This window comes from Micromonospora sp. WMMC241, assembly GCF_027460165.1.
Classification (GTDB): domain Bacteria; phylum Actinomycetota; class Actinomycetes; order Mycobacteriales; family Micromonosporaceae; genus Micromonospora; species Micromonospora humi.
The window spans coordinates 1757824-2219196 of the sequence record NZ_JAPZBF010000001.1 but is presented as its reverse complement, the minus strand read 5'-3'; the positions used below and the strand labels follow the sequence as shown (position 1 = coordinate 2219196).

The window sequence follows — 461373 nt, the reverse complement described above, 5'->3', positions numbered from 1 at the left end:
CGCGGTGCCGGCCGCCTCGCCGTGGCGGGACAGCGCCAGCGCCGGGGCGTTCGGCATCGCCAGGCCCGCCGCCGCCAGCACCACCCACAACGACACCAGCAGGGCGGGCAGGCCACCGACGTTCGTCGCGGCGAACGCCACCAGGGCCAGCCCGGCGAACGTCCCCACGACCAGCGAGACGACGAGGATCCGCTGCGGCGGGTAGCGGCGCAGCAGCCGCACGTTGTACTGCGTCGCCCCGATCAGGCCCACCGCGCCGGCCCCGAACGCCAGCCCGAACTCCTGCTCGTCGAGACCGTAGGTCTGCTGGAGCACGAACGACGAACCGGCCACGTAGGCGAACAACGCCGCCATGGCCAGACCGGCGACCAGGACCAGCCCCACGAACACGCGGTCGCGCAGCAGCGATCCGTAGAGCGAGATCGTCGCGACCACGCCGCCGCGCCGGCGGCGGTGGGGCGCGAGCGTCTCGGGCAGGCCGATCGACGCGACCACGACGAGCAGCACGCCGAACGCGGCCAGGGCGACGAAGACTCCGCGCCAGTCCGTCCAGCGCAGCACGCCCCCGCCCAGGGTCGGGGCGAGGATCGGCGCGGCGCCCATCACCAGCAGCAGCCGGGAGAGCAGGGTGGCGAACGCCGCGCCGCTGAACAGGTCGCGCACCACGGCCATCGCGACCACCGCGGTGGCGGCGACGCCAAGGCCCTGCACCACCCGCAACGCGCCGAGCACCGCAATGTTCGGCGCGACGACGCAGAGCGACGACGCCACGACGTGCAGCACGAGCCCGGCGATCAGCGGGCGTCGCCGCCCGACGGCGTCCGACAGCGGCCCGATCAGCAACTGGCCGACGGCGAGCCCGGCGAGCGTGCCGGTGAGGGTCAGCTGGACCGCCGCCGAGGTGGTCGCGAAGTCCGCGACGATCGCGGGCAACGCGGGCAGGTACATGTCGATGGTGAGGGGGCCCACCGCGATCAGCGAACCGAGGACCAGGACGAGCCGCAGTCGCTGCCCGCGGCTCATCAGGTCACCCGGCGTCGAGGTGGATTTCGGCGTAACAGTCACACCTGGGTTCAGGCCCACACCCACCGGGCTGATTCCCGGATCCCCGAGAGGTAACCCGGCTCACACCCCTCCGGCCGACTCGCTGCCGACGTCCATCGACTTGATGCCCCTGCTCAGCGTCGCGGTGACCGCCGAGACTCCGACCAGGCCGGCGAAGACCAGCATCGTCACGGCGGCCGGGAACCGGACCAGCAGCAACCCGGCCAGACCGGGTGCGAGCGCGGCGGCCGAGGTGGCGGCCAGGTAGATGACGCTCACCACCCGCCCCTGGAGCCGGTCCGGGGTGATCGCCGCCTGGTAGCCGAAGAGCACCGCGTTCGCGGTCGGAGCGAGGAAGACCGCCGCCGCCAGCGGTACCGCGGCCAGCAGGTTGGACGACACCAGGGCGCTGGTCGCCATCAGCGCGGTGGTGGCCCAGCACAGCACGACCACCAGGGTCGGCAGTCGCAACCAGCGCTGGACCGCCGGGGCGGCGAGCGCTCCGAGGAAGCCGCCGAGGCCGAAGATCGTGCTGGCCAGGCCGACCAGGACCGACGGGGTGCCGGTCCGTTGCAGGGAGACGATGATCGCGAAGATCATCCCGGTGAAGGCCATGTTCAGCGGCGCCGCGATCACCAACAGCGCCCGCAGGAACGGGTTGGCCAGGACGAACCGGACACCCTCGGCCGCCGCGGCGCCACCGGACTGCCGGGTCCCCTCGGTGCGGGCCTCCTCCATCGGCCGGCGGATGAGCACCACGGCCAGCAGGGACAGCGCGTACGACAGCGCGTTGCCGACGAAGGGCAGTGACCGGCCCAGCCCGTAGAGCAGGCCGCCGAGCGGCGGCCCGGCGAGCTGGGTGCCGTAGGAGCGGGCCTCGTTGCGGGCGACCGCGGTGGCGAGCTGCTCGGACGGGACCAGGTTGCGCACCGCCGCGTGCTCCGCGGTGCCGAAGACCGCGTTGGCGGCGGCGCCGACGACGGTCACCACGAGGACCATCGGCAGGTTGGCCACCCCGGCGAGCACGGCGGCGGACAACCCCAGGTAGGCCACCAGCCGGACCACGTCACAGGCCACCAGCAGCGTACGGCGGGAGAAGCGGTCGGCCACCACGCCGGCCGGCAGGCGGCAGGCGAGCGTGGTGACCAGCCCGGCGCTGCCGACCAGGCCGGCCTGCGCCGCGGAGCCGGTGAGGAAGAGCACGAGCAGCGGCATCGCCAGGTTGGACATGGTGGCGCCGAGGTCGGAGAAGCACTGGCTGACCCAGAGCAGGTTGAAGTCGCGGTTGCGCCAGAGGCTGACCCGGCGCTCGGCTCCCGCCCTCGGCGGTTCGGTGACGGTAGGCATCGGTCCCTCGTCGGAGGCGGTCAGGGTGGGCTCGGTGGCGGCGCTCATGCCGGCCACCACGAGCCGGCGGCGGGACGCAGGTCGTCGAACCACTCGGCGGTCGGGTCGTGCCGGGCGAAGAACTGCCGGCCCACCTGCGACGCGTCGCGGGCCTGGAGCATGCGCAGGCTGAACAGCTCGCTGCCGCCGAGTCGCACCACCCCGTCGACCAGTACCTTGCCGGGGGCCGCCGACATGACGGGGCCGCGCGCGGTGCGGGCGAGGCCGGAGACCGACCGGACGGCGTCGGCGTAGACCTGCCAGGCCCGGGTGAGCGGCACGCTGAAGTAGCTGCGGGCGCCGGTGTCGCGCTCCACGAACATGTAGTACGGCACCACACCCAGCTCGACCAGCCGCTGCCACATGGTGGCCCAGTCCTCGGCCCGGTCGTTCACGTGCGCGATCAGCGGCGCCTGGGCCCGGATCACCGCGCCGGTGGCCCGGATCCGGGCGATGGCCCGGCGGACCTCGTCGGTGGCCAGCTCGCGGGGGTGGGAGAAGTGGGCCATCACGGCGACGTGCCGGCCGCCGGCCACGATCCGCTCGAAGAGGCGCAGCAGGTCGTCGGCGTCCGGGTCGGCGGTGAAGCGGGCCGGCCAGTACGACAGCGCCTTGGTGCCGAACCGGACGGTGCGGATCCGCTCCAGCGCCGGGTCCAGCAGGGGCGACACCCACTTCTCCAGCACCGCCGTACTCATGATCATCGGGTCGCCGCCGGTGAACAGGACGTCGGTGACCCCCGGGCTCCCGGCGAGGTACGCCACCACGTCCGCGACGTCCGAGGAGGCCTGCCGGATCTCGGCGTTGCCGACGAACTGGGCCCAGCGGAAGCAGTAGCCGCAGTAGGAGTGGCAGGTCTGCCCCTGCGAGGGGAAGACCAGCACCGTCTCGGCGTACTTGTGTTGCAGGCCGAGCAGCCGGCGGCCCCGGTGGAGCGGCACGTTCGCCTCGAGCTGGTCGCCCGGGTTCGGGTTGAGCCGGGCGTGCGCGTCCCGGGCAGCCTTGCGGATCACCCCCGGCTCGGCCGCGGACAGCCGCAACCCGGACAGGTGGTCGTAGATGTCCGGCGGCAGCATGTCCCGGTGCGGGAAGGTGAGCCGGAAGATGGGGTCGTCCGGGACGGCGGACCAGTCGATGAGCTCATCCACGACGTACTGGTTGACCTTGAACGGCAGCACCGAGGAGACGACCCGCAGGTCGTGCAGGTACTCCTCGGGCATGCCACGCTCGCCGGCGAGCCGCGCCAGACGTTCGTGGGAATAGACCTTCATCACCGTCGCCTCGTTGTCAGCGGGATGGGACAGGGGTGGCCGTCGGCGGACGGCCCGGGCCGGGGTGGTCCGTCGCGGACCACCCCCGACCCCGGGACGGGTCAGCCCCGCGCGGCGGCCATCCGCTCGCGCAGGCTGCGGGGACGCATGTCGGTCCACACCTCGTCGATGTGGGCGAGACAGTCCGCGCGGGCGCCCTCGAAACCGGTGGCGGTCCAGCCCGCCGGCAGCTCACGGTCGGCGAACCAGATCGAGTACTGCTCCTCGTGGTTCACCACGACGCGGTAGGTGCGGTCATCGTCGTCGACGGCCATCGCCGTTCTCCTTCTCGTTCGGTGCGTTCTCGGACGGATCCCGGTCGGGCGGCCGGGAGGTGTGCGGCGCGGGCGGCCCGGGTGGCCGCCCGCGCGGATCAGAGGCGGACCGGAAGCGCCCGGAGGCTGCGGTTGAGCAGCGAGGGTTGCCAGCGCACGCCGGCCGTGGCCAGCGCCAACCCGGGCGCGGCGGCCAGCAGGTCGGTCAGCGCCGCCCCGGCCACCAGCCGGGCCAGCGGGGCACCCAGGCAGAAGTGGCCGCCCTGCCCGAACCCCAGGTGCGGATTCGGGTGCCGGCGCAGGTCCAGCTCGTCGGGGCGGTCGAAGCGCGACGGGTCCCGGTTCGCCCCGGCGGTGACCACGTAGAGCCGCTGCCCCGCGCGCAACCGGCGGCCGTCCAGCTCGAAGTCGTCCCGGACGTGCCGGATGGACATCTTGGACGGCCCGTCGAAGCGCAGCAGTTCCTCCACGGCCACCGGCGCCAGCTCCGGCTCGGCCCGCAGCAGAGCGAGCTGGTCCGGATGGCGCAACAGGTTCCAGGTGCCCACGGCGATCAGGTTGCTGGTGGTCTCGCCCCCGGCGAACGCCACGTGGGTGAGCATGGCGACGAACTCGTCCTCGCCGACCGACTCCCCCACCAGGCCGCTGGCCAGCGCCGCACTGATCAGGTCCTCGCGGGGCGCGGCCCGGCGGGCCCGGACCAGCGCCCGCAAATAGTCGAAGAGATCCAGCAGCGCCTGCTGGGAGCGCTCGTTCTCCTCGGGCGACTGCACCGCGCCCAGCGCCAGATCGCCGACCTGGATGGCCAGCCGCTGGAACATCGCGGTGTCCTCGACCGGCACGCCCATCCAGGCCGCCGCGACGGTCGCCGGCAACGGCCTGGCGAACTCGGCGACCAGGTCGATGACCTCGCCGCCGGCGCCCGCCCGGGCGGCCAGGCGGGCCACCGCCTCCTGCACCATCGGCCGGTTGCGCCGCACCTGGCGGGCCCCGAAGGCGCCGCGGAAGACGCTGCGCAGCCGCCGATGCTCGGGCGGGTCGACGAAGACCATCCACCCCGCCATGATCGAGAAGGCGCGGGCGGCCTCCGGGCTGAGCAGGTCCGGCGGGGTCTGGGCCAGCATCGGGCCGATCCGGTCCGCGGAGATCGCCGGCTCGGTGTAGCAGGCCAGCGCCGGCTCGTAGCCGGTGACCAGCCACGCCCGGTGCACCGGGCTCCAGTGCACCGGCTCGACGGCCCGCAGCTCCGCCAGGTACGGGTACGGGTCGGCGACCAGGTCGTCGTCCAGCAGGTAACGGTCGGTCAGGATCGCGGTGGTCATGCCGGACTGGCCGGGCATGCGCTCACGGCCCTCGCTTCGCTCGGTGCGTTCGCTCATGCCGGACTGGCCGGGCATGCGCTCACGGCCCTCGCTTCGCTCGGTGCGTTCGCTCATGCCGTGCCCTCCAGCAGCTCGGCGGCGAGGTCGGCGACGGCCGCCACGCCCGGTTCGGTGACCATGCTCCGGTGGGTGCCGGGCAGGTGGTGCACGGTGAGCGCGCCGGGGAACATCTCCCGGCAGCGCCGCTCGTAGGCGGGCCCGTCCTCGCCGGCGACCACCGACGGGCGGTCCGGGCCGGCGGTGGCCGCCTCGGCGGTGACCAGCAGGTGCGCCGGCCCCCGGTAGGGCAGCGGACGGTAGCCGGCGGCGGCGCGCAGCAACGCCGTCCACATCGTCACCGGCCAGTCGGCGCCCAGTTCCGCCTCGGCCTCGTTGACGCCGGCCGCCACCAGCGTGGCGACCAGCTCGCGTTCCTGGCTGAGCCGGGCCGGGGTGCCCGGGGTCAGCTCGCGGATCGCCGCGCGCATCGCCACCGCCCGGTCCAGCAGGTCCAGCGCCTCGGTGACCGCGAACGCCCCGGCCTCGTCGGGCACTGCCGGTTCGAGCAGCAGCAGGACGTCCACCCGCTCACCGGCCCCGGTCAGTCGGATCGCCATCTCCTGGGCGATGTTCGCCCCCATCGACCAGCCCAGCAGCGCGTACGGGCCGTGCGGCTGGCGGGCCCGCAGCTCGCGCAGGTAGTCCTCGGCGAGTCCGGTCATGGTGTCCGCGTCGACGCCGCCGTCGATGCCCCTGGCCTGCAGGCCGCGCACCGGCCGACCGGCGGGCAGGGCGTGGGCCAGCGGCAGGTACCAGGCGACGCTGCCGCCACTGGGATGCACGCACCAGAGCGGGCGGCGGCCGGCGTCGCCGTCGCGGAGGCTCACCACCACGCCGGCGTCGTGGCGTACCGCCGTGCCGGCCGGGACGGGCTGCCGCTCGGCGATCGCGGCGGCCAACTCCCCCACGGTGGGGTGCTCGACCAGGTCGGCCACCCCGACCGGCAGGCCCAGGTCGCAGGCGCGGGCGGCGAGCCGCACGATGGCCAGCGAGTGCCCGCCGAGGTCGAAGAAGTCGTCGTGCACGCCGACCCGGTCCAGCCGCAGCGTCTCCGCCCACAGCTTCGCCAGGGTCGCCTCGACCTCGGTACGCGGCTCCAGGTAGGGGCGCTCCGGCTCGCTGTCCGCCGTCGGGGCCGGCAGCGCCGCCCGGTCGAGCTTGCCGTTGCCGGTCAACGGGAGCGCGTCCAGCGGAACGAACGCGGCGGGCACCAGGTAGGCCGGCAGCCGCTCCCGCAGCCAGCGGCGCAGTTCGGCCACGTCGGGCCGGCCCAGCCCGGCCGCCGGCACCAGGTAGGCGACGAGCCGGGCGTCCCCGGGACGGTCGACGTGCGCCGCCACCGCGGCCATCGCCACGTCGGGACGGGTGGTGAGCACCGCCTCGATCTCGCCGAGTTCGATGCGCCGGCCGCGGATCTTGACCTGCCCGTCGATCCGGCCGCCGAACTCCAGGCTGCCGTCGGCACGCCACCGCCCCCGGTCACCGGTGCGGTACAGCCGGCGGCCGCCACCGGCCGGATCGGGCACGAACCGGTCCGCGGTCAGCCCGGGCTGACCGAGGTAGCCCCGGGCCAGGGCGTCGCCGCCCAGGTAGATCTCGCCGGCCACGCCGACGGGCGCCGGGCGCAGCGCCTCGTCGAGCACCAGCACCGTGGTCCGCGCCAGCGGCCGGCCGATCGGCACGCTGACCGCGTCCGCCGGCAGGTCGCAGACCTGGTGCGCGGTGACCAGGAAGATCGCCTCGACCGGGCCGTACCCGTTGACCAGCCGCAGGTGCGGCCAGCGGGCGGCCAGGTCCCGGCAGTGCGGCGCGGACGCCGCCTCCCCGCCGAACACGAGCTGCCGCAGCTCGCCCAGCTCCGTCGGCACCTCCTCGACGGCCAGGTTGAACAGCGTCGTGGTGAGGAAGGCGGTGGTCACGCCGTGGCGGCGGATCGCCGCGACGATGCCGGCGGGGGTGATCGCCCCGGCCGGGTAGAGCGCGCAGGTGCCGCCGTGCAGCAGCGGGCCGAAGATCTCGAAGATCGCGGCGTCCCAGTTGACGCTGCTCAGGTGCAGCACCGTCTCGTCCGCGCCGAGGTGGACGAAGTCCTGCCGCAGCAGCGAGTCGACGATCGACCGGTGGGTCACCGCGATGCCCTTGGGCCGCCCGGTGGAACCCGAGGTGTAGAGCACGCAGGCCAGGTCGTCGGCGTCCGGCCCGGGTGCCGGCGGGTCGGCCGGTTCGGCGGCGAACGTCTCCTCGGCGAGCGTGAGCACCGTGCCGATCCGCGTCGGCACCTGGTGCCGCCAGGCCGGCTGTACCAGCACCAGCTCGACGCCGGCGTCCGCGGCGAGCAGGTCGAGCCGGCGGCTCGGATCCCGCGGGTCCATCGGCAGGTACGCCGCGCCGGCCCTGAGGATGCCGAGCATGCCGACGACCAGGTCGACGGAGCGCTCGGCGCAGAGCCCGACGACGCGGTCCGGGCCGGCGCCGTGGCAGCGCAGGTGGTGGGCGACCCGGTTGGCCCGCGCGTCCAGCTCGGCATAACTGAGCGGGCCGTCCGGGCCGGCCAACGCCACCCGGTCCGGCTGGGCGGCGACCTGGGCGGCCAGGACGTCGACCAGACTGCGCGGGTCGTGCGCGGCGCCCGCCGCCCTGGTCCGGGCCTCGTCGACCGAGGAGGGCACGCCGGGCGCCGCGTCGGGGTCGGCGACCATCCGCGCCAGCAGCTCCCCGTACGCGTCGGCCAGCCGCTCCACCTCACCCGGGGACATCCGGCCGGCGTCGGCCTCGAACGAGACACCCTCCGGGCCGGTGGTGACCATCAGCCCGAAGTTGGTCCGGGCGATCTCCTCGATCTCCTGCTTGTGCTCGCTGTCCAGCCCGTGGAAGTGCACGTAGTTGAACGCGGTGTCGACCAGCACCTCGCCGGCCCACCGGCCCCGTTGCAGCTCGGCCAGCGGGAAACGCCGGTGCGCGAGGACGTCCTGCTCAGCGGCGAAGACGTCGCGCAGCAGCCCCACCCAGCTCGTCGCCGCCGACGCCACCCCGAACGGCACCACGTTGAGGAACAGCCCGCGCATGCTCTCCGCGCCGGCCCGCTCCGGGCGCCCGTTGGTGGCGAACCCGGTGGCGTACGCCTCACCGTCGGCGAGCTGCCCCATCAGGTGGTGGTAGGCGGTGAACAGGACCGTCTTGCGGGGCACGCCGGCGCGGGCGGCCAACGCGTCGACGCCGGCCCGCAGGTGCCGGTGGTCGCGCACCACCTCGCAGGTGGACTTGTCGGCCGGTTCCGCGCCGACCGACCGCGGCACCCGCACCGGGGGGAACCGCTCCACCATGGTGTCCCAGAACGCCCGGGCGGCCGGGTCGGCCACCGCGGCCCGCTCAAGCGCGACGTACTCCGCGAAGCGGGGCACCGGACCAGCCGGCGGCGCGTGCCCCGCCCCGGTGACCGACCGGCGGTGCCTGTCGACCAACTCGGCGATCAGCGAGGTGAGACTCCACCCGTCCAGCACGGCGTGGCAGTCGGTGATGGTGAGCCGGTACTCGGCCTCGTTGAGCACGTGCACGTGCAACCGGATCAGCGGCGGCTCGGACAGCTCGAACCACCGCACCGACTCGGCGTGCAGGTGGTCGGAGACCCGCTGGGCCTGGGCCGGCTCGGGCAGACCGCGCAGGTCGTCCACGCCGACCGGCAGGACGGCCCGCTCGCGCACCAGTTGCAGCGGCTCCTCGTAGGAACTCCAGTCGAACCCGGTACGGAGGATCTCGTACCGGTCCACCACGGCGTCGGCGGCGGCCTGCATGGCGGCGGCGTCGAACCCGGCCGGCTCCTGCACCCGGAAGCTCGTCACGTTGTGGTAGGCGCCCTTGCCGGCGTCGGCCAGCAACTCGTAGAGCATGCCCTGCTGCATCCGGGTCAGCGGGTAGGCGTCCGCGAGGCCGGCGGGCAGCCGGTCCCGGTCCGCCGGGGCGACCATGGCGAACCGCTCGACCGGCGCCACCCCGGCGGGGTCGTCGGCCCGCCGGTCCGTGGCCGTGTCCACGGCCCGGGCCAGCTCACCGAGCGCCTGGTGGGCGAAGACGTCGCGCAGCGCCACGGTGACGCCGCGCCGCTCGGCCAGCCCGACCACGCGCAGCGCGAGGATCGAGTCGCCGCCCAGGTCGAAGAAACGGTCGGTGACGCCGACCCGGTCCACACCCAGCGCGGCGCACCACACCTCGGCCAGCAGCCGCTCGGTGGGGGTGGCCGGCGGGACGTGGTCGCGCGCGGTGTCCAGCACCGCCCCGTCGACGTCCGGCAACGCGCGCCTGTCGACCTTGCCGTTGGCGGTCAGCGGCAACGCCGGAAGCACGGTGAACGTCGCCGGCACCATCGCCTCGGGCAGCCGGTCGCGCAGCCACCGCCGCAACCGCTCGCCGGTCAGCTCGCCGTCGACGACGAGGTAGGCGTGCAGCCGGTGCTCACCGCTGCGGTCGCCGCGGGCCACCACCGCGGCCTGGCCGACCGCCTCGTGCCGCAGCAGCGCGGCCTCCACCTCCCCCAGCTCGATCCGGTGGCCGCGGACCTTCACCTGGTCGTCGGCGCGGCCCCGGTACTCCAGCTCCCCGTCGGCCAGGTATCGGGCCCGGTCGCCGGTGCGGTAGAGCCGGGCGCCGGGGACGGTGGCGAACGGATCCGGCACGAACCGCTCCGCGGTCAGCCCCGGCCGGCCCAGGTAGCCGCGGGCCAGGCCGGCGCCGCCCACGTACATCTCGCCGGTGGCTCCGACCGGGACGGGCCGCAGGTGCCGGTCGAGCACGTGCACGGTCAGGTCGCCGAGCGGACGGCCGATCGGCGAGACCGCGTCGCCGGCCAGGTCGGCGGCGGTGATCAGGCGGTGTGTGACGTGCACGGTGGTCTCGGTGATGCCGTACATGTTGACCACCCGGATCCCGGCGCCGGGCCCGTCGAGCCAGCCCTCCAGCTCGGGTACGTCGAGCTTCTCGCCGCCGAGCACCACGTGTCGCACGCCGAGGTCGGCAAGTGGCCGGTCGCCGAGGGCGGCCCGCAGGTTGCGGAACGCGCCGGGGGTCTGGCTGAGCATGGTCACCCGCTCGGTGGCCAGCAGCGCGGCGAAGCGCTGCGGGTCGCGGGCGGTGGCCCGGTCGACGAGCACGACCGTGCCGCCGCGGGTCAGCGCGCCCCACAGCTCCCAGACCGAGAAGTCGAACGCGTACGAGTGGAACAGGCTCCACACCCCGCCGGGCGGCAGGTCCAGCGCATCCACGCAGGAGTCGAGCAGGCGTACCACCTGCCGATGCGCGACGCCGACCCCCTTCGGCCGACCGGTGGAGCCGGAGGTGTAGATGACGTAGGCGAGGTGGTCGGCGTCGGTGACCGACGGCGGGTCGTCGGTGGACGCGGCGGCGATCGCCGGGTCGTCCAGGCGCAGCAGCCCGGCCGGGTCCACCGGCACCCGGTCGGCGAACTCCGGCGACACCACGGCCAGCCGGACCCCGGCGTCGCCGACGACGTAGTCCAGCCGCTCGCGCGGGTGCTCCGGGTCCAGCGGCACGTACGTCCCGCCGGCCTTGAGGATGCCGAGGATGCCGACGGCCAGGTCGAGGTCGCGGCGCACGCAGAGCGCCACCGGCGTCTCCGGCCCGACCCCGGCCGCGCGCAGCCGGTGGGCGAGCTGGTTGGCCCGCGCGTTCAGCGTGGCGTAGTCGACCCGCCGCGCGCCCGCCACGACGGCGACGGTGGTCGGGTCGGCGGCGACGTGCCGGGCGAACCGCTCGTGCAGCAGGTCCGGCGAATGGAAGTCGCGGGCCGGGACGCCCCAGCCGGCGAGTTGCCGCCGCTCCTGCTCGGGCAACAGGTCCAGGTCGGCCAGCGGCGTGTCCGGGTGGGCGACGGCCTGCTCCAGCAGCCGCCGGAACTGCGCGGCCCACCGCCGCACGGTCGACGGTCGCCACAGGTCCGACCGGTGGAAGAACGCGGCGGCCAGTCCGTCCGCCCGGCGGGCGGTCTGCAGGATCAGGTCGAACTTGACCGCGTCGAGGTCCAGCTCGAACCGGGCGCCGGTCACGGTGCCGAGCCGCACCGGCCGGTCGTCCGGGTCGTCGTCGAGGCTGAACATGACCTGGAACAGCGGGTTGCGGTCCAGGCTGCGGTCGGCGCCGATCCGGTCGACCACCCGCTCGAACGGCGTCTCCTGGTGGTCGTACGCGCCGAGCGCGTCGGCGCGGACCCGGTCGAGCAGGTGGGTGAAGGACGGGTTCCCGCCGAGGTCGGCGCGCAGCACCACGGTGTTCACGAAGAAGCCGACGACATGCTCCACCTCGGGCCGGTCGCGGCCGGCGACCGGGGTGCCGACGCCGAAGTCGACCTGGCCGGCGAGCCGGCCCAGCATCGCCTCGAACGCCGCGAGCAGGACCATGTGCAGCGTGGCGCCGCGCTCCCGGGCGAACCGCTCCAGAGCGGTGACCAGCTCGGCCGGGAGCGTGAAGTCGCAGCTCGCGCCGGCGGTGGACCGCGCGGCCGGACGGTCGCCGTCGGTCGGCAGCTCCAGCGGCGGCAGCCCGGCCAGCCGGTCCCGCCAGTACGTCAGGTCCCGCTCCCGGCCGTGCGCGGCGTCCGCGCCGCGCTGCCAGGCCGCGTAGTCGGCGTAGCGCGCCGGCGGCTCCGGCGAGGCCGTCCCGGCGTACGACGCCTCCAGGTCACGCACCAGCACGCCGATCGACGCGCCGTCGGCGACGATGTGGTGCAGGGTCAACAGGACCACGTGGTCGGTCGGCGTGAGCCGCCATCCGGTGACCCGGAACAGCGGCCCGGTCGCCAGGTCGAACGGCTCGGCCGCGACCTGGCGGGCCGCCTCGGCGACCTCGGCGGCGTCACCGGCGTCCCGCCAGTCGACGCCCGGCCAGCCGGCCACGATCTCCTGCCGGACCACGCCGTCGACGACGGTGAACCGGGTGCGCAGCGCCTCGTGCCGCTCGACGAGGGCGGCGAACGCGGCGTCCAGCCGGTCGCGGTCCAGCGGCCCGGTGAGCCGCCACGCCACCGGGATGGTGTACGCCGCGCCGGCGCCGTCGAGCCGGTCGAGGAAGACCAGCCGTTCCTGCCCGAAGGAGACCGGCAGGTCGCGGGTGCCGCTGCCCCGGGTGATCCCGGCCGGTGCGGCACGCCCGGCGTCTCCGGCGAGCCGCCTGCGGAGCAGTTCCTGCTGGGCGGCGGTGAGGGCGGTCATCGGGTTTCCTCCAGTTTCCGGGCGAGGCGGGCGATGGTGCGGGCCTCGAAGAAGACGCGCAGGGTGACCGGGGTGGCGAGCCGCTCGCGCAGCCGGGAGATGACCCGCAGCGCGGTCAGCGAGTGGCCGCCGAGGGCGAAGAAGTCGTCCTCGATCCCGATGTCGGGCCGGTGCAGCAGGTCGGCCCAGATCTCGGCGACGACCCGCTCGACGTCGGTGCGCGGGGCCACCCGGGTCACCGCCGGCAACTCGGCCCGGATCTCGGGCAGCGCCGCCCGGTCCACCTTGCCGTTGCCCAGCAGCGGCAGGGCGTCGAGGACCAGCAGCTCGGCCGGGATCATCGCGGACGGCAGGCGGGTCTCCAGGTGCCGGCGCAGGTCCGCCTCGTCGACCCGGCCGGCCGGGGTCCTCTGGGCGTAGCCGGCGAGCCGCCAGCCGTTCGGCCCGTCCGGGCGGGCCACCACGGCCGCGGCGCCGACGTCGGGGTGCTCGGCCAGGGCGGCCTCCACCTCGGCCGGTTCCACCCGGACACCGCGCACCTTCACCTGCCGGTCCAGCCGGCCCCGGAACTCCAACGTCCCGTCGGCGAGCCGGCGTGCCGCGTCGCCGGTGCGGTACATCCGCGCCCCGGGCGGTCCGGCCGGGTCCGGCAGGTAGGCCGCGGCCGTGAGGCCGGGCCGGTCGTGGTAACCGCGGCTGACCCCGGTCCCGCCGATGTGCACCTCGCCGAAGACGCCGACCGGCACCGGGCGCAACGCCGCGTCGAGCACGTGCACGGTGGTCCCCGGCATCGCGACGCCGATCCCGACCGACAGGTACGGCCGGCTCGGGTCGAGGTCGGCGACGGTGGTGGTGACCGTCGCCTCGGTGGGGCCGTACTGGTTGACGACCCGGCGCAGCCCGGGCAGCGCGTCGTGCACCCGGGCCAGCAGCGCGGGGGTGCACGGTTCGCCGCTGAGCACGAGCAGCCGCAGCGCGGGCAGGGTGGCTGCGCCGACGTCACCGGCGTCGAGCAACTGGTGCAGCAGGGACGGCACCATGCTCAGCAGCACGGTGGGCGCGGGCCGGCCGGGCAGGTCGGCGGCCAGCGTGGACAGGTCGGACCGTTCGGCCACCAGCACGGTCGCGCCGACGGTGAGCGGGCCGACGGCGTCGCGCAGGAACGCGTCGAAGCTGGGCGAGGCGCGTTGCAGCACGACGTCGTCGGCGTCCAGCCGGTAGTGCGCGCCGATGGTGTCGAGGTAGGCGGTGATGCCGCCGTGCTCGACCAGCACCCCCTTGGGCGCGCCTGTGGAGCCGGACGTGTGGACCAGGTAGGCGAGCTGGTCGGGGCGGGTGTCGACGTCCGGCCGGGTGGCCGGGTGCGCGGCCGACGCCGGTTCGGCGACGTCGTCCGGATCGAGCACGAGCCGCACCCCGGCGCCCTCGGCGAGCCGCGCCAGGCGCTGCGGCGGCAGCTCCGGGTCGAGTCCGACGAACGCGCCGCCGGCCTTCCAGACGGCGAGCACGGCGACGACCGTGTCGACGCCCCGGGGCAGCCGCAGTCCCACCCGGTCCTCCGGGCCGATCCCCCGCGAGCGCAGGTGGTGGGCGAGCCGGTTGGACCGTCGGTCCAGATCCGCGTAGGTCAGCTCGCCACCGGGCCCGGTCAGGGCGGTGGCGTCCGGAGTGGCCCGGACGTGCTCGGCGATCCGGTCGAGCAACGAGCGGAACGGCGCGGCCGGTCGGGCCGCCGCCGGGGCCGCCTCCGTCGCGGCCAGTGGCAGGTCGGCGATCCGCGCCGCCGGCTCGGCCGCCACCGCCCGCAGCAGCCGGACGTAGGCCTGCGCCATCCGCGCGATCGTGGCGGCGTCGAAGATGTCGGTGGTGTAGTCGAACGAGCCGGCCAGCCCGTCCGGGCCGTGCACCAGTTCCAGGGTCAGGTCGAGCTTGGCCGCGCCCCGGTCCACCGGCTGCGCGACGCCCTCGGCGGAACCCAGCCGCAGCGTGTCGAGAGTCCAGTCGTTGTAGCTGAACAACGCCTGGAACAGCGGGGAACGGCCGAGGTCGCGCTCCGGGCTCAGCTCCTCGACCAGCCGGCCGAACGGCAGCTCCTGGTGCTCGTACGCGGCGAGCGCGTCGTCGCGTACCCGGTCGAGCAGGTCGGCGAAGCGCGGCCCGCCGGACAGGTCGGCGCGCAGCACCAGCGTGTTCAGGAAGAACCCGATGACGTCGCGGACCTCCGGCCGGTCCCGCCCGGCGACCGGGGTGCCGACGGCGAAGTCGGTCTGGCCGCTCCACCGGCCCAGCAGCACCTGGTAGGTGGCGAGCAGCGTCATGAACACTGTCGCGCCGTGCGCCCGGCCGAGTCGTTCCAGCGCGGCGACCAGCTCCGGTTCGACGGTGAACCCGACGCTCGCCCCGGCGCCGTCGCGCGCCGACGGTCGCGGCCGGTCGGTGGGCAGCTCCAGGTCGGGCAGGTCGGCCAGCCGCCGGCGCCAGTGGTCCAGGTCCCCGGCCAGCCGGTCGCCGGCGAGCCGGTGCCGCTGCCAGGCGGCGAAGTCGGCGTAGCGCACCGGCGGGCGCGGCACGTCGGCGCCGTCGTAGCCGGCCTCCAGCTCCCGGATCAGCACCGCCGCCGACCAGCCGTCGGAGACGGCGTGGTGCATGGCGAGCAGCAGCAGGTGGGTGTCGCCGGCCTGCCACAGCACGGCCCGGAACAGCGGCCCGGTGGTCAGCTCGAACGGCCGGATGGCCTCCCGGGCCAGGTCGGCCTCCGCGTCGGCCACCGAGGCCACGACGCGCCGGTCCAGGCCGGCCCAGCCGGGCGTGACGTCCTGGCGGACCACGCCGTCGGCCAGGGAGAACCGGGTACGCAGCGATTCGTGCCGCTCGACCAGCGCGTCCAGCGCCGCGGCCAGCCGGTCGGCATGCACCGGCCCGGTCAGCCGCCACGCCAGCGGGACGGTGTACGCCGCCCCGGCGCCCTCCAGCCGGTCGAGGAAGACCATCCGTTCCTGGCCGAAGGAGACGGGCAGTCCGGTGGTGCCGTCGCCCCGGGTGATCGGCGCGACGAGCGTGTCGGACTCGGCGAGCAGACGGGCCAGCCCGGCCACGCTGCGGGCGGTGAACAGGTCCCGGAAGGTGATCTCCCGCCCGGTGCGGGCGGCCACCGCGCCGACGACCTTGATGGCCAGCAGCGAGTGCCCGCCGAGGGCGAAGAAGTCGTCGTCCATGCCCGCGTCGGTGACGCCGAGCACCTCGCGGAAGATGTCGACGAGCTGCCGTTCCAGCGCGGTCGCCGGCTCCCGGCGGCCGGTGCCGGCGGCGTACGTCGGCTCGGGCAGGGCGGCCCGGTCGACCTTGCCGTTGCCGGTCAGCGGCAGCTCGTCGAGGACCACCACGGCGGCCGGCACCAGATACGCCGGCAGTTCCCGGCCGAGCCACGCCCGCAGGTCGCCCAGCTCAGCCGGATCGCCGGCCACGTACGCGACGAGGTTGAGCACGCCGGTGTGGTCGGGTCGGGCGAGCACCACCGCGTCGCGGACCGCCGGGTGCCGGCGTGCCGCCGTCTCGACCTCGCCCGGCTCGACCCGGAACCCGCGGACCTTCACCTGCCCGTCGGCGCGGCCGACGAACTCCAGCACGCCGTCGCCGGCCCACCGGACCAGGTCGCCGGTCCGGTAGACCCGGCCGCCGGGCGCGCCGAACGGGTCCGGCAGGAAGCGCTCGGCGGTCATGGCCGGCGCCGTGTATCCCCGGGCCAGCCCGGCGCCGCCGAGCAGCAGCTCGCCGACCACCCCGTGCGGAACGGGCCGCAGCAGGCGGTCGACCACGTAGGCGGTGGTGTGGTGGGTGGGCCGGCCGATCGGGACGCGGCAGGCGTCGCCGGTCGGCGCGGTGACCGGGTGCCAGGTGCTGAACGTGGTCGACTCGGCCGGACCGTACATGTGCAGCAGCCGGTCCGGGCCGCCGTGCGCGAGCAGCGCGTCCACCGTGGCCGGGTCGGACGTCTCCCCGCCGAAGAGCACGTGTCGCAGCCCGCGCAGCGCGTCCGGACGTTCCCGGGCGACCTGGTGGAACAGGGCGGTGGTGAGGAACAGCGTGGTGACCCGGTGCCGTGCGAGATGATCGGCCAGGGCGGCGGTGGAGAGCGCCACGTCGGGCGGGGTGACCACCACGGTGGCCCCGGCGGCCAGGGTGGCCCACACCTCGAAGGCGGCCGCGTCGAAGAGCGGGTTGGCCGCGAACGCCACCCGGTCGTCCGGCGCCAGGTCCAGGTAGCCGCCCTGGTGGACGGTGCGGACCAGGTTCCGGTGGGTGATCCCGATGCCCTTGGGGCGGCCGGTCGAGCCGGAGGTGTGCACGACATAGGCGAGCTGCTCCGGGTCGACAGCCACCGCCGGGTCGGTCGCCGGCCGCCGGTCCAGCTCGGCGGCGTCGCGGACCAGGTCGACGACGTGGCAGCCCAGCCCGGCGCCGTCGTGGTGCCCGGCGGCGGTGACCAGCAGAGTGGCGCCCGCGCCGGCAACCATGTGCCGGCTCCGGTCGGTCGGCTGGTCGGCGTCCAGCGGCAGGTAGGCGCCGCCGGCCCGAAGCACGGCGAGTTGCGCGCGGACCAGCTCGGCGCCGCGCGGAAGGCTGACCGCCACCACGGTCTCCGGGCCCACGCCGAGGTCGATCAGGTGGTGGGCCAACCGGTTCGCGCGCCGGTCCAGCTCGGCGTACGTCCAGACGGTCGCGCCGTCGACCACGGCGGGCCGGTCGGGGCCGGCGGCGACGCGGTCGGCGACGAGGTGGTGCAACGCTCGCGCGGGCAGGTCGGGCGTCGCTGCGGTACCCGCCGCCAGCAGGGCGTCACGCTGCGCGGAATCGAGCACCGGCCAGTCGCCGAACCGGGCGCCGGCGTCGTCGGCCAGGGCGCCGAGCAGCCGAACGTACGCGTCGGCCAGGCGGCCGACGGTGGCCGGGTCGAACAGGTCGGTGGCGTACTCGAACAGGCCGGTCCGGGTCCCGTCGGGCGCCTCGTCGACGAAGAGGGTGAGGTCGAACTTGGCGGTCCGCCAGCCGAGCGCGAGTTCGGTGACGACCCGGCCGGGCAGCCGCAGCGTGGTGGCCACGGTGTCGCGCAGCGCGAACATGGTCTGGTAGATCGGGGTGCGGCTGAGGTCCCGTTCCGGGCGCAGCTCCGCGACCACCTGTTCGAACGGCACGTCCTGGTGCTGGTAGGCGCGCAGGGTGGCCTCGCGGACCCGCCCGACGAGTTCGGTCACCGTCGGGTCGCCGCCGAGGTCGGCGCGGACGGCGACGGTGTTGACGAAGAAGCCGACGACGTTCTCCACCTCGGCGCGGGACCGGCCGGCCACCGGCGTGCCGACCGCGAAGTCGCGCTGCCCGCTCCACCGGCCGAGCAGCGCCTGGAACGCCGCCAGCAGCACCGTGTGCAGGGTGGTCTGCTGGTCCTGGGCGAACGCGGCGAGCCGGCGCAGGGCGTCGGCGGGCAATGCGAAGCGGTGGGTGGCGCCGTCCGCGCCGAGCACCGCCGGCCGGGGCCGGTCGGTGGGCAGCTCCAACGCGGGTACGCCGGCGAGGGCGTCGCGCCACCCGTCGAGCTGCGCGGCGAGCCGGGCCGGATCGAGGTCGGCGCGCTGCCAGCGGGCGAAGTCGACGTAGCGCACCGCCGGCGCGGGCGGGGCCACGCCGGCGTACAGCTCGCCCAGCTCACGGGCGATCACGCCGAGCGACCACCCGTCGGCGACCACGTGGTGCAGCACCAGCAGCAGCACGTCGTGCTCCGGCAGGCGCACCAGCGTGGCTCGCCACAGCGGTCCGGTCACCAGGTCGAACGGCCGGCGGATCCGCTCGGCCGCCAACTCCTCGTGCCAGGCGTCGGCGTCGACCCGCTCCAGCGCCACCGCCGGCTCCGGCTCGACCACCGGGGTGTCGCCGGCGAACCGGGTCCGCAGCGCGTCGTGGCGGGCGGCGAGCCGGCGCAGCGCCCGGCGCAGGGTCTCCTCGTCCAGGTGCCCGTCGATCCGCCAGGCGACCGGGATGACGTAGTTGGGGCTGTCCGGGTGGATCCGCTCTAGGAACAGCAGTCGCTCCTGGCCGAACGAGGCGACCGCGGGCGCGTCGTCGCCGCCGGCCACCAGCGCCGGGGCGTCCCCGGCGGGCGTCGCGGTGACCGCCTCGGCCAGGCCGGCGACGGTCGTCCCCTCGAACAGGTCCCGGATGGAGACCTCGACGCCGAACTCCTCGCGCATCCGGGCGATCAGCCGCACAGCCAGCAGCGAGTGCCCGCCGAGGGCGAAGAAGGTGTCGTCGACGCCGACCCGGGCGACCCCGAAGACGTCGGTCCAGACCTTGGCGACGCGTTCCTGCGCCGGGTTCTCCGGGGCCCGGTACGCGACGGCCAGGTCGGGCCGGTCCGGGGCGGGCAGCGCCTTGCGGTCCAGTTTCCCGCTCGGGGTCAGCGGCAGCTCGGCCAGCGGCACGAACGTCGACGGCACCATGTAGCCGGGCAGCCGCTCGGTCAGCCGGTCGCGCAGCCCGGCGAGGTCCGGGTGGTCTCCGACCACGTAGGCGACGAGGCGTTTCTCGGCGGCGTCGCCGGTGGCCACCACCACCGAGGCGCGCACTCCCGGCTGGTCGTCGAGCACGGCCTGGATCTCGCCCAGCTCCACCCGGTTGCCGGCGAGCTTGACCTGCTCGTCGACCCGGCCGAGGTACTCGACCACGCCGGGGCGATGCCAGCCGGCGAGGTCGCCGCTGCGGTACATCCGGCCACCCGGCTCGCCGTACGGGTCGGGCAGGAACCGCTCGGCGGTCAGGCCCGGCTGGCCGAGGTAGCCACGCGCGAGTTGCACCCCCGCGAGGTACAGCTCACCCGGTCCGTCGCCGTCGGCCGGCCGCAGCTCGGCGTCGAGGATGTGCAGTTGGGTGTTGTCCACCGCCGCGCCGATCGGCACGCTCGCGCCGGACCACTCCGGCCGGCAGGCCCACGCGCTCACCTCGATGGATGCCTCGGTGGGGCCGTAGAGGTTGTGCAGCTCGACGTCGGGCAGGGCACGCAGCACCCGGTTCTGCAGGTCGGTGGGGAGCGCCTCGCCGCTGGCCAGGATCCGGCGCAGGCTGTGGCAGTCGGCGACACCCGGTTCGCCGACGAACAGGGCCAGCATGGTCGGGATGAAGTGCACGCTGGTGATCTCGCGGCGCTGGATGGTCTCCACCAGGTAGCGGGTGTCCCGGTGCCCGCCCGGCCGGGCGATGACCAGGCGGGCGCCCACCATGAGCGGCCAGAAGAGTTCGTGCACCGACACGTCGAAGGCGTACGGCGTCTTCTGCAGCACCCGCTCGTCGGAGGTCATGCCGTACTCGTGCTGGCCCCAGCGCAGCCGGTTGACCACGCCCCGGTGCTCGACCACCACGCCCTTGGGCCGGCCGGTCGAACCGGAGGTGTACATGACGTAGCAGGCGTTGCGCCCGTCCACCGCGACGTCGACCGGCTCGTCGGGGTCGCCGTCGGTGTCGGCCAGGGTCAGCTCGGGCAGGCCGGGCAGGCCCAGGTCGACGTGCATGCCGGGCCCGCGGACCAGGGCCACCGCGCCGCCCTGGTCGGCCATGTAGGTCAGCCGGTCGGTCGGCAGTTCCAGGTCCAGCGGCAGGTAGGCCGCGCCGCTCTTGAGGACGCCGAGCAGCGTGACCAGCAGGTCCAGCGACCGCTGGGCGCCCACGGCGACCACCGTCTCGGGTCCGGCGCCGCTCCGGCGCAGGGCGTGGGCGAGCCGGTTCGCCCGCCGGTCCAGCTCCCGATAGGTCAGCTCCGCGCCCTCGAACTCCAGCGCGACGACGTCCGGGGTACGCCGGACCTGTGCCTCGATCAGGCCGTGGATGGTGCTCACTGGTTCTGCTCCTTCAGTGCCTGCTCGACGTCCTCGCTGCTCATCGCCGCGATCTCGGCCATCAGCCGCTCCTCGACGGCGGCGGCGAGCCGGGCCACCGTGGGCTGTTCGAAGAGGGTGCGGACGGCCACCTCGCAGCCGAACGCCGCGCGCAGCCGGATGGCGACCCGGGTGGCGAGCAGGGAGTGGCCGCCCAGGTGGAAGAAGTTGTCGTGGACTCCGATCCGGTCGACCTGGAGAACCTGCCGCCAGACGTCGGCGATCGCCTCCTCGGTCGGGGTACGTGGCGGTTCCGCGTCCGTGTCGGACGCCGGTCGGTGACCGGCGGGATCGGGCAGCCGGTCCCGGTCGACCTTGCCGCCGACGGTGCGCGGCAGCTCGTCCAGGACGATCAGCACCGCCGGCACCATGAACCCGGGCAGACGCTCGGCCAGCCGGTCCCGCAGCTCGTCGACCGCCACCCCGTCGCCGGCCAGGTAGGCCACCAGCCGGTCCCGCCAGGCGAGCACCACGGCGTCGCGGACCCCCGGGTGCTCCCGCAGCCGGGCCTCGACCTCGCCGACCTCGACCCGGAAGCCGCGCACCTTGACCTGGCCGTCGGTCCGGCCGTGGAACTCCACCTGCCCGTCGGAGCGCCAGCGGACCAGGTCCCCGGTCCGGTACAGCCGCCCGCCGGGTTCCCGCCCGTACGGGTCCGGCACGAACCGTTCGGCGGTCAGGCCCGGCCGGCCCAGGTAGCCGCGGGCCAGTTGCGAGCCTCCGACGAACAGCTCGCCGACCGCGCCCACCGGGGCCTCGGCGAGGTGGCCGTCGAGCACGTACAGCGGTCGATCGCCCACCGCGCGGCCGATCGGCACGATGCCGTCCACCTCGGCCGGCAGGTCGTAGACGGTGGCGCTGATCGTGGTCTCGGTCGGGCCGTAGGTGTTCACCACCGCCACGTCGGGGAGGTGCCGGCGCCACCACGCCAGGTCGGCGGGGCGGACCGCGTCGCCGCCGAGCACCAGCAGCCGCAGCCGGGCCGGGCTCCAGGTGGGCGCGGTGGCGCCGTCGGCGGTGACCTCGGCGATCAGCTCGGTGAGGTAGCCGGGGACCACCTCCATCACGGTCACCCGGTGGCGCTCCACGTCGGCGACGAGTTGGGCCGGCGCGACGAGGCCGTGCTCCGGGAGCACCAGCGCCGCGCCGCAGGACAACGCCGGGAAGATCTGCTCGATCGAGGCGTCGAAGGCCAACGCGGCGAACTGGAGCACCCGGTCGTCCGGACCCAGGCCGAAGCGCCGCCGCATCCGCGACACGTGCGCCCCCATCGCCGCCCGCGACACCCCGACACCCTTGGGCCGGCCGGTCGAACCCGACGTGTAGATCACGTACGCCAACTGCGCCGGATCCACCGCCACACCCGGATCGTCGTCACGCCCACCGTCGGGCAGCGGACCGTCGAGCGTCATGGGCGCGCCGAGGTCGGCGGCGACGAGGTCGACCCGTTCGCTGGGCCACGCCGGGTCGACGGGCACGTACGCGCCGCCGGCCTTGAGCACGCCGAGCACCGCGGCGAGCATGTCCACGCCGCGCGGCAGCCGCACCACGACGGGCGTCTCCGGGCGTACACCCCGCTCGCGCAGCCACCAGGCCACCCGGTTGGCGCGCGCGTTCAGCTCCGCGTACGACAGGACGCCGTCGGCGCCGACGGCGGCGAGCGCGCCCGGGTCGCGGCGGACCCGTGTCTCGAACGCGGCGATCGGATCGGGCGCCCGGCCGGGCTGCTCGGCGGCCCCGAACCGGCGCAGCAGGGCCGTCTCGGGGTCCGGCAGCGCGAGGGTGCCCAGGGGCACGTCCGGCGCGGCGACCACCGCGGCGAGCAGGTCCTGGCACCGCCGCACCAGCCGGTCGACGGTGGCCGCGTCGAACAGGTCCGTGCGGTACTGCACGAAGCCACCGGCCGAGCCGGGGTCGGTGGTGAAGGTGACCATCAGGTCGAACTTGGTGACGTCGAACGGGATCTCGGCGGGGCGCAGCCGCGCGGTGCCGAGCCGGGGCGCGGCGATCGAGCGGACCTCCAGGTCGAACATGGCCTGGAACAGCGGGGAGCGGCCCGGGTCCCGGTCGGGGCGCAGCTCCTCCACCACCCGCTCGAACGGCAGTTCCTGGTACTGGTAGGCGTCCAGGGCCCGCTCGCGCACCCGGCCGAGCAGCTCGGTGAAGGTCGGATCACCGCTGGTGTCGGCGCGCATGACCACTGTGTTCACGAAGAAGCCGAGGACGTTCTCCACCTCGGCGCGGGTCCGCCCGGCCACCGGCACCCCGACGCCGAAGTCGTGTTGCCCGGTCCAGCGCGACAGCAGCGCCTGGAACGCGGCCAGCAGCGTCATGTAGAGGGTGGCGCCGTGCCGGCGACCGAACCGCTCCAACGCGGCCACCAGCTCGGGGTCCAGTGTGAATTCGCGGGTCGCGCCGGCCCAGGAGGAGCGGGGCGGCCGGGGCCGGTCGGTGGGCAGTTCCAGCGTGGGCAGGCCGGCCAGCCGCTCGCGCCAGTGCGCGAGTTCGCCGTCGAGGCGGTCGCCGGTGAGTTCCCGGCGCTGCCAGCCGGCGTAGTCGGCGTACTGCACCGGCAGCTCCGGCAGCGGTTCCCCGGCGTAGGCGGCGCCCAGCTCGCGCACCAGCACGCCCATCGACCAGCCGTCGGAGACGATGTGGTGCATGGCCAGCACGAGCAGGTGGTCCGTCGGGCCGAGCTGCCAGACCAGGGCCCGGAACAGCGGGCCGGCGGCCAGGTCGAAGGGGCGGTGCAGCTCCGCGCCGGCCCGCTCCACCGCGACGGCGTACGGGTCGTCGGCCGAGCGCACGTCGTGCCAGTCGGCGGTCACCTCGCCGGCCGCGGCGACCCGCTGCACCGGTTCCGTGCCGACCACCGGGAACGTGGTGCGCAGCGCCTCGTGCCGGTCGACGAGCTGCCGCAGCGCCCGGTCGAGCCGACCCCGGTCGAGCGGCCCGTCCACCCGCCAGGCCAGCGCGGCCATGTAGTCGGGCGCGTCGGGCTCCAGCCGGTTGAGGAACCACATCCGTTCCTGGGCGAAGGAGAGCGGGAAGTCGCCGCTGCGGCGCAGCCGGGTGATGGCGGACGCGGGTTCGGCGGCCGCCGCCGGCAGGGCGGCGGCGAACTCCGCGATGGTCGGGTGGGCGAAGAAGGTCCGCACGTCGACCGGCCGGTCCAGGGTCTTCACCAGCCGGGCCACCGCGAGCGTGGCCAGCAGCGAGTGGCCGCCCAGGTCGAAGAAGTTGTCGTGGACGCCGATCCGGTCGACCCGCAGGACCTGCCGCCACACCTCGGCGACCGCCTCTTCGGTCGGGGTGCGGGGCTCCTCGAAACCGTCGGTCACCTCGGGGCGGTGTCCGTCCGGGTCGGGCAACCGGTCCCGGTCGACCTTGCCGCCCACCGTGCGCGGCAACTCGTCCAGCACGACCACCACGGCCGGCACCAGGTACTCCGGCAACCGCTCGGCCAACCGGTCGCGTACCGCCACGCCGGTGATCCCGTCGCCGGCCAGGTACGCCACCAGCCGGTCCTGCCCGGCGACGACCACCGCGTCCCGGACGCCCGGGTGCTCCCGCAGCCGCGCCTCGACCTCGCCGACCTCCACCCGGAAGCCGCGTACCTTCACCTGCCCGTCGGCCCGGCCGTGCCACTCCAGCCGGCCGTCCGGCCGCCATCGCACCAGGTCCCCGGTCCGGTACAGCCGACCGCCCGGCTCCCGTCCGTACGGGTCCGGCACGAAGCGTTCGGCGGTCGACCCCGGCCGGCCCAGGTAGCCCCGGGCCAACTGGGACCCGCCCACGTGCAGCTCGCCCACCGCACCCACCGGCACGTCCCGCAACCCGGCGTCGAGCACGTACAGGTCGCGGTCGGCGAGGGACCTGCCGATCGGCGCCACGCCGGTGAGCCCGCTCGGCACCTCGGCGAGGGTCGCGGTGACCGTGGTCTCGGTCGGCCCGTACGCGTTGAGCACCGTCACGTCGGGGCAGCACGTGGCGAAGCGGTCCACGTCGGCGGGCCGGACCACGTCGCCGCCGAGCACCATGGACCGCAGCGCGCGCGGCACGGTCCCGTCCCGCTCGGCCAGCTCGGCGACGAGTTGGCCGAAGTACGCCGGCGGCAGGTTGGCGAGCGTGACGTCGTGCCGGTCCAGCAGTGGCAGCAACGTGGCGGGGGCGACCAGGCCGTGTTCCGGGAGCACCAGCGCCGCGCCGCAGGACAGCGCCGGGAAGATCTGGTCGATCGAGGCGTCGAACGCGAGCGCGGCGAACTGGAGCACCCGGTCGTCCGGGCCGAGGCCGAAGCGCCGGCGCATCCGCGACACGTGCGCCGCCATCGCCCCCCGCGACACCCCGACGCCCTTGGGCCGGCCGGTCGAACCCGACGTGTAGATCACGTACGCCAACTGCGCCGGATCCACCGCCACCTCCGGGTCGTCGTCGCGACCACCGTCGGGCAGCGGCCCGTCGAGCAGGACGTCGAGGCCGGCGTCCGCGCGGACGAAGTCGACGCGTTCGGCCGGCCACGCCGGGTCCAGCGGCAGGTACGCCCCGCCGGCCTTGAGCACACCCAGGACGGCGGCGAGCATGTCGACGCCGCGGGGCAGCCGGATCCCGACCAGGCTCTCCGCGCGCACACCCCGCTCGCGCAGCCACCATGCCACCCGGTTGGCCCGCGCGTTCAGCTCGGCGTAGTCGACAGTCGAGTCGCCGGCCAGGGCGGCGCTGGCGGCGCCGTCGCGGCGCACCCGGTCGGTGAACGCGGCGATCGGGTCGACGGTTCGGCCGGTCACCTCGGCCGCGCCGAAGCGGCGCAGCACCGACGTCTCCGAGGCGGGCAGCGACAACTCGCCGACCCGGGTCTCCGGATCCGCCACCACGGCCGCCAGCACCTCGCGCCACCGCCGCACCAGCCGGTCGATGGTGGCCGGGTCGAACAGGTCCGCGCGGTAGACCACGGTCATCGCCAGTTCGTCCCCGCGCGGCTGGGCGAACAGGGACACCGAGAACAGCGCCCTGGGTCGGTCGGTCTCGAAGTCGGTGAAGCGCAGCGGACCGGCCGACGGGCCCTCACTCGGCACGTTCTGCATGGCGAACCAGGCGTCGATCAGGGAGTCCGTGTCCGGCCGCTCGGGCCGCAGTTCCCGGACCACCCGCTCGTACGGGACCTCCTGGTGGTCGAGGGCGTCGAGCGCGTCGTCGCGGACCCGGCCGAGGAGTTCGACGAAGGTCGGGTCGCCGGCCAGCCGGGCCCGCACGACCACGGTGTTGACGAACAGCCCGATGAGGTTCTCCACCTCCGGCCGGTTCCGGCCGGCGACCGGCGACCCGACGCCGAAGTCACTCTGCCCGCTCCACCGCCCCAGCAGGACCTGGAAGGCGGCGAGCAGCGTCATGTAGAGGGTGGCGCCGTGTTCGCGGCCGAGTCGGTGCAGCCCTGCCACCAGGTCCGGGCCGACGACGAACTCGCTGGTGGCCGCCGCGTGGCCGGACTGCTCCGGGCGCGGCCGGTCGGTGGGCAGGGTCAGCGCGGGCAGGCCGGCGAGCTGCCCGCGCCAGTACGCCAGGTCGTCGCCGAGCCGGTCGCCGTCGAGTTCCCGGCGCTGCCGCTCGGCGTGGTCGACGTAGCGAACGGGGAGGTCGGGCAGCGGCTCACCGGCGTGGGCGGTGGCCAGCTCGCGGGCCAGCAGGCCGACCGACCAGGCATCGGAGACGATGTGGTGCATGGCGGCCAGCAGCACGTGCTCGGTGTCGGTGAGCCGCCAGACGACGACCCGCAGCAGCGGTCCGGCGGCGAGGTCGAACGGCCGGTCGGCCTCGGCGGCGGCCTGCCCGACGATCTCCTCGCTCGAGGTGGCGGCGCGCCAGTCGATGGTGACGTCGGCCGACCGGGCCAGGGTGACCCGCGGCGTGCCGTCGCGTTCCTCGAAGACGGCGCGCAGCGCGTCGTGCCGGGCGACGACCGTGTCCAGCGCCGCCTGCAGTCGTGCCCGGTCGAGCGGACCGTGCACCCGCCACATGGGGGTGGTGACGTACGCGGTGCCGCGGCCCCCGTCCAGTCGGTCCAGGAACCACATGCGGTGCTGGGAGAATGACAGCGCGTAATCGTCCTGCGCGCTATTCACTGGCTGACGCAATTCAAATTCCCCTCGACTGGAAACAGGCAGGCGACAGGCGTTCCGGACGCACGGAGAGGCACACTGCTCCCATTCAGGCGAGCAGCACAAATGCCGACTACGTCCGTTTTGTTTCAGGCGGAATGCATGGCGGGCCGGAACGGCCGCACGGGCGGCTCATTCCACTCAACCAAGTCAGCTACGAAGGGCCTGGCCAGGCGCCATACCGCGTTCCACTGTCGGGTTCTATCCCGTTACGGCCACAACCCAGAGATCATCACGCACTCCCCCAAGACCTTTACGATCATTAAGTTCGTCGACCGCAGTGGATCCCCCGACATCTGCGGACCGACTCATTCTGCAACGGTCGACAGCCGGTTCGCAAACGCTCCGGCGCCTAAAGGTTGATGATCAAGGGAGCATTCAGAGTGACGCACCGTCAATGACGCGCGCCTATCCGGAGCCGATCTTCCAACGTTGTAGCAGTTGAGCGGCGGGGTCCGGGACGGCGCCCGGCGCGCCCGTGGAGGGGGCGCCCGAGGCCCTACGGTCGCCAGAAAATTTCTTCGTGTTCGGCGTGTCGGGCACCGCTCGCGCCCCCGCGCCGAACCTCGACGAGCCACCGTGGACAGTGTCTACGGCCGGGTGTTAGACACTGTCTATGCCGCAGCCGGACAGCAGTCTCCGCTCCCGTCTGGTGCGCGCCGGCGTCGAACTGCTGGAGCGCGAGGGTCCCGACGCCCTGACGCTGCGGGAAATCGCCCGCCGCGCCGGTGTGTCGCACGGCGCGCCACGTCGTCACTTCCCGACCCACCTCGCCCTGCTGGCGGCCATCGCGCGCGAGGGCTACCAACAGCTCGCGCGCGAGGTCGCGGAGACCATCGACCACGCCGACCCGGAGCCGCACCACCAGTTGCTCGCCCTCGGCCGCCTCTACCTGCGCTTCGCACGCACCCACCACGGCATGTTCGCGCTGATGTTCCGGCACGACCTGCTGCGGGGCAACGGCATCGGGCTGCGCGACGCCAGCGACCAACTCTTCGGCGTCCTCGTCGACCTGGTCTCCCGGGCCCGACCCGACCTGGCCGGCACGTCCACCGCACGGGTCGTGGCCGGCGCGCTCTGGGCCAACCTGCACGGCATCGCCGCGCTCTGGCAGTGGGGCAGCCTCCAGACCATGGTGCGCCAGGACGACGTCGAACCGCTGCTGCGCGCCGCGCTGGCGGCCCACCTCGATCGGAGGATCACGTGCTGATGCAGACGGGCACCCGACTGGTGCTGGCGCCGCTGAGCCGGCTCGCCTTCCGGCCGGTGGTCGAGGGGCGGGACAACGTCCCGCGGCACGGCCCGGTGATCCTCGCCGCCAACCACCTCTCGTTCCTCGACAGCGTGGTGATCCCGCTGGTGGCGCCCCGCCCGGTCGCCTTCCTGGCCAAGGACGAATACTTCCGGCAACCGGGCGTCAAGGGGTGGCTGACCCGCACCTGCCTCACCGGGATCGACGCCATCGCGGTGGAGCGCGGCGGTCACCGGTCGGCCCAGGCGTCGCTGCGGGTGGCGCTCGACGTGCTCGCCGCCGGGCGCGCGTTCGGCATCCACCCGGAGGGCAGCCGGTCCCGCGACGGGCGGCTCTACCGCGGCCGTACCGGGGTCGCCTGGCTCGCGCTCGCCTCCGGCGCGCCGGTGGTCCCGGTCGCCCTGCTCGGCACCGACCGCATCCAGCCCGTCGGCGCCCGACTGCCCCGGCCGGGGCGGATCACCGTGCGGTTCGGCACGCCACTGCACTTCACCCCGCAGCCCGCCGGCAGCGGCGGACAGGCCCGGCGGGCGGTCACCGACGAGATCATGACGGCCATCCAGAAGCTGTCCGGCCAGGAGGTCGCCGACCGGTACAACGACCCGCACTCCCCGAGCTGACCGGAGCCGGGCCCGGGTGGCCGCCGGGGTCGTCGGCGCGTTCTGCCCCTGACCACCTGCCGGCCTGTCGGTGCCGTCCTGTCTAATGACTGAGCCACCCCACCATCGGGGGCGACGCCGGAGAGGACGCGCGTGAGCAGCCTGGAGTCGCTGCGGCAGTTGCTGCAGCAGTCGCACCACGCCCGCCCGGACGATCTTCCGGAGATGGCGATGCGGGCCGCGCCCCTGCTGGACGCCCGGGTCCTGGTGATCTACCTGGTGGATCACCAGCAGCGGCTGCTGCTGCCGCTGCTCGGTGGCAGCGCCCCGGCCCGCGAACCGATCGACGTCGACGGGACCCTCGCCGGGCGGGCCTTCAGCACGGCGTCGACCTGCGTCGGCAGCGGCGACGACGACGGCGTACGGGTCTGGGTGCCGGTGGTCGACGGCAACGAACGCATGGGTGTCCTGGAGGTCGTCGCGGACTCCGCGCTCGACGACGACGGTCTGGACGACTGCGGCGCGGTCGCGACGCTGCTCGCCGAGCTGATCACCACGCGCAGCCTCTACAGCGACAAGATCGAGCTGATCCGCCGGCGGCAGCCCATGCAGCTGGCGGCGGAGATGCTGCGGGCGCAGCTGCCGCCGCTGACCTTCTCCACCGGGCACCTGATCATCAGCGGCATTCTCGAACCGTGCTACGACGTCGGCGGTGACGCCTTCGACTACGCGGTCAACGGCGACATCGCGCACCTGGCGCTGTTCGACGCCGCCGGGCACGGCTCCAGCGGCGGGATGCGCGCGGTGGTGCTGGTCTCCATCGCGCTGGCCGCCTACCGCAACGCCCGCCGCACCGGCCTCGACCTGACCGACACCTACCACCACATCGACGCCACGGTCCGGGCCCACGACCGCTACGGGATGATCACCGCGGTGCTGGCCGAGCTCGACCAGCGCAGCGGTGTCCTGCGGGTCATCTCGGCGGGCCACCCGAGCGGGATCGTGCTGCGCGACGGCAGGGTCGCCAAGGTCCTGCCCACCCCGACCGCCCTGCCGGTCACCCTCGGCGACCGGCGCCCCCCGGTGGTCGTCGAGGAGTCCCTCGAACCCGGCGACCACGTGCTGCTCTACACCGACGGCATCATCGAGGCGCGCACCCGCGACGGCGAGGCCTTCGGGATGGACCGGCTGGTGGATTTCACCACCCGGGCCTTCGCCGACCGGCTTCCCCTGCCCGAGACCGCCCGCCGGCTGGTGCACGCCATCCTCGCGCACCAGGACGACTGCCTGCAGGACGACGCGACGGTGCTGCTCGCCGAGTGGCGCAGCCCCGCGCCCGACCGCTCGGACCTGGAGGCGATCAGCGCGGCGGCGCGTCACCCGTTGCTGACGGAGCCGTGACCGGCGCGGCGGTGCTGCGGCGCAGCGTGAGCGTGGTGGCCAGTTCGATGCCGGTACCCGGCGTCCGGTCGCCACGCCCGAGAGCGAGCGCCAGCTCGGTCGCGGCCACCGCCATCTGGGCCAGCGGCTGGTGGACGGTGGTCAGTGGCGGGTCGATCAGCGCCGCGATGGGCAGGTCGTCGAAGCCCACCACGCTCAGCTCGGCCGGGATCCGCAGCCCGAGTTCACGCGCGGCGTGGTAGACCCCGACCGCCTGCAGGTCGTTGCTGGCGAAGATCGCGGTCGGGCGGTCGGCGCGCCCGAGCAGGCGCACCGCGGCGGCCCGGCCACCCTCGGCGGTCAGGTCGGCCCGCTCCACCAGGTCGGCACCGACCGGCAGCTCGGCCGCCTCCATCGCGGAGCGGTAGCCGTCGAGTCGCGCGCGGCAGCACAGGATCCGATCCCGGCCGACGATCATTGCGATCCGGCGGTGCCCCAACCGGATCAGGTGGCGGGTGGCGGACCGGCCGCCCGCCCAGTTGGTCGCCCCGACGAAGGGAACCCCGTCGGGCAGCTCGCCGGTGGGGTCGAAGACCACGAAGGGGATGCCCCGGGCGCGCAACTGGTCGCGCTGCTCGCCCGTCAACTGCGCCACCGAGATGACGCAGTCCGGACGGCGGGCGAGCGTGTCATCGATCCAGTAACGGACCGCGCTGCGTTCCGGACCGAACTCGGTCAGCACGACGCCCACCCGGTTGTCCCGGGCGGCCTGCTCCACGCCGCGGATTACCTCGACGCCCCACATGTGTTCCAGCTGGTCGAAGACGAGTTCCACCAGGTTGCTGCGGGTGGACGACGAGGGCCTGCGGTAGCCGAACCGGTTGATGAGCGCCTCGACGCGGGCCCGCGTCTCCGAGGCCACGCCGGAGCGGCCGTTGATGACCTTCGAGACGGTCGGGATCGACACTCCGGCGGTCTCCGCGATGTAGGAGATCGTTACCGGGCGGCCCGGGGCGCCGGCCGGGTCGCTCCGCTCGGCGAGAGCCTCGTCCGACTCGGCGTGTGACAACCTGACTCCTTCCCACGCCGGTCCCGGGCGGTCCGCGCCGTCAGGATATCCGCATCGACGCCCATGGTCGCTCCCGGCTGAGAAACTTTCCCATCGGTCATCGATCATTTCGGTACCGTCTCGGCCGCCGTCCAGCGTGATGCCGAGGGCGAGTCCTCGGTCAACCGGCATTACATTGACGCACGTCGAAAGCAGGCGTAGCGTCCGGCTTCGAAACTTTCCATTCGAGACGGGAAAGTTTTCATTGCTGTGGGAGCCGTGCAGCAACCGGCGGAGGCAGAGGGCAGCGTCCGCGAGAAAGTCACCCCGGCGCGACCGCCGGGGTGCCCGCACGGGCCCGACCACAGGAGAGCGCGATGAGTCTGCAGAACATGCGAAGAGCCCGCCTACGTCTCGGCATGCTCGCCGGCAGCGTGGCGGCGCTGCTGGTGGCGTCGATGACCGTGGCCGTGGGCGCCCAGGCCGCCGCCGGCTGCCGCGTGGCGTACGCGGTGCCGTCGCAGTGGCCGGGCGGGTTCACCGCCGCGGTGGACGTGACCAACCTCGGCGACCCGGTCGACGGCTGGCGGCTGGCGTGGACGTTTCCGTCCGGGCAGCGGGTCAGCCAGGCGTGGAACGCCACGGTTGCCTCGTCAGGCAACCAGGTCACCGCGACGAACGTCAGCTACAACGCCGCCATCGGCACGAACGCCACCGTGTCGTTCGGGTTCAACGGGTCGTGGTCGGGCGCCAACACCGCGCCGGCCGGCTTCACCCTCAACGGAGTCGCCTGCACCAGCAGCCCCGGCGGCACGCCGTCGCCGACGACGAGCCCGTCGTCGACGCCCTCCCCCACGGCGACGCCCACGTCGTCACCGTCGACACCACCCACCACCCCACCCCCGGCCGGCAACCCGACGGCCACGGTGGCCGCCATGCAACCCGGCTGGAACCTCGGCAACACGCTCGACGCCATCCCGGACGAGACCGCCTGGGGCAACCCGCTCACCACCCAGGCGCTGCTGCGGCACGTCCGGTCACAGGGCTACCGGAGCATCCGGCTCCCGATCACATGGAGCAACCACCACGGCCCGGCACCCGACTACACCATCGACGTGGCGTGGCTGAACCGCGTGCGCCAGATCGTCGACTGGGCGCTCGCCGAGGACCTCTATGTGATGATCAACCTGCATCACGACTCCTGGCAGTGGCTCAACGCCTATCCCACCGACCGGGCCGGTGTGACGAACCGGTACCGGGCCCTGTGGACGCAGATCGCCACCACGTTCCGGGGCCATTCCCCGAAGCTGGTCTTCGAGAGCATCAACGAGCCGCAGTTCGCCGACACCACCGACGAGCAGGGCGATACCACGACGCGGGAACTCAACGCCGAGTTCGTCCGCCTCGTGCGCGCGACCGGCGGTAGCAACACCACCCGCCTGCTGGTCCTGCCCACCCTGCACACCAGCGGAGAACAGGTCCGCCTGGACGCGCTGGTCGCCGGGTTCGAGCAACTGCACGACCCCAACCTCGCCGCGACCGTGCACTTCTACGGGTGGTGGCCGTTCAGCGTGAACATCGCCGGCGGCACCCGCTACGACACCAACGTGGAACAGGACCTGGTCGGCACGTTCGACCGCCTGCGCGACACCCTGGTCGCCCGCGGCATTCCCGTCATCATCGGTGAGTGGGCGCTCCTCTCCTGGGACCACACCCGGCCCGGCATCATCGAACGGGGCGAGTTCCTGAAGTTCCTCGAAGCGGTCGGCTACCACGCCCGCACGCGGAATCTCACCACGATGCTGTGGGACGCCGGGCAGTTCCTGAACCGCACCGAGCTGCGCTGGCGCGACCAGGGCGTGTACGACATGCTCAAGGCGAGCTGGACCACCCGCTCCGGCACCGCCTCCACCGACCAGGTGTACGTGCCGCGCACCGGCACGATCACCGCCAAGGCGCTCACGCTCAACCTCAACGGCCTGACGTTCCGGGGCCTCTGGCAGGGCGGCACCCAGCTCACCAGCGGCACCGACTACACCGTCGCCGGCACCACCCTCACGCTCACCCCGGCGGCACTGACCCGCCTGGTCGGCAACCGGACCTACGGCGTCAACTCCACCATCGAGGCCCGCTTCTCCCAGGGCGTGCCCTGGCGGATCGACGTCATCAGCTCCGAACCGCCCACCCAGTCGGCCGCGACCGGTACGACCAGCAGCTTCGCCATCCCCACCCAGTTCCGCGGCGACCAACTCGCCACCATGGAGGCCACCTACGCCGACGGCAGCCCCGCCGGCCCGGCCAACTGGACGCCGTACAAGGAGTTCTGGGGACACTTCCAACCCGACTACGCCGCCGGCACCGTCATCCTGAAACCGGAGTTCTTCGCCGAGGTGAAGGACGGCACCGTCACCCTCACCTTCCACTTCTGGAGCGGCACGAAGATCACGTACCGCATCACCCGGGCCGGCACCTCGATCACCGGGGCCCCGGCCTGACGAAGCACGGACGTCGCGGCCGTCCCTGGCCGCGGCGTCCGCTCGGTCCACCACCGCGCCGCAGGTTTCGGCACAGCCGCGACGGGTGACTGTCGGCGCATGTCATCGCTGTCCTCGCGGGCCCGCGGCGTGGTCTCCCGCGCCGCCGACAACCCGGGCCTGGAGCGCCTCACCCGCGCCGGCTTCATCGGGTACGGGATCCTGCACCTGCTCTTCGCCTGGGTGATCGTCCGGGTGGCCTCGGGCGGGCCGGCCGCCGACGGCGACCAGTCGGGCGCCATGCAGCAGATCGCCGACGAGCCGTTCGGCCTGGTCCTCGTCGTGGCGATCGTCGTCGGGCTGGTGGCCATGGCGGTCTGGCAGGTGCTGGAGATGCTCCGGGAGCGCCGGCTCGGCGAGCGGATCGCGTCGGCCGGCCGGGCCGCGTTCTACCTCTACCTCGCGTTCAGCGGGGTGAAGGTGCTGCGCGGCAAGAAGTCGTCCAGCGCCGACACCCAGCAGGACACCGCCGAGGGTCTGCTCGCGTCGAGCGGAGGGCGGGTCGCCGTCATGGTGGCCGGCCTGGTCCTGGCCGGGCTCGGCGGATGGCTGGCGTTCGTCGGATCCACCGGGCGTTTCGAGAAGCACCTGCGGGTCGGCGACATGGCCGCGGCGACGCGCCGGCTCGTGCGCCGGCTCGGCGTGGCGGGATTCGTCGCCAAGGGCCTGGCGTACGGAATCGCCGGCGTGCTGTTCGTCGTGGCGGCGTGGCGGTACGACCCGGACAAGGCGCGCGGGCTCGACGCGGCGCTGCGCACGCTGGCGGGCGAAACCTACGGCACCGGGCTGCTGCTCGTGGTCGCGGCCGGTTTCGCGGCGTACGGGCTGTTCGCGGTGACCGAGGCGCGCTACCGCAAGGTCTGACCCGGCTCACTCCCCCACCAGGTGCGGCCATCGGACACCGGGTCGGCTTCGCGACGCTCTCCGCGCCGATTCGCGACGGCGCGAGGGGCCGGGCGGCCCATACGATCCGGTCGGCGGCTGTGGGGCGCCCGGTCGCGTCGGGCGCCGGGCACAGAGCAGGAGGCGCTCCGGTGGAAGACGTCGATGACGCCCGTGAACTGGTCGAGCAGCGGATGCGTGCCGCGGGCATGGAGGAGTCGATCTTCGATCGGATCATCGATCTGCTCGAGCGGTTCGACACCGACCGGGAGAAGCTGTTCGAGGAGATGCTCGACAAGCTCGAGGCATCCGGCTACGACGGCCTTCGCGACCGGTGGTCGACCAACTGCGAGCAGGCCGAGGCGCTGCTGGAGCGCCTCGAGGAGAACATGGTCGACATCCTGGAGGACAGCCAGGCCGACGCCAGGTCGGCGACGGAGCGGATGGCCGCGGTGGGGCCGGTCGACTTCCTCGCCGGTGAGCGCAGGATCTGGGCGCAGGTCGCCAAGGGCGACGTCCCCGACGCGGCCACGCTGATGGCCAAGGTGTTGGAGGCCGACCTCGCGGTGATCAAGAAGTGCGAGGAGGACCTCAAGAAGGTGCGCGACGACGACAAGGTCGTCGAGGCCCTCATCGTGAAGAACTTCGGCTCCATCAGCGCCACGGCAATCGGAGCGACCTTCCGGCGCTGCCGGTCGACACGGCGTTCGCCCAGCCGGCCGTCGATCGCCTGGCCCTGCTGCAGGCTGCCCTGCCGACCGATCTCCTGCGCGCCGCCGCGACCGGCCTCGGCGTCTCGTACCGGCCCGGTCCGGACGCGACGGCCGTCGAGGCCACGCCGGCGTCCCCGCCCGCCGGGGAGTCCTCGGTCTCGGACCTGCTCGCCGGGCTGAGCCGGGCACGAGCGGACTTCGAGGCGGAGGACGCGGGCGCCACGGAGACGCCGGCCGTCGTCTACTGCCCGATCTACCCGGCGGCCGCCGCACTGGTCCTGGCCCTCGACGCCCCCGCCGGTCGGCCCGGCGCCCGCGCGCTGCCCGTCACGGACCGCTGAAGCGAGCACCGTGTGGGGCCACCGCCGACCCGTCGCATCGGGATCCCTGTATGCTTCGCTCGGCCGACCGAACAGCCGTGGCAGAGAATCAGTGAGCGGACCAGCAGCGAGCAAACCGCAGGCGAGCAGCAAGTCAGTCGTTCTCGACGCGATCCGGGCGGCCGGCACGATCAGCCGGGTCGGCCTGATCAAGACCACCGGTTTCACCGCGCCCACGATCTCCACCCTCGTCCGCAAGCTCATCAACGAGGGCCTGGTGGTCGAGACCGGTCACGCGAAGTCGACCGGAGGCAAGCGGCGGGTCCTGCTCCAGCTCGACCATTCCTCCCGCTACGCCGTCGGCGTGCACCTGGACCACGGATTCGTCACGTACGCCCTGACCAACCTCGGCGGCACGGTGGTGGCCCGGATCTCCCGCCCCGGCGCCGGAGTCGACGAGCCGGCCGTCGTGGTCGCTCGGATCGCCGCCGAGATCGCCGCGCTGATCGACGGCGTCGGGGTGGAGCGGGGCCGGATCCTCGGCGTCGGCCTGGTGTTCCCCGGCCCGGTCGGGTCCGCCAGGGGCGTCGGCGGCCCCCCGGACGTGGGTTTCGCCCCCGCGATGCGGCAGTTGACAGGCTTCCCGTTGGGCTCCGCGCTGGAGCGGGTGACGGCGCTGCCGGTGGTGCTGGACAACGACTCGACGGCGGCGGCGCTGGGTGAGCACTGGACGGGCGGCTTCGGCGCCGCGACCTCGGCCGCCGCCCTCTACATGGGCACCGGCATCGGCGCCGGCCTGGTCATCGGCGGCGTCACCTACCGGGGCCCGAGCGGCAACGTCGGCGAGCTGGGGCACGTGTGCGTGTCCGCCGACGGCCCACGGTGCTGGTGCGGCGCCCGCGGATGCGTGGAGGCGCTGGCCGGGCCGGCCGCGGTGGTGGCCGCCGCCCGGTCGGACCCGGCGACGGCCCGGGCGGTGGGGCTCACCCTGGGCGCCGGGCGACCGTCGGTGGTAGCCGACTTCGCCGCGCTCAGCCGCGCCGCCCGCCGGGGCGAGCCGCACGCGCTGGCTCTGCTGGAGCGTTCGGCCCGGCAGGTCGGCGCCGCCGCCCGTACGCTGGCGAACCTCATGGACCTCGAGGTGCTCGTGCTGACCGGGCCGAGCCTGGCCGCCGCCGGCTCGCTCTACCTGCCGATCGTCCGGCAGGAACTGCGCGCGTCCTTCTCCCGGGGCACGCACACCGTCGACGTGCGGCTCTCCCGCTCCGCCGCCACCGCGTCGGCCGTCGGCGCCGCCGCCCTGGTCCTCGAAGCCGAACTCGTCCCGCTGAGCGCTCCACGACCACCCGAGCGGGCCGGGCTCAGCGAGTCGGCCGGCTGACGAACCCGGGAGGCACACGCGATGGACGAACCGTGGCGGACGAGCGCGGTGGGGTTGGTGCTCGCCCGGCCGCCCCGCCTGCTCGGCACCGAGCCGTTCTTCATGGAGTTCATCGCGGGCATCGAGGAACGGCTCGCCGCACAGGGCCGTTCGGTGCTGCTGCACGTCGTGGCCCACCACACCGCCGAGATCGACGCGTACCGCCGCTGGGCGCGGCAGCGGCTGGTCGACGCGGTCGTGCTGGTCAACCCGTCGGTCGACGACGCCCGCCCGGCGGTGCTGCGGGAGCTGCGCCTGCCCGTCGTGGTGGCGGGTGAGCCGGCCGAGGGGACCCCGGCGGTACGCCGTGACGACGTCGGATCGATGCGGGCGGCCCTCGCGCACCTGGTCGGCCTCGGGCATCGCCGGATAGCCCGGATCAGCGGGCCGGGCGCGCTCGTGCACACCCGGACCCGCACGGCCGCGATGCTGACGGCCGCGGCCGACGCCGCCGTCGAGGCCGTGGTCGTGGAGGGCGACTACTCGGAGGAGGCCGGGGCCAGGCTGACCGCCCAGCTGATGACCGGCTCGGAGCCACCCACCGCGATCGTCTACGACAACGACCTGATGGCGGTCGCGGGCCTGCACGCGGTCAAGGAGTCGGGCCGCCGGGTACCCGGTGACGTCAGCCTGATCGCCTGGGACGACTCCAGCCTCTGCCGCCTGGCGTCGCCCGCGCTGACCACCATGAGCCTGGACGTGCACACGTTCGGCGAGCTGGTCGGCGAGTCCGTGCTAAGGCTGGTCGACGGCGGGGCGGCGCCGGTGCGGTGGTGCGCGACCGAGACCGTGGTGGTGCGGGGCACGACCGCTCCGCCACCCGCACCACATCGATCAGCTTGACTTAATGAGGTTAATAAACAAAGCTCCGAGGCGCGCTCCCATCGACGCTCCCCTCTATCGTTCAGGAGAGCATCAATGAAACGTCGTCATGCCCTGCTGGCGTCGGCGGCAGCCGGCACCCTGATGGCCACCAGCCTGCTGGCGGTCACGCTGCCCGCTTCGGCCGCGAGCACCGGATGCGCGGTCAGCTACACCGTGCAGAGCCAGTGGACCGGCGGGTTCAGCGGCAACGTCGCGATCACCAACCTCGGCTCCGCGCTCACGAGCTGGACGCTGACGTTCGACTTCCCCAATGCCGGCCAACGGGTCACCCAGGGCTGGAGCGCCACCTGGTCCCAGTCCGGCGCACGGGTGTCGGCGGCCAGCCTGAGCTGGAACGGCTCGCTGGGCACCGGCGCGTCGACCACGATCGGCTTCAACGGATCGTGGAGTGGCGCGAACCCCGTGCCCACCTCCTTCGCGCTCAACGGCACGACCTGCACCGGCGCGGTCACCACGCCCTCCCCCACGACGCCCACCGGCCCGCCGACCACCAGCCCGACCGCCACCCCGCCGCCGACGACCACGCCGCCGCCGGGTGGCGTCGCGCCCAGCCTGCGGGTTTCCGGCAATCGGCTGGTCACGGCCGGCGGGGCGACCTACCGCCTGCTCGGCGTCAACCGGGCCAGCGGGGAGTTCGCCTGCGTGCAGGGCAAGGGCATGTGGGACAGCGGCCCGGTCGACCAGGCCTCGGTCGACGCGATGAAGGCGTGGAACATCCGCGCGGTGCGGATCCCGCTCAACGAGGACTGCTGGCTGGGCCTGTCCGGTTCGCCCAGCGGGGCCACCTACCAGCAGGCCGTCAAGGACTACGCGAACCTGCTGGTCGCCAACGGCATCAACCCGATCCTGGACCTGCACTGGACCCACGGCCAGTACACCGGCAACATCTCGGCCTGCTCCGACGTGAACGCCACCTGCCAGAAGCCGATGCCCAGCAGGCAGTACACGCCACAGTTCTGGACCGGGGTGGCCAACGCGTTCAAGGGCAACGACGCGGTGCTGTTCGACCTGTTCAACGAGCCCTACCCGGACGCCGCCAACAACTGGTCGGACATGACGGCCGCCTGGAAGTGCCTACGCGACGGCGGCACCTGCACCGGCATCGACTACCAGGTGGCCGGCATGCAGAACCTGGTCGACGCGGTGCGTGCCACCGGCGCCACCAACGTGCTGCTGGTGCCGGGCCTGACCTGGACCAACGACCTGACCCAGTGGCTGACCTACAAGCCGACCGACCCGCGCAACAACATCGTCGCCTCGTGGCACTCGTACAATTTCAACGCCTGCGTCACCGAGGCCTGCTGGGACACCCAGATCGCGCCGGTGGCCGCGCAGGTGCCGGTGCACGCCGGCGAGATCGGCCAGGACACCTGCGCCCACGACTACATCGACCGGCTGATGACCTGGCTGGACCGCAACCGGCTGGGCTACACCGCGTGGACCTGGAACCCGTGGGGGTGCAGCGGCGGCAACGTGCTGATCGAGGACTACAACGGCACCCCGACCCGCAGCTACGGCGAGGGCTACCGGGCCCACCTGCTCACCGTGACGCCGTAGGGAACGCGAGATGACCCGAAAATCCCTTCGGTACGCGGTGCTCGCCGCGATCACCACGGCCCTGGCCCTCACGGTGGCGTTCCCCGGCTCCCCCGTACGGTCGGCGCCCCACCGCTCGGCGGTGGCCGCGCCGACCAGGATCATGCCGCTCGGTGACTCGATCACCGCGGGCCCCGGCTGCTGGCGTGCCCTGCTGTGGAACCAGTTGCGGTCCGCCGGCTACTCGGCCATCGACTTCGTCGGCAGCGCCTCGGACGGCGGAAGCTGCAACTACGGCTTCTCCTACGACGGCGACCACGAGGGCCACGGCGGCTACTCCGCCGTGGGCATCGCCGACAACAACCAGCTCCCGCCGTGGTTGAGCGCGGCGCGGCCGGACGTCGTCGTGATGCACCTCGGCACGAACGACCTCTGGGGCGGCTGGCAGTCCATGGACACGATCCTCGCCGCGTTCACCAAGCTGGTCGGGCAGATGCGGGCGAACAACCCCTCGATGCGAATCCTCGTGTCGCAGATCATCCCGCACCACGGCTGCGCCACCTGCCCCGCCGACACCGTGACGCTCAACAACCGGATCCCCGGCTGGGCCGCCGGTCTGAGCACCGCGCAGTCGCCGATCGTGGTCGTGGACCAGTGGACCGGCTTCGACGCGGCCACGGACACCGGCGACGGGGTGCACCCGAACGACTCGGGCTTCCGGAAGATGGCCGACCGCTTCCATCCCGCGCTCGCGCGGGTGCTCGGCGGCACCGTCCCATCCACCCCGACCCCCTCGGCCACCCCGTCACCGTCGCCGTCGACACCCCCGCCCGGCAACGGGCGGTGCACGGCGACGTACCGGACGGTCTCCCAGTGGTCCGGAGGGTTCCAGGGCGAGGTGAGCGTCCGCAACGACACCACGGCGGCCACGACGGCGTGGACCGCCACGGTGAGCCTCGGCGGCGGCCAACAGGTCTCGCAGGCCTGGAACGCCACGACGACGCAGGCCGGCACGACGGTCACCGCACGGAACGTGGGTTGGAACGGCGGCCTGGCACCGGGCGGCTCGACCAGCTTCGGCTTCCTGGCGTCCGCGACCGGCGGCAACCCGGCGCCGACGGTCAGCTGCACGGTCAGCTGACCACCGGTGGGTGTGGGCCCGGCGCGCGAGGCCGCGCCCACACCCGCCGAGGCCGCCCGGATGCTGGCGGTGGTGGCGTGCTCTGCCCGACACTTGGCGGGTGGAGGCGAACAGCTTTGCCGACGCCGTGGACAGTGCCCGACGGCAGGCCTTCGTCGGCCGTCGGGCCGAGATCGCCGGTTACCTGGCCGCCCTCGCCGGGCGCTCGGCACGCCGGGTGCTGTTCGTGCACGGACCGGGCGGCATCGGCAAGTCCACGCTGCTGCTGGAGATGCGCGCCCGGGGCAGGAGCGCCGGCCGGGTCACCCTGCTGCTCGACGGGCGGGAGCTGGAACCGTCGCCCGAGGCGCTGACGGCGGCGCTGCCGACCGGGGACGCCCGCGACGGAGCCGTCCTGCTGATCGACGGGTACGAGCAGCTCGCGCCGATCGACGGTTGGCTGCGCCGGGAGTTGGTGCCGTCCCTGCCGGCCCGGGCCGTGGTGGTGCTCGCCGGGCGTGACCCGCCCGCGCCGGCCTGGCGTACCGACCCGGGCTGGCGACCGGTCGTGGCCGTGCACCCGCTGGGCCACCTCGACGACGCCGACAGCGCCGAGTTGCTGGCCCGCGCCGGGGTGGCGCCGGCCGACCGGGAGCGGTTGGCACGGCTCGGGCGGGGCCACCCCCTCGCCCTGGCGCTGCTCGCCGACGTGGCCCGGACCGGTACGGTGCCGGAGACCCTGGCCGAGGTGCCGGATCTGATCAACGTGCTGCTGGAGTCGCTGTCGCGGGACGCGCCGTCGGACGCGCACACGGTCGGCCTGGCCACGTGCGCGATGGCCTGGCTGACCACGGAGGACCTGCTGCGGGAGACGGTCGGCGACGCGGCGCCGGACGTCTGGGAGTGGCTGTGCCGGCGGCCCTTCGTCGTCAGCCGGCCGACCGGGCTGAGCCCGCACGACCTCACCCGGGACGTGCTCGACGCGGAGTTCGAACGGCGTTTCCCGGCCCGCTACCGGTCACTGCACCGGACCATCCACGATCACGTGCTCGCCGGTATCCGGGCGACCGGCGGCATGGACCGCCAACTGCTCGCCCAGCACCTGGCGTACCTGCACCGGCGCAGCCCGTTGACGGCCGCGTACCACCTCCTGCGCGCGTCGGGGTCGGCCGCGGTCACGCCGGCCCGCCCCGACGAGCACGGCCAACTGGTGGCCATGGTGGAGCGCGCCTTCGGCGCCACCGACGCCGGGCTCGCCGCCCGGTGGTTCGCCGAGGTGCCCGAGCACCTCAACGTGACCCGCACCGAGGACGGCGCCGTCGCCCTCGTCTACCACGTGCTCTGCCCGAGCGGCTCGACGCTGGAGCAGCAGGACCCGGTGGTGCGCGCAGTGCTCGACCACGTGGCGCGCACCGCGCCGACCCGACCCGGCGAACGCGTGGAGATCGCCCGCTTCCTGGCCGGGCTCCACGAGCGGCAGCGCGACCCGCACGCAGTGCTCGCCGGCTCGGTCACCTCGATCATCAACTGGTCGACCGAGGCGCTGGCCTGGTCGTTCCTGACGGTCAGCGACACCGGATACTGGGCGCCGTTCTTCGACTACCTCGGGTTCCGGCCGCTGGTCACGGTGGAGGTCGACGGGCAGCGACACGTCGGGTACGGGCACGACTGGCGGCGCTTCCCGGCCGACCGGTGGTGGGAACTGATGGCCGAACGGGAGCACTCGGGCGGAACCGGCCCACCACCGGACTCGGCGCTGCTGCCGCCGCCGTTGGACCGGGCCGCGTTCGCCGCCGCGGTGCGCGCCGCCCTGCCGCGACTGGGCCGCCCGGAACGGCTGGCCGGCAGTCCGCTGCTCGGCACCGCGCTGGGCGGCGACCCGGCCGCGTTGCGGGCGAGTCTGCTGGCGGCGGTGGACCGGCTGGGAGCCGAGCCCAGGGGGGAGCGGCTGCGCGCGGTGCTCACCCGCACCTTCGTCCGCCCCGCCCCGAGCCAGGAGGCCGCGGCCGAGTTGCTCGGGCTGCCGTTCAGCACGTACCGCCGCCACCTGGCCCGGGGCATCGACGCGGTGACGGAGCTGCTGTGGGCGGTGGAGATCGGGACGATCCGCGACCCGCGGACGGGCGCGGACTGAGCAGAGAATGGCCTGGAGAGTGAGCACCACCAGCGCCGATCCTTCCCGGCATGGCCCACATTCTCGTACTCGGCGCCGGCCTCGCCGGCCTCACCACGGCGATGCTGCTCGCCGACGACGGGCACCGGGTGACGGTGCTCGAACGCGATCCGGCGCAACCGCCGCCGGTCGCACACGCCGCTGCCGCGTGGGACGACTGGCGGCGGCACGGCGTCAGCCAGTTCCGCCTGCCGCACTTCATGCTCCCGCGCTGGTGGTCGCTGATCCGCACGCACCTGCCCGACGTCGCCGGCCCTCTGCTGAGCGCCGGGGCACTGCCGGTCAATCTCCTGGGCGCGCTGCCCGAGGCGCGCCGCGGCGCGCTGTGCGCCGACGACTCGCGCTTCGACACTGTCACCGCCCGCCGTCCCGTGCTGGAGGCGGTGCTCGCCGGTGCGGCCGAGGCGGTCGGCGTGACGCTCCGGCGCGGCGTCGCCGTCACCGGCCTCGCCACCGACCGGCAACCGTGCGCTCCGCACGTCACCGGCGTGCGGACCACCGGCGGCGGGACCGTCCCCGCCGACCTCGTCGTGGACTGCGGCGGGCGGCGCTCGGCGCTCGGGGCGTGGCTCTCCGCGGCCGGCGCGCACCCGCCGATCGAGCAGCGCGAGGACTCCGGCTTCCGGTACTACGCCCGGCACTTCCGGTCGCGTTCCGGTGGACTGCCCGCCGTGCTGACGAACCTCCTGCACCACTACGACTCGCTGTCGGTCCTGACACTGCCCGGTGACAACGACACCTGGAGCGTGGTGTTGACGACCAGCGGCCGGGACCGGGCGTTGCGCCCGCTCCGGGATCCGGACCGTTGGCACGCCGCGCTCGCCCGTTACCCGCTCGCGGCGCACTGGGCGGACGGCGAGCCGATCTCCGGCGTCGACGTCATGGCCGGCATCGAGGACCGGTACCGCCGGCTCGTCGTCGACGGCCGGCCGGTCGCCACCGGCGTGGTGCCGGTCGGGGACGCCTGCGCCTGCACCAACCCGTCGCTGGGGCGCGGGGCGTCGATGGCGCTCATCCAGGCGGCCCTGCTGCGGGATCTCCTGCGCGAGACGGATCCGCGGGACCACCACACGTTCGCCCGCCGGTTCGACGAGGCCACCACCCAGACGATCGAGCCGCTCTACCGCGCGACGCTGTGGTACGACCGGCACCGTCTGGCCGAGCTGGACGCCGACGCGGCGGGACGCCCGTACCGCCCGGCCGACCCCCGCTGGCGGGCCGGTGCGGCGCTGTTCGCGGCGAGCCTCGCCGACCCGGAGCTGACCCGGGCGCACACCGCCCTCGCCTCGTTCATCGCCACACCCGACGAGGTGTTCGCCGTGCCCGGCGTGCTCGACCGGGCCCTGGCGCTCGGCGGCGACGCCGCCCGGTACCCGCTGCCGGGCCCGTCCCGCGCCGAGCTCCTCGGGACGCTGGGATGAGGCCGGGCGGACGACGCCGGTTGGCCCGGTCGCCTAGCATCGACCTGCGTGACCCGGTTCGCGTTGGTGACCACGCAGCCCGCCGGCGACCCACCGGCGCTGCTGACGCTCGGCGTGTGGTCCACGCTCGTGATGGCCACTGTCTTCGTCGGCACCCTGCTGTCCTACCTGCTACGACACCGGCTCGAACGCGCCAACGCCGCGATCCAGGGCATCCGCGAGCACGAGTACGTCAGGAGCGTGCAACAGCCGGTCGCCGGTGTCCTGGTCGGCGCGGTGGGCGGCTACGGCATCAACGTCGCGACGCAGGGCGCCGGATGGCCGGGCTACCTGGGATGGCTGCTCGGCATGCCGGTCCCGGTCGCCATGGTCACCTGGGCCGCCGTCCGCAGCGTGCGGCGACGCCGGTTCGACGAGCAGTGGCCGCCGGACGAGGTGCCCGCCGACGATCCGGTCAGGGTCCGGGGCACCCTCCGCCGCGTCGTACGCGAGGGCGCCGACCCGGCGCCGGCCGATCCGGCCGCGCTGGACCGGACCCTGCGGCTGCTGCTGGACGAGGTCCTGCCCGCGCTGCGGACCCGCCGGGACCGTGGCCCGCGCCGGTGGCTTCGAGACCACCGGGCGACCACCGTTCTCGTGCTCGGCTGGGCGGCGCTGACGCTGGGTGCCGTGGCGGCCGTGGCGATCCCGCACCTGGCCGGCGGGCGACCGGGCGCGTGGGCGGTGCTCGGCGGGGCCACGCTGGTGATCCCGGCGCTCGCCGGCGGCCAGTTGGTCGTGCTCTACCGGCACAGCCGCTTCCGGTCGGGTGCGCTGGCGGGTGAGGTGGAACGGTCCGCCGGGGCGGTCCGCCGTCGGATCACCGAGCGCCGGCTCGGCATCGCGGCCGAGTCCGGCGGCGAGCCGCGTCGGCGCCGACGGCCGGCACTCCCCGCCGACTGAGCCGCGCGGAACGCCGTCCGGCCCGCATCCCTGCTCTCCGTCGGAGCGGTCCCGGCCTGGCGTTACGGCTTCCGGTACCGTCCTACAGGTCCATCGCATAGACCCGGACCTGACGGCCGGTGTCCGGCTGCACGGTCTCGCGCTCCAGCGACATGCCCAGCTTGACCATCACCCGCGCGGACGCCTCGTTGCCGACGACGTGGATGCTGACCAGCCGCCGCAGGCCGAGTCGGGCACGGGTGTGGGCGACCACGGCCCGGGCCGCCTCGGTGGCCAGGCCTCGGCCCCAGTGGGCACGGCCGAGCCGCCAGCCGATCTCCACCGCCGGCATGATCTCGGGTAGGAAGGCCGGCACCGCCAGTCCGGTGAAACCCGCCAGCTCGCCGGTCTCCTTGAGTTCCACCGCGTAGAGGCCGAAGCCGTGCTCGTCCCAGTGCCGCTGATAGGTGGCCAGGCGCTCCGCGGTTTCGGCCCGGTCGAGAGTGCGGCCGTCATGGATGTAGCGCATCACCTCGAGCTGCGCGTTGACCGCGGCGAGCGCGTCCAGATCCGCGCGGTGCCAGCGCCGCAACAGCAGCCGGGGGGTGTGCAGGGACGTGGCGTCGTCGGGGGTGGTCGGGGCAGGCACACACCGTTCCTAGCAGCTCCGCGCCCAGAAGGCGATGGACCGGTCCGTCTCCCCCGGTGTACGGTCGAGTTGAACGTGTTCAAGTTAGCCCACGAGGCGGAGGATCATGAAGATCGTCATTCCCGGTGGCACCGGGCAGGTCGGCACGATCCTGGACCGGGCGTTCACCTCGGCGGGCCACGACGTCGTGCTGCTGACGCGCTCCCCGGAGGGCGGGCGTCAGGTTCGTTGGGACGGCCGCACGCTCGGCCACTGGGTCGAGCAGATCAGCGGCAGCGACGTGGTCGTCAATCTGGCCGGGCGCAGTGTGAGCTGTCGGTACACCGCGTCGAACCTCGAAGCCATGATGAACTCGCGGGTGGAGTCGACGCGGGTCGTCGGTGAGGCCATCGCCCGGGCGGCCCGGCCGCCCAAGGTGTGGATGCAGATGAGCACCGCGACGATCTACGCGCACCGCTTCGACGAGGCCAACGACGAGCACGACGGCCTGACCGGCGGCGACGAGCCGGGCGTGCCCGGATACTGGGCCTACAGCGTCGAGATCGCCCGGAACTGGGAGGCCGCACAGCAGCAGGCGGCGACTCCGCACACACGTAAGGTCGCCCTGCGCGCGGCGATGGTGATGAGCCCCGACCACGGTGGCGTGTTCGACGTGCTGAGCCGGCTCGCGCGGCTCGGGCTCGGCGGACCGGTCGCCGGTGGCCGGCAGTACGTCTCGTGGATCCACGACCAGGACTTCGTCCGCGCGGTCCGGTTCCTGATCGACCGCGACGACCTCACCGGTCCCGTGAACCTCGCCGCGCCGGGCCCGCTGCCACAGCGGGAATTCATGCGCGAGCTGCGGTCGGCCTGGCGAGTGCCGGTCGGCCTGCCGGCCACCAGATGGATGGCGGAGGTCGGCGCCTTCGCGATCCGGTCCGACACCGAACTGCTGTTGAAGAGCCGGCGAGTCGTCCCTGGGCGGCTCTCCGACGCCGGATTCACGTTCACCCATCCGCACTGGCGGGCCGCGGCGACGGACCTGGCGTCACGGCGTCGCCGCAACCGGCGGCCTCGCGCGGGCGTTCCCCACCGTGGCCGGACGTCCGACACCCCCCGAACCGGCGACATCGACGGTCGCGTCCGTGATGATGGCCGACATGGACGTGAATGAGGTCGAGGTCGTCGTCGCCCACAGCGAGCGCGCGACCCTGCGCGTCGGTGACGTGTTCGTGAAGGTCGACGCCGATCAGAACCGCATCGACGTCGAGGTCGAGGCGATGACGACGGCACCGGTCCCGACGCCGCGGATCCTGTGGCGCGAGCCGCCCGCGCTCGCGCTCGCCGCCCTGCCGGGCACGGCACTCGGCCGCCTCGGCGAGCCGTCCACCGCGTCGCCGGCCGCGTGGGCCGCGGCGGGCGCCGCCGTCCGGACACTGCACGACGCGCCGCTGCCGCCGTGGCCCGGGCGCAGTCGCGACGAGTTCGCATCCCGCCTGGCGGACGAGTGCGAGTGGCTCGTCGCCAACGACGTCCTTCCCGCCGAGGTGGTAAACCGCAACCGCCGGCTCGCCGAGGCCGTGCTGCGGCCGTGGAGACCGGTGTTCATCCACGGCGACCTGCAGGTCGACCACGTCTTCGTCGCCGGCGACGAGGTCACCGGCATCGTCGACTGGTCCGAGGCGTCCCGGGGCGACGCGCACTTCGACCTCGCCGTCCTCACCCTGGGACACCCGGAGCACCTCGGCGACGTCGTCGCCGGCTACGGCGCCGACGTCGACGTCGACCTCGTCCGCGCCTGGTGGTCGTTGCGGTGCCTGACCAACGTCCGCTGGCTCGCCGAACACGGCTACGGCTCGCCGGACGAGTTCCCCGAGGTCGCCGTGCTGCGATCCCAGCCGTGAGGCGGCCCGTCGACGGCGGCCGGGCCGCGGGTGGCCGGGCCGCCTCCGAGCCACCCCGGGGAACCCCAGGTCAGCAGCCGAGCCGTGTGCGCGAGAGAGCGATGTCGTCGATCCAGAGGTCGAACTCGCCCGGCGTCGTGCCGCCCTGGTAGAGCTGCCAACCGATCTTCACCGTGTCCACCGTCGGCAGGACGAAGGGAACATCGTTGCCCCCGTGCTCGGCCGTGGAGGCGGTCAGCTCCGGGTTCGCCACGCCGTCGAACCACACGGCGACGCGGTTGTCCGTCGCGTCGATCTGCCACTCGACGCACTGCCAGGTGTCCTCGGTGACCGGGGCGGACTCCCGCCAGTTGGTCCAGTCGCCGGTCGGGCCGCCGTCGGCGCCGACGCCCCAGAAGGTTCCGGGGACCGTGGGCGCGTACTGGCCGCCGACCGGACGCACGACCTCCGCGCTGCCGGCGCCGGTCGCCTCCACCAGCGTGAAGTGCGCCCAGTCGGGTGCGGTGGGGAAGGCGTCGACGCGCAGACGCATCCGGCCGTAGAAGCGGTTGCCCGGCGCGGCGAAGTCGTCGACACGCAGGAAGGCGCGTCCGTTGTCGACCGTGTGCACGTGCAGCACCTGGTTGCCACGACGGGCACGCTCGACGGTCAGCGTGCCGTGGCGGGTGTCGACGCCCCAGTTCACCGTGCTGGCCCCACCGGCCGGCATGCGCTCGAAGTCCTCACAGAAGAGCAGGCCACGGGTGCACGAGCGCGGGGAGGCACCCACCGCGCCGGCCGGCACGCTGCCGGCCGCGGTGCCGAGGAGCAGGGCGGCGGTGATCACCGCGAGGAAACTACGCATGGTCATCCTCCACGACGGCCGACCAGCCGCGCGGCCCGTTGCGCCGCCGCACGGTTGCACGCGTGCTGCGGCGATCCGGGCCGCGCCGGCACGACCGCCTCGATCTCTAGACATTGATGTTCATCATTGCATATGGCGACCACGGCCATGCCGGGTCCGCAGCCGCCGGCTGCGGACCCGGCCGCGGCCGGACAGCGCTGGTACGGCCCCGGTCAGGGGCTGGTGCAGGAGAGGCTGCCGGGTGCCGCGTTGCTGCTGCCGTTGACCAGGAAGCCGAAGGTGGTCGAGGCGTTCGCGCCGAGGGACCCGTTGTAGTCGGCGTTGCGCACGCTGACCGTCCCGCTGGTGCCGGTGTTGATGCCGTTCCACACGTTGGCGATGGTCTGCCCGCCGGCCAGCGTCAGCCGCACGGTCCAGCCGCTCAGCGCGGTGGAGCCGTTGTTGGCCACGGTGACCTCACCCTGGAAGCCGCCGCCCCAACTGCTGACCGTGCGGTACGTCGCGGTGCAGCCACCCGGCTGCACGGTGCTCGGCGGCGTGGTCGGTGGAGTGGTGGTCGGCGGCACGGTCGTCGGTGGAGTGGTGGTCGGCGGCACGGTCGTCGGCGGGGTGCTCGTGCCCGGCACCGTGGTGGACGCGGCGTTGAGCGCGTTGAGCACGGCGGTGTACGCCGCCTTGGGGTTGCTGTTGCGGTCGAACAGCAGGGGGTTCTCGTTGCCGCGCCAGGAGTCACTGTCGCGGATGCCCCACGTCGTGATGCCCACGCAGCGCGGGACGCTCGCGCAGGCCTGGGTCAGACCCTGGTACTGGCTGGTCGAGGCGTTGGTGACGTCGGCCTCGGTCAGCGCCACGTCCACGTCGAGGGCGGCGAAGCTCGACAGCGTGGTCTGGAAGTTGCCCGGCAGCGAGCTGCCGCCGGTGAAGTGGGTCTGCAGACCGACGCAGTCGACCGGGACGCCGCGGGACTTGAAGTCCTTGATCATGTTGTAGACGCCCTGCGTCTTGGCGTACGTCCAGTTCTCGATGTTGTAGTCGTTGTAGCACAGCTTCACGCTCGGGTCCGCGGCCCGCGCGGTCCGGAACGCCACCTCGATCCAGTCGTTGCCGGTGGACTGCAGGTTCGACGACCGCCGGCTGCCGTTCTCGGCGAAGGCCTCGTTCACCACGTCCCAGTAGGCGAGTTTGCCCTTGTAGTGGGCCATCACGCCGTTGATGTGGTCGATCATGGCAGTGCGCAGGGCGCTGCCGCTGAGGCTCCCCCAGAACCTCGGCTGCTGAGCGTGCCAGGCCAGGGTGTGCCCACGGACCCGCATGCCGTGCTGGGTGGCCCAGTTGTAGATCGCGTCGCCGGCGCGGAAGTCGAACTGACCTCGGTTGGGCTCGGTCGCGTCGGGCTTCATCTCGTTGACGGCCGTCATCATGTCGAACTCACGGTTCGCGATGGTCAGGAAGCCCGAGTCGTTGAGACGGTCGCCCCCCATGGCGGCGCCGAAGTATCGGCCGCTGCGCTCGGCGGCGGCCTTCAGCGTGCTCCCGGGCGGTCCGCTGAGGTCGGCACGCGCGAAGGTCGCCACGGCCATCGAGGACACCGCCACCGCCAGGGCGCAGGCACCGCCGAGCAACAGCCGGGCGGCACCCCTGCTGCGACGCCTCGGTCGAGCGGGTACGTCGTTCATCTCTGCCTTCTCCTCGGTGTTTCGGTCTGGCCCGTTGCCGCGCGAGGCACGGAACCGGCCGATCGCCGTACGGTCGACGACCGGAGCACCGCGCTCGGTGGACCAGCACGCGCAGACGGCGCCGAGCCGGCGTCGAGCCGGTCGCGCCCGAATGGGTGATCACCGACCGGCGGCCCGGTCCGCCGGTGGATGGCGTGCGCTCCGCGCCGTACGCCGGCGCGGGATGAAGCTGCCCTGACGTGATGCTATATCGAACCGGTTCGATCCGCGACGTCGACATCCCGGTCTGTCCGACGGGGTTCGTCCCGCACCGCCCTCGAACCGGTCAACCGGACGGGTCACCGTCTGCGCTCCCCCGGCAGGGGGACCACGGCCCCCTGCCACCGGGAGGACCGAGCCCCCGGTCGTCGGCGAAAGTTGGTCCTTGACCGTCGAGCGACGTCCTCTCTCAGACGTGGGGAGAACCTCGCCGGGACGCCCTGAAGGGGGTTGGCATGTCATGGTCTTCGGCTCCCCGTCGCGGGTCAGGTGCCGTGCCTCGGCTCCGGTGGTGGGCGCTGGCCTGTGCCGTGTTCGTCGTCGCCGAACTGGCGTTGCGGGCGTACTGGATCGCGGGCGGTCGGTGGGGATACACCGCCTGCGACCGAACGGATCTGATCGACCCGGCCAGCGGGTGCGGCGCCGACCAGGTCGAGACGCTGCCGCTGCGGGCGGGGTGGGTGACGGTGGGCGTCGGAGTCGTCCTCGCCGTGCTGGTCGGGTGCGCGGTCCGGTTCCCCGGCCGCCTCCCGGCCGCCGGCAGTTGGGCGGCTTCCGCGCTGCTCCTGGTCCTCGCGTTCCCGCTGCACCTGCTCTTCGAGATCCCCGCGGCACTGGCGGGACGCCCCTCGGACTGGCGCGACCTCGGCACCCGGCTCGCACTGGCGGCGGGCGGTCTCCTGTTCGCCGGGCTCGCCGACGCCTGCGCTCCGCAGAGCGGGGAGCGGGCGTCCGGATACCAGCCGGTGCCGCGATGGACACGCCGCTGGGCGTACGTGGCGGCCGCTCTGCCGGTGGTCGGCTGGGCCGTACCGCACGGGCTGTGGGTGCTCGGCGTCCCGTTCGGCATCCCGCGGCGGCAGCTGGCGGACATCCGCCAGGACATGTCGACCTGGACCGGTCTGGCGATCACCGTGGTCCCGCCGCTCGCCGGCCTGCTCGTCCTCGGGCTGGCACAACGCTGGGGGCAGCGGTTCCCACTCTGGGTGCCGGGCCTGCGCGGCCGATCGGTCCCCCGGCTCCTGGCCGTCATTCCCGCCGGCGTGGTGACCCTCACGCTTGTCGCATACGGCGTCCTGAGCGTTGCGGTGCTGGCGGGAGACCTCATCGCCGGCCACACGTCCTGGTCGGGCTTACGGCAGGAGTGGGCGGTGGCGGCAACCCCGCTGGTGTTCCTCGGGTGGGGAGTGGCACTGGGCGTCACCACCAGCGGCTACGTCATTGCCACCGGCGGGTCCGACGTGGCGCACGAATCCGACGCCGGACGAGTTCCTCATTCTTTGCCGGAGCGCGCCACAGTTGCCCGACCGAGCATCCGGCGTGGGTGACGCTTTCCGTGCTGGAGGAGCCCGAGCAACTCCCAGGCTCTCCTGCGGCGCCCCGGATCTCCTGACCAGAGATAAATGGAGCCGAACAGGATCGTCGGCGCGGTCAGGAGAACGGCGGCAAAGACCAAGAGGTACACGGTTCCACTCCATCCCCTGCGCTAGTTGCCTTCACTATGCGGGTGGCCGAGTCCGTGACGCCAGCGGCCTGACAGACCTTGACGTACGTGGCCAACTCTTTCCACCTGGCAGACCTCAGGGGCGGTCGGCACCGTGGCATGCTCATTCGTCATGACGACGGACTCGGCATCGGAGGCTCTCGAGCAGTTGCGGACGCGCCTGAACCAGTTGCACCGGGAGGGCGGGGAGCCGAGCAGCCGGGAGGTCTCGCAACGGACCCGACGGGCGATCAGCCACACCACCGTGAACCAGGTCCTTCGATGCGCCAGAGCGCCTCGTTGGAACAACCTCGAAGTGGTGGTGGAGGCGCTCGGTGGCAGCATCGCGGAGTTCCGCGCGCTCTGGGTCGCGGTCCGCAACGGCGAAAGTCCGGGTCCCGCGTCGGCCGGCCGGCAGCAGGAAATTTTTGCGAGCATGGCTCGACGCAGCCAGACGTTGATCGACCAGTTCGCCGAGCAACTCTCGTACATGCGACGGGGGGAGCTGGCTCCGCGCCTGCATGCCGACGCACTGGCACTGGAACGGATCGTGAAGAGAATGCAACGCCACAATGAGAACCTGCTCCTGCTTGCCAATGTCGACCTCGGCGGCCCCCCGAAGGATCCCGTTCCCCTGATCGACGTGATACGCGCCGCGCAGGCCGAACTCGGGGTGAACCGACGGGTCGAGGTCAACTCGCCTCATCGAGAGGCCGGCATCATGCCTTCGACAGCCCGACCCGTCATCAGAATCGTGGCGGAATTGCTTGACAATGCGTTCGCGTTCTCCTCCCCCGACGGACCGCCAGTCATGATCAAGGTAACCGCCACGGATTCCGGAGTCGTCGTTCGCATCGAAGACCACGGACTCGGAATTCCAGCCGTCACCGTTGCCGACTTCGAGCAGTGGCTCAGGAACGCGGACAGCGTCGGAACGGTTCCATCCCGCACGATAGGCCTGGTCATCGTCGCTCGGCTCGCTGTGCGCCACGCGATCGGGGTCGAGTTGCGACGCAGGACGCCGCTGGGATCCGTGGCGGTGGTCACTGTTCCCGTCTCCTCGATGACGCGCATGACGCAGCCGTTGCCGACACCGCACGCTCCCTTCCCCGACCGGGGCTACCGGGCGATATTCGCCGGCATGCCACCGGGCGATCGGGCCAAACTCGTGGATCTCCTTCCGCACGAACAGGTCCGCCTGGTGCTGGCGGGGCTCGCAGCCGACCGCGCACAGTCCACCCTCGACCGGACGCGTCCACCGGACTGGCCGGCCGCGCAGGAGCCACCGGCACGTCGCGACAGGCCCGGGCTGCCGGCGAGTCGACCGGCTCCGCACTGAGCCACGGCGGCCGGGTCCCGACAGCCGGTCATCATATTGACGAACTTCGCTACCGCAGTGATAGTGGCCGCATCCCGTTCCGCCGGCGCGCGTGGGAGAACCACGTCGGTCGAGGCGCGAGCGGCCAACCGCCACCGGCCACCACCGGCAGCGCCGTGGCGCACATCCACGGGAGGACGCATGAGACGGACGTCGACGATCTGGGCGGGGCTGGCGGCCCTCGTCCTTCCGGTCACCTCCGTGGTGATGGCGCTCGGCGGGACACCGGCCGACGCCGCGGTCGGCGGCTCCGGCCCCTATCCCGCCGACTACGAGACCTCGGCCACCCTGGCCAACCACACCATCTTCCGGCCCCAGACACTCCCGTCCGAGTGCCTCCCCGTCGTCGTGTGGGGCAACGGCGGCTGTTCGGCCAACGGGCTCTCCCAGGGCAACTTCCTCCGCGAGATCGCCTCCCACGGCTTCCTCGCCATCGCCAACGGCGCGCCGAACGGGTCCGGCTCCACCACCTCGCAGATGCTCACCCAGTCCATCGACTGGGCCGTCGCGGAGAACTCCCGGGCCGGCAGCAAGTACTACAACCGGCTCGATACGTCCAGGATCGCGGTCGCGGGCTTCTCCTGTGGCGGGCTGGAGGCGTACGCCGTCTCCGCCGACCCGCGGGTCACCACGACCGGCATCTTCAGCAGCGGCCTGCTGAACGATGCCGACGACTACCAGCTCCGGCGGTTGACCAAGCCGATCGCCTACTTCATGGGCGGGCCCGGCGACATCGCCTACCCGAACGGCATGGACGACTGGGGCAAGCTGCCGGCCGGGCTGCCCGCGTTCATGGGCAACCTCAACGTCGGGCACGGCGGCACCTACGACCAGCCCAACGGCGGCGAGTTCGGCCGGGTGGCCGTGCTCTACCTCAAGTGGCGCCTCAAGGGCGATGCCACCGCCGGGCGCACCTTCGTCGGCGCCGACTGCGGCCTGTGCCACAGCCAGTGGACCGTCCAACAGAAGAACCTGACGCTCGACGACGGCCCGCCACCCACCACCCCGCCGCCCACCAGCCCGCCGCCCACCACTCCCCCGCCCAGCGGTGGGAGCTGCACCGCGGTCTACGCCGTCCAGGACCAGTGGAACGGCGGATTCGTCGCCAACGTCACCGTCACCGCCGGCGCCGCCGCGCTCAACGGCTGGCGGGTGACGCTCACTCTGGCCGGCGGAGCGTCGATCACCTCGGTGTGGAACGGCGTCGCCAGCGGCACCAGCGGGACGGTCAGCGTCACGAACCAGAGCTACAACGGACGACTGGCCGCCGGCCAGTCCACAAGCTTCGGGTTCCAGGGCACCGGAACAGGCGGCGGAGCCACCGCCACCTGCGTCGAAAGCTGACGCCCGACGACACCGACCACCTGACGCCGTACCGGCCCGGACGAACGCCCGGGCCGGTACGAACCCGTCACGGCAGGGTCACGCGGAGTTGCGCCACTTGCGGCCGTGCCGGCCGATGAGCCGGTCGGCATCGGTCGGGCCCCAGGAGGCGGCCTCGTAGGTGGGGATCGGCGAGTTGTCCTTCTCCCAGTACTCGATGATCGGGTCGACGATCCGCCAGCACTGCTGCACCTCGTCGCTGCGGATGAAGAGCGACGCGTCACCGATCAGCGCGTCCAGGAGCAGACGTTCGTACGCCTCCGGGGACTCCTCGACGAACGTCTGGTCGTAGGAGAACTCCATGGTGGCCGTGCGGACCCGGAAGGAGTGACCCGGCACCTTGGCACCGAAGCGCAGCGAGATGCCCTCGTTCGGCTGGATCCGCAGGATCAGCGCGTCGGCTTCCAGGCCGGTGAGCTGGTCGGTCGGGATCGGCAGGTGCGGCGGCCGCTGGAACTGCAGCGCCACCTCGGTGAGCCGGGCCGGCAGGCGCTTGCCGGTGCGCACGTAGAACGGCACCCCGGCCCACCGCCAGTTGTCCACGTTGAGCCGCATCGCGGCGTAGGTCTCGGTCCGCGACAGCGGATCGACGCCGGCCTCCTCCCGGTAGCCGGCCATCAGCTCCTCGCGGGTGCCGCCGCGGGTGTACTGCCCACGGACCGCGGCCTCGGCGATGTCCCGGTCCGTCGGGAGCCGGATCGCCTGCAGCAACTTCACCTTCTCGTTGCGCAGGCCCTCGGCCTCGAACGACGCCGGCGGCTCCATCAGTGCCAGCGCGAGGACCTGGAGCACGTGGTTCTGCACGATGTCCCGCATCGCGCCGGCGTCCTCGTAGAAACCGCCGCGCGAACCGACGCCCAGGGTCTCCGCGACGGTGATCTGCACGTGGTCGACCCAGGAGCGGTCCCAGATGGGCTGGAAGATCGAGTTCGCGAAGCGCAGCGCCAGCACGTTCTGGACGGTGTCCTTGCCCAGATAGTGGTCGATGCGAAAGACCTGGCGCTCGTCGAACGCGCTGTGCACGACCCCGTCGAGCTCGCGGGCCGTGACCAGGTCGCGACCGTACGGCTTCTCGATGACCAGACGGGAGAAGGACCCCTCACGCGGCTGGTTGAGCCCGACCCCGGCCAGCCCGTTGATCACCGGCTCGAAGGCCCCGGCCGGGGTCGACAGGTAGAAGAGCCGGTTACCTGACGTCCCCCGCTGCGCGTCCAACTCGTCGAGGGTCGCCACGAGCCGCTTGTAGGTCTCCGGGTCGTCGTAGCCGCCGGCCACGTACCGCACGCCGCCCCGGAGCTGGCGCTTGCTGGCGAGCGTGCGCCCACCGAGCGCGCTCTCGGCGAACTGCTCGTCCGTCATCGGCGTACGCGCCACGCCGACCAGCGCGAACTGGTCCGGCAGCCGCTCGTGCCGAGCGAGGCTCTCGACCGCCGGCAGCAGCTTGCGCCGGGTCAGATCACCGGAGGCGCCGAAGATCACCAGCGTGGCAGGCGGGGCACTCCGCTCCTGGATGAGCTGAGTTGCGTGGTCCATGGTCTGCGTTCCTCCGGGCATCAGGGGTGTCGGGTCGGGTGGCGCGGGGCTGTCATGCCGGGACTCGTGCGGCTGTTGCGGTCGTGTCCGGAACCACGCTACCGACCCCTCGGTCGCAGGGCTCGAGCGTCGCACGACGGCCCGACGGGTGGGCGGCTCGGCGGCGGTCCGGTCCGCCCGGTAGCGACAGCCGCAGCCGGCACCGACAGCACGACTCCGCGCCCGACCGCCGACTCAGGTTCGGCGCAGGGAGCGGGTGAGACCTGCCGCGATCGTCGTCGCCAGGATCACGCCGGCGACGATGAAGGCGTACGACGCCCACTGGTAGGCGCCCGTCGGCAGAAAGGCGCTCTGCTGACCGAAATCCAGTACCGGCAACAGCAGGTCGAGCGTGTAGACCAGCGGGTTGAACGACGGCGCCTTCGCCGGCTCGGCCGGCGCCGGTGGGTGGACACCGAAAAGAACCGCACCCAGCACCAGAAGCGCCGCGAAGATGACGGCGGCGCGCTGCGGTCGGTATCCGTAGCCGACCGTGGTGTCCTGGAGATAACCCCAGAGCCGGGATCCCGGGCGGGCACGGCGGGTGTCGCGCCGCTGCCGGGCGAGCAGAATCCGCCGGGCGTCCTCGCCGCGGCCCTGGCCCCGCAGCACGGTCGCCAGTTGCTCGTACGGCTGCCTGTGGTGTCCGTCGGGGTCGCGCGAGAGCCAGCCGATGCGCTCGGCCACGCCGGGGCGGGGTTCGAGGATGTCGTAGGTCAGACCGTCGAGCAGCAGCACGTCGGGCCAGGTGGCGGGGTCGTCGCGCAGCACACCGACGTGGGCGTACCGCAGGTCGACCGAGCCGCCCGGCGTGGTCGACCACCGCATCGCGATCTCACTTGCCTGCAGGCGCCAGCAACCCACTGCCCGGCCGCCGTCGGCGAGTGTCGCGTCGTCGAAGCACAGCCGGGTGCCGACCTGCGCCCCGGTCAACCGAATGCTTCCGGTGGCGGTGAAGCCGTCGCAGCAGTTGAGCAGGGAGCCGGCCCGCAGCCCGTTGGCGGCGAGCGCGTCGCCGCCACGGTTGTCGAGTGTGGCGCCCTCGAGGCGGATCGGGCCGCTCACCACGGCGTCCTCGAGGCGAAGCGCACCGCGTACCCGCAGGCCCCGATGCCCGTCGATGGTGCCCTCGACAGTCACCGCGTCGAACCGCAGGGCCACCTCGTCCGGATGCTCGAAGACGCCGGCCACCAGGCTCAGCGTCCGGCCGATGTGCGCGCTGATCGCCCGTACCTCGCCGACCGTGGTGGCCCCGTCGCCGAGCCACAGGCCACCGCCCAGCGTCGCGCGGTCGAGGCGCAGCGCGACGGCCCCCGGGTTGCGCAGCGTGGATCCGGTGAAGGTGAGCGCGTCACCGATCTTGGCGTGGCGCATCCGCACCTCGCCGTCGAAGACACATCCGCGCGCGAAGAAGCCCCCGTCGATGCCGACGCTCTCCGCCGTGAGGGCCCACCCGCCCGGTGTGTGGAACACCGCCTCGTCGACGTCGATCCCCGTACACCGGATCTGGTACATCCGCACGGAGCCGTCGAAGCGCGCGGCCCGGGCCGACAGATGGCCCCCCAGGACGGCGTTGTCCGCCACGACCGCCTCGCCGCCGGACCCGCTCACCCGAAGCGCGTCGAACACCAGGTCACCGGCGACTCGAACAGCCCTGAGGTCCAGGGTGCCGGTCACCCTGCTGTCGGTCAGGGAGAGATCACCCTCGACCACCGCATTCCGTGCGGTCAGTCCAGGAAGACGGCACCTGGTGAAGCTGACGTACCGCAGCCTCGCCCAACTCAGGTCGGGGGCCTCGTCGAACTCACACTCCTCGAACCGGATCGGTGCGCCGATCTCGGCAAAACCCAGGTCGAGACGGCCGGTCACCCGTCCGCCGACGACCCACACCACGCTCGACCGGTCCGAGGCGCCCAACTCGCGCAGGATCCCGGTCAGCACCGACGCACGCAGGACCGGTCGCCGAGCCTCGTCGTCTCGCAGGTCGGCACGGCTGCCGGCGCGGACGGCATCCGCCCAGCGACTCTCGGCATCGAAGGCGGCGTCGGTCATCCGCCGATTCTGCCCCCACGACGCTCACCGTCGGATCGGCACCGGAGACCGCGACCGGCCACCCGCACCGGGTGCCACCCGCCACCCCGGCGATTGAGCAGGTCACGGGCGGGGTAGTGGCCCTTCTCGCGGAAGATCAATCGGCGGCCGGTCCCGGCCCGCCCGGCAAGAGGGGTACCACCGGTGCGAAGCTGGGGGCGCGACGCCGTCGCGCGGTTGCGGGGCGACGGGATGACCGTGGTCGAGCTGACCGCCGCGGCCGCGGTCGCCTGGATAGTGGCGGCGGTGGTGATCCGTCACCCGGACCCGTTCTACGCCCCGACCGCCGCGCTCGTCGTGCTCGGCGAGTCCCGCGGGCGACGACTGCGGCAGACCGTCGAGATCCTGCTCGCCGTGGCCGCCGCCGTGCTCGTCGCGGAACTGCTGGTGTACGCGCTGGGCCCGGGCACCGGCACGGTCCTGCTGGTGCTGGTGCTGACCACCACCACCCTCGTGGTGATCGGTGCCCGCCGCGCCCTGGTCGTGCAGGCCACCGTCTCGGCCATGTACCTGGTCGTGGTCGCCGCGCCGCACGGGACGCTGATGCCGTTCCGCTTCGTCGACGCGCTCATCGGCGGCGCGGTGGCGCTGGCCGCCAGCCAGCTGATGGCCGCCCGGGACCCGCTGGCGCCGCTGGTGGCGCAGGCTCGGCGCAGCTACACCGACCTGGCCGACCTGCTCGAGGAGGTGAGTGCGGCCCTGCGGAGCTGTGACGAGGATGCCGCCCGCGCCGCGCTGGAGCAGGCCCGGCAGGTCGACAACTGCGTCGCCGAGATGCAGGCCGCCGTGCTCGCCACCGGTGAGACGCTGCGACTGGGACTGCGCCGCCGGCACCTGGGCAAGCTCGTCGAGGTGGAGGCGACGCTGCGGCAGCTCGACTACGCCGCCCGCAACATCCGGGTGCTGGCCCGCGCCGGTGTGACGCTGACCCGCCGGCACACCGCCACGCCGCCCGAGCTGGCCGCCGCGATCGGTGCGCTGACCACCGCCGTACGGTCGGCCGGTGAGGCCCTGGCCCGCGACCTCGGCGGCGCCGACGCCGACCGGCACGCGCACCGGGCCGACGCCGCGGCCCTGGAGGCGGTCCGGATCGCCGCGGGCCTGCTGCGGACCGACCCGCCGCTCCCGGTCACCATGATCGTCGGGCAGATCCGGGCCACCGCGATCGACCTGCTGCGCGGCGTCGGTCACGACGACGTGAACGTGCTGGACCGGGTGGACGAGGCGCTCGGGTTGAGCCGGGCGTGACGCCGGGCCGGGCGCGCGACCCGGAGCGCGGCGACGTGACCGTCGGTAACGATCGGAGGCAATGAGGCGCAGCTCGTACCCTATGTTGTATTTCTTCTATGGGCCGTCTACGGTGGTCGCATGAGCGAGCAGGTCACCGTCACCGTGCCGGTCGCGAAGGTGCTCGCGGCCATGGTGGACGACCCGCACGGCGACCACTACGGCCTGGCCCTGATCAAGGCCACCGGGCTGCCCAGCGGCACGTTGTATCCGATCCTGCTGCGCCTGGAGAACGCCGGTTGGTTGCGGTCGCACTGGGAGGACGTCGACCCGGTGCAGGCACGGCGGCCGGCACGCCGTTACTACCGACTCACCACCGACGGCGCCGCCCGTGCCCGCGCTGCCCTGACCCGGCTGGGCGAGCAGACCCGCCCCGCCCCGACTCCGAGGTGGGCCTGAATGCCGGCGGCCGACACCATCCCCCGACTCGCCGTGCTGCTGCTGGCCCACGCCGCCCGACGCTGGCCGGCCGACCTCCGCGAACAGTCCCACCGGGCATGGCTGGCGGAACTGCACGCGCTCGCCGCCGACCCCGACACCGGCCGATGGGCCCGCACCTGGCAGGCGCTGCGGTTCAGCCTCAGCCTGGCGGTCCGCCGACCGGCCCCGTCCTCGACGCCCCTGCCACCGGTGGTGACCGCACCCCGGCCGGCCCGGGAACTGTTCGTGGCCGCGATCGGTGTGGCGATCTTCGGTACGCCGATCGCGATGCTGCTGGTCCACCTGCCGGCTGCGGTGGCCGACCGGCTGCCCGATCCCGACAGCACCGACGCCGTGCACCGACTGCCCCTGTTGGCTCTCGTGCCGGCCCTGACCGCGGTCGGCCTGCTGGCCGGCCGGCGGCTGGCTCGCCGGGACACCTCGGGCGGGGTGACCCGCACCGTGGCGATCATCATCGTCGGCTGGTGCTGCGCGCGCCTGCTGCCGATGTTCGGCGGGATCCTGACCGCCCTGCCCGGGTTGGCGCTGTGGGCCCTCGGCCTGTGGGCCGCCGCGCAGGCGATCATCCGCCTCCCCCGGGGCCCACGCCGACCGCTGGTATGGCTGGCCCTCGCGGCGGGCATGCTGATCATGGCTGACCTGGCGGTGATCTCGACCGTCTGGCTCGGCGTCGACGCCGGCGACGCGCCTCGCGCATACGCGCTGTCGTGGTTTCCCGGCGCCCTGCTGGACCCGGCCGTCGCGGTACCCATGGGGGCCGGGACGGCCGGGGATCCAGCCACCAACACCGTTCTCGACGCGGTCGAGTTCCTCCCCCACGGGCTGATCATCACCAGCGCGTTCGCCCTGGCCTACGTGCACGCCTCGCGGCGAGCCTCGGACCGGTACGCGGGTCACGCCTAGTTCCAGGCGTGGACCCGCGCATGGAACCGTCGCTCGCCTCCGGCGGCCTACGGTTTGCGGGCGAGGAGCCCGACGAAGGTGTGATAGGTGTCGGTCTGCTGCGGCGCGGCCGTGCCCGGATCCGGACGCCACTCGGCCAGCGGCACCAACCCCGGCTCCAGCAGCGTCAGCCCGTCGGCGAAGGAGAGGATCTCCTCATCGGTACGCCAGCGGCCGGTGCCCAGCGACTCGTTGAAGACCCGCTCGACCTCGCGTGCCTTCCGGGACCCTTCCGGGTCCCGCTCGCCCGGGTCACGGAAGTGCGAGATCGCCACATAGCTGCCCGACGGCAACGCGTCGATCAACTCCGCCGACACCGCTCGCGGCTCCTCGTCGTCGCCGAGGTGGTGCAGGATCGCGAAGAGCAACAGCCCGATCGGCCGGTCGAAGTCGAGGAACCGGCGGACGTCCGGGTCGTCCAGGATCTCCTGGGGTCGCCGGATGTCGGCCTGGATCACCGTCGCGGTGCCCTCCGCGGCGAGCAGGGCCCGCCCGTGCGTCAGGACGATCGGGTCGTTGTCCACATAGACCACCCTGGCGCTCGGGTTGTGCTCGGTGGCGACCTCGTGCACGTTGCCCTGCGTGGGTAGACCGGAACCGATGTCGAGGAACTGGTCGATGCCGGCCTCGGTGACGAGGAAGCGGATCACCCGGCGCAGGAAGGCCCGGTTCGCCTGGCCGGCCGCCGGCCCGTCCGGGGTGATCCGCAGGGCGTGCTCGGCGACCTTCCGGTCGACCTCGAAGTTGTCCTTGCCGCCCAGGAAGTAGTCGTAGACCCGGGCCACGCTGGGAACGGTGAGGTCGATTCCGGGGGGTGCGGCCTTGTCGCGGGTCACTGGCATCTCCATCCGATTCTGATCAGCGCACCGGGCCTGTGGGCGGTTCCGGACTTCGTCCCGGAGTCTAGCGACCGGACGGTGTGGACCGTCGCCCCGTTGGTACCGCTCCCAGCGGATCGGCCCCGCGACCAGGAAGCACGCCGAATGGCGGTGACGGCGTGTCGGCCACCGTCACCCCGGCGGCCTGCGCGGAGGGGCCGGGGCGGTCGAAGCCACCCCGGCCCGGCGACGTCAGACCACGGCCACGCAGGCCGAGAATTCGGATGTCGCGTCGGCGGCCGCCCCGGCGGTCAGCAGGGTGGCGGTCGCGACCACCAGTTGACCGACGGCGGCCGGCACCGCGGTCGGAGTGTTGCCGCTGATGTTTCCGGCCGCGTTCGTGGTGACGACGGTGTCGCCGAGGAAGACCCGTCCCTCGCCGTGTCCGGAGCCGTCACACGCGCCGCTGGCGAAGAGCTCGATACGGAACTGGCTGGACACCTGGCTGTTGAGACTCCAGCTGACGGTCGTGACGCCGGCGACCGTGGTGGCCGAGGTGACCCTGGGGTAGTTCTGCAGACCGTTGGCGCCGAGGTCGACGTCCAGGGCGTCGTTCGCGGTCACGCCGTTCGGGTTCAGGTCGATGCCCAGCCCGGTGTTGGCGTAGATGGAGTTGCGCGCCAACGCGTTCGAGGAGAAGCCCGCGGGGACCTGGACGGTGACGCCGTCGCCGTTGTTGTACGCGATGACGTTCGGCGGCGCGTTCGGGTCGGTGGAGCCGATGGTGTTTCCGCTGCCGTTGGCGAGCACGCCGCTGGCCCCGTTGCCACGGTTGACGGCCAGCAGGGCGTCGGTGCCGATGGTGTTGCCCAGCACCTTGATCTCGTCGGCGTCGGTCTCCAGGAACACACCGGCGCCTCTGTTTGCCGAGATGACGTTGCCGGATCCCTCGGTGAGGCCGCCGATCACGTGGGCGTCGCCGTGCACCAGGACGCCGTGGCCGGCGTTGCCGAGCGCGGTGAAGCCGTCCACGCCGAGGCCGATGTAGTTACCTTCGACGCGGTGGCCGTTGCTGTCCAGCCGGACGCCGTCGCCGCCGTTGGCCGAGATGACGTTGCGGGCATCGGTGGTGGAACCGCCCACCCTGTTGTCGCTGCCGCTGTCGATGTCGACGCCGTCGTCGCCGTTGCCGATCGGCACCAGGCCGTTGAGGGCGACGCCGATCAGGTTGCCCTCCAGGACGTTGGTGCTGCCCAGGCGGTCCACCTCCACGCCGTCGAAGACGTTGCCGGAGATGACGTTGGCGGCGATCGTGTTGCCGTCACCGGTGATCTCCACGCCGGTGTCGTTACCCAGCGCAGCCAGGCCGGCCGCGTTGAGACCGATCACGTTTCCCTGGACGAGGTTGTGCCCGCCGCTGATGGCGATGCCGCTGTCCCGGTTGGCGGAGATGACGTTGCGGTCCTCGGGGGCGGGCCCGCCGATGGTGTTCCCGTCGCCCTCGACCTCGATGCCGCCGCCGTTGTTGCCGAGCGGGTTCATCCCGGCGTAGCCCACGCCGATGTAGTTGCCCCGGATCACATTGTCGGCACCGGCCACGCAGAGCCCGTCGTTGGCGCAGGACGCGCCCGCGACGGGACCGGCCGCACCGCGGATGACGAGGCCGGCGATCAGGCTGTCGTCGGCCCGCAGGTCGAGGCCGAAGGCGACGTTGCTCGCGTCGAGCACGATCCTGAGCGCGGCCGGCGTTCCGGGACCCGCCTGCGCCGCGCCGGGCTGGGTGTACCCCCGGATCTTCACGGAGTCGGTGATCGACGGCAGGTTGGCGGCCAGCGTGATCACCTGCACCCCGCCGCCCGGGATTCTGAACTCGATGGTGTCGGGACCCGGGTTCGCGTTCGCCTGGACGATCGCGTCGCGGAGGGAGCCGGCACCGGCGTCCGCGGCGGTCACCACGACGAAGGGCAGTACCACGAGAGCCGACGCGGGCACCGCCGCGGCCGAGACGACGAGCGTCGAGGCCAGCGCGGCGGTGAGCATGACGGTGAGCATCCGTTTCACGGTGTTCTCCTCTGGATTGCGGTCGATGCCCCGAGGATCGGCCGCATCGGTGCTCACCCTCCAGGTCAGACGGTGGTCAATCACTGCCCAACCGCGGGCCCGGGCCCACCGGACCGTTGACATCGATGCGGTCCGCTGACACAGTCCGGGCCGGTGACTACTCAGGGGGAGATCGCGGTGCCGTTCCGATCCGTGCCCCCGGAGCACGCCCTCGCGATCGCCTCGGCCGAGATCGACCGGCTCGGCCTCACGGCGCGAGCGGTGGTCCTCGGCCCGGCCGCATCGCCGACCATGCGCGTCGCGTTGTTCCGGGACGGGGCACGGGTCGCCGTGGGTGCGGGGAAGGGAGCGGGCCCGCAGGGTGCGGCGAGCGCGTACTTCGAGGCCCTGGAGCGCCATCTCATGTCGGCTCGGGACAACCGCCGATGGAGTACGGACGTCACCGGACTCCTGCCGGCGAGCGTCGTGGCCGGGCAGTCCGCCCTGGAGCCCGATCTGGTCGTGCGGCGGTGGGCGACGGAGTTTCCGGACTCCGTCGCGGCATGTGCCTCGTACGGCGAGGTCCGTTATCCCACCTTCCTCACGGACCCGCGCTACTACCGGTGGCCGGTGCCGGGTGACGACGTCCGGCCGTACCGCGGTCTGCTGCGGTACTCGTCGAGTCTGGGCACCGCGGCCGGCGTCGACCTGGCGGAGGCCGTCTATCACGGCCTCTGCGAGCTGATCGAACACGACGGGCTCGGCCAGGCGCTGCTCCGTTGGTACGTCGCCGGAGTGCCGGACGTCGACCTCGTGCCGGTCGAGGGCCTGCCGGACGGGTTGCGGGCACTGCACGCGCAGGCCGTACGGGCAGCCGGCGCACCCGTACACCTGCTCGACGTCACGACCGACCTGGAGGTGCCGGTGTACCTGGCGGTCAGCCCGGCGGCCGGCGGCGAACCGACCCGGCTCGGGGCCGGCGCGTCGCTCTGGGCCACCGACGCCGCGTCGCGTGCCCTCGGCGAGCTGATCCAGGTCTGCGCGCTCTCCTCCTCCGCCACCGTCCTGCCCGCGGTCCAGCGTCTGGCGAACTGGCCGGCCCTGCGACGCTGCGCCCTGATGCCACTCGAGGAACTCCTCTCCGGCCCGGTTCGGGCGGTGCCGCTGCGCGCGGACGTGGCCGGCGACGGCAGCCCGGCCTGGGGGCTGGAGCACGTCCAGCAGGCTCTGGCCCGTCGCGGCGTCGACCACCACGTGTGTGAGGTCGCGCCGGTCGGCTCGTCGATCGCGGTGGCCACCACGATCGCCCCGGGGCTGGAGCGCTTCAGCCTGGTGCGGCACGGGGTGCCCGTCATCCCGACCGGACGAGGTTGGCACTTGTGGCCCTCGCCGGAGGGGGCGACGATCGACCGACCATGTCCGGTCCGAACACGATGAGGAGAAAACATGTCTGCTGACGACCACCACTTCGCGCGTGGTGACAGGGACGACGAACCGATGGCCGGGCCCGGCGGGCCCGGCGGGAACCTGTGCTTCCTCCCCGGCGACGACGGCGAGGGGTCGACGGCCCGGCTCGGTGGACCTGGCGGCGGTGGGGGCCAGGCGTGCTTCCACCCCGGGGACGAGGAGGGCGCGCCGACGAATCGCCTCGCCGACGACCTGGCGGCGGACCTGCACCTCGCGCTGACCGGCATCGACGACCGGCAACTCGCCCTGCTGGCCTGACGCAGGGCGTGACGCGGCTCGTCGAGACAGCCGGCGTCGACGGACGCCGGCTGTTCCACCGTGACTTCTCCCTCTGGTACCTCGCCCGATCGATCTCGGTGGCCGGGACCGCGGCCAGCGCCGTCGCCCTGCCGCTGCTCGTCTACCGGACGAGTGCGTCCCCGACGCTGACCGCGGCGGTGGTCGGGCTCGAAGCCCTGCCGTACCTGCTGTTCGGGCTCTTCGCCGGCGCCGCCGCCGACCGCCTGCGGCGCCGGCGCATGATGATCGTCGCGGACGTGTGCTGCGCTGTCCTGCTCGCCACCGTGCCGGTCGCCGCGTCGCTCGACGGGCTGGCCTCCTGGCACCTGCTCCTCGTGGCGTTCGGGGTGGGTTGCGGGTTCTGCTGGTTCGACGCCGCGGCGTGGGGCGCCTTCGTCCGCATCGTCGGCAGGGCGGGGGTGACCCGGGCGAACAGCCTCATCTGGTCCACCGAGATCGTGCTGGAGATCGCCGCGCCCGCCGCCGCCGGACTGCTGGCCGCGATCGCCGACCCCACCCTGGTGCTGGCCGTCGACGCCGTCACCTACCTGGTGTCCGCCGCGCTGCTCGCCCAGATCCGCGCCGGGTTGGACGCGGGACCGACGGCGGCCCACCGGCTCCGGGCCGAGATCGCCGAAGGGGTACGCCACCTGTGGCGGACGCCGGTCCTGCGGACGCTGACCGCTGCCGGTTTCGGCCTCAACGTCGCCGCCGGCGGCGTGCTGGGCCTGCTCGTGGTCCACGCCGACCAGGCGCTCGGCCTGAGCCCGGAGGACCGGCGCCTCGGCCTGCTCTACGCCGCCGCCGCAGGCGGCTCGCTGGTCGCCGCCGTCGTCCTGCCCAGAGCCACCCGTTGGGCCGGCCAGGGGACGGTGTCCATCGGAGGGCTCGTCCTCTTCGTCGCGGCCCTCGTCGGCCTGGCCGGCACGTCGGTGTTCACCCTGGCGGTGGCGTGGTGGGCGGTCTGGGCGGTGGCGCGCCTGACCGTGAACGCGAACGGCATCACCGTGCGCCAGCTGCTCACACCCGATGCGCTGCAGGGCCGCGTCAACACCACCGGGCGCATGCTGGCCTGGGGCGGTACGCCGTTCGGCGCGCTGATCGGCGGGGTGGTCGCGGACACGCACGGGGCCCGGGTCGCGTACCTGGTGCTGGCGGTTCCCGTCGTGCTCAGCCTCGCCCTGGTCCTTGCCTCGCCGGTGCGCGGTCTCCGCGTCACGGTCGGCTGACGTGATGGTGAACCCTGCGGCGGGTCAGTGCGGGAGTTCGGCGGCGCAGCAGCTCTCGCCGTCGGCGGAGAGCAGGCCCTCGAAGTCCGCACAACTGATGCGGCCGGCACAGTCGTCTGCCGACTGCCGGCACGGAATCAGAGGACGCGCGTCCGGCGCGCCCCGGATCGAAGGCCCGCGAGCGGGCCGACGGCACCGTCTCGCCCGGGTTGCCGGGGTGCGCCCGACAGGTCGACGTCCATCACGGCGGGGCTGCCGTCCACCTCCTCGAACTCCGCGTCGGCGCAGCGGACCCGGCCCAGGTCCCGGCCGTTGATCGCATCCACACGGGCCTCGTCGAACGCCGCGGGGAGATCGGTGACGAGCCAGACCCCGTCGTCCTCGTCGACGACTGTCGCCGTCGCGGCGCCCAGGATCCGCGCCTCACGCTCACCGTCGAACGGCCGGGCGCCCGCGGCGTAGGCGTTCGCGCGGGCGTACACCGGTTGTTTCACCTCGAGGAACTTCTGCTGGTCGCTGGGCGGCTGGTCGTCGAGGCGGGCCAGGTACTCCTCGAACGACGCGGGATGGCCGTCGTATCCGGCGGTGCCGGCCAGCGGCGGCCCCTCGCCCTCCGCGCCCGTCGCGTAGGCCGCGCCCGGGTCGCCGCCCAGGAAGAGGTTGCCCATCCACCTGTCGTCGCCGCCGTAGATCACCGCGTAGCCGGCGACCTGGGTGCTGTGCGGCCGGTGGTACGGCGTGGCACGGTCCAGCACCGGTTCCAGCCGCAACGTGCCACAGATCAGGTTGTAGACGAAGGCCCCTCCCTGGCTGAACAGCTCCAGCGCGGCGGGTGAGCCGAAGATGTTGTGCTCGACCAGGTAGGGACCGTGGCTGACCTCGACGAAGAGGTCCCGGCAGTTGTCGTGGTAGACGTTGCGGGAGAGCCGGGTGCCCTGCGCCTGCCAGTCCAGCCAGGTGCCGAGCGAGCAGCCGTGGATCCGGTTGCGCCGGATCACCACGTCGATGGCCGCGTGCAGCTTGATGCCGGCGATCTCGTACCCGTAGAACTCGCGTTTCACGCCGATGCGGTGGATGTGGTTGTCCTCGATGGTGGAGAACGCGCATCCGAGGTGGCCCACTATCGCGTTCTGGCCGCAGTCGTAGATCGTGTTGCGTCGGATCACGTGCGAGCCGACGTGCTCCCGGTCCCACCCGATCTGGCGGGCCGCGAAGACGGACTCCAGCTGGTACTGGTAGCCCGGCTTGTCACCGCGGAGAGCCGAGTGGTTCTGCCCGGTCGACCCCTCCTTCCCGATCGAGATCGCCGCGCACTTGGCGTCGTGGATCACGTTGTCCTCGATGACCCACCCCTTCGCCCAGTGGGGCCCGATCAGGCCCGGCTGGTCGGCGGTCGGCGGCGCCCACGGACTGGCCGCGTGCGCCAGCTCGAAGCCGCGGACGGTGATGTAGTCCAGGTGCGGCTGGTCCGGGTAGAAGACGCTGCGGCGTACGTTGATCTCCACCAGTTCCGTGTTCGGGTCGGCGCCCCGGAAGTTGGCCCAGATCGTCGTCCGCGCTCCGACCTCGGCGTACCAGACCAGCTGGGTCCGGTCCGGATCGCCGACCGGATGGGTCACCCCGGTCCAGTGGTCGACGACAGCGGTGCGGCGGGGTGGATCGTCGACCTCCGCCCGGCTCGCCACCTCGAAGAAGCTCAGGCCGTTCAGGTAGACGTCGCCGAGGTGCCGGCGTGGCGCACCCTTGCCGTACACGATCCAGTCGCCGGTCACCTCCTCGGCGAACGGGTTGAACGAGCCGAACAGCGCGTTGTCGACGACCGCCCGCCACACCGTCCCGCCGAGCGGTTCCCAGCCCGTGACGCGTTCCGATCCCTTGATCACCACGTGCTCGCCGGGCGCCGGCTCGTAGGTGATGCGGCGGGAGTCGCTGAGACCGCCACGGCGTGGCTTCACCCACTCGCGGTACTCCCCCGCGTGCACCACCACCGTGTCACCAGGCTGCGCGACGCCGGCCGCCCGGTTGATCGTCCGGAACGGTCGCTCCGCGCCGCCGTCGGCGCGATCCGAACCGGTGGTCGCGACATGGAATACGGATGCCATCCGGGAAGCCCTCCTGGTCGAGTGGTTCACGCAGCTGTCGACACGTTCGCGGCCGGTCCACCCCACACCGGCAGGTCGAGCCGGGACGGGTGGGCGCCGGCGTGGGAGATCTCCTGCCGCGCCCGTACCGTGGTGGTCGCCGTGGCGGCCGGTTCGCCGCCACCGGGATTGCGGGCGTAGCGCGGATGCGCTCCGGAGCTGACCTGCACGGCGACGCGGTGGCCGGCGGCGAAGCGGTGGAACGCCGGCCACAGCGGCACCTCCAGCTCGACGAAACCGTCCTCGTCGGGCAGCGGGTCGCTACCCGCGGTACCGACGCCGCCGATGCGGCGGATGCCGTCGCACACGCCCATGGACCGGCCGTCGGGGTGCACGTCGCAGATCCGGATGAACACGTCCGCGCTGGCCGCTGTCGAGCGGAACCGGACCCGGGCGATCGGCTCGCCGGCGAGGACGACAGCGTGGTCCAGCGGTGGACCGCGGAAGACGACCACGTCCGCCCGGCGTTCGTGGGCGCCGTTGTCGACCGGGCCCGGGCCGGGACCACCGACTGCGGGTGTCGGCTGGTCGGGATCGTAGGTGTAGCGGGTGCTGCCCCCGTCGGGGACGGCCGCGTCGAGCAGCCCGCACGGATGCAGGTACCACCGCTGCGCGGCGGTGCCCGGCGGCGGCCACGCGGGTAGGTCGTGCCACTGTTCCGCGCCGGTGAGGAAGGCGCGCACGGGCGCCGGCCGGGCCGCGGGCGCGCCGGCGAAGTGCTCCTTGAGGAACGCGATCGACTCGGCGAGGAACGGGCTCTGATCGCTGCCGTGGCCCCACGGGCCGATGGTGAGCCGCGGCGGGCGACCGGCCGCGGCGAGTTGGGCGTAGTTGCGCAACTGCCAGGGAAGGAAGATGTCGTACCAGCCGGTGGCCATGTAGACGGGCGCGGTGACGTCGGGCACCGACGCGGTGTGCGACTGCCGGGTCCAGTAGTCGTCGGAGAGCTTCTCGTGGGCCAGCCAGTCCTGGTACCAGCCGATCGGGCGGCCCGCGACCGCGGTGTCGCCGCGGGACAGCGGCAGCACGTCGAAGGCTTCGGCCAGCTTCCGGTCCGGCCGACGCGCGAGCCGCGCCCTGACCAGGGCGCCGCGCACGCCCCGCAGGACCATCCGGCGCGACCAGCCGAGTGAGCCGCCCAGCGCGAAGGCCCCGTTGTTCCAGGTGACCGCGCCGAAGTCGGCCATCGTGACGTTCAGGCACAGGGCGTCCGGGGCGTTCCCGGGATCGTCACGGCACATCCGTCCCGCCACGGCCCACTGGGTGTAGCCGAGGTAGCTCTCCCCGTGCGTCGCGACCGCGCCGGTGAACCAGGGCTGCCGGCGTACCCACCGGTGGGTGGCCATGCCGTCCCGCTGCTCGTCGAGCTGCGGCCGGAAGATGCCACCGGAGCCGCCCGTGCCGCGGCAGCTCTGCACCAGAACCGGGAATCCCTCGCCGGCCAGCGCCGGCGCGTGGGTGAGTGAGCCGTGCCGGCCGTACGGCGAGCGGACGACGACAGTGGGCAACGGCGGTTCCACCGGGCCGACCGGCAGGTAGAGGTCGGCGACCAGGTCGACGCCGTCGTCCATCGGCACGCGCAGCCTGCGCCGCACGGAGAACGCGTACGAGGGCTCGGGGGACGCGTGGCGACGGACGCGCCGGAGTCGGCCGGACAGTCGGTGGCGGAGGCTCGTCATCACCGGCACGGGATCTCACCCCTTGAACGCGCCTTCCATGATTCCCTGCACCAGACGGCGCCCGACGAAGACGAACAGCACCAGCAGCGGAATGGTGGCCAGGAAGGAGCCGGACATGGCCAGTCCCAGATCGATGTCCCGGTTCTGCTGCAGCGCCTTGATGGCGATCTGGACGGTGTAGTTCTCCGGCGACTTCAGGACGATGAACGGCCACAGGAAGTCGTTCCACGCGTAGACGAACGTGAACAGCCCCAGGACGTACGCCGCCGGGCGGACGATCGGGAAGGCGATCCGCCAGAAGATCTGCCAGGTGGTCGCGCCGTCCACACGCGCCGCCTGCATCAGCTCGTCGCTGATGGTGCTGCCGATGTGTTGACGCATCCAGAAGATGCCGAACGCGCTGACCATTCCGGGAACGATCACCGCCTGCAGGCTGTCGACCCAGTTCAGTTGCGAGATGATCAGATACTGCGGCACCACGGCCAACTGCGCCGGCACCGTCATGGTCAGCACGACGACGAGGAACAGCGTGTTGCGGCCGGGAAAGGACAGCTTGGCGAAGGCGAAGCCGGCCAACGCGCAGAGCACCGCCTGGCCCACGGCGATCGTGGTGGCGACGACGAGGCTGTTCAGCAGGGACTGCACGAACGGCACGATGGTGAAGACCAGCTCCGCCAGGTGCAGGAAGTTGCCGCCGGGGGTGAGCGTCGGGGGGAGCGTCGTCGCGGTGGCGGAGTCCGTCGTCGCCACCACGAACATCCAGTAGAGCGGAAAGACGCTGACGAGCGCCATGAGGGTGAGCACCGCGTACACCGGGACCGGGACGCGGTTGGCCTGGCGCCGCCTGGCCCGCCCGGGCGCGGCGGTCGGGGGTACGGGCTTCATGGGCGCTCCGAACGGATTCGGGTGGTCAGCAGGTAGTTGAGTCCGGAGAAGGCCACCACGATGACGAAGAGCGCGACGCCGACCGCCGCGCCGTAGCCGAAGTGGAACTGCCCGAAGGACTGTTCGTAGAGGTAGAGGGTGACGGTCTGGCACTGCCGGGCCGCCCCGCACGTGAGGCCGCCCACCGGGTTGGCGAGCAGCGGCTCGGTGAACACCTGCAGCCCGCCGATGGTCGACGTCACGACGGTGAACGCGATGATCGGCCGCAACGAGGGGATGCTGATGTGCAGGAACTGTCTCCAGCCGCTCGCGCCGTCGGCGGCGGCGGCCTCGTACAGTTCCCGGGGAACCGCCTGCAGCGCGGCGAGGTACAGCAGTGTGTTGTATCCGGTCCAACGCCAGGCGATCATCGTCGCGATCATGATGTGGCTGCCCCACAGCGACGCCGTGAAGTCGATGTGGTCGAAGCCCAGCAGGCCGAGGAACCAGTTGATCATGCCGTAGTCGCGGTCGAACATCTGGGCGAAGACGATGGTCGTGGCCGCCACCGAGGTGACGTAGGGAACGAGCACCGACATCCGGAACAACGCGGCCAGCCGCAGCCGCGCGTGGTTGAGCAGGTGTGCCAGGCCGAGCGCCAGGAGCAACTGCGGCACCGTGGACAGCACCCAGATGCTGAACGTGTTCCGCAGCGCCCCCCAGAAGCGCGGGTCGTGCAGGAGTTCGGAGAAGTTGTCCAACCCCACGAAGCGGTGCTCGCCGATCGGATCCCAGTCGAACAGGGAGATGTAGAAGGTGAACAGCAACGGGAAGAGGCCGAAGATCAGGAAGAGCACGAAGAACGGCGAGATGTACGCGTACGGCGCCAGGAACTCCCGTACCCCCTGCCGGATCCGCCGCTTGCGACCGGGCCCCGGGGACTCCGGTGCGGCCGTGGCCGGGGTGAGCATGGTGGTCAAGGCGTCACCGTCATTCGCGTACGGCGTTCTTGACATTTGTCAGCGCGGTGTTCCACGCGTCGGCCGGTTTCACCTTGCCCTGCTCGACGCTGGTGAGCGTGTTGAGGAACTCGGTGCCGACGGGGCCGTCCTGCGGACCGAAGTAGAAGGGCTTGATCCCTACCACCGACTGGGTGTAGATCTTGCCGATCGGCGCGTTGCTGAAGAACGGGTCGGTCTTTCCGACCAGCTGCGGGTCCGTGTAGACCGACGGCGTGGTGGGCAGCGATCCCTGCATGAGGAAGTGGTCCAGCTGGCCCTTCGGCGACTGCATCTCGGAGATGTAGTTCCAGGCCGCCTTCGCGTTCTTGGCGCGCTTGGGGATGGCGAGGAAGCTGCCACCCCAGTTCCCCGAGCCCCCGGGAATGGTGGCGATGTCCCACTTGCCGTTCGTCTCGGGAGCGTTCGTCTTCATCTGGCTGAGCATCCAGGACGGTGAGCACACCACCGCGTAGTCGCCCTTCTTCATGGCCGCGGTCCAGCCGGACGAGAACGAACCCTGTTTGGCGGAGATGCCCGCGTCGAAGGCCTTCAGCGTCACGTCGAACGCCGCCTTGACCTGATCGTTGTCGTAGTCCAGCTTGCGGTCGGCGCTGTAGTAGCGCTGGCTGCCCTGGTTGACCGCCTGGAAGAAGACGCTTGTCGGCGTGTTGTCCACGAACGGTTTCCCGGTCTGCTGGACGTACTTCCGGCCGACGTCGATGAACTCGTCCCACGTCGGCCAGAGCTTGGCGACCTCGTCCCGGTCGGTGGGCAGGCCGGCCGCCTTGAACAGGTCGGTGCGGTACGCGACCGCCAGGCCGCCGACGTCGGTCGGCACGCCGATGATCTTTTTGTCCTCGGTCGTCGACTGCGCCATCACCCAGTCGAGGTAGTTGCCCTTGATGTCGTTCGCGCCCAGGGTGGTCAGGTCGACGAAGTTGTCCGGTGACTGCATGAACTTCGGCAGGTCGTCGGCCTGGATCAGCACCAGGTCGGGCACCTTGCCGCCGGCCAGCGCGGCGGTGAGCGCCTGCGCCGTCTCGGTCGTGCTGCCCACCTCGGTGAGCTTGACGCGCACGTCGGGGTGCGCCTTCGTGTAGACGTCGACGTCGGCCTTCTGGTTGATGTTGGCAAACGACCAGAACTCGAAGGTCTTCGAGTCGGACTTGCCATCCGATCCCCCACAGCCGGCAAGGAGGAGCGCGGCGGTGGCGAAGACGGCTGCGGTGGTCCGGACGCGTTTCAACGGCCCTCCATCGGTGATCGTGAGCGGTGGTGGTCGGAGATCGTCGCCTCCGAAACTTATCGAGAAATTTACATGTGATGATTTGGTGCGCTGAGGCTACTCACTGCGCCCGTCATCCGTCAACGACCTCGCTGCCAGCGAGAGCGCCGGACGGCAACGCGGCTTCCGACCCGGACGGCGCCGAAAGTTTCGGAGGAAGTGGCGCGACTTCCGGGCCACGTCAGCGGCCCGCGCCACAACGCCGCTCCGCCGGCGGGCGGGATGCGCGGAAACGTGGACCGGCCCCGAGCGCTGGTTACAGCCAGTCGTGTTCGCGGGCGTACCGCGCCGCTTCGTGGCGGGTCCGGGTCTGGGTCTTGCGCATGGCGTTGGACAGGTAGTTGCGTACCGTGCCCGGCGCGAGGTGCAGCCGGGCGGCGATGTCGACGACCGAGTAGCCCTCACCCGTGACCCGGAGCACGTCGACCTCGCGGTCGGTCAGCGGGCAGTCCTCGGTCACGGCGAGCACGGACACGTCCGGGTCGATCCAGCGTTTCCCCGCGTGCAGGGTGGCGATCACGGAGGTGATGTGGGCCGGCTCGGCGGACTTGCTGACGAAGCCCTGGACCCCGAGCCGCAGGGCCTTGCGCAGCACGCCGGGGCGGGCGTGCCGAGTCAGCATGAGGATCACCTGCTCCGGGTGCGCGCGACGGATCTCGGCGACCGCGCCGAGCCCGTCCACGCCCGGCATCTCCAGGTCGATGACCAGCACGTCGGGCCGGTGCCGCAGGGTGGCGGCGATCGCCGTCTCACCGTCGGGCGCCTCGGCGAGGACGGTGATCTCCCCCTCCATCGGCAGCAGCGCGGCCAGGGCCGAACGCAGCAGGACCTCGTCGTCGGCAAGGACGATGGTGATCACCGGCCGTCCTCCCCCGATGCCGTCGAAGCCGCGTCGATCCGAGCGGGTGGGAAGACGGCGACGGTCAGGAACCGCTCGGCGGTCTGGTGCACGGTCAGCTCGCCTCCGTCGTCCGCCACCCGTTGCCGCAGCGCGGAGAGCCCCCTGAGCTTCGGCGGGGAGTCGCCGCTCACCCCGTCGTTGACGATGGTGATGCCCGAGCCGGTGAGGGTGATCTGCACCTGGGTGGCCTGCGCGTGCCGCAGGATGTTCGTGGTCGTCTCACGCAGCACCTGGCCGAGCAGCTCGCCGGTGCGGGCGTCGACCGCGGCCTCCCGGGTCACCCGGACCCGGATGCCGGCGGCCTCGAACAGGTTCTTGGCGTTCTCGATCTCCGCGGTGAGGTTGAGCCGCCGTTGGCCGTTGGCGAGTTCCTTGGTCTGCGCGATGGTGTCGCTGACCAGGGCGTACGTCTCTGCCAACTCCTTGGCCACCCGGGCGGTGTCCCGGTCGAGCAGCTTCTGCGCCAGGGCGATCTTCAGTTTCACCACGTGCAGGGTGTGGCCCTGGATGTCGTGCAGGTCGCTGGCGAACCGGACGCGTTCCCGGACCACGGCCAGTTCCGCCTCGCGCTCACGGGTCTGCTCCAGCTCCCGGATCAGGTCGTAGAACCGCTCCCCGAGGACCGTCAGGAGGGCCACCACGACGGTGAGGACGGTCGGAACAAGGACGAAACGGACCAGCACCTCGCCGACGTCGTCGCGCTGCACCAGCAGCCGCGCCGCCCCGACGCCGGCAACGTAGGCGAACAGGCCGGCCATCACCCGGGCCCGCTGCCGCCGTACCTGGCGCAGGGCGAGCGAACCGACCGCGCAGATGCCCCAGTACGCGTTGGGACTGCCGGTGACCAGCACTCCCAGTGGCCACACCGCTCCGGCGACGACCGCGCAGGGCAGCACGAACCGGTCGAGGTCGTTGGCCGCCCACCGCTCGAAGGCCACCAGGGCCGCCACGGCCCCCGGCACCAGGACGACGACGTGCCACCAGGAACGCGCGTCCAGGTAGACCAGGACCACGGCGGCGATCACCACAGGCGGCAGTGCGGTGACGAGGTTGAGCCGGCGCAGCCTTCTCTGCGTCGAAGCGGTGAAGCGCGGTGCGGGAGCGGTCACCCTTCCAGTATCCGGCGGGCACCGGCCCCGACCAGTGACACCACGTCACATCCGGTCGTGACACCGCGCCACTGACGCCCCGGCCGCATCCGCGCTGTCATGGGTGCATGTCCACCACACCCGTCATCGAAGTCGGCCGGCTGAACCTGACCTACGGCGACTTCCACGCCGTCAGGGACCTCTCCTTCGAGGTGCGCCCCGGGGAGCTCTACGCCCTGCTGGGCACCAACGGGGCCGGGAAGACCTCGACCCTCGAGGTCGTCGAGGGACACCGCGCGCCGACCTCCGGCACCGTACGCGTCTTCGGCCACGGCCCGCGGGACCGACGCTCGGTCCGTCCCCGAATGGGCGTCATGCTCCAGGAGAGCGGTTTCTCCCCGGACCTCACGGTCCGCGAGTCCGTCGGCCTGATCGGCCGACTCAGCGGACGCAGCGACGACGTCGACCGGGTGCTCGACCTGGTCGACCTCACCGACCGGGCCGGCCGGCGGGTGTCCCAACTGTCCGGCGGGGAGAAGCGGCGGTTGGACTTCGCCACCGCCGTCTACGGCACCCCGGAACTGATCGTCCTGGACGAGCCGACCACCGGCCTGGACATCCAGACCCGCGACGCCGTCTGGGCGACGGTGGACCGGTTACGCGAGAACGGCGCCACCATCGTGCTCACCACCCACTACCTGGAGGAGGCGCAGCAGCGCGCCGACCGGATCGGGCTCATGCACCAGGGCGCCCTGTACCGCGAGGGCACCGTCTCCGAGTTGACCCGCAGCCTGCCGGCCGTCATCCGGTTCTCCCTCGCGGAACCGGTGCCGGTCCCGCCCGGCCATGGGGAGGTCGACGCCGACGGAAAGGTCGTGATCGAGACCTTCGACCTGCAGAAGGACCTGCACGCCCTGCTCGGGTGGGCGCAGGACCACGCGGTGGAGCTGCGGGACCTGCAGGCCGGACCGACCCGGCTCGACGACGTCTTCCGCGCCATCACCCGCTGAACCCCGTCCGCACAGGAGTGTCACATGTTGCCCATCGCGTCCAGTGAGCTGATCCAGATCTTCCGCAACCGGCTGGTGCTGGTCACCAGCCTCATCATTCCGTTCGCCGTCTCCGCCCTCTTCGTCCGCCAGCACGAGGTCTTCGCCGACATCGGCAGTCTCGGCTACATCGCGGCGATCGTGATGTTCACCGTGGCCGCGTTCGGGCTCTACGCCACCGCCGTAACCACCCTGGCCTCACGACGCCAGAATCTCTTCCTGAAACGACTGCGCTCCACCGCTGTCGCCGACTCCACCATTCTCGCCGGCCTGCTGCTGCCACCGACCACGATCGCGGTGGTGCAGGTGGCCGCGATCCTCACCGCGCTGGCCGTCGTGGCCGGCGGCCCGGCCAACGTCCCCCTGCTCGTGCTGGCGGTCATCGCGACCCTGGCCATGATGATCGCCCTGGCCCTGGCCACCGCCGGACTGACCAACTCCCCCGAGCACGCCCAGGTCACCACCCTGCCCGTCACCCTCGGCGTGATCGCCGTGGCCACCTGGGTGGGCATCGCCGGCACCGAGAACCTCGCCTGGCTCAAGCGGCTGCTGCCCGGCGGCGCGGCCACCGAACTGGCCAGGAACGCCTGGAACGGCGGTGTCGCCGTGACCGACTCCCTGTTCCTGCTCGCACCCACCCTGGGCTGGGTGGCCGTCGCCGTCGCCCTGGCCACCCGACTCTTCCGCTGGGAGCCCCGCCGATGACCGCCGACGACCGGACGCATTCGACTCCCCCGACCCTGGCCGAAGATCTCCTGCTCCTGCTGTTCCAACCCGGTTCCGGCACCATCGCGGGTGAGAACACCCTGTTCTACGTCCTCGGCGGAGCCGTCCTCGCCGACCTCGCCCTCGGCGACCACCTGACCACGGTGGATCGAGGCCGGATCCGGAGCGTGCCGGATCACCCGCCATCGAACCGCCTCCTACGCCCGGCGTGGGACTATCTCGCCGAGAAGCCGAGAGGGGTGCAGACGGCACTCGCGGCGATCGGCCCGGCGCTGCGTGAGCCGGTGTTGCAGCGGCTCGTCGCACGGGGGGACATCGACCAGGAGTCGCGCCGGGTTCTCGGCCTGTTCACGTCCACCGCCCTACGGGAAGGACGGACCGAACGCCGGACCCGTCTCCTCGCCGACGTCCGGCAGGCGCTCGTCGACGGCGTGCAGCCGGCGGCCCGGGTCGCCGCGCTCGGGGCCCTGCTCTCCGCGAGCGGAACACTCCCGCAGTTCCACCGGGAGATCCCCTGGAACTCGTCGGTGATCATGCGGGCCAAGGAACTCGAACGCGGCGACTGGGGCGCTGACGCCACGGCGCAGGCAGTGACCCGCACCGTGACGGCCACGGTCGTCAACAGCACCGTCGTGGCCGTCACCCTGCTTGCGCCACGCTAGTGCGGCCGGCCGAACAGGGTGGCCAACTCGGCGTCCGACGTGGCCAGGGCGGCCCGGTCGAAGGTACTGCCGGCGGCGACGAGTTCCGCGGCCCCGGTGCGGTCGAGCAGCTCGGCGAGCTCCCGCTCCACCTGCGCCGGCGGGCCGGCGATCGCCCTCGCGGCGGCCTGCTCGAGATGCTGTTGCTGGCGTGCGGTGCGGTGCGCGGACCGGCCTGCCTCCACCGGCTCCAGCGGCGGGAAGATCCCGGTGGCCCGGCTCTGCGCCATCGCCCAGGCCTCCGGCAACAGCAGGTCGGCGGCCTCCGCGGCGGTGTCGGCGATCAGCACGTCGAGGCTGACCGCCACCCACGGCCGGGACTGCTGTGGCGAGGGTCGGAAGGCGCGCCGGTACTCGGCCAGTGCCGCCAACCCGGGAGACGGATCGCCGCCGACTCCCAGCAGCGGGCCACCCACGATCACCGGCAGGCCCAGCTCGGCCGCGATCGACAGACCGCTTCCGGTGGCCAGCACGTACAGCGGCACTGGACCCTGCGGCTGCGGATGCAGGCTGATCTCCGCCGTCGCGGTGAGGAACCGGCGCAGCTCGGCGAGGTCCGCGGCGAAGTCGCCGTCGGTCTGCCGCAGCGCGCGGCGTACGGGCGCGGTGAACCCCGGCGAGCGGCCCAGTCCCAGGTCGACCCGGCCCGCGGCAAAGGCGGAGAGCGTCGCGAACTGCTCGGCGACCACGAGCGGTTGGTGGTGCGGCAGCATCACCCCGGCCGAACCGATCCGGATGGCGGCCGTGGCACCGGCGACGGCGGCCAGCAGCACCGCCGGAGCCGCGCCCGCGACACCGGGGACGCCGTGATGTTCCGCGACCCAGAAGCGGTCGTACCCCAGCCGCTCGGCATGCGCCGCCCGCGCCACCGTGCCCCGCAGCGCCTCGGAGTCGGCCTCGCCGACGCGGGTCCGGGACCGGTCCAGCAGTGACAGGCGCAGGCCGTTGTCCATCACCACAGATCCAGCATCGCCGGACCCCGGGCTTGTTCCCGGACCGACACACCCGGTTGTTCAGGGTTCAACCGGGCGACCCCGCGCGGGCGGACAGCGGGTGCCGCGTGGTCGAGAGCCGTCACGTCACGGCCGGCGCCCGCGGCTGCGACGGCGGGGACACCACCGCGGCCGCGGGCACCGGTCCGACCGGTCCGGTCTTCGACGGACGCTAGAAGCCGGCGGAGATCCGGCTGAACTCCCAGTCGCTCTGGGCGATGCCGCTACAGGTGGAGACCACGCCGCCGCCGGCGCAGCCGCGATCCCGGTTCACCGCCCAGAAGGTGAAGCGGGCGAGCCCGCTGCTCCTGGCGTAGTCACGGATCCGCGTCCAGGTAGCCGGCGTGGTCACCTCCTGCTGGTCGGACAGGCCGTTCATACCGGAGATGCCCATGTGGGCGTACGCCGTCTGGTCGTTCCAACCGAACGTCGACTTCAGTTGGTTCTTCAGGCCTTCCGCGGCGTTGCGCGTGCTGGTGTACATGTCGCTGCCGCCGCCGAAGTCGAACGGCATGATGGTGAAGACGTCCACGTTGGCGTTCAGTGCCCGGGCCTGGTTGATCAGCCGCACGCCGTGCACGTTGGGGCCGCTCGTGGTCGTACCGAAGGTCAGGATCGTGGTGACGCCCGGGTTGTTGCGCTTGATGATGCCCAGGGCGCTGACGATGCGGTCGGCGACCGTGTAGTTCTCGAACTCGTCGTAGTTCTCGATGTCGATGTCGATGGCCTTGAGGCCGAAGGTGTTGATGACCTTCTGGTACGCGCCGGCGAGGGCCTCCGGGGTGGAGCAGTTCGGGCCGAGCTTGTTGCCCTGCCAGCCGCCGATCGACGGGACGATGGTCGCGCCGGCCGCCTTGGCCTGGTTGATCCAGGACTCGTGCACGCCGCCGGTCAGGCCGCCCTCACCGTCCCAGACCGGGTTGCAGCCGTTCGCCAGCACGAACGCGACGGTGAACGCGCGCACGCCCTGACCGGTGATCGTCGAGGGCGCCGGCGGGTTGCCCCAGCCGGGATAGACGTACGGCGCCGCCGCCATCCGGCCGGCCGGCGGCGGGTTGGTCGGGCCGCTGGGCGGAGGGGTGGTCGGGGTGGTGCCGCCGCAGGTGCCCTGGTTCGCCCAGACGTCCCACTGGCCGCTGTGCGTGGCCGGGTTCTCGTTCTGGGTCCACCACTTGGCCTGGTAGTTGACGCCCTGGTAGGAGGCCTGGCCGCCGCCGACGTAGACGGCGGACGACGACCACGTGGGGTAGCAGGCCGCGGCCGCGTTCGACGTGGACATCGGGAGGATCGCGATCGCGGTGGCGGTGACCGTGACGGCGGCCAGGGCCAGGATCTTCTGCCTGAGTTTCATGACACTCTCCGGTGGGGGTTCAGGGAAGGGTGAGGAGATGGGGACGGACGGTGTCGGCGAAACCGTTGCCGTTGGTGACGTCCCAGTTGACCGACCACGTCATGGCGCCACGGATCCCGGGGTAGGTGCGCGGCGGCCGGAAGGAGCCGCAGTTGGTGCCCTTGCCGAGGCAGTCGAGTGCCTGGTTGACCACCGAGGGGTCGACGTAGCCGCCGCCGGCGGCGCTCGGTGCGGCCGGCAGTCCGAGGGACACCTGATCCGGCCGGAGCCCGTTCTCCAGCTGGATGCAGGCGAGCGCCACGAGGAAGTTGACCGACCCCTGGGCGTACGCGGCGCTGTTGTCGCAGCCGAGCATCGATCCGGAGTTGTAGAACTGCGTGTGGACGACGGTCAGGATGTCCTTGATGCTCAGCGCCAACTGGAAGTACTGGCTGCCGACGCTCTGCATGTCGATGGTCTGCGGCGCCATCGTGATGATCAGGTCGGGGTTCGTCCGGTTGCGGATGTCGCGCAGCGCCTGACCCAGGTACGTCGCGTCGACGCCGTTCTCCAGGTCGATGTCGACGCCGTCGAACCCGTAGGCGCCGATGAGGCTGACGATGGAGTTGGCGAAGTTCGTGGCGGCGCCGGAACTGGCGACCGAGATGGTGCCGCGCTCGCCGCCGACCGAGATGACGACCTTCTTGCCACGCGAGTGCAGGACGGCGAGGTCGTTGGTGAAGTCGGCGTCGGTGTAGCCGCCGAGTGAGGCGCTCAGGCCGGCGTCGATGCTGAACGAGACCGCGCCGGGCGTGCTCGTCGCATCGGCGAACGCGACCGCGATCAGGTCGTAGCTGGCCGGTACGTCACGGAGCCGGATCTCCTGGGCCGGGTTGTCGAAGTTCTGCCAGTAGCCGGTGAGGAAGTGCTTCGGCAGCTGACCGTTGCCGGTGGGCGGGGGTGTGGTGGGCGGCGGGGTGGGCGGGGGCGGGGGTGTGGTCGGGGGTCGCGTGGTGGGCGGCGGCGTCGTGGTCGGAGGTGGCGTGGTCGGCGGGGTGGTGCCGCCGCAGGCGCCCTGGTTCGCCCAGACGTCCCACTGGCCGCTGTGCGTGGCCGGGTTCTCGTTCTGGGTCCACCACTTGGCCTGGTAGTTGACGCCCTGGTAGGACACCTGGCCGCCGCCGACGTAGACGGCGGACGACGACCAGGTGGGGTAGCAGGCGGCGGCCGCGGAGGCGGACGTCGCCAGGTAGGCGGTGGTGACACCGGCGGCCAGCACGGCGGCCAGGGCGAGGATGGCGGGGCGGCGCATGGAGTGGGCCTTCCGGATCGGATCGGGACCGGGGCCCTATTATTAGGACTGTTAACAGTAAAGGTCCAGAGTTAGACCGACTTGAATTTTTCCCGGAACGGCCGGTGATCCCTGGCGCGCCCCTCCCGGCCGACTCGGCGTGCGGGGTGGCGACGAGGTCGAGGCCACCCGGCTCGCGGGCGGCGTCGCCGGCCCGGGTCACCCTGGCGCCGCAGCCCGCAGGACGGGCGCCGACGACCCAGGACCCGCATCGGATTGTGGAGGAGGGGCCGTCGACGACGCTGCTCACAGCGATGGACGGCAATGCCGCACGGCACGACTGCGGCACTCTCGCATCGACGCACTTGCGCGGCCGGTCCATGCTGTCCGTAGCGGTGGCCGCACGCGGAACTGTCGGAGAGTGGCATGTCGAGTTCTCAGACCAGGGCGTCATGGCGCCGGAAGACGCTGATCTCACTGGCCGCGATCGCGGCGATGGGCCTGGTCGCCCTCTCTCCCGTGGCAATGACCTGGATGACGGACCTCTCGGCCCAGTGGGGTGACCTCTCCAACATTGGTCAGGCGTACGGTGGCACGTCAGCCATACTTTCCGGCCTCGCCCTCATTGGCGTGTCAATATCCCTGCTGATCCAGAACAACTTGAACAGGATCAGTCAGGTCCACCTCATTCGCCAGAGACAGTTCGACATCGTGAAGCTGGCTCTCGAAAATCCGCAATTCCTTTATGTTGATGGATCAGCTGCTACCAGTGATCCCGATGCGGCACTGAAGGTGTACGCGAATCTGTTCGTGGGCCACTGGGCAATGGTGTGGGACCTCGGCGAAATGAAGGAGGACACGCTGCACGTCGTAGCGAGGCGCCTCTTCGAGTCGGGGACCGCTCGCGAGTGGTGGGACACCAACGGGGGGTCATATCTCAGTTCGCGACGACGTCGGCGTTTCTGGGCAATCCTGTCCGAGGAATCCGAGAAGGCCGCCCAAGTCGCCGCAGAGGCATCCAGGAGCCGAGCTGCCCAGCTCACCGGTTCGGGTTCAGGGCGACAGCCCCCGCCCGGCTCCCGCCAGACCTTTATTGTCGGCATAGCGGCAGGGGTCGCGATTGGTATCCTGCTACAGCCGACAGGGCGGCGTTTTCTCGACAAATTCTGACACCACCGCGGAGACACCCTGCGTAGGCCCTATTCGAGGTCGGACTTCCCCGTGGCGTGCGCTGCCTCGGCAAAGTCGCTGCCGACGTTGAGGATGAACATCCTCCAGGCTGAATTACAGAAGGTGAGAACCAGGCCGTCAGGATCTTTTGAGTCCCTCACCAAGGCCTGATGCCGATTTCTTGCCACTTCGATGCACTCCTGGGTCAATGTGCTGCGACTGCTCTTGACCCAGACCAGTGGCCGATTGTCGCGATACTCGGACATCAATTGAAAGCTCCTTACCAACGACCCCGCCGATTCAACTCCTCTTCCAGAGAGCGTCAGAGCGTAAAATATCTGGACTGCGACGATCTCGTCGCACACGGTGTGCGACGAGCGACCACGACATCGTGGAAGTTGGAGCGATACCGTCGCCGTTTTCTCACCAGCCCTTGTCACTCCTCTCCAACATGTGGCCGGGTCTTCGAGGGTGAACGGGCGGATCTCGGCACCGAAGGACGCGACCCGGCTCGGGTCAGACCGCGAGGGCCGCGCGCACCTCGCGCTCCGCCGTGACTCCCCCGTCGCCGTGCGAGGTGACCCGGCCGGATTCGAGGACGTGGTAGCTCGGGCCTACCCCTCCCCCGGTCGCCGGCGCAGGTGGCCGATGCCGTGCTGGTCGAGCCAGGTGACCGTGCGCAGCACGAACGTCGGCGCCGACGAGCCGGCGCCGACGTCGGTGGCGACCAGCGGCACCTGGGCGGCGACCGGGAGCAGGGTGGACCGCCAGCAGGCCGGCGTGGCGCAGGCCGATCGGTCGTCGACGCGCCAGGCGGCAGCCACGCTGCGGCCGTCCGGGTCGGCCGGGCGGTATTCCAGCCACCGACTCAGGTCGTTGCCGCCGTCGATCCCGGCGGCGAGGACCAGGTTGAACGAGCCTCGGACGCGAAGCAGGCGGATCTGCTCCTGCACGCCGAAGTTCGGCAGGCCGGTGCCCAGGCACGCGGGACCGCCGTCACGCCAGCAGGTCCAGACCGCCGCGGCATCGGTGCCGCCGGCCGCCGGGAAGGTGTCGGGCGAGATGTCGAAGACCACCGCGTTGTCGTCCCCGAACACCTCCGCCGCCGCGCTCCAGAACGAGCGGGCGGCGAGATCGTCGCTCTGGCGCAGCGACACGATGGGTGTGATGCCGGCCCGGACGAGCCGGTCGACGTACCGGGCCGCCTCGTCGAGGTAGCCGACGCGGTTCCGTCTGTCGGTAGGGCTTCCGGTGTAGACGTAGCAGGCGTCGCTCAGCACGACCCGTACCGCGTCGACGCCGCGGGCCCGCAGCGCGCCCACGGAGACGTCGTCGACCGGACCGTCCCAGCGGATCGGTCCCCACGCGCACTCGGCGGACACGGCCGACCGGATGATTCCGCGTGGCCGGTAGGGCCTCGGGTCGGCGGTGACCGTGCGGATGCGGTTACCGAATGCCTTGAGCGCGGGTGCGGCACCGGGTGCCGGCGGTGGGAGCACCCGGACGCCGCGGACCTCGGCGGTGGCCTGGGCGCCGCTGCTGTCGTAGGCGGTGGCGGTGACGCGGGTGCCGCTGTTCGGCGGCACGCCGCGCCAGTCGAACGCGTACGGCTCGGTGGTGTCCACGGCGAGCAACGTGCCGCGCTCCCGGAACTCGACCCGCTCGATCCGCCGGCCGGCCGCCGCCGTGGCCTGCGCCCGGATCGGGACGACGCCTGGCGCGGCGAAGAAGTCGTTGGGTAGGGGCGAGGTGAGCGCCACCGACGGCCCGCCCGGCAGTGGGCTGGGGCTGGGCTGCGGGCTGCCCGAGGCCGGCGGCGGCGAGTGGGTCGGACCGGCGACGTCCACGTCGCACGGCTGGCCGCTCAACACCCAGTCGGTCGGCTCGGGGTCCGCGACCCGGTGGTTGCCGCCGAACCGCACCGTCACCGAGGCGCCCGCCGGCAGCGTGGACCCCGGCGGTGGGCGGAGCGTGGTGACCGGGTACAACTCACCGCTGCCAAGCGTGTATCCGTCCGGCAGCCGGTCGAGGCCCATGGTGATCGTTTGATCCCTGGCCTGTCGGAACCGCAGCCACCAGTCGGTGACGGGAGCGCCCAGGTTGGTGACGGTGAGCTCGGCCCAGAAGCCGTTGGACCACTCACGGGTGATCGTGTAGTCCACGGTGCACACGGTCGCGGCGTAGGCCGGCCGCAGCACCATCGTCATGGCCCCGCCGACGACGACCGCAGCGGCCGTGGCCAGCGCGAAGATCCTGCGTCGCATCATGCCCCCGCATACATTGATGAAAGTCGCTCGATAAAGCCTCGACGGCCGGGACAGGTCTGTCAATACCGCAGCGGCCCGGGCGGGACCGTCGCCCACACCGAACCGGTCGGTGACGTGTGGACCGGACCGTGCGGCCGTCCATGAAGGAGGGCGTGGGGCGTGGCATCATGAGGCAGAGCCGAGTTCCGGGCACAGGGCAACCACAGGGCACCGCCATCGATTCCCGAAGGGAATGCTCATGCGCATCCGGCTCCGCGGATCCACGCGCCCCTCTCGTACCCGGACAGCCGTCGTCGGCGTGGCCACGGCGGTCGCGCTCGCCGCGACCGGCCTGACCCTGACCCCGGTCGCGGCGGCTCAGACGCTGCCCTACCAGGATCCGTCCCTGCCCGTGGCTCAGCGGGTGGTGGACCTGCTGTCGCGAATGACGCTGGACGAGAAGATCGGCCAGATGACCCAGGCCGAACGCGCCAAGGTCAGTCCGGCCGACGTGACCACCTACCGGCTCGGCTCCATCCTGTCCGGCGGCGGCTCGGCGCCGTCGCCGAACACTCCGGCCGGCTGGGCCGACATGTACGACGCCTTCCAGCGGGGCGGGTTGGCCACGCCGCTCGGCATCCCGATGCTCTACGGCTCGGACGCCGTGCACGGACACAACAACGTGGTCGGCGCGACGATCTTCCCGCACAACATCGGCCTGGGTGCCACCCGCGACCCGGGCCTGGCCGAGCGGATCGGCCGGGCGACCGCCGAGGAGGTCACCGGCACCGGCGTGGACTGGACCTTCTCGCCCTGCCTCTGCGTGGCCCGCAACGACCGCTGGGGCCGCACCTACGAGTCGTTCGGCGAGAAGCCCGAGCTGGCGACGCAGATGAGCACCATCGTCACCGGCTACCAGGGCACCACGCTCGGCGGACCGGCCAGCGTGCTGGCCACCGCCAAGCACTACGTCGGCGACGGGGGGACCACGAACGGCACCGACCAGGGCAACGCCCAGATCTCCGAAGCGGAGCTGCGGGCCGTCCACCTGCCGCCGTTCGTCGAGGCCATCCGCAGGGGCGTGGGCTCGATCATGATCTCGTACAGCAGCTGGAACGGGCAGAAGCTGCACGGCAACCGCTACCTCGTCACCGACCTGCTGAAGAACGAGCTGGGCTTCACCGGCTTCGTGGTCTCCGACTGGAACGGCATCGACCAGATCGACGGCGCTCCCGGCTTCACCGGCGCCGAGGTGGCGCAGGCGGTCAACGCCGGCATCGACATGGTGATGGCGCCCGACGGCTGGCGGTCCTTCATCACGCTCCTGCGCGGCGAGGTGCAGGCGGGCCGGGTGCCGCTGTCGCGCATCGACGACGCCAACCGGCGGATCCTGACCAAGAAGTTCGAACTGGGCCTCTTCGAGCGCCCTCTCGCGGACCGCTCGTACGCGGGCACCGTGGGCAGCGCGGCACACCGCGAGTTGGCCCGCGAGGCGGTGGCCAAGTCGCAGGTGCTGCTGAAGAACGGTGGCGCGCTTCCGCTGCGCACCAACAGCCGGATCTTCGTCGCCGGCAGGAACGCCGACGACATCGGCAACCAGAGCGGCGGGTGGACCGTCAGCTGGCAGGGCGGCAGCGGCAACACCACCCCGGGCACGACGATCCTGCAGGGCATCCGGAACACCGTCGGCTCGGCCGGCACCGTTACCTACAACCTCAACGGCAGCGGCATCGACTCCTCCTACGACGTCGCGGTCGCGGTGGTCGGCGAGACGCCGTACGCCGAGGGCCAGGGCGACCGACCCGCCGGCATGGGTCTGGACGCCACCGACCTGAACACCATCAACACGCTGCGCGCGGCCGGCGTGCCGGTGGTGGTCGTGCTGGTCTCCGGCCGCCCACTGGACATCGCGGCACAGGTGCCGAACTGGAACTCCCTGGTGGCCGCCTGGCTGCCCGGCACCGAGGGCCAGGGCGTGGCGGACGTGCTGTTCGCGGTGCGCCAGCCCACCGGCAAGCTGCCGGTGACCTGGATGCAGTCGGCCGGCCAGCAGCCGATCAACGACGGCGACGGCAAGGCCCCGCTGTTCCCGTACGGCCATGGGCTGAGCTACGGCAACCCGGCGCCGGACACCACCCCGCCTACCGCGCCGAGCAACCTACGGGCCACCGTCAGCGGCACGTCCGCCACGCTGACCTGGTCGCCGTCCACCGACGACGTGGGCGTGCGGGAGTACGTCGTCCACGAGGTGGCCGGCACGTCCGACACGGTGTACGGCCGGACAGCCACCCCGTCCATCACGATCAGCGGGCTGGTTCCCGGCGCGTCGCGGCAGTTCTACGTGGTCGCGACCGACGCGGCCGGCAACATCTCGGCGGCCTCGCCGCCGGTCGTGGTGCAGGCGGCGGGGGTGGACCCCACGCCGACGCCGACGCCCACGTCCGGCGCGGCCGCCTGCCACGTCACCTACGCGACAAACGACTGGGGCGGTGGCTTCAGCGCCACCATCACCGTGCGCAACACCGGCACCGTCGCGCTGTCCGGTTGGACGCTGCGCTTCGCGTTCCCCGACGCCGGCCAGCGCGTCACCCAGGGCTGGTCGGCCACCTGGTCGCAGAGCGGCACGACGGTGACGGCGAGCAACGCCGCGTGGAACGGCTCGCTGCCGGCCGGCGCGTCCACCGGGCTCGGCTTCAACGGCACCTTCAGCGGCACCAACCCACGCCCGGCCTCGTTCACGCTCAACGGGGCACCGTGCACCGCCGGGTGACCGGCCAGCCGTAGCACCACCCGCGGTGTGTCGGTGTCGTCACCTGTTGACACGCCGGCGCACCGCCGGCGGTGGACTCTCGGCCCGTCCCGGCAGTCGCTTACTCCCCTGGGCTGCGCCTCATATACATTGATGATAATCAATAATAGGCGCTGGTGGCCGCGTCCAGCTCTCCGGCAACCACCGGCCCCGCATCCACCGACCTCACCTGGAGGACCCCCGATGAACTGGCGTCCGACCACGGCCGCACTCACCGGCCTGTGCCTCGCACTCACCACCGCACCAGGCCCCGCCGGCGCCGCACCCCCGGCACCTCCGCACGCCGCTCGTGTGAACGTTCACACCAACCCGCTCGCCGGCCCGCCCGGCGCGCCTCCCGGGGTCTGCCCGGGAGGTACCGGTTACGGCCCACCCCTGCCGGCCAGCTCCGTGTCCGCGACGAAGATCCGGAGCGGGTTCTCGTTCCTCGAAGGACCGGTCTGGATCGCCGACGGCGGCTACCTGCTGATGTCCGACATGGCCGCGGGCACCGGGCCGAACAACGTGCAGCCCTCCACGATCCGCCGGTTCACCCCGCCGGCGACCTTCGACACCTTCGTCGCCGACGCCGGCAGCAACGGCCTGGCGCTCAGTCCCGACGCCCAGCAGATCATCGCCGCCACCCACGACCAGCGGAACGTCTCCGCGTACCGGCTGAGCGACCAGGCCCGCAGCACCGTCACCGCCGGCTACCAGGGCCGGTCGTTCAATTCCCCCAACGACGTCACGGTCCGCTCCGACGGCGTCGTCTACTTCACCGACCCCACCTTCCAGCGCGGCAACCGACCCGACCAGATGAGCGGACGTACCAGCGTCTTCCGCGTCTCCGGCGGCCAGGTGTCGCTGGTGGACGACCGGCTGCGGCAACCCAACGGCATCGCGCTCTCCCCGGACGGCAGCACGCTCTACGTGGGCGCCTACGCCGAGAACAAGATCTACAAGTACGTCGTGCAGCCCGACGGCAGCACCGGCGCCCGCAGCGTCTTCGTGAACTACCTCGGCGGTCCCGACGGGGCCACCGTCGACTGCGCCGGCAACGTGTACTGGGCCTCCGGCTCGGACGGGCTGATCCACGTCTACTCGCCCGCCGGCGCGCAGCTCGGCACGATCCGCTCCGGCGGCGCCGGCACCACCAACGTGGCGTTCGGCGGACCCGACCGGCAGACGCTCTACGTCACCTCCGGCCGAACCAACGACTCCGGGTTGTACAGCGTGCGACTCAACGTCCCCGGCTACCCGTACTGACCAAGAACCCCCGGAAGGAAGAACACCCGTGCGGATTCGTCCTCACCAATCCCGACACCGCGTCCCGCTCGCCCTGCTGATCTGCGCCGGCACCATCCTGACCGGCGTACCCGCCAACGCCGCGCCGGCCGCACCGGCGACCGGGAGCCGGCCAGCGGCCCGGCTCGCCGCCGACACCAGCCCGCCCACCCGGCCGACCGGCCTGCGCAGCACCCGGCTGACCTGCCAGTCCGTCACGCTCTCCTGGTACGCCTCCCGGGACAACGTCGGCGTCGCCTTCTACGACATCTACCACGACGGCCAGCTCGTCACCTCGGTCCCGGGACGGACGCTGACCGCCACGCTCGGCGTCGTGCAGGGTGTCACCTGGGGCTGGTACGTCAACGCCCGCGACGCCGCCGGCAACGTCTCGCAGGCCAGCTCCACGCTCCCGGTCACCCCGCCGTTCTGCCAGCAGGACACGTCTGCGCCCAGCGCGCCGACCAACCTGGCCGCGACGGTCAACGGCACGGACGTGACGCTCACCTGGTCGGCCTCCACCGACAACGTCGCGGTCACCGGCTACACCATCCTGCGCAACGGTACGGCGGTCGGCTCCACCACCGGCACCGCCGGCAACCCGCCGGCGACCACGTTCACCGACACCGGGCTGACGCCCGACACCGACTACCGGTACACCGTGACCGCCCGGGACGCCCAGGGCAATGTCTCGGGCACGAGCGCCGCGGTCACCGCGCACACCGGCTCGGGCTGCACGAGCCCGATCTGCGGCGCCACTGCGGTCACCACCGAGAAGGACCTGCCCTGGGGCCTGGTGCAACTGCCCGACGGCACGGTCCTCTACGGCCGGCGCGACCTGTTCGACATCGTCGCCATGAACCCGGACGGCACCGGCAAGCACAGCATCGGCACCGTGCCGAACGTGGCCGGCACCAACGGCGAGGGCGGCGTGCTCGGGCTGGCCGTCTCGGCCACCTTCACCACCGACCACTGGCTGTACATCTACCACACCACCACGACCGACAACCGGATCGTGCGCATCCGCTACGACGGCACGCTGCAGACCAACACCGAGCAGGTGCTCGTCACGGGAATCCCGCGCAACAAGTACCACAACGGCGGCCGGCTGCGCTTCGGCCCCGACGGCAAGCTCTACGCCGCCGCCGGCGACGGACAGAACCCGGACGTCGCCCAGGACACCAACAACCTGGGCGGCAAGGTGCTGCGGCTCAACCCGGACGGCACGGTGCCGGCGGACAACCCCTTCGGCAACTACGTGTGGAGCTACGGCCACCGCAACCCGCAGGGACTCGCCTTCGACTCCCAGGGTCGGCTCTTCGAGCAGGAGTTCGGCAACAACGTCATGGACGAGACCAACATCGTCGTCAAGGGCGGCAACTACGGCTGGCCCGCCTGCGAGGGCACCTCCGGCAACTGCGCCAACCCGAACTTCAGGGCCCCGGTCCGGACGTACCCGGTGGCCGACGCCTCGTGCAGCGGCATCGCGATCGTCCGGGACGTGCTCTACATCGCCTGCCTGCGTGGCAACCGGATGTACCGTGCGGAGATCAGCGGCAACACGCTCACCAACGTCCAGCAGTACTTCGTCGGTACGTACTTCCGGCTGCGCACCGTCGAACCGACGGTCGACGGCAACCTGTGGCTGACCACGAGCACCGGCGGGGACAAGGACAGCATCCCGAACAACAGCAACGAGAAGATCCTCAAGGTGACCCTCGGTGGGGCGGCATCCGGCCCCACCAGCTGACGGCGAGCCGGGAATCCGGCACCGCCGGCCCTCGGAGGGCGCCCGCGGCGCGCGGGCACCCTCCGAGCGGGCTGCACCGAGCTTCGTGCGGCTGGACATGCACGGTTTCCGCGCACCGGGCGAGGTTTGCCTCCGCGATCTTCAGGCTGCTGAACAGGGGCGGGATGCGTCGGAGGCCGTGCGGTGCGTACAGTTCCGGGTCGGACTTGGGGTGGGCCGGGTGGTTCCGGCGCAGGGAACGGGACGAGACAGCGACGCATGACGGCGGACAACATTACCGAAAACGGTCAAGGCGGCATTGACCGCGGACGGCTGGAGACCTGCCTCAGCGTCTTCGAGGCGTTGGAATCCCTGCCTTCCGATCACCCCGACGTGGTGCGGGTGCAACGGGCCACCGCGAAGCTCTACAAGGTGATCAAGCAGCGGCGACGCGAGGAACGGCGGGATGCCATCGCGGCGGCCGACCGCGCGGTGACGGCGGCCACCGCCACCGGCGCACCGGGCCGGATCGACGACGAGACCCAGGGCATCCCGCTCGCCTCCCCCACCGCCGGTGCCACGGCCGGCTTCCTGCACAATCCGCGCGGCTGCTACGTCTGCAAGCAGCGCTACCACGAGGTGGACGCCTTCTACCATCAGCTCTGCCCGCCCTGCGCCAGGCTCAACCGGGAGCGCCGCGACGCCCGCACCGACCTGACCGGCCGGCGCGCGCTGCTCACCGGCGGCCGAGCCAAGATCGGCATGTACATCGCGCTGCGGCTGCTGCGCGACGGCGCGCACACCACGGTAACCACGCGGTTCCCACACGACGCGGTCCGCCGATTCGCCGCGATGCCGGACAGCGGGGACTGGCTGCACCGCCTGCGGGTCGTCGGGATCGACCTGCGCGACCCCGCCCAGGTGATCGCCCTCGCCGACTCGGTCAGCGCCCAGGGACCACTCGACATCCTGATCAACAATGCGGCGCAGACCGTCCGCCGCACGCCCGGGGCGTACGCGCAGCTCGTCGCCGCGGAGGCGGCGGCCCTGCCGGACGGCCCCCTGCCGGAGCTGATCACGTTCGCCAAACCTGCCGGCCAGGGCGACCCGGCGGGAATGATCGCCTCACCCCGGTCGGCCACGGTCACCCCGCAGGCGCTCACCGCGTTGGCGCTGACCAGCGGCTCCGCGTCGCCGGAACGGATCGCGGCAGCCACCGCCATCGACGCCGGCGGTCTGGTGCCGGACCTCGATCCGGTCAACAGCTGGGTGCAGCGGGTGCACGAGGTGGACCCGGTCGAGCTGCTCGAAGTGCAGCTGTGCAACGTGACCGCGCCGTTCGTGCTGGTCAGCCGACTTCGACCGGCGATGGCCGCGGCGACCGCCCGCCGGAAGTACGTGGTGAACGTGTCGGCGATGGAGGGCCAGTTCGCCCGCGGTTACAAGGGGCCGGGGCACCCGCACACCAACATGGCCAAGGCCGCGCTGAACATGCTCACCCGGACCAGCGCCCAGGAGATGCTGGCCGACGGCATCCTCATGACCAGCGTCGACACCGGCTGGATCACCGACGAGCGGCCCCACCCGACGAAGATGCGGTTGGCGGACGCCGGCTTCCACGCCCCGCTGGACCTGGTAGACGGCGCGGCCCGGGTCTACGACCCGATCGTCCGCGGCGAACAGGGCGAAGACCTGTACGGCTGCTTCCTGAAGGACTACGCGCCCTGCGCCTGGTGATCGGCGCGCCCATGATTCAGAGGTCGAGCTGGGCGGAGAGTTCGGCCGGCTCGACCGGGCGGCCGCCCTCCAGCGCCGATCGGCGGACTGCCTCCATCAGGCAGAACGTCTCGATTCCTTCGACCAGGTCCGGGGTGTGGTCGGCGCCCGACGTGAGCGCGTCGGCGAAGTACTGCAGGTAGTTGGCGAACTCCCCGTAGTGCATGCCGTGCACCTCGTTGTTGAAGTGGTAGTGGCGGTACTCGTAGAGCATGTCCTCCACCACCTCGGTGCCGTCCGGCGCGGTGTGCAGGTAGCGCATGTCGTGGTACTGCGCCATGGACGTGCCGGTCGAGCCGTACAGCAGGCACTCGATCGAGTTGCGGGCCCGGGGTAGTTCGTGCATGCCGTAGTGGCCGAACACCCGGCCGAGCCGCCCGTCCGCGGTCACCGCGTTGACCGAGTAGATGTCGTACGACGCGCAGCCGTGCGCGCGGGCCAGCGCCGAGCGGGTGCCCACGGCCGACACGGACGCGATCGGTCCGAGATACCAGCGCAGCAGGTCCAGCGGGTGGCTCAGGCCCAGGTACACCCAGTCGGTGTCGCCGACGATCCATGGCGCCCGGTCGTAATACCAGTCCATCCGATGCGTGTAGTGCGCCTCCACCACCTCGACCTCGCCCACCTCGCCGCGCTCGTACGCCGTGCGCTGCCGCCGGAACGACTCGAAGAACCGGGTGGACTGGCCGACCAGCAGCCGCCGTCCGGTGCGCCGGGCCGCCGCGAGCACCTCTCGAGCCGCCGCGAGGTCGTTCACGATCGGCTTGGTGCACACCACGTCCTTGCCGGCCTCGAATGCCGCCACGATGTGCTCGGCGTGCAAGTGGTCCGGCGTGTAGACGCCGACGATCCGCACATCGTCGCGAGCCAGCAGCTCGGGGTAGGAGGTCGTCATGGCCACCTCGGGCACCTCGGCGCCGACCTCGGCCAGGGTGGCGGGGTCGAGGTCGCACCCGGCAACCGGCCGCACGCTGCGGGTCCGGTACGCGGCCAGCAGGGCGGTCCGCCCCTCGTGCAGGCCGACCACCCCCAGGCCGAGTCGCTGTTCCGGCGGCACGGACTCGTCCCGGGGGTACGAGTGGGTGCCGCGGGCCACCCGGGGAAAGTGGCTCATCGGTCCTCCTCGGTGCGGTGGACCGTCGCCCACACCTCGCGGTGCGCGTCCAGGTCCCGGGACTGCTTGCCGGCCTCGGCCAGATCCAGGACGACGGTGGTGATCTGGTGGGCGCGCAGGTGGACGGTGACCCGGGAGGCGCCGTCGACCGCTCGTACCGACAGCGGTTCGCGCAGTTCGCCGAGGACGCTGGCCCGCCAGGCCCGGGCGACGGTGCCGGTCACCACGAGGTCGGCGTCGCCGTCGTCACCGTCGAACTCGACCAGCCGGACCATCACCGGCCGGTCCAGCGTCGCGGTGGCATGTTCCGGCAGCCCGGCTCCGGCGTACCCGGTCTCCCGGTAGACCGCGGTGACCGCGGCCCCGGGCCGGCCGTCGAGCCGGACCAGGGACAGCGCCGGCGGCAGCTCACCGCCGTCGACAGCCGGCCGGACCGTCAGGACCGGCCGGGTGAACTCCTGTGCCAGCCGCCACCGGGCGGCCGGGGTGAGGCCGTCGTGCGCCAGCACCCGGGCCCGGGCGTGCAGCTCGGCGGTGAAGTGCTGCTCGTCCCAGGGGTCGCGCATGGACAGCACGTTCCAGGCGCCCCGCTCGGCGCGCAGGAAACCCTGGCTGCCATCGTGCAGCCAGAGCAGCCCGGCGCCGTCGGCGTCGAGCAGGTCGATCAGTTGCAACCCGGTGAACGGGTCGACGACCTCTTCGAACACCTGCGGCGAGGTCATCCAGTCGCCGGTCGGATACTTGCGTTGGTACCGGCCGCGGCCGTTCACCGGGCCGAGCGCGTACGGGGTGTCGTGCCAGACTGTCCGCACCTGCAGTTCCGGCTCCACCAGCGTCATCAGGCTGGCATGGTGCCGGCCGTCCGGCGGTGCCACCGCGGCCGAGTCGAACGACAGGTCCACCGCGTCCAGCTCCGGTGCGAGCGTCACGGTCAGCTGGATCTCGTCGCCGGCCGGCGACCCGAGCGCCAGCACCACCCGGTCCGATTCGACGCGTACCGCGGTCGGGACGTACCGGTGCTCGACGCCGCCACGTTCGCAGCGCAGGCCGCCCAGTCCGGCCGGTCCGCAGCCCAGGCCGCCGACGTCGGTGACGACCCCGCGGCGTCGGTCCACCACCACCTGGAAGTCGCCCCGGCGCAGCGTGACGGCGTCGCCGTCGTCGACAACCGTCACGGCCGGGGCGGCGCGGTGACCGTCGACCGCGTCGCCGTCGTCGTCGTCGTCGAGAACGGTCCAGCCGACCGCCGGCACCTCGACTCGGCGGCCGTCGCGCACCACCGACCGGGCCCAGCCGAGCGGGTTGACCAACACGGTCCGGCCGGCGGGGCCGGGCGTCCGGCCCGCGATGCCGGCCACGGTGCGGTCCAGCACCGCGCGGGCCAGTGCCTGCCCCCGGTCCAGGCCGGCGCGGCCCACGTGCCCGCAGAGCCCTTCACACTCGTCGTTGTCGTGATGCTGGAAGGCCAGCAGTTCCCGCCAGCCCTCCTCCAGCTCCCAGATCGGGTAGACGTCCCAGTGCGGGTACGGCCGACCGAGCCGGCCGGCCAGCACCGACAGCGCCTCGGCGGCCAGCAGCGTCTGCTCGGTCTCGCGGCTGCGCCGGTGCCCGAGGTCGCCGTTCTTGCCCAGGCTCATCCCGTGGAAGACATCATCCATCGTGTACCTGCGAACCGGGGCGTGCGGGCCGACGGCCGCCAGCACCTCGGCGAGGGTGCCGAACCGGATGTCCAGCCCCGGCGTGGACAGCAACTCGTTCATGCCGTCGAGCAGCAGCTCGGAGCGGCACATCCAGTCCGGCGACGGAAGCAGCTCCAGCCATTGCTGGATCACCGGCGCCGGCGACTCCGTCAGCAGGGGATGCTCCTTGAGCGCGGTGAAGTCCTCCGGCCACTGGTGGAGATTCAACGGGCCGCGCGGGGTGGCGAGGATCCGGGTCCCGTCCACGCCCTCCCACCAGATCGCCGGAGCGTCCTCCGCCGGCACGTGCGGGGTGTGCCAGGTCCACTGGAAGAACAGCGAGGCGTACCGGTGGCCGGTGTCGGCCAACAGCTGCGGCAGCTGCGGGTAGAAGGAGAATTCCTCTTCCCAGTAGCTGACCGGCCGGACCCCCAGCAACCGGCGAACCGCTCGGACCCCGTAGGTCAGCTGACGCACCGCCGACTCGCCGTGGTGGAACAGCGGGTACGGCTGGCCGTAGCTGGCCCCGACGACCTCGATCGTGCCCGCCGCGACAGCGGCTCGCAGCTGCGCGAGCGCCTCCGGTTCCTCGGCGGCCATGCGTTCGTAGCCGACGGCGTCGAAGTTGAGGTTGCCCCGGGCGCCGGTGGCGGCGGTGAAGGCGAGCATGTCGCGGACGGACGCGCCCAGTACGCCGTATCCCCACAGCCACTGCATGTCGACCCAGTGGAAGTGGTTGCCGAAGGTGTACCAGACCGGTCGGCCACCGCCGGCGCTCTCGCTCACGGATTCGTCCACTGTCACTTGCTCACTCCCTCGGTGATGTCGGCATCGACGGGCTCCCGTCCCCGGTCGACCGCGTGCGGGCGGGCGCCCGACCGGGTGACCGCGCGGGAGCCGGCGGCCACGCCGGCGCCGACCGCGGTCGCCAGGTCGGCCCCGCCGGCCAGGGCCACCGCCAGCGCGCCGACGAACGCGTCGCCTGCCCCCACCGTGTCGACGACCGGCACCGCGGGGGCGGGACAGCGTCCGGGCCGTCCGTGCGGCCCGGCGAACACCGCGCCCGCCGCGCCGAGAGTGACCACCACGGCGCAGCCGGCCCGCCCGGCGGCGGTGCCGGCGGCCTCCGGCGTCCGGATCTCGGCGCCGAACACGGCGTGGGCCTCGCTCTCGTTGACCACGAGTACGTCGAGCGCGGCCAGCAGGTCGGGAGCCAGTGCCGCGGCGGGAGCGGCGTTGCACACCGATCGCGCACCGGCGGCGCGGGCCGCGACGACCAGTGCCCGGACCGCCGGCTGCGGCACTTCGAGCTGGCAGACCGCCACGTCGCCGGGACCGAGGCCGACGGCTGCGCGGCGTGCGTCGTCGACGTCGACGGCACCGTTGGCGCCGGCCGCCACGGCGATGAGATTCTCCCCCGCGGCGTCGACCAGGATCAGTGCGGTGCCGCTGGGCTCGTCGGTGTCGACAGTCACGTCGCCGGTGTCCACGCCGGCTGCCGTCAGGTCCGCCCGCATCCGGCGGCCGTACCCGTCGTCTCCGACTCGGCCGACCATTCGCACGCCCGGCCCGGTGGGTCCCGCGGCGTCGGCCGCGGCGACCGCCTGGTTGGCGCCCTTCCCGCCGCTGTGCACGCGCAGCCGTCCGCCGAGGACGGTCTGCCCGGCGGCGGGCAGCACCGGCACGTCCAGCACCAGGTCGGTGTTGAGGCTGCCGAACACGACGACGTCAGGCATGGGTGGGCTCCCTCGGGGGTGCGGCGTCTACGGCAACGGCGGCAGGTGCCGCCTAGGCGAGTGGCACGAAGACCCGCATTTCGCCGGGCGTCCGGTTGGCCCACGCGAAGTACGGGACCGCCGTGACGTTCACGCCCGAGGTCGGGGCGGCCGGCTCGCGGTACGGGCGGTACAGGGGCCCGTCGTCGACCGGGGCGGCACCGGCCTGGGCGCTCAGCGTGCAGACGCCGCCCAGCAGCTCCGGTTCGTGCGCCACGGTCCACCGCTCGGCGCCGGTGAGCCGGATGTCGGCCACGGCCGTGCCGTGATGGTCGGCCTGTTCGAGGCAGTAGACCAGCGGGCCCATGGCCAGCGCCGCCCGGTGGTGGACGGCGCTCACCCGGGGATGGCCGACGAGGGTCCGGACCTCGGTCGGGAGGCTCACCTCGACGGTGTCGCCGGCCGACCAGGTTCGGCGCAGCGCGATCCGCCGCCGGCCCGTGTCGAGCGCGACGGGCTCGCCGTTGACCCGGACCGTCACGTCCGCTCCGGCCCAGCCGGGTACCGGCAGGGTCACTGTGAACTCCCGGGACTCGGCCGGGTCGACGGTGAGGCGTACCTCGCCGCGCCACGGCAGTTCGGTCGCCAGGCCGAGGCGTACCGGAGTGCCGTCGGCCAGCCCCAGCTCGGCCTGGTTGCCGATGTAGAGCTGCACCTGGATGCCGTCGTCGTCGGTGGTGTAGAGGTAACCGGGCAGCGAGGCCAGCAGCCGGGCGATGTTCGGCGGGCAGCAGGCGCAGCTGAACCACTCCGCACGCCGGTGCCGGCCGGCGTCCGCGAGCGGGTTCTGGTAGAAGAACTCGGTGCCCGACAGCGACAGCCCGGGCAGCACGCCGTTGTGCAGCGCGGTCTCCACCGCGTCGCGGTACTGCGGCTCGCCGGTGAGCAGCAGCAGCCGCCAGGCCAGGAAGATGTGCGCGATGGCGGCGCAGGTCTCGTTGTACGACCGGTCGGGCAGTTCGTACGCGTCGCCGAACGCCTCACCGTCCCAGCGTGCCCCCACCCCGCCGGTCACCGCGGTCTTGGCGCCGGACAGGTCGGCCCAGAGCCGTTCCAACGCGGCCCGCAGCTCGGGGTCGCCGGTCTCCAGGACCACGTCGGCCATGCCGGAGTACAGGTACAGCGCGCGTACGGCGTGCCCGGTGACCCGGTCCTGCTGGCGCACCGGCTGGTGGTCGACGAGGTACTCGCTGCCGTCCAGCACTCCCCTGCCGCGCGAGTCGAGCTGCCACGTGGCCAGCGTCAGCCAGCGCTCGTCGCCGGTGGTGCGGTACAGCTCGACCAGCGCCATCTCCAACCCGGGGTGCCCGCAGGCACCGGGTACCTGCCCGGGGGTGAACCGTTCGGCGATGTGGGCGCAGGCCCGCAGTGCGACGTCCAGCAGGGTGGTCCGGCCGGTGGCCCGCACGTGTGCCACGGCCGCCGCCACCAGGTGCCCGACGCAGTACATCTCGTGCCGCACCACCAGGTCGGTCCAGCGCTCGTGCACTCGGTCGACGGAGAAGTAGGTGTTGAGGTAGCCGTCCGGCTCCTGGGCCCCCGCCACCAGTTCGATGACCGAGTCGAGCCGGTCGGCGAGTTCCTCGGAGGGGTGCGTGGCCATGCTCCAGGAGGCGGCTTCGATCCACTTGTAGACGTCCGAGTCGGAGTAGTACCGGCCGCTGAAGTCGCCGTCCGCGCTGCCGGCCGCGCGTGCGAAGTTGCGCAGCGCGCCGGTGGTCTCGCACTGAGCGTGTTGGGCGGGGATGGTCACCTCGCGGTTGCGCCGCAGCCGGGGTGCCCAGAAGTCGTCGGTGATCCGGACGTCCGGTGCGGAGACCGGACGCAGCCGGGCGTGGCGGCTGGCCGAGGTGTCGACGACGGGTCCGGGATGCTTGTCTGCCATGCGTGCTCCAGGGCGGCTCGATGCGGCGCCGGGCCCGGCGGCCGGGCGCGGCGAGGGTTGACGGGTGCCGGTCGGGTCAGGCGTCGGGCACCAGTGGGCTGTCGTCCTGCCATTCGGTGCTGTCGGTGACCGGGGCCGGGCAGGAGGCGCGGACCGCCAGGGAACAGGGCAGCCGACGTACCCCGGGCTCGGGGTGACCGTCGATGGCCCGCAGCAGGCTCTCGGCGGCCAGCCGGCCCAGGCGGTAGAGGTTCATGTCCACCGAGCACAGGGGCGGGCGGGTGGCGGCGGCCAGCAGTGTCCAGTTGTCGAAGCCGACCAGCGCCACGTCCTGCGGGATGCGGATGCCGAGCGTGCCGAGGGCGTCGGCCACCCCGCGGCCGATCTGGTCGCTGCCGCAGAAGATGCCGTCGACGGCGCGGTCGGTCAGCAACCGCTGCGCCGCGGCGAAGCCGGCGCGTTCGGTGAAGGCCCCGTGGGTGATGAGGTGGTCGGGCAGCTCGAGGCCCTCCTCGGCGAGCGCCCGGCGCACGCCGGCGATGCGTTCCCGCACGGCCAGCACGGAGGCCGGTCCGGTGATGTGGACGATGCGCCGGCAGCCCTGCCGCAGCAGTTGCCGGCCGGCGAGCCAACCGCCGTGCTCGTCGTCCACGGTGAGGCTGCTGTCCTCCGGGTCGCTGGACGTCGTGTACGCGTACAGCACCGGGAACGGAAGGCTGCGCGGCAGCGGCGGTGCGGGGTCGGTGGCCCGGCCGGTCACGATCAGCCCGTCCACCCGGCGCGCCGCGAGCACGTCCAGGTAGTGCCGTTCCCGCACGGCGTCGCGGCGGGCGTCGCAGAGCAGCAGGCTCGCGGTGTCCACCGACAGGGCGTCCTCGACGCCACCCAGCAGCGGTGGGGTGAACCGGCCGTAGCCGTCCCGGGTCAGCAGGCCGACCGTGTACGTGCGGCCGGTGGTGAGGGAGCTGGCGTTGCGGTTGGGCCGGAAATCCAGCTGCCGGGCGACGTCGAGGATGCGTTGGCGGGTCTCGGGACGCATCCGGCCCTTGCCGTTGAGCCCCTTGGAGGCGGTGGCGACGGAGACGCCGGCGACGCGGGCGATGTCGCGGATCGTGGCGGCCACTACCACCCCTTCGAGCGAGTTGAAAAACCGATTGCGCAATCGGTTGGGAAACTTCGGGGGCCTTCTGAGACCCACGGCTTGCCGGGTTCGGCAGCAGATGGCTATCGAAAGTAGGGGCATTGACGTGGGAAATCCAGGGCCTGCCGGAAGAAATTTGCAATCGAACGCCGGCAATCGTCATCGACCGGTGGCGCTCGGTGAGAAACCGGTCGGTTCACGTTGGGAAACTGGTTTCCCTTGCTCTGACCGTTGACGACGTTTCACCTGGCTGGTTACGGTCCCTGCCAAGTTTTCCGGCGGAACGCTTCCGGCGGGTGAGGTGTCGACCCCCATCCGTGACCCGTGCTGTCTCCCGGCGCCCCCGGCCGGGCCCACCCGTCCCCCACGGCAGGAGCGAGATGAACGAGAACCAGATGCCGTCCGGCTTTCCCGCCGCGGCCGCCCGCGGCGCCTCGGTGAACCGCCGGACGCTGTTGCGGTGGGGCTTCGGCGCCGCCGCCGCGGTGACCGCCGCCCCGCTGCTGGCCGCGTGCGGCTCCGACGACGAGGCCGCCGCCGACGGCGAGGTGACCCTCAAGGTGGTGGGCTTCCAGGTGCCGCCCGAGGAGAAGGGCTCCGAGCTGGACAAGGCGTACCAGAAGTTCCTCGCCGATTTCCAGGCCCAGAACCCGAAGATCAAGATCCAGCCGATCCAGGCGCCGCCCAACTTCGACACCCAGATCATCGTCGACCTCGCCTCGGGCAGCGCCCCGGACCTGTGGTCGCAGGACGCATCCAGCCTGGCCCCGCTGATCCAGCGCAAGCTGCTGCTGGACATGCGCAAGGTCACCGCGAAGCTGCCCAGCCTGAGCACCGACCGGTTCTTCCCGCAGGTGCTGGAGATCCACAAGGGCGAGGACGGCGGGATCTACGGCCTGCCCAACGACTTCACCCCGATGGTCGTCTACTACAACCCCACGCTGTTCACCAAGGCGGGCGTACCGGTGCCCCAGGCCGGTTGGAGCTGGGACGACCAGCTGGCGGCCGCGCAGAAACTCACCCTGGACAACAAGGGCCGCAACCGGCTCGACCCCGCCTTCGACGAGGGCAACGTCGTGCAGTGGGGCTACCGGCTCAGCCAGTACGCCTACCAGTGGGTCTACCGGATCTGGCAGAACGGCGGCGACGTGATCTCGCCGGACAAGAAGACCGCCAACGGCTTCCTGGACGCCCCGGCCGCCATCGACGCCATCCAGTGGTACGCCGACCTGGTGCTCAAGCACAAGGTGGCGCCGTCGCCGTCGACGCTGGAGAAGCTGACCAACGCCTCCGACGCCAGTGCGCTGTTCGTGCAGGGCAAGTTCGCCATGTTCGACAGCGGCCACTGGTCGCTGGTGGGGCTCACCGGCGCCAAGGGCTACTCGCCGGACAAGGTGGCCGTGGTGCCGCAGCCCAAGCGGGCCACCGAGGCCACCGCGCTGTACGAGTCGAGCTTCGTGCTCCGGCACGACCTGCCGGCGGCGAAGTACAAGGCCGCCGCGCAGTTCATCGAGGCGGCCACCAGCCGCGGCTACCAGGACACCAAGGCCATCACCGGGATCGCCCTCGCCGCGAACTCCGAGTCGGCAAAGGCCAGCCTCGGCAGTGACCAGGCGAAGTTCGCCGAACTCGACAAGGTCTTCGTCGACGCCACCGCCAGCGGTCGACCCCCGTACGGCTCGAAGATCGGGGCCTACCCGACCATCGAGAAGGCGCTGGACGGGATGATGGAGCAGATCCTGCGCGGGGCGCCCGTGCGGGACCAGGTGGCCAAAACCATCACGGCGATCAACCGCGAGCTGGCCAAGCGATGAGCGTTTCACCCGCCGGCGCCGCGCTGGACGTACCCGCATCCCGCGGGGACCGACCGGCGCGGCGCCGCCGGCGCTCGGAGCGGGTGGGCTGGCTGTTCATCCTGCCGGCCACCGCCCATCTGGCGCTGTTCGCGCTGGTGCCGATCATCTTCAGCCTCTACCTGTCGTTCCACGAGTGGAGTTCGCCGAGCTTCCTCAGCGCGCCCTTCGTCGGCCTGGACAACTACCGGTCCCTACTGGGCGACGACCCGTTCTGGCACGCCATGTGGAACACGGCGTACTACACCCTCCTCTCGGTGCCGATCGGCATGGCGGTCAGCCTCGCCCTGGCCGTGCTGGTCAACCAGAAGCTGCGCGGGATGAACGTGTTCCGCGCCATCTTCTTCATGCCGGTGATCACCTCCTGGGTGGCCGTGTCGGTCATCTGGATCACGCTGCTCTCGCCGGACGCCGGGCTGGTCAACTACATGTTCGAGCTGCTGCACCTGCCCAAGCAGAGCTGGTTGGACGACCCGAACGCCGCGATGTTCGCCATCGTGCTGATCAACACCTGGAAGACCGCCGGGTTCAGCATGGTGATCTGGCTGGCCGGGCTGCAGGCCGTGCCCCCGGAGCTGATGGAAGCGGCGTCCATCGACGGGGCCGGAAAATGGCGGCAGTTCTGGCACGTCACCCTGCCGCTGCTGGCGCCCACCACGATCTTCCTGGTCATCACCGGCGTCATCGGCGGTTTCCAGGTGTTCACCCCCATGTACGTCATCACCGAGGGCGGGCCACTGGGCGCCACCGACGTGGCCGTCTACCACATCTACCAGCGGGCCTTCCAGGAGTTCTCGATGGGCTACGCCTCGGCGCAGGCCTGGGTGCTGTTCGCGGTGATCTTCCTGGTGACGCTGCTGCAACTGTGGTTCATCCGCCGACGTGGCGAGTCGAATCTCGTCTGACCCCTTCCCGCGACGGAGAGAGTCCCGATGTCCCGAAAGGCCCTGCTCGGTGCGCTGCGCACCGCGCCCACGTACGCGATCCTGGCACTGCTGGGCGCCTTCATGCTGGTGCCGTTCCTGTGGATGGTGACCACGTCGCTGAAGCCGTCCGGCACCACGTTCTCCTACCCGCCGGACATCTTCCCCACCACCTGGGACTTCGGCAACTACGTCAACCTGTTCACCCTCGCCCCGTTCGGTAAGTACCTGCTCAACAGCGTGGTGGTCACCGCCGTCACCGTGCTGGGTCAGGTGGCCTTCTGCGCGAGCGCCGCGTACGGCTTCGCCCGGCTGAGCTTCGCCGGCTCGAAGTCGGTGTTCGTGCTGTTCCTGGCCACCATGATGATCCCGTTCCAGGTCACGATGATCCCGCTGTTCCTCATCGTGTTCCGGTTCAACTGGGTCAACACGTACCAGGGCCTGATCGTCCCGGGCATCTCCAGCGCCTTCGCCATCTTCCTGCTCCGGCAGGCGTTCCTCACCATCCCCCGCGACTACCAGGACGCCGCGCGCATCGACGGGGCCAGCGAGTGGACGGTGTTCTTCCGGATCTTCCTGCCTCTGGTCAAGCCCGCGCTGGCCACGGTGGCGGTGTTCGCCTTCATGGGCACCTGGAACGACCTGCTGTGGCCGTTGCTCATCGCCCGCGACGAGAACATGCGCACCGTGGAGCTCGGCCTCGCGTACTTCAACGTCACCTCCTCGGCCTACCAGCAGCCCAACTGGCCACTGATGATGGCCGCCTCGGTCGTCTCGCTGCTGCCGGTGGTGCTGGTCTACATCTGCGCCCAGCGGTACTTCGTGGCCGGCATCTCGCTGTCCGGCGTGAAGGGCTGAGCATGACCGACGACACCGGCTTCCCGGTCGACGACTACACCCCGCACGGCTACCTCGACGTGCCCGAGCACACCCGCCGACTCACCCCGTACGGCGTGGTCCGCTCGCACGACCTGGGCTTCCGCTGGCACTTCCCGGCGTACGCCCGGGCCTACGGCGGCCGGAGCGAGGTCTACCGCGCGGGGCTGCGGATCGCCGCCGACGGCGCGCTGCACGGCGCCGACCTCGACGGGCTCGGCGCGCCGTACCACTCGAAGAACCTGGTGGCGTTCCGGGCCGAGCCGCCGGCCGGGCCGATCGAGGCGGAGTTCCACCTGGTCGGTCCCGACGTGCTCGCGGCCCGGGTACGCGCCCGGGTCGCCGACCGGCTCAGCGTGCGGGCCGACTACACCCGCCAGATCGGCGCCGACCGAAGCTGGGGAGAGTCCGGCCTGGTGGGGCGGTGCACCGGCGACACCGTCCTGCTGCAGGGCTTCGAGGACGGTGAGGCGTTCGTGCTGTGGGTGTCCGAGCCCGACGCCGTCGCCGCGGTGACCACCGACGCCGGGACGGCCGACGGCTGGACCCGGGACGGCCTGCCCGAGGCCCACGGAGCCGGCCCGGTCACCGCGCTGGGCGAGCAGGGCGAGCGGGTCGACCTGGCCGCCGTGGTGCAACTGGGCGCCGGGGAGCACGACCTGACCGTGCTGCTGGCTCGCGGCCGCACCGAGAACGAGGCCCGGTCCCGGCTCGCCGAGGCCCGCGACCGGCGGCCCGCGGCCCGCGCCGCCCTCACCCTCGCCGACCGCGCCTTCTGGTCCGGCGCGCCGCTGCTGTCCGGGGACTGGCCGGCGCACTGGCGGCGCGGCCTGGTGTACGACCTGGAGACGCTGCGGATGATGGTCAAGCCGCCGGTCGGCGTGTACACCATGGCGTGGGACGCCATGCAGATCCAGGCCCCGCGGGTCGTGCTCGGCGAGGCCGCCATCGACGCGCTGCTGCTCGGGTACGCCGACCCGGCGCTGGCCCAGCGGCTGCTGCTGGGCACCTTCGCCGACGCGTCCGAACCCCACGTGCCGTGCTCGCGCGAGGACGGCAGCCACAACATGGTCTCGGCCGACGGCAGCGCCTGCGGCACCGGTCCCCAGTGGGGCTGGCCGTGGCTGGTGCTGCGGCGCCTGTGGGACGCCCACCCCGACCACGACTGGCTGGAGCGGATCTATCCACGCCTGGCCGGCTACCTGGACTGGTGGCTGGAGCACCGGCGCGACCCCGACGGCTGGTTGGGGCACGCGTGCAGTTGGGAGTCCGGCCAGGACCTGTCGCCACGGTTCGGCGCGCAGCCGCTCGGTGGCGGCCACCCGACGTACCACATCCGGCCGGTCGACCTGCACGCCGCGGTGACGCACGCGGCCGGTGTGATGGCGGACTTCGCCCGGATCCTCGGCCGGGACCGCGACGTGCCGGGCTGGGTGACGCTGGCGCGGGACTACGGCGAGCGGACCGCGCGGCTGTTCACCGGCGCCCGGTACGCCGACACGGACGGCCGGACCGGCGAGCCCACCGAGGTCGAGGACGTGATGCTCTGGTCACCGCTGGCCCTGGGCCTGGCGGGCGCGGAACAGACCGACGCGCTGCGCGAGGCGATCCGCGCGGTCGACCCGGACGACCTGGTCTGGCCGATGTTCGTGTGGACCGTGGTGGACGCGGCCTCCGGTGCCGGCGAGCACGAGGTGGCCGCGGCCGTGGCGGGGGCGGTGGTGGACCGGGCCTACCGGTTCTGGGACGCCCGCGAGGCCGACGACGAACGGACCCTGCCGGGGATCGCCTGCGAGTACTGGCCGCTGTCGGGCCGGTGCGGCGGCGAGGGCTACGGCTGGGGCGCCTTCGGCGTACATCTGTTGCTGGGGGTGCTGGTCGGCGCCCGGTCCGTCGGCGACCGGCTGCTGGTCCGACCCAACCTGCCGGCCGACCTGCGGGTGCCGGGACGCACCTACCGGGTCCGGCTGGCCCACCGGGGCCGGCCGGTCGAGCTCACCCTGCAACCGCGCGCCGACGGGGTCGACGTGACGGTCGACGGCCGGACCGCCGCCCTGGGCTGGGCCGAGGAGCACGGCTGGGAGCTGGCCTCATGAGCGTCGTCGGACCGTGGGAGTGCCGCCTGGCCGACGCGGACCCGGGTACCGACGCGGCCGGCGCGGGCGAGTGGCGGGTGGTGCCGGTCCCCGGGTCGTGGGAGCAGGCCGGCATCCCGATGGACCGGTCCGGGCCGGTGGAGTACCGCGCCACCCTGCGACCGCCGGCCGACGCCGCCGGTCGACGGCTGCGGTTGCGGTTCGGCGGGGTCAGCTACGCCTGCGAGGTGCTGGTGGACGGCCGGGAGGCCGGCCGGCACGTCGGGATGTGGGACGCGTTCGAGGTGGACGTGACCGGGCTGGTCGAGCCGGGCCGGCCCGCCGAGCTGCTGGTCCGGGTCGAGAAACCGGCAAGCCTCACCGGCGGTCCGGACTCGGCCCCGGTCCCGGGCCGGTATCCGGCCCGGGAGACGCTGGCCGGCTTCCTGCCGTACGTCTGGGGACACTCCCACGGCGGCGTGTGGCAGCCGGTCGAGCTGCTGGTCAGCGGCGACTGCGCGGTGCGGGACGTGGCCGTGTCCGGCGACGTCGGGCCGGGCGCCGAGGCCGGGCGGCTCTCGGTGGCCGCCACCCTGCTCGGCCCCGGCGACGTGACCGTCGAGGTCCACGATCCGGACGGCCGGCTCGTCCAACGCCAGCAGCGAACCGGGGACGCCGAGGTGGCGTTCGAGCTGACCGTGCCGGATCCCCGGGCCTGGTCCCCGCACGACCCGGCACGGTACGCGGTGACCCTGCGGACCTGCGACGGTGACGAGCGCACCGTGCTGACCGGACTGCGCCGGCTGACCGCCGACGGGGCGTTGCTGCGGCTGAACGGCGAGCCCCTGTACCCCCGGATGATTCTGTCCTGGGGCTGGTATCCCGACCGGTTGCATCCCGACCCGGGGCCCGAGCGGGTCCGCGCCGACCTGGTCGAGCTGCGGCGGTTGGGGTTCAACGGCGTCAAGCTCTGCCTGTGGTTCCCGCCCGAGTACTACTTCGAGCTGGCTGACGAGCTGGGCATGCTGCTCTGGGTCGAGCTGCCCATGTGGCTGCCGCATCCCACCGCGCACTTCCGGGGGCAGCTGTTCACCGAGGCGGAACGGCTGGTCCGGGCCGCCGCGAACCACCCGTCGGTCATCCTGGTCACGCTCGGCTGCGAGCTGTCCGCCGCGGTCGGAGCCGACGTGCTGGGACCGCTGTACGACCTGGTCAAGCGACTCGCCCCGGGGGTACTGGTGCGGGACAACAGCGGCTCGGGCGAGGCGTACGGCGGGCTGCTCGACGAGTACGCGGACTTCGACGATCACCACTTCTACTGTGAGCCGGCGTACTTCCGGGCCACTCTTGAGCATTTCGCGCCGCGCTGGCGGCAGCCCCGGCCCTGGTTGTTCGGCGAGTTCTGCGACCTGGACACCTTCCGTGACCTGCGCCGCCTCGACACGGCCCCGGACGCGGGCCGTCCGTGGTGGGTGAGCGCCGACCCGGCGGTGAACCCGCAGGGCGCGCGCTGGCAGTACGACGTGCCGGCGCAGGAGGAGACGCTGCGCCGCAACGGCCTCTGGGACGCCGGCGCCGAGCTGGAACGGATCTCCGCCCGGCAGGCCGTGCTGCACCGCAAGGTGACCCTGGAGGCGGTCCGGACCCGGACCGACACCAGCGGATACGTGGTCACCGGCGAGCGGGACACCCCGATCAGCACCGCCGGCGTCTGGGACGACCTGGGCCGGCTGAAGGTGGACCCGGAGGAGTTCGCACAGTTCAACGGTGACCTGGTGCTGGCCCTGGACTGGGACCGTCGGCGCGCCTGGGTCGCCGGCGGTGACCGGCCGGCACCGTTCGACACCTGGTGCCATCCGGCCGGGGCGCGGGTCCGCGCACACGTGGTGCTGGCCCACCACGGCCGCACCGGCGGGCCGGCACGGGCGCGGTGGCGCGTCGGATTCCCTGACGCGGACCCGTTCGCCACCGGCCGGCTCGACGCCGACGCGCCACGCGGCACCGTGAGCGGACTGGGCGTCGCGGAGTTCGTGGCACCGGCGGTGGACCGGCCGCGCCGGGCCGTGCTGCGGGTGGACGTGGACTGTGCGGGCGAGACCACCAGCAACACGTGGCCGTTCTGGTTCCTGCCCGACGACGGTTGGGCCGGCGTCGCGCCGGTGGCCGTGATCGATCCGGCCGGACGCCTGGCCGATCTGGCGAAGGTGGCACCACGGGTGGTGCCGCTGGACACCCCGGGTGCCGTGCTGCTGGCCACGGCCTTGACCGCCGCGGCCCGCCGGCACGTCGCGGCCGGCGGCGGCGCCGTCCTGCTCGTCGACGCCGCCACCGCCGACCCGCCGCTGCCGGTGGCCGCCATGCCGTTCTGGCGGGAGGCGGTGAAGGTCATCGAGCCGCACGAGGCGTGGGGCGACTTCCCGCACGACGGGTGGACCGATCTCCAGTTCGCGGGGACGGCTCCGGACCTCGCGCTGGCCGACGCCGACCGGCACCCCGGCGCCCGGCCGCTGCTGCGCCGGGTGGACGCCCGCACCAGCGCGGTGCACGACTACGCCGTGGAGTTGCCGTACGGCGCCGGTCGGCTGATCGTCACCACGCTGCGCTTCGACGGCTCGGCCGGCGACCAGCCGCTGGGGCTGCGGCGCAACACCGGCGCGGCGTACCTGCTCGGCCAGTGGGTCGGCGCGCTCACCGGCCCGGCGGCCCCGCCCGACTCGGCCGTCGGGGACCGGACGGTCCCGGGCCCCGCGGGGCCGGCGGTCCACCCGGCCCCCGAGGGCGGGTGGGGGCACTGATGCTCGGGCCGTCGCTGGCGCCCTCCGGTCGGAGCCGACCGGTCGGTCACGACAGTCCGGCCGGCGCGGGCCGCGGCCACCACCGGCACCGGCGCCGCGGCCGCGTGACGTTCCTGCTCACCGTCCTCAACGGATTCGATCCTGAAGACCGAGACCGAGACCCTCTATACGACCGTCGACTGCGTCCTCGGCGGGAGATGAGCCCCGGCCGGGGCGGCCAGCTTGACCCGGGGGCGGTCGGCGTCCGGATGGCGTAGCTCGTCGAAGATGGCCAGCGCCTCCCGCCACGCCCGGCGGGCGGCGTCGAGGTCACCGGCGGCCTCGAGGCTGTCGCCCAGGTTGTCCAGCACCTCCGCCTCGTCGTACCGGTCACCGAGTTCCCGGTGCAGCGCGAGCGCTCGCCGGTAGCAGTCCGCTGCGCCGTCGTGGTCGCCGAGGCCGTGCCGGACGTAGCCGAGGTTGTCCCAGGCCAGCGCCGCGCCGTGCCGGTCGCCGTTCTCCTCGTGCAGCCGCAGGGCCGACCGGCAGCAGTGCAGCGCCGGCCCCGGCTCGTCGAGCCGGGCATGCATCCAGCCCAGATTGTTGAGCGCCTTGGCCTGCCCGACCTGGTAGTCGGCGGCCCGGTACAGGTCGAGGGCCAGCCGGGTCTCGTCGAGTGCCGCCCGCAGCCGGCCCTGCCGTGCCAGCACCCAGCTCACCCCGAGGTGGGTGTGCGCGCGACCGGTGTCGTCGCCCAACTCGCGGTACAGCTCCAGGTCACGCCGGTAGTGCCGGTGCGCCGCCTCGTGCTCGCCCGACCAGGTGCAGGCGATGGCGAGACCCCGGTGCGCCAGGGCCTGACCGGCCAGGTCACCCTGGCGCAGCGCCGCCGCCAGGGCGGTCCGCTGCGCGGCGGCCAGCTCCGGCCAGTGCCCGCGGCGATCGAGGTACGTGGTGAGGGCCGCCGCCAGCGCGCACGCGTGCCGGTCCAGGCCGGCGCCCGCCGCCTGCTCCACGCACGCCAGCAGGACATGGTGCTCGGCGGCGAACCACGCGGTCGCCCACGCGTGCTCCGGGCGGTCCCCCACCGTCACCCCCGGCTCGGGCCGCGGTAGCGCGGCCGGGCGCGCCAGCCGGTAGGGGTCGAGCAGGTGATCCGCCGCGTGCGAGGCGTGCAGGTAGTGGTCGAACAGGCGCCGCCGGGCGGCCGTCCGCTCGGCCTCGGAGTCGGTGCCGTGACACAGCTCCGAGGCGTACGCGTGGAGCAGGTCGTGCAGCGCGTACCGGCCGGGAGTGCGCTCGGTGAGCAGGTTCGCCCGGGTGAGCCCGGCCAGCAGCGGGCCGACCCGGGCCGGCGGCAGGCCGGCGAGGCTGGCCAGCGCGGCTCGCCCGGCGTCGGGGCCGGGATGCAGCCCGAACAGCCGGAACAGCCGGGCCGAGTCGGCGTCCAGCGCCCGGTACGACCAGGAGAAGACCGCCCGCACGTCGGTCGCGGGGTCGCCGGTGGCCAGCGCGGTGAGTCGGTGGTCCGGGTCGGTGTCCCGCAGCTCGGCGGCGAGGGCCGCCAGCGGCACGTGGGGCTGCCCGACGGCGCGGGCCGCGACGACGGCCAGAGCCAGCGGCAGGCCGGCGCAGCGGCGTTCGATCTCGTCCAGCGCCGCCGCCTCACGCCCGGCGCGACCGCGACCGAGCCGACCGGCCAGCAGCTCCCGGGCCTCGGCCGGCGGAAGCAGGTCCAGCGTCACCGGGTGGGCCCCGTCGCTGACCACCAGGCCGGTGAGCCGGTTGCGGCTGGTCACCACGACCAGGCTGCCCGGCGATCCGGGCAGCAGGGGCCGGACCTGCTCGTCGTCGCGGGCGTTGTCGAGCAGCACCAGGATCCGGCGGTCGACGAGCAGGGTGCGGAACAGGGCGGCCTGCCCGGGCAGGCCGGCGGGTATCCGCTGGGGCGGCACGTGCAGCGCTTCCAGGAAGCCGCGCAGCGCCTCGGCCGGCGACACGGCCCGACCGTCGAGGTCGAACCCGCGCAGGTTGACGTAGAGCTGCCCGTCCGGGTAGCGGTGCGCTACCCGGCGGGCCCAGTGCACCGCGAGGGTGGTCTTGCCGACCCCGGCGGTGCCGGCGATGGCGGAGATGACCACGGCACGACCCGGACCCCGCTCGTCGCTGTCCGGGCCGGCGGGGAGCAGAGCGTCCAGTTGCCGCAGCGCCGTCGCGCGGCCGGTGAACCAGGCGGGCTCGCCGGGAAGCTGCGCCGGGGGTGGCCCAGCGGGCCCGGCGGGCGATGCGGGCGCGGCGGGTACGGGCTCGGCCGGCGTCCGCCCCCGGAGTACCCGCAGGTGGGCCTCGCTCAACTCGGGGCCGGGCTCCACGCCCAGCTCGTCGACGAGGTGGCGACGGGTCTCGGCGTAGAGCCGCAGCGCGGCGGCCTGCTGCCCACAGCCGGCCAGGGCGAGCAGGTATCCGGCCACCAGCGGCTCCCGCAGCGGATGCTCGGCCACCAGGGGGCGCAGGGCCCGCGCGGTCGCGGCGAACCGGCCGAGGTCGAGTTCCACGGCGGCGAGCCGTTCGTACGCGAGCAGCCGCTGCTCGTCCAGGCCGGCGGCGGCCGCGTCGACGAAGGCCCCGGCCGCGCCGGCCAGCGCCGGCCCCCGCCACAGCGCCAGGCCCTCGCGCAGCAGTCGCGCCGCCTCCGCCGGTCGGCCGGCCGCCTCCTCGGCGCGGGCCCGCTCGACCGCCACTGTGAACTCGGCGAGGTCCAGCTCGGTGCCGCGTACGGTCAGCCGGTAGCCGCCGCCCTGGGTCGTCAGCAGGCCGGCGGCGCCCGCGTCCCGCAGGGCCGCCCGGATCCGGGAGACGCAGACCTGCACCTGGGTCCGGGCGCTGGCCGGCGGGTCGTCGGCCCAGAGCGCCGACACGAGCTGCGCGAGGGACACCAGCCGGTCGGCGTTGAGGAGCAGCAGCGCGAGCACCGCGCGTTGCTGGGGGCGGTCGATGGGAAGGACCCGCCCCGCGGCGATCACCTGGACGGGGCCGAGGAGGGACCACCGCATGGCTTTCCTCGTCTGTCGCGATCGGACGACCCAAGTCTATGGACGGCGCGGTCGGCGCGGCCCTCGGCAAGCGGTCGGATAGCGGACGGCAAGCGACCCGGCTCAGGCTCTTCCCAGCCGCCGGCCCCCGGGTTCGGCGGGAGGCGGGCCGGCACGGCGCCGGCCGAGGCGGACAGGAGAGCGACATGCGAGCAACCAAGGGGCGGGGCGTGCTGACGGGCGTCGTGTCGGCGGCAGTCGTGGCGGCGGGCCTGGGCTGGGCGGCACCGGCCTTCGCGACCCCGGCGGGGTTGGAGACGGTCACCCAGACGGCGGCCGAGAGCAGCGCGGACAAGTCGGCGCTCGCGTCCTGCCCGACCGGCAAGGTGGTCACCGGGGGCGGGGGCTTCCTCACCGCCGGCTCGTCGGCGGCCGGACGGGTCGGGCTGGACCGGCTGGAGCCGCTGGCGAACGGCACCGGGTTCATCGCGACGATGCGCGAGGCGGGCCCGGTCAACTTCGCCGGCGACTGGGGGTTGCAGACCCTCGCCCAGTGCGCCACCGCGCCGGCCGGATACCAGGTCGTGGCCACGACCGGGGCCGTCGGCACGGAGTACGTCACGGCGAGCTGCGGGACGAAGAAGGTCATCGGCATGGGCGGACGGATCAACAGCGGCCTGGGCGACGTCGTGCTCGACCAGGTGGTGCCGTCGTTCGACCTGACGTCGGTGACCGTCCGGGCGGTCGCGGTGCAGGGCACCTCACCGGCCGGCTGGAGCGCCACCTCGATCGCGGTCTGCGCCACCGCGCCCGCCGGGCTGGAGCGGGTCGTGGTGACGGGGGCCGGCGCGAGCGACCCGTCCGACACCCACCTCAAGGCGTGCCCGCCCGGCAAGGGCCTCTACAGCGCGGGCGCGGACATCAACGCCGGCAACGGTCAGGTGCTGCTCACCGCGATCAACATCACCGGGGGGAACACCGTGCGGGTGCGCGCGGACGAGGACGCCGACGGCTTCGCCGGCTCGTGGAGCCTCAGCGGATACGGCATCTGCGGGAGCTGATCCGGGGCCGGGGCCGCCGGTGGCGGCCCCGGCATGGAGCGACCTTGACATGTATATCGATGCACATTACTGTTTCGAACAGGTGAATTTCAATGCCTAAGTGAATTTATAACGGTGCCGCCGGCGCCACCCCTGGAGGTTCGTCCATGACCCCGTACCCCAATGACCAGGCACCGCGGCGGCGGCTGCGCGCACCCGCCGCCCTCGCCGCCGCGGTCACCCTGACCGCGGCCGGGGCGCTGGCCGTGGTCGACGTGCCCGCGCCGCTCGGCGCGGCACCGGCCGCCGCCGCGAGCGCCTGCGACGACAAACTGGTGGGCTGGGCGACAGTCGCGGGCAGCGGCCTCAACACGACCACCGGCGGCGGCAACGCCAGCCCGCAGACGATCAACAACCTCGCCGACCTCAAGCGGTACGCCACGGACTCCACCCCGCGCGTGCTCAGGATCTCCGGCACGATCGACACCGGCACCAGCGCGGTGAACATCGCCAGCAACAAGACGTTGATCGGCGTCGACGCCAACGCGACGATCGACGGCGGCGTCGACATCGCCGACGGGCACAGCAACATCATCGTCCGGAACCTGAACCTCCGTGGCGCCGGATACGGCAACTACCCGGCCGACACGGCCGCCGCACGCGGCTCGCACCACCTCTGGTTCGACCACCTGAACATCTGGGACGCCGGAGACGGGCTGCTCGACCTCACCCGGGGCTCAGACTTCATCACCGTCTCCTGGGTGAAGTTCTGGTACACCAACAGTTCCCACCCGCACCGCTTCGCCAGCCTGGTCAGCGGCGGCGCGGACCACGACGACACCGACGTGGGCAAGCAGAACGCGACCTTCCACCACAACTGGTTCGCCTCGCTGGTCGACCAGCGGATGCCGCGGATGCTCTACGGCAAGGGCCACGTCTACAACAACTACTACACCGCCACGGGCAACACGTACGCGGTCGGCGTCGGTTCGCTCGCCTCGGTCCTGGTGGAGAACAACTACTTCAAGGACACCAAGAACCCGCACCAGTTCATGTACGACCGGCCGTCCTACGTCACCGCCCGGGGCAACATCTACGACAACACCTCCGGCAGGCGTGACAGCGGCGCCGGCGGCGTCGGCGGCGTCACCCCGTTCACCGCTCCCCCGTACGGCTACACGCCGGACAGCGCCGGCAACGTGCCGGGGATCGTGAGCAGTTGCGCCGGACCGACCCTGTCCGGCACCTCCACCCCGCCCCCGACTCCCACGTCGTCGCCGTCCCCGACGCCGAAGCCCACGTCCAGTCCGACGCCGGTCCCGACGACGCCACCGCCGGCCGGCGGGGCCTGCGGCGCCAGCTATCGGACGACCGGCTCCTGGGACGGCGGCTGGCAGGGTGAGGTCACCGTGAAGGCCGGAAGCTCGGCGATCAACGGCTGGACCGTCAGGTGGACCCTCGGTAGCGGCCAGAGCATCACCCAGGTCTGGAGCGGCACGCTGAGCGTCAACGGTTCGGCCGTGGCAGTGAAGAACGTCGACTACAACCGCTCGATCCCGGCCGGCGGCAGCACGACGTTCGGCTTCATCGGCACCGGAACGGCGTCCTCGCCGGCGATCACGTGCACCAGCCCGTGACCTGAGCGGCCCACCCCACCCATGAGCGGCGGGGAAGGGAGCAGTGCCGATGAGTTCGTGGTGGTGTCCCCCACGCAGCAAGGGGCAGGCTCGGACATCCCGCGCCTGCCCCTTGGCGCTCGTCGCAGCCTAGGCCTGCACCGCCGGCGTCCACGAGAAGATGGCGTTGTTCGCCGTGCTGCACGGGTAGAGGATGAGGTCGGAACCGTCCGACGTCGTGCTGCCCTGCACGTTGAGACACTTCGCGGGGTTCAGTCGGCTCTTGAACTGGTAGAAGTCGAACCCGCCAATCTTCCGCACGAACTGCGGGTACCACTGATCGTTCAGAGTCCCACTGCCACCGCAGTTGTACTGGACAATTTTCGTGCTGTTGACGTCGGTGCTTCCCTTGATGTTCGCGCACATTCCCGTCTTGCCATTGACAATGCGCTGGTAGCCACTGGAGGTGGGCCGGAAGATCCACCGCTGGTGCAGCGGCGTGACACCGCCGCCCCACGTCGCACAGGTGTAGACCTGAACCTGCGCGCTGGACGCGGTCGAACCACCCTGGACTTCGACACACTTGTCGACAGCGCTGGCGGGGAAGACCTCCCACGGTCCGTTGTCCGCGGCGAGAGCGGCGGACGGTGCGACGACTCCACCGCCGACAACTCCGACCAGCGCCGCCAAGACCGCGGCGAATTCGCGTAGCTTCATGCCTGTCAACCCCGATTCATCGAAAAAACAACGGGCACGACCCTACCCGACACACAGAGGCATGTACATCTCTGACTGCGTTGCGGGTGATGCGGCGTGGACACCCTCGCCGCCGCCGGCTCGTCCAGTAGGAATGGTCGAGGTGGTAATGGCTAATCCGCCCGGCCACCGAACCGCTCAGGCAACAATTTTTTGTCTGTCGTCGCTGCCATCACCTGCGCCGGTTCCTGATCCACCCCTGCGGTTCCGGCGCCTCCGGCTGCCGCCACCGGCGAGCGAGGCCGTCCTCCCGGAGTCGGACCGGGAGCCGTCCTGAGATCATCAGAGCGACTGCAATCAGCCTTGAATTTACATTCAGATATACTCCCCCCGTGAGCATCAGCGTTCGACTGCCGTCGAAGGAGTCTCGGTGACCAGCGACAGCGGCAACCTCCGCGAACCGTCGATCGGTGGTGTGACCACCAGCCAGTTGCGGCTGCTGACCAAGGTGGCCCGCATGTATCACGAGCATGGGGTGAGGCAGCCACAGATCGCCGAACAGCTGCACATCTCCCAGCCTCGGGTGTCACGGCTGTTGAAGCAGGCCACCGTGTTGGGCATCGTGCGCACCACAGTGGTCACCCCGGCCGGTGTGCACGCCGAGCTGGAGGAGGAGATCGAACGCCGGTTCGGGCTGCGCGACGTCGTGGTGGCGGACACCGGTCACTCGTCCCCCGACGAGCCGTCGACGCTGAAGGCGATCGGCGCGGCGGCCGCGGTCTACCTGGAGACGACACTCACCGGCGGTGATCGGATCGGGATCTCCTCGTGGAGTTCGACGTTGCTGTCGACCGTCGACGCGATGCGTCCCCGACCCAACCCGGTGGCCGAGCAGGTTGTGCAGGTCATCGGCGGGGTCGGCAGCAGCACGTCGCAGATCTACGCCACCCGACTGGCCGACCGGCTGGCGATCCTGACCGGGGCGAAGGCGGTGTTCCTGCCCGCGCCCGGCCTCGCGGCGTCGCCGGCGGCACGTGATGTGCTGATGGCCGATCCGCACATCAACGACGTGATGGGCGCCTACAGCGGCCTGACCATGCTGCTGGCCGGCCTGGGGAGCCTGGAGCCGTCGCCGTTGCTGATGGAGAGCGGCAATGCCATCGCCGACGCCGAGCAGCAGGCGCTGCGCAAGCTCGGCGCGGTCGGCGACATCTGCCTGCGCTTCTTCGACGAGAACGGCGACCTGGTCAAGTCGCCGCTCGACGAGCGGGTGCTGGGCATCGACAGCCTCACGCTGCGGTCGATACCGCGGGTCGTGGCGATCGCCGGTGGGGCGCGCAAGTTCACCGCGATCCGTGCGGCGCTGCGCGGGGGCTGGGTCGACGTCCTGGTCACCGACCTCGACGTGGCGCGACGGTTGGCGGAGGAACCCGCCCGGTAGCACGGCGCGGACGGCCGGCACAGGTGTGTCCCGTGCCGGCCGGTGGCGGCGCGACACGGGACGACAGGCCCGGTGGGACTACTTGCGGCCGAAGACGCCGAACTGGTCGGCGTTGGCCTTGGTGACCAGCTCGCAGTCGATGGACTGCTTCTCGGCGGCGCCGGTCGACCCGGTCTTGATGAACTTGTCGGCCTGCTGCACGGCGGTCTCGGCGCCGAGCACGGCGGGCTGCAACGCGGTGGCGTGCATCTGGCCGGCCTTGATGGCGGCGACGGCGTCCGGGCTGCCGTCGAACCCGACCACGACGACCTTGCCGGTCAGGCCGGCGGCCTTCAGGGCGGCGACGGCGCCGAGCGCCATGGTGTCGTTGCCGGCGATGACGCCCTGCAGGTTGCGGTTCTTCTGCAGGATCGTCTCCATCTTGCTGAAGGCTTCCTGCTGGTCCCAGTTCGCGCTCTCCTTCGCGACCAGCTTCATGTCCGGGTACTGGGAGATGACGTCGGTGAAGCCCTTGGAGCGGACGCCGGCGTTGGTGTCGGACTCCTTGCCGACCAGTTCGACGTAGTTGCCCTTGCTCGACATCGCCTCGACGAAGGACTCGGCGGCCAGTTGGGCGCCCTGGGCGTTGTTGGAGACGATCTGCGCGGCGGCGACGCCGGTGGCGTTGATCTCCCGGTCGATGAGGAACACCGGGATGCCCGCGTCCTTGGCCTTGCGGACCGGGCCGATGGAGGCGTCGGCGCCGGCGTTGTCCAGGATGATCGCCTTGGCCTTGCGGGAGATGGCGGAGTCGATCAGCTCGCTCTGTTTGTTCGGGTCGTCGTCGTGCGAGGCCACCGAGGTCTGGTAGCCGAGCGACTCGGCTTTGGCCTTGGCGGCGTCCGCCTCGGCCTTGAAGAACGGGTTGTCCGCCGACGGGGTGATGATGGCGATGAGGCCACCGGCCTGCTTGCCGCTGTCGCCCTTGGCCGACCCGTCGTCGTCGGAGCCGCACGCGCCGAGGAGAAGCGCGGCACTGACCAGGGGTACGACGGCGAGCGCTCGTCTGCGGGACGCGGAGAAGGGTGAAGAGGGCATGGGGACTCCATGGGGATGATGTGGTGGGGTTATGGGTGGAGCGCGTGGAGCCGGTATCAGGCGGAGCCGGGTCTGACGGCGGCAGCGGCGGAGGCGGCGGCGCCCTGGCGACGCTGGAATCGCTGCTGCCCCTGGTCGAGCATGACGGCGAGGACGATCACGGCACCCTTGATCAGGATCTGCCAGAAGGTCGACACGCCCAGCAGCACCAGGCCGTCGGCGAGGAAGCCGATGACGAAGGCGCCGACGAGGGTGCCGCGGACCGTGCCGCGGCCGCCGCTGAGCGCGGCGCCGCCGATGACCACCGCGGCGATGGCGTTGAGTTCGTAGGTCTCCCCCGCCTGCGGCGCGGCGGAGGTGAGTTCCGAGGCGATGACGAGACCCGCTATCGCGGCGCAGCCGCCGGCGATGACGTAGACGATGGTCTTGACCCGGTGGACCGGCACGCCGGACAGCTCGGAGGCGCGCTCGTTGCCGCCGGTGGCGTACAGCCAGCGTCCGAACGGGCTCTTGATCAGCACCAGGGCGATCACGGCGGTGAGGACCGCCATCAGCCAGATCGAGGTGGGCAGTCCGAGGGGGCGTCCGCTGCCGAGGAAGCCGAAGCCGGTGTTGCCGAGCTCGGGGCTGCCGGCGAGGTCGGGGTAGGTGGTGCCGTTGGAGATCAGCAGTGCCAACCCCCGGGCGACGTAGAGCATGCCGAGGGTGGCGATGAACGGCGCGACGCGAAATCGGGTGACGAGGACGCCGTTGACCAGGCCGACGAGCATGCCCACCGCGACGCAGAGCACGATGACCGCCCAGACGGGTGGGTAGGCGATCGCGTCGAGGAATCCCAGCCGTACCCCTTGCAACAGCTCGCCCGCGACGACGCCGGACAGGCCCACGACGGAGCCGACGGACAGGTCGATGCCGCCCTTGAGGATGACCAGCAGCATGCCGAGCGCGATGATCGCGTTGATCGCCACGTGCTTGGTCATCGTGATCACATTGGTGACGGTCAGGAACGCGTCGGACAGCACGCCGAACACGACGATCAGCACGGCGAGGGCGATGAAGGCGCGCAGTTCGAACACGCCGTTGAGCAACGACAGCCGGCGTGCCTTCGTGGCCAGGTCGGTGGCGGAGGCGGCGTCGGATTCCGCCGGCGCCGGCAGGGTGCTCTGGGCGGTCATCGCGCGGGCTCCGTGCGTGTCGAGGCGGCGGCTCGGCCGTCGGACAGGCTCATCAGGTCCTCCCGGGTTATCTGTCCGCGTCGGAACTCGCCCACCACCGCGCCACGGGCGAGGACGAGTAGGCGATCGGGGATGTGCAGGGCCTCCTCGGCTTCGGAGGTGGCGAAGAGCACCGACAGTCCACGGCGGGCCTGCTCGGCCATGAGCTCGAAGATGTCGGCCCTGGCGCCGACGTCCACGCCGCGCGACGGTTCGTCGAGCAGCAGCACACGAGGGCGGGTCAGCAGCGCCTTGCCGATGACGACCTTCTGCTGGTTGCCACCGCTGAGCGAGCCGATGGCGGCGGCGGCGCCGCTGGTCTTGACGGTGACTTCGGTGATGGTCCGCCGGACCGCATCCCGTTCGGCGTCGCGGGAGACGAACAGGTTGCGGACGAAGCGTGACAGCCCGGCGAGGCTGAGGTTCTGCCCCACCGACATGGACTGGACCAGGCCGTCGCGTTGGCGGTCCTCGGGGACCAGGACGATGCCGCGGGAGATGCGGGAGCGGATGTCCGGGTCGGCGAGTGGCACGCCGTCGAGGGTGATCGTTCCCGCGGCCGGTGTGATCCGTCCGGCGAGCGCCTCCAGCAGTTCGGTACGGCCGGAGCCCATCAGGCCGTAGATGCCGACGATCTCGCCCTCGTGGAGGGTGAGGGAAACCCGGTCGACGGCCAGGCGGTGGGGGTTCTGCGGGTCGGCGACGACGATGCGGTCGGTGCTCAGCACCGGGGCGCCGGCGGCGGAGTCGCGGTCGGGGAACAGGGTGTCGGGGTCGCGTCCGACCATGTGTCGGACGATCCAGCCGATGGTGGCCTGGTCGGCCGTGGCGGCGGCGACGAGGGCGCCGTCGCGCAGCACGGCGAGGTCATCGGCGATCTCCAACGCCTCGTCGAGGTGGTGGGAGATGTAGACGACGGCGACGCCGGCGGCGGTCAGTTCGCGGATGATCCGGAACAGGACGGCGACCTCGGGTGCGGTGAGGGCCGAGGTGGGTTCGTCCATGATCAGCACTCGGGCGTTCTGCAGCAGCGCCCGCGCGATCTCGACGATCTGCTGCTGGCCCAGGCGCAGGTCTCCGACCAGGTGGTCGGGGTCCACGTCCTCCTCCAGCCGGCGCAGGACCGCCTGCGTGGCCTGTCGCTGCGCCTGCCGGTCGACGACGCCTCGGGAGCGCATCTCGCGGGCGAGGAAGAGGTTGTCCTGGACGCTGAGGTTGGGGCAGAGGCTGAGTTCCTGGTGGATGATCGAGATGCCCCGGTCGGCGGCTTCGCGGGCGGAGCGGGGATGGATCGGCACGCCGTCGAGCTCGATGTGGCCGGTGCTGGGTTGCTCGATCCCGGCCAGGATCTTCATCAGGGTGGACTTGCCGGCGCCGTTCTCGCCGAACAGCGCGGTGACCCGGCCGCCGGCGACCGTGAAGTCGACGCCGGTGAGCGCGTGGGTCCCGCCGTAGACCTTCGTCACGGCGCGGGCGCGCAGCACCGGGGTCACTGCGCCCGGCCGATCTCGATGGGCGTGATGGTGATGACCGACGGGGTGACGAAGCGGAACGCGCCGGTGAACGTGATCTTCTGGCCCGTCAGCTCCGCGGGCTCGAGGTCGGCCAGCACGCTACCGCGCATCTGGTTGTTGAGCGCCGTCGCCGCGTCGGCGTACTGCACCTGGTTGAGGAACTGGCCGAAGGTGATGAAACCGGCGGCGTCGCGCAGGGCGGTGCCGTTGATCGCCGGTCCCACCTGCAGTGACACCCGCGTGGCCGCCGGCAGGCCGGTGCCGGTGACGAGCATCAGGCTGCCGGTGGTCCGGCCGGCGACGCCTTCACCGGTGACCGCGAAGCTCCAGGGGCCGGTGCCGTCGCGGTGGCCGTACCTGCGACCGGCGGCCTCCTTGTCCGCGGACAGGGCCGCGAACAGTTCCGGCAGCGGGACGGCGCTCTGCCGAATGGCCGGCACCACCTTGCTCTGATAGGTGTCGGCGCCGTAGCGGGCCGGGTCGAAGGCCTGCGCCTGGTCGGCCGAGGGCGCGTCCGCGGGCCGGTACTCGGTGCTGACCAGGATCGCTGCGACGAGCGCGGCGACGGCGGCCAGCCCGATCCACCGAGGACGTCGGAGGCGGGTCACGCTCTACTCCTTCCCGTTGCGGGGACCGACCGGGCACGGGCGATCGCGGCGTGCCACCGGGCCCGCTCGGCCGCCCGGGCCGCGTGATGGGTGGCGGGATGGTACTCGTCGACAGGTCGAAGCCGCCCTTCCAGGTCGGCCCAGGTCCACAGCCCGGCGGCCAGTCCGGCCGCGTCGGCCGCTCCCAGGCACGACAGGTCCTGCTCGGCCGACCGGCCGATGCGCCTGCCGCCGACGTCGGCCTGGGTCTGCATGAGCCGACCGCTGCGGGTCAGGCCGCCGTCGCACAGCAGCAGTCGCACCTCACCGACGGCGGACTCGACGGCGGCCACGACGTCGTCGACCTGGTGGGCCACCGCGTGCAGCGCGGCGGCCACGAGATCGCCACGGCGGGTGCCCAGAGTCAGGCCGCTGATCACGGCGGTCGCCTCGGGGTCCCACCACGGCGCTCCCAGGCCGCCGAAGGCCGGCACGAACTGCACCGGGCCCACGGCGGGCGGCGCCTCGTCGAGCAGGGTCTGCACGTCGGCGCCGAAGAGGTCGGCCAGCCAGCTGAGGGTGCGGCCGGTGGCGCGGATGTTGCCTTCGACGGCGTGGACCGGCCCGTCGATGTCCCATGCCACGCTGCGGCACAACTGCGGGCTGTCGCCGCCGTCGCCGACGGCCATCACGGACGAGCCGGTGCCGTAGGTGGCCTTCACGACGCCGGGCCGCCAGCCGGCGTGGGCGAACATCGCCGCGTGCGAGTCCCCGAGGACCGCCCGCACCGCGACGCCGTCCGGCACGGGCCACAGATCGCGTACGGCCGGGAAGTCACCGCAGGAGCCCACCACCCGGGGCAGCACCGCGGCCGGCACCCCGAACAGGTCGAGCAGCCGCTCGTCCCACCTCCGGGTGTCGACGTTGAGCAACTGGGTGCGGGAGGCGTTGCCGACCTCGGTGACGTGTTCACCGCCGAACCGGCTCAGCAGCCAGGAGTCGACAGTGCCCAGGCACAGCTCACCGGCCTTGGCACGTCGGCGTTCCGGGTCGTAGGTGTCCAGCAGCCAGCGCGCCTTGAGCGCCGAGAACATCGGGTCCAACGGCATCCCGCTTGTCGCCCTGACGAGCGGCCCACCGCCACCAGCGGTGAGGTCGCGACACGCGTCGTTGGTGCGTTGATCCTGCCAGCTGAGCAGCGGGCCGAGCGGTTCACCGGTGCGACGCTCCCACAGCACCAGCGACTCCCGCTGGACGCTCAGCCCGACCGCCTCGATCCGGTGGGCGACACTCGGCTCGACGCAGGAGGCCACGGCGGCACGGACGCTGTGCCACAGTTCGTCGGCGTCCTGCTCGACCCAGCCGAGCCGCGGCTGTCGTTCCGTCACGGGTGCCACCGCTCGCGCGACGACCGCTCCGGCGGCATCGACGAGGAGAGCCTTGGTGGAACTCGTCCCCTGGTCCACCGCGAGAACGAGCGGCCCGTCAGCCATGATCACGGCCCGGTGCCGCGGCGCCGTACAGCTCGCGGACCGCGTCGGCGATGCCGTCTGCGGTCAGCCCGAAGTGGTCGAGCAGGTACGCGGTGTCGCCGGTCGGGGCGAAGACCCGGGGTATGCCGAGGATCCGCATCGGGGCGGGCCGTGCGGCGGCGACGATCGCGGCGACGGCGGCGCCCAGCCCGCCGGTCGTGGTCGCCTCCTCGGCGGTCACGATGCCGCGGGTCTGGGCGGCGGCGGCCAGCACGGCGCGGGTGTCGATGGGGTCCACGAACGGCATGTTCAACACCCGGACCTCGATGCCTTCCACCCGTAGCCGCTCGGCGGCGTCGAGCGCGCGTGAGGTGAGCGATCCGATCGCGATGACCGTGACGTCGTCGCCGTCGGCCAACCGGACCGCCGTGCCGGGGGCGAAGGGCGCGTCCGCCGGCGTCACCGCCGGGACCTTGAAACGGGGAATCCGCAGGTAGGAGGGGCGGCCGGAGGCGGCTGCCCACCGCACCGCGGCCCGGGTCTGGTCCGGGTCCGCCGGCACGATGACGTCGAGGTTGGCCACCGCGCGCATCCAGGACAGGTCCTCGATGGAGTGGTGGGTCGGCCCCAGCTCGCCGTAGGCCATCCCGGGGCTCTGCCCGCACAGCACGACGTGCGCGTCGCTGTAGGCGATGTCCGCCTTGATCTGCTCCAGCGCCCGGCCGGTCAGGAACGGCGCGGCGGCGCACACGAACGGGATCTTGCCGGCGTTGGCCAGCCCGGCGGCCACGCCGACCAGATCCTGCTCGGCGATGCCGACGTTGACCAGGCGCCGGGGGAACTCGTCACGGAAGCCGACGAGGTTGCTCGATCCGACCGAGTCGTTGCAGACGGCGACGACGCGCTCGTCGACGCGGGCCAGGGCGCGCAGTTCGTCGGCGAACGCCTGCCGGCAGTCGAAGACGGCCTGCTCCACGATCGTCATCCGACGAGCTCCGCGAGTGCCTGCTCGGTCTGCTCGGGGGTCGGCACCTTGTGGTGCCACTCGACCCGGTCCTCCATGAAGGACACGCCCTTCCCCTTGATGGTGTCGGCGACGACCGCCACCGGCCGGCCGGTCGTCGAGGGCCCCAGGGCGCGCAGCAGCGCGACGTGGTCGTGCCCGTCGACCTCGCGCACCTCCCAGCCGAAGCTGCGCCACTTGTCGGCGAACGGCTCCAGGCGTTTGGTGTCCTCGGTGCGGGCGCCCTGCTGAAGGCGGTTGCGGTCGATCACTGCGGTCAGTGCGGACAGGTCGTGGTGGGCGGCGGTCATCGCCGCCTCCCAGTTGCTGCCCTCCTGCATCTCGCCGTCGCCGAGCACGACGACGGTGCGCCACGGCGCGCCGGCCAGCTGCGCGGCGATGGCGCAGCCGGTGGCGACCGGGAGCCCGTGGCCCAGGGCGCCGGTGTTCGTCTCCACACCCGGCACCTTGAGCTTGTTCGGATGTCCGTTGAGCGCCGACAGCGGCGCCATGAACGTGTCGAGTTCTTCGGGATGGAAGAAGCCGCAGTGCGCCAGGGTGGAGTACAGCGCCGCCGCGCAGTGGCCCTTGCTGAGGATGAAGCGGTCGCGGTCGGGCCACGTGGGGCGTTGCGGGTCCAGTGACAGCACTCCCCAGAAGCAGGTCACCAGGATGTCGGTCACCGACAGGTCACCGCCGATGTGTCCCATCCGGGCACGGTCGATCATCCGGATGATGCTGCGGCGCACCTCGAGCGCGATGCGCCGCAGCTCGACGGCGGCGACGTCGGCGTCGGACCCGCGGAGGTGGGCGGACAGTTCTGCGTACCGCTGGGCGCGATCGGGGTCGGCGGGAAGCCTCACCGGTGCCACCCGGTCGACAGGTTCCGTCACGGTCGTCAACCTTCGTACCGGCCGTAGAGGGCGTTCTGGATGATCCGTTGCGCGGCGAGGGCGTCCTGGGCCTGCTGGGCGGCGTGCAGGGCCTCCCGGTCGACGGCGCCGATCGCCCGGTGGATGCGCTTCATCACCCGGATGCCGTCGGTGGCCGCCTGCACGCTGTCCTCGCGGAACGGGAACTGGTCGAGCTGCCACACCCCCTGCCAGCCCGCCTCGACCAGGGCGTAGAAGAACTCGAACGTCTCGATCGGGTGCATGGAGCCGACAACCATGTCGTCGTCCCAGCCGCGGTAGTTGTCGTTGACGTCGATGGCGAACAGCCGACCGCGTGAGATCGCCATGCGGGCGGCGTCGGCCGGCGACTCCCCGCCGTAGAGGGAGTGCCCGAAGTCCAGCAGGATGCCGACGTTGGGAAGTCCGATGTCCTCGATGGCCAGCAGCGTGCGGGCCACGGAGGAGAACACCATCGCGTTGCGCGGCTCGCGTGGCTTGTACTCGATGGCGAAGCGCAGGTCGGGGAAGGTAGCGGCCAGTTCGCGGACCGCGTCGACGGAGTACTGCCACAGTTGCCGGTGGTCGGCCTGGAAGGGGTAGTCCCAGCCGTCCTGCCCGGGCCAGAGCTTGACGTAGTCGCAGCCCAGCTCACGCGCGACAGCGGCGGCCTCGGAGACCAGTTCGATCGCGGCGCGCCGCACCTCGGCGTCGGGGTTGGTGAACGCGCCGCGGTTGAACCGGCGGGTGTAGATCTCCGGGGTCACCGCGACCGCACGCAGCCCGTTCATGGTCAGCACGCCGGCGACGTCCGCGACGGCGAGCCCCGGCGGGTCGAACGGGTAGGTCAGGTCGACCACCGACAGATCCTCGACCTTGCTGGCCAGGTTGATCGCTTCGAGGGTGTTCACCGGTGGCCCGTAGCCGTCGGTGGCGTACCGGTCCACATATCGGCCGAAGTGCCAGATGCCCGCGCCGAAGACCGGCGTTGGCATATCTATTCGCGCTTGATCGGACATGACACGAGCGTAGGTCGGGCGAGCCAGCAATGTCAATGACTCGATCGCGTCATCGCCCGTTCACACTGCGACGGCCGGGTCCGGACGTCGAGTGCGACGCGCGGACCCGGCCGTCGGTGCGGGTCAGGCGATGGTGAAGACCACCCGCCGGTAGTGGGTCAGGCTCGGGGATCCGGTGTCGGCGACCTCGAGAATCACGTGGATCTTCCTGCCGGGCTCGTTCGGTACGACGAACCCGGCGCCGGTGCGTGCGGTGTCGTTGCTGATGGCCGGCTTCGCGCTCACCGAATCGGCGTCGGCGTACTGCCACCACTTGTAGGCCAGGGCGTCACCGTCCGGGTCGGTGGTCGGCGAGGCGTCGAGCGTCACCGTCTGCCCGGGCGACACGGTGCGCGCCAAGCCGCCGGCGACCCTCGCCACCGGCGGGTGGTTGGCGTCCCCGAACCTGGTGGCGACCTGCCAGTCCATTCGCGCGGCGTAGTCGTTCTGGACAGCCGGGATCCACCGCCAGAAGGGCTTGTTCGCGTTGCCGTCGTCGACGCCGTCGGTCATGTGGTTACCGGCGTCGAAGACCGGCCGGCCACCCCATCCTCCAAGGGTGTAGTCGGCGTACTGGGTCAGCCCGTTGTCGATCATCGGCAGGAAGGACGGGGTGTCGCCTTCGCTGACGTACGTCTGCGGGACGACCGCGCCGAGCGGACCGTGGTTCCGCTTGACGTTCGTGTCCAACCAGCTCTGCGTCATGTACGCCTTGACGTAGTCCGGGCTGGGCCCGGTGAGGCTCTGGTAGTCCCAGACGTTGTCCCACTTGTACGCCTCGTAGATCCGCGCGCCGGGAATGTTGTCCTCGATCCACTGGCCGCCGCCGTCCTGGTACCAGATGCAGTAGATCCACAGCCGGGACACCGCCCGGGCGTACTGCGCCGCCGGGTACTGGGTCTTCAGTTTGTACAGCGCGTACGCGAGCGTGTTCGCGCCGCCCCACACCGCGACGTGCACCGGACGTGGGTCGTTGTCGAGCAGCCGGTCGATGACCAGTTGCGAGCCCGGGGTGTCCCTGGTGCCCATGTCCGCCGGCGCCTTGGTCAGGTCACCGCTGTTCTCGTTGCCGACCCGGACGACGCCGCGCAGCGCGCCGGCGTCGGGATACCCCGCCTTGTGCACCCGCAGGTTGGGCAGCACCTGCTGGTATCGGTCGAGCTGTGCCTCGATCCATCGGTCGCCGCTGTGCCCGCTCTTCTGGTAACGCGAGTTGGTCTGGATGATGCCGGCGACGTCGTAGTCCGAGGCGTAGCTCAGGAAGCGGACCATGGAGCTGCGGTCGTCGACCTCGCCGTCGGTCATCGCGATGACCCGGGGCCGGGTGGCCGGCGGGGGCGGGATGTCGTCGACGGTGAGAGCGGCGGCGTTGCTGGTGACCGAGCCGAGCGAGTTCGTCACCACGACGGTGTAGTCGCCGGCGTGGGCGGACTGCACGTCGGCGATGGTGTAGCCGCTGGCGGTGGCGCCGGCGATGTCGACGCCGTTGCGCCGCCACCGGTAACTCAGCGGTGAGGCGCCCGTCGCGGCGACCGTGAAGGTGACGGTGGCGCCAGGGGCAACCGTCCGACCGACCGGCTGGGCGGTGATGACGGGCAAGGACGCCCCGTCGTCGGCGACGACGATGTGGTCGATGTTGGCCAGGTCCCGACCGTTGGTCTCGAAGCGGATGGTGTTGCCGCCGCTGTTCAACGGCACCGTCAGCGAAGTGCTCTGCCAGGTCGTCCAGTTGCTGGTAGCGGGGAAGGTGATGTCCTGGCCGGCTCCGTTGACCACCAGTCGGCCCGTTCGGGTCCTACCGCTTCCGTTGGCGAACCGGATCGTCAACCCGGCGGAACCGCCGCTGCCACCGGCGACGCTGCCGAACTGCAGCGACCCGCCGGCGGTCGGGAAGTTCGCGAATCCGCTGCCCGTGTAGCCGGCGTTGTTCGAATCGATCGTCGTGCCGCCGCCGACCGTGCCGGCCTCGGCCTCGTAGGTGGTGGACACCGCGTTCGCCGCAGCGTCCCGCCGCCCGGCGGCCGTGGCGGCGTTACCGCTGGTGACCATCAGCGCGACGGCGAGGGCGGTCGCGCTCCAGGCCGCCTCACGGTGCCGGGTGGGGACGGGTCTTCCCGACGTCGACATGACACCACACCTCGACATTCTGAATGAATATTCATTGTCGATTCATAATTCGAGAACCTGGGCGCAACGTAACGTTCACTCATATCAATGTCAAGACTTCGGCACCTGCATATCAATTCAGCTCCAGTTAACCATTTACCACCGTCCATCGACATGCTTACATGAGAAAGCGCTTGCCGAGTGGGCGCGGGGCGGGAGCCGAAGAAACAGCTCGTCCACCGGCAGGGGTACGGGCCGCCGGACCGGTCGACCCACCGGCGCCAACCGGGCAGGCGCCGACATGGTGGGAAACCGGCCGGCGGAACCGTCCCTGCCGTTCCGAAGGGAACTCCGGCAGCGGCCAGGCCGGCGGCAGCGTCGCCGGCATCCCGTACTCGTACACCCTCGACAGCGCCAGCAGCGTCAAGTCGGTGGTGACGGGCGGCGCCGGCGCCGGTCGGATCACGCCCTGACCGGTCCGACGAGGGCCCCTCGGATCGCCGGCAGACCCGAGGGGCCGTGGTAGTCGAGAAACAGCGAAGCGCTCGACCGGAACCATCCGGCCGAACGCTTCGTGGTAGGCCCTCACGCTTCGTGGCACGCCGCTCGGCGCCGGGCGAGGAAACGCCGACCGCCCGGGAGCATGCCCCCGGGTGGTCGGCCGGATGGTGCGTCATCGGACGTTGATGACGGCCCGACGGTAGCTGTACAGGGTGGGCGCGCCGTTGTCGCGGATCTCCAGGATGATGTGGAGGCTCTTCCCGCCGGCGTTGGCGGGAATCTGGACGGTCGCGGTGCTGCTCGTGCTGTTGTTGATGGTGACGGCGCCGTTGTAGGAGCTGGGCTCGTCGTAGTACGTCCAGGAGTAGCTGAGCGAGTTGCGGTCGGGATCGCTGGAGCCGGCGGCGCTCAGGTTGACGGTGGAGCCGGCGGCGGCGGAGAACTGGAGCACCTGCTTCGTGGTGTCACCGTTGAGGACGGCGGCCGGCTGGTGGTTGGCGCCGGAGTAGGCGCCATTGACGGTCCAGTCCATCCGGGCGGCGAAGTCGTTGTTGATCGCCGTGCTCCAGCGGCTCGTCGAGCTGCCACCCTCCGAGGCGTCGCTGTACATGTAGTAAGGGTCGTACGACGGCTCGGCGCCGAGTCTGCCGCTCTCCGTCATGCCACGGACGCCGGCCTTCTTCACGGGGTCGAAGCGACCTCCCCAACTGCCCCAGTCGGCGTGCTGCGGGTCGGTCAGGCCGTTGGGCAGCTGGTAGAGGAAGGACGGGCTGTCTCCCTCGAAGGCCCAGATCCGGTCGGGATACTGGGCTCCCAGCGGGCCGTGGTTCTGGACGTTGTTGTCCACCCAGCTGTCGGAGGGCTGCCAGTTGTAGACGAGATTCTTGGCCCGGATGTAGAAGAGGTTGGGAAACGTCTTCGTCATCCACGCCCCGGCCTCGTCCTGGCCCAGGACGTCGTACACCCGCAGCTTGCTCACGAACTGGTCGACCTGTGCCTGGCCGCGCGTGTTCTTGACCTTCCACAGCGCCTGGGCCAGCGTGTTGCCGCCGCCCCAGAAGTTGACCCAGACCGGACGCGCGTCGTTCCGGTCGACCGCGGCGATGATCAGCTCCGAGCCGGGACTGTCCTTGCCGGCGCCGACGTCACCCATCCCGTAGCCCTTCTGACCCAACTTCGAGATCGACTGCAGCTGTGCCAGGGTCGGGTAACCCTGGGCGTGCTTCTGGAGATTCGGCAGGACCTGGCCGTACGCGTTCAGCCGCGGATTCAGCAGGTTCGCCATGTTGGTCGCGTCCTGCGTCGGCTTCCAGCAACTCGTCGTCGCGATGATGCCCTCGAGATCGACCTCGTTGGCCGTGACCAGCATTCGGACCAGCGACTCCAGATCGTCCGGGTCCGCACCGAGGTCTGTCATGTTGATCACCCGGGGCTTCACCCCGGCCGAGCCCGTCGGCGACGGTGTCGGGGTGGGCGTGGGCGAGGACGGTGTCGGGGTGGGCGCGGGCGTGGTCGGCGTCGGGCTGGGAGTGGTCGGCGTGGTGGGAGTCGGGCCCGGACCGGTCGAGCCGGTGCACGTCACACCGTTGAGCCTGAAGGTGCTGGGCGCCGGGTTGGTGCCGCTCCACGTACCGTTGAAGCCGGGGGTGACGGTGGCATTGGTGCCGAGGGCGCCGTTGTAGGAAAGGTTCGTCACGGTCACGCTGCCGCCGGACTGGGTGACGTTTCCGTTCCAGAGCTGCGAGATCTTCTGCCCCGCGGCGAAGGAGAACGTCAGCGTCCAACTCGACACCGGGTCACCCAGGTTGGTGATCGCGATGTTGGCGCCGAATCCGCCCTCCCACTGGTTGGTGACGGTGTAGCCGACGCGACACCCGGCTGCCGCGTGCGCCTGGGTGGCGATGCCTACCGCCATCCCGGACGCGGTGACCAGCGCTGCCGCTGCGGCGGCACTCCGACGCAGGCGCTGCCGCGCCCGTGCCGGCTGGACAACAGGATCCATCTGAGCTGCTCCATTCTCGAACCGCTGTCAGCGGAAGGTGACGAGGGAAAAGCCCTCGTCACATGAGTGCCTGGACATCTGGTCGTCGAGGCGGTCCTACACGGTGGGTTCGAAGACGATCCGGCGATAGGCGCTGAGCCGGTGCGGGCCGTCGTCGACCGCCTCCACCACGACGTGGAAGCTCTTGCCCGCCGCGTCCGGGGGGACGTTGACGGTGGCGATACTGGAACCGCCGCCCACGATGTCGACGGGACCGGAATAGGTGCCGGCGTCGGGCTGGACCCACCAGGTGAAACGCAACCGGTCGCCGTCCGGGTCGAAGGTTCCGGAGGCGTCGACCGTGACCGCCGTCCCCTGCTGAGGCGTTCTCCGCACCACGCCGACGCCGTGCTCGCCGTCGAGCACGATGACCGGGTTCCGGTTGCCGGAACCCGATTCCGCCCAGTCCATCCGGGCGGCGAAGTTGTTGAAGGACGCCGTGTAGAAACGCCTGTTGTACGCCTCGCACGAGGCGGCGCCGGTCCACACGTTGCGGGAGTCGCCGCTGAACGTGCCGCCCCAACTCGCCTGGCACGGTGACTCGGGATCGTTGAGTCCGGTGGGCATGAGGTAGAGGAAGGAGGGGGTGTCGCCCTCGACGCCGTAGACGTACTTCGGGTACTGCCGGCCCAGGTTGCCGTGGCCCTGGATGTGCGTCTCGTACGCGCTCCAGTCGGCCTTTCCGGCGCCGTTCTGGAACTTCCAGGCGCACTCGTCCCAGATGAACAGGAGTTCTCCCGCCGAGACGCGGCGCATCCACTGGTGGGAGCTGGAGCTGAGCGGCTCGGTCTGGGACCTGTCCTGGTCCGTGATCGCATAGACGCGCAGCTTGCGAAGGAAGTCAGTCACCTGGTCGGCGGTACGGTCCTGCCGTACCCGCCAGATCGACTGGGCGAGGGTGTTCCCGCCGCCCCAGAACGTCACCCACAGGGGCCGGTCGTCGCTCTCGTCGGCCAGCCGGATGATGAGATCGCTGCCGGGTGAATCGTTCGTGTCACCCAGGAAGCGCGCGCCCCGGTTCCGGCTGCCGGTCGTCGTGCGGTCCCGCAGATGCTGCGCGCTCGGCCAGTAGCCGATCTGCTGCCGGCTCCCGTCCTGGTCGAACCCGACCTGCCCCGACCGCTTCATCAGGTTGGGCAGGTCCCGCTCGTAGGCGTCGATCGCGTCCTGGATGATGCTGATGAACCCGCTCGTGACGGGGTCGTCGAGAGTCTCGAAGCTCCACCCGGTCGTCAGGACCAGTCCCTGGATCTCGAACAGGTCGGCATGCACGAGGAGCCGGGTCAGCGACTCGTGGTCGTCGGGTTCCCAGGTGGAGATGTCCGTCAGCACCACCAGGCGTGGCTTGAGCGCGACAGTCACGGTGCGGTCATCCTTTCGAAAATCGCCGGTGTCGCCCTCGTCCCGGCAGGTCCCGCGGCGACCGCGACTGCCGGGCATCCGAGGGCGACGCCCGGCAGTCGCGGCTTCTCACCGAGGATCGGTACGGCGAGCACCGATCAGGTGGTGGTCAGGACACGTTCCAGTCGGCCCGTTGGGCGAACGACGACTGGAACTGGGAACGCCACTGCGAGATGGTGCCGCCACCCGGACCGTCGACCCAGTGGTTGGTCGAGCCGTCGCGGCGGTACTGCCCGCCCCAGCTCGGCTGGGTCGGGTCCTCCGGGTTGTTCAGCCCACGGTTGGCGCTGAGCAGGTGCAGGAAGCCCGGCGAGTCCCCTTCCTGCACGCCGGTCACGCAGCACCCCTTCGGCGGGTAGGTGGCGCCGAGCGGGCCGTGGTTTTTGCGGATGTTCGCGTCGAGCCAGGACAGGTTGCAGATCGAGGTGTCGCCGCTGTTGCAGAACATGCCGAAGTACGTGTTGTTCGAATGGATGATGAAGAGGCTCGGGAAGTTCTGCTTCATCCAGTCGATCGTGTCGTCCTGGTGGGCGATGGCGAAGATCCGCATCTTGCCGATGAACTTGTTGAAGTCGGCGGTGCTACGGGTGTTCTGCACCTTCCAGATCGCCTGCGCCACCTGGCTGTTGTCGCCCCAGATGCTGAACCACACCGGCCGCGGATCCGGCTTGTCCACGATCCGGATGATCGCGTCCGACGCCTCGCTGTCCTTGCCGGCGCCGATGTTGTTCGCCGTCGACTTGCCCCATGTGCCGTCCCGACCCTGGAAGGTGACCGAGCGCAGGTAGGCCGGGCTGGGGTAGGCCGGGTCGTGTCTGCGCAGGTTCTCGTCGACCTGGTCGTACTTGTCGATCGCCGCCAGGATGTTCGCCTTACGCGCGATGTTGGCATAGGTGGCGGCGGAGGCGACCAGGCCCTCGACGTCGAACTCGTTGGTGTACATCAGGAAGCGGACCATCGACTGCACGTCGTCGGGATCGCTGTTGGCGCCGTCGAGCGTCGGGAAGTCCGACGAGATGACGATCCGGTACTTCCCAGACGGCGACGTGGGCGTCGGGGTCGGAGTCGGCGTCGACGAGGTCGGACTCGGGCTGGGGGTCGTCGGGGTTCCGGAGAACTGCAGCCAGTCGACGTTGACGTTGCCGTTGACGAAGACGAGCCGCACGTCCTTGAGCCCGCTCTGTGCCGGCAGCGTGAGCGACCTGCTCTGGTAGGTGTTCCAGCCGCCCGTGCCGCTCACCGTGAGCGTGCCGGTGTTGACCCCGCCGACCCACACCTGGATTCCGGTGTTGCCGCCGCCGTTGGCGACGTTCAGCTGGATCGCGTTGGTCCCGGTGTGCAGGTCGACGCCGTTGTACTGCACCCAGGCGCCGGCACCGACATAGCACAGGACCCCGCTGCACACCTGCAGCGAGCCGCCTGAGCTGGTGTAGCTCTCCGCCTCGATTCGGGACCAGCCGTCGGCGTTGGCCTGGGTGGAGGCGGTGTTGGCCTGTGCCAGTCGGATCCCGCTGAGCAGCAGGAGCATCGCTGCCAGCGGGATCGCGAGCAAGGCGATCGACAGGCGATGTCTCGAAAGGAGCATGGTCGTTCTCCATCGGGGTTGGTGGTACGTACGGAACGTCCTACAGAGGGGGATGCGGGTGAAGCACGGTGCGCGGTCGACGGCCGGCGGCCCGGTGGGTGACGGACGCCAGGCGGTGGGCTAACCCGGTCCGGTCGACCGCAACAGGCTCACCCGTGCATATATATTCCTGGCCGACGATGCATGCGGCTACGGTAGGGTTAACCACTCAGCAATGTCAATGACTCGGGTCCGCAACACAGCGACCGCGCTCCATGCGCAGGTCGCGCCAACGTCGGCCGTCGGCCGTCGCAGACCCGCGACCTCGTCCGCCCGCCAGCAGACGCATCCACCCCGGCCGAACGCCCGCCCCGTCTTGAATATTTACTCGCTGATGAATAGAACTTGTCGAGCCAGTTCCGTTATGCAATCATCACAGTCAATGTGATAGGCCGAGGCAACCGCCTCCTCCGACCGGATGGATCGACTGCGGCTGACGACGACGCAGCTCACCACGTCCATCCTCCGCTGCCGGTCGGGCGATGCCGCGCCTTCCTGGTTCACCGCATTGGCGCAATAGCTATTCCTCTTCGCTCCGCGCGGAAAAATCGGAGTCCCGCGCCGAGCACATTTGTGCGGCATCAATTGTCTTTCTTTTGGGAGGTTGTGATGTTGTCGATGAGGTATCGGTTGTCGGTGGCGTTGGTGACGGTGCCGCTGTTGGTGTTGACCGCGTTGTGGTCCGGCGCCGGGCCGGCGCGTGCACAGGCGGCTGCGGCTGCGGCGGTGGACGGTTGGTCGAGGATCGAGGCCGAGAGCTACACCGGCTCAGGCGGCTCGTTGCAGGTCTGCAACGGCGTGTTGTGCTACGTCGGCGCGAACGCCTGGACCCAGTACAACGGCGTCGACCTGCACACCGGCACGAACACCATCCAGATCAACGCCGCCAACGGTGGCGGCAACACCGGAATCCAGGTGTGGGTCGGCGGCGCGAACCTCGGCACCCTGACCATCGGCGGAACCGGCGGATGGGACACCTACCAGACCAAGTCCCTGACCCTGCCCGCCCAGAACGGCACGCAGGACGTCAAACTCGTCTTCGTCAACGGCAACGTCAACGTCGACTGGCTCCAATTCGCCGGAACCACCACCCCACCACCGGCACCCACCACCTTCGCCGTCAACGCCGGCGGCGGCGCCTACACCAGCACCGACGGCACCGCCTTCGCCGCAGACACCGGATCCACCGGCGGCTCCACCTACACCAACGCCGTACCCATCGCCGGAACCACCGACGACCCGCTGTTCCAGACCGAGCGATACGGCAACTTCTCCTACGCCAAGAGCCTCGCCAACGCCAACTACCAGGTCACGCTCTACTTCGCCGAGACCTACCAGACCCAGGCCGGCAAACGCGTCTTCGACGTGCTCATGGAAGGCACCGAGAAGATCACCGACCTCGACATCTACGCCAAAGCCGGCGCCAACAACGCCTACACCACCCAAACCACCGTCGCCGTCACCGACGGCACCCTGAACATCCAATTCGTGTCCAACATCGAAAACGCCAAAGTCAACGCCATCAAAGTCACCCCCGCCGGCGCCACCGCCGCCTTCACCTACACCCCCACCAACCCGGCCGCCGGCCAACAGGTCATCCTCGACGCCTCCACCTCCACCGCCCCCGGCGCCACCATCACCGGCTACGCCTGGAACTTCGGCGACGGCACCACCGCCACCGGCGTGAGCGCCACCCACACCTGGACCACCCCCGGCAGCAAAACCGTCACCCTCACCATCACCGACAGCAACGGCAACACCGCAACCACCAGCCGGACCCTCACCATCAACAACGGCGACCCCATCGCCGCATTCACCGTCACCCCACCCAACCCCAAACCCGGCGAAACCATCACCGTCAACGGCACCACCTCCACCGACCCCAACGGCACCATCACCACCTACGCCTGGAACTTCGGCGACGGCACCACCGCCACCGGCATGAGCGCCACCCACCAATACGCCACCGAAGGCACCTACACCATCACCCTCACCGTCACCGACAACGACGGCCACACCGGCACCAAAACCACCGCCATCCAGGTGACTTCGAAGCAGAAGTACCGCATCGTCGTCTCGTCGGACTTCCCGACGCTCGACGGCGCCAACAGCGACCCGGACGACGTGCAGTCGATGGTCCGCTTCCTGATGTACACGAACGAGTTCGACGTGGAAGGCATGCTGGCCACCGCGGCCACGACCCGCAACGTGGCCAACAAGGCGAACATGCTGGCGGCGATCGACAAGTACGACCAGGTCGACGAGAACCTGCGCAGACACGACCCGGCCTACCCCAGCCCGGCCTACCTGCGTTCGATCGTCTACCAGGGCCGTAGCGGCACCTGGGGTGGATCTACCGGCAACAACATCGGCGCGGGCAAGGACAGCGACGCCTCCAACGCCGTGATCGCCATCGTGGACAGGCCGGATCCGCGGCCGGTGTGGTTCAGCATCTGGGGCGACAACAGCCAGGTGGCACAGGCGATCTGGAAGGTACAGAACACCCGTAGCACCGCCGACTTCAACAAGTTCATCAGCAAGATGCGGATCTTCGCCATCGCCCACCAGGACGGGACGATCGACTGGATGAAGCAGAACTTCCCGAGCTTGTTCATCATCCACTCGAACACGACCTACGGCGGGATGTTCTGCAACAGCGGCGACACCTCGATCTGCAACCTGTCCTGGCTCGACGCGAACATCCGCAACAACCACGGCCCGCTCGGCGCCACCTACCCGCCGAGGGGCTGCTGCGTGACGGGCATGCAGGAAGGCGATTCGCCGTCGTTCCTGCACCTGCTCAGCGCGAACCGCGGGATGAACAACCCCGAGGATCCCACCCAGCCGAGTTGGGGCGGGCAGTACCGCCGCGACGGCTCCACCAACCACTGGGTCGACGGACCCGGCGGCGGCACCATCTCGCAGTGGCGCTCGCAGTACCAGTCATCGTTCGCCCAACGCGCCGACTGGAACGTCTCCTGAGCGCTCGTTCCTCTGATCACCGCTGCGGCTCGGAGGTGCTGTCCGGCAGTGCCTCCGAGCCGCCTTTCCCCTGATCGTCCTTGTCTTTCTTTTGGGAGGTTGTGATGTTGTCGATGAGGTATCGGTTGTCGGTGGCGTTGGTGACGGTGCCGCTGTTGGTGTTGACCGCGTTGTGGTCCGGCGCCGGGCCGGCGCGTGCACAGGCGGCTGCGGCTGCGGCGGTGGACGGTTGGTCGAGGATCGAGGCCGAGAGCTACACCGGCTCAGGCGGCTCGTTGCAGGTCTGCAACGGCGTGTTGTGCTACGTCGGCGCGAACGCCTGGACCCAGTACAACGGCGTCGACCTGCACACCGGCACGAACACCATCCAGATCAACGCCGCCAACGGTGGCGGCAACACCGGAATCCAGGTGTGGGTCGGCGGCGCGAACCTCGGCACCCTGACCATCGGCGGAACCGGCGGATGGGACACCTACCAGACCAAGTCCCTGACCCTGCCCGCCCAGAACGGCACGCAGGACGTCAAACTCGTCTTCGTCAACGGCAACGTCAACGTCGACTGGCTCCAATTCGCCGGAACCACCACCCCACCACCGGCACCCACCACCTTCGCCGTCAACGCCGGCGGCGGCGCCTACACCAGCACCGACGGCACCGCCTTCGCCGCAGACACCGGATCCACCGGCGGCTCCACCTACACCAACGCCGTACCCATCGCCGGAACCACCGACGACCCGCTGTTCCAGACCGAGCGATACGGCAACTTCTCCTACGCCAAGAGCCTCGCCAACGCCAACTACCAGGTCACGCTCTACTTCGCCGAGACCTACCAGACCCAGGCCGGCAAACGCGTCTTCGACGTGCTCATGGAAGGCACCGAGAAGATCACCGACCTCGACATCTACGCCAAAGCCGGCGCCAACAACGCCTACACCACCCAAACCACCGTCGCCGTCACCGACGGCACCCTGAACATCCAATTCGTGTCCAACATCGAAAACGCCAAAGTCAACGCCATCAAAGTCACCCCCGCCGGCGCCACCGCCGCCTTCACCTACACCCCCACCAACCCGGCCGCCGGCCAACAGGTCATCCTCGACGCCTCCACCTCCACCGCCCCCGGCGCCACCATCACCGGCTACGCCTGGAACTTCGGCGACGGCACCACCGCCACCGGCGTGAGCGCCACCCACACCTGGACCACCCCCGGCAGCAAAACCGTCACCCTCACCATCACCGACAGCAACGGCAACACCGCAACCACCAGCCGGACCCTCACCATCAACAACGGCGACCCCATCGCCGCATTCACCGTCACCCCACCCAACCCCAAACCCGGCGAAACCATCACCGTCAACGGCACCACCTCCACCGACCCCAACGGCACCATCACCACCTACGCCTGGAACTTCGGCGACGGCACCACCGCCACCGGCATGAGCGCCACCCACCAATACGCCACCGAAGGCACCTACACCATCACCCTCACCGTCACCGACAACGACGGCCACACCGGCACCCTCACCAAGAGCGTCGCGGTGCGGAAGTCGTCGTCGAAGCCGCGGGTGGTGGTGCTGACCGACATCTCGACCTGGGAGCCGGACGACCACGAATCGTTGACCCGGCTCCTCGCGCATGCGGACATGTACGAGATCGAGGCCCTGGTGCTCACCACCGGTTGGAGCATCGACACCCTCAACGATCCGACCAAGAGCGGCTTCATCAGCATCATCAACGACACGATCAACGCGTACGAGAAAGATCTCCCCAACCTGATGAAGCGGTCGGGTCAGACCGGCTTCGCCCAGGACGAGAGCCGGCAGGACATCGGCTACTGGCCGAGCGCACAGTATCTGCGCGAGCGCACCATGACCGGCAGCCGCAACCGGGGCGTCCAGTTCCTCGGTGCCACGAATGATTCGCCCGGCAGCAACCAGATCATCCGGCTCGCCGACGAGAACGACGATCGCCCCCTATACGTGACCGTCTGGGGTGGCGGGAACACCGTCGCCCAGTCGATCTGGCGGGTGAAGCAGGACCGCACCCAGGCCCAGTTGACCTCGTTCCTGCGCAAGCTTCGCGTGTACACCATCACGGACCAGGACAGGTCCTCCTCGCAGCCCATCAGCGCCAGTTCCCACCAGTGGATGCGTAGCGTGTCCGGCGGGAACCTCTTGTTCATCTGGGACGAGTGCGCCTGGAAGTTCCAGAACGGCACCGGCAAGTCCAACTGGAGCCAGTACCAGACCCACATCCAGGGGCACGGCAACCTCGGCCGGCAGTATCCCAACTACGTGTACGGGGTCGAGGGCGATACGCCCTCCTTCCTCTACGTGACACCCACCGGGCTCAACGACCCTGATTCCCCGAGCCAGGCGAGCTGGGGCGGAACCTTCACCGGCGACTCCAACAACGTCTGGACCGGCGCCGGGTCGTGCGGCACCTACAACAGCCGCTTCTACTCCGCGTCCTTCAACAACTTCGCCGCCAGGATGGACTGGGCGCAGTCGGGCAGCGGCAACCGGAACCCGGTCATCGTCCTCGACGGTGACGACGGCATCAGCGTCCTCAGGAAGACGCCCAAGCAGGGGACATCAGTCACGCTCGACGCCTCCAAGACGTTCGACCCCGATGGCAACGGACTGCGGTACAACTGGTGGATCCAGTCCGATGCCGGTACGTACGCCGGGCCCGTCACCATCTCGAACAGCACGTCGAGCATCGCGACGATCAACGTTCCCGCCGACGCGGCGGGGAAGAGCTTCCACGTGGTCCTGGAAGTGATCGACAACGGCACGCACAACCTGAGCGACTATCGCCGGATCATCTTCCAACCGACCTCCTGAGCCACCATCGGAGTACGCGATGCCGGCCGAAGCGGAAAGCTTCGGCCGGCATCTGTGGCCCCCGTCGCGCCGACGGCCGTACGCCTTCACCTGGCAGGCGCAGCAAGCACCACACCGCCTCGGGCGGCACGCCGCCGCGTCAGAGCTGGTCCGGCTGACCCACCAGCCGAGCGCCGGCGGAGCGCGCCGGAGTCCCGGCCCACCCCCTTGGTGCGTCTGGTCGGGGCCCGCCTCCAGGTAAACAGACCCGTCGGCAGGTATGCACAAGGGGCTCACCGGGGACTACGCGGGGATGAGCGGCAATCCGCGTACCCTCCGGTCCCGCCTGGCGGCGGCGTGGTCGGGGTTCTGGCTGGTGCCGGCGGCGTTCGCCGCCGGCGCCGTGCTGCTGGCCCTCGGCCTGTCGGCGGCCGAACTGCGACTGGGCCTGCCGACCAGCGGTTTCCTGCCCAGCAGCGTGGCTGGCGCCCGGTCGCTGCTGTCGTCGATCATCACCGCGATGATCTCATTCACCGCGCTGGTCTTCTCCATCACCGTGGTGGCCGTCCAACTCGCCAGCAGCCAGTACTCCCCCCGGGTCCTACGGACCTTCTTGCAGGACCGGACCACGCAGGCCGCTCTCGGCACCTTCCTGGCGACCGCGCTGTTCGCCATGGTGGTGCTGGCGGCGTTGCCCGCCGGCTCCGACGCCCGGCTGCCGGAACTCTCGCTCGCCGTGACGATGACCCTCGTGCTCGCCAGCAGCGGGTTGTTCGTCTACTACCTGCACCACGTCACCACCGTCATGCGGGTCTCACACATCATCGCCGCGGTCGGCGCCCAGACCCGCCGGGTGATCGAGGAGCAGTATCCGTCCGGCCCAGCTTCCGCGCCCGTTCCACCGCTCGCCCCGCCGGTCCAGGTGATCACCGCGGTGCAGCCCGGCATGATCCAGCACGTCGACCTCGGCCGGCTCGCCGCGCTGGCCCGCGAACACGACTGCGCCCTGTCGGTCCTGCCCGCGCCGGGCGACTTCGTGGTGGCCGGGCAACCGCTGATCGCGGTCCATCCGATGCCCGGCGACCCGCTCCCGGCGACCGTGCCGGAGTCACGGGCCTGCATCGCGGTGAGCCTCGGCGTGGAACGGACCCTGGGTCAGGACGTCGGGTTCGGGTTCCGGCAGTTGACCGACATCGCCGAGCGGGCGCTGTCACCCGGGATCAACGACACCACCACCGCGGTCCGCAGCGTCCAGGAGATGCACGACCTGCTGCGCCGCCTGGCCGGCCGGCCCGGTCACCGCCTGCTCGTCGACGACCCCGACGGCACGCCACGGGTACGGGCCCGGGCGCAGGACTTGGACGGCTTCCTCGCGGTCGCGGTCGACGACGTCCGGCGGGCGGGACGCGACCAGCCGCGAATCATCCGCCTCCTGGACGACGTGCTCGCCGACCTGCGTTCCATCGCGCTGCCGGAGCACCTGCCCGACATCGCCCGCCGAACCGGGAACCGGCAGGCATGAGTCGGCGGTAACGGGGCAAGCGGCCGGCACAGGTCCGCGCCACAGGGGACGGCGGAGGAATGCCATGACTGCGTCCCGGTGGGCCAGCCCGCGGGGGCCGGCGCCTCGACGCACGCCGGCCGGACCCGAACCGCTACGTCGACCACGACCAGCCCGGCCGCCGCGCTCTCGCTGGTGTTCGGCGCGGCCGGGCTGTCAAGCGACCGCTAGCTGTCAGTTCCACACGGTCACGTCCTCGACGGCGAGCGCCCGACCGCCCTCGATGTCGCGGTATGCCGCCGCAGGGCCGAGCTCGTAGCGTTCCGACAGGGCACGGTACGAGAAGTCGACGACGGTGCCGCTCACGGTCACCAGTTGCGGCGGTTCCGCGGTGACCGGATCGGCGGACAGTACGAGCAGTGTCCCGTCGGTGAAGTCGACGTCGCGTACGACGAACGCGGTGCCGGTGATGACGCGGTCGATCGTGGCCGTCACAGTGAGGCGCGCACCCACCTCGGCCCGGGCGACCGTGCCCAGCCGGACGGTGGAGGCCGGCTCCGGCGTCGGCTGCGGATCCGCCGGCCGGCCGGAGCAGCCGGCGACGAGCATGGCCGCCGTCCACAGGACCGCCACCTGTCTCCGTCGGCGCGTCCGGGCCGGGCTCACCCCGCCACCCAGGAGACCGTGGGTTGCAGAACGGCCTCCTCCAACGCCATGCTCCGCCACCGGGTCACCTCCTGGTATTCCGGCTCGGCGACCATCCGGCTGAACGCCGTCCGGCTCGGATAGCGCACCAGCAGCACCGCGTCCCATGCCTGTCCCTCCTCGGCCACCAGCGCCGGTTGCCCGTCACCGGCGAAGCGCAGCAGGTTGAGCATGACCACCGGGCCGTCGGGATCGGCGGCGAAAATGCCTCGAGGTCCCGACCGATGGGGTCGACTGCCATGATCTGGTTCCCCTGTCGTCCCGGTCCGGCGGCGTCACACCACGTGCACCCTGACGTTGACATCGTGCACCCCGGGCACGGCCCAGGCGAGCCCGTGCGCACGGGCCAGCGCTTCGGCCGAGCCGACCCGCCCCTCCAGGATGACCACCCGGTTCTGCGCCTCCACGCAGATGCGCTCGTGGCGCAGTAGCGGGTCACGATTCATCTGCTCGACCACCTGGCAGGCCAAGTGGGTGTCGTTCGCCGCCGGGCCGTCGTGGAACAGCGACGGCAGCCTTTCCGGGAAGAACCACGGGTAGGTCATGACGCGTCTCCTCACCTCTCGATCGCCGTCCTTCACGCCCTACCCCGAGGGTTCGAGGGCAATACGACAGGTCCATGACGATCCGCACCCACCTTCGGCCCCGCCACGCCCACCCTCGCGTCGGCCGACACCGACGTGCCGGCCTGACCTCCGACCGGCTCGGCTCGCTACCGGCCGTCCTCACCGCCGCGGTCGCGCAGCCGCTCGATCAGCAGCAGCGCGAGATCGTCGCGGGGTTCGCCACCGGCGTGCGTCCGCACCGCACGCCAGACCTCGTCGAGCGCCTTCGACAGGCAGGGAGTGGAGAGTGGGCGGTCCAGAAGCCGAAGCGGAAAGAACCGGCCGGCGTCGTCGCGTGCCTCGATCAGGCCGTCGGTGTAGAGCAGCAGACGGTCACCTGTCGACCAGGTGTGGTGCGCCGGCGGGGTGCGCCGGCCGCCCAGCCCGAGCGGCCGGTCCGGCTGGTGCTCGCCGAGCGGGGAGGGCGGACCTCCGGGTCGGTGTCGTAGCGGCACGGGATGTCCGCAGTTCATCACCCACAGGTCCGGTCCGCTGACCTCCAGCAGGACGGCCGTGACGAAGGTGACGCCGTAGGCGGGCTTCGGTTCCCGCGCGACCAGGGCGTCGAGATCCGTGGCGACCTCCTCCAGCCGGTCGCGCACGATCGCGGACTGCCGGAACGCGCCGATCACCGCCGAGGCCAGCTGCACCGCCGGTAGCCCCTTGCCGCACACGTCGCCGATGATGACACGCACCCGGTCCGGTCCCGGTACGACCTCGTAGAGGTCTCCGCCCACCCCCGCATCTCGCTGCGCGGAGACGTACCGGGCTCCCAGCGCCACGTCGCCGATCCTGGGTGGGACCTCTCGCAGGATGGCCTTCTGGGTGACCCGCACGATCTCGCTCATCCGCCGGATCCGCTCCTCGCGCAGCGTGCGGGCCCGGGCCACGTACAGCGCCGCGACGCTGACCGTGATGACCACTGCCACGCGCAGGACGTGGTCGAGGCTGCCCAGGGTCTGGCTGGGCAGGCCGGCCAGAACAGCGGCGCCCGTCGCCGCGGCGGATGCGACGGCGGTCCGTCTCGGGGTGTCCACGGCGGCGGCGAGCAGCGGGGCCAGGGCGAGGAAACCGATGAGGACGGCGTGCGCGGCGGCCGCCACGTCGACCAGCAGCACGACGGCGATGAGCGCCAACGCCGCGGGCAGTCCGAGCCACGACCGGTGCCCGGACCCGGTGGAGTGCCAGGGCTCAGTCATCGACGGCTAGCCGATCATGCACCCCGGCGGCGGAAGGTCTTGCCTCCAGCATCGCCCGCAGCGCGGCGATCTCGTCTCGCAGGGCCACGACGTCGGCGGCGGTGGCCGGCTCCGGTCGGTTCCGGTCGGCGACCCGCTCGACGATCCAGGTCGCGAGTGATCCGGTCACGAAGCCGATCAGGCCGATCCCGCCGACCATGAGGCCGAGCGCGACCAGTCGTCCCGCCGTGGTCACCGGGTAGAGGTCGCCGTATCCGACAGTCGTGATCGTCACCGCGGACCACCAGAGGGCGTCGGTGAACGAGGTGATCGAGGCGTCCGGGGCGCCCCGTTCCGCGTCGAGCACCGCCAGAGCCGACACGACCACCAGCAGCACGGTCGTGGCGCTGACGTACAGGGCGAGGCGGCCACGGGCCCACTCGGTCGTGCGCCGGGTCAGGTTCAGCACGACGGTGACCAGCCGGAGCGCTCGCAGTGGACGCAGGAACGGCAGCACGAGCACGGCCAGGTCGAACAGGTGAGTACGCAGGAACCGCAGCCGGTCACCGGCGAGGGCGAACCGCACCAGCAGGTCTGCCCAGAAGAGCAGCCAGATGGTCACGCTGGTGACCTCGCAGGCGGCCGCCCACCGGTGGGGTAGCTGGGGCACGAGGATGGGCCATGCGTACGCGGCGAGGAAGGCCACGGACAGCAGGGTCAGCGGGGCAGCGGTGAGTTGCTCCCAGCGCCCGACCGCCCGCTGCCGGGATCCGTCGCGCCGGCCGGACACCGCCCCCACCGCCTTTCCTGCACTCATGCAACCATTGTGTGGTGGAACTCTACGTCCCGCCCGACGCGCCGGTGACGGACCCCGAGTCGGCGCTCGTCGGCCAGCTCGCCGCGCTGAGTCGGGTGCTGGTGGGCTTCACCGCGCGAACGCTGGCCGGCCTCGACACGGAGTTGACCCTCTCCCAGTACCGCACTCTGGTGCTACTCGCCGCACGCGGACCGCTTCGAACGGTCGACCTTGCGACAGCCCTCGCGGTGCACCCGTCGACCACGACCCGCACCTGTGACCGTCTGGTCCGACGCGGCCTGGTGGCCCGGCGGCAGGGCACCACCGACCGAAGGGTGGCCTGGCTGACCCTCACCGGGGCCGGACGCGACCTGGTCGGGGAGGTGGTCCGTGGGCGGACCGAGCGAATCCGTGACCTCGTCCAGGCCGCGGACGCGGTTCATCTGGCGACCGGAACGGACCTCATCGGCACCCTCGTGGCAGCAGCCGGCGAGCCGACCGAGGACACCTGGTGGCGAACCTGGGCGGACAGCGCCCACCGCGAGGACGGTGCCTGACCCGCTCCCCGTCGACCGAGCGCCGGCGGCGCTGTCCCGTCCACCCGACCGGCAGGAGTTGTCAGGCGCGCCCGAGAGCGGGCTGTTTCCTTGGCTGACCGCCACAGATGACCGCCGGCACTACGGGTCTCCGCCGGTCGGGCGACGGCGTTCAGCAGGGGTAGCGGTACAGCCCTCGTGCGGCACGACTGGTGAGGATCACCACGTTCGGCAAACTCTCCCCTGACGGAAGGGTATGTTCGGCGTCGGCGTCGGCGATCGAGCAGCGCCGGGTGACGCCCGAGATGACCGTGACCCGGAGCGAAGGTTCCTCGGGCCATCAACCAGTTGACGCTTGCCGGTGTGGAGCCGCGGCCCGTGCTCAGGGCCGGACATCCGTGCGTCCGCGAGACGCCTGAGGGAAAAGGCTGTATGTCTTCTGTGCTGTCCGCGGTCTCCCGACCGCGTCCGTCCCGTCCGTCGTGGTTGTCGCCGAAGGTGTTCCGCACCGAGGTCCTGGCTGGCCTGGTCGTCGCCCTGGCCCTGATCCCGGAGGCGATCTCCTTCTCGATCCTGGCCGGGGTCGACCCGCGGGTGGGGCTGTTCGCCTCGTTCACGATGGCGGTAACGATCGCGATCTGTGGTGGCCGGCCGGCGATGATCTCCGCCGCGACCGGCGCGATCGCGCTGGTGGTGGCACCGCTGGCGAAGCAGCACGGGCTGGACTACCTGATCGCGGCGGTGATCCTCGGCGGCGCGATCCAGGTGCTGCTGGCGGTGCTCGGGGTGGCGAAGCTGATGCGGTTCATTCCGCGCAGCGTCATGGTCGGCTTCGTCAACGCCCTGGCGATCCTGATCTTCGCTGCCCAGGTTCCGCACCTGTTGGGCGTGCCGTGGCTGGTCTACCCACTCGTCGCCGGCGCGCTGGCGATCATGGTCGGGCTGCCCCGGCTCACCCGTGCGGTTCCGGCGCCGCTGGTCGCGATCGTCGTGCTGACCGTGGTCACCGTCTTCACCAGCGTGGCGGTGCCGACCGTGGGTGACCAGGGAGCGCTGCCGGACAACCTGCCCACCCTGGGCCTGCCACAGATCCCCTGGACCATGGACACCCTCACCCTGATCGCCCCCTACGCCATGGGCATCGCGCTGGTCGGGCTGATGGAGTCGCTGATGACCGCGAAACTGGTCGACGACATCACCGACACCCCGTCCAGCAAGACCCGCGAGTCCTGGGGCCAGGGCGTGGCCAACATCGTCACCGGGTTCTTCGGCGGCATGGGCGGCTGCGCGATGATCGGCCAGACGATGATCAACGTGAAGGCGTCCGGCGCCCGCACCCGCCTGTCGACCTTCCTGGCCGGCGTGTTCCTGCTGGTCCTCGTCGTGGCGCTCGGCGACGTGGTCGCGGTGATCCCGATGGCCGCCCTGGTCGCCGTGATGATCATCGTGTCGGTGTCCACGTTCGACTGGCACTCGGTCGCCCCGGCCACCCTCAGGCGGATGCCGTACGGCGAGACGATCGTCATGCTTGCCACCGTGGTCACCACCCTGGCCACCCACAACCTGGCCATCGGCGTCGTGGTCGGCGTGCTCACCGCCATGGTGATCTTCGCCCGGCGGGTCGCCCACCTGGTCGAGGTCACCAGCGTCCTGGACCCCGACGGCGGCACCCGGATCTACTCCGTGCACGGGGAACTGTTCTTCGCCTCCAGCAACGACCTCGTCGGCCAGTTCGACTACGCCGACGACCCGGCGAACGTGGTGATCGACATGACCCACGCCCACGTCTGGGACGCCTCCTCCGTCGCCGCGCTCGACGCGATCACCACGAAGTACGCCGCCCGCGGTAAGACCGTCGAGATCGTCGAGCTGAACACGCCCAGCGCCCGCATCCACGACACCCTCGCCGGCCGGCTCGGCGTCGGCCACTGATGGCCGCCGCCAACCGCGAAACCGGCGCGGCGCAACACCCCTGCGGCCCGGCAGCCGGCCGCCTCATGCAGATCGGCGAGGCCGCCGAACGGGTCGGGCTGAGCATCCGCACCATCCGCCACTACGAGGAAGCCGGCCTGATCGTCCCCTCCGCGCGCAGCGAGGGCGGCTTCCGCCTCTACACCGAACCCGACCTCGACCGCCTCGCCGTCGTCAAGCGCATGAAACCCCTCGGGTTCACCCTCGACGAGATGCGGGACCTGCTCACCGTCCTCGACGCCCTCGACACCGCCACCGGCGCCGACCGGACCGAGCTGCTCGACCGACTGGCGATGTTCCACACCGCCGCCACCACCCGCGTCGCCGCGCTACGCGACCAACTCGCCACGGCCGAAGGCTTCGCCGACACCCTCCGCGACAAACTCGACCACCACGGCAGCCCGACGGCCTGATCACCACCCTTGCCGACCAGCCCCGAGCCGGGATCCTGCGATTCGGGATCATCGGTCGGCGTCGGTGCCCGCCCCGAGGGCGGTGCGGGCCATGGCAGCGATCAGCACGGCCGCTGCCGCCACGTGCAGAGCACCGAGGATGACCCGGGTCGCGACGTCCAAACCCGGTGCCGGCAGCGGCGCGACGAAGCCGGACCCGAGCGCGGTGGTCATCCAGACCAGCCGCGCGGACCAGGGCAGCACCCGCTCGAGGAATGCGAGCAACGACCGGTCGGTGAGCGCGGTCGTGAGCCCGGCCAGGCCGCCGACGGTCACCCCGGCGGCGAGGAGGGCGAGGACGGGTACGGCCACCGCGGCTCAGAGCGGCCGGCCCCCGTCGGCGCGTATCGTGGACCCGGTTGCTGGACCGCCGCGGAGTCAGCAGTGCGGTGGGCGCGAGATGGGGCTGAGGCCGTGAGCGTTGCCGCAGAGGCGGAGGATCGCGGAGTCGCGCTGATCAGGGATCTGGTCGCGGGCGCGGGCGCTGTCGTGCTGGCCACGTTCGCCGCGGTGGTGATGTTCCCGGCCGAGGAACCGGTGGGACGCGTACTGGTGATGGCGGTTACCTGCGGCCTGCTGGCCGCCTGGTTGACCGATTGGCGCGCAACGATCGTCACGGCGGCGCTGGCCGGCGGCGTCTTCGTGAGCCTCCTCGCCGACGGCGCGCCACCCACTCCGTCTCCCTGGGGTTTCACGCCAATCTTCGTGGTGGCGGTGGTACTCGGGATGGGCAACCGGCTCCTGCGACTGCTGGGGCGCAGGAACGAGGGGAACCGCCGGTCGTAGCCGGCAGCGGGCGTTGCGGCCGTCGCCGCCAGTGCGATGGGTCGCGGTGAGCCGGGAAGTCACCTCCTCGTGTCTCGGACGTCTACCAGAGGTAGGCCCGCTGCCGATGGCGGGCCCAGCGGCACGCGCGCGACCGACGCGACGGCCCCGGCGTATCGTCGGTGCATGCGCGCGAGCGACGTAGCGATCTCGATGGACACTGTCACCGAGGACATGCCGGCCCGAGAGGCCGCCCGGATCCTGGCGGCGCAGGATCTGCCCGGCCTGATCGTGGTGGACACCGCGGGTCGCCCGTCGACGGTCCTGGCGGGCACGCAGGTACTGCGCATGGCGCTGCCGTCCTACTGCCAGGACGATCCGGCGCTGGCGCGGGTGATCGACGAGGCTGCCGCCGATGTGGTCCTGGCGGGGATCGGCAACCGTACCGTCGCGGATCTGCTTCCCCGCAACCGCCCGGGTCTGCCGGCGGTCAGCGCCGACGCCACTCTGCTCGAGGTTGCCTCGGTGATGGCCCGGACGAATGTGCCGCTGGTCGCGGTCGTGGACCGCGACCAGGTGATGACCGGGGCGATCACCCTGGACGGGTTGCTCGACCGGATCCTCGGCACCTGAGAGTCAGAAGAACCGCAGCCACAGGTACGGCACGGCGATCGCCACCGAGATCACGGTCACGATCAGACCATACTTGGTGAAGCCCCAGAATGTGATCTTGTGTCCGGCCCGGTCCGCGATGCCGAGCACCACCACGTTCGCCGACGCGCCCACGGCGGTGGCGTTGCCGCCGAAGTCAGCGCCGATGGCGAGCGCCCACCACAGCACCTGAGCCTTGTCGAGCCCGCCCTCGGCGTTGACCAACTCGCTCACGATCGGGCTCATCGTCGCCACGTACGGAATGTTGTCCACGATCGCGGACAACCCCGCCGAAGCCCACAACAGCAACATGGTGGCCGGCCAGAGCTTGCCCTCGACGGCCTCGGTCGCCGATCGGGCGATGCTGTCGATCACCCCGGTGGCGACCAGGGCGCCGACCATGACGAACAAGCCGGCGAAGAACACCAGTGTCGGCCACTCGACGTCCTTGGCCACCTCTTCAGCGTCCAGCCGGGACAACACCAGCAGCAGCAGTCCACCGAGTAGCGCCACCACCGACGGCTCCAGGTGCAGCACGGTGTGCAGGCTGAACGCGAGCAGTACCGCGCCGAGGACCACCAGGCTGATCACGACGAGGCGGCGGTCGCGAATCGCGTCCGCCTCCCGGAGCGCCATCACCCGTGCGGCACGCTCGGCGTCGTACCGAAACGCCCTGCGGAACATGATCCGGCACAGGCCGATGAACACGACGATCACGATGAGTACCAGCGGGGCCATGACGTTCAGGAAATCGGTGAAACTCAACCCGGACCGGCTGGCGATGATGATGTTCGGTGGGTCGCCGACGAGGGTGGACGCACCACCGATGTTCGACGCCATGACCTCGGCGATGAGGAACGGGATGGGTGGCACGTCGAGTCGCTCACAGACCAGCAGCGTGACCGGTGCCACCAGCAGCACCGTGGTGACGTTGTCCAGCGCCGCCGACACCACGGCGGTCACGACCACCAGGATCACCATGATCGGGAATGGACGGCCCCGCGCCTTCTTGGCGCTCCAGATGGCCAGGTACTCGAACAGGCCGGTGCGCTTCAGGACGCCGACGATCAGCATCATGCCCAGCAGCAGGAAGATGACGTTCCAGTCGATTCCCGCTTCTTCGGAGAAGAACGCGTGCTCGGCGTCGGTGGCGCCGATGGCCAGCATGATCGACGCGCCGCCCACCGCCACCGTCACCCGGTTGATCTTCTCGGTGGCGATCAGGACGTACGCGACGGCGAACACGGCCACCGCCGTCCAGGCCAGGATGCTCATTCGGCGTTTCTCCGGTTCTGGTCAGCCGTCACCGCAACGCCGACCCGACTTCCCGGCACACCCAGATCAACCTATCAGTCTGGGCGGTCATCCACCGTTTGCGAGGGCCTGGGCGACGAGGCCGCCGGCGACCGGCCGACTCAGTGTTCGGTGGCCTGGCCGGGCCGCGGCTGGTAGATGTCCGGCACGCCGTCCTGGTCATGGTCGATGGTTTCCAGTTCGCGGACCCGTCGGTAGACCCGGGTGCGGGCGCGCAGGACGACCGTTGCGAGCAGCGCGGAGAGCAGCGATCCGGTGAGCACCGCGACCTTGACGTGGTCGTCGCGTTCGCTGCCGAGGCCGTACGCGAGTTCGCCGATGAGCAGGGAGACGGTGAACCCGATGCCGGCGAGCAGCGCCAGGCCGAGCACGTCGTACCAGTTCAGGCCCTCTTCCGGGTCGGCTCGGGTGACGCGCGACGCCAGCCAGGTGGCTGCCATGATGCCGATCGGTTTGCCGACGATCAGGCCGACCACGATGCCGAGCGCGACCCGGTCGGTGAGCGCGGTGGTCAGCCCGGCCAGGCCGCCGACGGTCACCCCGGCGGCGAGGAACGCGAAGACGGGCACCGCCACCCCGGCCGAGAGCGGCCGGATCCGATGCTCGAAGTGCTCGGCCAACCCCGGTCCGGCGTCCGGACCGCCGGCCGCGGCGCTGCGGACGACCGGGACGGTGAACGCGAGCAGCACCCCGGCGACGGTCGCGTGCACGCCGGACTCGTGCACCAGCACCCAGGTCGCCGCCGCCAGTGGAAGCAGCAGCCACCAGGAACGCACCCGGCGCTGCACCAGCAGGCCGAAGACCGCCAGCGGGATCAGCGCACCGGCCAGCGGCCCGATGGACAGGTCGGAGGTGTAGAACACGGCGATGATGAGGATGGCCAGCAGGTCGTCGACGACGGCCAGGGTGAGCAGGAAGGTCCGCAGCGCCGAGGGCAGCATCCGGCCGACCACGGCGAGCACGGCGAGGGCGAAGGCGATGTCGGTGGCGGTCGGTACGGCCCACCCCCGCGCGGCGCCCTCCCCCGCGCCGGCGGCGATCAGGACGAACAGCAGCGCGGGCACCGCCACTCCGCCGACCGCGGCGGCGACCGGTATCGCCGCGCGGCGGGGATCGCGAAGGTCACCGGCGACGAACTCGCGCTTGAGTTCCAGCCCGGCGACGAAGAAGAAGATCGCCAACAGGCCGTCCGCGGCCCAGGTGGCGAGACTGAGGTCGAGGTGCAGCGCGGCGGGCCCGACCCGCAGGTCACGCAGTGAGTGGTAGCTCTCCGCCCACGGTGAGTTGGACCAGAGGAGCGCCAGCACCGCCCCCACCAGCAGCAGGGCGCCACCCACGGTCTCCTTGCGGAGGATGGCGGAGATGCGGCTGGTCTCGCTCCACGAGCGGCGGGCGAACAGGCTGGTGCTGCGGCGGTCTGCGTCAGACACGGAACTCCTCGTAGGCAGGCAGGGACCATCACATCGCCGACCAGGCTTCCCGGCACACCATGACCAGCCTATCCGCCACGGCGCCGGACGTATCGATCTTCGCCGGTCAGGCAGCCGTCGCTCGCCAGAGCGGTCGTCCCCGGCGCCCCGCGGCAGGCCACCGGACGGCGTCCTCGCGGCCTGGCGGTCGCCACCGGATCGGCGTCACCTCGGCTCGGCGGGACCGTCGGGTCCATTGCCGTGGGAGCCGTCGCCGGTGTCCGGGGCGGTGCGACTCCCGCCGTCCGTCCGGTCGGCGCGGGGTGGTGGCGTCACCGCGGAGCGGCGGGCCTGCCCGATCCGGCGCAGCACGCCGTGCCAGGCGGGCGTCTCGCGGGACTCGTCGAAGGCCCGCGCGACCACGACGTCGGTGGAGGAGTGCGCCAGGATCGAGATGACGATGGTCAGCGCCACGAGGTGGAAGACCTCGTCGCCGGCGGCGATGCCGGATTCGAGGACCAGCAGCCCGTAGACGACCGAGGCGAAGCCCTTCGGGCCGAACCACATCGCGGCGGCCTGTTCCCGCAGGCCGAGCCCGGAGCGCAGGAAGGAGATCCACAGCGCCACCGGTCGGGCCACCACGATGGCCAGGACGGCGAAGAGCCAGCCGGTCCAGGAGATCTCCCCGAGGAACTCCACCGAGATCAGCGCCCCGAACACCAGCAGCGCGGCGAGTTTCAGCAGTTCGGCGACGTTCTCCCCGAAGTGCTCGAACGCGGCGCGCTCCCGCGGCCCGAAGGTGGCCACAGTGATGCCGGCGGCGAACGCGGCGAGGAACAGGTTGCCGTGGGTGGCCTTGCCCAGCGCCAGCACCAGCAGCCCGATCGCCACCCCGTTGAGCGGCGCGTACGCCGCGGACGCGGCGAGCCAGCGGGTGCGCTCCAGCGTGATCGCGGCCAGTGGCACCAGCACGCCGATCAGCAGTCCCACCGCCAGCTCGGTGCCCAACTCCCCCAGGTGCAGATCGTCGGAGCCGGCCGCGACGGCCAGCAGCACCACCACGAACGGCAGGGCGAGACCGTCGTTGACCCCGGACTCGACGTTGAGCAGGTGCCGCAGCCGGGCGGGCACCTTGTCGTTGCCGACCAGCGCGGCGGCGAAGACCGGGTCGGTGGGGGCGAGGATCGCCCCGATCAGCAGCGCCTCCGGCCAGTCGAGGCCGGCGACGTAGTGGGCGAGCACCGCGGTGACGAGCAGGGTGAGCGGCAGTCCCCAGCCCAGGGCGCGTCCGGGCAGCCGCCACGCCGAGCGTAGGTCGGCCCACCCGACCCGCATCCCGTCGGTGAAGAGCACCGCGAACAGCGCCAGCTCCGCCAGCTGCGCCACGATCGGGGAGTCGGCCCGCAGGTGCAGCACCCCGGTGGTGTCCTCGCCGAGCAGGAAACCGGCCACCAGGAACAGCGCCGCGGTGGACAGGATGGTGCGGTGGGCCAGCGCGGAGACGAGCACGGCGGCCAGCAGGACGGCGGCGAAGCACAGCAGCAGCACGGGGGACCTTCCGGGGCGCGGATCATCACGGTGCCGACCAGACTTCCCGGCGCTCCACGGATCTCGGTGATCATAACGGCCCCCGACGCACAGCGCGACGGCCCTGAACGGCAGACCGGCCGTGCTGCTCTGTTCGGGCGTGACATACCGGCGTACCGTGAGGTCCGGTGCGCCGGGAAGCCTGGTCGGCAGTCGTGACACGTCGTCGACCGGAGGCAGCCGTGGCCGCACCCGCCATCCGCACGCAGCACCTGACCAAACGCTACGGGCGGCTGCTGGCCCTCGACGGGCTGGACCTCGCCGTGTCAGCCGGTGAGGTGTTCGGGTTCCTCGGCCCGAACGGCGCCGGGAAGTCCACCGCGATTCGTCTGCTGCTCGGCCTGGCCCGGCCCACCGCCGGGAAGGCCTGGATCTTCGACGGCGACGCGGTGGACGTCGCCGCGGCGCACCGGCTGCTGGCGTACGTGCCGGCCGACGTGGCGCTCTGGCCGCAGCTCACCGGCGCGGAAACCCTGGAACTGCTCGCCGCGACCGGGCCGGGAGTCGACCGCGCCTACCGCGACGAGCTGGTGCAACGATTCGCCCTCGACCTGTCCACTCCGGCCCGCGCCTACTCCACGGGTAACCGGCAGAAGGTCGCCCTGGTCGCGGCGTTCGCCACCCGCGCCCCGCTGCTGGTTCTCGACGAGCCGACCAGCGGCCTGGATCCCCTGATGGAAGTCCAGTTCAGGCGCGCTGTCGCGGTCGCTCGCGACAACGGGCAGACGGTCTTCCTCTGCTCCCACCAACTCGCCGAGGTCGAGGCGGTCTGCGACCGGGTGGCGATCCTGCGCGCCGGTCGGCTCGTCGACGTCGCCACCGTCGAGGCGTTGCGCCGCCTGCACCGCACCGAGGTGACCGTCCGGTTCACAGGCTCCGCACCCGACCTGCGGGACGTGGCCGGCGTCGAGATCGTCGCGCAGGACGGCGGCATGCTCCGCTTCGCCATGAGCGGGCCGGCCGCGCCGGCGCTGCGCGCCCTCGCCGCCGCCGACGTCACCGCGCTCACGGTGCGGGAACCGAGCCTTGAGGAGATCTTCCTCGACTACTACGGCGAGTCGTCCCGATGACCGCCACCGTCAGGCCAGGAGACGGCGACCCGGCTCGGCCCGCCGGAGGAGCCGTCACCCGGCTCGCCGTCCGGCAGGTACGTCGGGGTGCGTTCGTCGTGCTGACCGTGACGGTCGGCATGTCGGTGCTGGTCGCCGCCACCTACGCCAGCACGATCGCAGGCGGTGGCGGCGCGCAGGCCCTCGCCGTCCTGGCCGGGAACCCCGCGATCCGTACGCTGTTCGGCGAGCCGGTCGCCCTCGACACCGTCGGCGGTTTCACGGTTTGGCGCACCGGCGTGGTCCTCGCTGTGCTGCTGTCGGTGTGGGGGACGCTGGTCACCACCCGCGTGACCCGGGGTGAGGAAGAAGCCGGCCGGTGGGATCTCCTGCTCGCCGGCCGGCTGAGCCGGCCGGCGCTGCTCGGCCGGCACGTCGCGGTGCTGACGGCCGCGATGATCCTGATCGGGATCACGCTCGCCGTGGCGCTCACCGCGGTCGGCTCCCCGGCCCCCGGGGCGGTCGTGCACGCCGCCGGTCTGGCGGCGGCCGGCTTGGTGGCGGTCGCGGCGGCGGCCCTCGCCGCGCAGATCTTCCCGACGCGATCGGGAGCGACCGGAGCCACGCTGGCGTTCCTCGGCGTGGGACTGATGGCTCGCATGGTCGGCGACGGCGTCACCGCCCTCGGCTGGCTGCGCTGGCTGCCGCCGTACGGTCCGCTGGCGTTGCTCCGCCCGTACCGGGACGACCGGTGGTCGCCCCTGGTCGTCCTCGCGCTCACCGCCATCGCGCTGGCCGTCGCCGCGCTCGCCCTGGCCGGGCGACGCGACGCCCGGGACGGGCTGCTCGCCCCCGCCACCGGCCGGTCATCGCGGCTACGGCTGCTCGGCTCGGTGGAGGCCTTCGCCATCCGGCGGATGCTGCGACCGTTTGCCGGTTGGTCGGCCGGAATCGGCGCCTACTTCCTCCTGATCGGCATGCTCGCAGAATCGCTGACCGGCTTCCTCGCCGACAATCCCCGCTTCGCCGACCTGGCGGCGCAGGCGGGCTTCGCCGGCCTCGGCACGGTCCGCGGGTACGCCGCAACGCTGTTCGCCCTGCTCGCCGTCCCGGTCGGCGCGTTCACCGCCGTACGGCTCGCCGCGCTCGCCGCCGCCGAGACCGGCGAACGTCTGACCCTGCTACTCGCCGGGCCGGTCACCCGTGGCCGACTCCTCAACGCCGAGATCCTCACCACCGCGGCCGGCGCGGCGGTCCTCGTCACCGTCGCCGCGACGGCGACGTGGCTCGGCGCGTCCCTGGTCGACGCGAACCTGCCGCTGTCGGCGGCACTCGCCGGCGCCTGGAACACGCTGCCGGTCGCGCTGCTCAGCCTCGCCGCCGCGACCGTGGCCCTCGGCCGCGCCCCGCGCGGCGTGGTGGCCTGGGGCATGATGCCGACCGCCGGCGGGTTCCTGCTCACGGTCGTCGCCGACAGCATCGACGCGCCGGGGTGGGTGAGCGCGGTGTCGCCGTACCGTCATCTCGCGGCCGTGCCGCAGGCGGTGCCCGACTGGCCGGCGCTGGCCGCCATGGGTGCGGTCGCGGTCGCGGCGGTGATGGTCGGCCGGCACGCCTACCAGCGACGCGACCTGCGTCGGTAGGCCGTGCATGCCGCAGGTCGACGCGGTGGCCGTGGGCAGCGGCCGGCCCGCCTCGTCGGTGACAGGTCGTGAGAGCATGCGGTTCATGACCCGGATCGGCCAGAGGGCCACACCGACGGCGCGCCCCGCTGATGGTCGCCGCCATGGCGCCGGTGGCACGTGATCGGTCGAGCACCGGCGTGGCAGCGGCGCAGCAGCCGGCTGCGGCATCCCGCGCAGGTGATCGCCGTCGGTTTCGGCACGGCGGTGGCGGTCGGCACCGGTCTGCTGTCGCTGCCCGTGGCCACCCGTTCCGGGGAGCGGACCGGTCTGGTGGATGCGCTGTTCACCGCGACCTCCGCGGTCTGCGTGACCGGGCTGGTCACCGTCGACACCGGCAGCTACTGGTCCGGTTTTGGCCAGGCGGTGATCCTGCTGCTCATCCAGGCCGGCGGGCTGGGGATCATGACCCTCGCGACGCTGTTCACCGTGCTGCTGTCCCGGCGGCTCGGTCTGCGGGCCCGGTTCCTGGCCCAGGCCGAGACGAAAAGCCTCGACCTGACCGACGTGCGCGCGGTGGTCCGCCGGATCGTGCTGTTCAGTCTCGCCAGCGAAGCCGTCGTCGCGGTGGCGTTGACCGCCCGGTTCGCCACCGCCTACGACGAACCGTTCGGCGAGGCGGTGTACGACGGGGTGTTCCACGCCGTGTCGGCGTTCAACAACGCCGGTTTCTCCACCAACGCCGACAGCCTCGTCGGCTATGTCACCGACCCGTGGATCTGCCTGCCGATCGCCGCCGCGGTCATCCTGGGCGGGCTGGGCTTCCCTGTCGTGTTCGAACTGCTCAGGTGCTGGCGCCGCCCGGCGCTGTGGTCGGTGCTGACCCGCATCACCCTGGCCCTGACCGGCGCGCTGCTCGTGCTCGGTACCGCCGTGCTCACCCTCGCCGAGTTCACCAACCCGCGTACCCTGGGCCCGCTCGGCGGCGGGCAGAAGCTGCTGGCCGGGTTCTTCGCCTCCACCATGACCCGCACCGCCGGCTTCAACAGCGTCGACATCGGCGCGATGCGGCCGGAGAGCCTGCTCGCCAGCGACGTGTTGATGTTCATCGGCGGCGGTAGCGCCGGCACCGCCGGCGGCATCAAGGTCACCACGTTCGGGCTGCTCGCCTTCGTGCTCTGGTCGGAGATGCGCGGCGAACTACACGTCCACGTCGGCCGGCGGCGCATTCCCGCCAGTAACCAGCGCCAAGCCCTCGCCGTCGCCCTGCTCAGCGTCGGCGCCGTGGTCACCGCCACCTTCGCGCTGTTGGCCACCACCCCGTACCGGCTCGATGTCGTGCTGTTCGAGGCGGTGTCCGCGTTCGCCACCGTCGGCCTGTCCACCGGCATCACCGCCACCCTGCCGCCGCAGGCCGACCTGCTCCTGGTGGTGCTGATGTTCGCCGGCCGCGTCGGTCCGCTCACCCTGGCCTCCGCGCTGGCGCTGCGCGACCGCAACCGCCGCTTCGAACTACCCGAGGAAAGGACGATCGTTGGCTGAGACACGCACCGAACCCGTCGTCGTCATCGGGCTGGGCCGCTTCGGCTCCGCCCTGGCCCTGGAACTGGTCAACCGGGGCACCGAGGTCCTCGGCATCGATCACCGGCCAAAGGTCGTGCAAGCCCTCTCCGGACAGTTGCCGCACGTCATCACCGCCGACTCCACCGACATCGAAGCGCTGCGACAACTCGGCGTCGCCGAGTTCCACCGCGCGGTGGTGGCGATCGGCACCGACATCCAGGCCAGCATCCTCACCACCAGCCTGCTGGCCGAACTCGGCATCCCCGACATCTGGGCCAAGGCCATCAGCGCCCAGCACAGCAACATCCTCACCCGCGTCGGCGCCCGTCACGTCGTGGCACCCGAACACGACATGGGCGAACGCGTCGCGCACCTGCTCTCCGGCCGCATCCTCGACTACGTCGAGGTCGACGCCGACTTCGCCGTCATCAAGACCACCCCACCCCGCGACATCGTCGGCGTGCCCCTGCGCGAATCCCGCCTGCGCAGCAAGTGGGGCGTCACCGTCGTCGCCGTCAAACCACAAGCCGCCCCACCCGGCGGCAAACCTCGTACCTTCACCTACGCCACCCCTGACAGCGTCCTCGCGTACGGCGACCTGATCCTCGTCGTCGGCACCATCGACAACGTCGAACGCTTCGCCACCACCGACTAGCACGACAACCCGTTGGACGGTGATCAGCAGCGCCGATCGGTTGCCAGCTTCAGGCGCACCAGCATGTCGCCCCAGAACAGCAACCAGATGACGACCGACGTCACAGCGCAGGCGTGCGGTGAGCCGCTCCCAGTTCGCCGACCGGGCCAACCGCCGATCTGTCTCACCCTGCCTCTCGGCCAGGATCCCGTGGTTCACTTTGTCGGCGCGCAGTAGAGACTTACTGATCGTCCTTCTTGTCCCGCCATCTGTCGATGAGCGCCGGCAGTTCACGCCAGAGGTAGTCGTAGAAGTCGCGCATCTCGGCGAGGCGGGCTCCGGCGAGGCTGCCCTCGCCGGCCACCGTGATGCCTTCCTCGGCGGCTTCCCGCATGCTTCCGATCATCGCGTTCTGGCCGGACATGAGGGTCGCCCACGCGCCATCACGGAGCCGGAAGTGCTCCCGGCGGCTGCCCGGAGCGGGCACCCGCTCGATCAACCCGACCGTGCCGAGGGACTTGATGGCGGTGGACACGCTGCCGGAACTGATGGCCAGGGTGTCCGCGATCTCGCCGGCGGTCATCGTCTCCTGCTCGGTGAACAGCAACGCCGCCAGGACACGCGCGGTCATCCGTTGCAGCCCGCCCTCGGCGAGGGTCAGTGCCAGCTTCTCCGCCGGACCACTCAGAGCCATCCGCGCCCTCCCGCCCTCGACCGACCCGGATCCTAACATCTTGCTATCTTCAGAAATCTTTGAACATTCGATACTCTGCGAGCTATGGCTAACGTGATCCAGCTGGAGAAGCTGACCAAGACCTACGGCCGCCGCAGGGGACTGCGCGACCTCGACCTGTCCGTCGCCGAGGGTGAGGTGTTCGGCTACCTGGGTCCGAACGGGGCCGGCAAGTCGACCACCATCCGCGTGGTACTGGACCTGATCCGACCCACCAGCGGACACGCGCTGGTGTTCGGGCACAACCCGCGCCGGGACGCGGTGGCGCTGCACCGGCGCATCGGATACCTCGCCGGGGATTTCGTGGTCAACCCCCGACAGCGCGTCGGCGAGTGCCTGACGTTCCTGGCCGACCTACGCGGAGGCGTACCGAAGGCCCGCATCGACGAGCTGGCCGGGCGGCTGGAGTTGGATCTGACGGCACGAATCAAGACGCTGTCCAAGGGCAACCGGCAGAAGATCGGCCTGGTGCAGGCATTCATGCACCGCCCCGAACTGTTGATCCTCGACGAGCCGACATCCGGGCTGGACCCCCTGGTGCAGCAGACCTTCCTCGACCTGGTCCGCGAAGCCAGAGCCGACGGGCAGACCGTCTTCATGTCCTCGCACATCATGAGCGAGGTCGAGGCGGTCGCCGACCGGGTCGGCATCATCCGCGACGGCCAACTCGTCGCCCTCGACACGGTGGCTCGACTCCGCCACCGCAGCGTGCACGAATTCCAGGTCACCTTCGCCGACCCGGTCGACGACGCCGCACTCGCCGTCCTGCCGGAGGTGACCGGCCTGACCGTCGACGGCCCGACCGCGAGGTTCCGCCTCGCCGGGAGCCCCGACGGGCTCATCCGCGTACTCGCCCAGCAGCGGGTCGTGAGCCTCCGTGCCACCGAACCCGACCTGGAACAGCTGTTCCTCACCTACTACCAGGCCGACGCCGCGAGCAAGGAGACCACGCATGCCTAACCTGCTGACCAAGACGCTGTGGGACGGCCGGCGGGCCCTGGCCGGTTTCACCGCCGCCACCGCCCTGCTCGGGCCGATGTATGCCGGCTTCTACCCCCAGGTCGCCGACGGCGCGATGGGACAGACCGTCCAAGGCTTCTCCCCCGGGCTGCGGCAGGCACTGCGGATGGAAGATCTCTCCTCCGCCGCCGGCTATCTCGGCTCCAGCGTGTTCGGCATCATCGTGCCCCTGGTCGCCGTCATCTTCGGCATCGCCACCGGCACCCGCGCCATCGCCGGCGACGAGGAAGCAGGCTACCTCGACCTGCTCCTCGCCCACCCGGTCAGCCGCACCCGGCTACTGCTGCACCGCTTCGCCGCGCTCATCGCCGCCGCCATCCTCATCGCGGTAGTGGTCCTGCTGGCCATGCTGGCCATCCGGCCCGGCGCACAACTCGACAGCATCACCGTCGGCCAGTTCACCGCCCAGTGCCTCGCCCTGGCCCTGCTGATCATCGTCTTCGGGACGGTCGCGATGACCCTCGGCGCGGCAACCGGCAGCCGGCCCGCCGCGCTCGCAGCCACCGCGGGCATCGCCGTCCTCACCTACGCCGCCAGCACGCTCGCCAGCCAGATCGGCGCCGACGCCCTCCGCTACGCCTCCCCCTTCCACTACTACATCGGCGGGGAACCACTGCGAAACGGCTTCCAATGGGCCGACCTGACCATCCTGACCGCCACCACCGCCGTCCTGCTGACCGTCGCAGTAGCGGCATTCAACCGCCGCGACCTGACCAGCTGACCCGACCCCCTCACCACGCCAGCGCTGTGTGCCGATGCACTGGACGTCGTGCGGCCACGGCAGCGGCTCCACCGCTGCCCCCGCGGGCACGGCAGCCCCTAGCCTGCCGCCGTCACCGACCGGCACCTCGGACACGATGTGCGAGACGCCCCTGCGACCGACGAACCGAGCGGAGCACGACCGATCCGCTCGCCGGCACCCCGCGGGCTGGCCGGCTGGGCCGCCATCTGACGCCGCCCGGGCCGCGTTCGACGACCTCACAGAGAAGTGGCGTGGCCGGTATCCGACGGTGATCCGGCAGTTGTGTGATGCGGCGCCGTGCCGCTCTGGGGTCGTGCTGCTGCTCGCGGTCGCTGTTGCCGGAGCTGCTGTCACCGACCCCGCACACCAGGCCTGCCTCGAGCGTTACACCCGGGCCTGGGCGAGGTCGTGGCCGGCGGTGGCGCGAAGGGTCCGGGGCCAGGTCCATGCGGCGCGCAGGATGAAGGCCAGGAGCAGCAGCTCGAGCCCGATGGAGAGACCGTAGAAGTAGAGGTAAGTCCAGGACTCGCCGTCCGCGTTGTACACCGAGACGGGGATGTAGAGCGTCGCCACGACGAGGTTGGTGGCGCGGTTGACCCGGGCGGGGAGCGCCGTGGAGAGCAGGATCATGAAGATCGGGACGGCCATGAGCGTGAGCGCGAGGGCGACGAAGGTCGGGCCGGTGTCGAACTCGTGGACGACGCCGGCCCGGATCTCGTCGATGAAGCCGGGCTTGTACAGGGCGAGGTAGTCGACGTAGATGTAGAGGAACATGAAGCTGGCCCAGGCCGCGGCGAGCTTCGCCTGGACCGGGATGCGCGATTGCCGGAGCGCACCGGCTGGTTTGTCGGTTCTGGTCATCACGTCTCCTGCGTGCTGGTGTCAGCCGGGTCGGCTCACTCGATGTCTTCACTATGGCCAGCGCAGACGGGCGTCACATCCGCTCGTGGGCTCGCGCGGTCCTGGCCCCCGGCACGGGACATCCGCCGTACTTTCGGCTGATTTACCCGGGCGGTGGCCGCCCTACGTTGTCCGGGAGGGGGAAGCATGACTGCTGGGATCTGGGCCGAGCCCCGCCCCGCGCGCCCGCCGGTGCGGGTCTGGCGGGACTGGGCGCTGTCCTCGGCTCTTGTCGCGGTCTCGCTCGTCGAGCTGCTGCTGCGCGACGACAGGACGTGGGCGCCGCTGCTGGTCGGTGTCAGCGTCGTGGTCGCGGCGTGCCTGCTGTGGCGACGCACGCGGCCGCTGGCCGCGGTCACCGTTGCATTCGGAGCCGTTCTCGCGTTCGACGTCGCGAGGATCGCGGTCATCGATACCACCGGCCTGCTGGGCATCGCAGGGCTGCTGGTGCTGCCCTACGCCCTGCTGCGCTGGGGGGCGGGTCGCGAGGCCGCCCTCGGACTCGGCGTCATCCTCATCTGGCTACCCGTCACCCTCGTCGCGGACCCGACCTCACCCGCGGAGAAGGTCGCCGGTTACGGCTTCTTCCTGTTCTCGGCCGCGCTCGGCGCGGCAGTGCGCTACCGCACCAGGAGCCACGACCGCGACATCGAGCAGGTGCGGCTTCACCAGCGCAACGAACTCGCCCGCGAGCTGCACGACACGGTCGGGCACCGCGTCCTGGCCATCGCCGTCCAGGCACAGGCAGGTCGCGCGCTGTCCGCCGCGGATCCGGAGCGCGCGCTGGCCACCCTGGTCACCATCGAGGAGGAGGCGTCCCGGACGCTCACGGAGATGCGAGCCCTCGTGGGCGTGCTGCGCGACGGAACGGACGCCGATCTCGCCCCCCGGCGAGGGGTCGTGGACGTCGAACGACTCGCTCGTCCCGGCGGCGAGGTGCCGGCCGTGCGCGTGCAGGTCTCCGGGGACGTCGAGGCCGTTGAGCCAGCAGTCGGCACCGCCCTCTACCTGATCGCCGCCGAGGCGGTCACCAACGCGACCCGTCACGCCTGCGGTGCCACCGGAGTCACCGTCGACGTCACCGCATCCCGCAGCCGGGTGCGCCTGCGAGTGCGCGATGACGGTGAGACGAGTACGACCAGTTCCCCGCGCGCCGGCTACGGGCTGCGCGGCATGGCCGAGCGGGCGAGCCTGCTCGGCGGCACCCTCCGGGCGGGACCCGACCCGGACGGCGGCTGGAGCGTCGACGCGACGCTGCCTCTGACCGCGCGGGCATCATGACCATCCGCGTGCTGGTCGCTGACGACCAGGACATCGTCAGGGCAGGGCTCTGCATGATCCTGGACGCTCAACCGGGCATCACCGTCGTCGGCGAGGCCGCCGACGGCCGCCGGGCGATCGCCATGGCCCGTTCACTGCGTCCCGATGTCTGCCTGCTGGACATCCGCATGCCCGAGGTCGACGGGATCGAAGCCACCCGCCGGCTCGCCGGGGCCGACGTCGCAGATCCGCTGGCCGTCGTCGTCATCACCACTTTCGACCTCGACGAGTACGTCTACGGCGCGCTGAAGGCAGGTGCCCGGGGCTTCCTCCTCAAGGACGCCGGCGCCGAGATGCTCACCCAGGCCGTCCATGCCGCCGCTCGCGGCGACGCCCTGATCGCACCGAACATCACCGCGAGACTCCTGTCGTCCTTCGCGAACAGCCGCTCGCGCCCGGTGCCACCTGAGCCTGTCGAGCCGCTGACCGCTCGCGAGGAACAGGTCCTGCTGGCTGCCGCTCGCGGGCGGACGAACAGCGAGATCGGCGATGAGCTGTTCATCAGCCTCAGCACCGTCAAGACCCACATCGCCGCCCTGATGCGCAAGCTCAACGCCCGCAACCGTGTCGAGATCGTCATGTGGGCCTACGAGACACGGCGCGTCGGCAACTGATCGGCGTCTCGTACTCGAATCGCGGAAGCGGAGGCAGGAGCGTCGGGGCCGGATAAGGCGAGGGTCTCCCTTCGGGCGGGTTGGATGCGCATGCTGCTGGCCTCGGGCGAACCGTCGGGCGTCCGGCGGCTGTCCGCTCCTACACTAGGTTGCGCCATACGGTGTACGGCTGCGCGCGACGGCAAGACTTGGAAGCGGCGGCGGAGGCCGCCTCACGGCAGTCACAGGCAATTCAGTCGCGCCGCGTACGCCGGTCGGCTGACCGGGCATGGCGACAGCAGGGATCACTGACGAGCTACAGCGAACGGCTGGCTCGATGGGCAAGACGCCGCCACGGATCGGCTGGATAGCGAACTTCGACACCGCGTTCCTCAGCGGACCGGCTGCGCTACTCGGCGAGCGCCTCGTAGTAGCTCCGGGTTCGCCAACGCTCGGCACGAGGTGGGCTCGGTGGAGGTTACGACCTCATCTGCGGCGGTGCTGCCGACGGCGCGCGGCGGGCCGTTCGGCCCTGGCCCGGCGGTGCCGGCGGCGGGAGCGTGAGGCTGTGTCGGACACGGTGCTGGTCGTCGAGGACGATCGGGAGTTGCGGGAGGTGGTACGCCGCTACCTGGAACGGGCCGGGCACGCGGTGCACACCACCGGATCGGGTGCGGAAGCGCTGAGCCGCCTGGCCGTCGGCGGGGTCGACCTCGTCGTGCTGGATCTGGGCCTGCCGGACGTGGACGGCCTGGAGGTGCTGGCCGCCGCCCACGACGATCCGCGGGTGCCGGTGGTGGTGCTGACCGCGCGCAGCACGGTGGAGGAGCGCATCGACGGGTTGCGTCGGGGCGCCGACGACTACGTCACCAAGCCGTTCAGCCCGACGGAGTTGGTGTTACGGGTGGAGGCCGTGCTGCATCGTACCCGCGGCGCGGCCGGCTCCGCCGCGCCGGTTGGCTTCGGCGGTGGACGACTGCGGCTGGACGAGCAGCGCCACGAGGCGGTGCTGGACGGCACTGGGCTGGACCTGACCCCCACCGAGTGGGGACTGCTGACCGCACTGGCGGCCGCCCCCGGTCGGGTGTACTCCCGCTACGAGCTGATCAACCGGGTCCGCGGGTACGAGTTTCCCGGGTACGAGCGCACCATCGACTCGCACGTGAAGAACCTGCGCCGCAAGCTCGGTCCGGACGCCGTCGGCGTGGTGGAGACCGTTCTGGGCGTCGGTTACCGGATGGGCTGGACCCGTGACCGCTGAATTGTCGCGGCCGAGCAGCCGGGGGCGGCCCCTGTTCGGCCCGCTGGGTCGGCGGCTGCTGGCCGCGTTCGTGTTGGTCGCGCTCTCCTCGGTGGCTGTGCTCAGCGTCGCCGCGCTGGTGGCCACCAACCGCGGCCTGGCCAGCGCCCAGCAGGCCGAGCGGCAGCAGGTCGCGCAGCGAGTGGCGGCGGCGGCCGGGGCCGCGTACGCCGGGGCCGGGAGCTGGACCGGCGCGGAGCTGGCGCCGGCCGCGGCGTTGGCCCACGGCGCGGGTGCCCGCCTGGTGGTGCTGGACTACGGCGGCGGCATGGTCTGGCCCGGTCACGGGATGGGCGCCATGGCCGGCATGCAGACCAGCAGCGGTACGGTCGTGGAGGCGCCGGTCACTGCCGGCGGGCAACGGGTCGGCACCGTGCGGCTGGCCATCACCGCCGCGGCGGCCAGCGGGCGCGGCGTCGCCTGGTCGTGGATCGGCGGTGCCGCGCTGGCCGCGCTGGTCGTGGCGCTGCTCGTCAGCGCATTTGTGGCCGGCCGGCTGGCCCGGCCGCTGGTCGCGTTGGCCGCCGCCACCCGCCGCTTCGCGGCCGGCGACCACACCGCCCGGGCGGCGGTGTCCGCGCCGGGCGAGCTGGGCGAGGTGACGCGCGCCTTCGACACGATGGCCGAGGAGGTGGTACGCGCCGAGATGGTCCGCCGGCAGTTGGCCGCCGACGTGGCCCACGAACTGCGCACCCCGCTGGCCGCCCTGCAGGCCGGCCTGGAGGAACTGCGGGACGGGCTGAGTCCGGCCGACCCGCAACGGCTGGCCGCCCTGCACGACCAGACCCTGCGTCTCGGACGGGTCGTCGCGGACCTCGCCGACCTGTCCGCCGCCGAAGCCGCCATGCTGTCCCTGCACCCCGTCGACACCGATCTGGCCGCGGTGGCCCGCGCCGCGCTCGCCGCCCAACATCCGCGGCTGGACGCCGCCGGCTTGACCGTCACGGCCGATCTCGACCGGCCGGTCCCGGTACGGGCCGACCCGGACCGGCTGCACCAGGCCGTCACGAACCTGCTGGCCAACGCCGCCCGCTATTGCCGCCCCGGCGACCGGGTCCACCTGCGGGCGCGCGTCGAGACCGGCGACGCCCTGCTGACCGTGGCCGACACCGGCCCCGGCATCCCGGCAGAGGAACTGCCCCACGCCTTCGAACGGCTCTGGCGCGGCCGGGACGCCCGGCACATCGCCGGCAGCGGCATCGGCCTGGCCGTCGTCCGCGAGCTGATCACCGCGCACGGCGGTACGGTCGCGCTGGAATCACCCCCGGGCGGCGGACTCACCGTCACCATCCGCCTGCCGGCCCGGCAACCGGCCGCCGCCGGTTGACCCGGCGACGAACACCGCGGCCGGCAAGCAGTGTCGGGAAGGCCCTGCGCCCCGGCGGACCGCGGTGCCGGCGCTCGGCCGGCACCGTCGGCAGTCGTGGATCGGGGTCAGGTCCAGCGGGTGAACGCGGCCAGGTGTCGCTCCGAGGCGGCCAGCAGGTTGGTATAGACGTGCGTGACATCCGGGGCGGACAGGCCAGTGAACGCGGCCTTCAGGTCCGCGATGTCGGTCTGCTCGACCTTCCTGCCGACACCGAGGGCGGCCGGCTGGCTGGCGTTTCCTTCAGCGAGCAGCTTGTCGTACGTGGCCTGCACGGCTGGGTCGCTGAACTTCCCGTCGGTCATGCTCGCGGTCGGGTCGGCCACGTCGTAGCGCTGCAGCAGGGTCCGCACGGTGGTCAGGTGTTGGGCCTCGGAGTAGGCGATGTGGTCGAAGACCACCAGGTCGTACTTGGCGCCGAAGGCCAGGTACAGGTCGTGAGCCAGCTTCTCCTCCTGGGCCATCGCGGCCAGGATGCTCTTCTGCGCGTCGGTGAGCGCGCCCTGCTGGGCGGTGATCGACAAGCCTGCGCACTGGCCGTCACGGCCCATCGCGCCGGAGCCCATCATGCCGCCGGCGCCGTTACGGGCACCGTGGCCCATGCCACCGCCCCAGGCGTCACCGGGCGAGGCAGTGGCTGCCGGCCGGTCGAAGGGGCCGGCGCCGGCGAGCGCCGGCGCGGCGACCGCCACCCCGCCCAGGCCCAGCGCGCCGGCTGCCACCAGGATCATCGTCCGCCGAGTCGTTGTTCTCATCTCGTCCTCCTTCATCGGTGCCGACGCCACAACCGTGCCGCCGCAGGTTGCGGCTGCTGTGGAGACCGTGTGGAGGCGCCGTGGAGAACGCCGGCTCGGGAGCGGGAATGACCGCAGCCGCGAGGAACGGTCCACAGAACGGTGACAGCGCGGCGGGCGACCGGAGGCCTGGACGGCCATGCCCATCGAGGCGCTTCCGGCACGACCGGGCGGCTTCGACGATAGGCTGGGGAAAGTTGGGAATATTATCCCTATTCGCGCCCCGGGGTGGTCGTGCCAGTTCTGCAGTTCTTCAACTCACCAGCCGGTCGGATCGCTCGGGTCGTCCTCGGGTTGGTGCTGATCGTGGTCGGCGTGTCGTTTGGCGGCTGGTGGTGGCTGCTGGCCCTGCTGGGCCTGTTGGCGCTGGCCGCCGGGCTCTTCAACTTCTGCACCCTGGCGCCGTTGTTCGGCATGCCGTTGTCGGGCCGCCGCTTCCAGGAAGCGAGCCGGAGCAGAACCCGCCGGTGACCGCCTGGGTGCTCCCGCTGTTCGGCTGATGACGTGGTGGACGATCATCCTCATCGGCGCCGGGGTGGGCTACTTCGCCGGGCTGTTCGGCGCCGGCGGTTCCGCGGTCGGCACTGCCCTGCTGCACCTCGTCGAGGTACCGGCATTCGTCGCTCTGGCCTCACCGCCGCCGACGGCGATGCCCGTCGCGCTCCGTCGCGTGCGTACTGGAGACGGGGGGTTAATGGCGCGGCGAATCCTGGCGTGGAGCGTCGCCGTGGGGTTTCCGGCGACCGTGGTGGGCGCTCTGGTCACCCCGTACGTGGGCGGGCGGGTGCTGATGCGCGTGATCGAGGTGGTCGTCGCGGCCATCGGTGCAAGGTTGGCCCTCTTTCCGCAGCGTGACCGTGCCCACGAGGGCCGAGTCCGCGCGATCCGGTCCCGGATGGTGGCCGTGGACCGCGGTGGTCCGGTTCTTCTCGGGTTCACTGGCCAACAGTGGCGGGCTCCTGCTTGCCCCGCTCTGCCGGGTGGTCCTGCACCTGCCCATCAAGCGGGCGCCGGCGACGTCGCTGGCCGCTTCCGCCGTGTTGGCGCTGCCCGGCACGGTCACGCCCTGGCTGCTCGGGCACATCGACTGGCCGATCACGCTGGCGTACTCCGTCTTGGCGGTGCCTGCCGCGTACCTCGGCGCCCGGCTGGCCATCCGCGCCAACCCCGGCTGGTCGGCCCCGGCCTACGGCGTCGTGCTCGTTCTGCTCGCCGTGGGCCTTCTTCTCTCCGGCCGGTGATGCCGCACCCGAGCCCCACCGGCCGGGCCGCCGGGCCCAAGGTCCTCTCATCAGGGCCGGACGGGACTTCTGCGGAGGCAGACTGCGGGTGTTGGCTGAATCGGGAGCACGGGAAGGAGCAGGACCATGGGCCAGGCTGGGGCGCAGGCCGTGAACGAGCAGGTCGGGACGGTGGACGTCCGTTTCGCGGCGGGTGAGTCGTACGAGTTCGCGGTGCGGGGACACCATCTGCTGGTGGATCAGCCGCCGGAGGCGGGCGGCGACGACGCGGCACCGACGCCGACGGAGTTTTTCGTGGCGTCGCTGGCCACCTGTGTCGCGTTTTACGCCGGCCGGTATCTAACCCGGCACGGGTTGAACCGGGACGGTCTGGGGGTGTCGGTCACGTACCGGATGGCGGCGGACCGGCCGGCGCGGGTGGCCGACATCCAGCTGCGCCTGCGGCTGCCGCACGGGTTCCCGGAGGCTCGGACGCAGGCGCTGCTGGCGGTGGCGTCGCACTGCACGGTGCACAACACCCTGGCTTCACCACCGACGGTCACCGTCGACGTGCTCTGACCGCGTCCGGGCAGGGGAAGGCGCGCCATGGAGACGAGCCGTCTGCCGTCGGGGTCCGAGCGGCTGCTGGCCCGGATCCGCGAGGGGATCGTCGGTGAGGGTGAGGTGCTGGACTGCCCGTACGGGCCACGGCGGATAACCTACGCCGACTACACCGCCTCCGGCCGGTCGCTCGACTCCATCGAGGACGCCATCCGCAAGTGGGTGCTGCCCCGCTACGCCAACACCCACACCGAGAGTTCCGGCACCGGCCTGGCGACCGGGCGGCTGCGGGAGGATGCCCGGCGGGTCATCCACGACGCGGTCGGCGGGACCGACGAGCACGTCGTCGTCTTCTGCGGGTCGGGGGCCACGGCGGCGGTCAACAAGCTGATCGGGATCCTCGAGCTGCGGCTGCCGGACGGGCCGGCGCAGCGCTACCGGCTCCTCGACCGCATTCCGCCCGAGCAGCGGCCGGTGGTGTTCGTGGGCCCCTACGAGCATCACTCCAACGAACTGCCCTGGCGCGAGACGTACGCCGACGTGGTGGTCATCGGCGCGGACGCCGACGGACACATCGACCAGGCGGAACTCGCCGCGCACCTGGCCCGGTACGCGGAGCGGCCGCTGCGGATCGGCAGCTTCTCCGCCGCCTCCAACGTCACCGGCATCCTGTCCGACGTCGACGAGATCGCGGCGCTGCTGCACGCCAACGGGGCCTTGTCGTTCTGGGACTACGCGGCCGCCGGCCCGTACGTGCCGATCCGGATGGGTGAATCGACGCCGGGCGCCGGGGACGACAAGGACGCGGTGTTCCTGTCCCCGCACAAATTCGTCGGCGGGCCGCAGACGCCCGGTGTCCTGGTGCTGCGCCGAGACCTGATCCGCAACCGGGTGCCGACCGCCCCCGGCGGTGGCACCGTCGCGTTCGTCGACCCGACCGGCCACCGCTACCTCGACGACCCGGTCGCCCGGGAGGAGGGCGGTACGCCGGCGATCGTCGAGTCGATCCGAGCGGGCCTGGTGTTCGCGCTGAAGCAGGCCGTCGGCACCGACGTCATCCAGGCCCGTGAGGAAGAGTTGTGGTCGCGGGCGCTGCGCCACTGGTCGGCGAACCCGCGGATCGAGGTGCTCGGAAACCCCGAGGCCCGACGGCTGTCCATCGTGTCCCTGCGTATCCGCCAGAGCGGGCGGTATCTGCACCACAACTTCGTGGTCGCGCTGCTCAACGACCTTTTCGGCATCCAGACCCGCGGTGGCTGTTCCTGCGCGGGACCCTACGGCCATCGTCTGCTGGCGATCGATGCGCAACGCTCCCACGCGATCCGCGGCGAGATCGGCCTCGGCTGCGAGGGGATCAAGCCGGGCTGGGTACGGATCAACTTCAACTACTTCATCTCCGACACCGTGGCGGACTATCTCGTCGAGGCGGTCGACCTGGTTGCCCGCTACGGGCACCGGCTGCTGACCGACTACCGCTTCGACCCTCGCACCGGTCTGTGGCGCCACCACCGTGGCCCGGGGCCGGCGTTGAGCCTGGCAGACCTGAGCCACCTCTTCGACGACGCGGCACCGCGGCCCGGCCGGCGAGATCGGGTCGGCGAGGACGCCTTGGCGGGGTACCTGCGCGCCGCCTCGGAGCTCTTCGCCGCGCGGGACGACCATCTCGACGAGGGTCCGACCGGCCTGCCGCCCGACTTCGAGGAGTTGCGCTGGTTCCCTCTTCCCCCGGTGTGCACCGCGCCGGCGCTCGCCGGCGGACCGTAACGACCGGCGGGACGTCGAACAGCCCTCGCGTGGGCAGCACCAGCACGATGCGAAGCGCCTCAGCCATGCCGGCGATCACTGGTAGTGCGACTCGACCGGGTCGGTGAGAGCGACGTCAGATGCCTTCGCGCGGCTACCGCCTCCACCTGGCCGGCATGCTGCCCCGCACCCGCCCGCACACCCACAATCCGAGGAAGCTCCGATGAGCGGCCGGCCCGCCGCTACGCCCGACGACGCCGAGGTCGACACGGCAGAAGCCGCCCGAATGGTCTCCGACGGCCGGGCATCGCTACTCGACGTACCGGAACCCGACGAGTGGACCGCCGGACACGCACCGCAGGCCCCGCTACGACATGTGGCTGCTCAAGCGGCACGGGCTTCCGGCGATGTACTGGCACGGCATGCTGCGCGGCCTCCTCTGGTCGCCCCGGCACGGTTTTGCCGAATCACTCACGCCGGTCGTTCGCGGCCGGCACCATCTCACCTCAGGGAGGGCAGAGCATGAGCTACGCGATGACGATCCGGCTGTCCGCCGGGTTCACCCCGGCCGTCGAGCGGGTCCGGGCGGCACTGAAGGACCAGGGTTTCGGCGTGCTGACCGAGATCGACATGCGGGCCACACTGCACGAGAAGCTCGGGGTCGAGCTCGAGGAGTACGTCATCCTCGGCGCCTGCAACCCGCCGCTGGCGCATCGGGCCGTGCAGGCCGACCGGAACATCGGCCTGCTCCTGCCGTGCAACGTCGTGGTGCGCGCCGACGGGCCGGGCGCCACCCTGGTGCAGGCGCTCGACCCGCGGGTGATGGTGCAGCTGAGCGATGCCGCCGACCTGCGGGCGGTCGCCGACGAGGCAACCCGCCGACTGCGCGCCGCCCTGGACGCCCTCTCCGGATGAGAAACGGCGGGGGTGCGGGCATCGCCAGGACCCCCCGCGGTCATCAGGGTGTCACCGGCTGGCCGGAAGCTTGGCTCGCACCTCGTCCATGTCGAGGTCGCGGACCGCCTGGATCACCTTCTCCAGAGCCGTGGCCGGCAGCGCACCCGGCTGGGAGAAGACCAGCACGCCGTCCCGGAAGGCCATCAGCGTCGGGATCGACCGGATCTGGGCTGCCGCGGCGAGACCCTGCTCCACCTCGGTGTCCACCTTGCCGAACACGATGTCCTGGTGCTTTTCACTGGCCTGCTCGAAGACGGGCGCGAAGCCGCGGCAGGGACCGCACCAGCTCGCCCAGAAGTCCACCAGCACGATCCCGTCGCGGGTGACGTTCTCCTCGAAGTCCGCGCCGGTCAACGCCACGCTCGCCATGTCCAACCTCCACGTTTCGGCGGCAGTGCTCTCACACAGGTCAACATACCCCCGGGGGTTTGCATTCCCGGCGGTCGCAACCCTCACACCGGTACTCGGCCGGCGGAATGCCGAACGGGGCCCGGCGCGCTATGGTCGACGTAGATACCCCGGGGGGTATCTGGACGGAGGATGAGATGCAAGAGGTGAACCTGGCGGACTTCGCCGCCGCGCACGCCGACGGGGCCACTGTGGTGGACGTCCGCGAGCCGTTCGAATACGTCGAGGGCCACGTGCCCGGCGCCCGGTCGGTGCCGCTGGCACAACTGGCTGCAGTGGTCGGAGAACTTCCCCGCAGCCGCCCGGTCTACGTCATCTGTGCCAGCGGTGGCCGCAGCCTGTCCGCGGCGCAGTTCCTGGCCCGCGCGGGCATCGACGCCCGGTCGGTCGCCGGCGGCACCGGCGGGTGGGCTCGCAGTGGTCGCGCCATCGTGACGGGAGCGGACGCGTGAACCTCGGCGGGATGCTGAAGAAGGTCTTCGGAAAGCAGCACACCTCCATCGGGCCCGAGGAGGCTGCGGCGCTGATCGCTGATGGAGGGCTGTTGCTCGACGTCCGGGAGCCGGCCGAATGGCGTGCCGGCCACGCACCTCGGGCCCGGCACATCCCGCTCGGCCAGCTCACCGGCCGAACCGGTGAAGTACCGGCGGACCGGCTGGTGATCACCGCGTGTCGGTCCGGGGCGCGTTCGCGGCAGGCGGCCGCGCTGCTCGCCCGCGACCACCACCAGACCTACAACCTGGCCGGCGGGATGCGGGCCTGGGTCCGAGCCGGAATGCCGCTCCAGGCCAAGGGTGGGCGGCCCGGGCACCTGACCTGAGGCGGCCCGGCGGGCCGCCGCCCCCTGCGAAGGTCCCGAGAGCCCGGGACCTTCGACCAAATATACCCCCGGGGGTATACGCTATCGTCATTACATCGCTGGTCATCACTTCGAAGGAGTCGGCACCATGTTGTTCACCCAGTACTACCTGGATTGCCTGTCCCAGGCGTCGTACCTGATCGCCGACGAGCGCACCGGCCGGGCCGTGCTGGTCGACCCGCGCCGCGACATCGACGAGTACCTGGCCGACGCGCGGTCGCACGGCCTGACCATCGAAGGGGTGATCAACACCCACTTCCACGCCGACTTCCTCGCCGGTCACCTTGAGGTGGCTGCGGCGACTGGCGCCTGGATCGGCTACGGGCAGCGGGCCGAGACCGAGTATCCGATCCGCAAGCTCACCGACGGTGAGCGGATCAGCCTCGGCGACGTGACCCTGGAGATCATGGAGACCCCGGGCCACACGCCCGAGTCGATCAGCGTGCTGGTCCATGAGCACGCCAACGACCCGGTGCCGCACGGGGTGATGACCGGCGATGCCCTGTTCATCGGCGACGTGGGCCGCCCCGACCTGCTCGCCTCCTTCGGCGTCACCGCCGACGAGTTGGGCGCGATGCTCTACGACAGCGTCCAGCACAAGCTGATGGGCCTGCCCGACGAGGTCCGGGTCTTCCCCGCCCACGGCGCCGGCTCGGCCTGCGGGAAGAACCTCTCCACCGAGCGGCAGTCCACCATCGGCGAGCAGCGCCGCACCAACTACGCCTGCGCCCCGATGAGCCAGGAGCAGTTCCTCGCCCTGGTCACCGGCGGCCAGCCGTCCGCGCCCGGCTACTTCGCCTTCGACGCCGTGCTCAACCGCAAGACCCGCGAGCTGTTCGACCACACCAAGGCCCCGCGGCCGCTCGACGCCGCCGAGTTCGCCCAGGCCCGCGCCGACGGCGCGGTCGTGGTCGACGCCCGCGACCCGCAGGAGTTCGCCACGGGCCACCTCGTGGGGGCCGTCAACATCCCCGCCGACGGTCGGTTCGCCGAGACCGCGGGCAGCGTGATCGCCCCGGACCGCAAGGTACTCGTGGTGGCCCCGCAGGACCGGGAGGAGGAGATCGTCGTACGGCTCGCCCGGATCGGCTTCGACCACGTCGTCGGCTATCTCCGCGAGCCCGAAGGCGCGTTCCTCGAGATGGCCGGGGACATGGCCCGCGCGAGCCGGTTGACCGCCACCGAGCTGCGCGACGCGCTGAACCGCCCCGAGGCACCGGTGGTGCTCGACGTCCGCAACGCCGGTGAGCGCGAGCAGGGTGCCGTTCCGGGCTCCCTGCACATCCCCCTCGCCGAGCTGACGCGGCGCCTCGACGAGGTGCCGGTGGACCGGCCGGTCGTCGTGCACTGCGCGGGCGGCTACCGCTCCTCGGTGGCGGCCAGCCTGCTCCGCAACGCCGGTCGGGCGGACGTCTCCGACCTGCTCGGGGGCTACGGCGCCTGGCAGACCATGCACGCCGCCGTCTGAACGTCCCTTAGGAGTACGGCTCGAAGGTGGTTGGCAGGACCTCACGGAGGTAGTCCAGCGAGCTGACCCTTCCGGTGCCGCCCAGAGCATCCAACAGTAGGTCCAACATGCCGCCTGGATAGCGTTCTCCGGTCCGGCCGCGAATGTCGGCCACCACGCACGTCCACCCGTCGGCGGGCTTGCTGGTCAACTCCCAACAAAGCTCAAACTCGCCGTTGACCGTCCCCCAAGCGAACAGTTCGCCCGGCTTGTTGCCGAACCTGTAGTAATCCTCGATACCGTTGGCCGGATCGGTTCGCCAGAGAAGTACGTCGACGTAGTAAGCCGCATCCTCGCGGTATTCCCTCTCGCATGGATGGAACACCTGCACGAAGTCGAACGCGCCCGGAGGGAACCGCTCCACGTACTGCCGAAAGTCCGTCGGGAACTGGTGACCGAAGGCGACCTCCAACGACGACCAGTCCACGTCGTACGCAGACCTGCCGCTCCAGCCGACCAACGCCGCCAGCCTGTCGACCGCAGTACCCGCACCTGTCACGCTCACATCCTTCCAGGCCGGCCGGCGGCTACTGCTACAGCACCAGATTGGCTCATCCGCCATCCCGCATGCCGCATGCCGCCGAGCCGCCCTCCTGGCGAGCCGGGCGCTGCCCGGCCCGCCACGTCACCGGACCTCGATGCCGTCGCCGACCTCGCCCGTGGGATCACTCTGATCGATGACCTTCGGTCATTCGTCGATGGCCGCCCCGCGCGGAGGTGGCGCTCGTCGGCATCGGAGCCTCGCCAGGACCACCGACAACAACACGAACACCACGCCGCCGCCGACCACGGCCGGTATCCAGCGCGCCGGACCACCGGTCGAGTCGATCGAGGCGGCGATCCAGTCGTCGAGGACGTCGGTGCGGGCGCTGAAGTCGGGGCCCGGATGCGGACACCCCGGGCCGGTGCTGACGACCGCCACCAGGGCGGCCGTGCCGTCCGCGCGCTCGCGGAAGTAGGGTCCGCCGGAGTCGTGCGGGCACGGGCTGGTGTCCGCACGAGGCTGCCGGCCGGAGGTCTCGATGGCTTCCGCGCCGATCCGACCGACGGTGAATCGGCCGGTCTGGAGCCGGCCCGCCGGCACGAGTCCGTCGGCGGTGGTTGAGCCGTACCCGGTCAGCCGGAGCACTTCCCCGGGCACCGGCGGCGCGTCGGCGAGCCGCAGCGGCACCACGCCGGTGATCGCGGTGTCGAGCTCGACGAGGGCCACGTCGACGGTGTCAGCCTGCCGGACCGCGACCACCTCCGCCTCGTACCCGACCCGACTGGCGAGGTCCGTGCGCCCGACCGTGACACTGGTCCGGTCGGCGACGACCCGGCTGACGCGCCGGCCGTCGGGTCCGCGAAAACAGTGCCCAGCGGTGATCACCCAACGCGGGGCGATCAACGCACCGGAACACCAACTGTCCCGGGTGCCGCCGCCGGCCACCGGCAGACCGGTCATGGTCAGCCGGGCCGAGAACCGGTACGCGCCGTCAGCCGCGTCCGTAGCGTGCGCGATGGCCGATGCCGGCCGGGTCGAGACCGGAGCCACGGCGACAACGGCGGCCGTCAGGACGATCGTGGCACACTTCGAGACGACTCGGAGCACGGAATCACCAGCCTGTACGAGCGGGAGCGGGAACGCACCCAGGCTGCGACACCTGGCGTACGCGGAGCGTCAGCGGCGCCCTTATCGGTTCTTTATCCGACGGGTGGCAATCTTTCGGGCGGCGGCTCCGGGGCACGACCAACGACGGGGAGGGAACGCGGTGCGGGTGCTGATGGCGGACGACGAGCGGATGCTTTCCGACACGGTGGCCGACGGGCTTCGCCGGTTGTCCATGGCGGTCGACGTGGTCTACGACGGTGACAGCGCCCTGGAGCGGCTCGCGGTCAACCGTTACGACGTGGCCGTCCTCGACCGGGACATGCCAGGACAGACCGGCGACGAGGTGTGCCGATGGATCGCCGGGTCCGGCCTCGGCACCCGGGTGCTGCTGCTGACCGCCGCCGCCGGGATCCGGCAACGCGTCGAGGGTCTCGGCCTCGGCGCGGACGACTACCTGACCAAGCCGTTCGCCTTCGCCGAACTCGTCGCCCGACTGCAGGCGCTGTCCCGACGTTCGACCCCGGCGCTGCCCCCGGTGCTCGAGCAGGACGGGATCGTGCTGGACGTCTCGAGGCACAGCGCCTCCCGCGACGGGCTGGCGCTCTCGTTGTCACCGAAGGAGTACGCCGTCCTGCACGTGCTGATGCGCGCCGGCGGCCGGATGGTCAGCGCCGAGGACCTGCTGGAGCAGGCCTGGGACGAACACACCGACCCGTTCACCAACACCGTACGGACCACCGTGATGACCCTGCGCCGCAAGCTCGGAGATCCGCCGGTGATCCAAACCGTGCCGCGCGTCGGCTATCGGTTCGGGGCATGAGCTCGCCCTCACCGGCCCGGCGGATCCTCCTGGTCGTCGGGATCCTCCTGCTGATCGCCCCGTTCGTGACGACGGTCGCTGAGCTGCTGCTCGCGCTGTGGCGGGAGTTCGGCCCGTCCTGGTGCGCCACACCCGGGTTGCGGGCGCCGGGCAACGACGCCTCGTTCTTCTGCGTACAGGTGTTCCGGCGTCCGCGCCTGCCCATGGCGATCGCCGTGACGGTCGTCCTGCTGATCCTCCTGGCCGCCGGCTACCCCGCCGCGCGCTGGTGCCTGCGTCCGCTGCGGGGCCTCGTACCCGTGATCGCCAATGTCGGACCACAGAACCTGGGCTACCGGCTGAAGCCCGGCCCGGGCCGCGACGAACTGACGGTCCTGGGCCGCGCCATCGACGCGATGATGGACCGGATCGCGGTGGGATACGAGGCCCAACGCCGATTCGCCGCGGACGCGTCCCACGAACTGCGGACCCCGCTCGCCGTTCAGCGCACGCTGATCGAGGTCAGCATGGCGCGTACCCTCAACGACGATCAGCTCGCGCTGCTCACCGCACAGCTGCTGGAGACCAACGAGCGCAACGAACGCCTGATCGAAGGGCTGCTGGTGCTCAGCGAGAGCGACCGTGGCCTGCTGACGCACGTCCCCCTGCGGCTCGACCGGATCGCCGCGACGGTGCTGGACGCCCACCGGGCCCGGGCCGAGAAGGCCGACGTCACGATCATCAGCCGGCTGAGCCCTCGGCTGGTCGCCGGCGAGCAGGTGCTGCTGGAAAGACTTGTCGTCAACCTCGTGCAGAACGGCCTGAAGTACAACCGCCCCGGAGGCACCCTGGAGGTGCGAGTGGGCACGGACCCGGCGCTGGTCGTCGAGAACACCGGCGACGACGTCCCCCCGGACGAGGTCGCCGCCCTGTTCGAGCCGTTCCGGCGCAGGTCCGGCAGACGCATCGACCACAGCGGCGGCGCAGGTCTCGGACTGGCGATCGCCCGCTCGATCACCCAGGCGCACGAGGGCATCATCACCGCGTCCTCCACCGGCCGGGACGGCCTGCGGATCCAGGTGACGTTCCCCGTGGTGGACGACGACGCAGCGGGCACGGCCGACGACTGAACCACCGGACGTCCACCGACGGCGTCGACGACGCCGCGTCCCACCCCGAGCCGGAACACAAGCTTGAGGTCTACCGCAGCCTCGGGCTGCACCTGTCGTACGATCCGGAAACACAAACGGTGCGGGCAAGTGTTGACCTTGCCGCGCACCGTTGGGATTCAGTTGGTGTCCGAGGGGGGACTTGAACCCCCACGCCCTATACGGGCACTAGCACCTCAAGCTAGCGCGTCTGCCATTCCGCCACCCGGACCTGCCCGTCCAGCCTACCCAATCGACCGAGGTGAGCGCGTCACCGCATCGGCCGGCCCGGCGGGCCGCACGGGGCATTACTGTACACGGCCCGGAACGATCATGCACATCACCACCAACGCGCCATGTATGAGCAGCTCAGACGCTGTGCAATCCGGGCGGGTAGCGCGGGACCGGCGAGTCCGGGCAGCATTGCTCTCGTGCCCCACCCCTCCCCGCTGACCGCCGCGCAACACCAGGCCCTGGCGCTTCGCGCCGCGGGCGATCTCACCGGCGCCCGCCGCCTGCTCGCGGACGCGATCACCGCGGCCCGACCGGCGTACGGCGAGGACCACCAGGACGTCCTGGCCACCGGTCACCTGCTCGCCCGGCTGCACCGGGAGGCCGACGACCCGGCCGCTGCCCGACGGGTGCTCGAGGAGGCCTACGCGGCGGGCGAGCGCCGTCGCGGCGACGCCGACCCGCTGATGCTCGCCCTCAGTTTCGACCTCGCCGGCGTGGCGGAGGAGCTGGGCAACCGGCACGAGGCCCGCCGCAACTACGGCCGGGTGGCCACCGCCGGGCCCGCCGTGCTCGGTCCGGACCACCCCGCGGTACGCGCAGCCCGCCACTATCTCGGCGGCTCCGCCGCCGCTCCCGGCGGTTACGGCCCACCTCCCGGCGGCTCCGCCGCCGCTGCCGGTGGCTCCCCCGACCCGGCGTTGTCCGGGCCCACCGTGTCGCTGCCGGCGGTCGCGCCCTCGTACCCTTCCCGACCGGTCCCGCCGCCGCCTCCCGCACCCCCGGTGCCCGGCGCGGAGTGGGCGCCACCACCGAGGTCGGCGTCCCGGACGCCCTGGCCGGGGTCGACGTCGCCCCGGAGCGCGCGGACGCCGCTGCCACCTCCACCGGTCATCCCTTCCTCGGCACCCCCGGCCCCACCCGCAGCGACGGAGCGGCAGTCGAGTCCCTGGGCACCGCCTCCGACGCCCCCGGGAGTGACGCCCGTCCCGCCGGGGCACGGCGTGACGCCGGTCCCGCCAGGCCACGGCGTGACGCCGGTCCCGTCCCGGCCGCCGGTCGTCCCGCCGCCGATCCCCGGGCGGCCGGCGCCGACCCCCACAGTCGCTCCCCTGCCTCCGGCACCGGTGATCCCGCCGTCTCGCCGGCCGTCGCCCGACGTCGGGGCAGATCCGGTTGCGCCGGCCCGAGCGATGCCGGCCTCCGCCGCGCCGGTGCCACCGCCTCCGTCCACCACGCCGCCCACGCCCCGCCACCCGGCCCCGGTCTCGGGCCCGCCGTCGAGTGGCGTCCTGCCGCCACCGCCGAGTGTTCCGGTCACCCCGCCGGTTGCCGCACCGCCCGCCCCGGCGCCCGTGTCGGGTCCGCCGGCGGCGCCACGGACCTCAGTTCCGGGGCAGGGGCCCGCGCCGGCGGTCGCCCCGCCCACGCGTACGCCGGTGGGTGATCTCAGAGCCGGCGCCGCGACGTCCGGACCGGGCTGGGACAAGCCGACCATCCAGGTGCAGCAGATCGGCCCGTTGCTGCGCGAGGAGGCGGAGCGGCAGGCCGCCGCCGCATCCCCGGCCAACGAACCGCCCACGGATTCGCACGACGCCGGCGCGCCACCCGTCAGCGCACCACCGGCAATCACAATTCCGGTCAGCGCACCGCCGGCAAGCGCACCGCCGGCAAGCGCACCGCCGGCAAGCGCACCGCCGGCAAGCGCACCGCCGGCAAGCGCACCGCCGGCAAGCGCACCGCCGGTGAGCGCACCGCCGGTCAGTGGGCCGCCGAGCAGCGCAACCCCGGCGATCGGGCACCCGCTGACCACACCGCCACCACACCCGGTCAGCGGTCCACCGTCCCACCCGGCCGGCGGACCGCCCGGGCATCCGGTGAGCGCACCGCCCACACACCCCATGACCAGGCCTCCGACGCGGGCCGCGAGCGCCGCGCCCACGTATCCCGTGAGCGGACCTCCGGGGTATCCGGTGAGTGGGCCCGGCGCGTATCCGGTCAGCGGTGCGCCGGTGAGCGGGCCGCCGGCCGCGCCGGTCAGCGGCACGCCCGTGCCGCCGTGGGGGTTGACCGCACCACCGTGGAGCAGCGCGGCGCCGCCGCAGCCGGTCGACGGGCCGGCCGGGGCCGAGCCGGCGGGAGCCACCCAGGCCGCCCCCGGCGCGGGTGGGGAGCCCTGGACCGCCGAGGACGGCCACGGGGCCGACCGGAGCAGCCGAGCGGACACGCCGGTCGAGGAGCGGCCGCTGCCGGTGTACGACGGGTTGCTGGACTTCCCCGAGCCGACGCGACCGGAGCCGGCGACGTACCCGGAGCAGGGCTCCTGGCCGGCGGTGCCGGCGGCGTTCCACCAACCCGCCGCGTACCCGGTGGCGGAGGAGTCGGAGCCGCGCGGCCGTAACCGGACGGTGCTGGCCCTGGTGGTCGGCGGCGCGGTGCTGGCGGTGGTGGCCGCGGTCGCCGGAGGCGCGGTGTGGCTGAACCGGGACGCCGAGCCGCCGGCCCCGGCGCCGACCGCGGTGAAGCCGAAGGTGACCGGGCCACCCCCGGGTGACCTGCGGTTGCGCGACGACACCACCACGATCACGGTGACCTGGACCGACCCGACCGGTGGCGGGGTGCCGTTCGTGGTCGCCGGGGGCCGCGCCGGGCAGAAACTCGGGGTGATGGCCACCGTGGACGCCGGACAGACCCGCTACACGGTGAACGGGTTGAGCGCGAAGCTGGACTACTGCTTCACGGTGTTGGCGGTCTACTCGACCGACTCGTACGCCACCTCGGGTCAGGTGTGCACGGACCGGGAGGGCGGCGGCACGCCGAACTGACCGGTCACCGGGGACACGCTCGGTGTCCACAGCGGGACGGTGCGGGTTTCACCGGCCCCGGCCGGCACCTATGATGGCTCCCGGCTCTGGGGAGGGTCGGCCAGGTGTGGCGCCTCCTCCACCGACGCGGGAAGGCAGCCGGCTGTGACCACCATCGAGGACGTCACGAGCACCGCCGGGCCGGAGACGGCCCGCCCCCGGAAGCGGTTACGCGGCGGGCTGGTGACCATCGGCACCGTGGCGGCGCTGCTGGCCGCGATGGGGTTGACGGTGCTCGGGCTGGGCGCCGCCGACAACGCGGTGGCCAACTTCGACTCGTCGTCCTGGTTGTGGAGCACCACGCGCAGCGAGCTGGCCCGGGTCAACGGCATCACCGCCCGGGTGGACACCCGGATGGAGGTGCCCGGCGGGCGGCGTCACCAGATGCAGGTCGCCCAGACCGACCGGCTGCTGATCCTGCGGGACCTCAACACCGGTCAGGTCAGCTCGCTCGACCTGGCGACGTTGCAGATCACCGCGACCACGCCGACCGCGCCGGGGCTGGGGGTCAGCGTCGCGCTGCACGACGGCGCCGCGTTCGTGGTGGACGCCGTGCAGGGCATCGTGCGGCAGCTCGACCCGCGGGCGTTGACGCCGGTGGGCGAGCCGGTGCGCTACCCGCCGGGCATCACCGGCGGCACGTTCGACGGCGCGGGCAAGCTGTGGATCGCGGTGCCGAGCGAGGGCACCGTCTCGGCGGTCACCGCCGCCGACCTGCCGGCCACGCCGGGCGAGGCACCGCCCGCCGGGCTCAGCCCGAAGCGGGTCGAGACGTACGACGTGGCGGAGCCGGCGCACGAGCTGGTGGTGTCCACCCTGGACGAGGGGGTGGCGGTGCTGGACCGCACGTCGGCGTCGCTGGTGACGGTCACCGGCGGCGAGACGCGGCGGGCCGACCTGAGCACCATGACCGCGCCCGGCAACCTGCCGACGCGCACCAGCGGGCCGCAGGTGCCGGTCACCGTGCCGGGTGACCGGTCGGTGCACGTGGTCCGCGACGGCGCCGAGGTGAAGCGGTTCACGGTGCCCGGCGCCGGCGCCCGGCTCAGTCCGGCGGTGGCCTGGGCGGGGCGGTTCTACTGCGCCGACGAGGACACCGGCACGGTCTACTCGTTCGACGCCGCCGGGCAGCTGGTGGAGACGATCAAGGGGTCCGTCCGGCCCGGGCCGGTCGAGCTGGAGGTTCGCGAGAACCACCTGTTCATCAACCCGCCGGACTCGTCCACCGCGCAGGTGGTCGACGACCGGAACCGGGTCCGTGAGGTCAACAAGTACGCCAACGACGTGCTCGGCGGCGACCCGCCGCCGGCTCCCCCGCCGCCGCCCCCGCCGAAGAAGCCGAAGGTGGGCAAGCCGGGCGCGCCGAAGTCGGTCCGCGCCGCCGCCGGCAACGCCTCGGCGCGCGTGAGCTGGCAGCCGGCCTCGTCGAACGGCGCCGAGATCACCCGGTACGTGGTGGCGGGCGGCGGCCAGACCCACCAGGTGGGCGCGAACCAGCGGGCGCTGGAGATCACCGGCCTGACCAACGGTGAGACGTACACGTTCGAGGTGCACGCGGTGAACGCCAAGGGCGACGGTCCGACGCGCCGCAGCAACCCGGTCGTGCCGACCGCCGAGGTGCCGGACCCGCCGGCCGCGGTGACCGCCGAGGCGCGGCCGGACGGCACGGTCCGGGTGAGCTGGCCCGCGGCGAACGGCCAGGGCAACACGGTCGCCCGGTACGCGGTGACCGCGACCTCGGCCGGCGCGAGCGCCCCGGCCGGTGAGTCGCCGAAGACCGAGCTGGTCGTGCCGGCCGGCCAGTTGGAGTACGGCACGCAGTACGCGTTCACGGTGACCGCGGTCAGCGAGAAGGGCGCCGGGTCGAAGGCATCCCCGGTGAGCAACACGGTGGTGCCGTTCACGACGCCGAACGCGCCGGGCGAGCTGCGCGCGTCCACAGTGGCCGACCAGCCCGGCACCGTCGCGGTGCAGTGGTCGCCGGCGGTGGAGAACGGCCGCCCGGTGACGAAGTACGTGGTGGAGGCCGGCGGGAAGACCGTCGAGGTGACCGACGTGCGGGCCACAGTGGGTGGGCTCGGCGACGGTCAGAACGTCACGGTGAAGGTCAAGGCGGTCAACGAGGCCGGCGCCGGCGCGGAGGCGACCACCACCGCCCGCACCGTGGCCGCGCCGCGGATCACGGTGACCGGCTCGTCGGCGGACGCCACATCGGTGACGGTGACGTTCACCGTGGACGCCGGCGGCGGGCGCGCCACCTGCACGGCCGCCACCGGCGGCAAGACGGCCACCGGGAGCTGTTCCAGCCTCCGGGTGACCGGGCTGACGCCGGGCACCGCCTACACGGTCACGCTGACCGCGAACAACGCGGCCGGGAAGAACACCGCGACCCGAGCGCAGACGACCGATGCGCTGTACGGGATCGCGACCTGCCGCAACGGCTCCTCCGGCGCCGAGGCGACCTACTGCTCGCGGGACGTGCCGGGCGAGCGCAACGGCAACGAGATCTTCGAGGTCACCCAGCAGGACAACAGCAGGCAGGCGGGCTGGGAGCCCAACGGCGCCCGGCTCAAGGCCTACTGCAAGAAGTCGGGCGAAGAGGTCTACGCCTACATCTACAACAACGACAAGAAGAGCACCTGGTGGGTGCGCGTGGACCACCGCAAGGGCCGCGACTACATCCCGTGGGCCTGGCTCAACCTGGAGGGCGGCGACAACATCAACCTGCTGCCCACCTGCTGACCGCGACATCCTCGAGAGGCGCCACCGTGAACACGCACGAACCGCTGAGCCAGCCGGAGGTGCAGGGCTTCGCTGCCCTGGCCGCCCGGCTCGCCGACAACGTCAACGCGGTCGTGCTGGGCAAGCCGCAGGTGGTCAGGCTGGCGTTGACCGCGCTGTTCGCCCAGGGCCACGTGCTGCTCGAGGACGTGCCGGGCGTCGGCAAGACCACGCTCGCCCGCGCGGTGGCGGCCACCGTCAAGGGTGAGTGGCGGCGGATCCAGTTCACCCCGGACCTGCTGCCCTCGGACGTGTCCGGGGTGACCATCTTCAACCAGGCCACCCGCGGTTTCGAGTTCCACCCGGGGCCGGTGTTCGCCAACATCGTGATCGCCGACGAGATCAACCGGGCGTCGCCGAAGACCCAGTCGGCGCTGCTGGAGGTGATGGAGGAGCGGACGGTCACCGTGGACGGCGTCCGCCACCCGGTGCCGCAGCCGTTCCTGGTGGTGGCCACCCAGAACCCGGTGGAGATGGACGGCACCTACCGGCTGCCGGAGGCACAGCTCGACCGGTTCCTGGTGAAGCTCTCCGTCGGCTACCCGGACGAGGCGGTCGAGGTGGAGGTGCTGCGCGGCGCCACGGTCCGCTCCCCCGACTCGCTGACCCCGGTCACCGACACCGCCACGGTCGGCGAGATGGTGAAGATGGCCCGGCGGGTGCACATCGCCGAGCCGCTGTACGCGTACGCGGTGCGGCTGGCCGCGGCCACGCGTACCCACCCGCAGGTGCGGGTCGGGGTGAGCCCGCGCGGGGTGATCGCGTTGACCCGGGCGGCGTGCGCGTACGCGCTGATCGACGGGCGGGGCTGGATCATGCCGGAGGACCTGAAGGCGCTGGTCGAGCCGGTCTTCGCGCACCGGCTGCTGCTCACCCCGGACGCGCAGGTGCGCGGCGTCACGCCGGCCGAGGTGCTGCGCCAGGCGGTCGCCTCGGTGCCGGTGCCGCTGCCGTCGGGCCAGCCCGCTCCGGCGCACGGCTGAGCGTGGGGATCACCGCCCGTGGGGTCGGGTTGCTCGTCGCCGCCCTGGTGCTGCTGGGGGTGGGCTTCCGGTACGCGTACCCGGAGCTGACCGTGCTCGGCGCGGCGGCCGGCGTCGCGGTCGGCTACGCCGTGGTGACCGCCGCCTGGCGGCCCCGGTTGACCGTGGAGCGTCGCGCCGACCCGGACCGGGTGGCGCGGGGCGAGCCGGCGGCGATGGAGCTGGCGGTGCGCAACACCGGCCGGCTGCGGGCGGCGAACCTGGTGGCCGAGGACCGCTGCGCGGGGGAGCTGGTGCCGGTGCCGCTGCTGCGGCTGCGTCCGGGGCGGGACACCCGGGTGCGCTACCCGGTGCCGACGCAGCGGCGCGGGGTGGTGCCGGTCGGCCGGCTGCGGGTGGTCCGCCGCGACCCGCTCGGGTTGATGGCGTTGGCCCGCGGCTACGGTGGCACGGTCCCGGTGTGGGTGCACCCGCGCATCCACCCGCTGTCCGCGGTGCCCACCGGCGCCGGGCGCAGCCTCGACGGGCGCGTCGACAGCGTGCCGCACGGGTCGATCACGTTCGACTCGCTGCGGGAGTACGTGGTCGGCGACGAACTGCGCCGGGTGCACTGGCGGACCAGCGCGCGGGTGGGTGAGCTGATGGTGCGGGAAAACGTGGACACCAGCCTGCCGCGCCTCGTGGTGGTGCTGGACAACCGGGCCGCCGCGCATCCGGTGCGCTCGGCCGGGGTGGCGGAGTCGTTCGAGTCGGCGTGCGAGGCGGCGGCGTCGGTGGTGGCCGCCGCGGTGCGCGAGGACCTGCCCGTGCACCTGCTGCTGGTCGCGCCGGCCGAGGTGGAGCCCGCGGGCGTGGCCGGGCCGCTGGACCGGCTCGCCGCGGTGGAGCTGACCGGCGGCGGGGCGGAGGTGTTGTCGGCGGCGACGAGCCGGCTGCGTCAGGAGCGACTCGGCGACACGCTGGTCTTCCTGACCGGGCCGGGCGCCGGCGACGAGTTGGGGCACGTCGGCGCGCTGCGCGGCGCGTACCCGTCGGTGGTGGTGGGGATGTTCGGCGCGAGCGCGCCGACGACGGCCGCGGCGAGCGGCCTGGTGGTGCTGGACGCGGCCGACGGCGCGGCGTTCGCCGCCGAGTGGGACGGGATCCGCCGGTGGTGACCGTGACGGCGCCGCGCCCGGCCGCCGCGCCGGCGCCGCCGGAGACGCCGGCGCGCGGGCGGGTGGCGGCCGTGCTGCGGGCGGCGCCGCTGCCGGTGGCGCTTGTCGTGCTGGTGGCGCTCTCCGGCGTGGTGCTGGGCCGGGTGTACGCGGACCCGCTGCTGACCCGGCTGATGGTCGGCGCGGCGGCCGGTTCGGTGCTGGTCGGCGTGGCCGCCCGGCGGCTGCCGTCGTGGCTGGTGGCGCCGGTGTCGGTGGCCGCCCTGGCCGCCTGGACGCTGCTGTCGTTGCGGTTGGCGGCGAGCCACGCGGCGCTGCCCGGCGGGCTCGGCGAGGTGGCCGGTGACGCCGCCCGCAACGCGATCCCCCGGCTGCTCACCGCGATGATCCCGGTGCAGCCGGCGCCGGACACCGTGCTGGTGCCAGTCGTGGCGGCCTGGCTGGCCGGGCTGACCGCCACCGAGGTGGCGCTGCGGGCCGGCCGGGTGCTGCTGGGCTACCTGCCACCGGCGCTGCTCTACGCCGGCGCGCTCTACGTGGTGGGGCCGAACGCGGCGCCGGCGGTCGGCCCCACCGTGCTGTTCGCGGCGGTCGCGGCCGCCGGGCTGGCGGTGCCCGGACGCCGCGGCGACCCGGCGGCGGGCGACCCGGTGGCCGGGCTCACCCCGGCGGTACGGGCGGCGGTGCGGCTGCGGCTGGCGGCGGCGAGCGCGGCCGGGCTGGCCGTGGTGGTGGCGCTCGCCGCGCTGCTGGCCCCGGTGGTCGCGGGCCAGGTCGACGAGCGGCCGGTCGACCCGCGCCGCTACGTGGAGCCGCCGCAGGTGGAGTCGTTGGACGAGAACCCGCTGATCCGGATCTCCGGCTGGGCGTTGAACCCGGACCAGCGGCTGCTCGACGTGCGGACGGTCGCCGGCTCGACCGAGGGCGGGCCGCCGCGGATCCGGCTGGCGGTGCTCAGCGACTACGACGGGGTGACCTGGCGGGTGGGGGCCACGTACCGCAACGCGGGGCGGATCCTGCCCGCGGTCGATCCCGCGCCCGGCGCGACGACCGACGCGGTGCGCCAGGAGATCACCGTGGCCGACCTGACCGGGCGGCTGCTGCCGGCCGTGCCGACGCCGCGCGAGGTGGGCGGCGCGCGGGTGGCGTACGACCCGGCGAGCGGGACGCTGATCCGGCCGGAGGGGCTCGCCCCGGGGCTGCGCTACGACGTGTCGTCGGTCCGGGAGAGGCCTGATCCGAACCTGGTCAGCACCGCGAACGTGCCGGCCGGGGACGCGGTGTCCCGGGTGCTGCGGGTGCCCGACGGCGCGCCGGAGCAACTGCGCCGGCTGGCCACCCAGCTCGCCGAGTCCAATGGCGCCCCGTACGCGCGGGCGGACGCGATCGCCACGTTCCTCGCCGAGCACTACCGGGTGACCGCCGACGCGCCGAGCGGGCACGCCTACCCGAACCTGACGTTCTTCCTGTTCGGGCCGCGCAACGGCGGTGGGCAGCGGGGCACGTCGGAGCAGTTCGCGGCCGCGTTCGCGGTGCTCGGCCGGCTCGCCGGGCTGCCCACCCGGGTGGTGGTCGGGTTCCAGCCGAAGGCGGACGGGCCGGTGCGGGCCGCCGACGCGTACGCCTGGCCGGAGGTGCTGTTCGACGGCGTGGGCTGGGTGCCGTTCGATCCGATGCCGCGCCCGGACGAGCAGCCCCGCCCGGTGGAGGAGGACTTCCGGCCGCAGCCGGAGGAGCCGCCGCCGTCGGAGGTGCCGGCGCCGACCGAGCAGCCCACGGCCACTCCCCCGGCCGCCGCGCCCGCGTCGGGCCGGGCCGCGGGTGGCCCGGGTACGCCGGTGCTGGTGGGCGGCGGCGTCGGTGGCCTGCTGCTGGTGGTGGGGGCGGTGCTGGCGGCCCTGGCCGCGATGCGCCGCCGGTTGAGCCGGTCCCGGCTGGAGCGGGGTGACCCCGGTGCGCGGATCGCGGGCGCCTGGCGGGAGCTGACCGACGCGTTGCGGCTGGCCGGCCGGCCGGTGGGTGACGATCTGGCGGCGGCGGAGGTGGCCGAGCGGGCCAGGCGCGCGCTCGCCGAGACCCGCGCGGCGGCCGGCGGCCCATCGGTCGGCGACGTGGACGCCAGTGGTGTCGGCGAGCTGGCCGGACTGGTCAACCAGGCCACCTTCGGCCCGGGCACCTCCCCGGACCAGGCGGAACGGGCGGCGACGCTGGTCGCCTCGTACGGCGACGCCCTGCGCGACGCCCGGCCGCGGTGGCGGCGGCTGTGGTGGCGGGTGCACCCGGGCCCGCTGCGTTGGCGGCGCTGACCGTTCGCCGTACCGATTCGGCTCGCACCTCGGTGTGGGTGCCTTTCGAGCTGATGGCAGCAACGACTCACCTGTTGGCGGCTCGTCGCGCCCGCCGGAGCGATATCACCGATGACTCAGCTCCAAAGGCACGCGAAGGAGGCACACGCCGCGGAGGTCCGACGCCGAGCGGCGCGAGCGCGGCGGCGCCCCGGGGGGCGGCCGGTCAGCGGTCGGCGGCGCGTAGCTTGCGGACGAGCTTGCGCAGGCCGGCCTGCCAGCCGTCGGGGTCCTCGGCGCGGCGGCGGGCGTAGTCGGCCACCTCCGGGTGCGGCAGGATGAGGAACCGCTCCTCGGCCAGCCCGGCCACCACCGCGTCGGCGACCTGGTCCGGGGCGAGGACCGCGCCGGACGCGGCGATCACCCGGGCGCCCAGGTGCCCCTCGGCGAGGCCGTCGGCGAGCATCGGGGTGTCCACGCCCTGCGGGCAGAGCGCGCTGACCCGGATGCCGGCGTCCCGGTAGGTGATCGCCACCCATTCGGCGAGGCCGACCGCCGCGTGCTTGGTGGCGGTGTACGGGGCGTCGCCGACCGCGGTCAGCAGGCCCGCCGCCGAGCAGGTGAACAGCAGGTGTCCCTGCCCCCGGCGCAGCATCCCCGGCAGCACCGCCCGGACGCTGTGCAGGTGACCGAGCACGTTGACCCGCCAGGCCCGGTCCCAGTCGGCGTCCGGCGCGTCGATACCGCCGCCGGTGGCCACCCCGGCGTTGGCGCAGAACAGGTCGATCCGGCCGTGCCGCCGCTCGGTCTCGTCGACGAGCGCGCGGACCGCCGTCTCGTCGGTGACGTCCAGCCCGACTCCGGTGGCGACCGGGCCGATCGCGTCGGCCGCCGCGCGGGCCGCGTCGGCGGCCAGGTCGGCCAGCACCACGGCGGCGGCGCCCTCGGCGACGAATCGCCGGCCCAGCGCCGCGCCGATGCCGCCGGCTCCGCCGGTGATCACCACCACCCGGTCGGTCAGGTTCATCTCAGGCCACCTCTCCGGCGCCGGCCCCGAGCCGGGGCACCAGGTCGAGCCAGGCCGCCGCGCCGCCCTCGGTCGTCTCCGGGGTGGGCAGCACCGCCAGCACCGGCACGTCGACGCCGTGTGCGGCGTACCGGCGGGCCTCGGCCGCGCACCGCTCGGGCGAGCCGTGCAGGACCAGCGCGTCGACCACCTCGTCGGGCACCGCGGCGGCGGCGCCGCGCCGGTCCCCCGCCTCCCACGCCCGCCACATCTCCCCCAGGCTGTCCTGCCGGCCCAGCCAGCGGTGGAAGGCGGCGTACGCGGGCACGGTGAGATAGCCGGTGATCATGCGTCGGCCCAGCGCGCGGGCGTATCCGGCGTCCTCGGTGGGGCAGACGAAGATCCGGGCGGCGACCTCGAAGCCGGGGCGGCGCTCGCCCAGCTCGGCGAGCGCGGTCGGCACGTCGGTGGCGGCCAGCCAGTTGAGGATCACGCCGTCGGCCTCGGCGGCGGCGAGCCGCAGCATGCCGGGACGCAACGCGGCGAGCAGCACCGGTGGTGGCACCGCCGGCGGGCGTTCCAGCGCGAACCGCCGCACCGTGAACGTCTCGTACGCCTCGTCGACGGTCTCGCCGTGCAACGCGGCCCGCAGGAAGCGCAGCACGTCGCGGGTCCGCCGGTACGGCTCGTCGAACGGCACCGCGTTCCAGTCACGTACCAGCACCGGCGAGGACGCGCCGACGCCCAGCGCGAAGCGCCCCGGCGCGGCCTCGGCCAGCGCGGCGGCGCTCATCGCCAACAGCCCCGGCCCTCGGGTGAAGACCGGGGTGATCGCGGTGCCGAGCCGCAGCCCGGGGGTCCAGGCGGCGGCGAGCGCGAGCGGGGTGAACGCGTCGGTTCCGGCCACCTCCGAGGACCAGACGTCGGTGAAGCCGGCCTCTGCCAGGGCGGCGTAGACGGCGGCGTGGTCGGCGAGCGTGATGCCGCCCAGCGGAACGGTCATGCCCCATCGGTTCGTCATCCGGTCGATCGTGCCCGCCCACCACGCCCCCGGCAAGATCGGGGGCGATACACGCAATTCGCGGTGTTTTGCCTGGTAGGAGTGTTACGACTGCCGGGTGGACGTCGGCGCGGGCGGGAGATGGCGATGAGGATCGCCGAGCCCGCCGCGCTGCGCCCGGACGACGGCGACAGCGAGCGGGCCACCTTCCTGGAGCTCTTCTTCGACCTGGTCTACGTGTTCGCACTGACCCGGATCTCCGCGCGCGCGTTCGAGGACCTGGCGCTGGAGGGCGGCCAGAGCACCTGGCCGGCGGTGACCGGCGCCGGCAAGACGCTGCTGCTGCTGCTCGCGCTCTGGATGCTCTGGCAGGGCACCGCGTGGACCACCAGCCGATACGACCCGTACCACCTCTGGCTGCAGGTCATCGTGATCACCGCGCTGGTGTCGGCGATGGTGATGGGGGTGGCCATCCCCCGGGCGTTCAGCGGGGCCGGTCTGGCGTTCGCCGTCGCGTACGTGGTGGCACAGGTGGGCCGCTCGGCGATCCTGTTGTTGGTGCTGCGCCGGCTGCAGTACCGCCGGCTGAAGCTGCGGATGCTGATCACCTACTGCGCGGCCGGAGTGCTCTGGCTGGTCGGCGGGGTGCTGCCCACCGACGCCCGGGTGGTGCTCTGGAGCACCGCGCTGCTGGTGGAATATGTCGGCAACCGGTTCGGCTGGCCGGTGCCGGGGCTCGGCCGCTCGACCATCTCCCGCTGGGACATCCACGGCAAGCACCTCGCCGAGCGGTACCAGCAGATCTACCTGGTGGCGATCGGCGAGACGATCCTGGTCGCCGGCCTGACCTTCACCCGGTCACCGGGCGGATGGCCCCGGGTCCTCGCGTTCGCCGCCGCGCTGGCCACCTCCGTGCTGCTGTGGCGGATCTACGTGCAGCGGGCCGGGCAGATCCTCGGCGAGGCGGTGACCGGGGCCGAGCACCCCGCCACCATCGGCCGCTCCGCGGCCGACACCCACATGGTCATGGTCATCGGGGTGGTCGCCACCGCGATCGGCTACGAGTTGGCCATCGAGCACCCCACCGGGCACAACGAGCTGCCGTGGCTGGCCATGGCCCTGGGCGGACCGGCGCTGTTCCTGGCCGGGCGGGCCCGCTTCGAGTACGAGGTGTTCGGCCGGGTCTCCCCGTCGCGGCTGGTGGCGATCGCCGCGCTGGCGCTGCCGGTGCCGCTGCTGGTGCACGTCGCGCCGCTGCTCGGGGCGGCCTGGGCGGTCGTGGTGCTGACGGCCGTGGCCGTGGCCGACGTACGCCGGGCCTGGGGACGCCCGCTGGAGGACCCCGCACCGCCGTTCTGACCGCCGGTCACCTCCGACCGGTGCGGGGACGCCACACCCGCCACCGGGCTACGATCCGCGCGTGACCTTCTCGCTCGTCGCCCGCTCCGCCGACGGGCACCTGCACGGCGTGGCCGTGGCCAGCCGGTTCCTCGCCGCCGGGGCGCTGGTGCCGGCCGCCGAGGCGCGGGTCGGCGCGGTCGCCACCCAGGCCCACGCCAACCTCGCCTACCGCGCGCAGGCGCTGGCCATGCTGCGCACCGGCGTCACCGCCGCCGACGCGGTGGCCGGCCTGGTCGCCGCCGACCCCGGGCGCGACGACCGGCAACTCGCGGTGGTCGGGGCCGCCGGCGCCGGGGCCACCTGGACCGGCCCGCGCTGCCATCCCTGGGCGGGCGGGCAGGCCGGCGACGGGTGGGCCGCGCAGGGCAACATCCTGGACGGCCCGCAGGTGATCGACGCGCTGCGCGACGCCTGGCTGACCGGCACCGACCTGCCGTTCCCGCAGCGGATGCTGGCCGCGCTGGCCGCCGGCGACCGGGCCGGCGGCGACCGGCGCGGCCGGCAGAGCGCCGCGCTGCTGGTGGTGCAGCGCCACGGCGGTTACGCCGGCACCGGCGACGAACTGGTCGACCTGCGCGTGGACGACCACCCGGATCCGGTGGGCGAGCTGCGCCGCCTGCTCGGCCTGCACACCATGATCTTCGGTCGCCCGGACCCGGCCAGCCTGCGCGACCTCACCGGCCCGCTCGCCGTCGAGGTGGCGGAGCTGCTCGCCGCCGCCGGGCACCCGGTCGGGCCGGCCGGCCTGGACGACGCGCTCGCCGCCTGGTCCGGCCTGGAGAACCTGGAGGAACGCTTCGTGCCGGGCCGGATCGACCCGATCGTGCTGGACCACCTGCGCCGCGGCGCGGCGGGCCGCCCGTCCGCGACCCGATCCACCGGGCCGGCCGGCTGAGCCGCCTCAGCCGCCGAAGGCGAGCCGGCGGATGCCGGCGGCGGCCAGCGCCGCCTGCTCCGCGCCGGTCAGCGGCAGCCGGCCGGTGGCCTTGCGCAGCGCGGTGGACGCGTCCCAGCCGAGCGCGCCGGGCACGGGCCGCCCGGCGGTGAGCACGTCGAGCACCACGGCCGCCGCGGCCGGCGTCGTCCAGGGCCGTCGGTCCAGCGCGTCGGCCAGGTCCAGGCCGTGCACCGCGACCTCCACCACCCGGGTACGCAGGAACTCGGTCAACGCCATCGCGTCGCCGTGCCGGGTGCGCACCACCCGTCCGGGCGGCTCGGCGGCCACCGCCGCGTCCGTGGCCCGCCAGGCCCGCCCGAACTCGCGTGCCACCTCGACCGCGCCCGGATGGTCCCGCGCCGCCGCCCGGGCCCCGTCGACCCGCTCCCGGTCGACAGCGGGCGAGAACTTGGCCGCGCCGAAGTAGTCGGACGCGGTCACCTCGGGCCGCGGGGGCGCGGGCCCGGCGAGCATCGTGACCAGCCGGCCGGCCCCGGTGCGTACGTGCGCCAGCAGGTCCCGCACCCGCCACGGCGGGCACGGCGTCGGGCGGTCCAGGGCCGGGTCGTCGAGCCCGTGCAGCACCCGCTCCAGCCGCTCGCACTCGTCACGGAACGCCGCCCGTACCGACTCCACCCCGGTCGCCTCAACCCTTCCAGCGGGGCACCAGCCGGTGCACCGTGGCGAGGACCAGCGCGGCCACCACGGCGATCGTGCCGACGATGCCGGCCGCGCTGCCCGCGTACCCGACGAAGAGCGGACGGCGGCCGAGCTCCCCGACGGCGATCGTGGATCGGTCGACCAGCCAGGACAGTGCCAGCGCGGAGACCAGCAGGGCCAGCGCGCCGCCGACGCCGAGCACGGCGGCGGCGAGCCGGTGCGCGTCGCCCGGCTCCACCACGGCCCGTTCCCGCTGGAAGACCAGCAGCACCAGCCCGGCGACCGCGGCCCAGGCGCCGACCAGCAGGTACGCGGCGACCGCGTCGCTGGGCCGGTGCCAGCCGGCGGAGAGCGTGGCGACGCCGGCGGCGGCCGCGTAGCCGGCGCCGATGAACGCGCCGGCCACCCGCAGCTTGCGGGGCAGCACCAGGATCAGCGCGACCGCCACCGACGCCGCCACCGTGGTGTGGCCGCTGGGCAGGCTGTTGCCGGCGGCGGCCCGCTCCGGGTCGATGCCGAAGTCCGGCCGGGCCAGGAAGTACTTGAGCAGCTGGGTGCTCGCGTTCGCGCCGGCGATCAGCAGCGTCGCGGTGACGGCGAGCGCCTTGCGGCCCCGGATCAGCGCGATGAAGCCGATCACGGCGGTGGCGGCCAGCAGCGACACCGCGGACATGGCGTTGAGGATGGTGTCCACCGGCCCGTCGACCCGGTCCTGCCCGATCTGGTTGCCGGTCAACGCGACCGTGTCCAGCCACTGACCCAGTCGGGTGTGCACGGCGAGCCGCCACAACACCAGGAACGCTGCCGTCTGGGCCAAGGCCAGCACGACCAACCAGACCGCCGTCCAACCCCTCGCCGTCTCCCGCACCCGGACAACTTAGCGGTCGGCCCGCTGCGGCGCGCGTCGGAGCGCCCCGGATTCCGGCGTAGGTTGAGTCGGGCTTTCTCGAGGAGGTGGCAGGTGACCGGTACGCCGGATCGGCAGCGGTCGGCCGGGGCGCGGCCGGAGTCGCTGGCCGACCTTCTCGGGGGTCGACGGGGAGCGGTGGACGCGACGCTGCCCCCGCTGGCGTTCGGGCTCGGTTGGGTGCTCGGCGGGCTCGGCGGCGGGGTGCTCGCGGCGGTGGCGACCGGAGCGGCGGTGGCCGCCTGGCGCTGGCGGCGCGGCGACCGTCCCCGCTCGGTGCTGGTCGGGTTGCTCGCGGTCTGCCTGGCCGCCTTGATCGCGGTACGCACCGGCCGGGCCAGCGACTTCTTCCTGCTGCAGATCGCGTCCAACGCGGCCAGCGCGCTGGCGTGGGCGGTCAGCGTGGTGGTGCGCTGGCCGCTGCTCGGCGTGGTGGTCGGGTTGGCGCTCGGGCAGCGGGGGCGGTGGCGGCGCGACCCGGCGCTGCTGCGGGCGTACGGCCGGGCGAGCTGGGTGTGGACCGCCACCTACGTGCTGCGGGTGGCGGTGTTCGTCCCGCTCTGGCTCGACGGGCAGGTGGTCGCGCTGGCGGTGACGCGGGCGGCGCTGACCTGGCCGCTGATCGCGGCGGCGCTGGCGCTGAGCTGGGTGGTGATCCGCCGGTCGCTGCCGCCGGGGCACCCGGGGCTGCGGCACCCGGTGGGCGCGTCCGATGCGGACCGCGGGCCGGTGGCGGGGCCGGAAAAATAGTGGAGAGGCCGCCACGGGGGGAGCGGCCTCTCCGTCAAATACGTTACTCCGTCAACGCCACAGATGTGATCCCGTGGAGCGCTGAATTTTGCGTGCCTTTTCGCGCCATGGGTCGCCCCCGGGCGGAGTGGTGGGCCGGTCCGTCCGCTGCGTCGGCCGGACGGCCGGCCCACCCGGCCTGACCGTGGGCGTCAGGCCGTCCGCCGACCCGGCCGCTCCGTTCCCCCATCGGCCGGGTGGGCGTCCTCCGTGGGCGGGGCCTCTCCCGCCCACGGAGGAGTCGTCACCTCACCCCTGCGGGAAGTAGGTGCCGTAGTCGGCGTACGCCATGGCGACGTCCGCCTGCGCCCAGAACCGGTGGTAGTTGAAGACCGGCTCGGCGCCGCCGTCCAGGTACGCCTGCACCTTCGGCCAGTCCGGGTCCTTCTTGTAGAAGGACCGGATGTCCAGGAAGCTCTTGCCGGCGGCGATGGCGTCGCCGTTGGGCATCTTCCCGGTCCAGCCCGGCGGCACGTAGAGGCCCTGACCGTCGGCGGCGTTGTAGACGTCGTCGAAGCGCTTGTAGTCACCGCGCTTCTCCGGCATCGACACGCCCTTGCTGTCGGAGGCCGCCGAGAGCGCGTCCAGCAGGCCCTTGGCGGTGTTCTTCGCCGCGACGTTGCCGGACTTGGCCGCGTACGCGATGAGGGTGCGGGCGTAGGCGGCGGCGACACCGACGTCCTGGCCCTTGACCGTCACCTCGACGTGCAGGTCGGTGTTCGGCTGCGGGCTGCTCGGGTTCCAGTTGGCCGGCTGGCCGGTCCACTTCATGTCCGACGGGATCGACCAGTTGGTGCCGGTGGTGGTGTTGGCGATCGCCCACGGCACCCACTTGTCCAGCAGCGCCTTGGCCTTGGCGTTGCCGGTCTGCAGGTAGAGCTCGGCGATGCGCTGCATCGACCAGGCCTGCATGCCGAACCACTGGTTCGACGGCGGGTCGTTGTAGACCGGGTCGACGTCGTAGAACATGCCGTAGAAGGTGGCGGTGCCGGCCGGCGGCTGGGCGTAACTGCCGTCCCAGCTGTTGGTGGCGCCGCCGGCGATGCCGCCCTCGGCGGACTGCAGCCAGGTGTAGAACTCCAGCTGCCGGTCGAAGCTCTTCTGCCAGTCCCCGGTCGCCGTGGACGACTTCGGCTTGAGTTCCGGCACGTTGGTCAGCGCCCAGGCCGCGAGCGGGTTCTGGTAGCCGAAGTGGTTGTGGCTGGAGCCGATCCGCCACGACCAGTTCTGCGACGTGTCGTACGCGCCACCCCAGGCGTAGTACCAGGACATCAGGTAGTGCGCCGAGTCACGGCCGCTGCCGGCGGGGCAGGTGGACGCGCCGACACAGTTGCCGATCTTCTTGAAGTACTTGTCGAACATCGCGTACCGCAGGTAGTCGCCCATCTTGGCGGCCTTGGCCACGGTGGCCGCCACGTCGGCCTCCTTGCCCTGCGCCTTGGCCCAGGTCAGCGCCCAGTAGGCGGCCTGCACGGCGCGCGCGTCGGCGTCCGGCGCGTTGGTGTACTTCCACTGCTTGGCCGGGGCGCCGGTGTCCTTGACGAACAGGTCGAGGTAGCCGTACTGACCGCCGTGCTTGAACGTGTCGCAGGACGGCTGCGGCACGGTCTCCCACACCGACTCCTGGGTGCCCCGCTGGAAGGTGTTGATGTAGGCCGGCTTGGTGGTGCCGTCACCGCAACGGCCGAAGCCGTAGGTGTTGTCGACGTCCATCAGCCAGTGCATGCCGTAGATGTCGCCGGTGCCGTAGGTGGACTGCAGCTCCGAGCGCAACGGGTCCTGCCCGACCGGGACGTTGGGCTGCAACGCCGAGGGGTACTGGCTGGGCAGGTTGTACTCCGAGGCGTACTGCGGGGTGCCGGCGGAGCCCGCCGTGGGCTGGTCGGCGTGCGACGGGATGATGTACTTCTCCATCACCGTCCAGGAGTTGTTGAACGGGCTCCAGTTCTGGGTGATGCGCCCGTACTGGGCCTCCAGCCAGATCCAGAAGCTGAACGCCTCCGAGGTGGTCTCGTGCCCGTGGTCGGGCGCCTCGACGATCAGCGTCTCGATCGAGTGGTACGGCACGCCCTCGGGGCTGAAGTAGCCCGAGTTCTTGATCTTGCCGTACTGGTCGAGGAACTTCTTGATGTAGGCGTTGTCGCCGCCCGGGGTGTCGTTGTCGACCTCGGTGGCGACCACCGAGACCGGGGCGTACCCGGTCGCCGACGCGGTGACGGTGGCGGTGCCGCCGACGGTGTCGGCGTCCTCGGCCGCGGAGACGGTGGCGGTGACGCCGGTGCTCCAGTTGCTCGGGGTGAGCGTCAGCGTCGACGGCGAGACGGTGACGTCGCTGTCACCGGTGACGGCGAGGGTCACCGGGACGTTGGCGCTCGGCGCCGCGCTGAGCGTGTAGCGGACCGTGGCGCTGCCGCCCTCGTCGACGCTCACCGCCGACGGGGTGGCGACCAGCTTCGGGCCGGTGGCCGCGGTCACCGTGAACGACTTCTCCGCCGTGGCGGTGCCGCCGGCGTTGTCGTACGCCTTGGCCTGCACCGTGTAGCTGCCGGCCGGCAGGCCCAGCAGGTCGTAGCCGTACGGCGCGGTGGTGTCGGTGTTGACCAGCAGGCCGTTGCGGTAGAACTCGACCTTGCTGATGGTGCCGTCGGGGTCGCTGGCGGTCGCGGTCAGCGGGACGTCCGCCGGGGCGGTGAACGGGCCCGCCGGCACGCCGAGCGCCACCGTCGGCGGCTGGTTGGTGGAGGCGCCGTTGCAGGCGACCCCGTTGAGCGTGAACGCGGAGGGCTTCGGGTTGCTGCCGCTGAAGGTGCCGTTGAAGCCGATGTTGGTGGACGCGCCGGTGGGCAGGCTGCCGTTCCACGACTCGTTGGTCGCGGTCACCTCGCTGCCGGACTGGCTCCACTTGGCCGACCAGCCCTGGGTCAGGCGCTGGCTGCTGTTGGGGAACGCGAACTTCAGCGACCAGTTGTTCAGCGCGTCACCCAGGTTCTTGATGGTGACGTTGGCGGTGAACCCGCCGCTCCAGTCGTTTGTCGAGTAGGTGACGTCGCAGGCGGGTGCGGCCTGGGCGGCGGTCGCGGGCAGGGCCACCCCGCCGATGGCGAGGGCGGTGGCGGCGAGCATCGCCGTGCGGCGACGTCTGGCCATGAGTCTCATGTGGGCGGTGTCTCCTCGGACCGGGCCGGGACCGGGGTCCCGGCGGGGCGCCTCCACGCGTCGACGGGCGTACGCGGGGGGACGGAGGCGTCCGGAAAGGTGGTCGTCCCGGCCGTGCCGGGGATCGGGGCGCCGCACCGGTTGTTCACCGGGTGCCCTCGGCGGCCCGTGCTCGCGCGAGCTGGCTCCGCGTCGCGTGTCGAGAGTCTGCCATGGAAGCGCTCCCACCACAATGGCCAGGGCAGACACCCACGTCCATGTTTCGATCTCGTTTAGGGGCTTTCACAAAGCCGTGACGCGGGTTACAGTCGCAGCATCGCCGATGGGAGCGCTTCCATCGACGGAGATGTAAGTTATGAACTGCCGGGGACACCCGTTCCCGGCGTATCGGCCCAGTGGCCGACGGCGATACCAGCCCGGACGCCGCCGCCGGCCATCACCCGCCAGACGGAGGGAGGTGGAACCAGAGCCACTCGCGTGGCCCGGCTCCCGCGCGACACGCACGACGGACGCCAATTCCAAGTCGTGTGTGTGTGCATCTCGGTGGGGACGGGGGTTGCCCTCCCCCGTCCCCACACTAAACCCCCGTTGTCGACGGCAAAAGAGGCCGACGGGACAGGCGTGACACGCCACCCGGACGGCCTTTCGCGCTATCTGCCCCATCCTCGCCGCTCGCCCCCGCCCCCCGAGCGACACCCGCCCACCCCACTCCGGCCGCCCGCCGGCCGCGCCGCGACCGCGCCGCGACCGCCGGAATCGAGGCCGGCCGCCTCCGGCCTATGCTGGGAGCGCTCCCGGCCCCAGGGCGGCCCGTCACTTCGAGGAGAACCTCCATGTCGTTACTCACCCGACGGCGCCTGCTCCGCCGCGCCGCCCTGTCCGCGACCGCCGCGGGCGCGGCCCGGACCGGGCTCGCCGGCGCCACCGCGGCCGGGCTCGCCGCCTCCGCCTCCGCCCTCGGCGCCTGTGACTCACCGCCCGAGCGCGACACCGACGCGGAGCGAAACGGGGGGCTGCGGTTCCCGCCCGGATTCGGCTGGGGCGCGGCCACCTCGGCGTACCAGATCGAGGGTGCCGCCAAGGAGGACGGGCGGGGCGAATCCGTCTGGGACACCTTCAGCCGCACCCCCGGGCGCACCCGCAACGGTGACACCGGCGACGTCGCGGCCGACCACTACCACCGGTACGCCCAGGACCTCGACCTGATGCGCGAGCTGGGGCTGCGCAGCTACCGGTTCTCCATCTCCTGGCCGCGGATCCAGGCCGACGGCTCCGGCCGCCCCAACCAGCGTGGCCTGGACTTCTACCGCCGCCTGCTGGACGGCCTGCACGAGCGCGAGATCGCGCCGATGGCCACGCTGTTCCACTGGGACCTCCCCCAGGCGCTGCAGGACGACGGCGGCTGGGAGAACCGGGACACCGCCGAGCGCTTCGCCGACTACGCCGACGCCGTGTTCCGCGCCCTCGGCGAGCAGGTGCCGGTCTGGCTGACCATCAACGAGCCGAAGACCGTGGTGCAGAACGGCTACCTCACCGGCCACCACGCCCCCGGTCACCAGGACGAAGCCGCCGCCTACCTGGTGGCCCACCACCTCCAACTCGCCCACGGCCTCGCCGTGCAGGCGCTGCGCGCCTCCGGCGTGCCCGGTCGCATCGGCCCGGCGCTCAACCTGCACCCCTGCTACCCGGCGGACGACAGCGCCGAGGCCGCCGCCGCGACCACACTCCACGACGGCTACGAGAACCGCCTCTACCTCGACTCGATCTTCAAGGGCGCGTACCCGCGCGACGTGCTCGCCGACCTCGGCCCGGACAGCCGGATGGCCCGGGCCGTCCGCGACGGCGACCTGAAGATCATCTCCAGCCCGGTGGACCTGCTCGCGGTGCAGTACTACACCCCGCTCTACGTCACCGGCAGCGGTGACACGGTCCGCAGGTGGCCCACCTCCCAGGCCGACTGGCAGCAGATCTACCCCCAGGGCATGTACGACATCCTGACCCGGGTCACCCGTGACTACGGCCGGGTGCCCATCACCATCACCGAGAACGGCCTGCCCTGCCCCGACGCCCCCGGCCCGGACGGCACCGTCGACGACGCCGGCCGGGTCACCTTCCTGCGCGACCACTTCACCGTCGCCCACAAGGCCATCACCGACGGCGTGCCGCTGGAGAGCTACCACGTCTGGTCGCTGCTGGACAACTTCGAGTGGAACGAGGGGTACGAGCAGCGCTGGGGCCTGATCTACGTGGACTACCCGACCCAGCGCCGGATCTTCAAGCGCAGCGCCCACTGGTACCGCGACGTGATCCGCCGCAACGGACTCTAGGGCCCGGTGGGCGTGACCCGGCCGGCGACGCCGCCGGCCGGGTGCCCGTCGACGCGGCGACACCCGCCGCCGCTCAGCGCGGCAGCGCCTGCTGCAGCTCCGCCCGCAGCGCCGGGGTGAGCATCTCGCCGGCCTGCTTGGCCAGCCGGGCCATCTCGTAGCCGACCACGCCGATGTCGGCGTCCCCGCCGGCCAGCGTGGCCAGGATCGAGCCGTCCCGGATCTGCATGACCAGGAAGTAACCCCGGCCCATCTCGACCACGGTCTGCTTGACGACGTCACCGTCGAACATCTGCGCCGCGCCCGCGGTGATGCTCATCAGGCCCGAGGTGACCGCGGCGAGCTTGTCCGCGTGATCGCGCGGCAGGTGCGCGGAGATCGCCACCAGCAGCCCGTCCGAGGACACCACCACGGCGTGCGCCACCCCGGGAACCCGCTCGGCGAACGCGTTCACCAGCCAGCTCAGGTCGCGTGCCTCCTGGCTCAACGTCGTCACTGTCGTCGTCCCCCTTCGTCGCGCGGCAGGTACATCTCGGTGGTCTCCTCGGCCTCGGCCCGTCGTACCCCGCCGTAGAAGCGGGAAAGCATACCGCCGACCGCCTCCGGGTCCGGCTCGTGCCGCACCGACGCACGGTCCGGCCGGTCGGCCGACGAGACCGCGGCGAGCTGGGCCATCGGCACGCGTACCGGCAGGCCCCGCTCGTTGGTCCCCCCGGTCACCGGCGTCCGCGCCGGCGCCGGCGTCACACCCAGCACCGACGACGTCGGTCCCTGCCGGGAGAACCAGCCGCCGCCCGCGGCCGCGGCCGGGGCGAGCACGTCCTCGGCCCGGCCGGGCACCGGCCGGGGACGCGGCACCGCGTCGGACGGGCCGGCAGTTGACCCGGGTGGCGGCTCGGCCGCGTCGCCGAGCGGCCGGCCGGTCAGCGGCGAGACCGGCAGCGCCGGCGGACCCGACGGCGCCGGCGAGCCCGGCCGCGTCGGCACCGGATGACGGCCGGCCACCGGCAGCTCGGCGGTCGCCGCGCCGAGCGCCCGCGACGCCGCGGCGAGCTGACCGGTCAGCATCCGCGCCGGCATCGGCGGGTCCAGCCCCGGCGGAGGCGTCTCGGCCAGCAGATCGGCCGGGATCCGGACCCGGGTGACCAGGCCCTCCCGGCCGGGGCGCAACTGCACCCGGAGGCCGTGGCGGGAGCCCAGGTGGCTCACCACGAACAGGCCCATCCGCTCGGAGGCGCCCACGTCGGGCGCCGGCGGCTCGGCCAGCACCGCGTTCGCCTCGGCCAGCGCGGCCGGGCTCATGCCCAACCCCCGGTCGACGATCTCCACCATTGCGCCCGGGCCGTCCGCCTCGACCACGACCCGCACCACGGTGTCCGGCCGGGAGAACGTGGTGGCGTTCTCCAGCAGCTCCGCGAACAGGTGCACCAGGTCACCGACGGCGTGCCCGACCAGGTGCAGGTCGGTGCGGTTCTCGTGGCGCACCCGCTGGTACTGCTCGATCTCCGCGCTGGCCGCGAGCAGCACCGCCCCCAGCCCTACCGGGCGGTTCCACCGCCGGGTGGACTCCGTGCCGGCGAGCACCAGCAGGCTCTCGTCGTTGCGGCGCATGCGGGCGGCGAGGTGGTCCAGCTTGAACAGGTTCTCCAACTGCTCCGGGTCGCTCTCCTCACGCTCCAGGTCGTCGAGCAGTTCCAGCTGCCGCTCGACCAGCACCTGGCTGCGCCGGGCCAGGTTGACGAACATGGCGTTGACGTTGCGGCGCATCATCGCCTGCTCGACCGCGACGTCCACCGCGCTGCGGTGCACCGCCACGAACGCCTCGGCCAGCTCGCCGATCTCGTCCTGGGAGTCGACCACCGCCGGCGGCACGTCGATGGCGCCCACCGGGCGGTCCACCGCCCGCAGCCGCTGAAGGGTCATCGGCAGTTCCACCTGCGCGATGCGCAGCGCCTGGCCGCGGAGCTGGCGCATGGCCCGGGCCACCGACCGGCCGACCAGCAGCGAGATGAGCACGGCCACCAGGAGCACCGCGACGATCCCGCCCGCCACCAGCAACGTCTCGCGCAACTGCCGGGCGCTCGCGTCGTCGGACCGGCGCACCGCGTCGTCGAGGATCTCGCCCTCGAGCTGGCGGAACAGCTCCTGCCGCTGCTCGGTGGCCGCCCACCACTGCGGCGCGGACGGCAACGCCGGCTCCGCTCCGCCGATGGGCAGGGTCTGCTCCTCCAGCCGGGTGGCCGTGACGAAGGCCGGGTCCACCGAGGTGCGGTCGTAGCGGCGCACCTGCTCGGCGGTCGCCGCCACCCGGAACGCGCCCAGGGCGGTGAGCTGCTGGGCCCGCAGGTCGGTCAGCGTCACCTGGTCGTCCGGCTCGTACCGGCCGGCGCGGGCGGCCGCGTACAGCTCGGCGCGGATCCGGGAGGACAGCTCCTTGACCCGGGCCAGCTGCACGTAGCGCAGCACCGCGTCGGTCAGCGCCCGCTGGCCGCCGCCGGGCGACGGTTCGGCCAGCAGGTTGAGCAGCGCCGCGACGGCACGGTGGTAGTTGCTGAGCACGGTGTCGGCGGAGAGCACCGCGGGTGGCACCGCGGCGCGGATGTTCACCACCTGGTCGTACGCCTCCAGCGCCTCGGCGTAGGAGACCCGCCAGGCGGCATCGGCGTCGGCCAGCGGCTCGGCCGCGGCGCGCAGCTCGTCCACCGCCCGGTCGGTGGCCTCCTGCAACGGCCGCAGCTCGGCGACCGCGGCGTCCCGGTCGGCGCCGGTGCCGCCGCGGCGCAGCGCGGCCAGCTCGCCGGCGGACCGGTCCCGCTCCTGCTGGAGCCGGTCGACCACGGCGGTGATCTGCCGGCCGATGCCGACCTGCTCGGCGAAGTCGCTCAGGGTGGTGGTCTGCCCCACCAGGCCGCGGGTCTGCACGCCGGCCAGGAGCAGGAACGCCAGCGAGGGGATCACCAGCACGGTGGCGAGCTTGGTGCCCATCCGCCAGTCCCGCAGCCGGAACCCGGAGCGCCGGCGGTGCGGCGGTGGGGCCGCGCCGCGGGCCGGGTCGGGACCTGCGCGCACACTTGCCTCCTCGGTCCGCTCCACCACGGCGGGGAGCGGGATCCATCCAACCAGGCCGGCGGGCGCTGTCAACGCCCGCCCGGACGGCATGAGCAGGACGGTCAGCGGTTACGCGTCCGGCGCGGCGTCGGCGTCCGGAGGGCCGACACCGCCGATGTCGGCCGCCTGCGCGACCCGGCCCAGGGCCACCAGAGCGGCGCCGGTCGCCCCGATCTCCGGGTTGCGCTGCCACCGGACCGTACGCGGGACGAGAACCTCGGCGAAGGCCGCACGCCACCACGGTGAGGCGGTCAGCGCCCCACCGCCGAGCACCACCTCCATCGGGTCGCCGACGCCGGCCTCGAGCAGCGCCAGGTCGTCGGCGACGAGCCGGCACAGCCCGCCCATCAGCCCGGCGAGGATGTCGACCGCGGTGGTGCCGAAACTCAACCCGCGCAGCTCGCCCGAGCCGGCCGGGGCCGTGCCCGGGGGCCGGTCCCCGCCGAAACGGGGATTGGCCCGCACCCTCGCGCCGGCACCGGCACGGTGCAGCGCCGCCTCCAGCTTCGCGCCCTCCGGCAGCCGCAGCTCCCGGTTCGCCCAGGCGAACAGGTTCCCGCCGCTGGAGTACGCCGCCCCGGTCACCACGTGGTCGTGGTCGACCCGGTAGCGCCAGAGCTGGTCCGGCAGCGGCGGCAGCTCCGCGCCGGCCGGCACCGCCTGGATCATGCGAACCGCGGCGGAGGTGCCGACGGTGACCGCGGCCCGGGACCCGTCGACGCAGCCGGAGCCCACGTTGGACGCCGCGCCGTCGCCGACCGGCGCGGCCCAGCGCGCCCCGGCCAGCTGCGGCCAGCGCTTCGCGTGCTCCGGGTTCAACCGGCCGTGCCACCCCTGCGGGGCCAGCGGCGGCAGCCGTTCCGGGCGGACCCCGGCCAGCACGCACGCCTCCGGATCCCAGTCGAGCCGGCGCAGGTCGAGCAGCCCGGTGCCGGAGGCCAGCGAGACGGACATCGGGGCCTCGTCGAGCAGCGCGCCGAGCACGTACTCGGCCAGTCCCGCGAACCCGGCGGCGGAGTCGCCGCCGCGCTCGGCCAGCCACGGCAGCCGCACCGACCAGTAGCAGCGGTGCCACCAGGTGCCGGTGCGCAGGTGATAGTCGTCCGGATCGGCCGGGCCGACCGCGCCGGCCGGCGCCGCCGGGCGGGTGTCCAGCCAGGTCAGCACCGGACCCGACGGGGTGCCGTCGGCGGCCAGCGGCAGCACCGAGTGCCACTGCGCCGACGTCGCCACCAGCCCGACCTGCCCCAGGTGCCCGCCCGCGGCCAACTCGTCCAGGCACTCGACCAGGCACGCCAGGTAGCCGGCGCCGTCCAGCGTCCCGGTGCCGTCGTCGCCGGTGGCCAGGTGCACCTTGCGGCGGGCCAGCGCACCCGGGCGCGGCACGGCGTCCGCGTCCAGCACGAGTCCGCGTACCGAGGAGGTGCCCAGGTCCAGAGCGAGAATGTCCATCGCCGGTCAACCTACCCGGCGCCGGTGGCGACGCTGATCGGGTTCCCCGGCACCGCCCGGTCGCGTACAGTGATCGTCATGCCCGCGCACCTGTCCTGCTGGTGGCCCGCCGACCCGGCGGCCCACCCCCGCGCGTAGCTTTCCCCACGCGGCCGCCCGACGAGGCGGCCGCCGGTCTCTCCCCGGCTTCCCGGGTCGCCCTCGCCGGCGGCCGCCGGCCCACCGAGGAGACCCGATGACCGTCCCGTCCGACCCGCTGACCGCTCTCGCCGCCGGCCGCGACCCCGGCCCGTTCGCGCTCGTCCGCCGCGAGGGCGCCGACCACGTCGACCTGTACGCCGGCCCGGTCCACCGCGCCGGGCAGCTCGCCGACCTGCCGCTGCCCGACGGCCCGCCCGGTCCCCGCACGCTGGCGCTGGTGCCGTTCCGTCAGATCACCGAGCGCGGCTTCGCCTGCGTGGACGACGGCCTGCCGCTGGAGTTCCTGGATGTCCGGCAACACCTGCGGATCCCGCTGGCGCGGGTGCTCGACGCGCTGCCGGACGCGCCGGTGCGCACCCGCGACGCCGGCTTCGACATCACCGACGACGAGTACGCGGCGGTCGTCGAGCGGGTGCTGACCGACGAGATCGGCCGGGGCGAGGGCGCGAACTTCGTCATCCACCGCACCCTTCGGGCCCGGGTGCAGGGCGATCCGCTGACCGCGGCGCTGGCGGCGCTGCGCCGGCTGCTGGTCCGTGAGCGCGGCGCGTACTGGACCTTCCTGGTGCACACCGACGCCCGGATCCTGGTCGGCGCCAGCCCGGAGCGGCACGTCAGCGTGACCGACGGGCTGGTCGAGATGAACCCGATCAGCGGCACCTTCCGGCACCGGGGCGAGGCGGCCGACCGGGCCGCGCTGCTGCGCTTCCTGCGCGACGAGAAGGAGGTGGAGGAGCTGTACATGGTCCTCGACGAGGAGCTGAAGATGATGGCCGTGGTCGCCGAGCACGGCGGCCAGGTGGTCGGGCCGTACCTGAAGGAGATGGCGCACCTGGCGCACACCGAGTACCTGCTGGCCGGGCGCTGCTCCCGGGACGTGCGCGACGTGCTGCGGGAGACCATGTTCGCGCCCACCGTGACCGGCAGCCCGATGGAGAACGCCTGCCGGGTGATCGCCCGGCACGAGCGGGCCGGCCGGCGCTACTACGCCGGGGTGCTCGCCCTGCTCGGCCGCGACGAGGCGGGCCGGCAGACGCTGGACGCGCCGATCCTGATCCGCACCGCGGAGATCACCGGCGACGGTGAGCTGCGGGTGCCGGTCGGCGCCACCCTGGTCCGGCACTCCACGGCCGCCGGCGAGGTGGCCGAGACGCACGCCAAGGCCGCCGGGGTGCTGGCCGCCCTGGGCCTCGGCCCGGACGCCCCACGAGACGACGACGGGGCCGCCGTCGGATACGCCGACGACCCCGAGGTACGCGCCGCGCTGGCCGCCCGCAACACCCCGCTGGCCCGGTTCTGGCTGCGACAGCGGGAACCCGGGGCGATCGCGCTGCCCGGACTGGCCGGCCGCCGGGCGCTCGTCGTCGACGGCGAGGACACGTTCACCGGGATGCTCGCCCACCAGCTCGGCGCGCTGGGGCTGACGGTCGACCGACGGGACTGGTCGCGGCCCGGCCCGCTCGACGGGTACGACCTGGTGGTGGTCGGCCCCGGCCCGGGCGACCCGCGCGACCTGACCGCACCGAAGATGGCGGCGTTGCGGGCGGTGCTGACCGAACTGCTCGCCGCCGGCCGCCCGACCCTGGCGGTGTGCCTCGGCCACCAGCTGCTGGCCGGGCTGCTCGGCCTGCCGCTGCACCGGCGCGACGCGCCCTACCAGGGCCTGCCGCGGGACGTGGACCTGTTCGGGGTGACCCGCCGGGTGGGCTTCTACGCCAGCTTCACCGCCCGGGCGGACGCCGACCGGTTCACCGGCGCGTACGGCCCGGTCGAGGTGTCCCGGGACCCGGCGGACGGCGCGGTGCACGCGCTGCGCGGCACGGGCTTCGCCGGGGTGCAGTTCCACCCGGAGTCGGTGCTCAGCCGGGACGGCACGGTGGTCCTGGCCGACCTGCTCGGGCATCTGCTCGACCGGCCGGCGTTGAGCGCGCATGGCGCGGCCGATCGGGGGTAGGCAGACGGCGACCGGTGGTCCGGACGGGTTCGAGAGCCCTCGTCCGGACCACCGGTCGCCCGTTCGGCACGGTTCAGCCGGCCATGCCCCGCTTGAGCGAGGCACCCATCAGCACGGCCCGCTTGGCGGTCAGCGCGGTGGCCGCCAGCGCCACGTGGTCCGGGGCGACCTCCCCGTTGTTGCTGGTGTGCGACGCGCCGTACGGGTTGCCGGCGACGAACTGGCTGGGGTCGGTGTAGCCGGGCGTCACCACGACGCCACCCCAGTGGTAGAAGACCGTGTACAACGACAGCAGCGTCGCCTCCTGGCCGCCGTGCGAGGTCGCGGTCGAGGTGAAGCCGGTGTAGACCTTGTCGGCGAGCGCGCCGGCGGCCCAGAGCGGGCCGGTGGTGTCGATGAACTGCTTGAGCTGCGCGGCGATCATGCCGTACCGGGTGGGCGACCCCATGATCACCACGTCCGCCCAGGACAGGTCGTCCGGCTCGGCCTCCATCACGTCCTGGGTCTCCAGCCGGTGCGCCTGCCAGCCCGAGTTGGAGCGGATCGCCTCGTCGGGCGCCAGCTCACGTACCTTGCGTAGGCGGACCTCGGCGCCGGCCTCCTCCGCCGCCTCGACCGCCGACCGCGCCATCTGGTAGGTGATTCCGGTCGCGCTGTAATAGATCACCGCGACCTTGACCTGGCCATCCATCAGACGTTCGCCTCCTTGATTCGGGGTAAGCTCCGGCGACTACCCGTTACTTGCGGCGTCAAACGCCGCTCAAGATTTGCGCAAGTTCGCCGGGGAACCCCGCACCCGGCCGCGCGCACCGGGGATCCTGTTTCCACCGGCGCCGGCCGTACGCCGCCCCCGCGCCGGGAACCTGAACGGGGGATCGCGCTCCGTCGGCAGCGGCGCCGGCGTAGCGCGATCAGGGGCCCGTTCCCGGCCCGCCCGGCGGTGTCGGCCCCTCGGCCTATGCTGGCCGTCCACCTGCCGACGGGAGGCCGCCGTGTCCGTACGCCTCAGCCGTGAAGAGGCGCTCGCGCTGCGGATGACCGGCCTGCTGCTGCGCCCGCACCCGACCGTCCGGCCGCGGAGCGTGTCCGACGTGGTCGAGTGGTTCGGCGCCATGCAGGCGCAGGACGCGGCGAGTGGCTCGTGGTCGCTCGGCGTACGCCTGCCCGGCCGCACCCGGGCGGACGTCGACGCGGCGCTGGAGCGGCGGGAGGCGCTGCGCACCTGGCCGATGCGGGGCACGGTGCACCTGGTGCCGTCACGCGACGCGCACTGGATGCTGGCCCTGACCGGCGTCCGCACGCTCGGCGGGCTGGCGGCCCGGTGGCGGCAGCTCGGGCTCACCCTCACCGACGGCGACCGCGCCGGCGACGTGCTCGGCGCGGCGCTGAGCGGCGGTGGCCGGCTCACCCGCGCCGAGTGCCTGGCCGCGCTGCGCGCCGCCGGGCTGGACACCGCCGGTCAACGCGGCTACCACCTGCTCTGGTACGCCGCCCAACGCGGCATCACCTGCATCGCCCCGCACGTCGGCAGCGAGCAGTCGTTCGCCCTGCTCGACGAGTGGGCACCCGAGCCGCACCGCCCGGAGCGCGACGAGGCGCTGGCGGTGCTGGCCCAGCGCTACGTGCGCTCCCACGGCCCGGTCACCCGGCACGAGCTGGCCCGCTGGAGCGGCCTGACCGTCACCGACGCGACCCGGGCGCTCACCCTGGCCGGCGACCTGCTCGCCCCGGTCGAGGTGGACGGCGAGCCGGCCGTGGTCGACGCCGCGCTGCTCGACGCGCCCCGCGTGGCGGTCGACGACCTGCACACGCTGCCCGGCTTCGACGAATACCTGCTCGGCTTCAAGGACCGCTCGCTGATGCTCGACCCGGCGCACGCCGACGCCGTGGTGCCCGGCAACAACGGGATCTTCCAGTCCACAGTGGTCCGCGGCGGCCGGGTGGTCGGCACCTGGAAGCGGACGCTCGGGGCGAAGGCGGTGACCGTGACCGTGCGGCAGCTCATGCCGTTCGACGCGCCGCTGCGCGCCCGGGTCGACGCGGCTCTGGCCGGCTACGCCGCCTTCCTCGGGCTGGAGCTGCGTCACTCCTGGTAAGGACGCCTCGTCCCACCGGGTCTTCTGCGGCTGGTCACGCGCCGCGCGCACCATCCGTCCGCCCATCGGGAAATCACACACCGTGTCGGATCCGCATGCCACGAGACGGCGGAAGGGCCGGCGGCCGAGGCCGCCGACCCTTCCCCGCCCGTACGCTCAGTCGGCGAGCGCGCCGGCCGACCGTCCCTCGTGCAGGGTCAGGTTGCGGCCGCTGCCCGGGTCGAACAGGTGGATCTTCTCCAGGTTGAACCACACCCGCCGGTTCTCGCCCTCGCGGACCGGCGACTCCGCCGACAGCCGGGTCACCAGGTTGGAGCCCGCGCCGGCGAAGTCGGCGGCCCCCGCGTCGGCGGCCAGCTCCTCCAGCTCCGCGGCGGTGGCCCGCTCCCCCTCGACGGTGAAGTAGACGTACTTGTCCGAGCCCATCGACTCGACGATGTCGACCGGCGCCTCGAACTCCACGCCCCGGGCGCGGGTCTCGTCGTCGATCAGCGCGGCGTCCTCGAAGTGCTCCGGACGGACGCCGAGGATCAGCTCGCGCGGCGCGTCCCCGGCCTCCAGCTCACGCCGGACCCGCTCGCCGATCGGCACGTCGCCCAGCGCGGTCCGCAGCCGCCCCTCCTCCACCTTCGCGTGCAGGAAGTTCATCGACGGCGAGCCGATGAACCCGGCGACGAAGAGGTTGCGCGGGTGGTCGTACAGCTCCTGCGGCGGGCCGACCTGCTGCACCGCGCCGCCGCGCATGATGACCACCCGGTCGCCGAGCGTCATCGCCTCGGTCTGGTCGTGGGTGACGTAGACGGTGGTGGTGCCGAGCTGCTTCTGCAGCCGGGACACCACCGTGCGCATCTGCACCCGCAGCTTCGCGTCCAGGTTGGACAGCGGCTCGTCCATCAGGAACGCCTTGGGCTGGCGGACGATCGCCCGCCCCATCGCCACCCGCTGCCGCTGGCCGCCGGAGAGGTTGGCCGGCTTGCGGTCCAGCAGCGCGGTCAGCTCCAGCACCTTGGCGGCCTCGTCCACCTTCTGGTTGATGGTCTCCTTGTCCATCTTCGCCAGGCGCAGCGGGAAGGCCATGTTCTCCCGCACCGTCATGTTCGGGTAGAGCGCGTACGACTGGAAGACCATGGCGATGTCCCGGTCCCGGGGCGCCTTGTCGTTGACCCGCTCCCCCGCGATGCGCAGCTCACCGGAGCTGATGTCCTCCAGCCCGGCGATCATGTTGAGGGTGGTGGACTTCCCGCAGCCCGAGGGGCCGACCAGGATGACGAACTCGCCGTCGGCGATCTCCAGGTCGACGTCCTGCACGGCGGTGGTCCCGTCCGGGAACCGCTTGCTCACCTTGTCCAGCACGATGTCAGCCACTGTTACCACCTATCCCTTGACTGCGCCGGAGGTCAGGCCGGAGACGATGCGGCGCTGGAAGAAGAGCACGAACAGGATGATCGGCACGGTGATCACCACGGCGGCGGCGCAGATCGCCCCGGTGGGGTCCTCGAACTGCGACTCGCCGGTGAAGAACTGCAGGGCCACCGGGACCGTGCGGGACCGCTCGGTCGAGGTGAGCGTGATCGCGAACAGGAAGTCGTTCCAGCAGAAGATGAAGACCAGGATGGCCGTGGTGAACACGCCCGGCGCGGCCAGCGGCGCGATCACCCGCCGGAACGCCTGGCCCTGGGTGGCGCCGTCCATCTTCGCCGCCTTCTCCAGGTCCCACGGGATCTGCTTGAAGAACGCCGACAGCGTGTAGATCGCCAGCGGCAGCGCGAACGTGATGTACGGCAGGATCAGGCCGGGCCAGGTGTCGAAGAGGCCGAGCTGCCGCTCGATCTCGAACAGCGGCGACACCAGCGACACCTGTGGGAACATCGCGATCAGCAGGGAGACCCCGACCAGCAGCTTCTTGCCGGGGAAGTCCAGCCGGGAGATCGCGTACGCGGCCATCGTGCCGAGCACCACCGCGACCGCGGTGGCGATCAGCGCGATGCCGATCGAGTTGATCAGCGCCCGGACGAACTGATCGGTGTCGAAGATCGTACGGTAGTTCTCCAGCGTCCACTCCCGCGGCCAGAAGTTGCCGTCGGTGAGCGTGGCCGGCGTCTTGAACGACAGCGAGGCGATCCAGAGCACCGGCACGAGCGCGAAGACGACGACCACGGCGTCCAGCACGCCCCAGCGCAGCTTCGCCCTGGTGGTGGTTTCCACGGCCATGTCAGCGCCTCTCCCCATCGTCGCTGCCGGGGGCAGCGGTGCCGAACAGCTTCACGAAGACGAAGGCGATGATCGCCACGGTGATGAAGATCAGCACCGACATCGTGGAGCCGATGCCGAGGTTCAGGCCCCGGATCAGGTTGTTGTAGGCCAGCATCGACACCGACGAGGTCTCGTTGCCGCCGTTGGTCAGCACGAAGATGTTGTCGAAGACCCGGAACGCGTCGAGCGTGCGGAACAGCAGCGCGACCAGGATCGCCGGCTTCATCACCGGCAGCATCACCTTGGTGAACCGCTGCCACGCCGTCGCGCCGTCGGTGGAGGCCGCCTTGAGCAGGTCCTCCGGCACCAGCGCCAGCCCGGCCATCAGCAGCAGCGCCATGAACGGCGTGGTCTTCCAGATCTCCGCCAGCATGATGATCGCCAGCGAGCTGGCCCGTTCGGTCAGCGGCGCGCTGCCGTCGAACAGGTTCGCGAGGTAGCCGGTGCCGGGCGTCCAGGCGTACCGCCAGGAGAACGCCGCGACCACGGTGACGATGCCGTACGGGATCAGCGCCGCGGTGCGCACGATGCCCCGGCCGACGAGCGTCCGGTGCATGATCAGCGCCAGGCCCATGCCGAGCACCAGCTCGACCGCGACGGTGACCACCGTGATCAGCATGGTCACCCCGAACGCGGTCCACCAGAAGTCGTTCGTCAGCACGGTGACGTAGTTCTCCAGGCCGACGAACTGCCGCTCGTCGGGGAACCGCAGGTCGAAGCGCTGCAGCGAGAGCCAGACCGAGTACAGGATCGGGTACGCGGTGACCAGCACCATGACCAGCGCCGCCGGCGCGCAGAGCAGCCAGCCCAGGCGCCGCTCGGCGCGCTTGTTGTCGCTCAGCGGGGCGCCGGCGCCGCGGCGGGCCCGCTGGGCGGGGACCGCGGCGTGCTTGCCGGTCGGCTGCTCCGCCTCGGCGGCCGCCTCCGCTCCGGCCGGTGTGGCGTTCACGCTCATGGCAGGACCCCCTTCGACTCCAGCGCGTCGGCGATGGCCTTCCGCAGCTCGTCCGCGGTCTGCTCCGGGTCGATGCCGGACGGCGGCGACAGGATCGCCGACATCACGGTGGAGATGCTCTGGTAGGCGGGGGTCAGCGGGCGCACCGCCGGCTCCTTCAGCTCCTCCAGGATGGTCTCCTTCATCGGGTACGCCTTGGCCATCTCCGGCTCGTCGTAGACCGACTCGATGGTCGGCGGCACGCCGTCGTTGATCGCGGAGAACTTCTGGTGCTCCGCGTCACGCAGGCACCGGGCCACCTCGAACGCCTCGGTCGGGTGCTTCGAGTACTTGCTCACCGCCAGGTTGACCCCGCCGATGGTGACCTTGCTCGGGGTGTTCGCGTCGATGCCGGGCACCCGCGCCCACTTCACGTCCTTGGCCAGCTCGGGATTGGCCTCCTGCATCGCCGGATAGACGAACGGCCAGTTCACCTGGAACGCGCCGCCGCCGGACTGGAACTCCAGCCGCACCGGGTCCTCGGTCGCGTTGCTGAACGACGGCGAGGTCACCCCCGACGTGGCGAACGTCTTGAGCTGCTCCAGCGCGCGCACGGTGCCGGCGTCCATCACCGCCTTCTTGCCGTCGTCGCTGAGGATCTTGCCGCCGGCGCTCTCGGCCAGCGTGTTGTAGAGCACCACCAGGCCCTCGTACTGGGCGCCCATGGTGAGCACCCGGTAGGGCTTGTTCTGCTCCTTGAGCTGCTGGGCGGCCGAGATCATCTCGTCCCAGGTCTTCGGCGGCTCCGACACCAGGTCGCCGCGGTACCAGAGCAGCTGCACGTTGGTGTTCTTCGGCGCGGCGTAGAGCTTGTCCTCGTACCGGGCGGTGTCCAGCGGGCCGGCGAGCGTGCCCTGCTCCGCCTCGGCCTTGTCCTGCCCGGTCCACTCCCGGATCCAGTCCGCGCTGGCGAACTCCTGCGTCCAGGTGACGTCCAGGCCGAGCACGTCCATGCCGCTGTCCTGCGCCGCCAGCCGCCGCACCATCTGCACCCGCTGCTCGTCGGCCTCCCGCGGCAGCACCCGGTACGTGATCCGGTAGCGCCCCTGCGCCTGCGCGTTGCAGTCGTCGACCACCTTCTGCAGGTTCTGCTCGGGCGGGTAGTACAGGTTGATCGTCGGCGTGCCACCGTCGCCGCCGGACCCGCAGGCGGCCAGCGGGGCCACCAACGCGAGCGCGGCGGCCGCCGCCACCGCGCGTCCGGCCGGCCGCCGCGCGGCCGTGTCGGGGACTGTCGTCATCACCCTCCCCCTCTCTTCGGCGAGAGCCGGGGAGGTCACCCGTGCCCCGGCGCACGGCGAGACGGTCGAGGCACCGGCCCGTGCGCCCGACGCCCCGGGCGTTTCGTGCGGCTGAACGTGCCCGACCTGCGACGAAGCGAAACATCACGGTCACGTGACGGTCACCCCGCGCTGCGCGCCCACGCCCCCGCGCCTAGGTTGGTGGGATGGACGCCACCTTCTTCTTCGACCCGGCCTGCCCCTGGACCTGGCGCACCTCCCGCTGGCTCGTCGCCGTCGCCCAGGCACGCGGGCTGAGCGTCGAGTGGCGGGCGTTCAGCCTGGCCATCCTCAACGACGGGCAGGTCCCGCCCGAGTTCGCCGAGGCGATGGCGGCCTCCGGCCGGGTGCTGCGCCTGGTGGAGGCGCTGCGCGCGCAGGGCCGGCACGACGACGCGGGCCGTCTCTACACCGAGGTGGGCACGCGCAGCCACGACGCCGGCGACCCGCTCGGCGACAAGGTCGTCGCGGCGGCGGTGGACGCGGCCGGGTTGACCGACGCGGCGGCGGCGCTGGACGACGAACGCTGGGACGCGGCGGTGCACGAGTCGCACGCGCTGGCGTACGGCTCGGCCGGACCGGACATCGGCTCGCCGGTGCTGATGGTGCCGGACGCCGCCCGGGGCATCCACGGCCCGATCATCACCGAGGTCCCGGGCACCGAGGACGCGCTGACGATCTGGGACTCGATGCTGCCGCTGCTGCGCCTGGACACGTTCCACGAACTCAAGCGCGCCCGCCGCTGACCGCGTTTTACGCGTTGTACGCTGCTCTCGTGATGGAGCGTGAGTACGCCTGGACCGAGGCCGGCAAGGCGAGCGCCAGCCGCCACGACATCTCGGAGCAGGAGGCGATCGAGGCGCTCTACTCACCGCAACGGATCGAGAACCACATTGGGAGCCTGCTGCTGGCCGTCGCCGGCTTGGCCGACACCGCCCGGGTGATCATGGTGCTCTGCGAGCGGTTCGGGAAGGTCAACAGCTACGGGATCCTGGCCGTCCGGCTGGCCACCCCCGATGAGGTCAAGCAGTGGATGGAGGGAACGCGATGAGCGCTGACCGTGATCCGCGGACGATGAGCCGCGAGGAGTTGGTGGCCTACTTCGACCGGGGCGGCGACATCTCCGAGTTGCTGCGGGAGGCGACCCGCGGACCCGACCTCGGGCCGGCGCCCGCGCCGGAGAGCGTGCCGATGGTAGTGACCGGAGTCAGGCTTCCCTCGACTATCGTCCGGCAGCTCGACGAACTCGCCGGCAACGACAAGGGCGGGCGGTCCGGTCTGATCCGCAGGGCGATCGACGAGTACCTGGCCCGGCACGCCGGCGAGGCGGCCTGAACTCTAGTCTCACCAGGTGAACGGGGAGACTACCCAGCGTCAGCGGACTGGACTAGCGTTTCCCTAGCTCCGTGGCCCGCGCGTCGCCGCCGCTGTCGACCCGCCGCCGGCTGTCCCCCACAGCCCGCTCGATCGGTTGGTTCTCCACGGAACCGCCGCCTGCGCGCGTACCGGTTGGGCAGGATTCCCCCGAGGAGGTGCCGTCGTGCAGGACACCCGCGCTCTCGCCCTGTCGTTCGAGGTGAGCGGCCTGCCCCCGGTCAAGACCGAGGCCCTGTCCATCTTCGCCGCCGGCCACCGCCAGGCGACGAGGGTCCGCGCCCTGCTCCAGGCCGCCTGCACGGCGGCCCAGCGCACCGGGTGGACCCCGCTCGCCGGGCCGGTGGAGGTGGACCTGACCCTGCGTTGCCCGCCCGGGCACCGCACCTCCGACGCCAGCACGCTGCTCGGCGGCGTGTGCGCGGTGCTGCAGGACAAGAAGCGGGTGTCCACCATCGGCCTCGCCCACCTCGGGGTGCTGGTCGACGTCGCGCTCTGGACCGACGACCGGCAGATCCGCCGGCTGTCCTACGCCGAGGAGCCGGCGGAGGAATTCTCGTACCTGGTCCGGGTGGCGGCCGTACCGACCATGGTTTGACCGACGCCCGCGGTGGGGTACCGCGGACGCCGACGAAGGGAGCCCCGATGTCGGAGCCACATGTCACGCTCGACCCGAGCGGGCTCGACCCTGTGCAGCAGAAGCTGCGCGGCCCGCTTGAGGATCAGCTGACCTCGGCCCTGCAGGCGGCCACCGACCGGGTTCGCGCCAGTTACGCGGGCGAACCGGTCGAGGCCGTCTGCCGTCGGTTGCTCGACGAGACCCGCTCCGGCCTGCATCCGGACATCGCCGCCGGCTTCCAGCCCGACATGGACGAGTTCTGCCGGGTCGCGGTGGCGATCGTCCGAGGCGAGACCAACTGAGCCTGCCCGGGCTCGCCGGAGGTCAGCCCCGCCGGACGTCGACGGAGACGACGTGGGTGCCGTCCGCGCGGGTGGCCTCGCCCAGCCGCACCGGCACCCGCCCGCCGTCCGGTGGCTGGAGGCCCAGCCCGAAGCTCAGGTGCCCCTCGAAGTCGCCGGCCGCGGCCCAGCCCAGCAGCGTCGGGAAGCCGATCGCCGCAGGCGGCATGTCGGCCGTGCCACCACCGCGCGCGTCGTGCGCCTGCGCCGGGGAGAACCGCACCGACAGGTAGGTCGTGCCCGGCAGTTCGACGGGCGCGCCACGCCCCTCGGTGACGACCTGCGGCACGTAGCCGACCCGGTAGGACGGGGTGGGTCCCCGGAAGGCGAAGCTGATCCGGCTGAAACCCTCCTCCGGATGGTCACCGACCTGCACCGCCACCAGGACGGGCAGTGGTTCCCCGGGGGCCGGGGCGACCGGCACCCGCACCGCGTGCGTCACCCGGGCGGGCGCGCCGGGCACCGCCCAGCCCCAGGTTCGCCGCCAGGATCCGGCGGTCGTCGCGTCGGCGGGCGCGGGCGGGGTGGCGACGGGCGCCGGCGGAGCGGCCGTCGTGGCCGGTGCGGTGGTCGGCGGGGGCGTCGGGGCGGCGCCGTCGCGGCCGGTCGCCGTGCAGGCCGCCGCGAGCAGCACGACCAGTCCGGCGAGCAGCGGTATGCGCCGAAGAGTCATGACCCAGTGTCGCTCCGTGACGCCCCGGCGCGCCAGGGGCATCCCACCGGTGTCCGGCCGGACGGGTCAGGACCGGGTCCGCAACTCCCCGGCCCTGACCCCGGCCGTCCGGCATGGTGTCGGTCTACGCCGTCGGAACACGGCGGGCGTGGCACGACGCCCACGCCGGGCTCCATTCGGCGAGCCGGTTCGCCCGCACTCAGCTCCACGGTGCTCTTACCACCGGACTCCGGTGCGCTCCCACCTCACCCCGACGAGGCGTGAACGCCGGCTCAGGTTAGGCAGGTTCGCCCAGGCCGGACAAGCCGCGGACGGGACCGACGGGCTGTGATTGATGTCAATGCCGAAAAGCGGCATGTCGACGTAACAGGGTCAGCCGATCGGGCGCTGTTCGTCTTCGAGACGCCGGTTGCGACCGGCCTCCCGGGGCGGCGCGGAGCGGGCCGCCGCGGCGCCGGCCATCAGCGCCAGCGCGCCGAGGTGCAGCACGCGCACGCCGGCCGGCGCGGCGGCGGTGGCCGCCGGCAACCCGGGCAGCAGCAGCGCCCCCAGTGCGGTGACCGCGAGCGTGACCCGCCAGAACACCAGCGGGTTCGCCGGCACGGCCGGTGGGATCTCGCCGTCGAAGATCTCGCCGCGACGGGCCGCGTACACCGCCACGACGGCCACCAGCAGGCCACCGCCGAGGCTGGCGATCACGTCCGCGAACTGCCACCAGTACAGCCCGGTCAGGGCGTGGAAGTCGGCGATGCCGAGCAGCCGCGGCAAGCGCTCGGAGTGGGTGATCCGGTCCCAGGCGACGTGGCTGAACGCGCCGATCAGCGCCGAGCAGACGGTGACCTGCCAGGGATGGCGGACGCCGGCCAGCGCGGCGTACTGCGGCCAGCCGAACAGTCGCGGTGCGGGCAGGTGCACGGCGATGCCGGCGACCACCCGGCGGACGATCCAGGCGTACGCGAGGGCGACCGGCAGGCCCCACCAGATCAGCCCGCCGAGCGTGTGCGTGCGCATCCCGAGGTCGAAGCGGGTGCCGGCGACCAGGTAGCCGACGTCCGGCGCGACCGCGCCGGTGGCCAGCGCGACTCCGTCGAACCAGTGCGGGCGCCACCACTTCAGCGGCAGCACCGGCGCCAGGTGCGAAGGGAACGTCAGCGGCACGTCCCGGACGTTACCGGCCCGCTCAGAAGTGTCGGACCAGGTCGGGAAAGGCGGCGAGCCGGATCACCCCCGGGTCGGACGGATCCAGCTCCTCGTGCTCCAGCACCCAGGTGTTCTCGTTGGGGATGAACACCGCGTTCATGCCCGCGGCCCGGGCGGGCAGGATGTCGGAGCGCGGCGAGTTGCCGATCATCCACGCCCGCGCCGGGTCGAAGGCGTGCTCGCGGGCCAGCCGGCGGTAGGTGTCGGCGTCCTTCTCCGGCACGATGTGCGCCGCACGGAAGTGGTGCAGCAGCCCGCACGCGTCGAGCTTGCGCTGCTGTTCCTCGCGCTCGCCCTTGGTGAGCAGCAGCAACTCGTGGCGGGTGGCGAGGTCGTCAAGCGTCTCCGCCACTCCCGGCATCAGCTCGACCTGGTGCCCGACCAGCGCGACCGCGAGCTGCTCGATATCGGCGCGTTCGGCCTCGGTGGCGGGACGCTCACGCAGCTTCTCCAGGCAGTCGGCGAGGCTGCGCAGGAAGATCTTGCTGCCGTACCCGTGGGCCAGCGCGTTGGCCCGCTCCACGTCGTCGAGCACGGCCCGCAGCTGCGCCCGGTCCAGGGTCGGATGGTCGAGCCAGGTGAGGAAGTCCTCGATCACCCGCTCGAAGAGGACGTTGTTCTCCCAGAGCGTGTCGTCGGCATCGAAGACCAGCACGTCGGCCTCCCGGCGCTGTCCCATCGCGCACCCCTCCCCCTTCGCGGCCCCGCCACCGTACTACTGCAAGGAGGGGGCCCCCGCTTAACGTTTTCGGTAGAGGAGGGGCCCCCTCCTGACCCGAGGCGTTAAGAGGGGGCCCCTCCTTTCATGCCGGGTGGGTCGGCCGGTCGGTGGGCGGTTCGAGGCGGCTACCCGACTGCGGAAATCCTGGTCGGGCGGGATGCTTCAGCGATGACCACCCCATCCGTTCCGGCCCGGGTCGGGCGCCGCGCGGCCCTCGCCGGGGCGGCCGCGCTCGCCGTCGCCGGTGGCGCGTTCCCGGCGTCCCCGGCCCACGCCGTCAACGCCACCCACTCCACCGTGGTCGGCACGAAGCCGGCGGCCTGGACACCGCACGCGCTCGACGGCACCGTGTACCGGATCCTCCAGGTCGGCAACCGGGTCTACCTCGCCGGCTCGTTCACCAAGGTCCGCAACGCGAACACCAGCGCGCAGCTCGCGATGCCCCGGCTGATGGCGTTCGACGCCACCACCGGCCGGATCGACACGACGTTCAAGCCGGTGGTCAACGGGACGGTGAAGGCGCTCGCCGCCTCGGCGGACGGCCGTTCGATCTACCTCGGCGGCGCGTTCACCACGGTCGGCGGGGTGGCCGCGCCCCGGGTGGCCCGGGTCGACGCGGTCACCGGTGCCCGGGTCGCCGGGTTCGCCCCGGCGGCGCTGAACAACCAGGTCAACGACATGCGGCTGGTCGGCACCCGGTTGCTCGTGGGCGGGGCGTTCCAGACCGTGGGCGGGGTGACCCGGCGGGCCCTGGCCGCGTTGAACGCGACCACCGGCGCCGCCGACGCGTCGGTGAATCTGCGGCTGGAGGGCCCCCGGGTCACCTCCTCCGGGGTCACCGCCCCGGTCAAGGTCGAGGCGCTGGACGTCTCCGCCGACGGCCGGCGCCTGGTCTTCGCGGGCAACTTCAGCTCCGTCGCCGGCCAGGTCCGGCACCAGCTCGCGGTGGCGAACCTGACCACGACGGGCGCCACGCTGTCCGGCTGGTCGACGACCCGCTACCAACCGCAATGCTCCAGGTCGATACCCACCTACCTGCGCGGGGTGGACATCTCCGCGGACGGCGCCTGGTTCGTGGCGGTCACGACCGGCGGGGCGTTCCCGGGCACGCTGTGCGACACCGCGACCCGCTTCGAGTTCGGCACGGAGACCGCCGGCAAGCAGCCGACCTGGGCCAACTACACCGGCGGCGACACCCTGCTGTCGGTGGCCGTCACCGGCGCGGCGGTCTACGTCGGCGGTCACCAGCGCTGGCTGGACAACCCGTCGGGGCGCAACTCCGCCGGCCCCGGCGCGGTGTCCCGGCCCGGCATCGGGGCGATCAACCCCACCACCGGCCGGGCGCTGGCATGGAACCCCACCAAGGACCGCGGGGTCGGCACCGCCGAGCTGTACGCCACCGACCGCGGCCTGTGGCTCGGCAGCGACACCGTGACGGTGGCCGGCGAGTACCACGCGCGGGTGGCATTCCTCCCGCTGCCCTGAGCGGCGAGGGCGGAGCGGCCGGACGGGACGCGCCGCGCGGCGCTCAGCGGCGCAGGGTGAGGATCAGGTCGGCGACCAGCGCCGTCCAGCCGGTCTGGTGCCAGGCGCCCAACCCGGCGCCGTTGTCGCCGTGGAAATACTCCGGGAAGCAGATCAGGTCCCGCCAGTCCGGGTGGGTCTGGAACAGTTGCGCCGCCCCGTAGATCGGCCGACGCCCCCACCCGTCCTGGGTGAACAGCGAGATCAGCCGGGCGGACAGGTCGTCGGCGATCTCGTCGAGGGTCCGCTTGACCCCGGAGCGGGTCGGGTACTCGACCTGGAGGTCGTCGCCGAAGAACGCGGCGTGGTCCCGCAGCGCGGTGATCAGCAGGAAGTTCGTCGGCATCCAGATCGGGCCGCGCCAGTTGGAGTTGCCCCCGAACAGGCCGCTCGTCGACTCGGCCGGCTCGTAGCCGACGCTGAACTCCTGCCCGCCGAGCGTGACGGTGAACGGCTTGTCCAGGTGGGCGCGGGAGAGCGTGCGCAGGCCGTACTCGGAGAGGAACTCGTCGGTGTCGAGCATCCGGGCCAGCAGCCGGACCATCTGCTCCGGGCCGACCATCGACAGCAGCCGCTGCTGGGTGCCGTCCGAACCGAGCCGGCGGCCGCCGATCACGTCGGCGTACTCCGGGCGGTTGGTGAGGAACCAGCGCAGCCGGGCGCCCAGTTCGGGCAGGCGACGCATGGTCCGGGTGGTCAGCCGGGTGACCGCGGCCAACGGCAGCAGGCCGACCACCGACCGCACCTTCAGCGGAACCTTCGTGCCGTCGGCCAGCCGCAGCACGTCGTAGAAGAACGCGTCCTCCGGGTCCCACAACCCCTGCTCGTACGCCGCCGCGGCGATGTACGCGAAGTGCTCGAAGAACTTCGTCGCGGTGTCCACGTACGCGTGGTCGTGCTCGGCCAGCACGATCGCCATGTCGAGCAGGTTGAGCGCGTACATGGCCATCCAGCCGGTGCCGTCGGACTGCTCCAGCGTGCCGGCCACCGGCAGCGCTGCCGAACGGTCGAACGGTCCCACGTTGTCCAGGCCGAGGAAGCCGCCCTCGAAGACGTTGTTGCCGCCGGTGTCCTTGCGGTTGACCCACCAGGTGAAGTTGAGCAGCAGCTTGTGCATCACCCGGGCGAGGAACTCGTGGTCGCGGGAGCCGTCGATCTCGAAGACCTTCAACGCGGCCCAGGCGTGCACCGGCGGGTTCACGTCCCCGAACGCCCACTCGTACGCCGGGATCTGCCCGTTCGGGTGCAGGTACCACTCGCGGAGCAGGAGCAGCAGCTGCTCCTTGGCGAACCCGGGGTCGACCCGGGCGATGGTCACGCAGTGGAAGGCCAGGTCCCACGCCGCGTACCAGGGATATTCCCACGGGTCCGGCATCGAGAAGACGTCGAAGCTGTTCATGTGCCACCAGGCGCTGTTGCGCCCGTGCCGGCGGCCGGCCGGCGGCGGCACCGACCCGGGGTCGCCCTCCAGCCAGCGCTTGACGTCGAAGTGGTAGAACTGCTTGCCCCACATCAGCCCGGCGATCGCCTGGCGGGCGACCAGGGCCTCGTCGGCGGTGGCCGCCGCCGGGATGACGCTGTCGAAGAACCGGTTCGCCTCGGCGCGGCGGGCCCAGAGCACGGTGTCGAACCCGTCGCCGAGGTCGGCCGGTGCGGGCGGGCCGGCCGCCGGCGGCGGCGCGGTGCGGGTCAGCCGCAGCCGGATCTGCCGCTGCCCGCCGGCCGGCACGTCGAGTACGTAGTGCAACGCGCCCTTGGTGCCGACGCGGTCCGGGTTGACGGTGGCGGCGCCGGCCACCACGTGGTCGTTGATCCCGTCCTTCGGGTACGCCGACCGGCCGGGCAGCCCCCACAGCCGCTCCGCGTTGGTCTCGTTGTCGCACACCAGCGGCGTGGGCTCGCCGTCGCCCTCCAGCAGGAGCTGGCCCAGCACCCAGTGCTCACCGACCAGCCGGGAACCGGCGCCGTGCAGCTGCGGCACCCGGTCGGCGCCGGGCAGCCCCCAGGACCAGGTGTTGCGGAACCAGAGCGTGGGCAGCACGTGCAGGGTGGCGTCCTCGTCGCCCCGGTTCGCGACCGTGACCAGCACGCACATGTCGGTCGGTGACGCCTTGGCGTAGTCGACGGTCACCGCCCAGTACCTGTCGTCGTCGAAGATGCCGGTGTCCACCAGCTCGTACTCGGTGTCGTCGCGGCCGCGCAGCGCGTTCACCGAGACCAGCTCGTCGTACGGGAACGCGGCCTGCGGGTAGTGGTAGCGCCAGCGCATCCACGAGTGCGTGGGCGTGCTGTCGAGGTACCACCAGTAGTCCTTGACGTCCTCGCCGTGGTTGCCGCCGTCGCCGCCGAGGCCGAACATCCGCTCCTTGAGGATCGGGTCCCGCCCGTTCCACAGCGCCAGCGCGAAGCAGAACGTCTGCCGGTCGTCGCAGACGCCCGCCATGCCGTCGTCGTTCCACCGGTAGGCTCGGGACCGCGCGTGATCGTGGGGGAAGTAGTCCCACGCCGTGCCGTGCTCGCTGTAGTCCTCCCGTACCGTCCCCCACGCCCGCTCGGACAGATAGGGGCCCCATGCGCGCCAGTCCTGCTCCCCGGCATCGGCCTGGGCGAGCCGGTGCCGCTCGGGGTCGGAGGTCGCGGAGGTCGGGCGGTCGGTGATCACCCGCACATCTTCGACGCCGCCGGGGTACTTCTCCACAGCGGCCATTGTCGTCGTGGCATGTCACACCTCGCTGCCGGTGGAGGAAAGTTGATCGACATCCGGTTCGGCCCGCAGGTCTGCGGGGAGCTGTCCACCGCCGCCGGGCGGGAATGGCTGGTCACGGACGGGCGCGGCGGCTACGCCATGGGCACCGTGGCCGGGCTGCGCACCCGCCGCTACCACGGGTTGCTGGTGGTGCCGGGTGCGACACCGGCGTCCCGCAAGGTGGGACTCGCGAGCCTCGACCCGGCGGTCACCCTCCCGTCCGGCCGGCAGGTCCGCCTCGGCGCGCACGAGTGGTCCTCCGGCGTGGTCGACCCGCGCGGCTTCGAACTGCTGGAACGCTTCGACCTCACCGACGGGGTGCCGCGCTGGCGGTGGCGGATCGGCGACGTGGTGATCGAACGGGAGATCGCCATGGCGTACGGCCGGTCCTGCGTGGCCGTGGTCCACCGGCTGGTCTCCGGCGGCCCGGTCCGGCTGGACCTGGCCGCGGCCTGCACCTGGCGCGACGCGCACGGCGAGCGGCGGGCCGACGGCCCGGCGCCCCGGCTCGAGCCGGTGGCCGGCGGCGCGGTCGTCGACGGCGCGTTCCGGCTCGCCGGGCCGGACTGGACCCCGGAGGGCCAGTGGTGGCACGGCGTCCGCCACCGGGCCGAGGCCGCCCGGGGCCTGAACCCGGACGAGGACCTCTGGTACGCGGGCCGGTTCTCCGCCCCGCTGGACACCGCCGGCGCGACGGTGGCGGTGCTGGCCTGGGCGGACGAGCTGACCGAGGAGCCGCCGCCGGCGACCGCCGTCGTCGAGGCGGCCCGCCGGCGCAACCGGGCGGTGGTGGCCGCCGCCAAGCCCGACGACGCCGTCGAGGCGACGCTGGCGCTGGCCGCCGACGCGTTCGTGGTCCGCACCGCGACCGGCCCGGACGTGGTGGCCGGCTACCCGTGGTTCGGCGCCTGGTCGCGGGACACCATGATCTCCTACGAGGGTTTGTTCCTCTGCACGAACCGCGCCGACGAGGGCCGGGAGCTGCTACGGGCGTACGCGGGCACGCTGTCGGAGGGCATGCTGGCGAACACCGCCGACACCGGCCGGGTCGAGCACAACACGGTCGACGCCACGCTCTGGTTCCTGCACGCGGTGAGCCGGCACGTCACCGTCACCGGCGACACCGACCTCGGCGACGAGCTGCTGCCCGCGCTGCACGGCATCGTCGAGGCGCACGTGGCCGGCACCCGGTACGGCATCGGCGTCGACCCCGCCGACGGGCTGCTCACCCAGGGCGGCCCTCCGGACGTGGCGCTGACCTGGATGGACGCCCGGGTGTACGGGGTGCCGGTGACCCCGCGTACCGGCAAGCCGGTCGAGGTCAACGCGCTGTGGATCAACGGGCTGGCCGGGCTCGCCGAGCTGACCGAGCTGGCCGGCCGCGACTCCACCGCCCTGTGGGACCTGCACGGCCGGGCCACCACCGCGTTCCGCGACCGGTTCCCCTCGCCGGCCGGCTGGCTGCACGACGTGGTGGACGCGCCGGCGCCGGCGTACCCGCTCGGCGGCGCCCCGCACCACGACGACGACCTGCTGCGCCCCAACCAGCTGCTCGCCTGGTCCCTGCCGCACGCCCCGCTGGAGGCGGACCAGGCCACCCTCGGCCGGCTCACCGAGGCGCTGTTCACCCCGCTCGGCCCGCGCAGCCTCGCCCCCGGCTCCCCCGGCTTCACCGGCCGGCACCGGGGCGGCCCGGCCGAGCGGGACTCCGCCTACCACCAGGGCACGGTCTGGCCGTGGCTGACCGGGCCGCTGCTCGACGCGTACCGGAAGGCGGGCCTGCCCACCGCGGACCTGCTGGTCGGCCTGGAGGGCCACCTGGTCGAGGACGGCCTGGGTTCGGTTAGCGAGACCGCCGAGGGCGCGGCCCCGCACGGCGCCACCGGCTGCCCGTTCCAGGCCTGGTCGGTGGCGGAGCTGCTGCGGGCGCGCCGGGCGCGCCGGTAACGCGTTACAGACCGGCAACCCGCGCGTCGCCGCCGGTTATCGACCCCTGGGCAGGATGGGTCACGACCCCACCGGACACCCTCCGCGGTGCCGTCTTCGGCGGGGACGACCACAACTCAAAGGGGGCCGCGTGTCAGCTGACGCCGAAGTGATCGACATCCAGCCCGCCCGGCGCCTGCGGGTGCTGCTGCTCTCCTGGGAATACCCACCGGTGCTGGTCGGTGGCCTCGGCCGGCACGTGCACGCGCTCTCGGTGGCCCTGGCCGCCGCCGGGCACGAGGTCACCGTGGTCACCCGGCACGCCGAGGGCGCACCCGTGGAGGAGTACGCCGACGGCGTCCGCGTGCTGCGGGCCGCCGAGGATCCGGTCCGGTTCCCGCTCGCCACCGACTCGCTGCTGGCCTGGACCATGGCGTTCAACCACACGCTCACCCGCACCGCCCTGCGCGCCGCCTCGACCGGCGCGTACGACGTGATCCACGCCCACGACTGGCTGGTCGCGCACACCGCCGTCACCCTGGCCGAACACCTGGACGTGCCGCTGGTCACCACCATCCACGCCACCGAGGCCGGCCGGCACCAGGGCTGGCTGCCCGGGGAGATGAGCCGCACCATCCACGGCGTCGAGCACTGGCTGAGCAACGCCTCGGCCCGGGTGATCGCCTGCTCCGGCTACATGCGCGAGCAGGTGTCCCGGCTGTTCGACGTGCCGGCCGGGCGCGTCGACGTGGTGGCCAACGGCGTGGACGACCGGGCCTGGCGGGCCCGCCCGCACGCGGTCGCCTCCGCCCGCGCCCGCTTCGCCGGCCGCGGCCCGCTGGTCGGCTACGCCGGCCGACTGGTCTACGAGAAGGGCGTGCAGCACCTGGTGGACGCCGTGCCGCGCCTGGCCGACCGGCACCCGGGGTTGCGGGTGGTGATCGCCGGGGACGGGCCGTACCGGGACGAGCTGGTCGACCGGACGCAGCGGCTGCGCCTGGGTGACACGGTCCGCTTCGCCGGTTTCATGGACGCCACCCAGCTGCCCGCCGTGCTCGCCGCCACCGACGCCACCGTGATCCCCAGCCTCTACGAGCCGTTCGGCATGATCGCCCTGGAGGCGGCGGCCGCCGGCGCGCCGCTCGCGGTGGCGCGCACCGGCGGGCTGGCCGAGATCGTCGAGCCCGGGGTGACCGGGGTGACGTTCCCGCACGGCGATCCGGACGCGCTGGCCGGCGCCGTCGATCGGCTGCTCGACGACGAGGTGTTCGCACGCCGGGTGGCCCGCAAGGCCCGCGCCATGGTGACCCGGCGCTACGCCTGGTCGGCCATCGCGACCCGCACCGCCGTCAGCTACGCCGCCGCCCGCCGGGAACACCACTCGTTCCAGGCCCGCCGGGCCGCCGCGCTGCTGGCCGGTGGCCGTCCGGCCGTCGCCATTCCGGAGGGAAACCTGCTGGCCGGCGCGGCGAGCTGAGGTCCGCCGCCCTGATGGGATAGGTCCGACCCGATCCGTTGGCTATTGTGGACCAACCAGCGGTGAGGAGTGCGGTGCGGGAAGTGGTGATCGCCGGACGGTACCGCCTGATCGACCTGGTCGGCCGCGGCGGGATGGGCCAGGTCTGGCGAGCTCGGGACGAGGAGCTTCAGCGCGAGGTCGCGGTGAAGCAGGTGCTGCCGCCGAACTGGCTCGCCGAGAGCGACCGCGACGAGCTGCGCGCCCGCACCCTGCGCGAGGCCCGCACGGCGGCCCGGCTCAACCACCCCAACGTGGTCCGGGTCTACGACGTGGTCCGGGTCAACGGCGACCCGTGGCTGATCATGGAGTACGTCCCGTCCCGCTCGCTGCAGGAGATCATCGAGGCCGACGGCCCGCTGCCGCCGCGGCGGGCCGCCGAGATCGGGGTGGCGGTGCACGCCGCGCTGCGCGCCGCCCACCGGGCCGGGGTGCTGCACCGGGACGTGAAACCCGCGAACGTGCTGCTGGCCCTGGACGGGCGGGTGCTGCTCACCGACTTCGGGCTGGCCGTGTTCGAGGGCGGCGACGGCGCCATGACCCGTCCGGGCCTGGTCCTCGGCTCCCCGCAGTACGTCGCCCCGGAGCGCGCCGCCGAGAGCGTGTCCAGCGTGGAGGCCGACCTGTGGTCGCTGGGGGCCACCCTGCACGCCGCCGTGGAGGGCCGTTCGCCGTACGCCCGCAGCACCGCGATGGCCACGCTGGCGGCGCTGGCCAGCCAGCCACCGGATCCGGCGCCGCACGCCGGCCCGCTGATGCCGGTGCTGGTCGGGCTGCTGCGCCGCGACCCGCGCAACCGGCTCGGCCACGACGACATCGCCCGGCTGCTCGCCGCCGCCGCCGAGACGCCCGCCGACGCGTCGGACCGGCCGGCCACCGCCGAGCCGGGTCGGGCCGGGCCGGGGGCGCCGTCCGGGCCCCTGACGGCCGGCCCCGGCCCGGCCGTCCCGCCGCTGACCGGCTCCCGCATCGGCGTCCCACCGGTTCCCCGGTCCGGGCCGGCCGTTCCGCCGCTGAGCGGCTCCAGCATCGCCGTCCCACCGGTTCCCCGGTCCGAGTCCACCGTTCCCTCGGCGGACGGAGCGGGGCGCCCCGGTCCGGGCGGCGGCGCGGTCGGACGCGCCGCTCCGCCGGCAGGCACGGTCGGACGCCCCGGTCCGCCGGCAGGCACGGTCGGACAGTCCGGTCCACCGGCAGGCACGGCCGGATCCACCGGTCCGGTGGCGGGCAGCTCCGGGCCGGCCCACGCCGGCGCGGGCGGGCAACCGGCACATCCGCGCACCGACAGGTCGGGTCGGCCCGAGCCGGACGGCTGGGCCGGCTGGGACCGCACGACCGGCTGGGACGGCACCGACGGCACGGAGGGCTGGGACTCCGGCGGGGACGGCGAGGACGCGGTGGCCCGACCGGCCGTCGGCTACCCGAACCTGATGCCGCCGGCCGCCGCCGCCCGGGCCTGGAGCCGGGCGGCCCGGCGCAGCGAGTGGGCGCGACCCGCCGAGGACGATCCGACCTCGGCCGACCCGGCGGAGGATCCCGGCTCCGACGAGCCGGACCGGCCGGAGAACGGCGGAACGGCGCGGGACACTCCCGACCGGCCGGTCGGTGCGCTGGGGCCCACGGTCCTGACCAGCTTCGTGGACCCGGGCAACCCCGCCGGCCCGGAGGGGCCGGCCGCGCGGGCCGACGCCGTCAGCCCGGTGCACACCCCCACGCCGGGCGGCATCCCCCCGCCGTCGCCGCCCCCGGTCGCCACCGGCGGTTCGCCCGACAGCGGCCGGCTCCGCGGCAGCACGGACAGCGGCGCGCTCGGCGGGGTACGCGCTCCGCGCGGCGGCCCGGTCCCGGGCGTACGCGCCCCCCACGACGACTCCGGCCCCGACGGAGGCGACGGCGGCACCGCCGGCGACCCACCCGCCGACGGTGGCGCCGGCCGCGGGACGACCCGACGTTGGGGCTTCGCCGCGGGTGCCGTGGTGCTGGCCGTGGTGGCGGGCGTCAGCACCGCGCTCGCCGTCGCCGACGACCACCCGCAGGACGGCGACCGGCACGGCGAGCAAGTCGGTCAACCCTGGCAGCGGCCACCCGGGCCGCCCGGCGGGGAGGCCGGGGTGCCACCACCGCCGTTTCCCTGCATCCGGCCCGACGTGGCGGGCACACCGGTGCAGAAGGGCCCGCCGCCGGCCGATCCGGCGGTGACGGTGCCCGCCGGTTGGGTCTGGCCCGCCGACACCGGTGGGTTCCACATCGCCCTGCCGGCCGGTTGGCTCCAGCTCCGCTCGGGCGACACCACCTGCTTCCAGGACCCGGCCACCCGGCGCATCCTGGGCGTCGAGCCCTACCCGGGTGGGGATCCGGTGGGTCGGCTGCGTTCGGCCGAGCGGGACCTCAAGGCCGCCGGGCGGCTCCCCCAGTACGACAAGGTCCGACTCGACGCCGACGGCGAGGGCGCGGAGTGGGAGTGCCGCTGGACCGCGCCGTACGGCGAACGCATGCACGCGCTGCGGGTGCTGCCCGGCGAGGAGGCCGGGTGGACGCTGGGCCTGACCACGTCGGAGGCCGACTGGGCCGCCGCCGACGAGCAGTTCACGCTGATCCGGGACAGCGTCCGGCCGATCCGGCCGACCCGTACGGCGGGCTGACCGGCCCGCGTCCCATCGCCGACAGTCGGCACCACCGCGCCCACCTGTGCCGACATACTTCCTGATGCCCCGCCGTCGCACCGACTGACTACAGTGGCGTAGTTTCTGTCGATCAAGATCTCTGGGGAGGGCGAGCCGAGATGATGGGACCGTCCCACGCGCTGTCCGGCGCGGCGGTGTGGTTGACCGGCTCCTGGGCGCTGGACCAGTTCGCCGACTATCACCAGACGCCGCTGGCGCTGGCGGTGGGCACCGCGGTCTGCGCGGGCGGGGCGCTCTTTCCCGACCTCGACCTCTCCGGCAAGGTCACCCGCAACCAGGGCGGCGCCACCGTGGCCCGGACGTTCGGCGTGTTCAGTCTCTTCGTCGCCGAGGTGATGGAGAAGATCTCGCTCGGCGTCTACTACGCGACGAAGCTGAGCAAGGACCCACGCCGCAACAACGGGCACCGCACGCTGACCCACACCGTGCCGTTCACGGTGCTGGTCGGGTGGGGCACCACCGCGCTCTGCGCCCACTACGGCAAGTGGGCGGTGGTCGGCATCCTGTTCTTCATGATCGGTCTGGCGCTGCGCGGTCTCTTCGACGAATGGGCCGAGCGCGCCGGCTGGGTGGTGGTCACGCTGGTGTCCGCCGCCGCGGCCTGGTTCACCTTCGCCAACCTGCCCGGCGACCGGGGCTATCCGATGATCGGCCTGGCCGTCGGCGTGGGCTGCTTCGTGCACATCCTCGGCGACATGATCACCCGGGCCGGGGTGCCGATCCTCTGGCCCATCCCGATCAAACGGCGGATGTGGACGATGATCGGGCTGCCCAACAGCATCGCGCTGCGCACCGGCAGCAAGGCCGAGACGGTCGTGCTGCGGGGGGCGCTGACCGTGCTGGCGGTGCTCGCCGCGCTGGGTCTGGTCGCGCCCTCGGTGCTGCAACGCTTCGACATCCAGGTCTGACGGCAAGCGTCGCCTCGGTCCTCGACGGCACGCGTCGGTCACGACGAGCACGGCGCCGGGGCCGGGATCCGGGGCCGCTGGTCTGGAGCCTTTCGAGCTGACAGCACGAACGACTCAACGCCGACGGGACAGCCGAGTCGTTTCCGCTCTCAGCTCCAAAGCGTCTCCGGACCAGGTGCGACGCCTTCGGGTCATCCCGGGTTCGGCTCGCACTACCGGGGCGTGAGCACGCAGAACTCGTTGCCGTCGGGATCGGCCAACCCCACGTCGTCGGCGGTGTGCCGGCCGGTGCCGACCCGGGTCGCCCCCAGCGCGAGCAGCCGGTCGACCTCCGCCTCCCGGTCGCCGCCGGCCGGGGGCGCGAGGTCAAGGTGGATGCGGTCGCGGCCGTGCCTCGGCATCAACGGTGGACCACTCCAGGTGATCTTCGCGCCGCCGCGCGGCGACTGGATCGCGGTCTCCTCGTCCTGGTCCCAGACCAGCGGCCAGCCCAGCGCCTCGCTCCAGAAGTAGCCGGCCGCCTGCGAGCCGTCGCAGTTCACCGCACCGACGAACCCGCAGCCGGCGAGAAAGTTGTTGCCCGCCTCGACGACGCAGAACTCGTTGCCCTCGCCGTCGGCGAGCACCACATGGCCCTCGTCGCCCTTCTGGCCGACGTCGGCATGCCGCCCGCCCAGCTCGATCACCCGGGCCACCGTCTCGCGCTGGCCCCGCGGTGACGCGCTGGTCAGGTCGAAGTGGATGCGGTTCTGCGCGACCTTCGGCGTCACCGTCGGCAGGAACCGGATGCGGAGGCCGGCGTCGCCGTCGGGCGGCAGCGCGATCCCCTCGTGCGGGTCGTGGGCCACCTCCCGGCCGAGCAATCCGGCCCAGAAGCGCGCGAGCCGCAGTGGCTCCCGCGCGTCGACACTGATCGCGAAGAGGTCGATGGTCATCGCGGCGTTCGTCTCCGATCCGCTGCCCGGCCCCGAGGGCGGCCCGGCCGACCACACGGGCAGCGACCCGGCCGGCTGGGCGCCGAGCCTAGGGCGCAGCGGCCGGCGGCGCAGCCGATTAACCGGGCGGGCGGGTCACTTCGCCGGCAGGGCGCCCGCGGAGCGCACGCCGCGCTCGACCCACCGGGCCAGATCGGTGTCGCGCTCGCAGGCCGACGGGTCCACGGTGACCCAGCCGCGCATCGGTCGCCCGCGCATCACCGTCGCTTCGGCGCCGGGCTCGGCGAGCGCCCGCTCGGACTCCGCCGGGTCGACGCGCACCATCAGGCCGCCCGCGCCGCGGACCACCACCGCCATGTTGCCGCGCAACATCATCGCCAGGCCGCCGAACATGCGCCGCTCGGCGAGGCCGGGCTCGCGCCCGACCAACTCCCGCACCCGGTTCGCCAGGTCCTCGTCGTACGCCACGTCGACATCGTGGCACCCTGGTCCGACATCCGGAGCGGTGATCCGCCTCAGGCGCCGATGCGCTGCTCGGGCACCGACAGCCCGTAGAGCGCCATCAGCTCCGGGCTGTCGATCCGGCTGCCGTCGGCCACCGCGTCACAGGCGATGTCGACGATCTGGTCCTTGTGCGCCAGCAGGTACGGCCGGGCGCCGACGTCGGCGCTGGCCAGGGTGGCGATGCCGGGCCAGTGCCGGCGGCCGAAGAGCATCGGGTAGTTGCGCAGGCCGTCGTAGGTCGCGCAGACCAGCGCGTCCGGGTAGGGCAGGGCGGCCACCCGGCGGACCGCGGTGGCGCTCAGCCCGGGCATGTCCACCGGCACCACGACGACCGCCTCGATGTCGTCGTCGGTCAGCGCGGCGAGCCCGGCCCGGATGGAGGAGCCCACGCCGGTCCCCCAGGCGCGGTTGACCACGACCGTGGCGCCGGTGAGGTCGGTGGTCTGCCGCACCTGCTCGGCCGCCGCGCCGAGCACGACCACGACCTGCGCGCAGCCGGCGTCGACCATCGTGTCGATCATCCGGCTGACCAGCGGCTTGTCGCCCTGGTGCAGGAGCGCCTCGGGTCCGCCGATGCGGCGGCCGCCACCAGCGGCGATGATCATTGCAGCGATCCGGTTCAGCGGTGCCCCCTCGACCAGGGGGACGGACCGGGCACAGCAGCGCCCGGTCCGTCCCGTCGTACGCACACCGGGCCCAACGAGCGCGCTCGGGAGCGGGTAGCGGGGCAAAACGGAAAATTGTGTGGCTATGCCGCATCGGCGTAGCAGTCCACCGTGGACAGGTCGAGCGGGAAACGGACCGGCGTGTCGCCGAACAGCAGCCGGGTGGCGCGCGCGCCGGCGGCGGTGACCGCCTCGGTGACCGCGCCCGCCTCCTCGACCGGGCAGTGCACCATCACCTCGTCGTGCTGGAAGAAGACCAGCTCGCCCCCGGTGCCCGCCAACTCGGTGCGGAGCGTGGCCAGCAGCGTCGAGGCCCACTCGGCGGCGGTGGCCTGGATGACGAAGTTGCGGGTGAAGCGCCCCCGGGAGCGGGCGGCGCGCGCCGACGGGCTGTGCCGATCCACCTCGCCGTCCGGCGCCGTCTCGTCCCCGTCGGCGAAACCCACCGCACCCGGCGGGCAGGTGCGGCCCAGCCACGACCGGACCAGCCCGCCCGCCTCGCCGGTGCGCGCCGCCGCCTCGACGTAGCCGAACGCGGTCGGATAGTTCTTCCGCAGCACCGCCAGCGCCGGCACCGCCGCGCCGCCGGTCTGCCCGTACATCGCGCCGAGCAGCGCCACCTTCGCCCGGGCCCGGTCACCGGCGAAGGCGTCGCGGGCCAGCGCCGCGTAGAGGTCGCCGGCACCACCGGCGGCGGCCAGCCGCTCGTCCCCGGAGACCGCGGCGAGCACCCGGGGTTCGAGCTGGCCCGCGTCGGCCACCACGAACGTCCAGCCCGGGTCCGCCACCACCGCCCGCCGGATCACCTTCGGGATCTGCAACGCGCCGCCGCCCCGGGTCGCCCACCGGCCGGAGACCACGCCGCCGGGCACGTACTCCGGGTGGAACCGGCCGCCGGACACCCAGGCGTCGCGCCAGGCCCAACCGTGCGCCGTCCAGATCCGGTAGAGCTCCTTGTATTCCAGGACCAGTGGCACCGCCGGATGCTCCACCCCGCGCAGCACCCACGCCCGGGTGTTCGGCAGCTCCACCCCCGCCCGGGCGAACGCCCGCAACAGCTCCGCCGGCGAGTCGGCGTGCAACCGGCGTACGCCGAACGCGGCGGCGATCCCGGCCTGGAGATCGGCCAGCCGGCGGGGTGGCCCGCCGACCGGGGACGCGTCGCCGAGCAGCTCGGCCAGGATCGCGTCGTGCACGTCGACCCGCCAGGGCAGGCCGGCCGCGCCCATCTCGGCGGCGATCAGCGCGCCGGCCGACTCGGCGGCCACCAGCAACCGGAACCGGCCCGGGTGCTCCGTCCCGGCGATCCGGGCGAGCTGGTCGGCGTACACCCGGGTCAACGCCGTGATGCCCGGGCCCGGCGGGCCGGACGGCGGGTCGAACAGCGCGGCCTGGCCGTGGCCGGGCGGCTCCGGCGCCCGGGGTGCCGGGTCCGGCGGGACCGGCGCGCCGGTCAGCCGGGCCCAGGCGGCCGCCAGCGCGCGCGGCTCGCCCCAGCGGCCCGCATGCCCGAGCAGCAACGCCTCGGTCAACTCGACGTCGTGGCAGCGGTCGAGCCGGACGCCGGCGCGCAGCAGCGCCGGATAGACGCCCGCGCCGGCACCCCACACCCAGCGGGGCCGGTCGACGGCCTCGCGGGCGGCGACCGCGGCGGCCAGGTCGGTGACCTCCTCGGCCGGGCCGGCCGGGCGGCCGTCGGCGTGCAGCGGTTGCAGCACGCCGCCGCCCCGCTCGCCCGCCACCACCGCCACCAGCACGGACGTGATTCTGCCTCGCCCCACCGACAGCTCGGTGCAAGGAAGGGCCCCCTGTTAACGCCTGCGGTAGAGAAGGGCCCCCTTCTCACCACAGCGTGTTAAGAGGGGGCCCCTCCTTACACCGGAGGCGGTTACTTGCCGACGCCTGCGGTGAGGCCGGACTGCACCTGACGCTGGAAGACGATGTACACGATCAGCACCGGCAGCATCGCCATCGTGACGCCGGCAAACAATCCGGACCAGTCGGACTTGTAGCCCTGGTTGACCGACAGCTCGATCAGCCCCTGCGCGATGACCTGGTGCTTCGGCTCACCGGCCACCGACTGCATGAGCAGCGTCGGCAGGTACCACTGGTTCCACTGGCCCAGCACGTTGAAGATGCCGATGCTGATCAGGCCCGGCTTGGCCATCGGCAGCATCACGCTGAAGAACGTACGGGTGTGCGAGGCCCCGTCGACCTGCGCCGCCTCGGCGATCGAGTCGGGCAGCGTCCGGAAGAACGAGTGCATGAAGAAGATCGTGAACGACAGCGACCAGGCCACGTAGACCAGGATCAGCATCAGGTGCTTGTTCGGGCCGAGCAGCGGGAAGCTGATCCCGGTGTTGTAGACGCCCTTGAACAGCGGCACCGCTGCCAGGTAGATCGGCAGGGTCAGCCCGGACAGGAACATGTAGTAGATCAGCCGGTTGCCGCGGAAGGAGAACCGCGCCAGCGCGTACGCGGCCATCGAGCCGAGCAGCATGGTCAGCGTGACGCTGCCGGCCAGTACCAGCACGGTGTTCAGGAAGAACGCGCCCAGGTGCCCCTCGGTCCAGGCCCGGCCGAAGTTCTCCCAGTGCAGCTTGTCCGGGATCAGCGAGAGCGGCTTCCGGATGACCTCGGAGTCGTCCTTGAACGACGACATCACCACCCACAGCAGCGGGTAGATCACCATCAGGGTCCACACCACGAGGAACACGTGGGAGAAGCCGTTGAAGATCCGGGAGCCGACACCGCCGTGGTGCCGCTCCCGCTGGCGTACGGGGGCGGGGCCGGATCCGGTGGCGGCCTTGTCGGCCCGGTCGAGACCGTGCGTCGCCGTGCTCATCGCCGCGCCTCCTTCAGTACTCGATACGGTCACGACGGGTGATCCTCAGCTGCAGTGCGGCGAGCAGGATCGTGAAGATGGCGAGCGCGACACCCATCGCGCAGGCGTAGCCGAACTGGCCCTTCTGGAACGCGGTGAAGTTGAGCACCGACGCGAAGATCTCGCTGGCGTGGTTCGGCCCGCCCTGGCTCGGCGTCATGACGAAGACCAGGGCGTACATGTCCAGCGCGATGAAGCCGAGGTAGACCCAGGCGACCGAGATGGTGTCGCGCAGCAGTGGCAGGGTCACCTTGAAGAACGTGTGGAACCGGCCCGCGCCGTCGAGGATGGCGGCCTCGTAGATGTCCTTCGGGATCGACTGCATGGCGGCGGAGAAGAGCACCATGTAGAAGCCGGCCCCGCTCCAGACCGCGATGAGCAGCAGCCACCAGAGCACCGCCGGGATGCCGAGGAACGGCTCCGGGTCGGCGGTGAAGGCGATCGGGTTGTCCGCGTCCACCAGACCGATCTTGATCAGCAGACCGTTGATCAGCCCCTGCTCGTCGCTGCGGTAGATCTGCTGCCACATGACCGCGACCACGACCAGCGACAGCACCTGCGGGAAGAAGAAGATGACCTTGTAGAGGGCCGATCCGAACACCCCGCGGATGCCGGCCCTGTCCTCGCGCCCGCCCACGTTGAGCAGGAACGCGAGGAGCAGGGCCAGCCCGATGGTGAACAGCGGCACGGTGACCAGGAAGAAAACGTTGTGCCAGAACGCCTTCCGGATCAGTTCGTCGGAGAACAGCCGGACGTAGTTGTCCAGCCCGACGAAGCGCTGGGAGTCCGAGTACCCACCCCAGTCGGTCAACGAGTACCCGGCCGCCTGCGCGAACGGCCACACCACGTAGAACAGGTACAGCGCGACGGGCAGGGCCAGGAAGCCCGTGACGAAACGCGCGACTCCGTGCCGCATTGGACTCACTTCCTCGACGAGATCAGGCGGTGCGGGTCTGCTTCTTGATCGACGAGTCCTTGGCGACCTTGTCGGCGGCCGCCTGCATCTTGTCGACGAACTGCTGGGCGGTGAGGCGGCCGGCGAAGAGCTCCTCGGAGAGGTTCTGGCTCTCCTTGTCCAGGTCCGCGTAGAAGTCCGGGAACTTGACCGAGATCAGGTCCGAGCTGCCACCCTTCACCACGGCGTTGGCCGAGGCGAGCGCGCTGTCCTGGACCTTGTCGCCGGAGCCCTTGGTCGAGGCCAGCGACTTGGTCAGCTCGGCGAACTTCGCCGAGCCCTCCTTGGAGAGGATGGCCCGCAGGAACTCCTTGGCGGCCGCCTTGTTCGGCGCCTTGCTGGGCACCACGAAACCCTCGCCGGAGGCGGCGAAGACGTCCTTGGCGGCCTTGTCGCCGCTGTTGCTCCAGTAGTCCGAGAGGGTCAGCTCGAAGCCCGGCGGGATGGTCGCCGCCATCTCGTTCTTCAGCCACGTGCCGACCTGGATGAACGCGGCCTTGCCGTCCAGCCAGGCCTGCTGCGACTGGGTGTGGTTGAGCTTGCCCGGCAGCAGCAGCTTGTCCTTGACCAGCTTCTCCCACGGCTGGAGCGCGGCGACGATGCCGTCGGCCTTCCAGGCGCCGTCCTTCAGGTTGTCGATGTCGATGACGGCCTGCTTGCCGACCGCCTTCCAGATGCTGGCGAACAGGCCCCAGCGCGGGTAGTAGCCGTGGATGGCGTCGTGCACGTACGGCGCCATGCCCTTGGCCTTGATCTTCGGCGCCAGGGCGAAGAACTCGTCCCAGGTGGTCGGCGCCGTCCAGCCCTCCTTCTTGAACAGCGCGGCGTTGTACCAGTTGCCCCAGACCGTGTAGGCGACGTTCACCACGTAGAACTTGCCGTTCTGGGTGCCGTCGCCGACGGTGCCGGGCAGCAGCGAGTCGCCGACCGTCCCCTCACCGTCCCACGCGGGCGCGGTGAGCAGGTCGTCGAGCGGCTCGATGGCGCCCTCGTTGATCAGCGTGCTGCGGTCCATCATGTCGGCGCCCGAGTTCATCACCAGGTCGCTCGGCTGCGTCGCCATCTTGGGCTGCTCTTCGGTCTTGATCTTCTGGGTGGAAGACATGTTGACCGTGACCTTGGGGTGCTTGGCGTTGAAGACGACGGTGTCCTCCTTGGCCCACTGGTCGCCCAGCCCGCCGTTGAAGACGACCACCTTGACCGCGCTGTCGTCCTTGACGCCGAACGGGTTGTCCTTGCTCTTGGCCGCGCCGCCGCCGCTGTCGGACTTGCTCGGCTCGCTGCCGGCGCAGGCGCTGAGCAGGCCGGCCGCCGGGACGGCCAGCAGGCCGACCGCGCCGGCGCGCTGCAGCAGGGTCCGACGGCTGAGGTCGGACTTCTCGGGGGTAACCGACATCTTGTCTCTCCTTGTGGTGTCGGGTCAGGCGGTCCGCCGGAGGCGCCCGGCGTACCGCGACTCGAGGGCGAGGTTGTGCTCGTCCCCACCGGGGACGTTGGCGGAGAGGTAGACAGGGGGTACCTCTCCGGCCTGGTGGAACCGTCGTACGACCTCGGCGGTCAGCAGCTGCGCGAGCAGCGCCGCGGTGACCGACGAGACCGCACAGACCGCGCCGCCGCCCTCGAGCGGCAGCAGTGCGTCGCCGTACGGCGCGCCGTTGTCCAGCACGACGTCGGCGAGGTCGGCGAGCCGGTGCCCGGAGGGGTGCCGAGGGGCGACCCGGGCGGTGTGCTCGACCGAGGTGACCGCGATCAACGGATGGCCGCCGCGCTTGACCAGCATCGCCAGCTCGACCACCGAGCCGTTGATGCCGGACTGCGAGGCGACCACGAACACGTCCTCCGGCTGCGGCGCCGCCAGGGCGAACAGCCGGTGCGCCACCTCCGGGTCGCGTTCCAGCTTGGGGTCGGCGAGCACGTCGCGGGGCGCGTCGCCGTGCAGCACGAGGTCGTGCAGGGAGAGCCGGTTGGTGGGGACCAGGCCGCCCGCCCGCGCGACCAGCTCGGCGGCGAACGCCTCCGAGTGGCCGGCGCCGAACGCCTGGAGGACGCCGCCGGCGCGCAGGCCGTCGGCGATCAGGCCGGCCGCCCGGTCCACCACCACCGCCTGGCTGTCCACCAGCCGGTCGAGCACCGGGCGGACGGCGTCCGCGTACCCCTGGGCACTGATCATGAGAGGGACCCCTTCGCGGCCTTGTGCCCGTCGACGGCCTGGGCGGTACGCCGGAAGGCCGCGTGGGCGCGGTCGTGGGTGCGCTGCGCCACCGCGATGTAGAGCAGGTCGAGCACGACGAGCTGCGGGTGCCGGGCGGAGAGCGCGTCCGGCCGGAAGGTCGTCGCCTGGCTGGCGGTGACCAGGACGATGTCGGCGAGTTCGGCCAGCGGCGAGCGCGGGAAGCCGGTCAACGCGACAGTGGTCGCCCCGCGGCTGCCCGCCTCGGCGAGCAGCTCGATGGTCTCCCGGGTCTGACCGGTGTGCGAGATCCCGAGGGCGACGTCGCCGACGCCCAGCAGCGCGGCGCTGGCCAGCCCTTCGTGCACATCGCTCCAGGCCCAGGCCGCCACCCCGATGCGGTGCAGGCTGAACTGCATCTCCTCGCCGACCAGGGCGCTGCCGCTGGCGCCGAAGATGTTCACCCGGCTGGCCCCGGCGATGGCCACCGCCGCCCGTTCCACCTCGCCCAGGTCGAGCAGCGCGGCGGTGTCGTGCATGGCCCGGGTGTCGGCGGCCATGATCTGGTCGAGCACCCGGGACAGCGGGTCACCGGGCTGGATCTCCCGCCCGATGTCGACCGTCCAGCCGGCGGAGCGGGCCCGGCCGGTCTCCGCGGCGATGCCGAGTCGCAGGTCGGCGTAGCCCTCGAACCCCATCGCCCGGCAGAACCGGGTGATGGTCGCCGGCGACGTGCCGCTCCGCTCGGCCAGCTCGACGATGGTCGCCCGGGCGGCTGCCTCCGGGTCGCTGAGCACGTGCTCGGCGACCCGGCGCAGCGCCCCGGTCAGCTCACCCACGCCGGCCCGGACCCTGGCCAGCACCCCGTCGACGCCCCGCCGGTCGGCCGGAGCGGTTTCGACCACCGCGGTCGCCGCGGAGGTCTCGACGTCGTGCTCGGCCATCGGCGGAAGCCTTTCGGAAAAGAGTGTTAACTGTTAGTGGTAAAAGTTCTTACTGAAGGCCCCTCCGTGTCAAGACCGTGGGCGAAGTTTTCAAACTGTTACCTGCCGCACCGCCGCGATCTTGCGCGCGGCGGGCCCGGCCGGACAGCATGAGGACCATGTCGGACACCGTCGTGGTCGGCCTCGACGTCGGGGGTACGTCCACCCGCGCCACCGCCCTGGGCCTCGACGGCGCACGCCTGGGTGCCGGCCGGGCCGGCGGCGGCAATCCGACCAGCCACGGCGCCGAGCGGGCCGCCGCCGAACTGCTCGCCGCCCTGCGCGCGGCGCTCGCCGACGTCGACCCGACCCGGGTACGCGCCGGCGTGATCGGCCTTGCCGGCGCCGGCCGCCTCCTGGCCGACCCGCAGGGGCGCGCCGCGTTCGACCGGGCCTGGGCCGACGCGGGGCTGCGCTGCCCGTACACGGTGCACGGCGACGCCCTGGTCGCCTACGCCTCCGGCACCGCCACCCCGGACGGCACCGTCCTCATCGCCGGCACCGGCGCGATCGCCGCCCAGGTCCGCGACCTGCGTCTGGACCGTACCGCCGACGGCCACGGCTGGCTGCTCGGCGACGCCGGCTCCGGGTTCTGGCTCGGCCGCGAGGCGGTCCGCCGGCTCCTGTCCGACCTGGACCGCGCCGAAGCACCGGGCGAACTGGGCCGCCGTGTCCTGGCGGAGCTGACCGGCAGCGGCGAGGTGGCCGTCCGCCCTCGGGCGACAGTCGACGCCGTGGTGCAGGCCGTGACCCGCCGCCCACCGGTGGAACTGGCCCGCTTCGCGCCGCTCGTCGTCGAGGCGGCCCGCGCGGGCGAGCCGACCGGCGCCGCCCTGATCGCCGAGGCCGCCGCGCTGCTGGCCGAGAGCGTCTCCCGGATCCGCCCCGCCGACGCCTCGGATCCCGTGGTCCTCGGCGGCGGCCTGCTCACCGGCGACACCCCCCTGGCCGCCGCCGTCCATGCCGAGCTGACCCGCCGCTGGCCGGCCGCGCCACTGCACGGCGCCGGCGACGGTGCCGCCGCCGCGGCCTGGCTCGCCGCCCGCGACCTGCCCGAGGTCGCCGACCCGACCGCGTTGCACGCCCGGCTCGTCCCCCCGCCCGCCTGACCCGCGCCCCGCGCCCCGCGCCCCGCGCCCCGCGCCCCGCGCCCCGCGCCCCGCGCCCCGCGCCCCGCGCCCCGCGCCCCGCGCCCCGCGCCGACGGATGGTAGCCCTCCACCTCCCTTTGGAGTTGAGAGCACGCACGACTCAAAGGGCGGTAGCGGCGCGTGAGTCGTTCCTGCTCTCAGCTCCAAAGGCGTCCGAGAGTCGCCGTCCGGGTCGCAGCGGGAGGGCCTGCTGGCGCCTACGAACTTGATGACGCCGGTGATTCAGCAGCGGGCGGGCCGCCGTGAGTCATCCGCGTCATCAGGTTCGTGTGGGCGCGGACCGGCCGCCGGTTGCTGCCGGTCCACGGGCGTCCGGAACGGGCCCGTCGGCGGAAGGGCGCGGGCGGTGCGGCGGGGGCCGCCCCGTCGAGCCGTTGATCGGGTTGCGGAACGGCCCGGGAACACGCTCATACACCCGGGCGCCGCCCGGCCGATCTGATCGGAATCGGTCGGCGCGCACCTCGCACCCTGATCGGCACCGGCACCGGTGGGAGACGCCTCCGGTCAGACGCGACGAGGGCCGGCCGACAGATCGGCCGGCCCCCGGAGTCCGCTCAGGCGTTCGCGTCGCCCTGCTGCCCGGGGTGCCACCCCTGCGGCGCCACCTGGCCCGGCTGACCGGCGTGCGGCGGGTACGCCCCGCCCTGCTGCGGGGCGCCATACGGGGCCGGCTGGCCCTGCTGGGGGGCGCCGTAGGGCGCGGGCTGACCCTGGGCAGGCGGGAAGCCGGGGGCCGGCTGGCCGTGCCCGGACGGCGGGAACATGCCCTGCTGCGGCGCGCCCGCGAACTGGTGCGCCGCAGCCTGCTCGCGGGCCTCCTTGCGGGCCTTCACCGCGCGCACGATCAGCAGGATCGGCAGGATGAAGACGTAGAAGAAGATCCGGTAGTCGCCGCCGTCGAAGAGGAACAGCAGGTAGAAGCCGTAGGCGAAGAAGGCCAGGCCGACGACCACGTTGAGGATGCGCGAGCCGGTCCCCTGCTCCTTGATGGCGACGCCGACGGCGACCATCGCGATGCCGCCGAGCAGCAACAACAGCGTGTAGATGAGAAAAAACATGGAAGTTCCTGTCAATAAGATGAGTGTGCCGGCCCACCTTATTGGAGCGCGATCATCCGCACCGCCCCGTTGCCTGTGGCAACAACCTCACTTGAGCTGCCCGGCGGTCAGGCCGGCCTGGATCTGGCGCTGGAAGGCCACGTAGACCACCAGCACCGGCAGCACCGCGATGGTCAGACCGGCGAAGAGCTGGGCGTAGTCGCCGGCGTACCCCTGGCTGACGGCCAGCGAACTCAGCCCCTGGGCGAGCATCCGGTTCGGCCCGTCGCCGGGGATGAGCACCTGGGGCAGCAGGAACTGGTTCCAGTGGCTGAGGAAGTTGAAGATCCCCACACTGATCAGTCCCGGACGCGCCATCGGCAGCATCACCCGGAAGAAGAGCCGGAAGTGGCCGCACCCGTCGATCATCGCGGCCTCGGCCACCGAGGTCGGCAGCGTGCGGAAGAACGCGGTCAGGAAGAACACCGTGAACGGCAGCGAGTACGCCGTGTAGACCAGGATCAGGCCGGGCCAGGTGCCGAGCAGGCCGACGCTGCGGACCACGAAGAAGAGCGGCACCAGGGCCAGGAAGACCGGGAACATCATGCCGCCGACGAACAGGTAGTAGACCACCTGCCGGCCACGGAACTCGTAACGGGCGAAAACGTACGCGGCGGTCGCGCCCAGCAGCATGGTCAGGCTCAGCGAGCCGGTCACCACCACCAGGCTGTTGAAGAAGAACCGGCCGATGTGGGCGTTGGTCCAGGCGCGCGCCCAGTTGTCGAACCGCAGCGCCTCGGGCAGGCCCCACGGATCGGCGATGATCTCGCCGTTGCTCTTCAGCGAACTGAGCAGCATCCAGGCCAGCGGCAGGATGGTCATCGCCGCCCAGAGCAGCAGGAAGCCGTGCGAGAAGACGTTCGCGACGCCCGTCTCGCGGCGCGGCGGGCGGTCGGCCGGGGCGGCGTCGCGCGGCGCGGCGGCGGTCGCCGCACCGGTTTCCACTGTGGTCACGAGTACTCGATCCGATCACGCCGGGCGGTCCGCAGCGCCAGCACCGCCACCGAGAGGGTCAGGAAGAACATGGCCACGCCGATCGCCGACGCGTACCCGAACTTGTTCTCGCTGCCGAACGAGGTGTCGTACATCCGCAGGCCGATGACGTCGGAGGAGAAGTTCGGCCCGCCGTTGGTCATGAGCTGCACCAGGATGAAGCCGTCCAGCGCCGCGATGGCCAGGTAGATCCAGGCCACCTGGATGGTGTCCCAGAGCAGCGGGATGGTGATCTTCCGCAGCATGGTGGCCCGAGACGCGCCGTCGAGCAGCACCGCCTCGTAGATGTCGCGCGGGATGGCCTGCATGGCGGCGCCGAACAGCACCACGTAGAACCCGACGTTGCTCCACACCATCACCGCGAGCACGCACCAGAACGCGAACCGCGGGTCGCCGAGCCAGGCCGGCGGGCTGGCCAGCCCGACCGCCCGCAACGCGCCGTTGAGCAGGCCGCTGGTCGGGCTGTAGATCTCCTTCCACAGCAACGCGATGATCACCACGGAGAGCACCTGCGGGAAGAAGTAGACCAGCCGGTAGACCGCGGTGCCGCGTACCCCGGTCACCCCGGCGCGGCCCTTGCGGCCCCCCATGGTCAGCATGCTGGCGAAGAAGAGACCCAGCGCGATGGTCACCACCGGCACCACCGCGAGCAGGATCGCGTTGTTCTTCAACGCGTTCCAGACGTACCCGTCGTGCAGCAGGGTGCGGAAGTTCGCCAGGCCGACCTGGTCGGCCTGCGCGGAATAGCCCAGCCAGTCGGTGGTCGAGATCTGGAACGCCTGGAGGTACGGCGAGAGCACGAAGATGCCGTAGATCGCCAGTGGTGGCAGCAGGAAGCTGAGGATCAGCGGGAGTCGGCCGTGTCGCATCCGATCGTCACGCGGCCCGCTTGTACTTCTTGACCGAGTTGTCCGAGGCGATCGAGTCGGCGCCCTTCTGGCACTGGTCGAGGAACTCGGTCGGGGAGGTCCGGCCGCTGAAGAACTCGCCGCAGGCGGCGTCGACCAGGTTGCGTTCCAGCTTGCGGTAGTAGTTGTTGTAGACCCAGTTGAACCCGTTCGAGCCGGACGCGTCGAGCGCCTTGACCACGGTGGCCAGCCCGAACGGCAGTTCGACACCGTCGGTGGCGCCGGCGACCACGGGCAGGCTGGCGACCTTCTTCGTGAAGTCCTGCGCGCCCTTGCGCGACAGCATGGTCCGGAAGTATTCGAGGCCACCGGCCACGTTCTTCGCCTTCGCCGGCACCATGAACGGCTCGCCCGCGGTGCCCCGGATCGCCTCGAACGGCAGCTTGTCGCCGCTGCCCAGGCTCGGGGTGGGCGCGACGGTCATGTTGAAGCCGGCCGGGGTGACGTCCTTCTGCTCGCTCTCCAGCCAGGAGCCGCAGGAGATGAACGCGGCCTTGCCCTGGCACCAGGCGGTCTGCGACTGCTTGTGGTCCAGGCCCGGCGAGCCGTCGAGGATGAACTTGTCCTTGACGATCTGGTGCCAGGCGTCGGCGGCGGTCTTCATGGCGTCCGACTTCCAGGCGTTGGGCTCCAGGTTGTCGATGGCCAGCGCGACCGAGGGACCGCCCAGCTTGATCGCGGTGGAGATCAGCGGCCAGCTCATGTAGCGGGGGTGCAGGCCGGCGTACGTCCAGGGGGCGATGCCGGCGGCCTTGATCTGCCGGCAGAGCGCGATGTGCTCGTCCCAGGTCTTCGCGTAGTTCCAGCCACGGTCGGCGAAGAGCTTGGTGGAGTGCCAGATGCCGTACACCGTGTAGGTGTAGTTGAGCACCAGGAACCTGCCGTCGTACGAGCCGACCTCGACGGTGCCGGGCAGCAGGGTGTCCTTGACCGTCTTGCCGGGTACGTCCAGGCTCGGCGCGGCGAGCAGGTCGCCGAGGTCGGCCAGCGCGTTCTGGGACACCAGGCCGTTGAAGTCGATCTGGCCGGCGCCGGAGTTGTTGACCACGTCCGGCGGGCTGCCGTCGACGAAGCGGGGCTGGAGCGTCTTGCTGATCTCCTGGGTGGCCGAGTGCTTGATCTCCGCCTTCGGGTGGTTCTCCTTGTACATGGCCTCGTGGGCCTTGGCGTAGTCCTCGCCGAAGCCGCCGTTGAAGATCACCACCTCGAGCGGGGCGTCCTCCTTCACGCCGAGCGGGTTCTGCTCGCTCTTGGTGCCCTTGTAGGCCCCGGCGTCGCCCTTGTCGTCGCCGCCGGACGTGGCGCATCCGGCGAGCAGGCCGGCGGCGGGGGTGGCCAGCAGGCCGGCGGCGGCGCTGCGGCGAAGGATCTCACGCCTGTTCATCGCATCTCCTCGGTGGCTCTGTCGCTTCTCTTCACCAGGCACGTTTTCGTTGAAGAATTTCTACGCCGACGAGACGCGGACCACAAGACCTGAAGGCCGAACCGTTATCCGTACCGGTCGGCGGAGGCTGGCATAGCCTGGGCTCATGCGCCGCCTGCGGCAGCTCGCCGAGCGCACGCCGCCGGGGCGGGATCGCTACGTCGACCTGCTCCGGGCGCTGGCCATCGCCATGGTCGTCCTCGGCCACTGGGGCGTGACCGTGATCGGCTACCAGCACGGTCGCCCGACCGGCCACTCGGCGCTGCCCGACCTGCCCTGGGCTTGGCCGCTGACCTGGGTGGCCCAGGTGATGCCGGTGTTCTTCCTGGTCGGCGGCTACGCCAACGCCGCCTCGCTGGCCGCCCGCCGGGCCCGGGGCGGGACCGCGACCGGCTGGCTGGTGGACCGCAGCGCCCGGCTGGTCCGCCCGACCACCGCGCTGCTGCTGGTGCTGGCCGTCGGCGCCACGGTCGCCACCCTGCGTGGGGCAGACCCGGCGCAGGTACGCACCGTGGTCTGGTTCGCCACCATCCCGCTGTGGTTCCTGGTCGCCTACCTCGTGGTGGTGGCGTCGACCCCGCCGATGTACGCGCTGCACCGCCGGTTCGGGCTCGCCGTGCCGGTGGTGCTGGCCGGTCTCGTCGCGCTCGGTGACCTCGGCCGGCTCCTCGGCCCGGCCGCGCTGGCCGACGGCAACTACCTGTTCGCCTGGCTCGCCGTGCACCAGCTCGGCTTCGCCTGGTACGACGCCCGCTCACCGGAGCTGGCCCGCCGTCGGCGGCTGCCGCTGGACCGCCGGGCCGGCGCGACGCTGCTGCTGGTCGGGCTGGCCGCGCTGGTGCTGCTGACCACGGTCGGGCCGTACCCGGTGGCGATGCTGCACGTGGCCGGCGAGCGGCTGGACAACGCCGCGCCGCCGAGCGTGGCCCTGCTCGCCGCGGCCACCACCCAGCTCGGGTTGATCCTGCTGCTGCGACGTCCGGCCGGGCACTGGCTGCGGCGGTCCGGCCCGTGGCAGGCGGTGATCGCGATCAACGCGGTGGTGCTCACCGTCTTCCTCTGGCACCTGACCGCCGCGATCCTGCTGGTCGGCCTGCTCGACGCGCTCGGCCTGCTGCCCACTCCCCCGGTCGGCTCGGTGACCTGGTGGGCCTGGCGGATCCCGTGGCTGGCGGCCTTGGCCGTGGTGCTGGCCGCGCTGGTCGCCGTGTTCGGCCCGATCGAGGCCCGCACCCGCCGCCCGTCCGGGCCGCACGGCCAAGCCGGGCCGCACGGCGTCGGAGCCGGCGCGGCCCGACGCGTCGGATCCGACCCGGGCGTGGGCGAACGCGGCGCGCCGTGGACCGCGCTCGCCGTCGCCGGGTACGCCGCGCTGGTCGCCGGCCTGCTGCTGAACAGCCTGGCGCCGAAGGCCGCGCCGGAGCCGCTCGGGCTGCCCGCCCCGGCGCTGGTGGCGTACCTGGCCGGGGCGGGACTGCTGCGTCTGCTCAGGTCTGGGTGGGGAAGCCGAGGTTGACCCCGCCGTGGCGCGGGTCGAGCCAGCGGCTGGTGACCACCTTGCCCCGGGTGAAGAACGCCACCCCGTCGGCGCCGTGCGCGTGCAGGTCACCGAAGAGCGACGCCTTCCAGCCGCCGAAAGAGTAGTAGGCCATCGGCACCGGGATCGGCACGTTGACGCCGACCATGCCGGCCTCCACCTCGTGCTGGTAGCGCCGGGCGGCGCCGCCGTCGTTGGTGAAGATCGCGGTGCCGTTGCCGTACGGGCTGGCGTTCACCAGCTCCACCGCCTCGTCGTACGAGCCGACGCGCAGCACGCTCAGCACCGGGCCGAAGATCTCGTCGGTGTATATCGACATCTCCGGTCGGACGTGGTCGAAGAGGGTCGGGCCGAGCCAGAAGCCGCCCGGCTCGCCGTCCGGCGTGACGTCCCGACCGTCCACCACCGGCACCGCGCCGGCCGCGACTCCGGCCTCGACGTACGACCGGACCCGCTCGGCGTGCGCGGCGGTGACCAGCGGTCCCATGTCGCATCCACGGCGACCGTCGCCGGTGCGCAACCGGGCCATCCGCGCGGCGATCCGCTCGACCAGCGCGTCGGCCACCGGCTCCACCGCGACCAGCGCGGAGATCGCCATGCACCGCTCCCCCGCCGAGCCGAACCCGGCGTTGACCGCGGCGTCGGCGGCCAGGTCCAGGTCGGCGTCGGGCAGCACCACCATGTGGTTCTTCGCCCCGCCCAGCGCCTGCACCCGCTTGCCGGCCAACGCGCCGCGCTGGTGCACGTAGCGGGCCACCGGGGTGGAGCCGACGAACGACACCGCCTTCACGCCGGGGTGGTCGAGCAGGGCGTCGACCGCCTCCTTGTCGCCGTTGACCACGTTGAGCACCCCGTCGGGCAGGCCGGCCTCGGTGAACCACTCGGCCAGCAGCAGCGCCGCGCTCGGGTCCTTCTCGCTCGGCTTGAGCACCACCACGTTGCCGCAGGCGATCGCCACCGGCACGAACCAGAGCGGCACCATCACCGGGAAGTTGAACGGGGAGATCACCGCGACCACGCCCAGCGGCTGCCGCAGGCTGTACGAGTCGACCTCGGTGGACACGTTCTCGCTGAACCCGCCGCGCAGCGCCGAGGCGATGCCGCAGGCGTACTCGATGACCTCCAGGCCGCGTTGCACCTCGCCGGCGGCGTCCGCGAGGACCTTGCCGTGCTCGGCGGTGATCGCCTCGGCGAGCCGGTCCCGGCGGGCGTGCACCAGCTCGCGGACGGCGAACAGCACCGCCGTGCGCCGGGCCAGCGACGCGTCCCGCCAGTCGCGGGCGGCCCGTTCGGCGGCCTCCACCGCGCCGGCCACGTCGGTGGCGTCGGCCAGCGCCACCTGCCCGGTACGCCGGCCGGTGGCCGGGTCGAAGACGTTGCCGCGCCGCGTGGAGTTCCCGGCCGCCCGCTTGCCGTCGACGTAGTGCCCGATGACGGTCACGCTGCCTCCTCCACGCAGGTCCGGATCGCGTCGACCAAAATGGCCAGGCCCTCGCGGGCCTCGTCCTCGGTCAGCGTCAGCGGCGGGCCCATCCGCACCACGTTGCCGTGCAGGCCGCCCTTGCCAACCAGCAGGCCGCCGGCGCGGCACGCCTCGAAGACCCGACCGGTCAGCTCCGGGTCCGGCTCGACGGTGCCGGGGCGGACGAACTCGACGGCCAGCATGAGGCCCTTGCCGCGCACCTCGGCGACCCGGTCCAGGCCGGCGGTGGCGGCTCGCAGGCCGTCGCCGAGGATCGCGCCGACCCGGACCGCGTTGCCCTGCAGGTCGTGGTCGAGCAGGTAGTCGAGGACGGCGTTGCCGGCGGCGGTGGAGACCGGGTTGCCGCCGAACGTGGAGAAGCTGATCGCCGGCACCGCCTCCAGCACCTCGGCCCGGCCGACGACACCGGCCAGGGCGAAGCCGTTGCCGATGCCCTTGGCGAAGGTGAGCAGGTCCGGGGTGACGCCGTGCGCCTGGTAGCCCCAGAAGTGCTCGCCGGTGCGCCCCCAGCCGGTCTGCACCTCGTCGCTGATCAGCAGGATGCCGTGTTCGTCGAGGACCTTCTTCCAGGCCGCGAGGAGACCGTCCGGGCCGTGGGTGAAGCCGCCGACGCCCTGGATCGGCTCGGCGATCAGGGCGGCCACGTCGCCGGCGGTCTGGGTGGCGAGCACCTCGCGCAGGTCCTCGACCGCGGCCTCGACCCGGTCGTCGGCGTCGAGCCGGGCCAGCAGCCCGCGCAGCCGCTCGCCGGAGTGCAGCCAGGCCACCTGGAGCGGGTTGAGCGCGCTGGCCGACCAGCCACGGTTGCCGGTGACGCCCATCGCCGCGTACGACCGGCCGTGGTAGCTGTTGCGCACGGCGAGGATCTGGTGCGAGCGCCGGTGGTTGGTGGCGACCAGCAGCGCGGCCTCGTTGGCCTCGGTGCCGGAGTTGGTGAAGAAGACCCGCGCGTCGGGGATGCCGGAGACCCGGGCGATCTTCTCGGCCAGCTCGACCTGCTGGCGGATCAGGTAGAGCGTGGAGCTGTGCACCAGGCCGGTGCCCAGTTGCCGCTGCACCGCCTCGCGGATCTCCGGGATGTCGTAGCCGATCATGTTGGTCAGCACGCCGCCGAAGAAGTCCAGGTAGCTGCGTCCGGCCGCGTCGGTGACCCGGCGGCCGGAGCCGGCGACCAGTTCGAGCGGTTCGGCATAGTAGAGCGGCATCCAGGACGGGAGCACGGCCCGGTGCCGGGCCAGCAGGTCGTCGGTGGTCATCGGCGCACCCTTCAGCGGCGGTTGGTCCCCGCACGCTCCCACCGCGCACCGGCAGGGACAACTGTCACTGTGTCGCGCGAGGGCGCCGCACACCTGACACCACGTACGGGCCGGTGCCCGGCGAACCGCCGCGCACCGGCCCACGTGCCGGGTGGTCAGTTGACGTAGACGCCCGGGCTGCCGGTCTTGCTGGTGTCCTTCACCGGCGAGTACGTCGCGGTGAAGTAGGCGGTGCCGAAGCAGAGCGACGGGCCGGAGAACTTGGTCAGGGTCTGGTTGGTGAAGGCGATCGAGTTGGTGGCGTTCGCCGCCGCGCCGGTCAGCGTGTTCGTGCTGGTCCGGTAGACGCAGGTGATCGGGCCGAGCAGCGAGTTCAGCACGACGGTGCTCTGGATCGGCGCGGCCGCGGTGCCGGCGATGGTGACCACGCCGGCGCTGGTGACCGAGGTGGTGTACGGCAGGTTGTTGACGGTCACGCTCTGCACGCCGGTGGTGCCGAAGACGTTGGTGGTGCAGCTGGTGAACGTCTGCGCGGTGAGGCTCTCGGTGGCGGTGCCGGGGGCGGTCGGGTTGGTCAGCACCTTGGCGCTGAAGCTGGACGCGGCGCACTTGATGCCGGTGGTGCCGCTGGCCGAGGAGTAGAAGGTGGCGTTGGTGCCGGTCTTCAGGCTGGCCTGGATGACGTCACCCACCGAGACCGCGGTGCCGGCGGCGGTCGGGTAGGTCAGCACGGAGCTGGCCAGTGCGGTGGCGGGGGCGGCGGTGGCGGGGGTGGCGCCGACCAGACCGGTCAGCAGCGCCAGGGCGGCGAGGCCCGCGCCGATACGTCCGTACCTGGGCATGGTGGTTCCTTCCGGCGGTGGGGTGGAGGCGGGTGGCGATAATGACAGCCGTCGAACCCTTCGGAGAGATCACTTTTGGTGACCAGCTGTCAACCGAGCGTGTCGAAAGTTATAAACCTCGGAGGGTCGTAAAGTCAACGCATCAAGGAAGGCCGATATCTTGACCATGCAGAGCCCGCCCCCGCCGGCACCCCTGCCGGGCGCGCGGCACGGCCGCGACCCCGACCGCGCGATCAAGCGCGGGCCGCGGCGGGTGCCGGCCGAGGAGGTGGCGGCGACCCAGCGCGACCGCCTCTTCGACGGCCTGGTGCGGGAGGTCGCCACCCGGGGCTACGACAACGCTCGGGTCAGCGACATCTGCCACGCCGCCGGAGTCACCCGGCCGGCCTTCTACGCCCTGTTCAGCGGAAAGCAGGACGCGTTCCTCGCCGCGTACCGGCACGGCATCGCGGTGGTCTCGCAGTTGATGGAGGCCGCCTACGCCGAGGCCGGGCCGGCCTGGCCGGACGCCGCCCGGGCGGCGCTGCGCACGCTGCTCGACGTGCTGGCCAGCGTGCCCGCCTTCGCCCGGATGGCGCTGGTCGAGGTGGACGCCGCCGGCCCGGACGCGCGCCGGGAGCGGGACGCGCTGCTGCACAGCTTCCGCCGGTTCTTCGCCGACGCCGGCCCGGGGCCGGCGGACGACGGGGTGGACCGCGACGTGCTGGTGTCCACGGTGGTCGGCGGCATCTACGCGACGATCCGGGCCCGGGTCACCCAGGGGCGGGCGGAGGACCTGCCGCTGCTGCTGCCGGTGCTCACGTACGCGGCCACCGCGCCGTTCCTCGGCCGCGAGGAGGCGCGCCGGGCCACCCGGTCGCCCCGCCCGGACGAGGGGCCGAGCGCGACCGCCCCCTGCGCGCCCTGAGTTCGGTGAAAAACCGCAGCGGTTTTTCACTTTGGCCGCAATTGGCAGATACCGACTAACGATCTGTTGACCCTTCGTTTACTCAGCGGTAACTTCGGCCTGCACATCGTCGTCGATGAATTGATCTCGAAGGGGAGAGCCGCCATGTCGGAGCAGACCGCACCGATCGAGCCCGGCCAACCGAGCAGCGGCGTGCGCTGGCGCCGATTCGCCGTCACGCTCGGCACCGTCGCGGTCGGCGCGGCCGGCATGGTCGTGCTGACCGCCCAGGGCGTGCTCGGCGCGCAGTTCGCCATCTCCGGCATGCCGTTCACCGTCACCGCCGACAAACTCGAGGGCACCGGCTTCGAGCAGTTCGCCACGCTCGACCAGATGATCCCGGACAGCCCCAACCAGGGCGACACCGGCGGCCAGGTGGTGGTGATCGTGTCGGCCATCGACAAGGCCGAGCTGACCAACCTCTGCCAGAGCATCAGCCTGGGCGGGATCAACCTCCGGATCACCGCCGGCGGCTCCGGCAAGCCGGTGACCGCCCGCACGCTCGTGGTCGACGGCGACGAGATCGCCGGCAACGCCTCGTTCCGCAACATCAACGTCGGTCAGGACGCCAGCACCGTCGACCAGGTCCCCGGCGTCAAGGGCAACCCCGGCGTCTTCGCCCAGCAGGCCGACACGGTGACCATCAACAACCTGCGGCAGAACAACTACGCCACCACGGCCGCCGTCTTCACGCTGCCCAACCTGCACATGGGCTTCAGCTCCGACGGGTGCTGAGGTGAGCACCGGACAGCACGCGGCGCCGGTCGCCCGCTCCGGCGGGCGCTGGCGCCGCTGGCGACGGGCCCGCCCCTTCACCGCCGGGCTGCTGATCGCGCTCGGCGGCGCCGAGATGCTGGTGACGCTGCGCGCGCCGCTCGGGGTGCTGCTGCACGTCGGGCCGCAGGGATTGGCGGCCTATCTGGTCCCGGCCGTCCTCGTGCTCTGCGGGGTGCTGCTGGTCGCCACCCCGCAGCAGCGGGTCTTCTACGCCCTGCTGTCGCTGCTGCTCGGGCTGGTCTCCTGGCTCACCTCGAACCTGGGCGGCTTCGTCATCGGCATGCTGCTCGCCCTGGTCGGCGGCGCGCTCGCGTTCGCCTGGACCCCGGACAAGCACCGGCCCGCACCCGCCGAGCCGGTGCTCGCGGAACCGCCGCACCCGGGCTGAACCTCAGCGGGCGGTGTCCGCCACCGCCTGCGCGAACACCTCGGAGCGGTGCTCGAAGTTGCGGAACCGGCCGTAGCTCGGCGCGGCCGGGGACAGCAGCACCACCCCGCCGGCCGGCGTGAGCTTGCGGGCCAGGCCGACGGCGGCGACCAGGTCGTCGGCCAGCTCGGTGCGCACCGCCGGCAGCCCGGCGAGCGCCTCGACGATGCGCGGGCCGCTGTCCGGGATGCCGATCACGGTGATCTCCCGCTCGGCCAGGTGCTCGCGCAGCGGCGCGTAGTCGAGCCCTCGGTCGGTGCCGCCGACGATCACGGTCAACGGCCGCCCCTCGTACGCGTCGATCGCGTGCATCGCCGCGTACGGGCTGGTGGCCAGCGTGTCGTCGACGAAGGTGAGCCCGGACGGGTCGGGGATCTCGCTGAGCCGGTGGGCCAGACCCTGGAACTCGGCGACCGCCACGGCGAGGGAGTCCCGCCGCGCCACCACGTCCACGCCCAGCGCCTCCAGTACGGCCAGCGCGACGCAGAGGTTGCCCTCGTTGTGCCGGCCGACCAGCGGCAGCACCGCGCGCGGGAAGAGCGGCGTGTCCCGCAGGTGGAACCACGGCGTGCCGTCCGGGCCGGCGGCCACGTGGGTGGTGTCCGGCGAGCCGGCCCGCACCGCCGCCCGGTCGCCCAGCTCCACGGCCAGCCGCGGGTCGGCACCGTTCACCACGACGGTGTGCGGGCCGTGCGCGACCAGGTTGAGCTTGTCCCGGTAGTACTCCCGCTCGCCGCCGTGCGCGTCCAGGTGCTCGGGGAAGAGCGCGGTCACCACCGCCACCCGCGGCGAGTCGGTCAGGTCGGCGCACTGGTAGCTGGACAGCTCCAGCACGTACCGCTCCGCCTCCGGCAGGTCGAGCAGCGGCACGCCGATGTTGCCGCCGAACACGTTCGGCCGGTCCATCGCGGTGAGCAGGTGGCTGATCAGGCTGGAGGTGGTGCTCTTGCCCTTGCTGCCGGTCACCCCGACGGTCCGCTCCGCGTGGTCGGCCATCCAGAGCGCGCTGCCCTGGGTGACCGGGACGCCACGGCGACGCAGCTCCACCATCCACGGGTGGGTGTTCGGCACCCCGGGCGAGCGGACCACCACGTCGGCGGCGGCCAGCCGCGCGAAGCCCTCCTCACCGGTGACCAGCGGGGCCGCGGCGGCGAGCGGGCCCTCCCAGGGCAGGGTGAGGAAGTTCGCGCTGTCGTCCACGGCGACCAGGCCGGCCGGGCCGTGCGCGGCGATCGCGATCACCGCGGCCCGGCCCTCACGGCCGGCGCCCCAGACGGCGACATGACGTCCGCGCAGATCAGACAGGCGCACGGGCTCTCCTCGGGCTCGGTCGGTGCTCGCGGGCGGGGTCCGGCCCAGCCGGACACGGCCGGACGAACCAGGGCCTAGTATGGCGTGTGCCCAACGAGCAGCTGCGGCGGATGGACGCCTTCACCTTCCCGTCCTACTCGATCGATTTCGCCACCGGCGAAGTCCTGTTCGACTACGCCCTGACCGGCCCCGACGGCGAGCAGCGGTTCACCGAGGTGATCACGCTTCCGCTGCCGGCGGAGCCGGTCTCCGACGCCACCGCGGCCACCCTCGGCCGGGTGCTGGAGCTGCTGCACGTGGTCGCCGGCGTCAGCTACTACAAGGCCGCCGCGCCGCCCCGGCTGTTGCTGCCCGCGCCGCTGGGCGCCGCCGCCGTCGAGCTGGTCACCGCCGTCTACACCAAGGGCCTCGCCGAGTACGCGTACCGCAACGACCTGCCGCACGTGCTGGCGCTGCGGCCGGAGGTGCCGGCCGGCGCGGTCGACCCGGCCGTCCCGCTGGACAACTCCGACCGCCGCCCGCTGTCGGCCGTCGGCGGCGGCAAGGACTCCATCGTCACGCTGGAGGCGCTTCGCCGTGCCGGGTTCGACCCGGTGCCGTTCTCGGTCAACCCGAACCACGTGATCGTCTCGGTCAACGAGGCGTCCGACCTGGTGCCGCTGGCCGCCCGCCGGCGCCTCGACCCGGTGCTGTTCGACCTGAACGCGGCCGGGGCGCGCAACGGTCACATCCCGGTCACCGCGATCAACTCGCTGATCGCGGTCGCCACCGCCGTGCTGCACGGGCTCGGGCCGGTGGTGATGTCCAACGAGCGCTCCGCGTCCGACCCGAACCTGGTCTGGCAGGGCCACGAGATCAACCACCAGTGGTCCAAGGGCGTCGAGGCGGAGGGGCTGCTGCGCGCGGCGCTGGCCGAGCACGCCGGGCTCACCGAGCCGTACTTCTCGCTCCTGCGCTCGCTGTCCGAGCTGCACATCGCCCGGCTGTTCGCCGAGATCGACCGCTACGACGCGGTGGTGACCAGCTGCAACGCCGCGTTCAAGCTGCGCGACGCGAGCGAGCGCTGGTGCCGCGACTGCCCGAAGTGCCGCTTCGTGTTCCTGGCCATGGCACCGTTCATGCCCCGCGAGCGGCTCACCGGCATCTTCGGCGGCGACCTGCTGGCCGACGAGACCCAGACCGCCGGCTACCGGGAACTGCTCGGCGTCGACGGGCACAAGCCGTTCGAGTGCGTCGGCGAGGTGGAGGAATCGGTGGTCGCGCTGAGCCTGCTCGCGCAGCAGGACCAGTGGCGTGACGCCCCGGTGGTCCGCGCCCTGGTGGCGGCGCTGCCGGACAGCGCCTGGTCGGCGGCGACGACCTCCGACGTCTTCGCCCCCGGCGGCCCGAACTTCGTCCCCGCCCCCTACGCCAAGGCGCTCACCGCCCTGACCTGACCGCCCTTCGCGCCTTGGCGTGTCGCCGCCTCGGCGTGTCGCCGCGAACACGAAGGTGCTGTTGAGTGCGGTATACCTCACAGGCATATTTATGCCTGTGAGGTATACCGCTGATAAGCGCATCATCTCGCCCACCGAAGTCACGCTCCGTGACCAGCACGCCCGGGAGCGCTCGCGGTAATACCCACCGTCCCGAGGCCGGACCGCAGGACGCCGGCGGTAAGCCGGGGCGGCGCGGCCGGCGGTAAGCCGGGGCGGCGCGGCCGGCGGTAAGCCGGGGCGGCGCGGCCGGCGGTAAGCCGGGGCGGCGCGGCCGGCGCCGGGGCCGGGCCGCGCAGGTGGTGCCGAAGCCGTGCAGGCGGCGCCGGGGGTGCGAACGGCGTCAGGGGGTGCGGACGGCGTCCAGGGCCAGCAGCGCCACGTGCAGCGAGAGGCACTGCTCGACCGAGTCGAGGTCGGCGCCGAGGATACGGCCGATGCGGGCCAGCCTCTCGTAGAACGCCGGGCGGGACAGGTGCGCCGCCGACGCCGCCGCCGACTTGTTCCGCCCCTGCTCCAGATAGGCGCGCAGGGTGCCGAGCAGCTGCTCCCGTGGATGCTGCGCGTCGTAGGCCAGCAGCGCGCCCAGTTCCCGCTCGACGAACGTCTGCAACCGGGGCTCGTCGCGCAGCAGGTGGAGCAGGCCGGCCAGCCCGACGTGCGGCAGCCGGAAGCAGGGCAGGTCGCGCGGGTCCCGCCGGGCCGCCTCGGCGATCTGCCGCGCCTCGACGAGTGACCGGCGCGCCTCCCGCAGGCTGCCCACCCCGGACCCGGCCGCCACCACGACCGCCGGCCGGACCGGACCGTCAGCCGAGCGCCCGCCGCCGGCCGGCGCACCACGGCCGGCGCCGTCAGCCGAGCGCCCGCCGCCGGCCGGCCCACCACGGCCGGCGCCGTCGACCGAGCGCGCGCCGCCGGCCGGCCCACCACGGCCGGCGCCGTCGACCGGGCGGGACGGGCGGACGGGGACGGCGTCGAGGCGTACCCGACGCAACGCCGCGGCGAACGCGGCGAGTGCCCTCTCCTCGTCGGCCGGGTCGGGCAGCGCCAGCAGCGCGCCCACCGCCTGGTCGTCGACGGCGCTGGTCAGTGCCGTGAGCTTGGCCTCGCGGACCGCCTGGCCGACCGCCTCGGCGAGGTCGCGCAGCCGGGCCGGGCCGGCCTCCGGGCCGGCGGCGTCGCCGGCCGGGTCGTCGCCACGGTGCCGGACCACCACGCCGACCAGGTGCCGGCGGTCCAGGGTGACGCCGAGCGCCTTCGCGCGCAACGCCACCTCGTCGACCGGGCGGGAGTGGTCGATCAGCGCGGTCAGCAGGGTGCGGTGGATCTGCCGTTCCAGGCCCTCCGCGTCGCGGCGGATGAGCCGGCCCAGGGCCAGCGTGGAGGCGGCCCGCTCGATCAGGATGGTGAGTCGGGTGGGTGGCACGGCCTCGGTCGCCGGCCAGCGCAGCAGCAGCCGGCCCCAGTCCTGCCCCCGCGCGCCGACGGTGGTGACCAGCCAGCCGCTGTCCGGGTCGTACGCGGTGCGCCCGGCCGGGCGGATCCGCCGGGAGTGCTGTTCCCAGCCGTCCAGCAGCAGCTCCGCGCTCTCCCCCGCCGGGTCGTACGCGAGCACCTGCCGGGACAGGTTCTCCAGCACCACCGGGCAGCCGGCCAACTCGGCGGCCTGCCGCAACACCTCGGCCGGCTCGGCGCCCTCCACGGACAGCTCGGTGAACCGCTGGTGGATCTCCTCGGTGGCCCGCAGCTCGGTGAGCTGGGCGTCCACGATCAGCGCGTGCACCGCCTCGGTGATGCGCACGAACGGGGTGGCCCGGCGCAGCTCGACCAGCGGCATCCCACGCCGTTCGGCGGCGGCCGCCATCGACCGCGGCACGCCGCCGACGTAGCGGCGGCCCAACTCGACGACCAGCCCGGAGACGCCGACGTCGGCCAGGTCACCGATGAACGCGCGCAGCCCCGCGTCGTCCGCGGGCAACCCGATCCCGGTGGTGAGCACCAGTTCGCCACCGCCGAGCAGGGTGGCGATGTCGGGAACCTCGGCCACGTGCACCCACCGCACCGGGCGGTCCAGCCCGGCCTCGCCGGCGACCAGGCGGGGCGCGCCGTGGCGCACCGGCACCAGGGCGAGCACCTCACGCACGGTAGGGAACACGGGCGACACGCTACCCTGCGTCACAACGGTCCCGGAAAGGCCGCTGGCTCAGTCGACGCCGAACTCCATCGCGGCCCGGTCGAGCCACTCGTCCTCGGCGGAGGGCACGCCCCGGGAGGCGATGGCCTCCGCGCCGCCCTGCGGCATCGCGCCGATCAGGCCGGTCGAGGCCGCCTGCGCCGCGCCGACCATCCGCTGCGGGGCGGTGCCGCCGACCATGCCGAGCGAGGCGTACTGCTCCAGCTTGGCCCGCGAGTCGGCGATGTCCAGGTTGCGCATGGTGAGCTGGCCGATCCGGTCGGACGGCCCGAACGCCGAGTCCTCGGTGCGCTCCATGGACAGCTTGTCCGGGTGGTAGCTGAACGCCGGCCCGGTGGTGTCCAGGATCGAGTAGTCCTCGCCCCGGCGCAGCCGCAGCGTCACCTCGCCGGTGACCGCGGTGCCGACCCAGCGCTGCAACGACTCGCGCAGCATCAGCGCCTGCGGGTCGAGCCAGCGCCCCTCGTACATCAGCCGGCCGAGGCGGCGGCCCTCGGTGTGGTAGTTCGCCAGGGTGTCCTCGTTGTGGATGGCGTTGACCAGCCGCTCGTACGCGGCGTGCAGCAGCGCCATGCCCGGCGCCTCGTAGATGCCCCGGCTCTTGGCCTCGATGATCCGGTTCTCGATCTGGTCGGACATGCCCAGGCCGTGCCGGCCGCCGATGGCGTTGGCCTCCAGCACCAGGTCGACCGCGCTGCCGAACTCCTTGCCGTTGATCGTGACCGGCCGGCCCTGGTCGAAGCCGATCGTGACGTCCTCGGTGGGGATCTCCACCGCCGGGTCCCAGAACCGGACGCCCATGATCGGCTCGACCGTCTCGATGCCGGTGTCGAGGTGTTCGAGGGTCTTCGCCTCGTGGGTGGCACCCCAGATGTTGGCGTCGGTGGAGTAGGCCTTCTCGGTGCTGTCCCGGTAGGGCAGGTCCCGGTCGAGCAGCCACTCCGACATCTCCTTGCGCCCGCCCAGCTCGGTGACGAAGGCGGTGTCCAGCCACGGCTTGTAGATGCGCAGCTGCGGGTTGGCCAGCAGGCCGTACCGGTAGAAGCGCTCGATGTCGTTGCCCTTGAACGTCGAGCCGTCGCCCCAGATCTGCACGTCGTCGGCGACCATCGCCCGCACCAGCAGGGTGCCGGTGACGGCCCGGCCCAGCGGCGTGGTGTTGAAGTAGGCCCGGCCGCCGGAGCGGATGTGGAAGGCACCGCAGGTCAGCGCCGCCAGCCCTTCCTCGACCAGGGCGGCTCGGCAGTCGACCAGCCGGGCCACCTCGGCGCCGTAGCTGAGCGCACGGCCCGGCACGGAGCCGATGTCGGGCTCGTCGTACTGGCCGATGTCGGCCGTGTAGGCGCAGGGCACGGCGCCCTTGTCGCGCATCCACGCGACCGCGACGGAGGTGTCGAGGCCGCCGGAGAAGGCGATGCCGACACGTTCGCCGATGGGCAGGGAGGTGAGAACCTTGGACACAGGAAGATTATGCACCAAGGCGCATGGTCATGCAAGCGGATCGTCGCGACCCAGTTCCCAGCAGGCCACCGCCGTGGCCGCGGCGACGTTCAGCGAGTCCACGCCCCGGCGCATCGGGATCACCACCCGCACGTCGCTCGCCGACATCGCCGCCCGGGTCAGCCCGGCGCCCTCCGCGCCCAGCAGCAGCGCCGCCCGGGCCCGCTGGCCGTCGGTGAGCCGCTGGATCGGCACGGCGTCCGGCGCCGGCGTCAGGGCGAGCACGGTGAAGCCCGCCGCCCGCACCTCCTCCAGGCCCGCCGGCCAGCGCTCCAGCTTCGCGTACGGCACCGCGAACACCTCGCCCATGCTGACCCGGACGCTGCGCCGGTAGAGCGGATCGGCGCAGGTCGGCGACAGCAGCACGGCGTCCACCCCGAGCGCCGCCACGGCCCGGAAGATCGCGCCCAGGTTGGTGTGGTTGTTGACGTCCTCCAGGATCACCACCCGCCGGGCGGCGGCCAGCACCTCGGCGGCCGACGGCAACGGCCGGCGGTGGAACGACGCGAGCACGCCCCGGTGCACGTGGAAACCGGTGGTCCGCTGGAGCACCTCGGCGGTCGCCGCGTACACCGGGACGTCGCCGGTGTCGAGGTCGGCGAGCTGGTCCGCCCGCTTCGACTCGACCAGGTACGACCGGGCCGGGTAGCCGGCCCGCAGCGCCCGCCGCAGCACCAGCTCCCCCTCGGCGATGAACAACCCGTGCGGGGGTTCCCACCGGGTGCGCAGCTCCACGTCGGTGAGCGCGCGGTAGTCGGCGATCCGGTCGTCGTCGGGGTCGGTGATCTCGTGGACGGGCACCGACCGATTCTGCCTGGTGCCCCGGGCCGCCCCGGCGCGGGCCGGGTTTCCGCCGCCCGGGGCGGGGAACGGAGCCGGGGAAGCGGACACCGGCGAAGGGACCACCACGATGGGCGCGGACCACCCCGACGACGGCGCGCTGCCCCGCGACGCCACCGTCGCCGACCAGATCGTGGCCCGGCTCGCCGAGTGGGGCGTGCACCGCTACTACGGCTACCCCGGGGACGGGATCAACGGCATGACCTCGGCGCTGCAACGGGCCGAGGGGCGCGCCCGGTTCATCCAGGTCCGCCACGAGGAGACCGCCGGCTTCGCCGCCGGCGCGCACGTCAAGTACGGCGGCGGCCCGCTCGGCTGCGTGGTGGTGACCAGCGGCCCGGGTGCCATCCACGCGCTCAACGGCCTCTACGACGCCAAGCTCGACCACCAGCCGGTGGTCGCCCTGCTCGGGCACACCGCGCTGCCCGCCGAGGGCGGCGGCTACTACCAGGAGGTGGACCTGCTCGCGCTCTACAAGGACGTGGCCGGCGACTTCCTGGCCCAGCTCGACGACCCGTCGCAGACCCGGCACCTGGTGGACCGGGCCTGCCGCACCGCGCTGGCCCGGCGTACCGTGACCGCCCTGGTCCTCCCCTCCGACGTGCAGGACGAACCGGCGGTGCCGCAACCACCGCACGCCCACGGCTACTACCACACCAGCGCCGCGCCGAGCAGCCCGCCGGCCGCGCCGCCGGCCGCGGACGTCCGCCGGGCCGCCGAGGTGCTGCGCGGCGGCGAGCGGGTGGCCATGCTGGTCGGGCAGGGCGCACTCGGCGCCGAGGACGAGGTACGCCGGATCGCCGACCGGCTCGGCGCCGGGGTGGCCACCGCGCTGCTCGGCTTCGCCGCCGTCGACCACCGGCAGCCCTGGGTCACCGGCGCGATCGGCCTGCTCGGCACCCGCCCCAGCTCGCAGCTCATGCGCGAGTGCGACAGGCTGCTCATCGTCGGCAGCCAGATGCCGTACTCGGAGTTCTACCCGCCGGAGGGTCAGGCCCGGGCGGTGCAGATCGACATCGACGGCAGCCGGATGGGGTTGCGCTACCCGACCGAGGTCAACCTGACCGGCGACGCCGGCCCCACGCTGCGGGCCCTCCTCGACGAGCTGGGCCCCGGCCCGGCGCCGACCGCCTGGCGGGCCACCATCGCCGACGCCACCGGCAAGTGGCGGGCCGCCCAGCGCGAGCTGGCCGGGCAGCCGGCCGACCCGGTCAACCCGCAGTCGCTGTTCGCCGCGCTCGACGACACGCTGCCCGACGACGCCATGCTCGCCGTGGACTGCGGCACCGCCACCGCCTGGTACGCCCGGCACCTGCGGGTCCGCCCCGGCATGCTGGCCAGCCTGTCCGGCACGCTGCTGTCCATGGGTGGCGGCATGCCGTACGCGCTGGCGGCCAAGTTCGCCCACCCGGACCGCCCGGTGATCGCGCTGCTCGGCGACGGGGCGATGCAGATGAACGGCGTCAACGAGCTGATCACGGTGGCGAAGTACTGGCGGGAGTGGGCCGACCCCCGGTTCGTGGTGCTGGTGCTCAACAACCGGGAACTGGCGTTCGTCAGCTGGGAGCAGCGCTCCGGCGAGGGGACGCCGATGTTCCCGGACAGCCAGGACCTGCCGGACGTGGCGTACCACAGGTGGGCGGAGGTGCTGGGGCTGCGCGGCGAGCTGGTCGACGCACCGGATCAGGTGCCCGACCTGTGGCGGCGGGTGCTCGCCGCCGACCGGCCGACAGTGGTCAACGCCGTGGTCGACCCGGCGGAGCTGATGCTGCCGCCGCACTTCACCGCCGAGCAGGCGCGCAAGACGGCCGCCGCGGTGCTGCGCGGCGACAGCGACCGGGCCGGCATCATCCGGCGCGGGGTGCCCGCCGCGCTCGCCACCTACCGGCCCCGCCGCCGCGGCCGTTGACCGGTCGGGCCCCGCGCGGACAGCCGCGCGGGGCGTCGCCGGTCACGCGCGCCGGTAGCGCAGCAGCACCGAACGGCCGTCGAAGCCGCGCGTGGCGACCAGCCGCAGGTCCTGTCGGGCAAGGTCGGGCAGCACCTGCCGGCCGCCGCCGAGCAGCACCGGGTGCACGACCACCTGGTACTCGTCGATCAGCCCGAGCGCGGCCAGCGCGGTCGCCGCGCCGGTCCCGCCGGTGACCAGCAGGTCCCCGTCGAACCGCTCGCGCACCTCGGCCAACTCCGCCGCCAGGTCGCCGCCGCCGACCACCCGGGCGCCGTGGTCGGCCTCGGCGAGCGTGCGGGAGACGACCACCTTCGGGGTACGCCGCCAGATCGGCGCGAACGCCAGGTCGTGCGGGTGGTCGGAGATCGACTCGACCTGCGGCCAGTAGGAGGACATCATCTCCCACACCCGCCGCCCGTAGACGAACGCGCCGGCCCGCTCGGTCAGCTCCAGCGAGTACGCGGACAGCTCGTCGCCCATGGCCGGCCAGTCGAACTCACCCTTCGGCCCCTCGATGAAGCCGTCGACCGACTGGTGCACCCAGTAGATGACCTTGCCCATGGTGCGCTCCTCCGCGTATCGGTGCGCCCGGGTCCGGGCGCGCTCACCGGTGGGTCGGAGCCGCCGCACCGGATCCGACACCGCGCGCCGGGGGTTTCCGGCGGAGTGTTTGGAGGGGCCCCTTCTTATGCAGAATGCGTTAAGAAGGGGCCCCTCCTTGCACCTAGCCGCGGTTCTGGAGCCAGCGGAGCAGGTCCGACGGGAGGTTGCTGCGGTTGTCCTCACGAGGCTGGGGTTGCGGGCGCGGCTGCGGGCGCTGCGGGTTGCCGGCCAGCTCGCGGCTGGGCGCGGTGAAGTCCCGCACCGGCTTGCCGGCGACCGCCGTCCGGATCGTCCGGGCCACCGCGTCGATCACCTTGGCCTGGACGGCGGAGCCGACCAGGTCGGTCGAGTCGTCCGGGTTGGCGGCGATGCCGGCGACGGCCACCTGCGGGGTGTACCCGACGAACGTCTCGGTGGCGTTCTCCTCCGAGCTGCCCGTCTTGCCGGCCACCGGCCGGTCGACGATCCCGTCGACGCCGGTGGCGGTGCCGCCGTTGCACTGCCCGTACGCGGACTGCTGACCCACCGGGCAGCGGGCCGCGTCGGTGGCCGCCCGGGCCACGTCGGGTTCCAGCACCCGCTTGCAGTTCGGCTGCCCCACGTCGACCTTCCCGCCGTCCGGCGCGGTGACCGAGACCACCGGCAGCGGCGAGCAGTAGGTGCCCTCGGCGGCCACCGTCGCGTACGCGTTGGCCAGGTCGAGCGGGGTGGTGGCGGCCACGCCGAGCGTGAACGCGCCCCAGTTCGCGGCGTTGTCGCGGGCGAACGCGGCGTCCGGCTCGGCCCGGAACGTGATGCCGAGGCGCTGCGCCATCTCCACCACCTTGTCCTCGCCGACCTGCTCGGCCAGCCAGACGAAGTAGGTGTTCACGGAGCGGCCGAAGCCGTCCCACATCATCCGGTAGCCGTCCATCCACTCCGGGTTGGCGTTGCCCGGGCACCATTTGCCGTCGCAGTTGCCCTCGGCGTCCGAGGCGTAGCGGGTGGGCAGCTTGGCCGGCGCGTCGAAGCCGGTGGCGAGCGGCTTGCCGGCCTCCAGCGCGGCCAGCATGGTGAACATCTTGAACGTGGAGCCGGCCTGGTAGCCGTCGACGCTGGCGCCGCCGGAGATCAGCGGGTTGACCGTGTTCGGGTGGTTGGCCTGCCCGTCCGGGTTGTCGGCCAGGCTGTAGTGCCGGTTGACCGCCATGGCGAGCACCCGGCCGGTGCCGGGCTCGACCGCCGCGATCGGCAGCGCGCGCTTGTCGTCGTACCCGTAGACCTTGGTGGCCTGCGTCTGCGCGGTCTGCTGGATCTTCGCGTCGAGCGTGGTGACCACCCGGTAGCCGCCGCGGCGCAGCGCCTGCTCGCGCTCCTCGGCGGTGTCGCCGAAGGCCGGCTGGGTGAGCCACCACTGACGCAGGTAGTCGCAGAAGAAGCCCCAGTCGTCGTGGCCCTGCGCGGTGGCGGTGCAGCCGTTGGGCTGGGCGGTCGGGCGCAGCGTGAGCGGCTCGGCCTTGGCCGCGGCGGCCTGCTGGGCGGTGATCGCGCCGGTCTCGGCCATCGAGTCGAGCACGTACCCGCGCCGGTCGAGCGCCTGGTTCTTGTCGCCGTCGATCGGGCTGTACTCGTCGGGCGACTGGACCAGGCCGGCGAGCAGCGCCGCCTCGCCGAGGGTCAGGTCGGCCGGCGCCTTGCCGAAGTAGCGCTGGGCGGCGGCGGCGACGCCGTACGCGCCGGAGCCGAAGTACGCGATGTTCAGGTAGCGGTTGAGGATCTCGTCCTTGCTGAGCGACTGCTCCAGCGCGTTCGCGTACCGGATCTCCTGGAGCTTGCGCCCGACGGTCTGCTCGGTGGCGGCCTGCCGCTCCTCGGCGGTGCGGTTCGGGTCGGTCTTGAGCACGTTGCGGACGTACTGCATGGTCAGCGTGGAGCCGCCCTGCTCGGTGCCGCCGCCCTTGACGTTGGCGACCAGCGCTCGGGCGATGCCGCGCAGGTCGGCGCCGCCGTGGGAGTAGAACCGCCGGTCCTCGGCCGAGATGATCGCCTGGCGCATCACCGGGGCGATCTCGGCCAGCGGCACGTCGCTGCGATTCACGTCGTAGAACGTGGTGATCAGCGTCTTGCCGTCGTTGGCGTAGAGGTAGGAGCGCTGCGGCTGCACGGGGGTGCGCAGCGCGTCGGGCAGTTCCTCGTACGCCCCGAGGCTCGCCTTGGCGACGAACCCGCCGAGCAGGCCGGTCGGTAGCGCGGCGAGCGCGAGGACGAGCCCGGCGAGCAGGCCCGCGAGCAGCACGGTGAGAAGCCGCGACAACGGCGACCGGGGAGACGGCATGGACTCCAGGATTGCCGCGAAAGCCACCTACCGGCCAGTTCGCCAGGCAACTGTCAGTTACCTCACGGCAACTGTCCAGCCTCGGCGCCGCCGGGAAACCGGTCAACCGGCGGCAAGCGGTCCGTCCGGTGACGCGGGTGGGGCGGGAGCGGCGGCGACGCTGGCGCTGGCCGCGTCCCGGGCGATCGTCTCGGGCACCAGGCGACCGCTGCGGTAGCCGATGCCGATGCCGGCGACCAGCACGAAGATCGCGCCGAACGTCTGCAACGAGCCGATCAACGCGCCGCCCAGGCCGAGCAGCGGTGCGGCGATCATCAGCATCGTCCCGTCACCGTAGGAGAACATCCCGGACCGGGCCACCGACCAACCGGTGAGGAACCACCCCACGCTGTAGCAGGTCGCGCCGAACAGCACGATGCCGCGCGCGGTCAGCCCGAACACCGGCGTCTGCTCGGCCAGCCCGGCGAACGGCAGCATCAGCACCATCCCGCCGATGCTGGCCAGCAGCCCGGCCAGGGCGATCCGGCGGCAGCGGGTGGCCGCGAGCAGGCCGGTGAGCGCGAGCAGGGCGAGCAGTCCGAGCCAGACCGACGCCACCCAGCCGACCAGGTAGAGCGGCTGGCCGTCGGCCGGGTAGGGGTCGTTGCCGACGCCGCCGTCGCTGGCCATCGCCACCACGCCGTAGAGGACCGCGTACGCCGGCAGCAGCCAGACCGCCGCGCGGGCGAACCGGCGGACCGACCAGGCCCAGGTCGCGTCCGTGGCCGGCGCGCCGGGCCCCGGCTCGGAGACGAACGGCAGCACCCCGAACCCGCCCCCGGTCCGCCGGGAGCCGAGCGGTCCGCCGGGGTCGTGCGCGCCGGGGACCGGGGTACGGGAGAAGAGCCTGTTCGCCGGTTCCGTCATGCGCCACCTCGCTCGCGTCCCGGGTGGCCCGGGACACGCGACGGCGCCCCGGCCCTGCTCACCACCCGTCCTCAAGACCGATGGTGGCAGCCGCCGGGGCGCCGGATGAGCGATTCTCGGATTTGCCGGTCAGCCCCGCTCGCGCTGGTCGGCCGGGTCGGTGAGCAGCGTCTCCGGGGACACCGGCTCCGGGGCCGGCAGGCCCTTCGCCGTGTTGCCGCCGGTGGCCTGCGCCTCCGCCACGCGTACCTCGTCGTGGATCTCCTGCGCCGCGACGGCCGCGGCCTGGGCCGCCTCGGCGGCCTCCCGCTCGACCTCGCTGGCGGTCCTGGCGGCCTCCGGGGACGGCTGGTCGCCGACCATGTTCGCCAGCCCGCCCAGCGCGCCACCCATGCCTTCCAGGGCCCGGGTCAGCTCGGTCGGGACGATCCACACCTTGTTGGCCGTGCCGTTGGCGATCTGCGGCAGCGCCTGGAGGTATTGGTAGGCCAGCACCTTCTGGCTCGGGTTGGCGGTGTGGATCGCGTCGAAGACGGTGCGGATGGCCTTGGCCTGGCCCTCCGCCTGGAGGATCCGGGCCTGCCGGTCACCGTCGGCGCGCAGCACCGCGGCCTGCTTCTCACCCTCGGCGGTGAGGATCTGCGACTGCTTGTGCCCCTCGGCGTTGAGGATGGCGGCCCGGCGGTCCCGCTCGGCGCGCATCTGCTTCTCCATCGAGTCGCGGATGCTCGGCGGCGGCTCGATCGCCTTGATCTCGACCCGGGTCACCTTGATGCCCCAGCGACCGGTGGTCTCGTCCAGCACGCCGGAGAGGTGCCGGTTGATCTCCTCGCGGCTGGTCAGCGCGCGCTCCAGGTCCAGCGAGCCGATCACGTTACGCAGCGTCGTGACGGTGAGCTGCTCGATCGCCTGGAGGAAGTTCGAGATCTCGTAGGTGGCGCGGACCGAGTCGACCACCTTGAAGTAGAGGACCGTGTCGATCGACACGACCAGGTTGTCGGAGGTGATCACCGGCTGCGGCGGGAAGCTGACCACCTGCTCGCGCATGTCGACCTTGGTGCGCACCGCGTCGACGAACGGCACCAGCAGGTTGAGCCCGGGGCTCAGGGTGCGCTTGTACTTGCCGAGCCGTTCCACCACGTCCTGGCGCTGCTGCGGCACGATCCGCACCGCCTTGGCCAGTGTCACCACGACGATCACCGCCACGGCGATCAACAGGATCGCTGCAAACTCCATATGGTTCACCCTCTCGCTTCGGGCAGCTCGCCCGGGGCGGAAATGTCGTCCTGCCAGACCAGGGCGGTAGCGCCCCGGACCTTTATCACCTGCACCCGCTCACCCGCCGCGTAGCGCTGCGTCGCGTCGAACGACCGGGCCGTCCACAGCTCACCGTCGATCTTGACCATGCCGCGGTCGGCGTCCACCGCCTCCAGGACCACCGCGGTGGCCCCCTCGATCGCCTCCACGCCGAACGGCTGGTCGCCGGTCTCCAGCGCCGAACGGGCGTTGCGGCGGATCACCGGCCGGGCCAGCGCCAGGGACAGCGCCGACACCACCGCGAAGATCACCGCCTGGAGCGCCACCGGCGCACCGAGGGCCGCGGCGCCGGCGGCGGCGAACGCCCCGACACCGAACATGATCAGGAACAGCGTCGTCGTGAAGATCTCGGCGACCGCCAATACCACACCCAGAACGATCCAGAACACGGCGTCCACGTGACCAATCGTGACACGTGAACGCACGTGTCATCGAACTGTCATGATCGCTAGGCTCGGTCCACCGCACGGCGACGAGGAGGACGAGATGGCACTGCTGCCCGCTACCGCACGCCAGGTGGACCTCATGGTGGCCCACGCCCAGGCGGAGGGACACGCCCCGTCGCTCGCGCTCGGCGTGGTCCGCGACGGCGAACTGGCGCACCTGGCGCTCGCCGGCGAGCACCCCCGCCCCGACGCGGACCTGCAGTACCGGATCGGCTCGATCACCAAGACCATGACCGCGGTGCTGGTGATGCAGCAGCGCGACGCCGGGCGCCTCGCCCTGGACGACCCGCTCGACAAGCACCTGCCCGGCACCCCGATCGGCGCGCTCACCGTCCGCCAACTGCTCGGGCACGCCAGCGGCCTGCAACGCGAACCGGACGGCGGCGAGTGGTGGGAACGCGCGCCGGGCCGGGACCTGGACACGCTGCTCGCCGGGCTGACCCCGGGCAAGATCGCCTACCCGCCGCACCTCACCTACCACTACTCCAACCTGGCGTACGGGCTGCTCGGCGCCGCGCTGGAGCGGGTCGCCGGCGCACCGTGGGCCGAGCTGCTGACCGACCGGCTGCTGGCGCCGCTGGGCATGCGCCGCACCACGGTGCCCCCGACCGAGCCGTACGCCAGAGGGTTCGTCGTCCACCCCTGGCACGAGACGCTCCGGGAGGAGCCGCTGACCGACAGCGGAGCGATGGCGCCGGCCGGGCAGCTCTGGTCGACCGTCGAGGACCTGGCCCGCTGGGCGGCGTTCCTCGCCGACCCGGACCCGGCGCTGCTCGACCCGGCGACGCTGGCCGAGATGTGCGTTCCGGTGGCGATCAGCGACCCCGACTCGTGGACCGGTGGACACGGCCTCGGCGTGGAGTTCTACCGGGTCGGCGAACGCGTCTACGTCGGCCACGGCGGTTCCATGCCCGGGTACGTCGCCGGCCTGGTCGTGCACCGCCCCACCCGGACCGCGGTGGTGGACTTCGCCAACTCGTACGGGATGCGCCGCGGTCACCACATCTCCGGGCTCGCCCGCGACGTGCTCACCCGGGTGCTGGACACCGAGCCGACCACGCCCGCCCCGTGGCGCCCGGCCGCCGCGCCGCCCGCCGCGGACCTGGTCGAGCTGACCGGCCGCTGGTGGTGGATGGGCGGCGAGTACGAGTTCCGCGTCGACCCGGCCGGTGACCTGGTGGGCGGCCTGGTCGGCAAGCCGCTGCTCCGGTTCACCCCGGAGGGCCCGGACCGCTGGCGGGGCCGTTCCGGCCCTCAGGACGGCGAGATCCTCACCGTCGTCCGCGACGAGACCGGCACCGCTGTCGCGCTGGACATCGCCACCTTCGTCCTCACCCGATCCCCCGACCAGGCCCCCTGACCCCCGCCCCGCCCCGTCCCGTCCCGTCCCCGCCCCGCCCCGTCGATCTTGGACTTGTGGCGCCCGTACCGCCCCGTTACGCCCGTTCCGTCACCCACCACAACTCCATGATCGACGAACACCCCCACCCTCCAGGCCGTGATCAAGGGGTTTGTGTCGGCGTTGATCTCCGCACGCGCGCAAACTCCTTGATCACCGAGTCGGCGCGGGACACGAGACGACCTCGAGGGCGTGGTGGCCGGCGGTGGCCCGGGTAACCCGACACGTACACGCCATCGGCTCCGGATCGTCCACTTCGCCGTCCGGCCAGCGCCCGGGAGGCGTGCCCCTGGCCGACCCGGTCCGTGTACGACGCGCTCACCGGGCCGGCAACCGACCCGCGAACCCGGCGCCCGACGGGGCCGGGGGCGACCGTGACCGGCGCAGGGATCAAGCCTGACCGCCCGGAGCCGGGCACGGTCGCCCCCGGCCCTCAACCGCAACCAATCACGAAGGCGAGGTGACGAAATCGATCAATCGCTCCATCGCGTTGATCAACGGCGTCTCCACGTCCGCGAAACTGTCCACCCGGGACAGGATGTGCCGCCACATGTCCGCCGGCTCGGCCACCCCGAGCGCCGCGCAGACGCCCTCCTTCCAGGGCTGCCCCGGCGGCACCACCGGCCACGCCGCGATGCCCAGCGCCGCCGGCCGCACCGCCTGCCACACGTCCACATAGGGGTGCCCGGTGACCAGCACGTGCGGCGAGGTCACCCGGGCCACGATCCGGCTCTCCTTGGAGCCGGGGACGAGGTGGTCGACCAGCACGCCGAGCCGCCGGTCCGGACCGGGTGCGAACGCGCGTACCTCGGCCGCCAGCTCGTCGATGCCGTCGAGCGGCTCCACCACCACGCCCTCGATCCGCAGGTCGTCGCCCCAGATCCGCTCGACCAGCGCGGCGTCGTGCACGCCCTCCACCCAGATCCGGCTGGCCTTGGCGACCTGCGCCCGCACGTCGTCCACGGCGATCGAGCCGGACGCGGTGCGCCGGCGGGCGGCGGGGACCGGGGCACGGGCCGGTCGGCGCAGGGTGACCGGGCGACCGTCGAGCAGGAACGCGGCCGGCAGCAGCGGGAAGTTGCGCCGGCGCCCGTGCCGGTCCTCCAGCACCACGGCGCCGGAGTCGAAGCCGACCACCGCGCCGCAGAACCCGGAGTCGGCGTCCTCCACCACCAGGTCGGGCTCGGCGTCGACCTCGGGGGTCACCTTCCGCCGTCGCCAGTCACCCGCCAGCACGTCCCCGTCGTATCGCCCTGCCATGCCGGTCACGCTAACCACCGCGGCCGGCGTGTCGCCCGCCGACGCGCCGGGCGGGTCCCCGTCCTGCGGCACGAACCGGTGCGAAGGGGGTAGTTGGGGGCAGGCCACGCCACCGGAGCGGCAGCCGAGACAGCGGCGGCGGCTACCACGTACCCTTTCCGCATGTCCTCCCCCGCAACGGGCGCGGCCACGCTGGCCCCGCGCCGGTCGAGCCGGTTCGTCGCCTGGGTGCGCGCCTGGCGCGCCGGGCTCGTGCCGTTCGACGAGGTCGCCGACGCCATCGCCGGCGACGAGGAGCACCTCGTCGCCGACGCCCCCGGCACCTGGACCGACGTGTCCCTGCGCGAGGCGCTGCCCAGCCTGGCCAAGCACTCCCCGGACGAGATCCGCCTGGTGCTGCCCGCACCCGGCGACCCGCGCGGGCTGCCCGGCCCCGGCGCGTTCGCCGGCGCCGCGCTGCTGGCCGGCGAGGCGGTGGTGGCCAGCGGGCTCGGGTTGGTGCCCGAGGTCCGCACGCACACCTCCGGCTCCGGCATGACCTGGGAGACCGTGCTCTGGCGGGTCCACCCGCTGCCCGTGGACGCGCCGAAGGCGTCCCTGATCACGCCCGGCGCGGCCGAGGCCGAGGCCGAGCTGGCCGCCGCGCTCGCCGAGACGACCGCGGCGCTGACCCGGCTGGACGTCGCCCAGTGGCGGCCCGAGCTGGCCGGCGCGCTCGCCGCGCTGCGCCGCCCCGACGGCGGCACCGACCTGCCGCCCGGCTTCGACCCGCGGTCCCGCCGGCTGTTCGCCCGCGCGGCAGTGCTCGACCGGGTGCTCGCCCTGGCCGGGGAGAGCGCCCCGGGCGGCGCGGTGAACAACCACGAGGCGCAGCAGCGGGACGCGGCGCTGCGGCCGCTGACCACCGCCTGCCGGCAGGCCCTGGTGGCCGCCTGCAACGCGCCGCTGCGCCTGTAGCCCGTCGGCTCAGACCTCGTCGATCAGGTCGGCCACCGAGTCGACGATCCGGGACGGCCGGTACGGGTACCGCTCGGCCTCGGCCCGGCTGCTGATGCCGGTGAGCACCAGGATCGTCTCCAGCCCGGCCTCCAGGCCGCACAGGATGTCGGTGTCCATCCGGTCGCCGATCATAGCGGTGGACTCGGAGTGGGCATCGATGGTGTTCAACGCCGACCGCATCATCATCGGGTTGGGCTTGCCGACGAAGTAGGGCTCCACCCCGGTCGCCTTGGAGATCATCGCCGCCACCGAGCCGGCCGCCGGCAGCGCGCCCTCGACCGACGGGCCGGTGGCGTCCGGGTTGGTGCAGATGAACCGGGCGCCGTCGTCGATCAGCCGGATCGCCTTGGTGATCGCCTCGAAGCTGTAGGTGCGGGTCTCCCCCAGCACCACGTAGTCCGGGGCGAAGTCGCTGAGCACGTACCCCACCGCGTGCAGGGCCGTGGTCAGGCCGGCCTCACCGATCACGTACGCGGTGCCGCCCGGCCGCTGGTCGGCCAGGAACTGCGCGGTGGCCAACGCGGACGACCAGATCGCCTCCTCCGGCACGTCCAGCCCCATCCGGGCCAGCCGGGCCTGCAGGTCACGCGGCGTGTAGATGGAGTTGTTCGTCAGCACCAGGAACGGCTTGCCGGAGGCGCGCAGCTTCTTGACGAACTCCGGGGCGCCGGGCACCGGCTGACCCTCGTGCACCAGCACGCCGTCCATGTCGGTGAGCCAGCTCTGCACCGGCTTGCGGTCATGCATCGTGTCGTCCCCAGGGTGTCGGTGGTCGGTCGGGATCAGGGCCGGCGGGCCGGGGGTACGCAGCACAGCGCCGGGCAGGTGTCCCAGGCCGGCAGCTCGCCGAGGCGGCGGCGCTCCTCGTCCGCCGTGGTGCGCTCGCGCACCAGCTCCCGGACCATCGCCACGAACCGCGGGTCGGTGCCCGGGGTGCCGGCGCGGACGAAGTCCAGGCCGAGCTGCTTGGCCGTCTCCAGGGCCTCGGTGTCCAGGTCCCAGACCACCTCCAGGTGATCGGAGACGAAGCCGATCGGGCTGACCACCACGCTCGTCACCCCCTGCTCGGCGAGGCCGGTCAGGTGGTCGTTGATGTCCGGTTCCAGCCACGGCACCTGCGGCGGGCCGGACCGGCTCTGCCACACCAGCTCGTACGGCAGGTCGGGCGCGGCCGCGGCGTGCACCAGGCGGGCGGTCTCCTCGAGCTGGGCGGTGTAGCGGCCGCCGTGCGGCCCGGCCGTGGCCGCCGCCGAGACCGGGATCGAGTGGGCGGTGAAGACCAGCCGGGTGCTGTCCCGCCTGGCCGGGTCGAGCTGGGCCAGCGCGGAGCGCACCGCGTCGGCGTGCGGCTCGACGAAACCGGGGTGGTCCCAGAACTGACGCAGCTTCTCGATCAGCGGGGCGTCCGGGCCGACCGCGGCCCGGGCCTTCGCGATGTCCTCCTGGTATTGCCGGCAGGACGAGTAGCCGCCGTACGCGCTGGTGACGAACGCCAGCGCCCGGGTGATCCCGTCGTCGCGCATCTGCGCCACCGTGTCGGCGAGCATCGGGTCCCAGTTGCGGTTGCCCCAGTAGACCGGCAGGTCGACGCCGTTGGCGGCGAAGTCCGCCCGGATCGCCGCGAGCAGGTCGCGGCACTGCTGGTTGATCGGGGACACGCCGCCGAAGTGCAGGTAGTGCTCCGCGACCTCGGCCAGCCGCTCCGGCGGCACCCCGCGCCCCCGGGTCACGTTCTGGAGGAAGGGAAGAACGTCCTCGGGCCGTTCCGGGCCACCGAAGGAGACCAGCACCAACGCGTCGTACGCCATGGCTCCATTCTTCCTCGCCCGCCGTGACGTTCGTGCGACGCCCCCTGCTCAGCGCGGTTACGCCTCGGCGCCCGCCTGTTAGGAGGGGCCCCTTCTTATCGCATTCTGCATAAGAAGGGGCCCCTCCTGACGGCTGGCGGTGGGGGCGCCTTTCGCCTCAGGCGCCGATGGCGTGGTAGCCGCCGTCGACGTGGACGATCTCGCCGGTGGTGGCCGGGAACCAGTCCGACAGCAGCGCCAGGCAGGCCCGTGCGGCCGGCTCGGAGTCGGTGAGGTTCCAGCCCAGCGGCGCCCGTTCGGTCCAGGCGTCCTCGAACTGGTCGAAGCCGGGGATGGACTTGGCCGCGATGGTGCGCAGCGGGCCGGCCGCGACCAGGTTGCTGCGGATGCCCTGCTTGCCCAGGTGCAGCGCCAGATAGCGGGAGGCGGACTCCAGCCCGGCCTTCGCCACACCCATCCAGTCGTAGACCGGCCACGCCTTGGTGGCGTCGAAGGTGAGGCCCACCACCGCGCCGCCCGACGACATCAGCGGCAGCGCCGCCATGGCGAGCGACTTGTAGGAGAACGTGGAGACCTGGAGCGCGGTCGCCACGTCCGCCCAGGGCGCGTCGAGGAAGCCGCCGCCGAGGCAGCTCTGCGGCGCGAAGCCGATCGAGTGCACCACCCCGTCCAGGCCGTCGACGTGCTCGCGTACCCGGTCGGCCAGGCCGGCGAGGTGCTCGTCGTTGGTGACGTCCACCTCGATCACCGGCGCCGGCTCGGGCAGCCGCTTGGCGATCCGCTCCACCAGGGAGAGGCGGCCGTAGCCGGTGAGCACGACCTGGGCGCCGTTCTCCTGGGCGAGTTTCGCCACGGAGAACGCGATGGAGGCCTCGGTGATGACACCGGTGACAAGCAGCCGCTTACCGGCCAGGAGTCCGGACATTGCGCAGTTCCTCCGTGCTCTCTCTCAGTGACCCATGCCGAGGCCGCCGTCGACCGGGATGACGGCGCCGGAGATGTAGCCGGCCGCGTCCGAGGCGAGCCAGGTGACCACGCCGGCCACCTCCTCCGGCTCGGCGAACCGGCCGGCCGGGATGGCCTTGCGGTATTCGGTGCGGCGCTCCTCGGGCAGCGCCGCGGTCATGTCGGTGTCGACGAAGCCGGGCGCCACCACGTTCGCGGTGATGTTGCGGCCGCCCAGCTCGCGGGTGATCGAACGGGCCACGCCGACCAGGCCGGCCTTGCTCGCGGCGTAGTTGACCTGGCCGGGGCCGCCGTAGAGACCGACCACCGAGGAGATGAAGATCATCCGGCCCCACTTGGCCCGGAGCATCTTCGTGGAGGCGCGCTTGGCGACCCGGAACGAGCCGGCCAGGTTGGTGTCGACCACCCGGGTGAACTGCTCGTCGGACATCCGCATGATCAGCGTGTCGTCGGTGATGCCGGCGTTGGCCACCAGCACCTCGACCGGGCCCAGCTCGGCCTCGACGGCGGTGAACGCGGCGTCGACCGACTCGGCGTCGGTCACGTCGCACCGCACCCCGAAGAAGCCCTCGGGGGCGTCGCCGCTGCGGTGCGTCACCGCCACCCGGTCGCCCTGCTTGGCGAAGGCCTGCGCGATGGCCAGACCGATTCCCCGGTTTCCGCCGGTCACCAGCACGGTACGGGCCACGTGTCCCCCTCTGCTCAGCTGATCTCTCGGTCGGTCGGAGCCTAGGGGTTACCGGCAGGTAAGCGCTAACCCGCCCAGCTCACCGGCGGTCCACCGGGAGCGCCGCGACGGCCCGGGCGCCACCGGTCGCCCGGACGCGCGGCGGGAGCGCTGCCGGTGTACGCTGATCGCTGTCTGCGGGCCGGTGTGCGCCCGCGTTCCGGGCCCCGCCGACCGCAGGAGGTGATCGCTGTGCGAGATAGCGATCCTCCCAGTCGTGGCCGGGCCCACCGTCAGCCCCGCTGAGCCACGGCTCGGTCGACGCGGCTGACCCGCTTCCCGCCCTCCGCACCGCATCCACTCCCCGGCCGGCATCGCCGTGGGTGGCCCTGCCGCGCGGCGGAGCACCCGGTCACGACTTCGTGTGCGTCTTTCCTGGTCCCCCTCGCGGCCCGCGTCACCGGGCCGACCGTCGCCACGGAGCACAACCATGAGCCGTTACGCCGCACCGCTGGGCTTCACCCTCGCCGCCGTCTGGGTGGCGGTCCTGTTCGTCCTGGCCGGCGGCGGTCACTGACCGCCGCCGGCACGGCCCGGCTCAGACCAGTCGGGACGTCCAGAGCAGACTCAACCCGCCGGCGCAGAGCGCCAGCAGCAACGCGATCCCGGCATACCACTGGGTGATCTCGCGCGGCTCCGTGCGGTAGCCGATCGAGCTGCCCATGTCCTGGTAGACCTGCTTCAACTCGCTCACCGACGCGGCCTCGTAGAAGAAGCCCTGGGTGGTCTCCGCGAGCTGGGACAACGCGGTGCGGTCCACCGGCACCCGCTGGAGCTGGCCGCCGATGTCCACCTGGCCCGAGTCGGTGCCGAACGCGATGGTGGAGACCGGCACGTTGGCCGCCTGCGCCGCGGCGGCCGCCTCCTCCACCGAACGGCCCGACGTGCGGTAGCCGTCGGAGAGCAGCACGATGCGGGCCGGCGGGATGCCGGCGGCACCGTCGGCCGGCACCGACCGGATCGCCTCCAGGCAGGTGAACACCGCCTCGCCGGTGGCGGTCGCCTCGGCCAGCACCAGCCCGTCGATGGCGGTGGTCACCGCGCCCCGGTCCTTGGTGGGCGCCACCAGCACGTTCGCCGACTTGGCGAACGAGACCAACCCCAGGTTGTAGCTCTCCGGCAGCTCGCCGACGAACTGCTTCGCCGCCTCCTGCGCCGCCTCCAGCCGGTTCGGCGCCACGTCGTCGGCCTGCATGGACAGCGACACGTCGATGGCGAGCATCACGGTGGCCCGCTCCAGCGGCTCCCGGGTGTCGATCGCCGGCCGGGCCAGCCCGGTGGCCAGCACCAGCAGGCAGAGCAGGAACACCGTCGCCGCCGCGTGCCGGCGCCAACCCAGGCCCTTCGGCGCGACGGTGCGCAGCAGGTCGACGTTGGTGAACCGCAGGGCGTACTGCCGGCGGTGCAGCTGCCGCCAGACGTACGCGGCGGCGAGGGCGAGCACCGGCAGCACGGCCAGCAGCCACCATGGTTGCAGAAAACGGATCATCGGGTCGTCCCTCGGGTACGGGCGTGCCGTTGCGCGGCGACGAAACGCACCATGTCCAGCAGCCAGTCTCGGTCGGTACGCAGGCGCAGGTGGGCTGCGCCCGCGGTGCGCAGCTCGGCGGCGATCGCCAGGCGCTGGGCGGCCGCCGCCTCGGCGTACCGGCGGCGCAGCCCGGGGTCGGCGGTCTGCACCTCGTGCAGCTCGCCGCTCTCCGGATCGACCACCGGCAGCACCCCCACGTCGGGCAGTTCCAGTTCACGCGGGTCGACCACCTCGACGGCCAGCACGTCGTGACGGACCCGCAGCTTACGCAGCGGCCGGCCCCACTGCTGCGGTGGCGAGAGGAAGTCGGAGATCACCACCGCCACCCCGCGTCGGCGCGGCGGCCGGTTGAGCATGTCGACGAGCGCGCCGAGATCGCTGCGCCCGGGCCGTACCTCGGTGCCGGCCACGGCGCGAAGCAGCCCCTGCGCCTCCTTGCGGCCGGCCCGGGCGGGCAGCCGCAGCAGCGTCCCCGGCCCGCCGGCCGTCGCGCCGGTGCCGACGACCGCGCCGATCCGGTTACCGCCGCGCACGGTGAGGTGGGCCAGCGCGGCCACGGCGGCGACCGCCACGTCGCGCTTGAGCCACCGCCCGGTGCCGAAGTCCAGGCTGGCCGACAGGTCGACCGCCAGCCACGTCTCCAACTCGCGGTCGGCGACCGTCCGCCGTACGTGCGGCATGGTGGTGCGGGCGGTCACCGGCCAGTCCATCCGGCGTACGTCGTCGCCGGGACGGTATTCGCGGGACTCCCCCGCCTCGCTGCCCGGGCCGGGCAGCAGGCCGGCGTAGTCGCCCTGGAGCAGCCCGTCCAGCTTGCGGGTGACCATGAGCTGCAACCGGGCCAGCACGGCGCCCGAGCGGTCGCCGGTGGGCGGCAGCCGGGTGGGCGGGGTCACGGCCGCTGCCCGGGCCACCCGTTGGGGCCGACGGCCGGCGGCGGTGGCGTGGCCTGCTGGCGGGGTGCGACCGCGGGCAGCGGGATGGTCGACATCACCCGGTGCACGATGTGGTCGGCCGGCACGTCGTCGGCGAGCGCGTCGTAGCTGAGTACCAGGCGGTGGCGCAGGATGTCCGGCGCGATGTCCTGCACGTCCTGCGGCAGCGCGTAGTCCCGGCCGCGCAGCAGCGCCAGCGCGCGGGTGGCTCGGACCAGGCCGAGCGAGGCGCGCGGGCTGGCGCCGTACTGGATGAGCTGGGCCACGTCGGGCATGCCGTGTTCGGCGGGGGCGCGGGTGGCGAGCACCAGCCGGACCGCGTAGTCGACCAGCGCGTTGTGCACGAAGACCTGGTCGGCCTTGCGCTGGAGGGCGATCAGGTCGGGGGTGTCGAACACCGGGGCCGGCTCGGGCGGCGCCACGCCCATCCGGTAGACGATCTCGCGTTCCTCGGCGTCGGTCGGGTAGCCCACCACGATCTTCATGAGGAACCGGTCGCGCTGCGCCTCGGGCAGCGGATAGACGCCCTCCTGCTCGATCGGGTTCTGGGTGGCCATCACCAGGAACGGGTCGGGCACCCGGTGGGACTCGCCGCCGATGGAGACCTGCCGCTCGCTCATCACCTCGAGCAGCGCCGACTGCACCTTGGCGGGCGCGCGGTTGATCTCGTCGGCGAGCAGGAAGTTGACGAACACCGGCCCCAGCTCGACGTCGAACTTCTCACTGGACTGTCGGTAGATCCGGGTGCCCATGATGTCGGCGGGCACCAGGTCCGGGGTGAACTGCACCCGGGCGAAGGAACCGCCGACGACCTGGGCGAGTGTCTCCACGGCGAGCGTCTTGGCGACCCCGGGCACCCCCTCCAGCAGGCAGTGCCCCCTCGCCAGCAGTGCGACGAACATCCGCTCGACCATCCGGTCCTGACCGACGATCACCCGTTTGATCTCGAACAGCGCCCGCTCCAGCAGCGTGGCGTCCTGCGCCGGGGTGGTGGTGGCCGGGGGCGGCGCGTCCGGCGGCGCCTCGGTCAGGTTCGGCACGTCGGGCGTGGTCGGCTGGGCCACCGGTCCTCCACAGCTGGGTCGTCGTCGCGGCGTGATGCGTGTCAAGACTGTCATGCCTTGCTGAGAGCCGGAGGTGGGAGAGGCACGATTTTCGCCGCGCCGTGACCGGCCGCACGGAAAACGCTGAACACGGGTGGACAACTGGGGGTCCGGCGCGTGTACGATTCACCCCGTCGCCGGGCGGCTCCCCCCGTGGCCGCCCGGCGCTAAAACTCCCGGCGTGCGGCTCTAGACTCGCCCCGGTGACCACTCCCACCCCGGACGACGCGCTGATCTGCTCGGCGCGGGGGTGCCGTGCCCCCGCGACGTTCCAGTTGCGCTGGCAGAACCCCCGCCTCCACACGCCCGACCGGCGCAAGACGTGGCTGGCCTGCCCGGCGCACCGCACGTCGCTGGGTGACTTCCTCGACGCGCGCGGCTTCCTGCGCGAGGTGGTGCCGCTGCCCGGATCGCCTACGCTCGAATCGTGAGCGAGCAGACGATCAGGCCCCACCCCGCCGGCGGAAGCGACGGTCCCACCCGGTGAACGCTGACGACCTCGCCGGCCCGCCGGCCACCCCGCCCGGCCCGTTGGAGCCCTGGCCGGAGACGGTCCGCTGGCAGCCGATCTCCCGTGACCTGATCTGGGTGGAACTGATCCGGCTCGGCATCGGCCTCGCGGTGGCGCTGGTGGTGCTCGGCGCGGCGTGGGCGTTCTCCGGGCACTGGCTGCTGGGCGCCGCCGTCGGCGTGACGCTGCTGCTGTCCGCCTGGCGGGCGATCACCATCGTGCGCGCGGTCCGCGCCTGGGGGTACGCCGAGCGCGACGACGACCTGCTGGTGCGTCACGGGCTGCTGGTGCGGCGGCTCTCCATCGTCCCGTACTCGCGGATGCAGTTCGTGGACGTGAGCGCCGGCCCGCTGGAGCGCGCCTTCGACCTGGCCACCGTGCAGTTGCACACGGCCGCCGCGGCCAGCGACGCCCGGGTGCCGGGCCTGCGGCCGGCCGAGGCGTCCCGCCTACGCGACCGGCTCACCGCCCTGGGCGAGGACCGGGCGGAAGGCCTGTGAGCGCGAGGAGCGAGCCGGGGTTGCGAGCCCCGCAGTCGCGAACGAAGGCCGACGCTGTGAGCGCGAGGAGCGAGCCGGGGTTGCGAGCCCCGCAGTCGCGAACGAAGGCCGACGCTGTGAGCGCGAGGAGTGAGCCGGGGTTGCGAGCCCCGCAGTCGCGAACGAAGGCGATCCGGTGAGCACGCCTCCGCCGGAGGAGCGGCCCGGCCCACCGGCCGCCCCGGGGCCGGTGACGAACGGGCAGCCGTGGCCGCCGGCGCCGGGGTTCGCCCCGCCGACGCCCGACCATGCCCCGCCCGACCATGCCCCGCCGTCGGGCGACGGCCCCCCGCCCGGCCACACTCCGCCGCCCGGCTACGGCACACCGGCCGGCGCGCAGGCTCAGTCGTGGCCCGGCACGGTGCCACCCGGCCCGGTGCCACCCGGCCCGATGCCACCCGGCCCGGTGCCACCCGGGTCGGCGCCCCCGGGCGCGTGGGGTCCGGTGCCGTGGGGGCCGCCGGGCGGCGAGGAGCCCCGGCAGCGGCTGCACCCGCTGAGCCCTGCCCTGCACGGCGCAAAGTCGCTGGTCGTGGTGATCGCCGGCCTGTCCTGGTCGACCCTGTCCCGAGTCGGGTTCGGCTGGTTCGCCGTGCTGGTCGCGGTCTTCGTCCTCGGCGCCACCGTGCTCTCGGTGGTCAGTTGGTGGAACACCGGCTACCACGTGGTCGGGCGCGAGCTGCGGGTGCACGAGGGGCTGCTGTGGCGGCGTACCCGGGCCATCCCGCTGGAGCGGTTGCAGGCGGTGGAGGTGGTCCGGCCGCTGCTGGCCCAGCTCACCGGCCTGGCCGAGCTGCGGCTGGAGGTGGTCGGCGGGGGCAAGACCGAGGCGCCGCTGGCGTACCTCAGTGTGGCCGAGGCCTCCGCGCTGCGGCAGCGGCTGCTCGCCGTGGCCGGTCGCGCCCCGGCGCCCGCGCCCACCGCCGCCCCCGGCGTGCCGGCCGCGCCGGCCCCGGCCGGACGCCGGCTGCACGCGGTACGCAACCAGGACCTGCTCGTCAGCCAGTTGCTCACGCCGCAGGCGTTCCTGCTGCCGCTCGGCCTGGCCTTCGTGGTGGCGCAGTTCCTGTCCGAGGGCTCGTGGTCGTTCATCGCGGTGGCCAGCACCCTCACCGCGATGGCCGGTGTGCTGTTGCAACCGATCCGCCGGGTCCTCGACGACTGGAGCTTCCGGCTCGATGCCGAGGGCGACACGCTGCGGGTGCACAACGGCCTGCTGGAGACGCGGGTGCAGACGGTGCCGCTGCACCGGGTGCAGACGGTCGGGGTGACCTGGCCGCTGCTCTGGCGGATGAAGGGCTGGCTGCGGCTGCGGTTGGAGGTGGCCGGCTACTCCGCGGGCGAGCCGGACGACCGTAACCGCCCGGACCGGCTGCTGCCGGTCGGCGACGCCGGCACCGGTGAGCTGGTGGTGGCGGAGGTGCTGCCCGGCGTCCGGCTGGACGCGCTGCCCGGCACGCCACCGCCGGTGCGGGCCCGCTGGCTGCGCCCGCTGAGCCGGGCGGCGGTCGGCGCCGGCCTCGACGAGCGGGTCTTCGTGGCCCGCTCCGGGTTGCTGACCCGCCGGTTGACGCTGGTGCCGTACGCCCGGATCCAGAGCGTGCGGGTCACCCAGGGGCCGGCCCAGCGGCGGCTGCGGCTGGCCACCGTCCACGCGGACACCGCCGGTGGCGCCGGCGCGGCGGCGGTCGACCGGGACCTGGGCGACGCGTGGGCACTGGCCGCGGAGTTGACGACGCGCGCACGGGCCGCCCGCCGCGCCGACCGTCCCGCGTAAGGAGGGGCCCCTTCTTAACGCATCCGGTAGAGGCGGGGCCCCTTCTTAACCACCGCCACGCGTCCGGCCGGGCCGGTCAACGGCGGTCGGCGGGGACCGCGTCGAGGTCGGAGTCGAGCGCGGTGTCCGGCCCGGCCGCCGGCGCGGTGACGCCGGTCACGGCGGCCGGCGTCCCGTCCCGGCGGGCGCGGCGGGCCCGCCACCAGCGCTCGGCCAGGCCGACCACCAGGAACGTCATCCCCACGTACGCCCAGCCGACCAGCACGTCGATCAGGTAGTGCTCGCCGCTGTACATCAGCGTGAACGTCATGGCCAGCGGGTAGGCCAGCAGCAGCGGCCACCACCGCTTGCGCACCGAGCGCAGGAAGAACAGCACCACGAACAGCGCGAAGGCGGTGTGCAGCGACGGCATGGCGGCCACCGGGTTGGAGGCGATCTGCCCGGCGTTGAGCAGGTTGCCCGCGCCGTGCATGCCGATCTCCTTCCATCCCCGGGTGGAGATCCGGGCCACCTCGGTGAGCAGGCCGTTCTGCGCCGCCCACCACGGCGGGGCGGCCGGGTAGGCGAAGTAGGTGACCAGCCCGGCCGCGCAGAGGAAACCCCACCGGGCCATGTAGCCGATCCAGCGCTCCCGGTTGCGCATCCAGAGCACCGCGGCGGCGGCCAGCGTCGCCACGAAGTGCGAGAAGTAGATCCAACTCACCAGCACGTCCCACCAGCGCACCTGGTCGGGGTCGTACAGGTGCTGCTGGAGCCAGACGGTCGGCACCTCGCCACCGGTGGCCCACCCGGTGAGGAACCGGTCGGCGACGATCAGCTCCATCGCGTGCGGGGTGGCGCCGTTGTCGGCGAACCCGCGGGAGAGGTTGTACGCGGCGAGGAGCAGCACGACCGGGATCCAGTCCCGGGCGAAGCGCAGGTGGCTGCGCCACGGGCGGTTCGAGTTCCAGGCGACGGTGCCGGCCCAGATCCACAGGAACGCGTACGCCGGGTCGGTGGGCAGGCCGATGGCGAACCAGGCGGCCACGAATGCGACGCCCCAGACGGTCATCGCGATCACACGGCGACGCCCGCCGTCGGGGGACGCGGTCGGTCCGGCGGGGGCGGGGGGCGGGGGATCTGTCAGCACGGCCATCGCGGACAAGGTTAACGGCGCGCTACGGGCGGGCCGACGCCGACCGTCGGGAGGCCGGCGCGCCGCGGCCTGCGGAGCGGACCCGGACACCGGACGGCCCGGCGGTCGCTGCACTAGGCTCGGCCGCATGCAGGAGCAGCCGGAGTCGCCCCTCGCGCCGGGCCTGACCGGCCGGGTCGAGCTGACCGTGACCGACGCGGACACCGCCCTGGCGCTGGGCTCGGGCGACGTGCCGGTGCTCGGCACCCCCCGGGTGGTGGCGTTGGCCGAGGCGGCGACCGTGGCGGCCGTCGCCCCCGGGATGCCGGCCGGGTCCACCAGCGTCGGCGTCCGTGTCGAGCTGGAGCACCGTACGGCCACTCCGGTCGGGCGGACGGTGTCCGCGCACGCCGAGCTGGTGAAGGTCGACGGTCGCCGGCTGGTCTTCGAGGTGACCGTCCGGGACGGCAACGCGGTGGCCGCGCAGGGGCGCGTCGAGCGGGCGCTCGTCGACCGGCAGCGCTTCGTCGAGCGGGCCGCACGCGCGTGACGACCGCCGGCTTCTCCGAGATCGCCGCCGGCGTGCACCTGCTGCGCGAGCCGCTGCTGCACGTCAACGTGGTGCTGGTGGTGGGCGACGGCGCGGCCCTGCTGGTCGACACGCTCTCCACCGCCGGGCAGGCCCGGGACCTGGCGGCGGCGGCCCGGGCGGTCACGCCGCACCCGTGGGCGATCGTCAACACCCACCACCACTTCGACCACTGCTTCGGCAACGCCACGCTGGCCGGGCCGGACACTGCGGTGTACGCCCAGGCCCAGGCCGTGGCCGTGCTGCGCGACCGCCCTGACGAGCTGCGCCGGGCGGCGTACGAGGAGATGCGCGCCGAGCAGCCCGCGCTGGCCGAGGAACTGGCGCGGACCGAGCTGCGGGCACCGACGCACGAGGTGCTCTCCGAGACGGTGCTCGACGTCGGCGGCCGGCGGGTGGTGCTGCGCCATCCCGGGCACGGGCACACCGACGCCGACCTGGTGGTGCACGTGCCGGATGCGGACGTGCTGGTGGCGGGCGACCTGGTGGAGCAGAGCGGGCCGCCGGCGTTCGAGGAGTCGTACCCGTTGCAGTGGCCGGACGCGGTGGCCGACCTGCTGCGGTTGACCACGCCGGCCACGGTGGTGGTGCCGGGCCACGGCGAGCCGGTCGACGCGGCGTTCGTCCGCGAGCAGCACGACCGGCTCGCGCGCCAGGCCTGGCTGATCCGCGCCGGCCACACCGGCAGCGCCCCGCCGGAACGGGTGGCCGCCGAGTCGCCGTTCGGGGCCCGGCCCGGCCTGATCGCGGCCCGGCGGGGCTACGCCGAACTCGACGGCACGGCGTGAGTGGCCGGCCGGTTCAGTCGACGTCGGCCACGATCGCCCGCAGCCGGTCACGGCACTCGGCGACGAACGCCGGGAAGGTGTGCCAGTAGTACGCGACGCCGCCGGCCGCCGCGGCGATCGCCCAGGCACGGGCCCGCGTCCACGTCCCGTCGTCCACGCCGAGCGTCTCCCGGTAGGCGTGCCGCGCCTCGGGCGGCAGGTCCCAGGTGGGGGCGTGTTCCGCGTCGGGGTGCCCGACGGTCAGGCCGCCGAAGTCGATGACCGCGTGCAGCCGGCCGTCGCGGACCAGCAGGTTGGTGGGCTTCAGGTCGCTGTGCAGCCAGACGTGCGTCCCGGTGGGCTCGGGCCGGGCGAGGCCGTCCCGCCACAGCCGTTCCAGCAGGTCGACGTCGGCCTCCGCGCCGATGGTGCGCCGGCAGTCGTCGAGCGCCCCGCTGATCCACTCGTCGCAGGGATGCAGGCTGCCGCCGCGATATCCGCTCAGTTCCCCGCCGCGGGTCGCGCCGGACAGGTCGAGCGCGTGCAGTTCCCGGACCGCGGCGGCCAGGTCGGCGCCGAACGCGGCCCAGTCGGAGACGGTGTCGGGTCGGACCTCGGCGCCGTCGATCCAGCGGTAGACCGACCAGGGCAGGCCGAACGCGGCGGACGGCACGCCAGCGTGCAGCGGCTCCGGCACCGGGTACGACAGTCGCTCCGCCAGGCGGGGCAGCCACCGCTGCTCCTTGCGCAGCGAGTCGGCCTTCTCGGCGGTGCGGGGCAGGCGGACGAGCAGGTCGTCGCCGAGCCGGTACATGGTGTTGTCGGTGCCGGCCCCGGCGGGCCGGATCGGCAGCGCGGCCCATCGGGGGCACTGCTCGGTCAGGAGCGAGCGGACCACCGACTCGTCCACCGGCACCTCGTCCTGGTGCAACGTCACGGAGGGATCATGGTGCCCGCGCCGGGCCGCGGCCACCGATTTCCGCGACCGCGCCGGTCAGGGCCGGGCGCGCAGCGCGGTGAGCAGCGCGTCCACGTGTGGGGCGGCGGCGAGCACGGCCGCGCGGGCCGTCGGGTCGAGGGCGGCGAGGGCCTCGGTGAGCAGCGCGGCGCGGTGCACCTCGTAGTCGGCCATCCGCCGGTGGGCGGCCTCGGTGAGGCGCAGCCGGACCACCCGCCGGTCGGCCGGGTCGCGGTCGCGCACCAGCAGTCCGGCGTCGGTGAGGTCGCGCACCAGCGTGCTCACCGTGTTGGCGGCGGTGCCGAGCCGCGCGGCCACCTCCTTGCCGCTGATCCCCGGTGCGGCCCGGACCAGCAGGAGCACCTCCACCTGTGCCTCGGGCAGCGGCTCCCGGTCGGCGCGGGCGTGGGTCCGTCGGCGCAGCAGCCGGTGCAGCTCCCCCAGCCCCGCGCCGAACCGGGCGATCTCCTCGTCGGTCACCGGGTCACCTACTTCACATCGCAATAGTTCTGACTACAGAGATAAGGTAACCGTCGTGAGTCACAACGTGCGGACCGCCGCGCGCCCGCACGTCGACCGACCCGGCACACCCGGCGGCGGCGTGACCCTGCTGGTGCTGCTCGGCACGCTCACCGCGATCGGTCCGCTCTCGCTGGACATGTACCTGCCGGCATTCCCGGCGATGGCCCGCGAGCTGGGTGCCGACCAGGCCGGCATCCAGCTCTCGCTGACCACCTGCCTGATCGGCCTGGCGCTGGGTCAACTGGTCACCGGCCCGCTCAGCGACCGCTTCGGGCGTCGCCGCCCGGTGCTGGTCGGCGTCGTCGCGTACGCCGTCCTGGCGCTGGCGTGCGCCGCGGCGCCCACCGCCCCGCTGCTGGCCGCCGCACGCTTCGCCCAGGGTCTGGCCGGCGGCATGGGCGTGGTGGTCGCCCGCGCGGTGGTCCGCGACCTCTACTCCGGCCGGGACGCGGCGAAGTACTTCTCCCGGCTCACCCTGGTCTTCGGCGTCGCGCCGGTGGCCGCGCCGAGCGTCGGCAGCCTGGTGCTCCGGTTCGGCTCCTGGCGGGCGGTCTTCGTCACCCTGGCCGTCATCGGGGTGGTGCTCGCCGTCGCGGTCGCGCTGCGTCTGCCGGAGACGTTGCCGGAGGACCGCCGCAGCACCGGCGGGCTGGCCAGCACCGCCCGGACCATGCGGTCGCTGGCCGCCGACCGGGTCTACCTCGGGTACGCGCTGACCCAGGGCTTCGCGTTCGCCGGGCTGTTCGCGTACATCTCGGGGTCGTCGTTCGTGTTCCAGGACGTCTTCGGCGTCTCGGCGGCGGTGTTCAGCGTGCTCTTCGGGGTGAACGCGCTCGCGCTGGTCGCCACCGGGCAGGTGAACGCCCGGCTGCTCGACCGGTTCAGCCCGCGCCAGCTGCTGGTCACCACGCTCGTGGTCGGCCTGGTCACCGCCGGCGGCGTGCTGACCGGCGCGCTCGCCGGCAGCCTCGCCGTCACGGCGGTGGCGCTGTTCGCGTTCGTCGGCTCGCTGGGCATGGTGATGCCGAACAGCACCGCGCTGGCGCTGGACGCGCACGCCCGGCACGCCGGCACCGCCGCCGCGCTGATGGGCGGCATCCAGTCGGTGGTCGGCGCGCTGGCCGCGCCGCTGGTCGGGCTGGGCGGCGAGGGCAGCGCGCTGCCGATGGCCGCCGTCCTGGCCGGCGCCGCCGCGCTCTCGCTGACCGCCGTCCTCACCCTCGCCCGGCGCAGGTGTTAAAAGGGGGCCCATCCTCTACCGAAAGCGTTAAGAGGGGCCCCTCCTTTCACGCGAAGCGGGCGGTGACGGCGGCGCGGGTGGGCATCGCGGTGGCGCCGCCGGGTGACTCGCACACCAGCCCGGCCACCCGCAGCGCGAACGCCACCCGCTCCCGCCAGCCGACCGCGTCGGCCGGCTCGCCGGCGGCGAGCAGCTCGGCCACCAACGCGCCCATCACCGAGTCGCCCGCGCCGGTGGCGTCCACCGCGTCGACTTTCGGCGCCGGCACCCGCACCACGTCGTCGCCGGCCGCGACCAGCGCGCCGTCCGCGCCGAGCGTGACCACCACCGTGGCCGCGCCCAGCTCCCGCAGGTACGCGGCGACGCCCTCGACCGGCTCGTCCGGGTAGAGCACCCGGGCGTCCGCGGCGCTCAGCTTCACGAGGTGCGCGGCGGCGGCGAACTCGGCGACCACGCCCCGCAGCGCGTCGAGCGCGCCGGGCGCGGTGAGCAGGCTGGGCCGCACGTTCGGGTCGAACACCCGCAGCCCGCCCGCGATCGACCAGGCCCGGCGCGCGGCGGCCAGCACCGGCGGGTCGAGCAGCACGATCGAACCGCAGTAGAGCACGTCCGCGCCCTCGACCAGCGCCACGTCCAGGTCGTCCGGGCCGAGCAGGGCGTACGAGCGCGGCTCGCCGTAGAAGCGGAACTCCGGCTCCGGCCCGGCGAAGGTGGCCACGGCCAGCGCGGTCGGGGCCGGCACGGTCACCGCCCCGGCCACGCCCACCCCGGCGGCGGTGAGGAAGTCGCGGATCCGGCCGGCGAGCGCGTCGTCGCCGAGCGAGCCGACGAACTGCACGTCACCGCCGAGGCGGGCGATCGCCACCGACACGTTGAGCGGCCCGCCGCCGACGGCCTGCCGGTAGACGGGTTCCCCGTCGTGCTCGGCGTCGAGCAGGTCGACCAGCGCCTCGCCGAGCACCACCGCGTACCCCATCCTGGCTCCCCTCGTTGTCCTCCCCCGATCCTGGCGCATGGCGACCGGCGACGCGACGGGACCCAGGGCATCGACCAGTGACTATTGCGTGTGGCGGCCGGACGTGATGGGATGGCGCTACCGGGAGGGCGCGGGGGGCTGCCGCGTCGCCGGGTCGAGCCGACGCGAGGGCATCCACGGTCCGTGACACGGACCGCAGGCGGTGCGCGTCCCCGTAAGGCCCCGGCCGACCGCCGGGCGCGGGCACCGCGATGATCGCATCCGCTCGTCGCAGCGGGGCGGGCCGAAGCGGGCCACGCTCCGCGAGTCAGGAGATTCCCGTGCACCGATCCCGTACGGCCGCGCTCGTCACCGCGGCCCTCACCCTGGCCGTGGGCGCGTTCGCCCTGGCCTCCGGGCCCGACCCGGCCGCCGCGCACGGCGCGGCGATGACGCCGGGCGCCCGCACCTACCTGTGTTGGAAGGACGGCCTCTCCGGCACCGGTGAGATCCGGCCCAACAACCCCGCCTGCGCGTCGGCGGTCGCGGAGAACGGGGCGAACTCGCTCTACAACTGGTTCAGCGTGCTGCGTTCCGACGCGGGCGGGCGGACCACCGGCTTCATCCCGGACGGCAAGCTGTGCAGCGGCGGCAACCCGAACTTCAGCGGCTACGACGCGGCCCGCAACGACTGGCCGGTCACGCACCTGACGGCCGGGCGGTCGATGGAGTTCCGCTACAGCAACTGGGCCCACCACCCGGGCACGTTCTACTTCTACGTGACCAAGGACAGCTGGAGCCCGACCCGGCCGCTGGCCTGGAGCGACCTGGAGACGCAGCCGTTCCTGCAGGTGACCAACCCGCCGCAGAGCGGCGCGGTGGGCACCAACGACGGCCACTACTACTTCACCGGCAACCTGCCGAGCAACAAGAGCGGCCGGCACATCATCTACTCGCGTTGGGTGCGCTCGGACAGCCAGGAGAACTTCTTCGGCTGCTCCGACGTGACGTTCGACGGCGGCAACGGCGAGGTGACCGGCATCGGCTCGGGCGGCAACCCCACGCCGACGCCGACGAACCCGGGCCCCACGCCCACCAACCCCACGCCGACGCCCACCACCCCGACGCCCACGCCCACCTCGTCGCCGACGACGCCGCCGCCGGCCGGCGGCAACTGCATGGCGGTCTACAAGGTGGTCAGCGCCTGGGGCGGTGGCTTCCAGGGCGAGGTCATGATCATGAACCACAGCACCCGGACGTACTCCGGGTGGACCGCGAGCTGGACCTGGCCGAGCGGCCAGACCATCAACCAGGTGTGGAACGGCACGTTGAGCGGCAGCGGATCGTCGGTGACGGTCACCAACGCCGCCTACAACGGCAGCGTCGCACCGGAGGGCACCACCACGTTCGGCTTCACCGCGAACTTCTCCGGCCAGAACACGCTACCCACGGTCACCTGCACCGGCAGGTGATCCCGACCTGAGAAGGGCCCCCGGGGCGTACCCGGGGGCCCTTCGTCACGTTCGGGGTCAGCGGACCATGCTGCCCACGACCGGCTTGGTGAGCAGCGCGGACTGGTTGCGCTGGATACCCGGGTCGAGCGTCTTCGCCACGAAGATGGCGTGCCAGATGCAGAAGATCAGCACGGTCCACACCTTGCGGGAGTGGTCGGCCTCCTCCCGCTTGTGCTCGTCGAGCAGCCGCATCGCGTACGACAGGTCGATCAGGTCACCGGCGCCCGAGGTGGACAGCACGTGCCGGGCCCACTCGTACATCTCGCCGCGCAGCCAGACCCGGGTCGGGGTCGGGAAACCCAGCTTCTTGCGGTTGACGATGGCCGGCGGCACCACGCCCTGCAGCGCCTGGCGCATGGCGTACTTGGTGGCCTCGGAACGCGGCGGCAGCTTCAGGTCGACCGGGATGCCGGCGGCGACGTTGAACACCTCCCGGTCCAGGAACGGCACCCGGACCTCCAGCGAGTGCGCCATCGAGATCCGGTCCGCCTTGACCAGGATGTCGCCGCGCAGCCAGGTGTAGAGGTCGACGTACTGCATCTTGGTGACGTCGTCCAGCTCGGTGCACTCGGCGTAGATCGGCGCGGTGACGTCGGTGTAGCGCACCGAGGGGTCGTAGCGGCGCAGCAGGTGCTGCTTCTCCTCCTCGGTGAACATCCGGGCGTTGCCGTAGTAGCGCTGCTCGATCGGGGTGGTGCCGCGCTCCAGGAAGCTCTTGCCCTTGACCCCCTGCGGGATCGCCTTCGAGACCGCCCGCAGGCCCTTCTGCACGCCGTCCGGCAGGCCGTTGACGCTGCTCAGCGACAGCGGCTCGCGATAGATCGTGTAACCGCCGAAGAACTCGTCCGCGCCCTCGCCGGAGAGCACCACGGTGACGTGCTCGGCGGCCTTCTTCGCCACGAAGTAGAGCGGCACCAGGGCCGGGTCGGCCACCGGGTCGTCCAGGTGCCAGACGATCTTCGGCAGCGCGTCGATCATGTCCTGCGGCCCGATCTTGGTCGGGATCGTGGTCACGTCGAGGTGCCGGGCCGACTCCTGGGCCACGTCGATCTCGGAGTAGCCGGGCACGTCGTAGCCGACGGTGAAGGTGAGGATGTTCGGGTTGAACTCGCGGGCCAGCGCCACCACGGCGGTCGAGTCGATGCCGCTGGACAGGAACGAGCCGACCGGCACGTCCGAGCGCATGTGCATCCGGACGCTCTCCCGCAGCGTCTCCCGGATGTCGTGGTAGAGCCGCTGCTCGTCGGGGACCGGGGCGGGCCGGAACACCGGCCGGTACCAGCGGCGCACGTCGATCCGGCCGTCCGGGCTCCAGGTCAGGTACTCCCCCGAGCCGATCCGGCTGATCCCCTTGTGCAGGGTGCCCGGCTCCGGGACGTACTGCAGGGTCAGGTAGTGGCTCAGGTTCGCGGTGTCGATCCCCGCGTCGCCCTGGTAGGCGGAGTGCGCGAACGGCAGCAGCGCCTTCTTCTCCGAGGCGAGGTAGAGCCCGTCCTGGGTCTGGAGGTAGTGCAACGGCTTGATGCCGAAGTAGTCCCGGGCGCCGAACGCCCGCCGCTCCTGCCGGTCCCAGATCACGAACGCGAACATGCCGCGCAGCTTGGTGAGCACCTGCTCACCCCAGTAGTGGTAGCCGGCGACGATCACCTCGCCGTCGCCGTTCGTGGCGAACTGGGCGCCGTAGTCGCGGATCAGCTCGTCGCGCAGCTCGATGTAGTTGTAGATCTCGCCGTTGAAGGTGAGCAGGTAGCGCCCGCCCGCGTAGGGCAGGGGCTCGTGGCTGAGCGCCACGTCGATGATCGCCAGCCGCTTGTGCGCGAACACGCCGTCCGCGTACCGGCCGGAGGCGTCGCCGACCACCTCGACCCCGGTCTCGTCCGGGCCCCGGTGGTGCAGGCACTCCAGTGCGCCGGCGATGTGGTCGCGGTGGGCGGCGGCGTCGCCGCGCGCGCTGAAGAAGGCCAGGAGTCCGCACATGACGGCCATCTTTCCACGCGCCGGAAGCCGCCGTCGCGGCACCGCAGGCACTCCCCGCTGTCGTGCGCGCGGTACCGTCGGGACCAGCGACGAGGCTCAGGGAGGGGCGGATCATGGCCGAGGAGCGGACGCAGCAGGGCAAGCCGGCGGACGGCACGGAATCACACGACCCGGACTTCCCGGAGGCGTTCCTGGCGTTCATGCGGCAGGGCTGGCGGGACACCGAGCTGCCGGTCACGCCGCGCCCGGAGGTGCCCAACCACGCGAAGCGACGGGCCGCGCTGACCGAGGCCTTCCCGGGCGAGACGCTTGTCATCCCCACCGGCACCGAGAAGGTCCGCGCCAACGACACCGAGCACCGGTTCCGGCCGGGCAGCGACTTCGCGTACCTGACCGGCGACCTGGAGCCCGACAGCGTCCTCGTGCTGCGCCCGGGCGGCGAGGCGACGCTCTACATGCGGCCCCGCTCGTCGCGGGCGACCGACGAGTTCTTCCGCAGCCGCCACGGCGAACTGTGGGTGGGCCGCCGACCGACGTTGCGCGAGAAGTCGACCGAGCTCGGCCTGCCGACGGCCGACCTGAGCGAGCTGGACGCGGCGCTGGCCGACCTGGCCCCGGGTCGGACCCGGGTGCTGCGCGGCTTCGACGCCCGGGTGGACGCCGCGGTGCGCCGCTACGACGGGCCGCGGGCCGAGGGCCAGCCGGGTCGGGACCGGGAGCTGGCCATCGCGATCTCCGAGCTGAAGCTGGTCAAGGACGAGTGGGAGATCGCGCAGCTCCAGGAGGCGTGCGACGCCACGGTGCGCGGCTTCGAGGACGTGGCTCGGGCGCTGCCGGCCGACCGGGCGATCTCCGAGCGCCTGCTGGAGGGGTTGTTCGCGCTGCGGGCCCGACACGACGGCAACGACGTCGGCTACGGCTCGATCGTCGGGTCCGGCGAGCACGCCACGATCCTGCACTGGGTGCACAACCACGGCGCCACCCGTCCGGGCGACCTGCTGCTGATGGACATGGGCGTGGAGAACCGCAACCTCTACACCGCCGACGTCACCCGGGTGCTGCCGGTCGACGGGCGGTTCACGCCGCTTCAGCGGCAGGTCTACGACGCGGTTCACGCCGCGCAGCAGGCCGGCATCGACATGTGCCGGCCGGGGGTGGGGTTCCGCGACGTCCACCTGGCCTCGATGCGGGTGCTGGCCGAGGCGCTGAAGGATCTCGGGCTGCTGCCGGTGAGCGTGGACGAGGCGATGGACCCGGCCTCCACGGTCTACCGCCGGTGGACGCTGCACGGCACCAGCCACATGCTCGGCATCGACGTGCACGACTGCGCGAACGCCCGCAAGGAGACCTACCGGGACGGGCCGCTCGGTGAGGGCTACGTGCTGACCGTCGAGCCGGGCCTCTACTTCCAGCCGGAGGACGAGTTGGTCCCCGAGGAACTGCGCGGCATCGGCGTCCGGATCGAGGACGACATCCTGGTCACCGCCGACGGTCCGGTGAACCTCTCGGCCGGGCTGCCGCGGGGCTCCGACGAGGTGGAGACCTGGCTGGCCGAGCAGCGCGAGGCGGGCCCGCGCCTGCCCGGCTGAGCCCCTCGATCCCCCGATTTACGACAGCGGGCCCGCACCGACGCCGGTGCGGGCCCGCTGTCTTACGTCCACTTATGCGCGCTTTATTCGCATAAGAGCTTCCCGCGAGGATTCTTCTTTTACGGTGTCGATCAGGGGCTACAACCCGTTTGTAGCTGCTCGCCCCGCCTGGGGCGATGGCATCCGTTTGGGAAGAACCGAAAGGGCGGGAAGGCTCTCATGTCCGACGAGGCAACGACACCCGACGGCGGGGCGCCGACGACAACCCCGCCGACGAGCAGGCGGCGGACACTGTGGGTCGCCACCGGCGTGGCCGGGCTGACCGGCGTCGTCGGCCTGGCGGCGCTGGGCGGCCTCGCCGCCCGCGACGACCGGGCCGGGGGCCCGGAGCGGGTGGCGGACAATCGCGCCGTCGCGCCGCAGAACGCCGGTGCCGACACCCACGAGGACGGCGGGAAGGGCGAGGAGGGCGGCGACCGGGGTCGGGAGGGCCGTGACCGGGGCGAGTGGGGTGGCGAGGAGGACCACGGCAAGGCCCGCGAGATCCCCTGCGACGACGACGCCCTCGTCGACGCGCTCGAACTGGCCAACCGCGACCACGGCGGCACCCTGAATCTCGCCGAGAACTGCACCTACGAACTCGGCGTCAAGGACCGCAAGGTCGGCGGCGCCCTGCCCGAGATCAAGCAGGACGTCACCATCAAGGGCAACGGCTCCACCATCAAGCGCGACGCCGAAGACACCTTCCGCATCTTCCGCGTGGCCGGCGGCGGCCACCTCACCCTCGACGACCTCACGGTCACCGGCGGGAACGCCGCCGAGGTGCGGCACCCCGGCCGGACGGTGTCGGGGCGGGCGCTCCGGGACGGCGACCGCGGCGCGGGCGACGGCGGCGCGCTGCTGGTCGAGCGCGGCGGCAAGGCCCATCTCTCGAAGGTCACGCTCGCCGGCAACAACGCCGAGCACGACGGCGGCGCGGTGGCCAACTTCGGCCGCCTGTGGCTGGCCGGGAGCACGGTCGTCGACAACCATGCCCGGGGCGACGGCGGCGGCATCTTCAACCGCGGCATCCTCAAGGTCGAGGAGTCCCACGTCGACGACAACACGGCCGCGGGCAGCGGCGGCGGCATCGCCAACGGCAGCGACGAGCGGCGCGGCGAGGGCGGTCCGGTCGACCTCACCACCGCCGACGCCGGCAAGGGCGACCACGGCAGGCACGACGCCGGCACCGTGGAGATCACCGGCGCCCGGGACGGCAAGGACGCCTCGTGGAGCACGCTGTCGAACAACCGCGCCGGCAAGAACGGCGGCGGCCTGTTCAGCAGCGGCGGCTACGTCACCGTCTCCTTCACCCACATCACCGGCAACACCGCCTGCGAGAACGGCGGCGGCGTCTACGCCGAGAACACCGACCTCGACCTCGACAAGGTCGTCGTCGCCGGCAACCACGCCGACGGCGACGGCGGCGGCGTCGTCACCACCGGCGGCAAGCACTGGGGCTACCCCAACACCAAGGACGAAGCCAGCGCCACCATCGCCGACAGCGTCATCGTCGACAACACCGCCAACCGCTTCGGCGGCGGCATCTACAACGGCGAATGGCTCGTCAAGATCGAAGACGGCTTCCTCACCCGCGAACACGACGAGGACGACAACGCCGCCCTCACCCTGCGCGACACCCTGATCAAGGGCAACACCGCCCTCAACGGCGGCGGCATCTTCAACAACAAGGCAAAGATCACCCTGACCAAGACCCACGTCACCAAGAACACCGCCACCGACGCCGCCAAACTCCACCGCGTCGCCGGCGGCGTCCTCAACCACGAGGGCCACGTCAAGCTCGACGACGACTCCCTCATCAGCGACAACGACCCCACCAACTGCGCCAACACCGTCGAGGACTGCTTCAACTGAGCGCACCACCACATAGAGCCCGTGGTCCCTTCCCGCCGTCAGGCCGGCGGGAAGGGACCCGCTCCGACTCCCGCGCGCCGGGGCGCACCTGCGACCGCGTCACGCAACGCGCCCGGTCCCCCGCGTCCCCGACGGGACGTGCCGTCCCCGCTGCAACCACCCGCACCCTTATGCGGGTTTTTTTCTGATTTGGGCGCAGGGTGAAGAAGGTTCTCATACGTTGTTGTTCAGCAGCTACAACCGATTTGTAGCGAAGGCCGCCTCGCTGTGGCGAAGCGACCTTGTCAGGTACAAGGAGAGGGCAGAGAGCTCCGATGTCCAACTACCTTCGCAATAACGATGACGCCACCACCCGCGAGACCGTCTCCCCGCTCCGGCGCCGCCGGCTCTGGCTCGCGACCGGCGTCGTGGGCCTGACCGGAGCGGTCAGCCTCGCCGGCGTGGCCTACGCGACCACCGGGGTCACCGGTCCGCACCGGCTCGCCGACGTGAAGTGGTCGACCACGCAGCAGCTCAGCGACGGCGACCACGGCGACGAGGCCACCGAGGACGAGCACGGCAAGGACGACTACCGCGGCGACGAGTACGGCAAGGACGGCAAGGACCGGGGCCAGGAGGGCCGTGACCGGGGCGAGTGGGGTGGCGAGGAGGACCACGGCAAGGCCCGCGAGATCCCCTGCGACGACGACGCCCTCGTCGACGCGCTCGAACTGGCCAACCGCGACCACGGCGGCACCCTGAAGCTCGCCGAGAACTGCACCTACGAACTCGGCGTCAAGGACCGCAAGGTCGGCGGCGCCCTGCCCGAGATCAAGCAGGACGTCACCATCAAGGGCAACGGCTCCACCATCAAGCGCGACGCCGAAGACACCTTCCGCATCTTCCGGGTCGTCGACGGCGGCCACCTCACCCTGAAGGACCTGACCGTCAAGGGTGGGAACGCGTCCGAGTTCAAGTACCCGGGCGGTCCCGGTCCGATGGCGCCCGCGGCGGCGAACGGCACCGCGGCGCTGCCGGCGCCGGCCGCTCCGGCCCAGCCGGCGGTCGCGGGAGCGCCGGCCGCCACCGCGGCCCAGGCCGCCGCGCCGGCTCCGGCCGCGCCGGTTGCCCCGGCCCAGCCGGCGGTCGCGGCGCAGGCCGCTCCGGTCGCGGCGCAGGCCGCCACGGCGCCGGTGCAGGCCACCACCGCGGCGCAGGCCGCGACCGCGACGACGATCGCGGTCTCGGACTCGGACTCGGAGCACGGGGACGAGAAGAAGGGCGAGGGCGACGGCGGCGCGCTGCTGGTCGAGCGCGGCGGCAGCGCCCACCTGGACAACGTCAAGCTCGCCGAGAACAACGCCGAGAACAACGGCGGCGCGGTGGCCAACTTCGGCCGCGTGTGGCTGGAGGAGAGCAAGGTCGTCAACAACCACGCCCAGGGCGACGGCGGCGGCATCTTCAACCGCGGCATCCTCAAGGTCGAGGAGACCAAGGTCGACGACAACACCGCGGGCGGCAACGGTGGCGGCATCGCCAACGGCAACGGCCTCTCCGGCAAGCACGGCGAGGACGCGACGGAGCTGAAGGGTTACGTCCCGTCGGGCAAGCACGACGAGGCCGGCACGGTCGAGATCATCGGTTCCGACCACGGCAAGGACGGCGGCAAGGAGGGCGAGAAGTCCTCGCTGTCGAACAACCGCGCCGGCAAGAACGGCGGCGGCCTGTTCAGCAGCGGCGGCTACGTCACCGTCTCCTTCACCCACATCACCGGCAACACCGCCTGCGAGAACGGCGGCGGCGTCTACGCCGAGAACACCGACCTCGACCTCGACAAGGTCGTCGTCGCCGGCAACCACGCCGACGGCGACGGCGGCGGCGTCGTCACCACCGGCGGCAAGCACTGGGGCTACCCCAACACCAAGGACGAAGCCAGCGCCACCATCGCCGACAGCGTCATCGTCGACAACACCGCCAACCGCTTCGGCGGCGGCATCTACAACGGCGAATGGCTCGTCAAGATCGAAGACGGCTTCCTCACCCGCGAACACGACGAGGACGACAACGCCGCCCTCACCCTGCGCGACACCCTGATCAAGGGCAACACCGCCCTCAACGGCGGCGGCATCTTCAACAACAAGGCAAAGATCACCCTGACCAAGACCCACGTCACCAAGAACACCGCCACCGACGCCGCCAAACTCCACCGCGTCGCCGGCGGCGTCCTCAACCACGAGGGCCACGTCAAGCTCGACGACGACTCCCTCATCAGCGACAACGACCCCACCAACTGCGCCAACACCGTCGAGGACTGCTTCAACTGACCTGACGGACCCGGGGTACGCACCGGCCCCCCTGCCAGCAGTGGCAGGGGGGCCGGTCGTCGTTCGTGGCGCGGTCAGCTCTGGACGAAGACCGCCACACTGCGCGCCGGGACGGTGAACGTGCCGCCCGCCCGGTCGAACGAGGCGGTCCGCAACGCCGGGTCGGCCGAGTTCCGCAGCACCGGGTGCAGCGCCACGTTCGCCCCGCGCAGGCCGGCGACCGTCTGCTTCGCCGTCTCCGGGGTGGCGTTGAAGACGACTGTCACCGACTTCCACTTCCCGTCCAGCCCGCGGGCGTCCAGGGTCATGGTCAGCACGCCCGGAGTCTCCTTCTCCCCGGACAGCGGGAACGCGACCCGCTTCTGCACCTGCTCGGCGGTGGGCAGCCCGAACACCGGCGAGGACCGCCGGATGCGCAGCAGCTCCGCGTAGCGGGCGTCGGTCAGGTCGATCGCCGTGCAGCCCGGAACCAGCTTCGGGTCGGCCAGCAGCGGCTTTGCGTACGGCCACTTGTCCTTGTTGTCCTGCTCCGGCGGCAGGCCGGCGCCGAACCCGTTGCCCTGGGCGCAGTCCCAGCGGATCTGGTTGAACCAGTCACCGGAGTTGAACGAGTTGCGGTCCAGCGACTTGGAGCGCAGCCGCTCCGAGCCGGCCGTCACGAACCCGGTGCCCTGCCCGAACGCGGTGGTCGCCAACGCGAGGACCTGCATCCGGGCCCGGTCCTGCGCCGAGGTGCCCTGCGGCAGCTTGTACGCCAGCGCGTCGTACAGGATCTCGTTGTCGTGCGCGTCGACGTAGGTGACCGCCTCGCCCGGCGCGGCGGTGTAGCCGGCCGGTGAGCCGTTGTAGTCGACCTGGCCGCCGGTGACCCGCTTGCCGGAGGTGTCGGTGAACCGGTAGTCGCGCAGGTTGCCGGTCAGCCCCACCTTGATCAGGTCGTGGGCGTGCAGCAGCCGGGCCTTCTGCCCGGCCGCCGAGCCGTTGACCTCGTCGCCGTTCGGGTCGGTGAACAGGCCGGAGGCGAAGCCCTGCACCCGCGGGTTGGCGTCGAACGGGCCGCCGCCACGCACCGCGTCGCGGAGCCGGTCGTTGAACGTGCCGATCCCGGTGCCGGCCATGTTGGCCTGGGTGGCCTGGACGAACCGGGCGTTGTCGGCGACCTCGCCGAAGTTCCAGCCCTCGCCGTACAGCATGATCTTCTTGCCGTCGACGCCGTCGCGGGCGGGCGTGAGCCTGTCCAGCGCGGCCCGCACGGCCAGGATGTTCGCCTTCGGGTGGTGACCCATCAGGTCGAACCGGAAGCCGTCCACCTTGTACGCCTTGGCCCAGGTGACCAGCGAGTCCACCACGAGCTTGCCCATCATGGCGTGCTCCGGGGCGGTGTTGGCGCAGCAGGTCGAGTTGGCGACCGTGCCGTCCTCCAGCAGCCGGTGGTAGTAGCCGGGCACCACCTGGTCGAGCACCGACTTTCCGTCGGTGCCGGCGGCCGAGGTGTGGTTGTAGACCACGTCCATGACCACCCGCATGCCGGCCTGGTTCACCCCGGCGACCATCTGCCGGAACTCGGTGGTGCGCTTCGCGCCGTTCGGGTCGACCGCGTAGCCGCCCTCCGGCACCGTGTAGTGCAGCGGGTCGTACCCCCAGTTGTAGCCGTCCTTGTCGGCCACCGCCGCGACGCACTTCTGCTGCTGGTCCGAGTCCGACGGCAGCTTCGCCAGGTCGCAGGCCGGCTGGGCCTGGTCGGCCCGCTTCTCCGGGATCGTGGCGAAGTCGAACGCCGGCAGCAGGTGCAGGTAGTTGACCCCGGCGGCGCCGAGCGCCCGCAGGTGCTTCATCCCGGCGGTGTTCGGGTCGGTGAACGCGAGGTAGGTGCCCCGCTTCTCGGCCGGGACCGTGCTGTCGGCGATGGAGAAGTCGCGCACCGACAGCTCGGAGATCTGTGCCTTGGCCGCCGGCACGGGCGCCGGCTTGCGCAGGTTCGCCCAGCCGGCCGGCGCCAGCGCCGGGTCGGTCAGGTCGACGATCTGGCTGTGCGTGGAGTTCGGCGCGAGCGCGACCGAGTAGGGGTCGGTCACCGACGCGGTGACCACCTTCTGCGCCACCGGCTGCCAGGCCTCGACCTGGTAGCGGTAGTAGCGGCCGGTCCACGCCCGGGTGCCGCGCACCGACCAGACGCCGGTGCGGTCGTTGCGGCTCATCGCCACCGTGCTCGGCTGCCCGGTGGGCGAGTCGAACAGTTGCAGCGACACCTTCCGCGCGGTCGGCGCCCACACGGCGAGGGTGGGCACCCGGCCGGCGAACGTCGGGCCGAGCTTCGCCGAGGTGGCCGCCGGGTAGACGTCGTCGAGCACACCGGGGATCTGCACCCCGGTGGCGCTGAGCAGCGCGCCCTCGGCGTCCCGCTCGGTCACCACGAGCTGCCCGCGCAGCGCCGCCGGCACCTTGGCCAGGTCGGCGCGGTCCAGCGAGAAGGCGCGATGGGCCCAGAGCTGGGGGTACGCCTGCCGTTGCGCCTCGGTCAGCCCGTTGCGCTGCGCCCGCAGCGGCAGCGTGGTGTACGTGCCGGTCAGCTCGCCGTCGGCGACGCCGATCCCGCCGGCCGGGGCGGCGACCAGCGCGTACTTCTTGCCGTCGGTCGGGCCGGTGGCCCAGGCGACGGTGGACCTGTCGATCCACTGCGCCTTCTGCTTGGTGACGTCGACGTCCGTGGCGGCGCCGGAGCTGGTGGCCGGCAGCAGTCGACCCTTGACGCCGGCCAGCAGCCACACCTCGTGCCCGACGGTCAGGTCGAGCCGCTGGTCGTCCGGCTGGTCCTTCTCGTCGCCGTTGTGGATGATGTAACTCAGCCCGGTCGCGCCGGCGGCCAGGGGCACCCGGAACACCGCGCCGTACGCGTCGATCTTCTCCGGCTTGAGCGGGGCGGCCCAGTCGGTCGGGTTGGCCGCGCCGTCCCACAGGTGCAGGCCCCAGCCGTCGTAGTTGCCGTCGGCCTTGCGCCAGTGGATGACCGCGGTGCCCTGGTCGACGGCCGGGTCCGGCTCGCCGGTGGCGGCCTGCCGGGTCGGGTAGAGGGTCGGGTCGCCCTGCTTCACCCAGACCTCGCCGGTCTGCGTGACGTCGATGGTGCGGTCGTTCGCCACGTCCTTGTTGCCGTCTTTGTCGACCACGAGGAACCCGACCGACTTCGCGCCGGGCTTGAGCTTCACCCAGGCGAAGCGGCCGAACGAGTCCTCACCGACGAACGGCTGTCCCTTGGGCCACTCGGTGACGTACGCCGGGTCGATGTCGCCCCAGGCGTAGAGCCCCCAGTCGTCGTAACCGCCGGCCGGGCGCTGGTAGTGCACGACCGCCCAGTCCCGCGACGCGCCCTGCGCCGGGGTGCCGACCGTGCCGGTGGTGCGGGCGGTGGCGGTGCGGCCCTTGCCGTCGCGGACCACCGCCTTGTATTCGACAGTCGTGCCGCCGGCCAGCCCGGTCAGGTCGTGGTGGACCGTGTACGGCGCGCGGTCGGCGCTGCCCAGCAGCGTCCACTTCCCGCCGGGCACCCTCGCGGCGAACGTGACGGTGGCGAGCGGGTCGCCGGTGACCTGGGCGGTGATCGCGGTGGTGGTGGCGACCGGGGCGGCGCCCGGCTCGGTGAGCGTGACGGTCGGGGCCGCGCCGGGCTGCGGGATCGCCCGGTCGGCCTTGAGCACCACTGCCGACATGGCCGGCACGGTGACGCTCAGCTTGCCGTCGTTGCCGGCCGTCGCGGTCGCGGCGCCGCCGTAGACGCCGGTGAAGCGGGCGCCGGCCGACCAGGTGTCCACGGTGACAGTCTGCGGGGTGGAGGCGTTGTTCACCGCCGCGACGTGTTCCACCCGCTCGGTCTTCAGGATCCGGGAGAAGGCGAACACGCCCGGTCCGTCGGCCGCGTACCGGGTGACCTGGACGCCGTCGCGCAGCGCCGGGTGCGCGGCCCGGAGCTTGCCCAGCTCGGCGATGGTGCGGTAGAGCGGGTGGCGGGTGTCGTACTGGTCGGTGGCGTGGGTGCGGGTGGTGCCGATCAGGTCGTCGTCGAGGTAGTCGGCGGTCCGCGAGGCGAACATGTCCTGGCGGGCATCCTTGTCGCCGCCGGGGCCGGTGAAGCCCTGCTCGTCACCGGAGTAGACCACCGGCTGGCCTCGGGTGAGGAACATCAGCTGGTGGGCGAGCTGGTCGCGGCGCAGCTGGGCGGCGTCGTCGCCGTCGGCCGCGGCGATGAACGAGCCGATCCGGCCCATGTCGTGGTTGCCGAGGAACGTGGTGAGCCGGTTCGCGTTCGTGTCCCGGGCGGAGTACAGGTCGTCCTTGGCGTACACGTCGGCGAGCGCCTTGGCCGAGCCGTCGGCGGCGGTGTAGCCGCGCGCCGCCTCCTGGAACGAGAAGTCGAGCGTGGCGGGCAGGCCGCCCTGCCGCACGTAGGTCGACTCGATCGCCTGGTCGGCGCTGTAGACCTCGCCGAACATGAAGAAGTCCTTCTTGCCGGCCTTCGCCGCGTAGGCGTCGATGCCCCGGGTGAACTGCGGCCAGAAGTCGAGGTTGGCGTGCTTGACCGTGTCGAGGCGGAAGCCGTCGACGCCGGCCTTGCCGATCCACTGCCCGTAGATGTCGGTCATGCCCCGGACCACCTCGGGACGCTCGGTCCACAGGTCGTCGAGGCCGAAGAAGTCGCCGTACTCGCTGTTCTCGCCGGCGAACGTGGAGTCACCACGATTGTGGTACATGGTCGGGTCGTTGAGCCACGCCGGGACCTTGGCCTTTGCGTCGGCCGGGCTCGCGAACGTCGGGGTGTACGGGAACGACGTCGAGTTCACCGCGGGGAACTTCCGCGTGCCGTCGGCGTAGTTGCGGTCCTCGAACGCCCGGCCCGAGGCGTCCTTGTACGGCGCGGTCTTCTTGTCCACGTAGCCGTACTTGTCCTCCGCGTAGCGGATGATGTCGGCGGTGTGGTTGACGATGATGTCCAGATAGACCTTGATCCCGCGCCGGTGCGCGAGGTCGACCAGCTTCTTCAGCTCGGCGTTGGTGCCGAAGTGCGGGTCGACCTGCGTGAAGTCGGTGATCCAGTAGCCGTGGTAGCCGGCCGACACGTCGGCGCCGGTGCCCTGCACCGGCCGGTTCTTGAAGATCGGCGCCAGCCAGATGGCGGTGGTGCCCATCCCCTGGATGTAGTCCATCTTGTCGATGACGCCCTTGAGGTCACCGCCGTGGTAGAAGCCCTTGTCCGCCGGGTCCAGGCCGGTGCGGAGCCGGTCGCCGGTCAGCCCGCCGGTGTCGTTGCGCCTGTCGCCGTTGGCGAAGCGGTCCGGCAGCACGAAGTAGAACTGCTCCGCCTTCGCGGTGTTGCTCCCGGCCTTGAGCAGCGCCTCGGCGGACGGCTCCCGGTTCCACTGGGGGGCGTTGCCGGCGGCCAGGACGTCGGGGGTGGCGGCGTGCTCGGCACTGTCGGCGCCGAGCTGGTGGAGGGCCACCGGCACGCCGACGAGGGTGAGTACGAGGGAGGAGACCAGGGCGAGCAACGCCTTGGGGGATATCGGCGTCGGTTTCATCGACGGCCTTTCTCTGGTCGCTGATTCGCCCGCACGCTAGCTCTTGCCGAAACATTCTGCAATACCTTGCAAACGAAGTCGCAACACGGCAGTCATCTTGCAAAACGCGATGCCGGTGCCCTCGTCGTCGGGCGCGGCGACTCAGAGACCGGCGCAGGTCACGCCGTCGACCGTGCAGGTGTCCGGCCGGGTGGTGCCGGTCCGCTCGAAGTGGAAGCGCACCGGCACCGACGCGCCGGCGGCCAGGTCGACTCCGCTGCGATAGGTGAAGACCCGGCCGTCGAAGCCGAACGGGCCCTGTTCGGCGCCCTCGACCCAGGCGGTGACCAGTCGGCCCCGCGGAAACGTCAGCCGCACCGTCCAGCCCTGCGCCGACCGGCCGGTGTTGACCAGCAGCACCTCGCCGATGAAGCCGCCGTCGAAGGTGTCGACCACCCCGTACCGCCCGGCCACCGCGGACGGCGGGGCCGGCGGCGGAGGCGGTGGCGGCGCGGGCGGAGCGGGTCGGACGTCGCCGCGTGGGCTGCCGGTAGACGCGGCCGGCGTCGGCCGGGCGGGCAGCACTGTCGACCGGGGCGACAGCCCGGGCGCCACCGGGCGCGGCGCCGTGCCCGACGCCGCACCTGTCGCGGCGGGCGTGCTCGCCGGCGTGACCGGGAGGCCCGGCAACGACATGGCCGGATCCGTGGGCCCCTGCGCCGGGAACGTCCGCCGCCCCCGCACCGCACCGAGCGCCACCACGAGCAGCACCACCATCACGACCACCCCGGCGGCGACCAGGATCCAGGGGGACGAGGTGATGGCGGACCCGGGCGACGGGGCGGCACGACGCGTGCGGAACATGTTCCTCCTGTCGGCGGGCACGGATCGCCCGGCTGCCCTCCCCCGTTGGCGGACTGCGCCAGCCTAGCCAGCAACACCGCGTGCGGCGAGCGGTCCGTGCGGACCTGACCGGCGACTCAGTGACCTGATACGTTGCACGCCGATCGATGACCACAATGGCTCGTGCAGCGGCAGGACGGGTGGCCAATGGCTCAGTGGCAGGGCAACATCCGGCGTGCGTCCACAGCGGACCACGCCGTCGTGACCGGGATTCTCGCCGAGGCGTTCATGCGGGACCCGGTGAGCGGCTGGATCTTCCCGGAGGACGACCACCGGGCGCGGGTCCACCCCGCGTTCTTCGGGCCGTTCGTCGCGTTGGCGCTGCGGACCGGCGAGGTCCACGTGGCCGGCGACGGGCTGGGCGCCACGCTCTGGCTCCCGGTCGGCGGTGACCACGACTCCGACGACGGCGAGGAACTCGCCGAGCTGGAAGCCGCGATCGGCCCGGAGGCGATGAAGCGGTTCGCCGTGCTCGACGAGATGATGGCCGCGAACCACCCCGGCGAGCCGCACTGGTACCTGCCGTTCATCGGGGTGCACCCCGACCACCACGGCAGCGGCGTCGGCTCGGCGCTGCTGCGCGACAAGCTGACCGAGTTGGATCAGTCGGGCACGGCCGGCTACCTGGAGGCCAGCACGCCGCGCAACGCGGCGCTCTACGAGCGGCTCGGCTTCCGGCGCCGCCCGGTCACGCTGGACCTGCCGGGTGGGCCCAGCCTCTACCCGATGTGGCGCGACCCCGCCTGAGAGGGCGCTCCGTCCCGCCCCGGAACCGCCGGGGCGGGACGCGGCCCGGCGGGCGTGTCGACGCCGCTCGCGGCGGGCGTGTCGACGCCGCTCGCGGCGGGCGCGGGGCGGGGCGTCAGCGGCGGACCGTGGTGGTGCTGACGTCGAGCGCGCCCACCACCGCGGCGAGCAACCCGTCGAGCTGTGCCGGAAGGAAGCGGCGGCAGTCCCGCATCCGGCCGCCGACCTGCGGGTCGAAGATGTGCGCGGCGAGCCCGACCGCCTCGCCGAGGCTCGCCAGCAGCAGCGTTCCCGGGTCCAGCTCGGCCGGGGACGAGTGCATCAGCATCGCGGTCAACCGGACCCGCGGCGAGGCCGCCTGGTTCGGGTCGATCGCCGGCCAGCGCACCTGGCGGCCGATCAGCTTGCCCTGCTCCCGGCGGAGCACGCCGGCGGTGACCAGCCGGGTGCCGACCCGCTCGTTGATGTTCAACTGGGTCCGCAGGTAGCGGATCCACAGCCGGGCCGGATGCGCGCCCTCGCGACGCAGGATCTCGGTGATCAGCAGGTCGGTCAGCGGCTCCTGCCAGAGCCGCGGGTCGACCGCGGCGATGCCGCCACCGTCGAGGGCGATCCGGCCCTCGAACATCAGCTCGGCGAGCGCGGCGCCGGCCAGCCCGCATTCCAGCCGGTCGACCGCGACATGCGGCTTACCGGTGAACTCGTCGTGTCCGATGAGGAACAGTGCATCGGCGAGCCGGTACGTGGCTTGTGCCCCGGGGTAGGTCATGGTCCATCCTCGAACGGTGGCCGTGATCGTCGACACGGGACGGTACGGCATGACCACGCACAGCTCAATTCCGGTCGATCATGCGCGCCCCAATCGATATCGAAGTGGGCTTGTGACGATCCGTGATCACCAATACCCTGCTTCAGGCTGTTCCGAAGTAGACAACCCCCAACCCCTTCCCCTCCCCTGGAGAACCCTTGTCCTCCGATCCGTTCTTCTCCGACGGTGGGCTGCGCCGTGGCCGTCTCGGCACCGCCCATCTCGTCTTCTTCACCGTCGCCGCGTCGGCCCCGCTGACCGTTCTCGGCGGCGGCGTCACCACCATGTACGCCGTCAGCGGCAACATGGGCGCCGCGCTGGGCTACGTGCTGCTCGCGGCCGTGCTCGCCGTCTTCGCCACCGGCTACGCCGCGATGAGCCGGTACGTCGCGAACGCGGGCGCGTTCTACGCGTACATCGCCAACGGCCTCGGCCGGGCCGGCGGGGTGGCCGGCTCGGCGGTCGCGCTGGCCGCGTACAACGCGATCCAGATCGGCCTCTACGGGCTGTTCGGCGCGATCATGAAGGACTTCATGACCGCGAAGGCCGGGCTCACCCTCGACTGGTGGGTGTGGGCGCTGCTGGCCTGGGTCTTCATCGCCGTGCTCGGCGTGCTGCGCATCGACCTGAACGCCAGCGTGCTCGCGGTGCTGCTCGTCCTCGAGTGCGTGGCGGTGCTGATCTTCGACCTGGTCGCGTTCGCCCACCCGGCCGGCGGCAGCGTCACCACCGGCGGCATCAGCCCCGGTCACCTGTTCGGGGCCGGGTTCGGCGCCGTGCTCGCGTTCACCATCGCCTCGTTCACCGGCTTCGAGAGCGGCGCGATCTACAGCGAGGAGGTCAAGGACCCGCGGCGCACCGTGGCCCGGGCCACCTACATCGCGGTCGCGTTCACCGGCCTGTTCTACGCCTTCTCCGCCTGGGCGCTCACCGTGCTGACCGGCCCGGAGAACGCGCAGCAGGCCAGCACCGAAGCCGGTCCCGGCGTGGTCTTCGGCGCGCTCGAGCAATACTCCGGCGTGGTCGTCGCGGACATCGCGAACGTCCTGTTCATCACCAGCGTGCTGGCCGCCCTGCTGTCGTTCCACAACGGCGTGGCCCGCTACCTGTTCGCGCTCGGGCGGGAGAACGTGCTGCCCCGCTTCCTCGGCTCGACGTCCAGCCGCAGCGGCGCCCCGATCGCCGGCTCGCTGATCCAGAGCGTCCTGGCCGTGGTCGTCTTCCTGGCGTTCGCGATGACCGGCCGCGACCCGGTCATCGACCTGTTCACCTGGCTGTCCGGCTCGGCCGCGGTCGGCGTGGTGCTGCTCATGACGCTCACCTCGGCGGCCGTCGTCGGCTTCTTCCGAGGCCGCGGCGGCCCGGAGTCGGCCTGGCAGCGGGCCATCGCCCCGGCGCTCGGCACCGTGCTGCTCACCGCCGTGCTGCTGGTCCTGCTGTTCAACTTCGACGCGCTGCTCGCGCCGGACACCGCGGGCTACCTGAAGTGGCTGCTCCCGGCGATCCCGGTGGTGGCCGGCCTCCTCGGCCTGATCTGGGGCGGGGTGCTGCGGAGCAGCCGGCCGGACACCTACCGCCGGATCGGCCAGCTCGACGAGGAAGGTCTGCACGAGCCCGGCCTGCACTCGGCCCCCGAGGCCGACCGCTGGGCCGCCAGCCACCGCTGAGCACGTAAGGCGGGGCCCCTTCTTGACGCATGTGGTCGAGAAGGGGCCCCTTCTCAACAACCGGGTCGTCGGGGTCAGGCGGTGCGGATGACGGTGCAGATGGCCGGGCCCTCGTCGGTGGTCCGCAGCAGATAGCGGTAGCGCTCGCCCGGCACCGCCCGGCCCTGGCTGTCCAGGAACTCCCACCGCACCGCGACCTCGGTGAGCAGCGCGGAGACCTGCTGCACGTCCTCGATCTGCGCGTTCGCGGCGATCAGCTCCCGCTCCTGGTAATCCGGCGCGGCGCCGACGAAGCTCAACGCCACCGCCGCCGGCGAGGTGAACGAGAAGCTGTAGGTGTCGGCGACCACCAGCCCGGGCAGGGCGTAGCAGGCCGCGATCGCCGGCACGTCGGCGCTGGTCAGCGCCACGCCGTAGCGGTCGAAGAAGTCGGAGAGCGTGTCGAGGTCGGTGGAAGCCGTCACGGGGCTTCCATTACCGGCGCGTCACCTCGGCAAACCTGGTCAGCGGGGCGGGATGCGGACCTCGATCTCCGCGCCGAGCTGGGCGCCGCCGGTCAGGGCCAGGTCGTCGCCGCTCCAGAATCGCCCCGGGTCGTACCAGTTGGGTCGCCGGCCGGCCGGCAGCAGCCCCATCGCCTCGTAGGTCACCGCCACCACCTCGGCGCAGTACGCCGTCTCCAGCGCCCGGTCGCTCATCGGGCTCCCGCCCTCGGACCTGCGAACGCCGTCGGACCTGCGAACGCCGTCGGACCTGCGAACGCCGTCGGACCTGCGAACGCCGTCGGACCTGCGAACGCCGTCGGACCTGCGAACGCCGTCGGACCTGCGATCGGCACCCGGCACGCGACCGTCGTCCGTGCCGCGACCCGCGTCCGGGCGGTCACAGTCGTCCGGGCGGTCACCGGCGTCCGAGGTGGACCGGCGCCAGCGCGGGTGCGGCACCCGGCCACGCGCCCAGCGCCAGGCGAGCTGCGCGGTGGACGGGAACGGCGTGCCGTCCAGACGCGCCACGGTACGCAGCACCGCCTCCTCCATGGCGGTGTCGGCGGACGGCTCGAGCTGGCGCAGCCAACCGCGCTGGCCGTACCGGTTGGCCCACACGCAGACCGCGTCGCGCAGGTCGTGCAACTGCACGCCACGCTGGCGGGTGCCGGTCCACATGTCCGTCAGCGAGCGACCCAGCTCGGCGTGCCACATCAGCGGCGGCATGTCGTCCAGCACCACCGCCATGCCCACGTGGTTGACCGGACTGTTGGTGGTGAACTGGATGGCGCGGTCGGGCACGCTGCGCCCGCGGAACACCCACAGGTCGCCGGTGCGGGTCAGCTCCACGGCCTCGTCCAGGCTGATGCTCATGGAGGACTACCCTAAGCCGATGCGGCAACGGATGCGGTGGTGGAAACTGCTCGGTCTGGCCGGTCTCGCCGGTGTGGCGGCGACGGGCGTGGTCGTGGCGCGGGCGGAGCGGCAGCGCCGGGCGTACACCCCGGAGGAGATCCGGGACCGGCTGCGCGAGCGGCACGCGAAGGCCTCGTCCTCCTGATCGTCGACGATTCGGGGCAGCGCGCGACGACGCGCTGCCCTAACATCGCGACGATGGGAAACAGTTTCTGGGAGACACAGTTTGTTCTCGATCCGCCGCCCGCGCCCGTGGAGCGGCACGGCGACGTCGACCTGCACCTGCCCGCCGGCGACGGCCGCCACCCCGCGGTCGTGGTGGTGCACGGCGTCCCGGGCCCGCCGGACGCCCCTGACGCGCGGGACTGGCCGCTCTACCGCGGCTACGGCGCCCTGCTCGCCGAACGCGGCGTGGTGACCGCGATCCCCCGCCTCGTCGTGACGAGCCCCGACGACCTGACCACGGTCGCCGGCCGCGTCGCCGACACCGCCGAACTGCTCCGCGCCGACCCCCGCGTCGATCCCGACCGGCTGGCACTCTGGTTCTTCTCCGGCGCCGGCCTGCTGCTCGGCGACTGGCTCCGCGAGCCGCCCGGCTGGCTGCGCGGTCTCGCCGCGACGTACCCGCTGTTGGCGCCCCTGGCCGAGTGGCCGCCGATCGATCCGCGCTTCCACCCGATCGACGCCCTCACCCTCACCGCCGCCGCCACCCCCGATCCGCTCCACCCCACCGCGGATCAGGCTGCCGCCACCCCCGGCCCGACCTCTCCGACCGACGCCGGACCCGCCGACACCGTGGCGGGCACGGCCCGGTCGGTGCCGCTCGTGCTGACCAGGGCAGGGCGGGAGCGGCCGGAGGTCGCGCCCGCCATCGACGCGTTCCTGGCCGCCGCCGCCCGGCACGGCACTCCCGTGCAGGTCGTCGACGTGCCGAACGGGCAGCACGGGTTCGACGCCCTGGACCACACGGAGGAGTCGCGCGCCGCCGTGCGTACCGCCCGTGACGCGCTGCTCGACCTGCTCGTCGCCACCTGACGACCGAGTCGGGGGTACCGACGCGCCCCCCGCCCCAAGTTCTGATCGACTCCAGTACGCCGAGGTGGCGGCATCGCCGCGTGCCCCATGCCGCCACCTCGGCGAACTGCTGTCCGACTACAGCCGGACTTCCCATTTTTCGAGACCGATCGTCCGCTTTGCGGGACGCCGCGAGATCTTGGAACCCAATGGTCCCCATAGGGGCCGCTCCGTACCAAGATTCACCGCCACCCCTTGGGTCACACTTCTTGATTGCGCATCATGAGGTAGCTGACGAATTTGTCCGTTTCGGTGAGGGCGGGCCGTGGTCGGGGCCACCGTCAGGGTGGAATCGGTGCGGGGGGCGGGGCGTTATACCTGGCAGACCGCGTGGAGCCTGGCCCCGCCGGGCAGCCCGGTTGACTGGTCACCGGCCGGCGTGGGAATGCCCGCGCACCGGTCGTCGTTACACCCCCGAGCCGCCGAGCAGGCCGCGGCCGGCGTGGGAATGACCGGCCACCGGCCGTCGTTACATTCCCCGAGCCGCCGAGCAGGCCACCCGCTCCGGCACCGGCTCCCCGGGCCCCCGAGCAGGCCACCCGCCGCCGGGCCCACCCCCCAAACCTTTCCCCCGCACGTCGGCGCCCCCTCGGGCGCCCGCGTGATCCCCCCAACCCCCCCTTTGGGAGGCACCATCATGGCTACCACCCTGCTGCGTAAGACCGTGCTCACCGCCGCCGGTATCGCCGCCACCGCCGGTGGCATCGCCGGACCCGCCATCGCCGCGCACGCCGCCCCGGCCGAGAAGACCACCGTCGTCGCCGACCGCAAGGGTCACGGCGAACGGGAACTCGACGTGCGCTACGAGGCCCAGCCCAACTTCTACTACTGCGGCCCGGCCGCGGCCCGCAATGCCCTGTCCGTGCAGGGCAAGAACATCGACGTGGACGCCATGGCCAAGGAGATGGGCACCACCGAGTCCGGCACCAACAGCATCAACGACATCACCCCGGTCCTGAACAAGGAGACCGGTGCCAAGGACGCCTACCGCTCGGTGGAGATCCGCAGCCCCAAGGCCGATGACAAGCAGACCGACAAGCTGCGCGCCGACATCGTCAAGACCGTCGACAACGGTCGTGCCGTGGTCGCCAACATCGCCGGCACCGCCACCGACACCGACGGCAACACCCACTCCTTCGAAGGCGGCCACTACATCAGCGTCGTCGGCTACCAGGACGACGGCCGCACCGTCACCATCGCCGACAGCGCCAACCCGAACACCGCCTCCTACCGGATGAGCGTCGACAACCTCGCCGACTGGATCGCCACCCGCGGCTACAGCACCAGCTGACCCGCCGACACGCGAAAAGGCCCGACCCCGTCACAGGGGTCGGGCCCTTTTCAGCGTTCCGTCGCCCCGACCGGCTCGGCCTGCTCGGGCGCCTCGACCGGGGCCAGCCGCTTCGCGCGGCGGCGCAGCCACCAGGTGCTGACCAGGCCGGCGAGCACGGCGAGCACCAGCCCGGCCCAGGAGATGTCCTTGAGCCAGTGCTCGGCGGCCCGCCCGACGTAGAACAGCAGGTAGGTCGTGCCGAACGCCCAGACCAGACCGCCGGCCGCGTTCGCCACCAGGAACCGGCGGTACGGCACGTGCAGCGCTCCGGCCAGCGGGCCGGCGAGGATGCGCAGCAGCGCGACGAACCGCCCGAAGAAGACCGCCCACACGCCGTGGCGGGCGAAGCTCTGCTCGGCGCGGGCCAGATGGGCCGGGCCGAGGTGCTTGGGGAAGCGCCGGCCCAGCCGTTCCAGCAGCGGCCGGCCGCCGCGGCGGCCCACCGCGTACCCGATGGAGTCGCCGACGATCGCGCCGGTCGCGGCGGCGGTGGCCACCCACTCGGGCTGGACCACCCCCGTGGCGGCGAGCAGGGCGGAGCTGACCAGCACGATCTCGCCGGGCAGCGGGACGCCCATGCTCTCGACGCCGATCACCCCGGCGACGATCAGGTAGATCACGCCCGGGGGTAGCGCGGAGAGCCAGTGCTGCACGTCGACCACGCCCCGACCCTACCCGCGCGAGCTCAGCCCGCGGGGGCCGTCATCGGTGCCAGGAACTCCAGCCGGTTGCCGTGCGGGTCGTGCGTGTGGAACCGCCGCATGCCGGGAATCTCGTCGTCCCCCCAGGTCACGGCGTGTCCGGCGGCGTCGAGGCGGGCGGCGAGGTCGTCCAGGTCGGTGCGGACCAGCGCCGGGTGGGCCTTGCGGGCCGGGTGGAAGTCGTCCTCGACGCCGAGGTGCAGTTCGGCGTCGTACCCGGTGAACCAGCAACCACCGCGGGCGGCGAGGGCCGGCGGTTTGGGCTTCTCGGTGAGGCCGAGCAGGCCGACGTAGAAGGAGCGGGAGAGGTCCTCGGAGCCGCGTGGGCAGGCGAGCAGGACGTGGTGGATCATGGTGGCACCTCCTCGTCCCGCAGCGTGGCACGAGGTTGCGCGAATAGCAAGACGGACGTACGGTTTTGTAGAGACCGACGCAGGTAAGTGTCGCCTAAGCACGGCGGCGCACCGGTCGGTGCGACAAACTGCTCAGGACTACTCACGGTCGCTGGTGTGAAGGAGTACGACGTGGCGAGCCTCGACACCTTCGGTGCGAAGACCCAGCTACGCGTCGGAGACGCGAGCTACGAGATTTTCAAGATCGGCCAGGTGGAGGGGCACGACCGACTGCCCTACAGCCTGAAGATCCTGCTGGAGAACCTGCTGCGGACCGAGGACGGCGCGAACATCACCGCCGACCACATCCGGCAGCTCGGCGCGTGGGACCCCACCGCCGACCCGAGCGTGGAGATCCAGTTCACCCCGGCCCGGGTGCTGATGCAGGACTTCACCGGCGTGCCCTGCGTGGTCGACCTGGCCACCATGCGCGAGGCCGTCCGCGACCTCGGCGGCGACGCCACCAAGGTGAACCCGCTCGCCCCGGCCGAGCTGGTCATCGACCACTCGGTCATCGCCGACCTGTTCGGCCGCGAGGACGCGTTCGAGCGCAACGTCGAGCTGGAGTACGAGCGCAACAAGGAGCGCTACCAGTTCCTGCGCTGGGGCCAGAGCGCGTTCAACGAGTTCAAGGTCGTCCCGCCGGGCACCGGCATCGTGCACCAGGTCAACATCGAGTACCTGGCCCGCACGATCATGGAGCGCAACGGCCAGGCGTACCCGGACACCGTGGTCGGCACCGACTCGCACACCACCATGGTCAACGGCCTGGGCGTGCTGGGCTGGGGCGTCGGCGGCATCGAGGCCGAGGCCGCGATGCTCGGCCAGCCGGTCAGCATGCTGATCCCCCGGGTCGTCGGCTTCAAGCTCTCCGGTGAGATGCCGGCCGGCACCACCGCCACCGACCTGGTGCTGACCATCACCGAGATGCTGCGCAAGCACGGCGTGGTCGGCAAGTTCGTCGAGTTCTACGGCCCGGGCGTGAGCGCGGTGCCGCTGGCCAACCGCGCCACCATCGGCAACATGTCCCCGGAGTACGGCTCCACCGTGGCGATCTTCCCGATCGACGGCGAGACCGTGCGCTACCTGGAGCTGACCGGGCGCGACCCGCAGCAGGTCGCGCTGGTCGAGGCGTACGCCAAGGAGCAGGGCCTCTGGCACGACCCGAACCACGAGCCGCAGTACTCGGAGCGCCTGGAGCTGGACCTCGGCACCATCGAGCCGTCGCTGGCCGGCCCGAAGCGCCCGCAGGACCGGGTGCCGCTCGGTAGCGCCAAGACGCTGTTCCGCTCGGCGCTGACCGACTACGTGGCGGCCGACGAGACCGGCGGCGACCCGGGCCGCAAGCCGGGCGTGCCGCAGCAGCAGAAGCCGTTCGGCACCGACGGCCCGGCCGACGAGGCGAGCGCCGAGTCCTTCCCGGCCAGCGACGCCCCGGCCAACGGGGTGAACGACCCGGCGGACGCGCCGCGTGACCTGGAGACCGCCGCCGTGGGCGCGGGCGGCCGGGCCACCAACCCGGTCCGCGTGACCGGCGCCGACGGCGCCGAGTACGAGCTGGACCACGGCGCCGTGGTGATCGCCGCGATCACCTCCTGCACCAACACCTCGAACCCGCAGGTGATGATCGGCGCCGCGCTGCTGGCCCGCAACGCGGTGGAGAAGGGCCTGAACCGCAAGCCGTGGGTGAAGACCACCCTGGCGCCGGGCTCGAAGGTCGTCATGGACTACTACGACCGCGCCGGCCTCACGCCCTACCTGGAGAAGCTCGGCTTCAACCTGGTCGGCTACGGCTGCACCACCTGCATCGGCAACTCCGGCCCGCTGCCGGAGGAGGTCTCCGCCGCCGTCAACGAGGGCGACCTGGCCGTCGTGTCGGTGCTCTCCGGCAACCGCAACTTCGAGGGCCGGATCAACCCGGACGTCAAGATGAACTACCTGGCGTCCCCGCCGCTGGTGGTCGCGTACGCGCTCGCCGGCACCATGGACATCGACCTGGCGAACGAGCCGATCGGCGAGGACGCCCAGGGCAACCCGGTGTTCCTGCGGGAGATCTGGCCGAACACCGCGGAGATCCAGGACGTCATCGCCTCGGCGATCGGCGCCACCGGTTTCAGCGCCGCGTACGCCGACGTGTTCGCCGGCGACGAGCGTTGGCAGTCGCTGCCGACCCCGACCGGTGACACGTTCTCCTGGGCCGGCGACTCCACCTACGTGCGCAAGCCCCCGTACTTCGAGGGCATGCAGCAGGAGCCGACCCCGGTGCAGGACATCGCCGGCGCGCGGGTGCTGGCGAAGCTGGGCGACTCGGTGACCACCGACCACATCTCCCCGGCCGGTTCGATCAAGGCGGACTCCCCCGCCGGCACCTACCTGGCCGAGCACGGCGTGGCCCGGCACGAGTTCAACTCGTACGGCTCCCGCCGGGGCAACCACGAGGTGATGATCCGGGGCACGTTCGCCAACATCCGGCTGCGCAACCAGCTCGTCCCGGGCGTGGAGGGCGGCTTCACGGTCAACCACCTGACCGGTGAGCAGTCCTCGATCTACGACGCCTCGATGGCCTACCAGGAGGCGGGCGTCCCGCTGGTCATCCTGGCCGGCAAGGAGTACGGCTCGGGCTCGTCGCGCGACTGGGCGGCCAAGGGCACCATGCTGCTGGGCGTGAAGGCGGTCGTCGCCGAGTCGTACGAGCGGATCCACCGCTCGAACCTGATCGGCATGGGCGTCCTGCCGCTGCAGTTCCCGGTCGACACCACCGCGGAGTCGCTGGGCCTGACCGGCACGGAGACGTTCTCGATCAGCGGCGTGACCGCGCTGAACGACGGCGACACCCCGCGCACGGTCAAGGTCACCACCGACACCGGCGTGGAGTTCGACGCCGTGGTCCGCATCGACACCCCCGGTGAGGCGGACTACTACCGGCACGGCGGCATCCTCCAGTACGTGCTGCGCCGGATGATCGCCAGCTGATCGGTTGTAAGGAGGGGCCCCTTGTTAACAGACGTCTGTCAACAAGGGGCCCCTCCTTACATCTCAGCGGAGGCGGAGGGCGACGGCGCGCGCCTCGGCGTCGGTGAGCGGCAGGAACCACAGGAACCGCCGCACGATGGCGACCGGGTCCGGGCCGTCGGGCTGCCCGCGCAGGTCGCGGATGGCCTGCCGGGTGATCCGGGAGAACTCGGGGATCAGCGTGGCGCGACGGGCCGCGTCGGTGGGCGTGGCCCGCAGCGTCGGGCACGGCCAGGGCTCGCCGCAGCGGTCGCAGCGCCAGGCCGGACCGCAGGCGCGGTGTCCGGGCAGCGGCAGCACCACCCTGGGGTACGCGGAGGTCGGTGTCGGCTCGGTCATCACTCCACCGTGCCGACCGTGTCCACACAATCACACAGCGTTGTGTAATCTCCTTCGGACGCTTCTTTTGCTCCCGGGAGGAACCGGCGTGAACCATGTCTTCGTCACGGCGCTGGCCGGCTCGGGTCACACCGCCGAAAGTCTGGCGGAACGGCTCGGTCTGCACCCGAAGACGGTGGCGCGCTGGGCCAACCCCGGGCACATCCCGCAGAGCCGGCACCGGGCCACCGTCGCCGACCTGCTCGGCCAGCCGATCGACGCGCTCTGGCCCGATGTGGGCCGCCGCCGCGAGCCGGTCTGGTTCCGCCCGTGGGTCGACATCGAACGCGAGGCGGTCGCGCTGCGCGCCTTTCAACTCGCCTGGGTGCCCGGCCTGTTGCAGACCGAGGCGTACGCCCGGGCCACGTTCCTCGGCCAGCCGCTCACCGCCGACGAGGTCACCGACCTGGTCGCCGCCCGGCTGGACCGGCAGGGCATCCTGGACCGCCGGCGCGGCCCGCTGTACGTGGTGGTGCTCGACGAGCAGGTGCTGCGCCGCGCCGCAGCCGGCGACCGGGCGCTGATGGCCGCGCAGGTGGCCCATCTGGCCGCCTGCGCCGAACTGCCGAACGTGCAGATCCACGTGGTTCCCGGGGACACACCCACCTATCCCGGGCTGGACGGGCCGTTCGTCATCGCCGAACTGCGCGACGGCACCCGGGTGGCGCATGTGGACAGTCAGGCGCAGGCGCAGATCATCGAGCAACCCTCGGAGATTGCTACCCTGGAGCGTCGGTGGGAACGCATCCGGGGCGAGGCACTGCCCCGCGCGCGGACCCTGGAACTCCTGAGGGAAGTTGCGGCGGCATGGACCTGAGCGACGCCCGGTGGCGCAAGAGCACCCGCAGCGGTGGCAACGGTGGTGACTGCGTCGAGGTCGCCGGCAACCTGCCCAGCGTGGTCGCCGTACGCGACTCGAAGGACCCGGCCGGGCCGGTGCTCACCTTCACCCCCGCCGCGTGGACCCGGTTCGTGGCGCTGGCCCGCCGTTAGGCCGGGCGACGGCCACGCCCGGCGCACGCGCGCACATTGCCATTCGAAGGATCAGCACAGGCGCCCGATCGCGGATCCGACATGGCAATTTGTCGACCCACACACCTCGTTGACACTTCTCAGCACCGTGGATACGTTTCCGATATCGCGATGAACAATGGGGGGCGCTCCAGTTTTCGATCCGGAAATCGAACGCTGGGAAGGAATTCATGAAAACGTCGACAAGACTTCTGGCCCTGCCGGCCCTGATCCTGCCGGTGATTCTCGCCGGCACTCCGGCGCAGGCCACCACCGGCACCACCACGGGCACTGCCGCTCCGACCGCGGTCACCTCGATCGAACGCAAGGCGGGGTCGTCCTCGCAGGCCAAGGCCTACTGGACGGCCGCCCGGATGGCGGCGGCCACGCCGGCCGACGAGGTGGAGAAGTCCGCCGGCCCGGTCACCCGGACGCCGACGCCGGAGCGGGTTCGGCGCTTCGCGGAGGCGGTGGCGCCGAAGGACGGCAGCGGCTTCGGTGCACAACTGAACGAGTCGATCACGGTCGGGAAAATCTTCTACACCAGTTCCACCGACGGCCTCGGTCACTACTGCTCCGCGAGCGTGGTGAACAGCCCGGCGCGCAACATGGTCTTCACGGCCGCGCACTGCGTGCACGACGGGCCGGGCCGGACCTGGCACACCGCGAACTGGATATTCGTGCCGTCGTACCGCAACGGCGCCCAGCCGTACGGCACCTGGGACTGGTCCACGCTCGCGGTGCCGAGCGGCTGGATCAACACCCGCGAGCGGCAGTACGACGTCGCGGTCGCGCTCGTCTACGGCAGCCGGTCGGTCGTGGACGCGGTGGGCGCCAACGGGCTCCTCACCGGCGGTGGCCGCGAATACCACTACGACATCTTCGGTTACCCGAGCAACAAGGACAGCGGCGAGATCCAGTGGGTCTGCTCGGGCACGTCGCGGGACGCGGGCAGCAACCGGATCGAGATGAACTGCGGCTTCGGCGGCGGGTCGAGCGGTGGTCCGTGGTACTACAGCTATGACAACACCAACAGGCGTGGTGACGTACACGGGGTGATGAGCTACTCCAGCGGCTCGAACACGAACGGGTCTCCGTACTTCTCCGCCTCGGTGGTGGGGACGCTCTACAACACGTACGCGAACGACACCTGGTGAACGACGTCCGCCTGGTGTGCCGGTCGGCGCACCAGGCGGACCGGCACGCCAACCACCCGCTTCAGGGAGGCGACATGTCACATCCCGTGCTGCTCGGCGCGGCCGGCGCCGCGGCGTTGGCCGTGGCCGCGGTCATCGTGGTCATCGCGACCCGCGATGCCGGTTCGGCGCGGCCCGCGCCCGGCCCGGTGGTCGCGACGCACAATCCGAGCCCCGGCGCCACCGACCCGTCCGCCTACTGGACGAGGGAACGAATGCGGGACGCGATCGGCGACTGACCCGGATCCGACATTCACCGAACGGATTCGAGGACGAAGAACAGAAAGCACATGAAGGACCCGGAGGGCAGGTCCGGCGGAAGCAGATCCGCCGGGGTGTCCGGCGAAGGGGGCGGCTCGCTGATCGTCACGATGCGGAAACCGGAGGCGGCGAAAGCATCCGCGACGGCGTGCAGCGGCCGGTGCCAGTAGGTCAGCCACACCGTCCGGCCGTCCATGACGTAGTCCTCGGAATACTTCGTCACCGCGAAGTAGTCGGCCTTGGGATATGCGATCGCATAGATGGCGGGGTGGATGATCGAGAGGATCAGGCGACCACCGGGCTTCAGCACGCGACGCAGCTCGGCGAGCGGGCCGGACCAGTCCTCCAGGTAGTGCAGGACCAGCGATGCGACCACGTCGTCGAACTCGGCATCCGGAAACGGCAGCGGTGCGCCCAGGTCCGCCACGTGCAGGTCGGCGTCCTCCCCCAGCCTCCGGCGGGCCAGCTCGACCATCGCCGCGCTCACGTCGAAGCCGGTGACCAGGGCTCCCCGGTCGCGCAGCGCCGCCGACAACGGGCCGGAACCGCACCCGGCGTCGAGGATCCGGCGGCCCGAGACGTCGCCGGCGAGGCGGAGCATCGCGGGTCGCTCGTAGTAGGCGTTGAAGAGGCCGTTCTCGTTCTCGGCCGCGTAGGCGTCCGCGAAGTTGTCGTAGTCGGCGGTGGTCACCGTTCCCCCGATCCCGCGAGAAGCGAAGGCCCCTTCCTACCAGGGCCGCCCGGATCGCGGGGCCCCGAACACTGACGCGGGAGAGTCAGTCCGGGTGGTGGCTCTGTTCCGCCGACTCCAGCACGGCCTTCAACCGGGCGAGGTCGCTCTCGACAAGCGCGGTGTCCCGCTCGTACTCCGTGTCGCTCATGCCTGGCCCCCGACGCAGGCTGAACACCACCTCGGTGCCGTCGCCGTCGGCGATGGCACGCAGCGGCACGTACACCGTCTCGCCGGACGGCGTGCGCACCTCGTGGTCGAGCACGCCGTATTCGTTGGCCGGCGCGAACGTCAGCCGGGCCCGACCCTCGGGCGTGTCCACGAACCAGTCGCCACTCTCGCGGGTCACCGAGCCGCCCAGGCCCGGCGCCCAGCGGGGCAGGTTGGCCGGGTCGGACGCGAACGCGTAGACCTCCGCGACCGGGCGGTCGATGTGCACGCTGAGGTGCCGGGACTCGGTAGCCACGCCGCCGATGATCGCATGCTGTCGGGTACGACCGGCACCCGTCAGTCGGGTCGGCCGCCGGCACGTCGCCGTCGTGACCGGGCGACCAGGCCGACGCCGAGCAGCAGAAACCCGCCCACGATCAGGGCGGTGCCGACATGGTGGACGAACGACGAGGCATCGGGCCGGAGGGCGACGACCGCCGCCACTGCCGCGAAGACCGCCAGCATGGTCAGGACGCCGACGAACACCCGACGTCGTGTCGCCGAGTCGGTGGACACCAGGGGATCACCTCCGTTGCCGGGCCTCGTACCCACCGGCCGCCGACGCCACGCTCATTCGGGCATGTACGGTGCCAGTTCGTCGGCCAGCGCCCGCAGCCGGGCCGCGTCGCCGGTGGCGCCGAACCCGCTGGGCAGGACCGCCACGTCCCGCGTGTCCATCGGGGACGCCGCTTCGGTCAGGGCCTCGACCGTGCCGCCGGCGCGTTCGACCATGACGATGCCGAGCGCGGCGACGTCCTCGATCAGCGCCCGAAGGATCCGGTGCGTGGAGGTGCGATAGCGGCGCACCAGCGCGTCGACGAACGCGGTGAACGCGACGAGGTCGATCTCGTAGTCGTCATTGCCCTCCGGGCCGATGCCGGTGGGCACCTCGACAGCGCCGGCGACCGCCTCGACATTGCGGGCGAAGAGTCGGGCGACGCCGGTGGCCGGGTTCCACAGCACGGTCCGGCCGGCCTGAAAGTACTGGCTCACCGGGATGATTGTGGTACGCCCCGCGCTCGCGGGCGCCGGTAGGGTCGGTCGGTGTGGGACTGGACGCGTACGTGTCCTGCCGGTGCTGGCAGGACGGCCTCGCCACGCCGTGCCCGGTCGGCCCGGTCGGCCACGACGAGGAAGGCCACCTGACCCTGATCCAGACCGACGAGTACGACGCGACGGCCGAGAACGCCTTCTACGCCTGGATGTCCGCAGACGCCTGCCCGCACCCGCACATGGAGCTGGCGAGCGAGGGCGTGGCCAACTGGACCGGCGTACGACTGTTCCAGCAGGCGCTGCGCGCGGCCGGCGAGGACCGGTTCCCGACGCTGGCCGCCGCCCTGCCGGACGGCAACGACGGCGGCTTCCCGGCCGAGCGGGCGGCGGCGGTGCTGGCCGAGCTGGATGCGTTCCGGGAGAGCGCGGTCGCGGACGAGGTGGCGCTCGTCGACGAGACGACCGGGCAGGTGGTGATGCAGTACGTCGAGGCCTACCGCGGGGTGTTCATGTACGGTCCGGGCTGGCACGCCGGCGTGGACCCGGACGGATTCTTCGTCGTCGACGACGCCGACCCACCGGTCACGCTGTTCCGCGCCGCCCGGTTCACCCAGCGGACGCTGCCCGACGGCCGGGTCGAACTCGCCGCCGGCGGGACCCGGACCGTCGTGGCGATGAGACCGGTGGGCCAGCATCAGTCGCCGCCGCCCGAGCGGCTCGCGGTGCGTACCCGGAGCCGGTCGGCCGACGACTACGCCTACCTCGTCGAGCCGCTGCGCCGGCTCTGCGCCGCGTCGCTGGCCACCGGAAACCCGGTCGTGTGGTGCTGACCGGAAGCGGTCACCACGGCACCACGCCGGCGTCCTCGAAGAACCCGCCGGTCGGCCCGTCGTCGGGCAACGTCGCCAGCCGGATCGCGATCGCCGCACCCTGCTGCGGCGTCCGTACCCCACGGAAGCCGTTCAGGTCGGTCGCGGTGAAGCCGGGGCAAGCGGCGTTGACCAGGATGTTCGTGTCGCCCAGCGCCCGGGCGTACTGGATGGTCACCGCGTTGAGCATCGACTTCGACGGGGCGTAGGCGACCGAGAGCGGCCCGGTCTGGTTCTCGCCCGTCGAGGCGCTCTGCCGGGTCAGCGAGCCGACCCCGCTGGACATGTTGACGATGCGGGGCGACGTCGAGCGGCGCAGCAGCGGCAGCATCGCCTCGGTGAGGCGGACGACGCCGATCACGTTGACCTCGACCGCCGCCCGCACGGTCGCCACGTCGGCGCCGCCGGGCTGCTGCGGCAGCCCGCCGGTGACGCCCGCGTTGTTCACCAGCACGTCGAGGCCGCCGGCCCGCTCCTGGAGCAGGCGGGCGGCGGCGGTCACGCTCGCGTCGTCGGTCACGTCCAGCGGTACGCCGAACGCGTCCACGCCGTCCGCGCGCAGCTTCGCCACGGCCGCTTCCCGGCGTTGCTCGTCCCGGGCACCGACGCCCACCCGCCAGCCGAGCGCGCCGAGGCCGGCCGCGATCTCGTACCCGATTCCCTTGTTCGCGCCGGTCACCAGCGCGGTTCTGCGTTCGCTCATGCGGTCGATCGTGTCCGCGCCACCGGCGGCCGGCCAACACCGTCTCGGTAGCGGGCGATACCCACCGGGTATCGCCCGGGGTACGGTGGCCGGATGGAGACGCGGGAGCTGCGCTACTTCGTCGCGGTCGCCGAGGAGCTGCACTTCGGGCGCGCCGCGCGCCGCCTCGGCATCGCCCAGCCACCGCTGTCGCGGGCGATCCGGCAGCTCGAACGGCGGCTGGGGGCGACGCTGCTGGAACGCGACAGCCGGTCCGTGACGCTGACCGCGGCGGGCGCGGTGCTGCTGCGGGAGGGCCGGGCCGCGCTGGACTCGGTGGCCGCCGCCGAGCGTCGCACCCGCCGCGCCGCGTCCGCCGGGGGCGGCGAGCCCGGCCTGGTGCTGGCCACGAAGGCCGGCGCGTCCAGCGAGCTGTTGCCGAAGCTGCTCGACGCGTACGCCGCCGAACCCGACGCGGTCGCCGTGGAGGTGCTGCTGTGCGGCATCGGGGAGCAGGAACGGCTGCTGCGCGACGGGCGGGCCGACGTGGCGCTGCTGCACCTGCCGTTCGACTCGACAGCCGGGCTCGACACCGAGGAACTGGTGACGGAACAGCAGGTCGTGGTGCTGCCGGCGGGGCATCCGTTGGCCGCCCGGACGCACCTGCGCAGGGCCGACGTCGAGTCGTTGCCCGATCTGCCGCTGCCGCGCTGGCCGCGCCCGGACGGCACGTACGCGGACGGGCCGGGCCCGGAGGTCCGCCAGCACGCCCAACTGTTCCAGCTCATCGCGCTCGGCCGGGCGGCGGCGGTGCTGCCCGAGTCGTGCCGGACGATCCTGAGCCCGGGTCTGGCCGCGGTGCCGGTGCCGGACGCGCCGGCGGTGACCACGGTGATCGCGTGGCCGCCGCACAGCCGCTCCCGGGCCCTCGCCGGGCTGGTCCGCACCGCCACCCGCCTCTGACGACGCGCCGCGCGACGCGCCGGCCGTCGGCGGCGGGCGGCCGTGCGGGCCAGCCGTCCGTCTCCTGTCCCCGACGGGCGAGGGTCGCCGCGTCCCGGGCGTGTCGGGCCAGGAACAGTGATGAGGTTGAGGTGGTATACCTCCCAGTCATATTTATGACTGAGAGGAATACCGCTCAAAAGCAGACTGTCCTTCACGCCGGTAACGCTGGGTAACCGGAGCGCCGAGGCGTCACCGTTCGCCTAGTCGAGCAGGTCCTTGCGCATCTGCTGGGTGACCACCCGGTAGCCGGACGTCCGGTAAAGCCTGGCGGCCGTCTCGTTGGCGCCGAAGACGTTCAGCTCCAACGCCCGGGCACCCCGATCCCGGGCCGCCCGCTCCCCCGCCGCCAGCAGCGCCCGCCCCAGGCCCTGGCCGCGGTGCGCGGCGGCCACCTCGATGTCCTGGATGAAGGCGCAGTGCGGCAGGCCACGGGGATGGGTCAGGCTGATCCAGATCCGGCCGACCGGGGTGCCGTCGGGCAGCACGCCGACGAGGATGAGCTGGCCGGGAGTGGCCATGCCGTCGGGTAGCTGGGCAGCGATGGCCGTCCGCGCCCGTTCGACGCCCTCCTCGGCGGTCCAGTTGCCCGCCGTGACGTGTTCCCGCGCGTACTCGACGGCCAGCTCGTGCTGCCAGCTGTCGAACTCCGCCGCCGACATCGCCCGGACCGTCAGCTCAGTCACCGGCGGCCCGTCGTCGCGCCTCACGCAGCTTCATGGCGTGCTCCAGCAGCGTGATCAGCACCTCCTTGGCGGACTCGCGCTGGCGCGCGTCGCAGAGCACCACCGGCACGCCCGGGTCCAGGTCGAGCGCCGCCTGCACCTCGTCGAGCCGGAACTTCCGGGCACCCTCGAAGCAGTTCACCGCCACCACGAACGGCGTGCCCCGCCCCTCGAAGTAGTCGATCGACGGGAAGCAGTCGGCCAGCCGGCGCGTGTCGGCCAGCACCACCGCGCCGAGCGCGCCGAGCGCCAGTTCGTCCCAGACGAACCAGAACCGGTCCTGCCCGGGCGTGCCGAACAGGTAGAGCACCAAATCGTCGCTGATGGTGATCCGGCCGAAGTCCATCGCCACGGTGGTGGTCGACTTCTCCTCCACCCCGGACAGGTCGTCGATGCCGATCCCGGTCTCGGTCAGCACCTCTTCCGTGCGCAGCGGCCGGGTCTCGCTGACCGCGCCGACCATGGTGGTCTTGCCGACGCCGAAACCGCCGGCGATCAGGATCTTGATCGCGGTGGGCAGCGGCGCCGCTCCCGCCGGCCGCTCAGAGCGCCCGTAGTCCATTGATTACCGCCTCGAAAACGTGCTCGTCGGGAAGGCCGGCGGGGGTGGCGCGCGGCTCGCGTACCTGCACCAGGCTGCGGGCGGCCAGGTCTCCGAGGAGAACCCGGACGGTGCCCACGGGCAGGTCGAGATGGGCGGCGATCTCGGCCACGGACTGGATCCGCTGGCAGAGGCCGACGATCGCCACGTGCTCCGGGCCGAGCCCGGACTCCGACCCCACCTCGTTCCGCGTCGCGGTCACCAGGGAGATCAGGTCGAACGTGCCGGTCACCGGGCGTGCCCGGCCACCGGTCACCGCGTACGGGCGAACCACCGGGCCCGCGTGGTCGTCCACCCACTCCTGCTCCGTGGGATCCCCCGGGCGGGTCATCGCGCCGCGTTCTCGCCGAGGGGCTGTTCCCGGGTCGGTGACGCGACGAACCGGCCGACCCGGGTGACGAGCATGGCCATCTCGTACGCGATCAGGCCGACGTCCGCCTCCTCCGACGCCAGCACCGCCAGGCAGGCGTTGCGGCCGGCCGCGGTGACGAAGAGGAACGAGGACTGCATCTCGATGATGGTCTGCTGCACCTGACCACCGCCGAACCGCTTGCCGGCGCCGCGGGCGAGGCTCTGGATGCCCGCCGCCATCGCCGCCAGGTGCTCGCCGTCGTCCCGGCTCAATCCGCGGGACGAGGCCATCAGCAGTCCGTCGGTGGAGAGCGCCACGGCGTGTTCCGCCTGCTTGACCCGGCCGACCAGGTCATCCAGCAGCCACGCAAGATCCGCGCTCGAAGCCGTCTTCTGCGCCACTCGTCGTCCTCTTCTCCCCGGCTGGTGTGCCGTTCTCGTCCCGGATCCGTCGGCGTCGACGCCCGGTCAGGTGGCCTGCTCGTTCTCGTCGGCCGGCCCGCCGCCGGCCCCGTGCGCCCCGCCGAGCAACCGTGCCGCGTCGGTGCGGCCGCGTCGGGTTCCGCTCTGGTAGGAGCTCATCATCCGGCGCACCTGCTCCGGCGCGCGCGCCGCGTCCTCCGCCCCGTCGGTGTCCGCATCGGACTGCTCGTGCCGCAGCTCCGGGTTCAGACTGGCCTGGCGTACCCGGACCGGCAACCCGGAGTCGGTCACCGGCGGGGTCGCATCGGTCGTCGCCGGTGCGGCGCGGGTCTCGACCATGGCCAGCTCCGCGGTCGGCCCGGCCACCGCCGGCTGCCGTTTGCGGGTACGCGCCGGCAGCCCGGACGGGGTCAGCCGGGGCGCCACCGGCTCCGGCTCGACCTCCGGCGTACCGGAGTCGGCCGGGACGGGCGCGGCGGTGTCGTCGTCGTCGACCGGCCCGACCGCGGCGGTCTCGTCCCCGGAGCGGGCCGGCGGCTCCGCCGGCTCGCCGACCGGCGCCGGCGCGGCGGTCACCTCGCGGGTGCCGCCGAAGCCACCGGTGTCCTCGCTGATCAGCTCGCGCGGGATCAGCACCACCGCCGTGGTCCCGCCGTACGCGGACTCCCGGAGCTGCACCTTCACGCCGTGCCGCTCGGTGAGCCGGCTGACCACGAACAGGCCGAGGCGGGCCGCGTCGGCGAGGTTCAGCTCGGACCGGTCGACGATGCGCGCGTTCGCGGCGGCCAGCTCGTCGCCGCTCATGCCGAGGCCCCGGTCCTCGATCTCGATGGCGAAGCCGTTGGCGACGAGCTGCCCGCGCACCTCCACGGTGGTCTGCGGCGGCGAGAAGGACAGGCCGTTCTCGATCAGCTCGGCCAGCAGGTGGATCACGTCGCCGACGGCGCGGCCGGTCAACGACACCGCGCCCAGCGGCCGGACGGTCACCCGGGTGTAGTCCTCCACCTCGGCGACCGCGCCGCGCACCACGTCGACCATCGGCACGCTGCGCCGCCAGGCGCGGCCCGGGGTCGAGCCGGAGAGCACGATCAGGTTCTCCGCGTTGCGCCGCATCCGGGTGGCCAGGTGGTCGACCCGGAACAGGTCCTCCAGCTCCTCGGCGTCGTGCTCCCGGCGTTCCATGGCGTCGAGCAGGGTCAGCTGGCGGTGCACCAGGGCCTGGGTGCGCCGGGCCAGGCTGAGGAACACGTCGCGGACGCTGCGCCGCAGCTCGGCCTGCTCGACCGCGGTGCGGACGGCGGTCTCCTGCACCACGTTGAAGGCCTTGCCGACCTGGCCGATCTCGTCGTCGCCGAACTGCAGCGGCGGCGCCTCCCGGTCGACGTCCACCTCCTCGCCCCGACCGAGCCGCTCCACCACGCTGGGCAGCCGCTCGTTGGCCAGCCGGAACGCCGCCTCGCGCAGCCGCTCCAACTGCCGGACCAGCGCCCGGGCCGTGGTGATCGAGACGATCACGGACGCGACGACCGCGATCAGGCCGAGACCGGCGGCGAGCACCAGCCGGACGATGACGCCGACGGCGACCGGGGTGGCCCGGGACACGATGTCCTCACCGCCGGCGAGGATCACCCCACGCAGGTCGGTCATCGCCCGGTCGGCGGCGGCCCGCCAGGCGTCGGCGGTGAGTGGCGGGCGCACGTCCTCGCCCTTGGCCGCGAGCACCCGGTCCTGCAGGGTGCGCAGCTGACCGAAGGCCTCCCCCTCGACCATCTGCTGATAGCGGGCCCGGTCGGTCGGGGCCAGCTCCCGCGCGGTGCGGTCGGCGAGGAACCACTGCGCGCCGACCAGCCGGGCGAACGCGGTCTGCTCGGCGACGGTCAGCCGGTTGGCCGCGACCGCGCCGGTGAGCAGGGCGTCCTGTTGGGACAGCAGCTCACGGGAGCGGTTCAGGTCGATCAGCGCGGCGGTGTCCCGGGCGATCTGGTCGTCGTCGAGGCCGCCGAGGGCGTCGAAGACGGCGAAGATCCCGTCAACCGCCTCGTCGTACGCGTCGAGCGTGGCGGTCCGGTCGATGGTCTTGCGGCCGACCTCGTCGCGGACCTGGGTGAGCTGGCCGAGTTCGGTCTTCAGCTCGGCGAGGCGCTGCTCCAGCTCGTCGCTGGCCGGAACCTCGGTGCGCCAGTCCTGCACCGAGTCCCACAGCGTGGTGGCCGCGTCGTCGGTGCGCCCGCGCTGGGCCTGCAGCTCCTGCAACTGCGCGGGGTCGGACTCACCCAGGTAACGCAGCGAGAGGCGGCGTTCGTTCTGCAGCTCCAGCAGCAGCGGGTCGCTCGGCTCGAAGACCCGCGCGTTGAGCGCCTGCACGCCGAGCAGGTTGAACCCGTCGCGCACGGTCACCCAGGCCGCGAAGCCCCAGAGCGCGATCAGCGACGCCAGCAGGGCGATGATCTTCGTACGGAGATTCGTACTGCGGGAACCCATCACACCGTCCTGGCCCGGTCTTCGGTCGGCTCGAAATCCGATCGACTCCGGCGCACGCTAGCAGCCGTCGTGAACTCCATTCAAGCGATCCTGATCATGGTGGGTGCGGGGTACGTCGATGCCCGGCCGGCGCGGCCCGAGGCGGCCAGCACCGCCGCGCGTACGATCAGCGTCGGTCGGTACAGGTCCTTGTCGTGCCAGAGCGCCGGACCGTCGTCGCCTCCGTCCAGCTCGGACAGGCGCGCGCGCCCCCGGGCCAGCGCCGCGGCGATCCGCGCGTCCCCCGGGCGGCCGGCGCCGGCCAGGGCGAGCACCGCGTACGCGGTCTCCTCGGCGGTGCCGTGCCAGCGCCCCCAGGATCCGTCCGGGCGCTGCGTGTCCAGCAGCCAGCCGACGCCCCGCTCCACGGCGGCCCGGGCCGCACCGTCGGGCGCGTGGTCGGCCAGGGCGAGCAGCACCGCGTACGTCGCGTAGTAGGCCGAGGCGTGCCAGCGGTCGTCCCACCGCCCGTCCGGCTCCTGCCGGGCGACCAGCCACTCGGTCACCCGCCGCCGGGCCGCCGTGACACCGGGCCGGCTCGGGTGCTCGCCGAGCGCGTCGAGCACGTGCGCGTTGGTGGTCAGCGACGCCCCGTCCTCCCCCGGCCAGGTGCAGAAGTGCCGTCCGGTGTCGTACCCGGCGAGCGGGCCGACGCCGAGCGACCGGCCCAGCCGGGCCAGCACGTAGAGCGTGACCGCTGTGGTGTCGGCGTCGGCGGGCAGGCCGGGCGCGGTGGCCGCGCCGGACGCGCCGACCGCGGCGCGCAGCCCGGTCAGCACCGCCTCGGGCACCCGCACCGGCACGCCGGCCCGGATCAGCACGGCGAGCACCCAGGCCCGCTCGAAGACCGTGATCGGGGTGGCGCAGGACACCGGGCCGGAGCGGGCGACGGCGCGCAGGTAGTCCAGGGCGGCACCGGGTTCGGGCCGGCCGAGCCAGGCGGCCGTGGCGGCCGGTGAGGCGCCCACCGACCCGCTCGCCGAGGGCCGCACACCTGCCGCCCGGTGGGCCAGCTCGCCGGTCACCTCCAGCGCGTGCGCCAGCTTCTCCGGGACAGGGCGGCCGGCGGCCAGCAGGCCGCGTACCCGGGTCAGCCGGGCCGGGTCGAGACCGGGCGGCAGCGGCAGGCGTGGCCGGTCCGCCCACCCGGCCGGCCCGGGCGGCGGTCCCGCCGGCCCGGTGAGGTGCCGGTCGACGGCGGTGAGCAACGCCGGCACGATCAGGTCGGTGGCCGGGAGGTCGGGTGGCGGGTCGCCACGCAGCGCGCCGGCCAGGAACGCCAGGCCCCGGTGGGCGGCGGCGGCCGGCGCCGCGGTCGGCCCGTCCCGGTGCAGCACGGCCAGCAGGGCCTCGACGGCGCTCAGCGTCGGCACCAGCGCGTAGCCACCGGGGCCGCCCCAGCCGCCGTCCGGGCGCTGCCGGTCGAGCAGCCAGGCCAGGCGCGCGTCGTGGCCGGGCAGCCACGGCGCCAGCGTGACCAGTCGGCCGGTCTCGTAGACCGACGGTGAACTCTGCCCGACCGGGTCGTGGGCGAGCGCGTCGACCAGTTCGCGCGCCGGTCCGGTCCGGATCGCGGGCTGCGCGGTGAGACTCACCGGACACCCCAGAAGTCGGTGTGCCGGTAGAAGCCGGTGGTGTAGCCGAGCTGCCGGGACAGGAAGTCGGCCTCCCGGGGCACCTCGCCGGCCAGGTCCGCCAGCCGGACCCGGCAGAGGTCGACCTGCTCGGCGAACCGCCGTTCGATCTCCGCCGGGTCGTCCACCAGCAGCAACGCGTTGAGGTCGCCCGACTCCACGTCCCGACGGTGGGTGCCGAGATCGTTGACCAGCCGCAGGGCCCGCTGCACCTCGTCGCCGACCTCGATCAGCCGGTCCAGCGTGGCGGCGTCGCGCACCGATCCGGTGTGGATCCAGTGGGCCACGTTGACCACGGTGGCGGCGAGGTTGTCCGCGTTGGCGAGGTATTCGGCGAGCGTCGGGCGCCCGGTGCCGCGCCACGTCCACTCGCGGGCCATCGCGTCCAGCGTGCGTGCCATCGTGGCCCGCCACTGCCCGCGCAACGCGTGGTAGCCGGGCGCGGCCGCGACGTCGTCGCGCAGCTCGACGAGGAACCGGCCCAGCGGATCGTCGGCGCCGGCGCCGTCGAGCACGTCCAGGCAGGTGCCGGCGATCCGGTCGACCTCGGCCCGGCTGGTCGCCTGGTGGTCGACCAGCCAGTCGACCGCGAAGCCCCACAGCACCGCCCGGTTGGTGACGGCCAGCTCCGCGGCCGTGTGCCAGGGGGCGCTGAACGCCATGGCCGAGGCGATGCTGCTGAACAGCGTCGCGTCGAACGGCTCGCCGGGGAACAGCTCCGGGTGGGCCGCGGCGGCCTTCCGCAGGGCCCGCTGGCCGTGCGCGGCGAGCGCGCAGACGCGACCCTGTTCGGCGGCCGCGGCGATCGGGTCCGGCGCGGGTACGCCGGTCACGCCGACTCCGCCCGGCCGGCGGCGAGCAGCGTCAGCTCGACGCGTTCGCGTGGCCGCAGCGCAGCGGCCAGGCGCAGCCCGGGCACCTCGGTGCGGCGCAGCCGGAAGCGGTAGCGGCCGAGCATGGTGGCGAGAATGAGCTGGGCCTCCAGATAGAACAGATTCATGCCGAGGCACTGGTGCGGGCCCCCGCCGAACGGGAAGTGGGCGTACCGGTGGCGGGCCCGGACCCGCTCGGGCCGGAACCGCTCCGGGTCGAACTCGTCGGGCCGGTCCCAGAACTGACCCATCCGTTGGGTGATCAGCGGGCTGACCGCCATGGTGGCGCCGGGCTCGATCGGCACGCCGTCGATGACGTCCTCGGCGACCGCGCGGCGCGGGATGATCCAGCCGATCGGATAGAGCCGCAGCAGTTCGTCGAGGACCATCCGGGTGTAGGTGAGCCGACCGAGGTGCTCACGGCGTACCGGCTCGCCGCCCACCACCTCGTCGATCTCGGCGTAGAGCCGCTCGGCGACCTCGGGGTGCTGGTGCAGGTGGGGCCAGGCCCAGGTGAGCACGTTGATCGTGGTCTCGGTGGTGGCGGCGAACATCGCCACGGTGTCGTTGCGGACCTGCCGCTCGTCGAGTTGCCGGCCGTCGTCGGTGCGGGCCCGCCAGAGGGTGGAGATGACGTCGTCGCCGGAGTCGGCGTCGTCGCGGGTCTGCCGGACGATCGGCACCAGCACGTCGTCCACGACGCGTACCGCGCGGCGGAACGTGCGGTCGCCCGGCATGGGCAGCGACAGCGGCGCGAACGGCACCACGATCCGCGGGATGACGGCGGTGGCGATGCGGTCCTGGGCGTCGATCACGCGCATCGCGTCCGGCACCGAGATCCGGTCCGCGAAGAGCACCTTCATGATCGCCCGACTGACGATGCGGGCCTGTTCGACGCCGATGTCGACCGGCCGGCCGGCGCGGTACGGCTCGTCCAGCTCGTCGACGGCGTCGGAGATGGCGACGGCCATGCCGTCGACGAGCGCCTCGACCCGCTTGGCGGTGAACATCGGCTGGAGCATCCGCCGGCTGGCCGACCAGATCTGCCCCTCGCCGAGGATCCCCTCGCCGAACAGCCGCTTGACCGGGCGCCAGAACAACCCGTCGCCGGCGCGCTCGTAGTTGTCCGCCCGGTCGCGCAGCACGTGCTGCACGTGCCGGGGGTGGGTGACCAGGTAGGGACGGAACGAGCCGAGGTTGAGCCGGACGAGGTCGCCACCGGTGCGGTTACCGATGTCGATCAGCGCGCGGGCCGGGTCGCGCAGGACGGCCGGTAGGACCTGTCGCAGCGGCACGGTGCGCGGCCGCCCGGTGGGTCGGGACGGGCCGGACGAATCGACCACCTGAACGCTCCCTCGGGTTGACTGAGGGTCGTTACCCCGTCTCGACCCGTGAACGTTGCTCGCGAGCATGCCATCCTGAGCGGCGAATCAAAAGACGGCTCGGAGGATATTTCACTTAACAACAATCTCTTTGTCGAGAATGGAGCCGGTGGGATATGCGTCACGCCGCAAGCCTTCCGGCGCAAGGCGGGGCCCCCGCTTAACGCTTCCGGTAGAGGCGGGGCCCCCTTTTAACACGTGCCTCGCGGGAGCGGGAACGCGGGCGCGAGGGCGTCCGCTGTGCCAAGCTTCGGGCATGGACGACAAGACCATCCTGAGCCGGATCTCGGAACTCGTCGACGAGGAGCACCGGCTACGCGCCGGCGCCCAGGAGCACGAGGCCGGCACCGACGACGAGGCGCGTGAGCGGCTGCGGCACCTGGAGGAGTCCCTGGACCAGTGCTGGGACCTGCTCCGCCGTCGACGGGCGGCCCGGCAGGCGCACGGCGACCCGGACGCCCAGGGCGAGCGCCCGGTGCCGGAGGTCGAGCGCTACCTCCAGTGACCCGGCGGCCGGGCGGTGCGGCCCGACCACGCCGCCCGGCCGGCTCGACGCGGTGCGGCCCGACCACGCCGCCCGGCCGGCTCGACACCGGCGCGCCCGGCGTCCCGGGCGGGACCGCTCCCGCCCGGAACAGCCGCAGCTCAGCGGATCCCCGCCTCCCGCGACAGCGTCTCGGTCAGCGCCACCGGATCGGTGGCGGAGGCCGGCAGCCCTCGGGCGGTGAACCAGGCGGCCACCACCCGCACGTCGCGGGCCAGGAACTCGCCGCCCTGCGGGTTGGCCACCACGTCCACCACCTGCGGCAGGTCGATCATGACCAGCCGGCCGGCGTGCACCAGGAGGTTGTACGGGGACAGGTCGCCGTGGGCGTACCCGGCGCGGGCCAGCACCACCAGCGCCTCGACCATCTGCTCCCACAGGTCGCGCAGTTCGGCGTCGGTGGGCCGGACCTGGGCCAGCCGGGGCGCGGCCTCGCCCGCGTCGGCGTCGCCGACGAACTCCAGCATCAGCTCGGTGCCGAGCAGTTGCACGGGATAGGGCACGGAGATCCGGCCGGAGGCGGCCCCGATCTCCCAGAGCCGGGACAGCGCGGCGAACTCGGCCGCCGCCCACTGCCCGGCGATCATCTGCCGGCCGAACGCGGTGCGGCCGGTCATCGCCCGCATCTCCCGGGAGCGGCGGACGCGGCGGCCCTCCAGGTAACCGGCGTCGCGGTGGAAGAGCCGGTGGTCGGCGTCCCGGTACCGCTTGGCCGCGAGCAGGCAGCGGCGGTCGGTGTCCGGCACGGCACGGCGGACCAGGTGGACGTCCGCCTCCTTGCCGGTCTTGAGCACACCCAGCTCGGTGTCCCGGGCGGCCAGCTCGGTGACCAGCCAGTCCGGGTGCGGCTCGGGGCCGTGGACGGCCTGGTCCCAGGAGGACCAGCGGTCCTCCGTGTCGGGTTCGGCGTCCGGGTCGGGGAGGGTCGGCCGGGGCCGCCCCCGCTTCAGGAAGTGGGGTTGATCGTCGTCGAAGCGGCTCTTGCCGCGGCCACGGCGCTGCGGCGCCGGGAGATCGTGATCGCGCACGGGTGGATCTGTCCTTCGATCGAGGCTGGTGGAGGCAGGCGGAACGACCCTGCAAAGACGGCCATGACCGACCTCCTCTCCTCGACCGGGCGACACCCGGGTGCGCCCTCGCGCGGCACCATGCTCGCCGGGCCGGACCGGGTGGGGCAACCGGTTTTCCGCTCAGCCCGCCAGCACGGCGGCCACGGCCGGGATCACCCCGTCCTCGACCCGGGTCGGCGCGAACCGAGGGTCCGACCAGCGGCGCCCCCGGTGCAGCCAGACGCTGGGCAAACCGACCGCGGTCGCGCCGCCGATGTCCGCCTCCGGGCTGTCGCCGACCACCCACGCGCCGCGCAACGGCATTCGGGCCCGCTGGGCGGCGAGCGCGAAGATCCGTGGGTTGGGCTTGCTGACGCCGGCCTCCTCGGAGATCACCCAGTCGGCGACGTACCGGTCCAGGCCGGTGCTGCGGATCTTGGTGTCCTGCTGGCGCGCGGCGCCGTTGGTGACCACGACCGGCACCCAGCCGGCGTCGGCGGCGATCCGCAGCGCGCACGCCACCAGCGGATCGAGCCGCATGTGCGCCACCACGCCGTCGCGCAGCTCGTCGACCAGGTCGATCGAGGGGATGCGCAGGCCGTAGCGGTCACGGATGGCGTCGGCCACGTCCCAGCGGTCGGTCAGCCCGTCGGCGTCGACGGAGACGAGCCAGTCGAGGTCGCCGACGGGCGCGCCGACGCTGTCCAGGAAGCGTGCTCCCCAGGCGCGGAACGACCCGTCGCGGTCCAGGAGGGTGTTGTCCAGATCAAGCAGGAGCAACGGCACCTGAGCACCCTACGGGAACGGCCGGAGCACCGGCAGGGCCGAGGGTCCCCTCGTCGCGCTCAGGCGACCAGCGTCGCGCGGGCGGACCCGGCGTCCGGCAGCCGGTCGAGCAGCATGGTGTGCGCCGCGCGGGTGTCCGCCAGGACGTCCGGGTCCAGCGTCGCCAGCAGCACGTCCTCGCCGATGTCCGCGCCCCGGGCCAGCGGCCGGCCCTCCGGGTCGTAGACCGCCGCGCCACCGTTGAACCGCCAGGGGTCCGTGCCGCCGACCGCGTTGGCGAAGACCACGAACATGGTGTTGTCCAGCGCGCGGGCGGCGTAGTAGAGGTCGCGGCGGTGCGCCGAGCCGGCCAGGTAGCCGCTGGGGCAGAGGTAGCCGTGCGCGCCGTCGGCCGCCGCGGCCCGGCCGTGTTCGGGGAAGCAGCCGTCGTAGCAGATGCCGAGGCCGAACCGCCACGTGTCGACAACCAGCGTGGCGCCCCGCCGGCCCGCGTCGAACAGCTCGCGCTCGCCGCTCCAGAGCTGCTGCTTGTCGTACGCGGCGGTGACCGCGCCGGCCGGGTCCACGACCAGCGACGAGATGGTGCGCCGCCGGTCGGGGTGCCGAACCGCGGCGCCGATCACCACGGCGGCTCCGGTGTCCCGGGCGGCGGCGCGCAGCGGGTCGAGCCTGGGGTCGTCGACCCGCCCGTCGGAGTCGGCGGCAACGTCCGTCCCGCCGGGGTCGGCGCCCAGTGTCGGCGGGTGGTACGCCGGCAGGAACAGCTCGGGCAGCACCACCACGCGGGCACCGGCGGCGCGGCCGACCAGGCGGGCGGCGGCGGAGGCGTTGCCGGCGACGTCGCCGGGCGCCGGGCAGGCCTGGACGGCGGCGACGGTCAGCGGGGCGGTGGGGAGGGACACGAGCGGGATCGTAGCGAACGGCTCTCGCAAGCCGTACGTACGGTTTGCATCGGCCCTGCTCACCTGCGACGATCGTGCCGTGCCCAGAGTAAGTCAGGACCAGCTCGACGCGCGCCGGCAGGAGATCCTCACCGCGGCCCGGGCGTGTTTCGCCCGGCACGGCTACGAGGGCGCCACCGTGCGACGGCTGGAGGAGGCGACCGGCCTCTCCCGGGGCGCGATCTTCCACCACTTCCGCGACAAGGACTCGCTCTTCCTCGCGGTGGCCGAGGACGACGCCGCCGCCATGGTGGAGACCGTCGCCCGCAACGGCCTGGTCCAGGTGATGCGGGACCTGCTGGCCCGCGCGGTCTCCCCGGACACCACCGGCTGGCTCGGCAGCCAGCTCGAGGTCTCCCGCCGGCTGCGCACCGACCCGGCGTTCGCCAAGCGCTGGTCCGAGCGTTCGGCGGCCATCGCCGAGGCGACCCGGGAACGCCTGCTCCGCCAGCGCGAGGCCGGGGTGCTCCGCGACGACGTGCCGATCGACGTGCTCGCCCAGTTCCTGGAACTGGCCTACGACGGGCTGGTGCTGCACCTGGCGATGGGCCGGCCCGCCGGTGACCTCGCCCGCGTGCTCGACCTGGTCGAGGAGGCCGTCCGCCGGCACTGAGTCTCGGTCCGGTAACTGCCCCCGCCGAGGAGATCAACGCTGGCGCACCTGCTCCACAATGGGCCGCGACCCCCCCTCGCGACAGGAGCAGACCATGACCGTCCTCGCGGCCGACACCTGGGGCGTACCCGGCCCCGTCTTCCTGCGCTGGTACCTCGTCGCGGCCGTCGTCCTGGTCGTCGGCACGGCCGTCTACCGGTTCCGCGCCCTGGCCGGCACCGCCGTGACCGATCACGGCGCGCTCGGGCCGCAGCAGGTCGCGTACCTCAACGGGGGTGACCAGCTCGCGGTCTGGACCTCGCTCGGCGGGCTGCGCCGGGCCGGCGCGGTCGGCGCGCACCCGGACCGGCGGCTGGCCCCCGGCGGGCCGCTGCCGGCCGGGGTCACCCCGCTCGACCAGGCCGTCCACCACGCTGCCAGCCGTGGGCTGCGCACCCGCGAGCTGGCCGGCGACGAGTGGGTCCGACGCGCGCTGGACGAGCTGCGCGACGGGCTGGTCGGCCGCGGCCTGGCCCTGGACCCGGAACGCCGCCGCTCGCTGCGGCGCGGGTCCACGGCGCTCGGCCTGCTGCTGGTCCTCGGCGTCGTGCGCGCCTTCGTCGGCCTGACCAACGGCCGGCCCGCCGGCTTCCTGCTCCTCGCCCTGTTCCCGCTCTTCGTCGCGTTCGTGCTGCTCAACCGCGTGCCGTGGCGCACCCGGGCGGCCACCGCCGCGCTGCGCGACCTGCGCCGCCGGCACGCCTGGCTGCGGCCGGCCGCCGCACCCGCGTACGCCACCTACGGCCCGTCGGACGCGGCCCTGGGCGTGGCGCTGTTCGGCACCGCGACGCTCTGGACCATGGACCCGGGTTTCGCGGAGCAGGCCGAGATCCAACGCCAGGCGATGGGCAGCGCCGGCAGCTCCGGCACCTCGTGCGGCGGTGGCGGCAGCTCCTGCTCCGGGGGCGGCTCCTCCTGCGGCGGCGGCAGCTCCTGCGGCGGTGGCGGCGGGTGCGGCGGCGGGTGCGGCGGATGAGCGGCCCGTCCGGCGTCGGCATCGGCTGGCGCCCCGAGATCGCCGGCTTCGTGGCCGGGCTGCCGGGGCTGCGCTTCGTCGAGGTGGTCGCGGAAGGAGTGAACCCGGCCGGGCCGCTACCCGACGGCCTGGTCGAGCTGCGCGACCGCGGCGTCACCGTCGTACCCCACGGGGTGCGGCTCTCGCTCGGCGGCGCGGAACCGGTCGACGGGCACCGGGTGGCGCACCTGGCCGGTGTGGCCGAGGCGCTGGCGGCGCCGCTGGTCAGCGAGCACATCGCGTTCGTGCGGGCCGGCGGGCTGGAGGCCGGTCACCTGCTGCCGCTGCCGCGCAGCCGGGAGGCGGTGGCCGCGGTGGTCGCCAATGTGCGGCGGGCGCAGGCGGAGCTGCCGGTGCCGCTGGCGCTGGAGCCGATCGCGGCGCTCTTCGACTGGCCCGACGACGAGCTGGACGAGGCCGACTTCCTCACCGAGATCCTCGACGCCACCGGGGCGCTGCTGCTGCTCGACGTCGCGAACGTGCACGCCAACGCCCGCAACCGGGGCACCGACCCGGCCGCGCTGCTGGACCGGCTGCCGCTGGAGCGGATCGCCTACGTGCACGTGGCCGGCGGCGCCGAGGCCGGCGGCTACTACCACGACACCCACACCGACCCGGTCCCCACCGCGGTGCTCGACCTGGTCCGGGAGCTGTGCGCGCGGCGGCGACCGCCGCCGCTGCTGCTGGAACGCGACGGCCACTACCCGCCCGCCGCCGAGCTGCGCGGCGAGCTGGACGCGCTGGCCGCCGCCTCCGGCCATCCGGTGGTCACGTGAGCGGCGACCTGGCCGCCCGCCAGGCCGAGCTGGTCGCGGCGCTGGTGGCGGGCGGTCCGCTGCCGCCCGGCTTCGCCCCGGCGCCGGTCGACGCGGCCCGGCGGGCGCTGCTGCGCAAGCGGGCCGGTGAGGTGGCCCGGCACTGGCCGCTGCTCGCCGCCGGCCTCGGTGCCGACTGGCCGAAGGTGTTCACCGACTGGGCGGACGGTCGCCCCACCAACGGCTCGTTGCGCGACGGCTGGGACCTGGCCCGCGAGCTGCGCACCCGGGACATGTTGCCGCCGCTGGGCGCGGAGGAGCTGGCCGTGCGCGAGGCCACGAGCCGCTACGACGGCCGCGGCGCGCCCCGGCCACGCCGCCTGCCGGCGTTCGCCCGCACCGGCGGCGCCGTCGCGGTCCAGTTCGCCGGCCGGGTACGCCTGCTGCGGCCCGCCCCGCGCTGACAGCAACCCCTCGGGTACGGCAGGATCGGGCGCATGGATCTCGGACTCGCCGACCGGGTGTACGTGCTCACCGGCGCCTCCGGCGGCCTCGGCTTCGCCACCGCCGAGCAGCTCGTCGCCGACGGCGCCCGGGTGGTGATCGCCGCCCGGGCACCGGAACGGGTGGCCGCCGCCGTCGAGGCGCTCGGCGACCCGGCGCGCGCCATCGGGCTGACCGCCGACCTCGCCGACCCCGGCACCCCGGCCCGCCTCGTCGCCGCGGCGCGTGAGCACTTCGGCCGCCTCGACGGCGCGCTGATCTCGGTCGGCGGCCCGCCCCGGGGCACCGCCGCCGAGATCACCGACGAGCAGTGGCGGGAGTCGTTCGAGACGGTCTTCCTGGGCAGCGTCCGGGTCGCCCGCACGGTGGCCGGCGCGCTCACCGACGGCGGCGCGATCGGCCTGGTGCTGTCCACCTCGGCGCGCGCCCCGCTGGCCGGTCTCGGCATCTCCAACGGCCTGCGCCCGGGCCTGGCGGGCGTGGCAAAGGACCTGGCCGACGAGTACGGCCCGCGCGGCGTACGGGTGCTGAGCCTGCTCCCCGGGCGGATCATGACCGACCGCAACCGGGAACTGCTGGCCGCCACCGGCGACGCCGACCGGGCCCGCGCCGAGGCGGAGGCGGCCATCCCGTTGGGCCGCATCGGCGACCCGGCCGAGTTCGGCCGGGTGGCGGCGTTCCTGCTCTCCCCCGCCGCCGGCTACGTCACCGGGGTGACCGTGCCGGTCGACGGCGGCGCGCTGCGCGGGCTGTGACGGCGATCGTGGTGCGCGCCCGGCCCGCGACCGTGCTCCCGACGGCCTCGCGCTGCACGGCGGCGTTCCCGACGGCCTCGCGGTGCGCGGAGGTGTTCCGGTGACCGACCGGCGCCGCCCCGGGGGCGGGCGGCCCGAGGCCGCTCCCGGGCCGGGCACGCCGGCCCGCCGTCACCCCAGGCCCAGTCGGGAGCAGCTCGCCGCCGCGGCCGACCGGCTGCTGCCCGACGTGGTCGCCCCCGGGCTGGACGTGCTCTTCGTCGGCATCAACCCGGGCCTGTGGTCGGCGGCCACCGGCTGGCACTTCGCCCGCCCGGGCAACCGGTTCTGGCCGGCGCTGCACCGCGGCGGGTTCACCCCGCGGCTGCTGCACCCCAGCGAACAGGACGAGCTGCCCGCGCTCGGGCTGGGCATCACCAACATGGTGGCCCGGGCCAGCGCGCGCGCCGACGAGCTGACCGCCGAGGAACTGGTCGACGGCGCGCGGGTGCTGACCGGGAAGGTGGAACAGCACCGGCCGCGCTGGGTGGCGGTGGTCGGGGTGACCGCCTACCGGATCGGGTTCGCCCGGCCGAAGGCCGGCTTCGGGCCGCAGCCGGAGTCGCTCGGGCCGGCCCGGCTGTGGGTGCTGCCCAACCCGAGCGGGCTCAACGCGCACTTCACCCCGGAAACGCTCGGCGCCGCGTTCGGCGAGCTGCGGACCGCCGTCACCGGCGGCGCGCCCTAGTTGGCGGCGGCCGGCGGCATGGCCTCCTGGGCGACGTAGGTGCCCATCGGCACCGTGGTCACCACCGGCTCGGGCTGCTCCGGCTCGGCGTAGGGCGCCGGGGAGTCGGCCACCGCGAACTGGGTGCGGTAGAGCTCGGCGTAGAGCCCGCCGACCGCCACCAGCTCGTCGTGCCGGCCACGCTCGACGATCCGCCCCTCGTCGAGGACCAGGATCTGGTCGGCGTCGCGCACGGTGGAGAGCCGGTGCGCGATCACCAGCGCGGTACGCCCGGTCAGCGCCACCGACAACGCCCGCTGCACCGCCGCCTCGCTCTCCGAGTCGAGGTGCGCGGTGGCCTCGTCGAGGATCACGATCGACGGCGCCTTGAGCAGCAGCCGGGCGATGGCGATGCGTTGCTTCTCACCGCCGGAGAAGCGGTAGCCCCGCTCCCCCACGGTGGTGTCGAGCCCGTCGGGCGTGGCCCGGACCAGGTCGGCGACCTGGGCGCCGGCCAGCGCGGCCCAGATCTCGTCGTCGGTGGCGTCGGGCTTGGCGTAGCGGAGGTTCTCCCGGATCGTCTCGTGGAACAGGTGCGAATCCTGGGTGACCACGCCGATCTCGTCGCGCAGCGAGGCGAGCGTCGCGTCGCGCACGTCGACGCCGCCGACCAGCACCTGGCCGTCGCTGACGTCGTAGATCCGGGAAATCAGCATGGACAGCGTCGACTTGCCGGCGCCGGACGGGCCGACCAGGGCCACCATCTGCCCCGGCTCGACGGCGAACGAGACGCCCTTGAGCACCGGCTCGTTGACCGTGCGGTCGAGTGTGGCGACCTCTTCCAGCGACGCCAGCGACACCTCGGCGGCGCTCGGGTAGCGGAAGCGCACGTCGCGGAACTCGACCCGGCCGTTGCCCCGGGGCACCGGCACGGCGTCGGGCTTCTCCTCGATGCCGGGGCGCAGGTCGAGCACCTCGAAGACCCGGTCGAAGGAGACCAGCGCGCTCATCACGTCGACCCGGACGTTGGAGAGCGCGGTGAGCGGGCCGTAGAGGCGGGTGAGCAGCAGCGCCAGCTTGACCACGGTGCCCGCGCTGACGGCGCCGGCGACGGCGAGCCAGCCGCCCAGCCCGTAGGTGAGCGCCTGGGCGAGCGAGGCGACCAGCAGCATCGCCACGAAGAAGGTGCGGGAGTACATGGCGGACTGGATGCCGATGTCGCGGACCCGTTCGGCCCGGGCGGCGAACCGGGTGGCCTCCACGTCCGGCTTGCCGAAGAGCTTGACCAGCAACGCGCCCGAGACGTTGAACCGCTCGGTCATGGTCGCGTTCATCTTGGCGTCGAGGTTGTAGGACTCGCGGGTGATCTCGGCGAGCCGCTTGCCCACCCGGCGGGCCGGGATGATGAAGATCGGCAGCAGCACCAGCGCCAGCACGGTGATCTGCCAGGAGAGCACCAGCATCGCCCCGGCGGTGAGCACGAGCTGGATGACGTTGCTGACCACCCCGGACAGCGTCGAGGTGAACGCCCGCTGGGCGCCGAGCACGTCGTTGTTGAGCCGGCTGACCAGCGCGCCGGTCTGGGTGCGGGTGAAGAACTGCAGCGGCATCCGCTGGACGTGGTCGTAGACCCGGGTGCGCAGGTCGAGGATGATGCCCTCGCCGATGCGTGCCGAATACCACCGCTGGGCCAGCGAGAAGAGCGCGTCGGCCACGGCCAGCACCGCGATGATCACCGCGAGCCGGACCACGGTCTGGCGGGCCTCGGACCCACCGCCGGCGATCGCGTCGATCACGTCACCGGCGAGCAGCGGGGTGGCCACCCCGATCACCGCGGCCACGATCACGGTGACCAGGAAGACGACGATGTCGCGCCGGTAGGGCTGGGCGAAGGCGACGATCCGCCGGGCGGTGCCGCGCTTGAGCCGGTGCGCGGAGACCTCGTCGCGGTTGCGCAGGGACCGGAGCATGCTCCAGCCGCCCATGCCGCCGCCGGCCATGTGGTTGGACATCCGTCACCTCCGGGTCGTCGGGCAGCATGAACCGTCGGGTTCGATTCTCCCGACGCCTGTGACAACCTCGCGAGTAACCCAGATCTTCCCGAACGGTCCTTACTGCTATTCGCCCCGTCCGGCCAGGTCCCGGATCCGCCTCGTCTGCGCCTCGCGCTCGGCCCGCTGCTGCTCGGCGTGCGAGCGGACGGCCGCGCCGGCGAGCAGCGCCTTGATCTCCACGATCGCGTCGCGGTTGTTGGCGAGCAGCCCGGCCGACAGGTCACCGACGGCGGCGTCCAGCTGGTCGTTCGGCACCACCAGGGTGGCCAGACCGATCCGGTCGGCCTCGGCGGCGTCCATCCGGCGGCCGGTAGCGCAGATCTCCAGGGCCCGGGAGTAGCCGACCAGCTCGACCAGGCGGCGGGTGCCGGCCAGGTCGGGAACCAGGCCGAGGGTCACCTCGGCCATCGAGAGCTTGGCGTCCGCGGCGAGGACGCGCAGGTCGCAGGCGAGGGCGAGCTGGAAGCCGGCGCCGATGGCATGGCCCTGCACCGCGGCGATCGAGATGACGTCCGGCCGGTGCAGCCAGGTGAAGCCGTCCTGGTAGCCGGCGATCCGGTCGGCGCACTCGGCCTCCGGCAACGTGGCCAGCTCGGCGAAGGAGCCCGGCCCGGAGGCACCGGCGACCGCCAGATCCAGGCCGGCGGAGAAGGAGCGGCCCTCGCCGCGCACGACGACGACCCGGACGTCACCGGGCAGGTCCCGGGAGAAGTCGCTCATGGCGCGCCACATGGCCGGGGTCTGGGCGTTGAGCACGTCGGGCCGGCACAACGTCACCGTCGCGACCGGCCCGTCGCAGTCGAGTCGTACTCCGGTCGTCTCGGCGGTCACCGGACCACCCGGAGCGCGACGCTGATGGACGACGCTGGGGGGCGGGTCACGCCTTCTTGCGGCGCCGGGCGCCGCCGCGCTGCCGCAGCTGCACCCCGGACTCGGTGAGCACCCGGTGGATGAATCCGTAGGAACGGCCCGTCGAGGCCGCCAGCGCACGGATGCTCTCACCCCCGGTGTACCGCTTTACCAGGTCTTTGGCGAGCGTCTGACGCTCGGCCCCGACGATCCGGCGACCCTTCTCAGTGCTGGTGGCTGTGCCGGTGGCTGCCATGCTGATTCCTCACGTCCCAGACTGTGCGGTTCGGATACGGTCCCACCTATTAGACCGCCTCGGACGATCATGCGCCAGATATCAACTATTCGCCAACCGACACGCTACGCAAAGTCAACTTCCCGATAGAGTGATCCTTCCGACCGTCTGATCCGTACCGGCCACGTCGTATCGTGCCCCCGGTGACCGATCTGATCGCCGCCGCGGCCGCTGCCGCCGGCGTGTTCACCGCCACCAACCTCGACGACATCGTCGTGCTCACCGTGCTGTTCGTGGCGGCCCGGCGCAGCGGCCGGCCCCGGCCCTGGCAGATCGTCGCCGGTCAGTACGCGGGCATCGGCGCGCTGGTCGCCGTCGCGGTGGTGGCCGCAGCCGGCCTGCTGGTGGTGCCCGACCCGTGGCCCGGCCTGCTCGGGCTGCTGCCGATCGCGCTCGGCGTCCGGGCGCTGCCGCGCCGGGATCCGGACGACGAGGAACCGCCGGCGGTGGTCGGCACCCTGCTCGGCGTCGCCGGGGTGACGGTGGCCAACGGCGCCGACAACATCGCCGTCTACGTGCCGGTCTTCCGCACGCTCGACCCGGCCACCGGCCTGGTCTGGCTGCTGGTCTTCGCCGCCCTGGTGGCCGTCTGGTGCGTGGTCGCCGCCGCGCTCGGCGGCCACCCCCGGGTGGTGGCGCTGGTCGGCCGCGTCGGCCACTGGCTGGTGCCGGCCATCTTCATCGCCATCGGCGCGACAATCGTCCTCACCTCCGGCGTCCTCCCCCACCTGGCCGCCCTCCTACCCTGACGCCCCAACCGTCGAACCCCGTCAGCCCCCGTCGATCATGAGGTTAGCGGCGAAGTGGATCTCGCAAACTGCCGCCAACTTCATGATCGACGCGCGGGGGCGGGGGGTGGGGGTCAGGCCAGTTCTACCAGTTCCAGGAGGTCGTCGGACCAGGCGTCCTCGTCGCCGTCGGGCAGCAGGATGGCGCGGTCCGGCTTGAGCGCGGTGACCGCGCCCGGGTCGTGGGTGACCAGCACGATCGCGCCCGGGTAGCGGGCGATCGCGTCGAGCACCTGCTCCCGGCTGACCGGGTCGAGGTTGTTCGTCGGCTCGTCCAGCAGCAGCACGTTGGCCCCCGAGCAGACCAGCGTGGCCAGCGCCAGCCGGGTCTTCTCGCCGCCGGAGAGCACGCCGGCCGGCTTGTCCACGTCCTCACCGGAGAAGAGGAACGCACCGAGGATCTTGCGCAGGTCGGTGTCGGTCTGGTCCGAGGCAGCGCTGCGCATGTGCTCCAGGATCGTCCGGTCCACGTCCAGCGTCTCGTGCTCCTGGGCGTAGTAGCCGAGCCGCAGGCCGTGCCCGGGGCGCACCTCGCCGGTGTCCGGCTCCAGCAGGCCGCCGAGCATCCGCAGCAGGGTGGTCTTGCCGGCGCCGTTGAGGCCGAGGATGGCCACCCGGGAACCGCGGTCCACCGCGACGTTCACGTCGGTGAAGATCTCCAGCGACCCGTACGACTTGGAGAGGCCGGCGGCGGTCAGCGGCGTCTTGCCGCACGGCGCCGGGTTGGGGAAGCGGACCTTGGCCACCCGGTCGGCGACCCGGACCTCGTCGAGCCCGGAGAGCAGCCGCTCGGCGCGGCGGGCCATGTTCTGCGCGGCGACGGTCTTGGTGGCCTTGGCCCGCATCTTGTCGGCCTGGGCCATCAGCGCGCCGGCCTTCTTCTCGGCGTTGGCCCGCTCCCGGCGGCGGCGGCGCTCGTCGGTCTCCCGCGCCTCCAGGTACGCCTTCCAGCCGAGGTTGTAGGTGTCGACCACGGACCGGGTGGCGTCCAGGAACCAGACCTTGTTGACCACGGCCTCCAGCAGCGACGCGTCGTGGGAGATCACGATCAGGCCGCCCTTGTGGTTGCCGAGGAAGCCGCGCAGCCAGGTGATCGAGTCCGCGTCGAGGTGGTTGGTGGGCTCGTCGAGCAGCAGGATGCCGCCGCCGTTCTCGCCCGCGTCGCGGAACAGGATCCGGGCCAGCTCGATGCGCCGGCGCTGACCGCCGGAGAGCGTGCCGATGGTCTGCGCCAGCGCGCGGTCGGGCAGGCCGAGGTTGGCGCAGATCCGGGCCGCCTCGGCCTCCGCCGCGTAGCCGCCGAGCGAGGCGAACTGGTCCTCCAACGCGCCGTAGCGGCGGACCAGCCGCTCGTCGTCGGCGCCCTCGGCGAGCTTGTTCTCCAGTTCCGTCATCTGGGCCATGAGCACGTCGAGGCCGCGCGCGGAGAGCACCCGGTCGCGCCCGGTGACCTGCAGGTCGCCGGTACGCGGGTCCTGCGGCAGGTAGCCGATGGCGCTGCGCCGGTCGATCTGCCCGGCGTACGGCTGGCCCTCCCCGGCGAGCACCTTGAGGGTGGTGGTCTTGCCGGCGCCGTTGCGCCCGACCAGGCCGATCCGGTCCCCCGGCTGCACCCGCAGGGTGGTGTCGGACAGCAGGATCCGGGAACCGGCGCGCAGTTCCAGGCCGGTGGCAGTGATCATTTCGGAGTACTCGCTCTCGGGGTCCGGAAGGGCTGACTCAGGGCACGCGAAAGCGCCGGCGGGTTGTCTTTTCCCGTCGGCGCGGGGCCGTTCAGCCTTCGCAGCGCAGCACGGGTCAAGTGTACCGGGCGCGCCGTACGGCTCCCGCCGGATTACCGGACAAGATCATCGGGTACCGAATGCGCCGTCCGGACCCGGTCCGGTACCGCAACCATCACACACGGACATCTCGGTGATCGGGGTCAACATGGAGCTGAACGAGAACGCGCGGGTCGACACCAGCCAGGTGGACGACCGGCGAGGGTCCGGCGGAGGAGGAGGCGGGATGGGCATCCCCATCCCGGGCGGCGGCGGTGGCCGGGGCGGGCTCGTGAGCATCATCATCGCCGTGCTCGTCGCCCTGGTCGGCGGCGGATTCGGCCTCAACGCGGCCACCAACGGCGGCGGCGGGTCCGAGCAGGGCGACAACACCTCGCTGGAGCAGAAGTGCTCCGCGGAGGACGCGCTGAAGCAGCTCGACTGCCGCAACACGCTCTACGTCAACTCGATCCAGGCCTACTGGCGCACCGCCATGCCGGAGGTGTTCGGCGAGCAGTACCAGCCGTCCAAGACGGTGTTCTTCAGCCAGAACGTCAACACCGGCTGCGGCGCGGCCGACTCCGGGGTCGGCCCGTTCTACTGCCCGGCCGACGACCTGGTCTACATCGACCTCACGTTCTACAAGCTGCTGGCCGACCAGCTCGGCGCCGAGGGTGAGTTCGCCCAGCCGTACGTGCTGGCCCACGAGTACGGCCACCACGTGCAGGACCTGCTCGGCACCGAGGCGCAGATGCGCCGCCAGCAGCAGCGCGACCCGCAGAACGCCAACGCGCTCTCGGTCAAGCTGGAGCTGCAGGCCGACTGCTACGCCGGCGCCTGGGCCAAGAACGCCACCGGCACCGCCGACGACAAGGGCCAGAAGATCTTCAAGAGCATCACCGACCAGGACATCCAGCAGGCCATCGACACTGCCGAGAAGATCGGCGACGACGCCATCCAGCAGCGGTCCGGCCGGCCGGTGAACCCGGACGAGTTCACCCACGGCACCTCCGAGCAGCGCAAGCAGTGGTTCACCAAGGGCTTCTCCACCGGTGACCCGAAGGCCTGCGACACCTTCGGCGCCGGCAAGTAGACTTGCCGCGCCACCCCGGGCCGCCGGCCGCACCACGGGATGTCCCGTGGTGCGGCCGGCGGCCCGATCGCGTCAGGGCAGGAGCACCTGGGCGGGGGTGGGCCGCTGGGTGGTGGTGCCGTCGCCCAACTGCCCGCCGCTGTTGTCGCCCCAGCACCACAGGCCGCCGTCGGTCCGGATCCCGCAGCCGTGATCGGCAACGGCGAGGCCACCGGTCCAGGTGGTGGCCGTGCCGACCTGGACCGGCGTGGAGCGGTGGGTGGTGGTGCCGTCGCCCACCTGCCCGGACGCGTTCTTGCCCCAGCACCACAGGCTGCCGTCGGTACGCGAGGCGCACGACGCGTCACCGCTCGCGGCGACCCGGCTCCAGGTGGAGGCCGTGCCGACCTGGACCGGCGTGGTCCGGAAGTTGCCGGTCACGCCCAGTTGGCCGTAGCCGTTCTCCCCCCAGCACCACAGCGCACCGGAACGGATCCCGCAGGTGTGCGCGTACCCGGCCGTGACGGCGGACCAGTCGGCCGCGGTGCCGACCTGCGCCGGCGTCGTCTGCGACCCCAGGGTGCCGAGGCCGAGCTGCCCGTCCGAGCTGAGACCCCAGCACCACAGCGTGCCGTCGGTGCGCACCGCGCAGGTGTGCGCGAAGCCGGTCGAGACGCTCGCCCAGTTGCTCGCCGTGCCGACCCGCAGCGGGGTGGTCGCGACGTACGGGTCGTCGCCGACGCCCAACTGTGCGGTCCGGTTGAACCCCCAGCACCAGAGCGTGCCGTCGGTGCGCACGGCACAGGTGTGCGCGGGCCCGGCGCTGACCCTGGCCCAGGTGGTGGCGGTGCCGACCTGCACCGGCTCGCTCCGGCTCGTGGTGGTGCCGTCACCGAGCTGGCCCCGGAAGTTCGAGCCCCAGCACCACAGCGTGCCGTCGGTCCGGACCGCGCAGGTGTGCCCGGAGCCGCCGTCCACGGCGGTCCAGGTGGCGGCGCCGATCCGCACCGGGGTGCTCCGGTTCGTGGTGGTGCCGTCACCGAGCTGGCCGCCGTAGTTGGAGCCCCAGCACCACAGACCCCCGTCGGCACTGATCGCGCACGTGTGCGCGCCGCCGGTGGTGACGCTGGTGACGGCCGGGGCCGCCAGCGCGGCACGTTCGGCCGGGCCTGCCGTCGCCGGGCCGGCCGTCAACGCGGCGGTGAGCACGACGCTTCCCGTGCACATCGCCGCCGCGGCGGCGAGCAGCCTGGTGGCACGGCGCCACCGGGCGCGGGGCCGGCCGTCCTGATGTCCGCTCATGAAATTGTTCTCTCCCAACGATGTCGGTGCACGAATGGCGGAGGCGAAGCTGCCCCGGCGGGTCGCCCGGAGACCCACCACTTCGTGGCACCAACCTTAGAGATCGGTTTCGCTCGATGCACTGGCGTCGAGGGAGATTGACCGGCTTGATGTGATCTTTTCCCGTTCAGCGGACCAGGATGTGGACCGCGCGGGCGGCGGCGACGGCCGCGACCAGCACGGCGTGCCGGGGTTCCGGCACGTCCAGCAGGCGCTCCGCGCGCACCGCCGCGAGCGGCGCCAGCCGCCGGTCCGCCAGCACCGTGTCGACCGCCCGCCGGTCACCGCCGCAGACCAGCGCCGTCAGCGTGCCGGCCGCCGGCAACAGCAGGCGTACGGCGAGATCGGCGGCATCGCCCAGGGCCGCTCGCGCCTGGTTGTCGCGACGCCGGGCGAACCGCTGCTGGGACCAGCCGCCTGCGGCGGTGCGCCCCTGCACGTACCGGGTGTCCACCTTGGAGGTCACCAGTTCGGTGCCGTCGGCCACACCGACCGCCACCGCGCCCTTGCGGGCCAGCAGCAGGCCGAGCCGGCGGGGCGCGGCGGCGACACCGGCGAACGCCTCCAGGTCCGCCGCCTGGCGCGCGCCGGGCGGCGTGTGCAACTCGGCGGTGGCGCCGTCCGGGGCGGTGAGCAGCAGCCCGTACCCCAGGGCGGTGGTGGTGGGCGGGCCGTGCCGGTCGGCGAAGCCCTCGACCCAGCGGGTGACGCGGGCCGGGTCGACCTCGACCCACCGGCCGCCCCCGGCTGCGGGTCGGCTGCTCATGGCACGACGGTACGCGGTTCAGCCGGAGAACAGCGTGGCGGCCGCGAGGCCGGCGATCAACGCGCTGGAGACCAGGCCGGTGACCAGCCGACCGCGCGGACCGGCCAGCACCCGGCCCACCACCGAACCGCCGCCGGCCACCAGCAGCTGCCAGCTCGCCGAGGCCAGGAACGCGCCGGTCACGAACCACGCGGCGGTGGCCGGATCCGGGTCGGCGGCGTCGCGGCGGCCCAGCACCAGCGCGGCGAAGTAGAGCACCGTCGCCGGGTTGAGCAGGGTCAACCCGAGCAACGCGGCGTACGCCCGGCCCGGGGTGTGCAGGCCGCGACCGGCCGGCGCCTCGGCGACCCGCCGGGTCCGACGGCCGGACCAGGCGCGCCACAGGCCGTGCGCGGCGATGCCGAGCAGCACCAGCGCGGCGACCACCCGCAGCGGCCCGGAGACCGGGGCGAGGACGCGGGCCAGCCCGGCGCCGCCCAGGGCGGCGACCGTGGCGTAGAGCCCGTCGGCGGTGGCCACGGCGAGCGCCGCGGCCGCGCCGACCCGGAACCCGTTGCGTGCGCTGAGCCCGAGGATGAGGACCGCGATCGCGCCGACCGGGATCGCGACGCCGTAGCCGGCGACCAGGCCGGCCAGGAACGCGCCGGTCACGACGGCGGGCGGCGGGTCGAGGCGGCCGGCAGCGCGCGCTGTCGACGCGCGGCGGTGGCCGCACGGACAGGAGCCTGCTTCGGGTACGCCTCGGTCACCCGCCCATCCTGCGCGCCACCCCCTCCCCCCGCCACTCCATTTCCCGGGGCCCGGGTAGATCTTGGTAAGAAGTGGCCCCCATAGGGGCACTTTCGTACCAAGATCTATTCGTGTCCCGGTAGGTGAGGCGTCGCTTCCCACATCGCGGAAAGGTGCCGCAGATCAGGGTCGACTCCTCGGGGAAAGCCTCACGTTCTCCATTCTCGGGCCCGGAAGTCTGTCGCATCCGGCATGGGCGTCGGGGGTAGCCACGCGGACACAATGGCCGGGTGTCCGACCACCGGCCGAATGAGGTGTCCATGACCGACGAGCAGGTCCGGAGCAACGAGACCGTGGTGCCGATGCTGCACTGCGTCTCGCCCGAGAAGACCCTGGCGTTCTGGTCGGCCCTCGGCTTCACCGTGACCTACGAGCAGACCAGGCCGTACCTGTACCTGGCGTTCCGGTGGAGCGGGTTCGACCTGAGCTACAACGGCGCGCCGGGCGGCGTCGACCCGTCGGCCGAGAAGACCGGGGGCTGCGTGGTGATGGTCGACGCGGTCGCGCCGTACCACGCGACGTTCAGCGAGGCGATGCGCCGCGCCTACGGCCGCGTGCTCGTCAAGGGACAACCCCGGATCACCCGCTACCGCCCCGGCACCTCACGGTTCACCGTGATCGATCCATCCGGTAACTCGATCACCTTCATCCAGCGGGACGAGCCGGCGGAGCTGGAGTACGGCGGGTCGAAGCGGTTGCACGGACTGGCTCGGGCGCTCGACAACGCGCGGATCCTGCGCGAGTTCAAGAACGACGACCGCGCCGCGTTCCGGGCCCTCGCCCTCGGGCTGAGCCGACACGGCGAGGCGGCGTCGGCCGTCGAGCAGGCGCAGGCGCTGGCCGCGTTGATCGAACTGGCGGACCTGCTGGCCGAACGGCAGCGGGTGCCCGAGTGGGGCGCCCGGCTGCGGGCGCTCCCGCTGACCGAAGAGGAGCGCGAACAGGTGCGGCGCGACGTCGCCGACCCGGCCGAGCTCGCGCCCTGGCTGGCGGGGGCCGAGGGGTAGACACATCGGGCGCGGCACCCCGAAGGAGTGCCGCGCCCGAGTGGTGCGGAACGGTCAGACGTTGAAGCCGAGCGAGCGGAGCTGGTCGCGCCCCTCGTCGGTGATCTTGTCGGGGCCCCACGGCGGCAGCCAGACCCAGTTGATCCGGATGTCGTTCACCAGGCCGCCGCCCGGCCCGGTGGTCAGCGCCTGCCGGGCCTGGTCCTCGATCACGTCGGTCAGCGGGCAGGCCGCCGAGGTCAGCGTCATGTCCAGCGTGGCGACGTTCTCGTCGTCCACGTGGACCCCGTACACCAGACCCAGGTCGACCACGTTGATGCCCAGCTCGGGGTCGACGACGTCCTTCATCGCCTCCTCGATGTCGCCGACGGCGGCCTTGCCGCCGGCCGGCGTGGCCGGGCTGTCCGTCGCCACCGCGCCGGTCTCCGGCGTCGTGGTGGTCTCGTCGTCGCTCATGCCTTCACCTCCGGGCTCACGCCCACCCCGGCGCGTGCCGCGGCGTCCTTGAACGCCATCCACGACAACAGCGCGCACTTGACCCGGGCCGGGTAGCGCGCGACACCCGCGAACGCCACCCCGTCTCCGAGTACGTCCTCGTCCGGCGTGACCTGACCACGCCCGGACATCAACTCGACGAACGCCTCGTGCACCACAGCGGCGTCGTCCGCGGCCCGGCCGCGCAGCAGCTCGTGCAGGATGCTCGCCGACGCCTGACTGATCGAGCAGCCCATCCCGTCGTACGAGATGTCGGTGAACACCGTGCCGTCGGTCGCCACCCGCACGGTGATCTCGTCACCACAGGTCGGGTTGACGTGGTGCGCCTCGCCGACCTGGGCGGACGGATCCGCAGCGTCCCGCAGGCCACGGCCGTGCGGATGCTTGTAGTGGTCCAGGATGATCTCCTGGTAGAGAGAATTAAGTTGCATCACTCGAACACCTTCCGCACCTGCTCCAGGCCCGCCACCAGGGCGTCGATCTCCGCCGTGGTGGTGTAGAGGTAGAACGACGCCCGCGTCATCGCCGGCACCCCGAAGCGGGCGCACACCGGCTTGGCGCAGTGGTGCCCCACCCGTACCTGCACGCCGAGCGAGTCGAGCACCTGCCCGACGTCGTGCGGGTGCACGTCGCCGAGGGCGAACGAGATCGTCCCGCCCCGGCCGACCGGCACGGACGGGCCGAAGATCCGCAGCCCCGGCACGGTGGCGAGGGCGTCCAGCGCGTACGCCGTCAGCTCCTTCTCGTGCCACTGGATCGCCCGCATCCCGACCCCGGTGAGGTAGTCCACCGCCGCGCCGAGCGCGACCGCCTCGGCGATCGGCGGCGTGCCCGCCTCGAACCGGGCCGGCGGCGCGGCGAACGTGGTGCGCGCCATCGTCACCGTCTCGATCATCGAGCCGCCGCCCATCACCGGCGGCATCGCGGCGAGCAGCTCACCCCGGCCCCAGAGCACGCCGATGCCGGTCGGACCGCACATCTTGTGCCCGGTGAAGACGATGAAGTCCGCGTCCAGGTCGACCACGTCGATCGGCTGGTGCGGCACCGACTGGGAGCAGTCGAGCAGCAGCAGCGCGCCGACCCGGCGGACCCGCTCGGTGATCCGCGCGGTCGCGTTGACCGTGCCGAGGATGTTCGACGTGTGCACCAGCGAGACGATCTTCGTGCGCTCGGTGACCAGGTCGTCCAGGCCCGACTCGTCCAACCGGCCGCCGTCGGTGACCGGGAACCAGCGCAGCGTCGCGCCGGTGCGCTCGGCGAGCAGCTGCCACGGCACGATGTTCGAGTGGTGCTCCATCTCGGAGATCACGATCTCGTCGCCGGGCCCGAGCCGGAACCGCTCGTCGGCGTCCGCGCGCAGCGAGGCGTTGGAGAACGCGTACGCCACCACGTTGATCGCCTCGGTGGAGTTCTTGGTGAACACCACCTCGTCCACGCTCGGTGCGTTGAGGAACGCGGCGATCTTCGCCCGCGCGCCCTCGTACGCCTCGGTCGCCTCGGTGCCCAGCGTGTGCACCGAGCGCGACACGTTGGCGTTGTGCCTCGCGTAGTGCTCGGTGAGCACGTCGAGCACCTGCCGCGGCTTGTGCGAGGTGTTGGCGCTGTCCAGGTAGACCAGCGGGTGACCGTTGACCTCCCGGTCCAGGATCGGGAAGTCGGCCCGCACCGCCGCCACGTCGAAGCGCGGCACGTCGTCGTACTGCGGCATGCCCGCCGGGATCGCGATGGAGGAGGAGGTCATGTCGAGTCTCAGGCCCGCGCCGCGCCGGCCCCGGCGACGTACCGCTCGTAGCCCTCTTCCTCGAGCTTGTCGGCCAGCTCGCGGCCGCCCTGCTCGACGATGCGCCCGGCCACGAAGACGTGCACGAAGTCCGGCTTGATGTAGCGCAGGATCCGGGTGTAGTGGGTGATCAGCAGCATCCCGGTGTCGCCGGTGTCGCGGACCCGGTTCACGCCCTCGCTGACCACGCGCAGCGCGTCCACGTCGAGGCCGGAGTCGGTCTCGTCGAGGATGGCGATCTTCGGCTTGAGCAGCTCCAGCTGCACGATCTCGTGCCGCTTCTTCTCGCCGCCGGAGAAGCCCTCGTTGACGTTGCGCTGGGCGAACGCCGGGTCCATCTGGAGCTTCTCCATGGCCCCGCGCAGCTCGCCGGCCCAGGTGCGCAGCTTCGGCGCCTCACCGTCGATGGCGGTCTTGGCGGTACGCAGGAAGTTGGCCACCGACACGCCGGGGACCTCGACCGGGTACTGCATGGCCAGGAAGAGACCGGCACGGGCGCGCTCGTCGACGGACATCGAGAGCACGTCCTCGCCGTCGAGGGTCACCTCGCCGCCGGTGATCTCGTACTTGGGGTGGCCGGCGATCGAGTAGGCCAGCGTCGACTTGCCGGAGCCGTTCGGGCCCATGATCGCGTGCGTCTCACCGGAGCGGACGGTCAGGTCGACCCCGTGCAGGATCGGCTTGAGCTCACCCTCGGGCAGCTTGACCGACACCTTCAGGTCGCGGATCTCCAGGGTGCTCATTATCGCGTCACTCCATTGCTCGGCGTCATGCTGACGTAGATCTCGCCGTCGCGGACTTCGACGGGGTAGACGGGTACGGGTTCGGTCGCGGGCAGCCCGGTCGGCTCACCGGTACGCAGGTCGAAACGGGATCCGTGCAGCCAACATTCCAGCGTGCAGCCCTCGACCTCGCCCTCGGAGAGCGCCACGGCGGCGTGCGAGCACTCGTCGCGGACGGCGTAGAACGCGTCGTCCTCGCCGTGCACGATCGCCACCTGCACGCCGTCCACGTCGGCGCTGATCGCGGCGCCCTTCGGCACGTCCTCGGTCGAACAGATCCTGATCATCAGGCGCCGGCCTTGGCGAGGCGCGCCTCGATCGCGTCGCCGAGCCGCTCGCGCAGGTCCTCGACCGGGATCTTGTTGATCAGCTCGGCGAAGAAGCCCCGCACCACCAGGCGGCGGGCCTCGCCCTCCGGGATCCCCCGGGCCATCAGGTAGAACAGCTGCTCGTCGTCGAACCGGCCGGTCGCGCTGGCGTGCCCGGCGCCGGCGATCTCGCCGGTCTCGATCTCCAGGTTCGGCACCGAGTCGGCCCGGGCACCGTCGCTGAGCAGCAGGTTCCGGTTGATCTCGTACGTGTCGGTGCCGGTCGCCTCGGCCCCGATCAGCACGTCGCCGACCCAGACGGTGTGCGCGTCGTCGCCCTGCAGCGCGCCGCGGTAGCCGACGTTGCTGCGGCAGTCCGGCACGGTGTGGTCGACCAACTGCCGGTGCTCCAGGTGCTGGCCCGAGTCGGCGAAGTAGAGGCCGTACAGCTCGGCCTCGCCACCGCGCTGGGTGTATTCCACGGTGGTGTGCTGCCGGACCAGGTCGCCGCCGAGGCTCACCTGCACGTGGATGATCTTGGCATCCCGACCCAGCTTCACCTTCAGGTGCTGTGCCTGCACCGCGTCGTCGGCCCAGTCGGCGACCGTGACCAGGGTCAGCTTCGCGCCGTCCGCCACCGCCACCTCGACGTTGTCGGCGAGGGTGGCCGAGCCGACGTGCTCCAGCACCACCGTCACCTCGGCGAACCGACCCACCTCGACGAACGTGTGGCCGAACGCCAGCGCCCCCGCGTCCTCGCCCACCGCGCGCAGGCGCACCGGCGCGTCCACCACGGCGTCGCGGGCGACCTGCACCAGCAGCGCGCCGTCGGCGCCGCCGTAGGCCAGCGCGCTGACCCGGTCGAACGGGATGAGCACGCTGCCCACCCGGGGGTCGTCGCGGCCGATCCGGTCGACGGTGACGCCCTCGGGCACGTCGGCGTACTCGTGCCGGACCGTGCCGCGCGACGACCCGGAGCCGTCACCGGTCAGGCCGCGGAGGCGCTTGAGCGGGGTGAACCGCCACTCCTCCTCCAGCCCGGTCAGGGCCGGGAAGTCGGCGACGTCGTACGAGCGGAGCGCCTGCGACTTGGTCGTGGGCGGCGCGGAAGCCTGGGTAGTCATCTCTTCCTTGGTCTGTTCAGCGACGCGGTTTCGGTGGAACCGGAGGGTGGGCCGGGCACGAGGCCCGGCCCGAGGCGGGCGGCGTCAGCCGACCGCGCCCTCCATCTGCAGCTCGATCAGGCGGTTGAGCTCCAGCGCGTATTCCATCGGGAGCTCCTTGGCGATCGGCTCGATGAAGCCGCGCACGATCATCGCCATCGCCTCGTCCTCGCTCAGGCCCCGGCTCATCAGGTAGAAGAGCTGGTCGTCACTGACCTTGGAGACGGTCGCCTCGTGCCCCATCGACACGTCGTCCTCACGGATGTCGACGTACGGGTAGGTGTCGGAGCGGGAGATGGTGTCGACCAGCAGCGCGTCGCACTTGACCGTGCTGCGGCTGCTGTGCGAACCCTCCAGCACCTGCACCAGACCACGGTAGGACGTGCGGCCGCCGCCCCGGGCGATCGACTTCGACACGATGGTCGAGGAGGTGTGCGGCGCCGCGTGCACCATCTTGGCGCCGGCGTCCTGGTGCTGGCCCTCGCCGGCCATGGCCACCGAGAGCACCTCGCCCTTGGCGTGCTCGCCGGTCATGTAGACCGCCGGGTACTTCATGGTGACCTTGGAGCCGATGTTGCCGTCGACCCACTCCATGGTCGCGCCCTCGTGGCACACGGCGCGCTTGGTGACCAGGTTGTAGACGTTGTTCGACCAGTTCTGGATGGTCGTGTAGCGGCAGCGCGCGTTCTTCTTGACCACGATCTCCACGACCGCGCTGTGCAGCGAGTCGGAGGAGTAGAGCGGCGCGGTGCAGCCCTCGACGTAGTGCACGTACGCGCCCTCGTCGACGATGATCAGCGTCCGCTCGAACTGGCCCATGTTCTCGGTGTTGATCCGGAAGTAGGCCTGGAGCGGGATCTCCACGTGCACGCCCTTCGGCACGTAGATGAACGAGCCGCCGGACCAGACGGAGGTGTTCAACGCGGCGAACTTGTTGTCGCCGACCGGGATCACCGTGCCGAAGTATTCCTTGAAGATGTCCTCGTGCTCGCGCAGCGCGGTGTCGGTGTCGAGGAAGACGACGCCCTGCTCCTCGAGGTCCTCACGGATCTTGTGGTAGACGACCTCGGACTCGTACTGCGCCGCGACGCCGGCGACCAGCCGCTGCTTCTCCGCCTCCGGGATGCCCAGCCGGTCGTAGGTGTTCTTGATGTCCTCCGGCAGGTCCTCCCAGCTGGTGGCCTGCTTCTCGGTGGACCGGACGAAGTACTTGATGTTGTCGAAGTCGATCCCGGTGAGGTCGGCGCCCCAGGCCGGCATCGGCTTGCGGCCGAACAGCCGCAGGCCCTTCAGGCGCAGGTCGAGCATCCAGGCCGGCTCGTTCTTCTTGGCCGAGATGTCCCGCACCACCGCCTCGTTGATGCCGCGCTGGGCGGACGACCCGGCGACGTCCGGGTCGGACCAGCCGTACTCGTAACGACCGAGGGCGGCGAGCTGCTCCTCCTGGGTCAGGGGCTGGACGATCTGCTCGGTCATCTATCTGTCCTCACAGTGGTGACGGTGGAACCGGACTGGGCGGGAATGTGCGTGGTGCACACGCCGTCGCCGTGCGCGATGGTGGCCAGGCGCTGCACGTGGGTGCCGACCAGGCGGGAGATCACCGCGGTCTCGGCCTCGCACAGCTGGGGAAACTCGGCGGCCACGTGCGCCACCGGGCAGTGGTGCTGGCAGAGCTGGCCGCCGGAGGCGATCGTGGACGCGTTGGCAGCGTAACCCTCGGCGGTCAACGCACCGGCGAGCGCCTCGGCCCGCGCGAGCGGGGCGTCGCCGGCGTCCTCCATGGCGGCCCGGCAGCGGTTCTCCAGCGCGGCGACCTGGTCGGCCGCGAACTCCGCCACCGCCTCGGCGCCACCGGTGCGGGCGATCCACCGCAGCGCGGCGGTAGCCATGTTGTCGTAATGGTGGGTGCCGCAACGCACCCGGGCCGCCTCGGTCAGCACGAAGACCTTCGCCGGGCGGCCCCGCCCCCGGCTGCCGCGCACGGCCTGCTCGCGAGCGACCACGTCACCGTCGGCGAGCATCGCGTCGAGGTGCCGGCGGATCGCGGCCGGGCTGAGGCCGAGCGCCGAGCCGAGCTGCGCGGCGGTGGTCGCGCCCCGCTCCAGCAGCAACTGGGTGACCCGATCCCGGGTCGGCGGGTCGGCAGGCGCCGTCGCGCCGGCGACCGTACTGGTCACCGACCCTTCGGACAGCGCTGCCACGTTTTTCACAACGGCAACGTTACGTAATTCGCGCGGGGCCCGCAAACCCGGGGCCCGGTGATCCCGACCACCGGGTCGGCGGAGTCACCCGATCGGGATCAACTACGGTGCGTAGGATTCGCTAGGTGAAGCGTTCCGTCCGGTTCCCGGTCTCCCCCACGCTGCTGCGCCGCCTCGCGCTCACCTCGATCATCGCGAACGTGGCGATCGTGGTCACCGGCGGGGCCGTCCGGCTCACCGCCTCCGGTCTCGGCTGCCCCACCTGGCCCCGGTGCACCGACGAGTCCTACACCACCACGTCCGAGATGGGCGTGCACGGGGTGATCGAGTTCGGCAACCGGCTGCTCACCTTCGCGGTGGGGATCATCGCGCTCGCCGTGGTGCTGGCCGTGCTGACCCAGCGCCCGCGCCGCCGAGGGCTGCTGCCGCTGGCCGTGGGCGTGCTGTTCGGCATCCCGGCGCAGGCGGTCATCGGCGGGATCACCGTGCTGACCAACCTCAACCCGTGGGTGGTCGGGCTGCACTTCCTCGCCTCGATGGTGGTGATCGCGGTCGCGTACGCGCTCTGGCGGCGCACCGTCGAGCCGGACGGGCCGGTGACGCCGACCGTGCCGGCGCCGCTGCGTACCCTCGCCTGGATCACGACCGTGGTCGGCGCGGCCGTGCTGGTGGTCGGCACCTGGGTGACCGGCAGCGGACCGCACGCCGGCGACCAGGGCGCGGCCCGCAACGGCCTGGACCCGGAGGCGATCTCCCAGGTGCACGCGGACGGTGTCTTCCTGCTGATCGGCCTCTCGGTGGCGCTGTACTTCGCGTTCCGCGCGGTCGGCGCGGCGCGCGCCGCGCGGGCCGCCGGGGTGCTGCTCGCGGTCGAGCTGGGCCAGGGCCTGATCGGCTTCGTCCAGTACTTCACCCACCTGCCGGCGGTGCTGGTCGCCGCGCACATGCTCGGCTCCTGCCTGGTGCTGCTGGCCACGCTGGGGGTGCTCCGGAGCACGCGGGAGCGCCTCCCGGCGACGCCGGCGGCCCTGGCCGCACCGGCCGCCGAGCCGGTGGGCGCCACCGCCTGAGCCGGGCGTTACCGCGCGACGGGAGCGGGAATGCGGGCCGGACGACGGACCGTACGCCCGAGGGGAGCTCCCGGTGTCGCGCAAGGGCCTTGCCACGACCACCCCACAGCGGCTGACCCCGGTGGCCGGCGCGCCGCTGTGGTGCGACGCCCGCGAGCACGGCCTCACCGGCGACGGGGTGACCAACGACCAGCCGGCCCTGGCGGCGCTGGTGGACCGCCTCGGCGCCGGCTACGACGCCGACGGCCGGGCCCGGGTCATCCACTGCCCGCCGGGCCTCTACTCGATCCGCGACGCCGGCACGGTCTGGCGCAGCGGTGTCTCGCTGATCGGCGCCGGCTCGGCGGCCACCCGGTTCCTGCTCAGCAACGAGGGCAATCGCGCCGCCCCGGTGCCGCTGGCCTACTGGACCACCGTCCAGCACGGCGCGGACCGGGACCGGCACATCGCCGACTGCACGTTCGCCGACTTCGAGATCGACGGCTCCGGCGTGGCCCAGGCCGCCTACGACTACCTGGCCAAGGGCCTCGGCCTGCAGTACGTCGTGCGCGGCGTGTTCCGCAACCTCTACATCCACCACACCGGCGCGACCGGCCTCGGCTGCGACTTCCTCCAGGACACCCTGATCGACGGCGTGGTCGTGGTGGGCTGCGGCCGACTGGACAACGGCCAGCAGATGGGCGGCGCGGGGATCGGCGTCGGTGTCGGCGGCTGGGGTGACGTGGAGCGCCTCACCATCGCCAACTGCACCACCGTCGGCAACGGCACCAACGGGATCTTCCTGGAGCTGCAGAAGGACTACTGGACGCCGCCGCGCGGCATCCGCATCATCGGCTGCCACAGTCAGGCCAACCGGTTCGGCATCTCGGACTGGGGTGCGGACGGGCTGATCGTCTCCGGCTGCACCATGACGAGCAACCTGGAGGCCGGCTTCGACGTGTCGGCCAACGGCACCGCGGGGGTCGCCGGGCGCGGCGGGCTGCTCACCGGGAACGTGATCGACTGCAACGTCGGCGACGGGATCAGCATGGGCAACACCCCCGGCCCGTACGCGGTGCAGGGCAACCGGATCAGCCGCAACGGCGGATACGGCTACCACGAGCACGACCTCGGCCACGGCTACCGGGGCGCCGCCGCGGACGTGGTGATCCAGGACAACGACATCCGGGAGAACGCACTGGACGGCATCCGGATCGACCGCCCGATGCTCGACGCGTCGATCGTCGGCAACCGCATCCGCGACAACGGACGCCGGTCCGCGCCCGCCCACCGGGGCTCCGGCGACGCGGTGCGCTTCGGCCCGCGCGAGGTCACCGACGGCGCGGCGGACTGGCCGGCGGGCGGACACCGGGGCAAGGTCGTCCGGGTCGACACGCGGGACGCCGTGGTCGCCGAGAACAGCGCCGACCAGCTCTTCCTGGCCGAGGTACGCCCCGACGGCGCCACCGCCTGGAACGAGGCGACGCCGGGGCCCGGCTCGGCGTACGAGCTGCCGGACGGGCCGGAGGCGAGCGCCGGGATCACCATCGCGGCTCCGTTCGACTCGGCCACCGTCCGGGCGAACCGGATCTGGCACCGGGACGCCGACACCCAGGCCTACGGGTTGTGGATCACCGAAGCGGGGAGCTGCGTGTCGTGCGCGGTCGAGGACAACGACCTCGCCGGGTCGGTGGCCGCGCTGCGGCTGGACACCCCGCCGATCGGCGGTCGCTGGGAACGCAACCACACCGACCGGGACTGACCCGGCGTCTCCGCCCGGCCGGACGGCACCTCAGGCTGAGCCGGCCTCGGCGGCGAAGGCCAGCACGATCAGGCTGCCGTTGCTGACCGCGTGGGCAACGATCGGCACCCAGAGGTTGCGGTAGCGGTGCAGCAGCCAGGCGAAGAGCAGCCCGGCGAACAGCGCGCTGACGGTGTTGAAGACGCGGGGCAGGTGGGCCACCGCGAAGAAGGACGCCGACAGCACGATCGCCGCCACGGCGGGCATCCGCGCCGCAAGCCCCTGATAGAACACGCCCCGGTAGAGGATCTCCTCGTAGAGCGGGGACAGGACCGCGCCGAAGACGAACGCGAAGGCGAACTGGGCGAGCAGGCTCCCGGCCGGGTAACCGCCCTCGCCACCGCCGCCCTCGACCAGCGCGGCGGGCAGGGCCACCAGCAGGACGAGCGTGCCGACGGCCTTCACCACGCCCCAGCCGACGCCCACCGCGACCTGGCGGCGCGCGGGGCGGTGGAGCCTGAGCGGCCCGACGAGGGCGCCGAAGCGGTGGTGGACGACCACGAGACCGACCACGAGCTGGGTGCCGTTGATCAGGGCCCAGGCGATGCTCGACGACGCCATCTCCGACATGCCGAGGCCCGCCGGCCCACGGGCGAGGAAGTCCGCCACCGTGGAGTTCGCCAGCCCGATCCCGACGGCGAACACCATGACCAGGTCGAGCCAGCTGAACCGGCGGGCGTCGGTGGCGGGGGCAGCTCGGGGGTCGATCATGCGGCCAAGATTAGGTCGCTGACCTATATCGGTCAAATGACCGACCATCTATGATCGCAGCGTGCCCAAACTGGTGGACCACGAGGAACGGCGACGCCATCTGGGCGCCGCCGCCTGTGTCGTACTGGCCCGCGCCGGCTCGGTGGGCATGACGGTGCGGGCCGTCGCCGCCGAGGCCGGGATGGCCCTCGCCACCGCCCAGCACTATCTGCCGACCCGGGAACGCATGGTCCGCGCGGCCATCGACCACCTGGCCGCCCGGGTGGTGCGGCGGGCCCGGGCGATCCCCGCCGACCCGGTCACCGCCGAGGTGATCCGGCAGGCGGCCCGGGAACTCGTCCCGTTGGACGCCGAGCGCGCCTTCGAGGCCCGGGTCTGGCTCGTCCTCACCGCCGAGGCGCTCGTCGACGATCAGGTAGCGGCGCTGCTGGCGGAGAGCGAAGCCGAACTCCGGGCGAACCTGGAACGGCTGCTGGCTCTCGGTCGCGCGGGCGGCCACCTCGACGCCGGTGTCTACCCGCGCGCCGAGGCCGCCGCGCTGGCCACCCTGCTGGACGGCATCACCGTACGCGTGCTGACCACCGGCCTGGACCCCGCCGACGCCGGTGCGGAGATCGACAGGCACCTCGCCCGGCTCAGCCCGCGGCGCGGACCGCGACAGTGACCCGCCCTGTCGACTGACGAACGGGCCGGCGAGCCGCGGTCACCGGCGCGGGCCCGGCCGGCAACTCAGGCGCCTGAGGCACACCGGGCGTCCCACCCGGTGATCGCCGGACGGAACGCCACGACTGCCCGCGCGGGCACGACACACCCATGCCGTTCCACCCACCACGTCCGCCGACGGCGAGTGGAACGCGATGGGTGTCTGCGCCGGCCCGAGACACCCATGCCGTTCCACCCACGGCCTGGACGGGCGACGAGTGGAACGCGATGGGTGTCCGGGCGGGTGTGACGCATCCGTGGTGCTCCCACTCGGCGCGAGCGGGATGGCGCTCCGGCCGTGGCGGCGGCTCACGCCAGCGGCCGGACCGGGGCGGACAGCGCTGGAGCAGGGCCGGGCGGACAGCGCTGGAGCAGGGCCGGGCGGACAGCGCTGGAGCAGGGCCCTGGGGGGACAGCGCCGGAACAGGGCCCGGGGGGACGGCGCCGGAGTGGGGCACTCAGCGCCGGGGCGGTCAGGGGCGGCGGGGCAGGTGGGCGAGGATCGCCTCGGCGAGCCGGTCCGGTGCGCCGTCGGCGTGGCCGACGAACAGGCTCGGCTCGGTCAGCTCCAGCTCCACCAGCACGGGTGATCCGTCCGGGCCGGGGATCAGGTCGACCCGGGCGTAGAGCAGCCGGTCGGTGCCACCGGGGACGGCGGCCAGCACCTTCTCGGCGACCGTCAGCTGCTCGTCGGTGGCGGTGCGGGCGTCGATCCGCTCCTCCTTGTAGAGCGCGGCCTCGCCCAGGTCCGGCCCGGTCAGCATCGGCCCCTTGCGGATCGCGTGGCTGAACGCCAGGCCGCCGGGGCCGGCAAGGTAGAGCAACGCCGTCTCGCCGGCGGTGTCCACCGCGTCGAGGTAGGGCTGGACCATCGTCACCCGGCCGGCGTCACCGAGCCGCCGCACGTGCGCCGACGCCAGTGCCCGGTGCTCCGGGTCGGCCAGGTCGTAGCGCCCGGTGTCCTGGCTGCCGGCGCTGACCGCCGGCTTGAGCACGTGTTCGCCGCTCGGCGGCGCCGCCCAGCGCTCCCCCGGCGCGACCCAGGCCGTCGGCACGGTGGGCACCCCGGCGGCGGAGAGTTCGGCCAGGTAGCGCTTGTCGGTGTTCCAGGCGACCACGTCGGCCGGGTTGACCAGCGCCGGCACGGTGCGCGCCCAGGCGACGAACTCGTCCCGGCGCAGGGCATAGTCCCAGGGTGAGCGGAGCACGACCAGGTCGTAGCCGGACCAGTCGACGGCCGGGTCGTCCCAGACCGCGATCTCGGTGGCGACACCGCGGGCCGCGAGCGGATCGAGCGCGAGCCGGTCGTCCGGGTCGAGGTCGGGCAGGGCGGCACAGGTGACGAGAGCGACCCGGGGTTTCCCCCGGGTCGGCTGGTGGTGGTCGGTCATGCGGTTATCTGTATGTCAACGGGCCATCGTGCGCCGGGCCATCGACCGCCACAGGTCGTTGCTCGGACGCATCTGGTCCATCAGCTCACGCTCCCAGGCGTTCTCGACGTCGACTCCGGCCGTGGCGCAGGCCTGCCGTGCGACGACGGTGTCGTCGGCGAACTGGTCCGCCCACGCCCCGTCGGAACCCACGAGCACGATCCGCGCGCCCCGCTTGCCGACGTACTCGATGACCGCCTTGGCGCCGCCGTGCCCGGCGGCGAACGACTTGATGCCCGCGACCAGGCCGTTGGGGGCCTGCTCACCGGACTTGTCAGCCGTCAGCGTCGTATCGGAACCATCTGCCATGACGCGAAGCCTAAGCAGACTTCCACCCGGATGTGCGAGAACCATGAACTGAATGTGATGCCAATTACCCGCCGGTTTAAGAAGAACCACAGGTAATTTGCCCGGATTTGTCGCTTAAAAGAGGACGAAGTGGGCGGCTCGGATCGTCACGCTCTGTCCAGGTTGATCCCCTGCGGTGGAACCGAAAAAAACTTCTGATGAACCGCCTCACGTGCGCAGACGCGGACCCGACGGTCAGATCAGTGCGTCGAGGGCGACCGCGGCGAACAGGATGGTGAGGTAGGTGGTCGACCAGTGGAACAGCCGCATCGGCTTGACCGCCTCGCCACGCGTCGCGCGCCGGCACAGCTTGTGCGCCTCGACCACGAAGATCCCGCCGACGACAAGCGCGGTCACCCCGTAGAGCGGGCTCATCCCGAGCGGCCAGACCGCCAGCGACGACAGCAGCGTCAGCCAGGAGAAGCCGATGATCTCCGCGTTGACCCGCCGGACGGAGGCCACCACCGGCAGCATCGGGATGCCGGCCCGGGCGTAGTCGTCCTTGTACTTGATGGCCAGCGCGTAGAAATGCGGCATCTGCCAGAAGAAGACCACCGCGAACAGGCCCCAGGCCGCCGGCGCGAGCGAGCCGGTGACCGCGGCCCAGCCGATCAGCACCGGCGCCGCGCCACAGGCGCCGCCCCAGAACGTGTTGGCGGCCGTGGTCCGCTTCAACCAGAGCGTGTAGACCAGGTCGTAGTAGGCGATCGCGGCCAGCGTCAGGCCGGCCGCAAGCCAGTTGGTGGTCGCCGCCATCAGCGCCACCGACACCGCCGCCAGCACCAGCCCGAAGACCAGGGCGTTGCGCGGCGACACGGTGTGCGCCGGCAGCGGGCGGCGCTTGGTGCGCCGCATCAACTGGTCGATGTCCCGGTCGATGTAGCAGTTGAGCACGCTGGCCGCGCCGGCCGCGAGCGAGCCACCGATCAGCACCACGGCCACCAGCCACAACGACGGCATGCCGCCGTCCGCGAGCATCATCGCCGGCACGGTGGTGACCAGCAGCAGCTCGACGATCCGGGGTTTGGTCAGCGCGACGTAGGCGGCCACCACGGCCCGCACGTCCCGCCGGCCGGTCGCCGGCGCCTCCGCCACCGTGGCCACCGGCGACGCCCCGGCAGGATTGCTGACCGGGCGCTCGGTGATCATGCTCACGGATTGCCACCTTCCGGCTTCGGCAGGGGAGGTCGTCGGCCCGGACCCGAGCCGGGTCCACACACCGCCCCACACACTACGCGTCGTCGTTTTGGCTGCCCCGCAGACCCGGCAACGGTGCGGGCCGTCACACCCGAGGTTGAACGCCCGATCGGGGCGGACACGTAGAAGTCAGCATGCCGAGATCCCCGGGCGGACGTTTAGCGACGCTCGATAGGGTCATCAGTGAGGGTTCCGCCCATCTGCCGAGGAGCACATCAACGTGGCTGCGAAACGACCCGAGCTTCCCGCTCTCAACTGGTCCGACCTCGACCGCAGGGCCGTCGACACGGTCCGCGTGCTGGCCATGGACGCCGTGGAGAAATCCGGCAACGGCCACCCGGGCACGGCGATGAGCCTCGCCCCGGCGGCCTACCTTCTCTTCAACCGGGTCATGCGCCACAACCCGACCGACCCGAACTGGCCCGGCCGGGACCGCTTCGTGCTGTCCGCCGGGCACTCCAGCCTGACCCTCTACATCCAGCTCTTCCTCTCCGGCTACCCGCTGGCCCTGGACGACCTCAAGGCGCTGCGCCAGTGGGGCTCGCTCACCCCGGGTCACCCGGAGCACGGCCACACCCCGGGCGTGGAGACCACCACCGGCCCGCTCGGCCAGGGGCTCGGCAACGCGGTCGGCATGGCCATGGCGGCCCGCCGCGAGCGGGGTCTGTTCGACAGCGAGCCGGACCGCGCCGACTCGCCCTTCCGGCACGACATCTGGTGCATCGCCTCCGACGGCGACATCGAGGAGGGCATCACCCACGAGGTGAGCGCGCTCGCCGGCCACCAGCAGCTCGGCAACCTCTGCGTGATCTACGACGACAACGAGATCTCGATCGAGGACGACACCCGGATCGCCAAGAGCGAGGACGTGGCGGCCCGCTACGAGGCGTACGGCTGGCACGTGCAGACCGTCGACTGGCGCACCGGCGACGCCGACCAGGGCGACTACCACGAGGACGTGGAGGCGCTCTACCAGGCGCTGCTGGCGGCCAAGGCGGAGACCGGGCGGCCGTCGTTCGTCGCGCTGCGCACCATCATCGGCTGGCCCGCGCCGAACAAGCAGAACACCGGCAAGATCCACGGCTCGGCGCTCGGCGCGGACGAGGTCAAGGCCACCAAGGAGATCCTCGGCTTCGACCCGCAGCGCACCTTCCAGGTCGACGAGGAGGTGCTCGAGCACGCCCGCGAGGTCATCGGGCGCGGCGCCGAGGCGCAGGCCGAGTGGGAGAAGGGGTTCGACGCCTGGGCGAAGGCCAACCCGGAGCGCAGGGCGCTGTGGGAGCGGATGGCCACCCGTACGCTGCCGACCGGCTGGACCGACGCGCTGCCGACCTTCCCGGCGGACGCCAAGGGCGTCGCCACCCGGGCCGCCTCCGGCAAGGTCCTGGAGGCCCTCGCCCCGGTGCTGCCCGAGCTGTGGGGCGGTTCGGCCGACCTGGCCGAGAGCAACAACACCACCATGAAGGGCGAGCCGTCCTTCGTCCCGTCCGGGCACGCCACCAAGGACTTCCCGGGCGACGAGTACGGCCGCACGCTGCACTTCGGCATCCGTGAGCACGGCATGGGCTCGATCCTCAACGGCATCGCCCTGCACGGCGGAACCCGCCCCTACGGCGGCACGTTCCTGGTCTTCAGCGACTACATGCGTCCGTCGGTGCGGCTCGCCGCGCTGATGAAGCTGCCGGTGACCTACGTCTGGACGCACGACTCGATCGGTCTCGGCGAGGACGGCCCGACCCACCAGCCGATCGAGCACCTGAGCGCGCTGCGGGCCATCCCCGGCCTGGACGTGGTCCGCCCGGCCGACGCCAACGAGACCGCCTGGGCGTGGCGGCAGGCGCTGGAGCACACCGACCGGCCGACCGCGCTGGCGCTCAGCCGGCAGGCGCTGCCGACGATCGACCGCACCGAGTTCGGCCCCGCCGAGGGCACCGCCAAGGGCGGGTACGTGCTGGCCGAGGCGTCCAACGGCAAGCCGCAGGTGATCATCGTCGGCACCGGTTCCGAGGTGCAGCTCTGCCTCACCGCCCGGGAGCGGCTGGAGGCCGACGGCACCCCCACCCGGGTGGTGTCCATGCCGTGCCAGGAATGGTTCTTCGCGCAGGACGAGGCGTACCGGGAGTCGGTGCTGCCGCGCGGGGTAAAGGCACGGGTGAGCGTGGAGGCGGGCATCGCGATGTCCTGGCGGGCGATCGTCGGCGACAGCGGTGAGTGCGTGAGCATCGAGCACTACGGCGCGAGCGCGCCCTACACCGTGCTCTTCGAGCAGTTCGGGTTCACCCCCGACCGGATCGTGGCCGCCGCGCACGCGGCGCTGACCCGGGTGGGCGACATCACCGGTTTCACGACCGGCAACTGAGGGGAGCGTGGACGGCATGACGGACAGGCTGAGCGAGCTCCAGAACGCCGGGGTGGCGATCTGGCTCGACGATCTTTCCCGGGTACGACTGAGCTCCGGCGGGCTGGACAAGCTGCGCCGGGAGAGCCACGTGGCCGGGGTGACCACCAACCCGACGATCTTCGCCAAGGCGCTGAGCGACGCCGACGAGTACGACTGGCAGCTCCGTGACCTCGCCACCCGCGACGTGGACGTGGAGGAGGCGGTCCGCATGCTCACCACGTACGACGTGCGGTGGGCCTGCGACGTGATGCGTCCCTCGTACGACGCCAGCGACGGCGTGGACGGCCGGGTCTCGATCGAGGTGGACCCGCGTTCGGCGCACGACGCGGACAAGACCGCCGCCGAGGCCAAGGCGCTGTGGTGGCTGGTCGACCGGCCGAACCTCTTCATCAAGATCCCGGCGACCGAGGAGGGCCTGCCGGCGATCACGAAGACGCTCGCCGAGGGGATCAGCGTGAACGTCACGCTGATCTTCGGGCTGGACCGCTACTCGCAGGTCATGGACGCGTTCCTGGCCGGCCTGGAGCAGGCGCGGGCCAACGGGCACGACCTGTCCAAGATCGGCTCGGTGGCCTCGTTCTTCGTCTCCCGGGTCGACAGCGAGGTCGACAAGCGGCTGGAGAAGATCGGCTCGGACCAGGCCAAGGCGCTGCGCGGCAAGGCCGCGGTGGCCAACGCCCGGCTGGCGTACGAGCGCTACGGCGAGGTGTTCTCCTCCGAGCGGTGGCAGAAGCTGGCCGACGCGGGCGCCCACCCGCAGCGGCCGCTGTGGGCCTCCACCTCGACGAAGAACCCGGACTACCGGGACGTCATCTACGTCGAGGAACTGATCGCCCCCGGCACGGTCAACACCATGCCGGAGCCGGTCATCCACGCCTACGCCGAGCACGGCGAGACCCAGGCCGACACGATCACCGGCGCGTACGACGACGCGCGCCAGGCCTTCGCCGACCTGGAGTCGGTGGGCGTGGACCTGGCCGACGTGATCGCCACCCTGGAACGGGAGGGCGTGGAGAAGTTCGAGGCGAGCTGGCTGGAGCTGCTGGAGGGGGTCAAGAAGTCCCTCGCCGAGGCGGCCAAGGGCGCCGACAGCCCGCACCGGGCCGCCGAGGGCAACGCGCAGAACGCCCAGCAGGCCGGCGGGAACGCGTGACGGACGGCGTGCGACGCGTCCCGGGGCGCTGCCCCGGGGCGCGTCCCGCCGTACCGTGGAACCGGTGAGGTGAGTCACTTGAGTGACCTGCTGGCGGGGCCGGCGGACATCGCCGCCGGTCTGGCCGTGCACGGCGCGGACGCGGTGGACCGCTCCGCGCGTGCCGCGCTGGTCGCCCGGGACCTGCCCGCGCGCCTGACCGCCAAGGACCCCACCCTCTGGGGCGTCGGCGCCGAGGCGGCGGCCCATGGCCGGCTGGGCTGGGTCGACACCCACTGCCGCAGCCGGGATCTCCTCCCCCAGCTCGCCGAGCTGGCCGCCGAGCTGGGCGACCTCGATCACGTGGTGCTCGCCGGTGACGGCGGCGTCACGCTGGCGGCCGAGGTGATCGCCGGATGCCTGGGCCGGCCGCTGACCGTGCTCGACTCGGCCGATCCCGGCCCGGTCCGGGCGGCCCTGGCCGACCGTCCGGCGCGTACCGTGCTGGTGCTCGCCGGGCAGTCCGGCCTCGACCCGACCACCGACGCTCACCTGCGCGCCTACCGGCAGGCATGGCAGGACGCCGGGCCGGAGGCGGACCGGCACGTCGTGGTGGTCGCTCCGCTCGGCTCGGAGCTGGCGGCGCTCGCCGACGAGCTGGGCGCCGTGCTGATCCCGACCGACCCGGAGGTGGCCGGGCCGTGGTCCGCGCTCACCGCGTTCGGTCTGGTCCCGGCGGCGCTCGCCGGCGCGCCGGTCACCGAACTGCTGGACGAGGCCGCGGCGCTCGCCGACGCGCTCGACCGGGAGCGGGACAATCCCGCTCTCGCGCTCGGCGCGGCGCTGGGCGCGGCGGCCGCCGGCGGGCGGTCCACCGTGGCGCTGGTGCCCGACGGCACCGGCCTCGACGGGCTGCGGCACTGGGCCGGCGCGCTGCTCGGCGCGGCGACCGGCGGGCGGGTGCTGCCGCTCGCGGCGGAGTCCCCCGACGCGCCGGGCGCCACCGCCCCGGAGGTGCTGACGGTCGGGATCGGCGGCGCGCTGGCGCCGGGTGTGGCGCCCGGCGTGGCCGCCGACGTGGCGGTCAACGGGCCGCTCGGCGCGCAGTTCCTCACCTGGTCCTACGCCGCCGCGACCGCCGCCGCGGCGCTGCGGGTCGACCCGTTCGCGGAGCCGGCGGCCGCCTCGGCGGACGCACCGGCGGACCCGCCGCCCTCGTCGGTGGACGGCGCGGTCGAGGTGTACGCGCCGGAGGGCGCCCCCGCCGACCTGGCCGGTGCCCTGCGCTGGCTCGTCGACGGGCTGGGCCCCGACGAGCACCTCGCCGTGACCGCCCACCTGGACCGGTTCGCCGACGCGGCGGCGGCCGGGCTGCGCCCGCTGCTGGCGCGCGGCACCGGGCGGCCGGTGACCTTCGGGTGGGGGCCCCGCCACCCGGGCCACACCGACGGGCGCGTCCGGCACCTGCAGATCACCGGTGCGGTCACCGATGATCTGCCGGTGCCCGGACGCCCGTACACCTTCGCGGAACTTCAGGCGGCCCAGGCCGCCGGCGACCGGCGGGCCCTGGCCGGCCGGGAGCGACAGGTGCTGCGACTGCACCTGACCGAGCGGGCGGCGGGCGTCGCCCAACTGCTGGATACGGCCGGACGGACACGTACGTGACGATCAATGACCTGGAATCAGTGGACCGAGATGCAGGAGGAGGTGGCCCGGTGAACCCGCTGCGCGACCCGCAGGACCGGCGGCTGCCGCGGATCCCCGAGCCGTGCGCCTTGGTGATCTTCGGGGTCACCGGGGACCTGTCCCGCAAGAAGCTGCTGCCGGCGGTCTACGACCTGGCCAACCGGGGGCTCCTGCCGCCCGGCTTCGTGGTCCTCGGCTTCGCCCGCCGCGACTGGGGCGACGGCGACTTCGAGTCGCTGGCGCACGACGCGGCCAAGAAGCACGCCCGCACCCCGTGGCGGGAGGAGGTCTGGGCCCGGCTCGTCGGCAACATCAAGTTCGTCGGCGGCTCGTTCGACGACGACGCCGCCTTCGACCACCTCGCCACCACGCTCGACGAGTTGCGCGACACGCACGGCATCGCCGGCAACGCCGCGTTCTACTTCTCCATCCCCCCGGCGGCCTTCCCGGTGGTGCTCAAGCAGCTCGCCCGCACCGGCATGGCGGACAACGAGAAGTCCGGCGGCTGGCGGCGGGTCGTGGTGGAGAAGCCGTTCGGCAACGACCTGCCCTCGGCCAAGGCGCTCAACGACCTGGTCGACGACGTCTTCACCAGCCAGGACGTCTTCCGGATCGACCACTACCTGGGCAAGGAGACGGTCCAGAACATCCTGGCGCTGCGGTTCGCCAACAACCTGTTCGAGCCGCTGTGGAACTCCAAGTACGTCGACTCGGTGCAGATCACCATGGCCGAGGACGTCGGCATCGGCACCCGGGCCGCGTTCTACGACTCGGTCGGCACCGCCCGCGACGTGCTCCAGAACCACCTGCTCCAGCTGCTCGCCCTGGTCGCGATGGAGGAGCCGACGAGCTTCGACGCCGACGAGATCCGGGCCGAGAAGCTCAAGGTGCTCAAGGCGATCGCCGTGCCGAAGGACATCGCCGCGGACACCGTGCGCGGGCAGTACCTGCCCGGCTGGGTGGGCGGCGAACGCGCCAAGGGCTACCTGGAGGAGGAGGACGTCCCGGCGGACTCCACCACCGAGACGTACGTGGCGGTGAAGCTGGCCATCCAGAACCGGCGCTGGGCCGGGGTGCCGTTCTACATCCGGGCCGGCAAGCGGCTGCCCCGACGGGTCACCGAGGTGGCCATCATGTTCAAGAAGGCGCCGCACCTGCCGTTCAACCCGGCCGACATGGAGTCGCTCGGCTCCAACCAGCTCGTCATCCGGGTGCAGCCGGACGAGGGCGTGGTGCTGAAGTTCGGCTCCAAGGTGCCGGGCACCACCATGGAGGTCCGCGACATCGCGATGGACTTCCAGTACGGCGAGGCGTTCACCGAGTCCAGCCCCGAGGCGTACGAGCGGCTGGTGCTGGACGTGCTCATCGGCGACCGCACGCTGTTCCCGGACGCCGCCGAGGTGGAGCAGAGCTGGCAGGTGGTGGACCCGCTGGAGCACGCCTGGGAGGGCACGAAGCCGGAGCCCTACCGGGCCGGCGAGTGGGGCCCCCGGGCCGCCGACGAGATGCTGGCCGCCGAGGGCCGGGCTTGGAGAAGAGCATGATCGGGTTGTGGGACACCACCGGCAACGAGGTGGTCAAGGCGCTGGCCGCCGAGCGGCGCAGCGCGGGCGGGGTGGCCAGCGGCATGGCGCTCACCCTGATCGTCGTGGTGGACGAGAAGCGGGTCCGGGAGGCCGAGGCGGCGGCCACCATCGCCGCCGCCGCGCACCCGTGCCGGCTGCTCGTGGTGGTCCGCTCCGAGGTCGAGCGGGACCGCAACCGGCTGGACGCGGAGATCGTCGTGGGCGGCCGGCTCGGACCGTGCGAGGCGGTGGTCACCCGGATGTACGGCCGGCTGGCGCTGCACGCCGAGTCCGTGGTGATGCCGCTGCTGGTGCCGGACGTGCCGGTGGTGACCTGGTGGCACGGTGAGCCGCCGGCCGAGATTTCCACCGACTTCCTCGGCGTGGTCGCCGACCGGCGGATCACCGACTCGGCGCAGGCCGCCGACCCGATCGCCGCGCTGCGGGAGCGGGCCTGCGACTACGCGCCGGGCGACACCGACCTGGCCTGGACCCGGATCACCCCGTGGCGCACGCTCGTCGCCGGCGCGTTCGACACCACCCAGGCCCGGGTCACCGAGGCGACAGTGGTGGCGCCGCGCACCGACCCGACGGCGGCGCTGATGTGCGGCTGGCTGAGCGCCCGGCTGGGCATCGAGCCGGTCTGGGAGCACACCGACGAGTTCCCGCGGATGCGCGAGGTGCAGTTGCGCTGCGCCAACGGCGACGAGCTGACGCTGACCCGGGACGACAGCGTCGCGGTGTTCCGGCGTACCGGGCAGGAGGACCGGACGCTGCCGCTGGTCCGCCGGCCGCTCGGCGACGAGCTGGCCGAGGAGCTGCGCCGCCTCGACGCCGACCAGGTGTACGCCGAGGCGCTCGGCGCGACGGCCGGACTGACCGGCCTGGACCAGCGTGCGCCGCAGCGGGTGCACGTGTGGAAGGATCCGGCGACCGCCCAGCGGGCCGAGGCCGGCGTGACCGCGCACGCGGGCGCGACCGCCAACGAGTGACCACCCGCACCGGGCGGTCGGACGCACAGAGACACGAGGGCACGACGGATGACTGAGGCGAGTGTCGCCGTACACGCCGACCCCGACCTGCTGGCGCAGGCGGTGGCGGCCCGGCTGGTGGTGAAGCTGCTCGACGCGCAGGCCGAGCGCGGTCAGGCGTCGGTGGTGCTGACCGGCGGGCGGATCGCCGCGGCGGTCTACCGGGCGATCGGCCAGTTGCCCGCCCGGGACGCGGTGGACTGGTCCCGGGTCGACGTCTGGTGGGGCGACGAGCGGTTCCTGCCCTCCGGCGACCCGGAGCGCAACGAGACCCAGGCCCGGGCGGCGCTGCTGGACGCGGTGCCGCTGGACCCGGCCCGGGTGCACCCGATGCCGGCGTCCGACGGCCCGGCCGGCGACGACCCGGAGGCGGCCGCCGCCGGGTACGCGCGGGAGCTGGCCGCCGCCGCCCGGCCGGGCACCGCGGCCCTGCCCCACTTCGACGTGCTGATGCTTGGCGTCGGCGAGGACGGGCACGTGGCGTCGGTGTTCCCGGAGCACCCGGTGCACCACGACAACCGGCCGGTCAGCGCCGTGCGGGGCAGCCCGAAGCCGCCGCCGGTGCGCACCACGCTGACCCTGCCGGCGATCAACACGGCCGAGGAGGTGTGGCTCGTCGCCGCCGGGGCGGACAAGGCCCGGGCGGTGGGCATGGCGCTGGCCGGGGCCGGGCCGGTGCAACTGCCGGCGGCCGGGGTGCGTGGCGTCTCCCGTACCCTCTGGCTGCTCGACCGCGCCGCCGCGGCCGACGTCCCGCCGCGCTCCCGCAGCCTGCGGTGAAAGGAGGGGCCCCCGCTTAACGCCTGCGGTATAGGCGGGGCCCCTTCTCAACACCGTCGGGCGGTGCCCGGCGCGGACGCCTCAGGCGCGACCTCGACGCCGGCGCAACGCCGCGAGGGCCTCGGCGAGCAGCGCCTCCCCCTCCTCCGGGGTGCGCCGCTCCTGCACGTACGCCAGGTGGGTCTTGTAGGGCTCGGCGCGCTGGCGGCCCGGCGGGTTGCCCGGTTCGGGGCCGGCCGGCTCCCCGCAGCGGGGGCAGTCCCACGTCGCCGGAGTCTCGGCCTCGGCGGCGATCAGGAACTCGACCCGGTGCTCGTGGCGGCACCAGTAGACGACCGGCCGTCGTGGCGCCGGCTCGGTGCGCTGGTCGAAACGCTCGGGGGCGGACCCGATCCGGGTGCCGCGGATGACGTTGTTGCTGGGCACGGTTGCTCGCTCCCTGTCGTCGGAGGGGACCGCCGCCGGGAAGGGGTCGGCGACGGGCGACGGGCGGAGAAACAAAACTGCGCGCGGTCCGTGACGGACCGCGCGCAGATTGTACGCTTCTTCGGCGCTCGCTCAGGTGCCGCTGCTCATCTGGAGCCGGAGCCAGAGCCCCAGCCCGACGATGCACGCGAACCAGACGATCCCTACCAGAACGGTGTAGCGGTCGAGATTCTTCTCGGCCACCGAGGAACCGGCCAGGCTGGAGCTGACGCCGCCGCCGAACATGCTCGACAACCCGCCGCCCTTACCGCGGTGCAGGAGGATCAGCAGGACGAGCAGCACGCTGGTGATGACCAACAGCGTGATCATCGTGTAGGCGAACCAGATCGGCATGGCGGGGGTCAGTCCTCTCGTTACGATCACTGCCCGGACCTGTCGGGCACGGCGGCACCGACCGTTGGACGGGCAGCGTCAAGGATAGCGAGCGATCAGCGGGCCGTGTGCTCCGGGAACCGACAGATCTGCGCGAACTCCTCCGCGTCCAGGCTCGCGCCCCCCACCAGGGCCCCGTCCACGTCCGGCTGGGCCATGATCGCGGCGACGTTCGACGCCTTGACCGACCCGCCGTAGAGGATCCGGACCTGCCCGGCGGTGGTCTCGTCGTAGGTCTCCACGAGCCGCTTGCGCACCTCGCCGCAGACCTCCTGCGCGTCCTCCGGGGTCGCCGTCTTGCCGGTGCCGATCGCCCAGACCGGCTCGTACGCCACGACGACCTTGGTCACCTGCTCGGCGGTCAGACCCTTCAGCGCGCCGTCGAGCTGGTCGCAGCAGTGCGGAACCTGCTTGAGCTGCTCCCGGATCTCCAGGCCCTCACCGATGCACAGGATCGGGGTGAGCCCGTTCGCCAGCGCCGCCGCCACCTTCGCGTTGACCAGCGCGTCGTCCTCGTAGTGGTACTGCCGCCGCTCGGAGTGACCGACCACCACGTAGCCGCAGCCCAGCTTCGCCAGCATCGGCCCGGCGATGTCGCCGGTGTAGGCGCCCGAGGCGAACGGCGACAGGTCCTGCGCGCCGTAGCCGATCAGCAGCTTGTCGCCGTCCACCGCGGTCTGCACGGTACGCAGGTCGGTGAAGGGCGGCAGCACCACGCACTCGACGTCGGTGAGCTGCTTCTCGTTGAGGCTCGCGGCCAGCTTCTGCACCAGCAGGTTGGCCTCGAGGTGGTTCAAGTTCATCTTCCAGTTGCCGGCCATCAGCGGCCGGCGGGTGGTGCTCGCCATTCAGTTCTCCAGAGCCGCGATGCCGGGGAGGGTCTTGCCCTCCAGGTATTCCAGGGACGCGCCACCACCGGTGGAGATGTGCCCGAACGAGGACTCGTCCAGACCCAGGGCCCGCACCGCCGCGGCCGAGTCGCCGCCGCCGACCACGCTGAACGCGTCGGCCTTGGTGATCGCCTCGGCCACCCCGCGGGTGCCGTTGGCGAACGCCGCCATCTCGAACACGCCCATCGGGCCGTTCCAGAAGATCGTCTTCGCCTGCGACAGCACGGCCGCGAAGCCGGCCACCGTCTCCGGGCCGATGTCCAGGCCCAGCCGGTGGCTGGGGATGCCGTCGGCCGGCACCGTGTCGTGCGCGGCGTCCGGGGCGAAGGCGTCCGCGGCCACCACGTCGACCGGGAGCATGATCTTGCCCGGCGCGCGTTCCAACAGATTGCCGCAGGTCTCGACCATCTCCTCCTCCAGCAGCGAGGTGCCCACCTCGTGGCCCTGGGCCTTGAGGAAGGTGAAGCACATCCCGCCACCGATGAGCAGCCGGTCGACAGTGGGCAGCAGCGCCTCGATCACGGCCAGCTTGTCGGAGACCTTCGAGCCGCCCAGCACCACCACGTACGGCCGCTCGGGCTCACCGGTGAGCTTGCTGAGCACCTCGACCTCGCGCAGCACCAGCCGGCCGGCCACGTGCGGCAGCCGCGCCGGCACGTCGTGCACGCTCGCGTGCTTGCGGTGCACCGCGCCGAAGGCGTCGTCGACGTACGCGTCACCGAGGCCGGCGAGCTGATCGGCGAAGGCGCCCCGCTCGGCGTCGTCCTTGCTGGTCTCGCCCTTGTTGAAGCGCAGGTTCTCCAGCAGCGCGACCTGACCGTCGGCCAGCTCGGCCACGGTGGAGCGTGCCGAGTCGCCGACGGTGTCCTCGGCGAAGTGCACCGGGGCGCCGAGCAGCTCACCGAGCCGCCCGGCGACCGGGCGGAGGCTGAACTGCGGGTCCGGCGCGCCCTTCGGGCGGCCCAGGTGCGAGCAGACGACAACCTTGGCGCCGGCCTGCACCAGCGCGCTCAGCGTCGGCAGCACCGCGCGGATCCGGCCGTCGTCGGTGATGTCACCGGTCTGCTTGTCGAGCGGGACGTTCAGGTCGGCGCGCACCAGCACGCGCCGACCCGACACCCCCTCGGCGAGCAGGTCGTCGAGGTCGCGGATGCTCACAGCGACGAACCGACCAGCTTGACCAGGTCCACCAGGCGGTTGGAGTAGCCCCACTCGTTGTCGTACCAGCCGACGACCTTGACCTGGTTGCCGATCACCTTGGTCAGCGGCGCGTCGAAGATGCACGACGCCGGGTCGGTGACGATGTCGGCGGAGACGATCGGGTCCTCGTTGTAGACCAGGACGCCCTTGAGCGGGCCCTCCGCGGCGGCCTTGATCGCGGCGTTGACCTCGTCCACGGTGGTCTCCCGGCCGACCTCGACGGTCAGGTCGGTGGCCGAGCCGGTCGGGATCGGCACCCGCAGCGCGTAGCCGTCGAGCTTGCCCTTCAGCTCCGGCAGCACCAGGCCGATCGCCTTCGCGGCGCCGGTCGAGGTCGGCACGATGTTGAGCGCGGCGGCCCGGGCCCGGCGCAGGTCCTTGTGCGGCGCGTCCTGCAGGTTCTGGTCCTGCGTGTACGCGTGGATGGTGGTCATCAGACCCTTGGTGATGCCGAACGTGTCCTGCAGGACCTTCGCCATCGGGGCGAGGCAGTTGGTGGTGCAGGAGGCGTTCGAGATGATGTTGTGCTTGGCCGGGTCGTACTGGTCCTGGTTGACGCCCATCACCACGGTGACGTCCTCGTTCTTCGCCGGCGCGGAGATGATGACCTTCTTGGCCCCGCCGTCGATGTGCGCCTTCGCCTTGGTGGCGTCGGTGAAGAACCCGGTGGACTCGATGACGACGTCGACACCGACCTCGCTCCACGGCAGCTTGCCGGGGTCCTTCTCCTCGAACACCTTGATGGCCTTGCCGCCCACGGTGATCTCGTCGGCGCTGGCCTTCACCTCGTGCGGGAGGCGGCCCAGGATGCTGTCGTACTTGACAAGGTGGGCGAGCGTCGCGTTGTCGGTCAGGTCGTTGACCGCGACGATCTCGATGTCAGCGCCGGACGCCAGCACTGCCCGGAAGAAGTTACGGCCGATCCGGCCGAAGCCGTTGATGCCAACCCGGATGGTCACAGGTCCCATCTCCTCGCGTTCTGGTCCGCCGGCGTGAGAGCCCGGCCGGCGGAGATGTGTTCGCCGACCGTTGGAGCCGGTCGTCGTCGGTTCATCTCGGCCACCCCGCCGCGCGGTCCGTGGGGACCTGACCGCCCGAGGCGGTGAGGACGGTACGGGGTGCCTGTGCCGGCCCCCTTGCCGTACGCAGCGACCCTATCCGAGCGCGTGGCGGCGTGCTGCGCCGGGTGGTGATCCCGGTCGCGCGACGTCGCCCCTCGCGTCCTATCAGACCACGAGCATGTCGGGCGTGACTGCCGCTTCGGTATCCGGGATGCCGAGGTCGCGGGCCCGCTTGTCGGCGAGCGCGAGCAGCCGGCGGATCCGCCCGGCGATGGCGTCCTTGGTCAGCGGCGGCTCGGCGAGTGCGCCCAACTCCTCGAGCGAGGCCTGCCGGTGTTCCAGCCGCAGCCGCCCGGCCGAAGTGAGATGGTTGGGCGCGTCGTCGGCGAGGATCTCCAGCGCCCGGGTCACCCGGGCCGCGGCGGCCACCGCCGCGCGCGCCGAGCGACGCAGGTTGGCGTCGTCGAAGTTGGCCAGTCGGTTGGCGGTGGCGCGCACCTCCCGGCGGACCCGACGCTCCTCCCAGGCCAGCACGCTGGAGTGCGCGCCGATGCGGGTGAGCAGCGCGGCGATCGCGTCGCCGTCCTTCACCACCACCCGGTCCACGCCGCGCACCTCACGGTTCTTGGCGGTGATGCCGATCCGCCGGGCGGCGCCGACCAACGCGAGCGCCGACTCCGGCCCCGGGCAGGTGATCTCCAGCGCGCTGGAACGGCCCGGCTCGGTGAGCGAGCCGTGCGCCATGAACGCGCCCCGCCAGGCGGAGACCGCGCAGCAGACGTTGGCGGCCACCACGTGCGGCGGCAGGCCCCGCACCGGGCGGCCCCGCACGTCCAGCAGGCCGGTCTGCCGGGCGAGCGCCTCGCCGTCCTTGACCACCCGCACGATGAAGTGACTGCCCTTGCGCAGGCCGCCGGAGGCGAGCACGTGGATCTCGCTCGGATAGCCGTAGACCTCGGCGATCTCCCGCCGCAGCCGGCGGGCCACCGCGCCGGTGTCCAGCTCCGCCTCGACCACCACGCGACCCGACACGATGTGCAGGCCGCCGGCGAAGCGGAGCAGGGCGGCCATCTCCGCCCGGCGACAGCAGGGCTTGGGCACGTCGACCCGACTCAGCTCGTCCTTGACCGCAGCCGTCATCGCCATTCCAGCGCCCCCTCACGGACCGGTTCCGGCGTGTCGCCGGTGATTACGTACGTGTCTAACGATCGGCGCCCAGGACAGGCACCAGTGCGGCGCCCAGGGCGGCCGGATCATGACGGGGCGTGCCGTCGGTGACGGCGACGGGGGCGAGGACCAGCCGGGCACCCAGCGATTCTGCCGCACGTTCGACCGCCGCGGGGTCACCCACCGCCGTGGAGTCGGCAAGCACCATGTCCACCTTCAACTCGGGCAGATAGCGCCGCAGGGTGTCCAGATGGTCGGGCAGGGACAGCCCGGACGTCTCCTTCTCGGCCACCAGGTTCAGCGTCACCAGCCGGCGCGCCGGGCTGGAGACGATCGCGTCGGCCAGGCCGGGCACCAGCAGGTGCGGCAGCACGCTGGTGTACCAGCTGCCCGGCCCGAAGATCAGCCAGTCGGCGGCGCGTACCGCGGTCACCGCCTCGGCGCACGCGGCCGGCGCGGCCGGGGTGAGCCGCAGCGACTCCACAGTGCCCGAGGTGATCGCCACCTGGTGCTGCCCGCGCAGCGTGCGCACGTCGTCCGGGCGGGCCGGGTCGGCGCCGCGGACCTGGGCCTCGATCCCCACCGGCTGGCGGGACATCGGCAGCACCCGGCCGACCGCGCCGAGCATCGCCCCGGCGTGGTCGAGCGCCGCCACCGGGTCGCCGAGCAGCTCGGTCAGCCCGTGCAACAGCAGGTTGCCCACCGCGTGGCCGACCAGCGGGTCACCCACGCCGCTGCCGGCCGGTGCGCCGAGCGTCGGCGCGGGCGCGGCGGCGGCGAAGCGGTGCTGGAACAGCGCCGCGCTGCGCCGGGTCGCCGGATGGTCACCGGAGAGCGCGACCAGCGCCTGCCGCAGGTCGCCCGGGGGCAGGCCGCCGCGCTCGGCGCGCAGCCGCCCGCTGGAGCCGCCGTCGTCGCCGACCGTGACCACCGCGGTGATGTCCAGGTCGAGTCCGGGTACGCAGTGCCGCAGCGCCCGCAGGGACGCCGACAGGCCGTGGCCGCCGCCGAACGCGACCACCCGGATCGCTGTCACTCCCGCCCCAGGTCCCGGTGCTGCGGGTTGGCGGCGATGCCGGAGGCGCGCAGCCGAACGGCCAGTTCCTCGGCGATCGCGACGCTGCGGTGCTTGCCGCCGGTGCAGCCGACCGCCACCGTCAGGTAGCGCTTGCCCTCCCGCTCGAAGCCGGCGGTGGTGGCGTTGACCAGGTCCGCGTAGCCGGCGACGAACGCGTCGGCGCCCTCCTGGCCCAGCACGTACGCGCTGACCGCCTCCTCGCGCCCGGTGTGCTCGCGCAGCTCCGGCACCCAGTACGGGTTGGGCAGGAACCGGGCGTCCATCACGAAGTCGGCGTCCGGCGGGAGGCCGTACTTGAAGCCGAACGACAGCACGGTGATCCGCAGCCGGCGGGCGTCCTCGCCGCCGAACAGCTCCTCCACCCGGCGGCGCAGCTGGTTGACGTTCAGGTGGCTGGTGTCGATGATCACGTCGGCCTGGTCCCGGGCCTCCTCCAGCAGCGCCCGCTCGACCGCGATGCCGTCGGCCAGCCGCCCGTCGCCCTGCAACGGGTGCGAGCGGCGCACGCTCTCGAACCGGCGGATCAGCACCTCGTCGTCGGCGTCGACGAAGACCACCCGGGGCTGGAAGCCACGCTCGCGCAGCTCCCGGATCGCACCGGCCAGGTCGGTGGAGAAGGCGCGCGAGCGCACGTCCAGCACCATCGCCGTACGCCGGGCCGCGCCGCCGGCCTTGAACGCCAACTCGGCCATGTCCAGCAGGAGCGCCTGGGGCAGGTTGTCGACCACGTAGTAGCCGACGTTCTCCAACGCCCGGGCCACCGTGCTGCGGCCACCGCCGGAGAGGCCGGTCACCACCACCAGGGAGGTCTCCGCCTCCGCCGGCGCCGGTCGCCCCACCGCAGTCTCCGCGTCGGTCGGCACCAGGCCTTCCGCCGTTCGCGCCTCGCTCACCCGCTACCCCCAGCCGTGGCGCCGCGGCCGTCCGGCCGCGCATGGTCAGTCGCCGACTCTAACGGCTGCGACCCCGCCCGGGATTCCACGGGGTGACCACCGGAACAGCAGGTTGCCCGATTCGTCGGGGTCCCCGACCCCGCCACGCGGCCGCTGGGGACGGGGCGTCGTCGGCGGGCGCTCGTAGACTGCGCGGATGGTCTCCCCCACCGAGCAGCGGACCGAGGGCGCGCTGGGCGTGCTGCGCCGGGTCTTCGGCTACGACGCGTTCCGCGGCGTCCAGCAGGACATCATCGAGCACGTGGTGGCCGGCGGCGACGCGCTGGTGCTCATGCCCACCGGCGGCGGCAAGTCACTCTGCTACCAGATCCCCGCGCTGGTCCGCGACGGCGTGGCGGTGGTCGTCTCGCCGCTGATCGCGCTCATGCAGGACCAGGTCGACGCGCTCACCGCAGTCGGCGTGCGGGCCGGGTTCCTCAACTCGACCCAGGAGCCCGCCGAGCGGCGCCGGGTCGAGGCGGCCTACCTCGCCGGCGAGCTCGACCTGCTCTACCTGGCACCGGAAGGGCTGGCCGTCCGGTCCACCCTCGGCCTGCTGGAGCGCGGAAAGATCGGCCTGTTCGCGATCGACGAGGCGCACTGCGTCTCCCAGTGGGGGCACGACTTCCGCCCCGACTACCTCAACCTGTCGATGCTGCACGAGCGCTGGCCGCAGGTGCCGCGGATCGCGCTGACCGCCACCGCGACGCGGGCCACCCGCACCGAGATCGCCACCCGCCTCCAGCTCACCGAGGCCCGGCACTTCGTGGCCAGCTTCGATCGGCCCAACATCCAGTACCGGATCGTGCCCAAGCGGGAGCCGCGCCGGCAACTGCTGAGCCTGCTGCGCGACGAGCACCCGGGCGACGCCGGCATCGTCTACTGCCTGTCCCGGGCCTCGGTGGAGAAGACCGCCGAGTTCCTGGTCGCCAACGGCATCCCGGCGCTGCCCTACCACGCCGGCCTGGACGCGGGCACCCGCGCCCGCAACCAGCAGCGCTTCCTGCGCGAGGACGGGCTGGTCATGGTGGCCACCATCGCGTTCGGCATGGGCATCGACAAGCCCGACGTACGCTTCGTCGCCCACCTCGACCTGCCCAAGTCGGTCGAGGGCTACTACCAGGAGACCGGTCGTGCCGGGCGCGACGGGCTGCCGTCCACGGCCTGGCTGGCGTACGGGCTGCAGGACGTGGTGCAGCAACGCAAGATGATCGAGACGTCGGAGGGCGACCTGGCGCACCGGCGCAATCTCGCCGCCCACCTCGACGCGATGCTGGCGCTCTGCGAGACGGTCCGCTGCCGCCGCGCCCAACTGCTCGACTACTTCGGCGAGACCGGCGCGGCCAACTGCGGCAACTGCGACACCTGCCTCGACCCGCCGGAGTCCTGGGACGGCACGGTCGCGGCGCAGAAGCTGCTCTCCACCGTCTACCGGCTCGACCGGGAACGCAACCAGCGGTTCGGCGCCGGGCACAGCATCGACATCCTGCTCGGCAAGCACACCGACAAGATCGACCAGCACGGCCACGACGCGCTGAGCACGTTCGGCATCGGCACCGAGCTGCGCGACGTCGAGTGGCGCGGGGTGGTGCGGCAACTGCTCGCCGAGGGCCTGCTCGCCGTCGAGGGCGACTACGGCACGCTGGCACTGACCGAGGCCAGCGCCGACGTGCTCGGCCGGCGGCGCACGGTCACGCTGCGCAAGGAGCCGGAACGGCCGCTGTCGGGGCGGGCCGCGAAGCCACGCGGGTCGGCCACCGTCGTGGCCGACCTCTCCCCCGCCGCCACCGGTGTCTTCGAACGGTTGCGCGCCTGGCGGGCGGCGACCGCCAAGGAACAGGGCGTACCGGCGTACGTGATCTTCCACGACGCGACGCTGCGCCAGATCGCCGCGGAACCGCCGGCGTCGCTGGCCGAGCTGTCCCGCTTCAGCGGCGTGGGCGAGAACAAGCTCGCCAAGTACGGCGACGGGATCCTCGCCGTCCTCGCCGAGGGGTGAGCAGGGCCGGCCTCGATGGTCGAGGCCGGCCCCTCGGTGCCGAGAGGGCCGGCCCCGTTCTCGGGGTCGGCCCTCTCGCGTGTCGGCGGGTCAGCTGGTGCTGTAGCCGCGGGTGGCGATCCAGTCGGCGAGGTTGTCGACGCTCATCCGGTAGGAGGCCTGGTCGGGGTTGGCGCTGTCGGCGATGGTGACGGTGTGGCCGTCGTCCTGGTAGCCGACGACGCTGATGTAGTGGCCGCCTTCGAAGGAGTGGGTGGTGCCGTCGGTGTCGGTGGCGGTGCCGGCGATGTTGGCGACCACGGCGCGGCCGTCGTCGACGGTCTTGACGATGTCGGCGCGCAGCTTGTCGGTCTGGGTGTCGTCGGCCTTGCCGGTCTTGATCTCGACGGACTTGTAGGGCTTGCCGGTCTCCTTGTTCAGGACCGGGGTGATGTCGTTGATGCTGTTGGTGCCGTTCTCGGTGGTGCCCATCTCCTTGGCCATGGCGTCGACGTCGATGTTCTTGCCGAGCACGCTGATGGCGTTGCGGGCGGCGGCGGGGCCGCAGTAGTAGAAGTTGGGCTGGGCTTCGTAGCGCACGTCGAGTTCCCGCTCGCCGTGGCCCTTGCGGTCGGCGACCACGGTGGCCTTCTCGGCCGGGGCGGCGTGCGCGGCGATGGCGGGTCCGGCGATGCCACCGGCGGTGGCGGCGATACCGGCGGCGGTGAGCACGGTCTTACGCAGCAGGGTGGTAGCCATGATGGTGCCTCCCAAGGGGGGTTGGGGGATCACGCGGGCGTCGCGGGGGGACGCGGACACGCGGAAGGGGGAAAGTTTGGGGGTGGGCCCGGCGGCGGGTGGCCTGCTCGGGGCCCGGGAGCCGGCGCCGGCCGGGTGGGTGGCCTGCTCGGCGGCTCGGGGGATGTAACGACGACCGGTGCGCGGGCATTCCCACGCCGGCCGCGGCTGCTCGGTGGCTCGGGGGTGTAACGACGACCGGCGCCCGGTCATTCCCATGCCGGCCGGTGACCGGTCAACCGGGCTGCCCGACAGGGCCGGGCTCCACGCGGTCTGCCAGGTATAACGCCCCGCCCCCCGCAGCGATTCCACCCTGACGGTGGCGCCGACCACGGCCCGCCCCCACCGAAACGGACAAACCTCAGGGACGTCGGGGTGGGGCGTCGGGACTCTCGGGCGTGTCGCCGCCGGAGAAGAAGTAGGCCTGAGAGCGGTATACCTCAGAGGCATATTTATGACCGTGAGGTATACCGCGCAAAAGTACACATCATTCGGGAGCCGTTACGCACCGTGCGGTGGGCCGGGGACGGGGTCTTTGCCCGCCTCGGCGTGCCCGGTGCGGTCAGCGGCGACTACGGGAGCGGCGGAGCGCCCAGATTCCGCCGGCGATCGCCACGGCTGTCGGCAGAAGGCAGCAGAGCCCGCCGGGGTCCACCACGACCGGGGTCAGGACGGCGTCTTCGCCGGATCGCTGTCGAGGGCGGCGAGGATGGCCTCGGCCGTACGGCGGCCCACGCCGGGCACCTCGGTGATCTCCTCCACGGTGGCCGCGGAGAGGCGCTTGAGCGAGCCGAAGTGCCGCAGCAACGCCTTGCGCCGCACCTCGCCGAGGCCGGGCACGTTGTCCAGTGCCGACTCGGTCATCCGCTTGGAGCGCCGCTGGCGGTGGAACGTGATGGCGAAGCGGTGGGCCTCGTCGCGGACCCGTTGCAGCAGGTAGAGCGCCTCGGAGGTGCGCGGCAGGATGACCGGGTAGTCGTCGTCGGGCAGCCAGACCTCCTCCAGCCGCTTGGCCAGCCCGCACAGCGCCACGTCGTCGATGCCCAGCTCGGTCAGCGCCTTCGCGGCGGCGGCCACCTGAGGCGGGCCGCCGTCGACCACCACCAGCTGCGGCGGGTACGCGAACCGGCGTGGCCGCCCGGTCGTCGGGTCGATGCCCGGGCGGTCGGGATCGGCGGCGGTCTCCTCGCCCAGCTCGCCGGTCTCGGCCCGCGCGTCGAGGTAGCGGGCGAAGCGCCGGCGCAGCACCTCGGACATGGCGGCGAGGTCGTCGGTGGCGCCGCGCACGATGAACCGTCGGTATTCGCTCTTGCGGGGCAGCCCGTCCTCGAAGACGACCATGCTGGCGACCACGTCGGTGCCCTGGATCTGGGAGACGTCGTAGCACTCGATGCGCAGCGGCGAGGTGCGCATGGCGAGCGCGTCGGCGATCTCGTCGAGGGCCTGGCTGCGGGTGGTCAGGTCACCGGCGCGCTTGAGCTTGTGGCGGGCCAGCGCGTCCCTCGCGTTGCGCTCGACGGTCTCCAGCAGCGACCGCTTGTCGCCGCGCTGCGGCACCCGCAGGGACACCCGGCTGCCGCGCCGGGTGGAGAGCCAGTCGGCGAGCGCGTCCGCGTCGGCGGGCAGCTCGGGGACGAGCAGCTCGCGGGGGACGTCGGCCTCGCCCTGCTCGCCGCCGTAGACCTGGGTGCAGAAGTGGTGCACCAGGTCGCCGGTGGTCAGCTCCTCGGTCTTCTCCACCACCCAGCCGCGCTGGCCGCGCACCCGGCCGTCGCGGACGTGGAAGACCTGCACCGCGGCTTCGAGGGGGTCGTCGGCGAACGCCACCACGTCGGCGTCGGTGCCGTCGCCGAGCACCACGGTCTGCTTCTCCATGGCCCGGCGCAACGCGGCCACGTCGTCGCGCAGCCGGGCGGCCCGCTCGAACTCCAACTGCTCGCTGGCGTCCAGCATGTCCTTCTCCAGCCGGCGCACCATGGTGTCGGTGCGCCCGGCCATGAAGTCGCAGAAACCGTCGACGATCTCCCGATGACGCTCGGCGCTGACCGTGCCGACGCACGGCGCCGAGCACTTGCCGATGTAGCCCAGCAGGCAGGGCCGGCCGACCTGCCCGGCCCGCTTGAACACCCCGGAGGAGCAGGTGCGCGCCGGGAAGACCCGCAGCAGCAGGTCGAGCGTCTCGCGGATGGCCCAGGCGTGCGAGTAGGGCCCGAAGTAGCGCACGCCCTTGCGCTTGGCACCGCGCATCACCTGCAGGCGCGGGTATTCCTCGTCGAGCGTGACCGCCAGGTAGGGGTAGGACTTGTCGTCGCGGTAGCGGACGTTGAACCTGGGGTCGTACTGCTTGATCCAGGTGTATTCCTGCTGGAGCGCCTCCACCTCGGTGGCCACGGTGATCCAGTCGACGGACTCGGCGGTGAAGACCATCTGCCGGGTGCGCTGGTGCAGGTTGACCGGGTCGGCGAAGTAGGAGTTGAGCCGGCTGCGCAGGTTGCGCGCCTTGCCGACGTAGATCACCCGGCCGGTGCCGTCGCGGAAGCGGTAGACCCCTGGGGACTCCGGAATGGTGCCGGTCGCGGGACGGTAGGTCGAGGGGTCAGCCACACCTCAAGCCTAGTCCGCACCCCCGACACCCGGCCGCCGCCGCACCCGCCCCGGAGGCGGCGGACGGCGGCGGCGCGTGCGGTCAGGCCAGCGCGATCTGGTCGCCCTCGACCTTGATCTCCTTGGCCGCCAGCGGCTTGGTGGCGGGACCCGCCTTCACCGACCCGTCGGCGATCGAGAACCGGCTGTTGTGGCAGGTGCAGTTGATGGTGCCGCCGTCGACGTTCGACACCGGGCAGCCCTGGTGCGTGCAGATCGGGTCGAACGCCTTGAACTGGCCCGCCTCGGGCTGGGTGATCACGACACCCTTGCTGGCGTACACCGCGCCGCCCCCGACCGGGATGTCGGTGGTGCGGGCCAGCGGACCGCTGCTGTCGCGGTTGCCGCCGCCGGCGTCGCCGGTGGCGCCGGCACCGGGCGGCCCGCCGCTGGTCGGGGCCGCCCCCGGGGCCGCGTCGTCGCCGCCGCAGCCCGCGAGCACCACGGCCGCGCCGACCGCGCCGGCACCCGCGAGCAGGGCCCGGCGGCTCTGCGTGACCGGTCCGGTCAGCACCTGGTCGTCACTCATCTCCGGCCTCTCTCTCGGCTGTCGCCACCGGTCATGATCCGTGGCCACACTGCGGTACACGCACCAGCGTGGTGCACGGTTCATACTGGCGCGTCACGAAATGCGCACCGGCAAACGTACGAGCGGGCCGGGTGACCGGCCCACTCGCCGTACGCGTCGGTCAGCGCGCCCCCGCCGGCACCTTGCGGGCCCGCGTCTTCGTGGCGCCGTTCGCCTTCGCCGCCCGCGTGGTGGCCGCCTTGGCGCCCTTGGCCTCGCCGGCCAGCTTGAGGATCGGCCGCAGGAACTCGCCGGTGTGGCTCTCCGCCACCTCGGCGACCTCCTCCGGGGTGCCGGTGGCGAGCACCGTGCCGCCCCGGTGACCGCCCTCGGGCCCCATGTCGATCAGCCAGTCGGCCGTCTTGATCACGTCGAGGTTGTGCTCGATGGTGATCACCGTGTTGCCCTTGTCGACCAGGCCCTCCAGCACCAGCAGCAGCTTGCGGATGTCCTCGAAGTGCAGGCCGGTGGTGGGCTCGTCGAGCACGTAGACCGTCCGGCCGGTGGACCGCTTCTGCAGCTCGGAGGCGAGCTTCACCCGCTGCGCCTCACCACCGGACAGCGTCGGCGCGGGCTGGCCCAGCCGGACGTAGCCCAGCCCGACGTCGACGAGCGTCTTCAGGTGCCGGTGGATGGCCGGGATGGCCGAGAAGAACTGGGACGCCTCCTCGATCGGCATGTCCAGCACCTCGGCCACCGTGCGGCCCTTGTAGTGCACCTCCAGCGTCTCCCGGTTGTAACGGGCGCCCTTGCACACCTCGCAGGGGACGTAGACGTCCGGCAGGAAGTTCATCTCGATCTTGATGGTGCCGTCGCCGGAGCACGCCTCGCAGCGCCCGCCCTTGACGTTGAACGAGAACCGGCCCGGGCCGTACCCCCGGACCTTGGCCTCGGTGGTCTCGGCGAAGAGCTTGCGGACGTGGTCCCAGACCCCGGTGTAGGTGGCCGGGTTGGAGCGCGGCGTCCGCCCGATCGGCGACTGGTCCACGCCGACGACCTTGTCGACGTGCTCCAGGCCGGTGATCCGGGTGTGCCGGCCGGGCACCAGCCGGGCGCCGTTGATCTGGTTGGCGAGCACCGTGTAGAGGATGTCGTTGACCAGCGTCGACTTGCCCGAGCCGCTGACCCCGGTGACCGCGATGAGCTGGCCGAGCGGGAAGCTCACGGTGAGGTTGCGCAGGTTGTGCTCGCGCGCGCCGTGCACCACCAGCTCCCGGCCCGGCGTCTGCGGCCGGCGGGTGGCCGGGGTCGGGATGGCCTTGCGCCCGGCCAGGTAGGCGCCGGTGACCGACTCGTCGTTGTCGAGCAGCGCCGGCACCGAGCCGCTGTGCACGATCTTGCCGCCGTGCTCGCCGGCGCCAGGACCGATGTCGACGATCCAGTCGGCCACCCGGATGGTGTCCTCGTCGTGCTCGACCACGATCAGCGTGTTGCCCAGCCCGCGCAGCCGCAGCAGCGTCTCGATGAGCCGGTGGTTGTCCCGCTGGTGCAGGCCGATCGACGGCTCGTCGAGCACGTAGAGCACGCCGACCAGGCCGGAGCCGATCTGGGTGGCGAGGCGGATGCGTTGCGCCTCGCCACCGGAGAGCGTGCCGGCCGGGCGGTCCAGGGAGAGGTAGTCCAGGCCCACGTCGAGCAGGAACTTCAGCCGGGCGTTGATCTCCTTGAGCACGCGCTCGGCGATCATCTTCTGCCGGTCGGTCAGCTCGATGCCGGCGAGCAGGTCGGCCGCCTCGCCGACGGAGAGGTTGCAGACCTCGGCGATGCTCTTGCCGGCCAGCGTGACCGCGAGCACCTCCGGCTTGAGCCGCGCGCCGCCGCAGGCCGCGCAGGGCACGTCGCGCATGTAGCCCTCGTACTTGTCGCGGGACCACTCCGACTCGGTGTCGGTGTGCCGGCGCTCGATCCACTGCACCACGCCCTCGAAGCCGGTGTAGTAGGAGCGCTCGCGACCGTACTTGTTGCGGTAGCGCACGTGCACCTGGTCGTCGGAGCCGTGCAGGATCGTCTTCTGCGCCCGCGACGGCAGCGCCCGCCAGGGCGTGTCGACGTCGAAGTGCTGGCTCTCGCCGAGCGCCTCCAGCAGGCGGAGGAAGTATTCCAGGTTGTGCCCGGTGGCCCAGGGCTGGATCGCGCCCTCGCGCAGCGTGCGCTCCGGGTCCGGGATGACCAGCTCGGGGTCGACCTCCTTCTTGGTGCCCAGGCCGGTGCACTCCGGGCAGGCGCCGTAGGGCGCGTTGAAGGAGAAGACCCGGGGTTCCAGGTCCTCGATCGCGAGCGGGTGGTCGTTGGGGCAGGCCAGGTGCTCGGAGTAGCGGCGCTCCCGGGCCGGGTCGTCCTCCGGCAGGTCGACGAAGTCGAGCAGCACCAGGCCGCTGGAGAGGCCGAGGGCGGCCTCGACCGAGTCGGTGAGCCGCTGCTTGGCGCTCTTCTTGACGCTGAGCCGGTCGATCACCACCTCGATGGTGTGCTTCTCCTGCTTCTTGAGCTTCGGCGGCTCGGTCAGCGGGTGCACCACGCCGTCGACCCGGGCCCGCGCGTAGCCCTTGGCCTGCAGCTCGGCGAAGAGGTCGACGTATTCGCCCTTGCGGCCGCGCACCACCGGCGCGAGCACCATGAACTTGGTGCCCTCGGGCATGGCGAGCACCCGGTCGACGATCTGCTGCGGGCTCTGCTTGGAGATCCGCTCGCCGCAGATCGGGCAGTGCGGCTCGCCGATGCGGGCGAAGAGGAGACGCAGGTAGTCGTAGACCTCGGTGATCGTGCCGACGGTGGAGCGCGGGTTGCGCGAGGTGGACTTCTGGTCGATGGAGACGGCGGGGCTGAGGCCCTCGATGAAGTCGACGTCGGGCTTGTCCATCTGGCCGAGGAACTGCCGGGCGTACGACGACAGCGACTCGACGTAGCGGCGCTGCCCCTCGGCGAAGATGGTGTCGAACGCCAGGCTCGACTTGCCCGAACCGGACAGCCCGGTGAAGACGATCAGGGCGTCCCGGGGCAGGTCGAGACTGACGTCACGCAGGTTGTGCTCGCGCGCGCCACGGATGATCAGACGGTCGGCCACGGTGCGTGTGCTCCCGGAAGAAGAATGTGAGGCGAAGTCTGTTTTTCATGAGTTGCCGGAGCGGTTTCCCGTAGTCGCAATGCGCAGGGAAAGCGCCCCGGCAACTCTAGCCCCGAGGTGTGACAACTTCCGTGGCGCGCACATTCCCCCAGCTCAGAACGCGCCGGGAGCGGGCGGGGTCGCCGGACGCCCGGCGCGCCGCCGCCCGCCCCGCCAGCCGCCCCGCCGCTCGGCCGCGAGCCGGGCCGCGCGCCGGCCGCTCTCGTACGCGACCTCCCGCTGCAACCGCCGCCAGCTCTCCCACCGGCGCGCCGGCAGCTCGCCGCGGTCCAACGCGTCCCGCACCGCGCACGCCGGCTCGGCGTCGTGCGCGCAGTCGGCGTACCGGCAGCCGGCGGCCAGCTCGGCGATGTCGGCGAACGCGCGGTCCAGCCCGGCCGCGCCGTCCAGCAGGCCGACCGCCCGTACGCCGGGGGTGTCCAGCACCGCGCCGCCACCCGGCACCGGCACCAGCGCCCGCCAGGTGGTGGTGTGCCGCCCCTTGCCGTCGACCCGGCGGATCGCCTGGGTGGGCATCACCTCCGCCCCGGCCAGCGCGTTGACCAGGCTCGACTTGCCGGCGCCGGACGGGCCGAGCAGGCCCAGCGTGCGCCCCGCAGCCACGTGCCGGCGCAGCGGCGCCAGCCCGGTGCCCCGCTCGGCGCTGACCGGCAGCACCGGCACCCCGGGGGCCAGCTCGGTCAGCTGCCGGGCCACCGCGGCCGGGTCGGCCGCCAGGTCGGCCTTGGTGAGCACCACCAGCGGCTCGGCCCCGGACTCGTGGACCAGGGAGAGCAGGCGCTCGATGCGGGCGGCGTCCGGCGCCGGGTGCACCGGCTCGACCACCGCGGCGGCGTCCAGGTTGGCGGCCAGCACCTGGCCGCTGGCGTCCTTGCCGGCCGTGCGCCGCACCAGCGCGGTGCGCCGGGGCAGCACCGCCTCCACGGTGACCGGGCCGTCCGGCCAGGTGGCCAGCAGCACCCAGTCGCCGGCGCAGGGCAACGCGGTCAGGTCGCGGGCCGCGGCGGCGAGCACGCCGCCGCCGAGGCTCGCCCGCACCGGGCCTTCCGGCCGCAGCACGGTGCACACGCCGCGGTCCACCCGGGCCACCCGCCCGGGTCGGTGGTCGGCGCGTCGATCGAGGTGGGTCGCCCAGTCGGCGTCCCAGCCGAGGGCGGTCAGGTCGAGGGTCATGGTGTCCTCATCGGTGTGGTGGGGAATCGGGGCGGAACACACGCGCTGCGACCGGCATGCCCACCACCTCCCTCCCGGCGCCGCGACCCGCTGTCGTCGGCCCCGACGGTAGGCGGCGCGCCGACGCGCGGAAAGCGATTTCCACCCCGGGCGCGCCGGGGCGGGGCCCGCTACTGTCGAACCCGATGACGACTGATCCCCTGCTGCTGACCGGCGAGCTGGCCGCGGCCAACGACCGGCTGCTGCGTACCGTGGCGGGCCTGACCGCCGCGGACGTCGCGGCGCCGTCGCTGCTGCCGGGCTGGACCCGCGCGCACGTGCTCACCCACCTGGCCCGCAACGCCGACGGCTTCGTCAACCTGCTCACCGCCGCGCGCACCGGCGAACCGATCCCGATGTACGCCTCGATCGAGGCGCGGAACGCCGACATCGAGGCGGGCGCCGGCCGGGGCCCGGCCGACCTGCTGGACGACCTGCGCCGCAGCGGCCAGCGTTTCGACGCGGCGGTGGCGCGGATGCCGGCCGAGGCGTGGGGCGCCATGGTGCAGGCCCGGCGCGGCCCGTGGCCGGCGGCGCTGCTGGTCTGGGGTCGGTTGCGCGAGGTCGAGGTGCACCACGTCGACCTGGCGACCGGCTACCTGCCGGCGGACTGGCCGGCGGCGTTCGCCCACCGGCTGCTGCACGAGGTGACGACCGGGCTGACCGGCAACCCGGAGGCGCCGGCCATGGTGCTGCGGGTCGACGGCGCCGGGCACGACATCGTCGTGGGCGATCCCGAGGGGGCGCCCACGGTCACCGGCCCCGCGCCGGAACTCGCCGCCTGGCTGACCGGCCGGGGCACGGGCGAGCTGCTCACCGTCGACCCCGACGGCCCCCTGCCGACTCCACCGGAATGGATCTGAAGACCGTCATGACCTACACCGGAGACGTCACGCCCGGCGGTCCGCCGGCCGTGCGCGAGCTCGACCGGCTCACCGTCACCAAGCTGTCGGTGGGCCCGATGGACAACAACGCCTACCTGCTGCGCTGCCGCGGCACCGGCGAGCAGTTGCTGATCGACGCCGCGAACGAGGCGCCCCGCCTGCTGGAGCTGATCGGCGACGGCGGGCTGGCGACCGTGGTCACCACCCACCGGCACATGGACCACTGGGTCGCGCTGGAGGAGGTCGTCGCCAAGACCGGCGCTCGCGCGCTGGTGCACGCCGAAGACGCCGAGGGCCTGCCGATCGCCACCGAGGCGCTGCGCGAGGGCGACACCGTCACGGTCGGCGACTGCGCGCTGGAGGTGATCCACCTGCGTGGGCACACCCCGGGTTCGATCGCGCTGCTCTACCGCGACCCGGCCGGCACCCCGCACCTGTTCACCGGCGACTCGCTCTTCCCCGGCGGCGTGGGCAACACCGACCAGGACCCGGAGCGGTTCGGCCCGCTCGTCGACGACGTCGAGGCGAAGCTCTTCGACCGGCTGCCGGACGAGACCTGGTTCTATCCCGGCCACGGCAAGGACAGCACCATCGGCGCCGAGCGGCCCGCCGTGCCGCAGTGGCGGGCGCGCGGCTGGTGAACGCGCCGGGTCCGGCCTCCCCCGTGGCGGCCGGGCCCGGCCCGCTCAGCCGGTCACCGCGCGCAGCCGGCGCCGGGTGCCGAGCAGCACCGGGCCGGCGAGCAGCAGCCCGACCGCCATGGTGAGCACCGTCGGGTCGAGGGCGCCGGGCAGCAAACCGGTCAGCGTCCGCGCGGCCAATCCGAGCGCCACGTAGAGCCCGGCCCACGCGGTGGCGCCGAGCGCCGCGCAGGCGACGAACCGCCGGTACGGCATCCGCAGGCCACCGGCGGCCAGCGGTAGCAACGCGTTGAACACCGGCAGGAACGGCGCCACCAGCACGATCCGCCCGCCGCCGCGGCGCAGCAGCGTCTCCGCGGCCGCCCAGCGGGACTCGCCGATCCAGCCGCCCAACCGACCGCGGCGCAGCCGCCCGCCCCAGATCCGCCCGGCGAGGAAGCTCAGCGACCAGCCGGCCAGGCAGCCGGCCACCACCGCCGCGACCGCCGCCACCCCGCCGACCGGCCGGCCCGCGCCGACCGCGGCGAGGACCGCGGCGTCGCCGGGCACCAGCACCCCGAGCAGGGGTACGGCGTCGGCGAGCATCACCACGCCCAGCAACCCCATCAGCAGCGTGGTGGGCAGCTGCCCGAACTGGGCGAGGAGATCCGTCATGCCTGGCACGCTATGCCCGATCGGCTGGCCGGGACATCGGGCGTGATCCCCCACACGCCCCCGAGGCGGCATCCGGAGGATCCCCGAGAGTCAGCGCGGACGCAGCACCTGCACCCGGCGCACCGGGGAGTCGACGGCGGGCTCGGTGGTGGGCACCGGGTAGCTGGCCACCAACTCGAGCCCGTCCGGCGGCAGGTGGCCCCGGTCCGGGTCGCCGACGAGCACCTCGACGCCCCGGTCGGCGCAGCGTCGCAGGTAGGGCAGCACCCGGGCGGCCAGCGCCGCGTCGTAGAGGGCGTCGCCGGCCACCAGCAGGTCGACGCCGGCCACACCGTCGAGCAGGTCGGCGCCGTCGGCGGTCACCCGGACCCGGTTCGCCCGGGCGTTGACGGTCACGGCGGCCAGCGCGTACGGGTCGACGTCGTTGGCCACCACCTCGCCGGCGCCGGCCAGCGCGGCGGCGATGGCCACCAGTCCCGAACCGGCGGCCAGGTCGAGCACCCGTCGCCCGGCGACGAGTTCGGGGTGGTCGAGCAGGTGCCGGGCCAGCGCCTGCCCGCCAGCCCAGACGGAGGCCCAGTACGGCGGTGGCAGCGACCGACCGGCCGCGGCCTCCATCCGTGCCCACCACAGGATGGCGTCCTCGGCCAGGTGCAGCCGCACTTCGGGCACGAACGGCGTGGCCATCAGGCGCAGCCGGTCCGGCCCCGCCCCGGGCGCGGTGATCTCCCGTTGCAGGTCGGTCAGCGCCGTCGTTGTGCTCATCGGGGCAAGCATGCCGCGCCCCGGCGGCCGCCGGTGGCATTTCCGGCTCCGGAGTATTCACGAGCCACGCCGGCACTTCCGCCAGCGGATCCGGGCCCGGGCGGTTACTGTCGGGGAGGTACAGGGGCGATCACCGGCCGCGGGCCGGTGCTCACCCGCATTGAACAGGGAGAGACGCATGGCAACCGGCACGGTCAAGTGGTTCAACTCGGAAAAGGGCTTCGGCTTCATCGAGCAGGACGGCGGAGGCCCGGACGTGTTCGTCCACTACTCGGCCATCCAGAGCGGTGGGTATCGCGAGCTCAACGAGGGCCAGAAGGTCGAGTTCGAGGTGACGCAGGGCCAGAAGGGCCCGCAGGCGGACAACGTTCGTCCGATGTGACGATGTGCCGGTGGCGGCGGTCGGGTTCCGACCGCCGCCGCAGCACGCTGTCAGGCGGGCGCCGCCGGCAGGTCATGCCGCTGCCGTAGCGGCCCGACCAGCAGGATCAACGGCGTGAGCGCCAGCCACGCGGTCATCACCCGGATCGCGCCGGCCGGCCCCCAGGCCGCGCCCAGCCCGCCGGCCACCAGCGCGGCGAGCGGGATGGTGCCGTAGTTGAGCAGATGCATGCTGACGGTGACCCGGCCGAGCAGCCGGTGCGGCGTGTAGGTCTGCCGGAAGCTGCCCTTGACCACGTTGCCGATCGCGACGCCGAGGCTCACCAGCATTCCCCCGAGAACCAGCCACACCGTCCGCGCGCCGGGGCCGGCGAGCGGGATCAGCAGCGCGGGCGGGCCGGTGAGCGCGCCGGCGAGCAGCAGCGCCCGGGCGGTGCCGACCCGGCGGGCCAGCCGGGCGGCGAGGGCCGCCCCGACGACCCCGCCGAGGCTGGCCAGGCCGATCAGGAGGCCGACCAGGCCGGCCGGCAGGTCGGCCGAGCGGACCAGGAAGACCACCAGCACCGCCTGGTAGCCGGTGAGCCCGATGTTGCTGGCCGCGCCGAAGACCGTCAGCACCCGCAGGTACGGGTCCCGGGCGACGAAGCGCAGCCCGTCGGCCACCTCCCGGCGCATGGACGCGGTCCCGTCGGGGTGGGTCGGACGGGGTTCGACCGTCCGGATGCGGTGCAGGCACAGCGCCGACGCCAGGAAACTCACCGCGTCCAGCGCCACCGCGGTCACCGCGCCGGCGAGCTGGGCGATCAGGCCGGCCAGCCCGGGGCCGAGCAGGTAACTCGCGGTGTGGGTGGCGTGCAGCCGGGAGTTGGCCGGCGGCACCTGCTCGGGTGGCAGCAGGGTGGGCAGGTAGACCTGGTCGGCGGTTTCGAAGAAGACCCGGGCCAGGCCGGCGCCGAGCGCCACGGCCAGCAGGTGCCCCACGGTGAGCAGATCGAGCAGGGCGGCCAGCGGGACGCTGGCGAACAACGCGGCGGCGGCCAGGTCGGCGGCGATCATCACCGGCCGGCGGCGGACCCGGTCCACCCAGGCGCCGACCGGCAGGCCGGCGAGCAGCCAGGGCAGCCAGGCCGCGGCGGTCAGCACCGCCACCTGGAACGTGCTGGCGTCGAGCACCGCCACCGCGACCAGCGGCAACGCCACGGTGGTCATGTTGCTGCCCACGGCGCTGATGGTGTGACCGGTCCAGAGCAGCCGGAAGTCGCGGTGCCGGAACAGCCCGCCGCGCGGCGGGACGGTGGGCGGCGCGTACTGGCCGGCGGGAGCGGTCACGGCCGGCTCGGCACGCCGTGGGCGAACACGAACACCGGCTCGCGGGTCTGCCCGTCGTCGGGCACCGCGCGATCGGCCCAGCGGGTGAGGAGGGCGACCACCTCGCGGCTGAGCTGGGTCAGCTCGTCCGGCGTCAGGTGCAGCCAGTGGTCGGTGCTGAACGGTCCGTCGCCCCAGGCGGCGTGGGCCTCCTCGGGGGCGGCGTGCCAGGCCCGTACCAGCTCGGTGTGGCGCTCCAGGTTGAGCGAGCTGGCCGCGTCGGCCACCACCCGGGCGGAGGGGTCGTCGTCGAAGTCGGTGTTCGACCAGCGCACTCCCCGGTTGCGCGGCTTCCACCAGCGTTCCCGGCGGTCGCGGGCCAGTTCGGGCGCCTCGACCAGCAGGTCGGCGGCGGCGAGCACCTTGAGGTGGTGGCTGACGTTCGCCGGCGACTGGTCGGTGCGCTCGGCGAGCATGCCCACGGTGCACGGGCCGTAGACCTTGAGCACGTCCATGAGGCGGCGGCGGAGCGGGTGGGCGAGCGCGGCGAGCACCCGCGAGTCGGTGACCTGTCTGACCGTCGGCTGATCCATGCGGCCGAGTCTTACATTCGCAAGAGATATTGCGCAATAGTTGTTGCGGAACTCGTGCGACCCGTCGCCGCGACGCTGCAGTCGTCGCGGCGCGGAAGGATCAGGCGGTGAGGCGCCGGGACAACTCGTCGGCGACGTCCCGGGCGATCTGCGGCGGGATGGCCGCGGCGATCCTCTCCGGCGGCAGCCCGGCCAGGACGCCGGTGACGATCTGCTGCTCGTCCGTGAAGTCCTTGCCGGACAACTCGTTCACCTGCGCCACGAGCGCCGGCCACGCCTGGAGCATCGCCAGCATCTGCTGCAACGGCGAGTTCGCCGCCGGCGGATTGACCAGTCCGGCGGTGCCGGCCGGCGAGATCAGCCAGTTGCGCAGGTTCTGCAGGTCGGCGAAGACGTCGCCGACGGTACGGGTGGACGAGCCGGTGTTGCGGATGAGCTTGTCGGTCTGTTCCATGTCGGTCTCCGGTTTCACTGGGACGATCAGGCCGATCGCGGTGAGATAGCGGCGGAACAGCGGGGTCTGGTCCCGGCCCGCCTTGGTCGAGTCGCGGAAGAAGCTGATGTGGGTGTGGTAGAGGTGACTGCTGTCGCCGCTGGTGCGCTTGCCCAGCCGGTCCCACCGCCGCACGGTGCGGCCGTCCGCGGAGTAGATGACCTCCCGGATGTCCCGGGAGTCGGCCGCGTTCGCCGCACACTGCGCCACCAGCCAGGTGGAGAACGTCCGCAGCGTGTGCGTGGCACCGCCGGAGCGGACCGAGAACGTGCCGACGTCGAGCGCGGAGGCGTAGAGCGTCAATCCGGAACGGTCCCGGGTGGACTCCACCACCGAGTAGTCGTTGGTGACCACCCGGTCCGAGCCGCAGTGGTAGCCGCCCCGGTGGCTGGGGTCGCCGACGATGCCCACCTCCGCCGGCTCGAGGTCGGCGTCCCGGACGACGTTCTTGTCGACGTTGAGATAGGCGAGTAACAGGGTTCGGACGGCCAACAGGTTCGCCGGGGCCGACGTCATGGCAGATCCCCTCCGATCGATCGTCGGTACGGGCACTGCAGTCACGACGCGTGATGAGGTGAACTCTGCGGGCGCGCCCCTACCGGATAACTGCACGACAACGGGCACTTGCCTGAAGACTATCCCCGGTTAGGGGAAATGCCCAGGTCAAGGCCAAGATTTACGATTATCTGCCCGGTGTGGACGACGCCTTCGCGAGCGGCAGCAGCACCGCGGAGGGGTGCGCGTGGTCGTGCAGCACCTCACGCCATCCGGCACGGAGCGTGACGGCGGTGCCGAGCGGCTCGCCGGTGCCGGGATTACGCGCGTAGCGCGGGTGGGCGCCGCCGGAGACCTGGAGCCGCAGCCGGTGCCCGGGCGCGAACCGGTGGGCGGTCGGCCAGAGCGCGACCGGCACCCGGAGCACACCGGAGCCGTCGTCCGGGAACCGTCCCGGTTCGACGCGGACCAGGCCGTCGCAGACGTTCCACGAGCGTCCGCGGCGGTCCACGTCGCACAGCCGCACGAACACGTCCAGGTAGGACAGCTCGCTGCGCAGGTGGATCTCGGCGCGGACCGGACCGATCACCTCCACCGCCCCGGGAAGCGGGTCGCTGGTGTAGGTCAGCACGTCCGGGCGGGACTCCACCGGCCGGTTGTCCACCGCGCCGGCCCGCTGGGCGACCAGCAGCGGGCCGCCCAGCGAGGGGGTCGGGTCGGCCGGGTCGTACCGGATCTGGTCCGGCCCGCCGCCCGCCGGCGGCCCGGTGGCGAGGCCGCCCCCGGGTTGCAGGTGCCAGCGCGTCGGGGTGGCCGGTGGTGGCCAGTCGGGCAGGTCGCGCCAGCCGCCGCCGGCGCCGCCGACGTGCACCCGGACCGGCGCGCGGGGCGTCGCGGGGCGGTCCGCCAGGTGCTCGGCGAACCAGTCCAGCCCCTCCCGCAACGACGCCACCAGCAGCCCCGGGCTGCCGTGCGTCCACGGGCCGACGGTCAGCCTCGGACGGGCGCCGGCGGCACGCAGCCGCGCGTAGTCGTCGAGCTGGGCCGGCAGGAAGATGTCCTGCCAGCCGCTGACCATGGCGACCGGCGCGCGGACTTCGGCGATCCGGTCGCCGAAGACCCGGCCGCGCCAGTAGTCGGCGTCCGGCGTGTGGTGGCGCAGCCACTCCTGGAAGAACGGCACCGTCACACCGGTGGCGACCCGGTCCGCCTCGGCCAGCGGCAGGTGGGTCAACGCGCGGACCAGCCGGGGCTGGCCACGCTTGAGTTCCCACTGCCGGGCCAGCCAGGGCACGGTCTGCGCCTGCAGCAACTCCGCCCAGGTGAGCACCGTGTCCAGCGCGAAGGACTCCCCCGCGTACGTCGAGTCGCGGGTGGCCGAAGCGGTCACCACCGCGACCATCGCGCGCAGCTCGTCGCCCGCCTCGGCGGCCACCGCCCACTGCACGAAACCCTGGTAGCTGGCGCCGAACATGCCGAACGCGCCGGTCCACCAGGGCTGTCGGCGCAGCCAGTCGAGGGTGTCCAGCCCGTCGTCGCGCTCGTGCACCAGCGGGGCGAACTCGCCACCGGAGCCGTACGTGCCGCGGCAGGACTGGATCACCACGTGGAAGCCACGCTCGGCGACCAGGCGGCCGAGCAGTCGCATCGGCCCGCCCCGCCCGTACGGGGTGCGGATCAGCACGCAGGCGGCACCGGGCAGGTCGGGCGCGTAGTGGTCGGTGCGCAGGGTGGTCCCGTCGCGGACCCGCACCGGAAGGTCCCGGGTGACGGTGACCCGGCCGGTGCGGGCGGCGGGCAGTCGCAGCGCCGCCGCGGCGAGCCGGGTGACCAGTCGCACGGTCAGCGGTCGCCGGACGGCTCGGAGGTGGCACGGGCGGCGCGCACCTCGTCCCGGTGCGCGCGCATGCTGTGCGCGATCTCGCCCATGAACCGCTGCACCACGGCCAGTTCGTCGTCGGTGAACCGGTCCATCACCTCGTCGGTGCGCCGGCCGAGCGGGCCGAAGAAGCTCTGCGCCAGGGTGGCGCCCCGATCGGCGTAGTGCAGCAGGATCTTGCGGCGGTCGGCGGTGTCCCGGTCACGCCGGATGTGGCCCGCGCGTTCGAGCCGGTCGACCAGGGCGGTGACCGAGCCGGACGAGAGATTGAGCACGTCGCCGAGGCGGCCGGGGGTGATCGGGTCGCCCACCAGCTCGGCCTCCATCACCGCGATCAGCGCCTGCAGGTCTGTCGGGTTGAGCCCGTGCAGCCCGGCGAACGCGTGCCCGACGTGCTGCGCGTCGGCGGAGTAGCGACGCAGGTCGTTGGTGATCTCGGCGACCATCCGCCCTCGCGGGTCGTCCCGTCGCCGGTACATGCCGTGCCCCGTCACCGCTTGCCGCCACCCCCTGCCCGGTCCGGTTGCAGCATAGAGCCTTCCCGGATAATCTCGCTCATCAAGATACTCGGCTAGCGAGAATCAACCGGCAGAAGGCATGTGAGGCTCCCGATGTCACTGTTCACCCGCGTCGCCCGGGGCCGGTTGGCCGCCTGGCTGACCGTGGTCGCCGCCCTCGTCGTCGGCGCGGTCGTGTTCGGTCTACCCAAGCCGGACAACCCCCAACCGGTCTCCGCCACCGGCCTGTCGGTGGAGTGGCAGTCGACGCAGGTCGAACGCCTCCAGGACCAGCTCCCGTCCCGCGACACCCAGGCCGCGCTGGTGGTGGTGAGCCGCGCCGACCGGGCCCCGCTCAGCGCCTCCGACCGGAGCGCGCTCGACGGCGCCACCGGCAAGCTCGGCGCGCTCGCCGTCGGCGGGCGGGTCTCCCCCGCCCAGGTCTCCCCGGACGGCACCGTCGCGCTGGTCGCCGTGCCGCTGTCCACCGCGGGCGACCAGCAGGCGGTCGTCGACGAGGTGGTCAAGGTGCGCGACGCCGTGGCCGGACTGCCCGACGACCTGACCGTCGAGGTCACCGGCGGTCCCGCCTTCACCGCCGACCTGAGCAAGGTGTTCCAGGGCGCCGACACCACGCTGCTGCTGGTCACCGCCGCGGTCGTGGCGCTGCTGCTGCTCGTCACCTACCGCAGCCCGTTCCTGTGGCTCGTCCCGCTGCTGGTGGTCGCCGCCGCCGAACAGTTCACCCTGCGCACGGTGGAGACCGTGGTGCCCGCGCTGGGCATCTACCTGCCGAGCGGCCAGGTCACCGGCATCGCCAGCGTGCTGGTCTTCGGCGCCGCGACCGACTACGCCCTGCTGCTCATCGCCCGCTACCGCGAGGAACTGCGCCGCGAGGAGAACCGGTTCACCGCCATGCGGGCCGCCCTGCGGCGCACCGCCGAGCCGATCCTGGCCAGCGGCGGCACGGTCGTGCTCGGCGTGCTGACGCTGCTGCTGTCCGAGCAGGAGACCAACCGGGCGCTCGCGGTGGCCTGCGCCATCGGCGTGGTCTTCGCCATGCTCTCCGCGCTGTTCGTGCTCCCCGCCGCGCTGGTGCTCTTCGGCCGGGGCCTGTTCTGGCCGTTCGTGCCGAAGGTGGGCAGCGCCGCCCGCGAGGGCCGGCTCTGGGGCCGCCTCGGCGAACTGGTCGTCCGCCGGCCGCTGCCGGTCGCCGCGCTGGCCACACTGCTCCTCGCCGGCCTCGCCCTGGGCGGCCTGGGCATTCGCACCGGACTCTCCGAGACCGAGCAGTTCCGGGAGCGTCCCGAGGCGGTCACCGGCGCGGAGACCCTGGCACGGGCGTTCCCGGCCGGCAGCACCCAGCCGGTTGCCGTGCTCACCAACCCGCAGGCCGCCCCGGCGGTCCTCGCCGCCGCCGGCGCGGTCGACGGCGTCGCCTCCGCCCGGCCGAGCACCGCCGGCGACCGGGTCGCCCAGATCGACGTGGTGCTCACCGCCGAACCCGGCACCGCCGCCTCCGACCGCGCCGTGGTGGCGCTGCGAGACGCGGTCGCCGCCGTGCCGGACTCCGCGCCGCCCACCGTCGACGGCGCCGACGCACCCGACGGCGCCCTGGTCGGCGGGACGGTCGCCGCCACCTACGACTCGAGCGAGGCCAACACCAAGGACCTGCAACTGATCCTGCCGATCATCCTGCTGCTCGTCGGCGCCGTGCTGGTGCTGCTGCTGCGCGGCCTGCTGGCCCCGCTGCTGCTGGTGCTGACCGTGATCGCGTCGTTCTTCGCCAGCCTCGGCGCGGCCTGGCTGATCTTCGACCACGTCCTGGACTTCCCGGCGCTGGACAGCGGGGTGCTGCTGCTGGCCTTCGTGTTCCTGGTCGCGCTCGGCGTGGACTACAACATCTTCCTGGTCACCCGCGCCCGGGAGGACGCCCGCCGGACGGGCACCCGCGACGGCATGTTGTCGGCGCTGCGGGTCACCGGCGGCGTCATCACCAGCGCCGGCGTGCTGCTGGCCGCGGTCTTCGCGGTGCTGGGGGTGCTGCCGCTGATCACGCTCACCCAGATCGGGATCATCGTCTGCGTCGGCGTGCTGCTGGACACGCTGCTGGTCCGTACCGTGCTGGTGCCGGCCCTGGCGTTCCTGCTCGGGGACCGGTTCTGGTGGCCCGGGAAGATCACCCGGGAGCCCGACGCGCCTGCCGAGAGCGCCGGCGCGTCGGCCGAGCCGGTCACCGCCCGGGACTGACCCGTCGGCCGGGGGTGGGCGTGCCGCCCGCCCCCGGCCGTGCCGGTCGGATCAGAACGCGAGGCACTCGCAGCCGGTCATCAGCTCGCGCACGTTGTAGACGTACTGCGGGTTGGGGATGGCCAGCGGCTTCCCCTCGCGCGCCACCGCCGCGTGCCCGAAGTTGTACGCCGAGATCACGGCGTTCAGCAGGCACGAGTTCAGCTCGGCGGTGCACAGCGAGGCGTCGAGCCGGTAGTCGGACTCGAAGTACATGTCGCCGATGTACTTGGTGAGCCACGCCAGGTAGGTGCCCCCGAGGTAGGCGTTGTCCCGATAGTCGTCGATGTCGTACGACTGCTCGAACCGCTGGTTCATCCACTCCGCCGTCGCCGGCATGACCTGCATCAGCCCGACGCCGGTGTCACAGGCGTAGATGTTGGACTGCCAGCCGCTCTCCTGCCAGGCGGTGGCCTTCATCAGCGCCGACGGGATGCGGATGTCCGGCGCGGAGGTGGGCCAGTAGGTGCGCGCCGCGGCGTCGGTCAACGCCTTCTTCACCTGACTCTGACTCGCCTTGGTGCCCTTGTAGCTCGGCTTGCAGCCGCTGGCCGGCGGCTTCGGCGCCGGCGGCACCCGGGTCTCGGTCGGCGGCTTCGGCCGCGCCAGCGGCGCGGTGGACGTGCGCGACGGCTTCGGCCGCGGCTTCGCGCTCGCCGAGGCGGCGGGGCTGGGTCGGCCGCCCATCGCCGCGACGCCGGGCGGCTCCTCGCTCGGCGCGTCGGCCGGCGCGTCGACGGGGTCCTCCGCCGCGGGCTCCTCGACCGGCACCTCGGTGGGCAGCTCCGTCGCCACCCCGCGAACCGGTGGCTCCTCGTCGCCGCACCCGGTCACCGCCCCGGCCGCCAGCAGCGCCACCATGGCAGCCGCGGCCAACCGGCCGACTCCTCGCCGCATCGAACCTCCCCGTGGTTCCGTCGGCGCACCCTAACAGGCATCGACGGGTCAGCGTGGTCCCCGCGACGTCGGCCGGCGCTCCCGGGGCCGCGGCGGCCCCGCCCCGCCGGCCCCGACGCCGTCCGGGCCGGCGTCCGCCGGGGTCGGCGGGCCGGCGGCCGCCACCCGCTCCCGGGTCGCCCAGGCGACCACGAACACGGTGGTCCAGGCAGCACCCAGCAGCACCGACGAGGCGGTGCCGGTGACCGTGCTCCAGCCCAGGTAGAGCCGGGCCCCGGTGACCGCGACCACAGCGGCCGAGGCGACCGTCCAGACGGCCACCGCGACCGGCCAGCGCGCCCCGCGCGCCAGCAACCACGCCAGGGTGCCGAAACTCGCCGTCACCACCGCGTTCTGGCCGGGGAACAGGTCCCGCACGCGGTCCGGGCCGCCCGGGCCGGTCAGGTCGGCGACCACGACCAGCAGCACCAGCGGCACGGCGGCGCCGACCGTGCCGACCACGCCGAGCAGGTCCGCGCGCCAGGGCCGCTGCCGCCGGGCCACCACCGCCGCCACCACGGCCACCGCGCAGATCAGCACCCAGCCGCGCAGCACGGACACCGCGGCCAGCGCCGCGTCGGCCACCCCGGGGGTACGCCGGGCGGTGAACCAGTCGCCGACCAGCCCGTCGAGCACCCCGAGCCCGCTGTGCCGGACCACCGCCTCCAGCAACGCGGCCACCGCCAGCCCCACGGCGAACAGCAGCGCCAGCCCGAGCGCCAGGTTGATCAGCAGCGTCCAGACCGGGCCGACCCGCATGCCGACCAGGAAGAACAGCACCCCGTAGCGGGATCGCAGCCAGCGCAGCGGCGGCAACGCGGCGGCGCGCGTCACGAGCGCCCGGGCCGGGTCCGGGTTACGCCCCAGCCAGCGACCGGCCAGCACCACGCCGAGCAGGCACACCAGCAGCACCAGCACCGCCCCGGTGGCCCGCCCCAACAGCTTCGACACCCGCTCGTACGACTCGCCGGCCAGGTATCCGGCCAGCACCGAGCCGCCGACCCAGCTCACCACCCCGGCCAGGTTCCACGGCGCGAACCGCCGGTACGGCATCCCGGCCCCGCCGGCCAGCCGGGGCGCCAGCGTGCGGGCGAAGGCGATCCACCGGGCGGCGGTCATGGCGCGCCCGCCGAGGCGGTCCAGCAGCTCCTCGGCGCGTCGCCACCGGTGCGGCCCGATCCGGGCGCCGAGGCCGGAGGCGCGCAACCGGGGCCCGTACCGACGCCCGGCGCGGTAGGCGAGTGTGTCTCCGATCACGGCGGCGGCCATCATGGCCAGCAGCGCGGGGGCAAGCCGTAGCGTCCCCGCGTACGCTAGGAAGCCGACCAGCAGCAGGGTCGCCTCGCCCGGCACCAGCAGCCCGAAGATCACCGCGGTCTCTCCCGCGACGATCGTCGCGGCGACCAGGTAGATCAGCAGGGGCGGCAGCTCCTGCAGCCAGTTCAGCAGGTCAGGCATTCGGCACCCCGCACGGGAGCCAGCATGCCAGTCGCTGCCACGGTCGGCCCAGCACTTTCGACACAGATCCGGGCCATCTCGGGGGTGACCCCGAGGCGTGCCCCGGCAACCGCAGACAGGAGTATGGAGGGTATGCAGCTTCGCACCGACCTCCGCAACGTCGCCATCATCGCCCACGTCGACCACGGCAAGACGACCCTGGTCGACGCCATGTTGCGGCAGGCCGGCGCCTACGGCGCCCGTGGCGAGGACACCGAGCGGGTCATGGACTCGGGGGACCTCGAACGGGAAAAGGGCATCACCATCCTGGCCAAGAACACCGGCGTGCGGTACCTGCCGGCGGACGGGTCCGACCCGGTCACCATCAACATCATCGACACCCCCGGCCACGCCGACTTCGGCGGCGAGGTCGAGCGCGGTCTGACCATGGTCGACGGCGTGGTGCTGCTGGTGGACGCCAGCGAGGGCCCGCTGCCGCAGACCCGGTTCGTGCTCCGCAAGGCGCTGCGCGCCCGCCTCCCGATCATCCTGGTGATCAACAAGGTGGACCGGCCGGACTCCCGGATCAAGGAGGTCGTGGACGACACCTACGAGCTCTTCCTCGACCTGGACGCCGACGAGGAGCAGATCGACTTCCCGATCGTCTACGCCTGCGCCCGCGACGGCATCGCCTCGCTGACCCAGCCGGCCGACGGCTCGGTGCCCAGCGACAGCACCTCCCTGGAGCCGCTGTTCCGCACCCTGCTGGACACCATTCCCGCCCCGTCGTACGACGATGGCGCGCCGCTGCAGGCGCACGTCACCAACCTCGACGCCTCGCCGTTCCTCGGCCGGCTGGCGCTGTGCCGGGTCCGGCAGGGCACGATCAGCAAGGGCCAGACCGTGGCCTGGTGCCGCACCGACGGCAGCACCCAGCGGGTCCGCATCTCCGAGCTGCTGATGACCGAGGGCCTGGAGCGCAAGCCCGCCGAGTCGGCCGGGCCGGGCGACATCATCGCCGTCGCCGGCATCCCGGAGATCATGATCGGTGAGACGCTCGCCGACGCCGAGAACCCGATCCCGCTGCCGCTGATCACGGTGGACGAGCCGGCCATCTCGATGACCATCGGCACCAACACCTCGCCGCTGGTCGGCCGGGTCAAGGGCGCCAAGGTCACCGCCCGGATGGTCAAGGACCGGCTGGACAAGGAGCTGATCGGCAACGTCTCGCTGCGGGTGCTGCCCACCGAGCGGCCGGACGCCTGGGAGGTGCAGGGCCGGGGCGAGCTGGCCCTGGCCATCCTGGTCGAGCAGATGCGCCGCGAGTCCTACGAGCTGACCGTCGGCAAGCCGCAGGTGGTCACCAAGGAAATCGACGGCAAGACCTGCGAGCCGGTCGAGCGGCTGACCATCGACTCCCCCGAGGAGTACCTGGGCGCGATCACCCAGCTGCTGGCCACCCGCAAGGGCCGGATGGAGCAGCTGGTCAACCACGGCACCGGCTGGATCCGGATGGAGTGGCTGGTCCCGGCGCGCGGCCTGATCGGCTTCCGCACCGAGTTCCTCACCGACACCCGGGGCACCGGCATCCTGCACCACGTCTTCGAGTCGTACGAGCCGTGGTTCGGCGAGCTGCGGACCCGTCAGAACGGTTCGCTGGTCGCCGACCGGGCCGGTGCGGTCACGTCGTTCGCCATGATCAACCTTCAGGAGCGCGGCCAGCTCTTCGTCGAGCCGACCACCGAGGTGTACGAGGGCATGATCGTCGGGGAGAACTCCCGCTCCGACGACATGGACGTCAACATCACCAAGGAGAAGAAGCTCACCAACATGCGGGCGTCGACCTCCGACGAGACCGAGAAGCTGATCCCGCCGCGCAAGCTGTCGCTGGAGCAGGCCCTCGAGTTCTGCCGCGAGGACGAGTGCGTCGAGGTCACCCCGGTCGCGGTGCGCATCCGCAAGGTGGTCCTGGACCAGCAGCAGCGTGGCCGGGCCGCCGCCCGCCGCAAGCACGCCGGCTGACCCACCGCCGCACCCGGAGCCCGGCCCGCCCCTCGGCGGACCGGGCTCCGCCGTCTCCCCCACCCCACCCCCACCCCACCCCACCCCCACCCCACCCCTCATCGTCGATCATGAAGTTAGCGGCCGATCCGGAGATCGAATTCGCCGCTAACTTCATGATCGACGCGCAAGGGGCGGGGGTGGGGGTGGGGTCAGGTGGGTTTGGTGGCTGCGAAGGCCAGGATGTCGGGGATCGGGCCGGAGCCGGACTCGACCACCCGGTCGAGGACCAGGCCGGCGGCGGTGGCGGCGGTCAGCAGGTCGGCCAGGGGCAGGTGCCAGGCGCCCACCCGGGCCCGCACGCCGTGCGAGTTCCACGACCGGAACGTGCGCTCCCGCTCGGCGTAGCCGCCGTCGATCACGATCCGCTCCTGGTCGGACCGGTCGGCGAACGCGCCGCAGAAGCACGGATGCACGCCGACGTGCACCAGCCGGCCGCCCGGCGCCAGCGCCCGGGCCATCTCCGCGATCGCCGCCGGGTAGTCCGGCATGTCGGTGTGCGCCAGCAGGCAGACCGCGGCCGGCACCACGGCGTCGGCCAGCGGCAGCGCGGTCGCGTCGGCGCGGGCCACCGGCAGCCGGGACCGGGCGTGGCGCAACTGCCCGGCCGACAGGTCCACGCCGACCGGCGTCCAGCCGAGCCGGCGCAGCTCGGCGACGTGCGCCCCGGTGCCGCAACACAGGTCCAGGCACCGCCCCGGACCGTCGCCCAGCAGCTCCGCCAGCACCGACCGGACCCGGTCCATGTAGGTCGCCGAACCGACCGTGGCGTACTCCTCGTACCAGTCGGCGATCTCGTCGTACAAGGGGGTCGTCATTCCCGCACGCTAGCCCCGCGCACGGCGGCGGCGCAGCCCCGCGCCCGCCGCGAAGATCCGCTACGGTCACCTGCATGACCTGGGCCGAACTCGACGCACACCTGGACAAGGTGCCCGGCACCGTCTCCGCGTACGTGGGGCGTCCCGGCGCCCGCCCCACCTGGACCCGGCACCCGGACGCCACCCACTACGCGGCGAGCACCATGAAGGTCGCCGTGCTGGTGGCGCTGCACCGCGCCGCCGAGGCCGGCCGGCTCGACCTGGACGCTCCGGTGCCGGTGCGCAACGCGTTCGACTCCGCGCTGACCGGCGCGCCCCGCTTCGCCAACGCCCGCGACTACGACAACGACGAGGCGGTCTGGGACCGGGTCGGCGGCGTCGCGCCGCTGCGCTGGCTCGCCGAACGGATGATCATCCGCTCCAGCAACCTGGCCACCAACCTCTGCATCGGCCAGGTCGGTCTGCCGGCCGTCGCGCAGGCGTGGACGCTGGCCGGCGCGCGGCACAGCGTCACCGGCCGCGGCATCGAGGACTTCGCCGCCCGCGACGCCGGCATCGACAACCTGGTCACCGCCGCCGACCTCGCGGTCATGCTCGGCGAGCTGGCGCTGGGCGCCACCCGGCCCGGCCCGCTCGCCTCGCCGGCCGGCTGCGCCGCCATGCTCGACGTGCTCGTCGCCCAGGAACACCGCGAGGACCTGGCCGCCGGGCTCCCCGACGGCACCCGCGTCGCGCACAAGAACGGTTGGGTACGCGGCGTCCGCCACGGCGCCGGCGTGGTGTTCCCGGACGACGCGCCCCCGTACCAGATCGTGGTCTGCACGACCACCGACCTGGCCGACGGCGGCGCGGACGGCGAGCAGGTCGAGGACGACGCCTGCCGGCTGATCGCGCACGTCTCCGCGCAGGTGTGGGACGTCCGGCACGAGCTGGCCGGGTGAGCCACTACTCCAGCAGGTGCTCGCGCAGCCCGGCCCGCACGTCGTCGGTCACCCCCAGACCGTCGCGCAGGTAGGCCTCGAACGACCCGTGCACCCGGCGCACCTCGTCGTAGGCGGCGTCCAGGTACTCCGGGCGCACCTCCAGCAACGGCCGCGCCACCGTCGGGTCGAGATCCGGCCGGCGCCGCGTCATGGCCGCCAGCAGCACCTCCCGCAGGCTCTCGGTCAGCTCGTTGTGCCGCAGGTAGTCGGCCCGGATCGCCGGCTCCGCCACCCCCAGCGCGGTCAGCAGCACCACCGACAGCCAGCCGGTGCGGTCCTTGCCGGCCGAGCAGTGGAACAGCAGCGGTAGGTTCGCGCCGTCCGCGGCCAGCCGCACCGCCTCGCCGAACCCGACCCGTGCCGGCTCACCGGTGACGAACCAGCGGTAGATCGCCGTCATCGCCCCCGGCATGCCCTCGCGGGCCAGCTCCGCGTACGCGTCCAGGTCGTGGCCCTGCAACACCGCCGAGACGTAGGTGAACACCGGGTGGACCGCGTCGTACACCGGCAGGTGCACGACCCGGGGCTCGCCCACCAGCCGGTCCGGCGGGGCCACCTCCTGCTCCTGCGCCGCGCGCAGGTCCACCACGCACGCCGGGCCGAGCTTGCCCAGCACCGGCAGGTCGTCGTCGGTGAGCCGGCCCAGCGCCGCGGTGCGCACCAGCCGTCCGACGCGTACCCGCCGTCCGTCGACGGTCGGCATCCCGCCCAGGTCACGGGCGTTCGGCGCGCCCACCAGTTCCCAGTCCCGCCCGGTCATCGGCCCTCCCCTGCTCGTCGCCAGTTGCCTATAGGGTGCCCCACATGACGATCGCGGCGGTACGCACCTACCGGCTCTCGGCCCCCTTACACACCCCGTTCGTCACCGCGCTGCGCAGCACCACCACGGTGGAGACGCTGATCGTCGAGGTCGTCGACAGCGACGGCCGCTCGGGTTTCGGCGAGGCCCCGCAGGTGTGGCAGGTCACCGGCGCGTCGATCGGCGGCGCCGAGTCCTGCGTACGCGAACTGCTCGCCCCGCTGCTGACCGGCCGCGACGCCGACGACCTCCAGGCCCGGTGCGCGCAGGTGCGCGGCGCGGTGGTGGGTAACGAGTCGGCGAAGGCGGCCGTCGACGTGGCGCTGCACGACCTGGCCGCGCGGCGGCTCGGCGTACCCCTGGTCCGGCTGCTCGGCGGCACCGCGCTGCGCGTCCCGACGGACGTCACGCTGGCCGCGGGCGACGCGGTCGACCTGGCCGCGGCGGCCGGCCGGCGGCGCGCCGAGGGTTTCACCGTGCTCAAGCTCAAGGTCGGCACCGACGCCGGCGGCGACCTCGACCGGGTCCGCTCGGTGCGCGCCGCGGTGGGCCCGGACGTACGGATCCGACTGGACGCCAACCAGGGCTGGACACCGCGCGAGGCGGTCCGGGTGATCCGGGGCATCGTCGACGCCGGGCTCGACGTCGAGCTGGTCGAGCAGCCGGTGCACCGCCGCGACCTGGACGGCCTGGCCTGGGTCAGCGACCGGGTGGAGGTGCCGATCCTCGCCGACGAGTCGGTGTTCGACGTGCGTGACCTGGTCGAGGTGATCCGGCGCCGGGCGGCCGACATGGTCAACGTGAAGCTGGCCAAGTGCGGTGGCCTGCAGGCGGCCCGCACCCTGCTCGACCTGGCCGCCGCGCACGGCATGGGCACGATCGTCGGCTCGATGATGGAGGGACCGATCGGCGTGGGCGCGGCCGCCAGCCTGGTCGCCGCCTCCGGCACCACGGCCGTGTCGGACCTCGACGCCGCCTGGTGGCTCGCCTGGTCGCCGGTCACCGGCGGCATCCGGTACGAGGGCGCGAACGTGCTGCTGCCGAACGCTCCGGGGCTCGGCATCGCCGACGTGAGTGAAGCTAAGGTTCAGCGCCACGGTTGAGTGTCGTTGGATTTTTTCATAGGGTCGCCCACAGGAGCGTGGGAGGAGGGTGCGGATGGCGCCTCAACCGGGCCACCAGGCCGTCGTACGGGTCCCGGTGGCGACCCTGTGGACAGACCCCGAGGCGATCCGCCCGGTCGACGAGCCGGCCCTGCGCGACTCTCCCGACGTCGCCGCCTGGGTCGCCGGGCTGGACCGCGACCAGCAGGTCGGCGACTGCGTCCTGACCCAGCTGCTGCTCGGCGAGCCGGTGCTGGTCACCGAGGCCGGGCCGGACGGCTGGGTGCGGGTGGTCGCCCTCGGGCAGCCCGCCGCCAAGCTGGACCCCCGCGGCTACCCGGGCTGGATGCGGGCCGCCCACCTCGCCGCGCCCGCCGACGACGCGCCGGGCGCGCCCGCGCTGGTGGTCGACGTCCGCCGCACCACGCTGCACGAGGCCGCCGCCGGGTCGCCGGCGCTCACCGGGGTGGTCCTGGGCACCCGTCTCGTCTCCACCGGGCGGCCGACGGACGGCTGGCGACCGGTCCGGGCGGCCGGTCGGACGGACCCGCTCTGGTCTCCGGAGGGCGACCTCGTGCCGTCGCCCGCCGAGCGGCCCGACGCGAAGGAGGTGCTCGCGGTCGCCGAGCGGCTGCGTGACCTGGTCTACGTCTGGGGCGGCCTGTCCACCGACGGCATCGACTGCTCCGGGCTGGTCCACCTGGCCTGGCGGCGGTACGGCGTCACGCTGCCCCGCGACGCCGACGACCAGGCCGAGGCGACCATGCCGCTGGCGCTCGACGACGAACGCCCCGGCGACCTCTACTTCTTCGCCCGCCCCGGCCGCCGCATCCACCACGTCGGCATCGTCTCGGCCGAGCCGCACGGCGGCCGGCGCCGAATGCTGCACGCCTGCTACCGCACCCGCCGCGTGGTCGAGGAGGAACTACCCCCGGCCCGGGTCGACACCCTGGTCGGGGCGCACCGGGTCTGAGCCGTGTGTCCGGGGCGACCGGCCCCGGACACACGGTCGGTCAGCGGCGTGCCTCGGCCAGTTCCCGGCGCCGGTCGCGCGACGACTTGACCAGGCTCGCCGCCGTGGCCACGGCCAGGGTGCCGAGGATGACGGTCAGCGAGAGCCAGATCGGGATGTGCGGGGCCCAGCCCACGTGCTCGCCGCCGTTGATGAACGGCAGGTTGTTGTCGGCAAGCGCCTCCAGCACCAGCTTGACCCCGATGAAGCCGAGCACCACGGCCAGCCCGTAGCTGAGGTAGATGAGCCGGTCCAGCAGGCCGCCCAGCAGGAAGTAGAGCTGCCGCAGCCCCATCAGCGCGAACACGTTCGCGGTGAAGACCAGGTACGGCTCCTGGGTGATGCCGAAGATCGCCGGGATCGAGTCGAGCGCGAAGATGAGGTCGGTGGTGCCGATCGCGATCATCACGATCAGCATCGGGGTGAACAGCCGACGCCCGTTCTCCCGGGTGGTCATCCGCGCCCCGTCGAAGTCACGGGACAGCGGGAGCGCCTTGCGGCTCCACCGGATCAGCAGGTTCTCGCTGAACTCGTCCTCGTCCGGCTCGCCCTGCCGGGCCAGGTTCACCGCCGTGTAGATCAGGAACGCGCCGAAGATGTAGAACACCCAGGAGAACTGGGAGATCAGCGCGGCGCCGGCCGCGATGAACCCACCGCGCATGACCAGCGCCAGCAGGATGCCGACGAGCAGCACCTTCTGCTGGTACTGCCGGGGCACCCCGAAGCGGGCCATGATGATCACGAAGACGAAGAGGTTGTCGACCGAGAGGCTGTACTCGGTGAGCCAGCCCGTGTAGAACTGCCCGGCGACGCTCGGCCCGGCGGTCAGCCAGAGCACCACGCCGAAGAGCAGCGCCAGCACGACGTAGAAGCCGACCCACAGGCTGGACTCACGGACGCTGGGCTCGTGCGGGCGGCGACCGATGATGAACAGGTCGGCCAGCAGGACCGCGATCATCGCGGTCAGGGTTACCGCCCACACCAATGCGGACACGTTCAAATCCATCCTCCGGCAGACACGCAGCGTCGGGCACACCGTACGCCGGGTGTGGGGCCGGGGTGCGTCGACGCTGACTGTGGTGACTGTCGGAGGTCTCTTCCGCCGGGGCCCGTGGGCTCCGACCGACGGAGCCGGGTCGAGCCACCTGGGGGTGCTGGCGCTCTTCCGTGCTGACGACTCCGTCGCGGGGGAATACTCCCCTCCTCGGCCGCCATTGTTCACCATCGCACCGGGGTGGCGCATCTCCGGGCGCCGATCTGCCGTCGCCACGTGCCACGCCTCACGTCACCACGCGCAACGCATCCTAGGAGGCTAGCTTCATCTCGGTCCCCCGCCGCCGGTGCAGCCACCTTCCAAGCCCCTTTCGAGCTGATGGCAGGAACGACTCAGGGGCCGTTGCGTCGCGCCCAGCCGCCGTGCCCGCACCCAGCCCTCTCATCGCCGTGCCCGGCGTGAGTCGTTTCTGCCATCAGCTCCAAAGACAGCGCAGCAGCACGTGGACCATGGCGGCCGGCGATCCGGGGAGGCGGTCGCCGCCGGCTGCGGAAGGCTACGGGTGTGCGGGTGGCACCGGGGCGGCGGGCAACACCGGATCAGGCGGCAGCAGCGGGTCGGCGAAGGACCAGCCGGCGGCGAGCAGGGCGTCGCACGCGGCGGTCGCGGCGGCCAGCCGCTCCTCGTGCGTACCGCGCAACGCGACCACCGGCACCCCGCTCTCGGCCAGCTCCGCGCGGAACCGGCCGGTCATCCACGCCCGCAGGTGCTCCCCGTCGCGCAGGCCGTCGTCGGCGAAGGGCACCCCCTCGTGGTCGGTGAGCAGGTAGAGCGCGGGACGCCGGGCCGCCGCGCGCACCGCGTCCGAGGAGGACCCGAGATACCGCTCCTCCCAGACCGCGGTGGCCCGGGCATCGGTGTCGCAGAACAGCAGCGGACCGCTCACCCGCGCCGCCGCGTCCTCGGCGGCCTGCTGCTCGCGTACCACCTCGACGAAGTCGTTCCGGTCCCAGGTGACGTCGAAGACGGTCGCGTCCGGCCGGGACCGGCGCAACCCGGCGAGCTTGCGCGCGGTCAGCTCGCGGCCGAACTCCGGGACCCAGGCGGTGCGATAGTGCTCGGCGAGCGCCCGGGCCATGGTCGTGGTGCCGGTGGACTCCGCGCCGACCACCACCACCCGCCGGACCAGCCACGCCCGCACCGGTGGGCTCAGCCACCGCCAGTGCCCCGCCGGGTCCGCGCGCACGGCGGTGCCGGAAACCGGCGCCGCGCGGCGATCCGGATCCACGTCGACCGCGACCGCGTCGAACCGGCGGGCCAGCTCCTCGCCGTACGCCTCGGAGGAGAAGACGGCGTCCACCGGCGCGCCCGCGAGCGCGTCGGCGAACACCGCGCAGTGCAGGTCCCAGACCGCCGGATCGGCGTAGTCGACCGGGTGGTCGTCGTACCGGCCGACGAACCGCACCCACGGGGTGCCGGCGTGGGCCTCGCGCAGCCAGCCCAGCCGCAGGCCGAGCGGGATCGACTCCCGCCGGGACGGCGCCACCACCACGGTCACCGCCGCGCACCGGGCCGCGGCGGCCTCGACGAGCGCGTGGTGCCCGGCGTGCGGCGGATAGAACTTGCCGACCACCAGGCCGTGCCGGAAGCGCCCGCTCGCGCTCATGCGGCCACCGGCGCGGGCCCCGGCGGCACCGGCGTGGCCACCGCGCGCCGGCGCAGGTCCGCCCGCCAGGCCCGCAACCCGACCACGCACAGGCCCAGGAAGATCAGGTAGAGACCGCCGGTCAGCCAGAGCCCCTTGTACGCGTAGAGCGGGATGTAGATCAGGTCGGCGACGATCCACAGCCACCAGCTCTCCACCAGCTTGCGGGTCTGGCCGTAGGTGGCCAGCAACGACAGCGCGGTGGTGACCGCGTCGGCCAACGGCACGGTGGAGTCGGTGGCCCGGTCCAGGAACACCCACAGGCCGGCGGTGAGCAGCAGCCCGGCACCGCCCAGCGCCCACCACTCCCGTCGCCCGGTGCGGGCCACCGTGAGCCGGCCGCGCCGGTCGCCGCCGAACAGCCAGTGCCACCAGCCGTAGGCCCCGAGCGCCACGTAGACGAGTTGCAGTCCGGCATCGGCGTACAGGCCGGCGGTCCAGAACAACAGCATCAGCAGCAGCACGTTGGCGATGCCGATCGGCCAGTTCGCGATGTGCTGGCGGGCGACCAGCCAGACGTTGACCACACCGGTGACGAAGCCGAGCAACTCGGCCCAGGTGGTGCCGGCCCCCCACACGGTGAACGCGGTGCCGGTGAGCCAGTCGAGCATGGTGTGTCCTCCCCCGAGCGCACCCGGAGCGTACCGGTGCACCCCGGGCATGGGAGGCTTCGGGCATGGTTCTTGAGGTCGCGCTGATCGACGTGACGCCCGGAAACGAGGACGACTTCGCCGCCGCCTACGCGCAGGCGCGTCCGATCCTCGCCGGCAGCGAGGGATGCCGCTCGGTGCGGATGACCCGCGGGGTGGAGTCACCCACCCGATTCGTGCTCCTGGTCGAGTGGGACTCGGTCGAGGCGCACGACGTCAACTTCCGGCAGACCGAGCGCTTCGGGCGGTGGCGCGGGCTGATCGGGCCCTACTTCGCGGGCCCGCCGCTGGTCGAGCACTTCGTCGACGTGCCGGCCTGAACTGTCGCACCCCTCACGTAACCTGCGCGCGACGCGCGGTCACCGGTCCCGACGGGCATCGGGGGCGCCGGGCCCGGTGGGCGCGCGGCGACGTCACTCCAGCTCGTGCGGGTCACGCTGTCGGGGCACCGGCGGGGCGCCGAGCCGGCGGGTCAGCAGCTCGACCGTCGCGTCCTCCGACAGCGCCGCCGCGAGCAGCCGCTCGATCAACTGCTCGTAGCGGGCCACATCGGCCTCGGCGACCAGGCGCAGGTCGGTGGTGAGCGTCTCCACCAGCACCGTGCGCGGGTCGTCCGGGTCCGGGTAGGCGTAGTAGGAGAACGGCGCCAGCGGGTGCAGGTCGTCGCCCGACGACGCGCCGTGGGGCAGCACCCGGATCGCCACGTGCGACCGCTCGGCCAGCGCCAGCAGGTGGCGCACCTGCTCCCGCCACACCTCGGCCGGCAGGCCGGCCGGCTCGCACGCCCGCTCGTCGAGCAGCGCCGTGTAGTGCGGAGGGTCCGGCCGGACCAGCAGTTCCTGGCGCACGGCCCGGGCGCGCACGTCGGCCTCCACGTCCACCTCGCCGGCGAGCGACGCGCCGGCGGCCACCCGCAAGCGGGCGTACGCCGGGGTCTGCAGCAGGCCGGGCACGAGCGCCGGCTGGTATTCCACGATGCGTTCGGCGCCCGCCTCCAGCTCCGCGTACGCCCGCTGCCGCTCGCCCATCTCGCCGAGCGCCTTGGACCAGCCGCGCCCGGTGGCGGCGTCCCGGGCGATGACGATCAGGTCGTCGCGCTGGTGCGGCGGCACCTCGTAGACGTCGAGCAGGTCGAGGACGTCGGCCAGGTCGGGCCGGCTCTGACCCAGCTCGATGCGGGACAGCTTCGACGTGGACGCCCAGCCGAGCCGGGTGCAGACCTGCTCGAGCGTGAGCGACTCACGACGGCGCAGCCGGCGCAGCTCGACGCCGAGCCGCACCCGCCGGACGACAGGACTTGCTGACAACGGCATGCGCGCCTCCCGCTGGGAGCGTACGCATGACCATCACACACGGCAATACCTCGCTCGCGCAGAGCGACAAGCACTCGTCAGCGCACCCCGGCCGCGTCCATCCCCCGCAGCTCCTTCTTGAGGTCGGAGACCTCGTCGCGGATCCGCGCCGCCAGCTCGAACTGGAGCTCCCGCGCGGCGGCCAGCATCTGGTCGTTGAGCTCCTGGATGAGGTTGGCCAGGTCGGCCCGGGCCATCCCCTCGCGGGAGGGCGTCACCGCGCCGCCCCGGCCGCCCCGGCTGCGGGTCTCCTTGACCGGCGCCTTGCCCCGGGAGAGCTGCCGCGCCGCGCCGCCGACGGTGGTGTTCTCGGTGTCCTCCGCCTCGCGGTAGATGTCGTCGAGGATGTCGTGGATCTTCTTGCGCAGCGGCTCGGGGCTGATCCCGTACGCCTCGTTGTGCGCGATCTGCTTGGCCCGACGCCGGTTGGTCTCGTCGATCGCGGACGCCATCGACGGAGTGATCTTGTCGGCGTACATGTGGACCTGGCCGGAGACGTTACGGGCCGCCCGGCCGATGGTCTGGATCAGCGACCGGCCGCTGCGCAGGAACCCCTCCTTGTCGGCGTCGAGGATCGCCACCAGGGAGACCTCGGGCAGGTCGAGACCCTCCCGCAGCAGGTTGATGCCGACCAGCACGTCGTAGTCGCCCTTGCGCAGCTCGCTCAGCAGCTCCACCCGGCGCAGCGTGTCCACCTCCGAGTGCAGGTAGCGCACCCGGATGCCGTTCTCCAGGAGGTAGTCGGAGAGATCCTCGGCCATCTTCTTGGTCAGCGTGGTGACCAGCACCCGCTCGTCCCGCTCGGTGCGCAGCTTGATCTCGTGCATGAGGTCGTCGATCTGCCCCTTGGTCGGCTTCACCACCACCTCGGGGTCGATCAGGCCGGTCGGCCGGATCACCTGCTCGACGAACTCGCCCTGGGCCTGCTCCAGCTCCCACGGGCCGGGGGTGGCGGACAGGAAGACCGACTGGCCCACCCGCTCCAGGTATTCGTCGAAGCGCAGGGGCCGGTTGTCGGCGGCGCTGGGCAGCCGGAAGCCGTGGTCGATCAGCATCCGCTTACGGGAGGCGTCGCCCTCGTACATGCCGCCGATCTGCGGGATGGTCACGTGCGACTCGTCGACCACGGTGAGGAAGTCGTCGGGGAAGTAGTCGAGCAGGCAGTGCGGCGGGCTGCCGGGCAGCCGGCCGTCCATGTGCATCGAGTAGTTCTCGATGCCGGAGCAGAAGCCGACCTGCCGCATCATCTCGATGTCGTAGGTGGTGCGCATGCGCAGCCGCTGCGCCTCCAGCAGTTTGCCCTGCCGCTCCAGCTCGGCCAGCCGCTCGGCCAGCTCGGCCTCGATGTCGCGGATCGCCCGCTCCATGCGCTCCGGGCCGGCCGCGTAGTGCGTCGCCGGGAAGATCACCAGGCTGTCCACCTCACGGACCACGTCACCGGTCAACGGGTTGAGGTAGTAGAGCTTCTCGATCTCGTCGCCGAACAGCTCGATCCGGACGGCGAGTTCCTCGTAGGCCGGGATGATCTCCAACGTGTCACCGCGGACCCGGAAGGTGCCGCGCTGGAAGGCCATGTCGTTGCGGGTGTACTGGATGTCGACCAGGCGGCGCAGCAGCTGGTCGCGGTCGAGCTCCTGCCCCACCTCGGCCCGCACCGCGCGGTCGAGGTATTCCTCCGGCGTGCCCAGGCCGTAGATCGCCGACACGGTGGCGACCACGATGACGTCGCGCCGGGTGAGCAGCGACATGGTCGCCGAGTGCCGCAGCCGCTCGACCTCCTCGTTGATCGAGGAGTCCTTCTCGATGTAGGTGTCGGTCTGCGGGATGTAGGCCTCGGGCTGGTAGTAGTCGTAGTAGGAGACGAAGTATTCGACCGCGTTGTGCGGCAGCAGCTCGCTGAACTCCTTGGCCAGCTGCGCGGCGAGGGTCTTGTTGGGCGCGAGCACCAGGGTGGGCCGCTGCAACCGTTCGACCAGCCACGCCGTGGTGGCGCTCTTGCCGGTGCCGGTCGCGCCGAGCAGCACCGTGTTGCGGTCGCCACGCCGCACACGACGCTCAAGGTCGTCGATGGCTGCCGGCTGGTCGCCGGCCGGCTTGAACTCGCTGACGACCTGGAAGCGGCCGTCCAGCCGGGGAATGTCGAGCGCCATGCCACCAACGGTACGCCCGCGGTCCGACACTTCCGGACCGACCACGGACCGTCCCTGACCGGCTTCGATATTCCCATTGTGTGGCTCATCTCACCGGACTACCCTCGTACCGTAGGCCGCTCGCGGCGGCCGACCGGGCAGGTGGCCGCCCCCTCGCGGGGGCCCGGCCGCCCCCGGCGCCAGGGGCCGCAGCACCCGGGACGACCGGCGTGCGCGCCCACGGTGGTCGCGCTGAAGCGCTCACCGGCCGCCGCGAGCGCCACCGCACGTCACCCGGAACCCCACCGCCGCGTTCACCACTCGTGGAGCCCTCTCCCGATCGCCGGCCGCGACGCGACCGCACGCCCGGCGGCGGCGCGTCCACCCCGGAGCCGGGCCGGCAGCGCGCGGGACGCCCGCACCGGCTCACCGCGCGGGGCGGCGGGGACCAGCCGGTGCCACGCGAGCCGGGCCGGGGTCACCGCCGCGCCCGCACCAACGGCCCGGCCCGGCCCGCCACCGGCCGCCGTCGGCGCACCGATCCCGGCCCCGCCGCCGCCACCGCGCGGCCGGGCGACGACAGCGCGCTGGACGGTGCGGACGACGCGCCGGAGCGCCCGACCCGGCGGCGCGCCACCCTGGCCGCGCTGGTGGTGGCCGCTGCCGCCTCGGCGACCGTCCTGGTCACCGGTCTGCTGGGCGGAACCCCGCAGCGGCCCGACCGGACCGACGCGGAGCGCCCGCTGAGCGCGGCCGAGGCGGACCGGGTGGCCGCGCTCCGGGTCACCAACCTGCGGGACGTCCGCGCCGGCGTCCGGGTCACCGTCGGCGCCGGCCGGGACCGCACCGACCTGATCGGCTGGGTCGACTGGGCCCGGCCGCTGGTCTACCTGGACGTCGGCGGACCCGGCGCGGGCGCCGACCGGGGCCTCGTCCAGGCCACCACGTCGGCGCTGCTGGTCCGCCCCGACGCGACCGCGTCACCCCGCGCGCGTCCGCCGCTGGTGCCGCCGGACGACCGGTGGCGGCTCCGCGAACCCTCCGCCGGGCGCGGCCTCACCGCCGTCCGCGACCTGCTGCTCGGCCTCGGCGCGGACCGGGTCGACCCGGTCCGACCGGACGACCGCTGGCTGCGTCGGGAGAGCATCGCGGGCGTCGGAGTGGACGTGTTCCGGGCCTCGCTGGCCGCTGCGTCGGGCGACCCCCGGCCGACGCTCTGGCTGGACCGCGACGCCCGGCTGCACCGGCTCACCGGCCGGCTGCCCGACGGCACGGCGGTCACGGTCGACCTGCTACGCGCGGACCGGCCCACCCCGCACCCGGTGGACGCCCTCGGCGGTCGTCCCGGCCAGCCCCGGGCACTGACCGACGACGAGGCCGACCGACTGGCCCGACTACCCGCCCGGCTGCGGGCCGCCGGCGCCGTGGCGGTGGCCGTGGCCGCCCCGCTCGGCCCGTCGGCCGACCTGGACGGCACCGGCACGCTGAACTGGACGACGTCCTCGGCATCGCTCACGGTGACCGACGAGGACACCGGCCGGCGCACCCGGCGGGAGGTCCGGACCGGTCGGGCCGCCCACACGCAGGCCTCCCCCGACGGTCCCGGGGCACCGCCACCGCCGGCGCCCGCCGACGAGCTGGACCGCCTGCTCACCGCGGCGCTGCGGGCCGGCGCCCATCCGCCGGGCGAGCCGGCGGTCCGGGTCCGGGAGGATCGGACGGCTGACCGTACGGTCGACGTCGTCGAGGTGCCGGGCGGCCTGCGCTGGTGGCTCGACCGGTCCGGGCTGCCGCGCCGGCTGGAGCTGCGCACCGGGCACGGGGTGTGGATCCGCCTCGACCTGTTCGCCGGCGCGGCGCGCTGACCTGCCGGTCAGGGCCGCCAGCCGGTCTGCGCGGCCCACTCCTCGGCCCGCAGGTGCTCCTCGTCGAACCAGGGGTCGGTGAGCGTGCCCAGCTCGACGCTCTCCGGGGCGGTGGCCACCAGGTCGCGCTTGACCTGCAGGTAGGCGGCCCGCAGCGCCGGGTCGGCACGCAGGTGGTCGCGCATCAGCAACGCGTGGCGCCAGCCGGCCGAACCGGCGACCCGCAGGTGCAGGAGCACCGGCCGGCCCGGGTCGGCGCCGGCGTGCAGCCGCTTCGCCCAGCGCACGCGGTCGGCGCGGCGCGGCGCGTCCCACCACTCACCGGGCAGCCGGGGAAATCCGGCCTCGGCCAACCGGTCGGCGAGCGGGCCGTCCGCGTCCGTGAGCGAGGGCACGGTCAGTTGGATGTCGATGACGTCCGGCGCGGTGAGGCCGGGCACGGCGGTGGAGCCCACGTGGTCGACCCGGAGATCGCCGCCGGCCGCGTGCCGGATCCGGGCGGCCACCCGGGCGTACTGCGCGGGCCAGGTCGGGTCGGGCTCGGCGAGCGCCGAGTGGTCGGGTCGGACCGCGTGCCGCTCGCGGACGTTGCGTTCGTAGGGCAGCAGCCGGTCCCGCCAGAGGTCGTCCACCGCGTCGTGCAGCTCCGACAGCGTGCCGTCGTTGGTGAGCAGCACGTCCGCCGCCGCCTCCCGGCGGGCGTCGTCGGCCTGCGCGGCGATTCGCCGCTCGGCCTCGGCCGGGTCCATGCCCCGGTCGCGCGACAGCCGCGCCAACCGGGTCGGCACCGCCGTCTGCACCACGAGCACCAGATGGTACGTCGGCGCGAGCCCCACCTCGACCAGCAGCGGCACGTCGTTGACCACCACCGCGTCGGCGGGCGCGGCGGCGACCAGCTCGGCCGCCCGCGCGCGCACCCGGGGGTGGGTGATCGCCTCCAGCCGGCGGCGCGCCGCCTCGTCGCCGAAGACCAGGGCGCCCAGCGCGGCCCGGTCCAGCGCGCCGTCGCCGCCGAGCACCCGGTCGGAGAACGCGGCGACCACCTCGGCCAGGCCCTCGGTGCCGGGGGCGACCACCTCGCGGGCGATCCGGTCCGAGTCGACGACCACCGCGCCGAGCGCCGCGAGGCGGCTCGCCACCGCGCTCTTGCCCGACCCGATCCCGCCGGTCAGCCCCACCTTCAGCATCCGGACAGTCAACCCGATCGCCCGGCCCGCGCCAAACCGGCCTCGCCGGACCGGAACGACCGCGGGCCCCGCCCCCGGCGCTCCGCTGGTGCGGAACGCGGGGACGGGGCCCGTCGGTCAGAGCTGCTGGCCCGTCCGTACGGACGGAACCGGCGTCAGCGACCGGTCACTTGCCGCCGGCGAGCTTCTCCCGCAGCGCGGCGAGCGCCTCGTCGGTGGCCAGCGTGCCGGCCGGCTCCTCGGCCTGACGGCTCGGGGCCGACGAGGTCGAGGAGGTCGAGGTGGTCGACGCGCTGGCGGGCGGAGCCGGGTTGGCAGCGGCCTCGGCGTCGGCGGCGCGGGAGGTCTGCACCTGCTTGGTGTGGGCCTCCCAACGCTGACGCGCCTCGGCGTACTGGTTCTCCCAGGTCTCGCGCTGCTTGTCGTAGCCCTCGAGCCACTCGCCCGTCTCCGGGTCGAAGCCCTCGGGGTAGATGTAGTTGCCCTCGTTGTCGTACGTGGCAGCCATGCCGTAGAGGGTCGGGTCGAAGTGCTCCTCGCCCTCGACGAAGCCCTCGTTGGCCTGCTTGAGCGACAGCGAGATCCGGCGACGCTCCAGGTCGATGTCGATGACCTTGACCATGACCTCGGAGCCGACCTGCACGACCTGCTCCGGGATCTCCACGTGGCGCTCGGCCAGCTCGGAGATGTGGACCAGGCCCTCGATGCCGTCGTCCACCCGGACGAACGCGCCGAACGGCACCAGCTTGGTGACCTTACCCGGCACGATCTGCTGGATCGCGTGGGTGCGGGCGAACTGACGCCACGGGTCCTCCTGGGTCGCCTTCAGCGACAGCGAGACCCGCTCGCGGTCCAGGTCGACGTCCAGGACCTCGACCTCGACCTCCTGGCCCACCTCGACGACCTCGGACGGGTGGTCGATGTGCTTCCAGGACAGCTCGGAGACGTGCACGAGGCCGTCCACGCCACCCAGGTCGACGAACGCGCCGAAGTTGACGATCGACGAGACGACGCCCTTGCGGACCTGGCCCTTCTGCAGCTTGTTGAGGAACTCGGTGCGCACCTCGGACTGCGTCTGCTCCAGCCAGGCCCGGCGGGACAGGACCACGTTGTTGCGGTTCTTGTCCAGCTCGATGATCTTGGCTTCGAGCTCGCGGCCGACGTACGGCTGCAGGTCACGCACCCGCCGCATCTCGACCAGCGACGCGGGCAGGAAGCCGCGCAGGCCGATGTCGAGGATGAGACCACCCTTGACGACCTCGATGACCGAGCCGCGGACGACGCCGTCCTCGTCCTTGATCTTCTCGATCGTGCCCCAGGCCCGCTCGTACTGCGCCCGCTTCTTGGAGAGGATCAGCCGACCCTCCTTGTCCTCCTTCTGGAGGACGAGGGCCTCGATGTGGTCGCCGACCGAAACCACCTCGGCCGGGTCCACGTCGTGCTTGATCGACAGCTCCCGAGAGGGGATCACGCCCTCGGTCTTGTAGCCGATGTCGAGCAGGACCTCGTCCCGATCGACCTTGACGACGGTGCCTTCGACAATGTCGCCGTCGTTGAAGTACTTGATGGTCTCGTCGATAGCGGCGAGGAATGCTTCCTCAGAGCCGAGATCGTCGTGCGTGACCTTGTTGGCGCTCGAGGTGGCCTCGATGCTGCTCGTCATGTGGGCGGTTGCTCCGGTCGGATGGGTTGTCACAGCGGGCATGGGTGTCGCGGTGACTCTTCCGCGCCAGCGGATCCGTCGCCGGGCACACCGAACGATCGACGCGAGAAGATCATTAGTGGCTCCGGTGACCGCGCACCTGCTCCCTGCCGAGGCACACGATCCGCGAGCGCATCGTCTAGCCTACCCGCTGCATTACCACAGCGTGCAAGCCCTCCCGGGTCCGTGCGAGCTCATCGGCTGCGAAAGCGGAGATTTCGCGCGGTAAGGTGCCACGCCTGTCTCGTCCGTCACATCGGTCACTTCCGCAACACGCCGGACCCCACCACGCCGCCGGCCCGGGCCGGCCCTAGCGTGGACGGGTGGACGACGACAGGGTGACCCGCCGGCGGGTCGGCGCCGCAGAGATCCGCCGCGCCAACCGCGGCTGGTGGGACACCGACGCCGACGCCTACCAGGCCGAGCACGGCACGTTCCTCGGCGAGGTGGACTTCGTCTGGTGCCCCGAGGGCCTGCGCGAGGCCGACGCCCGGCTGCTCGGCGACGTCACCGGCCGGCGGGTCCTCGAACTCGGCGCCGGCGCGGCCGCCGCCGCCCGCTGGCTCGCCGCCGAGGGCGCCCGGCCGGTCGCCCTGGACCTGTCCGCCGGCATGTTGCGCCACGCCGCCGAGGCCGCCGACCGGACCGGGGTACGAGTGCCGCTGGTCCAGGCCGACGCGCTGGCCCTGCCGTTCGCCGACGCCGCCTTCGACGTGGTCTGCACCGCGTTCGGCGCGATCCCGTTCGTGGACGACTCCGCGGCGGCGATGCGCGAGGTGGCCCGGGTGCTGCGCCCCGGCGGCCGGTGGGTCTTCTCGGTCACCCACCCGATGCGGTGGATCTTCCTCGACGACCCGGGCGAGGGCGGGCTCACCGCCGTGCACTCCTACTTCGACCGCTCCCCCTACGTCGAGCAGGACGCGCACGGCGTGGCCACGTACGTGGAGCAGCACCGCACGCTCGGCGACCGGGTCCGGGAGCTGGTCGACGCCGGCTTCCGCCTGCTCGACCTGGTGGAGCCGGAGTGGCCGGCCGGGCACGAGGGGATCTGGGGCCAGTGGAGCCCGCTGCGCGGCCGCCTCTTCCCCGGCACCGCCATCTTCGTCGCCGAGAAGCCGTCCCGCTGAGCACATCGCACATCCGGTGCGACGTCGGTGACGTCACCCGACGGTACGGTCGCCACGTGCCGGCCGAGCCCGCTCCGACTCCACCTTCCCCCTGGTGTCCGGACCCGATGCGGCAGCAGCGTGCCGACTACACGCTGGAGGACCTGCGCACACCGCCGGACGACGCCCCCCGCGTCGAGCTCGTCGACGGCATCGTCCGGGTGATGCCCGCCCCCGATCCGGGCCATCACGTCGTCTCGCTCATGCTGGCCGCGTGGCTGCACGCCCGCACCCCGGCCCACCCGGTGCACCTCTACGCGTACCGCCTCGGCGACCGGATCGGCCCGGGCGGTGAGCGCCAGTACGAGCTGGTGGCCGACGGCAGCGAGGTCATCGAGCTGACCGATCCGTTCCCGCTCAAGCTGCCGATCGCCGACATCCGGCCCTGACCGCCGGCCGCCCGTTACTCGACCCCGACGACGGGTAACCGGGCGGCATGGCCGAGAAGGAGTTCCGCGCCGGCGACCACGTCTCCTGGGCCAGCCACAGCGGCCGGGCGTACGGCGTGGTCAAGGAGAAACTGACCGAGCGCACCCACGTCCGCGGGCATCCGGTGAACGCCTCGCCCGAGCAGCCGCAGTACCGGATCACCAACGACGACTCCGGCCGCGACGTCGCCCACCGACCGGAGGTGCTGCGCGATGAGCCGCAGTGAGGACCCGCAGCAGACGTACCGCGAGTTCACCGACGCGGTGAACATGAAACCGGCCGAGCTGACCCGCTGGCTGGAGACCGACGAGTCCAAGCACGTCGGCTGGCACAAGCCCGGTACCAAGGGCGGCGAGTCGGTCGGGCACGACTCCGGCCGCAAGATCGTGGACCTGCTGCGCCGCAAGCGCGACCAGCTCACCGCCGCCGACTACAAGCACATGCGCAAGGTGATCGGATACGTGCACCGGCACCTCGCCCAGCGCCCGTCCGGCGACGTCCGGGACACGAAGTGGCGCTGGTCGCTGATGAACTGGGGCCACGACCCGCTCAAGGGGTGAGTCCCGCCGGAGGCGGTCCGGTCGCGCCGCGTTGGTACCGTGCCGGCGATGACGACCGCCGCACCCGCCGCCCGCCGTCATCCCCGCGCCGGACGCCTGGTCCTCGTGGCCGGTCTGGCGCTGATCGGCCTCGCCGCGCTCTGGCTGCTGCTGACCGGGAACACCGGCGTCCGCTACAGCGCCGACCACACCGACACCGTGCCGATGTGGCACCGGTGGATCCCGGCCCTGGTCGGCATCGCGCTGATCCGGCTGGTCCCACCGGCGGCGGACCTCCGGTGGCCGGACCCGGTCGCGCCGTGGCGGGAGGCGACGCCGCTGCTGCTGGCCGGCATCGCGTTCGCCGCGATCATGCCGCTGCTCGGTGGCGAGCCGGCGTACACCGTGGTGAAGCTGGTGCTGCTGTTCGGCGTACCGGTCGGGGTGTTCCTGGTCGCCCGGCGGTGGCCGCCGCGTTGGCGTCCCGCGCCGGCCCCGGCGGACGCCGCCCACCGCTGGGGGCCGGCGCTGCCGGTGGCGGTGTGGCTGGTGCTCAGCTACGCGACCCCGCTGGCGGTCCCGGCCAGCGGCTGGGGACGGACGCTCGCGCCGGTCGAGCTGGTCGCCACCGTGCTGGTGGTGTTCGCCGTGAACGCGCTGCTGGAGGAGGTCTTCTACCGGCGGTGGTTGCAGACCCGGTGGGAGTCGCTGCTGGGCCGTTGGCCGGCGATCGTGCTGGCGTCGCTGGTCTGGGCGGCGTGGCACGTCGCCATCCAGGGCAGCGGCCGCCCCGGCACCGACCTGGCATCGGTGGCCGTCAACCAGGGGGTGCAGGGGCTCTTCCTCGGCTACCTGTGGTCCCGGTACCGCCGGATGTGGCCACCACTGGTGGTGCACGGCGCGGTCAACGCGCTGCCCGGGCTGCTCGGCATGTGAGCACCGGGTCGGGTCAGTGGTCGGCGCTGTTCCAGTCGCGGCCCTCGCCCACCGACACCTCCATCGGCACCGACAGCGGGTGGGCCGCCCCCATCTCCTTGCGCACCAACGCCTCCAACGCCTCCCGCTCCCCCGGCGCGACCTCGAAGACCAGCTCGTCGTGCACCTGGAGCAGCATCCGGGACCGCAGGCCCGCCGCCCGCAACGCGGCGTCGACGCGCAGCATGGCGACCTTGATGATGTCGGCCGCCGAGCCCTGGATCGGGGCGTTGAGCGCCATCCGCTCGGCCATCTCCCGGCGCTGCCGGTTGTCGCTGACCAGGTCGGGCAGGTAGCGCCGGCGACCCAGGATGGTGGAGGTGTAGCCGTCCTGGCGGGCCCGGGCCACCACCTCGTGGAGGTAGTCGCGGACCCCGCCGAACCCGGCGAAGTAGTTCTCCATCAGCCCACGCGCCTCCTCGGCGGAGATGGTGAGCTGCTGGGACAGGCCGAACGCGCTCAATCCGTAGGCCAGGCCGTAGTTCATCGCCTTGATCTTGCGCCGCTGGTCGGCCGTCACCTGGCCGACCTCGACGGCGAAGACCGAGGAGGCGGTCGCGGCGTGGAAGTCGTGCCCCGAGTTGAACGCCTCGACCAGCGCCTCGTCGGCGGACAGATGCGCCATGATCCGCATCTCGATCTGGCTGTAGTCGGCGGTGAGCAGGCATTCGTAGCCCTCACCGACGACGAACGCGCGCCGGATCCGCCGCCCCTCCTCGGTGCGGATCGGGATGTTCTGCAGGTTGGGCTCGGTCGACGACAGCCGCCCGGTCGCCGCCACGGTCTGGTTGAACGTGGTGTGGATCCGGCCGTCGTCGGAGACCGACTTGAGCAGCCCGTCCACCGTCGACTTGAGCTTGGCCACGTCGCGGTGGCGCAGCAGGTGGTGCAGCAGCGGGTGCTCGGTCTGCGCGTAGAGCCACTGCAGGGCGTCGGCGTCGGTGGTGTAGCCGGTCTTGATCCGCTTGGTCTTCGGCAGGCCCAGCTCGGTGAAGAGGATCTCCTGCAACTGCTTGGGCGAGCCCAGGTTGAACTCCCGGCCGACCACCTCGTAGGCGCCCTGGGCGGCGGCCTTCACCTCGGCGGCGAAGTGCGCCTCCAGCTCGGAGAGGTAGTCGGTGTCGGCGGCGATGCCGGTGCGCTCCATGGCGGCGAGCACCCGCATCAGCGGCAGCTCCACCTCGGCCATCAGCCGGGCGGACTGTTCGCCGTCGCGGGACAGCTCGGCGTCGATCGCGTCGGCCAGGTCGAGGGTGGCCCGGGCCTGGAGCATGAGGTTCTGCTCGGCCGCGCCCTCGTCGCCGAAGCCGTCCAGGGTGAGCTGGCCGGTCTCCGGGGCGTCGACACGCAGCTCCCGGTGCAGGTAACGCAGGGCCAGGTCGGTGAGGTCGTAGGAGCGCTGGTCGGGACGGGCCAGGTAGGCGGCGATCTGGGTGTCGCGGGCGATGCCCTGCAGATCCCAGCCGTGCGCGGCGAACGCCAGCACCGCCGGCTTGCTGTCGTGCAGCACCTTGGGACGCGCGGCGTCGGCCAGCCAGCCGGCCAGCGCGGCCTCGTCGTCGGCCTCCAGCCGGGCCGGGTCGAACCAGGCGGCCGCGCCGTCGGCGGTGGCCAGCGCCATCCCGGTCACGGTCGCGGTGTGCCGACGGTTGGGGCCGGTGTCGAGCGTGGCGGCCAGGCCGACCGGCGCGCCCGCCGAAGCGTGCGTGTCCAGCCAGCCGGCGAGCGCGCCCGGCTCGGTCAACACCTCGCCGGCCAGCTCGAAGCCGGCCTCGGCCTCCGGCTCGACGGCCTCCAGGTATTGGTAGAGCCGGTCGCGCAGGATGCGGAACTGCAGCGTGTCGAAGACCTGGTGCACGGCCTCCCGGTCCCAGCCCTGCCAGCGGGCGTCCTCCGGGCGCACCGGCAGCTCCAGGTCGGTGACCAGGCGGTTGATCTCGTAGTTGCGGATCACGTCGGAGAGCCGCTCGCGCAGGCTGTCGCCGGCCTTGCCCTTGATCTCGTCGGCGTGGGCCACCACGCCCTCGACGCCGTCGTAGAGGTTGATCCACTTGGCCGCGGTCTTCGGGCCGACGCCGGGGACGCCCGGCAGGTTGTCGCTGGTCTCGCCGACCAGCGCGGCCAGGTCGCGGTAGCGGCCGGGGGTGACGCCGTACTTCGCCTCGACCGCCGCCGGGTCCATCCGGGCCAGGTCGGAGACGCCCTTGCGCGGGTAGAGCACGGTGACCTGGTCGCCGACGAGCTGGAACGCGTCCCGGTCGCCGGAGGTGATCAGCACGTCCATGCCCTGGTCGCGGGCCTGGCAGGCGAGCGTGGCGATGACGTCGTCGGCCTCGTAGCCCTCCTTCTCCACCACCGGCACGCGCAGCGCCGCGAGGACCTCCTTGACCAGGCTCACCTGGCCCTTGAAGTCGGTCGGGGTCTCGCTGCGGCCGGCCTTGTACTCGGAGTATTTCTCGGTGCGGAAGGAGCGGCGGGAGACGTCGAACGCGACCACGATGTGGGTCGGCTGCTCGTCGCGCAGCACGTTGATCAACATCGAGGTGAAGCCGTAGACGGCGTTGGTCGGCTGCCCCGTGGTGGTGGAGAAGTTTTCCACCGGCAGGGCGAAGAAGGCCCGGTATGCCAGGGAGTGTCCGTCGACGAGGAGCAGGCGCGGCGTCGTAGCTGTCACGGCAGCGACTCTAGTCCGTACGCCCGACAAGCTCGGCCTCCGGTGCGGCGCGTGCCGCACCGGAGGCCGAGGTCAGAGCACCTTGGCCAGGAACGCCTTGGTCCGCTCGTGCCGCGGGGCCGCGATCACCTCGCGCGGGTCGCCCTGCTCGACGACCACCCCGCCGTCCATGAAGACCAGGTGGTCGCCGACCTCGCGGGCGAAGCCGATCTCGTGGGTCACCACGATCATCGTCATCCCGTCGCGGGCCAGGTCCTTCATCGTGTCCAGCACCTCGCCCACCAGCTCCGGGTCGAGCGCGCTGGTCGGCTCGTCGAAGAGCATCAGCTTCGGTTGCATGGCCAGCGCCCGGGCGATCGCCACCCGCTGCTGCTGGCCGCCGGAGAGCTGACCCGGGTACGCGCCGAGCTTGTCGCCCAGCCCCACCCGCTCCAGCAGCTCCGCCGCGCGCTCCCGGGCCTGCGCCTTCTTCGACTGGCGCAGCAGCACCGGCGCCTCGACGACGTTGCCCAGCACTGTCATGTGCGGGAAGAGGTTGAACCGCTGGAACACCATGCCGATCGCCCGGCGCTGCGCGGCCACCTCCTTGTCCCGCATCTCGTGCAGCTTCCCGCCGCGCTCCCGGTAGCCGATCAGATCGCCGTCCACCCAGATCCGGCCGGCGTCGATCTTCTCCAGGTGGTTGATGCACCGCAGGAACGTCGACTTGCCGGAGCCGGAGGGTCCGAGCAGGCAGCACACCTCGCCGGCGCGGACCTCCAGGTCGATGCCCTTGAGCACCTCCAGCGGCCCGAACGACTTGTGCACCTGCTCGGCGCGGACCATCAGGCCGGACTCGGCCGTCGGCGCGGTGGCCTGCGTGGGCACGATCAGCTCGGTCACTTCGCCACCCCCGCGCCCCCGCCGGTCTCGGCCGTCATCCCCCGCAGCTTCATCCTGGCCCGCCCGCTCGCGCCGTAGCCCTTGCCGAAGTGGCGTTCCAGGAAATACTGGCCGACCAGCAGGATGCTGGTCAGGAACAGGTACCAGAGGCAGGCCGCGACGTACATCGGAAAGATCTGGAACGTCCGCTTGCCGACGGCGTCGAGCTGGAAGAACAACTCCACGCTCACCGGCACGTAGAGCAGCAGCGACGTGTCCTTGAGCATGGCGATGGTCTCGTTGCCGGTCGGCGGGATGATCACCCGCATCGCCTGCGGCAGCACCACCCGACGCAGCAGTTGGCCCCGGCTCAGGCCGAGCGCCTGGGCCGCCTCGGTCTGCCCCTCGTCCACCGACTGGATGCCGGCCCGGACGATCTCCGCCATGTACGCGGCCTCGGAGAGCGCGAGCCCGAGCAGGCCGGCCATGAAGCCGGTGAGGAGGTCACGGGAGGAGAAACCGAACAACCGCAGTTGCAGGTTGTCGATGCCGAACAGCTGGCCGAGCTGGGTGTCGAACGGCACGCCGAACTCGACCCGGCTCCACAGGATGCCGATGTTGCCGAACACGGCCAGCAGCACCAGCCGCGGCACGGCCCGGAAGAACCAGGTGTAGAGCCAGGCCACGCCGCGCAGGATCGGGTTGTCGGAGAGCCGCATCACCGCGATCACCACGCCGAGCGTGACGCCGATCAGCATGGCGCTGACCGTGATCAGCACGGTGCCGCGGACCAGGCCCTCGATGATCGGCGGCCGGAACATCTTGTCGACCATGAAGGACCAGTTGAAGGCCTCGTTGGTCACCAACAGGTGGACGAACATCGCGGCCAGCACGGCGAGCACCGCCACCGCGACCCATCGTCCCGGGTGCCGCACGGGCACGGCCTTGATCGGTTCCGGCCGTGCCCGCGCGGTTGTTGCTTCCTCGGTGGTCATGTCGTCACGGGTTGATCGCGGGATCCGTGATCGCGCCGTCCCCCACCTTCCACTTGTCCAGCACCTGCTTGTAGGAGCCGTCGGTGACCAGCGCCTTGGCGGCGTCGCGCACCGCCTCGGCGAACTGCGCCTGGTCCTTGGCCACCACGTAGCCGTACGGAGCCGCCTCGTACTGCTTGTCCAGCAGTTCCAGGGCGTCGTTGGACTGGGTCACCGCGTACACCCCGACCGGGTAGTCGGCGAGCATCGCGTCGTCCTTCCCGGAGACGACCGCCGCGGTGGCGGCGTCCTGACCCGGGAACTGGTCGATGCTGATCGCCGGCTTGCCCGCGTCGGTACAGGTCTTGGACCGCTTCTGGATGTCCTCGACCTGGACCGTGTCCTTCTGCACCGCGATCTTCTTGCCGCAGGCGTTGTCCAGCGCGATCCCGGCCGGGTTGCCCTTCTTGGTCACCCACTGGGTGCCGACCTGGAAGTAGCTGACCATGTTGGCCTGGCCCTTGCGCTCGTCGTTGATGGTGAACGACGAGACGCCGACCTCGTACTTGCCCGAGTTGACGCCGGTGATGATGTCGCCGAACGGCGCCGAGACGAACTCCGCCTTCAGGCCGAGCTTGGCCGCCACGGCGGTGAACAGCTCCACATCGAAGCCGATGACCGTCTTGCCGTCGTTGTCCAGGAACTCCGCCGGGGCGTACGTCGAGTCGGTGCCGACCACGATCTTCCCGTCGGACTTGATCGCGTCCGGGACCTTCGCGGCCAGCGCGGCGTCTACCGAGGACGCGACGCTGGGGCCGCCGCCGGGCTGCTCGGTGCCCTCCTCCTCACCGCAGGCGGCGAGGGAGAGCAGGAGGACTGCCGCGCCGGCGACGCCGAGCGCCGCCCGCCGGCCGGGGGTGGGGTGGACCATGGGGTACTCCTTTTGCGAGGGGGGCGTCGGTCAGGCCACGCCGAGGTAGGCCTCTTTGACCGAGGGGTCGTGCAGCAGGTCCGCGCCGGTGCCGCTCTTGACGATCCGGCCGGTCTCCAGCACGTACGCCCGGTGTGCGCGGGCCAGGGCCTGCTGGGCGTTCTGCTCCACCAGCAGGACCGTGGTGCCCTGCTGGTTGATCTCCGTGATGATGGTGAAGATCTGCTGGATCAGCATCGGGGCGAGACCCATCGACGGCTCGTCGAGCAGCAGCAGCTTCGGCCGGCTCATCAGCGCCCGGCCGACCGCGAGCATCTGCTGCTCGCCGCCGGAGAGGGTGCCGCCGGCCTGCTTGCGCCGCTCGGCCAGCCGCGGGAACAGGTCCAGCACCCGCGCCAGGTCCTGCGCGATGCCGGCCTTGTCCCGCCGGGTGTACGCGCCCATGTCGAGGTTCTCCAGCACCGTCATGCCGGGGAAGATGCCCCGGCCCTCGGGCGCCTGGCACAGCCCGCGCCGGACCCGCAGGTCGGCCCGGAGCTTGGTGATGTCCTCTCCGGCGAACCTGATGCTGCCGGTGGCGACCGGCCGGATGCCGGAGATCGCCCGCATGGTGGTGGACTTGCCGGCGCCGTTCGCGCCGATCAGCGCCACGATCTCGCCCTCGTCCACGGTCAGGCTGATGCCGTGCAGCGCCTGGATCCGCCCGTAGAGCAGGCTCACGTCCTCGATCTCAAGCAGCATCGTCCGGCACCCCCAGGTACGCCGCGACCACCTTCGGGTTGTCCCGCACCTCGGCGGGCAGCCCTTCGGCGATCTTCTTTCCGAACTCCAGGACCACGATCCGGTCGGTCACGCCCATCACCAGGCGCATGTCGTGCTCGATCAGCAGCACGGTCACGCCCTGGTCCCGGACCTGCCGGATGAGCTGGAGCAGTTCCTCCTTCTCCGCCGGGTTGAAGCCGGCGGCCGGCTCGTCCAGGCAGAGCAGCACCGGGTCGGTGGCGAGCGCGCGGGCGATCTCCAGGCGCCGCTGCTCGCCGTAGGACAGGTTGCGGGCGAACTCGTGCATCCGCTTGCGGATGCCGACGAACTCCAGCAGGCGCTCGGCCTTCTCCCGGCCCTCGCGCTCCTCCTTCCAGTGCCGCGGCAGCCGCAGCAGCGCGGAGACCACGCTGGTCTTGTGGTGCGCGTCCGCGCCGACCTGGACGTTCTCCAGCGCGGTCATCTCCGGGAAGAGCCGGATGTTCTGGAACGTGCGGGCCATGCCCATCCGGGTGATCTGGTGGCGCTTCTTGCCGCTGATCCTCTCGCCCCGGAACCGGATCTGCCCCTCGGTGGGCTGGTAGATGCCGGTCATCGCGTTGAAGCAGGTGGTCTTGCCCGCGCCGTTGGGTCCGATCAGCCCGAGGATCTCGCCCTTGTAGAGGGTGAAGTCCACGTCGTTGAGGGCCACCACGCCGCCGAAGCGCAGCGTGACGTGGTCGACCTCCAGCAGCGGTTCCCGCTCGGACACGGTCTCGACCGCGGGCGCCGCGGCCTGGGCCGGAACGGCCGGGGTCTGTTCGGTGTCACTCACCGACGATCACCTCCTTGCGGCGGTCCTTGAACTCCGCCGCTCGTCGCCGGTTCGGGATCAGGCCCTGCGGGCGGAAGATCATCATGATCACGAGCACCAGGCCGAAGAAGAGGAACCGGTACTCGTACAGCTCGATGCCGAACAGCTCGATGCCGCGGAACCGCTCGATCATGTACGCCACCAGGCCGCCACCGACGATCGCGCCGACGATGTTGCCGGAGCCGCCGAAGATGACCGCGGCCAGGATGATGATCGAGTTGAGCAGCTCGAAGTTCTGCGAGTTGACGAAGTTCTGCTTGCCGGCGAACAGCGCGCCGGCCAGGCCGGCGATCGCCGCGCCGGAGGCGAACGCCCAGAGCTTGAACTTGAACGTCGGCACGCCCATCAGCTGGGCCGCGTCCTCGTCCTCCCGGATCGAGATCCAGGCCCGGCCGACCCGGCTGTGGGTCAGGTTCCGCACCCCGATCACCACCAGGATGATCAGCGTGAGCACCAGCCAGTAGTAGGGGCGGGCGTCGAGCACGCCGAAGAACGGCCGCCCGTCGGCGTACTTGCCCGGCGGGTGCGGGATCTCGCTGAAGCCCCGCTGTCCCTTGAGGAACGAGGAGCTGACCGCCGCGATCCGGATCATCTCGGCGAAGCCGAGCGTCACCAGCGCCAGGTAGTCGCCGCGCAGGCGCAGCGTCGGCGTGCCCAGCATGACGCCGGAGACCATGGTCAGCGCGATCGCGATCGGCACCACCAGCAGCCACGGCCACAGCGTCTTGAGGTTGCTGCTCGGCGACGTGAGCACCGCGACGGTGTACGCGCCGACCGCGAAGAAGCCGAAGTAGCCGAGGTCGAGCAGACCGGCGAACCCGACCACGATGTTCAGGCCGACCGCCAGCAGCACGTAGATCGAGACGGTGAAGAGCACCTGGGTGAAGTTCGCCCCGGGCGTCGGGATCGGCCCGAGGTACTGGTAGAACTCCTTGTTCGGCAGCGCGTAGAAGAACACGATGACCGCGGCCAGCAGCACCCACCGCACCCAGCGCGGGGCGTGGTGCCAGCGATCCGCGATCGCCGCCCGGCCGTTCCGCAGCTTGTCCACCGCCGTCTCCCGCCGCTCCGGCGGGTCAATGGTGGTCGTCATGCGCGTGCCCTCCCCAGTGATTCGCCCAGCAGACCGGTCGGGCGGAACATCAGCAGCACGACCAGCACCGCGAACGCGGCGAAGTCCTTCCACTGACTGCCGAACAGGCCGGAGGCGTAGTTCTCCACGACGCCCAGCAGCAGGCCGCCGATCAGCGCGCCCCGCAGGTTGCCGATGCCGCCGAGCACCGCGGCGGTGAACGCCTTGAGGCCCAGCAGGAAGCCGACGCTGTAGGTGAGCGTCTGGATCCGTACGTCGTAGAGCAGGCCCGCGACGCCGGCCATGGTGCCGCCGGCGATGAAGACCATCAGGATGATCCGGTCCTTGTTGACGCCCATCAGGGCCGCCGTGTTGGCGTCCTGCGCCACCGCCCGGATGCCGCGGCCGGTGCGGCTGCGGTTGATGAACTGGTCCAGCGCGAACATCATCACCAGCGCGGCGCCGATGGTGAGCAGCTGGATGCTGTCGATCGGCACCCCGGCGACGTGGAAGAGCGGCTTCGAGCTGACCAGCGACGGCGCGCCCTCCGGCAGGCGCCGGGTGTAGACGCCGAACGCCTCGGAGATCGCGATCGAGGCGCCGATGGCGGTGATCAGGAACGCCAGCGGTGGCGCGTTGCGCTTACGCAGCGGCCGGTACGCCACCCGCTCGATCACGGTCGCGGTGCCGGCCGAGGCGATGGCCGCCACGATCATCGCCACCAGCAGGTAGAACAGGATCGAGCCGACGCCGCTGACCTGGGAGTTCTGGTCGAGACCGAAACCGTTCCAGGTCCAGATCGCGGCGAACGCGCCCGCGATGAACACCTCGGAGTGGGCGAAGTTGATGAGCCTGAGCACGCCGTAGACAAGCGTGTAGCCGAGCGCGACCAGGGCGTAGATCGCACCCTGTGTCAGGCCGGTCGTGGTGAGTTCTCCGAAGTTGGAGAACAGTCCGTCGAAGTTCAAGGGAGGGACGCTCCGTCGCTCAAGAGAAAAAGGGGGTGCGGCCGGGAGCCAGCTCCCGGCCGCACCCGCGATTCACAACTCAATCGCCAGTCGCAGCGATCAGACGATCAGGGCTTCGGGATCTCCTGGTCCGGGACGACCTTGCCGCCCTGCACCTTGAACGCCCAGACCTTGACCTGCGCCGGGTCCAGCTCGCCGCCCTCGACGAACTTGTAGCTGGCGGCCACGCCCTCGCCGCTGTAGCCCTTGACGAACTCCACCAGGTCGGCGCGGGAGGTCTTGCCGGCCTTGATGCCCGCCAGCAGGATGTTCGCCGCGTCGAACGCGGTGTCGCTGTAGGTGCCCGGGTCGGCGCCGTTCAGCGCCTTGTAGTCGGCGGCGAAGGAGCCACGGGCCTCGGTGGACGGCTGGCAGGGGCAGGTGAGGATGGTGCCCTCGGCGGCCGCCGCACCGGCGGAGGTGATGTAGGCGCCGTCGTTCACGCCGTCACCGGCGACCAGCGGGGCGGTGACGCCGGCAGCGGTGAGCTGCTTGCGGATCAGGCCGGCCTCCTGGTAGTAGCCGCCGTAGAAGACCGCCTTGACGTTGGCGGCCTTGACCTTGGTGACCACACCGGAGAACTCGGTCTGCTTGCCCTCGCCCTGGACCTTGTCGCTGCCCACGACCGCCGGGCCGAGCACCTTCTTGACCTCGTCGGCCAGGCCGGCGCCGTACGCCGACTGGTCGTCGATGACGTAGACCCGGTCGGCCTTGATGACGTTCTTGATGTAGCTGCCGGCGGCGGGACCCTGGCTCAGGTCGTTGCCGACCGCCCGGAAGAAGGTCTTCCAACCCTTCTTGGCGAGGGTCGGGTTGGTCGCGGAGGGGGTGATGGTGACCAGACCGGCCTCGTTGAACAGCGGACCGGCGGCCTCCGACTCGCCCGAGTAGGCCGGACCCACGACACCGAGGATCTTGGTGTCGTCGATCGCCTTCTGGGCCAGGCCGGGCGCCTGGTCCGGGCTGCCCTGCGAGTCGAGCTCGGCGAGCTCGACCTTGCAGTCCGGGTTCTCCTTGTTGTACTTGTCGACCGCCAGCTTGGCGCCGTTCTTCTCGTTGATGCCCAGCGCGGCCGAGCTACCGGTCAGCGCGCCAAAGAAAGCGATCTTGCTCCCGCAGGCGCTGCCCCCGGAACCCTCATCGTCGCTGCCGCTGGAACAAGCGGTACCACCGGCGACGAGCGCCAGCATGGCGACCCCGCCGATCACGCGTGCGAGCTTCTGCCTCAAGGCCCGAACCCTCCTCCGTCCATGGTCCGAACCACCCGCTGCTGATTGGCCCTTGCGGGGGGCGGACGAACCAGACCGTCGTCGCCGGTCTGGGCCGGGACGTTATCCCACTGGCGAGCGGTGGCGTAAGACCCGGAAAGCGGGGTTGACCGAACCGTTACACGCCGTGGCGGATTCCCGACGCTTCCCGTAAGAACCGTAGGCGCCGAAAGGCTTTCACCGAGGTTTCATCGGTAACGGGTCAACCGACCGTCACCCGCTACCCATCGACGTCCGGCAACGCCGCCCACCAGGCACGGGAGCTTCTCCCGTCATCCGCGACCACCAGCAGCCCGGTGTCGCCCGCGGCCACCGCCACCGCCGCGTCGCCGCGTGCCGGCACGGGCGTCGGCACGATCACCGGCCGCCACGACACGCCGCCGTCACCCGATATCCACAATCGGCGATCCGCGCCGTCACCGGTCACCGCGACCAGCCGACCACCGGCCGCCACCAGACCCGTCACCGCCGACACCCCGGGCCCGGCCGCGCCGAAACCGCCGACCCGCCGCCACCCGTCCGACCCATCGGCCGAGGACCCCCACACCGCGAAGCCGTCGCGCACCGGACCCACCGCCGTCGGCGCGCCGTCGCGCAGCACCACCCGCTCCGCCGCCCCGCCGGAGTCCGCCGGCAACGCCGCCCGCCGCCACGACCGGCCGTCCGCCGACGACCAGGCCAGCGGCGTCAACGCCGTGCCGCCCGCCGGCAGCAACGACCCCACCACCAGCCAACCCGACCCCAGCGCCACCGCGTCCGACGCCGCCGTCCGGCCCCGTGCGTCGCCGGCCAACTCCGCGACGCCCTCGCGCACCACGAACCCGCCGGCGTCCGGCGACGTCCACACCGCCGCGCCGTCCGTGCGCGCCCCCGCGATCAACCAGCCGCCCGGCCCGGCCGCCAGCCGCGACGCGCTCACCGCGCGCGGCCCGCCGAACAGCTCGAACGCCGCCGGCACCTCCCGCACCGGCCCGCCCGGACGCCACACCCAGGATCCGGTACGCGGATTGCCGTGCACGCCGCCCGTCTTCGCCCCGAGCGCCGCCATCCCGTCGTCGCGACACGCGACCGCGTAGAGCACGTGCTGCCGGCCGTAGAACGTCTGCGCCCGCACCGGCAACGCCGACCAGGTCACGCCGTCCGAGCTGGACCAAGCCGCCGGTCGGGTCTCCCCCGCCGGATCGACGAGCCCGCCGACGGCGTACCAGCGCCCGGCGCACCGCGTCGCGTCGCGCAAAAGCGGGCGACCCGCGGGGCCCGGCGGCAGGGGCAGCTCGACGGCCCGCCAGGCCGGGCGCACGGGCTCCGGCGCGGCCGGCTCCTCCGGCGCCGAGCGGCAGGCGGCCACCAGCACCGCGACACCGGCCGCCACGACGAACACCGACCTCGGGCGCGGAAGAGGCATGGATCCGATCCTATCGATCGGCTGCCCTCCCGGCAGGCGGGTCAGGAGGCGGGCTGCTGCGCCACCTCGCCGCCGGCGGTCTCGGCGAGGATCCGCTCGGCGACCTCCTTCATGGTCATCCGGTGGTCCATCGCGGTGCGCTGGATCCACTTGAAGGCCTGCGGCTCGGTCATGCCATAGGTGGTCATCAGCGCGCCCTTGGCCCGTTCGACGGTCTTGCGGATCTCCAGCCGGTCGGTCAGGCCGGCGACCTCGGCCTCCAGCGCGGAGATCTCCGAGTAGCGGGACAGCGCGATCTCCACCGCCGGCACCAGGTCGCTCTTCTGGAACGGCTTCACCAGGTAGGCCATCGCGCCGGCCGCCCGGGCCCGCTCCACCAGGTCGCGCTGGCTGAACGCGGTCAGGATGATCACGGGGGCGATGCGCGCACCGGCGATCCGCTCGGCGGCGGCCAGCCCATCCATGATCGGCATCTTGATGTCGAGGATGACCAGGTCCGGCTTGAGCTCCTCGGCGAGCTTGACGGCGGTCTCGCCGTCGCCGGCCTCGCCGACCACCTCGTAGCCCTCCTCGACCAGCATCTCGGCCAGGTCCAGCCGGATCAGCGCCTCGTCCTCGGCGATCAGAACGCGCTTGCGCTCGGCATCCGTCTGCATCTCGCCCACGAGCCACTCCCACCATCGATCTCGGCACGGTCACCACCCATGCTCCCGCATGAGCCTAGTCGGGTACAGTTACCGCACCCCGCCGGGATGGTGGAACGGCATACACGGAAGTCTCAAACACTTCTGCCCGAAAGGGCTTGCGGGTTCGAATCCCGCTCCCGGCACTTCTTGTCATACACGTGTTCGAGGATGTTGCTGTGCATCCTCCCGAAATGCGGGCACGAGCCCGCGCCCTTCGCGCTCGGGGTCACAACATCCGTTCGGTGGCCCGCAGCCTCTCCCTGCCCTACACCACGGTCTGGCACTGGTGCGTCGACCGGCCCGAGCCGGCGATCTTCGGCAGCGCGGTCCGCTGCTTCCGCTGCGGCCCCGACCAGGACGGTCCACCGGACCGGGCGGCCTACGCCTACCTGCTCGGGCTCTATCTCGGTGACGGACACCTGGTCACCACGGACCGGACGCCGGTGCTCCGCATCTACTGCGCCGACGCCTGGCCGAGCCTGATCGAGAAGTGCGACGTCGCTATGCGTGCGGTGCTGGCCAACAAGGTGCAGCGCATCCAGAAGCAGGGCTGTGTCGCCGTGCAGAGCACCGCCATCCACTGGCCGTGCCTGTTTCCCCAGCACGGGCCGGGCAAGAAGCACGAACGCCCGATCGTCCTCGCCGAGTGGCAACGGGTCATCGTCGAGACCCACCCGGGCGACTTCCTGCGCGGGTTGTTCCACTCCGACGGCTGCCGCTTCGCCAACCGGGTCGTGGTCCGCGGCAAGGCGTACGTCTATCCCCGCTACATGTTCTCCAACCGCTCCACCGACATCATGGCGCTCTGCCAGTGGGCGCTCGACCTGCTCGGCATCGCCTGGCGGATGAACCTGCCGTGGTCCCTGTCGGTCGCCCGCCGGGAAGCGGTCGCCGCGCTCGACCGGCACGTAGGCCCGAAGTCCTGACCGGACGGTCGCGCCGCAGCACGACACCGACGGCGACCGTCCGGCGCGGCCGATGCCGACGCCCGGCGCGGCCGATCGACGCGCGCGTCCGCGTCAGATCGACGCGAGCGCCCGCGCCAGGTCCGCCCGCAGGTCCTCCGGGTCCTCCAGGCCGACCGACACCCGCAGCAACCCGCCGCACGGCTTCGCGTCGCCCTCGACCGGCCGGTGGGTCAGCGAGGCCGGGTGCTGGATCAGCGTGTCGACGCCGCCGAGCGAGACGGCGTGGGTGATCAGCTCGCAGGCGCCGGCGACCGTGGCGGCGGCGGGCGCGCCGCCGCGTACCTCGAAGGCGAGCAGGCTGCCGCCGCCGGCCATCTGGCGGCCGACCAGGCCGGCCGGGTCGTGCCGGGAGGGGTGGTGGACCCGCTCGACGGCCGGGTGGCCGGCGAGCCAGGCGGCGAGCTTCTCCGCGCCGGCCTGCTGGGCGCGGACCCGCAGCGGCAGGGTCTGCAGGCCGCGGTGCAGCAGGTAGGCGCCGAGCGGGTGCAGGACGGCGCCGGTGACGGCGCGGACCTGGCGCAGCCGGGCGGCCCAGTCGGGCGCGCAGGCGACGACGCCGGCGAGGACGTCGCCGTGGCCGCCGATGCTCTTGGTGGCGCTGTGCAGCACGAGCGCGGCGCCGTGCCGGGCGGGCTGCTGGAGCACGGGGGTGGCGACGGTGTTGTCGACGAGCAGCGGGACGTCGCCGGCGGCGGTGGCGAGCGCGGCGATGTCGACCAGGTCGAGGGTGGGGTTGGCCGGGGTCTCGACGACGACCAGTGCGGTGTCGGGGCGGATCGCGGCGGCGACGTCGGCGGCGCGGGCCCAGGTGACCTCGGTGCCGAGCAGGCCACTGGCGAGGACGTGGTCGGTGCCGCCGTAGAGCGGGCGGACGGCGACGACGTGGCGCTTACCGTCGCGGGTGGCGGCGAGCACTGTGGCGGTGAGCGCGGCCATGCCGCTGGCGAACGCGACCGCCTCGGCGGTGCCTTCGAGCTGGGCGAGGGCGTTCTCGAAGCGGGCCACGGTGGGGTTCCAGAGCCGCTGGTAGACGGCGCTGGCGCCGGCCGGGAGCGGGTTGCCGGTGGCGAGCGTCTCGTAGGCGTCGCCGCCGTCGGTCACCGAGGGCAGCGGGTTGGTGGTGGAGAGGTCGATGGGCGGGACGTGGACGCCGAGGCCGGCGAGGTCGTCACGCCCGGCGTGCACGGCTGCGGTGTCCAGGGCGGTCATGCCCGGAAGCGTCGAACATGACGGCAGTACGAGGCAAGAGCAGCGAAGAAGATTCTGATGATCTCGCTTCCGTCCGACGCATCTTCGGTGGAGGATGGCGGCATGCCTCTCGCACCGAACGATGTGCGGCCGTTCTCCGGCCTCGACGACGTCGACCGCGCGATCCTCACCGAGTTGACCGCCGACGGGCGGCTGCCCAACAACGCGCTGGCGGAGCGGGTGGGCGTGGCGCCGTCGACGTGTCTGACGCGTACCCGGGCGCTGCGCGAGTGCGGGGCGATCCGAGGATTCCACGCGGACGTCGACCCGGCGGCGGTGGGGCTGCCGTTGCAGGCGCTGGTGTCGGTGCGGTTGACCGCGCACGAGCGGGCCGCGGTGGACGCGTTCCGGGCCCGGTCGGTGCGACTGCCGGGGGTGGTGTCGGTGTTCCACGTGGCGGGCGCGGAGGACTACGTGCTGCACGTGCGGGCGGCGTCCGGGGACGCGCTGCGGGATTTCGTGCTCGACCACCTGGCGGTGGATCCGGCGGTGCGGCACACCCAGACCAGCCTCATCTTCGAGCAGGCCCGGGGCATGGGCTGAGCCACCCGAGGGGAACAATTCCGGCACCCGGCGGGTTGCACCACAGCGTGATCGACGTACCCATGTCTGTTCTTGACCTTGCCCCGGTGGCCGCGACCGGCAGTGCCGGTGAGGCCCTGCGGCACACCACCGAGCTGGCCCGGCGCACCGAGGAGCTGGGCTACCGCCGGTTCTGGGTGGCCGAGCACCACAACATGCCGGCGATCGCCAGTTCGGCGCCGGCGGTGCTGCTCGCCCACCTGGCCGCGAACACGTCCACGATCCGGTTGGGCTCCGGTGGGGTGATGTTGCCCAACCACGCGCCGCTGGTGGTGGCCGAGCAGTTCGGCACCCTGGAGGCGCTGCACCCGGGCCGGATCGACCTGGGCATCGGGCGGGCGCCCGGCACCGACCAGGGGACCGCCTTGGCGTTGCGCCGCACCATGGAGGGCCTGTCCGCGGAGCACTTCCCGCGCGAGCTGGCCGACCTGATGAACTACTTCAGCGGCGCCGAGCCGGGCCCGATCACGGCGACGCCGGGGCGCGGGCAGTCGCCGCAGGTGTGGCTGCTCGGGTCGAGCGGGTTCAGCGCCCAGCTCGCCGGCCTGCTCGGGTTGCCGTTCTCGTTCGCGCACCACTTCAGCTCGCAGAACACGATTCCGGCGTTGCAGCTCTACCGGCAGCACTTCCGGCCGTCGCAGTGGCTGGACCGGCCGTACGCGATGGTGGCGGTCAACGCGGTGTGCGCGGAGACCGACGAGCGGGCGGAGTGGCTGGCCGGGCCGGCCGGGTTGTCGTTCCTGAAGTTGCGGTCGGGGCGACCGGAGCCGCTGGTCACGCCGGAGGAGGCGGCGGCCTATCCGTATTCCGAGCTGGAGCGGGAGTTCGTGGCGCAGCGTCGCGACGGTCAGGCGACCGGCTCGCCGGAGACGGTGGCCCGGCAGCTCGGGACGCTGCTGGAGCGCACCGGCGCGGACGAGTTGATGCTGACCTCGATGGTCTACGACGTGGACGACCGGGTCCGCTCGTTCGAGCTGATCGCCGAGAAGGTGGCCGGTGGCCTGCGCCGGGAAGGCTGAAACACGCTCTTCATAGCCACGTCACCGCAGCGTCGCGTGGGACGCATAACTTAGTCCCCGGTGGTGGTACGGCATTCCCGGTCGGGACGGGTCGGGAATGCTGCGGTGTGGTGCACCGGGTCGCCGGCTGAGCGGATTCCGCGGCCGGCGACCCGGTGCCTTCGTTTTCGGCTCAGCGCAGGTAGATGTTCGGCGCGGCCGGCGTGCTCATGCCGTCGCCGAGGTGGAACCCCGGGTGCGGCGGCTGGTTGTAGGCGGTGTTCTGCCAGGCGACCGCGACCCGATACTGCGGGTCGTGCATCAGGGTCGGCAGGCGCAGGCCGGTGGTGACGGGCGTGCTGTAGACGCGCAGCGCGCTGCTGTCGGCGGTGCGCCACACCACTTCCTCGCGCCAGTCGCCGAGGATGTCGGCCGACAGCGCCGGGGTGGACTTGGTGCCGTTGTTGGAGGCGACGTTGCTGCCGGTGAGCAGCCGGGTCTCGCCGCCGGTGCCGTACTTGTCGATCTTGGTGCCGTCGAGCAGCTCGCGGACCGGGTCGCCGTCCCACCAGATCAGGAAGTTCGCCGAGGACGGCTTGCGGCCGACGTTCTGCCCGCGCGTGTTGAGCAGGCCGTCGACCGCCGACGACCAGGACTCCGCGCCGGGGCTGCCGGCCCAGACGTCGTCGGAGACGCCGCGGCCGTTGTCGCCGTTCGGGGCGGTCTGCCAGAGGATCTGCCCGGTACGCGCGTCGGACATCCAGGAGCTGGGCTTGCTGCCGTCCTCGTCGACCTTGAAGACCTCCAGGCCGGCGCGGCCCGGGTCGAGGTCGCCGACGTGCAGCGCGTCGCCGTGCCCGTTGCCGGTGGAGTAGAGCAGCCGGCCGTTGTCGTCGATGGTGGCGGCCCCGTACACGATCTCCTGGCGGCCGTCGTTGTCCACGTCGGCGACGGAGAGTTGGTGGTTGCCCTGGCCGGCGGCGGCGCCGTTGCCGCTGGCGTTCGAGTCGAACGTCCAGCGCTTGCGCAGCGTGCCGTCGCGGAAGTCCCAGGCCGCGATCACGGCCCGGGTGTAGTAGCCGCGCGCCATGATCAGCGACGGGCGCTGGCCGTCGAGGTAGGCGGTGCCGGCGAGGAACCGGTCGACCCGGTTGCCGTACGAGTCGCCCCAGGAGGAGACGGTGCCGCGCGGCGGGTCGTAGTCGACGGTGGACAGGGCCGCGCCGGTGCGACCGTCGAACATGGTCAGGTACTCCGGGCCGGCGAGCACGTAGCCGCTGGAGTTGCGGTGGTCGGCCGACGACGAGCCGATCACCTGGCCGGTGCCGGAGCGGGTGCCGTCGGCGGTCTTCATGGCCACCTCGGCATCCCCGTCGCCGTCGTAGTCGTACACCTGGAACTGGGTGTAGTGGGCGCCGGCGCGGATGTTGCGGCCCAGGTCGATCCGCCACAGCCGGGTGCCGGTGAGGGTGTAGGCGTCGACGTAGACGTTGCCGGTGTAGCCGGACTGGGAGTTGTCCTTGCTGTTGGACGGGTCCCACTTGAGCACGAACTCGTAGCGGCCGTCGCCGTCGAGGTCGCCGACGCTGGCGTCGTTGGCGGAGTAGCTGTAGGCCTCGCCGCTCGGCGTGGTGCCGCCGGGCGGGGCCTGGATCGGCACGTCCAGGTAGCCGTTGGCGAACTGCAACGCCGGGGCGGACGCCGCCTGCTCGGCGCCGTTCACCACGGCCCGCACGGTGTACGCCGATCCGGCGGCCGCACCGCTGTCCAGGTACGTGGTGGCGCCGGTGATCGGGCTTGGGTTGACCCTGGTGGAGCCGCGGTAGAGGTTGAACGACACGCCCGAGGTCTCGGTGCCGAGCAGCCGCCAGGACACCAGGTTCCCGCTGCCGGAGCGGACGCTGACCAGCCCTCGGTCGAGCTTCTCCATCTGCTTGGCGCCCGCCGGGGGCGTGGTCGCCGGGGGCGTGGTCGGCGGGGGCGTGGTCGGCGGGGGTGGCGTGGTCGGTGGTGGCGTGGTCGGCGGCGGCGTGGTCGGGCCGGACGTCGGCGGCGTCGAGGTCGGCGGCGCGCCGGTGCAGGTGGTGCCGTTGAGCGTGAACGCGGAGGGCACCGGGTTGGCGGCGTTGTTCCAGGAGCCGTTGAAGCCGAAGTTGGCGCTGCCGCCGGTGCCGAGCGCCGCGTTGTAGCCGGCGTCGCGGGCGGTGACCTGGGTGCCGGACTGGCTGACCGTGGCGTTCCAGGCCTGGACGACCTGCTGACCGGCGGCGAAGCTCCAGCCGAGCGTCCAGCCGTCGACCGGATCGCCGAGGTTGGTCACGGTGACGTCGGCGCCGAAGCCGCCGCCCCACTGGTTGGTGATCCGATAGTCGACCCGGCAGGCGGCGGCCGCCGCCTCGGCGGTCACCGCGGTGAGCGCGCCGGCCGTCAGGGTGGCCGCCGAGGCCGCGGCGAGCAGCGCGAGCCGGCGGCGTGTGGTGGTGGGATGCACGGGGGTTGCCTTTCGCGAAGGTCAGGCACGCGCCGGCACCGGCCTGCCCGGACCGGCGAGGAAGACACGCGCGTTGACGCGACGTGACGTCGACGCATCGACGTCGATGATTAGGCTCCGCGCCTCGCCAGCGTAGGGCACCACCCGACACCCCACAAGCGCCGACGGGGCGCAGCGCGAGGGGCGCCACGCCAACAGCCGGGTGGCGTTACCGACGTCACCGTGGGTGACCAGGCGGGAAAAGAAGTCACTCGGAGGCGGTATGCCGCACAGTCATAAATATGCCTGTGCGGTATGCCGGCCGAAAGGGGTTGTCCGCGGAGGCGCGACACGCCGAGCCACGGAAGCGCAGTCAGGCCGGCGTGTCGGAGAGGCGGCGGCCCGACTGCGCGGCGGGTGACCGGACCGGGGCGGCCCGTCGGCGGTGGAGCTCAGCCCTCGACGGCGGCGGCGAGCCGCCGGGACTCCTCGGCCTCGGCGGCGGGAACAGCGGCACCGGCGACGGCCGGGGCAGCGGCACCGGACGGAACGGCACCGGACGCAGTCGCGCCGGACGCAGCGGCACCCGACGCAGCGGCATCGGACGCAGTCGCGCCGGACGGCGCGAGGGCGGCGTCGACCGTGGCGCGGGCGCGGCGGGCCCGGCGCAGCGCCCGTACCGCCAGCGTCACGGCGGCCACCCAGCCGGCGGCGAGCACGGCGTAGACCAGGGCCGGCACCGGGCCGCCCAGTTCGCCGGCGCGCAGCAGGGTGCGGGCGTTGGTCAGCACGATCACGCCACCGATGACGGCGCCGAGCACCTGGGCCGGCACGATGCGCACCAGCCAGGCCGCGATCGGCGCGGCGATCAGGCCGCCGACCAGGAGCGCGGCCACGGTGGGCAGCAGGAAGCCCTCCGAGCCGAGACCGATCAGGAAACCGATGCTGGCCGCGCCGGCCACCACGAACTCGGAGGTGTCCACCGAGCCGATGACCTTGCGCGGCTCCATCCGGCCGGAGACCAGCAGGGCCGGAGTGGCGACCGGGCCCCAACCGCCGCCGCCGGTGGCGTCGACGAAGCCGGCGACCAGGCCGAGCGGGGCGAGGAAGCGGCTGCGCAGCCGGCCGCCGGCGCGGTTGGCGCGCAACGGCCGGGAGAAGCGGATCAGCAGGTACGCGCCGAGGGTGAAGAGGATGGCGGCCATCCAGGGCGCGGCCGACTCGGTGGAGATGGAGCTGAGGAACGTGGCGCCCGCGAACGCGCCGATCGCGCCCGGCAGCGCGATCCGGCCGACCACCTTCCAGTCGACGTTGCCGAAGCGCCAGTGCGAGACACCGGCGGCGAGCGTGGTGCCGATCTCGGCGAGGTGCACCGACGCGGAGGCGGCGGCCGGCGCGACCCCCGCGACCAGCAGCAGCGTCGAGGAGGTCAACCCGTACGCCATGCCGAGCGCGCCGTCGACCAGTTGCGCGAGGAGCCCGACGAGGGCGAGGACCAGCAGCTTGCGCACGAGCGCCCCCAGACTTTTCGGCATCTCCTATCGACTTGGTCGACAATGCGGCACGAGGGCGTCCCCGGTCAAGTCCTCCATCCGGTTGGTGGGACACGCCGGACGGCGGCCGGCCGGGAGCGATCCGTCAGCTCCAGGCGCGCGGGTCGGCCGCCAGCTCGTTGACCCGGCCCGGCAGCGTGCCGGCGGCCACGTCGGCGATGGTGACCAGCTCCAGGATCTCCCGCTCGCTGGCCCGCAACGCGATCCACACGTCCTGCAACGCGCGGGCCGGGCCCTGGTAGCCGAGCTGCTCCGGGCGCTGGCCGCGGACGTGCGCCAGCGGCCCGTCGATCACCCGGATCACCTCCGCCAGGGAGATCTCCGAGGCCGGACGGGCCAGCCAGTAGCCACCCTCGGGGCCACGCTGGGCGTGCACGATGCCGCCCCGGCGCAGCTGGAGCAGGATGCTCTCGAGGAACTTCGGCGGGATGTCCTGCGAGCGGGCGATCTGCTCGGCGGTCACCGGCCGGCTCCGCCCGGAGGTCGCACCCTCGGCGACCGAGGCGAGCTCGGCGGCCGCGCGGAGGGCGTAGTCGACCCGGGCGGATAGGCGCATGCCGGCAAGGTTAGTCGCCTGCTCAGCCGCCCGGCTTCCGGCCCCTCGGCCGAACGGTCACGATTGGCCGCTCACTCGCCGACCCGACGCAGCAGCCCCTCCTGCACGGCGCTGGCGATGTGCCGACCGTCGGTGGTGAACATCCGGCCGGTGGCCAGGCCCCGGGCGCCCGACGCGGACGGGCTCCAGCAGTCGTAGAGGAACCACTCGTCGGCCCGGAAGGACCTGTGGAACCAGAGCGCGTGGTCGAGGCTCGCGCCGACCACGCCGCCCGGACCCCACACCTCGCCGTGCACCGACAGCACCGAGTCCAGCAGCGTCAGGTCGGAGGCGTACGTCAGCGCGCACGCGTGCAGCAGCGGGTCGTCGGGCAGCTTGCCGTCGATGCGCATCCAGACCCGCTGGTGCGGCTCGGCCGGGCGGTCGCCGGGGCGTACCCAGCCGGGCTCGCCGACGTAGCGGACGTCGATCGGGCGCGGGATCTGCCCCCAGATGCCGAGCCGCTCCGGGTAACGGGCGAGGCGGTCGGCCATGGTCGGCACGTCGTCCGGGCCGGGCACGTCGGGCGGGACCGGGGCGTGGTGGTCCAGCCCTTCCTCCTGCCGCTGGAACGAGGCCGACATGAAGAAGATCGGCTTGTCGTGCTGCAGGGCCACCGAGCGGCGCACCGAGAAGGACCGGCCGTCGCGGACGTTCTCCACCTGGTATGCGATCGGCTCGGCCGGGTCGCCGGGCCGCACGAAGTAGCCGTGCAGCGAGTGCACGGCGCGCTCCGGGTCGACCGTGCGGCCGGCGGCCACCAGCGCCTGGCCGGCGACCTGACCTCCGTAGACCCGCTGCGGGCCGACCGGCGGGCTCATCCCGCGGAAGGCCATCTCGCCGGTCTGCGCGAGGTCGAGCACCTCCAGGAGCTGGTCGACCGCCGCCTGCCCGGTCGCCGCCGGAGCGTCACTCACCGCGCCGCCCCCGGCTCACTGGAGCGCCCGGGCCGCCGCCGCGTCGACCAGCGAACCGAGCTGGTGCACGCGCAGCGTGTTGGTGGAGCCGGGGGTGCCGGGCGGGCTGCCCGCCACGATCACCACGTAGTCGCCCGGGTTGGCCCGGTTGAGGCCCAGCAGCGCCTGGTCGACCTGGCGGAACATGTCGTCGGTGTGCTGCACGAACGGCATCAGGAACGTCTCCACGCCCCAGCAGAGCGCGAGCTGGTTGCGCACCTCCGGCACCGGCGTGAAGGCCAGCAGCGGCAGGTCGCAGTGCAGCCGGCTGAGGCGCTTGACGGTGTCGCCGGTCTGCGAGAACGCCACCATGGCCTTGGCGCCGATGGCGCGGGCGATCGACGACGCGGCGACGGTGAGCGCGCCGCCGTGCGTACGCGGATCGTGCTGGAGCCGGGGGACGGCGATGGAGCCGGCCTCGGTGGTGGTGACGATCTTGGCCATGGTGCTGACGGTGAGCACCGGGTACTTGCCGACGCTGGTCTCGCCGGAGAGCATCACCGCGTCCGCGCCGTCGAGCACCGCGTTGGCCACGTCGGAGGCCTCGGCGCGGGTCGGGCGGGAGTTCTCGATCATGGAGTCGAGCATCTGGGTGGCCACGATGACCGGCTTGGCGTTCTCCCGGCAGAGCTGCACGGCACGCTTCTGCACCAGCGGGACCTGGTCGAGCGGCAGCTCCACGCCGAGGTCGCCGCGGGCGACCATGACGCCGTCGAAGGCGAGCACGATCGCCTCCAGGTGGTCCACCGCCTCGGGCTTCTCGACCTTGGCGAGCACCGGGCGGCGCACGCCCTCCTCGTCCATGATCGCGTGGACCAGCTTGATGTCGTCCGGCGAGCGGACGAAGGAGAGGGCGACCAGGTCGACGCCGAGGCCGAGGGCGAAGCGCAGGTCCTCGGCGTCCTTGTCGGACATGGCCGGGACACTGACCGCCACGTTCGGCAGCGAGACGCCCTTGTTGTTGGAGACCGGGCCGCCCTCGGTGACCAGGCAGCGGATGTCGTTGCCGGTGACGTCGCTGACCTCGACCGCCACCCGACCGTCGTCGATGAGCAGCCGGTCGCCCGGCTTCACCTCCTGCGGCAGCTTGCGGTAGGTGCAGGAGACCCGCTCCTTGGTGCCGACGATCTCGTCGCTGGTGATCACCACGGAGTCACCGGTGCGCCACTCGTGCGGCCCGTCGGCGAAGCGGCCGAGCCGGATCTTGGGGCCCTGGAGGTCGGCGAGGACCGCGACCGGCTGCCCGGCCGCCTCCGCCGCCTCCCGGACCATGCGGCAGACCGACTCGTGGTCGTCGTGACTGCCGTGGCTGAAGTTGAGCCTCGCCACGTTCATGCCGGCCTCGACGAGCCCCCGGATGCGCTCCGGGGACGAGGTGGCGGGGCCGAGAGTGCAGACGATCTTCGCGCGGCGTGTCACGCCCATCAGGCTAGTCTCTCCTCCGGATCGACCTGCCGGCCGACCCCTTGCGGACTGCGGAACAGTTGTCCAACGACGCGCGAAGAACCCGCGCGGACGGGCGGTTGGCGTACCGCACCGGAAACGTCGTGTGTGGCGGGCATCGGCGACCGCGCGGCGGAAATCGTACCGCCCGCCGTCACCTGTCGACGGGGTGGCCGTCGTGGGACGCCGGCGGCAGCGTCGGCACGGCCGAGAACACCCGGTGCGGGTCGTAGCGGCGGGTGGCCCGGCACAGCCGGTCCCAGTTCGGGCCGTAGGCGAGGCGGACCCGGTCGGTCTCCTCCGGCGCGAGCAGGTTCGGGTAGCCGCCGGGCAGCGCGTGCGGGGCCAGGGCCCCGCTGGTGCGCTCGGCCCACGCCCGGTGCGGCGCCGGGTCGTCGCCCGGCGTCCAGACCGCGATGATCTCGGCGAGCAGGTGGTCGCCGCGCAGCCCGAACGCGGTCTCGGCCAGCCCGACCCGGGCGGCCGCGCCGTGGAAGTGGTGCAGCGCGATCGCCGACCACGGCGACGAGACGGCAGCGGCCGCCGCCGTCAGCACGGCCACCACCGGCTCGTCCACCCGGGCCAACCACCGGGTACGCAGCAGATAGTGGTTGCCGTCGGCCATCCCGCCGTCGAACAGGCGCAGCGCGTCCTCGTACGCCAGCGGCGCGACCTGGTCGACAAGCGGCGTGCCGAGCGCGCGCAGCCGGTCCACCGCGGCCTCCCCGGCCGCCGGGTCGCCGGTGTGGAACGGGGCGAGGAAGACCACCGGCTCCCCCGCCGGGCCGGGCAGGAACCCGGCCATCACGGTCAGCTCGTCAGGCGCGTCGCGCACCGTCGCGCCGTAGCCGCGCAGCACCGCCCCCGCCTGCCCCGGCGGGAACAGCAGCATGCCGGCGAGCACGGTGGTGAGCCGATGGGTGCGGTAGCGCAGCGCGGTGACCATCCCGAGTTTGCCGCCACCGCCGCGCAGCGCCCAGTACAGCTCGCGCTCGTGGTGCGGGTCGGCGGTGACCCGCCGGCCGTCCGCGAGCACCACCTCGGCGCCGAGCAGGTTGTCCAGCGCCAGCCCGAAGCGCCCGCAGAGCGGGCCGTAGCCGCCGGCCAGGGTCAGCCCGGCCATCCCGACCGCACGCACCACGCCGGTGGGGACCACCCGGTCGTACGGCCGCAGGGCGGCCAGCACGTCGGCGGCCGTCGCCCCGCCGCCCACGGTGACCACCCCGGTGCCGGGGTCGAGGTCCACCCGGCGCAGCGCGGTGAGGTCGACGACCAGGCCGCCCTCGCGCAGCGCCCGGCCGGCCCAGTCGTGGCCGCCGGCGCGGGCCGACAGCGGCAGGTGGCAGCGCCGGGCGACACGGACCGCCAGGGCGACCTCGTCGGCGTCCCGCACCCGGGCGACGAGCGCCGGCGTCGCGCCGGGTGCGCCGTTCCAGAGCCGGACGGCGTCCGGGAAGCCGGCGTCGGCCGGGGTGAGCAGGCGGTGGCCGAGCACCTCGCGGAGCAGGTCGGCGGCGTGCGGAACATCCGGGGCGGAGGTCATGGCGGACTCCTCGGCCGACCCCGGGCCGGCGGCGCCGGACGGGCCGGGGTCGCTGCTGCGCCGGAACGTAGCACCGCCGCCGGCCGGCCGCCGTCGCCCGCGCGACAGTGCCTCAGCTTTCCGTCTTGACCAGCGGGAACTCCAGCGACCCGGCCGGGCAGAGGAAGGTGAGCACCTCCACCCGGTAGAGCCCGGCCTGCACCGCCGGGTCGGCCTCCATGATGCTGCGCACGTCGTCCACCGAGCCGGTGCGGGCCAGCCCGAACCCGATCGGCGGATCCGGTTCGCGAGCCGGGCCGTCCACCGAGCCGTCGACCAGCACGATGCCGCGCCGCTGCAACGCCTGCATGTGCCGCAGGTGCTCGGACTGCAGCCGCTGCACCGTCTCCTCGGGCAGGGCCCGGCCGGACGGCCCGGGATAGAGCACGATGCACTCGTACGTGTCCAGCGCGAAGTCGAGCCGGGGCGTCGCGCCCATGCGCACCTCCTGCGACGGCGTCCCGCCCAGACTCGCACGGCGGTCCCGGCCCCCGTGGGCGCTCGCGGGAAGTGGCCGGTCCGGCCGCCCGGTTTGCCGCCGCGCCGGGCCGTTCGTCCGCCGCCCGGTCCGAACCGGATCGACGATCGTCCGGCGTCACCGGCCGCTGGTACGTTTCCGGTACTGCCGAGCCACGCCCCAGCGGAGGTCCCGGGTGAGCACCCTCCCGCCCGACGGCGTCCGGTGGCCGGACACCGTCGCCACCGGCGGCGGGGGCGCGGGCGCGGCGGTCACGGCACGTGACTGGTCGGGCACGCCGCTCGGCCCGATCGACGGCTGGCCGCAGAGCCTGCGCACCGCGCTGGCGCTCTGCCTGCACTCCCCCGCCCCGAGCGTGCTGTGGTGGGGTGACGGGTCGGTGGCGCTGCCCAACGACGCATACCGTCGGCTGCTCGGCCCGGGCCGGGACGCCGCGCCGGGCCGTCCGGGCGCCGAGGTGTGGCCGGGTGACTGGGCCGCGCTGGCCGCGCTGCTGGCCGGGGTACGCGCGGGCCGGGGCGCCACGGAGAGCCGGGACGTGCCGGTGCGCGCGCCCGAGGAGGCCGGCGAGGACCGCTGGTTCACCTTCACGCACAGCCCGGTGACCGACGAGTCGGGCCGGGCGGCGGGCGTGCTCACGGTCGGCGCGGAGACCACCGCGCGGGTGGTCGGCGCACGCCGGTTGCGGCTGCTCGCCGCGCTGGGCGCGGCACTGGCCGAGCCCGGCGACCCCGAGGAGGTGGCCCGGCGGGCGGTCAAGACGCTGGCCGGCGCCGCCCCGGTGCCGTTCGTCCAGCTCCACCTCGCCACGCCGGCCGGGCCACGGCTGGTCGCCGCGGACGGGGTCGAGGCCCTGCCCGGCCCACCCGACGGGTGGCCGCTGGCCGAGGTGCTGGCGGACGGCGCGCCGCGGCTGGTGCCTCCGCCCGACGACCGGCCGGCCGCCCCGGTGGTGGCGGTGCTGCCGGTGCCCGACCCCGGCGCCGCCGCGCCGGCCGGGGTCCTGGTCGCCGCGCTGGACCCGCACCGTCCGGTCGACGCCGACCACCGGGCGTTCGTCGAGCTGCTGGCCGGGCAGATCGGCGCCGGCCTGGCGGTCGCCCGTGCCGAGCACCGCCGGGCCGCCGACCGCGCCGAGCTGCGGTTGTTCCGGGCGCTGTCGGAGCGGGCGCTGCGCCGGGCGGAGACGCTGGCCCGGTTGGCCGGGGCGCTCAGCTCGGCGCGGGGCCGGGACGCCATCGTCGAGGTGCTGACCACTGTCGTCCCGGCCGTGGTGGACGCGACCGCGCTGCGGGTCGCCGTCGCGTCGCCCGGCCGCACGGTGCTGGACGTGGCCGGCGACGTCGCGCCGGCCGGGCCGCTGCCGGTCGACGCCGACGTCCCGCTGGCCCGGGCGGTACGCGACAACGTGGTGCTGCCGCTGGCCGGCGACGACGGCCGGGCCACCGGTCTCTGCCTGCCGCTGCGCTACGGCGACGGCGGCACGCTCGGCGCCCTGGAGATCCGCTGGGCCGGCCCGGTCGGCGACGACGAGGCGCTGCGGAACCTGCTCGACGCGGTGGCCGGGCTGTGCAGCCAGGCGCTGCAGCGGGCCGAGCTGGTCGGGTCGGCGCAGGCGATGGCCGGGTTCGCCGCCCGGCTGAGCGTGACCCGCTCCACCGCGGAGGCGATCGAGGTGATCCTGGACGCCGCCACCACCGCGCTCGGCGCCGAGCTGCCCGGCCTGGCCATGCGCGCCGAGGGGCGTCGGGTCCGGCTCTGGTACCACGACGACGTGCCGGGCACCCTGGCCGCCACGTTCCACGACCTGGCCGTCGACGACCCGCGGCCGATCGTGCGCGCGCTGCGCGACGGGGAGCGCCTCGTGCTGCGGGACCGCGCCGACTTCGCCGCCCGGTTCCCCGGCCTGCCCGACCCGGTCGGCGCGCACGGCCTGGTGACCACCGTGGCGCTGCCGCTGTTCGGCGCCGGGCACCGCCCGATCGCCGCGCTGGGCTTCGGCTGGCGGCGGGAGCGCCCGCTGCGCGACACCGACCTGGCGCTGCTGGACACGGTCGCCGACCTGTGCGAGCAGACGCTGGAGCGGGTCCGGCTGGCCGCCGCCGAGCACAACCTGGTGACCCGCCTGGCCGGCCGGCTGCGCAGCTCGTCGCTGACCACGCCGCGCGGGATGGAGGTCGCCACCCGCTACCGGCCGGCGATGAGCGGCCTGCACCTGGGCGGCGACTGGTACGACCTGGTCCGGCAGGACGGCGACCGGCTGGCCGTGGTGGTCGGCGACGTGGTCGGGCATCAGGTCGAGGCCGCCGCCGACATGGCCCAGCTGCGCACCATGCTGAACACGCTGATCCGGTTGGGCGTGCCGCTGGAGGAGGTGTTCCTCCGGCTCACCGAGCTGCTCGGCGTCGGTTTCCTGGGCACCTGCCTGGTCGTGGTGGTGGATCCGGTGGCCCGCACCGCGCGGGTGGCCCGGGCCGGGCACCCGCATCCGGTGGTGCTGCCGGCCGGGCAGCCGCCGCGCGCCGTGCCGACCGCGCACGCCCTGCCGCTGGGCATGGTGGACCGGCCGATGACGGTCACCACCATCCCGTTCGCCCCGGGCGACGTGCTGGTGGCGTACACCGACGGGCTGGTGGAGCGGCGCGGCCGGCCGTACGACGAGGGCGTCGCGGCGCTGCACCGGTCGCTGCTGGGGGTGCGCGACGAGCCGGTGGAGGCGATCGCGGACGCGCTGCTGCACGACCTGGCCGGCTCCGAGGACGACCAGGCGCTGGTGGTGTTGCGGCACCTGGGCTGAGCAGGCTTCGGTCCGGCGTTTCGGGGAATGTCCTCCGGTCGGGAGACCACCCACCACCTCAGGAGGACCGTGATGGCCACCAGCAACCAGCCGGCCAAGGCGTCGGGCAGCTACCGGATCGGCGGTGACCTGCGGGTCGACCGGCTGGGCTACGGGGCGATGCAGCTCACCGGGCCCGGTGTCTGGGGCGACCCGAAGGACCCGGCCGAGGCGGTGCGGGTGCTGCGCCGCGCGTACGAGCTGGGGGTCACGTTCATCGACACCGCCGACTCGTACGGGCCGTTCGTCAGCGAGATGCTGATCTCCGAGGCGCTGCACCCGTACGCGGACGACCTGGTGATCGCGACGAAGGCCGGGCTGACCCGCTCCGGTCCGGGTGACTGGCGGCCGGTGGGGCGCCCGGAATACCTGCGCCAGCAGTGCGAGCTGAGCCTGCGTCACCTGCGCCTGGACGCGATCCCGCTCTACCAGTTGCACCGGATCGACTCCCAGGTGCCGCTGGCGGACCAGCTCGGCGAGCTGGCGCTGCTGAAGCAGGAGGGCAAGATCCGGCACATCGGGCTCTCCGAGGTGAGCGTGGAGCAGATCGAGGCGGCCCGGAAGATCACCCCGATCGTGTCCGTGCAGAACCTCTACAACCTGGCCGACCGCAGCGCCGAGGACGTGCTGGAGCACTGCGAGCGCAACGACCTGGCGTTCATTCCCTGGTTCCCGATCGCCACCGGCAACCTGGCCCGGCCGGGCGGCCCGCTGGACGCGATCTCGACCGGGCACGGCGCGAGCCCCGCGCAGCTCGCCCTGGCCTGGCTGTTGCGCCGGTCGCCGGTGATGCTGCCGATCCCTGGCACGTCGTCGGTGGGGCACCTGGAGGAGAACGTGGCGGCGGCCGAGGTGGAGCTGACCGACGACGAGTACGAGGCGTTGGCGAAGGCGGCCTGACCGGCCCTCTATGCGCGGCGTGATCGAGCAACTACCGTCAGAAGGATTCTCGTGACTGGGGGTCCTCAGTGGTGGAATTCGACTACGTCGTGGTGGGCGCCGGCGCGGCGGGCTGTGTGCTGGCCGACCGGCTGAGCGAGGACCCCGGCACCCGGGTGCTGCTGCTGGAGGCCGGTGGCTGGGACCGCAGCCCGTTCGTCCGGGTGCCGAAGGCGTTCTCCCGGTTGATGGACGATCCGCGCACCGCTTGGCACTACCCGGCGACGATCGGGCCGGACCGGCAGGAGGTCTGGCAACGCGGCCGGATGGTGGGCGGCTCCACAGCGGTCAACGGCATGATCTGGAGCCGCGGCGCGGCCCGGGACTGGGACGTCCTGGCGCCGCTGGGCTGGGGCTGGTCGGCGGTGCGGCAGGCGTTCCAGCGGCTGGAGGACCATCCGCTGGGGCCCGCGCCGCACCGGGGCGTGGGCGGTCCGGTGCGGCTCTCCGTCGCTACCGGCACCGATCCGCTGGCCGAGGAGATGGTGGCCACCGGGGCGGAGCTGGGGTGGCGGCCGGTGGACGACCTGGACGCCGACGACGACGAGCGGATCGGCTATCCGACCGCCACCATCCACCGGGGCCGCCGGGTCAGCGCCGCCGACGCGTTCCTGCACCCGGCCCGGCGGCGACCCAACCTGACCGTCGCGGTCGGCGCGGTCGTGCTGCGGGTGCTGGTCGAGGACGGCCGGGCGGTCGGCGTGCGGGTGACGCACCGGGGCCGCGAGGTCGAGCACCGGGCGGCCGGCGAGGTGATCCTCGCCGCCGGCGCCCTGGCCACCCCGCAGTTGTTGCAGGTTTCCGGCATCGGGCCGGCGGACACGCTGCGCGCCGCCGGGGTGCCGGTGCTGCTCGACCGGCCCCGGGTGGGCGCCGGGCTGCGGGAGCACCGGTCGATCGCGTTGCAGTACCGGCTCGCCGGGCCGGGCGGCCACAACGCCCGGCTGGCGAGCCCGCTCGGGCAGGCCCGCGCGACGGTGCGCTGGCTGCTCACCCGCGGCGGCCCGTTGGCCCTGCCGGTGCTCGACGTGGCCGCGCACGTGAAGTCCCGCCCGGATCTGGACCGTCCGGACGGCCACCTGCTGATGGCGCCGTTCTCGGCCGCCCCGCCGCGCCCGGGCCGGGCGTTGGAGCTGGAACGGGAGCCCGGCCTGATGTGCCTGGGCACGGTGACCCGGCCGGACAGCGAGGGCAGCCTCGCCGTCACCGACGCCGACCCGCGGGTCCCGCCGGCCATCGTGGCGAACTATCTCGCCACCGAGCACGACCGGCGGGCGGCGGTGGACCTGTTCCGCCGGATGCGGGAGTTCTTCGCCACCGGGCCGATCGCGAAGCGGATCCACGCGGAGACGGTGCCCGGCCCGGCGACGCGGACCGACGAGGAGATCGTCGAGGCGGCGGTGACGCGCGGCTACTGCGGTTACCACGCGGTGGGCACCTGCGCGATGGGCGCGGACGACGACCACGTGGTCGACAGCGAGCTGCGGGTCCGCGGCGTCGACGGGCTGCGGGTGGTGGACGCCTCGGTGCTGCCGGTGATGGTGGCGGGCTGGACCAGCGCGCCGGTGTCGGCGCTGGCCTGGCGGGCCGCCGACCTGATCCGGGGCCGCGCGCAGGGGTGAGCGCGGTCGGTCCGGGCCCGCCCGGGGCGGGCCCGGACCGGCTCAGACCGCGAAACAGTTCGGCCGGATCGCGGCGCCCGCGAGGGTCTGCCGCACCGCCGTGTAGGTGGTGCCGTCGAGGACCAGTCCGAGGTGGCCGACGACCCGCAGCGGGCACCACGCCTGCACCAGCACGTTCGTCGCGCCGTCGGCGAGCACGGCGTTGTCGACCGGCCGGACCAGCTCGTCCTGCCAGGTGCGCAGCGTGGTCCAGCGGACCGGCCCGGGGGTGTCGTCGCCGGCGTTCAGGTCGGCCAGGAAACTCGACCCGATGGTCATCTGCTGGCAGGCGACGATGCCGGCGCAACTGCCCAGCCCGACGAAGTTGACGATGTTGGCGACGTACGTGCCGTACTGCGGGCTGCCGAGGCTGACGTACTGGTCGACCTTGTCGGCGCCGCCGAGGAACTTGACGTACCAGCGGCTGACCAGGCCGCCTTCGGAGTGGGTGACCAGGTCGACCCGGCTCGCGCCGGTGGCGGCACGGACCTGGTCCACGTAGGACGACAGCGCCCGGGCGGACTCGCGGATGTCACCGAAGCCGAGGTTGGGCAGCTGGTAGATGGAGACCCGGTAGCCGTCGGCGCGCAGCCGGGCGGCGATCGGTTCATAGGCGATGGAGATGCCGATCAGCCCGCCGACCACGACGACCGGGTCGGCGGCCGCGGCGGCGGCCCGCTCGGCGGCGGTGACGGTGCTGGCGGGGGCGCCGGTGGTGGTGGTGACCGTGTCCGGCCGGGTGGGGGGCGCGGCGGCGTGGGCGGCGGTGGCCGGCCCGAGCAGGGCGGTGGCGGCGGTGGTGGCGGCCAGGATCGTTCGGAGCAGCATGGGCTGCACCTCCGATGGGAGGAGGCACCCGGGGTGACCGGGAGGGACGGGTGGGAGCCGATCGATCGTGGGAACGATGATGCGTGTCCGATTTCACACACGTCAATGGAAAGTTACGCGCCGGTAACCAGTTGTTCCGCAGGGCGCGTGAATCCCCAAAAGGGACGGACGGTGGAACCCCGCGTCGCCGGCCCGGATGGCATGCTGGGCGCCGTGTCCGCCCCGCCGCCGGCCGAGCCCGCCGCACCGCCAGCCGTGTCCGCCGCACCGCCGACGGAGAAGCCGCTCCGGGTGATGCCCTGGTGGCTGGCCCTGCTCGGGCTGCTGCTGGCCGTCGGCCTCGGTTGGCTGGTGCTCGACTGGCTGCTCGCCGAGGCCGACCGGGCCGTCCAGCCCGACACCCGCGCCACGCTACGCGTCGACGCCATCCGCACCGGCCTGAGCGTGGTCGCCGGCACCGGCGGCGGGTTGGCGCTGCTCTTCGCCGCGCGTCGACAGTGGATCACCGAGCGCGGCCAGCGGCACCAGGAGGCCGTCGCGGCCCGCGACCAGGCGCACCGCGACCGGGTGCAGGCGCACGCCGAGACGGTCGCCGAGACCGCCGCGCGGCACCAGGAACGCCAGGCTTCCGCCGCCGAGCACGACGCCGTCGAGCGCCGGCTCACCGAGCTGTACGTCCGGGCCATCGAGCTGGTCGGCAGCGACAACCCGGCGGTACGCCTCGGCGGCCTGCACGCCCTGGAGCGGCTCGGTCAGGACAACCCGGGGCAGCGGCCGACCACGGTGGCGGTGCTCTGCGCGTACCTCCGGATGCCGGCCCCCGACGACCCGCGCGAGACCGAGGTGCGCCGCACCGCGCAGCGGACCCTCGCCCGGCACCTGCGGGCCGACCAGGACACCTGGTGGCCCGGCATCGCGCTGGACCTGACCGGCGCCCGGCTGGACGACTTCGACGCCGCCGGCTGCACCCTGGAGGATCTCGACCTCACCGGCGCGGTCTGCACCGGCACCACCAGCTTCGCCGGCGCGGTCGTGCGCGGCCGGCTACGGCTGGCCGCCGAGTTCGCCGACGTCGTGTTCGACGACCTCGGCGGCGACGCCGAGATCGTGCTCGACGGCGCCCGGATCACCGGCCGGGCCAGCTTCGACCGGGCCGACCTGGGTGGCGCGCTCTCCTGCCGGGGGACGAGCTTCGGGGAGGTCTCGTTCCGGGGTGCCACGCTGCGGCAGCCGGCCAGTTTCGACCGGGCCAGGTTCGCCGACGGCGCCACCTTCCGCGAGGCGGTGTTCCTGAGTGGGCTGTCGATGGAGCACACCACTTTCGCCGCGGACGCGGGCTTCCGCCGGGTGCGGTTCGCCGACATGGCGCTGTTCCGCTGGACCGAGTTCGGCGCGGACGCCTGGTTCGAGGGGGCCCGCTTCGAGGGCACCGCCAACTTCGGCCGGGCCATGTTCCACGGGCCGGCCACCTTCGAAGGGGCGACTCTGGTCCGCCAGTTCCTGGTCGACCAGGCCCGCGCGTCGGCGTCCGTGACACACGCGTGGCCGCCGGACACCACCGTCGGCCGGCGCGACGGCGACTGGCTCGTGCTCACCGACCTCTGAGCGGGCTCAATTGCCCAGCGCCTGGACCTTCGCGATGGTCTCCTGCACGTGCTGGCGGGCCGGCTCGCCGCCCTGCGCGGCCTGGGCGAGCGCCTGCCGGTAGGCGTCGATGACGCCGATCAGCGGCCCCGCCGTCGCGCCCTCCAACGCGCCCGCGACAAGCGCCCGCGCCTCGGCCGCGTCCTGCGCGGCGGCGGCGGTGCGCGCCTTCGCCTCGTCCAGCTTCTGGGCCGCCGCCGCCAGCCGGGCGATCACCTCCGCAGCACTCACGAAACCCTCCCCTGCATCGGCTCACGCCACCCTATCGCCCCCACCCCAACCCCGCCCCGCCTCGCCACCACCCCGCCCAGCCCTGCCACGCCCCGCTCTGCCCCGCCCCGCCTCGCTCTGCCCCGCCCCGCCCCCGCCTCGCCTCGCCTCGCCTCGCCTCGTCGATCATGGAGTTGTGGCACCTCGCAAAAGTTATGAAAGCCGCATCACAGGCGCCATAACTCCATGATCGATGAGGCGCGAACCGGCGCGGCGCGAGCCGGCGCGGCGCGAGCCGGCGCGGCGCGAGCCGGCGCGGCGCGAGCCGGCGCGGCGCGAGCGGGCGAAGTGTGACCGGATCAGCGGAGGAGTCGGAAGAGGAGGAGGTAGAGGCAGAACAGGGACGGGGAGACCAGGGCGCAGATCACGAAGCCCAGCGGGACGTAGCGGCCGGCGGGGGTCTCGCCGTCGGCCAGCACGGGGCGGCCCCAGCGGGCCAGCACGAACTGGCCGGCCACGAACGACATCAGCGGCACACCCGCGCAGGACAGCGCCGCCACCAGGTCCATCCCGGACACCGGCAGCGGTGACCCGACCAGCGCGATCAGCATCAGCAGCGAGCCGACCAGCGCGCACCCGCCGTAGACCGCCACCGCCCGGGCCGGCGCCGACCAGGTCGGCAGCAGCACCGGACGCCGGGCCAGCGCCTCGGCCTCCTGCCCGTGCCGGTCGGCCTCGTCGGCCAGCCGCCCGGCCGTCGCCAGCTCCGCCGCCGGATCGCCGGGGTACGCCCCGACGCCCGACCGCCCCGGCGCGGCGGCTCCGCCGCCGATCCCCCCGTCCCCCGATCCGGGTCCGACACCCGCCGCGGGTCCACCCCCCGCTCCAGCTCCCCCGGTCCCCGCAGGTCCGCCCCCCGCCCCGGGTCCACCGGCCGCCGCAGGTCCGCCCCCCGCTCCGGGTCCCCCGGTCCCCGCAGGTCCGGCCCCCGCTCCCGCTCCGGTTCCCGTGCCGGGTGCGGGGCCGGCCGGCGGCGGCGCGTCCGGGACCGATGCCATCGGCACGCCGACCGCCGCCCCGAGCCGGTCGAGGTGCGTGCCCTGGGCGGCCAGCCGCCGGCCGAGGGTGTCCACGCCGGACTGGAGGCCACGGCGGCGCTCCGCCTCTGCCGCGATGGCCCGCTCCCCGCCGCGCTGCCGGGTGGACAGCTCCCGGATCAGCGCCGCGTACTCGTCGAACCCACTCATGCTGTGCCCCCGTTCGTTCGCGACTGCGGGGCTCGCAAAACCGGCTCACTCCTCGCGCTCACGGGCTATCCCGCTCGTCGCCGAACGGCACGATCAGGGCGGTGCGGTGGTCGTGCCGGTCGACCAGCAGGGCCCGGCCCTCGCGCGGCGTCCAGGCGAGGTCGTGCACGCCCAGGTGCAGGCCGAGGTCGGCGGCCGGCACGTTCAACGCGACCAGGCCGGTCACGTCGTCGCGGTGCCCGCTGCCACCGAGGTCGTCGGCGAGCCGGCGGAGCCCGCGCCACCAGCCGAGCACGTGCACCCCGCGCGCCGGGCCCTGCCGCAGCACCGCGCGCAGGTCGTCGTGGCCGGAGCGGAACGTGCCCGGGTCGGTGGCGGCCAGCGTGCCGGCGGCCGCGTCCACCCCGAACACCACCAGGTAGGTGCGATCCGGCCCGGGGGCGTCGCCGGCCAGCTCGGCGAGGAGCGCGCGCAGCGCGCCGACGTCGAGGCGGCGGACCGGGTGGCCGGCGGCGGCCAGCGTCATGGCCAGGTCGTCGGCGAGGTCGGTGGTGCCCGGGGCCAGCGGCGCGAACAGGAACCGGGCGCTGCCCGGGGTGTGCTGGCGGGCCAGGGACAGCGTGGCGCAGCGGAGCAGCTCCGCGCCGGCGGCGGCGGTGCCGACCACGGCCAGGTGCCGGCCGGGACTGGCGTCGAGGGCGAACCCGGCCGGGCTGCCGGCGACGTCCACGACGCGGCCGACCAGGGCGTACGGCGGGTCGGCGCCCGGCGCCAGCGCGGCCCAGGCGGGGTCGTCGTCGAGTCGGGGCGTCTCGTGGCCACGGAAGACCGACGGCGGTCCGGAGCCCTCCGGCCGGGCCGCGTGCAGCTCGTGGCGCAGCGCCGCGAGGTCGGCCGCGGCGGCGTGCGCGTCCGGGAAGCGCACCTCGGCGTCGGCGCCGGGCGCGCCGGCGGCGGTGTTCAGCACGGCCGTGCCGACGGTGAGCCCGCGCGCGGCGGGATTCAGCGGGTCCAGCACGGCGTCCCCGCCGGGCAGCGCGATGCGCAGCGGGAACTGACCGAAGATCGCCTCGGCCCGGCCGTAGAGGGCCTCGACGCCGGTGGTGCTCTGACTGGCCAGCACCAGGTGCAGGCCGTACGAGCGGCCCTTGCGGGCCAGCTCCTCGATCAGGTCGACGGCCTGCCGGGCCAGCGCGTCGTTGCCGGCGAACAGCACGTGGAACTCGTCGACGACGGTGACGATCCGGGGCGGCCGGGCGTTCGGCGGCAGGTCGGCGAGCCGGCTGACGCCGTGGCGCTTGAGCAGGTCGGCGCGGCGGCCCAGCTCGGCGCGCAGCTCCCGGAGCACGGCAACGCCGTACTCGCGGTCGGACTCGATGCCGACCGCGCGGGCGTGCGGCAGCCAGGACGGATCGCGCGGGGTGGGCACGAACTCGGTGAAGCTGACGCCCTCCTTGAAGTCGAGCAGCATCAGCCGCAGCTCGGCCGGGGAGTAGCGGGCGGCCAGCCCGTAGAGCACGTCGAGCAGCAGCACCGTCTTGCCGGCGCCGGTGCGCCCGCCGACCAGCCAGTGCGGCGTGGCATCGTCGAACGCGACGGTCACCGGCTTGCGGCCGGCCCGGCCGAGCACGGTCCGCAGGCCGGTGGCGGCCGACTCCGTCCAGCGGGACGCCGGCAGCAGGTCGGCGAACGTGACCCCCGAGCTGTCGTCGGCGGCCTCGGCGAGCCGGCGGGCCAGCGCCGTCACCGTGGCGTGCGACGGGTCGCCGTCGAGCACCACCGGCGCGGCCAGCCCGCTGCCGTCGGTGCTGAACGGCCGCCCGGGCGGGTCGCCGACCAGGGTGTAGCGCTCGGTGACCCGGAGCTGGGTGGTCGCCCCCAGCGGCGGCGACCCGGACGCCGCTGACGACCCGGCCGGCCACTGCCCGCCGGCACGCCCGGCCGTCCCGCCCGGCCCGGCCGGGGAGTAGCCGGTCGGCCCGGCCGGGGAGTAGCCGGCCAGCAGCACGCAGACCGCCGCGGCCGGGCCGGCGTGGGTCAGCGCGGCCAGCCGGGCCGACTCCCGCGCCGACGGCGCCGACGCGACGACCACCACCAGCAGCTCGCGGTCCTCCGGGTCGGCCCGCTGGGCGGTACGCGCGTGGCGCTCCGCGGCGTCCAGCAACGCGGTCGTCTCCGCCTCGGTGGTCGCCGCCGCGCCGAGCACCCCGGCGTCGTGCAGCGGGCGCAACGGCAGGAACGCCGCGCCGAACGCGGCCTGGTCGATGCCGACCACCCGGACCGCGCCGGCCGGGGCGGCGGTGAGCAGCCGCACCACCACCGCGCGCAGCAGCTCACCGACGCGCGGGTCGCGGGCGTCCGCGTCGATCGCCAGGTGGGCGCCGGCCCCCACCGGCACCAGCACCGGGAACGCGCCGTCGACGGTGGTCGCCTCGCCGAGGCGTACCGGAACGGGGTGGGTCGCGACGCGGGCGGTGCCGGGCACCGCGGCGGCCAGCGTCCCGCCCAGGCGGGCCAGCCGGGCGACCAGCTCGGGGCTGCCGACGGGCGCCGGGCCGGCGGCGCCGAGCAGCCGCCGGGCCGCCTCCCAGTGGCGCAGCGCCTGCCGGTGCCGGTCGACCGCCTGCCGGTACGCCGTCGCGAGCCTGTTCACCGTCCGCCCTCCGACGCCGTCTGCGATCGAGGGAACCCTAACGGACGCGCGCGAGCGGAGCACGGCACGCTCGGCACCCGAGGTTCGTCCACTGTTCACCCGGCGACGGACGGTCCCGCCGCCCGCCGTTCCCGCGACCCGGCTTGCCTACCGGTGCAACCTCGTGTGCACAGGAAGGCGACGACGTGACCTCCTCTCCCCTCTCCCGGCGGACGCTGCTCGGTGGCGCGGCCGGTGGCCTCGGCATCGTGGTGGCCGGCAACCTGGACGCCATCGCCGGTCCGGCGGCGGCCCGGGCCGCGTGCCGTCCCGCGGTCGGCTACGGCGACCTGGTGCCGGACCCGGCCGGCCTGCTGGCGCTGCCGCCGGGATTCTCGTACACCGTCGTCGCCCAGGCGGGCGCGACGCTGCTGGAATCCGGCCATCCCACCCCGAGCGACGCCGACGGCACCGGCTGCTTCCGCGGCCCGCGCGGGTCGGTGCTGGTGAACAACCACGAGATCGGCGGCGACGAGCCCCACCCGGTGCCCGCGCTGGCCGGCCTCACCTACGACCCGGGCGCGCGCGGCGGCACCACCACCATCGAGGTGGACAAGCACGGGCGGCGGCTGCGCGAATATGTCAGCGTGGCCGGCACGCACAACAACTGCGCCGGCGGCATCACCCCCTGGGGCACCTGGCTGACCTGCGAGGAGACCGAGCAGCGTGCCGGCGGGCAGTTCCAGAAGGACCACGGGTACGTCTTCGAGGTCGACCCGCACGACAGGTCCGCCAACACCGACCCGGTGGCGCTGACGTTCCTCGGCCGCTACTCGCACGAGGCGGTGGCGGTCGACCCGTACACCCACTCGATCTACCTGACCGAGGACGCGAGCGGCCCGAACGGGCTGTACTTCCGGTGGACGCCGCCGCCCGGTTTCCGGGCCGGCAAGGGCGCGCTGCGCGCGCTCGCCCAGCGGCCGGACGGCGGGACCGCCGGCACCCTGGAGGCGATGCGCTGCCTGCGCGGCGACGGGCACGTGGCGGACCTGTCCGAGGCCACCACGCCCGGCACCCGCTACCGGGTGGAGTGGGTCCAGGTGCCGGACCGCGACGCCCGGACCGTGTCGGTGCGCAAGCAGTTCGCCGACGGCGAGGTGACCCGCAGCCGCAAGCTGGAGGGCGCCTGGTGGGGCGACGGCGGCGCCTACTTCGTGGCCAGCTACGCCCGGCTCAGCGACGGCAGCGTCAACGAGCACGACGGCCAGGTCTGGTTCTACGACCCGCGCCGGCAGACCGTCACGCTGAAGACCATCTTCGGGGTGAACACCGACCCGGACGCCGACCACGGCAACTACGACGGGCCGGACAACATCACCGTCTCCCCGTACGGCGGGGTGATCCTGGCCGAGGACGGCGAGGGCGTGTCGCACCTGGTCGGCGTCACCGCGCAGGGCAAGGCGTACGCGCTGGCCCGCAACGAGCTGAACGACAGCGAGTTCACCGGGCCGACGTTCAGCGCGGACGGGAAGATCCTGTTCGCCAACATCCAGACGCCGGGGTACGTGTTCGCGATCACCGGCCCGTGGGGCCGTCCGAGCAACGCCCACCGCTGATCTCGACCGGTTGGCCGGCGGCTCCCTGACGGGAGCCGCCGACCGGCTCAGTCGCAGATCTTGGAAGGAAATGGCACCCGGAAGGGCCCTCCGCTTCCAAGATCTGAGCGCGTTGTCCACAGGGGCCACGCGGCCGGCACCGGGGCGGGCAGTGTCGGGCGGGTGGGAGAGTCATGGGCGGGGATGCGGCGGGCGCTGCCGTCGGACGACGCAGACGAGTTGACCTGGTTGTTGTTCCGTCAGGACGATGTGCTCAGCCTCGGTCAGGCACGGGCACATCTCACGCGAGGGGCGATCCGACATCGGGTGGCCACGGGCCGATGGCGTCAAGCTCACCGTGCCGTTCTCGTCGCGCACAACGGCCCGGTCGGTCCCGCTCAGCTCCGTTGGATCGCGGTGCTGGCCGCCGGCCCGACCGCGCTGCTCGGCGGCATCACCGCCGCCCAGGCGGGTGGCCTTCGTGGGTTTCCGGACCGCGTCGTCCATCTGCTCCTGCCCGCCACCTGTCGTCGTGCTCCGCTGCCGACAGGCGTGCGAGCGCACCGGACCACCCATCTGCCTGACGATGACGTGGTGCGGGTCGGCCAGCCGCCCCGGACGACGGCTGCGCGGTCGGTGATCGACGCGGCCCAGTGGGCGCCTTCCGACGCGCAGGCCCGGGCGATCGTCGCGGCGGCGTTCCAGCAGCGCTTGGTGGGCGGTGACGACCTGCACGAGGTGCTGAGTCGAATGCCACGAGTGCGCCGTCGGCGGCTCCTCCTGGCCACCGCCACGGACGCGGTCGGGGGCGCGCATTCGCTCGGCGAGTTGAACCTGCTCGACCTCGTGCGTCGCGCCGGCCTGCCCGTACCGACCCGCCAGGTGGTGCGGCGCGACGCCGCGGGCCGGCGACGCTACCTCGACGCATACTTCGACGAGTGGCGGGTGCACGTCGAGGTGGACGGCGGGCAGCATCTCGACCCGGCGCACGCCTGGGCGGACATGCGCCGGCAGAACGACCTCTGGGTCGAGGGCGACCGCATCCTCCGGTTCCCCTCCTGGGCCCTGCGCGACGACCCGGAAACGGTGATCGCTCAGTTACGAGCCGCCCTCCGAGCCG

The 461373-nt window shown here is 72.7% G+C and carries 378 protein-coding genes, 2 tRNA genes and 1 pseudogene (2 of these 381 cut by a window edge); 166 read left to right on the top strand and 215 right to left on the bottom strand.

Features of this window, described 5'->3' with window-relative positions:
• The 8 genes from O7598_RS10370 to O7598_RS10335 form a co-directional block, all read right to left on the bottom strand.
• Positions 1 to 1023 carry the 5' portion of a multidrug effflux MFS transporter gene (locus O7598_RS10370; protein ID WP_269691101.1) on the bottom strand. Its footprint begins 201 nt before the window's first position, so 1023 of the gene's 1224 nt are visible here — the first part of the coding sequence; its start codon is at positions 1021 to 1023; its stop codon lies beyond the left edge, outside the window.
• Between the two features lie 102 nt (positions 1024 to 1125).
• On the bottom strand, positions 1126 to 2439 hold the full coding sequence (locus O7598_RS10365) for an MFS transporter (protein ID WP_269691100.1): 1314 nt from the start codon (positions 2437 to 2439) through the stop codon (positions 1126 to 1128).
• Positions 2436 to 3701, bottom strand: coding sequence for a KamA family radical SAM protein (locus O7598_RS10360; RefSeq protein WP_269691099.1), 1266 nt, complete (start codon positions 3699 to 3701; stop codon positions 2436 to 2438). The genes O7598_RS10365 and O7598_RS10360 overlap by 4 nt, the downstream gene beginning before the upstream one ends.
• A 101-nt stretch (positions 3702 to 3802) precedes the next feature.
• Positions 3803 to 4015 (bottom strand): MbtH family protein, encoded by a 213-nt coding sequence (locus O7598_RS10355; RefSeq protein ID WP_269691098.1) that lies wholly within the window; start codon positions 4013 to 4015, stop codon positions 3803 to 3805.
• 98 nt (positions 4016 to 4113) lie between these two features.
• Positions 4114 to 5451: a cytochrome P450 gene (locus tag O7598_RS10350; protein ID WP_269691097.1), complete on the bottom strand. Its 1338-nt coding sequence runs from the start codon at positions 5449 to 5451 to the stop codon at positions 4114 to 4116.
• On the bottom strand, positions 5448 to 12653 hold the full coding sequence (locus tag O7598_RS10345) for an amino acid adenylation domain-containing protein (protein WP_269691096.1): 7206 nt from the start codon (positions 12651 to 12653) through the stop codon (positions 5448 to 5450). The genes O7598_RS10350 and O7598_RS10345 overlap by 4 nt, the downstream gene beginning before the upstream one ends.
• Positions 12650 to 20533 carry a non-ribosomal peptide synthetase gene (locus tag O7598_RS10340; RefSeq protein WP_269691095.1) on the bottom strand — a complete coding sequence of 2628 codons (7884 nt, stop codon included), beginning with the start codon at positions 20531 to 20533 and terminating at the stop codon, positions 12650 to 12652. Before O7598_RS10340 ends, O7598_RS10345 begins: the two co-directional genes overlap by 4 nt.
• Positions 20530 to 26691, bottom strand: a complete 6162-nt coding sequence (locus O7598_RS10335; protein WP_269691094.1) for a non-ribosomal peptide synthetase — start codon at positions 26689 to 26691, stop codon at positions 20530 to 20532. The genes O7598_RS10340 and O7598_RS10335 overlap by 4 nt, the downstream gene beginning before the upstream one ends.
• A gap of 652 nt (positions 26692 to 27343) precedes the next feature.
• On the opposite strand from O7598_RS10335, the gene O7598_RS10330 reads away from it, so the two are divergent.
• From O7598_RS10330 to O7598_RS10320, 3 genes are all read left to right on the top strand, one after another.
• Positions 27344 to 27937, top strand: a complete 594-nt coding sequence (locus tag O7598_RS10330) for a TetR/AcrR family transcriptional regulator (protein ID WP_269691093.1) — start codon at positions 27344 to 27346, stop codon at positions 27935 to 27937.
• The gene (locus O7598_RS10325) at positions 27937 to 28599 is read left to right on the top strand and encodes a lysophospholipid acyltransferase family protein (RefSeq protein ID WP_269694832.1); all 663 of its coding nucleotides are present in this window, start codon (positions 27937 to 27939) and stop codon (positions 28597 to 28599) included. Before O7598_RS10330 ends, O7598_RS10325 begins: the two co-directional genes overlap by 1 nt.
• Positions 28600 to 28731: 132 nt before the next feature.
• Positions 28732 to 29979: a PP2C family protein-serine/threonine phosphatase gene (locus O7598_RS10320; protein WP_269691092.1), complete on the top strand. Its 1248-nt coding sequence runs from the start codon at positions 28732 to 28734 to the stop codon at positions 29977 to 29979.
• Here the strand turns inward: O7598_RS10320 and O7598_RS10315 are convergent.
• Positions 29939 to 31027 carry a LacI family DNA-binding transcriptional regulator gene (locus tag O7598_RS10315; RefSeq protein ID WP_269691091.1) on the bottom strand — a complete coding sequence of 363 codons (1089 nt, stop codon included), beginning with the start codon at positions 31025 to 31027 and terminating at the stop codon, positions 29939 to 29941. The genes O7598_RS10320 and O7598_RS10315 overlap by 41 nt on opposite strands.
• A 356-nt stretch (positions 31028 to 31383) precedes the next feature.
• On the opposite strand from O7598_RS10315, the gene O7598_RS10310 reads away from it, so the two are divergent.
• From O7598_RS10310 to O7598_RS10265, 10 genes are all read left to right on the top strand, one after another.
• Positions 31384 to 33501: a cellulase family glycosylhydrolase gene (locus tag O7598_RS10310; RefSeq protein WP_269691090.1), complete on the top strand. Its 2118-nt coding sequence runs from the start codon at positions 31384 to 31386 to the stop codon at positions 33499 to 33501.
• Positions 33502 to 33600: 99 nt separating this feature from the next.
• Positions 33601 to 34404: a DUF1206 domain-containing protein gene (locus O7598_RS10305; RefSeq protein WP_269691089.1), complete on the top strand. Its 804-nt coding sequence runs from the start codon at positions 33601 to 33603 to the stop codon at positions 34402 to 34404.
• Positions 34405 to 34523: 119 nt separating this feature from the next.
• Entirely contained in the window at positions 34524 to 35315 is a 792-nt protein-coding gene (locus O7598_RS10300) for a hypothetical protein (protein ID WP_269691088.1), read from the top strand.
• A 252-nt stretch (positions 35316 to 35567) separates the two neighbouring features.
• Positions 35568 to 36836, top strand: coding sequence for an ROK family transcriptional regulator (locus O7598_RS10295; RefSeq protein ID WP_269691087.1), 1269 nt, complete (start codon positions 35568 to 35570; stop codon positions 36834 to 36836).
• Positions 36837 to 36857: 21 nt separating this feature from the next.
• Positions 36858 to 37718, top strand: coding sequence for a LacI family DNA-binding transcriptional regulator (locus O7598_RS10290; RefSeq protein ID WP_269691086.1), 861 nt, complete (start codon positions 36858 to 36860; stop codon positions 37716 to 37718).
• A 75-nt stretch (positions 37719 to 37793) separates the two neighbouring features.
• Positions 37794 to 39317 (top strand): cellulase family glycosylhydrolase, encoded by a 1524-nt coding sequence (locus O7598_RS10285; protein ID WP_269691085.1) that lies wholly within the window; start codon positions 37794 to 37796, stop codon positions 39315 to 39317.
• A 10-nt stretch (positions 39318 to 39327) separates the two neighbouring features.
• Positions 39328 to 40437, top strand: a complete 1110-nt coding sequence (locus O7598_RS10280; RefSeq protein ID WP_269691084.1) for a cellulose binding domain-containing protein — start codon at positions 39328 to 39330, stop codon at positions 40435 to 40437.
• 100 nt (positions 40438 to 40537) lie between these two features.
• Positions 40538 to 42550, top strand: coding sequence for an ATP-binding protein (locus O7598_RS10275; RefSeq protein ID WP_269691083.1), 2013 nt, complete (start codon positions 40538 to 40540; stop codon positions 42548 to 42550).
• 50 nt (positions 42551 to 42600) lie between these two features.
• Positions 42601 to 44010, top strand: a complete 1410-nt coding sequence (locus O7598_RS10270; RefSeq protein WP_269691082.1) for an FAD-dependent oxidoreductase — start codon at positions 42601 to 42603, stop codon at positions 44008 to 44010.
• Between the two features lie 48 nt (positions 44011 to 44058).
• Complete coding sequence (locus O7598_RS10265; RefSeq protein WP_269691081.1) at positions 44059 to 44952, top strand: hypothetical protein; 894 nt, start codon at positions 44059 to 44061, stop codon at positions 44950 to 44952.
• A gap of 82 nt (positions 44953 to 45034) precedes the next feature.
• On the opposite strand, the gene O7598_RS10260 is transcribed toward O7598_RS10265, so the two are convergent.
• The gene (locus O7598_RS10260; RefSeq protein ID WP_269691080.1) at positions 45035 to 45580 is read right to left on the bottom strand and encodes a GNAT family N-acetyltransferase; all 546 of its coding nucleotides are present in this window, start codon (positions 45578 to 45580) and stop codon (positions 45035 to 45037) included.
• 106 nt (positions 45581 to 45686) lie between these two features.
• Between O7598_RS10260 and O7598_RS10255 the strand changes: the two genes are divergently transcribed.
• Both O7598_RS10255 and O7598_RS10250 read left to right on the top strand, forming a co-directional pair.
• Complete coding sequence (locus tag O7598_RS10255; RefSeq protein ID WP_269691079.1) at positions 45687 to 46733, top strand: TIGR01777 family oxidoreductase; 1047 nt, start codon at positions 45687 to 45689, stop codon at positions 46731 to 46733.
• Positions 46720 to 47463, top strand: a complete 744-nt coding sequence (locus O7598_RS10250; RefSeq protein ID WP_269691077.1) for an aminoglycoside phosphotransferase family protein — start codon at positions 46720 to 46722, stop codon at positions 47461 to 47463. The genes O7598_RS10255 and O7598_RS10250 overlap by 14 nt, the downstream gene beginning before the upstream one ends.
• Positions 47464 to 47533: 70 nt before the next feature.
• Here the strand turns inward: O7598_RS10250 and O7598_RS10245 are convergent, their stop codons facing one another.
• Together O7598_RS10245 and O7598_RS10240 are read right to left on the bottom strand one after the other, a co-directional pair.
• Positions 47534 to 48307, bottom strand: coding sequence for a hypothetical protein (locus O7598_RS10245; RefSeq protein ID WP_269691076.1), 774 nt, complete (start codon positions 48305 to 48307; stop codon positions 47534 to 47536).
• A gap of 212 nt (positions 48308 to 48519) precedes the next feature.
• On the bottom strand, positions 48520 to 49983 hold the full coding sequence (locus O7598_RS10240) for an endo-1,4-beta-xylanase (RefSeq protein WP_269691075.1): 1464 nt from the start codon (positions 49981 to 49983) through the stop codon (positions 48520 to 48522).
• 533 nt (positions 49984 to 50516) lie between these two features.
• On the opposite strand from O7598_RS10240, the gene O7598_RS10235 reads away from it, so the two are divergent.
• The 3 genes from O7598_RS10235 (at position 50517) to O7598_RS10225 (ending at position 54446) form a co-directional block, all read left to right on the top strand.
• The gene (locus O7598_RS10235) at positions 50517 to 51569 is read left to right on the top strand and encodes a hypothetical protein (protein WP_269691074.1); all 1053 of its coding nucleotides are present in this window, start codon (positions 50517 to 50519) and stop codon (positions 51567 to 51569) included.
• Positions 51570 to 51857: 288 nt separating this feature from the next.
• A complete protein-coding gene (locus O7598_RS10230; protein ID WP_269691073.1) occupies positions 51858 to 53063 on the top strand; it encodes a sensor histidine kinase in 1206 nt (401 codons plus the stop codon).
• Positions 53064 to 53243: 180 nt separating this feature from the next.
• Complete coding sequence (locus tag O7598_RS10225; RefSeq protein ID WP_269691072.1) at positions 53244 to 54446, top strand: cellulose binding domain-containing protein; 1203 nt, start codon at positions 53244 to 53246, stop codon at positions 54444 to 54446.
• Positions 54447 to 54524: 78 nt separating this feature from the next.
• Here the strand turns inward: O7598_RS10225 and zwf (O7598_RS10220) are convergent, their stop codons facing one another.
• Both zwf (O7598_RS10220) and O7598_RS10215 read right to left on the bottom strand, forming a co-directional pair.
• Positions 54525 to 56018, bottom strand: a complete 1494-nt coding sequence (gene zwf, locus O7598_RS10220) for a glucose-6-phosphate dehydrogenase (protein ID WP_269691071.1) — start codon at positions 56016 to 56018, stop codon at positions 54525 to 54527.
• Positions 56019 to 56252: 234 nt separating this feature from the next.
• Entirely contained in the window at positions 56253 to 58109 is a 1857-nt protein-coding gene (locus O7598_RS10215; protein WP_269691070.1) for a hypothetical protein, read from the bottom strand.
• Between the two features lie 183 nt (positions 58110 to 58292).
• On the opposite strand from O7598_RS10215, the gene O7598_RS10210 reads away from it, so the two are divergent.
• The 3 genes from O7598_RS10210 (at position 58293) to O7598_RS10200 (ending at position 60779) form a co-directional block, all read left to right on the top strand.
• A complete protein-coding gene (locus O7598_RS10210) occupies positions 58293 to 59396 on the top strand; it encodes an FUSC family protein (RefSeq protein WP_269691069.1) in 1104 nt (367 codons plus the stop codon).
• 120 nt (positions 59397 to 59516) lie between these two features.
• Complete coding sequence (locus tag O7598_RS10205; protein ID WP_269691068.1) at positions 59517 to 59834, top strand: PadR family transcriptional regulator; 318 nt, start codon at positions 59517 to 59519, stop codon at positions 59832 to 59834.
• Positions 59835 to 60779, top strand: coding sequence for a hypothetical protein (locus O7598_RS10200; protein WP_269691067.1), 945 nt, complete (start codon positions 59835 to 59837; stop codon positions 60777 to 60779).
• Positions 60780 to 60826: 47 nt separating this feature from the next.
• On the opposite strand, the gene O7598_RS10195 is transcribed toward O7598_RS10200, so the two are convergent.
• A complete protein-coding gene (locus O7598_RS10195) occupies positions 60827 to 61660 on the bottom strand; it encodes an SAM-dependent methyltransferase (RefSeq protein WP_269694831.1) in 834 nt (277 codons plus the stop codon).
• A gap of 228 nt (positions 61661 to 61888) precedes the next feature.
• Positions 61889 to 63697, bottom strand: coding sequence for a right-handed parallel beta-helix repeat-containing protein (locus tag O7598_RS10190; protein WP_269691066.1), 1809 nt, complete (start codon positions 63695 to 63697; stop codon positions 61889 to 61891).
• Positions 63698 to 63850: 153 nt separating this feature from the next.
• Here O7598_RS10190 and O7598_RS10185 point away from each other — a divergent pair, with 153 nt between their 5' ends.
• Genes O7598_RS10185 through O7598_RS10175 form a run of 3 tightly spaced genes read left to right on the top strand, consistent with a single transcriptional unit; the run spans position 63851 to position 66651 of the window.
• A complete protein-coding gene (locus tag O7598_RS10185; protein WP_269691065.1) occupies positions 63851 to 65113 on the top strand; it encodes a YcaO-like family protein in 1263 nt (420 codons plus the stop codon).
• 9 nt (positions 65114 to 65122) lie between these two features.
• Complete coding sequence (locus tag O7598_RS10180; RefSeq protein WP_269691064.1) at positions 65123 to 65401, top strand: hypothetical protein; 279 nt, start codon at positions 65123 to 65125, stop codon at positions 65399 to 65401.
• An 8-nt stretch (positions 65402 to 65409) separates the two neighbouring features.
• A complete protein-coding gene (locus O7598_RS10175; RefSeq protein WP_269691063.1) occupies positions 65410 to 66651 on the top strand; it encodes an MFS transporter in 1242 nt (413 codons plus the stop codon).
• A gap of 137 nt (positions 66652 to 66788) precedes the next feature.
• Here the strand turns inward: O7598_RS10175 and O7598_RS10170 are convergent, their stop codons facing one another.
• The 7 genes from O7598_RS10170 to O7598_RS10140 all read right to left on the bottom strand — a co-directional run bounded on the left by O7598_RS10170 (position 66789) and on the right by O7598_RS10140 (position 75631).
• Entirely contained in the window at positions 66789 to 68753 is a 1965-nt protein-coding gene (locus tag O7598_RS10170; protein WP_269691062.1) for a right-handed parallel beta-helix repeat-containing protein, read from the bottom strand.
• A 26-nt stretch (positions 68754 to 68779) separates the two neighbouring features.
• On the bottom strand, positions 68780 to 70471 hold the full coding sequence (locus O7598_RS10165; RefSeq protein WP_269691061.1) for a CocE/NonD family hydrolase: 1692 nt from the start codon (positions 70469 to 70471) through the stop codon (positions 68780 to 68782).
• Between the two features lie 15 nt (positions 70472 to 70486).
• Complete coding sequence (locus O7598_RS10160) at positions 70487 to 71356, bottom strand: carbohydrate ABC transporter permease (RefSeq protein ID WP_269691060.1); 870 nt, start codon at positions 71354 to 71356, stop codon at positions 70487 to 70489.
• The gene (locus O7598_RS10155; RefSeq protein ID WP_269694830.1) at positions 71353 to 72306 is read right to left on the bottom strand and encodes a carbohydrate ABC transporter permease; all 954 of its coding nucleotides are present in this window, start codon (positions 72304 to 72306) and stop codon (positions 71353 to 71355) included. The genes O7598_RS10160 and O7598_RS10155 overlap by 4 nt, the downstream gene beginning before the upstream one ends.
• A 19-nt stretch (positions 72307 to 72325) precedes the next feature.
• Complete coding sequence (locus tag O7598_RS10150; RefSeq protein ID WP_269691059.1) at positions 72326 to 73582, bottom strand: ABC transporter substrate-binding protein; 1257 nt, start codon at positions 73580 to 73582, stop codon at positions 72326 to 72328.
• A 295-nt stretch (positions 73583 to 73877) separates the two neighbouring features.
• Positions 73878 to 74480, bottom strand: a complete 603-nt coding sequence (locus tag O7598_RS10145; protein ID WP_269691058.1) for a response regulator transcription factor — start codon at positions 74478 to 74480, stop codon at positions 73878 to 73880.
• On the bottom strand, positions 74477 to 75631 hold the full coding sequence (locus O7598_RS10140; protein WP_269691057.1) for a sensor histidine kinase: 1155 nt from the start codon (positions 75629 to 75631) through the stop codon (positions 74477 to 74479). Before O7598_RS10140 ends, O7598_RS10145 begins: the two co-directional genes overlap by 4 nt.
• Positions 75632 to 75738: 107 nt before the next feature.
• Here O7598_RS10140 and O7598_RS10135 point away from each other — a divergent pair, with 107 nt between their 5' ends.
• From O7598_RS10135 to O7598_RS10125, 3 genes are read left to right on the top strand one after another with little or no spacing between them, the layout of a single operon-like run.
• Complete coding sequence (locus O7598_RS10135) at positions 75739 to 76620, top strand: ABC transporter ATP-binding protein (RefSeq protein WP_269691056.1); 882 nt, start codon at positions 75739 to 75741, stop codon at positions 76618 to 76620.
• 24 nt (positions 76621 to 76644) lie between these two features.
• Positions 76645 to 77364 (top strand): ABC transporter permease, encoded by a 720-nt coding sequence (locus O7598_RS10130; RefSeq protein ID WP_269691055.1) that lies wholly within the window; start codon positions 76645 to 76647, stop codon positions 77362 to 77364.
• Positions 77361 to 78047: a GOLPH3/VPS74 family protein gene (locus O7598_RS10125; protein WP_269691054.1), complete on the top strand. Its 687-nt coding sequence runs from the start codon at positions 77361 to 77363 to the stop codon at positions 78045 to 78047. Before O7598_RS10130 ends, O7598_RS10125 begins: the two co-directional genes overlap by 4 nt.
• On the opposite strand, the gene O7598_RS10120 is transcribed toward O7598_RS10125, so the two are convergent.
• The 3 genes from O7598_RS10120 to O7598_RS10110 form a co-directional block, all read right to left on the bottom strand.
• Positions 78044 to 79039: an MsnO8 family LLM class oxidoreductase gene (locus O7598_RS10120; RefSeq protein ID WP_269694829.1), complete on the bottom strand. Its 996-nt coding sequence runs from the start codon at positions 79037 to 79039 to the stop codon at positions 78044 to 78046. The two genes, O7598_RS10125 and O7598_RS10120, sit on opposite strands and share 4 nt — an antisense overlap.
• Positions 79040 to 79250: 211 nt before the next feature.
• The gene (locus O7598_RS10115) at positions 79251 to 80429 is read right to left on the bottom strand and encodes a carbohydrate-binding protein (RefSeq protein WP_269691053.1); all 1179 of its coding nucleotides are present in this window, start codon (positions 80427 to 80429) and stop codon (positions 79251 to 79253) included.
• A gap of 19 nt (positions 80430 to 80448) precedes the next feature.
• Positions 80449 to 81720, bottom strand: a complete 1272-nt coding sequence (locus O7598_RS10110) for a chitinase (RefSeq protein ID WP_269691052.1) — start codon at positions 81718 to 81720, stop codon at positions 80449 to 80451.
• Between the two features lie 405 nt (positions 81721 to 82125).
• On the opposite strand from O7598_RS10110, the gene O7598_RS10105 reads away from it, so the two are divergent.
• Positions 82126 to 82869, top strand: a complete 744-nt coding sequence (locus O7598_RS10105; protein ID WP_269691051.1) for a DUF6082 family protein — start codon at positions 82126 to 82128, stop codon at positions 82867 to 82869.
• 29 nt (positions 82870 to 82898) lie between these two features.
• Here the strand turns inward: O7598_RS10105 and O7598_RS10100 are convergent, their stop codons facing one another.
• Together O7598_RS10100 and O7598_RS10095 are read right to left on the bottom strand one after the other, a co-directional pair.
• Entirely contained in the window at positions 82899 to 83135 is a 237-nt protein-coding gene (locus tag O7598_RS10100; protein WP_269691050.1) for a DUF397 domain-containing protein, read from the bottom strand.
• Positions 83136 to 83483: 348 nt separating this feature from the next.
• Positions 83484 to 85136 carry an Ig-like domain-containing protein gene (locus O7598_RS10095; protein ID WP_269691049.1) on the bottom strand — a complete coding sequence of 551 codons (1653 nt, stop codon included), beginning with the start codon at positions 85134 to 85136 and terminating at the stop codon, positions 83484 to 83486.
• Positions 85137 to 85434: 298 nt separating this feature from the next.
• On the opposite strand from O7598_RS10095, the gene O7598_RS10090 reads away from it, so the two are divergent.
• From O7598_RS10090 to O7598_RS10075, 4 genes are all read left to right on the top strand, one after another.
• A complete protein-coding gene (locus tag O7598_RS10090; RefSeq protein ID WP_269691048.1) occupies positions 85435 to 87885 on the top strand; it encodes a glycoside hydrolase family 3 N-terminal domain-containing protein in 2451 nt (816 codons plus the stop codon).
• 429 nt (positions 87886 to 88314) lie between these two features.
• Positions 88315 to 89169: an SMP-30/gluconolactonase/LRE family protein gene (locus O7598_RS10085; protein ID WP_269691047.1), complete on the top strand. Its 855-nt coding sequence runs from the start codon at positions 88315 to 88317 to the stop codon at positions 89167 to 89169.
• A gap of 28 nt (positions 89170 to 89197) precedes the next feature.
• Positions 89198 to 90937, top strand: coding sequence for a PQQ-dependent sugar dehydrogenase (locus tag O7598_RS10080; RefSeq protein WP_269691046.1), 1740 nt, complete (start codon positions 89198 to 89200; stop codon positions 90935 to 90937).
• 258 nt (positions 90938 to 91195) lie between these two features.
• The gene (locus tag O7598_RS10075) at positions 91196 to 92653 is read left to right on the top strand and encodes an SDR family oxidoreductase (protein WP_269691045.1); all 1458 of its coding nucleotides are present in this window, start codon (positions 91196 to 91198) and stop codon (positions 92651 to 92653) included.
• A gap of 16 nt (positions 92654 to 92669) precedes the next feature.
• On the opposite strand, the gene O7598_RS10070 is transcribed toward O7598_RS10075, so the two are convergent.
• From O7598_RS10070 to O7598_RS10050, 5 genes are all read right to left on the bottom strand, one after another.
• Complete coding sequence (locus O7598_RS10070) at positions 92670 to 93806, bottom strand: Gfo/Idh/MocA family protein (RefSeq protein WP_269691044.1); 1137 nt, start codon at positions 93804 to 93806, stop codon at positions 92670 to 92672.
• Positions 93803 to 96271, bottom strand: a complete 2469-nt coding sequence (locus O7598_RS10065) for a hypothetical protein (RefSeq protein ID WP_269691043.1) — start codon at positions 96269 to 96271, stop codon at positions 93803 to 93805. Before O7598_RS10065 ends, O7598_RS10070 begins: the two co-directional genes overlap by 4 nt.
• Positions 96272 to 96285: 14 nt before the next feature.
• Entirely contained in the window at positions 96286 to 97221 is a 936-nt protein-coding gene (locus O7598_RS10060; RefSeq protein ID WP_269691042.1) for a PfkB family carbohydrate kinase, read from the bottom strand.
• A 52-nt stretch (positions 97222 to 97273) separates the two neighbouring features.
• The gene (locus tag O7598_RS10055; protein ID WP_269691041.1) at positions 97274 to 99145 is read right to left on the bottom strand and encodes a glycoside hydrolase family 127 protein; all 1872 of its coding nucleotides are present in this window, start codon (positions 99143 to 99145) and stop codon (positions 97274 to 97276) included.
• Positions 99146 to 99221: 76 nt separating this feature from the next.
• On the bottom strand, positions 99222 to 100268 hold the full coding sequence (locus O7598_RS10050) for a LacI family DNA-binding transcriptional regulator (RefSeq protein WP_269691040.1): 1047 nt from the start codon (positions 100266 to 100268) through the stop codon (positions 99222 to 99224).
• A 398-nt stretch (positions 100269 to 100666) separates the two neighbouring features.
• Between O7598_RS10050 and O7598_RS10045 the strand changes: the two genes are divergently transcribed.
• From O7598_RS10045 to O7598_RS10025, 5 genes are read left to right on the top strand one after another with little or no spacing between them, the layout of a single operon-like run.
• Positions 100667 to 102100 (top strand): ABC transporter substrate-binding protein, encoded by a 1434-nt coding sequence (locus O7598_RS10045; RefSeq protein WP_269691039.1) that lies wholly within the window; start codon positions 100667 to 100669, stop codon positions 102098 to 102100.
• Positions 102097 to 103044 (top strand): carbohydrate ABC transporter permease, encoded by a 948-nt coding sequence (locus O7598_RS10040; protein WP_269691038.1) that lies wholly within the window; start codon positions 102097 to 102099, stop codon positions 103042 to 103044. Before O7598_RS10045 ends, O7598_RS10040 begins: the two co-directional genes overlap by 4 nt.
• 27 nt (positions 103045 to 103071) lie before the next feature.
• On the top strand, positions 103072 to 103920 hold the full coding sequence (locus O7598_RS10035) for a carbohydrate ABC transporter permease (protein WP_091066510.1): 849 nt from the start codon (positions 103072 to 103074) through the stop codon (positions 103918 to 103920).
• A gap of 2 nt (positions 103921 to 103922) precedes the next feature.
• Positions 103923 to 106034 carry an MGH1-like glycoside hydrolase domain-containing protein gene (locus O7598_RS10030; protein ID WP_269691037.1) on the top strand — a complete coding sequence of 704 codons (2112 nt, stop codon included), beginning with the start codon at positions 103923 to 103925 and terminating at the stop codon, positions 106032 to 106034.
• Positions 106031 to 108808, top strand: a complete 2778-nt coding sequence (locus tag O7598_RS10025) for a sugar-binding domain-containing protein (RefSeq protein ID WP_269691036.1) — start codon at positions 106031 to 106033, stop codon at positions 108806 to 108808. The genes O7598_RS10030 and O7598_RS10025 overlap by 4 nt, the downstream gene beginning before the upstream one ends.
• 164 nt (positions 108809 to 108972) lie before the next feature.
• Here the strand turns inward: O7598_RS10025 and O7598_RS10020 are convergent, their stop codons facing one another.
• A complete protein-coding gene (locus O7598_RS10020; RefSeq protein ID WP_269691035.1) occupies positions 108973 to 111840 on the bottom strand; it encodes an AfsR/SARP family transcriptional regulator in 2868 nt (955 codons plus the stop codon).
• A gap of 185 nt (positions 111841 to 112025) precedes the next feature.
• On the opposite strand from O7598_RS10020, the gene O7598_RS10015 reads away from it, so the two are divergent.
• Positions 112026 to 112880, top strand: a complete 855-nt coding sequence (locus O7598_RS10015) for a hypothetical protein (RefSeq protein WP_269691034.1) — start codon at positions 112026 to 112028, stop codon at positions 112878 to 112880.
• Positions 112881 to 113026: 146 nt separating this feature from the next.
• Complete coding sequence (locus tag O7598_RS10010) at positions 113027 to 114496, top strand: pectate lyase family protein (protein WP_269691033.1); 1470 nt, start codon at positions 113027 to 113029, stop codon at positions 114494 to 114496.
• Between the two features lie 129 nt (positions 114497 to 114625).
• Here O7598_RS10010 and O7598_RS10005 read toward each other — a convergent pair whose 3' ends face one another.
• The gene (locus O7598_RS10005; RefSeq protein WP_269691032.1) at positions 114626 to 115192 is read right to left on the bottom strand and encodes an RICIN domain-containing protein; all 567 of its coding nucleotides are present in this window, start codon (positions 115190 to 115192) and stop codon (positions 114626 to 114628) included.
• A 409-nt stretch (positions 115193 to 115601) separates the two neighbouring features.
• Between O7598_RS10005 and O7598_RS10000 the strand changes: the two genes are divergently transcribed.
• Positions 115602 to 116612 (top strand): sugar-binding transcriptional regulator, encoded by a 1011-nt coding sequence (locus O7598_RS10000; protein ID WP_269691031.1) that lies wholly within the window; start codon positions 115602 to 115604, stop codon positions 116610 to 116612.
• Between the two features lie 78 nt (positions 116613 to 116690).
• Here the strand turns inward: O7598_RS10000 and O7598_RS09995 are convergent, their stop codons facing one another.
• The 12 genes from O7598_RS09995 to O7598_RS09940 all read right to left on the bottom strand — a co-directional run bounded on the left by O7598_RS09995 (position 116691) and on the right by O7598_RS09940 (position 133061).
• The gene (locus tag O7598_RS09995) at positions 116691 to 117689 is read right to left on the bottom strand and encodes a D-ribose ABC transporter substrate-binding protein (RefSeq protein ID WP_269691030.1); all 999 of its coding nucleotides are present in this window, start codon (positions 117687 to 117689) and stop codon (positions 116691 to 116693) included.
• A 56-nt stretch (positions 117690 to 117745) separates the two neighbouring features.
• On the bottom strand, positions 117746 to 118864 hold the full coding sequence (locus O7598_RS09990; protein ID WP_269691029.1) for an ABC transporter permease: 1119 nt from the start codon (positions 118862 to 118864) through the stop codon (positions 117746 to 117748).
• Entirely contained in the window at positions 118861 to 120387 is a 1527-nt protein-coding gene (locus O7598_RS09985; RefSeq protein WP_269691028.1) for a sugar ABC transporter ATP-binding protein, read from the bottom strand. The genes O7598_RS09990 and O7598_RS09985 overlap by 4 nt, the downstream gene beginning before the upstream one ends.
• A 5-nt stretch (positions 120388 to 120392) precedes the next feature.
• Positions 120393 to 121025 (bottom strand): DUF2291 family protein, encoded by a 633-nt coding sequence (locus O7598_RS09980; protein WP_269691027.1) that lies wholly within the window; start codon positions 121023 to 121025, stop codon positions 120393 to 120395.
• Positions 121022 to 122497, bottom strand: coding sequence for an FGGY family carbohydrate kinase (locus O7598_RS09975; protein ID WP_269691026.1), 1476 nt, complete (start codon positions 122495 to 122497; stop codon positions 121022 to 121024). The genes O7598_RS09980 and O7598_RS09975 overlap by 4 nt, the downstream gene beginning before the upstream one ends.
• A complete protein-coding gene (locus O7598_RS09970) occupies positions 122490 to 123461 on the bottom strand; it encodes a transketolase family protein (RefSeq protein ID WP_269691025.1) in 972 nt (323 codons plus the stop codon). The genes O7598_RS09975 and O7598_RS09970 overlap by 8 nt, the downstream gene beginning before the upstream one ends.
• Positions 123458 to 124372: a transketolase gene (locus O7598_RS09965; protein ID WP_269691024.1), complete on the bottom strand. Its 915-nt coding sequence runs from the start codon at positions 124370 to 124372 to the stop codon at positions 123458 to 123460. The genes O7598_RS09970 and O7598_RS09965 overlap by 4 nt, the downstream gene beginning before the upstream one ends.
• Before the next feature lie 5 nt (positions 124373 to 124377).
• Positions 124378 to 125364: a sugar phosphate isomerase/epimerase family protein gene (locus tag O7598_RS09960; RefSeq protein WP_269691023.1), complete on the bottom strand. Its 987-nt coding sequence runs from the start codon at positions 125362 to 125364 to the stop codon at positions 124378 to 124380.
• Between the two features lie 147 nt (positions 125365 to 125511).
• Positions 125512 to 127554 carry a nucleoside hydrolase-like domain-containing protein gene (locus tag O7598_RS09955; protein ID WP_269691022.1) on the bottom strand — a complete coding sequence of 681 codons (2043 nt, stop codon included), beginning with the start codon at positions 127552 to 127554 and terminating at the stop codon, positions 125512 to 125514.
• Positions 127555 to 128206: 652 nt separating this feature from the next.
• On the bottom strand, positions 128207 to 130036 hold the full coding sequence (locus tag O7598_RS09950; RefSeq protein WP_269691021.1) for a nucleoside hydrolase-like domain-containing protein: 1830 nt from the start codon (positions 130034 to 130036) through the stop codon (positions 128207 to 128209).
• A gap of 96 nt (positions 130037 to 130132) precedes the next feature.
• The gene (locus O7598_RS09945) at positions 130133 to 131437 is read right to left on the bottom strand and encodes a DUF1593 domain-containing protein (protein WP_269691020.1); all 1305 of its coding nucleotides are present in this window, start codon (positions 131435 to 131437) and stop codon (positions 130133 to 130135) included.
• 148 nt (positions 131438 to 131585) lie between these two features.
• Positions 131586 to 133061 (bottom strand): nucleoside hydrolase-like domain-containing protein, encoded by a 1476-nt coding sequence (locus O7598_RS09940; RefSeq protein ID WP_269691019.1) that lies wholly within the window; start codon positions 133059 to 133061, stop codon positions 131586 to 131588.
• A gap of 384 nt (positions 133062 to 133445) precedes the next feature.
• Between O7598_RS09940 and O7598_RS09935 the strand changes: the two genes are divergently transcribed.
• The 3 genes from O7598_RS09935 (at position 133446) to O7598_RS09925 (ending at position 140429) form a co-directional block, all read left to right on the top strand.
• A complete protein-coding gene (locus O7598_RS09935) occupies positions 133446 to 136082 on the top strand; it encodes a nucleoside hydrolase-like domain-containing protein (protein WP_269691018.1) in 2637 nt (878 codons plus the stop codon).
• 113 nt (positions 136083 to 136195) lie between these two features.
• On the top strand, positions 136196 to 138928 hold the full coding sequence (locus tag O7598_RS09930) for a nucleoside hydrolase-like domain-containing protein (RefSeq protein WP_269691017.1): 2733 nt from the start codon (positions 136196 to 136198) through the stop codon (positions 138926 to 138928).
• 292 nt (positions 138929 to 139220) lie between these two features.
• Positions 139221 to 140429 (top strand): DUF2254 domain-containing protein, encoded by a 1209-nt coding sequence (locus O7598_RS09925; RefSeq protein WP_269691016.1) that lies wholly within the window; start codon positions 139221 to 139223, stop codon positions 140427 to 140429.
• A gap of 213 nt (positions 140430 to 140642) precedes the next feature.
• Here O7598_RS09925 and O7598_RS09920 read toward each other — a convergent pair whose 3' ends face one another.
• The 5 genes from O7598_RS09920 to O7598_RS09900 form a co-directional block, all read right to left on the bottom strand.
• Entirely contained in the window at positions 140643 to 141041 is a 399-nt protein-coding gene (locus tag O7598_RS09920) for a hypothetical protein (RefSeq protein WP_269691015.1), read from the bottom strand.
• Between the two features lie 29 nt (positions 141042 to 141070).
• Complete coding sequence (locus O7598_RS09915) at positions 141071 to 141292, bottom strand: hypothetical protein (protein ID WP_269691014.1); 222 nt, start codon at positions 141290 to 141292, stop codon at positions 141071 to 141073.
• Between the two features lie 96 nt (positions 141293 to 141388).
• Positions 141389 to 141658, bottom strand: a complete 270-nt coding sequence (locus O7598_RS09910) for a BON domain-containing protein (RefSeq protein ID WP_269691013.1) — start codon at positions 141656 to 141658, stop codon at positions 141389 to 141391.
• A 167-nt stretch (positions 141659 to 141825) separates the two neighbouring features.
• Positions 141826 to 142917, bottom strand: coding sequence for a PP2C family protein-serine/threonine phosphatase (locus tag O7598_RS09905; RefSeq protein ID WP_269691012.1), 1092 nt, complete (start codon positions 142915 to 142917; stop codon positions 141826 to 141828).
• On the bottom strand, positions 142910 to 143713 hold the full coding sequence (locus O7598_RS09900) for a potassium channel family protein (protein WP_269691011.1): 804 nt from the start codon (positions 143711 to 143713) through the stop codon (positions 142910 to 142912). The genes O7598_RS09905 and O7598_RS09900 overlap by 8 nt, the downstream gene beginning before the upstream one ends.
• 14 nt (positions 143714 to 143727) lie before the next feature.
• On the opposite strand from O7598_RS09900, the gene O7598_RS09895 reads away from it, so the two are divergent.
• The 3 genes from O7598_RS09895 to O7598_RS09885 all read left to right on the top strand — a co-directional run bounded on the left by O7598_RS09895 (position 143728) and on the right by O7598_RS09885 (position 146612).
• A complete protein-coding gene (locus O7598_RS09895) occupies positions 143728 to 144249 on the top strand; it encodes a MarR family winged helix-turn-helix transcriptional regulator (RefSeq protein ID WP_269691010.1) in 522 nt (173 codons plus the stop codon).
• A 411-nt stretch (positions 144250 to 144660) separates the two neighbouring features.
• Positions 144661 to 146160, top strand: coding sequence for a SulP family inorganic anion transporter (locus O7598_RS09890; protein WP_269691009.1), 1500 nt, complete (start codon positions 144661 to 144663; stop codon positions 146158 to 146160).
• Positions 146160 to 146612, top strand: a complete 453-nt coding sequence (locus O7598_RS09885) for a MerR family transcriptional regulator (protein ID WP_442929846.1) — start codon at positions 146160 to 146162, stop codon at positions 146610 to 146612. The genes O7598_RS09890 and O7598_RS09885 overlap by 1 nt, the downstream gene beginning before the upstream one ends.
• Positions 146613 to 146660: 48 nt before the next feature.
• Here O7598_RS09885 and O7598_RS09880 read toward each other — a convergent pair whose 3' ends face one another.
• Positions 146661 to 146963 (bottom strand): DUF6069 family protein, encoded by a 303-nt coding sequence (locus O7598_RS09880; protein ID WP_269691007.1) that lies wholly within the window; start codon positions 146961 to 146963, stop codon positions 146661 to 146663.
• 102 nt (positions 146964 to 147065) lie between these two features.
• On the opposite strand from O7598_RS09880, the gene O7598_RS09875 reads away from it, so the two are divergent.
• Together O7598_RS09875 and O7598_RS09870 are read left to right on the top strand one after the other, a co-directional pair.
• Positions 147066 to 147437 carry a hypothetical protein gene (locus tag O7598_RS09875; protein ID WP_269691006.1) on the top strand — a complete coding sequence of 124 codons (372 nt, stop codon included), beginning with the start codon at positions 147066 to 147068 and terminating at the stop codon, positions 147435 to 147437.
• A gap of 165 nt (positions 147438 to 147602) precedes the next feature.
• Positions 147603 to 148049: a CBS domain-containing protein gene (locus tag O7598_RS09870; RefSeq protein ID WP_269691005.1), complete on the top strand. Its 447-nt coding sequence runs from the start codon at positions 147603 to 147605 to the stop codon at positions 148047 to 148049.
• A 3-nt stretch (positions 148050 to 148052) separates the two neighbouring features.
• Here the strand turns inward: O7598_RS09870 and O7598_RS09865 are convergent, their stop codons facing one another.
• From O7598_RS09865 to O7598_RS09855, 3 genes are all read right to left on the bottom strand, one after another.
• The gene (locus O7598_RS09865) at positions 148053 to 149342 is read right to left on the bottom strand and encodes an ArsB/NhaD family transporter (RefSeq protein ID WP_269691004.1); all 1290 of its coding nucleotides are present in this window, start codon (positions 149340 to 149342) and stop codon (positions 148053 to 148055) included.
• 140 nt (positions 149343 to 149482) lie between these two features.
• Complete coding sequence (gene nhaA, locus O7598_RS09860) at positions 149483 to 150811, bottom strand: Na+/H+ antiporter NhaA (RefSeq protein ID WP_269691003.1); 1329 nt, start codon at positions 150809 to 150811, stop codon at positions 149483 to 149485.
• A 204-nt stretch (positions 150812 to 151015) separates the two neighbouring features.
• Complete coding sequence (locus tag O7598_RS09855) at positions 151016 to 152338, bottom strand: cation:proton antiporter (RefSeq protein ID WP_269691002.1); 1323 nt, start codon at positions 152336 to 152338, stop codon at positions 151016 to 151018.
• A 221-nt stretch (positions 152339 to 152559) separates the two neighbouring features.
• Here O7598_RS09855 and O7598_RS09850 point away from each other — a divergent pair, with 221 nt between their 5' ends.
• The 4 genes from O7598_RS09850 (at position 152560) to O7598_RS09835 (ending at position 157266) form a co-directional block, all read left to right on the top strand.
• Complete coding sequence (locus O7598_RS09850) at positions 152560 to 153447, top strand: ABC transporter ATP-binding protein (protein WP_269691001.1); 888 nt, start codon at positions 152560 to 152562, stop codon at positions 153445 to 153447.
• Positions 153444 to 155069: a hypothetical protein gene (locus tag O7598_RS09845; RefSeq protein WP_269691000.1), complete on the top strand. Its 1626-nt coding sequence runs from the start codon at positions 153444 to 153446 to the stop codon at positions 155067 to 155069. Before O7598_RS09850 ends, O7598_RS09845 begins: the two co-directional genes overlap by 4 nt.
• 159 nt (positions 155070 to 155228) lie before the next feature.
• Positions 155229 to 156590 carry a TrkH family potassium uptake protein gene (locus O7598_RS09840; protein WP_269690999.1) on the top strand — a complete coding sequence of 454 codons (1362 nt, stop codon included), beginning with the start codon at positions 155229 to 155231 and terminating at the stop codon, positions 156588 to 156590.
• A complete protein-coding gene (locus tag O7598_RS09835; RefSeq protein WP_269690998.1) occupies positions 156583 to 157266 on the top strand; it encodes a potassium channel family protein in 684 nt (227 codons plus the stop codon). Before O7598_RS09840 ends, O7598_RS09835 begins: the two co-directional genes overlap by 8 nt.
• Positions 157267 to 157486: 220 nt before the next feature.
• On the opposite strand, the gene O7598_RS09830 is transcribed toward O7598_RS09835, so the two are convergent.
• A complete protein-coding gene (locus tag O7598_RS09830; protein ID WP_269690997.1) occupies positions 157487 to 157939 on the bottom strand; it encodes a GbsR/MarR family transcriptional regulator in 453 nt (150 codons plus the stop codon).
• 84 nt (positions 157940 to 158023) lie between these two features.
• Between O7598_RS09830 and O7598_RS09825 the strand changes: the two genes are divergently transcribed.
• Both O7598_RS09825 and O7598_RS09820 read left to right on the top strand, forming a co-directional pair.
• The gene (locus tag O7598_RS09825; protein WP_269690996.1) at positions 158024 to 158938 is read left to right on the top strand and encodes an ABC transporter ATP-binding protein; all 915 of its coding nucleotides are present in this window, start codon (positions 158024 to 158026) and stop codon (positions 158936 to 158938) included.
• Positions 158931 to 159719, top strand: coding sequence for an ABC transporter permease subunit (locus O7598_RS09820; protein WP_269690995.1), 789 nt, complete (start codon positions 158931 to 158933; stop codon positions 159717 to 159719). The genes O7598_RS09825 and O7598_RS09820 overlap by 8 nt, the downstream gene beginning before the upstream one ends.
• 405 nt (positions 159720 to 160124) lie before the next feature.
• Here O7598_RS09820 and O7598_RS09815 read toward each other — a convergent pair whose 3' ends face one another.
• Positions 160125 to 160601 carry a DUF6326 family protein gene (locus O7598_RS09815; protein ID WP_269690994.1) on the bottom strand — a complete coding sequence of 159 codons (477 nt, stop codon included), beginning with the start codon at positions 160599 to 160601 and terminating at the stop codon, positions 160125 to 160127.
• 186 nt (positions 160602 to 160787) lie between these two features.
• On the opposite strand from O7598_RS09815, the gene O7598_RS09810 reads away from it, so the two are divergent.
• The 4 genes from O7598_RS09810 (at position 160788) to O7598_RS09795 (ending at position 165180) form a co-directional block, all read left to right on the top strand.
• The gene (locus O7598_RS09810) at positions 160788 to 161921 is read left to right on the top strand and encodes a sensor histidine kinase (protein ID WP_269690993.1); all 1134 of its coding nucleotides are present in this window, start codon (positions 160788 to 160790) and stop codon (positions 161919 to 161921) included.
• On the top strand, positions 161918 to 162574 hold the full coding sequence (locus O7598_RS09805; RefSeq protein WP_269690992.1) for a response regulator: 657 nt from the start codon (positions 161918 to 161920) through the stop codon (positions 162572 to 162574). The genes O7598_RS09810 and O7598_RS09805 overlap by 4 nt, the downstream gene beginning before the upstream one ends.
• A gap of 547 nt (positions 162575 to 163121) precedes the next feature.
• The gene (locus O7598_RS09800; RefSeq protein WP_269690991.1) at positions 163122 to 163814 is read left to right on the top strand and encodes a response regulator transcription factor; all 693 of its coding nucleotides are present in this window, start codon (positions 163122 to 163124) and stop codon (positions 163812 to 163814) included.
• A complete protein-coding gene (locus O7598_RS09795; RefSeq protein WP_269690990.1) occupies positions 163804 to 165180 on the top strand; it encodes a HAMP domain-containing sensor histidine kinase in 1377 nt (458 codons plus the stop codon). The genes O7598_RS09800 and O7598_RS09795 overlap by 11 nt, the downstream gene beginning before the upstream one ends.
• A gap of 107 nt (positions 165181 to 165287) precedes the next feature.
• On the opposite strand, the gene O7598_RS09790 is transcribed toward O7598_RS09795, so the two are convergent.
• On the bottom strand, positions 165288 to 165974 hold the full coding sequence (locus tag O7598_RS09790; protein WP_269690989.1) for a ferritin-like domain-containing protein: 687 nt from the start codon (positions 165972 to 165974) through the stop codon (positions 165288 to 165290).
• A 273-nt stretch (positions 165975 to 166247) separates the two neighbouring features.
• Here O7598_RS09790 and O7598_RS09785 point away from each other — a divergent pair, with 273 nt between their 5' ends.
• The 5 genes from O7598_RS09785 to O7598_RS09765 all read left to right on the top strand — a co-directional run bounded on the left by O7598_RS09785 (position 166248) and on the right by O7598_RS09765 (position 170452).
• The gene (locus O7598_RS09785; protein ID WP_269690988.1) at positions 166248 to 166484 is read left to right on the top strand and encodes a YgaP-like transmembrane domain; all 237 of its coding nucleotides are present in this window, start codon (positions 166248 to 166250) and stop codon (positions 166482 to 166484) included.
• Between the two features lie 386 nt (positions 166485 to 166870).
• On the top strand, positions 166871 to 167254 hold the full coding sequence (locus tag O7598_RS09780) for a sulfite exporter TauE/SafE family protein (protein WP_269690987.1): 384 nt from the start codon (positions 166871 to 166873) through the stop codon (positions 167252 to 167254).
• Positions 167255 to 167380: 126 nt separating this feature from the next.
• Positions 167381 to 167812 carry an OsmC family protein gene (locus O7598_RS09775; protein ID WP_269690986.1) on the top strand — a complete coding sequence of 144 codons (432 nt, stop codon included), beginning with the start codon at positions 167381 to 167383 and terminating at the stop codon, positions 167810 to 167812.
• A 27-nt stretch (positions 167813 to 167839) separates the two neighbouring features.
• Positions 167840 to 169558, top strand: a complete 1719-nt coding sequence (locus tag O7598_RS09770) for an aminotransferase class V-fold PLP-dependent enzyme (protein ID WP_269690985.1) — start codon at positions 167840 to 167842, stop codon at positions 169556 to 169558.
• 501 nt (positions 169559 to 170059) lie between these two features.
• Positions 170060 to 170452: a DUF302 domain-containing protein gene (locus O7598_RS09765; protein WP_269690984.1), complete on the top strand. Its 393-nt coding sequence runs from the start codon at positions 170060 to 170062 to the stop codon at positions 170450 to 170452.
• Positions 170453 to 170503: 51 nt separating this feature from the next.
• Here the strand turns inward: O7598_RS09765 and trxA are convergent, their stop codons facing one another.
• Entirely contained in the window at positions 170504 to 170863 is a 360-nt protein-coding gene (trxA, locus tag O7598_RS09760) for a thioredoxin (RefSeq protein WP_269690983.1), read from the bottom strand.
• Positions 170864 to 171039: 176 nt separating this feature from the next.
• Here trxA and O7598_RS09755 point away from each other — a divergent pair, with 176 nt between their 5' ends.
• The 3 genes from O7598_RS09755 (at position 171040) to O7598_RS09745 (ending at position 173229) form a co-directional block, all read left to right on the top strand.
• The gene (locus O7598_RS09755; RefSeq protein ID WP_269690982.1) at positions 171040 to 171354 is read left to right on the top strand and encodes a rhodanese-like domain-containing protein; all 315 of its coding nucleotides are present in this window, start codon (positions 171040 to 171042) and stop codon (positions 171352 to 171354) included.
• Between the two features lie 11 nt (positions 171355 to 171365).
• Entirely contained in the window at positions 171366 to 171722 is a 357-nt protein-coding gene (locus tag O7598_RS09750; RefSeq protein WP_269694828.1) for a rhodanese-like domain-containing protein, read from the top strand.
• Between the two features lie 127 nt (positions 171723 to 171849).
• Positions 171850 to 173229: an MBL fold metallo-hydrolase gene (locus O7598_RS09745; RefSeq protein ID WP_269690981.1), complete on the top strand. Its 1380-nt coding sequence runs from the start codon at positions 171850 to 171852 to the stop codon at positions 173227 to 173229.
• A gap of 7 nt (positions 173230 to 173236) precedes the next feature.
• On the opposite strand, the gene O7598_RS09740 is transcribed toward O7598_RS09745, so the two are convergent.
• Both O7598_RS09740 and O7598_RS09735 read right to left on the bottom strand, forming a co-directional pair.
• Positions 173237 to 173767, bottom strand: a complete 531-nt coding sequence (locus tag O7598_RS09740; RefSeq protein WP_269690980.1) for a hypothetical protein — start codon at positions 173765 to 173767, stop codon at positions 173237 to 173239.
• A gap of 189 nt (positions 173768 to 173956) precedes the next feature.
• Positions 173957 to 174802: a S1 family peptidase gene (locus O7598_RS09735; protein ID WP_269690979.1), complete on the bottom strand. Its 846-nt coding sequence runs from the start codon at positions 174800 to 174802 to the stop codon at positions 173957 to 173959.
• A gap of 217 nt (positions 174803 to 175019) precedes the next feature.
• On the opposite strand from O7598_RS09735, the gene O7598_RS09730 reads away from it, so the two are divergent.
• On the top strand, positions 175020 to 175679 hold the full coding sequence (locus tag O7598_RS09730) for a response regulator transcription factor (protein ID WP_269690978.1): 660 nt from the start codon (positions 175020 to 175022) through the stop codon (positions 175677 to 175679).
• The gene (locus O7598_RS09725) at positions 175676 to 176788 is read left to right on the top strand and encodes a sensor histidine kinase (RefSeq protein ID WP_269690977.1); all 1113 of its coding nucleotides are present in this window, start codon (positions 175676 to 175678) and stop codon (positions 176786 to 176788) included. The genes O7598_RS09730 and O7598_RS09725 overlap by 4 nt, the downstream gene beginning before the upstream one ends.
• A gap of 163 nt (positions 176789 to 176951) precedes the next feature.
• On the opposite strand, the gene O7598_RS09720 is transcribed toward O7598_RS09725, so the two are convergent.
• A tRNA-Leu gene (locus O7598_RS09720) sits at positions 176952 to 177038 on the bottom strand.
• Positions 177039 to 177162: 124 nt separating this feature from the next.
• Between O7598_RS09720 and O7598_RS31440 the strand changes: the two are divergent.
• From O7598_RS31440 to O7598_RS09690, 6 genes and pseudogenes are all read left to right on the top strand, one after another.
• A pseudogene (locus O7598_RS31440) lies at positions 177163 to 177411 on the top strand (hypothetical protein); the annotation flags it as partial.
• Positions 177412 to 179049: 1638 nt separating this feature from the next.
• The gene (locus O7598_RS31435) at positions 179050 to 179862 is read left to right on the top strand and encodes a fibronectin type III domain-containing protein (protein ID WP_269694827.1); all 813 of its coding nucleotides are present in this window, start codon (positions 179050 to 179052) and stop codon (positions 179860 to 179862) included.
• Positions 179863 to 180006: 144 nt separating this feature from the next.
• Entirely contained in the window at positions 180007 to 182643 is a 2637-nt protein-coding gene (locus tag O7598_RS09705; RefSeq protein WP_269690976.1) for a fibronectin type III domain-containing protein, read from the top strand.
• Positions 182644 to 182669: 26 nt separating this feature from the next.
• The gene (locus tag O7598_RS09700) at positions 182670 to 183665 is read left to right on the top strand and encodes an AAA family ATPase (protein WP_269690975.1); all 996 of its coding nucleotides are present in this window, start codon (positions 182670 to 182672) and stop codon (positions 183663 to 183665) included.
• A gap of 2 nt (positions 183666 to 183667) precedes the next feature.
• On the top strand, positions 183668 to 184822 hold the full coding sequence (locus tag O7598_RS09695) for a DUF58 domain-containing protein (protein ID WP_269690974.1): 1155 nt from the start codon (positions 183668 to 183670) through the stop codon (positions 184820 to 184822).
• A complete protein-coding gene (locus O7598_RS09690) occupies positions 184798 to 187128 on the top strand; it encodes a DUF3488 and transglutaminase-like domain-containing protein (RefSeq protein ID WP_442929845.1) in 2331 nt (776 codons plus the stop codon). Before O7598_RS09695 ends, O7598_RS09690 begins: the two co-directional genes overlap by 25 nt.
• A gap of 205 nt (positions 187129 to 187333) precedes the next feature.
• On the opposite strand, the gene O7598_RS09685 is transcribed toward O7598_RS09690, so the two are convergent.
• Both O7598_RS09685 and O7598_RS09680 read right to left on the bottom strand, forming a co-directional pair.
• Positions 187334 to 188134 (bottom strand): SDR family oxidoreductase, encoded by an 801-nt coding sequence (locus tag O7598_RS09685; protein WP_269690973.1) that lies wholly within the window; start codon positions 188132 to 188134, stop codon positions 187334 to 187336.
• Position 188135: 1 nt separating this feature from the next.
• Positions 188136 to 189116: an LLM class F420-dependent oxidoreductase gene (locus O7598_RS09680; protein ID WP_269694825.1), complete on the bottom strand. Its 981-nt coding sequence runs from the start codon at positions 189114 to 189116 to the stop codon at positions 188136 to 188138.
• Positions 189117 to 189260: 144 nt separating this feature from the next.
• Between O7598_RS09680 and O7598_RS09675 the strand changes: the two genes are divergently transcribed.
• Together O7598_RS09675 and O7598_RS09670 are read left to right on the top strand one after the other, a co-directional pair.
• Positions 189261 to 190472 carry a low temperature requirement protein A gene (locus tag O7598_RS09675; RefSeq protein ID WP_269690972.1) on the top strand — a complete coding sequence of 404 codons (1212 nt, stop codon included), beginning with the start codon at positions 189261 to 189263 and terminating at the stop codon, positions 190470 to 190472.
• Positions 190473 to 190533: 61 nt separating this feature from the next.
• Positions 190534 to 191409, top strand: coding sequence for a DUF1028 domain-containing protein (locus O7598_RS09670; protein WP_269690971.1), 876 nt, complete (start codon positions 190534 to 190536; stop codon positions 191407 to 191409).
• A gap of 6 nt (positions 191410 to 191415) precedes the next feature.
• On the opposite strand, the gene O7598_RS09665 is transcribed toward O7598_RS09670, so the two are convergent.
• Both O7598_RS09665 and O7598_RS09660 read right to left on the bottom strand, forming a co-directional pair.
• Positions 191416 to 192087, bottom strand: coding sequence for a maleylpyruvate isomerase N-terminal domain-containing protein (locus O7598_RS09665; protein ID WP_269690970.1), 672 nt, complete (start codon positions 192085 to 192087; stop codon positions 191416 to 191418).
• A 10-nt stretch (positions 192088 to 192097) separates the two neighbouring features.
• Positions 192098 to 192979 carry a phosphatase PAP2 family protein gene (locus tag O7598_RS09660; RefSeq protein WP_269690969.1) on the bottom strand — a complete coding sequence of 294 codons (882 nt, stop codon included), beginning with the start codon at positions 192977 to 192979 and terminating at the stop codon, positions 192098 to 192100.
• 93 nt (positions 192980 to 193072) lie between these two features.
• Between O7598_RS09660 and O7598_RS09655 the strand changes: the two genes are divergently transcribed.
• Positions 193073 to 193768 carry a DUF3159 domain-containing protein gene (locus tag O7598_RS09655; protein ID WP_269690968.1) on the top strand — a complete coding sequence of 232 codons (696 nt, stop codon included), beginning with the start codon at positions 193073 to 193075 and terminating at the stop codon, positions 193766 to 193768.
• Between the two features lie 288 nt (positions 193769 to 194056).
• Here the strand turns inward: O7598_RS09655 and O7598_RS09650 are convergent, their stop codons facing one another.
• A complete protein-coding gene (locus O7598_RS09650) occupies positions 194057 to 196954 on the bottom strand; it encodes a glycoside hydrolase family 48 protein (RefSeq protein ID WP_269690967.1) in 2898 nt (965 codons plus the stop codon).
• An 842-nt stretch (positions 196955 to 197796) separates the two neighbouring features.
• Between O7598_RS09650 and O7598_RS09645 the strand changes: the two genes are divergently transcribed.
• A complete protein-coding gene (locus O7598_RS09645) occupies positions 197797 to 199290 on the top strand; it encodes a GH1 family beta-glucosidase (RefSeq protein WP_269690966.1) in 1494 nt (497 codons plus the stop codon).
• 73 nt (positions 199291 to 199363) lie between these two features.
• Here the strand turns inward: O7598_RS09645 and O7598_RS09640 are convergent, their stop codons facing one another.
• The 3 genes from O7598_RS09640 to O7598_RS09630 form a co-directional block, all read right to left on the bottom strand.
• Positions 199364 to 199786: a roadblock/LC7 domain-containing protein gene (locus O7598_RS09640; RefSeq protein ID WP_091066554.1), complete on the bottom strand. Its 423-nt coding sequence runs from the start codon at positions 199784 to 199786 to the stop codon at positions 199364 to 199366.
• On the bottom strand, positions 199783 to 202359 hold the full coding sequence (locus O7598_RS09635; protein WP_269690965.1) for a sensor histidine kinase: 2577 nt from the start codon (positions 202357 to 202359) through the stop codon (positions 199783 to 199785). Before O7598_RS09635 ends, O7598_RS09640 begins: the two co-directional genes overlap by 4 nt.
• A 108-nt stretch (positions 202360 to 202467) precedes the next feature.
• The gene (locus O7598_RS09630; RefSeq protein ID WP_269690964.1) at positions 202468 to 203850 is read right to left on the bottom strand and encodes an FGGY family carbohydrate kinase; all 1383 of its coding nucleotides are present in this window, start codon (positions 203848 to 203850) and stop codon (positions 202468 to 202470) included.
• Positions 203851 to 204085: 235 nt separating this feature from the next.
• Here O7598_RS09630 and O7598_RS09625 point away from each other — a divergent pair, with 235 nt between their 5' ends.
• Positions 204086 to 206005 carry a chorismate-binding protein gene (locus O7598_RS09625; RefSeq protein ID WP_269690963.1) on the top strand — a complete coding sequence of 640 codons (1920 nt, stop codon included), beginning with the start codon at positions 204086 to 204088 and terminating at the stop codon, positions 206003 to 206005.
• Between the two features lie 73 nt (positions 206006 to 206078).
• Here O7598_RS09625 and wrbA read toward each other — a convergent pair whose 3' ends face one another.
• On the bottom strand, positions 206079 to 206696 hold the full coding sequence (gene wrbA / locus O7598_RS09620; protein ID WP_269690962.1) for an NAD(P)H:quinone oxidoreductase: 618 nt from the start codon (positions 206694 to 206696) through the stop codon (positions 206079 to 206081).
• Between the two features lie 301 nt (positions 206697 to 206997).
• Here wrbA and O7598_RS09615 point away from each other — a divergent pair, with 301 nt between their 5' ends.
• A complete protein-coding gene (locus tag O7598_RS09615; protein WP_269690961.1) occupies positions 206998 to 208101 on the top strand; it encodes a winged helix DNA-binding domain-containing protein in 1104 nt (367 codons plus the stop codon).
• 156 nt (positions 208102 to 208257) lie between these two features.
• On the opposite strand, the gene O7598_RS09610 is transcribed toward O7598_RS09615, so the two are convergent.
• Genes O7598_RS09610 through O7598_RS09595 form a run of 4 tightly spaced genes read right to left on the bottom strand, consistent with a single transcriptional unit; the run spans position 208258 to position 212589 of the window.
• Entirely contained in the window at positions 208258 to 209466 is a 1209-nt protein-coding gene (locus O7598_RS09610) for an ABC transporter ATP-binding protein (RefSeq protein WP_269690960.1), read from the bottom strand.
• A 9-nt stretch (positions 209467 to 209475) separates the two neighbouring features.
• A complete protein-coding gene (locus tag O7598_RS09605; protein WP_269690959.1) occupies positions 209476 to 210312 on the bottom strand; it encodes a carbohydrate ABC transporter permease in 837 nt (278 codons plus the stop codon).
• Between the two features lies 1 nt (position 210313).
• Positions 210314 to 211309, bottom strand: a complete 996-nt coding sequence (locus O7598_RS09600) for a carbohydrate ABC transporter permease (protein ID WP_091066586.1) — start codon at positions 211307 to 211309, stop codon at positions 210314 to 210316.
• Positions 211306 to 212589, bottom strand: coding sequence for an ABC transporter substrate-binding protein (locus O7598_RS09595; RefSeq protein ID WP_269690958.1), 1284 nt, complete (start codon positions 212587 to 212589; stop codon positions 211306 to 211308). Before O7598_RS09595 ends, O7598_RS09600 begins: the two co-directional genes overlap by 4 nt.
• Positions 212590 to 212795: 206 nt before the next feature.
• Between O7598_RS09595 and O7598_RS09590 the strand changes: the two genes are divergently transcribed.
• The 5 genes from O7598_RS09590 (at position 212796) to O7598_RS09570 (ending at position 214923) form a co-directional block, all read left to right on the top strand.
• The gene (locus O7598_RS09590) at positions 212796 to 213374 is read left to right on the top strand and encodes a DsbA family protein (RefSeq protein WP_269690957.1); all 579 of its coding nucleotides are present in this window, start codon (positions 212796 to 212798) and stop codon (positions 213372 to 213374) included.
• Positions 213375 to 213403: 29 nt separating this feature from the next.
• Complete coding sequence (locus tag O7598_RS09585; protein ID WP_269690956.1) at positions 213404 to 213679, top strand: hypothetical protein; 276 nt, start codon at positions 213404 to 213406, stop codon at positions 213677 to 213679.
• Entirely contained in the window at positions 213676 to 213963 is a 288-nt protein-coding gene (locus O7598_RS09580) for a ribbon-helix-helix domain-containing protein (RefSeq protein ID WP_269690955.1), read from the top strand. Before O7598_RS09585 ends, O7598_RS09580 begins: the two co-directional genes overlap by 4 nt.
• Positions 213964 to 214168: 205 nt before the next feature.
• The gene (locus O7598_RS09575) at positions 214169 to 214600 is read left to right on the top strand and encodes a hypothetical protein (protein ID WP_091066599.1); all 432 of its coding nucleotides are present in this window, start codon (positions 214169 to 214171) and stop codon (positions 214598 to 214600) included.
• Between the two features lie 47 nt (positions 214601 to 214647).
• Positions 214648 to 214923 carry a hypothetical protein gene (locus O7598_RS09570; protein WP_269690954.1) on the top strand — a complete coding sequence of 92 codons (276 nt, stop codon included), beginning with the start codon at positions 214648 to 214650 and terminating at the stop codon, positions 214921 to 214923.
• A gap of 22 nt (positions 214924 to 214945) precedes the next feature.
• Here the strand turns inward: O7598_RS09570 and O7598_RS09565 are convergent, their stop codons facing one another.
• The 3 genes from O7598_RS09565 to O7598_RS09555 all read right to left on the bottom strand — a co-directional run bounded on the left by O7598_RS09565 (position 214946) and on the right by O7598_RS09555 (position 217514).
• Complete coding sequence (locus tag O7598_RS09565; protein ID WP_269690953.1) at positions 214946 to 215635, bottom strand: AMIN-like domain-containing (lipo)protein; 690 nt, start codon at positions 215633 to 215635, stop codon at positions 214946 to 214948.
• Between the two features lie 372 nt (positions 215636 to 216007).
• Positions 216008 to 216793 carry a DUF4184 family protein gene (locus O7598_RS09560; protein WP_269690952.1) on the bottom strand — a complete coding sequence of 262 codons (786 nt, stop codon included), beginning with the start codon at positions 216791 to 216793 and terminating at the stop codon, positions 216008 to 216010.
• 22 nt (positions 216794 to 216815) lie between these two features.
• Entirely contained in the window at positions 216816 to 217514 is a 699-nt protein-coding gene (locus tag O7598_RS09555) for an HAD family hydrolase (RefSeq protein WP_269690951.1), read from the bottom strand.
• A 210-nt stretch (positions 217515 to 217724) separates the two neighbouring features.
• Here O7598_RS09555 and O7598_RS09550 point away from each other — a divergent pair, with 210 nt between their 5' ends.
• Positions 217725 to 219041, top strand: coding sequence for a hypothetical protein (locus tag O7598_RS09550; protein WP_269690950.1), 1317 nt, complete (start codon positions 217725 to 217727; stop codon positions 219039 to 219041).
• 43 nt (positions 219042 to 219084) lie between these two features.
• On the opposite strand, the gene O7598_RS09545 is transcribed toward O7598_RS09550, so the two are convergent.
• Positions 219085 to 221787, bottom strand: coding sequence for an MGH1-like glycoside hydrolase domain-containing protein (locus O7598_RS09545; RefSeq protein WP_269690949.1), 2703 nt, complete (start codon positions 221785 to 221787; stop codon positions 219085 to 219087).
• Positions 221788 to 221829: 42 nt separating this feature from the next.
• Between O7598_RS09545 and O7598_RS09540 the strand changes: the two genes are divergently transcribed.
• From O7598_RS09540 to O7598_RS09525, 4 genes are all read left to right on the top strand, one after another.
• Complete coding sequence (locus O7598_RS09540; protein WP_269694824.1) at positions 221830 to 223773, top strand: amylo-alpha-1,6-glucosidase; 1944 nt, start codon at positions 221830 to 221832, stop codon at positions 223771 to 223773.
• A 130-nt stretch (positions 223774 to 223903) separates the two neighbouring features.
• Positions 223904 to 225229 carry a glycosyltransferase family 4 protein gene (locus tag O7598_RS09535; RefSeq protein ID WP_269690948.1) on the top strand — a complete coding sequence of 442 codons (1326 nt, stop codon included), beginning with the start codon at positions 223904 to 223906 and terminating at the stop codon, positions 225227 to 225229.
• A gap of 74 nt (positions 225230 to 225303) precedes the next feature.
• Positions 225304 to 227910, top strand: a complete 2607-nt coding sequence (locus O7598_RS09530) for a serine/threonine protein kinase (protein ID WP_269690947.1) — start codon at positions 225304 to 225306, stop codon at positions 227908 to 227910.
• Between the two features lie 140 nt (positions 227911 to 228050).
• Positions 228051 to 228860 (top strand): metal-dependent hydrolase, encoded by an 810-nt coding sequence (locus tag O7598_RS09525; protein WP_091066633.1) that lies wholly within the window; start codon positions 228051 to 228053, stop codon positions 228858 to 228860.
• A gap of 212 nt (positions 228861 to 229072) precedes the next feature.
• On the opposite strand, the gene O7598_RS09520 is transcribed toward O7598_RS09525, so the two are convergent.
• The 9 genes from O7598_RS09520 to O7598_RS09480 form a co-directional block, all read right to left on the bottom strand.
• Complete coding sequence (locus tag O7598_RS09520) at positions 229073 to 229795, bottom strand: VOC family protein (RefSeq protein ID WP_269690946.1); 723 nt, start codon at positions 229793 to 229795, stop codon at positions 229073 to 229075.
• A gap of 135 nt (positions 229796 to 229930) precedes the next feature.
• Positions 229931 to 230263 (bottom strand): TfoX/Sxy family protein, encoded by a 333-nt coding sequence (locus O7598_RS09515; RefSeq protein ID WP_269690945.1) that lies wholly within the window; start codon positions 230261 to 230263, stop codon positions 229931 to 229933.
• 47 nt (positions 230264 to 230310) lie between these two features.
• Complete coding sequence (locus O7598_RS09510) at positions 230311 to 230904, bottom strand: nucleotidyltransferase family protein (protein ID WP_269690944.1); 594 nt, start codon at positions 230902 to 230904, stop codon at positions 230311 to 230313.
• Between the two features lie 143 nt (positions 230905 to 231047).
• Positions 231048 to 232751, bottom strand: coding sequence for a bifunctional 3'-5' exonuclease/DNA polymerase (locus O7598_RS09505; RefSeq protein ID WP_269694823.1), 1704 nt, complete (start codon positions 232749 to 232751; stop codon positions 231048 to 231050).
• Positions 232752 to 232852: 101 nt separating this feature from the next.
• Entirely contained in the window at positions 232853 to 233809 is a 957-nt protein-coding gene (locus O7598_RS09500) for a carbohydrate ABC transporter permease (protein WP_442929844.1), read from the bottom strand.
• A 13-nt stretch (positions 233810 to 233822) separates the two neighbouring features.
• Positions 233823 to 234764, bottom strand: coding sequence for a carbohydrate ABC transporter permease (locus tag O7598_RS09495; RefSeq protein ID WP_269690943.1), 942 nt, complete (start codon positions 234762 to 234764; stop codon positions 233823 to 233825).
• 22 nt (positions 234765 to 234786) lie between these two features.
• Positions 234787 to 236199 carry an N-acetylglucosamine/diacetylchitobiose ABC transporter substrate-binding protein gene (gene ngcE, locus O7598_RS09490; RefSeq protein WP_269690942.1) on the bottom strand — a complete coding sequence of 471 codons (1413 nt, stop codon included), beginning with the start codon at positions 236197 to 236199 and terminating at the stop codon, positions 234787 to 234789.
• Between the two features lie 24 nt (positions 236200 to 236223).
• The gene (locus O7598_RS09485; protein ID WP_269690941.1) at positions 236224 to 236973 is read right to left on the bottom strand and encodes an SIS domain-containing protein; all 750 of its coding nucleotides are present in this window, start codon (positions 236971 to 236973) and stop codon (positions 236224 to 236226) included.
• The gene (locus tag O7598_RS09480) at positions 236970 to 237917 is read right to left on the bottom strand and encodes a MurR/RpiR family transcriptional regulator (protein ID WP_269690940.1); all 948 of its coding nucleotides are present in this window, start codon (positions 237915 to 237917) and stop codon (positions 236970 to 236972) included. The genes O7598_RS09485 and O7598_RS09480 overlap by 4 nt, the downstream gene beginning before the upstream one ends.
• A gap of 158 nt (positions 237918 to 238075) precedes the next feature.
• Between O7598_RS09480 and O7598_RS09475 the strand changes: the two genes are divergently transcribed.
• A complete protein-coding gene (locus O7598_RS09475; protein ID WP_269690939.1) occupies positions 238076 to 239065 on the top strand; it encodes an N-acetylglucosamine kinase in 990 nt (329 codons plus the stop codon).
• Between the two features lie 595 nt (positions 239066 to 239660).
• Here the strand turns inward: O7598_RS09475 and O7598_RS09470 are convergent.
• From O7598_RS09470 to ngcE (O7598_RS09455), 4 genes are all read right to left on the bottom strand, one after another.
• Entirely contained in the window at positions 239661 to 240164 is a 504-nt protein-coding gene (locus tag O7598_RS09470; protein ID WP_269690938.1) for a hypothetical protein, read from the bottom strand.
• A gap of 87 nt (positions 240165 to 240251) precedes the next feature.
• Entirely contained in the window at positions 240252 to 241157 is a 906-nt protein-coding gene (locus tag O7598_RS09465) for a carbohydrate ABC transporter permease (protein WP_442929843.1), read from the bottom strand.
• Positions 241154 to 242065 (bottom strand): carbohydrate ABC transporter permease, encoded by a 912-nt coding sequence (locus O7598_RS09460; RefSeq protein ID WP_269690937.1) that lies wholly within the window; start codon positions 242063 to 242065, stop codon positions 241154 to 241156. Before O7598_RS09460 ends, O7598_RS09465 begins: the two co-directional genes overlap by 4 nt.
• Positions 242066 to 242072: 7 nt before the next feature.
• A complete protein-coding gene (ngcE, locus tag O7598_RS09455) occupies positions 242073 to 243488 on the bottom strand; it encodes an N-acetylglucosamine/diacetylchitobiose ABC transporter substrate-binding protein (protein ID WP_269690936.1) in 1416 nt (471 codons plus the stop codon).
• Positions 243489 to 243633: 145 nt separating this feature from the next.
• On the opposite strand from ngcE (O7598_RS09455), the gene O7598_RS09450 reads away from it, so the two are divergent.
• Entirely contained in the window at positions 243634 to 245043 is a 1410-nt protein-coding gene (locus tag O7598_RS09450) for an acyltransferase family protein (RefSeq protein WP_269690935.1), read from the top strand.
• Here the strand turns inward: O7598_RS09450 and O7598_RS09445 are convergent.
• The 3 genes from O7598_RS09445 to O7598_RS09435 all read right to left on the bottom strand — a co-directional run bounded on the left by O7598_RS09445 (position 245015) and on the right by O7598_RS09435 (position 248645).
• Positions 245015 to 246505 carry a CoA-acylating methylmalonate-semialdehyde dehydrogenase gene (locus tag O7598_RS09445; RefSeq protein ID WP_269690934.1) on the bottom strand — a complete coding sequence of 497 codons (1491 nt, stop codon included), beginning with the start codon at positions 246503 to 246505 and terminating at the stop codon, positions 245015 to 245017. The genes O7598_RS09450 and O7598_RS09445 overlap by 29 nt on opposite strands.
• Positions 246502 to 247803 (bottom strand): aspartate aminotransferase family protein, encoded by a 1302-nt coding sequence (locus O7598_RS09440; RefSeq protein ID WP_269690933.1) that lies wholly within the window; start codon positions 247801 to 247803, stop codon positions 246502 to 246504. The genes O7598_RS09445 and O7598_RS09440 overlap by 4 nt, the downstream gene beginning before the upstream one ends.
• A 155-nt stretch (positions 247804 to 247958) precedes the next feature.
• Complete coding sequence (locus tag O7598_RS09435; protein ID WP_269690932.1) at positions 247959 to 248645, bottom strand: Tat pathway signal sequence domain protein; 687 nt, start codon at positions 248643 to 248645, stop codon at positions 247959 to 247961.
• A gap of 166 nt (positions 248646 to 248811) precedes the next feature.
• Between O7598_RS09435 and O7598_RS09430 the strand changes: the two genes are divergently transcribed.
• The 3 genes from O7598_RS09430 to O7598_RS09420 all read left to right on the top strand — a co-directional run bounded on the left by O7598_RS09430 (position 248812) and on the right by O7598_RS09420 (position 250756).
• The gene (locus O7598_RS09430) at positions 248812 to 249552 is read left to right on the top strand and encodes a TetR/AcrR family transcriptional regulator (RefSeq protein WP_269694819.1); all 741 of its coding nucleotides are present in this window, start codon (positions 248812 to 248814) and stop codon (positions 249550 to 249552) included.
• Between the two features lie 144 nt (positions 249553 to 249696).
• Positions 249697 to 250326, top strand: a complete 630-nt coding sequence (locus O7598_RS09425) for a DUF6230 family protein (protein ID WP_091066694.1) — start codon at positions 249697 to 249699, stop codon at positions 250324 to 250326.
• 1 nt (position 250327) lies between these two features.
• Entirely contained in the window at positions 250328 to 250756 is a 429-nt protein-coding gene (locus tag O7598_RS09420) for a DUF6114 domain-containing protein (protein WP_269690931.1), read from the top strand.
• Positions 250757 to 250759: 3 nt separating this feature from the next.
• Here O7598_RS09420 and murD read toward each other — a convergent pair whose 3' ends face one another.
• On the bottom strand, positions 250760 to 252106 hold the full coding sequence (gene murD / locus O7598_RS09415; RefSeq protein ID WP_269690930.1) for a UDP-N-acetylmuramoyl-L-alanine--D-glutamate ligase: 1347 nt from the start codon (positions 252104 to 252106) through the stop codon (positions 250760 to 250762).
• 86 nt (positions 252107 to 252192) lie between these two features.
• Between murD and O7598_RS09410 the strand changes: the two genes are divergently transcribed.
• On the top strand, positions 252193 to 253542 hold the full coding sequence (locus O7598_RS09410) for a hypothetical protein (RefSeq protein WP_269690929.1): 1350 nt from the start codon (positions 252193 to 252195) through the stop codon (positions 253540 to 253542).
• 382 nt (positions 253543 to 253924) lie between these two features.
• On the opposite strand, the gene O7598_RS09405 is transcribed toward O7598_RS09410, so the two are convergent.
• Genes O7598_RS09405 through O7598_RS09395 form a run of 3 tightly spaced genes read right to left on the bottom strand, consistent with a single transcriptional unit; the run spans position 253925 to position 258166 of the window.
• Entirely contained in the window at positions 253925 to 255736 is a 1812-nt protein-coding gene (locus tag O7598_RS09405) for a PucR family transcriptional regulator (RefSeq protein ID WP_442929842.1), read from the bottom strand.
• A gap of 48 nt (positions 255737 to 255784) precedes the next feature.
• Complete coding sequence (argG, locus tag O7598_RS09400) at positions 255785 to 257236, bottom strand: argininosuccinate synthase (protein ID WP_269690927.1); 1452 nt, start codon at positions 257234 to 257236, stop codon at positions 255785 to 255787.
• A gap of 27 nt (positions 257237 to 257263) precedes the next feature.
• The gene (locus O7598_RS09395) at positions 257264 to 258166 is read right to left on the bottom strand and encodes a TrmH family RNA methyltransferase (protein WP_442929841.1); all 903 of its coding nucleotides are present in this window, start codon (positions 258164 to 258166) and stop codon (positions 257264 to 257266) included.
• 19 nt (positions 258167 to 258185) lie between these two features.
• On the opposite strand from O7598_RS09395, the gene O7598_RS09390 reads away from it, so the two are divergent.
• Entirely contained in the window at positions 258186 to 260024 is a 1839-nt protein-coding gene (locus O7598_RS09390; RefSeq protein ID WP_269690925.1) for a thiamine pyrophosphate-requiring protein, read from the top strand.
• A 42-nt stretch (positions 260025 to 260066) separates the two neighbouring features.
• On the opposite strand, the gene O7598_RS09385 is transcribed toward O7598_RS09390, so the two are convergent.
• The 5 genes from O7598_RS09385 to O7598_RS09365 form a co-directional block, all read right to left on the bottom strand.
• Positions 260067 to 260627 (bottom strand): dihydrofolate reductase family protein, encoded by a 561-nt coding sequence (locus O7598_RS09385; RefSeq protein WP_269690924.1) that lies wholly within the window; start codon positions 260625 to 260627, stop codon positions 260067 to 260069.
• 163 nt (positions 260628 to 260790) lie between these two features.
• Positions 260791 to 262983: a transglycosylase domain-containing protein gene (locus O7598_RS09380; protein WP_269690923.1), complete on the bottom strand. Its 2193-nt coding sequence runs from the start codon at positions 262981 to 262983 to the stop codon at positions 260791 to 260793.
• 102 nt (positions 262984 to 263085) lie between these two features.
• Positions 263086 to 263889, bottom strand: coding sequence for a hypothetical protein (locus tag O7598_RS09375; RefSeq protein WP_091066730.1), 804 nt, complete (start codon positions 263887 to 263889; stop codon positions 263086 to 263088).
• 129 nt (positions 263890 to 264018) lie between these two features.
• A complete protein-coding gene (locus O7598_RS09370) occupies positions 264019 to 265125 on the bottom strand; it encodes an SPFH domain-containing protein (protein ID WP_269690922.1) in 1107 nt (368 codons plus the stop codon).
• Between the two features lie 5 nt (positions 265126 to 265130).
• Positions 265131 to 265604: an NfeD family protein gene (locus O7598_RS09365; protein ID WP_091066739.1), complete on the bottom strand. Its 474-nt coding sequence runs from the start codon at positions 265602 to 265604 to the stop codon at positions 265131 to 265133.
• Positions 265605 to 265692: 88 nt separating this feature from the next.
• Between O7598_RS09365 and O7598_RS09360 the strand changes: the two genes are divergently transcribed.
• Positions 265693 to 267012, top strand: a complete 1320-nt coding sequence (locus O7598_RS09360; RefSeq protein ID WP_269694818.1) for a serine hydrolase domain-containing protein — start codon at positions 265693 to 265695, stop codon at positions 267010 to 267012.
• 486 nt (positions 267013 to 267498) lie between these two features.
• On the opposite strand, the gene O7598_RS09355 is transcribed toward O7598_RS09360, so the two are convergent.
• Positions 267499 to 268311, bottom strand: coding sequence for a DUF3097 domain-containing protein (locus O7598_RS09355; protein ID WP_269690921.1), 813 nt, complete (start codon positions 268309 to 268311; stop codon positions 267499 to 267501).
• 162 nt (positions 268312 to 268473) lie between these two features.
• Between O7598_RS09355 and O7598_RS09350 the strand changes: the two genes are divergently transcribed.
• Positions 268474 to 269268 (top strand): hypothetical protein, encoded by a 795-nt coding sequence (locus O7598_RS09350; RefSeq protein ID WP_269690920.1) that lies wholly within the window; start codon positions 268474 to 268476, stop codon positions 269266 to 269268.
• A gap of 9 nt (positions 269269 to 269277) precedes the next feature.
• On the opposite strand, the gene O7598_RS09345 is transcribed toward O7598_RS09350, so the two are convergent.
• The 7 genes from O7598_RS09345 to O7598_RS09315 form a co-directional block, all read right to left on the bottom strand.
• The gene (locus O7598_RS09345) at positions 269278 to 270144 is read right to left on the bottom strand and encodes an HAD-IIA family hydrolase (protein ID WP_269694817.1); all 867 of its coding nucleotides are present in this window, start codon (positions 270142 to 270144) and stop codon (positions 269278 to 269280) included.
• Positions 270093 to 271118, bottom strand: a complete 1026-nt coding sequence (locus O7598_RS09340) for a ferrochelatase (protein WP_269690919.1) — start codon at positions 271116 to 271118, stop codon at positions 270093 to 270095. Before O7598_RS09340 ends, O7598_RS09345 begins: the two co-directional genes overlap by 52 nt.
• Before the next feature lie 157 nt (positions 271119 to 271275).
• Positions 271276 to 272043 (bottom strand): enoyl-ACP reductase FabI, encoded by a 768-nt coding sequence (gene fabI / locus O7598_RS09335; protein WP_269690918.1) that lies wholly within the window; start codon positions 272041 to 272043, stop codon positions 271276 to 271278.
• A 24-nt stretch (positions 272044 to 272067) separates the two neighbouring features.
• Positions 272068 to 272772: a beta-ketoacyl-ACP reductase gene (gene fabG / locus O7598_RS09330; protein ID WP_269690917.1), complete on the bottom strand. Its 705-nt coding sequence runs from the start codon at positions 272770 to 272772 to the stop codon at positions 272068 to 272070.
• Between the two features lie 577 nt (positions 272773 to 273349).
• Positions 273350 to 274300, bottom strand: a complete 951-nt coding sequence (locus tag O7598_RS09325; protein WP_269690916.1) for a VWA domain-containing protein — start codon at positions 274298 to 274300, stop codon at positions 273350 to 273352.
• Positions 274297 to 275256 (bottom strand): DUF58 domain-containing protein, encoded by a 960-nt coding sequence (locus tag O7598_RS09320; protein WP_269690915.1) that lies wholly within the window; start codon positions 275254 to 275256, stop codon positions 274297 to 274299. The genes O7598_RS09325 and O7598_RS09320 overlap by 4 nt, the downstream gene beginning before the upstream one ends.
• Entirely contained in the window at positions 275235 to 276341 is a 1107-nt protein-coding gene (locus O7598_RS09315) for an AAA family ATPase (RefSeq protein WP_269690914.1), read from the bottom strand. Before O7598_RS09315 ends, O7598_RS09320 begins: the two co-directional genes overlap by 22 nt.
• Before the next feature lie 242 nt (positions 276342 to 276583).
• On the opposite strand from O7598_RS09315, the gene O7598_RS09310 reads away from it, so the two are divergent.
• From O7598_RS09310 to O7598_RS09300, 3 genes are all read left to right on the top strand, one after another.
• Positions 276584 to 276811 carry a hypothetical protein gene (locus tag O7598_RS09310; protein WP_269690913.1) on the top strand — a complete coding sequence of 76 codons (228 nt, stop codon included), beginning with the start codon at positions 276584 to 276586 and terminating at the stop codon, positions 276809 to 276811.
• Positions 276812 to 276863: 52 nt separating this feature from the next.
• Positions 276864 to 277391, top strand: coding sequence for a PH domain-containing protein (locus tag O7598_RS09305; protein ID WP_269690912.1), 528 nt, complete (start codon positions 276864 to 276866; stop codon positions 277389 to 277391).
• A 430-nt stretch (positions 277392 to 277821) separates the two neighbouring features.
• Positions 277822 to 279207 carry a PH domain-containing protein gene (locus tag O7598_RS09300; protein ID WP_269694816.1) on the top strand — a complete coding sequence of 462 codons (1386 nt, stop codon included), beginning with the start codon at positions 277822 to 277824 and terminating at the stop codon, positions 279205 to 279207.
• 76 nt (positions 279208 to 279283) lie between these two features.
• Here O7598_RS09300 and O7598_RS09295 read toward each other — a convergent pair whose 3' ends face one another.
• A complete protein-coding gene (locus O7598_RS09295) occupies positions 279284 to 280342 on the bottom strand; it encodes a phosphatase PAP2 family protein (protein WP_269690911.1) in 1059 nt (352 codons plus the stop codon).
• Positions 280343 to 280469: 127 nt separating this feature from the next.
• Between O7598_RS09295 and O7598_RS09290 the strand changes: the two genes are divergently transcribed.
• Together O7598_RS09290 and O7598_RS09285 are read left to right on the top strand one after the other, a co-directional pair.
• A complete protein-coding gene (locus O7598_RS09290) occupies positions 280470 to 280871 on the top strand; it encodes a thioesterase family protein (RefSeq protein ID WP_269690910.1) in 402 nt (133 codons plus the stop codon).
• On the top strand, positions 280868 to 281698 hold the full coding sequence (locus O7598_RS09285; RefSeq protein ID WP_269690909.1) for an MBL fold metallo-hydrolase: 831 nt from the start codon (positions 280868 to 280870) through the stop codon (positions 281696 to 281698). Before O7598_RS09290 ends, O7598_RS09285 begins: the two co-directional genes overlap by 4 nt.
• A gap of 13 nt (positions 281699 to 281711) precedes the next feature.
• Here O7598_RS09285 and O7598_RS09280 read toward each other — a convergent pair whose 3' ends face one another.
• Positions 281712 to 282614 (bottom strand): aminoglycoside phosphotransferase family protein, encoded by a 903-nt coding sequence (locus O7598_RS09280; protein WP_269690908.1) that lies wholly within the window; start codon positions 282612 to 282614, stop codon positions 281712 to 281714.
• 57 nt (positions 282615 to 282671) lie between these two features.
• Positions 282672 to 283115, bottom strand: a complete 444-nt coding sequence (locus O7598_RS09275; RefSeq protein ID WP_269690907.1) for a MarR family winged helix-turn-helix transcriptional regulator — start codon at positions 283113 to 283115, stop codon at positions 282672 to 282674.
• 55 nt (positions 283116 to 283170) lie between these two features.
• On the opposite strand from O7598_RS09275, the gene O7598_RS09270 reads away from it, so the two are divergent.
• Entirely contained in the window at positions 283171 to 284397 is a 1227-nt protein-coding gene (locus O7598_RS09270; RefSeq protein WP_269690906.1) for a multidrug effflux MFS transporter, read from the top strand.
• Between the two features lie 46 nt (positions 284398 to 284443).
• Here the strand turns inward: O7598_RS09270 and O7598_RS09265 are convergent, their stop codons facing one another.
• Positions 284444 to 285373, bottom strand: a complete 930-nt coding sequence (locus tag O7598_RS09265) for a carbohydrate kinase family protein (protein ID WP_269690905.1) — start codon at positions 285371 to 285373, stop codon at positions 284444 to 284446.
• Positions 285374 to 285693: 320 nt separating this feature from the next.
• On the opposite strand from O7598_RS09265, the gene O7598_RS09260 reads away from it, so the two are divergent.
• Positions 285694 to 286824, top strand: a complete 1131-nt coding sequence (locus O7598_RS09260) for a lytic polysaccharide monooxygenase auxiliary activity family 9 protein (RefSeq protein WP_442929840.1) — start codon at positions 285694 to 285696, stop codon at positions 286822 to 286824.
• 57 nt (positions 286825 to 286881) lie between these two features.
• Here the strand turns inward: O7598_RS09260 and asnB are convergent, their stop codons facing one another.
• Positions 286882 to 288843 carry an asparagine synthase (glutamine-hydrolyzing) gene (gene asnB / locus O7598_RS09255; protein ID WP_269690904.1) on the bottom strand — a complete coding sequence of 654 codons (1962 nt, stop codon included), beginning with the start codon at positions 288841 to 288843 and terminating at the stop codon, positions 286882 to 286884.
• Positions 288844 to 288956: 113 nt separating this feature from the next.
• Here asnB and O7598_RS09250 point away from each other — a divergent pair, with 113 nt between their 5' ends.
• From O7598_RS09250 to O7598_RS09240, 3 genes are all read left to right on the top strand, one after another.
• Positions 288957 to 290432 (top strand): aminopeptidase P family protein, encoded by a 1476-nt coding sequence (locus tag O7598_RS09250; protein ID WP_269690903.1) that lies wholly within the window; start codon positions 288957 to 288959, stop codon positions 290430 to 290432.
• 219 nt (positions 290433 to 290651) lie between these two features.
• Entirely contained in the window at positions 290652 to 292346 is a 1695-nt protein-coding gene (locus O7598_RS09245) for a hypothetical protein (RefSeq protein WP_269690902.1), read from the top strand.
• A gap of 314 nt (positions 292347 to 292660) precedes the next feature.
• The gene (locus O7598_RS09240) at positions 292661 to 294649 is read left to right on the top strand and encodes a hypothetical protein (RefSeq protein ID WP_269690901.1); all 1989 of its coding nucleotides are present in this window, start codon (positions 292661 to 292663) and stop codon (positions 294647 to 294649) included.
• A 74-nt stretch (positions 294650 to 294723) separates the two neighbouring features.
• On the opposite strand, the gene pulA is transcribed toward O7598_RS09240, so the two are convergent.
• Together pulA and O7598_RS09230 are read right to left on the bottom strand one after the other, a co-directional pair.
• Positions 294724 to 300219 (bottom strand): pullulanase-type alpha-1,6-glucosidase, encoded by a 5496-nt coding sequence (gene pulA / locus O7598_RS09235; protein ID WP_269690900.1) that lies wholly within the window; start codon positions 300217 to 300219, stop codon positions 294724 to 294726.
• A gap of 141 nt (positions 300220 to 300360) precedes the next feature.
• Entirely contained in the window at positions 300361 to 301062 is a 702-nt protein-coding gene (locus O7598_RS09230) for a cellulose binding domain-containing protein (protein WP_269690899.1), read from the bottom strand.
• 240 nt (positions 301063 to 301302) lie between these two features.
• Here O7598_RS09230 and O7598_RS09225 point away from each other — a divergent pair, with 240 nt between their 5' ends.
• Positions 301303 to 301848: a GNAT family N-acetyltransferase gene (locus tag O7598_RS09225; protein ID WP_269690898.1), complete on the top strand. Its 546-nt coding sequence runs from the start codon at positions 301303 to 301305 to the stop codon at positions 301846 to 301848.
• 115 nt (positions 301849 to 301963) lie between these two features.
• Here the strand turns inward: O7598_RS09225 and O7598_RS09220 are convergent, their stop codons facing one another.
• Complete coding sequence (locus O7598_RS09220; protein ID WP_091071763.1) at positions 301964 to 302617, bottom strand: GOLPH3/VPS74 family protein; 654 nt, start codon at positions 302615 to 302617, stop codon at positions 301964 to 301966.
• A gap of 197 nt (positions 302618 to 302814) precedes the next feature.
• Between O7598_RS09220 and O7598_RS09215 the strand changes: the two genes are divergently transcribed.
• Positions 302815 to 304323 carry an APC family permease gene (locus tag O7598_RS09215; protein ID WP_269690897.1) on the top strand — a complete coding sequence of 503 codons (1509 nt, stop codon included), beginning with the start codon at positions 302815 to 302817 and terminating at the stop codon, positions 304321 to 304323.
• 74 nt (positions 304324 to 304397) lie between these two features.
• On the opposite strand, the gene O7598_RS09210 is transcribed toward O7598_RS09215, so the two are convergent.
• Positions 304398 to 304787: a hypothetical protein gene (locus tag O7598_RS09210; protein ID WP_269690896.1), complete on the bottom strand. Its 390-nt coding sequence runs from the start codon at positions 304785 to 304787 to the stop codon at positions 304398 to 304400.
• A gap of 39 nt (positions 304788 to 304826) precedes the next feature.
• Positions 304827 to 305681, bottom strand: a complete 855-nt coding sequence (locus tag O7598_RS09205) for a hypothetical protein (protein ID WP_269690895.1) — start codon at positions 305679 to 305681, stop codon at positions 304827 to 304829.
• Between O7598_RS09205 and O7598_RS09200 the strand changes: the two genes are divergently transcribed.
• From O7598_RS09200 to O7598_RS09190, 3 genes are all read left to right on the top strand, one after another.
• The gene (locus O7598_RS09200; RefSeq protein ID WP_139128748.1) at positions 305680 to 305868 is read left to right on the top strand and encodes a hypothetical protein; all 189 of its coding nucleotides are present in this window, start codon (positions 305680 to 305682) and stop codon (positions 305866 to 305868) included. The genes O7598_RS09205 and O7598_RS09200 overlap by 2 nt on opposite strands.
• A 53-nt stretch (positions 305869 to 305921) precedes the next feature.
• On the top strand, positions 305922 to 306758 hold the full coding sequence (locus O7598_RS09195; RefSeq protein WP_269690894.1) for a hypothetical protein: 837 nt from the start codon (positions 305922 to 305924) through the stop codon (positions 306756 to 306758).
• Positions 306759 to 307434: 676 nt separating this feature from the next.
• Positions 307435 to 308088, top strand: a complete 654-nt coding sequence (locus O7598_RS09190) for a C39 family peptidase (protein ID WP_269690893.1) — start codon at positions 307435 to 307437, stop codon at positions 308086 to 308088.
• Between the two features lie 50 nt (positions 308089 to 308138).
• On the opposite strand, the gene O7598_RS09185 is transcribed toward O7598_RS09190, so the two are convergent.
• Both O7598_RS09185 and O7598_RS09180 read right to left on the bottom strand, forming a co-directional pair.
• Entirely contained in the window at positions 308139 to 308792 is a 654-nt protein-coding gene (locus O7598_RS09185) for a DedA family protein (protein ID WP_269690892.1), read from the bottom strand.
• Between the two features lie 23 nt (positions 308793 to 308815).
• Entirely contained in the window at positions 308816 to 309184 is a 369-nt protein-coding gene (locus O7598_RS09180; protein WP_269690891.1) for a VOC family protein, read from the bottom strand.
• A 156-nt stretch (positions 309185 to 309340) separates the two neighbouring features.
• Here O7598_RS09180 and O7598_RS09175 point away from each other — a divergent pair, with 156 nt between their 5' ends.
• Complete coding sequence (locus O7598_RS09175) at positions 309341 to 312196, top strand: aconitate hydratase (protein ID WP_269690890.1); 2856 nt, start codon at positions 309341 to 309343, stop codon at positions 312194 to 312196.
• 63 nt (positions 312197 to 312259) lie between these two features.
• Here the strand turns inward: O7598_RS09175 and O7598_RS09170 are convergent, their stop codons facing one another.
• Positions 312260 to 312574 carry a hypothetical protein gene (locus tag O7598_RS09170; RefSeq protein WP_269690889.1) on the bottom strand — a complete coding sequence of 105 codons (315 nt, stop codon included), beginning with the start codon at positions 312572 to 312574 and terminating at the stop codon, positions 312260 to 312262.
• A gap of 88 nt (positions 312575 to 312662) precedes the next feature.
• Between O7598_RS09170 and O7598_RS09165 the strand changes: the two genes are divergently transcribed.
• The 4 genes from O7598_RS09165 to O7598_RS09150 all read left to right on the top strand — a co-directional run bounded on the left by O7598_RS09165 (position 312663) and on the right by O7598_RS09150 (position 315059).
• On the top strand, positions 312663 to 313430 hold the full coding sequence (locus O7598_RS09165; protein WP_269690888.1) for a DUF5753 domain-containing protein: 768 nt from the start codon (positions 312663 to 312665) through the stop codon (positions 313428 to 313430).
• On the top strand, positions 313421 to 313606 hold the full coding sequence (locus tag O7598_RS09160) for a DUF397 domain-containing protein (protein WP_269690887.1): 186 nt from the start codon (positions 313421 to 313423) through the stop codon (positions 313604 to 313606). The genes O7598_RS09165 and O7598_RS09160 overlap by 10 nt, the downstream gene beginning before the upstream one ends.
• 209 nt (positions 313607 to 313815) lie before the next feature.
• Positions 313816 to 314781, top strand: a complete 966-nt coding sequence (locus tag O7598_RS09155; RefSeq protein ID WP_269690886.1) for a trypsin-like serine peptidase — start codon at positions 313816 to 313818, stop codon at positions 314779 to 314781.
• Between the two features lie 74 nt (positions 314782 to 314855).
• Entirely contained in the window at positions 314856 to 315059 is a 204-nt protein-coding gene (locus tag O7598_RS09150) for a hypothetical protein (RefSeq protein WP_269690885.1), read from the top strand.
• 14 nt (positions 315060 to 315073) lie between these two features.
• On the opposite strand, the gene O7598_RS09145 is transcribed toward O7598_RS09150, so the two are convergent.
• The 4 genes from O7598_RS09145 to O7598_RS09130 form a co-directional block, all read right to left on the bottom strand.
• Positions 315074 to 315772, bottom strand: coding sequence for a class I SAM-dependent methyltransferase (locus O7598_RS09145; RefSeq protein WP_269690884.1), 699 nt, complete (start codon positions 315770 to 315772; stop codon positions 315074 to 315076).
• A gap of 85 nt (positions 315773 to 315857) precedes the next feature.
• Positions 315858 to 316277 carry an SRPBCC family protein gene (locus tag O7598_RS09140; protein WP_269690883.1) on the bottom strand — a complete coding sequence of 140 codons (420 nt, stop codon included), beginning with the start codon at positions 316275 to 316277 and terminating at the stop codon, positions 315858 to 315860.
• Positions 316278 to 316318: 41 nt separating this feature from the next.
• The gene (locus tag O7598_RS09135; protein ID WP_269690882.1) at positions 316319 to 316537 is read right to left on the bottom strand and encodes a hypothetical protein; all 219 of its coding nucleotides are present in this window, start codon (positions 316535 to 316537) and stop codon (positions 316319 to 316321) included.
• A 54-nt stretch (positions 316538 to 316591) separates the two neighbouring features.
• Entirely contained in the window at positions 316592 to 317014 is a 423-nt protein-coding gene (locus O7598_RS09130) for a DUF6086 family protein (RefSeq protein WP_269690881.1), read from the bottom strand.
• A gap of 53 nt (positions 317015 to 317067) precedes the next feature.
• Between O7598_RS09130 and O7598_RS09125 the strand changes: the two genes are divergently transcribed.
• Positions 317068 to 317844, top strand: a complete 777-nt coding sequence (locus tag O7598_RS09125; RefSeq protein WP_269690880.1) for a hypothetical protein — start codon at positions 317068 to 317070, stop codon at positions 317842 to 317844.
• Positions 317845 to 317854: 10 nt separating this feature from the next.
• Here O7598_RS09125 and O7598_RS09120 read toward each other — a convergent pair whose 3' ends face one another.
• Entirely contained in the window at positions 317855 to 318586 is a 732-nt protein-coding gene (locus O7598_RS09120; protein WP_269690879.1) for an SDR family oxidoreductase, read from the bottom strand.
• A gap of 93 nt (positions 318587 to 318679) precedes the next feature.
• On the opposite strand from O7598_RS09120, the gene O7598_RS09115 reads away from it, so the two are divergent.
• Positions 318680 to 319528 carry a LysR family transcriptional regulator gene (locus tag O7598_RS09115; RefSeq protein ID WP_269690878.1) on the top strand — a complete coding sequence of 283 codons (849 nt, stop codon included), beginning with the start codon at positions 318680 to 318682 and terminating at the stop codon, positions 319526 to 319528.
• A 242-nt stretch (positions 319529 to 319770) separates the two neighbouring features.
• On the opposite strand, the gene O7598_RS09110 is transcribed toward O7598_RS09115, so the two are convergent.
• The 8 genes from O7598_RS09110 to O7598_RS09075 form a co-directional block, all read right to left on the bottom strand.
• Positions 319771 to 320253, bottom strand: a complete 483-nt coding sequence (locus O7598_RS09110; protein WP_269690877.1) for a GNAT family N-acetyltransferase — start codon at positions 320251 to 320253, stop codon at positions 319771 to 319773.
• Entirely contained in the window at positions 320246 to 320854 is a 609-nt protein-coding gene (locus tag O7598_RS09105) for a GTP-binding protein (RefSeq protein ID WP_269690876.1), read from the bottom strand. Before O7598_RS09105 ends, O7598_RS09110 begins: the two co-directional genes overlap by 8 nt.
• Complete coding sequence (locus tag O7598_RS09100) at positions 320835 to 321224, bottom strand: DUF742 domain-containing protein (protein WP_091071809.1); 390 nt, start codon at positions 321222 to 321224, stop codon at positions 320835 to 320837. The genes O7598_RS09105 and O7598_RS09100 overlap by 20 nt, the downstream gene beginning before the upstream one ends.
• The gene (locus O7598_RS09095) at positions 321221 to 321646 is read right to left on the bottom strand and encodes a roadblock/LC7 domain-containing protein (RefSeq protein WP_091071811.1); all 426 of its coding nucleotides are present in this window, start codon (positions 321644 to 321646) and stop codon (positions 321221 to 321223) included. The genes O7598_RS09100 and O7598_RS09095 overlap by 4 nt, the downstream gene beginning before the upstream one ends.
• Positions 321647 to 321712: 66 nt before the next feature.
• Entirely contained in the window at positions 321713 to 324148 is a 2436-nt protein-coding gene (locus O7598_RS09090; protein WP_269690875.1) for a nitrate- and nitrite sensing domain-containing protein, read from the bottom strand.
• 80 nt (positions 324149 to 324228) lie between these two features.
• Complete coding sequence (locus tag O7598_RS09085) at positions 324229 to 325782, bottom strand: prenyltransferase/squalene oxidase repeat-containing protein (protein ID WP_269690874.1); 1554 nt, start codon at positions 325780 to 325782, stop codon at positions 324229 to 324231.
• Positions 325779 to 326654, bottom strand: coding sequence for a terpene synthase family protein (locus tag O7598_RS09080; protein ID WP_269690873.1), 876 nt, complete (start codon positions 326652 to 326654; stop codon positions 325779 to 325781). The genes O7598_RS09085 and O7598_RS09080 overlap by 4 nt, the downstream gene beginning before the upstream one ends.
• Positions 326651 to 327988 (bottom strand): cytochrome P450, encoded by a 1338-nt coding sequence (locus tag O7598_RS09075; protein WP_269694813.1) that lies wholly within the window; start codon positions 327986 to 327988, stop codon positions 326651 to 326653. Before O7598_RS09075 ends, O7598_RS09080 begins: the two co-directional genes overlap by 4 nt.
• A gap of 343 nt (positions 327989 to 328331) precedes the next feature.
• Here O7598_RS09075 and O7598_RS09070 point away from each other — a divergent pair, with 343 nt between their 5' ends.
• Positions 328332 to 328580, top strand: a complete 249-nt coding sequence (locus O7598_RS09070) for a DUF2630 family protein (RefSeq protein ID WP_091071822.1) — start codon at positions 328332 to 328334, stop codon at positions 328578 to 328580.
• A gap of 140 nt (positions 328581 to 328720) precedes the next feature.
• Here O7598_RS09070 and O7598_RS09065 read toward each other — a convergent pair whose 3' ends face one another.
• The 3 genes from O7598_RS09065 to O7598_RS09055 all read right to left on the bottom strand — a co-directional run bounded on the left by O7598_RS09065 (position 328721) and on the right by O7598_RS09055 (position 331356).
• Positions 328721 to 329647, bottom strand: a complete 927-nt coding sequence (locus tag O7598_RS09065) for a serine protein kinase RIO (RefSeq protein WP_269690872.1) — start codon at positions 329645 to 329647, stop codon at positions 328721 to 328723.
• Between the two features lie 162 nt (positions 329648 to 329809).
• Positions 329810 to 330454, bottom strand: a complete 645-nt coding sequence (locus tag O7598_RS09060) for an HAD family hydrolase (protein ID WP_269690871.1) — start codon at positions 330452 to 330454, stop codon at positions 329810 to 329812.
• Between the two features lie 59 nt (positions 330455 to 330513).
• Positions 330514 to 331356, bottom strand: coding sequence for a carbon-nitrogen hydrolase family protein (locus O7598_RS09055; RefSeq protein ID WP_269690870.1), 843 nt, complete (start codon positions 331354 to 331356; stop codon positions 330514 to 330516).
• Positions 331357 to 331435: 79 nt separating this feature from the next.
• Between O7598_RS09055 and O7598_RS09050 the strand changes: the two genes are divergently transcribed.
• The 6 genes from O7598_RS09050 to mug all read left to right on the top strand — a co-directional run bounded on the left by O7598_RS09050 (position 331436) and on the right by mug (position 335803).
• Positions 331436 to 332008 carry a TetR/AcrR family transcriptional regulator gene (locus O7598_RS09050; protein ID WP_091071831.1) on the top strand — a complete coding sequence of 191 codons (573 nt, stop codon included), beginning with the start codon at positions 331436 to 331438 and terminating at the stop codon, positions 332006 to 332008.
• A 94-nt stretch (positions 332009 to 332102) separates the two neighbouring features.
• A complete protein-coding gene (locus O7598_RS09045; RefSeq protein ID WP_269690869.1) occupies positions 332103 to 333023 on the top strand; it encodes a TIGR04222 domain-containing membrane protein in 921 nt (306 codons plus the stop codon).
• On the top strand, positions 333020 to 333838 hold the full coding sequence (locus tag O7598_RS09040; protein WP_269690868.1) for a DUF692 domain-containing protein: 819 nt from the start codon (positions 333020 to 333022) through the stop codon (positions 333836 to 333838). The genes O7598_RS09045 and O7598_RS09040 overlap by 4 nt, the downstream gene beginning before the upstream one ends.
• Entirely contained in the window at positions 333835 to 334281 is a 447-nt protein-coding gene (locus tag O7598_RS09035) for a hypothetical protein (protein WP_269690867.1), read from the top strand. The genes O7598_RS09040 and O7598_RS09035 overlap by 4 nt, the downstream gene beginning before the upstream one ends.
• Positions 334282 to 334314: 33 nt before the next feature.
• Complete coding sequence (locus O7598_RS09030) at positions 334315 to 335076, top strand: SDR family oxidoreductase (protein WP_269690866.1); 762 nt, start codon at positions 334315 to 334317, stop codon at positions 335074 to 335076.
• Positions 335077 to 335176: 100 nt separating this feature from the next.
• A complete protein-coding gene (gene mug / locus O7598_RS09025) occupies positions 335177 to 335803 on the top strand; it encodes a G/U mismatch-specific DNA glycosylase (RefSeq protein ID WP_269690865.1) in 627 nt (208 codons plus the stop codon).
• On the opposite strand, the gene O7598_RS09020 is transcribed toward mug, so the two are convergent.
• From O7598_RS09020 to O7598_RS09010, 3 genes are all read right to left on the bottom strand, one after another.
• Positions 335800 to 337782 carry an ABC transporter ATP-binding protein gene (locus O7598_RS09020; RefSeq protein ID WP_269694812.1) on the bottom strand — a complete coding sequence of 661 codons (1983 nt, stop codon included), beginning with the start codon at positions 337780 to 337782 and terminating at the stop codon, positions 335800 to 335802. The genes mug and O7598_RS09020 overlap by 4 nt on opposite strands.
• Before the next feature lie 117 nt (positions 337783 to 337899).
• Complete coding sequence (locus O7598_RS09015; RefSeq protein WP_269690864.1) at positions 337900 to 338667, bottom strand: enoyl-CoA hydratase/isomerase family protein; 768 nt, start codon at positions 338665 to 338667, stop codon at positions 337900 to 337902.
• Between the two features lie 46 nt (positions 338668 to 338713).
• Positions 338714 to 338941, bottom strand: coding sequence for a helix-turn-helix domain-containing protein (locus O7598_RS09010; protein ID WP_007072022.1), 228 nt, complete (start codon positions 338939 to 338941; stop codon positions 338714 to 338716).
• 182 nt (positions 338942 to 339123) lie between these two features.
• Here O7598_RS09010 and O7598_RS09005 point away from each other — a divergent pair, with 182 nt between their 5' ends.
• Complete coding sequence (locus tag O7598_RS09005) at positions 339124 to 339729, top strand: cadmium resistance transporter (protein ID WP_269690863.1); 606 nt, start codon at positions 339124 to 339126, stop codon at positions 339727 to 339729.
• 113 nt (positions 339730 to 339842) lie between these two features.
• On the opposite strand, the gene O7598_RS09000 is transcribed toward O7598_RS09005, so the two are convergent.
• Positions 339843 to 341450 carry an ABC-F family ATP-binding cassette domain-containing protein gene (locus O7598_RS09000; protein ID WP_269690862.1) on the bottom strand — a complete coding sequence of 536 codons (1608 nt, stop codon included), beginning with the start codon at positions 341448 to 341450 and terminating at the stop codon, positions 339843 to 339845.
• 247 nt (positions 341451 to 341697) lie between these two features.
• On the opposite strand from O7598_RS09000, the gene ypfJ reads away from it, so the two are divergent.
• Positions 341698 to 342621: a KPN_02809 family neutral zinc metallopeptidase gene (gene ypfJ / locus O7598_RS08995; protein ID WP_269694810.1), complete on the top strand. Its 924-nt coding sequence runs from the start codon at positions 341698 to 341700 to the stop codon at positions 342619 to 342621.
• Between the two features lie 72 nt (positions 342622 to 342693).
• On the opposite strand, the gene O7598_RS08990 is transcribed toward ypfJ, so the two are convergent.
• The 3 genes from O7598_RS08990 to O7598_RS08980 form a co-directional block, all read right to left on the bottom strand.
• Positions 342694 to 343902: an RCC1 domain-containing protein gene (locus tag O7598_RS08990; RefSeq protein WP_269690861.1), complete on the bottom strand. Its 1209-nt coding sequence runs from the start codon at positions 343900 to 343902 to the stop codon at positions 342694 to 342696.
• A 166-nt stretch (positions 343903 to 344068) separates the two neighbouring features.
• The gene (locus tag O7598_RS08985) at positions 344069 to 344707 is read right to left on the bottom strand and encodes an acVLRF1 family peptidyl-tRNA hydrolase (protein WP_269690860.1); all 639 of its coding nucleotides are present in this window, start codon (positions 344705 to 344707) and stop codon (positions 344069 to 344071) included.
• A gap of 18 nt (positions 344708 to 344725) precedes the next feature.
• Positions 344726 to 345358 carry a LysE/ArgO family amino acid transporter gene (locus O7598_RS08980; protein WP_269690859.1) on the bottom strand — a complete coding sequence of 211 codons (633 nt, stop codon included), beginning with the start codon at positions 345356 to 345358 and terminating at the stop codon, positions 344726 to 344728.
• Positions 345359 to 345756: 398 nt separating this feature from the next.
• Between O7598_RS08980 and O7598_RS08975 the strand changes: the two genes are divergently transcribed.
• The gene (locus O7598_RS08975; RefSeq protein WP_269690858.1) at positions 345757 to 346503 is read left to right on the top strand and encodes a glyoxalase; all 747 of its coding nucleotides are present in this window, start codon (positions 345757 to 345759) and stop codon (positions 346501 to 346503) included.
• 54 nt (positions 346504 to 346557) lie between these two features.
• On the opposite strand, the gene O7598_RS08970 is transcribed toward O7598_RS08975, so the two are convergent.
• The 8 genes from O7598_RS08970 to O7598_RS08935 all read right to left on the bottom strand — a co-directional run bounded on the left by O7598_RS08970 (position 346558) and on the right by O7598_RS08935 (position 353241).
• Positions 346558 to 346959: a metal-sulfur cluster assembly factor gene (locus O7598_RS08970; protein WP_269690857.1), complete on the bottom strand. Its 402-nt coding sequence runs from the start codon at positions 346957 to 346959 to the stop codon at positions 346558 to 346560.
• A complete protein-coding gene (gene sufU, locus O7598_RS08965) occupies positions 346956 to 347429 on the bottom strand; it encodes a Fe-S cluster assembly sulfur transfer protein SufU (protein WP_269690856.1) in 474 nt (157 codons plus the stop codon). The genes O7598_RS08970 and sufU overlap by 4 nt, the downstream gene beginning before the upstream one ends.
• On the bottom strand, positions 347429 to 348739 hold the full coding sequence (locus O7598_RS08960; protein ID WP_269690855.1) for a cysteine desulfurase: 1311 nt from the start codon (positions 348737 to 348739) through the stop codon (positions 347429 to 347431). Before O7598_RS08960 ends, sufU begins: the two co-directional genes overlap by 1 nt.
• Before the next feature lie 8 nt (positions 348740 to 348747).
• A complete protein-coding gene (gene sufC, locus O7598_RS08955; RefSeq protein WP_091071869.1) occupies positions 348748 to 349521 on the bottom strand; it encodes a Fe-S cluster assembly ATPase SufC in 774 nt (257 codons plus the stop codon).
• Positions 349521 to 349847: a non-heme iron oxygenase ferredoxin subunit gene (locus O7598_RS08950; protein ID WP_091071871.1), complete on the bottom strand. Its 327-nt coding sequence runs from the start codon at positions 349845 to 349847 to the stop codon at positions 349521 to 349523. Before O7598_RS08950 ends, sufC begins: the two co-directional genes overlap by 1 nt.
• Positions 349847 to 350992 (bottom strand): Fe-S cluster assembly protein SufD, encoded by a 1146-nt coding sequence (gene sufD / locus O7598_RS08945; protein WP_269690854.1) that lies wholly within the window; start codon positions 350990 to 350992, stop codon positions 349847 to 349849. The genes O7598_RS08950 and sufD overlap by 1 nt, the downstream gene beginning before the upstream one ends.
• Positions 350993 to 351076: 84 nt before the next feature.
• Entirely contained in the window at positions 351077 to 352507 is a 1431-nt protein-coding gene (sufB, locus tag O7598_RS08940; protein WP_091071876.1) for a Fe-S cluster assembly protein SufB, read from the bottom strand.
• The gene (locus O7598_RS08935; RefSeq protein WP_442929839.1) at positions 352504 to 353241 is read right to left on the bottom strand and encodes a helix-turn-helix transcriptional regulator; all 738 of its coding nucleotides are present in this window, start codon (positions 353239 to 353241) and stop codon (positions 352504 to 352506) included. Before O7598_RS08935 ends, sufB begins: the two co-directional genes overlap by 4 nt.
• A 116-nt stretch (positions 353242 to 353357) precedes the next feature.
• Here O7598_RS08935 and O7598_RS08930 point away from each other — a divergent pair, with 116 nt between their 5' ends.
• Positions 353358 to 354302: a COX15/CtaA family protein gene (locus O7598_RS08930; RefSeq protein ID WP_269690852.1), complete on the top strand. Its 945-nt coding sequence runs from the start codon at positions 353358 to 353360 to the stop codon at positions 354300 to 354302.
• Positions 354303 to 354375: 73 nt separating this feature from the next.
• Positions 354376 to 356043 (top strand): right-handed parallel beta-helix repeat-containing protein, encoded by a 1668-nt coding sequence (locus tag O7598_RS08925; protein WP_269690851.1) that lies wholly within the window; start codon positions 354376 to 354378, stop codon positions 356041 to 356043.
• A 30-nt stretch (positions 356044 to 356073) separates the two neighbouring features.
• Here O7598_RS08925 and O7598_RS08920 read toward each other — a convergent pair whose 3' ends face one another.
• A complete protein-coding gene (locus O7598_RS08920) occupies positions 356074 to 356793 on the bottom strand; it encodes a CPBP family intramembrane glutamic endopeptidase (RefSeq protein WP_269690850.1) in 720 nt (239 codons plus the stop codon).
• A 61-nt stretch (positions 356794 to 356854) separates the two neighbouring features.
• Between O7598_RS08920 and O7598_RS08915 the strand changes: the two genes are divergently transcribed.
• A complete protein-coding gene (locus tag O7598_RS08915; RefSeq protein ID WP_269690849.1) occupies positions 356855 to 357457 on the top strand; it encodes a TetR/AcrR family transcriptional regulator in 603 nt (200 codons plus the stop codon).
• A 511-nt stretch (positions 357458 to 357968) separates the two neighbouring features.
• Here O7598_RS08915 and O7598_RS08910 read toward each other — a convergent pair.
• The 3 genes from O7598_RS08910 to O7598_RS08900 form a co-directional block, all read right to left on the bottom strand.
• Entirely contained in the window at positions 357969 to 358886 is a 918-nt protein-coding gene (locus O7598_RS08910) for an ATP-grasp domain-containing protein (protein WP_269690848.1), read from the bottom strand.
• 15 nt (positions 358887 to 358901) lie between these two features.
• Positions 358902 to 359234: a hypothetical protein gene (locus O7598_RS08905; RefSeq protein WP_091071894.1), complete on the bottom strand. Its 333-nt coding sequence runs from the start codon at positions 359232 to 359234 to the stop codon at positions 358902 to 358904.
• A gap of 234 nt (positions 359235 to 359468) precedes the next feature.
• Positions 359469 to 360428, bottom strand: a complete 960-nt coding sequence (locus tag O7598_RS08900; protein WP_269690847.1) for a heme o synthase — start codon at positions 360426 to 360428, stop codon at positions 359469 to 359471.
• A gap of 262 nt (positions 360429 to 360690) precedes the next feature.
• Between O7598_RS08900 and tkt the strand changes: the two genes are divergently transcribed.
• The 6 genes from tkt to pgl all read left to right on the top strand — a co-directional run bounded on the left by tkt (position 360691) and on the right by pgl (position 369065).
• On the top strand, positions 360691 to 362829 hold the full coding sequence (gene tkt / locus O7598_RS08895) for a transketolase (RefSeq protein WP_269690846.1): 2139 nt from the start codon (positions 360691 to 360693) through the stop codon (positions 362827 to 362829).
• A 16-nt stretch (positions 362830 to 362845) separates the two neighbouring features.
• Complete coding sequence (tal, locus tag O7598_RS08890; RefSeq protein WP_269690845.1) at positions 362846 to 364024, top strand: transaldolase; 1179 nt, start codon at positions 362846 to 362848, stop codon at positions 364022 to 364024.
• A gap of 78 nt (positions 364025 to 364102) precedes the next feature.
• Entirely contained in the window at positions 364103 to 365668 is a 1566-nt protein-coding gene (locus tag O7598_RS08885) for a glucose-6-phosphate isomerase (RefSeq protein WP_269690844.1), read from the top strand.
• 50 nt (positions 365669 to 365718) lie between these two features.
• Positions 365719 to 367233: a glucose-6-phosphate dehydrogenase gene (gene zwf / locus O7598_RS08880; protein ID WP_269690843.1), complete on the top strand. Its 1515-nt coding sequence runs from the start codon at positions 365719 to 365721 to the stop codon at positions 367231 to 367233.
• Positions 367230 to 368246 (top strand): glucose-6-phosphate dehydrogenase assembly protein OpcA, encoded by a 1017-nt coding sequence (locus O7598_RS08875; RefSeq protein ID WP_269690842.1) that lies wholly within the window; start codon positions 367230 to 367232, stop codon positions 368244 to 368246. The genes zwf (O7598_RS08880) and O7598_RS08875 overlap by 4 nt, the downstream gene beginning before the upstream one ends.
• Positions 368247 to 368294: 48 nt before the next feature.
• A complete protein-coding gene (pgl, locus tag O7598_RS08870; protein ID WP_091071909.1) occupies positions 368295 to 369065 on the top strand; it encodes a 6-phosphogluconolactonase in 771 nt (256 codons plus the stop codon).
• A gap of 81 nt (positions 369066 to 369146) precedes the next feature.
• Here the strand turns inward: pgl and O7598_RS08865 are convergent, their stop codons facing one another.
• The 8 genes from O7598_RS08865 to rapZ all read right to left on the bottom strand — a co-directional run bounded on the left by O7598_RS08865 (position 369147) and on the right by rapZ (position 376182).
• A complete protein-coding gene (locus O7598_RS08865) occupies positions 369147 to 369491 on the bottom strand; it encodes an RNA polymerase-binding protein RbpA (protein WP_091071912.1) in 345 nt (114 codons plus the stop codon).
• Between the two features lie 132 nt (positions 369492 to 369623).
• Complete coding sequence (secG, locus tag O7598_RS08860; protein ID WP_181569394.1) at positions 369624 to 369884, bottom strand: preprotein translocase subunit SecG; 261 nt, start codon at positions 369882 to 369884, stop codon at positions 369624 to 369626.
• Between the two features lie 95 nt (positions 369885 to 369979).
• On the bottom strand, positions 369980 to 370771 hold the full coding sequence (gene tpiA / locus O7598_RS08855) for a triose-phosphate isomerase (RefSeq protein ID WP_269690841.1): 792 nt from the start codon (positions 370769 to 370771) through the stop codon (positions 369980 to 369982).
• Positions 370772 to 371971, bottom strand: a complete 1200-nt coding sequence (locus O7598_RS08850) for a phosphoglycerate kinase (protein ID WP_269690840.1) — start codon at positions 371969 to 371971, stop codon at positions 370772 to 370774.
• A complete protein-coding gene (gene gap / locus O7598_RS08845; protein ID WP_107162499.1) occupies positions 371968 to 372972 on the bottom strand; it encodes a type I glyceraldehyde-3-phosphate dehydrogenase in 1005 nt (334 codons plus the stop codon). Before gap ends, O7598_RS08850 begins: the two co-directional genes overlap by 4 nt.
• A gap of 267 nt (positions 372973 to 373239) precedes the next feature.
• Positions 373240 to 374220, bottom strand: a complete 981-nt coding sequence (whiA, locus tag O7598_RS08840; RefSeq protein WP_018788213.1) for a DNA-binding protein WhiA — start codon at positions 374218 to 374220, stop codon at positions 373240 to 373242.
• A 55-nt stretch (positions 374221 to 374275) separates the two neighbouring features.
• Positions 374276 to 375277: a gluconeogenesis factor YvcK family protein gene (locus O7598_RS08835; protein WP_269690839.1), complete on the bottom strand. Its 1002-nt coding sequence runs from the start codon at positions 375275 to 375277 to the stop codon at positions 374276 to 374278.
• Positions 375274 to 376182, bottom strand: a complete 909-nt coding sequence (gene rapZ / locus O7598_RS08830) for an RNase adapter RapZ (protein WP_269694808.1) — start codon at positions 376180 to 376182, stop codon at positions 375274 to 375276. Before rapZ ends, O7598_RS08835 begins: the two co-directional genes overlap by 4 nt.
• Before the next feature lie 226 nt (positions 376183 to 376408).
• On the opposite strand from rapZ, the gene recQ reads away from it, so the two are divergent.
• Positions 376409 to 378250: a DNA helicase RecQ gene (recQ, locus tag O7598_RS08825; protein ID WP_269690838.1), complete on the top strand. Its 1842-nt coding sequence runs from the start codon at positions 376409 to 376411 to the stop codon at positions 378248 to 378250.
• Between the two features lie 90 nt (positions 378251 to 378340).
• Here recQ and O7598_RS08820 read toward each other — a convergent pair whose 3' ends face one another.
• The 5 genes from O7598_RS08820 to rsgA form a co-directional block, all read right to left on the bottom strand.
• Complete coding sequence (locus O7598_RS08820; RefSeq protein WP_269690837.1) at positions 378341 to 378988, bottom strand: C39 family peptidase; 648 nt, start codon at positions 378986 to 378988, stop codon at positions 378341 to 378343.
• 705 nt (positions 378989 to 379693) lie between these two features.
• The gene (uvrC, locus tag O7598_RS08815; RefSeq protein WP_269690836.1) at positions 379694 to 381631 is read right to left on the bottom strand and encodes an excinuclease ABC subunit UvrC; all 1938 of its coding nucleotides are present in this window, start codon (positions 381629 to 381631) and stop codon (positions 379694 to 379696) included.
• An 82-nt stretch (positions 381632 to 381713) separates the two neighbouring features.
• Positions 381714 to 382199 carry a Rieske (2Fe-2S) protein gene (locus O7598_RS08810; protein WP_269690835.1) on the bottom strand — a complete coding sequence of 162 codons (486 nt, stop codon included), beginning with the start codon at positions 382197 to 382199 and terminating at the stop codon, positions 381714 to 381716.
• A 160-nt stretch (positions 382200 to 382359) separates the two neighbouring features.
• Complete coding sequence (uvrA, locus tag O7598_RS08805; protein WP_269690834.1) at positions 382360 to 385302, bottom strand: excinuclease ABC subunit UvrA; 2943 nt, start codon at positions 385300 to 385302, stop codon at positions 382360 to 382362.
• A 153-nt stretch (positions 385303 to 385455) separates the two neighbouring features.
• Positions 385456 to 386535, bottom strand: coding sequence for a ribosome small subunit-dependent GTPase A (gene rsgA / locus O7598_RS08800; RefSeq protein ID WP_269690833.1), 1080 nt, complete (start codon positions 386533 to 386535; stop codon positions 385456 to 385458).
• A gap of 185 nt (positions 386536 to 386720) precedes the next feature.
• Between rsgA and O7598_RS08795 the strand changes: the two genes are divergently transcribed.
• The gene (locus O7598_RS08795; RefSeq protein WP_269690832.1) at positions 386721 to 387437 is read left to right on the top strand and encodes a maleylpyruvate isomerase family mycothiol-dependent enzyme; all 717 of its coding nucleotides are present in this window, start codon (positions 386721 to 386723) and stop codon (positions 387435 to 387437) included.
• Positions 387438 to 387445: 8 nt separating this feature from the next.
• On the top strand, positions 387446 to 388099 hold the full coding sequence (locus O7598_RS08790) for an MBL fold metallo-hydrolase (protein ID WP_269690831.1): 654 nt from the start codon (positions 387446 to 387448) through the stop codon (positions 388097 to 388099).
• A 45-nt stretch (positions 388100 to 388144) separates the two neighbouring features.
• Here the strand turns inward: O7598_RS08790 and O7598_RS08785 are convergent, their stop codons facing one another.
• Together O7598_RS08785 and O7598_RS08780 are read right to left on the bottom strand one after the other, a co-directional pair.
• Complete coding sequence (locus tag O7598_RS08785; RefSeq protein WP_091060005.1) at positions 388145 to 388753, bottom strand: DedA family protein; 609 nt, start codon at positions 388751 to 388753, stop codon at positions 388145 to 388147.
• 90 nt (positions 388754 to 388843) lie between these two features.
• Positions 388844 to 389518, bottom strand: a complete 675-nt coding sequence (locus tag O7598_RS08780; RefSeq protein WP_269690830.1) for a class I SAM-dependent methyltransferase — start codon at positions 389516 to 389518, stop codon at positions 388844 to 388846.
• 178 nt (positions 389519 to 389696) lie between these two features.
• Here O7598_RS08780 and O7598_RS08775 point away from each other — a divergent pair, with 178 nt between their 5' ends.
• A complete protein-coding gene (locus O7598_RS08775) occupies positions 389697 to 389900 on the top strand; it encodes a cold-shock protein (RefSeq protein WP_091059998.1) in 204 nt (67 codons plus the stop codon).
• 50 nt (positions 389901 to 389950) lie between these two features.
• Here O7598_RS08775 and O7598_RS08770 read toward each other — a convergent pair whose 3' ends face one another.
• The 5 genes from O7598_RS08770 to O7598_RS08750 all read right to left on the bottom strand — a co-directional run bounded on the left by O7598_RS08770 (position 389951) and on the right by O7598_RS08750 (position 395146).
• A complete protein-coding gene (locus tag O7598_RS08770; RefSeq protein WP_269690829.1) occupies positions 389951 to 391228 on the bottom strand; it encodes an MFS transporter in 1278 nt (425 codons plus the stop codon).
• The gene (locus O7598_RS08765) at positions 391225 to 391800 is read right to left on the bottom strand and encodes an ArsR/SmtB family transcription factor (protein WP_269690828.1); all 576 of its coding nucleotides are present in this window, start codon (positions 391798 to 391800) and stop codon (positions 391225 to 391227) included. Before O7598_RS08765 ends, O7598_RS08770 begins: the two co-directional genes overlap by 4 nt.
• Before the next feature lie 100 nt (positions 391801 to 391900).
• Positions 391901 to 392809, bottom strand: coding sequence for a hypothetical protein (locus tag O7598_RS08760; protein WP_269690827.1), 909 nt, complete (start codon positions 392807 to 392809; stop codon positions 391901 to 391903).
• 166 nt (positions 392810 to 392975) lie between these two features.
• Positions 392976 to 394628, bottom strand: coding sequence for a CocE/NonD family hydrolase (locus tag O7598_RS08755; protein ID WP_442929838.1), 1653 nt, complete (start codon positions 394626 to 394628; stop codon positions 392976 to 392978).
• 2 nt (positions 394629 to 394630) lie between these two features.
• Entirely contained in the window at positions 394631 to 395146 is a 516-nt protein-coding gene (locus O7598_RS08750) for a MarR family winged helix-turn-helix transcriptional regulator (RefSeq protein WP_269690826.1), read from the bottom strand.
• A gap of 132 nt (positions 395147 to 395278) precedes the next feature.
• On the opposite strand from O7598_RS08750, the gene O7598_RS08745 reads away from it, so the two are divergent.
• On the top strand, positions 395279 to 397414 hold the full coding sequence (locus tag O7598_RS08745) for an MMPL family transporter (protein WP_269690825.1): 2136 nt from the start codon (positions 395279 to 395281) through the stop codon (positions 397412 to 397414).
• A 51-nt stretch (positions 397415 to 397465) separates the two neighbouring features.
• On the opposite strand, the gene O7598_RS08740 is transcribed toward O7598_RS08745, so the two are convergent.
• Positions 397466 to 398350: a transglycosylase SLT domain-containing protein gene (locus tag O7598_RS08740; protein ID WP_269690824.1), complete on the bottom strand. Its 885-nt coding sequence runs from the start codon at positions 398348 to 398350 to the stop codon at positions 397466 to 397468.
• A gap of 48 nt (positions 398351 to 398398) precedes the next feature.
• Positions 398399 to 399847 carry a DedA family protein gene (locus O7598_RS08735; protein ID WP_269690823.1) on the bottom strand — a complete coding sequence of 483 codons (1449 nt, stop codon included), beginning with the start codon at positions 399845 to 399847 and terminating at the stop codon, positions 398399 to 398401.
• A 132-nt stretch (positions 399848 to 399979) separates the two neighbouring features.
• On the opposite strand from O7598_RS08735, the gene typA reads away from it, so the two are divergent.
• Entirely contained in the window at positions 399980 to 401848 is a 1869-nt protein-coding gene (gene typA, locus O7598_RS08730) for a translational GTPase TypA (RefSeq protein WP_269690822.1), read from the top strand.
• A 191-nt stretch (positions 401849 to 402039) separates the two neighbouring features.
• Here the strand turns inward: typA and O7598_RS08725 are convergent, their stop codons facing one another.
• Positions 402040 to 402705, bottom strand: a complete 666-nt coding sequence (locus O7598_RS08725) for a class I SAM-dependent methyltransferase (RefSeq protein ID WP_269690821.1) — start codon at positions 402703 to 402705, stop codon at positions 402040 to 402042.
• Positions 402706 to 402779: 74 nt separating this feature from the next.
• On the opposite strand from O7598_RS08725, the gene O7598_RS08720 reads away from it, so the two are divergent.
• A complete protein-coding gene (locus tag O7598_RS08720) occupies positions 402780 to 403646 on the top strand; it encodes a serine hydrolase (protein WP_269690820.1) in 867 nt (288 codons plus the stop codon).
• A gap of 4 nt (positions 403647 to 403650) precedes the next feature.
• On the opposite strand, the gene O7598_RS08715 is transcribed toward O7598_RS08720, so the two are convergent.
• Positions 403651 to 404448: a tyrosine-protein phosphatase gene (locus O7598_RS08715; protein WP_269690819.1), complete on the bottom strand. Its 798-nt coding sequence runs from the start codon at positions 404446 to 404448 to the stop codon at positions 403651 to 403653.
• A 44-nt stretch (positions 404449 to 404492) separates the two neighbouring features.
• Here O7598_RS08715 and O7598_RS08710 point away from each other — a divergent pair, with 44 nt between their 5' ends.
• Positions 404493 to 405590 (top strand): mandelate racemase/muconate lactonizing enzyme family protein, encoded by a 1098-nt coding sequence (locus O7598_RS08710; protein ID WP_269690818.1) that lies wholly within the window; start codon positions 404493 to 404495, stop codon positions 405588 to 405590.
• A 55-nt stretch (positions 405591 to 405645) separates the two neighbouring features.
• Positions 405646 to 406563 (top strand): C40 family peptidase, encoded by a 918-nt coding sequence (locus O7598_RS08705; RefSeq protein ID WP_269690817.1) that lies wholly within the window; start codon positions 405646 to 405648, stop codon positions 406561 to 406563.
• A 40-nt stretch (positions 406564 to 406603) separates the two neighbouring features.
• On the opposite strand, the gene O7598_RS08700 is transcribed toward O7598_RS08705, so the two are convergent.
• From O7598_RS08700 to pnuC, 3 genes are all read right to left on the bottom strand, one after another.
• A complete protein-coding gene (locus O7598_RS08700) occupies positions 406604 to 407602 on the bottom strand; it encodes a TerC family protein (RefSeq protein ID WP_269690816.1) in 999 nt (332 codons plus the stop codon).
• Positions 407603 to 408152: 550 nt separating this feature from the next.
• A complete protein-coding gene (locus tag O7598_RS08695; protein WP_269690815.1) occupies positions 408153 to 409262 on the bottom strand; it encodes an AAA family ATPase in 1110 nt (369 codons plus the stop codon).
• A complete protein-coding gene (pnuC, locus tag O7598_RS08690; protein ID WP_269690814.1) occupies positions 409259 to 409912 on the bottom strand; it encodes a nicotinamide riboside transporter PnuC in 654 nt (217 codons plus the stop codon). Before pnuC ends, O7598_RS08695 begins: the two co-directional genes overlap by 4 nt.
• Positions 409913 to 409977: 65 nt before the next feature.
• Between pnuC and O7598_RS08685 the strand changes: the two genes are divergently transcribed.
• Complete coding sequence (locus O7598_RS08685; RefSeq protein ID WP_091059928.1) at positions 409978 to 410271, top strand: antibiotic biosynthesis monooxygenase family protein; 294 nt, start codon at positions 409978 to 409980, stop codon at positions 410269 to 410271.
• Between the two features lie 93 nt (positions 410272 to 410364).
• Here O7598_RS08685 and O7598_RS08680 read toward each other — a convergent pair whose 3' ends face one another.
• Both O7598_RS08680 and uvrB read right to left on the bottom strand, forming a co-directional pair.
• Positions 410365 to 411264 (bottom strand): DUF5753 domain-containing protein, encoded by a 900-nt coding sequence (locus O7598_RS08680; RefSeq protein WP_269690813.1) that lies wholly within the window; start codon positions 411262 to 411264, stop codon positions 410365 to 410367.
• Positions 411265 to 411341: 77 nt separating this feature from the next.
• The gene (gene uvrB, locus O7598_RS08675) at positions 411342 to 413453 is read right to left on the bottom strand and encodes an excinuclease ABC subunit UvrB (RefSeq protein WP_269690812.1); all 2112 of its coding nucleotides are present in this window, start codon (positions 413451 to 413453) and stop codon (positions 411342 to 411344) included.
• Positions 413454 to 413887: 434 nt separating this feature from the next.
• Here uvrB and O7598_RS08670 point away from each other — a divergent pair, with 434 nt between their 5' ends.
• Entirely contained in the window at positions 413888 to 415297 is a 1410-nt protein-coding gene (locus O7598_RS08670) for a hypothetical protein (RefSeq protein WP_269690811.1), read from the top strand.
• An 8-nt stretch (positions 415298 to 415305) separates the two neighbouring features.
• Here O7598_RS08670 and coaE read toward each other — a convergent pair whose 3' ends face one another.
• Together coaE and rpsA are read right to left on the bottom strand one after the other, a co-directional pair.
• Positions 415306 to 416484, bottom strand: a complete 1179-nt coding sequence (gene coaE, locus O7598_RS08665) for a dephospho-CoA kinase (RefSeq protein ID WP_269690810.1) — start codon at positions 416482 to 416484, stop codon at positions 415306 to 415308.
• A gap of 166 nt (positions 416485 to 416650) precedes the next feature.
• Positions 416651 to 418189: a 30S ribosomal protein S1 gene (rpsA, locus tag O7598_RS08660; RefSeq protein WP_269690809.1), complete on the bottom strand. Its 1539-nt coding sequence runs from the start codon at positions 418187 to 418189 to the stop codon at positions 416651 to 416653.
• Between the two features lie 320 nt (positions 418190 to 418509).
• Here rpsA and O7598_RS08655 point away from each other — a divergent pair, with 320 nt between their 5' ends.
• From O7598_RS08655 to O7598_RS08635, 5 genes are all read left to right on the top strand, one after another.
• On the top strand, positions 418510 to 419313 hold the full coding sequence (locus tag O7598_RS08655) for a class I SAM-dependent methyltransferase (protein WP_269690808.1): 804 nt from the start codon (positions 418510 to 418512) through the stop codon (positions 419311 to 419313).
• A gap of 107 nt (positions 419314 to 419420) precedes the next feature.
• Positions 419421 to 419741 (top strand): hypothetical protein, encoded by a 321-nt coding sequence (locus O7598_RS08650; protein WP_269690807.1) that lies wholly within the window; start codon positions 419421 to 419423, stop codon positions 419739 to 419741.
• A gap of 47 nt (positions 419742 to 419788) precedes the next feature.
• Entirely contained in the window at positions 419789 to 420007 is a 219-nt protein-coding gene (locus O7598_RS08645) for a DUF2945 domain-containing protein (RefSeq protein WP_269690806.1), read from the top strand.
• Entirely contained in the window at positions 419994 to 420341 is a 348-nt protein-coding gene (locus tag O7598_RS08640; protein WP_442929837.1) for a DUF3140 domain-containing protein, read from the top strand. The genes O7598_RS08645 and O7598_RS08640 overlap by 14 nt, the downstream gene beginning before the upstream one ends.
• A gap of 48 nt (positions 420342 to 420389) precedes the next feature.
• Positions 420390 to 421256, top strand: coding sequence for a CPBP family intramembrane glutamic endopeptidase (locus O7598_RS08635; protein WP_269690805.1), 867 nt, complete (start codon positions 420390 to 420392; stop codon positions 421254 to 421256).
• 13 nt (positions 421257 to 421269) lie between these two features.
• On the opposite strand, the gene polA is transcribed toward O7598_RS08635, so the two are convergent.
• From polA to O7598_RS08580, 11 genes are all read right to left on the bottom strand, one after another.
• The gene (polA, locus tag O7598_RS08630) at positions 421270 to 423969 is read right to left on the bottom strand and encodes a DNA polymerase I (RefSeq protein ID WP_269690804.1); all 2700 of its coding nucleotides are present in this window, start codon (positions 423967 to 423969) and stop codon (positions 421270 to 421272) included.
• Positions 423970 to 424041: 72 nt separating this feature from the next.
• A complete protein-coding gene (locus tag O7598_RS08625; protein WP_269694805.1) occupies positions 424042 to 424794 on the bottom strand; it encodes an amino acid ABC transporter ATP-binding protein in 753 nt (250 codons plus the stop codon).
• Between the two features lie 53 nt (positions 424795 to 424847).
• Positions 424848 to 425825, bottom strand: coding sequence for an amino acid ABC transporter permease (locus O7598_RS08620; protein WP_269690803.1), 978 nt, complete (start codon positions 425823 to 425825; stop codon positions 424848 to 424850).
• A 4-nt stretch (positions 425826 to 425829) separates the two neighbouring features.
• On the bottom strand, positions 425830 to 426735 hold the full coding sequence (locus O7598_RS08615) for an ABC transporter substrate-binding protein (RefSeq protein WP_269690802.1): 906 nt from the start codon (positions 426733 to 426735) through the stop codon (positions 425830 to 425832).
• Between the two features lie 30 nt (positions 426736 to 426765).
• Positions 426766 to 427476 carry an ABC transporter ATP-binding protein gene (locus O7598_RS08610; RefSeq protein ID WP_269690801.1) on the bottom strand — a complete coding sequence of 237 codons (711 nt, stop codon included), beginning with the start codon at positions 427474 to 427476 and terminating at the stop codon, positions 426766 to 426768.
• Positions 427466 to 428311, bottom strand: a complete 846-nt coding sequence (locus O7598_RS08605; protein ID WP_442929836.1) for an ABC transporter ATP-binding protein — start codon at positions 428309 to 428311, stop codon at positions 427466 to 427468. The genes O7598_RS08610 and O7598_RS08605 overlap by 11 nt, the downstream gene beginning before the upstream one ends.
• Positions 428304 to 429443: a branched-chain amino acid ABC transporter permease gene (locus O7598_RS08600; RefSeq protein WP_269690800.1), complete on the bottom strand. Its 1140-nt coding sequence runs from the start codon at positions 429441 to 429443 to the stop codon at positions 428304 to 428306. The genes O7598_RS08605 and O7598_RS08600 overlap by 8 nt, the downstream gene beginning before the upstream one ends.
• A complete protein-coding gene (locus O7598_RS08595; RefSeq protein WP_269690799.1) occupies positions 429440 to 430390 on the bottom strand; it encodes a branched-chain amino acid ABC transporter permease in 951 nt (316 codons plus the stop codon). The genes O7598_RS08600 and O7598_RS08595 overlap by 4 nt, the downstream gene beginning before the upstream one ends.
• A 107-nt stretch (positions 430391 to 430497) precedes the next feature.
• On the bottom strand, positions 430498 to 431658 hold the full coding sequence (locus O7598_RS08590) for a branched-chain amino acid ABC transporter substrate-binding protein (RefSeq protein ID WP_269690798.1): 1161 nt from the start codon (positions 431656 to 431658) through the stop codon (positions 430498 to 430500).
• A gap of 259 nt (positions 431659 to 431917) precedes the next feature.
• Positions 431918 to 433102 (bottom strand): hypothetical protein, encoded by a 1185-nt coding sequence (locus O7598_RS08585; RefSeq protein WP_269690797.1) that lies wholly within the window; start codon positions 433100 to 433102, stop codon positions 431918 to 431920.
• 41 nt (positions 433103 to 433143) lie between these two features.
• Positions 433144 to 433767 (bottom strand): ANTAR domain-containing response regulator, encoded by a 624-nt coding sequence (locus tag O7598_RS08580; RefSeq protein WP_091059864.1) that lies wholly within the window; start codon positions 433765 to 433767, stop codon positions 433144 to 433146.
• An 81-nt stretch (positions 433768 to 433848) separates the two neighbouring features.
• On the opposite strand from O7598_RS08580, the gene O7598_RS08575 reads away from it, so the two are divergent.
• Positions 433849 to 433931: transfer RNA gene (locus O7598_RS08575), tRNA-Leu, on the top strand.
• A 99-nt stretch (positions 433932 to 434030) separates the two neighbouring features.
• Positions 434031 to 434714: a transcriptional regulator gene (locus tag O7598_RS08570; protein WP_269690796.1), complete on the top strand. Its 684-nt coding sequence runs from the start codon at positions 434031 to 434033 to the stop codon at positions 434712 to 434714.
• A 93-nt stretch (positions 434715 to 434807) separates the two neighbouring features.
• Here the strand turns inward: O7598_RS08570 and O7598_RS08565 are convergent, their stop codons facing one another.
• Complete coding sequence (locus O7598_RS08565) at positions 434808 to 435965, bottom strand: trans-sulfuration enzyme family protein (RefSeq protein ID WP_269690795.1); 1158 nt, start codon at positions 435963 to 435965, stop codon at positions 434808 to 434810.
• Between the two features lie 102 nt (positions 435966 to 436067).
• On the opposite strand from O7598_RS08565, the gene O7598_RS08560 reads away from it, so the two are divergent.
• Positions 436068 to 436547, top strand: coding sequence for an Lrp/AsnC family transcriptional regulator (locus O7598_RS08560; RefSeq protein ID WP_091059852.1), 480 nt, complete (start codon positions 436068 to 436070; stop codon positions 436545 to 436547).
• 62 nt (positions 436548 to 436609) lie between these two features.
• Positions 436610 to 437605, top strand: a complete 996-nt coding sequence (locus tag O7598_RS08555; protein WP_269690794.1) for an LLM class flavin-dependent oxidoreductase — start codon at positions 436610 to 436612, stop codon at positions 437603 to 437605.
• 172 nt (positions 437606 to 437777) lie between these two features.
• On the opposite strand, the gene O7598_RS08550 is transcribed toward O7598_RS08555, so the two are convergent.
• From O7598_RS08550 to O7598_RS08520, 7 genes are all read right to left on the bottom strand, one after another.
• Positions 437778 to 440075 (bottom strand): rhamnogalacturonan lyase family protein, encoded by a 2298-nt coding sequence (locus tag O7598_RS08550; protein WP_269690793.1) that lies wholly within the window; start codon positions 440073 to 440075, stop codon positions 437778 to 437780.
• A gap of 431 nt (positions 440076 to 440506) precedes the next feature.
• Positions 440507 to 441565: a sulfite exporter TauE/SafE family protein gene (locus O7598_RS08545; protein WP_269694801.1), complete on the bottom strand. Its 1059-nt coding sequence runs from the start codon at positions 441563 to 441565 to the stop codon at positions 440507 to 440509.
• A 127-nt stretch (positions 441566 to 441692) separates the two neighbouring features.
• Positions 441693 to 442163, bottom strand: coding sequence for an RrF2 family transcriptional regulator (locus tag O7598_RS08540; RefSeq protein WP_269690792.1), 471 nt, complete (start codon positions 442161 to 442163; stop codon positions 441693 to 441695).
• A gap of 71 nt (positions 442164 to 442234) precedes the next feature.
• Positions 442235 to 443119, bottom strand: a complete 885-nt coding sequence (locus O7598_RS08535; RefSeq protein WP_269690791.1) for an acyl-CoA thioesterase — start codon at positions 443117 to 443119, stop codon at positions 442235 to 442237.
• A gap of 15 nt (positions 443120 to 443134) precedes the next feature.
• Positions 443135 to 444583, bottom strand: a complete 1449-nt coding sequence (gene pyk, locus O7598_RS08530; RefSeq protein WP_181569447.1) for a pyruvate kinase — start codon at positions 444581 to 444583, stop codon at positions 443135 to 443137.
• A 172-nt stretch (positions 444584 to 444755) separates the two neighbouring features.
• Positions 444756 to 446144: an FAD-binding oxidoreductase gene (locus O7598_RS08525; protein WP_269690790.1), complete on the bottom strand. Its 1389-nt coding sequence runs from the start codon at positions 446142 to 446144 to the stop codon at positions 444756 to 444758.
• Positions 446145 to 446256: 112 nt separating this feature from the next.
• Positions 446257 to 446622: a YciI family protein gene (locus O7598_RS08520; RefSeq protein WP_269690789.1), complete on the bottom strand. Its 366-nt coding sequence runs from the start codon at positions 446620 to 446622 to the stop codon at positions 446257 to 446259.
• Positions 446623 to 446836: 214 nt separating this feature from the next.
• Between O7598_RS08520 and O7598_RS08515 the strand changes: the two genes are divergently transcribed.
• The 3 genes from O7598_RS08515 to O7598_RS08505 all read left to right on the top strand — a co-directional run bounded on the left by O7598_RS08515 (position 446837) and on the right by O7598_RS08505 (position 452058).
• Positions 446837 to 449458: a SpoIIE family protein phosphatase gene (locus tag O7598_RS08515; protein WP_269690788.1), complete on the top strand. Its 2622-nt coding sequence runs from the start codon at positions 446837 to 446839 to the stop codon at positions 449456 to 449458.
• Positions 449459 to 449530: 72 nt separating this feature from the next.
• Complete coding sequence (locus O7598_RS08510) at positions 449531 to 450397, top strand: aldo/keto reductase (protein WP_269690787.1); 867 nt, start codon at positions 449531 to 449533, stop codon at positions 450395 to 450397.
• Between the two features lie 71 nt (positions 450398 to 450468).
• Positions 450469 to 452058: a GMC family oxidoreductase gene (locus tag O7598_RS08505; protein ID WP_269690786.1), complete on the top strand. Its 1590-nt coding sequence runs from the start codon at positions 450469 to 450471 to the stop codon at positions 452056 to 452058.
• 42 nt (positions 452059 to 452100) lie between these two features.
• Here the strand turns inward: O7598_RS08505 and O7598_RS08500 are convergent, their stop codons facing one another.
• The gene (locus tag O7598_RS08500) at positions 452101 to 452925 is read right to left on the bottom strand and encodes a lipase family alpha/beta hydrolase (protein ID WP_269690785.1); all 825 of its coding nucleotides are present in this window, start codon (positions 452923 to 452925) and stop codon (positions 452101 to 452103) included.
• Positions 452926 to 453096: 171 nt separating this feature from the next.
• Here O7598_RS08500 and O7598_RS08495 point away from each other — a divergent pair, with 171 nt between their 5' ends.
• Positions 453097 to 454530, top strand: coding sequence for a pentapeptide repeat-containing protein (locus O7598_RS08495; protein ID WP_269690784.1), 1434 nt, complete (start codon positions 453097 to 453099; stop codon positions 454528 to 454530).
• A gap of 6 nt (positions 454531 to 454536) precedes the next feature.
• On the opposite strand, the gene O7598_RS08490 is transcribed toward O7598_RS08495, so the two are convergent.
• The 3 genes from O7598_RS08490 to O7598_RS08480 form a co-directional block, all read right to left on the bottom strand.
• Entirely contained in the window at positions 454537 to 454800 is a 264-nt protein-coding gene (locus tag O7598_RS08490) for a DUF6244 family protein (RefSeq protein ID WP_089157165.1), read from the bottom strand.
• Between the two features lie 338 nt (positions 454801 to 455138).
• Positions 455139 to 456026: a hypothetical protein gene (locus O7598_RS08485; RefSeq protein WP_269690783.1), complete on the bottom strand. Its 888-nt coding sequence runs from the start codon at positions 456024 to 456026 to the stop codon at positions 455139 to 455141.
• A 58-nt stretch (positions 456027 to 456084) separates the two neighbouring features.
• Complete coding sequence (locus O7598_RS08480) at positions 456085 to 458679, bottom strand: FtsK/SpoIIIE domain-containing protein (protein ID WP_269690782.1); 2595 nt, start codon at positions 458677 to 458679, stop codon at positions 456085 to 456087.
• Positions 458680 to 458864: 185 nt separating this feature from the next.
• Here O7598_RS08480 and O7598_RS08475 point away from each other — a divergent pair, with 185 nt between their 5' ends.
• Both O7598_RS08475 and O7598_RS08470 read left to right on the top strand, forming a co-directional pair.
• On the top strand, positions 458865 to 460274 hold the full coding sequence (locus O7598_RS08475; RefSeq protein ID WP_269690781.1) for an alkaline phosphatase PhoX: 1410 nt from the start codon (positions 458865 to 458867) through the stop codon (positions 460272 to 460274).
• 183 nt (positions 460275 to 460457) lie between these two features.
• On the top strand, positions 460458 to 461373 hold the 5' portion of the coding sequence (locus tag O7598_RS08470; RefSeq protein ID WP_269690780.1) for a DUF559 domain-containing protein. Its footprint extends 17 nt past the window's final position; the window shows 916 of its 933 coding nt (coding positions 1–916); its start codon is at positions 460458 to 460460; its stop codon lies beyond the right edge, outside the window.

Excerpts from the sequence above, each read along its gene's own strand:
- O7598_RS10365 (WP_269691100.1), bottom strand. The coding sequence starts at position 2,439 with ATGAGCGCCGCCACCGAGCCCACCCTGACCGCCTCCGACGAGGGACCG.
- O7598_RS10360 (WP_269691099.1), bottom strand. The coding sequence starts at position 3,701 with ATGAAGGTCTATTCCCACGAACGTCTGGCGCGGCTCGCCGGCGAGCGT.
- O7598_RS10355 (WP_269691098.1), bottom strand. The coding sequence starts at position 4,015 with ATGGCCGTCGACGACGATGACCGCACCTACCGCGTCGTGGTGAACCAC.
- O7598_RS10350 (WP_269691097.1), bottom strand. The coding sequence starts at position 5,451 with ATGAGCGAACGCACCGAGCGAAGCGAGGGCCGTGAGCGCATGCCCGGC.
- O7598_RS10345 (WP_269691096.1), bottom strand. The coding sequence starts at position 12,653 with ATGACCGCCCTCACCGCCGCCCAGCAGGAACTGCTCCGCAGGCGGCTC.
- O7598_RS10330 (WP_269691093.1), top strand. The coding sequence starts at position 27,344 with ATGCCGCAGCCGGACAGCAGTCTCCGCTCCCGTCTGGTGCGCGCCGGC.
- O7598_RS10325 (WP_269694832.1), top strand. The coding sequence starts at position 27,937 with ATGCAGACGGGCACCCGACTGGTGCTGGCGCCGCTGAGCCGGCTCGCC.
- O7598_RS10310 (WP_269691090.1), top strand. The coding sequence starts at position 31,384 with ATGAGTCTGCAGAACATGCGAAGAGCCCGCCTACGTCTCGGCATGCTC.
- O7598_RS10305 (WP_269691089.1), top strand. The coding sequence starts at position 33,601 with ATGTCATCGCTGTCCTCGCGGGCCCGCGGCGTGGTCTCCCGCGCCGCC.
- O7598_RS10290 (WP_269691086.1), top strand. The coding sequence starts at position 36,858 with ATGGACGAACCGTGGCGGACGAGCGCGGTGGGGTTGGTGCTCGCCCGG.
- O7598_RS10285 (WP_269691085.1), top strand. The coding sequence starts at position 37,794 with ATGAAACGTCGTCATGCCCTGCTGGCGTCGGCGGCAGCCGGCACCCTG.
- O7598_RS10280 (WP_269691084.1), top strand. The coding sequence starts at position 39,328 with ATGACCCGAAAATCCCTTCGGTACGCGGTGCTCGCCGCGATCACCACG.
- O7598_RS10270 (WP_269691082.1), top strand. The coding sequence starts at position 42,601 with ATGGCCCACATTCTCGTACTCGGCGCCGGCCTCGCCGGCCTCACCACG.
- O7598_RS10255 (WP_269691079.1), top strand. The coding sequence starts at position 45,687 with ATGAAGATCGTCATTCCCGGTGGCACCGGGCAGGTCGGCACGATCCTG.
- O7598_RS10250 (WP_269691077.1), top strand. The coding sequence starts at position 46,720 with ATGGACGTGAATGAGGTCGAGGTCGTCGTCGCCCACAGCGAGCGCGCG.
- O7598_RS10245 (WP_269691076.1), bottom strand. The coding sequence starts at position 48,307 with ATGCGTAGTTTCCTCGCGGTGATCACCGCCGCCCTGCTCCTCGGCACC.
- O7598_RS10240 (WP_269691075.1), bottom strand. The coding sequence starts at position 49,983 with ATGAACGACGTACCCGCTCGACCGAGGCGTCGCAGCAGGGGTGCCGCC.
- O7598_RS10230 (WP_269691073.1), top strand. The coding sequence starts at position 51,858 with ATGACGACGGACTCGGCATCGGAGGCTCTCGAGCAGTTGCGGACGCGC.
- O7598_RS10225 (WP_269691072.1), top strand. The coding sequence starts at position 53,244 with ATGAGACGGACGTCGACGATCTGGGCGGGGCTGGCGGCCCTCGTCCTT.
- zwf (WP_269691071.1), bottom strand. The coding sequence starts at position 56,018 with ATGGACCACGCAACTCAGCTCATCCAGGAGCGGAGTGCCCCGCCTGCC.
- O7598_RS10215 (WP_269691070.1), bottom strand. The coding sequence starts at position 58,109 with ATGACCGACGCCGCCTTCGATGCCGAGAGTCGCTGGGCGGATGCCGTC.
- O7598_RS10205 (WP_269691068.1), top strand. The coding sequence starts at position 59,517 with ATGAGCGAGCAGGTCACCGTCACCGTGCCGGTCGCGAAGGTGCTCGCG.
- O7598_RS10200 (WP_269691067.1), top strand. The coding sequence starts at position 59,835 with ATGCCGGCGGCCGACACCATCCCCCGACTCGCCGTGCTGCTGCTGGCC.
- O7598_RS10195 (WP_269694831.1), bottom strand. The coding sequence starts at position 61,660 with ATGCCAGTGACCCGCGACAAGGCCGCACCCCCCGGAATCGACCTCACC.
- O7598_RS10180 (WP_269691064.1), top strand. The coding sequence starts at position 65,123 with ATGTCTGCTGACGACCACCACTTCGCGCGTGGTGACAGGGACGACGAA.
- O7598_RS10170 (WP_269691062.1), bottom strand. The coding sequence starts at position 68,753 with ATGGCATCCGTATTCCATGTCGCGACCACCGGTTCGGATCGCGCCGAC.
- O7598_RS10165 (WP_269691061.1), bottom strand. The coding sequence starts at position 70,471 with ATGACGAGCCTCCGCCACCGACTGTCCGGCCGACTCCGGCGCGTCCGT.
- O7598_RS10160 (WP_269691060.1), bottom strand. The coding sequence starts at position 71,356 with ATGAAGCCCGTACCCCCGACCGCCGCGCCCGGGCGGGCCAGGCGGCGC.
- O7598_RS10155 (WP_269694830.1), bottom strand. The coding sequence starts at position 72,306 with ATGCTCACCCCGGCCACGGCCGCACCGGAGTCCCCGGGGCCCGGTCGC.
- O7598_RS10135 (WP_269691056.1), top strand. The coding sequence starts at position 75,739 with ATGTCCACCACACCCGTCATCGAAGTCGGCCGGCTGAACCTGACCTAC.
- O7598_RS10130 (WP_269691055.1), top strand. The coding sequence starts at position 76,645 with ATGTTGCCCATCGCGTCCAGTGAGCTGATCCAGATCTTCCGCAACCGG.
- O7598_RS10125 (WP_269691054.1), top strand. The coding sequence starts at position 77,361 with ATGACCGCCGACGACCGGACGCATTCGACTCCCCCGACCCTGGCCGAA.
- O7598_RS10120 (WP_269694829.1), bottom strand. The coding sequence starts at position 79,039 with ATGGACAACGGCCTGCGCCTGTCACTGCTGGACCGGTCCCGGACCCGC.
- O7598_RS10115 (WP_269691053.1), bottom strand. The coding sequence starts at position 80,429 with ATGAAACTCAGGCAGAAGATCCTGGCCCTGGCCGCCGTCACGGTCACC.
- O7598_RS10110 (WP_269691052.1), bottom strand. The coding sequence starts at position 81,720 with ATGCGCCGCCCCGCCATCCTCGCCCTGGCCGCCGTGCTGGCCGCCGGT.
- O7598_RS10105 (WP_269691051.1), top strand. The coding sequence starts at position 82,126 with ATGTCGAGTTCTCAGACCAGGGCGTCATGGCGCCGGAAGACGCTGATC.
- O7598_RS10100 (WP_269691050.1), bottom strand. The coding sequence starts at position 83,135 with ATGTCCGAGTATCGCGACAATCGGCCACTGGTCTGGGTCAAGAGCAGT.
- O7598_RS10095 (WP_269691049.1), bottom strand. The coding sequence starts at position 85,136 with ATGATGCGACGCAGGATCTTCGCGCTGGCCACGGCCGCTGCGGTCGTC.
- O7598_RS10075 (WP_269691045.1), top strand. The coding sequence starts at position 91,196 with ATGACGGCGGACAACATTACCGAAAACGGTCAAGGCGGCATTGACCGC.
- O7598_RS10070 (WP_269691044.1), bottom strand. The coding sequence starts at position 93,806 with ATGAGCCACTTTCCCCGGGTGGCCCGCGGCACCCACTCGTACCCCCGG.
- O7598_RS10060 (WP_269691042.1), bottom strand. The coding sequence starts at position 97,221 with ATGCCTGACGTCGTCGTGTTCGGCAGCCTCAACACCGACCTGGTGCTG.
- O7598_RS10055 (WP_269691041.1), bottom strand. The coding sequence starts at position 99,145 with ATGGCAGACAAGCATCCCGGACCCGTCGTCGACACCTCGGCCAGCCGC.
- O7598_RS10045 (WP_269691039.1), top strand. The coding sequence starts at position 100,667 with ATGAACGAGAACCAGATGCCGTCCGGCTTTCCCGCCGCGGCCGCCCGC.
- O7598_RS10040 (WP_269691038.1), top strand. The coding sequence starts at position 102,097 with ATGAGCGTTTCACCCGCCGGCGCCGCGCTGGACGTACCCGCATCCCGC.
- O7598_RS10035 (WP_091066510.1), top strand. The coding sequence starts at position 103,072 with ATGTCCCGAAAGGCCCTGCTCGGTGCGCTGCGCACCGCGCCCACGTAC.
- O7598_RS10030 (WP_269691037.1), top strand. The coding sequence starts at position 103,923 with ATGACCGACGACACCGGCTTCCCGGTCGACGACTACACCCCGCACGGC.
- O7598_RS10025 (WP_269691036.1), top strand. The coding sequence starts at position 106,031 with ATGAGCGTCGTCGGACCGTGGGAGTGCCGCCTGGCCGACGCGGACCCG.
- O7598_RS10020 (WP_269691035.1), bottom strand. The coding sequence starts at position 111,840 with ATGCGGTGGTCCCTCCTCGGCCCCGTCCAGGTGATCGCCGCGGGGCGG.
- O7598_RS10015 (WP_269691034.1), top strand. The coding sequence starts at position 112,026 with ATGCGAGCAACCAAGGGGCGGGGCGTGCTGACGGGCGTCGTGTCGGCG.
- O7598_RS10010 (WP_269691033.1), top strand. The coding sequence starts at position 113,027 with ATGACCCCGTACCCCAATGACCAGGCACCGCGGCGGCGGCTGCGCGCA.
- O7598_RS10005 (WP_269691032.1), bottom strand. The coding sequence starts at position 115,192 with ATGAAGCTACGCGAATTCGCCGCGGTCTTGGCGGCGCTGGTCGGAGTT.
- O7598_RS09995 (WP_269691030.1), bottom strand. The coding sequence starts at position 117,689 with ATGCCCTCTTCACCCTTCTCCGCGTCCCGCAGACGAGCGCTCGCCGTC.
- O7598_RS09990 (WP_269691029.1), bottom strand. The coding sequence starts at position 118,864 with ATGACCGCCCAGAGCACCCTGCCGGCGCCGGCGGAATCCGACGCCGCC.
- O7598_RS09975 (WP_269691026.1), bottom strand. The coding sequence starts at position 122,497 with ATGGCTGACGGGCCGCTCGTTCTCGCGGTGGACCAGGGGACGAGTTCC.
- O7598_RS09970 (WP_269691025.1), bottom strand. The coding sequence starts at position 123,461 with ATGACGATCGTGGAGCAGGCCGTCTTCGACTGCCGGCAGGCGTTCGCC.
- O7598_RS09960 (WP_269691023.1), bottom strand. The coding sequence starts at position 125,364 with ATGCCAACGCCGGTCTTCGGCGCGGGCATCTGGCACTTCGGCCGATAT.
- O7598_RS09955 (WP_269691022.1), bottom strand. The coding sequence starts at position 127,554 with ATGTCGACGTCGGGAAGACCCGTCCCCACCCGGCACCGTGAGGCGGCC.
- O7598_RS09950 (WP_269691021.1), bottom strand. The coding sequence starts at position 130,036 with ATGGATCCTGTTGTCCAGCCGGCACGGGCGCGGCAGCGCCTGCGTCGG.
- O7598_RS09940 (WP_269691019.1), bottom strand. The coding sequence starts at position 133,061 with ATGCTCCTTTCGAGACATCGCCTGTCGATCGCCTTGCTCGCGATCCCG.
- O7598_RS09930 (WP_269691017.1), top strand. The coding sequence starts at position 136,196 with ATGAGGTATCGGTTGTCGGTGGCGTTGGTGACGGTGCCGCTGTTGGTG.
- O7598_RS09925 (WP_269691016.1), top strand. The coding sequence starts at position 139,221 with ATGAGCGGCAATCCGCGTACCCTCCGGTCCCGCCTGGCGGCGGCGTGG.
- O7598_RS09910 (WP_269691013.1), bottom strand. The coding sequence starts at position 141,658 with ATGACCTACCCGTGGTTCTTCCCGGAAAGGCTGCCGTCGCTGTTCCAC.
- O7598_RS09905 (WP_269691012.1), bottom strand. The coding sequence starts at position 142,917 with ATGACTGAGCCCTGGCACTCCACCGGGTCCGGGCACCGGTCGTGGCTC.
- O7598_RS09900 (WP_269691011.1), bottom strand. The coding sequence starts at position 143,713 with ATGAGTGCAGGAAAGGCGGTGGGGGCGGTGTCCGGCCGGCGCGACGGA.
- O7598_RS09890 (WP_269691009.1), top strand. The coding sequence starts at position 144,661 with ATGTCTTCTGTGCTGTCCGCGGTCTCCCGACCGCGTCCGTCCCGTCCG.
- O7598_RS09885 (WP_442929846.1), top strand. The coding sequence starts at position 146,160 with ATGGCCGCCGCCAACCGCGAAACCGGCGCGGCGCAACACCCCTGCGGC.
- O7598_RS09870 (WP_269691005.1), top strand. The coding sequence starts at position 147,603 with ATGCGCGCGAGCGACGTAGCGATCTCGATGGACACTGTCACCGAGGAC.
- O7598_RS09865 (WP_269691004.1), bottom strand. The coding sequence starts at position 149,342 with ATGAGCATCCTGGCCTGGACGGCGGTGGCCGTGTTCGCCGTCGCGTAC.
- O7598_RS09845 (WP_269691000.1), top strand. The coding sequence starts at position 153,444 with ATGACCGCCACCGTCAGGCCAGGAGACGGCGACCCGGCTCGGCCCGCC.
- O7598_RS09830 (WP_269690997.1), bottom strand. The coding sequence starts at position 157,939 with ATGGCTCTGAGTGGTCCGGCGGAGAAGCTGGCACTGACCCTCGCCGAG.
- O7598_RS09825 (WP_269690996.1), top strand. The coding sequence starts at position 158,024 with ATGGCTAACGTGATCCAGCTGGAGAAGCTGACCAAGACCTACGGCCGC.
- O7598_RS09820 (WP_269690995.1), top strand. The coding sequence starts at position 158,931 with ATGCCTAACCTGCTGACCAAGACGCTGTGGGACGGCCGGCGGGCCCTG.
- O7598_RS09815 (WP_269690994.1), bottom strand. The coding sequence starts at position 160,601 with ATGACCAGAACCGACAAACCAGCCGGTGCGCTCCGGCAATCGCGCATC.
- O7598_RS09810 (WP_269690993.1), top strand. The coding sequence starts at position 160,788 with ATGACTGCTGGGATCTGGGCCGAGCCCCGCCCCGCGCGCCCGCCGGTG.
- O7598_RS09805 (WP_269690992.1), top strand. The coding sequence starts at position 161,918 with ATGACCATCCGCGTGCTGGTCGCTGACGACCAGGACATCGTCAGGGCA.
- O7598_RS09790 (WP_269690989.1), bottom strand. The coding sequence starts at position 165,974 with ATGAGAACAACGACTCGGCGGACGATGATCCTGGTGGCAGCCGGCGCG.
- O7598_RS09775 (WP_269690986.1), top strand. The coding sequence starts at position 167,381 with ATGGGCCAGGCTGGGGCGCAGGCCGTGAACGAGCAGGTCGGGACGGTG.
- O7598_RS09770 (WP_269690985.1), top strand. The coding sequence starts at position 167,840 with ATGGAGACGAGCCGTCTGCCGTCGGGGTCCGAGCGGCTGCTGGCCCGG.
- O7598_RS09765 (WP_269690984.1), top strand. The coding sequence starts at position 170,060 with ATGAGCTACGCGATGACGATCCGGCTGTCCGCCGGGTTCACCCCGGCC.
- trxA (WP_269690983.1), bottom strand. The coding sequence starts at position 170,863 with ATGGCGAGCGTGGCGTTGACCGGCGCGGACTTCGAGGAGAACGTCACC.
- O7598_RS09755 (WP_269690982.1), top strand. The coding sequence starts at position 171,040 with ATGCAAGAGGTGAACCTGGCGGACTTCGCCGCCGCGCACGCCGACGGG.
- O7598_RS09750 (WP_269694828.1), top strand. The coding sequence starts at position 171,366 with ATGCTGAAGAAGGTCTTCGGAAAGCAGCACACCTCCATCGGGCCCGAG.
- O7598_RS09745 (WP_269690981.1), top strand. The coding sequence starts at position 171,850 with ATGTTGTTCACCCAGTACTACCTGGATTGCCTGTCCCAGGCGTCGTAC.
- O7598_RS09725 (WP_269690977.1), top strand. The coding sequence starts at position 175,676 with ATGAGCTCGCCCTCACCGGCCCGGCGGATCCTCCTGGTCGTCGGGATC.
- O7598_RS09685 (WP_269690973.1), bottom strand. The coding sequence starts at position 188,134 with ATGAACCTGACCGACCGGGTGGTGGTGATCACCGGCGGAGCCGGCGGC.
- O7598_RS09680 (WP_269694825.1), bottom strand. The coding sequence starts at position 189,116 with ATGACCGTTCCGCTGGGCGGCATCACGCTCGCCGACCACGCCGCCGTC.
- O7598_RS09675 (WP_269690972.1), top strand. The coding sequence starts at position 189,261 with ATGAGGATCGCCGAGCCCGCCGCGCTGCGCCCGGACGACGGCGACAGC.
- O7598_RS09650 (WP_269690967.1), bottom strand. The coding sequence starts at position 196,954 with ATGGCCAGACGTCGCCGCACGGCGATGCTCGCCGCCACCGCCCTCGCC.
- O7598_RS09645 (WP_269690966.1), top strand. The coding sequence starts at position 197,797 with ATGTCGTTACTCACCCGACGGCGCCTGCTCCGCCGCGCCGCCCTGTCC.
- O7598_RS09630 (WP_269690964.1), bottom strand. The coding sequence starts at position 203,850 with ATGGACATTCTCGCTCTGGACCTGGGCACCTCCTCGGTACGCGGACTC.
- O7598_RS09625 (WP_269690963.1), top strand. The coding sequence starts at position 204,086 with ATGACCGTCCCGTCCGACCCGCTGACCGCTCTCGCCGCCGGCCGCGAC.
- wrbA (WP_269690962.1), bottom strand. The coding sequence starts at position 206,696 with ATGGATGGCCAGGTCAAGGTCGCGGTGATCTATTACAGCGCGACCGGA.
- O7598_RS09605 (WP_269690959.1), bottom strand. The coding sequence starts at position 210,312 with ATGGCCGTGGAAACCACCACCAGGGCGAAGCTGCGCTGGGGCGTGCTG.
- O7598_RS09600 (WP_091066586.1), bottom strand. The coding sequence starts at position 211,309 with ATGAGCGTGAACGCCACACCGGCCGGAGCGGAGGCGGCCGCCGAGGCG.
- O7598_RS09595 (WP_269690958.1), bottom strand. The coding sequence starts at position 212,589 with ATGACGACAGTCCCCGACACGGCCGCGCGGCGGCCGGCCGGACGCGCG.
- O7598_RS09590 (WP_269690957.1), top strand. The coding sequence starts at position 212,796 with ATGGACGCCACCTTCTTCTTCGACCCGGCCTGCCCCTGGACCTGGCGC.
- O7598_RS09580 (WP_269690955.1), top strand. The coding sequence starts at position 213,676 with ATGAGCGCTGACCGTGATCCGCGGACGATGAGCCGCGAGGAGTTGGTG.
- O7598_RS09570 (WP_269690954.1), top strand. The coding sequence starts at position 214,648 with ATGTCGGAGCCACATGTCACGCTCGACCCGAGCGGGCTCGACCCTGTG.
- O7598_RS09565 (WP_269690953.1), bottom strand. The coding sequence starts at position 215,635 with ATGACTCTTCGGCGCATACCGCTGCTCGCCGGACTGGTCGTGCTGCTC.
- O7598_RS09555 (WP_269690951.1), bottom strand. The coding sequence starts at position 217,514 with ATGGGACAGCGCCGGGAGGCCGACGTGCTGGTCTTCGATGCCGACGAC.
- O7598_RS09550 (WP_269690950.1), top strand. The coding sequence starts at position 217,725 with ATGACCACCCCATCCGTTCCGGCCCGGGTCGGGCGCCGCGCGGCCCTC.
- O7598_RS09545 (WP_269690949.1), bottom strand. The coding sequence starts at position 221,787 with ATGGCCGCTGTGGAGAAGTACCCCGGCGGCGTCGAAGATGTGCGGGTG.
- O7598_RS09525 (WP_091066633.1), top strand. The coding sequence starts at position 228,051 with ATGATGGGACCGTCCCACGCGCTGTCCGGCGCGGCGGTGTGGTTGACC.
- O7598_RS09520 (WP_269690946.1), bottom strand. The coding sequence starts at position 229,795 with ATGACCATCGACCTCTTCGCGATCAGTGTCGACGCGCGGGAGCCACTG.
- O7598_RS09510 (WP_269690944.1), bottom strand. The coding sequence starts at position 230,904 with ATGATCATCGCCGCTGGTGGCGGCCGCCGCATCGGCGGACCCGAGGCG.
- O7598_RS09500 (WP_442929844.1), bottom strand. The coding sequence starts at position 233,809 with ATGAGCACGGCGACGCACGGTCTCGACCGGGCCGACAAGGCCGCCACC.
- O7598_RS09495 (WP_269690943.1), bottom strand. The coding sequence starts at position 234,764 with ATGCGGCACGGAGTCGCGCGTTTCGTCACGGGCTTCCTGGCCCTGCCC.
- ngcE (WP_269690942.1), bottom strand. The coding sequence starts at position 236,199 with ATGTCGGTTACCCCCGAGAAGTCCGACCTCAGCCGTCGGACCCTGCTG.
- O7598_RS09485 (WP_269690941.1), bottom strand. The coding sequence starts at position 236,973 with ATGATCAGTGCCCAGGGGTACGCGGACGCCGTCCGCCCGGTGCTCGAC.
- O7598_RS09480 (WP_269690940.1), bottom strand. The coding sequence starts at position 237,917 with ATGGCCGAGCACGACGTCGAGACCTCCGCGGCGACCGCGGTGGTCGAA.
- O7598_RS09475 (WP_269690939.1), top strand. The coding sequence starts at position 238,076 with ATGTCGGACACCGTCGTGGTCGGCCTCGACGTCGGGGGTACGTCCACC.
- O7598_RS09470 (WP_269690938.1), bottom strand. The coding sequence starts at position 240,164 with ATGTTTTTTCTCATCTACACGCTGTTGTTGCTGCTCGGCGGCATCGCG.
- O7598_RS09460 (WP_269690937.1), bottom strand. The coding sequence starts at position 242,065 with ATGCGACACGGCCGACTCCCGCTGATCCTCAGCTTCCTGCTGCCACCA.
- ngcE (WP_269690936.1), bottom strand. The coding sequence starts at position 243,488 with ATGAACAGGCGTGAGATCCTTCGCCGCAGCGCCGCCGCCGGCCTGCTG.
- O7598_RS09450 (WP_269690935.1), top strand. The coding sequence starts at position 243,634 with ATGCGCCGCCTGCGGCAGCTCGCCGAGCGCACGCCGCCGGGGCGGGAT.
- O7598_RS09440 (WP_269690933.1), bottom strand. The coding sequence starts at position 247,803 with ATGACCACCGACGACCTGCTGGCCCGGCACCGGGCCGTGCTCCCGTCC.
- O7598_RS09435 (WP_269690932.1), bottom strand. The coding sequence starts at position 248,645 with ATGCCCAGGTACGGACGTATCGGCGCGGGCCTCGCCGCCCTGGCGCTG.
- O7598_RS09430 (WP_269694819.1), top strand. The coding sequence starts at position 248,812 with ATGCAGAGCCCGCCCCCGCCGGCACCCCTGCCGGGCGCGCGGCACGGC.
- O7598_RS09425 (WP_091066694.1), top strand. The coding sequence starts at position 249,697 with ATGTCGGAGCAGACCGCACCGATCGAGCCCGGCCAACCGAGCAGCGGC.
- O7598_RS09390 (WP_269690925.1), top strand. The coding sequence starts at position 258,186 with ATGGGCGCGGACCACCCCGACGACGGCGCGCTGCCCCGCGACGCCACC.
- O7598_RS09385 (WP_269690924.1), bottom strand. The coding sequence starts at position 260,627 with ATGGGCAAGGTCATCTACTGGGTGCACCAGTCGGTCGACGGCTTCATC.
- O7598_RS09380 (WP_269690923.1), bottom strand. The coding sequence starts at position 262,983 with ATGCCGTCTCCCCGGTCGCCGTTGTCGCGGCTTCTCACCGTGCTGCTC.
- O7598_RS09375 (WP_091066730.1), bottom strand. The coding sequence starts at position 263,889 with ATGACGGAACCGGCGAACAGGCTCTTCTCCCGTACCCCGGTCCCCGGC.
- O7598_RS09370 (WP_269690922.1), bottom strand. The coding sequence starts at position 265,125 with ATGGAGTTTGCAGCGATCCTGTTGATCGCCGTGGCGGTGATCGTCGTG.
- O7598_RS09360 (WP_269694818.1), top strand. The coding sequence starts at position 265,693 with ATGGCACTGCTGCCCGCTACCGCACGCCAGGTGGACCTCATGGTGGCC.
- O7598_RS09355 (WP_269690921.1), bottom strand. The coding sequence starts at position 268,311 with ATGGCAGGGCGATACGACGGGGACGTGCTGGCGGGTGACTGGCGACGG.
- O7598_RS09350 (WP_269690920.1), top strand. The coding sequence starts at position 268,474 with ATGTCCTCCCCCGCAACGGGCGCGGCCACGCTGGCCCCGCGCCGGTCG.
- O7598_RS09340 (WP_269690919.1), bottom strand. The coding sequence starts at position 271,118 with ATGGCGTACGACGCGTTGGTGCTGGTCTCCTTCGGTGGCCCGGAACGG.
- fabI (WP_269690918.1), bottom strand. The coding sequence starts at position 272,043 with ATGTCCGGACTCCTGGCCGGTAAGCGGCTGCTTGTCACCGGTGTCATC.
- O7598_RS09325 (WP_269690916.1), bottom strand. The coding sequence starts at position 274,300 with ATGATCCGTTTTCTGCAACCATGGTGGCTGCTGGCCGTGCTGCCGGTG.
- O7598_RS09300 (WP_269694816.1), top strand. The coding sequence starts at position 277,822 with ATGCCACCCGGCCCGGTGCCACCCGGGTCGGCGCCCCCGGGCGCGTGG.
- O7598_RS09295 (WP_269690911.1), bottom strand. The coding sequence starts at position 280,342 with ATGGCCGTGCTGACAGATCCCCCGCCCCCCGCCCCCGCCGGACCGACC.
- O7598_RS09290 (WP_269690910.1), top strand. The coding sequence starts at position 280,470 with ATGCAGGAGCAGCCGGAGTCGCCCCTCGCGCCGGGCCTGACCGGCCGG.
- O7598_RS09265 (WP_269690905.1), bottom strand. The coding sequence starts at position 285,373 with ATGGGGTACGCGGTGGTGCTCGGCGAGGCGCTGGTCGACCTGCTCGAC.
- asnB (WP_269690904.1), bottom strand. The coding sequence starts at position 288,843 with ATGTGCGGACTCCTGGCCTTCTTCAGCGCGCGCGGCGACGCCGCCGCC.
- O7598_RS09250 (WP_269690903.1), top strand. The coding sequence starts at position 288,957 with ATGGCCGAGGAGCGGACGCAGCAGGGCAAGCCGGCGGACGGCACGGAA.
- O7598_RS09245 (WP_269690902.1), top strand. The coding sequence starts at position 290,652 with ATGTCCGACGAGGCAACGACACCCGACGGCGGGGCGCCGACGACAACC.
- O7598_RS09240 (WP_269690901.1), top strand. The coding sequence starts at position 292,661 with ATGTCCAACTACCTTCGCAATAACGATGACGCCACCACCCGCGAGACC.
- pulA (WP_269690900.1), bottom strand. The coding sequence starts at position 300,219 with ATGAAACCGACGCCGATATCCCCCAAGGCGTTGCTCGCCCTGGTCTCC.
- O7598_RS09230 (WP_269690899.1), bottom strand. The coding sequence starts at position 301,062 with ATGTTCCGCACGCGTCGTGCCGCCCCGTCGCCCGGGTCCGCCATCACC.
- O7598_RS09220 (WP_091071763.1), bottom strand. The coding sequence starts at position 302,617 with ATGACCTACCCCGGGGCACAAGCCACGTACCGGCTCGCCGATGCACTG.
- O7598_RS09200 (WP_139128748.1), top strand. The coding sequence starts at position 305,680 with ATGGAGGACTACCCTAAGCCGATGCGGCAACGGATGCGGTGGTGGAAA.
- O7598_RS09205 (WP_269690895.1), bottom strand. The coding sequence starts at position 305,681 with ATGAGCATCAGCCTGGACGAGGCCGTGGAGCTGACCCGCACCGGCGAC.
- O7598_RS09195 (WP_269690894.1), top strand. The coding sequence starts at position 305,922 with ATGGGAAACAGTTTCTGGGAGACACAGTTTGTTCTCGATCCGCCGCCC.
- O7598_RS09190 (WP_269690893.1), top strand. The coding sequence starts at position 307,435 with ATGGCTACCACCCTGCTGCGTAAGACCGTGCTCACCGCCGCCGGTATC.
- O7598_RS09180 (WP_269690891.1), bottom strand. The coding sequence starts at position 309,184 with ATGATCCACCACGTCCTGCTCGCCTGCCCACGCGGCTCCGAGGACCTC.
- O7598_RS09170 (WP_269690889.1), bottom strand. The coding sequence starts at position 312,574 with ATGACCGAGCCGACACCGACCTCCGCGTACCCCAGGGTGGTGCTGCCG.
- O7598_RS09160 (WP_269690887.1), top strand. The coding sequence starts at position 313,421 with ATGGACCTGAGCGACGCCCGGTGGCGCAAGAGCACCCGCAGCGGTGGC.
- O7598_RS09155 (WP_269690886.1), top strand. The coding sequence starts at position 313,816 with ATGAAAACGTCGACAAGACTTCTGGCCCTGCCGGCCCTGATCCTGCCG.
- O7598_RS09150 (WP_269690885.1), top strand. The coding sequence starts at position 314,856 with ATGTCACATCCCGTGCTGCTCGGCGCGGCCGGCGCCGCGGCGTTGGCC.
- O7598_RS09120 (WP_269690879.1), bottom strand. The coding sequence starts at position 318,586 with ATGAGCGAACGCAGAACCGCGCTGGTGACCGGCGCGAACAAGGGAATC.
- O7598_RS09115 (WP_269690878.1), top strand. The coding sequence starts at position 318,680 with ATGGAGACGCGGGAGCTGCGCTACTTCGTCGCGGTCGCCGAGGAGCTG.
- O7598_RS09105 (WP_269690876.1), bottom strand. The coding sequence starts at position 320,854 with ATGGACTACGGGCGCTCTGAGCGGCCGGCGGGAGCGGCGCCGCTGCCC.
- O7598_RS09100 (WP_091071809.1), bottom strand. The coding sequence starts at position 321,224 with ATGACCCGCCCGGGGGATCCCACGGAGCAGGAGTGGGTGGACGACCAC.
- O7598_RS09090 (WP_269690875.1), bottom strand. The coding sequence starts at position 324,148 with ATGGGTTCCCGCAGTACGAATCTCCGTACGAAGATCATCGCCCTGCTG.
- O7598_RS09070 (WP_091071822.1), top strand. The coding sequence starts at position 328,332 with ATGGACGACAAGACCATCCTGAGCCGGATCTCGGAACTCGTCGACGAG.
- O7598_RS09045 (WP_269690869.1), top strand. The coding sequence starts at position 332,103 with ATGACCGTCCTCGCGGCCGACACCTGGGGCGTACCCGGCCCCGTCTTC.
- O7598_RS09040 (WP_269690868.1), top strand. The coding sequence starts at position 333,020 with ATGAGCGGCCCGTCCGGCGTCGGCATCGGCTGGCGCCCCGAGATCGCC.
- O7598_RS09030 (WP_269690866.1), top strand. The coding sequence starts at position 334,315 with ATGGATCTCGGACTCGCCGACCGGGTGTACGTGCTCACCGGCGCCTCC.
- O7598_RS09020 (WP_269694812.1), bottom strand. The coding sequence starts at position 337,782 with ATGGCCGGCGGCGGCATGGGCGGCTGGAGCATGCTCCGGTCCCTGCGC.
- O7598_RS09010 (WP_007072022.1), bottom strand. The coding sequence starts at position 338,941 with ATGGCAGCCACCGGCACAGCCACCAGCACTGAGAAGGGTCGCCGGATC.
- O7598_RS09000 (WP_269690862.1), bottom strand. The coding sequence starts at position 341,450 with ATGATCACTGCCACCGGCCTGGAACTGCGCGCCGGTTCCCGGATCCTG.
- ypfJ (WP_269694810.1), top strand. The coding sequence starts at position 341,698 with ATGGAGCTGAACGAGAACGCGCGGGTCGACACCAGCCAGGTGGACGAC.
- O7598_RS08990 (WP_269690861.1), bottom strand. The coding sequence starts at position 343,902 with ATGAGCGGACATCAGGACGGCCGGCCCCGCGCCCGGTGGCGCCGTGCC.
- O7598_RS08985 (WP_269690860.1), bottom strand. The coding sequence starts at position 344,707 with ATGAGCAGCCGACCCGCAGCCGGGGGCGGCCGGTGGGTCGAGGTCGAC.
- O7598_RS08975 (WP_269690858.1), top strand. The coding sequence starts at position 345,757 with ATGACCGACGAGCAGGTCCGGAGCAACGAGACCGTGGTGCCGATGCTG.
- O7598_RS08970 (WP_269690857.1), bottom strand. The coding sequence starts at position 346,959 with ATGAGCGACGACGAGACCACCACGACGCCGGAGACCGGCGCGGTGGCG.
- sufU (WP_269690856.1), bottom strand. The coding sequence starts at position 347,429 with ATGCAACTTAATTCTCTCTACCAGGAGATCATCCTGGACCACTACAAG.
- O7598_RS08960 (WP_269690855.1), bottom strand. The coding sequence starts at position 348,739 with ATGACCTCCTCCTCCATCGCGATCCCGGCGGGCATGCCGCAGTACGAC.
- sufC (WP_091071869.1), bottom strand. The coding sequence starts at position 349,521 with ATGAGCACCCTGGAGATCCGCGACCTGAAGGTGTCGGTCAAGCTGCCC.
- O7598_RS08950 (WP_091071871.1), bottom strand. The coding sequence starts at position 349,847 with ATGATCAGGATCTGTTCGACCGAGGACGTGCCGAAGGGCGCCGCGATC.
- sufD (WP_269690854.1), bottom strand. The coding sequence starts at position 350,992 with ATGACTACCCAGGCTTCCGCGCCGCCCACGACCAAGTCGCAGGCGCTC.
- sufB (WP_091071876.1), bottom strand. The coding sequence starts at position 352,507 with ATGACCGAGCAGATCGTCCAGCCCCTGACCCAGGAGGAGCAGCTCGCC.
- O7598_RS08920 (WP_269690850.1), bottom strand. The coding sequence starts at position 356,793 with ATGATCGACCCCCGAGCTGCCCCCGCCACCGACGCCCGCCGGTTCAGC.
- O7598_RS08910 (WP_269690848.1), bottom strand. The coding sequence starts at position 358,886 with ATGACCGACCACCACCAGCCGACCCGGGGGAAACCCCGGGTCGCTCTC.
- O7598_RS08905 (WP_091071894.1), bottom strand. The coding sequence starts at position 359,234 with ATGGCAGATGGTTCCGATACGACGCTGACGGCTGACAAGTCCGGTGAG.
- tal (WP_269690845.1), top strand. The coding sequence starts at position 362,846 with ATGACGGACAGGCTGAGCGAGCTCCAGAACGCCGGGGTGGCGATCTGG.
- O7598_RS08875 (WP_269690842.1), top strand. The coding sequence starts at position 367,230 with ATGATCGGGTTGTGGGACACCACCGGCAACGAGGTGGTCAAGGCGCTG.
- pgl (WP_091071909.1), top strand. The coding sequence starts at position 368,295 with ATGACTGAGGCGAGTGTCGCCGTACACGCCGACCCCGACCTGCTGGCG.
- secG (WP_181569394.1), bottom strand. The coding sequence starts at position 369,884 with ATGCCGATCTGGTTCGCCTACACGATGATCACGCTGTTGGTCATCACC.
- tpiA (WP_269690841.1), bottom strand. The coding sequence starts at position 370,771 with ATGGCGAGCACCACCCGCCGGCCGCTGATGGCCGGCAACTGGAAGATG.
- whiA (WP_018788213.1), bottom strand. The coding sequence starts at position 374,220 with ATGGCGATGACGGCTGCGGTCAAGGACGAGCTGAGTCGGGTCGACGTG.
- recQ (WP_269690838.1), top strand. The coding sequence starts at position 376,409 with ATGGTCTCCCCCACCGAGCAGCGGACCGAGGGCGCGCTGGGCGTGCTG.
- O7598_RS08820 (WP_269690837.1), bottom strand. The coding sequence starts at position 378,988 with ATGGCTACCACCCTGCTGCGTAAGACCGTGCTCACCGCCGCCGGTATC.
- O7598_RS08810 (WP_269690835.1), bottom strand. The coding sequence starts at position 382,199 with ATGAGTGACGACCAGGTGCTGACCGGACCGGTCACGCAGAGCCGCCGG.
- rsgA (WP_269690833.1), bottom strand. The coding sequence starts at position 386,535 with ATGACCCTCGACCTGACCGCCCTCGGCTGGGACGCCGACTGGGCGACC.
- O7598_RS08795 (WP_269690832.1), top strand. The coding sequence starts at position 386,721 with ATGACGACTGATCCCCTGCTGCTGACCGGCGAGCTGGCCGCGGCCAAC.
- O7598_RS08790 (WP_269690831.1), top strand. The coding sequence starts at position 387,446 with ATGACCTACACCGGAGACGTCACGCCCGGCGGTCCGCCGGCCGTGCGC.
- O7598_RS08785 (WP_091060005.1), bottom strand. The coding sequence starts at position 388,753 with ATGACGGATCTCCTCGCCCAGTTCGGGCAGCTGCCCACCACGCTGCTG.
- O7598_RS08780 (WP_269690830.1), bottom strand. The coding sequence starts at position 389,518 with ATGAGCACAACGACGGCGCTGACCGACCTGCAACGGGAGATCACCGCG.
- O7598_RS08775 (WP_091059998.1), top strand. The coding sequence starts at position 389,697 with ATGGCAACCGGCACGGTCAAGTGGTTCAACTCGGAAAAGGGCTTCGGC.
- O7598_RS08765 (WP_269690828.1), bottom strand. The coding sequence starts at position 391,800 with ATGGATCAGCCGACGGTCAGACAGGTCACCGACTCGCGGGTGCTCGCC.
- O7598_RS08760 (WP_269690827.1), bottom strand. The coding sequence starts at position 392,809 with ATGACGTCGGCCCCGGCGAACCTGTTGGCCGTCCGAACCCTGTTACTC.
- O7598_RS08750 (WP_269690826.1), bottom strand. The coding sequence starts at position 395,146 with ATGTACCGGCGACGGGACGACCCGCGAGGGCGGATGGTCGCCGAGATC.
- O7598_RS08745 (WP_269690825.1), top strand. The coding sequence starts at position 395,279 with ATGTCACTGTTCACCCGCGTCGCCCGGGGCCGGTTGGCCGCCTGGCTG.
- O7598_RS08740 (WP_269690824.1), bottom strand. The coding sequence starts at position 398,350 with ATGCGGCGAGGAGTCGGCCGGTTGGCCGCGGCTGCCATGGTGGCGCTG.
- O7598_RS08735 (WP_269690823.1), bottom strand. The coding sequence starts at position 399,847 with ATGCCTGACCTGCTGAACTGGCTGCAGGAGCTGCCGCCCCTGCTGATC.
- typA (WP_269690822.1), top strand. The coding sequence starts at position 399,980 with ATGCAGCTTCGCACCGACCTCCGCAACGTCGCCATCATCGCCCACGTC.
- O7598_RS08725 (WP_269690821.1), bottom strand. The coding sequence starts at position 402,705 with ATGACGACCCCCTTGTACGACGAGATCGCCGACTGGTACGAGGAGTAC.
- O7598_RS08720 (WP_269690820.1), top strand. The coding sequence starts at position 402,780 with ATGACCTGGGCCGAACTCGACGCACACCTGGACAAGGTGCCCGGCACC.
- O7598_RS08715 (WP_269690819.1), bottom strand. The coding sequence starts at position 404,448 with ATGACCGGGCGGGACTGGGAACTGGTGGGCGCGCCGAACGCCCGTGAC.
- O7598_RS08710 (WP_269690818.1), top strand. The coding sequence starts at position 404,493 with ATGACGATCGCGGCGGTACGCACCTACCGGCTCTCGGCCCCCTTACAC.
- O7598_RS08705 (WP_269690817.1), top strand. The coding sequence starts at position 405,646 with ATGGCGCCTCAACCGGGCCACCAGGCCGTCGTACGGGTCCCGGTGGCG.
- O7598_RS08695 (WP_269690815.1), bottom strand. The coding sequence starts at position 409,262 with ATGAGCGCGAGCGGGCGCTTCCGGCACGGCCTGGTGGTCGGCAAGTTC.
- pnuC (WP_269690814.1), bottom strand. The coding sequence starts at position 409,912 with ATGCTCGACTGGCTCACCGGCACCGCGTTCACCGTGTGGGGGGCCGGC.
- O7598_RS08685 (WP_091059928.1), top strand. The coding sequence starts at position 409,978 with ATGGTTCTTGAGGTCGCGCTGATCGACGTGACGCCCGGAAACGAGGAC.
- O7598_RS08680 (WP_269690813.1), bottom strand. The coding sequence starts at position 411,264 with ATGCCGTTGTCAGCAAGTCCTGTCGTCCGGCGGGTGCGGCTCGGCGTC.
- uvrB (WP_269690812.1), bottom strand. The coding sequence starts at position 413,453 with ATGGCGCTCGACATTCCCCGGCTGGACGGCCGCTTCCAGGTCGTCAGC.
- coaE (WP_269690810.1), bottom strand. The coding sequence starts at position 416,484 with ATGCTGAAGGTGGGGCTGACCGGCGGGATCGGGTCGGGCAAGAGCGCG.
- rpsA (WP_269690809.1), bottom strand. The coding sequence starts at position 418,189 with ATGCCCGCTGTGACAACCCATCCGACCGGAGCAACCGCCCACATGACG.
- O7598_RS08650 (WP_269690807.1), top strand. The coding sequence starts at position 419,421 with ATGCGGCAGCAGCGTGCCGACTACACGCTGGAGGACCTGCGCACACCG.
- O7598_RS08645 (WP_269690806.1), top strand. The coding sequence starts at position 419,789 with ATGGCCGAGAAGGAGTTCCGCGCCGGCGACCACGTCTCCTGGGCCAGC.
- O7598_RS08640 (WP_442929837.1), top strand. The coding sequence starts at position 419,994 with ATGAGCCGCAGTGAGGACCCGCAGCAGACGTACCGCGAGTTCACCGAC.
- O7598_RS08635 (WP_269690805.1), top strand. The coding sequence starts at position 420,390 with ATGACGACCGCCGCACCCGCCGCCCGCCGTCATCCCCGCGCCGGACGC.
- O7598_RS08625 (WP_269694805.1), bottom strand. The coding sequence starts at position 424,794 with ATGGTCCGCGCCGAGCAGGTGCACAAGTCGTTCGGGCCGCTGGAGGTG.
- O7598_RS08620 (WP_269690803.1), bottom strand. The coding sequence starts at position 425,825 with ATGACCACCGAGGAAGCAACAACCGCGCGGGCACGGCCGGAACCGATC.
- O7598_RS08615 (WP_269690802.1), bottom strand. The coding sequence starts at position 426,735 with ATGGTCCACCCCACCCCCGGCCGGCGGGCGGCGCTCGGCGTCGCCGGC.
- O7598_RS08610 (WP_269690801.1), bottom strand. The coding sequence starts at position 427,476 with ATGCTGCTTGAGATCGAGGACGTGAGCCTGCTCTACGGGCGGATCCAG.
- O7598_RS08600 (WP_269690800.1), bottom strand. The coding sequence starts at position 429,443 with ATGACGACCACCATTGACCCGCCGGAGCGGCGGGAGACGGCGGTGGAC.
- O7598_RS08585 (WP_269690797.1), bottom strand. The coding sequence starts at position 433,102 with ATGCCTCTTCCGCGCCCGAGGTCGGTGTTCGTCGTGGCGGCCGGTGTC.
- O7598_RS08565 (WP_269690795.1), bottom strand. The coding sequence starts at position 435,965 with ATGACCGCCCTGGACACCGCAGCCGTGCACGCCGGGCGTGACGACCTC.
- O7598_RS08560 (WP_091059852.1), top strand. The coding sequence starts at position 436,068 with ATGCCTCTCGCACCGAACGATGTGCGGCCGTTCTCCGGCCTCGACGAC.
- O7598_RS08555 (WP_269690794.1), top strand. The coding sequence starts at position 436,610 with ATGTCTGTTCTTGACCTTGCCCCGGTGGCCGCGACCGGCAGTGCCGGT.
- O7598_RS08540 (WP_269690792.1), bottom strand. The coding sequence starts at position 442,163 with ATGCGCCTATCCGCCCGGGTCGACTACGCCCTCCGCGCGGCCGCCGAG.
- pyk (WP_181569447.1), bottom strand. The coding sequence starts at position 444,583 with ATGGGCGTGACACGCCGCGCGAAGATCGTCTGCACTCTCGGCCCCGCC.
- O7598_RS08525 (WP_269690790.1), bottom strand. The coding sequence starts at position 446,144 with ATGACCTCCGCCCCGGATGTTCCGCACGCCGCCGACCTGCTCCGCGAG.
- O7598_RS08520 (WP_269690789.1), bottom strand. The coding sequence starts at position 446,622 with ATGGGCGCGACGCCCCGGCTCGACTTCGCGCTGGACACGTACGAGTGC.
- O7598_RS08510 (WP_269690787.1), top strand. The coding sequence starts at position 449,531 with ATGGCCACCAGCAACCAGCCGGCCAAGGCGTCGGGCAGCTACCGGATC.
- O7598_RS08500 (WP_269690785.1), bottom strand. The coding sequence starts at position 452,925 with ATGCTGCTCCGAACGATCCTGGCCGCCACCACCGCCGCCACCGCCCTG.
- O7598_RS08485 (WP_269690783.1), bottom strand. The coding sequence starts at position 456,026 with ATGAGTGGGTTCGACGAGTACGCGGCGCTGATCCGGGAGCTGTCCACC.